This is a genomic window from Streptomyces sp. SL06 (genome assembly GCF_058244745.1).
The window spans coordinates 6,275,158-6,731,067 of sequence record NZ_JBSYOT010000002.1; the positions used below are offsets into that span (position 1 = coordinate 6,275,158).

The 455,910-nt window shown below is 72.9% G+C and carries 393 protein-coding genes and 17 pseudogenes (2 of these 410 cut by a window edge); 194 read left to right on the plus strand and 216 right to left on the minus strand.

What is annotated here, in order from left to right:
- The 3 genes and pseudogenes from AC4IHM_RS28855 to AC4IHM_RS28865 form a co-directional block, all read right to left on the minus strand.
- Positions 1-3,025 (minus strand): annotated as a pseudogene (locus AC4IHM_RS28855) (hypothetical protein) (it extends 2,169 nt beyond the left edge of the window).
- Positions 3,022-3,876 carry a DUF4132 domain-containing protein gene (locus AC4IHM_RS28860; RefSeq protein WP_490869888.1) on the minus strand — a complete coding sequence of 285 codons (855 nt, stop codon included), beginning with the start codon at positions 3,874-3,876 and terminating at the stop codon, positions 3,022-3,024. Before AC4IHM_RS28860 ends, AC4IHM_RS28855 begins: the two are co-directional and overlap by 4 nt.
- Positions 3,877-3,979: 103 nt before the next feature.
- Positions 3,980-5,065: a DNA polymerase III subunit beta family protein gene (locus AC4IHM_RS28865; protein ID WP_490869889.1), complete on the minus strand. Its 1,086-nt coding sequence runs from the start codon at positions 5,063-5,065 to the stop codon at positions 3,980-3,982.
- Positions 5,066-5,335: 270 nt separating this feature from the next.
- Between AC4IHM_RS28865 and AC4IHM_RS28870 the strand changes: the two genes are divergently transcribed.
- From AC4IHM_RS28870 to AC4IHM_RS28945, 16 genes and pseudogenes are all read left to right on the plus strand, one after another.
- Positions 5,336-6,307, plus strand: coding sequence for an urea transporter (locus AC4IHM_RS28870; RefSeq protein WP_490869890.1), 972 nt, complete (start codon positions 5,336-5,338; stop codon positions 6,305-6,307).
- Between the two features lie 60 nt (positions 6,308-6,367).
- Positions 6,368-6,673, plus strand: a complete 306-nt coding sequence (locus AC4IHM_RS28875) for an urease subunit gamma (RefSeq protein ID WP_490869891.1) — start codon at positions 6,368-6,370, stop codon at positions 6,671-6,673.
- 2 nt (positions 6,674-6,675) lie between these two features.
- Positions 6,676-7,866: a sirohydrochlorin chelatase gene (locus AC4IHM_RS28880; RefSeq protein WP_490869892.1), complete on the plus strand. Its 1,191-nt coding sequence runs from the start codon at positions 6,676-6,678 to the stop codon at positions 7,864-7,866.
- Complete coding sequence (locus tag AC4IHM_RS28885) at positions 7,863-8,321, plus strand: urease subunit beta (protein WP_490869893.1); 459 nt, start codon at positions 7,863-7,865, stop codon at positions 8,319-8,321. Before AC4IHM_RS28880 ends, AC4IHM_RS28885 begins: the two co-directional genes overlap by 4 nt.
- 1 nt (position 8,322) lies before the next feature.
- Positions 8,323-10,047 (plus strand): urease subunit alpha, encoded by a 1,725-nt coding sequence (ureC, locus tag AC4IHM_RS28890; protein ID WP_490869894.1) that lies wholly within the window; start codon positions 8,323-8,325, stop codon positions 10,045-10,047.
- A 5-nt stretch (positions 10,048-10,052) separates the two neighbouring features.
- Positions 10,053-10,799 (plus strand): urease accessory protein UreF, encoded by a 747-nt coding sequence (locus AC4IHM_RS28895; protein WP_490869895.1) that lies wholly within the window; start codon positions 10,053-10,055, stop codon positions 10,797-10,799.
- 41 nt (positions 10,800-10,840) lie between these two features.
- Positions 10,841-11,461: an urease accessory protein UreG gene (ureG, locus tag AC4IHM_RS28900; RefSeq protein ID WP_490869896.1), complete on the plus strand. Its 621-nt coding sequence runs from the start codon at positions 10,841-10,843 to the stop codon at positions 11,459-11,461.
- Position 11,462: 1 nt separating this feature from the next.
- Entirely contained in the window at positions 11,463-12,404 is a 942-nt protein-coding gene (locus AC4IHM_RS28905; protein ID WP_490869897.1) for an urease accessory protein UreD, read from the plus strand.
- 33 nt (positions 12,405-12,437) lie between these two features.
- Positions 12,438-13,784, plus strand: coding sequence for an ammonium transporter (locus AC4IHM_RS28910; protein ID WP_490869898.1), 1,347 nt, complete (start codon positions 12,438-12,440; stop codon positions 13,782-13,784).
- Positions 13,785-13,942: 158 nt separating this feature from the next.
- A complete protein-coding gene (locus AC4IHM_RS28915) occupies positions 13,943-14,848 on the plus strand; it encodes a universal stress protein (protein ID WP_490869899.1) in 906 nt (301 codons plus the stop codon).
- A gap of 29 nt (positions 14,849-14,877) precedes the next feature.
- Complete coding sequence (locus tag AC4IHM_RS28920) at positions 14,878-15,741, plus strand: universal stress protein (RefSeq protein ID WP_490869900.1); 864 nt, start codon at positions 14,878-14,880, stop codon at positions 15,739-15,741.
- A 398-nt stretch (positions 15,742-16,139) separates the two neighbouring features.
- Positions 16,140-17,171: a LacI family DNA-binding transcriptional regulator gene (locus AC4IHM_RS28925; RefSeq protein ID WP_490869901.1), complete on the plus strand. Its 1,032-nt coding sequence runs from the start codon at positions 16,140-16,142 to the stop codon at positions 17,169-17,171.
- A 312-nt stretch (positions 17,172-17,483) separates the two neighbouring features.
- Positions 17,484-18,578: an ABC transporter substrate-binding protein gene (locus AC4IHM_RS28930; RefSeq protein WP_490869902.1), complete on the plus strand. Its 1,095-nt coding sequence runs from the start codon at positions 17,484-17,486 to the stop codon at positions 18,576-18,578.
- An 89-nt stretch (positions 18,579-18,667) separates the two neighbouring features.
- Positions 18,668-20,264, plus strand: a pseudogene (locus AC4IHM_RS28935) (sugar ABC transporter ATP-binding protein).
- The gene (locus AC4IHM_RS28940) at positions 20,257-21,219 is read left to right on the plus strand and encodes an ABC transporter permease (protein ID WP_490869903.1); all 963 of its coding nucleotides are present in this window, start codon (positions 20,257-20,259) and stop codon (positions 21,217-21,219) included. Before AC4IHM_RS28935 ends, AC4IHM_RS28940 begins: the two are co-directional and overlap by 8 nt.
- Entirely contained in the window at positions 21,216-22,250 is a 1,035-nt protein-coding gene (locus AC4IHM_RS28945) for an ABC transporter permease (protein ID WP_490869904.1), read from the plus strand. The genes AC4IHM_RS28940 and AC4IHM_RS28945 overlap by 4 nt, the downstream gene beginning before the upstream one ends.
- Before the next feature lie 76 nt (positions 22,251-22,326).
- Here the strand turns inward: AC4IHM_RS28945 and AC4IHM_RS28950 are convergent, their stop codons facing one another.
- Positions 22,327-22,875 (minus strand): MmyB family transcriptional regulator, encoded by a 549-nt coding sequence (locus tag AC4IHM_RS28950; protein WP_490869905.1) that lies wholly within the window; start codon positions 22,873-22,875, stop codon positions 22,327-22,329.
- Positions 22,876-23,355: 480 nt separating this feature from the next.
- On the opposite strand from AC4IHM_RS28950, the gene AC4IHM_RS28955 reads away from it, so the two are divergent.
- Positions 23,356-24,306 carry an NADP-dependent oxidoreductase gene (locus AC4IHM_RS28955; RefSeq protein ID WP_490869906.1) on the plus strand — a complete coding sequence of 317 codons (951 nt, stop codon included), beginning with the start codon at positions 23,356-23,358 and terminating at the stop codon, positions 24,304-24,306.
- A 139-nt stretch (positions 24,307-24,445) separates the two neighbouring features.
- On the opposite strand, the gene AC4IHM_RS28960 is transcribed toward AC4IHM_RS28955, so the two are convergent.
- Both AC4IHM_RS28960 and AC4IHM_RS28965 read right to left on the minus strand, forming a co-directional pair.
- Positions 24,446-25,777: an MFS transporter gene (locus AC4IHM_RS28960; RefSeq protein WP_490869907.1), complete on the minus strand. Its 1,332-nt coding sequence runs from the start codon at positions 25,775-25,777 to the stop codon at positions 24,446-24,448.
- On the minus strand, positions 25,774-26,439 hold the full coding sequence (locus AC4IHM_RS28965) for an ArsR/SmtB family transcription factor (protein ID WP_490869908.1): 666 nt from the start codon (positions 26,437-26,439) through the stop codon (positions 25,774-25,776). The genes AC4IHM_RS28960 and AC4IHM_RS28965 overlap by 4 nt, the downstream gene beginning before the upstream one ends.
- Positions 26,440-26,757: 318 nt before the next feature.
- On the opposite strand from AC4IHM_RS28965, the gene AC4IHM_RS28970 reads away from it, so the two are divergent.
- Positions 26,758-27,951 carry a winged helix DNA-binding domain-containing protein gene (locus tag AC4IHM_RS28970; protein WP_490869909.1) on the plus strand — a complete coding sequence of 398 codons (1,194 nt, stop codon included), beginning with the start codon at positions 26,758-26,760 and terminating at the stop codon, positions 27,949-27,951.
- Positions 27,952-28,023: 72 nt separating this feature from the next.
- On the opposite strand, the gene AC4IHM_RS28975 is transcribed toward AC4IHM_RS28970, so the two are convergent.
- Both AC4IHM_RS28975 and AC4IHM_RS28980 read right to left on the minus strand, forming a co-directional pair.
- On the minus strand, positions 28,024-30,033 hold the full coding sequence (locus tag AC4IHM_RS28975; RefSeq protein WP_490869910.1) for a GxGYxYP domain-containing protein: 2,010 nt from the start codon (positions 30,031-30,033) through the stop codon (positions 28,024-28,026).
- Positions 30,034-30,157: 124 nt separating this feature from the next.
- A complete protein-coding gene (locus tag AC4IHM_RS28980) occupies positions 30,158-30,766 on the minus strand; it encodes a mycothiol-dependent nitroreductase Rv2466c family protein (RefSeq protein ID WP_490869911.1) in 609 nt (202 codons plus the stop codon).
- Positions 30,767-31,183: 417 nt separating this feature from the next.
- Here AC4IHM_RS28980 and AC4IHM_RS28985 point away from each other — a divergent pair, with 417 nt between their 5' ends.
- The 6 genes and pseudogenes from AC4IHM_RS28985 (at position 31,184) to AC4IHM_RS29010 (ending at position 37,189) form a co-directional block, all read left to right on the plus strand.
- Entirely contained in the window at positions 31,184-32,764 is a 1,581-nt protein-coding gene (locus AC4IHM_RS28985; protein ID WP_490870971.1) for a prenyltransferase/squalene oxidase repeat-containing protein, read from the plus strand.
- Positions 32,761-33,447 carry a polyprenyl diphosphate synthase gene (gene uppS, locus AC4IHM_RS28990; RefSeq protein WP_490869912.1) on the plus strand — a complete coding sequence of 229 codons (687 nt, stop codon included), beginning with the start codon at positions 32,761-32,763 and terminating at the stop codon, positions 33,445-33,447. Before AC4IHM_RS28985 ends, uppS begins: the two co-directional genes overlap by 4 nt.
- Positions 33,448-33,657: 210 nt before the next feature.
- Complete coding sequence (locus AC4IHM_RS28995; RefSeq protein WP_490869913.1) at positions 33,658-34,419, plus strand: terpene synthase family protein; 762 nt, start codon at positions 33,658-33,660, stop codon at positions 34,417-34,419.
- Positions 34,420-34,434: 15 nt separating this feature from the next.
- Positions 34,435-35,772, plus strand: a complete 1,338-nt coding sequence (locus AC4IHM_RS29000; RefSeq protein WP_490869914.1) for a protoporphyrinogen/coproporphyrinogen oxidase — start codon at positions 34,435-34,437, stop codon at positions 35,770-35,772.
- Between the two features lie 80 nt (positions 35,773-35,852).
- Positions 35,853-36,657, plus strand: a pseudogene (locus AC4IHM_RS29005) (transposase family protein).
- Positions 36,658-36,769: 112 nt separating this feature from the next.
- Entirely contained in the window at positions 36,770-37,189 is a 420-nt protein-coding gene (locus AC4IHM_RS29010; RefSeq protein ID WP_490869915.1) for a hypothetical protein, read from the plus strand.
- 161 nt (positions 37,190-37,350) lie between these two features.
- Here the strand turns inward: AC4IHM_RS29010 and exaC are convergent, their stop codons facing one another.
- The 5 genes from exaC to xylB all read right to left on the minus strand — a co-directional run bounded on the left by exaC (position 37,351) and on the right by xylB (position 44,278).
- The gene (exaC, locus tag AC4IHM_RS29015) at positions 37,351-38,874 is read right to left on the minus strand and encodes an acetaldehyde dehydrogenase ExaC (protein WP_490869916.1); all 1,524 of its coding nucleotides are present in this window, start codon (positions 38,872-38,874) and stop codon (positions 37,351-37,353) included.
- 177 nt (positions 38,875-39,051) lie between these two features.
- Positions 39,052-40,311 carry a GAF domain-containing protein gene (locus AC4IHM_RS29020; protein WP_490869917.1) on the minus strand — a complete coding sequence of 420 codons (1,260 nt, stop codon included), beginning with the start codon at positions 40,309-40,311 and terminating at the stop codon, positions 39,052-39,054.
- A 108-nt stretch (positions 40,312-40,419) separates the two neighbouring features.
- A complete protein-coding gene (locus AC4IHM_RS29025; RefSeq protein ID WP_490869918.1) occupies positions 40,420-41,025 on the minus strand; it encodes an N-acetylmuramoyl-L-alanine amidase in 606 nt (201 codons plus the stop codon).
- A gap of 475 nt (positions 41,026-41,500) precedes the next feature.
- A complete protein-coding gene (locus AC4IHM_RS29030) occupies positions 41,501-42,709 on the minus strand; it encodes an ROK family protein (RefSeq protein ID WP_490869919.1) in 1,209 nt (402 codons plus the stop codon).
- Between the two features lie 123 nt (positions 42,710-42,832).
- Complete coding sequence (gene xylB / locus AC4IHM_RS29035) at positions 42,833-44,278, minus strand: xylulokinase (protein WP_490869920.1); 1,446 nt, start codon at positions 44,276-44,278, stop codon at positions 42,833-42,835.
- Between the two features lie 241 nt (positions 44,279-44,519).
- Here xylB and xylA point away from each other — a divergent pair, with 241 nt between their 5' ends.
- Positions 44,520-45,683: a xylose isomerase gene (gene xylA, locus AC4IHM_RS29040; RefSeq protein WP_490869921.1), complete on the plus strand. Its 1,164-nt coding sequence runs from the start codon at positions 44,520-44,522 to the stop codon at positions 45,681-45,683.
- Positions 45,684-45,892: 209 nt separating this feature from the next.
- On the opposite strand, the gene AC4IHM_RS29045 is transcribed toward xylA, so the two are convergent.
- The gene (locus AC4IHM_RS29045) at positions 45,893-47,161 is read right to left on the minus strand and encodes an SWF or SNF family helicase (protein ID WP_490869922.1); all 1,269 of its coding nucleotides are present in this window, start codon (positions 47,159-47,161) and stop codon (positions 45,893-45,895) included.
- The gene (locus tag AC4IHM_RS29050) at positions 47,158-50,118 is read right to left on the minus strand and encodes an SCO1167/SCO6262 family helicase (protein WP_490869923.1); all 2,961 of its coding nucleotides are present in this window, start codon (positions 50,116-50,118) and stop codon (positions 47,158-47,160) included. Before AC4IHM_RS29050 ends, AC4IHM_RS29045 begins: the two co-directional genes overlap by 4 nt.
- 178 nt (positions 50,119-50,296) lie before the next feature.
- Here AC4IHM_RS29050 and AC4IHM_RS29055 point away from each other — a divergent pair, with 178 nt between their 5' ends.
- The gene (locus AC4IHM_RS29055; RefSeq protein ID WP_490869924.1) at positions 50,297-50,479 is read left to right on the plus strand and encodes a tail-anchor membrane protein; all 183 of its coding nucleotides are present in this window, start codon (positions 50,297-50,299) and stop codon (positions 50,477-50,479) included.
- A gap of 99 nt (positions 50,480-50,578) precedes the next feature.
- Here the strand turns inward: AC4IHM_RS29055 and AC4IHM_RS29060 are convergent, their stop codons facing one another.
- The gene (locus tag AC4IHM_RS29060; RefSeq protein WP_490869925.1) at positions 50,579-51,511 is read right to left on the minus strand and encodes a hypothetical protein; all 933 of its coding nucleotides are present in this window, start codon (positions 51,509-51,511) and stop codon (positions 50,579-50,581) included.
- Between the two features lie 140 nt (positions 51,512-51,651).
- Positions 51,652-51,951 (minus strand): hypothetical protein, encoded by a 300-nt coding sequence (locus AC4IHM_RS29065; protein WP_490869926.1) that lies wholly within the window; start codon positions 51,949-51,951, stop codon positions 51,652-51,654.
- A gap of 98 nt (positions 51,952-52,049) precedes the next feature.
- Here AC4IHM_RS29065 and AC4IHM_RS29070 point away from each other — a divergent pair, with 98 nt between their 5' ends.
- A complete protein-coding gene (locus AC4IHM_RS29070; protein ID WP_490869927.1) occupies positions 52,050-52,949 on the plus strand; it encodes an oxygenase MpaB family protein in 900 nt (299 codons plus the stop codon).
- Between the two features lie 82 nt (positions 52,950-53,031).
- Here AC4IHM_RS29070 and AC4IHM_RS29075 read toward each other — a convergent pair whose 3' ends face one another.
- Positions 53,032-53,631: a class I SAM-dependent methyltransferase gene (locus AC4IHM_RS29075; protein ID WP_490869928.1), complete on the minus strand. Its 600-nt coding sequence runs from the start codon at positions 53,629-53,631 to the stop codon at positions 53,032-53,034.
- 268 nt (positions 53,632-53,899) lie between these two features.
- Between AC4IHM_RS29075 and AC4IHM_RS29080 the strand changes: the two genes are divergently transcribed.
- Positions 53,900-54,514, plus strand: a complete 615-nt coding sequence (locus AC4IHM_RS29080; protein WP_490869929.1) for a GTP-binding protein — start codon at positions 53,900-53,902, stop codon at positions 54,512-54,514.
- A 27-nt stretch (positions 54,515-54,541) separates the two neighbouring features.
- Here AC4IHM_RS29080 and AC4IHM_RS29085 read toward each other — a convergent pair whose 3' ends face one another.
- Positions 54,542-54,970, minus strand: coding sequence for a PPOX class F420-dependent oxidoreductase (locus tag AC4IHM_RS29085; RefSeq protein WP_490869930.1), 429 nt, complete (start codon positions 54,968-54,970; stop codon positions 54,542-54,544).
- A 107-nt stretch (positions 54,971-55,077) separates the two neighbouring features.
- Here AC4IHM_RS29085 and AC4IHM_RS29090 point away from each other — a divergent pair, with 107 nt between their 5' ends.
- Entirely contained in the window at positions 55,078-55,494 is a 417-nt protein-coding gene (locus AC4IHM_RS29090; protein WP_490869931.1) for a roadblock/LC7 domain-containing protein, read from the plus strand.
- A 138-nt stretch (positions 55,495-55,632) separates the two neighbouring features.
- Positions 55,633-56,643: a DUF6397 family protein gene (locus tag AC4IHM_RS29095; RefSeq protein ID WP_490869932.1), complete on the plus strand. Its 1,011-nt coding sequence runs from the start codon at positions 55,633-55,635 to the stop codon at positions 56,641-56,643.
- Position 56,644: 1 nt separating this feature from the next.
- Here the strand turns inward: AC4IHM_RS29095 and AC4IHM_RS29100 are convergent, their stop codons facing one another.
- Together AC4IHM_RS29100 and AC4IHM_RS29105 are read right to left on the minus strand one after the other, a co-directional pair.
- On the minus strand, positions 56,645-57,511 hold the full coding sequence (locus AC4IHM_RS29100) for an acyl-CoA thioesterase (protein ID WP_490869933.1): 867 nt from the start codon (positions 57,509-57,511) through the stop codon (positions 56,645-56,647).
- A 19-nt stretch (positions 57,512-57,530) separates the two neighbouring features.
- Positions 57,531-60,044 (minus strand): DEAD/DEAH box helicase, encoded by a 2,514-nt coding sequence (locus tag AC4IHM_RS29105; protein WP_490869934.1) that lies wholly within the window; start codon positions 60,042-60,044, stop codon positions 57,531-57,533.
- A gap of 145 nt (positions 60,045-60,189) precedes the next feature.
- Between AC4IHM_RS29105 and AC4IHM_RS29110 the strand changes: the two genes are divergently transcribed.
- Positions 60,190-60,984, plus strand: coding sequence for a metal-dependent hydrolase (locus AC4IHM_RS29110; protein ID WP_490869935.1), 795 nt, complete (start codon positions 60,190-60,192; stop codon positions 60,982-60,984).
- A gap of 104 nt (positions 60,985-61,088) precedes the next feature.
- Here the strand turns inward: AC4IHM_RS29110 and AC4IHM_RS29115 are convergent, their stop codons facing one another.
- The 4 genes from AC4IHM_RS29115 to AC4IHM_RS29130 all read right to left on the minus strand — a co-directional run bounded on the left by AC4IHM_RS29115 (position 61,089) and on the right by AC4IHM_RS29130 (position 66,169).
- The gene (locus AC4IHM_RS29115) at positions 61,089-61,361 is read right to left on the minus strand and encodes a type B 50S ribosomal protein L31 (RefSeq protein ID WP_490869936.1); all 273 of its coding nucleotides are present in this window, start codon (positions 61,359-61,361) and stop codon (positions 61,089-61,091) included.
- Between the two features lie 63 nt (positions 61,362-61,424).
- Positions 61,425-61,895 (minus strand): DUF5709 domain-containing protein, encoded by a 471-nt coding sequence (locus tag AC4IHM_RS29120; protein WP_490869937.1) that lies wholly within the window; start codon positions 61,893-61,895, stop codon positions 61,425-61,427.
- Between the two features lie 642 nt (positions 61,896-62,537).
- On the minus strand, positions 62,538-64,319 hold the full coding sequence (locus tag AC4IHM_RS29125) for an ABC transporter ATP-binding protein (RefSeq protein ID WP_490869938.1): 1,782 nt from the start codon (positions 64,317-64,319) through the stop codon (positions 62,538-62,540).
- Complete coding sequence (locus AC4IHM_RS29130; protein WP_490869939.1) at positions 64,316-66,169, minus strand: ABC transporter transmembrane domain-containing protein; 1,854 nt, start codon at positions 66,167-66,169, stop codon at positions 64,316-64,318. Before AC4IHM_RS29130 ends, AC4IHM_RS29125 begins: the two co-directional genes overlap by 4 nt.
- Before the next feature lie 182 nt (positions 66,170-66,351).
- Here AC4IHM_RS29130 and AC4IHM_RS29135 point away from each other — a divergent pair, with 182 nt between their 5' ends.
- A complete protein-coding gene (locus AC4IHM_RS29135; protein ID WP_490869940.1) occupies positions 66,352-67,101 on the plus strand; it encodes a hypothetical protein in 750 nt (249 codons plus the stop codon).
- A 79-nt stretch (positions 67,102-67,180) separates the two neighbouring features.
- Here AC4IHM_RS29135 and AC4IHM_RS29140 read toward each other — a convergent pair whose 3' ends face one another.
- Positions 67,181-67,684 carry a MarR family winged helix-turn-helix transcriptional regulator gene (locus tag AC4IHM_RS29140; RefSeq protein WP_490869941.1) on the minus strand — a complete coding sequence of 168 codons (504 nt, stop codon included), beginning with the start codon at positions 67,682-67,684 and terminating at the stop codon, positions 67,181-67,183.
- Between the two features lie 110 nt (positions 67,685-67,794).
- Between AC4IHM_RS29140 and AC4IHM_RS29145 the strand changes: the two genes are divergently transcribed.
- Both AC4IHM_RS29145 and mltG read left to right on the plus strand, forming a co-directional pair.
- Positions 67,795-69,597, plus strand: a complete 1,803-nt coding sequence (locus AC4IHM_RS29145; RefSeq protein ID WP_490869942.1) for an ABC transporter ATP-binding protein — start codon at positions 67,795-67,797, stop codon at positions 69,595-69,597.
- 43 nt (positions 69,598-69,640) lie between these two features.
- A complete protein-coding gene (mltG, locus tag AC4IHM_RS29150) occupies positions 69,641-70,510 on the plus strand; it encodes an endolytic transglycosylase MltG (RefSeq protein ID WP_490869943.1) in 870 nt (289 codons plus the stop codon).
- A gap of 12 nt (positions 70,511-70,522) precedes the next feature.
- On the opposite strand, the pseudogene AC4IHM_RS29155 reads toward mltG, so the two are convergent.
- A pseudogene (locus tag AC4IHM_RS29155) lies at positions 70,523-71,603 on the minus strand (NAD(P)-binding domain-containing protein).
- Between the two features lie 103 nt (positions 71,604-71,706).
- Between AC4IHM_RS29155 and AC4IHM_RS29160 the strand changes: the two are divergent.
- Positions 71,707-72,129 (plus strand): secondary thiamine-phosphate synthase enzyme YjbQ, encoded by a 423-nt coding sequence (locus tag AC4IHM_RS29160; RefSeq protein ID WP_490869944.1) that lies wholly within the window; start codon positions 71,707-71,709, stop codon positions 72,127-72,129.
- Positions 72,130-72,162: 33 nt separating this feature from the next.
- On the opposite strand, the gene AC4IHM_RS29165 is transcribed toward AC4IHM_RS29160, so the two are convergent.
- The 10 genes from AC4IHM_RS29165 to AC4IHM_RS29210 form a co-directional block, all read right to left on the minus strand.
- Positions 72,163-72,324, minus strand: a complete 162-nt coding sequence (locus AC4IHM_RS29165; RefSeq protein WP_490869945.1) for a hypothetical protein — start codon at positions 72,322-72,324, stop codon at positions 72,163-72,165.
- A 363-nt stretch (positions 72,325-72,687) separates the two neighbouring features.
- Positions 72,688-73,905: a hypothetical protein gene (locus tag AC4IHM_RS29170; RefSeq protein WP_490869946.1), complete on the minus strand. Its 1,218-nt coding sequence runs from the start codon at positions 73,903-73,905 to the stop codon at positions 72,688-72,690.
- Positions 73,902-76,907 carry a DEAD/DEAH box helicase gene (locus AC4IHM_RS29175; protein ID WP_490869947.1) on the minus strand — a complete coding sequence of 1,002 codons (3,006 nt, stop codon included), beginning with the start codon at positions 76,905-76,907 and terminating at the stop codon, positions 73,902-73,904. Before AC4IHM_RS29175 ends, AC4IHM_RS29170 begins: the two co-directional genes overlap by 4 nt.
- A 12-nt stretch (positions 76,908-76,919) precedes the next feature.
- Positions 76,920-78,635 carry a phosphorylase family protein gene (locus AC4IHM_RS29180; RefSeq protein WP_490869948.1) on the minus strand — a complete coding sequence of 572 codons (1,716 nt, stop codon included), beginning with the start codon at positions 78,633-78,635 and terminating at the stop codon, positions 76,920-76,922.
- 168 nt (positions 78,636-78,803) lie between these two features.
- On the minus strand, positions 78,804-80,030 hold the full coding sequence (locus AC4IHM_RS29185) for a beta-ketoacyl-[acyl-carrier-protein] synthase family protein (RefSeq protein WP_490869949.1): 1,227 nt from the start codon (positions 80,028-80,030) through the stop codon (positions 78,804-78,806).
- Positions 80,027-80,287 (minus strand): acyl carrier protein, encoded by a 261-nt coding sequence (locus AC4IHM_RS29190; protein WP_490869950.1) that lies wholly within the window; start codon positions 80,285-80,287, stop codon positions 80,027-80,029. Before AC4IHM_RS29190 ends, AC4IHM_RS29185 begins: the two co-directional genes overlap by 4 nt.
- Positions 80,251-81,297, minus strand: coding sequence for an NAD-dependent epimerase/dehydratase family protein (locus tag AC4IHM_RS29195; protein ID WP_490869951.1), 1,047 nt, complete (start codon positions 81,295-81,297; stop codon positions 80,251-80,253). The genes AC4IHM_RS29190 and AC4IHM_RS29195 overlap by 37 nt, the downstream gene beginning before the upstream one ends.
- Entirely contained in the window at positions 81,294-82,871 is a 1,578-nt protein-coding gene (locus AC4IHM_RS29200; protein ID WP_490869952.1) for an AMP-binding protein, read from the minus strand. Before AC4IHM_RS29200 ends, AC4IHM_RS29195 begins: the two co-directional genes overlap by 4 nt.
- Positions 82,868-83,824 (minus strand): alpha/beta fold hydrolase, encoded by a 957-nt coding sequence (locus AC4IHM_RS29205; RefSeq protein WP_490869953.1) that lies wholly within the window; start codon positions 83,822-83,824, stop codon positions 82,868-82,870. Before AC4IHM_RS29205 ends, AC4IHM_RS29200 begins: the two co-directional genes overlap by 4 nt.
- Complete coding sequence (locus tag AC4IHM_RS29210) at positions 83,818-84,840, minus strand: 3-oxoacyl-ACP synthase III family protein (RefSeq protein ID WP_490869954.1); 1,023 nt, start codon at positions 84,838-84,840, stop codon at positions 83,818-83,820. The genes AC4IHM_RS29205 and AC4IHM_RS29210 overlap by 7 nt, the downstream gene beginning before the upstream one ends.
- Before the next feature lie 152 nt (positions 84,841-84,992).
- Here AC4IHM_RS29210 and AC4IHM_RS29215 point away from each other — a divergent pair, with 152 nt between their 5' ends.
- Entirely contained in the window at positions 84,993-92,384 is a 7,392-nt protein-coding gene (locus AC4IHM_RS29215; RefSeq protein ID WP_490869955.1) for an SDR family NAD(P)-dependent oxidoreductase, read from the plus strand.
- Between the two features lie 44 nt (positions 92,385-92,428).
- On the opposite strand, the gene AC4IHM_RS29220 is transcribed toward AC4IHM_RS29215, so the two are convergent.
- The 3 genes from AC4IHM_RS29220 to AC4IHM_RS29230 are packed head-to-tail and all read right to left on the minus strand — an operon-like array spanning position 92,429 to position 95,482.
- The gene (locus AC4IHM_RS29220) at positions 92,429-93,928 is read right to left on the minus strand and encodes a tripartite tricarboxylate transporter permease (RefSeq protein WP_490869956.1); all 1,500 of its coding nucleotides are present in this window, start codon (positions 93,926-93,928) and stop codon (positions 92,429-92,431) included.
- A gap of 1 nt (position 93,929) precedes the next feature.
- Positions 93,930-94,499 (minus strand): tripartite tricarboxylate transporter TctB family protein, encoded by a 570-nt coding sequence (locus tag AC4IHM_RS29225; RefSeq protein WP_490869957.1) that lies wholly within the window; start codon positions 94,497-94,499, stop codon positions 93,930-93,932.
- Positions 94,496-95,482 (minus strand): Bug family tripartite tricarboxylate transporter substrate binding protein, encoded by a 987-nt coding sequence (locus AC4IHM_RS29230; RefSeq protein ID WP_490869958.1) that lies wholly within the window; start codon positions 95,480-95,482, stop codon positions 94,496-94,498. The genes AC4IHM_RS29225 and AC4IHM_RS29230 overlap by 4 nt, the downstream gene beginning before the upstream one ends.
- Positions 95,483-96,133: 651 nt before the next feature.
- On the opposite strand from AC4IHM_RS29230, the gene AC4IHM_RS29235 reads away from it, so the two are divergent.
- Positions 96,134-96,832 (plus strand): response regulator, encoded by a 699-nt coding sequence (locus AC4IHM_RS29235; protein WP_490870972.1) that lies wholly within the window; start codon positions 96,134-96,136, stop codon positions 96,830-96,832.
- Here the strand turns inward: AC4IHM_RS29235 and AC4IHM_RS29240 are convergent.
- Positions 96,795-97,385 carry a TetR/AcrR family transcriptional regulator gene (locus AC4IHM_RS29240; RefSeq protein ID WP_490869959.1) on the minus strand — a complete coding sequence of 197 codons (591 nt, stop codon included), beginning with the start codon at positions 97,383-97,385 and terminating at the stop codon, positions 96,795-96,797. The genes AC4IHM_RS29235 and AC4IHM_RS29240 overlap by 38 nt on opposite strands.
- 262 nt (positions 97,386-97,647) lie before the next feature.
- Between AC4IHM_RS29240 and AC4IHM_RS29245 the strand changes: the two genes are divergently transcribed.
- Genes AC4IHM_RS29245 through AC4IHM_RS29260 form a run of 4 tightly spaced genes read left to right on the plus strand, consistent with a single transcriptional unit; the run spans position 97,648 to position 102,521 of the window.
- A complete protein-coding gene (locus tag AC4IHM_RS29245) occupies positions 97,648-98,262 on the plus strand; it encodes a (2Fe-2S)-binding protein (RefSeq protein WP_490869960.1) in 615 nt (204 codons plus the stop codon).
- Positions 98,259-99,251: an FAD binding domain-containing protein gene (locus tag AC4IHM_RS29250; RefSeq protein ID WP_490869961.1), complete on the plus strand. Its 993-nt coding sequence runs from the start codon at positions 98,259-98,261 to the stop codon at positions 99,249-99,251. The genes AC4IHM_RS29245 and AC4IHM_RS29250 overlap by 4 nt, the downstream gene beginning before the upstream one ends.
- On the plus strand, positions 99,248-101,398 hold the full coding sequence (locus AC4IHM_RS29255) for a xanthine dehydrogenase family protein molybdopterin-binding subunit (RefSeq protein ID WP_490869962.1): 2,151 nt from the start codon (positions 99,248-99,250) through the stop codon (positions 101,396-101,398). Before AC4IHM_RS29250 ends, AC4IHM_RS29255 begins: the two co-directional genes overlap by 4 nt.
- Positions 101,391-102,521: an XdhC family protein gene (locus AC4IHM_RS29260; protein ID WP_490869963.1), complete on the plus strand. Its 1,131-nt coding sequence runs from the start codon at positions 101,391-101,393 to the stop codon at positions 102,519-102,521. The genes AC4IHM_RS29255 and AC4IHM_RS29260 overlap by 8 nt, the downstream gene beginning before the upstream one ends.
- A 42-nt stretch (positions 102,522-102,563) precedes the next feature.
- Here AC4IHM_RS29260 and AC4IHM_RS29265 read toward each other — a convergent pair whose 3' ends face one another.
- The 3 genes from AC4IHM_RS29265 to AC4IHM_RS29275 form a co-directional block, all read right to left on the minus strand.
- Positions 102,564-103,394, minus strand: a complete 831-nt coding sequence (locus tag AC4IHM_RS29265; RefSeq protein WP_490869964.1) for a polysaccharide deacetylase family protein — start codon at positions 103,392-103,394, stop codon at positions 102,564-102,566.
- 160 nt (positions 103,395-103,554) lie between these two features.
- A complete protein-coding gene (locus tag AC4IHM_RS29270) occupies positions 103,555-104,481 on the minus strand; it encodes a DMT family transporter (protein WP_490869965.1) in 927 nt (308 codons plus the stop codon).
- Positions 104,482-104,497: 16 nt separating this feature from the next.
- Entirely contained in the window at positions 104,498-105,355 is an 858-nt protein-coding gene (locus AC4IHM_RS29275) for an SDR family NAD(P)-dependent oxidoreductase (protein ID WP_490869966.1), read from the minus strand.
- A gap of 254 nt (positions 105,356-105,609) precedes the next feature.
- Between AC4IHM_RS29275 and AC4IHM_RS29280 the strand changes: the two genes are divergently transcribed.
- Entirely contained in the window at positions 105,610-106,680 is a 1,071-nt protein-coding gene (locus tag AC4IHM_RS29280) for an MGDG synthase family glycosyltransferase (RefSeq protein ID WP_490870973.1), read from the plus strand.
- A gap of 74 nt (positions 106,681-106,754) precedes the next feature.
- Positions 106,755-107,141 (plus strand): DUF2267 domain-containing protein, encoded by a 387-nt coding sequence (locus AC4IHM_RS29285; RefSeq protein ID WP_490869967.1) that lies wholly within the window; start codon positions 106,755-106,757, stop codon positions 107,139-107,141.
- 42 nt (positions 107,142-107,183) lie between these two features.
- Here the strand turns inward: AC4IHM_RS29285 and AC4IHM_RS29290 are convergent, their stop codons facing one another.
- On the minus strand, positions 107,184-107,582 hold the full coding sequence (locus AC4IHM_RS29290) for a DUF5997 family protein (RefSeq protein WP_490869968.1): 399 nt from the start codon (positions 107,580-107,582) through the stop codon (positions 107,184-107,186).
- Between the two features lie 58 nt (positions 107,583-107,640).
- Here AC4IHM_RS29290 and AC4IHM_RS29295 point away from each other — a divergent pair, with 58 nt between their 5' ends.
- Positions 107,641-108,420 carry a LysR substrate-binding domain-containing protein gene (locus AC4IHM_RS29295; RefSeq protein ID WP_490869969.1) on the plus strand — a complete coding sequence of 260 codons (780 nt, stop codon included), beginning with the start codon at positions 107,641-107,643 and terminating at the stop codon, positions 108,418-108,420.
- A gap of 11 nt (positions 108,421-108,431) precedes the next feature.
- On the opposite strand, the gene AC4IHM_RS29300 is transcribed toward AC4IHM_RS29295, so the two are convergent.
- The 4 genes from AC4IHM_RS29300 to AC4IHM_RS29315 all read right to left on the minus strand — a co-directional run bounded on the left by AC4IHM_RS29300 (position 108,432) and on the right by AC4IHM_RS29315 (position 113,456).
- Complete coding sequence (locus AC4IHM_RS29300) at positions 108,432-109,172, minus strand: DUF4142 domain-containing protein (RefSeq protein ID WP_490869970.1); 741 nt, start codon at positions 109,170-109,172, stop codon at positions 108,432-108,434.
- Positions 109,173-109,333: 161 nt separating this feature from the next.
- Positions 109,334-112,162 (minus strand): beta-L-arabinofuranosidase domain-containing protein, encoded by a 2,829-nt coding sequence (locus tag AC4IHM_RS29305; RefSeq protein ID WP_490869971.1) that lies wholly within the window; start codon positions 112,160-112,162, stop codon positions 109,334-109,336.
- A gap of 101 nt (positions 112,163-112,263) precedes the next feature.
- Positions 112,264-112,959 (minus strand): HAD family hydrolase, encoded by a 696-nt coding sequence (locus tag AC4IHM_RS29310; RefSeq protein ID WP_490869972.1) that lies wholly within the window; start codon positions 112,957-112,959, stop codon positions 112,264-112,266.
- 20 nt (positions 112,960-112,979) lie between these two features.
- On the minus strand, positions 112,980-113,456 hold the full coding sequence (locus tag AC4IHM_RS29315) for an Lrp/AsnC family transcriptional regulator (RefSeq protein ID WP_490870974.1): 477 nt from the start codon (positions 113,454-113,456) through the stop codon (positions 112,980-112,982).
- Positions 113,457-113,692: 236 nt separating this feature from the next.
- Between AC4IHM_RS29315 and AC4IHM_RS29320 the strand changes: the two genes are divergently transcribed.
- Both AC4IHM_RS29320 and AC4IHM_RS29325 read left to right on the plus strand, forming a co-directional pair.
- Entirely contained in the window at positions 113,693-115,183 is a 1,491-nt protein-coding gene (locus AC4IHM_RS29320) for an FUSC family protein (RefSeq protein ID WP_490869973.1), read from the plus strand.
- A gap of 114 nt (positions 115,184-115,297) precedes the next feature.
- Positions 115,298-116,332, plus strand: a complete 1,035-nt coding sequence (locus AC4IHM_RS29325; RefSeq protein WP_490869974.1) for a lactonase family protein — start codon at positions 115,298-115,300, stop codon at positions 116,330-116,332.
- Between the two features lie 872 nt (positions 116,333-117,204).
- Here the strand turns inward: AC4IHM_RS29325 and AC4IHM_RS29330 are convergent.
- From AC4IHM_RS29330 to AC4IHM_RS29345, 4 genes and pseudogenes are all read right to left on the minus strand, one after another.
- Positions 117,205-118,128, minus strand: a complete 924-nt coding sequence (locus AC4IHM_RS29330) for a sirohydrochlorin chelatase (RefSeq protein WP_490869975.1) — start codon at positions 118,126-118,128, stop codon at positions 117,205-117,207.
- Positions 118,129-118,265: 137 nt separating this feature from the next.
- Positions 118,266-119,246, minus strand: a complete 981-nt coding sequence (locus tag AC4IHM_RS29335; protein WP_490869976.1) for an N-acetylglucosamine kinase — start codon at positions 119,244-119,246, stop codon at positions 118,266-118,268.
- Complete coding sequence (locus tag AC4IHM_RS29340) at positions 119,243-119,920, minus strand: uracil-DNA glycosylase (RefSeq protein WP_490869977.1); 678 nt, start codon at positions 119,918-119,920, stop codon at positions 119,243-119,245. The genes AC4IHM_RS29335 and AC4IHM_RS29340 overlap by 4 nt, the downstream gene beginning before the upstream one ends.
- Positions 119,921-120,254: 334 nt before the next feature.
- A pseudogene (locus tag AC4IHM_RS29345) lies at positions 120,255-121,939 on the minus strand (DNA alkylation response protein).
- 110 nt (positions 121,940-122,049) lie between these two features.
- Between AC4IHM_RS29345 and AC4IHM_RS29350 the strand changes: the two are divergent.
- Complete coding sequence (locus AC4IHM_RS29350; RefSeq protein ID WP_490869978.1) at positions 122,050-122,802, plus strand: PaaX family transcriptional regulator C-terminal domain-containing protein; 753 nt, start codon at positions 122,050-122,052, stop codon at positions 122,800-122,802.
- Positions 122,803-122,806: 4 nt separating this feature from the next.
- Here the strand turns inward: AC4IHM_RS29350 and AC4IHM_RS29355 are convergent, their stop codons facing one another.
- Complete coding sequence (locus AC4IHM_RS29355) at positions 122,807-123,610, minus strand: pectate lyase (protein ID WP_490869979.1); 804 nt, start codon at positions 123,608-123,610, stop codon at positions 122,807-122,809.
- 342 nt (positions 123,611-123,952) lie between these two features.
- Between AC4IHM_RS29355 and AC4IHM_RS29360 the strand changes: the two genes are divergently transcribed.
- Positions 123,953-124,399, plus strand: a complete 447-nt coding sequence (locus tag AC4IHM_RS29360) for a DUF6214 family protein (RefSeq protein WP_490869980.1) — start codon at positions 123,953-123,955, stop codon at positions 124,397-124,399.
- 18 nt (positions 124,400-124,417) lie between these two features.
- On the opposite strand, the gene AC4IHM_RS29365 is transcribed toward AC4IHM_RS29360, so the two are convergent.
- A complete protein-coding gene (locus tag AC4IHM_RS29365) occupies positions 124,418-125,074 on the minus strand; it encodes a DUF305 domain-containing protein (RefSeq protein ID WP_490869981.1) in 657 nt (218 codons plus the stop codon).
- 208 nt (positions 125,075-125,282) lie between these two features.
- On the opposite strand from AC4IHM_RS29365, the gene AC4IHM_RS29370 reads away from it, so the two are divergent.
- Positions 125,283-126,785, plus strand: a complete 1,503-nt coding sequence (locus tag AC4IHM_RS29370; protein WP_490869982.1) for an LVIVD repeat-containing protein — start codon at positions 125,283-125,285, stop codon at positions 126,783-126,785.
- Here the strand turns inward: AC4IHM_RS29370 and AC4IHM_RS29375 are convergent.
- From AC4IHM_RS29375 to AC4IHM_RS29395, 5 genes are all read right to left on the minus strand, one after another.
- Positions 126,773-127,480: a TetR/AcrR family transcriptional regulator gene (locus AC4IHM_RS29375; RefSeq protein ID WP_490869983.1), complete on the minus strand. Its 708-nt coding sequence runs from the start codon at positions 127,478-127,480 to the stop codon at positions 126,773-126,775. The genes AC4IHM_RS29370 and AC4IHM_RS29375 overlap by 13 nt on opposite strands.
- A gap of 156 nt (positions 127,481-127,636) precedes the next feature.
- Positions 127,637-128,326, minus strand: coding sequence for an HAD family hydrolase (locus AC4IHM_RS29380; protein WP_490869984.1), 690 nt, complete (start codon positions 128,324-128,326; stop codon positions 127,637-127,639).
- Between the two features lie 534 nt (positions 128,327-128,860).
- Positions 128,861-129,544 carry a phosphatase PAP2 family protein gene (locus AC4IHM_RS29385; RefSeq protein WP_490869985.1) on the minus strand — a complete coding sequence of 228 codons (684 nt, stop codon included), beginning with the start codon at positions 129,542-129,544 and terminating at the stop codon, positions 128,861-128,863.
- Positions 129,545-129,613: 69 nt separating this feature from the next.
- Positions 129,614-130,549 carry a M56 family metallopeptidase gene (locus AC4IHM_RS29390; protein ID WP_490869986.1) on the minus strand — a complete coding sequence of 312 codons (936 nt, stop codon included), beginning with the start codon at positions 130,547-130,549 and terminating at the stop codon, positions 129,614-129,616.
- Between the two features lie 109 nt (positions 130,550-130,658).
- Entirely contained in the window at positions 130,659-131,201 is a 543-nt protein-coding gene (locus AC4IHM_RS29395) for a DUF5134 domain-containing protein (RefSeq protein WP_490869987.1), read from the minus strand.
- A gap of 146 nt (positions 131,202-131,347) precedes the next feature.
- On the opposite strand from AC4IHM_RS29395, the gene AC4IHM_RS29400 reads away from it, so the two are divergent.
- Entirely contained in the window at positions 131,348-133,036 is a 1,689-nt protein-coding gene (locus AC4IHM_RS29400) for an FUSC family protein (RefSeq protein WP_490869988.1), read from the plus strand.
- The gene (locus AC4IHM_RS29405) at positions 133,033-133,620 is read left to right on the plus strand and encodes a MarR family winged helix-turn-helix transcriptional regulator (protein ID WP_490869989.1); all 588 of its coding nucleotides are present in this window, start codon (positions 133,033-133,035) and stop codon (positions 133,618-133,620) included. Before AC4IHM_RS29400 ends, AC4IHM_RS29405 begins: the two co-directional genes overlap by 4 nt.
- Before the next feature lie 23 nt (positions 133,621-133,643).
- Here AC4IHM_RS29405 and AC4IHM_RS29410 read toward each other — a convergent pair whose 3' ends face one another.
- Positions 133,644-134,408 (minus strand): VOC family protein, encoded by a 765-nt coding sequence (locus tag AC4IHM_RS29410; protein ID WP_490869990.1) that lies wholly within the window; start codon positions 134,406-134,408, stop codon positions 133,644-133,646.
- A gap of 96 nt (positions 134,409-134,504) precedes the next feature.
- The gene (locus AC4IHM_RS29415) at positions 134,505-134,897 is read right to left on the minus strand and encodes a VOC family protein (protein ID WP_490869991.1); all 393 of its coding nucleotides are present in this window, start codon (positions 134,895-134,897) and stop codon (positions 134,505-134,507) included.
- A gap of 76 nt (positions 134,898-134,973) precedes the next feature.
- Between AC4IHM_RS29415 and AC4IHM_RS29420 the strand changes: the two genes are divergently transcribed.
- Positions 134,974-135,513 (plus strand): GNAT family N-acetyltransferase, encoded by a 540-nt coding sequence (locus AC4IHM_RS29420; protein WP_490870975.1) that lies wholly within the window; start codon positions 134,974-134,976, stop codon positions 135,511-135,513.
- Positions 135,514-135,516: 3 nt separating this feature from the next.
- On the opposite strand, the pseudogene AC4IHM_RS29425 reads toward AC4IHM_RS29420, so the two are convergent.
- Positions 135,517-136,201, minus strand: a pseudogene (locus AC4IHM_RS29425) (glycerophosphodiester phosphodiesterase).
- A gap of 226 nt (positions 136,202-136,427) precedes the next feature.
- Between AC4IHM_RS29425 and AC4IHM_RS29430 the strand changes: the two are divergent.
- The 4 genes from AC4IHM_RS29430 to AC4IHM_RS29445 all read left to right on the plus strand — a co-directional run bounded on the left by AC4IHM_RS29430 (position 136,428) and on the right by AC4IHM_RS29445 (position 140,355).
- Positions 136,428-137,825: a DUF6421 family protein gene (locus AC4IHM_RS29430; protein ID WP_490869992.1), complete on the plus strand. Its 1,398-nt coding sequence runs from the start codon at positions 136,428-136,430 to the stop codon at positions 137,823-137,825.
- Positions 137,826-137,881: 56 nt separating this feature from the next.
- Positions 137,882-138,628, plus strand: coding sequence for an SDR family NAD(P)-dependent oxidoreductase (locus tag AC4IHM_RS29435; protein WP_490869993.1), 747 nt, complete (start codon positions 137,882-137,884; stop codon positions 138,626-138,628).
- Complete coding sequence (locus AC4IHM_RS29440) at positions 138,625-139,695, plus strand: threonine aldolase family protein (protein WP_490869994.1); 1,071 nt, start codon at positions 138,625-138,627, stop codon at positions 139,693-139,695. Before AC4IHM_RS29435 ends, AC4IHM_RS29440 begins: the two co-directional genes overlap by 4 nt.
- An 87-nt stretch (positions 139,696-139,782) precedes the next feature.
- Entirely contained in the window at positions 139,783-140,355 is a 573-nt protein-coding gene (locus AC4IHM_RS29445; protein ID WP_490869995.1) for a transglutaminase domain-containing protein, read from the plus strand.
- A 10-nt stretch (positions 140,356-140,365) separates the two neighbouring features.
- Here AC4IHM_RS29445 and AC4IHM_RS29450 read toward each other — a convergent pair whose 3' ends face one another.
- Positions 140,366-141,094 carry a lysophospholipid acyltransferase family protein gene (locus AC4IHM_RS29450; RefSeq protein ID WP_490869996.1) on the minus strand — a complete coding sequence of 243 codons (729 nt, stop codon included), beginning with the start codon at positions 141,092-141,094 and terminating at the stop codon, positions 140,366-140,368.
- Positions 141,095-141,362: 268 nt separating this feature from the next.
- Here AC4IHM_RS29450 and AC4IHM_RS29455 point away from each other — a divergent pair, with 268 nt between their 5' ends.
- The 5 genes from AC4IHM_RS29455 to AC4IHM_RS29475 all read left to right on the plus strand — a co-directional run bounded on the left by AC4IHM_RS29455 (position 141,363) and on the right by AC4IHM_RS29475 (position 145,893).
- Positions 141,363-141,743 carry a thioredoxin family protein gene (locus tag AC4IHM_RS29455; protein WP_490869997.1) on the plus strand — a complete coding sequence of 127 codons (381 nt, stop codon included), beginning with the start codon at positions 141,363-141,365 and terminating at the stop codon, positions 141,741-141,743.
- 146 nt (positions 141,744-141,889) lie between these two features.
- Complete coding sequence (locus AC4IHM_RS29460; RefSeq protein WP_490869998.1) at positions 141,890-142,399, plus strand: flavin reductase family protein; 510 nt, start codon at positions 141,890-141,892, stop codon at positions 142,397-142,399.
- 219 nt (positions 142,400-142,618) lie between these two features.
- A complete protein-coding gene (locus AC4IHM_RS29465) occupies positions 142,619-143,419 on the plus strand; it encodes an electron transfer flavoprotein subunit beta/FixA family protein (protein ID WP_490869999.1) in 801 nt (266 codons plus the stop codon).
- Positions 143,420-143,474: 55 nt separating this feature from the next.
- Positions 143,475-144,437 carry an electron transfer flavoprotein subunit alpha/FixB family protein gene (locus AC4IHM_RS29470; RefSeq protein ID WP_490870000.1) on the plus strand — a complete coding sequence of 321 codons (963 nt, stop codon included), beginning with the start codon at positions 143,475-143,477 and terminating at the stop codon, positions 144,435-144,437.
- A 157-nt stretch (positions 144,438-144,594) separates the two neighbouring features.
- Entirely contained in the window at positions 144,595-145,893 is a 1,299-nt protein-coding gene (locus tag AC4IHM_RS29475; RefSeq protein WP_490870001.1) for a DUF6986 family protein, read from the plus strand.
- Here the strand turns inward: AC4IHM_RS29475 and AC4IHM_RS29480 are convergent.
- Together AC4IHM_RS29480 and AC4IHM_RS29485 are read right to left on the minus strand one after the other, a co-directional pair.
- On the minus strand, positions 145,874-146,668 hold the full coding sequence (locus AC4IHM_RS29480) for a hypothetical protein (protein ID WP_490870976.1): 795 nt from the start codon (positions 146,666-146,668) through the stop codon (positions 145,874-145,876). The two genes, AC4IHM_RS29475 and AC4IHM_RS29480, sit on opposite strands and share 20 nt — an antisense overlap.
- A gap of 148 nt (positions 146,669-146,816) precedes the next feature.
- Positions 146,817-147,866 (minus strand): LacI family DNA-binding transcriptional regulator, encoded by a 1,050-nt coding sequence (locus tag AC4IHM_RS29485; protein WP_490870002.1) that lies wholly within the window; start codon positions 147,864-147,866, stop codon positions 146,817-146,819.
- A gap of 240 nt (positions 147,867-148,106) precedes the next feature.
- On the opposite strand from AC4IHM_RS29485, the gene AC4IHM_RS29490 reads away from it, so the two are divergent.
- The 3 genes from AC4IHM_RS29490 to AC4IHM_RS29500 all read left to right on the plus strand — a co-directional run bounded on the left by AC4IHM_RS29490 (position 148,107) and on the right by AC4IHM_RS29500 (position 150,806).
- Positions 148,107-149,060, plus strand: a complete 954-nt coding sequence (locus tag AC4IHM_RS29490; protein WP_490870003.1) for an ROK family protein — start codon at positions 148,107-148,109, stop codon at positions 149,058-149,060.
- Between the two features lie 330 nt (positions 149,061-149,390).
- Entirely contained in the window at positions 149,391-149,585 is a 195-nt protein-coding gene (locus tag AC4IHM_RS29495) for a hypothetical protein (RefSeq protein ID WP_490870004.1), read from the plus strand.
- 144 nt (positions 149,586-149,729) lie between these two features.
- On the plus strand, positions 149,730-150,806 hold the full coding sequence (locus tag AC4IHM_RS29500; RefSeq protein ID WP_490870005.1) for an NUDIX hydrolase: 1,077 nt from the start codon (positions 149,730-149,732) through the stop codon (positions 150,804-150,806).
- Positions 150,807-150,858: 52 nt separating this feature from the next.
- On the opposite strand, the gene AC4IHM_RS29505 is transcribed toward AC4IHM_RS29500, so the two are convergent.
- On the minus strand, positions 150,859-152,214 hold the full coding sequence (locus AC4IHM_RS29505) for a dipeptidase (RefSeq protein ID WP_490870006.1): 1,356 nt from the start codon (positions 152,212-152,214) through the stop codon (positions 150,859-150,861).
- A 140-nt stretch (positions 152,215-152,354) separates the two neighbouring features.
- Here AC4IHM_RS29505 and AC4IHM_RS29510 point away from each other — a divergent pair, with 140 nt between their 5' ends.
- Positions 152,355-153,662 (plus strand): geranylgeranyl reductase family protein, encoded by a 1,308-nt coding sequence (locus AC4IHM_RS29510; RefSeq protein WP_490870007.1) that lies wholly within the window; start codon positions 152,355-152,357, stop codon positions 153,660-153,662.
- Here AC4IHM_RS29510 and AC4IHM_RS29515 read toward each other — a convergent pair.
- A complete protein-coding gene (locus AC4IHM_RS29515; RefSeq protein ID WP_490870008.1) occupies positions 153,652-154,104 on the minus strand; it encodes a nitroreductase family deazaflavin-dependent oxidoreductase in 453 nt (150 codons plus the stop codon). The two genes, AC4IHM_RS29510 and AC4IHM_RS29515, sit on opposite strands and share 11 nt — an antisense overlap.
- Positions 154,105-154,309: 205 nt before the next feature.
- Here AC4IHM_RS29515 and AC4IHM_RS29520 point away from each other — a divergent pair, with 205 nt between their 5' ends.
- The gene (locus AC4IHM_RS29520) at positions 154,310-155,053 is read left to right on the plus strand and encodes a TetR/AcrR family transcriptional regulator (protein WP_490870009.1); all 744 of its coding nucleotides are present in this window, start codon (positions 154,310-154,312) and stop codon (positions 155,051-155,053) included.
- A 124-nt stretch (positions 155,054-155,177) separates the two neighbouring features.
- On the opposite strand, the gene AC4IHM_RS29525 is transcribed toward AC4IHM_RS29520, so the two are convergent.
- From AC4IHM_RS29525 to AC4IHM_RS29545, 5 genes are all read right to left on the minus strand, one after another.
- Positions 155,178-156,350, minus strand: a complete 1,173-nt coding sequence (locus tag AC4IHM_RS29525) for an MFS transporter (RefSeq protein WP_490870977.1) — start codon at positions 156,348-156,350, stop codon at positions 155,178-155,180.
- A 173-nt stretch (positions 156,351-156,523) separates the two neighbouring features.
- On the minus strand, positions 156,524-157,903 hold the full coding sequence (locus AC4IHM_RS29530) for a GH1 family beta-glucosidase (RefSeq protein ID WP_490870010.1): 1,380 nt from the start codon (positions 157,901-157,903) through the stop codon (positions 156,524-156,526).
- 30 nt (positions 157,904-157,933) lie between these two features.
- Entirely contained in the window at positions 157,934-158,761 is an 828-nt protein-coding gene (locus AC4IHM_RS29535) for a carbohydrate ABC transporter permease (protein WP_490870011.1), read from the minus strand.
- A gap of 5 nt (positions 158,762-158,766) precedes the next feature.
- Complete coding sequence (locus tag AC4IHM_RS29540) at positions 158,767-159,717, minus strand: carbohydrate ABC transporter permease (RefSeq protein ID WP_490870012.1); 951 nt, start codon at positions 159,715-159,717, stop codon at positions 158,767-158,769.
- 11 nt (positions 159,718-159,728) lie between these two features.
- Positions 159,729-161,015 (minus strand): ABC transporter substrate-binding protein, encoded by a 1,287-nt coding sequence (locus AC4IHM_RS29545; RefSeq protein ID WP_490870013.1) that lies wholly within the window; start codon positions 161,013-161,015, stop codon positions 159,729-159,731.
- 284 nt (positions 161,016-161,299) lie between these two features.
- Here AC4IHM_RS29545 and yicI point away from each other — a divergent pair, with 284 nt between their 5' ends.
- Positions 161,300-163,576, plus strand: coding sequence for an alpha-xylosidase (gene yicI, locus AC4IHM_RS29550; protein WP_490870014.1), 2,277 nt, complete (start codon positions 161,300-161,302; stop codon positions 163,574-163,576).
- A gap of 7 nt (positions 163,577-163,583) precedes the next feature.
- Here the strand turns inward: yicI and AC4IHM_RS29555 are convergent, their stop codons facing one another.
- The 4 genes from AC4IHM_RS29555 to AC4IHM_RS29570 form a co-directional block, all read right to left on the minus strand.
- Positions 163,584-164,786, minus strand: a complete 1,203-nt coding sequence (locus tag AC4IHM_RS29555) for a cysteine desulfurase-like protein (RefSeq protein ID WP_490870015.1) — start codon at positions 164,784-164,786, stop codon at positions 163,584-163,586.
- Between the two features lie 83 nt (positions 164,787-164,869).
- Positions 164,870-165,979 carry an ABC-2 transporter permease gene (locus AC4IHM_RS29560; protein WP_490870978.1) on the minus strand — a complete coding sequence of 370 codons (1,110 nt, stop codon included), beginning with the start codon at positions 165,977-165,979 and terminating at the stop codon, positions 164,870-164,872.
- 123 nt (positions 165,980-166,102) lie between these two features.
- Complete coding sequence (locus AC4IHM_RS29565; RefSeq protein ID WP_490870016.1) at positions 166,103-166,699, minus strand: Dps family protein; 597 nt, start codon at positions 166,697-166,699, stop codon at positions 166,103-166,105.
- Positions 166,700-166,905: 206 nt separating this feature from the next.
- The gene (locus tag AC4IHM_RS29570; RefSeq protein WP_490870017.1) at positions 166,906-167,496 is read right to left on the minus strand and encodes a cysteine hydrolase family protein; all 591 of its coding nucleotides are present in this window, start codon (positions 167,494-167,496) and stop codon (positions 166,906-166,908) included.
- 145 nt (positions 167,497-167,641) lie between these two features.
- Here AC4IHM_RS29570 and AC4IHM_RS29575 point away from each other — a divergent pair, with 145 nt between their 5' ends.
- Together AC4IHM_RS29575 and AC4IHM_RS29580 are read left to right on the plus strand one after the other, a co-directional pair.
- Positions 167,642-168,631: a GlxA family transcriptional regulator gene (locus AC4IHM_RS29575; RefSeq protein WP_490870018.1), complete on the plus strand. Its 990-nt coding sequence runs from the start codon at positions 167,642-167,644 to the stop codon at positions 168,629-168,631.
- 60 nt (positions 168,632-168,691) lie between these two features.
- Positions 168,692-169,255, plus strand: a complete 564-nt coding sequence (locus AC4IHM_RS29580) for a dihydrofolate reductase family protein (protein ID WP_490870019.1) — start codon at positions 168,692-168,694, stop codon at positions 169,253-169,255.
- A 74-nt stretch (positions 169,256-169,329) separates the two neighbouring features.
- On the opposite strand, the gene AC4IHM_RS29585 is transcribed toward AC4IHM_RS29580, so the two are convergent.
- Both AC4IHM_RS29585 and AC4IHM_RS29590 read right to left on the minus strand, forming a co-directional pair.
- Positions 169,330-169,524 (minus strand): hypothetical protein, encoded by a 195-nt coding sequence (locus tag AC4IHM_RS29585; protein WP_490870020.1) that lies wholly within the window; start codon positions 169,522-169,524, stop codon positions 169,330-169,332.
- A 23-nt stretch (positions 169,525-169,547) separates the two neighbouring features.
- Positions 169,548-169,760 (minus strand): ATP-binding protein, encoded by a 213-nt coding sequence (locus AC4IHM_RS29590; RefSeq protein WP_490870021.1) that lies wholly within the window; start codon positions 169,758-169,760, stop codon positions 169,548-169,550.
- A 327-nt stretch (positions 169,761-170,087) separates the two neighbouring features.
- Here AC4IHM_RS29590 and AC4IHM_RS29595 point away from each other — a divergent pair, with 327 nt between their 5' ends.
- Together AC4IHM_RS29595 and AC4IHM_RS29600 are read left to right on the plus strand one after the other, a co-directional pair.
- Positions 170,088-170,873: an NsdA family TPR-like regulatory protein gene (locus AC4IHM_RS29595; RefSeq protein WP_490870979.1), complete on the plus strand. Its 786-nt coding sequence runs from the start codon at positions 170,088-170,090 to the stop codon at positions 170,871-170,873.
- A 159-nt stretch (positions 170,874-171,032) separates the two neighbouring features.
- Positions 171,033-171,485, plus strand: a complete 453-nt coding sequence (locus AC4IHM_RS29600; RefSeq protein ID WP_490870022.1) for a phospholipase — start codon at positions 171,033-171,035, stop codon at positions 171,483-171,485.
- Here the strand turns inward: AC4IHM_RS29600 and AC4IHM_RS29605 are convergent.
- On the minus strand, positions 171,458-172,168 hold the full coding sequence (locus AC4IHM_RS29605) for a phosphatase PAP2 family protein (protein WP_490870023.1): 711 nt from the start codon (positions 172,166-172,168) through the stop codon (positions 171,458-171,460). The two genes, AC4IHM_RS29600 and AC4IHM_RS29605, sit on opposite strands and share 28 nt — an antisense overlap.
- 388 nt (positions 172,169-172,556) lie before the next feature.
- Positions 172,557-173,261, minus strand: a complete 705-nt coding sequence (locus tag AC4IHM_RS29610) for a TetR/AcrR family transcriptional regulator (RefSeq protein ID WP_490870024.1) — start codon at positions 173,259-173,261, stop codon at positions 172,557-172,559.
- Between the two features lie 187 nt (positions 173,262-173,448).
- On the opposite strand from AC4IHM_RS29610, the gene AC4IHM_RS29615 reads away from it, so the two are divergent.
- Positions 173,449-174,567, plus strand: coding sequence for a serine hydrolase domain-containing protein (locus AC4IHM_RS29615; RefSeq protein ID WP_490870025.1), 1,119 nt, complete (start codon positions 173,449-173,451; stop codon positions 174,565-174,567).
- A gap of 195 nt (positions 174,568-174,762) precedes the next feature.
- Complete coding sequence (locus AC4IHM_RS29620; RefSeq protein ID WP_490870026.1) at positions 174,763-175,728, plus strand: DUF8832 domain-containing protein; 966 nt, start codon at positions 174,763-174,765, stop codon at positions 175,726-175,728.
- A gap of 67 nt (positions 175,729-175,795) precedes the next feature.
- Here AC4IHM_RS29620 and AC4IHM_RS29625 read toward each other — a convergent pair whose 3' ends face one another.
- Complete coding sequence (locus tag AC4IHM_RS29625) at positions 175,796-176,575, minus strand: DeoR/GlpR family DNA-binding transcription regulator (RefSeq protein WP_490870027.1); 780 nt, start codon at positions 176,573-176,575, stop codon at positions 175,796-175,798.
- 150 nt (positions 176,576-176,725) lie between these two features.
- Between AC4IHM_RS29625 and AC4IHM_RS29630 the strand changes: the two genes are divergently transcribed.
- Positions 176,726-177,613 carry an SIS domain-containing protein gene (locus tag AC4IHM_RS29630; RefSeq protein WP_490870028.1) on the plus strand — a complete coding sequence of 296 codons (888 nt, stop codon included), beginning with the start codon at positions 176,726-176,728 and terminating at the stop codon, positions 177,611-177,613.
- A gap of 32 nt (positions 177,614-177,645) precedes the next feature.
- The gene (locus AC4IHM_RS29635; protein WP_490870029.1) at positions 177,646-178,506 is read left to right on the plus strand and encodes a class II fructose-bisphosphate aldolase; all 861 of its coding nucleotides are present in this window, start codon (positions 177,646-177,648) and stop codon (positions 178,504-178,506) included.
- Here AC4IHM_RS29635 and AC4IHM_RS29640 read toward each other — a convergent pair.
- Positions 178,496-179,626: a methyltransferase gene (locus AC4IHM_RS29640; protein ID WP_490870980.1), complete on the minus strand. Its 1,131-nt coding sequence runs from the start codon at positions 179,624-179,626 to the stop codon at positions 178,496-178,498. The genes AC4IHM_RS29635 and AC4IHM_RS29640 overlap by 11 nt on opposite strands.
- Positions 179,627-179,753: 127 nt before the next feature.
- Between AC4IHM_RS29640 and AC4IHM_RS29645 the strand changes: the two genes are divergently transcribed.
- Both AC4IHM_RS29645 and AC4IHM_RS29650 read left to right on the plus strand, forming a co-directional pair.
- On the plus strand, positions 179,754-180,443 hold the full coding sequence (locus AC4IHM_RS29645; RefSeq protein ID WP_490870030.1) for an alpha-ketoglutarate-dependent dioxygenase AlkB family protein: 690 nt from the start codon (positions 179,754-179,756) through the stop codon (positions 180,441-180,443).
- Positions 180,440-181,681, plus strand: a complete 1,242-nt coding sequence (locus tag AC4IHM_RS29650; RefSeq protein ID WP_490870031.1) for an ROK family protein — start codon at positions 180,440-180,442, stop codon at positions 181,679-181,681. Before AC4IHM_RS29645 ends, AC4IHM_RS29650 begins: the two co-directional genes overlap by 4 nt.
- 392 nt (positions 181,682-182,073) lie before the next feature.
- Here AC4IHM_RS29650 and AC4IHM_RS29655 read toward each other — a convergent pair whose 3' ends face one another.
- Complete coding sequence (locus AC4IHM_RS29655) at positions 182,074-182,622, minus strand: ATP-binding protein (RefSeq protein WP_490870032.1); 549 nt, start codon at positions 182,620-182,622, stop codon at positions 182,074-182,076.
- 182 nt (positions 182,623-182,804) lie between these two features.
- On the minus strand, positions 182,805-183,128 hold the full coding sequence (locus AC4IHM_RS29660; protein WP_490870033.1) for a hypothetical protein: 324 nt from the start codon (positions 183,126-183,128) through the stop codon (positions 182,805-182,807).
- 345 nt (positions 183,129-183,473) lie between these two features.
- Between AC4IHM_RS29660 and cds1 the strand changes: the two genes are divergently transcribed.
- Positions 183,474-184,598, plus strand: coding sequence for an L-cysteine desulfhydrase Cds1 (cds1, locus tag AC4IHM_RS29665; RefSeq protein WP_490870034.1), 1,125 nt, complete (start codon positions 183,474-183,476; stop codon positions 184,596-184,598).
- A 34-nt stretch (positions 184,599-184,632) separates the two neighbouring features.
- On the opposite strand, the gene AC4IHM_RS29670 is transcribed toward cds1, so the two are convergent.
- On the minus strand, positions 184,633-185,457 hold the full coding sequence (locus AC4IHM_RS29670; RefSeq protein ID WP_490870035.1) for a DeoR/GlpR family DNA-binding transcription regulator: 825 nt from the start codon (positions 185,455-185,457) through the stop codon (positions 184,633-184,635).
- Between the two features lie 287 nt (positions 185,458-185,744).
- Between AC4IHM_RS29670 and AC4IHM_RS29675 the strand changes: the two genes are divergently transcribed.
- Entirely contained in the window at positions 185,745-188,141 is a 2,397-nt protein-coding gene (locus tag AC4IHM_RS29675) for a hypothetical protein (protein WP_490870036.1), read from the plus strand.
- 12 nt (positions 188,142-188,153) lie between these two features.
- Here the strand turns inward: AC4IHM_RS29675 and AC4IHM_RS29680 are convergent, their stop codons facing one another.
- The 3 genes from AC4IHM_RS29680 to AC4IHM_RS29690 form a co-directional block, all read right to left on the minus strand.
- On the minus strand, positions 188,154-190,592 hold the full coding sequence (locus tag AC4IHM_RS29680) for a right-handed parallel beta-helix repeat-containing protein (protein WP_490870037.1): 2,439 nt from the start codon (positions 190,590-190,592) through the stop codon (positions 188,154-188,156).
- 108 nt (positions 190,593-190,700) lie between these two features.
- Entirely contained in the window at positions 190,701-191,306 is a 606-nt protein-coding gene (locus AC4IHM_RS29685; RefSeq protein ID WP_490870038.1) for an Rv1733c family protein, read from the minus strand.
- Between the two features lie 431 nt (positions 191,307-191,737).
- Positions 191,738-192,187, minus strand: coding sequence for a DUF6643 family protein (locus AC4IHM_RS29690; protein ID WP_490870039.1), 450 nt, complete (start codon positions 192,185-192,187; stop codon positions 191,738-191,740).
- 295 nt (positions 192,188-192,482) lie between these two features.
- Between AC4IHM_RS29690 and AC4IHM_RS29695 the strand changes: the two genes are divergently transcribed.
- Complete coding sequence (locus tag AC4IHM_RS29695) at positions 192,483-193,799, plus strand: TerD family protein (protein ID WP_490870981.1); 1,317 nt, start codon at positions 192,483-192,485, stop codon at positions 193,797-193,799.
- Between the two features lie 22 nt (positions 193,800-193,821).
- On the opposite strand, the gene AC4IHM_RS29700 is transcribed toward AC4IHM_RS29695, so the two are convergent.
- Positions 193,822-195,111: a glycosyltransferase gene (locus tag AC4IHM_RS29700; RefSeq protein WP_490870040.1), complete on the minus strand. Its 1,290-nt coding sequence runs from the start codon at positions 195,109-195,111 to the stop codon at positions 193,822-193,824.
- A 39-nt stretch (positions 195,112-195,150) separates the two neighbouring features.
- On the opposite strand from AC4IHM_RS29700, the gene AC4IHM_RS29705 reads away from it, so the two are divergent.
- From AC4IHM_RS29705 to AC4IHM_RS29720, 4 genes are all read left to right on the plus strand, one after another.
- Positions 195,151-195,936, plus strand: coding sequence for a glutamate racemase (locus AC4IHM_RS29705; RefSeq protein WP_490870041.1), 786 nt, complete (start codon positions 195,151-195,153; stop codon positions 195,934-195,936).
- Between the two features lie 79 nt (positions 195,937-196,015).
- Positions 196,016-196,558 carry a hypothetical protein gene (locus AC4IHM_RS29710; protein WP_490870042.1) on the plus strand — a complete coding sequence of 181 codons (543 nt, stop codon included), beginning with the start codon at positions 196,016-196,018 and terminating at the stop codon, positions 196,556-196,558.
- A gap of 72 nt (positions 196,559-196,630) precedes the next feature.
- Positions 196,631-198,244: an apolipoprotein N-acyltransferase gene (lnt, locus tag AC4IHM_RS29715; protein WP_490870043.1), complete on the plus strand. Its 1,614-nt coding sequence runs from the start codon at positions 196,631-196,633 to the stop codon at positions 198,242-198,244.
- A gap of 68 nt (positions 198,245-198,312) precedes the next feature.
- On the plus strand, positions 198,313-198,792 hold the full coding sequence (locus tag AC4IHM_RS29720; RefSeq protein ID WP_490870044.1) for an NUDIX hydrolase: 480 nt from the start codon (positions 198,313-198,315) through the stop codon (positions 198,790-198,792).
- Between the two features lie 14 nt (positions 198,793-198,806).
- On the opposite strand, the gene AC4IHM_RS29725 is transcribed toward AC4IHM_RS29720, so the two are convergent.
- A complete protein-coding gene (locus tag AC4IHM_RS29725; RefSeq protein WP_490870045.1) occupies positions 198,807-199,724 on the minus strand; it encodes an LLM class F420-dependent oxidoreductase in 918 nt (305 codons plus the stop codon).
- 207 nt (positions 199,725-199,931) lie between these two features.
- Here AC4IHM_RS29725 and AC4IHM_RS29730 point away from each other — a divergent pair.
- The 5 genes and pseudogenes from AC4IHM_RS29730 to AC4IHM_RS29750 all read left to right on the plus strand — a co-directional run bounded on the left by AC4IHM_RS29730 (position 199,932) and on the right by AC4IHM_RS29750 (position 206,103).
- Positions 199,932-201,238, plus strand: a pseudogene (locus tag AC4IHM_RS29730) (ABC transporter substrate-binding protein).
- Between the two features lie 10 nt (positions 201,239-201,248).
- On the plus strand, positions 201,249-202,205 hold the full coding sequence (locus AC4IHM_RS29735; RefSeq protein WP_490870046.1) for a carbohydrate ABC transporter permease: 957 nt from the start codon (positions 201,249-201,251) through the stop codon (positions 202,203-202,205).
- On the plus strand, positions 202,202-203,020 hold the full coding sequence (locus AC4IHM_RS29740; protein WP_490870047.1) for a carbohydrate ABC transporter permease: 819 nt from the start codon (positions 202,202-202,204) through the stop codon (positions 203,018-203,020). The genes AC4IHM_RS29735 and AC4IHM_RS29740 overlap by 4 nt, the downstream gene beginning before the upstream one ends.
- Positions 203,017-205,398, plus strand: coding sequence for a beta-xylosidase/alpha-l-arabinosidase (locus AC4IHM_RS29745; protein WP_490870048.1), 2,382 nt, complete (start codon positions 203,017-203,019; stop codon positions 205,396-205,398). The genes AC4IHM_RS29740 and AC4IHM_RS29745 overlap by 4 nt, the downstream gene beginning before the upstream one ends.
- Before the next feature lie 84 nt (positions 205,399-205,482).
- Positions 205,483-206,103 carry a DUF6629 family protein gene (locus AC4IHM_RS29750; RefSeq protein WP_490870049.1) on the plus strand — a complete coding sequence of 207 codons (621 nt, stop codon included), beginning with the start codon at positions 205,483-205,485 and terminating at the stop codon, positions 206,101-206,103.
- Between the two features lie 9 nt (positions 206,104-206,112).
- Here the strand turns inward: AC4IHM_RS29750 and AC4IHM_RS29755 are convergent, their stop codons facing one another.
- Positions 206,113-208,056 (minus strand): PucR family transcriptional regulator, encoded by a 1,944-nt coding sequence (locus AC4IHM_RS29755; protein ID WP_490870050.1) that lies wholly within the window; start codon positions 208,054-208,056, stop codon positions 206,113-206,115.
- A 212-nt stretch (positions 208,057-208,268) separates the two neighbouring features.
- On the opposite strand from AC4IHM_RS29755, the gene AC4IHM_RS29760 reads away from it, so the two are divergent.
- The 4 genes from AC4IHM_RS29760 to AC4IHM_RS29775 all read left to right on the plus strand — a co-directional run bounded on the left by AC4IHM_RS29760 (position 208,269) and on the right by AC4IHM_RS29775 (position 216,353).
- Positions 208,269-209,537: an aspartate aminotransferase family protein gene (locus AC4IHM_RS29760; protein ID WP_490870051.1), complete on the plus strand. Its 1,269-nt coding sequence runs from the start codon at positions 208,269-208,271 to the stop codon at positions 209,535-209,537.
- Positions 209,538-209,664: 127 nt separating this feature from the next.
- On the plus strand, positions 209,665-211,104 hold the full coding sequence (locus tag AC4IHM_RS29765; protein WP_490870052.1) for an NAD-dependent succinate-semialdehyde dehydrogenase: 1,440 nt from the start codon (positions 209,665-209,667) through the stop codon (positions 211,102-211,104).
- Between the two features lie 46 nt (positions 211,105-211,150).
- Positions 211,151-212,596, plus strand: coding sequence for an argininosuccinate synthase (gene argG, locus AC4IHM_RS29770; RefSeq protein WP_490870053.1), 1,446 nt, complete (start codon positions 211,151-211,153; stop codon positions 212,594-212,596).
- A gap of 373 nt (positions 212,597-212,969) precedes the next feature.
- Positions 212,970-216,353, plus strand: coding sequence for a CARDB domain-containing protein (locus AC4IHM_RS29775; RefSeq protein WP_490870054.1), 3,384 nt, complete (start codon positions 212,970-212,972; stop codon positions 216,351-216,353).
- A 70-nt stretch (positions 216,354-216,423) separates the two neighbouring features.
- Here the strand turns inward: AC4IHM_RS29775 and AC4IHM_RS29780 are convergent, their stop codons facing one another.
- Positions 216,424-217,851: a PI-PLC domain-containing protein gene (locus AC4IHM_RS29780; RefSeq protein WP_490870055.1), complete on the minus strand. Its 1,428-nt coding sequence runs from the start codon at positions 217,849-217,851 to the stop codon at positions 216,424-216,426.
- A 325-nt stretch (positions 217,852-218,176) separates the two neighbouring features.
- Here AC4IHM_RS29780 and AC4IHM_RS29785 point away from each other — a divergent pair, with 325 nt between their 5' ends.
- Positions 218,177-218,704: a hypothetical protein gene (locus tag AC4IHM_RS29785; protein WP_490870056.1), complete on the plus strand. Its 528-nt coding sequence runs from the start codon at positions 218,177-218,179 to the stop codon at positions 218,702-218,704.
- 83 nt (positions 218,705-218,787) lie between these two features.
- Here AC4IHM_RS29785 and AC4IHM_RS29790 read toward each other — a convergent pair whose 3' ends face one another.
- The gene (locus tag AC4IHM_RS29790) at positions 218,788-220,242 is read right to left on the minus strand and encodes a glyceraldehyde-3-phosphate dehydrogenase (protein WP_490870057.1); all 1,455 of its coding nucleotides are present in this window, start codon (positions 220,240-220,242) and stop codon (positions 218,788-218,790) included.
- Positions 220,243-220,436: 194 nt separating this feature from the next.
- Between AC4IHM_RS29790 and AC4IHM_RS29795 the strand changes: the two genes are divergently transcribed.
- Complete coding sequence (locus tag AC4IHM_RS29795) at positions 220,437-220,838, plus strand: SseB family protein (RefSeq protein WP_490870058.1); 402 nt, start codon at positions 220,437-220,439, stop codon at positions 220,836-220,838.
- Here the strand turns inward: AC4IHM_RS29795 and AC4IHM_RS29800 are convergent.
- The 5 genes and pseudogenes from AC4IHM_RS29800 to AC4IHM_RS29820 all read right to left on the minus strand — a co-directional run bounded on the left by AC4IHM_RS29800 (position 220,835) and on the right by AC4IHM_RS29820 (position 225,510).
- Positions 220,835-221,233: a MarR family winged helix-turn-helix transcriptional regulator gene (locus AC4IHM_RS29800; protein WP_490870059.1), complete on the minus strand. Its 399-nt coding sequence runs from the start codon at positions 221,231-221,233 to the stop codon at positions 220,835-220,837. The two genes, AC4IHM_RS29795 and AC4IHM_RS29800, sit on opposite strands and share 4 nt — an antisense overlap.
- Positions 221,234-221,333: 100 nt before the next feature.
- Positions 221,334-222,365, minus strand: a complete 1,032-nt coding sequence (locus tag AC4IHM_RS29805) for a LacI family DNA-binding transcriptional regulator (protein ID WP_490870060.1) — start codon at positions 222,363-222,365, stop codon at positions 221,334-221,336.
- A pseudogene (locus tag AC4IHM_RS29810) lies at positions 222,362-223,268 on the minus strand (carbohydrate ABC transporter permease). The gene AC4IHM_RS29805 and the pseudogene AC4IHM_RS29810 overlap by 4 nt, the downstream one beginning before the upstream one ends.
- Positions 223,265-224,194, minus strand: a complete 930-nt coding sequence (locus AC4IHM_RS29815) for a carbohydrate ABC transporter permease (RefSeq protein WP_490870061.1) — start codon at positions 224,192-224,194, stop codon at positions 223,265-223,267. Before AC4IHM_RS29815 ends, AC4IHM_RS29810 begins: the two are co-directional and overlap by 4 nt.
- Entirely contained in the window at positions 224,191-225,510 is a 1,320-nt protein-coding gene (locus AC4IHM_RS29820) for an ABC transporter substrate-binding protein (RefSeq protein WP_490870062.1), read from the minus strand. The genes AC4IHM_RS29815 and AC4IHM_RS29820 overlap by 4 nt, the downstream gene beginning before the upstream one ends.
- A 184-nt stretch (positions 225,511-225,694) precedes the next feature.
- On the opposite strand from AC4IHM_RS29820, the gene AC4IHM_RS29825 reads away from it, so the two are divergent.
- From AC4IHM_RS29825 to crcB, 5 genes are all read left to right on the plus strand, one after another.
- Positions 225,695-227,716, plus strand: coding sequence for a beta-galactosidase (locus tag AC4IHM_RS29825; RefSeq protein WP_490870063.1), 2,022 nt, complete (start codon positions 225,695-225,697; stop codon positions 227,714-227,716).
- 138 nt (positions 227,717-227,854) lie between these two features.
- Entirely contained in the window at positions 227,855-229,414 is a 1,560-nt protein-coding gene (locus tag AC4IHM_RS29830) for a glycoside hydrolase family 53 protein (protein WP_490870064.1), read from the plus strand.
- A gap of 216 nt (positions 229,415-229,630) precedes the next feature.
- Positions 229,631-230,092: a fluoride efflux transporter FluC gene (locus tag AC4IHM_RS29835; protein WP_490870065.1), complete on the plus strand. Its 462-nt coding sequence runs from the start codon at positions 229,631-229,633 to the stop codon at positions 230,090-230,092.
- Positions 230,089-230,478 (plus strand): DUF190 domain-containing protein, encoded by a 390-nt coding sequence (locus AC4IHM_RS29840; protein WP_490870066.1) that lies wholly within the window; start codon positions 230,089-230,091, stop codon positions 230,476-230,478. The genes AC4IHM_RS29835 and AC4IHM_RS29840 overlap by 4 nt, the downstream gene beginning before the upstream one ends.
- The gene (crcB, locus tag AC4IHM_RS29845; RefSeq protein WP_490870067.1) at positions 230,475-230,846 is read left to right on the plus strand and encodes a fluoride efflux transporter CrcB; all 372 of its coding nucleotides are present in this window, start codon (positions 230,475-230,477) and stop codon (positions 230,844-230,846) included. The genes AC4IHM_RS29840 and crcB overlap by 4 nt, the downstream gene beginning before the upstream one ends.
- A 24-nt stretch (positions 230,847-230,870) precedes the next feature.
- Here the strand turns inward: crcB and AC4IHM_RS29850 are convergent, their stop codons facing one another.
- From AC4IHM_RS29850 to AC4IHM_RS29865, 4 genes are all read right to left on the minus strand, one after another.
- Positions 230,871-231,938 carry a fatty acid desaturase family protein gene (locus AC4IHM_RS29850; RefSeq protein ID WP_490870068.1) on the minus strand — a complete coding sequence of 356 codons (1,068 nt, stop codon included), beginning with the start codon at positions 231,936-231,938 and terminating at the stop codon, positions 230,871-230,873.
- 130 nt (positions 231,939-232,068) lie between these two features.
- Positions 232,069-233,109 carry a D-alanyl-D-alanine carboxypeptidase family protein gene (locus AC4IHM_RS29855; protein ID WP_490870069.1) on the minus strand — a complete coding sequence of 347 codons (1,041 nt, stop codon included), beginning with the start codon at positions 233,107-233,109 and terminating at the stop codon, positions 232,069-232,071.
- A 251-nt stretch (positions 233,110-233,360) separates the two neighbouring features.
- Complete coding sequence (gene rho, locus AC4IHM_RS29860) at positions 233,361-234,503, minus strand: transcription termination factor Rho (protein WP_490870070.1); 1,143 nt, start codon at positions 234,501-234,503, stop codon at positions 233,361-233,363.
- Between the two features lie 328 nt (positions 234,504-234,831).
- The gene (locus tag AC4IHM_RS29865; protein WP_490870071.1) at positions 234,832-235,212 is read right to left on the minus strand and encodes a nuclear transport factor 2 family protein; all 381 of its coding nucleotides are present in this window, start codon (positions 235,210-235,212) and stop codon (positions 234,832-234,834) included.
- Positions 235,213-235,280: 68 nt separating this feature from the next.
- Here AC4IHM_RS29865 and AC4IHM_RS29870 point away from each other — a divergent pair, with 68 nt between their 5' ends.
- Both AC4IHM_RS29870 and AC4IHM_RS29875 read left to right on the plus strand, forming a co-directional pair.
- The gene (locus tag AC4IHM_RS29870; RefSeq protein WP_490870072.1) at positions 235,281-235,868 is read left to right on the plus strand and encodes a PadR family transcriptional regulator; all 588 of its coding nucleotides are present in this window, start codon (positions 235,281-235,283) and stop codon (positions 235,866-235,868) included.
- Positions 235,869-235,872: 4 nt separating this feature from the next.
- Complete coding sequence (locus AC4IHM_RS29875) at positions 235,873-236,604, plus strand: class I SAM-dependent methyltransferase (RefSeq protein ID WP_490870073.1); 732 nt, start codon at positions 235,873-235,875, stop codon at positions 236,602-236,604.
- 16 nt (positions 236,605-236,620) lie between these two features.
- On the opposite strand, the gene AC4IHM_RS29880 is transcribed toward AC4IHM_RS29875, so the two are convergent.
- From AC4IHM_RS29880 to AC4IHM_RS29890, 3 genes are all read right to left on the minus strand, one after another.
- Positions 236,621-237,589, minus strand: a complete 969-nt coding sequence (locus AC4IHM_RS29880; RefSeq protein WP_490870074.1) for an acetylxylan esterase — start codon at positions 237,587-237,589, stop codon at positions 236,621-236,623.
- Between the two features lie 245 nt (positions 237,590-237,834).
- Positions 237,835-238,419 carry an Rv1733c family protein gene (locus AC4IHM_RS29885; RefSeq protein ID WP_490870075.1) on the minus strand — a complete coding sequence of 195 codons (585 nt, stop codon included), beginning with the start codon at positions 238,417-238,419 and terminating at the stop codon, positions 237,835-237,837.
- 289 nt (positions 238,420-238,708) lie between these two features.
- Complete coding sequence (locus AC4IHM_RS29890; RefSeq protein WP_490870076.1) at positions 238,709-239,203, minus strand: MarR family winged helix-turn-helix transcriptional regulator; 495 nt, start codon at positions 239,201-239,203, stop codon at positions 238,709-238,711.
- A 266-nt stretch (positions 239,204-239,469) separates the two neighbouring features.
- Between AC4IHM_RS29890 and AC4IHM_RS29895 the strand changes: the two genes are divergently transcribed.
- Together AC4IHM_RS29895 and AC4IHM_RS29900 are read left to right on the plus strand one after the other, a co-directional pair.
- On the plus strand, positions 239,470-240,291 hold the full coding sequence (locus tag AC4IHM_RS29895; protein WP_490870077.1) for a putative protein N(5)-glutamine methyltransferase: 822 nt from the start codon (positions 239,470-239,472) through the stop codon (positions 240,289-240,291).
- Between the two features lie 141 nt (positions 240,292-240,432).
- The gene (locus tag AC4IHM_RS29900; protein ID WP_490870078.1) at positions 240,433-241,314 is read left to right on the plus strand and encodes a hypothetical protein; all 882 of its coding nucleotides are present in this window, start codon (positions 240,433-240,435) and stop codon (positions 241,312-241,314) included.
- 145 nt (positions 241,315-241,459) lie between these two features.
- Here the strand turns inward: AC4IHM_RS29900 and AC4IHM_RS29905 are convergent, their stop codons facing one another.
- Together AC4IHM_RS29905 and AC4IHM_RS29910 are read right to left on the minus strand one after the other, a co-directional pair.
- Positions 241,460-242,041, minus strand: coding sequence for a hypothetical protein (locus AC4IHM_RS29905; protein ID WP_490870079.1), 582 nt, complete (start codon positions 242,039-242,041; stop codon positions 241,460-241,462).
- Between the two features lie 168 nt (positions 242,042-242,209).
- Complete coding sequence (locus AC4IHM_RS29910; protein WP_490870080.1) at positions 242,210-243,211, minus strand: fibronectin type III domain-containing protein; 1,002 nt, start codon at positions 243,209-243,211, stop codon at positions 242,210-242,212.
- 400 nt (positions 243,212-243,611) lie between these two features.
- Between AC4IHM_RS29910 and AC4IHM_RS29915 the strand changes: the two genes are divergently transcribed.
- Positions 243,612-244,460 carry a glycoside hydrolase family 75 protein gene (locus AC4IHM_RS29915; RefSeq protein WP_490870982.1) on the plus strand — a complete coding sequence of 283 codons (849 nt, stop codon included), beginning with the start codon at positions 243,612-243,614 and terminating at the stop codon, positions 244,458-244,460.
- Positions 244,461-244,946: 486 nt separating this feature from the next.
- On the opposite strand, the gene AC4IHM_RS29920 is transcribed toward AC4IHM_RS29915, so the two are convergent.
- The 4 genes from AC4IHM_RS29920 to AC4IHM_RS29935 all read right to left on the minus strand — a co-directional run bounded on the left by AC4IHM_RS29920 (position 244,947) and on the right by AC4IHM_RS29935 (position 247,993).
- The gene (locus AC4IHM_RS29920; RefSeq protein ID WP_490870081.1) at positions 244,947-245,357 is read right to left on the minus strand and encodes a PTS-dependent dihydroxyacetone kinase phosphotransferase subunit DhaM; all 411 of its coding nucleotides are present in this window, start codon (positions 245,355-245,357) and stop codon (positions 244,947-244,949) included.
- Positions 245,350-245,949, minus strand: coding sequence for a dihydroxyacetone kinase subunit DhaL (gene dhaL, locus AC4IHM_RS29925; protein WP_490870082.1), 600 nt, complete (start codon positions 245,947-245,949; stop codon positions 245,350-245,352). Before dhaL ends, AC4IHM_RS29920 begins: the two co-directional genes overlap by 8 nt.
- Before the next feature lie 49 nt (positions 245,950-245,998).
- The gene (gene dhaK / locus AC4IHM_RS29930; protein ID WP_490870083.1) at positions 245,999-246,991 is read right to left on the minus strand and encodes a dihydroxyacetone kinase subunit DhaK; all 993 of its coding nucleotides are present in this window, start codon (positions 246,989-246,991) and stop codon (positions 245,999-246,001) included.
- 324 nt (positions 246,992-247,315) lie between these two features.
- A complete protein-coding gene (locus AC4IHM_RS29935) occupies positions 247,316-247,993 on the minus strand; it encodes a GntR family transcriptional regulator (RefSeq protein WP_490870084.1) in 678 nt (225 codons plus the stop codon).
- A 291-nt stretch (positions 247,994-248,284) separates the two neighbouring features.
- Here AC4IHM_RS29935 and AC4IHM_RS29940 point away from each other — a divergent pair, with 291 nt between their 5' ends.
- From AC4IHM_RS29940 to AC4IHM_RS29960, 5 genes and pseudogenes are all read left to right on the plus strand, one after another.
- Positions 248,285-249,310 carry an amidohydrolase family protein gene (locus AC4IHM_RS29940; RefSeq protein ID WP_490870085.1) on the plus strand — a complete coding sequence of 342 codons (1,026 nt, stop codon included), beginning with the start codon at positions 248,285-248,287 and terminating at the stop codon, positions 249,308-249,310.
- A 38-nt stretch (positions 249,311-249,348) separates the two neighbouring features.
- Positions 249,349-250,033: pseudogene (gene ligK, locus AC4IHM_RS29945) on the plus strand (4-carboxy-4-hydroxy-2-oxoadipate aldolase/oxaloacetate decarboxylase).
- A 129-nt stretch (positions 250,034-250,162) separates the two neighbouring features.
- Positions 250,163-251,026 (plus strand): amidohydrolase family protein, encoded by an 864-nt coding sequence (locus AC4IHM_RS29950; protein WP_490870086.1) that lies wholly within the window; start codon positions 250,163-250,165, stop codon positions 251,024-251,026.
- Positions 251,019-251,918, plus strand: coding sequence for a substrate-binding domain-containing protein (locus AC4IHM_RS29955; protein ID WP_490870087.1), 900 nt, complete (start codon positions 251,019-251,021; stop codon positions 251,916-251,918). Before AC4IHM_RS29950 ends, AC4IHM_RS29955 begins: the two co-directional genes overlap by 8 nt.
- A gap of 72 nt (positions 251,919-251,990) precedes the next feature.
- On the plus strand, positions 251,991-253,295 hold the full coding sequence (locus tag AC4IHM_RS29960) for a cation:dicarboxylate symporter family transporter (RefSeq protein WP_490870088.1): 1,305 nt from the start codon (positions 251,991-251,993) through the stop codon (positions 253,293-253,295).
- Positions 253,296-253,352: 57 nt separating this feature from the next.
- Here the strand turns inward: AC4IHM_RS29960 and AC4IHM_RS29965 are convergent, their stop codons facing one another.
- Entirely contained in the window at positions 253,353-253,733 is a 381-nt protein-coding gene (locus AC4IHM_RS29965; protein WP_490870089.1) for a VOC family protein, read from the minus strand.
- A gap of 423 nt (positions 253,734-254,156) precedes the next feature.
- Here AC4IHM_RS29965 and AC4IHM_RS29970 point away from each other — a divergent pair, with 423 nt between their 5' ends.
- The 4 genes from AC4IHM_RS29970 to AC4IHM_RS29985 all read left to right on the plus strand — a co-directional run bounded on the left by AC4IHM_RS29970 (position 254,157) and on the right by AC4IHM_RS29985 (position 257,318).
- Positions 254,157-255,392 (plus strand): helix-turn-helix transcriptional regulator, encoded by a 1,236-nt coding sequence (locus AC4IHM_RS29970; protein ID WP_490870090.1) that lies wholly within the window; start codon positions 254,157-254,159, stop codon positions 255,390-255,392.
- 273 nt (positions 255,393-255,665) lie between these two features.
- Entirely contained in the window at positions 255,666-255,887 is a 222-nt protein-coding gene (locus tag AC4IHM_RS29975) for a hypothetical protein (protein WP_490870091.1), read from the plus strand.
- On the plus strand, positions 255,884-256,150 hold the full coding sequence (locus tag AC4IHM_RS29980; RefSeq protein ID WP_490870092.1) for a DUF7848 domain-containing protein: 267 nt from the start codon (positions 255,884-255,886) through the stop codon (positions 256,148-256,150). Before AC4IHM_RS29975 ends, AC4IHM_RS29980 begins: the two co-directional genes overlap by 4 nt.
- 595 nt (positions 256,151-256,745) lie before the next feature.
- Positions 256,746-257,318, plus strand: coding sequence for a hypothetical protein (locus tag AC4IHM_RS29985; protein WP_490870093.1), 573 nt, complete (start codon positions 256,746-256,748; stop codon positions 257,316-257,318).
- 3 nt (positions 257,319-257,321) lie between these two features.
- Here the strand turns inward: AC4IHM_RS29985 and AC4IHM_RS29990 are convergent, their stop codons facing one another.
- Complete coding sequence (locus tag AC4IHM_RS29990; RefSeq protein ID WP_490870094.1) at positions 257,322-257,726, minus strand: hypothetical protein; 405 nt, start codon at positions 257,724-257,726, stop codon at positions 257,322-257,324.
- Between the two features lie 250 nt (positions 257,727-257,976).
- Here AC4IHM_RS29990 and AC4IHM_RS29995 point away from each other — a divergent pair, with 250 nt between their 5' ends.
- Both AC4IHM_RS29995 and AC4IHM_RS30000 read left to right on the plus strand, forming a co-directional pair.
- Entirely contained in the window at positions 257,977-258,414 is a 438-nt protein-coding gene (locus AC4IHM_RS29995; RefSeq protein WP_490870095.1) for a hypothetical protein, read from the plus strand.
- Between the two features lie 738 nt (positions 258,415-259,152).
- A complete protein-coding gene (locus AC4IHM_RS30000; protein ID WP_490870096.1) occupies positions 259,153-261,321 on the plus strand; it encodes an ATP-binding SpoIIE family protein phosphatase in 2,169 nt (722 codons plus the stop codon).
- Between the two features lie 12 nt (positions 261,322-261,333).
- Here AC4IHM_RS30000 and AC4IHM_RS30005 read toward each other — a convergent pair whose 3' ends face one another.
- The 5 genes from AC4IHM_RS30005 to AC4IHM_RS30025 all read right to left on the minus strand — a co-directional run bounded on the left by AC4IHM_RS30005 (position 261,334) and on the right by AC4IHM_RS30025 (position 266,160).
- Positions 261,334-262,518, minus strand: a complete 1,185-nt coding sequence (locus tag AC4IHM_RS30005; protein WP_490870097.1) for a beta-ketoacyl-[acyl-carrier-protein] synthase family protein — start codon at positions 262,516-262,518, stop codon at positions 261,334-261,336.
- A gap of 261 nt (positions 262,519-262,779) precedes the next feature.
- Complete coding sequence (locus AC4IHM_RS30010; protein WP_490870098.1) at positions 262,780-263,880, minus strand: ABC transporter ATP-binding protein; 1,101 nt, start codon at positions 263,878-263,880, stop codon at positions 262,780-262,782.
- On the minus strand, positions 263,877-264,743 hold the full coding sequence (gene modB / locus AC4IHM_RS30015) for a molybdate ABC transporter permease subunit (RefSeq protein ID WP_490870099.1): 867 nt from the start codon (positions 264,741-264,743) through the stop codon (positions 263,877-263,879). The genes AC4IHM_RS30010 and modB overlap by 4 nt, the downstream gene beginning before the upstream one ends.
- Positions 264,740-265,573, minus strand: coding sequence for a molybdate ABC transporter substrate-binding protein (modA, locus tag AC4IHM_RS30020; RefSeq protein ID WP_490870100.1), 834 nt, complete (start codon positions 265,571-265,573; stop codon positions 264,740-264,742). The genes modB and modA overlap by 4 nt, the downstream gene beginning before the upstream one ends.
- 191 nt (positions 265,574-265,764) lie before the next feature.
- Entirely contained in the window at positions 265,765-266,160 is a 396-nt protein-coding gene (locus tag AC4IHM_RS30025) for a TOBE domain-containing protein (RefSeq protein WP_490870101.1), read from the minus strand.
- A 134-nt stretch (positions 266,161-266,294) separates the two neighbouring features.
- On the opposite strand from AC4IHM_RS30025, the gene AC4IHM_RS30030 reads away from it, so the two are divergent.
- Entirely contained in the window at positions 266,295-266,726 is a 432-nt protein-coding gene (locus AC4IHM_RS30030; protein ID WP_490870102.1) for an NfeD family protein, read from the plus strand.
- A 2-nt stretch (positions 266,727-266,728) separates the two neighbouring features.
- Positions 266,729-267,778: an SPFH domain-containing protein gene (locus tag AC4IHM_RS30035; RefSeq protein WP_490870103.1), complete on the plus strand. Its 1,050-nt coding sequence runs from the start codon at positions 266,729-266,731 to the stop codon at positions 267,776-267,778.
- A 78-nt stretch (positions 267,779-267,856) separates the two neighbouring features.
- Here AC4IHM_RS30035 and AC4IHM_RS30040 read toward each other — a convergent pair whose 3' ends face one another.
- Together AC4IHM_RS30040 and AC4IHM_RS30045 are read right to left on the minus strand one after the other, a co-directional pair.
- A complete protein-coding gene (locus AC4IHM_RS30040; protein ID WP_490870104.1) occupies positions 267,857-268,213 on the minus strand; it encodes a DUF6479 family protein in 357 nt (118 codons plus the stop codon).
- Positions 268,214-268,256: 43 nt separating this feature from the next.
- Positions 268,257-268,497: pseudogene (locus AC4IHM_RS30045) on the minus strand (Rho termination factor N-terminal domain-containing protein); the annotation flags it as partial.
- A gap of 66 nt (positions 268,498-268,563) precedes the next feature.
- Here AC4IHM_RS30045 and AC4IHM_RS30050 point away from each other — a divergent pair.
- From AC4IHM_RS30050 to AC4IHM_RS30065, 4 genes are all read left to right on the plus strand, one after another.
- Complete coding sequence (locus AC4IHM_RS30050) at positions 268,564-268,941, plus strand: four-helix bundle copper-binding protein (RefSeq protein ID WP_490870105.1); 378 nt, start codon at positions 268,564-268,566, stop codon at positions 268,939-268,941.
- 38 nt (positions 268,942-268,979) lie between these two features.
- On the plus strand, positions 268,980-269,840 hold the full coding sequence (locus AC4IHM_RS30055) for an oxygenase MpaB family protein (RefSeq protein WP_490870106.1): 861 nt from the start codon (positions 268,980-268,982) through the stop codon (positions 269,838-269,840).
- A 62-nt stretch (positions 269,841-269,902) separates the two neighbouring features.
- A complete protein-coding gene (locus tag AC4IHM_RS30060; protein ID WP_490870107.1) occupies positions 269,903-272,233 on the plus strand; it encodes a serine/threonine-protein kinase in 2,331 nt (776 codons plus the stop codon).
- A 57-nt stretch (positions 272,234-272,290) separates the two neighbouring features.
- Complete coding sequence (locus AC4IHM_RS30065) at positions 272,291-273,862, plus strand: phytoene desaturase family protein (protein ID WP_490870108.1); 1,572 nt, start codon at positions 272,291-272,293, stop codon at positions 273,860-273,862.
- A 198-nt stretch (positions 273,863-274,060) separates the two neighbouring features.
- Here the strand turns inward: AC4IHM_RS30065 and AC4IHM_RS30070 are convergent, their stop codons facing one another.
- Complete coding sequence (locus AC4IHM_RS30070; RefSeq protein WP_490870109.1) at positions 274,061-275,836, minus strand: serine hydrolase domain-containing protein; 1,776 nt, start codon at positions 275,834-275,836, stop codon at positions 274,061-274,063.
- Between the two features lie 177 nt (positions 275,837-276,013).
- Between AC4IHM_RS30070 and AC4IHM_RS30075 the strand changes: the two genes are divergently transcribed.
- The 4 genes from AC4IHM_RS30075 to AC4IHM_RS30090 all read left to right on the plus strand — a co-directional run bounded on the left by AC4IHM_RS30075 (position 276,014) and on the right by AC4IHM_RS30090 (position 279,653).
- Complete coding sequence (locus tag AC4IHM_RS30075) at positions 276,014-277,513, plus strand: acyl-CoA synthetase (protein ID WP_490870110.1); 1,500 nt, start codon at positions 276,014-276,016, stop codon at positions 277,511-277,513.
- 109 nt (positions 277,514-277,622) lie between these two features.
- On the plus strand, positions 277,623-277,865 hold the full coding sequence (locus tag AC4IHM_RS30080; RefSeq protein ID WP_490870111.1) for a DUF397 domain-containing protein: 243 nt from the start codon (positions 277,623-277,625) through the stop codon (positions 277,863-277,865).
- A 172-nt stretch (positions 277,866-278,037) separates the two neighbouring features.
- Complete coding sequence (locus AC4IHM_RS30085) at positions 278,038-278,949, plus strand: universal stress protein (protein WP_490870112.1); 912 nt, start codon at positions 278,038-278,040, stop codon at positions 278,947-278,949.
- Positions 278,950-279,155: 206 nt separating this feature from the next.
- Positions 279,156-279,653: a hypothetical protein gene (locus AC4IHM_RS30090; protein ID WP_490870113.1), complete on the plus strand. Its 498-nt coding sequence runs from the start codon at positions 279,156-279,158 to the stop codon at positions 279,651-279,653.
- Between the two features lie 16 nt (positions 279,654-279,669).
- Here the strand turns inward: AC4IHM_RS30090 and AC4IHM_RS30095 are convergent, their stop codons facing one another.
- Both AC4IHM_RS30095 and AC4IHM_RS30100 read right to left on the minus strand, forming a co-directional pair.
- Positions 279,670-281,589 (minus strand): N-acetylmuramoyl-L-alanine amidase, encoded by a 1,920-nt coding sequence (locus AC4IHM_RS30095; RefSeq protein ID WP_490870114.1) that lies wholly within the window; start codon positions 281,587-281,589, stop codon positions 279,670-279,672.
- A gap of 319 nt (positions 281,590-281,908) precedes the next feature.
- Complete coding sequence (locus AC4IHM_RS30100) at positions 281,909-283,051, minus strand: aminoglycoside phosphotransferase family protein (protein ID WP_490870115.1); 1,143 nt, start codon at positions 283,049-283,051, stop codon at positions 281,909-281,911.
- Between the two features lie 290 nt (positions 283,052-283,341).
- Between AC4IHM_RS30100 and AC4IHM_RS30105 the strand changes: the two genes are divergently transcribed.
- Entirely contained in the window at positions 283,342-284,850 is a 1,509-nt protein-coding gene (locus AC4IHM_RS30105) for a DNA-binding protein NsdB (protein WP_490870116.1), read from the plus strand.
- A gap of 14 nt (positions 284,851-284,864) precedes the next feature.
- Here the strand turns inward: AC4IHM_RS30105 and AC4IHM_RS30110 are convergent, their stop codons facing one another.
- The 7 genes and pseudogenes from AC4IHM_RS30110 to AC4IHM_RS30140 all read right to left on the minus strand — a co-directional run bounded on the left by AC4IHM_RS30110 (position 284,865) and on the right by AC4IHM_RS30140 (position 293,612).
- Entirely contained in the window at positions 284,865-286,196 is a 1,332-nt protein-coding gene (locus tag AC4IHM_RS30110) for a SpoIIE family protein phosphatase (RefSeq protein WP_490870117.1), read from the minus strand.
- A 287-nt stretch (positions 286,197-286,483) separates the two neighbouring features.
- On the minus strand, positions 286,484-287,578 hold the full coding sequence (locus AC4IHM_RS30115; RefSeq protein WP_490870118.1) for a baeRF3 domain-containing protein: 1,095 nt from the start codon (positions 287,576-287,578) through the stop codon (positions 286,484-286,486).
- 52 nt (positions 287,579-287,630) lie between these two features.
- Complete coding sequence (locus tag AC4IHM_RS30120; protein WP_490870119.1) at positions 287,631-289,241, minus strand: alpha/beta hydrolase; 1,611 nt, start codon at positions 289,239-289,241, stop codon at positions 287,631-287,633.
- Positions 289,242-289,431: 190 nt separating this feature from the next.
- Positions 289,432-289,879, minus strand: a pseudogene (locus tag AC4IHM_RS30125) (nucleoside deaminase); the annotation flags it as partial.
- Positions 289,880-290,060: 181 nt separating this feature from the next.
- On the minus strand, positions 290,061-290,330 hold the full coding sequence (locus AC4IHM_RS30130; protein ID WP_490870120.1) for a GlsB/YeaQ/YmgE family stress response membrane protein: 270 nt from the start codon (positions 290,328-290,330) through the stop codon (positions 290,061-290,063).
- Positions 290,331-290,444: 114 nt separating this feature from the next.
- Positions 290,445-292,736 (minus strand): zinc-dependent metalloprotease, encoded by a 2,292-nt coding sequence (locus AC4IHM_RS30135; RefSeq protein WP_490870121.1) that lies wholly within the window; start codon positions 292,734-292,736, stop codon positions 290,445-290,447.
- A gap of 177 nt (positions 292,737-292,913) precedes the next feature.
- Positions 292,914-293,612 (minus strand): GntR family transcriptional regulator, encoded by a 699-nt coding sequence (locus AC4IHM_RS30140; protein ID WP_490870122.1) that lies wholly within the window; start codon positions 293,610-293,612, stop codon positions 292,914-292,916.
- A gap of 134 nt (positions 293,613-293,746) precedes the next feature.
- On the opposite strand from AC4IHM_RS30140, the gene AC4IHM_RS30145 reads away from it, so the two are divergent.
- From AC4IHM_RS30145 to AC4IHM_RS30185, 9 genes are all read left to right on the plus strand, one after another.
- Positions 293,747-295,069, plus strand: a complete 1,323-nt coding sequence (locus tag AC4IHM_RS30145) for a M20/M25/M40 family metallo-hydrolase (RefSeq protein WP_490870123.1) — start codon at positions 293,747-293,749, stop codon at positions 295,067-295,069.
- Positions 295,066-295,965 (plus strand): polysaccharide deacetylase family protein, encoded by a 900-nt coding sequence (locus AC4IHM_RS30150; protein WP_490870124.1) that lies wholly within the window; start codon positions 295,066-295,068, stop codon positions 295,963-295,965. The genes AC4IHM_RS30145 and AC4IHM_RS30150 overlap by 4 nt, the downstream gene beginning before the upstream one ends.
- Entirely contained in the window at positions 295,962-296,768 is an 807-nt protein-coding gene (locus AC4IHM_RS30155; RefSeq protein ID WP_490870125.1) for an SDR family NAD(P)-dependent oxidoreductase, read from the plus strand. Before AC4IHM_RS30150 ends, AC4IHM_RS30155 begins: the two co-directional genes overlap by 4 nt.
- A complete protein-coding gene (locus tag AC4IHM_RS30160) occupies positions 296,765-297,793 on the plus strand; it encodes a ketopantoate reductase family protein (RefSeq protein ID WP_490870126.1) in 1,029 nt (342 codons plus the stop codon). The genes AC4IHM_RS30155 and AC4IHM_RS30160 overlap by 4 nt, the downstream gene beginning before the upstream one ends.
- A gap of 357 nt (positions 297,794-298,150) precedes the next feature.
- Positions 298,151-299,785 (plus strand): ABC transporter substrate-binding protein, encoded by a 1,635-nt coding sequence (locus tag AC4IHM_RS30165; RefSeq protein ID WP_490870127.1) that lies wholly within the window; start codon positions 298,151-298,153, stop codon positions 299,783-299,785.
- Complete coding sequence (locus tag AC4IHM_RS30170; protein ID WP_490870128.1) at positions 299,785-300,729, plus strand: ABC transporter permease; 945 nt, start codon at positions 299,785-299,787, stop codon at positions 300,727-300,729. Before AC4IHM_RS30165 ends, AC4IHM_RS30170 begins: the two co-directional genes overlap by 1 nt.
- Positions 300,726-301,595 carry an ABC transporter permease gene (locus tag AC4IHM_RS30175; RefSeq protein ID WP_490870129.1) on the plus strand — a complete coding sequence of 290 codons (870 nt, stop codon included), beginning with the start codon at positions 300,726-300,728 and terminating at the stop codon, positions 301,593-301,595. The genes AC4IHM_RS30170 and AC4IHM_RS30175 overlap by 4 nt, the downstream gene beginning before the upstream one ends.
- A complete protein-coding gene (locus tag AC4IHM_RS30180; RefSeq protein WP_490870130.1) occupies positions 301,592-303,277 on the plus strand; it encodes a dipeptide ABC transporter ATP-binding protein in 1,686 nt (561 codons plus the stop codon). Before AC4IHM_RS30175 ends, AC4IHM_RS30180 begins: the two co-directional genes overlap by 4 nt.
- A gap of 27 nt (positions 303,278-303,304) precedes the next feature.
- On the plus strand, positions 303,305-303,484 hold the full coding sequence (locus AC4IHM_RS30185) for a hypothetical protein (protein WP_490870131.1): 180 nt from the start codon (positions 303,305-303,307) through the stop codon (positions 303,482-303,484).
- On the opposite strand, the gene AC4IHM_RS30190 is transcribed toward AC4IHM_RS30185, so the two are convergent.
- Positions 303,481-304,548 carry an acyl-CoA dehydrogenase family protein gene (locus AC4IHM_RS30190; protein WP_490870132.1) on the minus strand — a complete coding sequence of 356 codons (1,068 nt, stop codon included), beginning with the start codon at positions 304,546-304,548 and terminating at the stop codon, positions 303,481-303,483. The two genes, AC4IHM_RS30185 and AC4IHM_RS30190, sit on opposite strands and share 4 nt — an antisense overlap.
- A 258-nt stretch (positions 304,549-304,806) precedes the next feature.
- Between AC4IHM_RS30190 and AC4IHM_RS30195 the strand changes: the two genes are divergently transcribed.
- The 4 genes from AC4IHM_RS30195 to AC4IHM_RS30210 all read left to right on the plus strand — a co-directional run bounded on the left by AC4IHM_RS30195 (position 304,807) and on the right by AC4IHM_RS30210 (position 308,277).
- A complete protein-coding gene (locus AC4IHM_RS30195) occupies positions 304,807-305,697 on the plus strand; it encodes a glycoside hydrolase family 19 protein (protein ID WP_490870133.1) in 891 nt (296 codons plus the stop codon).
- A 29-nt stretch (positions 305,698-305,726) separates the two neighbouring features.
- Entirely contained in the window at positions 305,727-306,626 is a 900-nt protein-coding gene (locus AC4IHM_RS30200) for an aldo/keto reductase (protein ID WP_490870134.1), read from the plus strand.
- A gap of 86 nt (positions 306,627-306,712) precedes the next feature.
- Positions 306,713-307,108: a VOC family protein gene (locus tag AC4IHM_RS30205; RefSeq protein ID WP_490870135.1), complete on the plus strand. Its 396-nt coding sequence runs from the start codon at positions 306,713-306,715 to the stop codon at positions 307,106-307,108.
- A gap of 71 nt (positions 307,109-307,179) precedes the next feature.
- Entirely contained in the window at positions 307,180-308,277 is a 1,098-nt protein-coding gene (locus AC4IHM_RS30210) for an adenosine deaminase (protein WP_490870136.1), read from the plus strand.
- Here the strand turns inward: AC4IHM_RS30210 and AC4IHM_RS30215 are convergent.
- Together AC4IHM_RS30215 and AC4IHM_RS30220 are read right to left on the minus strand one after the other, a co-directional pair.
- Positions 308,241-308,756, minus strand: coding sequence for a mycothiol transferase (locus AC4IHM_RS30215; RefSeq protein ID WP_490870137.1), 516 nt, complete (start codon positions 308,754-308,756; stop codon positions 308,241-308,243). The genes AC4IHM_RS30210 and AC4IHM_RS30215 overlap by 37 nt on opposite strands.
- 25 nt (positions 308,757-308,781) lie before the next feature.
- Positions 308,782-309,666, minus strand: coding sequence for a LysR family transcriptional regulator (locus AC4IHM_RS30220; RefSeq protein ID WP_490870138.1), 885 nt, complete (start codon positions 309,664-309,666; stop codon positions 308,782-308,784).
- Between the two features lie 137 nt (positions 309,667-309,803).
- Between AC4IHM_RS30220 and mgrA the strand changes: the two genes are divergently transcribed.
- Positions 309,804-310,796: an L-glyceraldehyde 3-phosphate reductase gene (mgrA, locus tag AC4IHM_RS30225; protein ID WP_490870139.1), complete on the plus strand. Its 993-nt coding sequence runs from the start codon at positions 309,804-309,806 to the stop codon at positions 310,794-310,796.
- Positions 310,797-310,856: 60 nt separating this feature from the next.
- Here mgrA and AC4IHM_RS30230 read toward each other — a convergent pair whose 3' ends face one another.
- Positions 310,857-311,237 (minus strand): nuclear transport factor 2 family protein, encoded by a 381-nt coding sequence (locus tag AC4IHM_RS30230; RefSeq protein WP_490870140.1) that lies wholly within the window; start codon positions 311,235-311,237, stop codon positions 310,857-310,859.
- Between the two features lie 382 nt (positions 311,238-311,619).
- Between AC4IHM_RS30230 and AC4IHM_RS30235 the strand changes: the two genes are divergently transcribed.
- Complete coding sequence (locus AC4IHM_RS30235) at positions 311,620-312,030, plus strand: hypothetical protein (RefSeq protein WP_490870141.1); 411 nt, start codon at positions 311,620-311,622, stop codon at positions 312,028-312,030.
- A gap of 18 nt (positions 312,031-312,048) precedes the next feature.
- On the opposite strand, the gene AC4IHM_RS30240 is transcribed toward AC4IHM_RS30235, so the two are convergent.
- From AC4IHM_RS30240 to AC4IHM_RS30250, 3 genes and pseudogenes are all read right to left on the minus strand, one after another.
- Positions 312,049-313,353, minus strand: coding sequence for a streptophobe family protein (locus AC4IHM_RS30240; protein ID WP_490870983.1), 1,305 nt, complete (start codon positions 313,351-313,353; stop codon positions 312,049-312,051).
- Positions 313,354-313,424: 71 nt separating this feature from the next.
- Complete coding sequence (locus AC4IHM_RS30245; protein ID WP_490870142.1) at positions 313,425-313,841, minus strand: PRC-barrel domain-containing protein; 417 nt, start codon at positions 313,839-313,841, stop codon at positions 313,425-313,427.
- Positions 313,838-314,423: pseudogene (locus AC4IHM_RS30250) on the minus strand (PRC-barrel domain-containing protein). The gene AC4IHM_RS30245 and the pseudogene AC4IHM_RS30250 overlap by 4 nt, the downstream one beginning before the upstream one ends.
- Before the next feature lie 145 nt (positions 314,424-314,568).
- On the opposite strand from AC4IHM_RS30250, the pseudogene AC4IHM_RS30255 reads away from it, so the two are divergent.
- Positions 314,569-315,025: pseudogene (locus AC4IHM_RS30255) on the plus strand (ATP-binding protein).
- 231 nt (positions 315,026-315,256) lie between these two features.
- On the plus strand, positions 315,257-315,691 hold the full coding sequence (locus tag AC4IHM_RS30260; protein ID WP_490870143.1) for a helix-turn-helix domain-containing protein: 435 nt from the start codon (positions 315,257-315,259) through the stop codon (positions 315,689-315,691).
- Positions 315,692-315,741: 50 nt separating this feature from the next.
- Here the strand turns inward: AC4IHM_RS30260 and AC4IHM_RS30265 are convergent, their stop codons facing one another.
- Both AC4IHM_RS30265 and AC4IHM_RS30270 read right to left on the minus strand, forming a co-directional pair.
- Entirely contained in the window at positions 315,742-316,344 is a 603-nt protein-coding gene (locus AC4IHM_RS30265; protein ID WP_490870144.1) for a ClpP family protease, read from the minus strand.
- Position 316,345: 1 nt separating this feature from the next.
- On the minus strand, positions 316,346-316,999 hold the full coding sequence (locus tag AC4IHM_RS30270) for an ATP-dependent Clp protease proteolytic subunit (protein WP_490870145.1): 654 nt from the start codon (positions 316,997-316,999) through the stop codon (positions 316,346-316,348).
- Between the two features lie 257 nt (positions 317,000-317,256).
- Between AC4IHM_RS30270 and AC4IHM_RS30275 the strand changes: the two genes are divergently transcribed.
- From AC4IHM_RS30275 to AC4IHM_RS30295, 5 genes are all read left to right on the plus strand, one after another.
- On the plus strand, positions 317,257-317,739 hold the full coding sequence (locus AC4IHM_RS30275) for a VOC family protein (protein WP_490870146.1): 483 nt from the start codon (positions 317,257-317,259) through the stop codon (positions 317,737-317,739).
- A gap of 89 nt (positions 317,740-317,828) precedes the next feature.
- Positions 317,829-318,623: a VOC family protein gene (locus AC4IHM_RS30280; protein WP_490870147.1), complete on the plus strand. Its 795-nt coding sequence runs from the start codon at positions 317,829-317,831 to the stop codon at positions 318,621-318,623.
- Between the two features lie 42 nt (positions 318,624-318,665).
- A complete protein-coding gene (locus AC4IHM_RS30285) occupies positions 318,666-319,355 on the plus strand; it encodes a ribonuclease H family protein (RefSeq protein WP_490870148.1) in 690 nt (229 codons plus the stop codon).
- A gap of 92 nt (positions 319,356-319,447) precedes the next feature.
- Complete coding sequence (locus AC4IHM_RS30290) at positions 319,448-320,713, plus strand: FAD-dependent monooxygenase (RefSeq protein WP_490870149.1); 1,266 nt, start codon at positions 319,448-319,450, stop codon at positions 320,711-320,713.
- 12 nt (positions 320,714-320,725) lie between these two features.
- Positions 320,726-321,709, plus strand: coding sequence for an aldo/keto reductase (locus AC4IHM_RS30295; RefSeq protein WP_490870150.1), 984 nt, complete (start codon positions 320,726-320,728; stop codon positions 321,707-321,709).
- Between the two features lie 15 nt (positions 321,710-321,724).
- On the opposite strand, the gene AC4IHM_RS30300 is transcribed toward AC4IHM_RS30295, so the two are convergent.
- Positions 321,725-322,072, minus strand: coding sequence for a hypothetical protein (locus AC4IHM_RS30300; protein ID WP_490870151.1), 348 nt, complete (start codon positions 322,070-322,072; stop codon positions 321,725-321,727).
- A gap of 154 nt (positions 322,073-322,226) precedes the next feature.
- On the opposite strand from AC4IHM_RS30300, the gene AC4IHM_RS30305 reads away from it, so the two are divergent.
- A complete protein-coding gene (locus AC4IHM_RS30305) occupies positions 322,227-322,730 on the plus strand; it encodes a DUF6328 family protein (protein WP_490870152.1) in 504 nt (167 codons plus the stop codon).
- Between the two features lie 25 nt (positions 322,731-322,755).
- On the opposite strand, the gene AC4IHM_RS30310 is transcribed toward AC4IHM_RS30305, so the two are convergent.
- From AC4IHM_RS30310 to AC4IHM_RS30365, 12 genes are all read right to left on the minus strand, one after another.
- The gene (locus AC4IHM_RS30310; protein WP_490870984.1) at positions 322,756-323,181 is read right to left on the minus strand and encodes an SsgA family sporulation/cell division regulator; all 426 of its coding nucleotides are present in this window, start codon (positions 323,179-323,181) and stop codon (positions 322,756-322,758) included.
- A 92-nt stretch (positions 323,182-323,273) separates the two neighbouring features.
- Positions 323,274-324,251: an LLM class F420-dependent oxidoreductase gene (locus tag AC4IHM_RS30315; protein WP_490870153.1), complete on the minus strand. Its 978-nt coding sequence runs from the start codon at positions 324,249-324,251 to the stop codon at positions 323,274-323,276.
- Positions 324,252-324,308: 57 nt separating this feature from the next.
- Positions 324,309-325,874: a serine/threonine protein kinase gene (locus AC4IHM_RS30320; RefSeq protein WP_490870154.1), complete on the minus strand. Its 1,566-nt coding sequence runs from the start codon at positions 325,872-325,874 to the stop codon at positions 324,309-324,311.
- 295 nt (positions 325,875-326,169) lie between these two features.
- Complete coding sequence (locus AC4IHM_RS30325; protein WP_490870155.1) at positions 326,170-327,129, minus strand: threonine/serine dehydratase family protein; 960 nt, start codon at positions 327,127-327,129, stop codon at positions 326,170-326,172.
- 113 nt (positions 327,130-327,242) lie between these two features.
- Positions 327,243-328,259, minus strand: coding sequence for a polyprenyl synthetase family protein (locus tag AC4IHM_RS30330; RefSeq protein ID WP_490870985.1), 1,017 nt, complete (start codon positions 328,257-328,259; stop codon positions 327,243-327,245).
- A gap of 11 nt (positions 328,260-328,270) precedes the next feature.
- The gene (locus AC4IHM_RS30335) at positions 328,271-329,386 is read right to left on the minus strand and encodes a tetratricopeptide repeat protein (protein ID WP_490870156.1); all 1,116 of its coding nucleotides are present in this window, start codon (positions 329,384-329,386) and stop codon (positions 328,271-328,273) included.
- 177 nt (positions 329,387-329,563) lie between these two features.
- Positions 329,564-330,241 carry an AIM24 family protein gene (locus AC4IHM_RS30340; protein WP_490870157.1) on the minus strand — a complete coding sequence of 226 codons (678 nt, stop codon included), beginning with the start codon at positions 330,239-330,241 and terminating at the stop codon, positions 329,564-329,566.
- 60 nt (positions 330,242-330,301) lie between these two features.
- A complete protein-coding gene (locus tag AC4IHM_RS30345) occupies positions 330,302-331,675 on the minus strand; it encodes a CAP domain-containing protein (protein ID WP_490870158.1) in 1,374 nt (457 codons plus the stop codon).
- Between the two features lie 82 nt (positions 331,676-331,757).
- Positions 331,758-334,730 carry a helix-turn-helix transcriptional regulator gene (locus tag AC4IHM_RS30350; RefSeq protein WP_490870159.1) on the minus strand — a complete coding sequence of 991 codons (2,973 nt, stop codon included), beginning with the start codon at positions 334,728-334,730 and terminating at the stop codon, positions 331,758-331,760.
- A gap of 68 nt (positions 334,731-334,798) precedes the next feature.
- On the minus strand, positions 334,799-335,152 hold the full coding sequence (locus AC4IHM_RS30355; protein ID WP_490870160.1) for a UBP-type zinc finger domain-containing protein: 354 nt from the start codon (positions 335,150-335,152) through the stop codon (positions 334,799-334,801).
- Positions 335,149-336,606, minus strand: coding sequence for an ATP-binding protein (locus AC4IHM_RS30360; protein WP_490870161.1), 1,458 nt, complete (start codon positions 336,604-336,606; stop codon positions 335,149-335,151). Before AC4IHM_RS30360 ends, AC4IHM_RS30355 begins: the two co-directional genes overlap by 4 nt.
- Positions 336,603-338,279 carry an NAD(P)/FAD-dependent oxidoreductase gene (locus AC4IHM_RS30365; protein ID WP_490870162.1) on the minus strand — a complete coding sequence of 559 codons (1,677 nt, stop codon included), beginning with the start codon at positions 338,277-338,279 and terminating at the stop codon, positions 336,603-336,605. The genes AC4IHM_RS30360 and AC4IHM_RS30365 overlap by 4 nt, the downstream gene beginning before the upstream one ends.
- Positions 338,280-338,505: 226 nt before the next feature.
- Here AC4IHM_RS30365 and AC4IHM_RS30370 point away from each other — a divergent pair, with 226 nt between their 5' ends.
- Positions 338,506-339,378, plus strand: coding sequence for a universal stress protein (locus AC4IHM_RS30370; RefSeq protein ID WP_490870163.1), 873 nt, complete (start codon positions 338,506-338,508; stop codon positions 339,376-339,378).
- Between the two features lie 35 nt (positions 339,379-339,413).
- Here the strand turns inward: AC4IHM_RS30370 and AC4IHM_RS30375 are convergent, their stop codons facing one another.
- From AC4IHM_RS30375 to AC4IHM_RS30385, 3 genes are all read right to left on the minus strand, one after another.
- Positions 339,414-340,646, minus strand: a complete 1,233-nt coding sequence (locus AC4IHM_RS30375; protein WP_490870164.1) for a DUF4032 domain-containing protein — start codon at positions 340,644-340,646, stop codon at positions 339,414-339,416.
- A 9-nt stretch (positions 340,647-340,655) separates the two neighbouring features.
- Entirely contained in the window at positions 340,656-341,402 is a 747-nt protein-coding gene (locus AC4IHM_RS30380) for an MBL fold metallo-hydrolase (protein WP_490870165.1), read from the minus strand.
- A 115-nt stretch (positions 341,403-341,517) separates the two neighbouring features.
- Positions 341,518-342,144 (minus strand): alpha-ketoglutarate-dependent dioxygenase AlkB, encoded by a 627-nt coding sequence (locus tag AC4IHM_RS30385; protein ID WP_490870166.1) that lies wholly within the window; start codon positions 342,142-342,144, stop codon positions 341,518-341,520.
- Positions 342,145-342,268: 124 nt separating this feature from the next.
- On the opposite strand from AC4IHM_RS30385, the gene AC4IHM_RS30390 reads away from it, so the two are divergent.
- On the plus strand, positions 342,269-342,886 hold the full coding sequence (locus AC4IHM_RS30390) for a TetR/AcrR family transcriptional regulator (protein WP_490870167.1): 618 nt from the start codon (positions 342,269-342,271) through the stop codon (positions 342,884-342,886).
- Between the two features lie 36 nt (positions 342,887-342,922).
- On the plus strand, positions 342,923-344,596 hold the full coding sequence (locus AC4IHM_RS30395) for an FAD-binding dehydrogenase (RefSeq protein WP_490870168.1): 1,674 nt from the start codon (positions 342,923-342,925) through the stop codon (positions 344,594-344,596).
- A gap of 30 nt (positions 344,597-344,626) precedes the next feature.
- Here AC4IHM_RS30395 and AC4IHM_RS30400 read toward each other — a convergent pair whose 3' ends face one another.
- Together AC4IHM_RS30400 and AC4IHM_RS30405 are read right to left on the minus strand one after the other, a co-directional pair.
- On the minus strand, positions 344,627-344,878 hold the full coding sequence (locus AC4IHM_RS30400) for a WhiB family transcriptional regulator (RefSeq protein ID WP_490870169.1): 252 nt from the start codon (positions 344,876-344,878) through the stop codon (positions 344,627-344,629).
- A 108-nt stretch (positions 344,879-344,986) separates the two neighbouring features.
- A complete protein-coding gene (locus AC4IHM_RS30405) occupies positions 344,987-345,919 on the minus strand; it encodes a LysR family transcriptional regulator ArgP (RefSeq protein ID WP_490870170.1) in 933 nt (310 codons plus the stop codon).
- A 69-nt stretch (positions 345,920-345,988) separates the two neighbouring features.
- Here AC4IHM_RS30405 and AC4IHM_RS30410 point away from each other — a divergent pair, with 69 nt between their 5' ends.
- Together AC4IHM_RS30410 and AC4IHM_RS30415 are read left to right on the plus strand one after the other, a co-directional pair.
- Positions 345,989-346,603 (plus strand): LysE/ArgO family amino acid transporter, encoded by a 615-nt coding sequence (locus AC4IHM_RS30410; RefSeq protein WP_490870171.1) that lies wholly within the window; start codon positions 345,989-345,991, stop codon positions 346,601-346,603.
- A gap of 85 nt (positions 346,604-346,688) precedes the next feature.
- Positions 346,689-347,999, plus strand: a complete 1,311-nt coding sequence (locus tag AC4IHM_RS30415) for an MFS transporter (protein ID WP_490870172.1) — start codon at positions 346,689-346,691, stop codon at positions 347,997-347,999.
- Positions 348,000-348,036: 37 nt separating this feature from the next.
- Here AC4IHM_RS30415 and AC4IHM_RS30420 read toward each other — a convergent pair whose 3' ends face one another.
- A complete protein-coding gene (locus AC4IHM_RS30420; RefSeq protein ID WP_490870173.1) occupies positions 348,037-348,492 on the minus strand; it encodes a Crp/Fnr family transcriptional regulator in 456 nt (151 codons plus the stop codon).
- Between the two features lie 232 nt (positions 348,493-348,724).
- Positions 348,725-348,940: a hypothetical protein gene (locus tag AC4IHM_RS30425; RefSeq protein ID WP_490870174.1), complete on the minus strand. Its 216-nt coding sequence runs from the start codon at positions 348,938-348,940 to the stop codon at positions 348,725-348,727.
- A 159-nt stretch (positions 348,941-349,099) separates the two neighbouring features.
- Here AC4IHM_RS30425 and AC4IHM_RS30430 point away from each other — a divergent pair, with 159 nt between their 5' ends.
- The 5 genes from AC4IHM_RS30430 to AC4IHM_RS30450 all read left to right on the plus strand — a co-directional run bounded on the left by AC4IHM_RS30430 (position 349,100) and on the right by AC4IHM_RS30450 (position 352,738).
- Positions 349,100-349,546, plus strand: coding sequence for an ATP-binding protein (locus AC4IHM_RS30430; RefSeq protein ID WP_490870175.1), 447 nt, complete (start codon positions 349,100-349,102; stop codon positions 349,544-349,546).
- Between the two features lie 187 nt (positions 349,547-349,733).
- Positions 349,734-350,624: a SigB/SigF/SigG family RNA polymerase sigma factor gene (locus tag AC4IHM_RS30435; protein WP_490870176.1), complete on the plus strand. Its 891-nt coding sequence runs from the start codon at positions 349,734-349,736 to the stop codon at positions 350,622-350,624.
- A 50-nt stretch (positions 350,625-350,674) separates the two neighbouring features.
- Positions 350,675-350,899 (plus strand): DUF5133 domain-containing protein, encoded by a 225-nt coding sequence (locus tag AC4IHM_RS30440; protein WP_490870177.1) that lies wholly within the window; start codon positions 350,675-350,677, stop codon positions 350,897-350,899.
- Between the two features lie 536 nt (positions 350,900-351,435).
- A complete protein-coding gene (locus AC4IHM_RS30445) occupies positions 351,436-352,275 on the plus strand; it encodes a DUF1206 domain-containing protein (RefSeq protein ID WP_490870178.1) in 840 nt (279 codons plus the stop codon).
- A 28-nt stretch (positions 352,276-352,303) separates the two neighbouring features.
- Entirely contained in the window at positions 352,304-352,738 is a 435-nt protein-coding gene (locus AC4IHM_RS30450; RefSeq protein ID WP_490870179.1) for a hypothetical protein, read from the plus strand.
- A 3-nt stretch (positions 352,739-352,741) separates the two neighbouring features.
- Here AC4IHM_RS30450 and AC4IHM_RS30455 read toward each other — a convergent pair whose 3' ends face one another.
- The 10 genes and pseudogenes from AC4IHM_RS30455 to AC4IHM_RS30500 form a co-directional block, all read right to left on the minus strand.
- Positions 352,742-354,988 carry an FUSC family protein gene (locus tag AC4IHM_RS30455; RefSeq protein ID WP_490870986.1) on the minus strand — a complete coding sequence of 749 codons (2,247 nt, stop codon included), beginning with the start codon at positions 354,986-354,988 and terminating at the stop codon, positions 352,742-352,744.
- 100 nt (positions 354,989-355,088) lie between these two features.
- Entirely contained in the window at positions 355,089-356,465 is a 1,377-nt protein-coding gene (locus AC4IHM_RS30460) for an NAD(P)/FAD-dependent oxidoreductase (protein ID WP_490870180.1), read from the minus strand.
- Between the two features lie 166 nt (positions 356,466-356,631).
- A pseudogene (locus tag AC4IHM_RS30465) lies at positions 356,632-358,375 on the minus strand (PP2C family protein-serine/threonine phosphatase).
- Positions 358,372-359,436, minus strand: a complete 1,065-nt coding sequence (locus AC4IHM_RS30470; RefSeq protein WP_490870181.1) for an ATP-binding SpoIIE family protein phosphatase — start codon at positions 359,434-359,436, stop codon at positions 358,372-358,374. Before AC4IHM_RS30470 ends, AC4IHM_RS30465 begins: the two are co-directional and overlap by 4 nt.
- Entirely contained in the window at positions 359,436-359,876 is a 441-nt protein-coding gene (locus AC4IHM_RS30475) for an anti-sigma regulatory factor (protein WP_490870182.1), read from the minus strand. Before AC4IHM_RS30475 ends, AC4IHM_RS30470 begins: the two co-directional genes overlap by 1 nt.
- On the minus strand, positions 359,876-360,307 hold the full coding sequence (locus tag AC4IHM_RS30480; protein WP_490870183.1) for an STAS domain-containing protein: 432 nt from the start codon (positions 360,305-360,307) through the stop codon (positions 359,876-359,878). Before AC4IHM_RS30480 ends, AC4IHM_RS30475 begins: the two co-directional genes overlap by 1 nt.
- Positions 360,304-361,200, minus strand: a complete 897-nt coding sequence (locus AC4IHM_RS30485) for an STAS domain-containing protein (RefSeq protein WP_490870184.1) — start codon at positions 361,198-361,200, stop codon at positions 360,304-360,306. The genes AC4IHM_RS30480 and AC4IHM_RS30485 overlap by 4 nt, the downstream gene beginning before the upstream one ends.
- 157 nt (positions 361,201-361,357) lie before the next feature.
- Positions 361,358-361,750 carry an STAS domain-containing protein gene (locus AC4IHM_RS30490; RefSeq protein ID WP_490870185.1) on the minus strand — a complete coding sequence of 131 codons (393 nt, stop codon included), beginning with the start codon at positions 361,748-361,750 and terminating at the stop codon, positions 361,358-361,360.
- Positions 361,751-361,866: 116 nt separating this feature from the next.
- Complete coding sequence (locus AC4IHM_RS30495; protein ID WP_490870186.1) at positions 361,867-364,314, minus strand: SpoIIE family protein phosphatase; 2,448 nt, start codon at positions 364,312-364,314, stop codon at positions 361,867-361,869.
- Positions 364,315-364,348: 34 nt separating this feature from the next.
- Complete coding sequence (locus AC4IHM_RS30500; RefSeq protein ID WP_490870187.1) at positions 364,349-368,338, minus strand: HAMP domain-containing protein; 3,990 nt, start codon at positions 368,336-368,338, stop codon at positions 364,349-364,351.
- 340 nt (positions 368,339-368,678) lie between these two features.
- Here AC4IHM_RS30500 and AC4IHM_RS30505 point away from each other — a divergent pair, with 340 nt between their 5' ends.
- Complete coding sequence (locus AC4IHM_RS30505; protein ID WP_490870188.1) at positions 368,679-369,044, plus strand: PRC-barrel domain containing protein; 366 nt, start codon at positions 368,679-368,681, stop codon at positions 369,042-369,044.
- A gap of 103 nt (positions 369,045-369,147) precedes the next feature.
- On the opposite strand, the gene AC4IHM_RS30510 is transcribed toward AC4IHM_RS30505, so the two are convergent.
- Both AC4IHM_RS30510 and AC4IHM_RS30515 read right to left on the minus strand, forming a co-directional pair.
- On the minus strand, positions 369,148-369,582 hold the full coding sequence (locus tag AC4IHM_RS30510; RefSeq protein ID WP_490870189.1) for an ATP-binding protein: 435 nt from the start codon (positions 369,580-369,582) through the stop codon (positions 369,148-369,150).
- A gap of 147 nt (positions 369,583-369,729) precedes the next feature.
- A complete protein-coding gene (locus AC4IHM_RS30515; protein ID WP_490870190.1) occupies positions 369,730-371,634 on the minus strand; it encodes an AMP-dependent synthetase/ligase in 1,905 nt (634 codons plus the stop codon).
- A 154-nt stretch (positions 371,635-371,788) separates the two neighbouring features.
- Between AC4IHM_RS30515 and AC4IHM_RS30520 the strand changes: the two genes are divergently transcribed.
- Positions 371,789-372,022, plus strand: coding sequence for a DUF6480 family protein (locus AC4IHM_RS30520; protein WP_490870191.1), 234 nt, complete (start codon positions 371,789-371,791; stop codon positions 372,020-372,022).
- Positions 372,023-372,049: 27 nt separating this feature from the next.
- Here AC4IHM_RS30520 and AC4IHM_RS30525 read toward each other — a convergent pair whose 3' ends face one another.
- The 6 genes from AC4IHM_RS30525 to AC4IHM_RS30550 all read right to left on the minus strand — a co-directional run bounded on the left by AC4IHM_RS30525 (position 372,050) and on the right by AC4IHM_RS30550 (position 380,921).
- Positions 372,050-373,141 (minus strand): glutamate--cysteine ligase, encoded by a 1,092-nt coding sequence (locus AC4IHM_RS30525; protein WP_490870192.1) that lies wholly within the window; start codon positions 373,139-373,141, stop codon positions 372,050-372,052.
- A 108-nt stretch (positions 373,142-373,249) separates the two neighbouring features.
- Positions 373,250-375,475, minus strand: a complete 2,226-nt coding sequence (gene glgB, locus AC4IHM_RS30530) for a 1,4-alpha-glucan branching protein GlgB (protein ID WP_490870193.1) — start codon at positions 375,473-375,475, stop codon at positions 373,250-373,252.
- A 3-nt stretch (positions 375,476-375,478) separates the two neighbouring features.
- Entirely contained in the window at positions 375,479-376,840 is a 1,362-nt protein-coding gene (locus tag AC4IHM_RS30535) for a maltokinase N-terminal cap-like domain-containing protein (RefSeq protein WP_490870194.1), read from the minus strand.
- A gap of 28 nt (positions 376,841-376,868) precedes the next feature.
- Entirely contained in the window at positions 376,869-378,599 is a 1,731-nt protein-coding gene (gene treS / locus AC4IHM_RS30540; RefSeq protein WP_490870195.1) for a maltose alpha-D-glucosyltransferase, read from the minus strand.
- The gene (locus AC4IHM_RS30545; protein WP_490870196.1) at positions 378,596-380,596 is read right to left on the minus strand and encodes an alpha-1,4-glucan--maltose-1-phosphate maltosyltransferase; all 2,001 of its coding nucleotides are present in this window, start codon (positions 380,594-380,596) and stop codon (positions 378,596-378,598) included. The genes treS and AC4IHM_RS30545 overlap by 4 nt, the downstream gene beginning before the upstream one ends.
- 52 nt (positions 380,597-380,648) lie before the next feature.
- Complete coding sequence (locus AC4IHM_RS30550) at positions 380,649-380,921, minus strand: DUF5133 domain-containing protein (RefSeq protein ID WP_490870197.1); 273 nt, start codon at positions 380,919-380,921, stop codon at positions 380,649-380,651.
- Between the two features lie 263 nt (positions 380,922-381,184).
- Between AC4IHM_RS30550 and AC4IHM_RS30555 the strand changes: the two genes are divergently transcribed.
- Positions 381,185-381,700, plus strand: a complete 516-nt coding sequence (locus tag AC4IHM_RS30555; protein WP_490870198.1) for a pep a2 — start codon at positions 381,185-381,187, stop codon at positions 381,698-381,700.
- Positions 381,697-383,854, plus strand: a pseudogene (gene glgX, locus AC4IHM_RS30560) (glycogen debranching protein GlgX). Before AC4IHM_RS30555 ends, glgX begins: the two are co-directional and overlap by 4 nt.
- Before the next feature lie 2 nt (positions 383,855-383,856).
- Here glgX and AC4IHM_RS30565 read toward each other — a convergent pair.
- Positions 383,857-384,660, minus strand: a complete 804-nt coding sequence (locus AC4IHM_RS30565) for a VOC family protein (RefSeq protein ID WP_490870199.1) — start codon at positions 384,658-384,660, stop codon at positions 383,857-383,859.
- Here AC4IHM_RS30565 and AC4IHM_RS30570 point away from each other — a divergent pair.
- Together AC4IHM_RS30570 and AC4IHM_RS30575 are read left to right on the plus strand one after the other, a co-directional pair.
- On the plus strand, positions 384,652-384,885 hold the full coding sequence (locus tag AC4IHM_RS30570; protein ID WP_490870200.1) for a hypothetical protein: 234 nt from the start codon (positions 384,652-384,654) through the stop codon (positions 384,883-384,885). The two genes, AC4IHM_RS30565 and AC4IHM_RS30570, sit on opposite strands and share 9 nt — an antisense overlap.
- A gap of 2 nt (positions 384,886-384,887) precedes the next feature.
- Positions 384,888-385,208 carry an ANTAR domain-containing protein gene (locus AC4IHM_RS30575; RefSeq protein ID WP_490870201.1) on the plus strand — a complete coding sequence of 107 codons (321 nt, stop codon included), beginning with the start codon at positions 384,888-384,890 and terminating at the stop codon, positions 385,206-385,208.
- Positions 385,209-385,215: 7 nt separating this feature from the next.
- Here AC4IHM_RS30575 and AC4IHM_RS30580 read toward each other — a convergent pair whose 3' ends face one another.
- Positions 385,216-386,007: a SigB/SigF/SigG family RNA polymerase sigma factor gene (locus tag AC4IHM_RS30580; protein WP_490870987.1), complete on the minus strand. Its 792-nt coding sequence runs from the start codon at positions 386,005-386,007 to the stop codon at positions 385,216-385,218.
- Positions 386,008-386,309: 302 nt separating this feature from the next.
- On the opposite strand from AC4IHM_RS30580, the gene AC4IHM_RS30585 reads away from it, so the two are divergent.
- Positions 386,310-386,834, plus strand: coding sequence for a hypothetical protein (locus AC4IHM_RS30585; protein ID WP_490870202.1), 525 nt, complete (start codon positions 386,310-386,312; stop codon positions 386,832-386,834).
- A 16-nt stretch (positions 386,835-386,850) separates the two neighbouring features.
- Here the strand turns inward: AC4IHM_RS30585 and hemC are convergent, their stop codons facing one another.
- The 4 genes from hemC to AC4IHM_RS30605 all read right to left on the minus strand — a co-directional run bounded on the left by hemC (position 386,851) and on the right by AC4IHM_RS30605 (position 391,306).
- Positions 386,851-387,786, minus strand: a complete 936-nt coding sequence (hemC, locus tag AC4IHM_RS30590) for a hydroxymethylbilane synthase (RefSeq protein ID WP_490870203.1) — start codon at positions 387,784-387,786, stop codon at positions 386,851-386,853.
- A 47-nt stretch (positions 387,787-387,833) separates the two neighbouring features.
- Positions 387,834-388,610: an NPP1 family protein gene (locus AC4IHM_RS30595; protein WP_490870204.1), complete on the minus strand. Its 777-nt coding sequence runs from the start codon at positions 388,608-388,610 to the stop codon at positions 387,834-387,836.
- A 136-nt stretch (positions 388,611-388,746) separates the two neighbouring features.
- On the minus strand, positions 388,747-389,727 hold the full coding sequence (locus AC4IHM_RS30600; RefSeq protein WP_490870205.1) for an ATP-dependent DNA ligase: 981 nt from the start codon (positions 389,725-389,727) through the stop codon (positions 388,747-388,749).
- Between the two features lie 97 nt (positions 389,728-389,824).
- Positions 389,825-391,306 carry an MFS transporter gene (locus AC4IHM_RS30605; RefSeq protein WP_490870206.1) on the minus strand — a complete coding sequence of 494 codons (1,482 nt, stop codon included), beginning with the start codon at positions 391,304-391,306 and terminating at the stop codon, positions 389,825-389,827.
- A 229-nt stretch (positions 391,307-391,535) separates the two neighbouring features.
- Between AC4IHM_RS30605 and AC4IHM_RS30610 the strand changes: the two genes are divergently transcribed.
- Entirely contained in the window at positions 391,536-392,207 is a 672-nt protein-coding gene (locus AC4IHM_RS30610) for a TetR/AcrR family transcriptional regulator (RefSeq protein ID WP_490870207.1), read from the plus strand.
- A gap of 7 nt (positions 392,208-392,214) precedes the next feature.
- Here the strand turns inward: AC4IHM_RS30610 and AC4IHM_RS30615 are convergent, their stop codons facing one another.
- Both AC4IHM_RS30615 and AC4IHM_RS30620 read right to left on the minus strand, forming a co-directional pair.
- On the minus strand, positions 392,215-393,273 hold the full coding sequence (locus AC4IHM_RS30615; RefSeq protein ID WP_490870208.1) for a YncE family protein: 1,059 nt from the start codon (positions 393,271-393,273) through the stop codon (positions 392,215-392,217).
- An 88-nt stretch (positions 393,274-393,361) separates the two neighbouring features.
- Positions 393,362-395,176, minus strand: coding sequence for a hypothetical protein (locus tag AC4IHM_RS30620; protein WP_490870209.1), 1,815 nt, complete (start codon positions 395,174-395,176; stop codon positions 393,362-393,364).
- 134 nt (positions 395,177-395,310) lie between these two features.
- On the opposite strand from AC4IHM_RS30620, the gene fes (AC4IHM_RS30625) reads away from it, so the two are divergent.
- Positions 395,311-396,639, plus strand: a complete 1,329-nt coding sequence (fes, locus tag AC4IHM_RS30625; RefSeq protein ID WP_490870210.1) for an enterochelin esterase — start codon at positions 395,311-395,313, stop codon at positions 396,637-396,639.
- Between the two features lie 12 nt (positions 396,640-396,651).
- On the opposite strand, the gene AC4IHM_RS30630 is transcribed toward fes (AC4IHM_RS30625), so the two are convergent.
- From AC4IHM_RS30630 to fes (AC4IHM_RS30665), 8 genes are all read right to left on the minus strand, one after another.
- On the minus strand, positions 396,652-400,554 hold the full coding sequence (locus AC4IHM_RS30630; protein ID WP_490870211.1) for an amino acid adenylation domain-containing protein: 3,903 nt from the start codon (positions 400,552-400,554) through the stop codon (positions 396,652-396,654).
- Positions 400,551-400,787 (minus strand): phosphopantetheine-binding protein, encoded by a 237-nt coding sequence (locus AC4IHM_RS30635; RefSeq protein WP_490870212.1) that lies wholly within the window; start codon positions 400,785-400,787, stop codon positions 400,551-400,553. The genes AC4IHM_RS30630 and AC4IHM_RS30635 overlap by 4 nt, the downstream gene beginning before the upstream one ends.
- A gap of 3 nt (positions 400,788-400,790) precedes the next feature.
- A complete protein-coding gene (locus AC4IHM_RS30640) occupies positions 400,791-401,423 on the minus strand; it encodes an isochorismatase family protein (protein ID WP_490870213.1) in 633 nt (210 codons plus the stop codon).
- Positions 401,424-401,446: 23 nt separating this feature from the next.
- The gene (locus AC4IHM_RS30645) at positions 401,447-403,075 is read right to left on the minus strand and encodes a (2,3-dihydroxybenzoyl)adenylate synthase (protein ID WP_490870214.1); all 1,629 of its coding nucleotides are present in this window, start codon (positions 403,073-403,075) and stop codon (positions 401,447-401,449) included.
- A complete protein-coding gene (locus tag AC4IHM_RS30650) occupies positions 403,072-404,283 on the minus strand; it encodes an isochorismate synthase (protein ID WP_490870215.1) in 1,212 nt (403 codons plus the stop codon). The genes AC4IHM_RS30645 and AC4IHM_RS30650 overlap by 4 nt, the downstream gene beginning before the upstream one ends.
- A 48-nt stretch (positions 404,284-404,331) precedes the next feature.
- A complete protein-coding gene (locus AC4IHM_RS30655; protein ID WP_490870216.1) occupies positions 404,332-405,117 on the minus strand; it encodes a 2,3-dihydro-2,3-dihydroxybenzoate dehydrogenase in 786 nt (261 codons plus the stop codon).
- The gene (locus AC4IHM_RS30660; protein ID WP_490870217.1) at positions 405,114-406,094 is read right to left on the minus strand and encodes an ABC transporter substrate-binding protein; all 981 of its coding nucleotides are present in this window, start codon (positions 406,092-406,094) and stop codon (positions 405,114-405,116) included. The genes AC4IHM_RS30655 and AC4IHM_RS30660 overlap by 4 nt, the downstream gene beginning before the upstream one ends.
- A 163-nt stretch (positions 406,095-406,257) precedes the next feature.
- On the minus strand, positions 406,258-407,580 hold the full coding sequence (gene fes / locus AC4IHM_RS30665; protein WP_490870218.1) for an enterochelin esterase: 1,323 nt from the start codon (positions 407,578-407,580) through the stop codon (positions 406,258-406,260).
- 180 nt (positions 407,581-407,760) lie between these two features.
- Here fes (AC4IHM_RS30665) and AC4IHM_RS30670 point away from each other — a divergent pair, with 180 nt between their 5' ends.
- The 5 genes and pseudogenes from AC4IHM_RS30670 to AC4IHM_RS30690 all read left to right on the plus strand — a co-directional run bounded on the left by AC4IHM_RS30670 (position 407,761) and on the right by AC4IHM_RS30690 (position 413,260).
- Positions 407,761-408,813, plus strand: a complete 1,053-nt coding sequence (locus tag AC4IHM_RS30670; RefSeq protein WP_490870219.1) for a FecCD family ABC transporter permease — start codon at positions 407,761-407,763, stop codon at positions 408,811-408,813.
- On the plus strand, positions 408,810-409,883 hold the full coding sequence (locus AC4IHM_RS30675) for a FecCD family ABC transporter permease (protein ID WP_490870220.1): 1,074 nt from the start codon (positions 408,810-408,812) through the stop codon (positions 409,881-409,883). Before AC4IHM_RS30670 ends, AC4IHM_RS30675 begins: the two co-directional genes overlap by 4 nt.
- Positions 409,884-409,995: 112 nt before the next feature.
- The gene (locus AC4IHM_RS30680) at positions 409,996-410,376 is read left to right on the plus strand and encodes a DoxX-related protein (RefSeq protein WP_490870221.1); all 381 of its coding nucleotides are present in this window, start codon (positions 409,996-409,998) and stop codon (positions 410,374-410,376) included.
- The gene (locus AC4IHM_RS30685; RefSeq protein ID WP_490870222.1) at positions 410,373-410,840 is read left to right on the plus strand and encodes a peroxiredoxin; all 468 of its coding nucleotides are present in this window, start codon (positions 410,373-410,375) and stop codon (positions 410,838-410,840) included. Before AC4IHM_RS30680 ends, AC4IHM_RS30685 begins: the two co-directional genes overlap by 4 nt.
- Positions 410,841-410,909: 69 nt before the next feature.
- Positions 410,910-413,260, plus strand: a pseudogene (locus AC4IHM_RS30690) (SpoIIE family protein phosphatase).
- A 31-nt stretch (positions 413,261-413,291) separates the two neighbouring features.
- Here AC4IHM_RS30690 and AC4IHM_RS30695 read toward each other — a convergent pair.
- The 3 genes from AC4IHM_RS30695 to AC4IHM_RS30705 form a co-directional block, all read right to left on the minus strand.
- Positions 413,292-414,020 carry a 5-formyltetrahydrofolate cyclo-ligase gene (locus tag AC4IHM_RS30695; protein WP_490870223.1) on the minus strand — a complete coding sequence of 243 codons (729 nt, stop codon included), beginning with the start codon at positions 414,018-414,020 and terminating at the stop codon, positions 413,292-413,294.
- Positions 414,021-414,120: 100 nt separating this feature from the next.
- Positions 414,121-414,753 (minus strand): DNA polymerase ligase N-terminal domain-containing protein, encoded by a 633-nt coding sequence (locus AC4IHM_RS30700; RefSeq protein ID WP_490870224.1) that lies wholly within the window; start codon positions 414,751-414,753, stop codon positions 414,121-414,123.
- Between the two features lie 48 nt (positions 414,754-414,801).
- Entirely contained in the window at positions 414,802-415,632 is an 831-nt protein-coding gene (locus AC4IHM_RS30705; RefSeq protein WP_490870225.1) for an aldo/keto reductase, read from the minus strand.
- A gap of 151 nt (positions 415,633-415,783) precedes the next feature.
- Here AC4IHM_RS30705 and AC4IHM_RS30710 point away from each other — a divergent pair, with 151 nt between their 5' ends.
- Positions 415,784-416,761 carry a TauD/TfdA dioxygenase family protein gene (locus tag AC4IHM_RS30710; RefSeq protein WP_490870226.1) on the plus strand — a complete coding sequence of 326 codons (978 nt, stop codon included), beginning with the start codon at positions 415,784-415,786 and terminating at the stop codon, positions 416,759-416,761.
- Between the two features lie 251 nt (positions 416,762-417,012).
- Here AC4IHM_RS30710 and AC4IHM_RS30715 read toward each other — a convergent pair whose 3' ends face one another.
- Positions 417,013-417,768 carry a dienelactone hydrolase family protein gene (locus AC4IHM_RS30715; RefSeq protein ID WP_490870227.1) on the minus strand — a complete coding sequence of 252 codons (756 nt, stop codon included), beginning with the start codon at positions 417,766-417,768 and terminating at the stop codon, positions 417,013-417,015.
- Positions 417,769-417,864: 96 nt separating this feature from the next.
- Positions 417,865-418,485: an L-threonylcarbamoyladenylate synthase gene (locus AC4IHM_RS30720; protein ID WP_490870228.1), complete on the minus strand. Its 621-nt coding sequence runs from the start codon at positions 418,483-418,485 to the stop codon at positions 417,865-417,867.
- Between the two features lie 171 nt (positions 418,486-418,656).
- On the opposite strand from AC4IHM_RS30720, the gene AC4IHM_RS30725 reads away from it, so the two are divergent.
- A complete protein-coding gene (locus AC4IHM_RS30725; protein WP_490870988.1) occupies positions 418,657-420,189 on the plus strand; it encodes a helix-turn-helix domain-containing protein in 1,533 nt (510 codons plus the stop codon).
- 329 nt (positions 420,190-420,518) lie between these two features.
- On the opposite strand, the gene AC4IHM_RS30730 is transcribed toward AC4IHM_RS30725, so the two are convergent.
- Genes AC4IHM_RS30730 through AC4IHM_RS30740 form a run of 3 tightly spaced genes read right to left on the minus strand, consistent with a single transcriptional unit; the run spans position 420,519 to position 423,067 of the window.
- Complete coding sequence (locus AC4IHM_RS30730) at positions 420,519-421,559, minus strand: NAD(P)-dependent alcohol dehydrogenase (RefSeq protein ID WP_490870229.1); 1,041 nt, start codon at positions 421,557-421,559, stop codon at positions 420,519-420,521.
- A 49-nt stretch (positions 421,560-421,608) separates the two neighbouring features.
- Positions 421,609-422,394, minus strand: a complete 786-nt coding sequence (locus AC4IHM_RS30735) for an SDR family NAD(P)-dependent oxidoreductase (RefSeq protein WP_490870230.1) — start codon at positions 422,392-422,394, stop codon at positions 421,609-421,611.
- Positions 422,372-423,067, minus strand: coding sequence for a TetR/AcrR family transcriptional regulator (locus AC4IHM_RS30740; protein WP_490870231.1), 696 nt, complete (start codon positions 423,065-423,067; stop codon positions 422,372-422,374). The genes AC4IHM_RS30735 and AC4IHM_RS30740 overlap by 23 nt, the downstream gene beginning before the upstream one ends.
- 239 nt (positions 423,068-423,306) lie before the next feature.
- Between AC4IHM_RS30740 and AC4IHM_RS30745 the strand changes: the two genes are divergently transcribed.
- Positions 423,307-424,965 (plus strand): catalase, encoded by a 1,659-nt coding sequence (locus tag AC4IHM_RS30745; protein WP_490870232.1) that lies wholly within the window; start codon positions 423,307-423,309, stop codon positions 424,963-424,965.
- A gap of 3 nt (positions 424,966-424,968) precedes the next feature.
- Here the strand turns inward: AC4IHM_RS30745 and AC4IHM_RS30750 are convergent.
- Positions 424,969-425,839, minus strand: a pseudogene (locus AC4IHM_RS30750) (fructosamine kinase family protein).
- Between the two features lie 151 nt (positions 425,840-425,990).
- Here AC4IHM_RS30750 and AC4IHM_RS30755 point away from each other — a divergent pair.
- The gene (locus tag AC4IHM_RS30755) at positions 425,991-426,314 is read left to right on the plus strand and encodes a hypothetical protein (RefSeq protein WP_490870233.1); all 324 of its coding nucleotides are present in this window, start codon (positions 425,991-425,993) and stop codon (positions 426,312-426,314) included.
- Between the two features lie 156 nt (positions 426,315-426,470).
- On the opposite strand, the gene AC4IHM_RS30760 is transcribed toward AC4IHM_RS30755, so the two are convergent.
- Positions 426,471-427,016, minus strand: a complete 546-nt coding sequence (locus tag AC4IHM_RS30760) for a DoxX family protein (RefSeq protein ID WP_490870234.1) — start codon at positions 427,014-427,016, stop codon at positions 426,471-426,473.
- Between the two features lie 210 nt (positions 427,017-427,226).
- On the opposite strand from AC4IHM_RS30760, the gene AC4IHM_RS30765 reads away from it, so the two are divergent.
- The 4 genes from AC4IHM_RS30765 (at position 427,227) to AC4IHM_RS30780 (ending at position 431,337) form a co-directional block, all read left to right on the plus strand.
- Positions 427,227-427,865: a GNAT family N-acetyltransferase gene (locus AC4IHM_RS30765; RefSeq protein ID WP_490870235.1), complete on the plus strand. Its 639-nt coding sequence runs from the start codon at positions 427,227-427,229 to the stop codon at positions 427,863-427,865.
- A 93-nt stretch (positions 427,866-427,958) separates the two neighbouring features.
- Positions 427,959-428,372, plus strand: a complete 414-nt coding sequence (locus tag AC4IHM_RS30770) for an SRPBCC family protein (RefSeq protein ID WP_490870236.1) — start codon at positions 427,959-427,961, stop codon at positions 428,370-428,372.
- 1,096 nt (positions 428,373-429,468) lie between these two features.
- On the plus strand, positions 429,469-430,773 hold the full coding sequence (locus AC4IHM_RS30775; protein WP_490870237.1) for a cation:proton antiporter: 1,305 nt from the start codon (positions 429,469-429,471) through the stop codon (positions 430,771-430,773).
- Between the two features lie 108 nt (positions 430,774-430,881).
- Entirely contained in the window at positions 430,882-431,337 is a 456-nt protein-coding gene (locus AC4IHM_RS30780; RefSeq protein WP_490870238.1) for a hypothetical protein, read from the plus strand.
- A gap of 67 nt (positions 431,338-431,404) precedes the next feature.
- Here the strand turns inward: AC4IHM_RS30780 and AC4IHM_RS30785 are convergent, their stop codons facing one another.
- Positions 431,405-432,565, minus strand: a complete 1,161-nt coding sequence (locus tag AC4IHM_RS30785; RefSeq protein WP_490870239.1) for a S1 family peptidase — start codon at positions 432,563-432,565, stop codon at positions 431,405-431,407.
- A gap of 220 nt (positions 432,566-432,785) precedes the next feature.
- Between AC4IHM_RS30785 and AC4IHM_RS30790 the strand changes: the two genes are divergently transcribed.
- The 3 genes from AC4IHM_RS30790 to AC4IHM_RS30800 are packed head-to-tail and all read left to right on the plus strand — an operon-like array spanning position 432,786 to position 435,820.
- On the plus strand, positions 432,786-433,292 hold the full coding sequence (locus AC4IHM_RS30790; RefSeq protein ID WP_490870240.1) for an SRPBCC family protein: 507 nt from the start codon (positions 432,786-432,788) through the stop codon (positions 433,290-433,292).
- A complete protein-coding gene (locus AC4IHM_RS30795) occupies positions 433,285-434,904 on the plus strand; it encodes a phytoene desaturase family protein (RefSeq protein WP_490870241.1) in 1,620 nt (539 codons plus the stop codon). The genes AC4IHM_RS30790 and AC4IHM_RS30795 overlap by 8 nt, the downstream gene beginning before the upstream one ends.
- Positions 434,905-434,938: 34 nt before the next feature.
- Positions 434,939-435,820, plus strand: a complete 882-nt coding sequence (locus tag AC4IHM_RS30800; protein WP_490870242.1) for an SDR family oxidoreductase — start codon at positions 434,939-434,941, stop codon at positions 435,818-435,820.
- Between the two features lie 265 nt (positions 435,821-436,085).
- On the opposite strand, the gene AC4IHM_RS30805 is transcribed toward AC4IHM_RS30800, so the two are convergent.
- The 3 genes from AC4IHM_RS30805 to AC4IHM_RS30815 are packed head-to-tail and all read right to left on the minus strand — an operon-like array spanning position 436,086 to position 439,695.
- Complete coding sequence (locus AC4IHM_RS30805; RefSeq protein WP_490870243.1) at positions 436,086-437,639, minus strand: FAD-dependent oxidoreductase; 1,554 nt, start codon at positions 437,637-437,639, stop codon at positions 436,086-436,088.
- Positions 437,636-438,418 carry a methyltransferase domain-containing protein gene (locus AC4IHM_RS30810; protein WP_490870989.1) on the minus strand — a complete coding sequence of 261 codons (783 nt, stop codon included), beginning with the start codon at positions 438,416-438,418 and terminating at the stop codon, positions 437,636-437,638. Before AC4IHM_RS30810 ends, AC4IHM_RS30805 begins: the two co-directional genes overlap by 4 nt.
- A gap of 41 nt (positions 438,419-438,459) precedes the next feature.
- Positions 438,460-439,695 carry a lycopene cyclase family protein gene (locus tag AC4IHM_RS30815; RefSeq protein ID WP_490870244.1) on the minus strand — a complete coding sequence of 412 codons (1,236 nt, stop codon included), beginning with the start codon at positions 439,693-439,695 and terminating at the stop codon, positions 438,460-438,462.
- 376 nt (positions 439,696-440,071) lie between these two features.
- Here AC4IHM_RS30815 and crtI point away from each other — a divergent pair, with 376 nt between their 5' ends.
- The 4 genes from crtI to AC4IHM_RS30835 are packed head-to-tail and all read left to right on the plus strand — an operon-like array spanning position 440,072 to position 444,128.
- Positions 440,072-441,589 carry a phytoene desaturase family protein gene (gene crtI, locus AC4IHM_RS30820; protein ID WP_490870245.1) on the plus strand — a complete coding sequence of 506 codons (1,518 nt, stop codon included), beginning with the start codon at positions 440,072-440,074 and terminating at the stop codon, positions 441,587-441,589.
- Positions 441,586-442,593: a phytoene/squalene synthase family protein gene (locus tag AC4IHM_RS30825; RefSeq protein WP_490870246.1), complete on the plus strand. Its 1,008-nt coding sequence runs from the start codon at positions 441,586-441,588 to the stop codon at positions 442,591-442,593. Before crtI ends, AC4IHM_RS30825 begins: the two co-directional genes overlap by 4 nt.
- On the plus strand, positions 442,590-443,624 hold the full coding sequence (locus tag AC4IHM_RS30830) for a Rieske (2Fe-2S) protein (protein ID WP_490870247.1): 1,035 nt from the start codon (positions 442,590-442,592) through the stop codon (positions 443,622-443,624). Before AC4IHM_RS30825 ends, AC4IHM_RS30830 begins: the two co-directional genes overlap by 4 nt.
- Before the next feature lie 15 nt (positions 443,625-443,639).
- Complete coding sequence (locus AC4IHM_RS30835) at positions 443,640-444,128, plus strand: MSMEG_6728 family protein (protein WP_490870248.1); 489 nt, start codon at positions 443,640-443,642, stop codon at positions 444,126-444,128.
- Between the two features lie 5 nt (positions 444,129-444,133).
- Here AC4IHM_RS30835 and AC4IHM_RS30840 read toward each other — a convergent pair whose 3' ends face one another.
- The 7 genes from AC4IHM_RS30840 to AC4IHM_RS30870 form a co-directional block, all read right to left on the minus strand.
- A complete protein-coding gene (locus AC4IHM_RS30840; RefSeq protein WP_490870249.1) occupies positions 444,134-444,481 on the minus strand; it encodes a hypothetical protein in 348 nt (115 codons plus the stop codon).
- 79 nt (positions 444,482-444,560) lie between these two features.
- A complete protein-coding gene (locus AC4IHM_RS30845; RefSeq protein WP_490870250.1) occupies positions 444,561-444,878 on the minus strand; it encodes a hypothetical protein in 318 nt (105 codons plus the stop codon).
- Between the two features lie 150 nt (positions 444,879-445,028).
- The gene (locus tag AC4IHM_RS30850) at positions 445,029-446,366 is read right to left on the minus strand and encodes a lipase family protein (protein WP_490870251.1); all 1,338 of its coding nucleotides are present in this window, start codon (positions 446,364-446,366) and stop codon (positions 445,029-445,031) included.
- Positions 446,367-446,546: 180 nt separating this feature from the next.
- A complete protein-coding gene (locus AC4IHM_RS30855; protein WP_490870252.1) occupies positions 446,547-448,616 on the minus strand; it encodes an iron ABC transporter permease in 2,070 nt (689 codons plus the stop codon).
- A gap of 7 nt (positions 448,617-448,623) precedes the next feature.
- A complete protein-coding gene (locus tag AC4IHM_RS30860; protein WP_490870253.1) occupies positions 448,624-449,607 on the minus strand; it encodes an iron-siderophore ABC transporter substrate-binding protein in 984 nt (327 codons plus the stop codon).
- Entirely contained in the window at positions 449,604-450,464 is an 861-nt protein-coding gene (locus AC4IHM_RS30865) for an ABC transporter ATP-binding protein (protein WP_490870254.1), read from the minus strand. Before AC4IHM_RS30865 ends, AC4IHM_RS30860 begins: the two co-directional genes overlap by 4 nt.
- A gap of 102 nt (positions 450,465-450,566) precedes the next feature.
- Positions 450,567-451,130 (minus strand): MSMEG_1061 family FMN-dependent PPOX-type flavoprotein, encoded by a 564-nt coding sequence (locus AC4IHM_RS30870; RefSeq protein WP_490870255.1) that lies wholly within the window; start codon positions 451,128-451,130, stop codon positions 450,567-450,569.
- Between the two features lie 93 nt (positions 451,131-451,223).
- Between AC4IHM_RS30870 and AC4IHM_RS30875 the strand changes: the two genes are divergently transcribed.
- The 5 genes from AC4IHM_RS30875 (at position 451,224) to AC4IHM_RS30895 (ending at position 455,767) form a co-directional block, all read left to right on the plus strand.
- On the plus strand, positions 451,224-452,417 hold the full coding sequence (locus AC4IHM_RS30875; protein ID WP_490870256.1) for a FecCD family ABC transporter permease: 1,194 nt from the start codon (positions 451,224-451,226) through the stop codon (positions 452,415-452,417).
- Positions 452,414-453,472 carry a FecCD family ABC transporter permease gene (locus tag AC4IHM_RS30880; RefSeq protein ID WP_490870257.1) on the plus strand — a complete coding sequence of 353 codons (1,059 nt, stop codon included), beginning with the start codon at positions 452,414-452,416 and terminating at the stop codon, positions 453,470-453,472. Before AC4IHM_RS30875 ends, AC4IHM_RS30880 begins: the two co-directional genes overlap by 4 nt.
- Before the next feature lie 158 nt (positions 453,473-453,630).
- A complete protein-coding gene (locus AC4IHM_RS30885) occupies positions 453,631-454,446 on the plus strand; it encodes an ABC transporter ATP-binding protein (protein WP_490870990.1) in 816 nt (271 codons plus the stop codon).
- A 14-nt stretch (positions 454,447-454,460) separates the two neighbouring features.
- A complete protein-coding gene (locus tag AC4IHM_RS30890) occupies positions 454,461-455,498 on the plus strand; it encodes an iron-siderophore ABC transporter substrate-binding protein (RefSeq protein WP_490870258.1) in 1,038 nt (345 codons plus the stop codon).
- An 83-nt stretch (positions 455,499-455,581) separates the two neighbouring features.
- Positions 455,582-455,767, plus strand: a complete 186-nt coding sequence (locus tag AC4IHM_RS30895) for a hypothetical protein (RefSeq protein ID WP_490870259.1) — start codon at positions 455,582-455,584, stop codon at positions 455,765-455,767.
- 10 nt (positions 455,768-455,777) lie between these two features.
- On the opposite strand, the gene AC4IHM_RS30900 is transcribed toward AC4IHM_RS30895, so the two are convergent.
- Positions 455,778-455,910, minus strand: partial view of an SAM-dependent methyltransferase gene (locus tag AC4IHM_RS30900; RefSeq protein ID WP_490870260.1) — the end only. Its footprint extends 659 nt past the window's final position; 133 of the gene's 792 nt are visible here — the last part of the coding sequence; the start codon falls outside the window, past its right edge — the gene reads right to left on this strand; its stop codon occupies positions 455,778-455,780.

Consider the following 455,910-nt stretch of genomic DNA (forward strand, 5'->3'; position numbering starts at 1 on the left):
CGAGGAGCCGCTTGTCGGTGAGCCCCGGGAGAGAGCGGGACACGGCCCTCCGCACGACTTCGTCGGTGGACGGCACCGCGGGCCTGCCGTCGTCGCCCGCTCCGCCGGAGCCGGCGGGCACAGTGCCGGAAGCGCCCCCTGCGGTGCCGTCGGTCGTCCCGTCGGCGCCGGCGGCGGTCACCCGCGCCCGTCGTTCGGCCAGCGCCCGCGCCGCCTCGCGCAGCAACTCGGCCACCTGCTCGTCGGTGACGGCGCGCAGCACGGCCGACCCCCGCTCGTCACGGGGACGCAGCGCATGCCAGAAGGCGACCGGCGGTACGAGCGGGGTGCCCGCGGCGTACTCCCCGCCCTTGTTGTTCGGCGTCACCCGGCCGAGTACACCGGTGTCGGTGTTGTCGTCCTGCGAGAACAGGGCGACCCGGCGCCGGGTCCGGGCGACGACGGGCGCGGCACCACCGGGCAGCCGCAGCGCACCGAGCGGGACGACCCGCTCGTCGTGCCGGGACGTGCGCAGCGTGACGGTGCGGCCGTCGGGCGTACCCGTGGTCGTACGCATCTCGTCGCCCTCGTCCTCGGCGCGCACCCAGCGGCCGAGCACGCCGCCGTCGGTGCCGAACGGGCTCCGCCCGAGACCGGGTTGCACGGGCAGCACCTCGCACTGGTCCTGCAACAGCGTCGCGCCTTCGACGATGCCGGACCGCAGGAAGGCGGGCAGGGACGCGCGCCCGTGCGAGCCGGTCGCCGGGTCGTACTCCAGCCACACCTGCTGCCGTCCCTGCCTGCCCTGGCGCCAGTACAGCGTGCCGTCGCCGAGGACGGGACGGCACGCGGGCAGGACGGTGTCGCCCGCGTGCAGGGTGCGACCGCCGCTCGCCCGGCCGCCGCCGGGCAGGGGGACGGAGGGTGCGACCGAGTCGGCGCCGCGCGCCCAGTGGGAGATCTGCTCGCCGGTGAGCGTGACCACCTCGGAGGGCCGGGTGGACCAGTAGCCGCGCTGCTTGCCGTTCTGCCACCACACGACCAGCAGTTCTCCGTCGGTGTAGCGGAACTGCGGGCGCTGCCAGTGGGACAGATCGGCCGGGAGCCGCAGGTCGTGGTCGAGGAGGATCCCGTCCGGGCCGACGACGACCGCCTTGTGCCCGCGGCTCAGGACCAGGCAGGGCCAGGCCTCGTTCACGATCAGAGGGTGGTTGCCGTCCTTGGGGTTCCGGCTCTGGGCATCGAGCAGTCGCATGGCCTCGTCGAGGGCCGGCCAGCCCAGTTCGTCGAGGATGCCGGCCCGCAGTGTGCGCCCGAGCAGCGGAGCCGTCTCCCATCCGGCCGCGCGGGCGACCGCTTCGGGGTTGACCCGGGGAGCCACGGCCCGGTAGGGGCCCAGCCGGCTCAGTGCCTCGTTGGCTCCGGGCATACCGGCGGCCTCGACGAGTTCCCCGACGGCGCCGTCCAGCCACTCGCGCAGGACGCCGGCGAGCACGGGATGGTCGGCGAGGTGCTCCAGCACCCTGTCGGGCTGCCGGCCCCGGCCCACGGCACCCACGGCCCGCAGCAGCAGGGGGCGCAGTCGCGGATCCGCCGCGACGGCGGCCAGATCACGCCGCCCCGGGTCGGTGTCGCGTGCCCAGCGCTCAAGCCCGAGGTCCACTTCCGTGCCGGGGTCGGGCAGGGTGAGGGGAATGTTCTTTGCCGCGCAGAGGTCCAGCAGGGAGATGTCGGCACCCGTGTGCCGGCGGCCGGTGAACAGCTCGACGGCCCGTCCGTCGGCACGCAGCCGGGGTGCCATACGGGCGACGAGGTCCAGGGTGGCCGGGGACGAGTCGCACACCGCGGCCCCGCGCTTGCGGTGGGCGGCCCAACGGCTGAGCCAGTCCGCCGCGTCGACCTCGTTGGCGGCGTCGGGCCCGTCCGCCCCGTCAGCCGCGTCGGCACCCTCGGCCGTCCCGCCGGCCGGGCCGCTCCCGTCGGCCTCGCCGGTCAGCAGCCGGTCGGCGCCGCACTCGGCCAGCAGCGCCAGCCAGAACTCGTCGCTCTCGACACCGCGGTCCAGCCCGGTCGGCATGATCTCCAGCAGCCGGGTCCGAACGGCCGGCCGCCGGTCGGCGAGGACGGGCAGCACGGTCCGGTAGGCGCTCCAGAAGGAGGCGGGCGCCCGTACGGCTGCGGGCGAGGCGACCAGGTCGGCGACGAGGTCGCACTCCGTCCGCACCTTGGGCAGGCCGGCCGCCCTGATCAGCCCGCGCGCGTCCTGCGGCAGCGACGAGTACGGCGGCATACCGGCCGCGCAGCGCTCCACCGCCAGCCGCCGGAACTGCTCCCACGCCTCGGTGGCGTCCAGCCGGCCCGCGAGATCCTTCACATGCTGCTTGAGCGCCTTGACCGTCAGCGCCCCGGCGAAGGCGAACTCCAGGAAGACGGCACGCTGCCGCTCCTCGTCGACGGCGAGGGCGTGCACCCGCTCGGCATCGCGGGCCTTGCCGAAGAAGGTGGCGGCGTAGGTGATGTTGTCGTACTGGAGGAAGATCCGGGCGGCCTGCTCGTAGAAGGTGGGCAGGAAGTGCGGGACGGCGCGGCCGAGCCGTTCGCCGAGCTTCTCGAAGCCCTCCTTGGCGTTGCCGGGGCGGGACTTGGCCTGTCGCGCGAGCCGCTCGACGTCCTTGACCAGGGCCAGCGCGTGATGCCCGTTGGCCGGGTCGTTGACCAGCGCCCAGGCGGGAAAGCCGAGGGTCTCCCGCCTGATCTGCCCGACCTCGGGAGTCTCCGCGTCCCGCACGAGTCCGAGGAAGTCCAGGGCGAGGTCCTCCGCCTCCCCGAGGGTGCCCGGCACGAGCCGGACGACGCTGCGCTCACCCAGCGCGGCATGGCGGTAGGTGCGGACGGTGAGGAGGTCGGCGTCCTCCCGGCCGGTGCTGCCCGGGGGCAGCAGGGCGCCGGCTTCGAGCAGGGCGGCGGCAGTGGTGTCGTCGTGTGCGGCGACCTCGCGCGTGGCGCCCGCGCCCTCGTCCGCGATGGTGGTGTGCACGGTGTTCACGCGGCCCGCTCCTCGTCCTCGATGTCGCGTCCCGCGTACAGCGCGGCAGCCATGCGCATGCCCTCCGACCAGGCCACCGGCCCGACCCGGCCCAGCTTCAGCACCTGTCCGGCGGCGTCGGTCCACATCAGCGGACCGGTCTCCGTCTCCTCGTAGCCGTCGTAGTCGCCGACCCAGACGCGGGCCTCCACACCGCGCCCGCCCTCCCACACGGAGCAGACGGCGTGCCCGCCGCGCACGCGGTGGCCGAGCTGGGTGACCCGCCCGTGCAGGAAGCGCAGTTCCTTGAACGCGCCGCCCGCGTACTCCTCGACCGAGGTGGCCCCGGCGTCGAGCGCGGCGGGCCGGTGCCACACCTCGCGGAAGAGCTGCTGGGCCCGCTGCTCGACGCCGAGTTCGACGGCGAACTCCCGCAGCTCCTCCAGGTCGCCGAGGAGCACGGGGTGCGGAAGACGGACGAGGTCGGGGGCGATGCGCACCGTGTCCCCGTCGAGGTCGACGAGGCCGAGGCCGCGCTCGGGATCGGCGTCCCGCAGGAAGCCCGCGACCTCGCCGTCGGCGCCGGTGACCACGAGGTCGCGCAGGGCGGACCGCCACGCCGGGTCGGGCCACACCCGGGTGAGAACGGCGAGAGGGACGGGCAGCGACCGCACCATCCACCGCTCCACGTCGGTCAGGCACTGGCGTTCGTGCCGCTCCAGCCACTCGACGAGCTGCCGCAGCGAGACCATCGCGGGATCGTCCGCGAGTTTGGCCGGCACCGACTTCAGCCGCCGCCCTGCCGCGTTGCGGCAGACCACCTTCCCGTCGTCCAGGGCGACCTCGTAGTCCCCTGCCGTCACCCACCCCATGCGTGCCTCCCCGCACCCGCAGCGATCAAGTGCTGGAGACTCTAGGCCAGCCCACTGACAATGCCGCGGGGACCGGGGACGGACGGGGTCCGGGACGGTGCCGTCAGTCGTCCAGGCGGACGGGCATCAGCAGGGAGAACGCCGTCTCGTCGTCCGTCCGCCGGATCGCGAGCGGTGCCGTGGGGGCGTCGAACTCCAGGACCAGCCGGTCCCGGTCAGCGGCGGCGAGCGCGTCCAGCAGGAACCCGCGGTCGACCGCCACGTTGTCCCGGTCGTCGTCACCGTCCTCGCAGACGGCCACCGTGGCGTCGTCCACGACCCGGAGCACACTGAGGTCGCGCGCGCCCCCGTCCCGCTCACGCACCTCGCCCGTGCGGACGGGACCGTTCTCCAACGCCTTCCGGAAGGCGGGCACATCGACGAGGGCCCGCCGCCCGGACGGCAGGCGGACGAGCCGGCGGTAGTCGGGGAAGTCGTACGCGAGGCGCCGCCCGGCGGCCTGGCGGTCGTCGGCCTCCAGTGTCACGCGGTCACCGTCGACGGCGAGTCGTACCGGCTCCGCGCCGCTCAGCAGCGCACGCATCGCGTCGGCGAGCGGAACGGGCACGGTCACCTGGACGCGTGGCCCGCCGTGGCCCGCGGTGTCCACACGGGCGAGGGCCATCCGGTACCGGTCGGTGGCCACGACGTGGAGCGCGTCGTCCTCCAGGTCGAACAGGATCCCGCCGAGCATCGGCAGTTCGGGGTCGGTACCGGCGGCGAAACGCACCCCGTCCAGCGCGGCGGCCAGTTCGGGCGCGGAGACGGACAGCCGGGCGGTTGTGGTGGGCGGTGAGACGGTCATGGGATTCTCCCTGTGATCGAGTAGGGCTCGGAGTGCGGAGAACTCGCCGCGGGCATCGGTCAGCGCCAGTTCGAGGCGGCGCAGGTGCGCCTGGAGAAGCCCTCGCACCAGGTCCGTGTCCGCGCCGGACCAGCCGGCCAGCACCAGCCGGATGTCCGCCAGCGGCATGCCCGCCCGCCGCAGCCGGGCCAGCAGCCTGGCCTCGTCCAGCTGCTCGGGGGCGTACCAGCGGTAGCCGCTGACCGGATCCACCCGGGCGGGGACCAGCACACCGGCACGGTCGTAGAACCGCAGGGCGCTCACCCCCAGTCCGCTGTCGCGGGCCATCTCCCCAATGCTGCGCATCTCGCTCTCCACGTCCGGAACTCTGATCCCTTGACCAGGTCGAGGGTCAATCCCGGCATCACCCGTATCAGAGGGCGCGTGTCCCGGGCTGCTTTGGATCCGATCACCCGGCCGACAGCCGGGTGATCGGGTGAGGGTGGAGGTGCGTATCGCCAATAAGGTGCATATCGTCACCTAGGTGGCGCGCGGTCGCTCTGCTGCGAGCGGTGGCGGCCACCTTCCCCTCCTACTCGATCGGCTCACCGGCGGCCTCTTTCGCAAGGAGTACGTGTGGCTTCACGATTCCTCACGGCAGATCCCTCGCCATCGCCGGGTTCGCTGAAGGGGACCGCGCTCGGCGCGCTGCGCGGGGTGGGGCAGGTGGACCTCCAGGCGAGCGTGTGGACTTCGCTGGTCATCCTCATCGCCCTGTGGGTGGAGGGCTGGCAGATCGGCCTCTTCGCCACCATCGGCGCGGTCGTCTCCACGCTCACTGCCCGGCTCCTCGCCGTCTCGCACGACTCCGTGGTCCAGGGCCTGATGACCTACTGCGGTGTGCTCGCCGCGATCGCGATGGTGGTGTATCTCGGCCATCACCCTTCGACCTACGTGCTGGCCGTCGGCGCCGCCGTGATGTGCACCCTGGTCACGGCCACGCTCAACAACCTGCTCGGCTCCTTCGGACTGCAGGCGTTCACCGGACCGTTCTGCCTCGTCGCCCTCGTGATGGTCCTGGGCGCCCCGTCGTTCGAGCGCGTCTGGCACGGAACACCGCCGTCGGCGGTCACTCCCGCCACCCCGACCAGCCCCGTCGTCAGCTGGACCGACCTGTGGCACGGCTTCTTCTCGAACGTGTCCCAGATCTTCCTGGTCCAGACCTGGTATGTGGGCCTGATCATGCTGGTCGGCCTCTTCCTGGCCGGCTGGAGGGTGGGCCTGTTCGCCGTGGTGGGCAGCGTCGTCGGTCTCCTCACCGCATGGGCGCTCGGCGCCCCGGCGGCCCTGATCGGCGAGGGCATCTACGGCTACAACGCCGTCCTGACGAGCCTCGCTTTCGGCGTTGTCCTGCTGCGCCCCACCGCGTGGAACTACGGCTACACGGTGCTGGCCGCCGCCGCCTGCACCGCCTTGACGGCCTCGCTGTCGGTGCTCTTCAAGGTCTTCGGCAGCCACACCTTCACCTGGCCGTTCAACATCACCACCTGGGCACTGCTGGCGGCCGTGCCACTCCTGCCACGCATCACCCTGCGTGACGACTCCTGAGTCCCCGGCCCGCCCCCGTGTGCCGAGCGCGAACACGTTTACCGAGGAAGGCGTTCCCCCATGAACCTGGCCCCCCGCGAGATCGACAAGCTGCTCGTGTACGTCGTCGCCGACCTGGCCCGAAAACGGCGTGAGCGCGGACTGAAACTCAACTACAGCGAGTCGGTGGCACTCATCACGGAGGCCATCCTCGAGGCGGCCCGGGACGGGAAGAGCGTCGCGGACTGCATGGAGTTGGGCCGGCAGGTGATCCGAGAGGACAACACCATGCCCGGCGTGCGGGAGATGCTGCCGTTGCTCCAGGTCGAGGCGACCTTCGACGACGGCAACAAGCTCGTCTCCTGCCACGACCCGGTCGGCGGCTGACCGTGCCACCGAGCACCGTGGTGGCCGTCGGCGGTCACGAGAGCGACGCCGGACGGGCCGTACGCGACCTGCTGGGACCCCAGGTGTCCTGCGTGGCCGGCGGACGCGAACTGCTGGGCCGCGTCAGCGCGTTACGCGGTCGTGGTGAGCCCGTGTGCGTCGTGCCGATGACTCTGGGCCGGGATCCGGAACTGGTCGCCGACGCCGCCCGCACCCTGCTGGCCCTCTCCGCCGAGGAGCGCGCCGGCACCGTGCTGGCCGCACCCTTCGGCACCGCGGATCACCTGATCGGGTGGCTCCGCGCGGCGGCCACCCGGGTGCCCGACGACAGAGCGCTGCTGATCACCGCCCCGTCCGGCGATCCGTTCGTCGACGCGGACCTCTTCCGGATCGCCCGTCTCGTACGCCAGTACGGCCGGCACCGGACGGTCGAGGTCGCCCTGATCGACGGCGATCCCGACCCGGCCGAAGGCGTACGCCGCTGCCGCGCCCTCGGCGAGGAACGCGTCGTCCTGCTCCCGGCCGCCTGGGTGACGCCGCCGGTCCCGGACTCCGAACACTGCGAGCCGGGCGGGCCGTTGCTGCCGGCGCCTGCCATGAGGGGCGTGCTGGACGCGCGCGTGCGTGAGGCGTGGGAGCGCCACGACCGCCTGGGCGACGACGGCTTCTCCCGAGCCCTCTCGGCGGCCGAAAGCCACGGCCACGCCCACAGCCACGGACCGGGCGGCCACACCCACGACCACGGACCCGGCGGCCACACCCACGGTCATGGGCGGGGCGGCGATGCCCACGGCCACGGGCCGGACGGTGACGCTCACGGCCACGGGCCGGGCGGCCATGCCTCCGACCACGGGCCGGGCGGTGACGCCGCCCCCGGGCGGGCCGGCCGCACTCACGGCCCCCGACCGGGCGTTCACGCCCACAGCGGGGGCCCGGACGGTCACTCACCCGACCGCGGCTCGGACGGTCACGTCCATGACCTCGGATCAGGTGCCCACGCCCACGCCCAGGACGGTCACGACCACGGTCCCGGCGTACCCGCCCACGACCCGAGGGCCCCCGCGCACGAACCGGGCCCCGGCTCGCCCCACGTCCCCCGCGACAACGCCCCGGGCCCGCACCGTCGTGACGGAGCGGGTGCGCACGGGGTCGCGGATCCGTACCTCCCCTCATCCAGCAGGAGCCTTCGATGAAACTTCCCCCGCGCTACCAGTACGGCGACGGCCCCATCGAGATCAACGCCGGCCGGCGCACCGTCGAGGTCACGGTCCGCAACACCGGTGACCGGGCGATCCAGGTCGGTTCGGACTACCACTTCTTCGAGACGAACTCGGCCCTGGAGTTCGACCGCAACGTCACGCTCGGCATGCACCTCAACATCGCCGCCGGCACCTCCGTCCGGTTCGAACCCGGCGGCACCAAGGAGGTCGAGCTGTGCGCGTACGCGGGCACCGGGCGCCTCACCGGCTTCAGCGGCCTGCTCAACGGCAGCGTCAAGTCGCACCCCGCCCGCGTCGAGGCCGTCGCCCGCGCCCTGCAACGCGGATTCCGCGGCGCGGCCCGGGACGGGGAGCGGGCGACCGGCGGCGGGAGCGGCAAGGACGGGGCCAGGAAGACCAAGAAGGCCAAGCAGAAGGGATCCAACTGACATGCCCACCCTCTCCCGCGAGCAGTACGCGAGCCTGTTCGGCCCCACGGTGGGCGACCGGATCCGGCTCGCCGACACCAACCTGGTCATCGAGGTCGAGAAGGACTTCCGCGAGGGTTCGTACGGCGACGAGGTGGTCTACGGCGGCGGCAAGACCATGCGCGACGGCATGGCCTCCGACCCGCAGGCCACCGCCGCCCAGGGCGCTCTGGACCTCGTGATCACCAACGTCGTGGTCCTGGACCCGGTGGTCGGCGTGGTCAAGTGCGACATCGGCGTCAAGGACGGCTTCATCGCCGGTATCGGCAAGGCGGGCAACCCGCAGACCCAGGACGCCGTCGACCCCCGGCTCGTCGTCGGCACCGGCACGGAGGTCATCGCGGGCGAACACCTGATCGCGACCGCAGGCGCCATGGACGCGCACGTGCACCTCATCTCCCCCCAGCAGTGCGAACAGGCCCTCAGCAACGGCATCACCACGCTGTTCGGCGGTGGCACCGGGCCGACGGACGGCACCAACGGCACCACCTGCACCCCCGGCCCCTTCAACCTCGCCCGCATCCTCCAGGCCGCCGAGGACCTGCCGGTCAACCTCGGCGTCATGGGCAAGGGCAACGGCAGCCTGCCCGGCGCGCTGGACGAGCAGATCGAGGCGGGCGCCGCCGCCCTCAAGGTCCACGAGGACTGGGGCTCCACCCCCGCCGTCATCGACAACTCGCTGGCCGTCGCCGACCGCCACGACATCCAGATCGCGATCCACACCGACACCCTCAACGAGGGCGGCTTCTTCGAGGACACCCGTTCCGCGATCGACGGCCGCACCATCCACACCTTCCACAGCGAGGGCGCGGGCGGCGGCCACGCCCCCGACATCCTGCGGGTCACCGGCGAGCCCAACGTGCTGCCCTCCTCCACCAACCCGACGCTGCCGTACACCAAGAACTCCGTGGACGAGTTGCTGGACATGGTGATGGTCTGCCACCACCTCAGCCACGACATCCCCGAGGACGTGGCGTTCGCCGACAGCCGGGTGCGCGCGGAGACCATCGCGGCCGAGACGGTCCTGCACGACCGGGGCATCATCAGCATGATCTCGTCCGACTCCCAGGCCATGGGCCGCATCGGCGAGTCCGTCACCCGCGCCTTCCAGATCGCGCACGTCTGCAAGGAGGCCTTCGGCCCGCTGCCCGAGGACTCCGCGCGCAACGACAACCAGCGCGTCCTGCGCTACCTCGCCAAGGTGACCATCAACCCCGCCATCGCCAGCGGCGTCTCGGACTACGTCGGCTCGATCGAGGCGGGCAAGCTCGCCGACATCGCCCTGTGGCCCATGCACTCCTTCGGGGCCAAGCCGAAGATGGTCATCAAGGGCGGCGTCATCTCCTGGACGCAGATGGGCGACCCCAACGCCTCGCTGCCCACCCCGCAACCCGTCTACTACCGGCCGTCGTTCGGCCAGTACGGCCGCGCCATGCAGTCGACGCACGTCACCTTCATGTCGCAGGCCGGCATCGCCGCCGGGGTACCGGAGAGGCTCGGACTGGAGCGGAAGGTGCTGCCGGTGCGCAAGACCCGCACCATCGGCAAGCAGCACATGGTCCGCAACGACCTGGTGCCCCGGATCGAGGTCGACCCGGAGACGTACAAGGTCACCGTGGACGGTGAGGTCGTGACCATCAAGCCGGCCCGGAAACTGCCCCTCAACCAGCTGTACTTCCTGGCCTGAGCCGCATGTACCGCGACGAGAGCACCGAGCCGGACCTGCCCTCCGGGGGCGCCGCGGCACCGGCCACCGACCTGGGACACCTCCTCGTCAGCCTCCAGCTGACCGACTCGGCGTTCCCCAGCGGCTTCTACACCCTGTCCCACGGCCTGGAGGGCTTCGTACAGGAGGGAGCCGTCGACCGCGACTCCCTCCCCGCGCTGCTCCACGACCTGCTCAGGCACGGCGTCGGCCCGTCCGACGCCACCGCGCTGGCTCTCGCCCACCGGGCCGCGGCGGCGGGGGACTGGGAGAGCGTGGCCGCGACGGACCGGCGGCTGTACGCCACGAAGCTCAACCGCGAGATGCGGCAGGCCGCCGTCCGTACCGGGCGGCAACTGCTGGATCTCGCCGCCGAGGTCTTCGGCGCGGCCGGCATCGACCCGTACCACCGGACGGTGACGGCCCGCCGGGCGCCCGGCACCCAGGCCGTCGCCGCCGGGGTCGTGTACGCGGCGACCGGGGTGCCCGTGCGACAGGCGGTCGCGGCCGACCTGTTCGCGTTCTGCGCGAGCTTCGCCGGCGCGGCGCTGCGGCTCAGGCTGACCGACCACCGCCAGGCACAAGGCCTGTTGCGGCAGGCGGCCCCGGTGATCGAGGAGACCGTGCGAGAGGCACTGGCCCGGGACTTCGGCGACCTCGGCGCCACCACGTTCGCCGCGGATGTCGTGTCGGCCCGGCACGAGCGGGCCGAGGCCCGTCTGTTCGCCACCTGACCACCGCCGGCCCGCGGTGGCCGGCACCCGAGAGGAAGACCATGCGAGACAACGTTCTGCGCGTCGGAATCGGCGGCCCCGTCGGATCGGGGAAGACCGCCCTCATCGAGGCCCTGGTTCCGGTCCTGATCGAGCAGGGCCGCCGCCCCGCGGTGATCACCAACGACATCTACACCCAGGAGGACGCCCAGCACGTCCGCCGCACACTCGACGGGGTGCTGGAGGGCGACCGCGTCGTGGGAGTGGAGACCGGCGCCTGCCCGCACACCGCCGTGCGCGACGACCCCACGATGAACCTGGCCGCGGGCGCCGAGATGCTCGAACGCTTCCCCGACGTGGACGTGCTCCTCTACGAGAGCGGCGGCGACAACCTGACCCTCACCTTCAGCCCGGCCCTGGTCGACCTGTTCGTCTTCGTGCTGGACACCGCCGAGGGCGAGAAGATGCCGCGCAAGCGGGGGCCCGGCATCACCGACTCCGACCTGCTGGTCATCAACAAGATCGACATCGCCCGGTACGTGCGCACCGACATCGACGTGATGGAGTCCGACGCCCACCGCGTGCGCGGCGACGGCCCGGTGGTGCTGACCGACTGCCTGACCGGCAAGGGCGTCGACGAGGTCGTGTCCTTCCTGGAGTCCCGGCGCAAGGTTCTGATCTGAGGTGCCGGCCACCCGCGACCGGCTCGCGCCGGAGTACTTCGAACCCGTCCGCCTCCCACCGGAACTGGCGGCGTTCTCGGCGACGCCCGACACCCTCGGGCCCGGCTCGCCGGCCAAGGTCGGCATCCTCGACCTCGGATTCGCGCGCCGCGGGGACCGGACGGAACTGGTCGAGCGCTACCAGAAGTCGCCCCTGGAGATCATGCGGCCGCTCTACGTCGACCCTTCCCTGCCCGGCATGGCGTGCACGTACGTGATGGCCACGGGCGGCGGCGTCGCACAGGCCGACCGCTACCGCATCGACCTGCGCTGCGGCCCGCGCACCGAGGCCCTGTTCACCACCCAGGCGGCCACCAAGGTCTACCGGATGGAGCAGGACTACGCGACGCAGCGGGTCCACCTTGCCGCGGCCGACGGCGCCTACGTCGAGTACCTGCCCGACCCGCTCATCCCCTTCGAGGGCGCGCGCTTCCACCAGGGCACCGTGCTGACCGTCGACGAGGGAGCCACGGTGGTGTACGGGGAGACGGTCACGGCGGGGCGGATCGCCCGGGGGGAGCGGCACGCCTACACCGTCCTCGGCAGCGACCTGGAGATCCGCAGACCCGACGGGAGCCTGCTGGCCGTGGACACCCTCCGGCTCCGGCCGAAGACGCGGGGCGGGGTGACCGGGCCGGGCGTCTTCGCCGGACACGACCACGTCGCCTCGCTGTTCGTGGTGAGCGCCCGGCGTCCGGCCGCGGAGATCGCCGACGCCCTGCACCACTGCCTGGCGGAACGGGGCGTGCTGCACGGGGCGAGTGTGCTGCCGGACGACTGCGGTGCCTGGGTGCGGATTCTCGGCGCCGAAGAACCCCGTGTCACCGAGGCCCTGCGCGCCGCGTGGGACGCCGTACGACGGCTGCTCACCGGTCACCCAGCCCCCGACCTGCGCAAACCGTAGTAGGCCTGCCGACGCGACCAGGAGACCGTACCCGTGATCACCGCACCCGCCCCCATGCCGCCCGCCTATGACTCCGGCGACACCGCCTGGATGCTGGCCGCGGCGGCCATGGTGCTGCTGATGACCCCGGCCCTCGCCTTCTTCTACGGCGGCATGGTCCGCACGAAGCACATCCTGGTGATGCTCAAGATGAGCTTCGCCTCGCTCTGCTTCGTGTCCATCCTCTGGTACATCGTCGGGTACTCCCTCGCCTTCGGCCCCGACGCCGGCGGCGCGGGCGTCATCGGCAGCCTCGACCACGCCTTCCTGCGCGGCATCGAGCCGAACACCCTCACGGGCTCGATTCCCACCTACGTGTACGCCACCTTCCAGATGGGCTTCGCCATCATCACGGTGGCGCTCATCAGCGGGTCCATCGCGGGCCGGACCACGATGCGGGGCTGGCTGGTCTTCTCGGCGCTGTGGCTGCTCATCGTGTACGTGCCGATCGCACACTGGGTCTTCGACACGGAGAACGGCTGGATCTCGAAGCACCTGGGCGCGCTGGACTTCGCCGGCGGCCTGCCGGTGGAACTCAACTCGGGCATCGCCGGGCTGGCCGCGGCCCTGGTCATCAGGGGCCCGGCGGACTTCCGGCGCAAGGAGGCGAGGCCCAACAACATCCCGCTGGTCATGATCGGTGTGGCGCTGCTCTGGTTCGGCTGGCTCGCCTTCAACGCCGGGTCGGCCGTCCGCGACAGCGGCACCGCCGCCACCGCCTTCATCAACACCCAGCTCGGCGCGGCCGGCGCCATGGTCACCTGGCCGCTGATGGAGTACTGGCGGACGCGGCGGGTCACCATGATGGGCGTCGGTTCCTCGGCCGTGGCCGGCATGGTGGCCATCACCCCCGCGTGCGGCGAGATCGACCCCACCGGCGCCCTGGTGACCGGGCTGGTCGCAGGCGGCGTCTGCGCGTTCGCCGTCACCCTCAAGTACCGCCTGAACGTCGACGACACCCTCGATGTCGTCGGCGTCCACGGCGCGGGCGGCCTCGTCGGACTGATCATGGTCGGTCTGTTCGCCACGTCGAACATCAGCGGCAAGAAGGGCCTCTTCTACGGTGGCGGCGGCTCCCTGCTGTGGAAACAGATCGTCGCCATCCTCGCCGTCTCCGCGTTCTCCTTCGTCCTGACCTGGATCATCGCCAAGGCCGTCAACGTCTTCGTCGGCTTCACGGCGAAGGAGACGTACTCCGGCGTACCGGGCGAGGACGAGGAACGCGCCTACGACTTCCGCATCGCCGAACGCCTGGACGCCATGGCGTCCAGCGGCCGGGGCCCCGACAAGGAGGCCCTGGCCGAGATCCGGCGGATCCTGCGGGACCACCGGGAGGGCTGACGGCGCGGACGGCAACGCCCCGCCCCACCCGTCCGGCGACGGGACCCCCGGCCCCGAACAGGGACCAGTGGTCCCGATCAGGGACCAGTGGCCCCTGTTCCGGGAAACGTGTTGACACAGACGCTGAACGTAGAGGACCGACACAGGAGGTGGGCAGCATGGCCCGCACGATCACGGTCGGCATCGACGGCTCGCCCGAGAGCCGAACCGCCGGCGAATGGGCGGCCCGCGAGGCCGGGTTGCGTGGGCTGCCGGTACGACTGGTCCAGGTGTGGGAGCCGGTGCCGGCCCCCATGGCCCAGGCCCCGCTGCTCGGCGCCGACACCCAGCAGAACTGGACCGAGCGCGTCCCGCGGGAGGTCGCCGAAGGCCTCCGGCTGCGGCACCCCGATGTCGAGGTGACCAACGAGCAGCGATCCGGCACCCCGGCCAAGATCCTGGCCGAGGTCGCCGACGGCGCGGAACTTCTCGTCCTCGGCTCCCGCGGCCTGAGCGGTCTCGGCGGCTTCCTCGTCGGATCCGTCGGACAGTCGGTCATCGCCAGGACGACGACTCCCGTGGTGGTCGTGCGCGCGGGGGAGCAGGCGGCCGACGAACATGCCATGGATCCCGCGGGCGTCCCGTCCGCGGCCACCGCCTTCAAGCCCGTCGTCGTCGGCACGGACACCGACAACCCGATCGACGGCGTGCTCGCCTTCGCCTTCGAGGAGGCGCAGCGCCGCGGGACCGCGCTGCACGTGGTCAGCGGCTGGCAACTGCCGCCCTACTACGCGTACGTGCTGGCCGCGGGTGCCGCTCCCGACGAACGGATGGCCCGCGAGAAGGCGGCCGACCTCACCCGGATCCTGCGGCCCTGGCGGGAGAAGTACCCGGACGTCGAGGTCGAGGAGGTCTCCCGCCCCGGCAGCCCGGCCCACCATCTGGTCGATGTCGCCGGTGACGCCTCCCTGGTCGTCGTCGGCCGGCGCATCCGCCGCAACCCGCTGGGCGCGCACATCGGCGCGATCACGCACGCGGTACTGCACCACGCCACCGCACCCGTCGCCGTCGTCGCACACGCCTGACGCGTCCGGGTCCAGAGGAGAACCACACCATGTATCTGCCCCTGGTGGTCGGGGTCGACGGGTCCGCGTCCGGCATGCGCGCCGTCGACTGGGCCGCGGACGAGGCGGCCCAGCACGCGGTGCCCCTGCGCGTGGTGTTCGGGTCGCTGTGGGAGCGGTACGAAGGCACGTCCCTCGCCCGCGAACTCGGCAGAGACTCCGCCCACGTCGGCGCCGAGGAGATCACCCGGGCCGCCGTCCGGCGCGTCCACCGCCGGCACCCGGACGTGGCGGTGACCACCGAGGTGGTGCCCGAGGAGGCGGAGTACGCCCTGATACGGGCGGGACGCAACGCGTCCATGATCGTCGTGGGCCCCCGGGGCCGCGGCGGACTCGCCGACCCACTGCTCGGCTCCGTCGGCCTGAGCGTGGCGGGCGCCGCCGACTGCCCGGTGACCGTGACCCGCGGCAACCACGACAACTGGGCCGAGGGCGGACGGTACGGCCGTATCGTCGTCGGGATCGGCGAGGCGTCCTCGTGCGCCCTGCGGTTCGCCTTCACCGAGGCCAGGCTGCGCGGCGTCCCGCTGGTGGCCGTACGGGCCTGGCGCCGGCCCGCTCACGAGAGCGCCGACCGGCCGCCGCTGTCCGCGGAGCCCGTCCGCTCGTACGAGGAGAGCGCCGCCAAGGAGCTGGAGGCCGCTCTGGGGGACGTGCCCCTCGGAGTGGACGTGAGCAGGCGCACGGTCGAAGGCCCCGCCCGCAGGGTGCTGTCGGACGCGTCGGCGGACGCCGACCTGCTGGTGATCGGCCGGCGCCGGCACGGCGGACTGGAGCCCGGGTTCGGCCGGATCGCCCACACCGTCCTGCACCGGGCCGCCTGTCCGGTCGTGATCGTGCCCGAACAGGTGTGAGCCGGGGGCGCCATGACGCCGGCCGCCGGGGCGGTGTTCGGCGAAGGCGTCGTACCATGCGCCGGTGATCCCGCACGGAGCGGGCGGTCCGCGGCGGTTGTCCGCCGTCGGCCGCGGCGCCCCGTGCCCGCCGGAAGCAGTGGCTCGACCGAGCCCGCCCGGCACCCCCGGGCCGGTCGGCGGCGGACACCGTACCCGCGGCCGCGCACCCTCGGACCTGGCCTTCCGTTCGGCCGTACGAACGTCGGCCAAGCGGTGCCGGAGGCGTCCGTCCGTCGCCTTGTCAGCATGGCGGCCCGGATGTATAACGTTGTAAAATCGGCAGGCTGGCTCGGCGCATGGTGGCGGCACCGAACCGCACCGATCACCCGAGCCGGGCCGCTCCGGAAAGGAATGACGTGCGGGTCAGCCTCAAGGACGTCGCCGCGCACGCGGGGGTCTCCATCAAGACCGTCTCCAACGTGGTGAACAACTACCAGCACGTCACCCCCGCCATGCGGGAACGGGTCCAGCGCTCCATCGACGAACTCGGCTACCGGCCCAATCTGACCGCCCGTCACCTGCGCGCGGGACGTACGGGCATGATCGCGCTCGCCCTGCCCGAGCTGGGCAACCCCTACTTCGCGGAACTGGCCGCCGCCGTCATCGACGCGGCGGCGCGGCACGACTACATCGTGCTGCTCGACCACACCGGCGGACGACGCGAACAGGAGATCCTGGTCAGTCAGGGCTTCCGGGCGCGGGTCATCGACGGACTGATCCTCAGCCCCATCGAGTTGCAGACCGAGGACCTGCAAGACCGCACGGAGAACGTGCCGTTGGTGCTGCTCGGTGAACGGGACTACGACCTGCCGTACGACCACATCGCCATCGACAATGTCGCCGCCGCCCGCGCCGCCGTCCGGCATCTGGTCGGACTCGGGCGCCGGGAGGTGGCGTTCATCGGAGCCCGGCGCGGCCGCAGCGAGCCCGCCCAACTGCGCGTGCGCGGCTGGCGCGAGGAGCTGACCGCCGCCGGACTGCCCGCCGACGACGGGCTCGTCGCCGCCACCGACGGCTGGGGGCACGCGGACGGCGCGGCGGCCATGACCCGCATCCTCGACGCGGGCAGGCGCCCCGACGCGGTGTTCGCCTACAACGACCCGATGGCCATCGGCGCCATGCGGGTGCTGTCCGAGCGCGGGCTCCGGGTGCCCGAGGACATCGCGGTGGTCGGCTTCGACGATGTCATCGAGGGGCGTTTCGGCGCGGTGACCCTCACCTCCGTCTCCCCGGACAAGGAGGCCATCGGCCGGCTCGCCGTGGAGTCGGTACTCGCCAGGCTCGGCGGCAACGCCCCCGAACCCCGGCGTGTCCGGGCGGACTACCGTCTGGTCGAAAGGGAGAGCACACTGGGGCGCCGCACGGCGAAGCAGGCCACGAACGGCTGACCGGCGAGAGCGTGGCAGCACACCGCGAGGCCACCGGCGGGGCGAAAAGGGCCTGCGCAGCGGGCGGTTCGCGGCGGGCGCCGCACGCGTCGCCGCTGTGGCGAAGCCGGGGCCGTCCGGCCGGTCGCACCGTGCTCCCGGTGCTCGCTGCCCGATCGCATGTCGCGCGCGGGGGGTTTACAGCCTCCTTTCAACGATGTAAAACCTCCTTGCGGCGGACCTGACAACGTTCGCCGCCGGGGGAGAAGCACCACGTCCGCTCGCGTTCCCGCTCCCCAGTTCCCTTCCAGCGTCGCCAGGATCGGGGTCACCATGCAGCGCACCACTCACCGTCACCTCCTCGCCCGTCCCGTGGTCGTGGCTCTGGCCGCCGCCGTGGCGCTGACCGCGACCGCCTGCACCAAGTCGGAGGACGACGCCTCGGACAAGCAGCAGTCCTCCAAGTCCGCCGCCGACACCGAGCAGAAGGTCGTCACCCCGAAGCCCGGCAGCAAGGCCTGCGGCATCGACGCGTACGGCGCGCGGAAGATCGACCTGAAGAACGCCACCGTCGGGTTCTCCCAGTCGGAGAAGGAGGCCAACCCCTTCCGCATCGCGGAGACCCGGTCCATCAAGGACGAGGCCGGGAAGCGGGGCGTGAAGCTGCTGACGGCCAACGCCCAGTCGCAGTTCTCCAAGCAGATCAGCGACGTGCAGAACCTCCTGGCCAAGGGCGCCGACCTGTTGGTGATCGCGCCGCTCAACTCCGACGGCTGGGACCCGGTGTTGCAGGCCGCCGCCGCCAAGAAGGTGCCGATCATCACCATCGACCGCAAGATCAACGCCGAGGCCTGCAAGGACTACGTCTCCTTCATCGCCTCGGACTTCGTCGAGCAGGGCCGGCGCGCCGCCGACCAGATGATCGAGGCGACGGGCGGCAAGGGCGAGGTCGCCATCCTGCTCGGATCCGCCGGCAACAACGTCACCACCGAGCGCACCAAGGGCTTCAAGGAGCGGATCGCCGAGAAGGCCCCGGACCTGAAGGTCGTCTTCGAGCAGACCGGCGACTTCTCCCGCGAGAAGGGACAGCAGGTCACCGAGCAGCTGATCCAGTCCAAGCCCGGTATCAAGGGCGTCTACGCCGAGAACGACGAGATGGGCCTCGGCGCGGTCACCGCTCTCAAGGGCGCGGGCAAAAAGGCGGGCGACGTCAAGATCGTCACGGTGGACGGCACCCGCAATGCCGTCCAGGGCGTCGTGGACGGCTGGATCAGCGGCGTGATCGAGTCCAACCCGCGCTTCGGCCCGCTGGCCTTCCAGACGCTGGACTCCTTCACCAAGGGCGAGGACGTGCCCCAGGACGTCATCATCCAGGACGGCGCCTACAACGCCGACAACGCCAAGCAGGACATCGACAAGGCCTTCTGACCGTCCGGGAGGACCTGACCCTCCAGGAGGGCCCGGCAGTGAGCGGGCCCTCCCCCGCTCCGTCACTCATCCCCTTTCTGGAGGCACAGGTGGCACCCCCCGCCGAGGTCCTCGCCGTCCGCGGGCTCAGCAAGACCTTCCCCGGTGTCCGGGCCCTGGACGGTGTGGACCTCACCCTGCACCCCGGTGAGGTGCACGCCCTCATCGGCGAGAACGGCGCCGGCAAGTCCACGCTCATCAAGGTGCTGACCGGCGTGTACCGGCCGGACGCCGGAGACATCGTCTTCCAGGGACGGAAGGTCTCTTTCGGCACCCCGCTGGAGGCCCAGAAGGCCGGCATCTCCACCATCTACCAAGAGGTCAACCTCATCCCGCTGTTGAGCGTGGCCCGCAACCTCTTCCTCGGCAGGGAACCCCGCAACCGCCTCGGCCTGCTGGACTCCGGCCGCATGAACCGGGAGGCCGAAGAGGCACTGCGGACCTACGGCGTCCGGGTCGACGTTCCGGCAGCCGTTGCGCACCCTCGGCGTCGGCGCCCAGCAGATGGTGGCCCTCGCCCGCGCCGTCGCGACGGACGCCCGCGTCGTGGTCATGGACGAACCCACCTCCTCCCTCGAACCGCGGGAGGTGGAAACCCTGTTCTCGGTGATCCGCAGCCTGCGCGAGGCGGGCATCGCCGTCGTCTACGTCAGCCACCGGCTGGACGAGCTGTACGCCGTGTGCGAGACGGTCACCGTGCTGCGGGACGGACGCCGCGTGCACCACGGCCGGCTGGCCGACCTCGGCCGGCTGGACCTGGTCTCCACGATGCTCGGCCGGGAACTGGGCGAGGTCCGCGCGGAGGGGCTGACGAAGTTCACCGGCGACCACCACGCCGCCGGCGCACGGCCGGTGCTGGAGGCCACGGGCCTCACCGTGCCCCACAAGCTCCACGGGGTGTCCGTCAGCGTCCGGCCGGGCGAGGTCGTCGGGCTCGGCGGGCTGCTCGGCTCGGGACGCACCGAGACGGTGAAGGCCATCTCCGGTGCGCTGCCGCTGCGTTCGGGCCGTGTCGTGGTGGCCGGGGCCCCGCTGCGCGGCGGTTCCACGCCCGGCGCCATCCGGGCCGGCGTCAGCCTGCTGCCCGAGGACCGCAAGAGCGAGGGCATCGTCCCCGGCCTCTCGGTCCGCGAGAACATCGCGCTGGCCGCCCTGCCCCGGCTCTCCCGCTTCGGCCTGGTCTCCGAGGCTCGCGTCGACAGCATCGTGGAGACCTTCATGGAGCGGCTGCGCATCAAGGCGTCCTCGCCGCGGCAGAAGGTCGGCGAACTCTCCGGCGGCAACCAGCAGAAGGTGCTCCTCGCCCGCTGGCTCGCCATGAACCCCAAGGTGCTGCTCCTGGACGAGCCCACCCGCGGCATCGACGTCGGAGCCAAGGCCGAGGTCCAAAGGCTCGTGGACGAACTCGCCGCGGACGGCCTGGGCGTCCTGCTCATCTCCTCCGACCTGGAGGAACTGATCGAAGGGTCCGACCGCGTGGTCGTACTGAAGGACGGTGCGGTCGTCGGGGAGTTGACCGGCGACGATGTCACCGAGGACAGGCTGATGCGCACGATCGCGGGCGGTGACCCGGCGGGCGACTCGGCGGGCGACCCCGCGAACGGTGCGGTGGGCGGCGCGCATGAGGAGGTGGCCACCGATGGCTGAAGCCACCCTGCGAACCGCCCCGCCGGACAGGGCCCGCGTCCTGCAATGGATGCAGACCTACGGCGTCTACGCGGGCGTCGCCCTGCTCCTGGTCGTCAACATCGCCATCACGCCGCACTTCCTGTCCGCCGAGAACTTCCGCACCCAGGCCGTCCAGGTCGCCCCGGTGATGATCGTCGCGCTCGGCATGGCCCTGGTCATCGGCACCGAGGGCGTCGACCTCTCGGTCGGCGCCGTGATGGCGCTCTCGGCCTCGGTGACCGCGCTCTACCTCGGCTACGGCCTGCTGCCGGCCCTGCTGATGGTCGCCCTGTTCGCCGCCGGCGTGGGCTTCGCCAACGGGGCGCTGGTCGCCTTCATCGGGGTCCAGCCCATCGTCGCCACCCTGGCCCTCATGGTCGGCGGCCGCGGCATCGCCCTGGTGCTCCTGCCGCAGTTGGAGGACCTGCACAACCCTGCGCTGGCCGACCTCGGGTCCGGTGCCGTCCTCGGCGTTCCCTACCTCATGCTGATCGCCGCCGCCCTCGCGCTGCTGGTCGCCTTCGTCGTCCGGCGCACCACCTTCGGACGCCGGCTCCTCGCCATCGGCGACAGCCGCCCCGCCGCTCAGCTCGCCGGGCTTCCGGTGCGGCGCGTGCTGATCATCGTGTACATCGCCTGTGCGCTGCTCGCCGCGGTGGCGGGCGTGCTGGCCACCGCCCGGCTCCAGGCCAGCGACCCGACATCGCTGGGCAACCTGATGGAACTGTCCGCCATCACCGCCGTCGTCGTCGGTGGCACGCCGCTGACCGGAGGCCGGGTGAACATCGCCGGCACCGTGGCGGGCGCGGTCCTCATCCAACTGCTCACCGCCACCCTCATCAAGCACGATCTGCCGCCCTCGTGGACCCAGATCGCCCAGGCCATAGTGATCGTGTGCGCGGTCTACGCGGCGCGGGGACGGGGGAAGCGATGACCACCACGAAGACGGACGCACCCGTGACCACCGCGAGCGGCGAACCGACGGGCGACACGAGACCGGTGGGCTCCGCCCGCTCCGAGCGGCTGAGCGCACTGGTCCAGCAGCACGGCGCACTGGCCGTGCTGGTGATCGTCTCGGCCATCGCCTCGTTCAGCTTCGACTCCTTCGCGACCGGCGACAACATCTCGAACATGGCGACCGGTTCGGCGTTCCTCGCGATCGTCGCGCTCGGCATGACCTTCGTCATCATCACCGGCGGCATCGACCTCTCCGTCGGCTCCCTCTTCGCGCTCGGCGGCGTCCTGGCGGCCTGGGGGTCACGCCACGGCACACTCGTGGCACTGCTGCTGCCCCTCGCCGTCTGCGGACTGATCGGCGTCGTCAACGGCCTGCTCGTCGCCCGCTCCCGGCTCGCGCCCTTCATCGTCACCCTGGCCGCCATGCTGGGCGCCCGCGGCCTGATGCTCGCCCTGACCGACGAGGGCGCCGAGACGTACCTGATCGGCAAGGGCTCGTTCCTCGCCGAACTCGGCCAGGGCACCACCCTGGGCATCGGCAACCCGGTGTGGATCACCCTGGCGCTGTTCGTCGCGGGAGCCGTGGTGCTGCGCCGCACGCGGTTCGGGCAGCACGTGTACGCGGTCGGCGGCAACGAGGACGCGGCGGCCCTGATGGGCGCCCCCGTGGCCCGTACCAAGATCCTCGTCTACACCCTGTCCGGCCTGCTCGCCGGTCTCGCCGGCGCGCTCAACGCGGCCTGGCTCGCCTCCGGCGTGACCATCCTCGGCAACGGCATGGAACTGGAGGCGATCTCCGCCGTGGTCATCGGCGGCACCCTGCTCACCGGCGGACTCGGCTACGTCAGCGGCTCGTTGGTCGGCGTCCTCCTGCTGAAGGTGATCCAGAACGTCATCAACCAGATCGGCTCGCTGGACTCCTCCTACCAGCAGGTCGTCAGCGGCGCCTTCCTGGCCCTCGTCGTCGTCACCCAGACCTGGCTGGGCCGCAGACGCCAACTCGCTTGACCGGCCCGTCCCGAGCACCCCGTCAGTACGCTCACCAGCACGAAACCGTCAGCGACCGGGAACCGCGGCAGCCGGGTCAGCGATCCGCGCCTCCCGGGCGTGCCCGCGGGCCGGGGGACAGCAGTCCGGCGAGCAGTTGGAGCCGTTCGGCGTCGGGGCTGTTCTCGGCGGCGGTGCAGACGATGAGCACCGGTCCGGGGCTGCCCGGTATCGGGTAGGCGTCCCAGTCCAGGCTGAGTTCGCCGACCAGGGGATGGTTGACGCGCATCTGGCCGCGGATGGGTTCTTCCACGTCGTGGCGGGCCCACAGGGCCGCGAACTCGTCGCTCTGCACGGCGAGTTCACCCACCAATTCGACGGCGCGCGGGTTCCCGGGATCGGCGGCGACCTGGGTCCGCAGCATCCCGATCAACTCGGCGACGGTGGCAGCCCGTTCCGGGCACACCTGGTCGGCCTCGGGATGCAGGAACAGCGACAGCAGATTGCGCTGCGACCGGGGCCGGTCGGTGAACTCGCCCAGCAGGGCCCCGGCGAGGGGGCTCCAGGCCAGCACGTCCAGGAAACGGCCGACGACCAGAGCGGGCGAGGTCATGGTGCGCAGCAGGCGCAGTGTCGTGTCCGGCACCTCCTCCGGGACGTACGGCCGCGGGCCGCGGGCCGGGGTACGCGCGGCGGCGGCGAGGCTGTGCAGGTGCCGGGCCTCCTCGGCGGAGAAGTTGAGGGCACGCGCGAGCGCGTCCAGGACCTGTTCGGAGGGCCTGACGTTCGCGCCCCTGCTCCATGCGCTGGTAGTAGTCCGAACTCACCCCCGCCAGCAGCGCCAACTCCTCCCGGCGCAGCCCGGCGACGCGTCGCCTCGGGCCCGGTTCCAGGCCGAACGTCCTGTGGACGCAGACGGGTTCGGCGGGTGCGCAGGAACTCGGCCAGTTCGCGCCGGGGGTCGCTGCTCATGGTGAAGGGGGCGTCGGTCACGGGCTCAGTATGCCGTGGGCGCGCGGGGCGAGGGTGGGTCTGCCGGACCCAGGACAAGCGGAACGAGCGTGATGGCCGCCGAAGGGTCCAGCATCGGACCAACCACACAGCGGGGTCACGGAAGGACAGCGACATGAAGGCCGTTCAGATCACGAGCTACGGCGCGGCGGACGTACTGCGGATCAACGAGGTCGAACGTCCGCAACCCGCCGCCGGCGAGGTCCTGGTGTCGGTCGAGGCGTCCAGCGTCAACGGGCACGACGTGATCCTCCGCGCCGGAGGGCTGAAGATGGTGTCGGGACGCAAGTTCCCCATCGGTACGGGGCTGGACTTCGCGGGCACCGTCGCCGCGACGGGCGTGGGCGTCGAGGATTTCCGGGTCGGGGAACGGGTGTGGGGCATGGTGCATCCCCGGCAGCGGCACATCACCGCGGGGGCGGCCGAGTTCGTGGCGGTGCCCGCGGACCGTGTCGCCCATGCGCCTGAAGGCGTGTCGCCGGTCGAAGCGGCGTCCCTGGTCGTCGCGGGAGCCACGGCACTGACCGCGCTGCGCGACAGCGCGGGCCTCGCGCACGGGGAACGGGTCCTGGTCCGGGGCGCGGCCGGCGGGGTCGGCACCGCCGCGGTACAGCTGGCCCGCGCGCTGGGCGGCCGAGTGACCGCACTGGCCCGCGAACGCCACACCGAACTCCTCACCGACCTCGGCGCCGACCGGGTCCTCGACTACGGCTCCACCACCTCGGACCGGATCGGCCCCTTCGACGTCATCGTCGACACCGTCGGTACGGAACTCAACTGCTACCGAAGCCGGTTGGCCAAGGGCGGCCGGATGGTCACCGTCGCCCTGTCCGCGTCGGCCCTGACCGCGATCGCCGCATCGAGCGTGCACGGCCCCCGCCGCATCCGAACCTTCAGCGCCAACCCCGACACGGCCCTGCTGCACGACGTGGCCCACCACGTCACGTCCGGAGCACTGCGCCCGATGGTCGACCACGTATACCCCCTCAAGGACATCGCCACGGCACACGAGGCCTTCCAGCGCGGCGGAGCCGTGGGCAAGCAGGTGGTGACGGTGTCCGCGTAGCCGATCGCGATCGCGGGTTCCGGCATCATGTGGCGGGCCGCGACGCGACCGGACGAACGCGCCGAGCGGGGCCGCCCAGGGGAGACCGCCTCGAACCGGCACGACGAGCAGGAGACGCCCGCTCCGTGTCTGCGCAACGTCATGTCGGCACGTCCGCACTGCCTTGTGAGACGGCTTCCTTGGAATGCGGCTTCAGGACGCCCCGCCCACGCGTACGGTCGATCTCGCGCCATTCCGGCCGCAGTCCGGCCAGACTGGTGGTGAGGAAGTACGCGGCGCCGCAGGCGAGCAGCACCGGCACGAGTCCGACAGCGGTCACCGCCGCCCCGGCGAGCAGTCCGCCGAGAGGGATACCGGCCCAGGCCAGCGAGTCACCGAGCGCGTTGACCCGGCCCAGCATCCGGCGCGGCACCCGCTCGACGAGGACGGCCCCCAGTACTGGGTTGACGAAACCGGCACCGAACCCACTGACCGCGAAGACGGCCGGCACCAGCCCCAACGGGGCATCGAAGGCGAGGATCAGAAACCTCGGTGCCCCGGCCAGCAGGAACCCGGCGAGAACCACCACCCGCCGCTGCAGCCGGTGTGCGACAACCGCGGCGATCAGGCTCCCGCCTGCCGCCGCGGCCCCCATGACGCCGCCCATCAGCCCGATAACGGCCGGCCCGTTGCCCGACTCCCGGGCCCAGACAGGTACGAGCACCGAGACGAACGCCGCGTCCAGCAGGTTCGTGATGCCGACCATGACGATGACCGCGAGCAGCAACGGCTCGCCACGCAGGAAGGTGAAGCCCTCGCCGAACCGCCGCCAGTAGCCCGGCCCCGTCTCCCCGGCCGACGAGGAGTGGTCCTCGGCCGCGTGCACCGTGCCGCGAGGCAGCGCGAGTTTGATGATCACCGACCCGAGCGCGAAGCAGCCCGCGTTGACGGCGAGTCCGGTCAGGGGACCGAGCAGCGCCACCAGGGACCCACCGGCCGCCAGGCCGACGGTGGAGGCGAGCCGCTCGATCACGCCGGACAGACCGGTGGCCCGCTCCAGTGGCACCCGGCCGCGCTCGGCGGCCTCCGGGACCATCACCTCCTTGGCCAGGTCACCGGGTCCCCGGGCCGCGCCGATCAGCGCGACCAGGACCAGGAGAAGGGGAAAGGAGAGCAGATCCAGGGTGTGGAGCAGGGGAACCGCGGCGGCGGCGATCGCGCTGGCCAGATCCGTGGTCCAGGAGACGGCCCGCGGTCCGGTCCGGTCCACCAGCGGTCCGGTGAGCGCCTTCACCACCACGTAGGGAGCCATCTCGCAGAAGGCGACCAGTCCGGTCTGGGCAGCGCTGCCTGTGGTGACGAGGACGAACCAGGGCAGTGCCACGACGGAGATCCGAGTGCCGGTCAGCGACACGGCCATGGCCGCCAGCACGCCGACCAGCGGCCGTAAGTACCTCTTGTCGGGTATGCCGTCGGCCGCGTCGTCGGTCATGGCGTCGGGCCGCCCTCTTCTTTCCGAGGGCGGGAGGGGAGCGAGGACGCGGCAGGCGGATCCGGTTCGGGCAGGATCTTCGCAATCACGGCGACCCGTTCGGCTCCGTCGGGGGCGGCGGCCGCCGTCTCCGGCGCGTCTCGCCGGTAGCGTGCGATGACGTCCGTCAACTCCCGGTGCAGGGCGGCGGCTTCCTCGGGGGTGAGCCGCAGGGCCCAGTCGCTCATGTCGAAGGTGTTCCGCCATACGCGGGGCATCGTCTGGAGATCGTTGAGGGTCTGCCGTGTGCGCAGGGTGTAGATGGCGGCGACAGACTGCTGGTAGGCCAATGCGGCCGCGGGCTCCCGCTCAGCCAGCTCCGGATCGTTGAACCAGGTAGTCCGGTGCACCGAACGCCACCAGCGCTCTCGCGCGTTGCCGCGCTCGGTGTCCTCCTCGACGAAACCGGCCGCGCCGAGCTGCCGGAGGTGGTAGCTGGACGTACCGGAGTTCACACCCAGCCGCTCCGCGAGGCGGGTGGCCGTCGACGGCCCGTACTTCCGCAGCAACCCGACCAACTGCACGCGCACCGGGTGCGCCAGGGCACGCAACCCCTTGGCATCCAGGACAACCGAGTCTTCTTCACCGTCCGGGCCGTCCGGCTCCTCCACTGCATCAGCCACGCGGCATACGATAGTCCGCGGAGAGTTCTTCGCGAAGAACTCTTCGCGATTCAACTCCGTGATGTGGCGCCGTGTCATCCATCGACCGATCGGTGAGCAGGACCAGACCCGTGGCACCGGATCGGTCCGCCCATGCCCCCCTGGACGGGTGTCGCCGCAGAGCCGAAGAGACCGGTCGGCCACCCGTGCCGGCAGTGATCGCGAGCCCCGCCAACACACCGTGTCAGCGCCCGAGTTGATCCTTACGGACCAGTTCGCCCGTACACTCTCCCTCTCGTGGGCAAGCGGGACCGGTCGCGGCACAAGGGAGTGACGGACATGCGGCGTATCGACGCGGCGGAACGACGGGCCCGGCTGGGAGTGCGGCACCGGCTGGCGGTCGCCGCCCGTGCGAAGGACCCGGTCGAGGTGGCGGGCGACCTCGTCGCGCTGCACAGTACCGACCCGTCCTCCGTGTACCTCTCCATCTGGGCGCGGACGAACGGCGGTTCGGTGCCGGACGTGGAACGCGCCCTGTACGAGGACCGCACCCTCATCCGGCTGCTCGGCATGCGCCGTACCGTCTTCGTGACCACCCTCGACGTGGCCCCGGTGATGCAGGCCGCCTGCTCGCAGGCGGTGGCCGCGCGCGAACGCCGCAAGCTCCTCGGTTACCTGGCCGCGTCCAAGGTCGCGGACGACGAGGCGGGCGTACGCGCATGGCTCGCCGAGACGGAGGACATCGCCGTACGCGCGCTCGCCGCGCGCGGCGACGCGACGGCCGCCGAACTCGCCGGCGACGACCCCCGCCTCAGTACGACGGTCGTCCTCGCGGTGGGCAAGAGTTACGAGGGCACGCAGAAGGTCGCGAGCAGACTGCTGCTTCTGCTCGCCGCCGAGGGACGCGTGGTACGCGGCCGGCCGCGCGGCTCCTGGACCTCGCACCAGTACCGCTGGGCACCGCTGACCGACTGGTCACCCGGCGGCCTCGCCGAGTTGGACACCCGCGAGGCGGAGGAGGAACTGGCCCGGCGCTGGCTGCGCGCCTACGGTCCGGCCACGGCTGACGACCTGCGCTGGTGGGCGGGGTGGACCAAGACGCAGGTCAAGCGCGTGTTGACGGCGCTCAAGCCGGTCGAGGTCGATCTCGGCGGTGGCACGACGGGCCTGCTCCTGCCCGACGACCTGGAGGAGACCGAGCCGCCGGAGCCGTGGGCCGCGCTCCTGCCGGCACTCGACTCCACCCCCATGGGCTGGCACGAACGCGACTGGTTCCTCGGCGCCCACGCCCCGCGCCTCTTCGACCGGGCCGGGAACATCGGCCCCTCACTGTGGTGGGACGGCCGCATCGTCGGCGGCTGGGCCCAGGACAGCAGCGGCGAGATCGTGTGCCGTTTCCTGGAGGACGTCGGCACGGACGCCGAGGCGGCGGTACGCGCGGAGGCGGAACGCCTCGCCGTCCCCCTGGGCGACGTCAGACTGAGCGCCCGCACGCGGGGTCGTACGTGGCTGGAGGACGAGTTGGCGGGGTAGCGCCGGGGAGGCGAGAGCGAGGCGGGGCCCGGGGGTTGTGCGGGCGTGGCGGCTCCTGGGCAGTGACCCGCGCTAACCGCGCCTCCGACTCCCGTTCAGCAACTCGAAGAACGCGTCACCCCGCACCACCTCGAACGGGTCGTCCAGGAGCGCCGCGACGGTCGCGATGTCGCTCGGTGTCCAGCTCCAGGCGTTGACGGCCGCGGCGACGAACAGGGGCCCGGACGGGTCCCGGCCCTCGGCGTGCTTCAGCAGCGCGTCCCGGAACTCCGCGCCCTTGCCCTGCGGATAGAAGTTGCCGATCACCGGGATTCCGCCGGCCCGGGTCTGGAGATCGCCGGTCTCCCAGGACTGGATGATGCCGCGCAGGGGCGTGTCGCGGGCGTACGAGGCGACGACGCGTTCGTCAAAGGGGATCCAGCCGTCGTCCGCCGCGTTGCGCGGGTTGTAGGCGTACACGAGGTCCATGCCCGTGCGGCGCAGGTAACGGCCGGTCAGTTCGGTGTAGGCGGCCAGGTGTTCCTCGGGCCACGAGGTGGGATACGTGTAACCGGCGCCGGACGGGCCGCAGATGAGGAGATCGTTGTCGGTGGCGGTGCGCTGGTAGTGGGCGAGCAGCGCGGGGCCGAGGTCGGCGAGCAGAGGGCTGACGGTCCAGTTGACGGGCACGGTGCCACGCGCCGGGTCCTCCCAGATGTCCCGCATACGGCGCTGGCAGTACTGCGCGTTGTCGCCCTCGCCGACGGTGAACGTGACGTAGACGCGGTTGCGGAGCCTCGCCCTCGGCCGCGTGCGGACCCGGCCGGAGACGCGCGCGGGGACGCCCGCGTGGACCGTCGCGTTCATGTAGAAGTCCGTGGCGACGACCTCGACGCCGTGCCGCGAGGCGCGGTCGACGCCGCCCCATTCACCGGCCACGTCGTTGGGGAACCAGCCGGTGTAGGGCGTGGTCGGCGCGAGTCGGCTCAGTACCTCGTCGAGCAGGTCACCGGTCTCGCCCGTGGGCGGCAGCCACAGGACCATGGCCCTGCTCGCGACCGCGTAGTCACGGAAGTTGGGGAACGGTTCGACGCGGGTCGGGACCGTGGTGGTCGCGGTGACGAGGAACTGGTTCCACACGTCGACCTCGGCGACCAGCCGCCTCGTACCCTCGGGGACGCTGAAGCGGTAGATGAAGTAGCCGCCGCTGCCGTCGCTGAACCGGTTGGCGTCGCCGCCGACGGAGGAGTTGAGGCCGTCGAAGAGGTAGGGCCTCTCGGCCTCGGTGCCCGGGGTGAAACGGGCGATCCGCACTCCGTCGGCGTCCAGGGCGACGGAGCCCACGGACGCACCCCAGCCGTCGTCGCCGAAGGAGTCCTGGAACCGCAGATACACGGTGTCGCCGTCGCTCAGCTCCGGGCTCAGGTCCAGAGCGCGTGTCCGGCGGTTGGAACCGTCGCGCACACGCTCCGTCTCCCTCGCGATCTCCCGCCACTTCACCCCCGCGGCGCGCACGGTGCGGGTCGGCGGCAGCCCGGCCACCAGCGTGTGGGCGCAGCGCGGGAAGAGGTGCTGGAGTTGCCGGCGGTAGGTGGCGGGCACGTCGTCGGGGTCGAAGCGGCCGCGCAGGTCGGTGACGGTGCGCAGGCCGTGACGGTCCGCCTGCTCCGCGGTGGCCGCCACCGCGTCGGTCAGCCCGGCCAGGGTGGTCGCGACATTGACCGAGTCGGGCACCTCCCGGTCGATCAGCACGGCGCCGCGCACTTCGTGGCGATACCGGCTCACCAGGTCGAGGGCGTGGTCGTGAGTGGTGACGCTCGCGCCGGTGCCGGACAGCCAGCGCAGGTCGGTGTCCCCGGTGTCGAAGCTGAAGTAGAGGCGTGGGTCACGGCGGTTGACGACGCCCTGGAGGGTCGTGAGGAGCAGTTGGTCGTAGCCGTCGAGGCCGCTGACATCGGCCACGTCGAGTCGGGTGGGGCGACCGAAGGACGGAAGCAGACGGGGCGCCGGGGCGGCCTCGGCCCGGGGCGGCGGTACGAGTCCGAGCCCGCCCGCCGCGAGAACCGCGCCGCCCGTCCGCAGCAGACCTCTCCGTGTCACCATCGACGATCTCCGTTTCCCGCAGCCGCCACGCTCGGGCGTCGACATCGTTGTCAATCGCCTGTGAACGTAGCGAGGCAGACGGCGGCTGTCCATGGTGTGCACGGGCATGACCGGTTTCCGGCGGTCAGTCGAAGCGCAGGCTTCCGGTCCGTTCCCGCTTGAGTTCGAAGAAGTCCGGGTGCTTGGCGAGCGTGCGTACGGCGTCGAAGAGGTGGGCCGCTTCCTCGCCCCGGGGGATGCTGTTGAGCACCGGCCCGAAGAAGGCGGTGCCGTCGATGCGCAGGGTGGGGGTGCCGACGTACGCGTCCGACGCCGGGTCCTTGCCCGCGTCGTGGCTGCGGCGCAGGGCGTCGTCGTGCGCCGTCGTGCCGGCCGCGTCGGCCAGGGCCGCGGGGAGCCCGAGTTCCGCCAGGGCGTCGGCGGCGACGGCGGTGAAGTCCTTCTCGCCGCGGGTGTGGATGCGCGTACCGAGGGCGGTGTAGAGGTCGCGCAACACGTCGGGGGAGCGGTGTTCCGCCGCGGCAACGGCGACGCGGACCAGGCCGAGGGAGCGGTCGACCAGGTCGCGGTACCAGGCGGGCAGGTCGTTTCCCTCGTTGTGCAGGTAAAGGCTCATGACGTGGAAGCGGACGTCGAGATCGCGCAGCGGCTCCACTTCGAGAAGCCACCGCGAGGTGATCCAGGCGAAGGGGCAGGCGGGATCGAAGTGGAAGTCGACTCGGGTGTTGGTCATGCGTGCAGCGTAGGTGGCCATTGGCCCGCGTCCCGGGGCCAATTGGCTCCGGACTTCATGGGCCATTCTGCGCCCGCCTTCGAGGGGGAGTCCGACCGGCAGGGCGCGGGCGACGACACGATCACCGACGTAGACGCTCTCGCCGATGTCGAGCGTGACGAAGACGATCGCTTCGCCCTCGGTGCGCGGGCGCGGGCGCGGGCGCGGGCGCTGGCGACGTGGCGGTGGAGCGGCGACGGCACCACACCGTTCAACCGGTTGAGGAAGCCCGCCAAGGCGCCGAGGTCCGGTGCCTTCCGCCGGGCTCGCGCTTTCACCCGGCCGGGTGGTTTCGCGGGAGAGAATTCCGCTCGTTCCACCTGTGGTCATCCCGTTGGGCAGCGTTCTCCCTGTCACTACGGAGAGGGGGGCTTGTCGGTGCGACCGTGGATGATGCCCGGGGCCGACCGCTGGCCGCAGGAATTGTTTCCGGCGCAGGTCGCGGAGGCACACACATGGCTGATGCTCTCGCTGGCCGCGAAGGTGGGGGCGGACGGTGCGGTCCGCGACGGCTGCCGCAGCCGTGTCCTGGAATCGGTTCTGGCGCTGCGGCTGCTCGAACGCACCGGCCATGACGCCCGAGCGGCGGATGCGCTGCGCCGCTTTCTCCGCAAGGGGGCTCCGGTCACGGGCCTGGAGCGGGTCCTGGCCGCTGCGGCTCTGGAACAGCGGAGGATCGCGGCGGACGATCTGTCGGTCGGCGAGGTGACGGGGACCGCCCCGGACTTCACGGCGGTCCGCAAGCGCGCGTTGGTCCATGCGCTGGCGACCATGGTCGACGAAAGGTTCTCGCCCGAGTGGGAGGAGGCGGCGTTCGAGCTGAAGGGCCTGCACAGTTGGGCCGCCGTCCAGGTCACGGCGACGAAGACGCTCCTGGCCTGCGCGACGGGGCGCCTCGACCGGGTCGGCGACGAGGACGTGCGGCTCCTGCTGGACACCCAGTACCGACCGGATGTCTGGGAGGGCAACGTCCTCATCCATCTGTCGGTGCTGCACGCCCTGTCCCGGCTTCCCGGGACCTCGGTGGTCGTCGCGGACGGAGTACGCCGGGCGCTCGCTCATCAGCGGGCCGACGGCGGGCTGCCCTTCGTGTCGGACACCGACACCTGGTGCACCGCGACCGCCGGGGTGGCGCTGGCGGCCGCGAAAGCTCCGCAGGAGGTACTGGACCGGCTGGCCGGTCACCTGGTGAGGCGTCAGCAGCCCGGGGGCGGCTGGTCCTACACCGATGCATCCCTGCAGACGGATGTGGACGACACCTCGGTCGCCGTGCAGTGCCTGCACCTGGTCGACAGCGCGCGGCACCGGGAGGAGATATCCCGCGGGCTGCGCTCCGTGGCCTCGGTGGCCGGGCCGGACGGAGGCTTTCCCACCTATGCGGCGGGGGCGCCGTCCGAAGCCTGTATGACCGCGGCGGTGGTGGACGCCCTCACCGTGCGCCGGGCGGAGCACGGCGCCCTGATCACCAAGGGCCTGCGCTACCTGACTGGGCAGCAGCGGCCCGACGGATCGTTCCCACCGGACTGGAGCAGCAGCAGGCTGCACACTGTCTTCCGTGTGCTGCTGGCCGCCGCCCGCCCCGGATGCGCGCGGTCTCCGCTGGTACGGCGCATGGTGGAGCGGAGCGGACACCTGGTGGTCTCCCAGCAGAACGGCGACGGGGGCTGGGGACAGCAGGCGGGTGACCCCAGCGACATCATCAGCTCGGCCTACGGGCTGATCGCCGTGTGCGGGCAGGCCGATCCGGCGCCCGCCGTCGCCGCGGCGTCGTTCCTGGCCGCCGCCCAGGGCGACGGCGGCCTGCGCGGGGTGCGTCCGGACTCGATCGGCCCGAGGCCGTTCGTGTTCACCGTCCCCGTTCTGGCGGAGATCTTCGCTCTGCTCGCCCTCGGGCAGCTGGCGGGCCGTACGGCAGCCGCCGGGGCAAGAGCCGGTGAGCGGCTGGCGGGCACCCGGTGAGCGGGCCCGTTCCCCGGCATGTGGGCATCGTCCCGGACGGCAACCGGCGGTGGGCCCGCCTTCACGGGGTTCCCGTGCTGGAGGGCTACCGGCGTGGTGCGGCCAGAACGGTCGAGGTGCTGGAATGGTGCGAGCGGGCGGGGGTGGAGACGGCGACCGTGTGGGCCCTGTCACTGGACAACGCCGCAAAGCGGCCCGAACTGCCGGTCATGCTCGACGCCATCACCGAACTCACGCACGCGCTCACCGCCCGCGCCGGTCGGCGGCTGAACGTACTGGGCTCCCCGGAGCACCTCGACGCCCTTGGGCTGGCCTCGCTGTCGGCCCGGACCCGCCAGTCCCCGGACGGGTCCGACGAGCCGGACGGTCTGCGGGTCAACCTGGCGGTGGCCTACGACGGGCGCGAGGAGATCCTGGCAGCGGTGCACGCCGTGCTGGCCGAGGGCGGCACCGGGGCCCTGAACCGTGAAGCGGTCGACAGGCAGTTGGGGCGGTGGGGACAGCCCGACTGCGACCTGATCCTGCGCGCGTCCGGCGAGCGGCGGCTGTCCGGATTCCTGCTGTGGCAAAGCGCCCCGGCCGAGCTGTACTTCAGCGAGGAGCTGTGGCCGGACTTCACCAGGGAGTCGTTCCACGCCGCGCTCGCCTCCTTCGCCGCCCGCGACCGGAGGTTCGGCGCGTGAGCGGCCCACGGGAGACCACCACGTCCGCTCTCGCCTCCTACGCGCACCGTCATCTGCTCAGGTTGTCCCCGCCCGTCGCCCGGCACCCCGCGGCCCGGGAACTGGAGGCCGACGTTCCGTACCTGGGCGGCCCGCACCGGCCTGTACACGGAGGAAAACGGACGGCGCGCACTGGAACGCCGGTGCATCGGCCACCTTGTCGGCTGCTGCATGCCCCAGGCCCCCACCGCCGTGGCCCGGCTCACCGCGCGCTACCTGTGCTGGGTGTTCCACTTCGACGACACGGTCGCCGAACACTCCGACCGGCTCACAGCACACCTGGCAGCGGACCCGCCGGGCCTCCTCCTGTCCGGGCGTACGCGGCGCGACGCGCCCTCCTGTGTCCACCTGACCTCTCTGGCGGCCGTCCGCTCGGGCATCGTGGAAGCCGGCGGACGGGAACTGCTGCCGCAGCTCGCCGAAGGACTGCGCCGCTACCTGGACGGCTGCACGCGCGAAGCGCCCTGGCGGACCACAGGGTCTCCCCCCGCACTGGACGCCTACCTGCGCGAGCGCACCCACACCGCCGGGGGCCACCCCCTGTACCTCCACCGCCTGGCCCCCGGGATGCCGCCCCCTGGCGAACAACTGCCCGACTCCCTGGCCGGACTCGCAGAGCTGGCCTTCCTCATCGGAGGGCTGGCCAACGACCTCCTCGGCCACGCCGTCGAACACCAACAGGGCGACCCCGTCAACGTCGTCACCGTCCTCGCCCACGAGTACGGTCTGCCCCTGCCCGACGCCTATCGGGCCACCGTGGTCCTCCACGCCGGCCACAAGCACCGCTTCGACACCGACCACGCCCGCCTGCTCGCCGACCCCGCCCTCACCCCACCCCAGCGGCGCCTGGCCCGCGCGATCGCGGGCTGGGTCGACGGCAGCGCCGCGGCGATCGAGCCCTACCTCCACCACCTGCTCTCCAGCCCTCCCTGAAGGAGCCGGCACCCCATGCCATCCCAGCCCACCATCGTCGTCGTCGGCGCCGGCATCGCCGGACTCACCGCGGCCTGGCGCCTCCAGAAGGCCGGCCTCGCGGTACGCGTCCTGGAACGCGAACCGCAGGCCGGCGGGCGCATGCGCACCATCACCCAGGACGGCTTCCGCATCGAGCTGGGCGCAAGCATCCTGGCCACCAACTACACCGGCATGCGCGGCTTGATCTCGGAACTGGGCCTCAGCCACCAGTTCGGCCCCTCCAGCTCCGTGTGCGGCTTCCTGCGCGACGGCCACGTCCACCACATGCGCGCCGACTCGCCTCTCGACCTCCTGCGCACCCCCTTGGTCGGCCTGCGCTCCAAGCTCGCTCTGGCCCGAGTCCTGCCCGACCTCGTACGCCACCGCAGACGCCTGGACTGGGACACCATGGACCAGAACAGCCACCTGGACCGCCTCAGCGCCACCCAGTACGCGCGACGCCACCTCACCCGCGAGATCCACGACCACCTGTGCGAACCGCTCTTCGGCGGAGGCATCGTCCTGGGCGACCCGGCCGAACTCACCGCGGCAGACATGCTCTTCTACGGCGCCAAGTTCCTTGTCCCGCACTTCAACACCCCCCAGGGCGTGGGCATACTCACCCAGACCCTCGCCGACCGGCTGCCCGTGACTCTCAACGCCACCGTCACTGCCGTACGCACCACCGACCAGGGCGTCACCCTCTCCTGGTCCCGGGACGGCACGCCTCAGCCCGACGAGCACGCGCACGCCGCTGTCGTCGCGCTTCCAGCACCGCACGTGCCCGGCGTACTGCCTCAGCTGGGCAAGGAGGACGCCGACTATCTGCGCTCCGTTCCCTACTCCCGCGGCCTCGGAATCTCCTTCGGCCTCTCGCTCCCACCGCGGGAGGCGTCCCCGAACATCTTCATGTCCCGCGTGGCCCACCCGGAGATCGCCGGCATCGAGCTGCACCACAACAAGATCCCCGGCCGCGTCGACGGCGGCCAAGGCTTGATCACCGTCTATCCCCGCAAGGCCTTCACCGAAAAGTGGTGGGACCAGGACGACGACGCCATCGCCACCCGTGTCCTGACCACCACCGCAGCCGTCCTGCCCGGTATCCAGGACACCGTCCTGACCACCTACGTCAACCGCCGCGACCCCGCCCTGGTCGTCCGCCCACCCGGCGGCTACGCCGCCCTGCGCGCCTTCAACGCCCGCCGCCGCTCCGCCAACCCCCGCATCCAGTTCGCAGGCGACTACTTCGGCCCCTCCAGCACCTACGGCGCCCTCCGCTCAGGCGAACACGCCGCCGCACGCCTCCTGGAACACCTCGGCCCCGACCACTGAGTGAATCTCTTTCATCCTGTGCTGTCGGGTGAACCAGGCTGGTCAGGGGCGGTGACGTGGCGAAGCCCCTCGTCGTTGGTGTGGTGATCTCACTCAACACGCCGACGGCCGGGGGGCTTCGTTGGTTCCGTATCCTTCCACGCTCGATGTCCCGCACGAGCTGGTCGAGCATGTCTCATGGCTCATCTACGCCCGAAGGTGTGAACGCCACGCTCGCCGGCGCAGGTTGAGCTGCTTCCGTCAGGCACAGCTCGCCCTTGCCCACCTGCGCAAGAACGAGACGCTCGCCCGGCTCGGCGCAGGGTTCGGCGTCTCCGAAGTGACGGCCTGGCGGTACGTGGACGAGACGGCCGACGTCCTCGCCGCCTGGGCGCCCGGCCTGCGCGAGGCCCTGACCGGCCGCGGCGAGGACGACTCCGTGATCCTGGACGGCACCCTGATCCCCACCGACCGGGTCGCGGCGGACGAGCCGTACTACTCCCAAAAGCACAAGAAGCACGGCATGAACGTGCAGGTCGTCGCCGCACCCGACGGCACACCCCTGTGGTTCTCGCGGGCCCTGCCCGGACGTACCCACGACCTGACCGCCCCCCGCGCTCACGGAGTGATCGAGAACTGCCACACGCGGGAGATCCCCGTCCTGGCCGACCGTGCCTACCAGGGCACCGGCGCTACCGTCCGCACCCCCTACTACCACCACCACGAACTGCCCGATCACTACCAGCAGTACCACCGGGACCACGCCCGACTACGCGCCCCGGGCGAACGCGCCTTCGCACAGCTGAAAACGTGGCGCCTCCTTCGTCGAGCCCGATGCTCGACCAACCGCATCGGACGCATCGTCGCCGCCGTCCACACCCTCTGATCTGCGGATACGGAGGATGAAAGAGGCTCACTCACCGGCGCAAGGACGGCTGCTTCGCCGAGGAACTCTACTTCTCGATCCGACTGGACGACGGATCCTGGACAGCAACGGAACACCTCTCCGGTGACGTTCATGGGAATCGATCCGGCCAACCCCCGGGAAATCGCAGGACTTCTTAACGGCAGGTCGCCGGCGCTGTTCGGCGAATCCGAGACACAACTGCTCACCGGCCGACATCAGGCCGACGACGGATATGAACTGCTGCGCTTCCATGAATTGCTCGTGGACAAGGATGCCAGCCATCTGGACATCGAGAAAACCTCACCAGAAGCTGACCCTGGGTTCGGCCGGATCCATAAGCCAATCACTTCTCAGGTCGCACTCCTCGCGCTCTTTCCTGGAGAGCGCATCACCATTCGCGCGATGGTGCGGAAAGAGACTGGTTCATACCCTCTTGGTGAGCCGTACGAGCTGACCGGCTCTGACCCCGGGCACACAGCCGACTCGCCAACCTGGGATGAAGACTCATCGATGACAAACCCGGAGAGCTGACCGCGATTCGTCAGTGGGGTCCCCCGGAGCAGCTGGCCAGAGGCGGGAGACAGGTGGGACGAATCGGGAGTGAGGTAGAAATTCGCTTCGCGACTCAGGGTGAGTGCGGCAAGGGCGCCTGACCAGGCAACTTGCCTGGTCAGGCGCCCTTTTTGGGGTCTCTAGAAGAAGCCCAGCTTCTTCGGGGAGTACGACACCAGAAGATTCTTGGTCTGCTGATAGTGATCCAGCATCATCTTGTGGTTCTCCCGGCCGATGCCCGACTGCTTGTAGCCGCCGAAGGCGGAATGGGCCGGGTACATGTGGTAGCAGTTTGTCCACACGCGGCCCGCCTGGATCGCGCGGCCCGCGCGGTAGGCCGTGTTCATGTCGCGGGTCCACACCCCCGCGCCGAGGCCGTAGAGGGTGTCGTTCGCGGTCTTGATCGCGTCGTCGAAGTCGTCGAAGGGTGTCACGGCCACGACCGGGCCGAAGATCTCCTCCTGGAAGATCCGCATACGGTTGTGGCCCTCGAAGATCGTCGGCTGGACGTAGTATCCGCCCTTCAACTCACCTTCGTGCTCGATGCGTTCACCGCCGGTGAGTACCTTGGCGCCCTCCTGCCGGCCGATGTCCAGGTAGGAGAGGATCTTCTCCAACTGGTCGTTGGACGACTGCGCGCCGATCATCGTGTCGGTGTCCAGGGGATGGCCCGGCTTGATCAGCTCGGTGCGGGCCACGGCGGCCTCCATGAACTCGGCGTAGCTGCCGCGCTGGACGAGCGCCCGGGACGGGCAGGTGCACACCTCGCCCTGATTGAGCGCGAACATCGTGAAGCCTTCGAGCGCCTTGTCGCGGAAGTCGTCGTCCCGGGCCCAGACGTTGTCGAAGAAGATGTTCGGTGACTTGCCGCCGAGTTCCAGCGTGACGGGCTTGATGTTCTCCGAGGCGTACTGCATGATCAGCCGCCCGGTGGTGGTCTCCCCGGTGAACGCCACCTTCGCCACCCGCGGGCTGGACGCGAGCGGTTTGCCCGCCTCCACGCCGAAGCCGTTGACGATGTTCAGGACACCGGGGGGCAGCAGGTCCGCGACCAGGCTCAGCCAGTAGTGGATCGAGGCCGGGGTCTGCTCGGCGGGCTTCAGGACCACCGCGTTGCCGGCGGCGAGTGCGGGGGCGAGCTTCCAGGTGGCCATCAGGATCGGGAAGTTCCAGGGGATGATCTGCGCGACCACGCCCAGCGGCTCGTGGAAGTGGTACGCCACGGTGTCGTCGTCGACCTCGCCGAGGGAGCCCTCCTGGGCGCGGATCGCCCCCGCGAAGTAGCGGAAGTGGTCGATGGCCAGCGGGATGTCGGCGGCCAGAGTCTCGCGCACCGGCTTGCCGTTCTCCCAGCTCTCGGCGACCGCGAGGCGTTCCAGGTTCGCCTCCATGCGGTCGGCGATCTTCAGCAGGATGTCGGAACGCTCGGTCACCGATGTGCGGCCCCAGCCCGGAGCGGCCTCGTGCGCGGCGTCGAGCGCCCGCTCCACGTCCTCCGCCGTACCGCGCGCCACCTCCGTGAACGGCAGGCCGTTCACCGGGGACGGGTTCTCGAAGTACTGCCCGCGGGACGGCGGCACGTACTCGCCGCCGATGAAGTGGTCGTAGCGCGACTCGTAGGAGACGATCGCGCCCTCGGTGCCGGGCGCCGCGTAACGGGTCATCCTGTCTGCCTTCCTCATCGAACGCCGCCCGCCGTTGGACAGCGCTGCGCGCGAGGCTAGGGAGCGGGACGTTGCAGGGACGTTGCGGTGAGATGTCGGAGGGGTGGTGCGGGGACCTTCGCGCGAGCGGCGACCACGAGCGGGCCGCAGCACTGTCCAAGGCAGCCGGTCAGCCGGTCACCACGCGTTCGGCACCGCCAGTTCCTCCTCCAGCGCCGCGAGCCGGGAACGGGTCGCCGCCGTGGGCCGGACCGCGGCGAGCGCGCGCCAGACATCGAGGTCGTCCCCGCCCCACGGTGCGTGCGCCCAGTCCGCCAGCAGGTCGGGATCCCGACAGGCGATCAGAGCGGCCCGCAGGCCGTCGGCGAGCCGGCGCCTCAGCCGTACCACCGCCGGCGCCTGGGAGCCGGGCAGCAACGGACCGGAGTACGCCGTCGCGGCCGCCGAGACCGCACCGGCCCGCAGACGACGTTCGACGACGGCGGCGTCGGACTCGACGGGCATCGCGAGCCGGTACGGCCGGGACGCCAGCCGTCCGGACCCCAGGATGCCGCGCAGCCGGGCCAGTTCGGCACGCAGTGTCACCGGCGGCACCGTCTCGTCCTCGTACAGCGCGCACAGCAACTCGTCTCCGGTGAGGCCCTCCGGATGGTGCGCCAGCAGCACCACGATCTCGCTGTGCCGCCGGCTCAGCCGGACTCTGCGGCCCTCCGCGCTCAACAGGGCCTCGTCACGGCCCAGCGCGGTCAGCTCGGCCGCCTCCGCCCCGGGCCGTTCCGGGGTGAGCAGCGCCAGCTGCGACTCGGCGGCACGCGCGACCGCCTGGACGAAACCCAGACTGTGCGGATGCGCCAGGCCGTCCCCGCCGGTGATGTCCACTGCGCCCAGTACCCGCCCGGTGCGTGGATCGTGTACCGGAGCCGCCGCGCACGTCCACGGCTGGACCCGTCGTATGAAGTGCTCGGCCGCGAAGACCTGGACGGGCCGGCCGACGGCCACCGCCGTGCCCGGCGCGTTCGTCCCGACCGCGGACTCCGCCCACCGGGCGCCCGGCACGAAGTTCATCCGTCCCGCCCGGCGCCGGGTGGTCGGATGCCCCTCGACCCACAGCAGTCTGCCGTACGCGTCGCACACCGCGAGCAGATGCTCACCGTCGGAGGCGAAGGTCCCCAGCAGCTCCCGGATCAGCGGCATCACCCGCGACAACGGGTGTTCGGCCCGATAGGCGCCGAGGTCACCGTCCATGAGCTCCACGCTCGCGGTGCCGTCCGGGCCCACACCCGCCCGGACCGACCGCCGCCACGACTCCGCCACCACGGCACGCACGGGCTGCGGCACCGTCCCCGCCTCGGTGAACGTCTCGTGTGCGCGCCGCAGCGCCCGAGCGCGTTCGACGGGGTCGGCACCCGCTTCCAGAGCCAGCCATGAATCAGTCATCTCGGCCTCCCCGGACGGTGATGCGATTGGGGACATCGTCACTCCGCGGATACGCGCGGACAACCTCTTCGACCGTGCGGATCACCGAGACATGGCGGACCGCCGGCGTCAGGCGAAGTTGACCAGTCTGATGTAGCGGGTCCAGTCCCAGAAGGGCCCCGGGTCCGTGTGGTCGCTGCCGGGCACCTCGTGGTGCGCGATGATGTGCGTGCGGTCCTTGGGGATGCCGTAGGCGGTGCAGACCGCCGCGGTGAGCCGGGCCGACTGCTCGTACAGGGCGTCGGTGAAGTACTCGGGCCGGTCCACCCAGCCCTCGTGCTCGATGCCGATACTGCGCGTGTTGTAGTCCCAGTTGCCCGCGTGCCAGGCGATGTCCGTCTCGCGGACGCACTGCGCCACGTGCCCGTCGGAGGACCGGACGAGGTAGTGCGCGGACACCTGCTTCTCGGGGTCGCGGAAGATGGAGAGGGTGTCGGCGTACGTCTCCTGCGTGACGTGGATGACCACGTAGTCGAGGGGATAGGCCGAGGGGCGGCTCGACTGGCTGTAGTTGGACGCGTTCGCGGGCTGCCACTCCGCGGAGGGGTAGTCCACGGCCCGCGGTGCGGCCGCGGCCCGCGTGCCGGAGAGCAGGGCGTACGGGACGGTGGCGAGCGCGGCGCCCTGGAGGAGTCGCCGCCTTGTGGGGGCCGGTGCTGTCCTTTCCCTTTCCATGGGTACTGCCCTTTCGTCGACGGGCCCACGGGCCCGGTGGGGGGATCAGCCGTTCGACATGGCTGAGAAGGGGAACGCTGGCGCGGACGTTTGCCGGTCTCTGTGCGAGGTGCGTCCGCGTGAATCACCGTACGGGGAGCGGGGGTTGCGCAGAAGAGCGCCGCGCCGTTCCGTGGACAGCCACCGCCTTGTGGACATTGCGCTCACTCGATCGAGTGAAATGGGGTGCGGGAAAGGGCCTCGGACCGCTGCCCGGTTCGGACCGCTGCCCGGTTCGGACCTCCCGGTTCGGACCTCCCGGTTCGGGTCGACTCCGCCGCCGTCGGCACCGGCTGACGGGGTGAAGGCTCTTCTGCGACGGCGGCCGGGCGACGGGGCGGAGGGCCGTTCTGGGACAGTCACCCGCTCCCCTGCGGCACGGTCACGGACCGGTCCGGGCCCCGCAGCCGTGGCAGTCGTGGACGGCGGATCGGGCTCAGGCCCGCTCGGCCACCACCGCGGGATCGTCCAGGACCGCCCGCACCACCGAGTGCGCGGCGCCGAGCAGTGGACCCTCGGGGCCCAGCTCCGACACGGCGACCGGGCAGGCCGGACCGGCAGTGCGCCGGGACATCTCGTCCCGCAGCGACGGCAGCAGCCAGGGCGCGAGCCCGGCCAGCGCGCCGCCCAGCACCACACTCTCCGGGTCCAGCAGATTGACCGCGCCGGTCAGCGCGATGCCGAGCGCGACGCCCGCCTCGCGCAGGGCACGCCGTACGTCCTCGTCACCCTCCGCGGCACGCCCCGCGAGCAGCCCGACATGATCTTCGCCAGGCTCCATGCCCGCCGCGCGCAGCACCGCCTTCTCACCGGCGTACTGCTCCAGGCACCCGCGCCCGCCGCAGGCGCACTCCGGCCCCTCGGGACGGACCGGCACATGACCCAGCTCGCCCGCGAATCCACGGGTGCCGCGCAGCAGCCGTCCGTCGAAGACCACGGCGGCACCGATGCCGATCTCGGCCGAGACGTGCAGGAAGTCCCGGGGGGTGCCGTCGCCGAGCCACAGTTCGGCCAGAGCGCCGAAGTTGGCCTCGTTGTCCACGGTCAGCGGGAGGTCGGCGGGCAACAGCGTGCCGAGGTCCGCGTCGTGCCAGTCCAGGTTCGGGGCGCGCACGACGGTCCGGCCGTCCCGTGCCACGAGACCCGGCACGGCCACCGCGAGCCCGGCCGGCCACAGCCCCTCGGTCTCCGCCACCGCGACGACCTGCCGCACCAGCCCGGTGAGCTGCCCGATCACCGGCTCCAGCGAGCGGCCCCGGTTGCTGCCGTACCGCACGGCACGCGACCGCACCCGGCCACGCAGGTCGACCGCGCAGACCGCGAGGTGGTCGACGCCGACCTCCGCCCCGATGCCGGCCGGGCCCCGCGCGCTGACGGCGAGGGCCGAGCCGGGGCGTCCCACCCGGCCGGGACGCTCGGGTCCCAGTTCCTCCAGCAGGCCCGAGCGGATGAGTTCGTCCACGAGGGTCGACACCGCCGCGCGCGTCAGCCCGATCCGTGAGGCGACGGCGGCCCGGGACAGGGGGCCCTCGGCGCTGACGGTGTGCATCACCCGGGCGAGATTGCGGCGGCGCATGCCCTGCTGGGTGTCCGGCAGCGCGCGCCCGGGGCGGGCCGGGTGGGCTTCGTGCGGTGGTGCGGTCATGCCTCCGTCAGTCCCTGGTCGGTTTCCTCGGTCAGTTCTTCGGCCGGCCCCGACGGCGACATCCACGGCGGACGGCCCCCGAACGACGCCTCGACCGGGGGCGTCGCCCGCGCGGGTGCGCCCTCAGCGGGAGTCCGTGTTCCCCTCAAGCAGCGGTGCCGCGTCGGAGAGTATCCCGGAGATCCTGGCCAGCGTCGCGTCGTCCCGTTCCACGGCGTCGAGCACCGGGCCGGCGGCCGTGTCCCAACGCCGGGCGACCGCGGCCGCGTCCTCGCCGGTCAGCAGGCCGGCTGCCTGCGCCGCGGCGCCGAGCGCCACCAGTTCCCTCGCCTCGGGGATCTGGACAGCACGTCCCGACAGCCGCCGTACCGTCTCCTGCCAGGCGGTCCCGCGCGCGCCGCCGCCGATCAGCAGCAGCGGCGCGGACGGATCCGCGTCGGCGTCGAGAACCAGGTCGAGCGCGCCGAGCAACGAGTGAACGGCGCCGTCGTACGCGGCCTGGAGCAGTTGGCCGCCGGTCGTGTCGTGACGCAGCCCGTACAGGAGGCCGGAGGAGTGCGGCAGGTTCGGGGTGCGTTCGCCGTCCAGGAAGGGCAGCAGCGTGACGTCCGTGCCGGGTTCGACGGCTTCCCGGTCCAGGCCGAGCAGGGCCGCGACGCGGTCGACGGCGAGGGTGCAGTTCAGGGTGCAGGCCAGCGGCAGCCAGTCGCCCCGTGCGTCGGCGAAGCCGGACACGGTGCCGGTCGGGTCGGCGGTCCGGTGCCGCGACACGGCGTACACGGTGCCGGACGTGCCGAGGCTCATCACCGGCACGCCGGGACGCAGTCCGAGCCCCAACGCGGCGGCGGCGTTGTCGCCGGTGCCGGCGGCGACCAGGGTGCCCGTGGAGAACGGCAGGCCGTGGCCCTCGCGCACAGTGCCGGCCACCTCGCCGGGGCGGACCACCCGGGGCAGCAACGCCGGATCGAGCCCCACGCGCGCGAGGATCTCCTCGCCGTACGCCTCCGTGCCGGATGCCCACCAGCCGGTGCCCGAGGCGTCGCCGCGGTCGGTGGTCCCCTCGCCGGTGAGCCGCTCGGTGAGGTAGTCGTGGGGGAGGCGTACGGCCTTGGCCGCTCGGGCCGCGTCCGGCTCGTGCTCGGTCAGCCAGGCCCACTTGGTGACCGTGAAGGAGGCGCTCGGCACGCTGCCGGTGCGCTCCGCCCAGCTCTTGGGCCCGCCCAGCTCCTCGATCAGGCGGCGGGCCTGCGGGGCCGAGCGCACGTCGTTCCACAACAGGGCCGGGCGCACCGGTTCGCCCTGGGCGTCCAGGGTGACAAGGCCGTGCTGCTGCCCGCCGATCGACACCGCCGCGGCCTCGCGGGCGGCGTCACCGCACTGGCTCAGGGCCTCGCACAACGCGTCCCACCACTGGCGCGGATCGCTCTCGCGGCCGGCCCCGGAGGACACGGTGTGGGAGGCCTGGCCGCTCGCGACGACCCGGCCGGTGGCCGCGTCGACGACCAGTGCCTTGGTGGACTGGGTGGACGTGTCCACGCCGACGACGAGCGGACCCTCGGCTGCTGACATCGGGCTTCTCCCTCTTCCGCGGCTCTGCGGGATCTGACTGGACTGGCTGGTCTTGTGCGGCTGACCCGGGTTGACCCGGACCTGCCCGGGGCGCAGTGGTTCCTCGGGTCCGGCTGACCCGGATGTCACTCCTTCGGGGACATCTTGTCCCTTCCCAAGGCCGTGTGTGCATACTAATTTGTAAAGTGCCATGACGAAATAGTCGGCAGCGAGTGATCGGCAGCGAGTGAGGAGCCGCGGAATGAACTACCAGCCCACTCCCGAGGACAGGTTCACGTTCGGTTTGTGGACGGTCGGCTGGCAGGGCCGTGACCCGTTCGGTGACGCCACCCGGCGGGCGCTGGAACCGGCGGAGTCGGTGCGGCGTCTGGCCGAGCTGGGCGCGTACGGCGTCACGTTCCACGACGACGACCTGATCCCCTTCGGCTCCGGCGACACGGAGCGGGAGGCACACATCAAGCGGTTCCGGCAGGCGTTGGACGCGACCGGCATGAAGGTGCCGATGGCCACGACGAACCTGTTCACGCATCCGGTGTTCAAGGACGGCGCCTTCACCGCGAACGACCGGGACGTGCGCCGGTACGCGCTGCGCAAGACGATCCGCAACATCGACCTCGCGGCCGAGCTGGGCGCGAGCGTGTACGTTGCCTGGGGCGGTCGCGAGGGCGCGGAGTCCGGTGCGGCGAAGGACGTGCGCGACGCCCTGGACCGGATGAAGGAGGCCTTCGACCTGCTCGGTGAGTACGTCACCGAGCAGGGCTACGACCTCAAGTTCGCGATCGAGCCGAAGCCGAACGAGCCGCGCGGTGACATCCTGCTGCCGACGGTGGGGCACGCGCTCGCGTTCATCGAGCGGCTCGAGCGGCCGGAGCTGTACGGCGTGAATCCGGAGGTCGGGCACGAGCAGATGGCGGGGCTGAACTTCCCGCACGGGATCGCGCAGGCACTGTGGGCGGGCAAGCTGTTCCACATCGACCTCAACGGCCAGTCGGGCATCAAGTACGACCAGGACCTGCGGTTCGGCGCGGGCGACCTGCGGGCCGCGTTCTGGCTCGTCGACCTGCTGGAGCGGGCCGGGTACGCGGGTCCGCGGCACTTCGACTTCAAGCCGCCGCGGACCGAGGACCTCGACGGCGTGTGGGCGTCGGCGGCCGGCTGCATGCGCAACTACCTGATCCTCAAGGACCGGGCGGTGTCCTTCCGCGCCGATCCGCAGGTTCAGGAGGCCCTGGCCGCGGCCCGGCTGGACGAGCTGGCCCGTCCGACGGCCGAGGACGGTCTCGCGGCCCTGCTGGCCGACACGACCGCCTACGACACCTTCGACGTGGACGCGGCCGCCGCGCGCGGAATGGCCTTCGAGCACCTCGACCAGCTCGCCATGGACCACCTTCTCGGCGCGCGCTGAGCGGTTCCTCCTCCGCGCGAAGGCTCCGCCCCCTCCGGTTCACGGACGGGGCGGAGTCCGTCCGGCCGCCGGAGTCTCATCGAAGGTGTACTCGCACGTACGCCACCATGCTCCCGGCGTCGCGGCCTCCGACTGCCGAGCCTTGGCTGTGAACCCTGTTTCACCCGCCCGGTCACGGCGCCCCGTGTCGCGGTCGCCGTGACCGGGCGTCAGAGTCCGTCCCCTGCCGCGAGTTCCGCCGAGGCCAGGGCCGTCGCCGGATCCTGGGCCGCGCCGCCGGCGGGGACCCAGCGGCCGCGTTCCTTGCGGTACGGCCACCAACGGCCCTCCCGGTCCAGGCGGAGCTGGTGCGGCGCGCCGACGACGGTCCACCGGTTGGCCCGCGCCCGCAGGGACGGCCGCTCGCCGTCGTCCCAGGCCGACTCCAGGGCCGCACGCGCGCGTGCGAGCGTGTCGCCCGTCACCGTCCACTCCTCCTCGAGCACGGAAAGCGCGACCCCGCCACCGAGCCGCCACGCGCGTACGGCGACGGCCAGCGCCTCCTGGGAGCGCCCCGAACCTTCACCGAGCCGGTGCAGCACGTCCGGTCCGGGATCGCCCGCGGCCAGACGCACCGCGTCCCGCGACGCGGCCGGTTGCGCACTCACCGCCTGCCGACCGTGCCCGCCGCGCAGGGACTCGGCGAGCAGGCGGTGTGCCTGCGCCGCGGTCCGGGAGGCCAGGAAGGCCAGCGCGGACGGGTCGACACCGGACGGAGCGGCCGTCTCGGTGTCCAGCGACGGCGGTACGCCCGGCCCCTCACCGAGGACGGGCAGCGGGGGCAGCGCAGGCAGCACGAGCCCCGCCGCATAGGCCTCGGCCGCGTCCACGCCCTCCGACCGGGCAACGGCCCCCTCGGCGGGCGTGGCGCCGTGCGTCTGGAGGTCGTCGAGTACGGCGTTCTCCGAACGTCCCCGCATCAGCAGCAGGACGAAGGGGTCCTGGTCCAGCAGCCGGGCCACCTGGTAGCAGAGTGCGGCGGTGTGCCCGCAGTGGTCCCAGGCGCCGCAGTCGCACTCCGCCTCCAAATCGCCCAGGCCCGGCAGCAGGTCGATGCCGGCGCTCGCCGCGTCCTCCACGAGGTGTGGCGGCATGTCGCGGTCCAGGAGCGCCGCGACATGCCCCGACCTCTCGATCGTCATGTCGACAAAGCGGTCCCATTGCGTGTCCGACAGCTGCTCCAGCAGGACATCGGCCCGATGCGCCGTGCGGTCCCGGTCCTGGACGACCGCCGTGATGCGCCCCGGCCGTACCGACACCGCGCCGACCGCTCCCGCGCGAGCGAGCCGACGGCCCGCCTTCACCTGCGCCCCGTCCATTGCCGTGTCCTCCAGAGCCTTGAGCCAGGCGCGGCCCCACCAGGTCCGGGCGAAGCCCTGGCCGTGTGCGGGCGGCAGTGCCGCGAACGTCCGTTGCGCGTCGTCCTCGTACCGGGTCATCGCCCGCCCCCTCGCAGCTCGACCAGGTCGGCCAGTTCCGCGTCCGTCAGCTCCGTCAGGGCGGCCTCGCCCGTTCCCAGCACCGCGTCGGCCAGTTCCCGTTTGCGGCTCAGCAGGGCGGCGATGCGGTCCTCGACGGTCCCTTCGGCGATCAGCCGGTGCACCTGAACGGGGCGGGTCTGGCCGATGCGGTGGGCGCGGTCGGTGGCCTGTGCCTCGACGGCGGGATTCCACCAGCGGTCGTAGTGCACGACGTGCTCCGCGCGCGTGAGGTTCAGTCCGGTGCCCGCCGCCTTCAACGACAGCAGGAAGACCGGGACCTCGCCCTCCTGGAACCGTCGCACCAGCGACTCGCGTGCCGTGACGGACGTGCCGCCGTGCAGGAACAATGACGCCACCCCGCGGGCGGCCAGGTGCTGTTCGAGGAGGCGGGCCATCTGCACGTACTGCGTGAAGACCAGCACACTCGTCCCCTCGGCGAGGATCGTGTCGAGCAGTTCGTCCAGCAGCTCCAGCTTTCCCGAGCGGCCGGTGATCCGCGGCCGGTCCTCCTTGAGGAACTGCGCCGGGTGGTTGCAGATCTGCTTGAGGCTCGTCAGCAGTTTCACGATCATGCCGCGTCGGGCCATGCTGTCGGCCCCGGCGATCTCCGCGAGCGCCTCGCGCACCACCGCCTCGTACAGACCCGCCTGTTCCGCGGTCAGCGACACGGGGTGGTCGGTCTCGGTCTTCGGCGGCAGCTCCGGCGCGATCCCGGGATCCGATTTGCGGCGTCGGAGCAGGAAGGGCCGTACGAGCCGCGCCAGCCGCTCCGCCGCCGCGGGGTCCTGGCCGCCCTCGACGGCCTGCGCGTAGTTCCGGCGGAAGGCGCCGAGCCGGCCCAGCAGACCCGGGGTGGCCCAGTCGAGGATGGCCCACAGCTCCGAGAGGTTGTTCTCCACCGGGGTGCCGGTGAGCGCCACGCGCGCGCGTGCGCCGATGGAGCGCAGTTGCCGCGCGGTCTCCGAATACGGGTTCTTCACATGTTGCGCCTCGTCGGCCACGACCATGCCCCACGGCACGGCCGAGAGCCGGTCGGTGTCCAGGCGCATGGTGCCGTAGGTGGTCAGCACGAACCCGCCGTCCGCGAGGCCGTCCAGGTCGCGTCGGGTGCCGTGGAACCGGCGTACGGGCGTGCCCGGCGCGAACCGTTCGATCTCCCGTTGCCAGTTGCCCATGAGGGAGGTCGGGCAGACCACCAGAGTGGGCCCGGCGGCGGACGCGTCGGTCTGCCGGTGCAGATGCAGGGCGATCAGCGTGATGGTCTTGCCCAGGCCCATGTCGTCGGCGAGGCAGCAGCCCAGACCCGACGACGTCATGTGAACGAGCCAGTTGAGACCCCGTCGCTGGTAGTCGCGCAGCGTGGCGTCCAGGGCGGCGGGCTGGGCCACGGCATCCTGCGACTCGGGGTCGGCGAGTCGCTCCCGCAAGGCCGCAAGCCATCCCGTCGGATGCACCTCCACGCGGCGCCCGTCGACCTCCGCCGAGCCCGTCAGAGCCGCCGCGAGCGCGTCGACCGGTGTGACCTTGCGGTCCTTGCGGGCGCGGGCGCGATGGGCCTCGTCCGGGTCGACGAGCACCCACTGGTCGCGCAGGCGTACGACCGGCCGGTCGGCCTCGGCGAGCAGGTCCAGTTCCTCGCGCGTGAGCCCCTGGCCGCCCAGGGTGAACGTCCAGTTGAACGCGAGGAGCGCGTCGGCGGACAGGAAGGACGGACCGGCCTGCGACGACGCCGCGCGGGGTGCCGGCTCGTCGTCGGGAGGCCCGACCTCCGCGCGGGCGGTCAGGTCGCGGGTCAGCTCCCTCGGCCAGTGCACGTCGACTCCCGCGCCGGCGAGTACCCGGGAGCCCGCTCCGAGAAGCTCGGCGACCTCCTCGTCGGCTAGTTCGACGGCGTCCGGCACGGCCGCCGACAACAGCGGCATGAGCGCGGGCCAGGCCCGCGCCGCACGGCGCAGGGCGAGCAGGGCGTCCACCCGCGCGCGTGTGCCGAACGCGTCGCCCACGGTGCCCGCCCACACCTCGGCGGTGTCCGCGACGAGTGCCGGGTCGCTCACGCTGTGCACCTGGAGCACCGCCCGGAACGTCGGCCGGGAGTCCGGGTGAGGCTCGCCGGACAGGCCCCGCACCTCGACGCGCAGTGACAGCCGTACGCCCATGTCGTGGCCCGCGGCGACGTCGGCGGCCCACTCGCGCAACTCGGGCATCCGCCGAGGCTCCCGCGAGGCGTAGGCGGGCCCGGCCGTCACGAACCGGGCGGCGGGGGAGCGGGGCAGCGTGTCGGCGACGGCGTCCAGGAAGGCACGCACCAGCCGTTCCGGGTCGGGCAACCGCAGGGGTTCGGCGTCGTCGACCGGGACAGCGTGGGCCTCGGGCGGCATGGCCGCGGCGAGATGGCGGACCCGCTCGGTCTCCTCCGCGCCCAGCGGCCCGATGCGCCAGGCGTCGTGGTCGGCCGCGGACAGGCCCGGCAGCAGGAGCCCGCGCGCCACGAGGTGCAGGGCCTCGACGGCGACCGCGCCCCAGAACACCGTCGCCCGGTGGCCGTCCGCACCGGCACGCGCGCGCGTGAGAACCGGCAGGGCGGCCCGCACCGGCAGCAGCAACGCGGGCACGCTCACCGCACCGACGCCGTCATCGTCCGGCAGTACGACCGTCAGGTTTTCCACGGTCCCGGTGGCGTGCGCCGGAGCAGTCCCGGCCGGGGCGCCGTCGGATCGCCAGAACGCGACTGTGCCGGTGCGGCCGGGATCACCGGGCAGGAAAACGGCACAGCAGTCGGCGAGTTCGGAGATTGCAGCGGGTGCTTCCGGAGGAGTGGTCTGCGAAGCGATGGCGTATTCCTCAAAATTGACTAGCCAGGGCAGCAGGCGCTGACCGTACACGATTTCCGAGCCGGTGGGGTGTGGGCAGGGCATGACATGGGCCACTATGCAGATGAGGAGGTGACCTCTCCGGACGGAGTCGCCGACAAGCTCTCAGGGGCGTGTAAGGGTCCGGTCTCAGGGATGTCTCAGGGTCGCGGTGCGGAACTGCCGGGAGCAACGGCCCGTTTTCAGGACAGAGAGCGGCAGTGGCCGCGAAGGAGGCGACACCATGTCGAAGAATGCCAAGGTCGCAGCAGGGGGAGTGGCGGTCGGGCTCATCCTGCTGATCTGGCTGCCCTGGTGGGCCGCCCTGCTGATAGTGCTGGGAGTCCCTGCCGCCGCTTACCTCGCCCTGGACCCCGCGCAGCGGCGCAGGCTGCGCCGTGTCACGCGCAAGGAGATAGGCCGCTGAGGGGCTGACGTGTGACGGGGGCCGGGCCTGGAGATCGAAGGCGGCCGGGCGGCGCGAGGACTCCTCGGCTCCCGGCGGTGGGGCCCTGGTGCTCTTGGGTCAGCTCGGTCGCACCGCCATTTTGTCGAGCGCCTCCAGGAGTCCGGGCAGTGCCGGTCCCCGGCCCACCGGCAGGACCTCACCGGGTTCCTCGTCGAGCAGGATGAAGGCGATGTCGTCGGTTCTGGCGACCAGTGACCAACCGGGGCCGTCGGCTCGCAGCGTCCGCGCGTCCCCCGGCGCGAACGACGACCGGACCCGGCCGAGCGGCGGGGGCGTGTCGACGTAGGCACGGGCCTCCGCGAGTACCCGCCGGACACCGCCGTGCCCGGCAGACGTGGCGCTGGTCCCGGAAGACCCGGCGCGGGGTCCGCCCGTGGCCCCGGCATCGTGCGCGGCGCCGGTCCGCTTGGGCCCGTCGATGCCCGTGTTCCCTTCCGCGCTGTGGCCCGGCGTGTCGCCGGCCGAACCGGCGTCGCCGCCCGTCGGGAAGTCCGCGTCGTCGATCTGCTCCCGCCACTGCGCCCACTGAAGGGCGATCTCGTCCGCCCCCAGACGCCGTTGCGCGGGTCCCCACACCGCCGTGTCCGGCGGGCGCAGCGGGGGCAGGTCGGTGGACTCGGGTCCGGGGTCGTGGGGCGCGGGCAGGCCGGGGGCCGCCACCGCGACCGCGAGGGGCCATCCGGGCAGCGCGGCGACGACGGTACGTTCGTCCGGCGACAGTTCGTACTCCATGCCGCAGTCCCAGGACGCCACCGCGACGGCGACCAGCGAGACATCGTCGATGGCGACGGTCCACCGGGCGCCGTCACCGTCCTGGCCGAGCACCAGGCCGTAGCCGTCGGCCAGGGGTGCGAGGCCGAGCGCGGCGCACGCCTCCGGGTAGTCGTCACCCAGCACGCTCGGAAACTTCGCCGGCGTCAGCAGCACCGCCGTCAGCACGTAGAGCGCGTCGTCCTCGGCGGCGACGGCGTCCTCGTCCGTCCCGGCCATCCCAGCCTCCCCATCGGTTGGTCCAATGGCGCGCACCCTAGTGTGCCCGGGAAGCCCTTGTCACGACTCCCAGACGCACCCGAGCTGCGGCTTTCCGGCTGGACGAGGGCGAATCGACCACGCGGGCCAGGACGGACGGGTCAGGCCGCGGGCAGTCCCAGGAGCGCTCGGGCCACGTCCCGCGGCGACTCGTCCCGTTCCCTGGCCAGAGCGATCACGGCCCGGCACGCCAACTCGTTCACCCCGAACGACAGAGCCTCCGGCGACACCCGGTCCGCCGCCTCGTCGATCCGTTCCTGGTCGCCGTCCGCACACGCCGAGACGTAAGCGGCGGCGGCCTCGAACAGATTGCGCGAGCGCGGCCCCCCTCCCGCCGTCTTCGCCTCTGCGCGCCGGGTGGCACGAGATCTGTTCCAAGCCTCGCGAATCCTGCCGAACAAGCGGATCGCCCTCCCCTGCCGATCACGATCGCTGATCGTGCATATCCTGCTACTCAAAGTAGAGTTGAAGCTTCGGCGGCAGAAGGGGGACAGCCACGGTGAAGCGCTTCGAACGGCTGGCACAGATCCGGCGGATGGACCCGTACGAGGACGCCACGGAGATCTATCGGCTTGCCTCGGCCTACGAGTTCCCCTGGGACTTCACCCGCGCACTGGAGCTGGCGCTCTACCGCACCTACGCCGTGCCGAGCATCGGGCGGCTGCTGGCCGAGACGGCGGAATTCACGGGCCGGCCGCAGAAGCGGTACGACGACACGGCGCTGCTGCTCGACGCCGTCGTGGAGCACGGTTTCGGCAGCGAGCAGGGTCGCACGGCCATCCGGCGCATCAACCGGATGCACCGCGGCTACGACATCGGCAACGACGACCTGCGCTACGTCCTGTCCACGTTCGTGGTGGTCCCCAAACGCTGGATCGACGCCTACGCGTGGCGCAGGCTGTCACGCCACGAGACCATCGCCTCCGCCGTCCACTACCAGACGCTGGGACGGCACATGGGCATCCAGGACATCCCCGGTTCCTACGAGGAGTTCGAAGCCTGCCTCGACGCCTACGAGGAGGCCCACTTCGCCTGGGACGAGGGCGCGCGCCGTGTCTCCGACGCCACGCTCGACCTCATGGCCTCCTGGTATCCGCGCCCTCTCGCACCCCTCCTGCGCGCCGGGACGCTCGCCCTGCTGGACGAGCCCCTCCTGCGAGCCTTCCGGTACGCCCCGCCGAAGCCTGCCACGCGTGCGGTCGTGCGCCGTGCGGTGCGGCTGCGCGGGCGCGCGGTCCGTCTGCTGCCGCCCAGGCGCGCCCCGCACCACGCCCGGCAGAACTGGGAGATCAAGGGCTATCCGAACGGCTACCGGCTGGCGGAGCTGGGGACCCATCCGGTTCCCGGCGTGCGGGGCTGTCCGGTACGCCACATCGACACCTCGGCCGTCGAGTGGTGAGCGCCCCGGGGTACCGGACACAACGTCGTGCTCGGACCTCCCGAAGCGTTCGCGGCGGTGGCCGGGGGACGGGGCCGAGAGATCAGCCCTGGCGGACGGCCAGGGCCAGGAAGCGGGCGTCCTCGTCGACGTACAACGTCATGCGCCAACCGGAACCGGTCAGCAGCGGCCGGAGATTGGGTTCGGCACGCAGGTCCTCCGGTGTGATCCGGCGTCCCTGGCGGGCCGCGAGCGCCGCCCTCCCGATCGGATGGAACAGCGCCAGCACACCGCCGGGACGCACGACGCGAGCCAACTCGCGCAGATTTCCCGCGGGATCGGGAAGGTGCGCGATCAGGCCCGCCGCGAACACGGCGTCGAGTGACCGCGACCGCAGCGGCAGCGCGGCAACGTCGGTCAGCAGCAACCGCCCGTCACGGTCCCTCCTCGCCCGTGCGGCGGCCCGGAGCATGGCCGGTGTCAGGTCGGCCCCGACGACCAGCCCCGACGGTCCCACGGCCGCCCGCAACGGGGGCAGGGCGCGGCCGGTGCCGCAGCCCGCGTCGAGCACGCGATCCCCCTCGCGCAGTCCCATCCCGGCGACCGCGGTCGCAAAGGCGGGTCCGTCGTCGGGGAACCGGCTGTCCCAGTCGGCGGCGCGGGCGCCGAAGAACTCCTGGATGTGCGCGTGGTCGTCGCTCATGCCCCGCATGATCCCCCAAGGACACGGAAGGTGCCGCAGCGCACACGTTCGAGCGTGACGCGGTCGTTCCAGCGTCTCTCCCCATCAGATAGCAACACCTTTCGAAGTGCGCCCCCGATGCGCGCCCCTGCCGGGACTAGCGTCCCGGGCATGGGACACCTGGACCGGGCCGGACCGCGCGCGCCCGCCGCACGCGGACCGTGGAGAAGGACGAAAGACCGTGACCGGCACATGACTTCACGACCACCCGGACCGAGAGAAGTGATCGATGCTCTCCGAACACTCCGACGCCGCAGCCGGTGACACGACCGCGCTGACGTTGAAGATCCTGGTCGCCGGAGGGTTCGGCGTGGGCAAGACCACCCTGGTGGGCGCGGTCAGCGAGATCAGGCCGCTGCACACGGAGGAGCCGCTTCGTGGGGCCGGCCGCCCGGCGGTCGACATCGACGGCGCCGACGGTGTCGACCGCAAGGTCACCACGACCGTGGCCATGGACTTCGGCCGCATCACCCTCCGGTCCGGCCTCTCCCTGTACCTCTTCGGCACACCGGGGCAGGACCGTTTCTGGTTCCTGTGGGACGAACTGTCACAGGGCGCACTCGGCGCCGTCGTCCTCGCGGACACCCGGCGTCTGGAGGACTGCTTCGCGGCGGTGGACTACTTCGAACACCGGCACATCCCTTTCGTGGTGGCCGTCAACCGCTTCACGGGAGCATGCCACCACGCCGACCAGGACATCCTGCGTGCCCTCGACCTCGACCCGGGAACGCCCGTGGTGCCGTGCGACGCCCGGGAGCGTGACTCCGGGAAGGAGGTGCTGGTCCGGCTCGTCGAATACGCCGGGCGGATGCACGCCGCCCGGCTGCTGGAATCCGTGCGCTGACCGGACCGACCTCCCTACCCGAGCGGGTCAGCGCGCCAGGGCCTTCACAGCCATGACCTTCTCCACGGTGACGCGGACGAGGAGTTCGCCCGGAACACCGTTGCGGGCCCCGAACTCCTCGGCGCGTTCCTCGCCCATGTACCGCGCCGCGATGCGGGTGGCCCAGTGCCGGATTTCGGCGAGGTCCTCGGAGATCCGGGCCCGCCCCTGCAGTACGACGAAGTCGAACGGCGGGCGGTCGTCGTCCACGCACAGGGCGATCCGGCCGTCACGGGCCAGGTTGCGCCCCTTCACGGTGTCCTTGCCGGTGTTGAACACCACGTCGTCCCCGTCCAGCAGGAACCAGATCGGCGCCACATGTGGACTGCCGTCCGCCCGGACGGTCGAGACTTTTCCGGTGCGGGTGCCGTCCGAGACGAAAGCCCGCCATTCCTCATCGGTCATCTTCTCTGCCATGGCCACCATCCTCCTTGCCCGGAGCACGGGCGTGGTGAAGGCTGGCGGACAGATCCCCCGACCAGGGGGAGGCAATGCGTACGGGGACTACACGGGGAGACCGGATCATGGCGCAGAACCAAGGACTTGGGTGGCTGCTGGACGACCTGACCGAGCGCGTCGAACACGTCCGGCACGCGTTGGTGCTGTCCAACGACGGGCTGGTGACCGGAGCGAGTACGGGCCTGCGACGCGAGGACGCCGAGCACCTCGCCGCCGTCTCGTCCGGACTGCACAGCCTGGCCAAGGGATCGGGCCGCCACTTCGGCGCCGGCCAGGTACGGCAGACGATGATCGAGTTCGACGACGCCGTTCTGTTCGTCACCGCAGCGGGCGCGGGCAGCTGCCTGTGCGTGCTCAGCGGAGCGGAGACCGACATCGGACAGATCGCCTACGAGATGACACTACTGGTGAACCGGGTCGGGGAACACCTTCACATCGACGCACGGCAGCCGGGCCGAATATTACCAAATGAAGAGCCCTGACCTGGGCATTCATCGCTCCCGTGCGGCCGGCCGCGGAGTTGTCCACAGGCCCGCCGCACACATCGCGCCGGTGGCTACGGTTTTGTGTCAGGCGGGCGCGGACGGCGCCGGCCGCACACTCCACGGGGGAGACCGAAGATGTCCGGCAACACCGTCACACACGAGAGCACGGCCACCGCCGACGAGACCGCCGCCACCTGCGGCGCCCCTCTCGCACCCGGCCGTGCGGCACGCGAACTCTGCCTCAAGCGCAGTGAGTTCGACCTGGCTGTCCACCTCGGCCGGGTCCGCACCGTTCCCGACGAAGGAGGAGGCGGCCGACGGGTCGCCCCCGACGAGATCGAGCGGATCCGGACGGGACAGGGGTTCCCCGAGGCGCTGCGCGAGAGCGTCCGGGCCGTCGGGACCACGGAGGGCTCGGCCCTCATGGAAGTCACCAGGGCCCGGTTCACCCGCCTGGCACGGCTGGGGCTGCTGGTTCCCGTGCGCTTCTATCTCAACCGCTACCGTGCCGTCGTCTGGCTGTATCTGGCCGACGAACTGCGCCGGTTCGCCGCCGACGAGCGGAACACCGGGCTCCTGAAGGGCCGCACCCCCGAGAACCTGCGGGACCAGTTGGCGGACGGCCTGGACCTGCGGCCCCGCAACTGGCGCGGCAGGCACCTGGGATTTCTGCTCCGCCAGGCCGAGGACCCGTGGGCCCGCGCCGCGGCCGTGGCGTCGCTGCTGGACCCGGTCAACGTCTCCGAGGTCGTCAGGGACCCGTACGAACGTTCCCGCCTGAACCGGTTCCGCCCGGCGCCGCGGACCCACGGCTCACCCGGCTCGCCGGGCGCACAACTGGTCGAGCAGATCACGACGGCGGCCGACCCGGACGAGATCGACTGGCTCAGGACGGACCTGGCGGACGAGTTGGCAGCCGCTCGGCGGCACCGACCGGCACCACGCCCGGCCCCGAGGGCACACGAGCACCGCACGGCGCCGAAGGCCCCGCCGACACACGAGCACCGGCGTGCCGGGCACCCGGGCCTGCGCCTGGTGCCGACCCCGCCAGGTCCGGCACCGAGGCCCGAGGGGAAGCGGGAGGAGCCGGGGGGACCCGGAAGGCTGCGCGGACTGCTGGGCCGGCTGCGGCGCAGACGATCGTGACCTACAGAGCCCGGAACAGCCCCTCCTGGACGACGGACACCAGCATCCGCCCCTCCGTGTCGTAGATCCGCCCCCGGGCCAGGCCCCGCCCGCCGGTCGCGATCGGCGACTCCTGGTCGTACAGGAACCACTCGTCCGCGCGGAACGGCCGGTGGAACCACATGGCGTGATCCAGCGACGCCATGTCAAATCCCCTCGGGCCCCACAGAGGCTCCACCGGAATGCGCACGGCGTCCAGAAGCGTCATGTCGCTGGCGTAGGTCAGGGCGCAGGTGTGCACGAGCGGGTCGTCACCGAGCGGCCCGACCGCGCGCATCCACACCGCGCTGCGGGGCTCGGCGCCCTCGACCTCCTCGGCGCTCCAGCGCAGCCGGTCCACATAGCGGATGTCGAAGGGCTGGCGGCGCGCCATCCGTTCGAACTGCTCCGGAAGCGCGCCCAGATGCTCCCGCACCTCCTCGGCGACCGTCGGCAGGGACTCGGGGGCCGGGACCTTGCGGGCCGGCGGCAACTGGTGCTCGAAACTCCCCTGCTCAGGCTTGTGAAAGGAGGCGGTGAGAGTGAAGATCGTGCGGCCCTGCTGCACCGCGGTGACCCGGCGAGTCGTGAACGACCGCCCGTCCCGGTCCCGTTCCACCTGGTACACGATCGGCACGCCTGGGCGGCCGGGGCGCAGGAAGTACGCGTGCAGCGAGTGCACCGGGCGGTCGCCGTCCGTGGTGCGGCCCGCGGCGACCAGAGCCTGGCCGGCCACCTGGCCGCCGAAGACCCGTTGCAGCGACTCGTCGGGGCTGCGGCCCCGGAAGATGTTGACCTCGATCTGCTCCAGGTCGAGCAGGGCGACGAGGCTCTCGGCCGGATTCGTCATCGGTGGGTTTCTCCTGTACTCACAGCTGGCCAACATCGGTGACGCGGACGACCGCCCGGCCCTCCGCGTCGGAGGCCGTGAGGTCGACCTCCGCGCTGATGCCCCAGTCGTGGTCGTCGTTCGGGTCGTCGAAGATCTGCCGCACGCGCCACAGGGCGTTCTGCGGCTCCTCCGTGATGACCAGCAGTTTGGGGCCGCGGGCATCCGGACCGGTGCCGAGGTCGTCGTACTCGTCCCAGTACTTGTCCATGGCCTCGCCCCACGCGTCCGCGTCCCAGCCGGCGCCGGCGTCCATCTCGCCCAGCGCCTCGACCTGGTCGAGGGCGGCGAGTTCGACCCGGCGGAACATGGCGTTGCGGACCAGGACACGGAACGCACGCGCGTTGGCGGTGACCGGCCGCACCTGGTCGGCCTTCTCCTGCGCCTCCTCGGCCGTCATGACCTCCGGGTTGGCGAGCTGCTCCCACTCGTCCAGCAGGCTCGAGTCGACCTGGCGCACCGTCTCGCCGAGCCACTCGATCAGGTCCTGGAGGTCCTCGGACTTCAGGTCGTCCGGGACGGTGTGGTCCAGGGCCTTGTAGGCGCTCGCCAGGTAACGCAGCACGATGCCCTCGGTGCGGGCCAGCTCGTAGTGGGAGACCAGCTCCGTGAAGGTCAGCGCCCGCTCGTACATGTCTCGGATGACCGACTTGGGCGACAGCGGATGGTCGCCGACCCAGGGGTGGCTCCTGCGGTACGTGTCGTAGGCGTGGAAGAGCAACTCCTCCAGGGGCTTCGGGTACGTGATGTCCTGGAGGCGCTCCATGCGCTCCTCGTACTCGACGCCGTCCGCCTTCATCGCGGCCACGGCCTCACCGCGTGCCTTGTTCTGCTGGGCGGCGAGGATCTGCCGGGGGTCGTCCAGTGTGGACTCCACGACCGACACCATGTCCAGCGCGTACGACGGCGATTCCGGGTCGAGCAGCTCGAAGGCCGCCAGGGCGAACGTGGACAGCGGCTGATTCAGCGCGAAGTCCTGCTGGAGGTCCACCGTGAGGCGGACGACGCGCCCCTCGGCGTCCGGCTGGTCGAGCTTCTCGACGATGCCGCCGTCCAGCAGCGAGCGGTAGATGGCGATCGCCCGCCGGATGTGCCTGAGCTGCTGCCTGCGCGGCTCATGGTTGTCCTCCAGCAGGTGCCGCATCGCCGCGAAGGCGTCGCCCGGCCGGGCGATCACCGACAGGAGCATGGTGTGGGTGACCCGGAAGCGGGACGTCAGCGGTTCCGGCTCGGAGCCGATGAGTTTCTCGAACGTGCTCTCCGACCAGGCCACGAAGCCCTCGGGGGCCTTCTTGCGGACGACCTTCCGCCGCTTCTTCGGGTCGTCTCCCGCCTTGGCGAGCGCCTTCTCGTTCTCGATGACGTGCTCGGGCGCCTGGGCGACGACGAAGCCCTCCGTGTCGAACCCCGCGCGCCCCGCCCGGCCGGCGATCTGATGGAACTCCCGCGCCCGCAGCGTGCGCACCCGGTTGCCGTCGTACTTGGTCAGGGCCGTGAACAGCACCGTGCGAATGGGGACGTTGACGCCCACGCCGAGTGTGTCCGTGCCGCAGATGACCTTCAGCAGACCGGCCTGAGCGAGTTTCTCCACCAGCCGCCGGTACTTGGGCAGCATGCCCGCGTGGTGGACACCGATGCCGTGCCGGACGTAGCGGGACAGATTGCGGCCGAACTTCGTGGTGAAGCGGAAGTTGCCGATCAGCTCGGCGATCCGGTCCTTCTCCTCACGGGTGCACATGTTGATGCTCATCAGCGCCTGCGCCCGTTCCACGGCCTGCGCCTGGGTGAAGTGCACGATGTAGACGGGGGCCTGCCGGGCCGCCAGCAGATCGGTGAGCGTCTCGGTGAGCGGCGTGTAGCGGTACTCGTAGGAGAGCGGCACGGGGCGGGTGGCCGAGCGGACCACCGCCGTGGGACGGCCGGTGCGGCGCGCGAGATCCTTCTCGAAGAAGGAGACGTCACCCAGCGTCGCCGACATCAGGACGAACTGGGCCTGCGGCAGTTCCAGCAGAGGAATCTGCCAGGCCCAGCCGCGGTCCGGTTCCGCGTAGAAGTGGAACTCGTCCATGACGACCTGGCCGATGTCCGCGTGCTTGCCGTCGCGCAGCGCGATCGACGCCAGAACCTCGGCGGTGCAGCAGATGACGGGGGCGTCGGAGTTCACCGAGGCGTCACCGGTCAGCATGCCGACGTTCTCGGTACCGAAGATCTTGCACAGCTCGAAGAACTTCTCCGACACCAGCGCCTTGATCGGGGCCGTGTAGAAGGTGACCTCGTCCCGGGCCAGCGCGGCGAAGTGCGCGCCCGCCGCGATCATGCTCTTGCCGGAGCCGGTGGGCGTCGACACGATCACGTTCGCGCCGGAGACCACCTCGATCAGCGCCTCCTCCTGATGGGGGTAGAGCGTGAGACCGCGCTCCTGGGCCCACGCCTCGAAGGTTTCGTACAGGGCATCGGGGTCGGCGGTCCGCGGCAGCTGATCGATGAGGGTCACGCCCCCATCTTGCCCGGCCCGGGTCGCGATGGGGGAATCGGCTGTCGGCGTGAAGATCACGAACGCTACGCTGGGTCGCCGACGAGGCAACTGTGGACGCCGACAACTGCACAGCGGCACACGAGGAATGGGGCGGGCAAGGGCGATGATGGGACCAGCGCACTCACTGTCGGGCGCCGCGGCGTGGCTCGGCGTCGGAGCGGCGACCGCCGCCGGGGGACATCCGATGCCCTGGCCGGTGCTGCTCGCCGGGGCTCTGATCTGCGCCGGTGCGGCGCTCGCTCCGGATCTCGACCACAAGGCGGCCACCATCTCCCGGGCCTTCGGACCGGTTTCGCGGTGGCTGTGCGAGATCGTCGACAAGCTGTCGTACGCCGTCTACAAGGCCACGAGGATGAAGGGCGACCCGCGCCGCTCCGGCGGGCACCGCACGCTGACGCACACCTGGCTGTGGGCGGTCCTCATCGGCGGGGGTACGTCGGCCCTGGCGATCACGGGCGGCCGATGGGCGGTCCTGGCGATCCTCTTCGTGCACATGGTGCTGGCCATCGAGGGTCTGCTCTGGCGGGCGACCCGCGGCTCCAGCAGCGATGTGCTGGTCTGGTTGCTGGCCGGGACCAGCGCGTGGATCCTCGCCGGGATCCTGGACAAGCCGGACGGCGGCGCGGACTGGCTGTTCACCGCGCCGGGCCAGGAGTACCTGTGGCTGGGCCTGCCGATTGTGCTCGGCGCGCTGGTGCACGACATCGGGGACGCGCTGACCGTCTCGGGCTGCCCCATACTCTGGCCGATACCGGTGGGCCGCAAGCGCTGGTATCCCATCGGACCGCCGAAGGCCATGCGGTTCCGGGCGGGCAGCTGGGTGGAGCTGAAGGTGCTGATGCCGGCGTTCATGCTGCTCGGGGGAGTGGGCTGCGCGGCGGCTCTCAACTTCATCTGAGGCCCCTCGGGGGCGTCAGGGGCCTCAGCCGCTTCAGAGGCTCGACGGGACGGGATGGCTTCAGGGACGGGGGGAGCCCGGGTGATCCCGTCGGCGCGGTCCGCTCAGCCGGACCGGTCGGTGCCCTGTCCCTCGCCCCCGCCGTAGCGCCGCTCGAAGCGGGCGACCCGCCCCTCCGAGTCCACCGTCCGCGCCTTGCCCGTGTAGAAGGGGTGGCTCTCCGAGGAGATCTCCACGTCCACCACCGGGTAGGTCTCGCCGTCGTCCCACGTGATGGTCCGGTCACTGGTCGCGGTGGACCGGGTGAGGAAGGCGTATCCGGCGCTGCGGTCACGGAAGACGACGGGCCGGTAGTCGGGATGCTTGTCCTGCTGCATGGCTGCTCCTCGTACGGCGCGGATCATCGGGGCGACGACGCGGGAAGGCCGCCGCCGGTGGCGTCAGCGGGGCAGGGAGTCCTCGTCGACGACATGCATCGCGGCCTCCTCCGCGGACGCGGCCGCACCGTCGATGCCCACGTCCATGGCGACCAGGGCCGACTCCTCGTCCTCGTGCGCCCCCTCGTCGGGTGCCACCAGCCGGCCGGAACGATCCGCGCCGACCTCGTTGTCGACCAGCTCCCCGTCGGTGCCCTCGGAGTCGCCCAGTCCGTCGCCGTCGGGTGCGAGCACATCGGGCCGCTCCTCGGCGAGCCGCTGCTCCAGCGTCTCGCCCCGGTGACCTTCGGCGGCCGTCACACCGGTGTGCTCCACCGCCCAGGGACGCTCCGGCGGGGACCAGCCCCGGTCCAGGGGATCGTCGACACCGTCGTACTCGAGGGTGTCCTCACCGTCGAGCAGTCCGGTGTCCTCCCTCTGCTCGGAGCCGTCGGGCTGGTAAACGTCGTCGCCCCATCCGTCGGCGCTGTTCACGGGTACCTCCAGGTGGCGGGGACCTGCCCCTTCTCACCGTGCACTGCGGCGAGCCGCCGCCGCACGGGGCACAGGCCTCACCCGTCGCGGAACCACACGGTTCCCGGGCTCACCTCGAGCCGGTGCCTCCCCCCAGCCTTCCACTCCCGCTCGGCACCCCGCAACGGCACGGACGCCGCACGAGTACCCACCCTCTCCGCCCCACCCGGCGCACCCCGCACCGCCGGCCCGCGGACTCGCGCCCGGCCGTGCCCCGGCGCGGTCGGCCCGAGCCCGGAGCCGCGTCCCACCGCCCCCGAACCCGGCTCGCCACGGACCGGACCCGCGCGCGACGCACAGCGAGCCTGTTCGCCCAGGGGTCCGGCCCCGCCGGCCCTCGCCCCACCGCCCGGCCCCCGTCGCCCGAGGGCCACGCGAGCCCGGTTCACGCTTCCCGAGCGCGCCCCGCGTGGGCAGCAGCGCCGGTCCGACCCCCGGCAGCCGCCGCCCGCGCCGGGCACCTGCCCGCCCGAGCCCGCCGACAGCGGGCACCGGACCCGTCAGGCCGCCCCGGTGCCCGCAGCACCCGCAGCACCCGCAGCGCTCGAAGCGCTCGAAGCGCTCGAAAGGTCCGCAGGGCCCGTGCGTCGGCAGCGCGTGGCTTCACCCGTGCCACGAGCGCCACAGTGCCGCGTAGGCGCCGTCCGCCGTGACCAGTTCGTCGTGGCTGCCCAGCTCGCTGATGCGGCCGTTCTCGACGACGGCGATGACATCCGCGTCGTGGGCGGTGTGCAGACGGTGGGCGATCGCGACCACCGTGCGGCCGTCCAGGACGCGGGCCAGGGACCGTTCGAGATGGCGTGCGGCACGCGGGTCGAGCAGGGACGTCGCCTCGTCCAGCACCAGGATGTGCGGGTCGGCCAGCACCAGGCGGGCCAGCGCGATCTGCTGGGCCTGCGCCGGAGTGAGCGCGTGGCCGCCCGAGCCGACCTCGGTGTCCAGGCCCTCGTCGAGTCCGCGGGACCAGTCGTCCGCGTCGACCGCGCCCAGCGCCGCCCACAGCTCGGCGTCGGTGGCGCCGGCACGGGCGAGCCGGAGGTTGTCGCGCAGGGAGCCCACGAAGACGTGGTGCTCCTGGTTGACGAGGGCGACGTGCGAGCGGACCCGCTCCGCGGACATCCGGGACAGTTCCGCGCCGCCGAGAGTGATCGTGCCCTCGCGGGGACCGTAGATACCGGCCAGCAGCCTGCCCAGCGTGGACTTGCCGGCGCCGGAGGGACCGACCAGGGCGAGCCTCGTGCCGGGGGCGACCTCCAGCGACACCTTGCGCAGGACGTCCACCCCTTCGAGGTAGCCGAAGTGCACCCCGTCCGCGTGCACGTGCCGTCCGGCGGGTGCCATCGCAGGGTCACCCGCCTCCGGCTCGATGTCCCGCACACCCACCAGCCGGGCCAGGGAGACCTGGGCCACCTGCAACTCGTCGTACCAGCGCAGGATGATGCCCACCGGGTCGACCAGCATCTGCGCGATCAAGGCGGCCGTGGTCAGCTGGCCGACCCCGATCCAGCCGTGCAGTACGAACACACCGCCGATCATCAGAACGGAGGCGAGTACGGTCACATGGGTGACGCTGATGACGGGGAAGAGCACCGACCGCAGCCAGAGCGTGTAGCGCTCCCAGGCCGTCCACTCCCTGATCCGGCGTTCCGACAGCTCGATGCGGCGGGCGTCCAGGCGGTGGGACTCGACGGTGCGCCCGGCGTCCACGGTTTCGGCGAGCGCGGCGGCCACCGCGGCGTATCCGGCGGCCTCCGAGCGGTAGGCGGCGGGTGCCCGCCGGAAGTACCAGCGGCAGCCCACCACCAGCAGCGGCACCGCGATCAGCACCGCCGGTGCCAACGGCGGCGCCGTGACCACGAGCCCGCCGAGCAGCAGCACCACCCACACGGCACCGATCGCCAACTGGGGCACGGCCTCGCGCATGGCGTTGGCGAGCCGGTCGATGTCCGTCGTGATCCGGGAGAGCAGATCACCCGTTCCGGCTCGTTCCAGCACGCCGGGCGGCAGTCCGACCGACCGCACGAGGAAGTCCTCGCGCAGGTCGGCCAGCATCCGTTCGCCGAGCACGGCCCCGCGCAGCCGCACCTCCCGCACGAACACCGCCTGCACGGCGAGCGCGACCACGAACAGCGTGGCCGTGAGGCCGAGATGCAGTTCGCGGGCATCGTCGGACACCCGTTCCACGAGCCCGCCCAGCAGGTAGGGGCCCGCCATGGAGGCGATCACGGCGACGGTGTTGACGATGACGAGGAAGAGGAACGCACGGCGGTGCCGGCGCAGCAGTTCGCCCGCGTACGCGCGCACGGTCGCGGGCGCGCCGACGGGCAGGGTGCTCGCCGTCGTGGGAGCGGCCGGGTCGTACGACGGTGGCGCGACGCCGATCATGCCGTCTCCTCGATCTCTTCCAGGCGGTGCAGTACCTCGTCGTCGCCGAGGAGGCCGTGGTCCAGGGTCTTCGCCGGCTCGCTCCCGGCAGGGGCCGGGCCGGGATGCGCGGTGGTCTCCTCGTCCGTCTCGCGGGTCACCACCGCCCGGTACCGGGGCTCGGTGTGCAGCAGCTCCCGGTGGTCGCCGACCGCGGCGACCGTGCCCTCGTGCAGGAACACGATCCGGTCCGCGCGGGCCAGCAGCAGCGGCGAAGAGGTGAACACCACTGTGGTGCGCCCCGCGCGCAGGGTCCGTACGCTCTCCGCGATCCGGGCCTCGGTGTGCGAGTCCACGGCGGAGGTCGGTTCGTCCAGAACGAGCGCCTCCGGGTCCGTGATCAGGGACCGGGCCAGCGCGAGCCGCTGGCGCTGGCCGCCCGACAGCGAGCGGCCCCGCTCGGTGATGCGGGCGTCCATCGGGTCGTCGGCGCCGAGCGAGCCCTGCGCGAGCGCGGCCAGCACATCACCGCACTGGGCGGCGGCCAGGGCTTCGCCGGAGTCGACGGCGCCGGAGGCGGGCACGTCGAGCAGCTCATGGAGGGTGCCCGAGAGCAGGACCGGGTCCTTGTCCTGGACGAGGACGGCGGTGCGCGCGGAGTTCAGGGGCAGTTCGTCGAGCGGTACGCCGCCCAGCAGGGCCGACGCGCCCTCCTTCGAGGGGTGCCCGCCGAGCCGTTCCGCCAGGCGCCCGGCCGCGTCCGGGTCACCGCACACCACGGCGGTGAACCGGCCCCTCGGCGCGAGAAGCCCGGTGGTCGGGTCGTACAGGTCCCCGGACGGGACCTCGGCGGCGCGCGATCCGGCGGTGTCCGTGGCCCGTTCCAGTGCCAGCACCCGCGCGGCCCGCTTGGCCGAGGGCCGGGAGAAGGAGTACGCCATGGCGATCTCCTCGAAGTGCCGCAGCGGGTAGGTGAGGATCATGACGGAGCTGTAGACGGTGACGAGTTCGCCGACGCCGATGCGGCCCTCGCGGGCCAGGTGGACGCCGTGCCAGACCACCGCGATCAGCAGCAGACCCGGCAGCAGCACCTGGATCGCGGAGATCAGGGACCACATGCGGGCGCTGCGCACGGCCGCGTGGCGCACCTCCTGGGAGGCGCGGCGGTAGCGGTCGAGGAAGAGTTCCTCGCCGCCGATGCCGCGCAGCACGCGCAGTCCGGCGACGGTGTCCGAGGCGAGTTCGGTGGCACGGCCGGCCTTCTCGCGCTGGGCGTCGGCCCGCCGGGTGGCCCGGGGCAGGAGGGGCAGTACCGCGAGCGCGAGCACCGGCAGGCCCACGATCACGACGAGGCCGAGCGCCGGCTCGTAGACGACCAGGGCCACGCAGACCAGCACGACGGTCAGCGCCGCCGCGGTGAAGCGGGAGACGGCCTCCACGAACCAGCCGATCTTCTCGACGTCACCGGTGGAGACGGCCACGACCTCGCCGGCCGCGACGCGCCGGGTCAGTGCCGAACCCAGCAGCGCGGTCTTGCGGGCGAGGAGTTGCTGGACGCGGGCCGCGGCGGTGATCCAGTTGGTGATGGCGGCGCGGTGCAGGAAGGTGTCGCCGATCGCGTTGCCCGCGCAGCACAGCACCATGACGGCGCCCGCGAGGGCGAGCCGGGTGCCGGAGCGGTCGACGACGGCCTGGACGGCGAGGCCGACGCAGAACGGCAGGGCGGAGACGGAGGTGAAGTGCAGCAGGCCCCAGGCCAGGGCCCTGAGTTGCCCGCCCGACTGGTTGCGGAACAGCCACCACAGGAATCGGGGACCCGAGCGCGCGTCCGGCACGCCCGGGTCGGGAAACGGAAGGTCTTGGATCTGCATGACATCCCAGTGGCTCGTGTCAGGGGGTGCCGTCGCAACACGGCATCAAGAGGCTGCAAACCGTGAAAGGTTCGCGTCGCCGCATGCTGAAAATCAAGCGGTTTTCCGCGGGGAGGGACGAATCCGGCTGTCCCCGTCGCGGTCCCCGCGGGCATCCCCGCCGCGGGTGCGACCATGGACGGATGGGAACCGGTGGTGCACGGCGTACGGCGGTCGCGATGGCGGCCCTTGGAACTCTGCTGACGCTGTCCGCGTGCGGCGGCCGGTCCGGGGACGGTGCGCACGCCGGGGCGAGCGGACCCGCCGACGGGGCGGGCCGCAGTACTGCCTCGGCCGGTCCGACGCGGATCCCCGGCGTCGGCGACCGCCTGCAGGGGCGCATCCCCGCCGACTCCGGGCAGGTCGTCGCGGTGTACGGAGAGGGCAAGGACTCGGCCGACTCCACGGTCGTGCTCTACACGAAGCGGGGCTCCGCCTGGCACCGCGAGCGCGGTTGGGCGGCGCACAACGGCAAGAAGGGCTGGACGACCGACCACCACGAGGACGACAACCGCAGCCCTGTCGGAGTGTTCACGCTCAGCGACGCGGGCGGTGTGCTGCCGGACCCGGATCCGGCCCCCGGCACGGGGCTTCCGTACACCCGGTCGGCCGCGTTCGCGGCGCCGCGGTGGTGGTCCAAGACGCACTGGCACGACTTCGACTACGTCATCGCCATCGACTACAACCGGGTCAAGGGCACCTCACCGAACGACCCGACCCGCCCGCAGGGCGCGTCCAAGGGCGGCGGGATCTGGCTGCACCTGGACCACGGCAGCGGCACGTCGGCCTGCGTCAGCCTGCCCAAGCCGGCGATGGAGTATCTGCTGCGCACGCTGGACCCCGACCGGCACCCCGTGGTGGTGATGGGCGACAAGGCGGACCTCAAGGCCTGACACCACCGGCGGAACCGACGCAATTGACAGAGCCGGACCGGAGCAAAAGGGCCGACAGGCCGGAGGACTTGAGAGGGCCTCAGCCCCGGGCCTCGCCGTGGCTCCCCCCGCCGCCGTGGCCTCCTGCGTTGCCGTGGCCCCCGCCGCTGCCGGGCCCGTCGATCAGTGTGTCCAGGAGGTCGCCGAGCACCGCGCGCTGTCCGTCCGTCAGCGGGGCCAGGATCTCCTCCGCGGCCGACCGGCGGGCGGCGCGCAGCTCCCGCAGGGCCGCGCGCCCGTCGTCGGTGACCTCGATGCGGATGACCCGGCGGTTGGCCGGATCCGGGACACGGCGTACCTTCCCGGCCGTCTCCAGCCCGTCGACCAGGGTCGTCACGGCCCGGGGCACGACTTCCAGGCGTTCGGCCAGATCGGCCATGCGGGGCGGTGAGCCGTAGTGCGCCAGGCTGCGCAGCAGCCGGGACTGGGCCGGTGTGATGCCGAGGGCGCGGTGCTCGAGGTGGCGCTTCTGGATGCGGTACACCCGGCGGGTGAGCCGCAGCAACTGCTCGGCGAGCAGGCCGTCGGGATCGGGGGCGGTCATACGGGCACAATATCAGGATGGCATTCATTGTGAGTATAGGTAACAATGAGCTACGATCCGCAAGTCCGCAAGGTCTGCGAAGTCCCCCCCGCCCTCCTCCGAAGGAGCCCATGCACCCCGATCGCGAATCCGCCTGGACCGCACCCGCCGACGCCAGGGAACAGCCCCGGCAGGTGCGCCGCATCCTGAAGCTGTTCCACCCCTACCGAGGCCGCCTCGCCGTCGTCGGACTGCTGGTCGGCGCCGCGTCGCTGGTGTCGGTCGCCACGCCCTTCCTGCTGAGGGAGATCCTCGACGTCGCGATCCCCGAGGGGCGCACCGGCCTGCTCAGCCTGCTCGCCCTCGGGATGATCCTCGGGGCCCTTCTCACCAGCGTCTTCGGGGTGCTGCAGACGCTGATCTCCACGACCGTCGGCCAGCGCGTCATGCACGACCTGCGCACCGCCGTCTACGGCCGGTTGCAGCAGATGTCCCTCGCCTTCTTCACCCGCACCCGCACCGGCGAGGTCCAGTCCCGCATCGCCAACGACATCGGCGGCATGCAGGCCACCGTCACCTCCACGGCGACCTCCCTGGTCTCCAACCTCACCAGCGTGGTGGCCACGATCGTCGCCATGGTCGTCCTCGACTGGCGACTGACCGTCGTCTCGCTGCTCCTGCTTCCGGTGTTCGTCTGGATCAGCCGCCGCGTCGGCCGGGAACGCCGGAAGATCACCACCCGGCGCCAGAAGCAGATGGCGGTGATGGCCGCCACGGTCACCGAGTCGCTCTCCGTCAGCGGCATCCTGCTCGGCCGCACCATGGGCCGCTCCGACTCGCTCACCCGCGCCTTCGCGGACGAGTCCGAGAGCCTGGTCGACCTCGAAGTGAGGTCGAACATGGCCGGACGCTGGCGGATGGCCGTCATCACCGTCGTCATGGCCGCCATGCCGGCCTTCATCTACTGGACCGCCGGCATCGCCCTGCAACTCGGCGGCCCCGGCGTCTCCCTCGGCACGATCGTCGCCTTCGTCTCGCTCCAGCAGGGCCTGTTCCGCCCGACCGTGAGCCTGTTGCAGACCGGCGTCCAGATCCAGACCTCACTCGCCCTCTTCCAGCGCATCTTCGAGTACCTCGACCTGCCGATCGACATCACCGAACGGGACGAGCCGGTCCACCTCGACCACATCAAGGGCGAGGTCCGCTTCGAGAACGTCGAGTTCCGCTACGACGGCAAGGGCGGCCCGGTCCTCGAAGGCATCGACATCACGGTCCCGGCGGGCAGCAGCCTCGCGGTGGTCGGCCCGACCGGCGCGGGCAAGTCCACGCTCGGCCACCTCGTGCCGCGCCTGTACGACGTGACGGGCGGCCGGGTCACCCTCGACGGCGTCGACGTGCGCGACCTCGACTTCGACACCCTCGCCCGCGCGGTCGGCGTCGTCTCGCAGGAGACGTACCTCTTCCACGCCTCGGTCGCCGAGAACCTGCGCTTCGCCAAGCCGGACGCCACCGACGCGGAGCTGGAGGCGGCGGCGCGGGCGGCCCAGATCCACGACCACATCGCCGCCCTGCCCGACGGCTACGACACGGTGGTCGGCGAGCGCGGCCACCGGTTCTCCGGCGGCGAGAAGCAGCGCCTGGCCATCGCCCGCACCATCCTGCGCGACCCGCCCGTCCTGGTCCTCGACGAGGCCACCAGCGCCCTCGACACCCGCACCGAGGCCGCCGTGCAGGACGCCATCGACGCGCTGTCCGCCAACCGCACCACGCTCACCATCGCGCACCGCCTGTCCACCGTGCGCGACGCCGACCGGATCGTGGTCCTCGCCTCCGGGTCCCTGGCCGAACAGGGCACGCACGAGGAGCTGCTGGCTCAGGACGGGCGGTACGCCGCGCTGGTCCGCAGGGACGCCCGACTGGAGCCGACAAGATGAAGATATGCCGGGTTTGTATGCGAATGAGGGTTACCGTGCCCGCATGCAGACGAACACTCCGCCGCGGAGCGCGAGAGGCACCAGGAGAACGATCCGACTGACGCGCCGGGGCCGTATCGCCCTGATCGTGACCGGCGCCGTCGTGGCCGGGACCGCCGTGGCGGTGCCGCTGCTGATGACGGACGACGAGGACGAGTCCCGCCCCACGTCCCTGGTGATCCCGGAGGGATGGCGCGCGAGCCAGGTCTACGAGGCCGTCGACAAGACCCTCGCCCTGCCCTCGGGCACCACCAAGAAGTCCCTGGACAAGGCCAACCTCAAGCTGCCGAACGACGCGGAGGGCAACCCGGAGGGCTATCTCTTCCCGGCGACCTATCCGCTCGGCGAGGACCCGACCCCGGAGAAGCTGCTTGCGGCCATGGTCGACACGGCGAACAAGAAGTTCACCGGCGCACCGGTCGCCGCGGGCGCCCAGCGCAACGCGCTGAACGTCTACCAGGCGGTCACCATCGCCAGCATCGTGCAGGCGGAGGCCGCCACCAAGGAGGACATGGGCAAGGTGGCCCGGGTGGTCTTCAACCGGCTGGAACGCGGGATGCCGTTGCAGATGGACTCCACCATCAACTACGCCCTGGGCCGCGCCACCCTGGACACCACCACCAAGGACACCAAGGTCGACAGCCCCTACAACTCGTACCAGCGCATGGGCCTGCCGCCCACCCCCATCGACAACCCGGGCGACGAGGCGATGACCGCCGCGATCAATCCGACCCCCGGTGACTGGCTGTACTTCGTCACGGTCAAACCGGGCGACACCCGCTTCACCGCCGACTACGCCGAACACCAGCGCAACGTCGCCGAGTTCAACCGCACCCGGGAGAGCGCCGCCAAGGAGGCGCAGGCGGCCAAGTGACCGGGCGGGGCGTCACGCGGCGACCGGCACCTGTCCGGCCAGCAGCCGCCTGATGTCCCGTACGGCCGCGCGTCCTGCCCGGTTGGCGCCGATGGTGCTGGCCGACGGCCCGTAGCCGACCAGATGGATCCGCGGGTCGGCGACCGCGCGCGTCCCCTCGACACGGATGCCCCCGCCCGGCTCCCGCAGCCGCAAGGGCCGCAGATGGTCGATGGCCGCCCGGAACCCGGTCGCCCACAGGATGACATCGGCGGCCACCCGACGCCCGTCACTCCACTCGACGCCCTCGGGCGTGATCCGGTCGAACACGGGACGGCGGTCCAGCACACCGGATTCCAGCCCCGCCCTGATCGCGTCGGTCAGGGGCAGCCCGGTCACCGACACCACGCTCTTCGGCGGCAGCCCCTGCCGCACCCGCTCCTCCACGAGCGCCACCGCGGCCCGGCCCGCGTCCTCGTCGAACGGTCCCTCGCGGAAGACGGGAGGCCGCCTGGTCACCCATGTGGTGGACGCGGCGTACGGGGCGATCTCCAGCAGGTGCTGCGTCCCCGAGGCGCCCCCGCCCACCACGACCACGCGCTGTCCGGCGAACTCCTCGGGACCGGCGTACCTCGCGGTGTGCAACTGGCGTCCCCGGAAGGTCTCCTGTCCCGGGTAGCGCGGCCAGAAGGGCCGGTCCCAGGTGCCGGTGGCGTTGATCAGCGCGCGCGTCGACCAGGACCCGTCCGGCATCTCGAGGAGCAGCCGCCCGCCCGTCCCCTCGCGCACCGCACGGACGTCGTACGGGCCGCCGTACCCGCAGGTCGAAGGTCCGCTCGTACGCCGCGAAGTACTCGCCGACCACCTCGGCGGAGGGCCGCGCCGGATCCGCGCCGGTCAGCTCCATCCCCGGCAGCGAGTGCATCCCGTGCACCTTGCCGTACGTCAGCGACGGCCAGCGGAACTGCCAGGCACCGCCGGGCCCGGGGGAGTGGTCGAGCACCACGAAGTCGCGCTCCGGCTCGAACCCGGTGCGCCGCAGGTGGTAGGCAGCGGCGAGTCCCGCCTGACCGGCACCGATGACGACGACCTCGACCTCGCGTGTGCTGTTCACATTGCCACCAACGATGCCGGGGCCCTCGGTCTTCCCTCCCTTTCGGGGCGATCACCGCCCCGACGCTCCCACCTGCGGCCCGTCGGGTACGCCAGGATGGGGCATGCCAGATGCCTTCACCACCCGAGTCCTGAACCTCGCCACCGGCCCGGCGGAGCGGGTCGCCGACATCACCGGTGACTGCGAGTCCTTCCTGCGCGAGGCGGCGGCCGGCCGCGACGGCCTCCTCAACGTCTTCGTCCCGCACGCCACCGCCGGGATCGCGATCATCGAGACCGGCGCAGGCAGCGACGACGACCTGCTGGCCACCCTGCACAGCCTGCTCCCCGCCGACGACCGCTGGCAGCACCGCCACGGCAGCCCCGGCCACGGCCGTGACCACGTCCTGCCCGCCCTCGTACCACCACACGCGACCCTGCCCGTGATCGACGGCCGCCTGGCGCTGGGAACCTGGCAGTCGGTGTGCCTGGTGGACACGAACGTCGACAACCCGGAGCGGCAGGTGCGGTTGAGCTTCCTGGGCTGAACGGGATCGACGCCGGGACGGCCGCTTTCCCGGTCAGCTTCCGAGTTCGGCGTAGCGGACTACCTGGACCGTCAAGCAGACGACCATGGCCGTCTCGGCCAGCGAGATCACCAGCAGTGGCCAGGGCGTCGGGCCGAACAGCCAGTAGACGGCCAGGGCCGCGAGCGGCGCCCCGCAGAACGTCATCAGGTCCACGGCGAGCTGGAACCGCTTCCGGGAGCGGCGGTGCGCGTCGCGGCGATGTGCGGACTCCCAGCCGAAGACATCGGCCTGGACCGAACGTCAACTCCTTGAGCCGAGGGGCCAGGTCGTCGCGTATGTACCGACCGACGGCGGAGATCTTCTCGTCGTTGGCCAGGTATGTCCATCCCAGGACCACGGACAGCGGGGGAAGCAGCAACAGCGTTTCGAGGTGGCCGTCCCGAGCGAGCGTGGAGCCGACGACCGCCGCCATGACACCGATGGTGGCGTAGATGAGATTGTCGCGGAAGCCGATCCTCGCCCGCTGCTCCTGCTTGATCTGGTCGTACTCGGCGAGGAGGAGTTGGCCGATGTCCATCACAGGTGTTCATTCTCCAGACGAGCCAGTTGGGCTTCCAGACCGCTGAGGCCGGTCTTCTCCGCTCCGCTGCGGACACGGGCCAAGCTGGGTACTTCCAAGCGTAGTTGGCGGGCCAGGCGGGTGATGAGTTCTTCCGCTTCCTGCCGGGTGACCTGCCGGCGCGAGCCCATCCTCTGGTCCAGCCGGTCGAGAAGGCTGCGCTTGCGCGGTGTCTCCTGCGGGCACCAGACGCGGAAGAAGCGGCTGCCCGCCATGCGATAGCTTCCGACGCGGGAGAACGGGATGCCCTTGTCGCCGAAGGCGGCGGAAGGCAGCGAGACCGACCAGGTGCCGTCGTCGTCCTGCTCCGGGGCAACCGCGTCGAGGCCCTGCTCACCGAGCCACTTCCGGGCGGACCGCAGGAGGCGCTCGTCCGCCTCCTGGTCCAGCTCCTCGTTGTCGAGCGCGCTGATCAGCTCCGGCGTGTCGGCACAGAGCGCGCTGAGCCGCGGGTCATGTGCTGTCCCCGCCTCGGCCTGGCCGTAGACCAGGAGACCCTCCCGGCCACGTACCAGGTGGACGGGCAGGAAGACGAGCGTCTCGTCCAGGCACTCCACGGAGTCCAGGGCGACGGGCAGGTTGAACAAGGCCCGGTCCTTGCGGCGCTTGAGGCGGTCGAGAGCCGAGCGGTCGAAGCCGGACGCCGCACCGACCGGCGTGAAGCGCGGGTACTGCGTACTGCGCTGCACCCGGCTCATCTCTTCGGCGGACAGAAGCGTCACGACCTCCTCGTCGTAGTGGGACCGGGCCAGCGGGCCGCAGCTCAGCGCCTCGAAGTACAGATGGCGACGGTCCTGGCGGGTGACCACATAGCGGATGTCGTCGTCCACGGAGCGTTGCCCCAGCGGCGTCAGGCTCAGCAGGCCTCCGGTCCCCTCCCGCACATGGCCGATCGCGGTCAGGAAACGCACGGCCTGCGCGACCAGGGCGCGGTCCAGGGCGAAGAACGCCGCGAGTTCGTCCACGGTGTTCAGGGAACCGCGGCGCAGTCCGCGCTCCAGGAAGCGGTCGATCAGGGAAAAGGCCTCGCCCTCGGTGATGTCGGCGCGGATCTCCACCTTCCACACCGGCAGCAGCAGAGCGTAGAGCCGGGTCGGCACGATGCCCTGGCCGAAGGCGGCGTCCTCCAGAACTCGCTCCTCGGGGAAGTTCATCAGCCGACGTGCGGTCGTCATGACCGGCTCCCTCCCCGAGCCGGGCCCGCGGCATCCCGCAGATCCGGGACTGTTTCGTCGAGGGCGGCCATGACCTCCCGGTAGTCCCGCAGATCGCCGCGTTCGCGCAGATGCTGATGCAGATCACCGACGAGAGTTCGAAAGCCCGGATCGTCCGCACGCGTCAACGTGCTCAGATCGCCGGTCAGCACGAGCTGGCTCTTGGCCCGGGTGAAGGCGACGTTGGCGCGGCGCAGCTCCTTGAGGAAGCCGATCCTTCCCTCCGGATTGCTGCGCGTGAAGCCGTACAGGACGACATCGCACTCCCCGCCCTGGTAGGAGTCGACGCTGCCGACCGAGGCGTCCGCGAGCTGGGAATCGCCGATCAGCGGAGTGAGTTGGCGCACGACCTCCAGCCGTTGGGCGAGGTAGGGGACGATCACCGTCCACTCGGCGCCGCGGCGGTGATAGAAGGCGGCGAGCCGCGCCAGGAGACGCGCTTCGCAGACGTTGAAGGGGCCCTTGTGGCCACGGCCTTCGGCGCGGCCCCGCCCCGACTCATGACGTACGCGGTCGGGCAGCGCGCCGGTGTCGACGAAGGCCATCGGGCTGGCGAACAGGGGATCGCGGTGACGGTGGTCCTTCTCCGTGCGCAGTTTCCCCCGGTAGAAGGCGGCCGAGATGAAGTCGGCGATCTCGGCGGGCATACGACGCTGGCGGGTCAGCTGCACGACGTGTGAAGAGGGCAGTCCGGCACGCAAGCGCTCCAGGGCGCTCTGTGACATCAACCGGACCAGCTCGGGATCACCGATGCCCTGGGCCCACTCGGCCACGTCGGCATCGCGGAAAGGCGGCAGTTGCCGGTCGTCCCCGACCAGCACACCACGGCGGACCCGGGTCAGCGGTACCAGAGTGTCCGCGACTCCGATCTGCCCCGCCTCGTCGATGATTCCCAAGTCGAAGTCCACACCGGACAGTTCCGCGCGTGACGCGGCGCCGATGCAGGTGGCGCCGACCACATGGGCGTAGCGCACGAGTTCGGGCACCAGCTGCCCCGAATCCCGGCCGACTTCGGCCCGCCACTGGTCGGTCAGTTCCCGGCGTCGTGCGAGGACCGGGATCCAGTCCTCCAACTGCCGGTGCAGGGCACGCAGCGCGGTCGCCCCCTCGGCAGGATCCGGCGGGCACTCGGGCCGCGCCGCCTCCGGCACGACCGCGCGCAGCGCGTGAACTGCCGTGTCGGCCGCCTCGTAGGCGGACCGCACGCTCTTGGCGAAGTGGTCCTCGGCCGCCTGGAGTGCGGTTCGGGCCGCGATGACGGCGGGGTCCTCACGGACCGCGCGTTCCGCCTCGGCGCTCGCCGTTTCGGTCCGCCGCAGGACGCTGTGGACGGACGCGTCCAGGTCCGCGATCCCAGCCGTCTCGGCGGCGAGCTGCACTTCCCGGCGGCGAGCCCGAAAGCGGTGCAGCCAACCGGTGAACAGGGCGTTGGAACGCCGCCGTTCGAAGTCGACCCTCGCCCGAAGCCACTCGGCACGCTCGGTTCGTTCCTCGCGGTCCGAGCGCAGCTCCTCCTCCTCGGACCGGAGCGCCGCCAACCGCGCCCGCGCCGGTGCGGCCGCCGCCTGGACCGCCTCGCTCACGCGCAGTTCCGCGGCCCGCGCCTCTTCGGCGAGGGTGTCGACCTCCTCAACGCGCGTGGCGAGTTCGGCCGTCCACGGTTCTACGGCTGCTGCCTCCTGGTAGGCCTGCGCACGCTGGGCCATGGCGTGCCGGATCTCCGCGGAGAGGCTTTCCGACTGTTCCTCCAGGAGCAACGGTTTGACGTCCGCGTGGACCTTGCTCTCGTCCCCGACCCGGATCACCACGAGATCCTGCGGGAGCCGGGCCAGTACGTTGTCCACCGCGCGGTTGGTGTGGGAGGTGACCAGTACCCGGCCGCTGTCCGCGGCGGACGTGGTCGCGGCGGTGTGCGCGATCTCCGTGATGGTCCGGGTCTTGCCCGTGCCCGGCGGTCCGAGCACCACCAGCAGGTCTTTGGTGGTCAACGCCTTGCGGAACGCCTGGAGCTGCTCGGGGTCGAGGTCCTGGTCCGGTCGCGCGTCGGTCGCGGGGATCGGGCGCACCCGGTGCTGGACCATGGCGGGGAGGAGCCCGGGGTTCTTCGATTCGCGTGCGCGCAGGCTCGCCACGGCCTGTCGCTGCTTGTTGTAGACCACACTGCTGGGGACGAGTTCCAGAGCGCCGCGCGTCGGCAACTGGTCCCACGACACGGGCTGGTCGAAGCGGACGGTGACGCATCGGCCCGCTGTCCGCCCCACTCTGCCCCGGGTTTCCGTGTTGCCCTGGATGCGGACGAAGTCGCCGGACGGTGGCAGCTCCGGTCCGACGAGCCGGAATTCGTAGACGGACTGCGGGCCCTTGCCGCGCTTGCCGCCCGTGGCCGTGAAGCTCTGGTACGGGAAGGGCGCGGCCTGGCGCGACTCCCGAGTGGTGATCTCCTCGGTGGCGTCGATGAGCCGGTCGACCGAGTGGAGGAACTCCGACTGGGCACTGTCGGCAAAAGGGGCTTCCGGCTGGTCCGACCGTGCCTGGACGAGCCGCTCCCAGGCCTCCTCGAAATCCCGCCACTGGGCGTCCGAGCCCGGGGGTACGGCCCTCAGCTCGAACACCATGTGCCAGGCGGGCGGGCGCACCACGAGGCAGCACTTGGCGAGGCGCGCGTGATCGGCGAGGCGCAGTGGGTCGATGTGCTTGACGAGGTAGCCGGTCCACCGGTTCGTCGCTTCCAGGCGTATCCGGTACGTGCGGGTGTGAACCAGAAGTGATGGTTTGTACTTGCCGCCGCCCGGACTGACGCTCACGGCCGCGCCGGTTCGCAGCCCGTTCAGGTCGTCGATGATCTGCGACACGTCCGACGGCAGACCGGCGCAGGTTTCGGCCTTCGCGCGAAGCTGCTCGTCGAGACGGAAACCGGGGACGAGCACCAGCGGAGCGCGCAGAGCGAGGGTGGTGACGGACATCGGGGGCACTCCTCAGCGCTGGGGCGGCGGGACGGACGCCAGCTCGCGGGCGGCGGAGAGCAGAGCACGGCGGAGCGTACGTGCATCGAGGCGGGCTCCCGGATCCTCCCGCAGCGCCCCGGCGACCGCGTGGACGAGAGCGTCCGGTACGGAGTCCGAGCCGCGGTAGGCGGGCAGCCCGGGGTCGGGGAGGCGACCGGTCAGCGCGCGGTGGAGCAGCGCGCCCAGCTGATACACGTCGGTGGCGGGCCCGGGGCGGACCCGGGAGCCGTGCCGTTGCTCGGGTGCCTGGTAGGGCCCGGCGTTCTCGCCCCGGCGGGGCGGCACCGTGGCCAGACCGAAGTCGCGAAGCACCATCCGGGGCCGGTGCATGACGATCGCGGTCGGTCGGAGCGCGCGGTGCGAGAAGCCCGCGTCGCTCCATCGCGCGAGGGTCTGAGCCACGTCGGCGAGCCCTCTCACAACGGCCCACAGGCGCTGCGGGTCCGTCGGCGTCGGCGACTCGGGCAGCAGTTCATGGACGGTTTCCAAGGGGCTGCCGAGCTTCGGGTCGTCGGGCCAGGCCAGGGCGAGCGTGGCGGTGTTCCCGCCGCGGGTCAGCTGTACGACGGCGGGACCCCGGAACCTGCGGCACAGCTCGGCTTCCTGGTCGAGCGCGGCCAGTGGGTCGAAGGTGTTCGGGCCGGGAGGCGGCCCCGTCCGTTCGACCTGGCGCAGCCAGACATAGGTGCTGCCACGACCGTCCCCGCCGGGCACCATACGTGCCACCGCCTGACGGTGCAGCACGTCGCCGTCCCGCGACTCGTGCAGGAGGTCACCGGGGCCTTCGTACAGCAGGTACCGCTGTCCGGCGACCTCGACGACGGGCCGGGTGTCCCAGGCGGCCGGCCGGGAGGAGCGCTCGGGCGCGGACACCACGATCACGGCGGGTGCGCTGCGCGGCTCCTGGGTCACCCGCCGTTTCGGGCGCAGGTCGCGCAGCACCCGCAGGGCGAAGGCGGCGGCGTGCCGGGCGGCCGTCTCCTGGGAGCCGGCGGCGTCGCGTGCTGATTTGTCCGGGTCGGCGAAGTCGCTGATGCCGCGGACGGAGAGGGCCCGTACCGCGTGGTTCATCCTGGTCGCCTGGGTGACGCCGTGGCTCTCCATGTCGACGGCCACCGCGTCGTTGTAGTGCCGGCGGATCCGTTGGGCCGTCTCGGAGTCGCGGAAGCCGAGCAGTACGTCGCCCGACGCGATCGGCTCGAAGTGAACCCCGGGCGGTGTGGAGGGCCGGGTGTCCGGGCCGAGGAAGGCCCAGGGGGCGTTGCGACGGGCGGAGCGCACCAGCTGATCCACGTCGTGTTCCGGCGACCAGGTGTCGGGACGGGCGGCGAACCCGTCCACGCTCTCGCGTCCACCGTGATAGCCGTGAACCTTGCTGGCGACGACGACATCACCGAGGCGGACATGGTCCTTGAGCGCGCCGGCGACGCCGACGAAGAGCACGGCCTCGGCGCCGAGGTGCTCGATCGCGGACTGTGTGACGAGGGCCGCACGGGTGTTGGTGGGCCCCGTCTCCGCCAAGGCCACCCGCCAGTTGAGGCCGGGTATCCGGCCGACGTTGAGAAGAGTGCCCAGCGGCAGTTCTACCTCGCGGACATCCTCCATGTGCCGGCGCACGGCCTCGTACTCCACCGGCAAAGCGGTGAGTACGACCGCGGTGGGCCGCGGCCCGCTTGCTCCCTCCAACGGAAAACCCTCGCCTTTCGCAGGTCCGAGACTGCACCTCATCACTCCCGGCCGCGATTCCGCTCGGGGAGGGAAGCGGCGGGAACGAGTACTCTAGTCCGGTCTGTCGAAGCGTGTCTGAGCTTCCCGGGATGGGCAAGATCGTCCCGAGAGCGTCGGCCGAGTCGGTCAGGACGCCTTGGCCAGGGCGAGGACGACATTGTGGCCGCCGAAGCCGAAGGAGTGGCTGACGGCCACCCGGATGTCCTGCCCGCGCGGTGCTTTGGTGACGCAGTCGATGTCGAACTCTGGTGCCGGAGCCCGCAGGTTGGCGATCGGTGGCACCGTGCGGTGTTCCAGGGCGAGCACGGTCAGCGCAGCCTCGACGGCCCCCGCCGCGCCCAGGCCGTGGCCGAGTACGCCCTTGGCCGAGGTGACGCTGGGGCGGTGCGGCAGCACGCGGGCGATCAGGGCGGCCTCCCCGGCGTCGTTGAGGGGGGTGGAGGTGCCGTGCGCGTTGACGTGGTCGACCTCGTGTGCGGCCAGGCCCGCCTGTGCCAGCGCGGTGCGCAGAGCCGACTCGGCACCCCGCGCTCCCGGGTCCGGAGCGGTGGGATGGTGGGCGTCCGAGGTGCTGCCACAGCCCATCAGCCGGGCGCGGGAGCGGGCGCCGCGGGCGGCGGCGTCCTCCTCGCGTTCCAGGACGAGGACGCCCGCGCCTTCCCCCATGACGAAACCGTCGCGGTCGGCGGCGAAGGGCCGGGACGCCTCGGTGACCGCGTCGCGGCGCCGGGACAGGGCGCCCAGGCGCCAGAAGCCGGTGGTCACCAGGCGGCTGATCGCCGCTTCCGTGCCGCCCGCCACCGCGACATCGCACTGGCCGGAGACCAGGAGGTCGCGGGCCACGGCGACGGCGGTGGCGCCGGAGGCGCAGGCGGTGGCCGGGGCCAGACCGGGCCCGCGGGCCCCGAGGTCGATGGAGACCTCGCCGACCGCCATGTTCGAGAGGAACTGGGGGACGGTGAGCGCCGAGACCATGTCGGAGCCCCGCTCGTCGAGGCGCCGGGCCTGCTCCTCGTACACCGCCGTCGCCCCGACGCTGCAGCCGATGACGACGGCGACCCGGGCACCGTTCCACGACCTGGGGTCGAGGCCGGCGTCCCGTACGGCCTCCCGGGCGGCGAGCACCGCGAGTTTCGCGTCCCGCGCCATGCGCCACGCGGTACGTCCGACGCGTCGGCCCAGGGCGTCGGGGGAGAGCGGGACACGGCAGGAGAAGTCGACCGGCAGGCCGGCGAGCGCCGGGTCGGGGGCCGCGGTGCTCACGCCGTGGCAGACCGCGCTCCAGGTGGCGTCGGCGTCCTCCCCGGCCGGGGTGATCAGACCGAGGCCGGTGACGGCGACGGGCGCCGTCATGAGGGTGTCACCGCCTCGGGGCCGGCCGCGCGCAGGGCGTCGAGGTGCTCGGCGGCCTCGGCGACGGTACTGCCCGGAGCGATGTGATCGACGCTGATCCTGACCGCGAACCGCTCGTGCAGGATGAGCACCAGCTCGGTCAGGGCCAGCGACTCCAGGCCGAGTTGATCCAGCGTGGCCTCGGGATGAATGACGTCCTCCGGGACCTGGAACGAGTCGGTCAGGACGGCACGGAGGGTGTCGTAGGTGTCGGGCACGGTGTGTCCTTGCTGTCGTCGGAGGCGGACGGGGCGGTCCGGGTGAGTTCGGCGAGGCCGGCCTCGAATCCGATCGGCGGTTCGAAGGACAGCTCGCGACGTGCCGCGCTCAGGTCGAAGTAGTGCGGTTGCAGCAGTTCCGCCACCAGGAGGCGGCTCAGGGCCAGGGTGCGCGGGCTGCGGACCAGGCGCAGGAACGTGTCGCTGACGGCGGCCGCGGCCTTCGCCTGCCACGGCGGTACGGCGCACCAGCGGGCGTCGATACCCGCGGCCCGCAGGAAGTGGTGGATGATCTCGCGCAGCGGACGCGGGTCGCCCTGGCTGATGAAGTAGGCGCGCCCGCCGGCCTCGGGCGAGCGGCGCAGGCGGTCCAGGGCGAGGAGGTGGGCGTGGCCGGCGGTGCGCAGGTGGGTGGTGTCGACGAGGTTGCCGCCGTCGCCGGGCATCCACAGGCGCCCCGCCCGTACGGCGCGCGCGAGGGCCGGGACGAAGTGGGGGTCGCCCGGCCCCCAGATGATGTGCGGACGCAGTGAGACGGTGGCCAGTTCCGGGCCGTGGGCGGTGAGGACCAGGGCCTCGGCGGCGGCCTTGCTGCGGGGGTAGGCGGCCATGTGCCCCGAAGGGCGGGGGAGGTCCTCGCCGACGCCCTCCAGACCACCGGGCCTGAAGGCGACACTGGCGGTCGAGGTGTGGACCAGCGTGCGCACCCGGTGGGCGCGGCACTGCTCGATCACATGGCGGGTGCCGACGACGTTGGTGGTCCAGTAGGGCCGCAGCGGGCCGCTGACCCCGGCCAGCGCGGCGTTGTGGACGACGGCGTCGCATCCGGCGACCGCGCGGGAGACGGCGTGCGCGTCGGCGAGATCACCCAGGTGCTGCCGGACACCCAGCTGTTCCAGGGCCGCGCTGGGCCGGCGGCAGAGGGAGGAGGTGACGATGCCGCGCGCCGTCAGCCGGCGGCAGATCTCCAGCCCGAGGAATCCGCTGCCGCCGGTGACCAGTACCTTCAACGGGGCCTCCGGTGCAGGCGCTTGGCGGCCCAGTCCGCCAGCCGCGGGCGGTCGATCTTGGAATTGTGCCGGGGATCGGTGGGAAAGCCGGGGTGCGGGAGCAGCACGTCGACGCGATCGCCCTCCGGATGGCCGCTCAGGGCGGTGCGTACGGCTTCCAGGGCCGCGGCGGCGGGCGTCGAGGGCATGGGCTCCACACACAGGACGGGCAGCCGGCCCCCCGCCGTGTCGACACCGACCAGAGCGGTGCGGCGAACCCCGGCAGCGGTGTCGGCCACGATCTCGATGTCCTCGGTGGTCATGCTGAAGCCGGTCCCGGTGACCAGATGGGCCCTGCGGCCGAGGAACCACAGCCGGCCCTGGTCGTCGAGCCGGCCCAGGTCTCCGGTGCGGTGCAGTACGCCACGGTCGGTGGCGCTCTTCGTGGCGGCGTTCGCGTCGGGACGCGCGTGGTAGGCCGGGCTGACGGTGGGGCCGGTGACGGCGATCTCGCCGAGTCCGGTGGAGTCGGCGTCCAGGATCCGCGGGTGGATGCCGGGCAGCGGGCGGCCCAGACACGTACCGGCGTGCCCGGCGGGCGGCTCGATGCGTGCGGCCCGCAGGTCGTGGTCGTCGATCGCGCAGACGGGCAGGCACTCGGTGGCGCCGTAGACGCTGAGGATCTCGGCGGCGTCCGGCACGGCCTTGCGCAGCGCTTCGGCGAGGTGGAGGCGGAGCGGGGCGCCGAAGGACAGGATCTGCCGGACCGAGGGCAGGGTGATGCCGTGCCGGGCGCAGTGCCCGGCGATCAGGGTGAGCACGGCGGGCGAGGCGACGATTTTGGTGACCGCGTGGGTCAGGATCGGCTCGACGAGTTCCCTCGGCGACGTGCGGGCCGGGGCCAGGTGGTGCACGGCGGGGACGAGGGTGGTCAGGCCCATGAGCGGGCCGAGCATCGCGACCGGAAGGAATCCCGCGAGCAGTACGTCGTCGGGCCGGGGCGTCAGCAGTGCGGTGAGCGCGTCGAGTTGTCCCGCCAGGGTGGCGTAGCGGTACTCCGCGCCCTTGGGGCGGCCGGTGGAGCCGGACGTGAAGGCGATGACGGCCAGTTCGTCGCCGTCGGGCTCCCGGGGCGGCGGCTCCGGCACGCCGCCGGTCGTCGTCCGGGTCGCCAGGTGCCTGCCCGCGGCGAGCAGCGGCCGGCCGGTGGACAGGGAGATGCGGACGTGGGGGCGTCCCCAGCCGAGGGCCCGGCGTCCGAGCCGGGCCAGCGGTTCGCCGATGAAGACGTCCGGAGCGATGTCCCGCAGGCAGCGGCGCACCTCGGCGCGCGGCTCGATCAGGACGGGTACGGCGCCGAGGGAGCACAGGGCGTACACGACGACGGTGAGGTCGTAGGCGTCGCGGGTCATCACGACGGCCTTGTGGCCGGGCCGGACCCCGGCCCGGTGCAGGGCCTGCGCGGTGCTGTGGCATCCCCGCACCAGTTGGCCGCGGCTGATGGTCCGGGAGGTCCCCCCGCGGCAGGGGACGAGGGCGGTCGCGTCGGGCCGGTCGGCCAGGCGGGCGACGATGCCCGGGGCGGTCGCGGTCATCGGGTTCCTCGCATGAAGTCACGGATGTGGTCACCGAGTTCGGCCGAGGCGTCCTCCATCACGTAATGCCCGGCCGCGGGGAACCGGTGGACGGTCGCGTGGGGACAGCGCCGGGTCCACTCCTCCAGCAGCCTCGGGGTGAACACCGGGTCGCGCATGCCCCAGCAGATGAGCATGGGCAGTGCGGTCGGACCGGCGTCGGAACCGGCGGGTTCCAGCAGCCGCCACACGGGATCGACGGTGTCGCGCGGGATGGCGCGGACGGCGTCGGTGACCGCCCGCCGCTCCGAGCGCCGGGCGTAGGGCCGGAGGTAGGCGCGGCGCTCGGCCGGACGCAGCGGGTGGTGCACTCCGGCGCGCACGGCGGTGCGCGCGAAGCCGTTGGTGAGGTGCACGGCGTCGGCCACCAGGGGGTGGTCGCGGATCCAGCGCAGGTAGAACGGCAGTTGGAAGTCGCCGGGCCAGGGGAAGGCCACGGTGTTGCAGACGACCAGCCGGGCCACGACCCCCGGGTGCCGCAGCGCCCAGGCGATGCCGAGCGGACCGCCCCAGTCGTGCAGGACGAGCGTCCAGCCGCGCTCCGGCAGTCCCTCCTCGCGCACCAGGTGCTGGTGGAGGAGGTCCAGGTGGTCCAGTTGGGCGCGGTAGGGGTCCGGGACCCCCGAGGGCGGCCGCAGATGCCGGGACAGGCCGAAGCCGGGCAGGTCGGGTGCCAGGCAACGGGCGTGCGGGGAGAGCCGGTCGACGACTTCGCGCCACGCGTAGCTCCATGACGGGTTGCCGTGCAGGAACAGCACCGGCTCCCCGGAGCCGAGGTCGAGGTAGTGCTGTCCGGTGGCCGGCACCCGCCGCCAGTGCCGGGGCGCGGGGTAGCCCGGCAGCAGCCGCTCCAGTGCCGTGGCGCGTTCCGTCGCCGTGAGTGCCGGGGCACGGCCGGCCCGTGCGCTCACCATCGGACGAGGGCCAGGCCGACGCTGAGGCCGCTGGCCGCGCCGATCATCGTCACGAGGTCCCCGTCCTCGATACGGTCGGCCTCCCGCGCCTTGACCAACTGCAGGGGCAGCGAGGCCGCCGCGCAGTTGCCGTGTTCGGCCACCGCGGGCATGCACAGGCCCTCGGGCAGGGAGAAGGCCTCAAGCATCTGTCGGTACTGCGGCATGGCGATCTGATGGAAGGCGACGAAGGCGCCGGCACGTGCCGCGGCGAGTTCGTCCCCGGCGGCGGCCAGGGTTTCGGGGAGCACGTCCAGCAGGCTCTGGCGCAGATCCCCGTTCAGGCGCAGCGTGGTGTGGTCGTCGTGCACGGAGCGCTGGTGCATGGTGCCTCCGCCCGACACGGTGCAGGCCTCCCAGGCGGCGGAGTTGCTGACGAACCGCATGGCGAGGACGCCGGGTCCGTCCTCGGCGGCGGGCGAGGCGGTGAGCACCATCGCGGCGCCCGCGTCGGAGGCGGTGTAGCCGGGCAGCGCCCTGAGCAGCGCCTGCCGGTCGGGCACGTTCCAGCGCGTCACCAGGGAGCCGGCCTCTCCGCAGGCGATGAGGACGGTGCGGTAGCGGCCGGTCTCGATGAACGAAGCGGCCGTCTCCATGGCGTTGAGGACGCTGTTGCAGGCGTTCTTCACGTCGAACACCGGGCAGGTGGCGCCCATCTTGGCGGCCACCAGGTGTGACGTGGCGGGTTCGATGAGGTCCGAGGCGGTGGCGGCGAACAGCAGCAGATCGATGTCGCCGATCCGCAGGCCCGCCTCGTCGAGTGCCCTGCGGGCGGCCGCCACGGCGAGGTCGGAGGCGTTCTCCCCGTCTCCTCGCACATGGACCCCGCGCACTCCGGTGAGATCTTCGAGCAGACCGGGCGGCGGTGCGTAGTCTCCGCTCTTGGCGATCTTCTCGCGGATCTCGTCCATGGTCCGGTAACGGGTCGGCAGATGGGCGGCAACGGCCGCGATGCGGGCACGGGCGGGTTCGGGCACCGCGCAACCGTAACGACGCCGGGCGGCCGCCCGGACCGAAAAGCCGCTCATCCGGCGACCTTCACCCCAATGAATGACGGGTGTTGGCTTTTCGCTTCCGTGATGCCCTTAAATCCGCACGAAGGCTGCAATCGACGGGAAAAGGCGGGGACGTGACAGAGCGGCGGAACGAACGGTCCGTAGCGGTGGTGGGTGTCGGTTGCCGGCTTCCCGGAGGAATCACCGACCTGGACGGACTGTGGTCCGTGCTGCGGGACGGGCAGGACATGGTCGGTGAGATGCCCGCCGACCGGCTGCCCAGGGACAGGATGGTCGACCCGTCGACCATTCGCCCCGGCCGCAGTTACACCGCGGCCGGAGGATTCCTCACGGACGCCGCCTCCTTCGACGCCGCCTACTTCGGAATCTCGCCCGCGGAGGCGCGGCACATCGACCCGCAGCAGCGGCTCCTGCTGGAGATGGCCGCGGAGGCGCTCGACGACGCCGCCATCCCCGCCGAGTCCCTTGCCGGCTCGGACACCTGCGTCTACGTGGGGGTCTCCGACCCCGCCTACGGCACGACGCTCACCCTGATGCAGGACCACAAGAGCCCGCACACCATGCCCGGTGCCACGCTGTCCATCACGGCGAACCGGATGTCGTACGCCTTCGACCTGCGCGGGCCCAGCATGGCCATCGACACCGCCTGCTCCTCCGCGCTGGTCGCGGTGGACCGCGCCTGCCGCACCCTGCGCGAGGGCTCCAGCCGGGTCGCGCTGGTCGGCGGCGTCAACCTGCTGAGCAGCCCCTACTCCTTCGCCGGATTCTCCTACGCGGGCATGCTGTCGCGGCGCGGACGCTGCGCGGCCTTCTCCGCGGACGCCGACGGCTTCGTACGCGCGGAAGGCGGCGCGGTGCTCGTCCTCAAGCGCATCGAGGACGCGCTGGCCGACGGGGACCGCGTCCACGCCGTGCTCGCGGCCACCGGCAACAACACCGACGGCCGCAGCACCGGCATGATCGTGCCCAGCGCCGAGGCCCAGGAGGCGCTGCTGCGCGCGGTCTACGCGGAAGCCGGTGTCGGCGTCGACGACCTGGTGTACTTCGAGGCCCACGGCACCGGCACCCAGGTCGGGGACCCGGCGGAGGCCGAGGCCATCGGCCGGGCCCTGGCCACCCACCGGCGCGGCGGCCCCTTGCCGATCGGCTCGGTGAAGAGCAACCTGGGCCACCTGGAGCCCGCTTCAGGGATGGCGGGCCTGCTCAAGGCGATCCTGGTACTGCGCCACCGGATCGCGCCCACCTCGTTGCACGCCCTGCCGCTCAACCCCGCGATCGACTTCGACGGCCTCGGGCTGTCCCCGACGGTAGAGCCGGTCCGGCTGCCGCCGGGACGGGCGGCGGCGGTCGGCGTGAACGCCTTCGGCTTCGGCGGAGCCAACGCCCACGCCGTCCTGACCGCGCCCCCCGCCCCGCCCGAGCCCGACGCGCCGCGGACCCCAAGCCGCCCGCTGCCGCTGGTCGTCTCGGCACGCTCTCCCAAGGCGCTGAGGCAACTGGCCACCGCGACGGCGGAGCGCCTGCGGGCCACCCGCCCCGAGGACTTCTACGACCTGGCCCACACCAGCACGGTGCGGCGCAGCGCCCATCCGCACCGCGCCGCGGTGATGGCCGCCGACCCGCAGGACGCCGCCCGGCAGTTGGACCGGCTGGTGGCCCAAGAACCCGCCCGCGGGGCGATCGTGCGGGCCGGCACGCGCGGCGGCCCCGTGTTCGTGTTCTCCGGCAACGCCTCGCAGTGGCCCGGCATGGCCGCGGATCTGCTGGAGCACGAGCCGGTCTTCCGCGCGGCCGTGGAGGAGGCCGACGCCGCCCTCGCCCCGCACCTGGGCTGGTCGGTGGCCAAGGAACTGGCGTATCCCTCTCCGCCGGCCTGGCAGCGTACCGAGGTCGCCCAGCCCGCCCTGTTCGTCGTGCAGGCAGGCCTTGTCGCGCTGCTGGCCTCGCACGGGCTGCGGCCACGGGCGGTGGCCGGGCACAGCGTCGGCGAAGTGGCCGCCGCCCACGCCGCCGGAGCCCTGACCCTGCAACAGGCGGCGCTGGTCATCGCCGAACGCAGCCGCACCCAGGCCACCACCGTGGGCAGGGGCCGCATGGCCGCCGTCGGACTGCCCGAGCAGCAGGCCCGCGAGGAACTGCTGTGCTACGACGGCGCGTTGGAGATCGCGGGCATCAACAGCGACCGAGCCGTGACCGTCGCCGGCTCGGCGGACGAACTGGCCTCATGGGGCAAGGAGTTGACCGGTCGCGGCGTCTTCTTCCGTGAGCTGGACCTGGACTACGCCTTCCACAGCCGGGCCATGGACCCCATCGAGGAACCGCTGCGCACCGCCCTGGACGGGCTGAGCCCCGGCACCGCCCGGATCCCCTTCGTCTCCACCGTCACCGGCACCCCGCTGAACGGGCCGGAACTGGACGCGCGTTACTGGTGGCGCAACGTCCGCGAACCGGTCCGCTTCGCCGAGGCCGTCGCCCACCTCGTGTCCGAGGGCGCCGGCAGCGTGGTCGAGATCGGCCCGCACCCGGTACTGCGCCCCTACCTGCGCCACGCCGACACCTCCTACGTCCCCACCCTGCACCGGGACGGGGACGGCCTGCGCGAGACCGCGGGCGCGATCGCCGCGCTGCTCGCCGCCGACACGAACACCGACTGGCGGCAGCACTTCCCCCGCCCCGGCCGAGTGAGCGAACTGCCCGCCTACCCGTGGCAGCACGAACGGTACTGGCACGGCACCGCGCAGGACCGGATCGCGGGCACCAGCGGCTCCGGCGCGCTCGACCACCCGCTGGTGGGGGAGCGGATGCCCGCCCCGCACCCCGTGTGGCACGGCACCGTCGAGCCCCAGCTGGTGCCCTGGCTGGGCGACCACGAAATCGGCGGCAACGTACTCATGCCGGCCGCCGCCTACGTGGAGATGGCCCTGAGCGCCGGCCGCCGCGCCATGGAGCGCCCGGTCGAGGTACGACACCTGGAGATCAGCCGTCCACTGGCGGTGCCCTGGCCGGACCCCACACCGATCGCCCTGCAGACCTCCGTCACCCCCGACGACGGCGCCGTGACCATCAGCGTCCGCGAAGAACACGGCGGCGAGTGCCGGCCCGTCGTACGGGCCCAGGTCCGCACCCTGCTGGGCACGGCACCGCCGCCGCTCAACGTCGACGCCCTGCGCGCACGCTGCCACCACGGCCTGGACGGCGCCGACTTCTACCGGACGTGCCACCGCGTCGGACTGAACTGCGGGCCGGCCTTCCAGCTCATCGAGCACCTGGACGTCGGCGAAGGAGAGGTACTGGTCTCCTACCGGCTGCGGCACCCCGCCGACGCCTACACCGCCCACCCGGTACTGCTCGACGCACCGTTGCAGGCCACCGTGGCCCTGTCCGGACTCACGGCGGAGTCCGCGGGCTTCCTGCCGTCGGCGTTCGGGTCCGTACGCGTATGGCGCACCCCCGCGTCCACCGGCATCGTCCATCTGCGCCGCCGCGACCGCAGCGCCAACGAGATCTGCTGGGACATCACCTATGCCGACGCGGACGGCACGGTCACCGTAGAGATCGACGGCTGCCGTACCCGCCGCGGCGGCATGTCGGAACAGACCCCGTTGACGGTCCAGCGCACCGTGCTGCGGGCCGCCCCGCACCCGGGCACACCCGCGCCGCACTCCCCGCTCCCCACCCCCGCCGAGGTGGCGAACGCGGCCGGGCCACGCATCACCGCGGCACGCGCCGCCCTGGACGACAGCGGCCACGACCGGTTCGTCGCCGCGGCCGAGCGGACCGGAGCCCACTGCTGGGCCGGCACACTGCACGGCCTGCTCGCCGACCCGACCGTCCCGTTCTCGACACGTGACCTGGTGAGCGGCGGCCTCCAACCCCAGCACCGCCGGCTGGTACGGCTGATGATGCCCCTGCTGGTCGAGCAGGGCCTCGCCCGGCCGGTTGGAGAGATCTGGCAGCTCACCGACGCCGAGATCCGCCCCGAGGCACTGCTGCGCGCCCTGGTGGAGGACCATCCCGCGTTCGGCGCCGAGACACTGCTCCTCAACCGGCATCTGCGTCACCTGCCCGACGTGGTGCGGGGCCGCGTCGACGCCCGCGAACTGCTGCCGCCGGGCGACAGCGCGTACGAGCAACTGCGCGAGACCGGACCGGCGCACCGCTTCACCCACCGTGCCGTGCAGTCCGTACTCCGCGACATCGTCGCCCGGTGGCCCGCGGACCGCCCGCTGCGCGTCCTGGAAGTCGGCGCGACCACCGGCGCCCTGACGGCCGCCGCACTGCCCGTACTGCCGGCCGACCGGACCCGCTACACCTGCGCCGCCGCCACCGGAGCCGTCCTCACCCGTGCCGAACACCGCTTCGCCGGGCACGACTTCGTCGACTACCGCGTCCTGGACCTGAACGCCGACCCGACCGGCCAGAGCCTTCCCCGGAACGGCTTCGACCTCGTCCTGGCCGACGACTGCCTGCACACCGCCCACGACCTGGCCACGACCCTGCGGCATCTGCACAACGTGCTGGCCCCCGGCGGGCATCTGCTGGCCACCGAAGAACACCACGTTCGGCTGCTCGCCCTGCTGTCCGGCACGGAGGAGGACTTCTGGGGGCGCGGCGATCACTCCCTGCGCCCCGTCTCCCGCATCCTCGCCCGCGAGCAGTGGGCACCGCTGCTGCGCCGGTGCGGCTTCCCCGATCCGGTGCAGATCGGGCCCGAGGAGCGGACCGTACTCCTTGCCGCGGCCACCCCGGGACCCGTGGCCGAGACCGAGACACCGGCTCCGATTCCGGTTCCGGCTCCGGTCCCCGAGGCCTCGTGGGTCGTCGCCGTCGAGGACGGCACCGAGACGCCGACCGCGCACGCCCTGGCGGCCCTGCTCGGCGAGGCCGCCGTCGTCGCCGCGTCCGAGGAGCCCGCGGCCTGGGCAGGGGTGCTGACCACCGCCCCCGAGCCGCGCGTCGTCCTGCTGCTCGCCGACCCCGGACCGCACCGGAGCGTCGTCACCCCGACCACCCGTCGCGCCGCTTTCCTGCGGGCCCTGGCCGCGGCCTGCGACGGCCTGCACGGCCGTACCAGCCCCCAGGTGTGGCTCGTCACCCGGCCGACCGGCCTGTTCCCGGCCCCGGAGCAGCCCACGCACCCGGAGGACGCGGCGATCTGGGCGGCCTGCCGCACCCTCGCCAACGAGCGCCCCGACCTGCGCGTGCGACGGCTCTCCTGGCAACGCACCGGAGCCACGGCCGACGACGCGCACCGTCTCGCCGCGGAACTCCTCGCCGCCGACCGGGACGAGAGCGGCCAGGAGGACGAGATCGTCCTGACCGCGCACGGCCGCTTCGTGCCCCGGCTCGTCCAGCACGCGCAGGACGAGCCCCCCACCGCCCCCGCGGGCCCGCCGTTCGTCCTGGAAGTCCGCAACCCGAGCCTGCACCGACGGCTGGTCTGGCGGCGGACGGACCTACCCGAACCCGGGCCGGGCGAGGTGGCCCTGGAGATGCGGGCCGTGGCGCTGAACTACCGCGACCCCATGCGGGCCAACGGGCTGCTGCCACCCGAAGCGGTGGAGAACAGCCCCCTCGGCCGAGGACTGGGGACCGACGGCGCAGGGCTCGTTCGCGCCGTGGGACCGGGCGTGCACGACCTGAAGCCGGGCGACCGGGTCTGCGGCCTCGTGCCCGCCGCCCTCGCCTCCCACGCGACGACACCCGCCGTCGCCCTCGTCCGCATCCCCGACGGGATGAGCTTCGCGGAGGCGTCGACCTTCCCCGTCGCCTTCCTGACCGTCCACCACACCCTGGTCAACCAGGCCTGCCTCGGCCCCGGGGAGACCGTGCTCGTACACGGCGGAGCCGGAGCCGTCGGCCTCGCCGTCCTGCAGTGCGCCCGCAACCAGGGCGCCCGGGTCATCGCCACCGCAGGCACCGAGACCAAGCGGGACCTGCTCCGCACGCTCGGTGCCGAACACGTCCTCGACTCCCGCACCCTGGACTTCGTCCCCCGGGTACGGGAACTGACCGGCGGCCGGGGCGTCGACGTCGTGGTGAACTCCCTCAGCGGCGAAGCCATCGCCCACAACCTCGACCTGCTGCGCCCCAACGGGCGGTTCATCGAACTCGGCAAGCGGGACATCTACCTCAACAACCCGATGACCCTGCGCCCCTTCCACCGCAGCCTCACCTTCACCGCCTTCAACCTCGACGCCGTCATGGAGTCCTCGGCCCTGCGCTCCCGGCTCGTCGCGGTCTTCGACGAGCGGATCAGCAGCCGCGCCTACCGCCCGCTGCCCCACACGGCCTATCCCGCCGCACGCGTCGAGGAGGCCTTCCAACTCCTCCAGCACTCCCGGCACACCGGCAAGGTCGTCATCACCTTCGACCCCCTGGACGAACCCGTCCTCGTCGAACCCGCCCGCGACACCCCGGCCCTCGACGACGACGGCACCTACATGATCACCGGCGGGCTGAGCGGACTCGGTGCCGCCACCGCCCACTGGCTGGCCGACCGCGGGGCCCGGCACCTGGCCCTGCTCTCCCGCCGCGGACCCGACGCGCCCGAGGCGCCCGCCCTGCTCCGGCAGCTCGCCGACCGCGGCGTGCACGCCACGGCCCACGCCGCCAACGTCACCGACGAGAGCGCGCTGCGCCGGGTCATCGAGACCGTGGACGCCACAGGGCACCGGCTGCGCGGCGTCGTGCACGCGGCCATGCACATGGACGACGCACCGCAGTCCGAGTTCACCGACGAACGGTTCGCCGCCGTGCTGGCGCCCAAGGCGGCGGGCGCGGCCCTGCTCGACCGGCTCACCGCGGACCGTGACCTGGACCTCTTCCTCACCTACTCCTCCGTCTCCGCCACCATCGGCAACCCCGGCCAGGCCGCCTACGCGGCGGCCAACGCCTATCTGGAGGCACTCGCCCGCGCCCGGCGCCGGGCCGGCCGGCCGGGTACGGCGCTGGCCTGGGGGCCGATCGGCGAGACCGGCTATGTCGCCCGCAGCGGCATGGAAACGGCCATGACCGAACGCGGCCTCGAACTCCTCACCCCCGCGGAGGCCTTGACGACCGCCGGACACCTCCTCGCCGCCGGCACCGACGTGGCCGGAGCGGGACGCTACCGGTGGGGAACCGCGCGTCACCTGCTCCCCGCCCTGGCCACCCCGCGGTTCGCCCGCCTGGTCCCGTCCTCCGCCCTCGCCTCCCCGGACGGCCGCGACGAGCTTCTGGGCACGCTGGCGGAGCTGCCGCCGGACGAGGCGGTGCAGAAGATCACCGACGTACTCGGCCAACTCCTCGCCGGAGTCCTGCAGACCGATCAGGCCGACCTGGACCCCGCCCGCCCCGTCACCGACTTCGGACTCGACTCCCTGCTCGGCATGCAGTTCCTCGTCGGCGCCCGCGACCTCTTCGCCGTCCGCCTCGCACCGGCGGACCTGGCCACCGGACGGACGCTGAGCCACTTCGCCCGTCTGGTCCACCAGCGTCTCGAACTGCCGGGCCGAGAGGGGTAGGGGGCGGCCGGGCCGCCGTACCCGGGCGGCTCCCCGGGCCGGGGTCAGGCGTCGGTCCGCCGCCGTCCCCGGCCCGTCAGTCGCCTCAGCAGCGGCCATGTCAGCAGCAGCGCGATCACCGCGTACACCGTCACCGCGAACGGCGTGTCGACCAGGCCCGTCACGCTGCCGTCGCTGATCTGCAGGGCGCGGCGCAGTTGTTGCTCGGCGTTCGGGCCGAGGACGACGCCGATGACCGCGGGCAGGACCGGCAGGCCGTAGCGCCGCATGCCGAAGCCGACCAGGCCGATGACCAGGAGGATCACCACGTCGACGACCTCGCCGCCGACCGCGTAGGCGCCGACGGCCGCGAAGAACATGATCCCCGCGTACAGGTACGGCCGGGGGATGCGCAGCAGCTTGGCCCACAGCGGCGCCAGCGGCAGGTTGAGCGCCAGCAGCAGCACCATGCCGACGAAGAGGGAGGCGATCAGGCCCCACACCAGCTCGGGCTCGCGTTCGAAGAGCAGCGGGCCCGGCTGGATGCCGTACTGCTGGAAGGCGGCCAGCATGACCGCGGCGACCGCCGTCGTCGGCAGGCCCAGGGTCAGCATGGACACCAGCGTGCCCGCCGCCGAGGCCGACGCCGCCGACTCGGGACCGGCCACACCCTCGATGGCGCCCTTGCCCCACTCGTCCTTGTGCCTGGACAGGCGCTTTTCGGTGACGTACGACAGGAACGTGGGGATCTCCGCGCCGCCCGCCGGTATCGCGCCGAACGGGAAGCCGATGAACGGGCCGCGCAGCCAGGACTTCCAGGTCCGCCTCACATCACCGCGGCCGAGCCAGGGACGGCCCACCGGGATCGGTTCGGCCACCCCGCGCCGCAGATGTGCCGCCACCCACAGCGCCTCGCCGATCGCGAACAGACCGACCGCGACGATCACCACGTCGACGCCGTCGGCGAGTTGCAGGGAGCCGAAGGTCAGCCGTTGCTGGCCCGTCATCCGGTCCAGGCCCACCAGGCCGATCGTCAGTCCGATCAGCAGCGAGGCCAGGCCCCTCACCCGTGACGAACCGAGCACCGACGTCACGGCGATGAACGCCAGCACCATGATGGCGAAGTAGTCCGGAGCGCCGATGTCCACCGCCAGTCCCGCGACCGTCGGCGCCAGCGCCACCAGCAGGACGGTGCCGATCATGCCGCCCGCGAAGTGGCCGATGGCGGCGGCCGCGAGAGCCTGTGCGCCGCGCCCCGCCTTCGCCATGGGGTTGCCCTCCATGGCCGCGACCACGGCGGCGCTCTCGCCCGGGGTGTTGAGCAGGATGGAGGTGGTCGAGCCGCCGAACATCGCGCCGTAGTAGATGCCGGCGAACATGATGAACGCGGCGACCGGGTCCAGACCGTACGTCACCGGAAGCAGCAGCGCGACCGTCATCGCCGGGCCGATACCGGGCAGGACGCCGATCGCCGTGCCGAGCAGCACACCGACGGCGGCCCACAGGACGTTCACCGGGGTGAGGGCCGTACCGAAGCCGTCCATCAGGGAGTTGAGGGCGTCCACGTCAGAGCACCCCCATCAGCGGACCGCCGGGCAGCGGCACTCCGAGCAGTTGGTCGAAGACGGCGTAGGTGACGAGGGAGAGCACCGCGGCGATCAGCGGATCGCGGTCCGTCCGGCGGCTGCCGAGGGCGAAGGCGGCACCCCAGAAGAGCAGCGCCCCGGCGGCGGGGAAGCCGGCCGGCTCGATGAGCGCGGCCGATCCGAGGAAGATCCCGGACAGCAGCAACACCGTGCGCCAGTCGGCCGGTTCGGACAGGTCGACGTCCTCGCCGCCCTCGGCCTCGCCCCGGCCGCCGCGCAGCACGTCCGCGGCGAGCAGCGCGGCGATCACCAGCAGGCCGGTGCCGACCACGACCGGGACCGTCTTCGGTCCGACCGGCCCGCGCTGGGTGATGTCCACGTCCATGGTGAGCGCGTCGGTCAGGACGAGCGCACCGAGCGCCAGCAGCAGTACGCACACGCCCAGTTCGGAGTGGTCGCGCAGCCATGAGCGCCGCTCGGCCGGCGCCGACTTCGAAACGGGCTCAGGTGCGGGTTCCGGGGACGGGGAGGCGCCGGTCCGTGTCGTCACAGTCCCAGCTCCTCGAGTACGGAGACCACGCGCCTGTCCTGGGCGTCCAGGAACGCGCCGAACTCCTCGCCGGTGAGCAGGGCGTCGTCCCAGCCGTTCTTCTCCATCGACTCCCGCCACTCGGCCAAGTCGCGCAACTCCTCGACCAGGCGGGTGAGTTTGGTCCGCTCCGCCTCCGAGAGGCCGGGCGGGGCGACGATGCCGCGCCAGTTGGTGAAGTCCACGTCGTAGCCGGACTCCTTCAGCGTGGGCACGTCCTTAAGGTCGTGGACCCGCTCGGGGCCGGTCACCGCGAGCACCTTCAGCTCGCCCGCCCTGATCTGGTCGAGGTACTCGCCGACGCCGGAGACCCCGAAGCCGACCTTGTCGCCGAGGATCGAGGCGAGCAGCTCGCCGCCGCCGTCGAAGGGGATGTAGTTGACCGACCTGGGGGAGATCCCGGCGGCCTGCGCCGTCAGCATCGCCGCGAGGTGGTCGGGCCCGCCCGGTGACGAGCCGCCGCCCACGGGTATCTTGCCCGGGTTCTTCCTCCAGGCGGTGATCAGCTCGTCGATCGTCCGGTACGGCGAGTTCCTGGCGACCACCACGACGTCCTGCTCCTCGGTGAGCCGCGCGATCGGTGTGGTGTCGGCGAGGGTCTTCGGCGCGTGGTTGGAGCGGGCGGCGCCCACGACGCCGAGGCCCATGGACATCGCGAGCCTGCCGTTGCCGTGCTCGCTCACCAGCCGGCTCAGACCGACGGTGCCGCCCGCGCCGGGCAGGTTGAACACCTCGATGCCGTGCGTGAGACCGGCGTCCTCGGCGTTCTTCGCGAAGGTGCGGGCGGTGATGTCGTAGCCGCCGCCGGGCGTGTTGGGAACCATGAGACGCAGGCCGGGGATTCGCGTGCCGGACTCGGAGTCGCTGCCCGAGGAGAGCAACGGCGGTCCCGCGAGCACGAGCACGGCGGCCCCGAGCAGGGCGAGGGGGGTGCGCAGGCGCACGGATGACACCACCTGTCGGTTGGGTAGGGCGGTTGGGGGGTGACGTGGGCCACATGGTGCCCGCGCCCCGACGGCCTGTCCCGCTTGCGGAACCAAGGGAGGTTGTGGTCATTGCGGTCGCCGGTTCGTTGCGAAGACGGCACATCTCTTTCCTTCGCCGCAGGTGGACGCCATGATGGCGAGCCGGCGCACTCACCCGTCCCGTCGGCCGAGGCCCGCGTCCGCGGCTCCGCGGCCGGTCCGCGAACGTCACGCCGGTGGGATCCCCGAGGGGGCCGTGCCCACCGCACGCATGACCGTCAGCCACCTCACCGACGCGGTGGCGGAAGGAGCAGCACCATGACGGGTACGAGCGGCACCGCCGACGGGGCCGACGGGACCGTCCCGCCCGGCCGGCCCGACGCGCCCGGCCCGGTCGTTGGCGCTGCCGCGTCCGGCGCGTCCAGTCCGGCTGACGGGACTCCCGCTCCCGGCCCGGCCGGCGCGTCCCGCCCCGCCGACGCGACGGCCCCGCCCCGCCCCACCCCCGAGACTTCCGAGACCTCCGAGAACCCCCCGACCGACACCGACCCCTCGGCTCCGGAGGCCGCCTCCACCCCCCGATCCGTCCCCGGGACCGGGGCGGATCCGAGGGCTGCCGATTCGGTCGGCGTGCTCGTCGTCGATGACGACTTCATGGTGGCCCGCGTCCACCGGGCCTTCGTCGAGCGGGTCGAGCCCTTCCGGGTCGTCGGGGTCGCCGGCAGCGGGGCGCAGGCGTTGGGCGCCGTCGGAGAGCTGCGCCCGGACCTCGTCCTGCTCGACCTCTATCTGCCGGACATCTTCGGTCTCGACGTCATCTCCCGGCTGCGCGCCGCCGGTCACGACTGCGATGTCATGGTCATCAGCGCGGCCCGGGACGCGGACGCGGTGCGCGGTGCCGTCCGGCACGGTGTGGTCGACTACCTGCTCAAGCCGTTCGAGTTCGAGGACCTGCGGGTCCGGCTGGAGCGTTACGCCGTCCAGCGGGGCCGCCTGCTCGGCACGGTGGTGCGCAGCCAGGCCGACGTGGACCGGGTCCTGTCGGGCGCGGCGGCGCCGACCGCCGCGCTGCCCAAGGGCATGAGCGTGGAGACCGCCGAACTCGTCGAACGCACCCTCCGCGAGACCGACGGCACCCTGTCCGCCAGCGAGTGCGCGGCGCTGACCGGCGTATCCCGGGTCAGCGCCCGCCGCTACCTGGAGTACTTCCACACCGTCGGCAGCGCGGACGTATCCCTGCGCTACGGCGTGGCCGGCCGCCCCGAGCGCCGCTACCGCTTCCGGGGCACGGTCACCGGCCTGGCGCTCCCGCCCGCAACCCGTCCATGACGAAGTCCAGGAGCCGGGTGACGCGCGGCTGCCAGTCCTCCCCGGCATCGACCTGCCACAGGCCCGCGATGACGAGGAAGAAGTCGTCCGACGACACGCCGGGACGCACGGTGCCGGCCTCCTCGTTGGCGCGCAGCAGCAGATCGGCGGCCTCCGCCAGCGGGGTGGGTTCCGGTTTCGCCGGTCCCCCGGGAGCGGTCGTGACCAGCCGGATGGCGTCGGCCAGACCGGCCTTGGTCATGGCGAACCGGGCGAGGTGGTCCATCCACTCGCGCAGCGCCCGCTCGGGCTCCCGGGTGGCCAGCAGCTCGGGCGCGGCGTCCGCCACCTGTCGCATCTCGAAGCGGTAGACCTCGAGGACGAGTGCCTCGCGGTGCGGGAAGTTGCGGTAGAAGGTGCCCTGCCCGACGCCCGCCTTCTTGGCGATGGTGCTCAGCGGGACGTTCGCGCAGCGCGTCAGCTCCTCGGCGGCCACATGCAGGATGCGCTCGCGGTTGCGCTGCGCGTCCGAGCGCAGGGGGGTGTCCGTCCGGTCCCTCTTCGGCTGCGGCACTCGTCCTCCGTCCTGGTTCGTGGCCGAATCCCGTCGTTGCTAACCGGACAGCTGTCCGTTACGTTTTCAAAGGGAACGGACAACTGTCCGGTTGTCCCGTCCACTTTAGCGGGGGACGCGGCCGGCGGAACCCGCCGGTGGCCCGGCCATGTGCGCCCGACCCGACCTCGTGCCCCTGGCACCGCCCTGCTGCCCCCCGGCCCCGTACGAATCCACCGCCTACAGCCCATCCACCTGTCACCGGACACAAAGAAGGCTGACCATGGCCCCAGCGCCCCCGCCAACGTCCAGCGCCGTCGTTTTGCACATCAACGGCGAGAAGCACCGGCTGACCGTCGACCACCGCACCACCCTGCTCGACGCCCTGCGTGAGCGCCTCGACCTCACCGGCACCAAGAAGGGCTGTGACCAGGGGCAGTGCGGAGCCTGCACTGTACTGGTCGACGGGCGCCGTGCCGTCTCCTGTCTGAACCTCGCCGTCGCCGCCGAGGGACGCGAGATCACCACCATCGAGGGCATGGCCGAGGGCGAAGAGCTGCACCCGGTGCAGCAGGCCTTCCTCGACCTCGACGGCTACCAGTGCGGCTACTGCACACCCGGCCAGATCTGCTCGGCCGTCGCCGTCATCGAGGAGCACGCCGCAGGCTGGCCCAGCGCCGCCACCGAGGACGTACGGCCCGAAGCCGGACCGCCGGCCCTGACGCCGGACGAGATCCGCGAACGGATGAGCGGCAACCTGTGCCGCTGCGGTGCCTACGTCTCCATCGTCCAGGCCGTCACCCGCGCGGCCGAGGCCCATCGAGCCACGGCCCGCGACATCGACCCGGCCGACCACGACGGGACCGAGACCGAGACCGCGAAGGAGACTGCCGCATGAGGGAGTTCGGATACCAGCGCGCCGACAACGTCTCCGGCGCGGTGGCGCTGCTCGCCGCCGACCCGGACGCCCGCTTCCTCGGCGGCGGCACCAACCTGGTCGACCTGATGAAGACCGGCGTCGAACGCCCCGGCCGCCTCGTCGACGTACGCGAACTCCCGCTGGACGGCGTCGAACCGACCGCCGGCGGCGGCCTGCGGATCGGCGCGACCGCCACCAACAGCGACCTCGCCGCACACCCCGAAGTCCGCCGCCGCTACCCGGCGTTGGCCCAGGCGGTGCTTGCCGGCGCCTCCGGCCAACTGCGCAACATGGCCACCGTCGGCGGCAACCTCCTCCAGCGCACCCGCTGCGGCTACTTCACCGATCTCGGCAAACCGTGCAACAAGCGCGCCCCCGGCAGCGGTTGCCCCGCCGTCACCGGCGAGCACCACAACCACGCCGTCCTGGGCGCCTCCGACCACTGCGTGGCCGTGCACCCCTCGGACATGGCCGTGGCCCTCACCGCCTTCGACGCCGTCGTCGGCTACGAAACCCTCGACGGTCCCGGCGAGTTGCCGCTCACCGACTTCTACCTCCCCGTCGGCGACACCCCGCACCGGGAGACCGCCCTGCCGTCCGGCGCGCTGATCACCGGCGTCACCCTGCCACCCGCCCCGGTCGCCGCCCGCTCCCGCTACCGCAAGGTGCGCGAGCGCGCCTCGTACGCCTTCGCAATCGGCTCGGTCGCCGCGGCACTCGACATCGAGGACGGCGTCGTACGCGAGGCGAGGCTGGCCCTCGGCGCGGTCGCCTCCCGGCCCTGGCGGGCCCGCACGGCCGAGTCCGTGCTGACCGGCGCACCGGCCGACGGCGAGACCTTCACGGCCGCAGCGGACGCCGAACTCGCCTCCGCGAGGCCACTGCCCGACAACGGTTACAAGGTGACCCTCATGCGCAACCTCGTGGTGGCCGTCCTGACCGAACTCGCCGAGGAGAGCACCCGATGACCACCGCCACCACCGGCCGTACGGCGCTCAAGGGCGTCGTCGGCACCGCGCACACCCGCGTCGAGGGCCGCGACAAGGTCACCGGAGCCGCCCGCTACGCCGGCGAGATCCCCTTCACCGACCTCGCCCACGGCTGGCTCGTGCTGTCCACCGTCACCCGCGGCCGGGTCCGCGCGATCGACACCGGCGCCGTCCTCGCCATGCCCGGCGTGCTCACCGTCCTGCACCACGGCAACGCCCCGCGCGTCGACACCGACTTCATCGGCCTGCTGGGCATCCCGCCGGACCCGACCGCCGCCGTCTTCCAGCACGACCGGGTGCCGCACGCGGGCTGGCCGGTCGCCCTCGTCGTCGCCCTGACGCCCGAGCAGGCCCGGGAGGCCGCCGAGGCCCTCGTCGTCACGTATGACGAGGAACCGCACGACAGCACGCTCACCGCCGACCACCCCGGCGCCCGCCCGGCCGACGGACACATGCCCGCCGAGACCGACAAGGGCGACCTGGCGGCCGGGCTGGCCGCGTCCGCCGTCGTGGTGGACGAGGTGTACAGCACCCCCGAGGAGCACCACAGCATGATGGAGCCGCACGCGGCCACGGCCCTGTGGGACGGCGGCCGGCTGGAGGTCGTCGACTCCAATCAGGGAACCACCTGGGTCCAGTCCGAGCTGGCCAAGATGTTCTCCCTCGACGAGTCGGCGGTGCGGGTGCGCTCCGAGCATGTCGGCGGAGGCTTCGGCAGCAAGGGCCTGCGCGCCCACCAGGTCGCCGCCGTGATGGCCGCGACCGCGCTGCAACGGCCGGTGCGGGTGGTCATGACGAGGCGTCAGATGTTCACGCTGGCCGGTTACCGCAGCCCCACCAGGCAGCACGTACGGCTCGGCGCCGGCCCGGACGGCAGGCTGCGCGCCCTGGAGCACCGCTCGCTGAACCAGACCTCCACCGTGTACGAGTTCGTCGAGCCCGGCGCCGGTGTCGCCAGGGTGATGTACGACGCCGAAGCCCACCGCACGGCCAACCACGTCGTACGGCTCGACGTGCCGTCACCGACCTTCATGCGGGCGCCGGGCGAGGCGCCGGGGTCCTTCGCGCTGGAGTCCGCGCTCGACGAACTCGCCGAGCGCTGCGGCCTCGACCCGATCGAACTGCGGCTGCGCAACGAGCCCGAGGCCGGCCCGGTCTCCGGCCGGCCGTTCAGCAGCCGAAACCTGGCCGCCTGCTTCCGAGAGGGCGCCCGCCGCTTCGGCTGGGCCGAGCGCGACCCGCGCCCCGGCGTGCGCCGCGACGGGCGCCGGCTGCTGGGCACCGGCATGGCCGCGGCCTCCTTCCCGGCCGGCGCCGGCGCCTCCACGGCCCGGCTGACCGCGGAGGCCGACGGCACCTTCACCGTGCGGATCGCCGCCGCCGACCTCGGCACCGGCGCCCGCACCGCCCTCACCCTGATCGCCGCCGACGCGCTGGAGGTGGCCCCCGAGCGCGTCCGGGTCCGGATCGGGGACAGCGACTTCGGACCGGCCATGATCGCGGGCGGCTCGATGGGCACCCGGTCCTGGGCCTGGGCGATCACGGCCGCGGCCGGTGAACTGCGCGAGCGGCTCGCACTCGGCGCGAACATCCCGCCGGAGGGCATCACCGTGCGGTCCGACACCACCGAGGCCCTCGGCGCCCTCGCGCAGCGCGAACGGCACTCCTTCGGGGCGCAGTTCGCCGAGGTCGCCGTGGACCCGGCCACCGGCGAGGTGCGGGTGCGCCGCATGCTCGGCATCTTCGCCGCGGGCCGGATCGTCAACCCGCTCACCGCCCGCAACCAGCTCGTCGGCGGCATGGTCTGGGGCATCTCCATGGCCCTGCACGAGGAGGCGGTCCGGGACCGGGTGAGCGGCGCCCTCTACGCCCCCGACCTCGCCGGCTACCACGTGGCCACCAACGCCGACGTGGGCGACGTCCAGGCGGACTGGGTGGACGACCCCGACCCCGAGGACCCGGTCGGCATCAAGGGGGTCGGCGAGATCGGCATCGTGGGCGCCGCGGCGGCCGTCGTCAACGCCGTGTGGCACGCGACCGGCGTACGCCACCGCGACCTGCCCGTCCGGCCCGACCGGGTGCTGTCGGCGGCGCCGCCCGTGAGCGGGGGAGCGGCCGGTGCTTGACATCGCGGACGAGCTGGACCGCTGGCTCGCCGAGGGCCGGGAGTTCGCGGTCGCCACCGTCGTCTCCGTCGGCGGCAGCGCCCCGCGCGGACCCGGCGCGGCTCTTGCCGTCGACAGCGGGGGCACGGTGATCGGCTCCGTCTCCGGCGGCTGTGTGGAGGGCGCGGTGTACGAGCTGTGCTCCGATGCCCTGCGCAGCGGCGAGACGGCGCGCGAGCGGTTCGGATACAGCGACGAGGACGCCTTCGCCGTCGGCCTGACCTGCGGCGGGACCATCGACGTGCTGGTCACGCCGGTCGGCGCGGACGCGCCCTCGCGGGGGCTGTTCCGGGCGGCGCTTTCGACCGCGGCCCGGGGCGGGACCGCGGCCCTCGCCCGGGTCGTCGGGGGCCCGTCCGCACTCCTGGGCCGGGCCCTGCTCGTCCGCCCGGACGGCTCGTACGAGGGCGGTCTCGGCGGCCACCGGGACCTGGACCGCACGGCGGCGGCCGAGGCCGGAGCCCTGCTGGACGCCGGCCGCACCGGGACGGTCGGCCTCTCGGAGGACGGCTCGCACTGCCCCGGAGGGCTCACGCTGCTCGTCGAGTCCAGCGTGCCGCCGCCCCGCATGATCGTCTTCGGTGCCGTCGACTTCGCCGCGGCGCTGGTTCGGGCCGGCAAGTTCCTCGGCCACCACGTCACGGTGTGCGACGCCCGGCCCGTCTTCGCCACACCGGCCCGCTTCCCCGGGGCCGACGAGGTGGTCGTCGACTGGCCGCACCGCTATCTGCGGAGCACGCCGACCGACGGGCGCACGGTGCTGTGCGTACTCACCCACGACGCGAAGTTCGATGTGCCGCTGCTGACGGAGGCGCTGCGGATGCCGGTCGCGTTCGTCGGCGCGATGGGCTCGCGCCGCACTCACGAGGACCGCGACCGGCGGCTGCGCGAGGCCGGCCTCGGCGAGCACGAGCTGTCCCGGCTGCGCTCACCGATCGGCCTGGACCTCGGCGCCCGCACGCCGGAGGAGACCGCGCTGTCGATCGCGGCGGAGATCGTCGCGGCCCGGCGCGGCGGCACGGGCGTGCCTCTGACGGGTGGAGCGGCGCCGATCCATCGGGACGTGACGGAGGCGGCCGCCTGAGCGAGCCGGCCGGGGCGCTCGGGCAGCCGGTCGCGCGGTGGTTCAGGGCGGCGTCGGCCCGCCGGCCGTAGGGACGGCTCGCTCCCGCGTCGGCGCGTGCCCAGAACCGGTACCGGACCGGCCCGCCCGCTCCCGCGTCCCGCTCACCCCGTGCTCGCCCAGCGGCCCCACCTCCAGCCCCGCGTCGCGGCAGTCCCGCACGATGTCCGGCAGGGCGCCCAGGGCGGCCCGCCAACTGCCCGGCGCGGAGGCGTGGTCGGTGTCGTGGAGGAGGATCGTGCCACCGCCGCGCAGGTCCGCCGCCACGGTCGTCCGGACCGAGGCCGGTGTGGCGTCCTGCCGCCAGTCCTTGCCCCAGGCCGTCCACAGCACCGTCCGCAGCCCGGCCCGGCGGGCGGCGGCCCAGCGTCCGGAGGTGAGGATGCCGTAGGGCGGGCGGTACCAGTGCGGGGCGCGTCCGGCGGCCTCGCCCACCACATGGACGGCACGCCGCAACTCGCGCGCGTCCCGCCCCGGCGAGGGCAGCCAGGGGCGGTCGTGCGCCCAGCCGTGGACGGCGAGTTCGTGCCCGCGCCGGGCCAGCTCACGGGCCTGCGCCGGGTGGCGTACGACGTTCTCGCCGAGGAGGAAGAAGGTGGCCCGTACGCCGAGCCCGTCCAGCGCGTCGAGGAACCGCGGTGTGGACGCCGGATCGGGGCCGTCGTCGAAGGTGAGGGCGACGTGGCCGGGGCGGCCCTGCCCGGCCAGTCCCGGGAACCGGCGCCTGCGCAGGCCGGGCAGCCAGGTCGCGGCGGGACCGATGTGGGCCAGCGAGGCGACGACGACCGGCGCGACGGCGTACACCGCTCGTCCGGTGTGAATCCCCTGACGCATGCGTGGTGCCTCCGGTCGGCTCGGTGCGGCGGTCGTGGTTCGCTCGTATCCGCGCGGCGGTGCGGCCCGTACGCGGTCGTACTCGGGTGGGTGATCGGCCCCGCGAGGGCCCGTGAGGCCCTGCGCGGTCGTACTCGGGCGGTCGTCGGCCGTGGCGCGGTCATGCCCCGCGCCGTTGCCGTCCCCGCAGCTCCTTTCCGGGGCCGTCCCGCGCCGCCGGGGCCGTGTCCCAGGCGCCGTGGACCGAAGGCGCTCGGGCCAGTCCGACGCTGCCGAGGCCGATCAGCGCCACGCCGATCAGCTCGGGCAGCACGCGCACCCCGAGCACGATCTGCTCGCCGAACAGGACCCAGCCCAGGGCGACGCTGGTCAGCGCGTCGCCGAGGGTCAGGGCGGGCTGCGACGCCGCCAGGGTCCCCGCCCGCAACGCGCTCTGCAAGAGCAGGAAGCTGGCCACACCGACCACCGCGGTGGCGTACGGCGGCCACTGGGCCAGCACCGCGCCCACCCCCTGCGGGAGCCGCCCGGTGACCTCCTTCAGCAGCGCCGCCGTACCGCCGAACCCCACCGCGGACGCCGATCCGAACAGCGCGGCACGGGGCGTGCCCTGCATCAGGCTGCCGATCGAGGCGAGGACCGTCACCACGACGAGCAGCACCGTGCCCGCCCAGGCCCACCGGCCAGGACCCGCGGTCTCCTGGCCGGCCGACGGAGTGGCCGAGCCCAGGAACAGCGCGAGTCCCACGGCCAGGGCCGCGAACGCCAGCCAGGTCCGCGAGTCGGGCCGCCGGCGGAAGACCACGCTGCCCACCATCAGGGTGAACAGCAGCTCGCTGGCCATCAACGGCTGGACGACGGCCAGACTGCCCACCGCGAGCGCCGCCCCCTGGAGCACGGTCGTGAGCGCGAGCAGCGCCGCGCCGCCCAGCCAGTACCGGTCGCGCATCAGCCGCAGCAGTGAGCGCAGGGCCGTGTGCACGGCGCCCGCCCGGTCCTCGTCCTGCGCCGCGGCCCGGCGTTGCAGTACCGACGCCGCCGCGTTGGACAGCGCCGCGAACAGGGCGAGGACGACGGTGAGGACACTCACCGCCGCGTACTCCCGCTCATCCGTACCGCGCGGCCAGCCGCCGGTACAGTCCCGGGGCCGCTCCCCGCACCCGGCAGGGCAGTCGCAGCCAGCCCGGCACGTACACCTCGTCGCGGCCCCGCACGACCGCGGCCCGCACCGCGTCGGCCACGCGCTCGGCGGGGATGGGGCGCGGCCTGGACCGCTGGTAGGGAGCGCCGCGGCGCTCGAAGAACGGGGTGTCGACGACACCGGGCAGCACATGGGTGACCCCCACGCCGGTGCCCCGCAGCTCATAGCGCAGGGCGTCCGCGAAGGCGCCGATGGCGGCCTTGGCGGCGGAGTACACGGCCTCGTCGCGCACCGCCACACTGCCCGCCAGCGATCCGATGAGCACCACCCGCCCCGACCCCGCCTCGACCATCCCCGGCAGCAGCAGCCGCACCAGCCGTAACGTGGCCAGTACGTTGATGTCGAGCACCTCGTCGATGGCGCGCGCAGGCATGTCCAGGAACTCCCCGGCCCAGCCGGCCCCCGCGCCCGCCACCAGCAGGTCCACCGGGCCCACCGTGGCCAGGGTGAAGTCGGCGAGCTGCCGGTCGGCGCCGGGCAGCGTGAGGTCCGCGGCGAAGGCGGTGGCCTTCGTGTCCTCGGCGACCTCGCGCAGCCGCACCGGGTCGCGTCCGGTGAGCACCAGCCGCCAGCCGCCCTCGTCACCCAGCCGGCGGGCCACGGCCGCGCCGATGCCGGAGGACGCCCCCGTCACGAGCGCCTTGCGGGTCAGTGTGTCCCCGCCGGCACCGACGGGCTGCCGCCGGATCCGCGCATGGTCCACGTCGGGGGCGACGACCTGCGGTCCGGCGGCGGACCGGGGACGGGAGAACGCGGAGACCATGGGGGACCACCTTGGCTCGGGGCGGACGCCGGGGAGCGACCGACCGGACGGTGGGGCTCGGGTGTCCGGCCGGACGGGCGGTCACGGAGTATCCCAAGCGGAGCGTCCGAAACGCCCGATTGTGTAGTGGTTTGGAAAGCGCTGTGCGGGCAACTTGCACCGCCGTGCATCCTCGCAGCTCATCAACGCCTCGCCGGCCGACGGTCCCGCGGTCCCCACGGGACGGCAGACGGCTGCTGGTGGTCAGCGCGAGCATGGGCGCCGGACACGACACGGTCGCCGCCGAACTGGTCCGCCGGGCCCGGGAGCGCGGCGGCGACGCCGTCGTCGTCGATGTCCTCGCGCTGCTGCCGTACGGCCTCGGCGGTGTGCTGCGGCGCTTCTACCGCGGCTCGGTACGCCACTTCCCGTGGGCGTACGCCGCCCTGTACCGGCTCTTCCTGCGCCCCGGCACCGGACGCCGCCCGAGCGGCACGCCCCTGGCCCGGCTCGCCGGCGGCCGGCTGCGCGAGCTGGCCGAGCGCGCGGACGCGGACGTGGTCGTCCCCGTCTTCCACCTCGGCGCGCAACTGACCGGCCATCTGCGCGCCCGCGGTCTGCTGCCGGTGCCCAGCGTCGTCCTCGTGATCGACTTCGCGGTCCACCGGCAGTGGCTCCATCCCGGCAACGACCACTGCCTGTGCCTGACGCCGCAGGCGGCGCGCGAGGCGCGGGAGAGCACCGGCGCGCCCGCGGGGACCTGCGGTCCCGTCGTGGCTCCGGAGTTCTTCGCCGACGCTCCCGGCGCGGCCGGGTGGCGTGTGCTGTTCGACCGGCTCGGCCCCGGGCGCCCCGCGGTGGTGCTGTCCGCCGGCGCCTGGGGAGTCGGCTCGCACCTGGAGGCCACCGTCCGGCTCCTGACGGGCCACGGCTTCCTGCCCGTCGTGCTCTGCGGCGACAACGAGCGGCTGCGCCGCGCGCTGGCCGGCACCCCGGGCGTGGTCGCGCTGGGCTGGGTGACGGACATGCCCGGCCTGCTGCACGCCGCCCGCGCCCTGATCGACAACGCCGCCGGCCAGACCGCCGTACAGGCCCTCGCCGCCGGGCTGCCCGTCGTGGGGCACCGCCCGATACCCGGCCACGGCGCGGACGGCGTACGGCGGATGGCCGCGCTCGGCGTCTCGGACATCGCCGAGGACGAGACCGCGCTGCTCGGCGCGCTGCGGCGGCTCACCGCCCCGGGCCCGGCCCGGCGGGAGCGGATCGCGGCCGGACGCGCGCTGTTCACGGACGACGCCCTGACCCGGGTGACCGACCTCGCCGACGCCGCACGCGCGCGCCGGTGAGAGCACGCCCGTTTCCCCCGCCGGGCGCGGGGCACCCGGCCCGGAGCGGATAACCGGCGGAAGGAGACGACGCCGTGCGGCTCGACGAATTCCTCACCCTGGTCCGCGACCGAGGCGAGTACCACAGCGACGACGAGGCCGAGCAGGTGAGCGCGGCCGTCCTGTGGGTGGTCGCGTCCCGCGTCGACCCCGAGGAGGCCGCGGCCCTGGCCGCCGACCTGCCGGCGCCCCTGGCCGACGCGCTGCGCCTGGAACGCGGGCGTCCCGAGTCCTTCGGCCGCGAGGAGTTCCTCCGGCGCGTGGCCCAGCAGACCGGCGCCCGGCCCCGGACCGCGGAATGGGACGCGGGCGCCGTGCTCTCCACCGTCGCCGAAGCGGTGTCCGACGAACGTGCCGACGGCCTGCGGGCCCACCTGCCCGAGGACTGCGCCGACCTCTTCGGCGGACCGGCACCGCACTGAGAGCCCGTCCGGCGTGCCCGCGACCGTACGCATACGTGACGGTCAGTCGCGCTTCGCGGCCTGCTCCCGCTCGGCGTGCAGCTTCTTCACGCGGGCCGCCTCCTTGCGGACATCGGCCTGCACGGCCTGCTCCCGCTCCAGCCACTGCGGGCGCTCCTGCTTCAGCGCCTCGATCTGCTCCGTGGTCAGCGGCTGCTCGACCCCGCCCCGGTGCAGACCCGCGATGGAGACGCCGAGCCGCGCGGCCACCACCGGCCGCGGGTGCGGACCGTCGCGCCGCAGGTCGCGCAGCCACGCGGGCGGGTCGTTCTGGAGCGTGTTCAGCTCGGCGCGCGTCACGACGCCCTCCCGGAACTCCGCGGGTGTGGCCTCAAGGTACACACCCAGCTTCTTCGCCGCGGTCGCGGGCTTCATGGTCTGGGTGTTCTGGTGCGACGTCATGGTGCCCAGGGTATCGATCGGGTGAGCGGCCCCCGACCACGCCCGGTAACCTGGCCGGGTGACAGGCTCGGAAGATCCCCCCTCGTTCCGGCTCGTGTACGTCCCGGGGGTGACGCCCGACAAATGGGTGCGCATCTGGAACGAGCGGCTGCCCGACGTCCCGCTGTTCCCGGCCCAGGTCCCCGCCGCCGAGGCCGGCGGCGTGCTGCTGGCCGGGGACGCCGACGCCGGACTGGTGCGGCTGCCCGTCGACCGCACCGTGCTCAGCGCCATCCCCCTCTACACCGAGACCACGGTCGTGGTGGTCCCCAAGGACCACCTGGTCACGGCGGCCGACGAGGTGAGTGTCGAGGACCTGGCCGACGAGATCGTGCTGCACCCCCTCGACGACGTTCTCGGCCGGGAACGCCCGGCCGGCCGGCCCGCCCTCGAACGTCCGGCCACCACGGCGGACGCCGTCGAGCTGGTGGCGGCCGGGATCGGCGTACTGCTCGTGCCCCTGTCGCTGGCCCGGCTGCACCACCGCAGGGACCTCACCTACCGGACGGTCACGGACGCGCCCGGGTCGGGCGTGGCGCTGTCCTGGCCGCAGGACGCGCACACGGACCGGGTGGAGGACTTCATCGGCATCGTCAGGGGCCGTACCGTCAACAGCACCCGGGGCCGGCAGCCCGACCCGGCGCGCTCGAAGGACGGACGCACCGAAGCGGCCCCCGCCCGGCGCAGACCGGCGGCCGGGAAGCAGACCGGAGGCGCCCGGCGCGGTGCCGGTGGCACGGCCGGGAGCGGTGGCGGCAAGGGCTACGGCACCAAGGGCGGCAGACCCCGCCGCCGCTGACCCTGCGCGCGTCAGCCGACCGTCGGATCGGGCGTGGGCGCCGAGGTGTTGACGTCCAGTCCGGGCGGCGCGGTCAGGGAGAGCAGCGGCTCGCCCGGCTGCGGGGCCGGCGGGGTGAGCTGCACCTTGGGCAGGTTCGCCGACGCCGACTGCTGGAAGTTGACCTGGTCGAAGTTGACCAGCCCGGTCTTCTCCAGCACGGTGATGTGGTCGAGCACGGTGTCGTTGGCCTCGTCCGCCAGCTGCCGCACCAGGGAGTTCTTGGTGTTGGCGCGGATGTTGGCGATGACCGGGAAGATCTGGCCGTGCGTGATGCGCATGATGTTGACGGCCGTGATGTCGAACTGCTTGCCCGTCGTCCCGCCCACGGTCGACACGAACTGCTGCTGTTGCGGGGACGCCAGATTGGGCAGGGTGATGCCCAGCTCGGGCGCGATCTTGCGGCAGGTGGCGTCGAGTCTGGAGTGTCCGACCACCAGGTGCTCGCCCACCTCCTTCATCTCCGGTGTCGTCCCCCGCTCCATGGACATCAGCCCCAGCGGGTGTTCCCACAGCCCCGCGGCACGGACCTTCACCACGAAGTCCCGGTCCGCCTCGGTGAGCGGCCCGTACCGCGTCTTGGCGATGACCCGGGCCTGGTCACTGCCTGTTTTCTGCACCCCGAGCATGGTCGGGTAGGCGAGTGCGGTGAGGGTGAGGATCAGGGCAACCGCCACGAAGGCGGTCCCTGCCGTGGTGCGCGTGACGCGCATCGTGCCTCCTGGGGCGAAGACAGGCTCGGACACCAGGAGGTACGGATACCGGCGGCGTCCTGATCACCGCCTCGGGCAAAACCTGCGCACCGCGGATGTGTTCTACGTCTCGCCGGCCGACCGGGGCCGACCGGGCCCGACCGCGCCGCCGTCGGACGGCGTCAGTCCGCGTACGACGCCTCGCGCGCGGTCCTCACCACCCGCTCGCCCTCCTCGCGCCCGAGCAGCCCCTGCGCCACCCACGCGTCCACCGTCAGCCCGGTGTGCGCCACCAGCGCCTCCTTGCCGCGGAAGGGCGCCGCGCCCCAGATCGCGTCGAGCAGCGTGGTGCCGTCGGCCCGCACCGGGTTGGCGACGCCCGAGTCGCTGCCGCCCAGGACCACTTGGGGCTCCGAGCGGCGGAAGTACGCGTGCGTCGGATCCTCGGTCCCCTCCGCGAACGGGGCCCACTCGGTGCCGTCCAGCGTGTAGTGGAGCGGCTCGCCCGGCACCGGGGTGAGCGTGGGCAGCAGGTCGCCGGACAGGCCCGCGTTGCGGTACAGGCCGCACTCCGGGCGACCGGTGCCCGGGTCGCGGGCGACCAGGTTGACCGGGCCGTAGAAGAGGGCCTGCGTCGACGGGTCGTCGGGGGCCTTCTCCACCCGCAGCCGGAGGGGCACCTGGATCCGCACGGTGTCGCCCCGGCGCCAGGTCCGGGACACGGTGAAGTAGCTGCCCGGCGCCGGAGTCCCCGGTACGGCAACGCCGTTGACGGTGACCCGGAACCCGGCGTCGGCCCAGGACGGCACCCGCAGCCGCAGCGCGAAGGAGGCGTCGGCGCCGCCGAGGGTGAGGGTGGTGCCCTGCTCCCGGGGGTAGTCCGTGCTCTGGGTGACGGTGACGCCCCGCTCGGCCCAGGTCAGCGTGGCGGGGCTGTAGAGGTTGACGTACAGGGCGCTGCCGTCGGCGGCGGCGAAGTACACCGAGTCCTGGTACTTGGTGGCGCTCTCGATGCCGGTGCCCTCGCAGCAGGTCGTGCCCTGCTTGGGCGTGTAGTCGCGCACATGGCCCGGCGTCAGCCCGATGAAGTAGGTGACGAGCGGTCTCTCGGCGTCCGGCCGGTCCTGCTTGGAGCCGAGCACCTGGTTGTACAGGGCCCGTTCGTAGTAGTCCATGTACGCCGGATCCTGGTCGTGGAAGAACAGCGCCCGGCTCAGCTTGAGCATGTTGTACGCGCAGCAGCTCTCGGCCGTGGTGTCGGTGATCGTGCCCGCGACCGTGTCCCGCGCCCTCCAGAACTCACCGCTGCTGGTGCCGCCGATGGCGTACATGCGGTGCGGTACGACCATGTCCCAGAAGTTCCGTGCCGCGGTGAGGTAGCGCTCCTCGCCCGTCTCGTCGTACAGCCGCACCAGGCCGGTGAAGATCGGTATGTGCTGGTTGGCGTGCAGGCCGTCGAGGAGGTCGGTGTTCGCGGCGCAGGCGTCGATCAGCCGGTCGAGGTCGAACAGGCGGGCAAGCGCCAGGTGTTCCGCCCTGCCCGTGACGGCGTACAGGTCGCAGACCGCCTCGGCGATTCCCCCGAACTCCCCGCTGGAGAAGATGCCCCACATCCGTTGCAGGGTGGCCGCGGGCAGCTTCGACAGCCGTGAGTACATCCAGTCGCACATGCCGGACGCGAGGTCCAGCGCCCGGTCGTCACCGGTGGCGAGATGGGCGTCCAGCAGTCCCCGCAGGATTTTGTGCGCCGTGTAGTACGGCGCCCAGACCTTGGTGTAGTCGCTCTCGGTCATCGACTCCAGCTCGATGAACTGCGTCTCCGGGTACGCCGCGAGGAATCCGGGGTGGCTGGGGGCGCCCCAGGTGCGGCGCAGGGTGGCGGTCAGGGACCGGCCGGAGGCGTCCGCGAACGTCCCGCCGGTGGTCTCGTCGAAGGCGTACGACGCCAGGTCGCCCCGCCCGGCCGGGGCGTCGGCGGCACGGCTGTCCCGCAGCGCGGCGATCTCGGCGGCGCTCAGGGCGCGCGACCAGATGTCGAACTCGTCGAAGGCGCCCGCGAAGACGGGGTCGGCGGGGTAGTGCGAGCGGCCGAGCCAGTGATGGGCGAGCGGGCCGAGTACCGCGGGGTCGAGGGACATGGCGGGGTTCCGCGCCACGGCGGCGCCGTCGACGTACAGGGTGCCGACGCCGTCCGCGAGGGTCACCGCGAGATGGCTCCACTCGTCCAGCGGCAGTGCGGCCGTGCCGTCGAGGGCCTGCTCGCCGCCGGCCCCGCCGTCGGTGATGGCGAAGCGCGGCACGCCGTCCGCGTTGCGGGTGGCGAGGTAGAGGTAGCGGGTGGTGTCGTCGCCGAAGTCGAACACACGGGCCCAGTCGCTCGCGTGGGCGGGCCGCACCCGGGCGGCCAGGGTGATCGACCGGGTGTCGCCGAGGACGCCCGCGGGGAGGTCGACGTACCGGTGGGAGCCGCGCACCTGCTCCGCGGCGGCGCCGAAACGCCCGTCCGTGCTCAACACGGCCGGGTCGTGCCGCAGGGCCTCGCGTGCCTCGGTGAGGGCACTGACCATGCTGCCGATCCGCTCGGCGAAGACCTGCTCCCCGGTGCCGCGGTACGCCTGGGACAGCATGGTCAGGAAGTGGCCGGTGTAGTGGCCGCGGAGGTTGCCGTTGGCCTCGCCGTCCAGCCCCTCCCAGCCCCCGGGGGCGACGGCGCCCAGGGTGGGAAGACCGGCGTTGGCGCGGAAGACCTGGAGCAGCCGGTCAACGTCGTAGCCGCGGGCGTGGTCGAGCATCAGCCGCCGCTTGTCGGCGAAGATCCCGCGCCCGAGCGTCACGTCCTCAAGACGGAACGGCCGCACGGACCAGGCCGCCGGTACGGCCGGACCCGCGGGCCCGGCCACGGCCTGTGGCGCGGTGCCCGGCCGGCCGCCCGCCGCGTGGGAGACCGCGGGCGGGCCGGCGGCGATCGCCGCGGCCAGCAGAAGGGCCCGCCGGGAGAGGGGCGCTGCCATGTGCTCCTCATTTCCTCGTTCGACATGTCGAATGCCGTTCGGAAGGTCGCCCAGAAGATAGGGAAGGGGCACAAGGGCGTCAACGCTACCAACGAGTAGGGTCAGACGGACCGCGCCGCCCGCGCCAGCCAGTCGTACGCCGCCCGCGCGGTGAACTCCTCCTGGCCGCCGCGCAGCAGCAGCCCGGCGGTGGCGAACTCCGGCGCGTCCGCCTGCGCCGGGACGTACGGGATGGCGATGCAGCGCATCCCGGCCGCGTGTGCGGCGGCGGCTCCCGGTGCGGCGTCCTCCAGGACCACGCAGTCGGCCGGGTCGGCCCCGAGCCGGCGGGCGGCCTCCAGGAAGACGTCGGGGGCGGGCTTGCCCCGGGCGACCTCGTCCGCCGAGACGACCGTGCGCAGCGGTGCGGCCAGACCGGTGCGGGCGAGGATCGCCTCGATCGCCTCGGGCGACGAACCCGACGCCACCGCCAGCGGTACGCCCTCGCCCGCCAGCAGCTCGACGAACTTCCGCATCTCGGGGTAGGCGCGGGCCGAGGTGCGGGCCAGCTCCAGGTAGTGGCGGTTCTTGACGGCGAGCAGTTCCTCGACCGGGGCCCGCAGACCGTAGTGCCGCTTCCAGTCGGCGACCGTCTCCCGGGTGCTGATGCCCACGTACGCCTCGTGGTCGGCCCAGGTGAAGTCCGGGACGCCGTACTCGGCGAGGGTCTGCCGGCCCGCTTCGTAGTAGTTCGGCTCGCTGTCCACGAGTGTTCCGTCGAGATCGAAGATGACCGAGATGCCGCCGAGAGTGCTCATGGCGTCCAGGATGCCAAGGCTCACTTCCGCGCCGAGCGCCCGATCGACTCCACGAGCGGCAGCAACCGGTGCGGGACGCGCTCGCGCAGCGCCACCTCGCTGCGGGTGCGGACCACCCCGGGCAGGCTGATCAGCTTCTGGATCACGTCCTCCAGGTGCGCGTTGTCGCGGGCCACGACCCGGGTCAGCAGATCCCCGCCGCCCGTGATGGAGAAGGCCTCGACGATCTCCGGGACGGCCGCCAGCGCCTCGCCCACCTCGTCCAGGCGACCCTGGGTGACCTCGATGTGCACGAACGCGAGCACCGGGTGGCCCAGCGCGGCGGGGGACAGGGAGGGCGCGGCGCCGGTGATCACGCCGTCGCGCTCCAGGCGGTCCAGCCGTGCCTGGAGTGTGCCGCGGGCGACCCCGAGCAGGCGGGCGTACTCGCGCACGCTGGTGCGCGGCTGCTCAAGGAGCAGCCGCAGGATGCGGGTGTCGAGTTCGTCGACGGCCATGGCGGCCGGTTCCCCCTCGTCGGCCATTGGCTCTTCGGTGGCCGTGGGAATGCCGCGAGAAGTGTACCAATGGCTCACTCTAGCGTCGGCCTGTTGAGCCACTGGTGGAAAGGATGCTCCTATGGACGGGTCGATGGCGCTGCGGAGGACCGCGGCGCCTTTTCCATGCCGGTGGCGTCGGTGCCGGGGCGCGCGGAGCCGTGACTTCCGGCCCGCGGACGAGGGGGCGGTCAGCAGTGCTGAAGAGGGTGTTCATGAGCCCGGACCCGGGGCGCTCGCGCCTGCGGTTCGCCGCGCGGGCGGTCCTCGGCATCGGATCGGCCGTCCTCGCGTGCGGCCTGGCCGGTACCTCCCTCGTGGGCGCCGTCATCGGCGGGCTCGCCGCGCTGCTCGCGCTGTTCACCGTCACCGACCCGACGGTGCGCGGGCAGGCCGTCACCACCGCGCTGCTGCCGCTCGCCGGGCTGCCCGTGCTCGCCGCCGCGGCCGCACTGCACGGCCACCCGGCGGCGCGGGACCTCGCCTTCCTCGCCGTCGTCGGCGCGGGCGTGTACGCGCGGCGCTGGGGCCCGCGCGGGCACAGCCTCGGCGTGTTCGCCTTCATGACCTTCTTCATCGCCCTGTTCCTGCACGCGACCACGGAGCGGCTGCCCGAGATGTACGCCGCCGTCCTGCTGTCCCTGGCCGTCGCCGCGACGGTGCGCTTCGGCCTGTGGTGCTACGAGCGCGGCCGGCCCGCGCCGGTCGTCCCCGCGCCGCCCGCCGGTACCGGACTCGCCCGCATCACCACCCGCCAGGCCGTCCAGGCCACCGCGGGCGCCGGCTTCGCGCTGGTCGTGGGCCATCTGGTGTCCGGCGAGCGCTGGTACTGGGCCGTCGGCGCCACCTGGTGGGTGTTCGTCAACACCACCTCGCGCGGCGAGACCCTGGTCCGCGGTTTCCGCCGGGTCCTCGGCACGGCCCTGGGCATCGGGCTCGGCCTCCTGATCGCCGTCCCGGCCGCCGGGTCCGCGGTGCCCACCGCCGTGCTCGCCGCCGCCTGCGTCTTCGGCATCTTCTACACCGCCGCGGTCTCCTACACCTGGATGATGCTCTGCGTGACCCTGCTCGCCGAGCTGCTCTACGGCCTCCTGGACGTGCTCGGCCCCGGCCTGCTCGCCGTGCGGCTCGCCGAGACCGGCGTCGGGGCGCTCGGCGCCGCGCTCGCCGTGCTCCTCGTCCTGCCCGTCACCACGCACACCGTCACCGACGCCTGGATCCGGCGTGCCCTGCGCTGCGTGCACGCCTGCACCGCCGAGGCCGCCGCCCGCCTCGCCGGAACCGAGGGCGCCGACCCGGGGCCGCGCGTGGCCGAACTGGAGCAGTTGCTCGGCCGGGTGCGGCTGTCGGCCGCCCCGCTGGTGCACCCGCTGAGCCCGATGCAGGTCCGCAGGCGGCGGGCCCGCAGGGTGCTCGGCCTGCTCGACGACTGCGCCCGGGAGATCCGCGGCCTGGTGGCGGTCGCCGCCGACCCGGAGGCCTCGCGCGACGCCCGGCTCGCCGCCGCCTGCCGGCGTGTCGAGACCGCCGTCGAGGCGCTCACCGGCGGAGGCGCCGTCCCCGCCCACACGGACGGGCCGCGCACCGCCGAACCCGCGTTGGCCCACCTCCACGGCCTGGAACGCGCCCTGGCCGACCTCGCCGCGCCCCTGCGCACGCCCTCCGGCTCCCCGCTCGTCGGCGCCTGAGCCCCCGACACCGCGCCACCCATTTGGTCTAGACCGCAGATGATCGACTGCTACGGTCGCCCCGGGCGGACGACCAGTCGGCACTCGGCGAGGCGCGGGACGAGAGGGACAGCGGTGGCGGACGGCGGCAGGCGGCAGCGGCGGGCATACATCGGGTCGTTCACGGCGGCCGGCGGGCCCGGGATCCTGACCGCGGCCGTCGCACCCGACAGCGGCGCGCTCACGGTCATCAGCGGCACGGACCGGCTGCCCGACCCCTCCTACCTGGCCCTGGCCCCCGACGGCGGCACGCTCTACGCGGTCAGCGAGACGGCCGAGGGCGCGGTGGCCGCCTACCACGTGACCGGCGACAAGCCCGAGTCCGCCGGTCGGCCGGTATCCGTCGGGGGCGACGGGCCGACCCACCTCAGCCTGCACGCCGGGCACGTCCTCACCGCCAACTACGGCTCGGGCACCGTCACCGCGGTGCCGGTCCGCGCCGACGGCACCCTCGCCAGGACCGCGTCCGGCGTCCTCCGGCACACCGGCTCGGGCCCGCACGCCCAGCGGCAACAGGGGCCGCACGCGCACCAGGTGCGTCCCGACCCGAGCGGGCGATGGGCCGTCAGCGTGGACCTCGGCACCGACTCGGTGCGGGTCTGCACCCTGACGGGCGGCGCCCTCGCCGTGCACCGGGAGACCGCGCTGCGCCCCGGCTCGGGCCCGCGGCACCTCGCCTTCCACCCGGACGGCGGCCACGCCTACGTGGTCAACGAACTGGCGCCCACCGTCACCGTCTGCCGCTGGGACGCCGCCGACGGCGTGCTCCAGCCCCTCACCGAGGTGCCGGTGCTGCCCGGCGCGCCGTCCGGCGACGCCTACCCGTCCGGCATCGTGGTCTCGCCCGACGGCCGCTTCGTGTGGACCGCGACCCGCGGTGAGGACGTCCTGTCCGTCCTCGTCGTGGAGCCGGACGGGCTGCGGCTGGCCGGGACCGTGTCCTGCGGCGGACACTGGCCGCGGGAGATCACCCTGTCGGAGGGGGTCCTGTACGTGGCCAACGAGCGCTCCGGAGACGTGACCTGGTTCGCTCTCGACCCCGTCGGCGGCGTACCCCGGTACACCGGCTCGCTCGCGGTACCCGCGGCGGCCTGCGTGATCTTCGGCTGACCCGGGCCCCGCGCCCCCCGGCGAACGGCGCGCTCCCGCGCGGGCGAGTGGCGCACGCGTTTCAGGGCACGGCGAGGGGCTGCTCCGGTGCCGGTGGGGCCCTGCCGGATGCGGGGACCGGACGGGTGGCGCGGGCCGCGTGTGGCCGTCCCGGCGCGGCTCACGTGCCCGCTGCCCGGCCACCCGTGCCTGCCGGCGCCCCGCGCGCCGCGCCATCCGGCGAACGTTCCGCTCCCGCAGCAAAGCGGCCTTGCGGTCCCTGCCGTTCCCCCGCGGGCACGTGGCGCAGGCCCCGAGCGGCGCCCCGCAGGCGCTTCACGGCACGGCGAGGGCCCTGCCGGATGCCGGCGCCGGACGGGGGTGTGGGCCGTTTCCGGCTGTTCCGGCGCGGCCGGTGTGTCCGCCGCTTGTGCCTGTCGGTGGCTTGCGCCCGAGGCGAATGGTCCGCTCCCGTACTGGCGCGGGCTCTGCCGTTCCTGCGTGCCCGGTGCGGGCTGCACGGCATGGCATGGGGAGGGGGCTGCTCCGGTTCCGGTGGGGCTCTGCCGGATGCCGGGACTGGACGGGGGTGCGGGGCGTTTTCCGGCTGTTCCGGCGCGGCCGGTGTGTCCGCCGCTTGTGCCTGTCGGTGGCTTGCGCCCGAGGCGAATGGTCCGCTCCCGCACCGGAGCGGACCCTGTCGTTCCCGCGCGGGCCCGTGGCGGGTGCGGCCCGCGTGGCGGCCCGTACGCGCTTCACGGCACGGCGAGGGACTGATGGGGCCCTGCCGGATGCCGCGCCCCGCGCCCACCTACCGCACGCCGAAGGGGCTCGCTCCGGTACTGGAGCGGGCCCCTTTCGCCCTGCGTGTCGCGGCCGTCCGGCGCCGCGCGTCAGCGGACCGGCGTGCCCTGCGGCTGCTGCGGCGAGATGCCGAGCGCGGTCGTGTACTTGGCCAGCGCCAGCTTGCCGATCGCCGGGTAGGGGCCGAGTGCCTCGGAGGTGGAGCAGCCCGCCTCCTTGGCCGCCTCCTCCACCACGGACGCCTCGATCTCCGGGCCGATCAGATACGGCGCGAGGGCCAACTGCTGGGAGCCCGAGGAGCGCAACTGCTCGGCCACGGACGCGATCGAGCCCTCCTCGTCCAGGGCCGCCGCCATCACCGGCACGGCGAGGCGCGCGGCGAGCAGCATGCCGGTGATCCCGGCCGCCTGCACGGCCTCGTCGCCGCCCACGGAGGCCAGGATGATGCCGTCCGCCGCGGTCGCCACGGTGAACAGCCGGGCACGGTCGGCGCGGGCCAGACCGGCCTCGGAGAGCCGCACGTGCAGCGCCTCGGCGAGCAGCGGGTGCGGACCGAGCACGTCGGTCAGCTCGGCCGCGATCCGGCTGTCCATGACGGCCTGGCGGATCCGGCGCAGCAGCGAGTTGTCCGGTCCGGCGAGCAGCGGCACGACGACGGCGACGGGGCCGTCGGGCTCCCTCACCTCCATGCCGGCGGCGCGCGCCTGCTCGAAGCGGGCCGTACGCTCCTCGGCGGCGCGCACGAGCACGGTCGACAGCGAGGGGAACTCGTCCTCGTCCCCGTCGAGATGGCCGACCAGGGCGTCGAGGCCGGGCAGCTCGGAGCGGGCGATGCTGATGACCTCGTCGGCGAGGCCCCGGGTGGCGCTACTGGGCGTGCCCGGCACCGCGAGGACGAGCGCCGGCGCGCCCTCGGGTGCCACCAGGGGTTCGGGACGGCGGTGCCGTCCGGGCTGGCGGGGGCGCGGCATTCGTACTGGCAGGCCGGACGCGGGCCCAGTGGGGGAGCTCATGGCGCCGCATGTTACTGGTTTCCGGGGTTTCCCTGTTCGGGGAGGGTGCAGGTGAGCGGTATCCGTCCGGTTTTGTCTGATGAGTGATGTACGGATCGGCCGACATCGGCATGATTCACCTCGTGGTGGACCGATTCTCAGCCGCCCGGCGCGGTCGTCACCCACAGCATCCTGTCGTCGGCCGGCAGGGTGAGCGAGCCGGTCGCCAGGTCGGTCGCGATACGGACCGAACCATGCAGCGGATCACCCTCCGCGACCGTCCGCCGCGCCCCCGGCAGCCGCTCGGCCAACTCCTCCTCCAGCGGTACGACGAGGGGCTCGCCCAGCTTCAGCAGGCCGCCGGTGACCGCGACGAGGGGCTCGCCGCCGCGCGGGCAGACCGCGGCGGCCGAGTCGGCCATGTGCCGGGCGGCGGCCCGCAGGATCCCGGCGGCGACGGGGTCGTCGGCCGCGTGGGCGGCCACCTCAGGGGCGAAGGAGGAGAGGACGGCGGGGCGGTCGGAACGCGGATACACCTGCGCGGGCAGGCCGGTCACCGGGCCGAACCTCTCCTCGGCACGGGCGAGCAGGGACGCGGAGCCGCCCTCCCGCCCGTCGTGCGCGCGCAGCGCCGCCTCCAGGCCCGCCCGCCCGATCCACGCACCGCCGCCGCAGTCGCCCAGCAGATGACCCCAGCCGTCCGCCCGGCGCCAGTGGGTCAGGTCGGTGCCGACCGCGATCAGACCGGTACCGGCGGCCACCACCGCCCCGGCCCGCGGGCCGAGGGCACCGGCGTACGCGGTCACGGCGTCGGCGGCCAGCGCGACCGTGCGCACGCCCAGCTCCCGGGCCAGCGCGCCCGGCAGTTCGGCGCGCAGGGCGTCGCCCAGGGTGGCGAGTCCGGCGGCACCGACGACGACGGTCCCGATCTGCTCCACGCCGGTCTCGTTGGCCAAGGCCTCGGCCATGGGCAGCAGTTGGGCCATCAGATGACCGGCCTCGATACCCCGTGCCCCGGTCCGGACGGGCTCGGGCGACGCACGCCGCCCGAGCGGGCCGCGCCCGTCCGCACCGGCGGTGCCGACGACGACGCGCAGCCCCGAACCACCGGAGTCCACGGCCAGGAAGCCGTCGCTCACGGCAGCCGCCAGTCGACCGGCTGACCCCCCAGTCGCACCAGCAGGTCGTTGGCCCGGCTGAACGGACGGGATCCGAAGAAACCCCGGTCGGCCGACATCGGGGACGGGTGCGCGGACTCCACGGACGGCAGATCGCCGAGCAGCGGCCGCAGATTGCGGGCGTCGCGGCCCCAGAGGATGGACACCAGCGGCTTGCCGCGCGCCGCCAGCGCGCGTATCGCCTGCTCGGTGACCTCCTCCCAGCCCTTGCCGCGGTGCGCGGCGGGCTTGCGCGGGGCGGTGGTGAGCGCCCTGTTGAGCAGCAGCACGCCCTGCCGGGTCCACGGGGTCAGGTCCCCGCTGGAGGGCTGCGGCAGATTCAGGTCGGTGTTCAGCTCCCGGAAGATGTTGACGAGGCTGCCGGGCAGCGGACGCACCTCGGGCGCGACCGAGAACGACAGTCCCACCGCGTGCCCCGGGGTGGGATAGGGGTCCTGTCCGACGATCAGGACCCGGACGTCGTCGAAGGGTTGCTGGAAGGCCCGCAGGACGTTCGCTCCGGCCGGGAGATAGGTGCGTCCGGCGGCGATCTCCGCGCGCAGGAACTCACCCATCGAGGTGATCTGCCCGGCGACGGGTTCCAGGGCCTTCGCCCAGCCCGCTTCGACGATTTCATTGAGGGGTCGTGGTGCCACGGGCGTCACCCTACTGCCGTACGGGTGGCGCCGATCAACCGATGGCCAAACCGACGACCAAAGCGGAATCTCCCTGTCCGGTCCACCCGGCGACCGCGGCCCGCGCGCACGGCAGGTCCGGCGGCCGGGGGCCCAACTGCCCCCGGCTCGCGCCCTCGTCGCCCGATGGGCGGACCCTCGCGGGTGCCCACGGCCGGCAGCGCCTCGGTCATGCCGATCACCTCCGCGGCGTCCTGGTCCTTCGTCCGCGGACCCCCTCGTCCCGGACACTGGCCAGTCTGCACCCCGGCACCGACAGTCGGCTCCGGAGAGCCGGCGCCGCGGTTCCGGGTGCTCAGTCCTCGCCGGGCAGCGCCCTGGCCAGGATGCCGTCCAGGTCGGCCGAGTCCGGCAGCGTGCCGAAGGCGTGCCCCCAGTCGCCGCCGAGCCGGCTCGCGCAGAAGGCGTCGGCCACGGCGGGCGGGGCGTGCCGGACCAGGAGGGAGGCCTGGAGGGTGAGGGCCATCAGCTCCACCAGACGGCGGGCACCGGCCTCGGACGCCTCGGCGAGCCCCGCCTCCAGCCGGACCACCGCCGCGTCCAGCCGGGCGTCCGCCCCGCGCGCGAGGGCGAGTTCCCCGAAGAGGGCGTGCGCGGTGGCGGGGGAGCGGCCGAGCGCCCGCAGTACGTCGAGGGCGTTGACGTTCCCCGAGCCCTCCCAGATCGACAGCAGCGGCGCCTCGCGGTAGTGGCGGGGCATGCCCGACTCCTCCACGTAGCCGTTGCCGCCCAGGCACTCCAGGGCCTCCGCGGTGAACGCCGGGCCCCGCTTGGTCACCCAGTACTTGCCGACGGCGGTGGCGATCCGCCGGAAGGCCGCCTCCCCGGCGTCCCCGCGCACCGCCCGGTCCGCCGCGCCGGCCAGCCGCAGGGTGAGAGTCGTCGCGGCCTCGGACTCCAGCGCCAGATCGGCCAGGACGTTGCGCATCAGCGGCTGGTCGACCAGCCGGGCGCCGAACGCGCTGCGGTGGCGCACATGGTGCCCGGCCTCGACGAGGGTCTTGCGCATCAGCGTCGCCGAGGACATCACACAGTCCAGCCGGGTGCAGTTGACCATCTCGATGATGGTCTTGACCCCCTGGCCCTCGGGCCCGACCAGCCAGGCGACCGTCCCGTCGAACTCGGGCTCCGACGAGGCGTTGGACCGGTTGCCGAGCTTGTCCTTGAGCCGCTGGACGCGGAAGGTGTTGCGGCTGCCGTCCGGCAGTACGCGCGGCACCAGGAAGCAGGACAGCCCCTCGGGGGCCTGGGCGAGCACCAGGAACACGTCGCACATCGGGGCCGACGTGAACCACTTGTGCCCCCGCAGGGTGTAGACACCGGGCTCGGCCGTCGCGGTGGCCGCCGTGGTGTTGGTGCGGACATGTCCGAGCCGCCCTGCTTCTCGGTCATCCCCATGCCGGCCAGCAGGCCCCGCTTCCGGGCGGGCGCCCGCAGCCCCGGGTCGTACTCCCGGCCGGTCAGCAGCGGCTCGTAGACCTTCGCCAGCTCCGGCTGGCAGCGCAGCGCGGGAACGGCCGCGTACGTCATCGAGGTCGGACAGCCGTGCCCGGCCTCGGTGTGACCCCAGGCCAGCCCGCCCGCGGTCCGCGCGACATGGGCGCCCGGCCGGTCGTCGGCCCAGGGCGCGCCGGCCAGCCCCTCGCCGACCGCCACCCGCATCAGGTGGTGCCAGCTCGGGTGGTACTCGACCTCGTCGACCCGGTTGCCGTACCGGTCGTGGGTGCGCAGCACGGGCTCGTGGCGGTTGGCCAGGTCGCCCCAGTCCTGCGCCTGGACACTGCCGGCCCGCCGGCCGAGCCGCCGCAGGTCGTCCTCGGCCCACCCGGCGCCCTCCCGCCGCAACCCCTCCAGCAGGGCCGTGTCGTCGGAGGAGTCGTAGGGCGCCAGGGGAGGGGGCTGGTTGGTGACGTCGTGCGTGGCGTTCCCCTCCGGGTGGCCCGCGGACTTCTCGTACGGCTCCTGCGCGAGTGTCGTCATGACCCGAGTGTTGCACTATCCCTGCGGTCGCAGCAATAGTGCAACACCGTGGTCGCACGTAGAGTACGTGCTCATGTGGACGCACGACACGCCCCCGCGCGGATGAGCGGATGAACGGCCCCGAGGCCCCCGGCGGCCCCACGCTGCGCCCGCTGTCCGCACGGTCGGTGGTCCTGAGCCTGCTGCTCGGCACGCATCCCCCCGAGCTGCCGGTGCGGGAGCTGGTGCGGCTCGTGGAGGGCTTCAACGTCGGCGGCTCCACCGCGCGGGCGGCGCTGAGCCGGATGGCGGCCGCCGGGGACCTGCGGCGCACGGACACCGGATACCGCCTCAGTGAGCGGCTGCTGGAGCGTCAGCGGCGCCAGGACGAGGCCGTACGCCCGCACACGCGCGCGTGGCGGGGCGACTGGGAGATGCTCGTCGTCACCGCGACGGGACGCGGTCCGGCCGAACGCGCCGACCTGCGCACCCGGTTGACCGCCCTGCGCCTCGCCGAACTCCGCGAGGGCGTCTGGCTGCGCCCCGCCAATCTGCGCCGGCCGCTGCCCCCCGACCTCGACCGGGTGGCCGAGCGCCTCGTCTCCCGTCCGGAGCGCCCGGCGGGTGAACTGGCCGCGAGCCTGTGGCCGCTGGACGCCTGGTCCGGCACGGCCCGGGAGCTGCTCGCCCAGGTGGACCGGGCCCGGCGTCCGGCCGAGCGCCTCACCGCCTTCGCGGCCGTCGTGCGCCACCTGCTCGCCGACCCGGTGCTGCCCGCGGAACTGCTCCCGCCCCGCTGGCCGGGGGCGGCCCTGCGGGACGCCTACACGCGGTACCAGCGGGAGCAGTCCGGACAGGTCCGGGCGGCGGGCGCCCGGACCTGACGCGTCACCTGTAGGTGATGTCGGACGACGCGTACTTGCAGTACGTGCTGTCGGGGCCCGAGCCGTTGGAGCCCGGCTCGGCGCCGGTGTTGTTGCCGATGTACTTCTGGCACGGCACGATGCTCCTGCCGCTGTCCCCGATGATCGTGATGTTGCGCAGGGTCGCGCTGTCGCCGTAGTTGGTGTTGATGCCGGCGATCCGGCCGCCCTTCCAGTTCACCTCGATGGTGTTCAGGTTGATCGTCCGCTTGTACTGCGTCGAACAGTTGCCGCAGGAGCGGACGAAGGTGCCGAAGTTCTGGACGGCGAAGTTGGAGATGTTGAGGGTGCCCGCGCCGTTGAACTGGAAGACCTTGTCGCTGGCTTCCTTCGCGCCGCCGCCGGAGACGGTGTAGACGTTCGACGAGGAGGAGCCGCGGAAGGTCGCCGCGTCCTCGCCGACATCCTCCCACCAGACGTTCTGCAGGGTGCAGCTGCCGTCGCAGTGGATGCCGTCTGCGGCGGGGGCACCGATGATGACGTTCTTGAGGACGGATCCCGCGGCCAGTTTCAGGATCGGCGACTGGTTCTCCTCCTGGCCGCCGGTGCCCAGGGCGCCGGTGCCGTACAGGCGCTTCATCCCGTAGTCCTTGGTGCCGGAGACCGAGATGGTGGCGGAGACGCCTTCGCTGCCGTTGGGGGCCGGCCAGGTGGCGGCCTGCGCCGGGGAGGCCCCGGAGGACATGAGCATGCCAACCGAGAGGCCGAGGGCGGCCAGAGTGCCGGTCGCCGCGCGCCGGTGTGCGCGGGGACGTGTCGCAGCGGTCATGTTCTGGTCCCTTCCATGAGGAGTGGGGGAGCGGGGGATCGAGGGAGTGGGGTGGAACGGAACATGTACATGAATGTTGTTCGCCACTGTGTCCCGAACGGCAGACATGAATGGCGCGTGCGGGGTTTTCAGTGGACCGGGATGTTCGCGACGGTCATGCTGATGAACGGGACCGTAAGGGGTAAGCGCTTTCTGGTCAACGCTTCGCGCGATATGTGTTCGCCGCCGTGCGTGTTCCGTTCGTATGGAATGTGATCATTCGGTTACGTTGCGTGCGTGCTCGAAGCATCGTTCGTTGATCGTTCTCTTCAGCTTTCCGACCGCTGTCCGGACGACGGTGAGATGTCCGTGCGGCACACCTGGGTGGTGCGGGAGGGCGGCACCACGACCGCGTGGTTCAACGTCCGGCTGGCGTTCGCCGACGGCGCCCGGCTGGACGCCCTCGCCGTGCTGTCCGGCCGGGAGGTGCGGGTCGAGGGCGTGCGGGCCGAACCGCCGCTCTCCCTCGACGATCTGGCCGTGCTCGCCGAGTGGCTGGAGAACCCGCTCTTCGAGGCCTGTGTGCCGGCCTCGGGCCGGGCCGCGCCGCGCCGGGCCCGTCCGGCGTGGCCGCGCGGCAGGGAAGGGTGCCGGCTCGCCGCGCGGGAGTACCGGGCGGCCCGGGATCAGGGTGCGGACCCGGTCCTCGCTGTGATGCGGGTGACCGGGCACAGCCGGCGCAAGTCCCTCAGACTGATCGGGCAGGCGCGCGACGAGGGGTTTCTGGCACCGCGTCGAGCGCGCCGCTGAGACGCGGCCGGCGGCCTGTCACAGCATCCCGCGCATCCGCGAGATCTCGCTCGTCTGCTGGGCCACCACGTCGTCGGCCATCTCCTCGATCTGCACGTTGTTGCCCTGCGACTTCACGTCCGTGGCCATGGTGATCGCGCCCTCGTGATGAGTGATCATCAGGGTGAGGAAGAGCTGGTCGAAGGACGTGCCCTGTGCTGTGCGCAGCTTCGCCAACTGCGCCGTCGTCGCCATGCCCGGCATCGTGGCGTGATCGTGTCCGCCGCCCGACTCCGTCTTCCCGTGCGTCGTCAGCCAGCCCTTCATCGCCGCGATCTCGGGCCCCTGCGCGGCGGAGATCCGTTCGGCGAGCTTCTTGACCGGGCCGGACTCCGCGCGCTGCGGCACGAGTGCGGTCATCTCAAGTGCCTGGGCGTGGTGCTGGATCATCATGCGCGCGTAGGAGACGTCCGCCGAGTTGGGGGAGTCGTCGTCGGCGCGCTGCTTCGCGGCGTCCTCGGCGGACAGCGTCCGGTTGTCCTCGCCCGGCTTGCCCGGAGCGATCACCGAGGGTCCGGTGGCCGCCGCCGACCCGGTGTCCGAACCCGAGTCGCAGGCTCCGAGCCCGAGCACGGCCAGCGCGGTGAGCGAGACCGTGACGAGCGAAGCACCGGACAGCGCGGGACGAAAGGGCACAGCGACCTCCTGTGGCTGGGGTGCCCCCTGTGGGGGACGGGTGCGGGAACACCTTGTGGGTGCGATGACCGTCCTAGCACGCTTCCGCGCGTCACTGATCGGAAAACTTCATTGCGAGTTTGTTGCCCCCTGTTGGTATGTGCATGGCGAAGACGATACTGCGGGGTGCGTGAACCGTTCCAACGGGAACGGACGTAGGGAGGAAACAGTGACCCTGTTGAACGACCCGCGAACGCGGCGCAGACGCCTGGGAGTCGCGGCCGCCGCAGCCGGACTCCTGTCCGCCCTGCTGACCGCCGGCCCGGCCGTCGCGATCCCCGACCCCGGGGACAGCCCGGCCACGTCGAAGGAGGTGTCCACGAGCGAGCGCGCCGAGGTGCGCGACGCCATCAAGAGCGGCGAGATACCCGGTCAGGACGAGATAGTCCACTCCGACAACATCGAGCACCTGGTCAACATCCCCAAGGACGCGCTGCCCGGCACCAATTCGGACCTGGCCTTCCAGGGCCGGTACGCCTTCGCCGGCAACTACGACGGCTTCCGCATCTTCGACATCAAGAACCCGAAGAAGCCGAAGACCGTGGCCCAGGTGCTGTGTCCCGGCTCGCAGAACGACATCTCCGTCTCCGGCGACCTGCTGTTCCTGTCGACCGACTCCTCGCGCAGCGACAGCAGTTGCAACAGCACCACGCAGCCGGCGACCGAGAAGTCCTCCTGGGAGGGCATGAAGGTCTTCGACATCAGCGACAAGCGGAACCCGAAGTACGTCGCCGCCGTCGAGACCGCCTGCGGCTCGCACACCCACACGCTGGTGCCCGACCGCAAGAACGTCTACATCTACGTCTCCTCGTACTCGCCGCACGTCTCCTACCCCGACTGCCAGCCGCCGCACGACGGGATCTCCGTCGTCAAGGTGCCGCGCAACGCACCCGAGCGGGCCGCCGTGGTGGGCTTCCCCGTGCTGTTCCCGGGTGAGGGTCCCGACGGCGGCGGCAACCCGGGCAGCCCGACCAACCCGGGCGTCTCCAAGACCACCGGCTGCCACGACATCACCGTCCTGCCCTCCGAGGACCTGGCGGCGGGCGCCTGCATGGGCGACGGCATCCTGATCTCCATCAAGAACCCCGAGCGGCCGAAGGTCATCGACCGCGTCCAGGACAACGTGAACTTCGCGTTCTGGCACTCGGCGACCTTCAACCAGAAGGCCGACAAGGTCGTCTTCACCGACGAGTTGGGCGGTGGCGGCGCCGCCACCTGCAACGCGGAGATCGGCCCGAACCGCGGCGCCGACGGCATCTACGACATCGTCGGCAAGGGAGACAAGCGCAAGCTGGTCTTCCGCAGCTACTTCAAGATCCCGCGCCACCAGGCGGACACCGAGAACTGCGTGGCCCACAACGGCTCGCTGATTCCGGTCAAGGGCAAGGACATCATGGTCCAGGCCTGGTACCAGGGCGGCGTCTCCGTCTGGGAGTTCACGAACTCCTCGCGGCCCAAGGAGATCGCCTACTTCGAGCGGGGTCCGCTGAGCACCGACACGATGGTCACCGGTGGCTCCTGGTCCGCGTACTACTACAACGGCTACATCTACTCGAACGACATCGCCAAGGGCTTCAACGTCCTCAAGCTCAGCGACCGGCGCACCGACCCGGCCGGACGGGTCCAGCTGCGTGAACTCAACACGCAGACTCAGCCGGACTACTTCGACTGAGCCGGCCGGTCGGCCCGGTCCGCCGGGTCGGCCCGGCCGGGCACACCGGTCGCGAAGAACCGCGACAGGTCCGTGTCGCACATCGTCCCGCCGGGCGCCTCGGCGTCCGGCGGGACACCCAGTTCCCACTCCAGCCGGTAGCGCCTGAACAACTCGGCGCGCAGCGTCGGCAGGGGCATCGGCGCCCCCGGTACCAGGGCCGCGAAGACGGCGCCCATCAGCAGCGCGCGCATCATCGGATAGTCGCGGTCGACCTCGCGCGAGCCGTGCCGGGCCACGGTGTCCCGCAGCAGCTCCGCGAGGCGTCGCTGCTCCGGACAGGACACGAAGCCCTCCGCCTGGAGCAGGCCCGCCATGTGCTGGCGCATGAGCACCGGCCGGTCCCGGGCCAGGCCCAGGATCGCGTCGATCGCCCGCGCCATCCGCTCCGCCCCCTCCGCCGTGCGCGGCTCGCGCTCCAGCGCCTCCTCCAGCGTGCGGTGCATCAACCGGTGCACGGCCGACTGCACCAGCTGGCGCTTGCCGGGGAAGTAGTACGAGACCAGGCCCCGTGCCGAGCCCGCCCGGTCGGCGATGTCGCCCAGTGTGGTCGCGTCGTACCCGTGCTCACCCACCAGCTCCACCGCGGCCCGCAGGAGCCGCTCCTTGGAACGCCGGCGCAACTCTTCATTGACCGAGGCGCTGCGCGGGGACATGCTGTACTCCTGCGTTGACTGGCTGGCGGCCAACTATACTCGGCGCAGGCGGACCGCCCTCCAGGGTCCGGTCCGGCCATTGTCCGTCCCGGGCGACACGGGGGATCGTCCGGGACGGATGAAACGATCCTTCGGTTGCCTCGGGCTACGTGCCGGTCAGGGCACCAGGTCCAGCACCGGTCGCAGCCCGGCGGGGCGTTCGCCCACCGGCAGATGGTCCACGAAGTGCACCCCGCAGCCGAGGGCCGCCGCGCCGCCGTCCGCCCGCCGGTCGTCGCCGACCATCAGCGTCCGCCCCGGTTCGACGCCGAGCCCCGCGCAGGCGGCGGAGAACAGCCGCGGGTCGGGCTTGCGGATGCCGTGCTCGAAGGACAGGACGTATGTGTCCACGTACCGGTCGAGGCCGTGCGCGCGGAAGACCGGCCGCAGATCCCAGCCGATGTTGCTGACCACCCCCACGGCGACCCCGCGCCCGCGCAGCGCGCTCAGCACCTCGGCGGCGTCGGGGTAGGGACTCCACGCCTCCGCGAGCATGTGCCGCTCGTACAAGGCGTCGTGCAGTCCCGGATCCGGCAGCGGCACCTGCCGGGAGAGGCCGGTGTACGCGGCCCGGTGCAGCGCGGAGCTGTGGTCCCGCACCTCCCAGACCTCGGCCAGTTCCTCCGGCACCCGCACCGGCGGCGCACCGCCCGGCTGCGCCCCCGCCGTGTGCAGCGCCTGGGCGGTCTCGGCCAACTCCGGGCCTGACAACGCCGATCCGGCGCTGTCGAGCGCTGCGCGCAGCCAGGCGGCGGTGGACTCGACGCGGAACAGGGTCCCGGAGAAGTCGAACAGTACGGCGGCCATGGGCGGATCCTACGAGGGGGTGTCGCGTTCCCGGTGGATGGATACCGGACGATACGGCGGCGGCCGAAGCGGTCGGGGCCTCCGTGACCGGCCCGCGGCCCGGCGGTCGGGGGCCACCGGCCCCTCGCGGTTCGGTGGGTGGGGCCCGGCTGTTGTGGTCGGGTGGTTGGGGTCACGCGGCTCTCACGGTCCGGCGCGTGGGGTCGTCCGGTGTTCGGTGTCGGGTGGTTGGGGTGCTGGCCGGCTGTTGTGGTCGGGTGGTTGGGGGTCACCCGGTTCTCACGGTGCGGCGGCTGTGGGGTCGTCCGGCGTTCGCTGTCGGGTGGTTGGGGTGCCGCTCGGCTGTCATGGTTGGGCGGTTGGAGGCTACCCGGCTCTCACGGTCCGGCGCGTGGAATCAACCGGTGTTCGCTGTGCGGTGATTGGGGAGCCGCCCGGCTCTCGTGGTCGGGCGGACGGGGGTCACCCGGCTGTCGTGGTGTGGTGGGTCGGGGCAACCGGCCCCGTGGTCCGGGCGCTTGGGGCACCCGGCTCTCACGGCCGCGCGGAGCGGTCGCCCGTCCACGGATGCCGGCGCCGGTGTACCCGTACCGCGAGCGCCGCGACCAGGGCGCCCAGGAGCCAGCCGCCGACCACGTCCGTGGCCCAGTGGACGCCGAGCCACACCCGTGTCACGCCCACGCCGGCCACCGAGACGACCGCCGCGGCCAGGGCGGTCCGGCGCGGGTCGCGGGCGGCGCCGTAGTGGTGGAGCAGCCACACCAGCAGGCCGCACACGAAGGTCGCGGTCATGGCGTGCCCGGAGGGGAAGGCCGCGAAGCGGGCGGAGTCCACGGGATCGGACCAGACCGGGCGGGCACGGTCCACGGCCGCCTTGAGGGCCTGTTGCAGGAGGCCGCCGAGCAGACAGGCGGCCGCCAGCCACACGGCCGTCCACCGGTCCCCGCGGCGCAGCCACAGCCACAGCACCACCACCGCGCACAGCAGCCGTATGGTCCAGGTGTCCCACACCCAGCCGCTCAGAATCCGCGCGGCGTGCGTGAGGCCGGGTTCGTCGACGGCCCAGCGGTGGGTCGTGTCGGCGATGTCGTCGTCCAGGCCGGTCAGCGGACGCCAGTCGAGGGCCACCAGGGTGAGCAGGAGCGCGGAGCACACGGCCAGCACCCAGATGAGGCGGAGGCCGGCGCGGGTTTCCGGCGGACCGGGCGGCGTCTGCATCCCGCGATACTCGCCGAACCGGTGGCCGAGGGGCCAATTCCCGGGGCGGAGGGCGTGGCGGGCGCCCCCCTAGCTCAGTGCCCGCAGCCCCGGTGCGAAGGCCACCAGCACCGGGACCGCCGGCACCAGCGCCGCCGCAGCCGTCAGCCGCAGCCGGCGGGCCGCCGTCAGCCGGTTCGGTGGGGTGAGCAACCGGTGCACCCGCTGCGGGACATGGGCCTGCGTGGCCGGGCACGGGCCGAAGACGCCGCGGTGCTCGTTGAGTTCGACCAGGGCCAGGGCGGTCGTCAGCCGGCCGAAGCGGCGGGAGGCCACGTCGTCGGCGGCGAGTTCGATCAGGCGGTGCATCTCGTCACGGAACGCGGCGAACACCGGGACCTGCGGGAATCCGTCCGCCAGCGCGTCCGAGCAGTTCAGCAGCCAGTCGTGCCGGGCCCGCGCGTGCCCCCTCTCGTGGGCGAGGACCGCGTCCAGTTGCCGCCCCTCCAGGCGGCGCAGCGCGGCGGTGGTGACGACCAGTTGCGGGGGAGTGCCGGGCAGCCACCAGGCGTCGGGCCGCTCGCTCTCCAGGACGACGAGCGGATCCGAGCCGGGCACCTCGCCGGGCAGCGCCGGGGCACGCCGCAGCAGTTCGGCCCGGTGACGCCGACGCCGGGTCCTGGCCCGTACGATCTCCCGCGTCAGCATCGCGGCGCTCCACAGGCCGCCGCAGGCCAGTACGACGGCAGTCGTGCCCGCCCACGGGCCGGAGGTGCCGAGCGCGTAGGCCTCCACCACCGGGCCCGGCGCGGTCGCGAAGACCGGCCCGCCCACCGCGTGCCAGGCCGCCGCCGCGCTGAACGTCATCGACAGCGCGCAGCACACGAGCACGGCCGCCACCACGCACTGCCACATCCACAGGGCGACCACCGGTTCGCGGTCCGGCCAGTCGGCCCGGCCGAGCACCCTGGGGCCGAGCACGGCGGTCAGGGCGCCGAGCAGCAGCAGTGCCGCGGGGAGCATCATGGGGGCAGCCTATGAGCGCGGCGCCGCCCGCAGTGCGGGCCGCGGCACAAAGTGACGCAGGCAACGATTGCGTACGGCGAACGCCGGTCGATCCTTCCGCGGCCGGGTGTCACAGGGTCAGCAGCATCGCCAGCATCGCGATCCCCATGGAGAGCCGGCAGGCCCGCGCCAGCTCGGGCCGGTCGCCCCACCCGGCCGCCGGAGCGCCGCCCGCCACGGCCACGACCGGCATCAGACGTACGCCGGTCAGCAGGACGTATCCGGTGAAGTACAGCAGCAGGGCGCCGGTCAGCGCGGGCGCCCCGGACGCGCCGTGCCCGTGGGCGGGGGCGCCCGCCATCACCACCGCCATGTAGACCATGGCCGCGTCCGCGACGAGGTGGTGCAGATGATGCCGCCCGGACCGGGCCGCCCACAGCGCGCGCAGCGCGGCGGCGCCGAACACCACCGCGTAGGCGGTCCAGGCCCAGGGGGGTGGGCTGAACACCGCCGCGGGCACCGCCATGGCGGCCATGCCGAACCCCATGAGCGCCTCGCCGCCCGCGGCACGGCGCTGTTCCTCGACGCTGCTGCGCATCCGCAGCAGGCAGTAGGCGCCGGTCGCCGCGCACAGCGCGACCAGCAGCCATCCGGGCGACGCCGGTCCGTGCACACGCACCTCCCCGATCGGCGGTCCACGGTCTGTCAAGGACTGCCCGGACCACGCGGTGCACACGCGAGCGCAAGGGTGTGCACGGGGGTACTCGGGGGAGCGCACGGCATCGTTTACTAATAAAACACCTGCTAAAGTCATTTCTCATGAGCAGTGCGACCCCCACCTCCGGCACCCCGCCGGCCCAACGTCTGTCCCTGGCGGGCGTGCTGCGCCTGCGCCGGCCCTCCGAGATCTGGTTCAAGCCCGCCCTGAGTTCGGTCGTCGCCGTCGCCCCGCCCAACCTGACCCTGCTCGCGCTCGGCCGGCTCGACCTGGCGATGTACACGATGGCCGGGTCCCTGTGCGCGCTCTACGCCCACAACCGCCCCTACGCCGCCCGCGCCCGCACCCTGGCGTGGGTGGTGCTCGGCATGCTCGGCGGTGTCGCCGTCGCCCTGGTCACCGCCTCGCTCACGCGCGACGCGGTCGTTCTCGTCACCGTCGGCGCCCTGCTGGCCGCCGTGCAGAAGGCGCTGTGCGACGCCACCCGCGTCGGCCCGCCGGGCAACGTGGTCCTCACCTTCATCAGCTCCGCCGCCCTCTTCGTCCCGCAGACCCTCGCCCAGGTACCCGGGCACCTGGCACTGGGCGCCGCCGCGGGCGCCTGGGCCTGGCTCGTCGGCATGGCGCCCGCCCTGGTCCGCCCGCACGGCCCCGAACGCCGGGCCACCGCCCAGGCACTGAACGCCGCCGCCGCGTACGCCGCCACCCACGCCGCCGGCGACGGCCACGCACCCGCCCGCGCCGCCGGGTACGCCGCCGTGCAGGCCGCCTGGCAGACAGTGCTGTCCCTCCCGGCGAAGGGCGGCCGCGCCACCACCCGGCACGCCCTGGAACACCTCCTCGTCCGCGCCGAGGTCGCGCTCGCCGCCCCCGACGACACGGACCCGGGGCGGCTGCGCGAGTGGGCCCGCGCCCTGCGCGGCACCGGCCGGATCCCGCACCCCGGCGACACCCCGGGGGCCACCGACGAACTCCTCGGCGCGGACGCCGAACTCACCGCCCGCCCCGCGCCCCTGTGGCGGCGGCTCGCTCCGCTGACCCCGATCGCCGTGCGCACCGCCCTCGGCTGCGCGCTGGCCGGCTACGCCTCCCTCGCCCTCGGCACCGGCCGCCCCTACTGGGCCCTGGTCACCGCCGCCGCGCTCTACCAGGCCAACCTGACCCTGACCTGGAGCCGGGCCGTGCAGCGCGTGGTCGGCAACCTCGCGGGGGTGCTGCTGTTCGCCGCCATCGTCCCGCTCGCCCACCTCGGGCAGGCCCTCCTCGTCCTGTTCTGCCTCGCCCTCAACTTCGGCGCCGAGGCGCTCATCACCCGCAACTACTGGCTCGGCAGCGTCTGCGTGACCCCGATGGCGCTGCTCATCACCGAGTTCGCCGGCTACCAGGAACCCGGCGAACTGATCACCGAGCGGCTGACGGACACGCTCGTCGGGGCCCTGGTCGGCTTCCTGGCCGCCGTCGCCGTCACCAACCGGCGGGCCGGGAGCCGGGTCGAACAGGCGCTCACCGCCGCCGACCGCGCCCGCGAGCACGCCGCCCGCCTCCTGGCGCAGCCCGACCCCGCCCCCGGCGCCCTGGAGGCCGCCCGCCGGGGACTGGCCGCCGCGCTGGCCGACCTGCGGGCCACCGTCGACGGGGCGGCCGGCGAATGGTGGGGACGCGCGCTGCCCCAGGAGAGGGTCGTGCTCGCCGAGCGGTCCGGACACCGTACGCTCGCCGCAACGGTGCGACGCCAGGCAGCGCGCCCGGACCGGGACACGGGCACGAGAGCGGAGGACGTACGGCCATGACCGCAACCGACGGGGGTTCGGCGACCGGGGGCGACGTGGGGGACGGCGACGTGGCAGTCGGCGCCGGAAGGGGCGGTACGGGCGGGGACACCGTGGCCGCGGTCGTGCGGCAGTGGCGGGCCGTCCACCCGGACCTCGACACCGGGCCGATGGAGATCATCGGCCGCATCAACCGCTGCGCCGCCCTCCTCCAGCAGGCCGAGGACGCCCCGCTGCGCCGGGCCGGCCTCAGCCGGGCCGAGTTCGACCTGCTCGGCGCGCTGCGGCGCACCGGGCACGAGCTGACCCCGGGTGAACTGTCCCGTGAGACCTTCTCCTCGGGCGCCGCCGTCACCAAGCGCCTCAAGCAGCTCACCGAACGCGGTCTGGTGGAACGCCGGGGCGACACCCGCGACCGCCGCGTCGCCCACGTCCGCCTCACGGACACCGGACGCGACCTCGTCGACGGCATCCTGCCGGAACAGCTCGCCTACGAGTCCGCCGTCCTGTCCGGCGTCGACGGGCCCCGGCAGGGCGAGTTGGCCACACTCCTCGGCGGACTGCTGGGCCAGCTGGAGGGACGCCTGGACGCGCTGCGGGTCTGAACCGGAAGGCCCCGCCGGGTGGCTCAGCGCTCGTCCCCCGCCCGGTACACGCCGAACATCGCGCCCTGCGGATCCCGCAGTACCGCGATGCGCGGCCCGTCGGGCGGGGAGGTGGGCAGCATGAGCACGGTGCCGCCGCCGTCGGTCGCCCCGGCCGCGGCGCTGTCCACGTCCACCACCGCGAAGTACGGCAGCCAGTGCGCCGGCACCTCGTGCGGGAACTTGTCGTCCATCGTCACCATGCCGCCGAAGTCCGCCCCGTCGACGCCCCACTGCGGATAGCGCGCCGACGCGGTGACGGTCCAGCCGAACACCGTGGTGTAGAAGTCGGCGGCCCGGTCGGGCTCCCGGGTCAGCAGCTCCACCCAGCCCAGCGAGCCGGGCGCGTTGAACACCCCGGCACCGGGGAACGGGCCCGCCTGCCACAGTCGGAACAGCGCCCCCGTCGGATCGGCGGCCACCACGAACCGGCCCGAGTCGAGGATGTCCGTGGGCCCCTGCGCGACCGTCCCGCCGGCGGCCGTCACCTGCCGTACGGCGGTGTCCGCGTCGTGCACGGCGAACGCCACGTTCCACGCGACCGGCCGTGTCTCCCGGCCCAGGGGCGTCAGGGCGGCCACCGCCGCTTCGCCCAGCCGGGCGATGGCGCGCCCGCCCGCCGGCTGCTCCCCGTCCGGCTCGGAGCGCCAGCCGAACAGCTCGGCGTAGAACCGCCGGGCCGCCGCCGGGTCGGTGGTCTCCAGCTCCGCCCAGCAGGGCCCGCCGGTCACCGGTTCGTGGAGCTTCATCGTGTGGGGCGTCCTTCCGCAGAGCCGCAGACCGTCCGTCCCCCTCCAGCACGCTAAGGCCGGGTGCGGACCGCGGCCATCCGGCGCCCGGCCGGCTCAGATGCCGGGCCGGTAGCGCAGCGGGTGCTCCGCGGGCACCTCCACCAGCACGATCCGCGTGCCGTCCGGGTCCGCGATCCACATCTCCACCAGCCCCCAGGGCTCCTGGACCGGCGGACGCGTGATCTCGACGCCCCCGGCCCGCAGCTCCTCGTGGGCCGCCGCCACGTCCGCGACCTGGAGCCACACCTGGAGCGCGGGGGAGGCGGGGGCCTCGGAGCGGCCGGAGACCTCCAGGAATCCGCCGCCGAGGAAGTAGACGGTGCCCCGCTCGGGACCGGTGCCGAACTCCCGGTGGACGGCGAGGCCGAGCTGCTCGCCGTAGAAGGCGCGGGAGCGGTCGGGGTCGGTGGGGCGGAGCAGGATCCGGCTGCTGAGTACATGCACCATGCGCCCCGAGAGTACCGGCGGGGTTACTCTCGTCGATGCCCGCGCCGCGCCCGAGAACGAACCGGAGACGCTCCACATGGACACCATCGCCAGCCGGCTGACCTACCGCGACGCCACCGAAGCCGACGTGGACGGGATCGTCGCGCTCGTGGAGTCCGCGTACCGCGGAGAGTCCAGCCGGGCCGGATGGACCACCGAGGCGGACATCCTGCGGGGACAGCGCACCGACCCGCAGGGCGTGCTGGAGGTCGTCGAGTCGCCGGACAGCCGCCTGCTGACGGTCGAGCGGGACGGCCGGATCGTCGCCTGCTGCCAACTGGAACACCGCGGGGCGCACGCCTACTTCGGGATGTTCGCCGTCGCTCCGTCGCTCCAGGGCGAGGGCCTCGGCAAGACGGTCATGGCGCAGGCGGAGCGGCAGGCCCGCGAGGCGTGGGGGGTCACGGAGATGCACATGACCGTGATCTCCGTGCGCGAGGACCTCATCGCCTGGTACGAGCGCCGCGGCTACCGCCGTACGGGAGAGATGACCCCCTTCCCCTACGGCGACGAGCGCTTCGGCATCCCGCAGCGCGACGACCTGCGGTTCGAGTTGCTGGTCAAGGCGCTGGTGTGACGCTCACGCCGTGAAGCGGCCGGTGCGTTTGATCTCCGGGTAGTCGGTCGTGGCGCCGTCCAGGCCGAGGGCGCGCACCAGCCGCAGTTGGTCCTGGGTGTTCACCGTCCAGGAGAAGACCCGCAGGTCCGCCTTGCGGGCCCGCTCCACGATCTCCAGCGTGACTCTCCTGAACGTCGAGACACAGGGTCGCGGCCCCGGCCGCCACCGCACGGTCCACGATCTCCGGACCGTAGTACTGCGCGACCAGGGCGGTCCGCACGCCCGGCACCAGCCGGGCGATCTCGACGATGGCCTCGTCGTGGAACGAGATCACCTCCACCCGGTCCACCAGGTCCCGCCGGCGCATCACCTCGGCGAGCACCCGCGCCGCCGCCGCGTCCTTGATCTCGGCCTGCAACGGCACCGACACGGCGTCCAGCACCTCCTCGAAGACCGGGACCCGCTCCCCGCGGCCCGCGTCGAGGGCGCGCAGCTCCTCCAGGGTCTGCTCGGCGATCGCTCCGGCGCCGTCGGTGGTGCGGTCCACGCGGGCGTCGTGCATGACGACGAGTGCGCCGTCCTTGCTCAGGTGCAGGTCCAGTTCCACGAGGTCGAGGCCGGCCTGTTCGGCGGCGACGAAGGAGCGCAGGGTGTTCTCGGGCTCGACGCCCATCACTCCGCGGTGACCGATGGTGAGGAAGTTCAAGGCTCGACTCGCTTCCGTCGACGGCGGCGATGGCAGGGCGCAGCCTATCGGCCCTGCGCAAGCGTTTCCCCTCCGCCGCGCCTGGTATACGACCCCGGCATCCCGCAGGAAAAAATGCGGTTAAGACCCGGGTGGCGCAGGATAATTTGCGGAGGCTCCCCTTGCTGGGAGAAACCTCGTATGCGTACGGTGTCCTGACGTGAGCTTCTCCCGTGGAGGATGGGACATGACGGAAATTCTTGTGCAGGTGGGTGCGGAGGGGAAAGTTCCTCCGGCGAGCAGGGTGGTGGAGCACCCGGCGTGGCCCGTGCTCAAGGATGCCGTGGAGCGGATCCGGCCATGGCAGTCCAAGGACGGGTCGATCGACTTCGACGCCGAGGGCGCCCCGGACCGCGCCACCGCCGAGGACGCGGTACGCCAGGTCGCCGAGGCGGTCCGGGAACTGTCCCCGCTGCTGACCCACGACCGCGCCTACCACGAGGCCCTGGTGCGCGACCTCGGCCGCTGGGCCGACGGCGGCTTCCAGGTGCCCGACTTCCTCGACTCGCTGCTGGCCTTCCAGCCCGCCGCGAACCGCGCGGACGGCCTTCAGCACCTGGTCGTCTTCGCGATGTACACGCAGAACGGCAACCCGGACCGCAACCTGGAGGCGGTCGTGCTGCGCATGGTCTGGCCCGACTGGCTGGCCGAACTGGAGCGCACCCGCTACGACAACCCGCTGTTCTGCGGCATCACCTTCGAGGACTTCACGTCCGGCTACGACACCAACTCGGCCGTCCTCTTCCCGGAGACCATCGCCGTGCGCGAGGCCCCCGAGCGCTTCTCCTGGGGCGGCATCTTCTGCGACCGCGAGGCCGCCCGCTTCCGCAGCGTCACCGAGGCCGCCGTCGGCATCCTCGGCCTGGAACTGCCCGAGGACGTCGCCGCGATGGTGCACGACCAGAAGCGCTGCGAGGAGGCCTTCGTCCTGTGGGACATGGTCCACGACCGCACCCACAGCCACGGCGACCTGCCCTTCGACCCGTTCATGATCAAGCAGCGCCAGCCGTTCTGGATGTACGGCCTGGAAGAGCTGCGCTGCGACCTCACCGCCTTCAAGGAGGCCGTGAAACTGGAGGCCGACGGCGTCCCGCAGGCCCGCGACGTGCAGTACGCGGTGCTCTTCGACCGCATGTTCCGCTTCCCGGTCACCGGTGAGCGCGTACGCAACTACGACGGCCTCGGCGGCCAGCTCCTCTTCGCCTACCTGCACAAGCACGATGTCGTGCGCTGGACCGACAACAAGCTGTTCATCGACTGGCAGCGCGCCCCGCAGGTCACCAACCGGCTGTGCGCCGAGATCGAGACGCTCTACCGCGACGGCATCGACCGCCCCAAGCTCGTCCACTGGTTCGCCGGCTACGAGCTGGTCTCCGCCTACCTCGCCCCGCACCCCGGCTCGAAGTGGGCCAAGGGCCCCGACGCCCTCGACCTGACCCTGCCGCCGCGCAAGCTCGTCGACGACGTGCTTCCGGACGAGTTTCCGCTGAGCATGTTCTACGAGGCGCTGTCCAAGAAACTGAAGAACGTGATCGCCTCGACCCGCGGCATCACGGCGGACGGCGCCGAGCGGGCCGCCGCGTGAGCGACGGCACCGGCACGCGGGAACGGGCCCGGCAGGCACATCAGGAGGCGAGGACCATGAGGAACGGGGCGCTCGACGGCGCGGTGATCGCGGTGGCCGGAGCGGGCGGACCCGCCGGACGGGCCGCGCTGCTGCGGCTCGCCCAGGCGGGTGCGGTCGTCGTCGGTTCGGACAACGACCCCGAGCGCCTCGCGGAGGCCGTGGACGCGGCGCGCTACGCGCACGGCGGCGCCACGGTCACCGGTGAGACGGTCGACCTGTTCGACCTGGACTCCGCACGGGCCTGGGCGGACCGCATCGAGAAGGACTACGGACACGTCGACGGCCTGGTCCACCTCGTCGGCGGCTGGCGCGGCAGCCAGACCTTCACCAAGACCGACCTCGGCGACTGGGACCTCCTGGAGAAGCTGCTCATCCGCACCGTGCAGCACACCTCCCTCGCCTTCCACGAGGCGCTCCAGCGCAGCGACCGCGGCCGCTACGTCCTGATCAGCGCCGCCGGTGCGAGCCACCCCACCGCGGGCAACGCCGCCTACTCGGCCGCCAAGGCCGCCGCCGAGGCCTGGACGCTGGCCATGGCCGACTACTTCCGCAAGGCGGGGGGCGACCGGGGCCCGACCTCCGCGGCTGCGATCCTGGTGGTCAAGGCGTTGGTGCACGACGCGATGCGCGCCGAGCGCCCCAACGCGAAGTTCGCGGGCTTCACGGACGTGCGTGACCTCGCCGAGGCCGTCGCCGGAGTCTGGGACAAGCCCGCCGCGGAAGTGAACGGAAACCGTCTGTGGCTGACCGAGAAGCCGTGAATCCCCCGAAGACCGACGCGCGTCGCCATCACGACCCCGAGGTCCGCGGTTTCGCCAGTGACAACTACGCCGGCGCCCACCCCGAGGTGCTCGCCGCCCTGGCGCTGGCCAACGGCGGGCACCAGGTCGCGTACGGGGAGGACGCGTACACCGACAACCTCCAGCGCGTGATCCGCAGCCACTTCGGCTCCGGCGCCGAGGCGTTCCCGGTCTTCAACGGCACCGGTGCCAACGTCGTCGCGCTCCAGGCGGTCACCGACCGCTGGGGCGCGGTCGTCTGCGCCGAGAGCGCCCACATCAACGTCGACGAGGGCGGCGCCCCCGAGCGCATGGGCGGCCTGAAGCTGCTCACCGTGCCCACCCCCGACGGCAAGCTCACCCCCGAGCTGATCGACCGGCAGGCGTACGGCTGGGACGACGAGCACCGCGCGATGCCGCAGGTCGTCTCGATCACCCAGAGCACCGAGCTGGGCACGCTCTACACGCCGCAGGAGATCCGCGCCATCTGCGAGCACGCCCACGCCCGCGGCATGAGGGTGCACCTGGACGGCTCCCGGATAGCCAACGCCGCCGCCTCCCTTAACGTCCCGATGCGGACCTTCACCAACGCGGTCGGCGTCGACCTGCTCTCCCTCGGCGGCACCAAGAACGGCGCGCTGTTCGGCGAGGCGGTCGTGGTCCTCGACCAGGACGCCGTGCGCCACATGAAGCACCTGCGCAAGCTGTCCATGCAGCTCGCCTCCAAGATGCGCTTCGTGTCCGTGCAGTTGGAGGCCCTGCTGGCCAAGGACCTGTGGCTGCGCAACGCCCGGCACGGCAACGAGATGGCCCAGCGCCTGGCCGAGGGGGTGCGCGCCGTGCACGGCGTCGAGATCCTCCACCCGGTCCAGGCCAACGCGGTCTTCGCCCGTCTGCCGCACGAGGTGAGCGAGCGCCTGCAGAAGCGGTTCCGCTTCTACTTCTGGGACGAGGCCGCCGGCGACGTGCGCTGGATGTGCGCCTTCGACACCACCGAGGACGACGTCGACGCCTTCGTGGCCGCCCTCAAGGAGGAGATGGCCCGCTGAGCCGGGACCTTCCGACCTATGCATAGGTATGCGGTCACCTGAAAAGTCATTGACTTGCGGGTGATCGCTTTCCTATGCTCTGCGGGCATGCAGCTGATCCAGACAACCCCCGACCTGTCCGCCTACCTGGCCGCCGACGAGGCCATCGACCACGACCATCCGCGCGTGCGGGAGGCGGCGGGGCGGCTCGCCAAGGAGGCGGAGGACTCGTATGCCTATGCGCGGCTGGCCTTCGAGTTCGTGCGGGACACCATCCCCCACTCACAGGACTCGGGGGACCCGCGCGTGACCTGGCGGGCCTCCGACGTGCTGGAGCGGCGCACCGGCATCTGCCACGCCAAGGCCCACGCCCTGGCCGCCCTGCTGCGGGCCGAGGACATCCCCACCGCGCTGTGCTACCAGAGGCTCGACGTGGTGCACGGGCTGGTCGCCGTACGCTTCAACGGTGCCTGGCATCGGCAGGACCCGCGGGGCAACAAGCCCGGCGTGAACGCGCGGTTCTCCCTGGGCCGGGAGCAACTGGCCTTCACGCCGGACCACGAGGCGGGCGAGGAGGACTGCCCCGAGCTGTACGCCGCACCGCATCCGGCCGTGCTGGACGCCCTGGAGGCGGCCACCGACCGAGCGCATCTGGGGGCCCTGCTCCCCACCTCGCTCTGAGGCGCCCGGCTCAGAGCGCCTCGGCCGTGCGCACCTGCTCGGGCGTCGGGGCCGTGCCGCCCAGATGGGCCGGCATCCACCAGGTGTCGTCCGCGCTCTTGGGGCGCACCGGGTAGGCGCGCTGCGCGGCCTCCAGCAGCTCCTGCACCCGCCCGCGCAGCCGCCGGGTGATGGCGCCCGCGTACTGCTCGCGGGAGGCCTCCATCGCCTCGCCGACCCGGATCGTGACCGGGATGTGGCTGCGCTTGAAGTTGCGCGGGTGGCCCTTGGTCCACAGCCGCTGCGTGCCCCACACGGCCATCGGGACCAGCGGCACGCCGGCCTCCTGCGCCAGCCGCGCGGCGCCCGACTTGAAGCTCTTCAGCGTGAACGACTCGGAGATCGTCGCCTCCGGGAAGACTCCGACGATCTCGCCGGACTTCAGCGAGTCCAGGGCGTGCGCGTACGCCGCCTCGCCCTGCTTGCGGTCGACCGGGATGTGCTTCATGCCGCGCATCAGCGGGCCGGAGATCCGGTGCCGGAAGACCGACTCCTTCGCCATGAAGCGCACCAGCCGCTTCTGCGGCAGCGCGGCCAGGCCGTCGAAGATGAAGTCCAGGTAGCTGATGTGGTTGCTCACCAGCACGGCGCCGCCCGAGCGCGGGATGCTCTCCGAACCCTGGCAGTCGATCTTGAGGTCCCACACCTTGAACAGGGTGCGGGCGAGACCGATGACCGGGCGGTAGACGAGTTCTGCCATGGGCGGGTCGGACCCTTCCTTGTCAGTCAGCCTGGGAAGGGGACTCCCAGTCGAAAGTTACGCAGCCGTAGGTTTACGGCTTGTCGCAGATCGTGCCCCAAGAACGGCCCGTGTACCAGCCTTGGTGCCCGTCCGCGGAGAGATACTCATCACTCACCCGGTCTTTTCACGGCCGGAGGACGATGCCGGGCCGGGAATCTCAGCCGCCCCGCGAGCGCTGCACCCTGTGGACGGCCGGACCGGCGGCGCGCGCACGACGCGCGCCCAAGTGCCGCGGACGCGGCGGAACGGGGGAGCGCTCGTGCGCGGGCAGGACGACGACAGGCGGCCGGGGGCCGCCGGCCCACGGCTGGACGCGGCGGACCTGGGCGCCGAACTCGGCGTCCGCGCCACCCTCGTGCAGTTCTCCAGCGCCTTCTGCGCCCCCTGCCGGGCCACGCGGAGGGTCCTCGGTGAGGTGGCCGGCCTGGTCCCCGGCGTCGCCCACGTCGAGATCGACGCCGAGGCCCGCCTCGAACTCGTCCGCGCCCTCGACGTACTCAGGACCCCCACCGTGCTGGTCCTCGACGCCGGCGGCCGGGTCGTGCGGCGCGCCGTCGGACAGCCGCGCAAGGCGGATGTGATCGCCGCGCTGGGCGAGGCGGTGTGATCACCGCCACTCCGGTGCTGAGGCGTTCTCCACAGCTTCCACACCCCGGGACGTATTTGACTGTGTGTGCCACTCCTCGTGAGCCCGACCGTATGCCTCGCACCCCGTTGCCGGGAGCGAGGCGCAACGCAGAAGGACACCCCCGTATGACGGCCACACCCGACCTCGGCGCCCCGCGCACCGCCGACGACGACCTGCTGCGGTCCGTCTTCCGGCGGCACGCGGCGGGCGTCGCCGTGATCACCGCGCGCGGTGGGGCCGGTCCGGTCGGCTTCACGGCCACCTCCCTCGCCTCCGTCTCCGCCCGGCCGCCGCTGCTCTCCTTCGGCATCGGCACCGGCGCCTCCAGCTGGCCGACGGTGTCCGCGGCCGAGCACGTCGGCGTGCATCTGCTGGGCGAGCACCAGGAGGACCTGGCGGCCACCTTCGCCCGCAGCGGCGCCGACCGCTTCGCGGAGCCCACCGCGTGGCGCGAGGGGCCCGAGGGGGTGCCCGTACTGGACGACGTCCTCGCCTGGCTCGTGTGCCGCGTCGTCGCCCGCGTGCCCGCCGGGGACCACCGCGTCGTGCTGGCCGAGGTTCTCCTCGGCGATTCCGCGGGCCGGGGCCGCCCTCTCCTCTACCACCAGGGGCGATACAGCGGGTTGCGGGAATGAGCGGCCCTCGGGGGCGCCTCTGCGGAGGTGTCGGGTTCCGGTTACGCTGCGTTGCGAAGGTCACAGTTCAAAGCGCTTGCTCAGCGGGAAAGAAGTGGATGTACTGACGAGTAATATTCCGGGTGGAGCGCGGGTCGCCCCGACCGGATCGGCCGCTTGGGGCGCCTATGCTGCCTGCAAGAGGCAGCACAGAAATGTCGACGCAGTAGGAGAGCCGGCGTGAGCTTGAGGATCGTTGTCACTGTGAAGTACGTGCCCGACGCCACTGGCGACCGGCATTTCGCCGATGACCTGACCGTCGACCGGGACGACGTGGACGGTCTGCTCTCCGAACTGGACGAGTACGCGGTCGAGCAGGCGCTGCAGATCGCGGAGGACCGCCGGGACAAGGGCGACGACGACGTGGAGATCACCGTTCTGACGGTGGGCCCCGAGGACGCCAAGGACGCCCTGCGCAAGGCGCTGTCCATGGGCGCCGACAAGGCGATCCACGTCGATGACGACGACCTGCACGGCACGGACGCCATCGGCACCTCCCTCGTGCTGGCCAAGGCGATCGAGAAGGCCGGTTACGACCTGGTCGTCTCCGGCATGGCCTCCACCGACGGCACCATGGGTGTCGTGCCGGCGCTGGTCGCCGAGCGCCTGGGGGTGCCGCAGGTGACGCTGCTGTCCGAGGTCTCCGTCGAGGGCGACACGGTCAAGGGCCGCCGTGACGGCGACTCGGCGACGGAGCTGCTTGAGGCCGCGCTGCCGGCCGTCGTGTCGGTCACCGACCAGTCGGGCGAGGCGCGTTACCCGTCCTTCAAGGGCATCATGGCGGCCAAGAAGAAGCCGGTTCAGTCCTGGGACCTGTCCGACCTCGACATCGACGAGGACGAGGTCGGTCTGGAGAACGCCTACACCGCGGTCGACTCCGCCGTCGAGCGCCCGGCGCGCACCGCGGGCACGATCGTCAAGGACGAGGGCGAGGGCGGCAAGCAGCTCGCTGCCTTCCTCGCGGGCCAGAAGTTCATCTGAGCCCCGGATTCGCCGACCGCCCCTCACATCTCGCAAGCAGGAGAGAAGAAGTCCCATGGCTGAAGTTCTCGTCTACGTCGACCACGTGGACGGCGCCGTCCGCAAGCCCACCCTGGAGCTGCTGACCCTCGCCCGCCGCGTCGGCGAGCCCGTCGCCGTCGCGCTGGGCGCCGGTGCCGCCGACACCGCCGCCACGCTCGCCGAGCACGGCGCGGTGAAGGTCCTCACCCACGAGGCCGCCGAGTACGCCGACTACCTCGTCGTACCGAAGGTGGACGCCCTCCAGGCCGCCGTCGCCGCCGTCTCCCCGGCCGCGGTGCTGGTCCCGTCCTCGGCGGAGGGCAAGGAGGTCGCCGCGCGCCTGGCGCTGCGTCTGGGTTCCGGCATCATCACCGACGCCGTCGACCTGGAGGCCGGTGACGAGGGTCCGGTGGCCACCCAGTCGGTGTTCGCCGCGGCCTTCACCACCAAGTCGCGGGTCTCCAAGGGCACCCCGGTCATCACGGTCAAGCCCAACAGCGCCGCCGTCGAGCCGGCGCCGGCCGCCGGTGCGGTCGAGGCCCTGTCGGTGTCCTTCTCCGCCCAGGCGACCGGCACCAAGGTCACCGCGCGCACGCCGCGCGAGTCGACCGGCCGCCCGGAGCTGACCGAGGCCGCGATCGTGGTCTCCGGCGGACGCGGTGTCAACGGCGCGGAGAACTTCGCGGTCATCGAGGCGCTGGCCGACTCGCTCGGCGCGGCCGTCGGTGCCTCGCGCGCCGCGGTGGACGCCGGCTGGTACCCGCACACCAACCAGGTCGGCCAGACCGGCAAGTCGGTCTCGCCGCAGCTGTACATCGCCTCCGGCATCTCGGGCGCGATCCAGCACCGCGCCGGTATGCAGACCTCGAAGACGATCGTGGCGGTCAACAAGGACGCCGAGGCCCCGATCTTCGACCTGGTCGACTACGGAGTCGTCGGCGACCTCTTCGACGTTGTCCCGCAGCTCACCGAGGAGATCAAGTCCCGCAAGGGCTGAGCACCGTCCCCCCGAGCTTCGCCGAGGCCCCCGCGACCGCCCGTGGTCGCGGGGGCCTCGGCGTCCGCGCAGGATGGTGTTGACCGGTGCGAAACCGCCGGATAACTTCGCTCTACGGATTATTGATTCCGTTCAGCGGAAAACAGGAGGGTGTGGGATGGGTCAGCAGGAGAAGGTGGCAACGAGCCTCGCGGACGCCGTCGGCGAAGAGATCAGCGCCTCCCTCGCACCGGTCGACGCGGAGCTGGAGCGCCGCTACCCCGGAGACCCCGGCACCCGCCGGCCCGTCCACACCGTCTACGTCCCCGGCGACGTCTTCGCCTCCGACACGATCCGCTCCTGGGGCGACCGGGCGCTCGCGGCCCTCGACGAACACGCCCCGGACGCCGCCTCCTTCGCCGCCGTCCTCGGGCTCGGCGACGACCTCGCCGAGCCCGTGTACGCCCGGGTGCGGGCCAAGCTGGAGCGCGAGCCGGTCGAGGACCTCCGTGTCGACTTCGAGGACGGCTACGGGGGCCGCACGGACACCGAGGAGGACGAGGCCGCTGCCCGCGCCGCCCGGCTGATCGCCCAGGCCTGCCGACAGGGCACGGCGGCCCCGTACATGGGCATCCGCATGAAGTGCATGGAGGCCCCGGTGCGCGCCCGGGGCATCCGCACCCTCGACATCTTCCTCAGCGGACTGATGGAGGCCGGCGGCCTGCCCGACGGGCTGGTCCTCACCCTGCCCAAGGTGACCTACACCGAGCAGGTCACCGCCATGGCACGGCTCCTGGAGGCCTTCGAGAAGGCGCGCGGTCTCGCACCCGGCCGGATCGGCTTCGAGATCCAGATCGAGACCAGCCAGGCCATCCTCGCGGCCGACGGCACCGCCACCGTCGCCCGCATGATCCAGGCCGCCGAGGGCCGCGCCACCGGCCTGCACTACGGCACCTTCGACTACAGCGCCTGCCTCGGTGTCGCCGCCGCCCACCAGGCCAGTGACCACCCCGCCGCCGACCACGCCAAGGCCGTCATGCAGGTCGCCGCCGCCGGCACCGGCGTACGCGTGTCGGACGGCTCCACCAACGTCCTGCCGGTGGGCCCCGCCGAGCAGGTCCACGACGCCTGGCGCCTGCACTACGGCCTCACCCGCCGCGCCCTCGCCCGCGCCTACTACCAGGGCTGGGACATGCACCCCGGCCACCTCCCCACCCGGTACGCGGCCGTCTTCGCCTTCTACCGCGAGGGCTTCGAGCAGGCCGCCGCCCGGCTCGCCCGCTACGCCAACCGCACCGGCGGCGACATCATGGACGAGCCCGCCACCGCCAAGGCCCTCGGCGGCTATCTGCTGCGCGGCCTGGACTGCGGCGCCCTCGACATCGGCGAGGTCGCCCGACTGACCGGACTCACCCGCGCCGACCTGGAGGGCTTCTCCTCCCCACGGCGCGGCGACCTCACGGCATCGGCGCGGTAGCGGGCGGCGGGGCCCCGGGCGGCTCCTCCGGCCGGCCGGAGCGCACGTACCGCTCCAGGCCGCACGCCCCCACCCGCTTCTCCCGCGCGAACAGCCGCGTCCCGCGCTCGCACAGCCGCCGGTCGGCCCGTGCCCGCGCGCAGAACTCCTCGGGCGTCGCCCCGAACAGCTCCCGCAGCCGGGCCGATCCCCGGAGCAACTCCGTGAGCAGGGCGCGCTGGTCGCCCGGGTACCGGCACGGCGCCCCCGTGCCGTCGTGCAGGACGCCGTGGCGGTTGACGTAGGCGTACGCGCCGCGCAGCACCGTGCCGTCGGCCGGCTCGACGCGTATGCCGGGCGCGGGGAGCCAGGCGCGGTCGTAGTTGCCGGCCGCCATCGGCACGCCCTCGCTCGCGTCGATCACGGTGAGCTGCTCCGCGTCGAGCCACAGGACGAACAACTCCCGTACGGTGCCCGGGGCGCCCACCGGCGAGGCGGACACGTAGCCCATGCGGCTCACATGGGCGGAGACGCCGATGTCCACGCCGGTGACCCGCGCCTTCACCATCGGGATCGGTGAGTCGATCCCGAACTCGGCCATCTTGTGGCGCAGTTGTCCCGGGCTCGCGTTGGATCCGATGGCCAGTACCGGAACCCGGTCGGTGCGGTCCTCGTGGACGGGCCGCTCCAGCGGCAGCAGCCGGTCCCCGTCCAGCAGCCCGGACTCCCGGGGCCACGCGCCCGGGTACAGCAACGGCTCCTCGCGCGGCACCCCGTCCAGCCCCAGCGCCCGCAGCGTCCGGTCCTCGCCGGGCGGGCGGTCGCCCCTCGACGGCCGGGGCGACGGGAGAGACGGGAGAGACGGGAGAGACGGGGGCGACTGGGACGGCTGGGACGATCGGGCCGTCGTACGGCCCTTGCCCGGTGGCGTCGGCACGGGACGCTCAGTCCGACGGCGGCAGCTCGCCCGAACCCCGGGTGACCAGCCTGGTCGGCAGCTCGATGCGGTCGGGTGCCAGCAGGGTGCCGTCCAGTTGCCGGAAGAGCCGCTCGGCGGCGGTGCGGCCGAGGGCGGCCGCGTCCTGCGCGACGACGGTGACGCCCGGCCGCAGCAGGTCGGCCAGCTCGATGTCGTCGAAGCCGACCAGGGCGACGCCGCGGGTGTGCTCGGCGAGGACGCGGATCACGGTGACCGTCACCCGGTTGTTGCCGGTGAAGATCGCGGTGACCGGATGCGCGTCGGCGAGCATCTCCTGGGCGGCCCGGCGCACCCGCTCGGGGTCGGTGACGCCCAGGGACATCCAGGAGTCCTGCACCGTTATGCCGGCCTCCTCCATGGCGGCCCGGTAGCCGCGCAGCCGCTCGGCGGCGGTGTGGATGCGGGGCATGTCGCCGATGAAGCCGATCCTGCGGTGCCCGTGCGCGATGAGGTGGGCCACGCCGTCGCGGGCGCCGCCGAAGTTGTCGGACACCACCACGTCGGCGTCGATCCGCCCCGCCGGACGGTCCACGAACACCGTGGCGACGCCCGCCTTCAGCTCGGGCTCCAGATACCGGTGGTCGTCCCCGGCGGGGATCACCACAAGACCGTCCACGCGCCGCGCGCACAGCGCCAGCACCAACTCCTGCTCGCGGTCCGGGTCCTCCGCGCTCGACCCGTTGATCAGCAGGGCCCCGTGGGCGCGGGCCACCTCCTCCACGGCGCGGCTGAGCGGCCCGTAGAACGGGTCGGCCAGATCCTCCAGGACCAGGCCGATGCTGGCGGTACGGCCCTTGCGGAGCACCCGTGCGCTGTCGTTGCGGCGAAAACCCAGGGCGTCGATGGCCTCCTGGACGCGGCGCTCGGTCTCCGGGGTGACGCCGGGCTCCGCGTTGACCACCCGGGAGACGGTCTTGAGGCCGACGCCGGCTCGGGCCGCCACGTCCTTCATGGTCGGGCGATTGCCATAACGGTTCCCGGGGAGGCGGTCTGCGCGGCGGGTCGTGTCGGGCACGATGCGGTGTCCTGTCCTGTTGTCCACGGGAGTGCGTCGGCTCCTGTTGTGCACGGGGGATGTGTCGGTCATGCGTTTGTATGAGGATGTGGCGTCGAGCATAGAACCTGGACAACGTTGTCAGATGCGGGAGACACTGTCCATTGCACTCTCTGGTCCTCGTCCCCACCGCGGGACCGGTCTCTGCGCGTTCGTGTTCGTCATTTTTCGTTTTCGGTCCAACGGGGAGATCCGACTTTGATGCACACCGACCTCGTGGCAGCGCTGGACATCGGCGGCACCAAGATCGCCGGCGCGCTGGTGGACGGTCACGGCCGCATCCAGGCGCGCACCCAGCGTGCGACACCTGCCCAGGAGGACGGCGACTGCGTGATGCGGGCCGTCGAGGACGTGCTCGCGGAGCTGACCGCGTCGCCGCTGTGGGGGCGGGCCACGGCCGTCGGCATCGGCAGCGCGGGCCCGGTGGACGCCTCCGCCGGCACGGTCAGTCCGGTGAACGTGCCCGGCTGGCGCGACTACCCCCTGGTCCGGCGCGTCCGCGCCGCCGCGGGTGACCTGCCCGTGGAGCTGATCGGCGACGGGGTGGCCATCACGGCGGCCGAACACTGGCAGGGAGCCGCCCGCGGGCACGACAACGCGCTGTGCATGGTGGTCTCGACCGGCGTCGGCGGCGGTCTGGTGCTGGACGGCCGGCTGCACCCCGGGCCGACCGGCAACTCCGGTCACATCGGCCACATCAGCGTGGATCTCGACGGCGACCCGTGCCCGTGCGGTGCCCGCGGCTGCGTGGAACGCATAGCGAGCGGCCCCAACATCGCCCGTCGCGCCCTCGACGCGGGCTGGCACCCGGGCCCCGACGGCGACGCCTCGGCCGCCGCGGTCGCCGCCGCGGCCCGCCTGGGCGACCCTCTCGCCGTCGCGTCCTTCGAACGGGCCGCACAGGCCCTGGCCGCCGGCATCGCCGCCACCGCGACCCTCGTCGAGATCGACATCGCCGTGGTGGGCGGGGGCGTGGCCAAGGCGGGCGACGTCCTCTTCGCCCCGCTGCGCAAGGCCCTGACCGACTACGCCACCCTGTCCTTCGTCCAGCGCCTGGCGGTCGTCCCCGCCCAGATGGGGACCGACGCGGGCCTGGTGGGAGCGGCCGCGGCGGCGCTCACCAGAAGCACGGGGGCGGCCCCGGCGCGGGTCTGACCGGGCGCGTCCGCCGAACGCCGGGGCCTGCGGCCGGGCGGGAGCGGGGGCGGTTTCCGTCTGGCGCCGGTGGCCGATACGTGGCTTGGCCCGGCCCGGCCCGGAGGAGCGGGGACGTGGCACCCCGGTATGTCCCAGGGCGGGGCTCCGAGTGTCGGCGCTTGTGCCTGGGGTTCGGTGGCCGGTGGCCCAGCGGTTCTGGAGGTCGTGCCACCCGCTCGGCGGTACCAGGGCCGAGCCGATGCCCCCGGGCACAAGGAGCGGCGCCGGAATTCGTGGGGCGGGTGGTTCCACCCGTGACCCCGGCGCCGTCGGGCAGTTGAAGCGGGTATGAAGAAGCGCAGCATGCTCGCCCTCGCGTCCCTCGCCACCGGTTTCGTCGTCGCGGCCGTCACCCCGTCCCACGCCGCGCCGAGCGAACTCCCGCTCGGCCTCGACACGGAGGACACCGTCAGCACCGTCCAGGACACCGTCACCACCGACAGCCTGACCCTGGACAAGAACGTCCTCGGGCAGTTGGGCTGACGCCCACCGCACCACCCGCACCGCACGGCGCCGGTGCCCCTCCCCGGGGCACCGGCGCCGCCGTCGTGGGTCCTCAACTGGGCCTGGTTTCCGTGGCAGGGTGGAGCGGGCAAGCCACAGGGGGCCAACAGAAGAGGGGGACCTGTGACCGTCGTCTGGATCAACGGCGCGTTCGGTGCGGGGAAGACCACCACCGCACGGGAACTGATCGAACTGATCCCGAACAGCACACTCTTCGACCCCGAGGTCATCGGCGGGGCACTCGCGCATCTGCTGCCACCCAAACGCCTGGCCGAGGTGGGCGACTTCCAGGACCTGCCGATCTGGCGCCGACTGGTGATCGACACGGCCGCCGCGATGCTCGCCGACCTCGGCGGGACCCTGGTGATCCCGATGACCCTGCTGCGCCAGGAGTACCGGGACGAGATCTTCGGCGGCCTCGCCGCTCGCCGCATCGCGGTCCGGCATGTCCTGCTGGCCCCGGCCGAAACGATCCTGCGCGAGCGAATAGCGGCCCGCGAGCTGCCGGAGGACGTTCCGGACGGCGAGATACGGGTCCGGCAGTGGTCGTACGACCACATCGAGCCCTACCGCTGCGCCCTCGCCTCCTGGCTCACCGCCGACGCCCACCCGATAGACACCGGCACCCTCACCCCGTACGAGGCCGCCGCCCGGGTCGCCGAGGCGGTCGGCACCGGGGCCGTGCCGGCCTGCGAGATCGTGCAGACGCCCGAGCCCACCGGCGAGACCGTCGCCGCCGGTGTGCTGCTCTTCGACGAACAGGACCGGATCCTGCTCGTCGACCCCACCTACAAACCCGGCTGGGAGTTCCCCGGCGGCGTCGTCGAACCCGGCGAGGCCCCCGCCCGCGCCGGGATGCGCGAGGTCGCCGAGGAGACCGGCATCCGCCTCGACGACGTACCCGCCCTGCTGGTCGTCGACTGGGAACCGCCCGTGCCCCCCGGCTACGGAGGTCTGCGCATGCTCTTCGACGGCGGCAGACTCGACTCCGCCGACGCCGGCCGCGTACTGCTGCCCGGCCCCGAACTGCGCGACTGGCGCTTCGTCACCGAGGACGAGGCCGCGGACCTGCTGCCCCCGGTCCGCTACGAGCGGCTGCGCTGGGCCCTCAGAGCCCGGGAACGCGGCGCCGCCCACTACCTGGAGGCCGGCACCCCGGTCGGCCGACGTGGGCCGACGGACCCGCGCCGATCCCCGTGACCGTTGAACCCGCCGGGCGTCACCGGGCCGGCCCAGGCGTGGCGGGCGCCGCTCAGCTCGCCGCGTAGTTGCGCAGGAACAGCGCCTCCGTCACCGACAGCCGCTCCAACTCCTCGGGGGACACGCTCTCGTTGACGGCGTGGATCTGGGCCTCCGGCTCGCTCAGGCCGATCAGCAGAATCTCGGCCCGCGGATACAGCGCCGCCAGGGTGTTGCACAGCGGGATGGACCCGCCCTGACCGGCGTACTGCATCTCCTCGCCCGGATACGCCACCGCCATCGCGTCCGCCATCGCCTGGTACGCAGGACTGGTGGTGTCGGCGCGGAACGCCTGGCCCTGGCCGATCTGTTCGAAGTCGACCCGGGCGCCCCACGGCGTGCGCGACTCGACATGGGCCCGCAGCAGCTTGGTGGCCTGGGCGGCGTCCACGCCCGGCGGCACTCTCAGGCTCACCAGCGCGCGGGCGCTCGCCTGCACCGACGGGGTGGCGCCGACGACCGGCGGGCAGTCGATGCCGAGCACTGTGACGGCGGGCCGCGCCCAGATGCGGTCGGCGACCGAACCGGAACCGATCAGTCCCACGCCGTCGAGCACCCGGGCGTCCCGGCGGAACTGCTCCTCGTCGTACTCCAGGCCCTCCCACCCGCGGTCCGCCGTCAGCCCGTCGACGGTCGTCGAACCGTCCTCGGCTCGCAGGGAGTCCAGTACGCGGATCAGCGCGGCCAGCGCGTCCGGGGCCGCGCCGCCGAACTGGCCCGAGTGCAGATTGCCTTCGAGCGTGTCGACCTGCACCCGGACGAGGGTCATGCCGCGCAGGGTCGAGGTGACCGTCGGCAGGCCGACCCGGAAGTTGCCCGCGTCGCCGATGACGACGGTGTCCGCGGCCAGCAGGTCGGGGTGTGCCTCGGCGTACCGCTCCAGGCCGCCCGTGCCCTGCTCCTCGGAACCCTCGGCGATGAACTTGACGTGCACCGGCACACCGCCGTTCGCCTTCAGTGCGCGCAGCGCGAGCAGGTGCATGAGCACGCCGCCCTTGCAGTCGGCGGTCCCGCGCCCGTACCAGCGGCCGTCGCGTTCGGTCAGTTCGAACGGCGGGGAGTCCCAGCGGGCCTCGTCAAGCGGCGGCTGCACGTCGTAGTGGGCGTAGAGCAGCACGGTCTTGGCACCCTCGGGCCCCGGCAGATACCCGTACACGGACTGCGTACCGTCCGGGGTGTCGAGCAGGTCCACGTCCTCGAAGCCCTCGGCGCGCAGCGCCTCGGCTATCCATTCGGCGGCACCCGCGCTCTCGCCCCGCGGGAACTGGTCGAAGTCGGCCACCGATTTGAAGGCCACCAGCGCGGTGAGTTCCTCCTTCGCCCCGGGCATCAGGGAGGACACGGTCTCCGCGACCGGATTCGACGACATGGGCACGCTCCTTGTGGGTGCGACGTTGTCACGTTGTATCGGTGAGTACGGGGATCCTCCCACAGTGGCCTGCGGCGATGCCCGCCGTAGGATGCGGGGGTCAGGTGCGGCATGCGGTTTGATCGGAGCAGTAGACCATCGTGAGCAGCGAGAACTCTTCGGCGGACGACGCGCGTCAGGTCTGGGACGTCGTCGTGGTGGGCGCGGGACCGGCGGGGGCCTCGGCCGCCTACGCGGCGGCGGTCGCGGGGCGGCGCGTGCTGTTGCTGGAGAAGGCGGACCTGCCGCGCTACAAAACGTGTGGTGGCGGCATCATCGGTCCCTCGCGCGACACACTCCCGCCCGGCTTCGAGTTGCCCTTCCGGGACCGCGTGCACGCGGTGACGTTTTCGAACAACGGGCGGTTCACCCGGACCCGGCGCTCCCGGCAGATGCTGTTCGGGCTGATCAACCGGCCCGAGTTCGACCAACAGCTCGTCGAGCAGGCGCAGAAGGCGGGCGCCGAGGTGCGTACCGGGGCGGCGGTGACCCGAGTGGAGCAGCACGGGTCGGCGGTCCCGGACCGGCGCACGGTCGCCGTCGTTCTGCAGGGCGGCGAGACGGTGCTGTCGCGGGCCGTCGTCGGCGCGGACGGCAGCGCCAGCCGGATAGGCGCGCACGTCGGGGTGAAGCTCGATCAGGTCGACCTCGGTCTGGAGGCGGAGATCCCGGTGCCGGAGACCGTCGCCGAGGACTGGAAGGGACGGGTCCTCATCGACTGGGGTCCGATCCCCGGCAGTTACGGCTGGGTCTTCCCCAAGGGCGACACGCTGACGGTCGGTGTGATCTCGGCGCGCGGCGAGGGCGCGGCGACCAAGCGGTACCTGGAGGACTTCGTCGGTCGGCTCGGGCTCGCCGGTTTCGAACCGAGCATCTCCTCCGGCCATCTGACGCGCTGCCGTGCGGACGACTCGCCGCTGTCGCGCGGGCGGGTCCTGGTGTGCGGGGACGCGGCGGGGCTCCTGGAGCCGTGGACCCGCGAGGGGATCTCCTTCGCGCTGCGGTCCGGGCGGCTCGCGGGGGAGTGGGCGGTGCGGATCTCCGAGGCGCACGACGCCGTGGACGCCCGCAAGCAGGCCCTGAACTACGCCTTCGCCATCAAGGCCGGGCTCGGTGTCGAGATGAGCGTCGGAAAGCGGATGCTGGCGGTCTTCGAGCGCCGGCCGGGGCTCTTCCACGCGGCCCTGACCGGGTTCCGTCCGGCCTGGAAGGCGTTCAGGGACATCACGCAGGGCTCCACCTCGCTGAGCGAGGTGGTCCGCAGCCATCCGCTGGCGCAGCGCGCGCTCGCGGCGATGGACCGTCGTCCCGCGGACGCGGCGGAGGCTCCGGCCGGGACCGTCGGTGCCGAGAACACCGCGGGTGCGGCGGACCCCGCGGATCCCGCGGACGACGCGGTCAACTCCTGACCTCGATCCGGAAGACGGGGTGGTCGGGGGCGGCCGCGACGATCTCCTCGTCGGAGGACTTGGCGGTGATCCCCTGGAAGTACTGGTTCACCTCCCAGCCCCACTTCTCCAGGTAGGTCCGCAGGATCGGGAGCTTCTCCTCGTCCGGAAGCTCCACCGCGGTGAAGGCGCGGACCTTGCGCCCGACGCGCAGCTCCCCGCCCCCGGCGGCGCGCATGTTCCGCACCCACTGGGAGTGACCGCGTGCCGAGACGAGGTACCGCTCGCCGTCGAGGGTGTGCGGGTTGACCGGGATGCGCTGCGTTCGGCCGCTCTTGCGACCGCGGACGGACATCTCCGCCGTGCCGCCGAGACTGACACCGCGTCGGGCCAGCCAGCCGATGACGCTGTTGAGCCGGGCGGTCAGCGGGCTGCCCTTGCGGTAGTACGGCGTTGACGTCATCGGGACCCCAGGTGGCTTGGCGAGGTGGCTTGGTGATGGGAGCGCCGCTCTCTTTTGTGAGCACTGCTCTCGCTCCGTGCTTTCAGTCTGCCTGGCGCCGGCGGGCAAAGCAAGAGCACTGCTCTCCTTTGTATGCACCGTCCTCTTTCGTGTGCGCCGATCTCGTTTGAGTGCACCGCTCTGAATTCATGGGACACTGACCCGCATGAGCAGCACCGCACACGGGGTCCGCGCCCGTGCCCGGATCGAGGTCACCGCCGCCATCAAGGAAGAGGCACGCCGCCGGCTCGCCGCGGAGGGCGCCGCCAAGCTCTCGCTGCGGGCCGTGGCCCGCGAGCTGGGCATGGCCTCCTCCGCCCTCTACCGCTACTTCCCCAGCCGCGACGATCTTCTGACCGCCGTCATCATCGACGCCTACGACTCGCTCGGCGAAGCCGCCGAGGCGGCGGGCGGCGCGGCGGCCGATGTCGGACCCGCCCGCCGCTGGACCGTGGTGTGCGAGGCGGTGCGCGCCTGGGCGCTGGCGCACCCCCACGAGTACGCGTTGATCTACGGGTCGCCGGTGCCCGGCTACAACGCTCCCCAGGACACCGTTCCCGCCGCCGCCCGGGTCGGACAGGTGCTCATCGGCATCCTGCGCGAGGCACACCGCGGGCCGGGCCTCGCCAAGTCACCGCTGCCCGCCGGACTGCGGCCCGAGGCGCACCGGATGGCCGCCGAATTCGCCCCCGATCTGCCACCGGAGAGCGTGGCGTCGCTGGTGGCGGCCTGGGCGGAGCTGTTCGGGCTGGTCGGGTTCGAGGTGTTCGGGCAGTTCAACGGGGTCGTGGCGGACCGGGAGACGTTCTTCGGCCACGCGGCCGACCGGCTCGCCCACCAAGTCGGCCTGGTCTTCCCCCAGGCCGCTCGAAAGGCAGCCGACGACCTGCTCCGGCGCGAGCAAGGGTGATCACCCCGCCCGGCTGAGACCTCCCGCACCACCCGGCGTCCGGCCTCCCGGTCAGGACACCGAACCCGAGGAACTCCCGTGCGCCGTACGAGCGGTGGTCGCCGGAGGTGACTCGTCGGGCGGCTCAGCTCGGCACCGTCGCGCGCCGGGTCGTGATCGCGACGACGACCGCCACCGCCGCGAGCACCGCCACGCTGGTGAGGGCGGTCGGCAGGGAGAACCAGTCGGCCATGAAGCCGATCGCGGGCGGTCCCAGCAGCATGCCGCCGTAGCCCAGGGTGGACGCGGTCGCGACGCCGCTCGGGCCGCCCAGCGCACCGGCGCGTTCGACCGCGACCGGGAAGATGTTGGCGAGCCCGAGTCCGGTGATCGCGAAGCCGAACAGGGCCGCCCACACGGACGGGGCGAGCGAGCCCAGCAGCATGCCGGCCACGGCGGTCGTGCCGCCCGCCACCACGGTGGTCGTCCGGCCGAGGCGCTCCAGCAGCGTCGTCCCGGTCAGCCGGCCCACGGTCATGGCGAGCGCGAAGCAGGAGTAGCCCGCCGCCGCCATGCCCGGCGAGGCGTCGAGGTCCTGCGTCAGGTGCAGGGCGCCCCAGTCGGCCATGGCGCCCTCGCCGTACGCCGTGCACAGGGCGATCAGGCCGAAGGTGAGGACGAGGCGGCGGGTACGCCGGTCGGCCCGGCGCGGGGCACCGCCCTCCTCGGCGGCGCGGGCCGGCGGCGCGGCCGGTTCGCAGCTCAGCAGGACGCGGCCCGCGACGAGGGTGACGAGCAGGCCGGTCACGGTGAGCCCCAGCAGGTGCCGCATCGGCGACAGCGACCCGGCGACGAGCCCGCCGAGCCCCGCGCCGACCATGCCGCCGAGACTGAACGCCGCGTGGAAGCTGGGCATGATCGGGCGCCGCAGCACGGCCACCAGATCGACGGCGGCGCTGTTGAAGGCGACGTTGATCCCGCCGTACGCGCTGCCGAAGACCAGCAGGACGGCGCCGAGGGCGAGCGCGGAGTGGGTGAGCGGGGGCAGGGCGATGCTGAGGCAGAGCAGGACCGCGCAGGCGACGGTGACGGGGTGGCTGCCGTAGCGGCGGCACAGCCGTCCGGTGAGCGTCATGGTGATCACGGCACCCGCCGAGACGCCGAGCAGCGCCAGTCCCAGGGCGCTGGCGGAGGCGCCGGTCTGCTCCTTGATGGCGGGGATCCGGACCACCCAGCCGGCGAAGACGAAGCCGTCGAGGGCGAAGAAGGAGGTCAGGGCGATGCGCAGGCGGGTGAGATCGTCGCGGGGGCCCGGCACGGCGTTGTGCGACCGGGCTTTGTTTATTTGCGGCACAAAGTGAGGCTAGGTGTGGGGAAGGCGAGGGAGCAAGGGCACCCTGCCGACGCGGGCCGTCCGACGGGCTGCCCGACGGGGCCGCCCGACGGGGCCGTCCGACCACCGGAGACCGGACGTGACGGCCCCGCGCCCCCTCAGCCCCGGTTCGCGGCGATCATCGCCCGGTACCAGCGGTAGCTGTCCTTCGGTGTGCGCTCCTGGGTGTCGTAGTCGACCCGCACGATGCCGAAGCGCTTGCCGTAGCCGTACGCCCACTCGAAGTTGTCCAGCAGCGACCACACGTAGTACCCGCGCACGTCCACACCCGCGTCCATCGCCGCACGCAGCGCGGTGAGGTGGCCGCGCAGATAGGCGACACGGTCGGTGTCGCGGACCGTGCCGTCGGCGGCGGGCGCGTCGTCCTCCGCCGAGCCGTTCTCCGTGATGTGGACCGGCGGCAGCGCGTCGCCGTACTGCTCCTTCAGCCGGACGAGCAGGTCGGTGAAGCTGTCCGGGACGACCGGCCAGTCCATCGCCGTGTGCCGGACACCGGGGAGCCGTACCTCCGCGTAGCGGTTGTCCGTCGCCACGCGCCGCGCCGGGTCGCTCTCGCGGTGCGGCGCGTCGGCGACCACGATCGGCCGGTAGTAGTTGACGCCGAGGAAGTCGAGGGGCTGTGAGATCAGCCCCAGGTCGCCGTCCCGCCGGAAGTCCTCCCCGGTGATCAGCTCGCCCCAGGTCTCCTCCTCGGTGGCCGGATAGCGGCCCGCGAGGAGGGGCTCGGTCCACACCAGGTTGTGCTGGGTGTCGGCGCGGACCACGGCCGCCAGATCGGCGGGGGAGTCGGTGGCCGGCAGATTGCGGTCCAGGTTGAGCGTGATGCCGACCTCGCGCACCCCGGCCGCCCGCAGCGCCCGCACGGCCAGCCCGTGGCCGACCAGCAGATGATGGGCGGCGGCCAGCGCGCCCCGGCCCTCCCGGGCGCCCGGGGCGTGCCGGCCGATGGAGTAGCCGAGGAAGGAGCTGCACCACGGCTCGTTGAGGGTGATCCAGCGTGGCACCCGGTCGCCCAGGCGCTCCGCGACCACGGCCGTGTACTCGGCGAACCGCTCAGCCGTCTCCCGCATCCGCCAGCCACCCCGGTCCTCAAGGGCCTGCGGCAGGTCCCAGTGGTAGAGGGTGGCGGCCGGTTCGATGCCCGCCGAGAGCAGCTCGTCGACCAGCCGGGAGTAGAAGTCCAGGCCCTTGGGGTTCACCGCGCCCGAGCCCTGCGGCACGACGCGCGGCCAGGCGATCGAGAAGCGGTAGGAGTCCACACCGAGGTCGCGCAGCAGCGCCACGTCCTCGGGGTAGCGGTGGTAGTGGTCGCAGGCCACGTCACCGGTGTCGCCGTTCACCACCAGACCGGGGGTGTGGCTGTAGGTGTCCCAGATCGACGGACCGCGGCCGTCCTCCGTTGCCGCGCCCTCGATCTGGTACGAGGCGGTCGCGGCGCCGAGGACGAATCCGGGCGGGAAGCTGGGGTAGTCACTCATATGGTCGGCCCATCTCCAGGCGTTGGAAGGTCACTTGACGGAACCGCCGGTGATCCCGGCGGCGATGTACTTCTGGGCGAGCACGAGCAGGATCGCCGCGGGCACCGCGGAGAGCACGGACGCGGCCATCACCGAGCCCCAGTCGCCGACGTGCGCGCCGATGTACTGGTAGATGCCCAGGGTGATGGGCTTCACCTCGTCGGTCGTGTTCAGGGTGAGCGCGAACATGAAGTCGCTCCAGGCGAACAGGAACGCGAACAGCCCCGACGTGATCAGCGAGTTGCGGCTCATCGGCAGCACCACCCGCACGAAGGTCCGCACCGGCCCGGCACCGTCGATCTGCGCCGCCTCGATCACCTCGCCCGGGATCGACACCATGAAGGAGCGCATCAGCACGATGGAGAACGGGATGCCCAGCGAGGCGTCCGCCAGCATCAGGCCGAAGTAGGAGTTCACCAGGCCCAGTTCGACGTACGAGTTGTAGAGCGCGTTGGCGATGACGATGCCCGGCACCAGCTGGGTGATCAGCGTGCCGAACACGATGGTGCGCGAGCCGCGCAGCCCGAACCGCGCGAGTCCGTACGCCGCCGGCGCCGAGAGGGCCAGGCAGATGGCGACCGCGCCGAGCGAGACGGCGAGCGAGGTCAGCAGGTGCCCGCCCTGGTCGGTGAACGCCTTGGTGAAGCCGGACAGGTCCAGGCTGCCCGGCACCGGATCGACCTGGAGCAGCCCCGAGTCGGGCTGGAGCGCGGTGTTGAGCATCCAGTACAGCGGGAAGAGCATCCCGCACAGGACGAGAACGCCGGCGACGGTGGAACCCCAGCGGCGCCGGGAGGCGGTGGGCGGGTGGGAGGCCATGGACGTCACTTCCCCTCGGTGCGGTTGGCCCGCAGGTAGAACACCGCGAACACGGCGGAGATCAGGATGAGCACATTGCCGACGACGGCGCCCGCGCCGAAGTCCAGCTGGACGAAGGAGTTCTGGTACGTCAGGGTGCCGAGCGTCTGGGTGGCGTCGGCCGGCCCGCCGTCGGTCAGGGCGAGGATCAGATCGAGGATCTTGACCGTCGACATGAAGCCGAGCACCAGCACCACCGTGACGACGGGCTTGAGCACCGGCAGAGTGACGGAGCGGAACGTCCGCCAGGCGGAGGCACCGTCCAGGGCGGCCGCCTCGTGCAGTTCCCTCGGGATCTCCTGGAGACCGCCGTACAGGATGACCATGTTGAACGGGATGCCGATCCAGATGTTGACCAGGACGACCGACAGCAGGGCCATCTGCGGACTGGTCAGCCAGGGCGTGTGACCGCCGAGGCCGAGCGTGTCCAGGAACGAGTTGAGCACGCCGGTGTCCTGGTCGAGGATGCGCCGCCACACGACGCCGGACACCACCATGGGCACCAGCCAGGGCAGCAGGATCAGTGAGCGCAGCACCCCGTTCAGCGGGAAGCGGCGGCTGAAGAAGACCGCGAGCGCCAGTCCGAGGCAGAACTGCCCGAGCAGCGAGCCGGCCGTGAAGACGAGCGTGTGCCACAGCGCCTTGCCGAACAGGGCGTCCCGGAACACGTGGGACCAGTTGTCGGCGCCGTTGAAGGGCGCCTCACCGGTGAAGAAGGTCCTCGGCGTGTAGTCCTGGAAGCTCATCACGACGTTGCGGACGAGCGGGTAGCCGAAGAACAGCAGCATGAAGACGACGGCGGGGGCGACGAACCCCCACTGGGCGAGCCGGCGCCGGCGCCGGAGCCGGTCGGGGGCCGGCGCGGCCGTCCCGGACGCCTCGGCGGGCGGCTGGGCGGTGACGGTGGACGTGGTCATGGGGGCGTACCTCAGTTCCCGCTCGTGGCCCGCTGCTGGGCGCGCTTCAGGGCGGTCTCGCTCGACTGGCCGGTCAGGGCGGACTGGAAGGCGCTCTGCAGGGCGAGCGACACCCTCGACCAGCCGGCGCCGAGCTTCGCCGTCCGGGAGCGGGCGACCGCCACCTGGTCGGCGAGGGAGTCCAGTTCGGGCACCCGCTCGCGCCAGACGGCGGCGGCCTCGGCGTTGGCCGGGACCATCCAGCTGTTGAGCGCGTAGGTCAGCTGCTCCTGCTCGCCCGCCAGGCACCCGACGATCTTCGCCGCCGTCTTCTCCCGTGCCTCGTCACCGGTGTTGGGCACGGTGAGCACCGCGCCGCCGAGCGGCCCCACCGAGTCGTCGCCGGACTCGGGCACCGGGATCGGCGCGATGCCCCAGTGCAGCGACTTGTCGGTGTTGAGGGTCTCCACCTGCCACGGCCCGTTGATCATCATCGCCGCGTTGCCCGCCATGAACTGGTCGTTGACGTCCGCCTGCGTCCAGTTCACCGTCGACTTCGACAGCGAACGGTCCTTGAGCAGGTCCTTCCAGTAGTCCAGGGCCTCGGCGACCTGCGGGCTGTCCAGCTTGGTCTCGTCGCCGCCGTTGGACCACATGAACGGCGTGAACTGGAAGACGCCGTCCTCCGCGCCGCCCGCGCTGAGCGCCAGGCCGTACCGCCTGCCCCCGGTCAGCCGCTTCGCAGTGTGACGCAACTCGGCCCAGGTGGTGGGCACTTCGACGCCCGCCTCACGGAGAGCGTCCTTGTCGTAGAAGAGCGCGAGTGTGTTCACGGACCGGGCCGCGCCGTAGTAGGTCCCCTCGTACGAGCCGAAGTCGACGATGCCCTCGGGGATGTCCTCGGTGCTCAGTCCCAGCCCTCTGAGGTCGACCAGCCCGCCCGCGTCGGCGAACGTCGGCATCTCGGACGCGTCGAACTGCACGATGTCGGGCAGTGACTTGGACGACGCCATGCGCAGCGCCTTCGTCATCACCTGCGACGCCGGGACGCTCTGCTGCTCGATGGTGATGCCCAACCGCCCGCCGCAGCGGGCCATCGCCTCCGCGTCCCAGCGGTGGTACGACTCGTCGGTCGAGGAGTTCAGCACGGTGTACACGTCGGCGTCACGCTGCTGTCCGCAGCCGGCCAGCGCCGCCCCGGCGACCAGCACGGAGACGGCGGCGAACGGGGCGACGACTCGGCGTGAGCGTCCTCGTCCGCGGTGCGTGGCAGCCGGAGGGTGTGCTGTCGGGGCAAGCGAGGTGAAGCGCTTCGACATGGTGCGGCCCTTGCTGTCGTACCGCCCGGCTCCCTCGCCGGACCGTTTTGTTTGATGTGATGACTAATACGTCACGAACCAGTCGCCGCGCTAGAGGAAGGAAGCCCCTCTCTCGCCGCTCCAGGCCGTGAGTGAGCTGTTCTCTGGAGTAATAACGCCTGTTCAGGACGGATGAGTTGGTGCGAAGCCCTCGGCGTCCCGATGTGCCTTGTGTACGATCGAAACGCTGTGAGACGGCCTCCGCGCTCCCCACCCGACAGCTCCCGCCGCACCCAAGGAAGATCATGAAGTTCACCGACGGCTTCTGGCTCATCCGCGAGGGCGTGCATCTCTCGTACGCCACTGAGGTACGCGATGTGCGCCCAGAATCGAAGCGCTTCACCACCCATGCCGCCGTGAAGAAGGTGACGCGGAGGGGGGACACGCTCAACGCGCCGCTGCTCACGGTCGAATGCTTCTCGCCCGCCGAGGGCGTCATCGGCGTCCGCGTCACCCATCACGCCGGAAAGCGCCGTACCGGCCCCGACTTCGCCCTCGCGGGCGCGGGCGCGGGGGACGGCGCCGGCACGGTGCGGCAGGACGGCACGGTCACCGAGCTGACCAGCGGCCCGCTCAGCCTCCGCCTGGACCGCGCGGGCCCCTGGGGCCTGACCTTCCACGACGCCGACGGGCGCGAACTGACCCACGCGAACGCCAAGAGCACCGCCTTCGCCACCACCGGCGACGGCGCCCACCACATGCTGGGCCGGCTCGCGCTCGGGGTCGGCGAGCAGATCTACGGCCTCGGTGAGCGCTTCACCCCGTTCGTCAAGAACGGCCAGGTCGTCGACATGTGGCAGGCCGACGGCGGCACCAGCAGTGAACAGGCCTACAAGAACGTCCCGTTCTACCTCTCCTCACGCGGATACGGCGTCTTCGTCAACCACCCGGGCGCCGTCTCCTTCGAGGTCGGCTCCGAGTCCGTCGGCCAGGTGCAGTTCAGCGTCGAGGACCAGGCACTGGAGTACTACGTCGTCGCCGGCCCCACCCCGAAGGAGGTCCTCACCCGCTACACCGCCCTCACCGGCCGGCCCGCCCTGCCGCCCGCCTGGTCCTTCGGCCTCTGGCTCACCACGTCCTTCACCACGTCGTACGACGAGGAGACGGTGACGTCCTTCGTGGACGGCATGGCCGAGCGCGGCATCCCGCTCTCGGTCTTCCACTTCGACTGCTTCTGGATGCGCGAGTACCAGTGGTGCGACTTCCGGTGGGACCCGGAGGTCTTCCCCGACCCGGAGGGCATGCTCGCCCGCCTCAAGGCCAAGGGCCTGAAGGTCAGCGTCTGGATCAACCCCTACATCGCCCAGCGGTCCCCCCTCTTCGACGAGGCCGCCGCCCTCGGGCACCTGGTGCGCCGGACGAACGGCGACATCTGGCAGTGGGACCTGTGGCAGGCCGGCATGGGCCTGGTGGACTTCACCAGCCCCGCGGCCCGCGACTGGTTCGCCGGGAAGCTCAAGCCGCTGCTCGACCAGGGCGTCGACTGCTTCAAGACCGACTTCGGCGAGCGGATCCCCACCGATGTCGTCTGGCACGACGGCTCCGACCCGCAGCGGATGCACAACTACTACACCCACCTGTTCAACCGGACCGTCTTCGAACTCCTGGAGAAGGAGCGCGGACAGGGCGAGGCCGTCCTCTTCGCCCGCTCCGCGACCGCGGGCGGCCAGCAGTACCCGGTCCACTGGGGCGGCGACTGCTGGTCGTCCTTCGAAGCCATGTCGGAGTCGCTGCGGGGCGGCCTGTCCCTGTCCCTGAGCGGCTTCGGCTTCTGGAGCCACGACATCGGCGGCTTCGAGGGCACGCCCGACCCCGCGGTCTTCAAACGGTGGCTGGCCTTCGGGCTGCTCTCCTCGCACAGCCGGCTGCACGGCTCCTCGTCGTACCGGGTGCCGTGGGAGTTCGGCGAGGAGGCGGTCGAGGTCGCCCGCCGCTTCACCCTCCTCAAGCACCGCCTGATGCCCTACCTGTACGGCGCCGCCGCCGATGCCCACCGCACCGGCGTGCCGATGATGCGCCCCATGGTCCTTGAGTTCCCGGGCGACCCGGCGTGCCGCCCGCTGGACCGCCAGTACATGCTCGGCCCCGACCTCCTGGTCGCCCCGGTCTTCACCGAGGACGGCGAGGTCGAGGTCTACCTCCCCGAGGGCACCTGGACCCACCTCCTGACCGGCGAGCGCGTCACCGGCCCGGCCTGGCGCACCGAACGGCACGACTACGACAGCCTGCCCCTGTACGTCCGTGAAGGCGCCGTCCTGCCGCTGGCCGGCGACGACCGGCGCCCCGACGGCGACTGGCTGGACGCCCCGACCCTCCTGGTGCACCCGACCGCCGAGCCCGGCCACACGGCCGAGGCCACCGTGCCCGACCTCCTCGGCACACCGGCCGCGACCTTCCGCGTGCGGCGCGACGGCGATGTCCTGCGGGTCACCGCGAGCGGTACCGACCGCCCCTTCACCGTGCGGATCGCGGGCGGGGCGAGCGCGCGGGGCAGCGGCGAGGTGAGCGTGCCCTGCGGGTGAGCGGGGGTCAGCGGCCGATCTCGGCCAGCGCCGTCAGCAGCCGGTCCACGTCGTCCGCGTCGTTGTACGGCGCGAGCCCGACCCGGACGCCGCCCGCGTCGCCGAGCCCCAGGCGGCGGGCGGCCTCCACGGCGTAGAAGGAGCCGGCGGGCGCGTCGACGGCCCGCTCGGCCAGCCGCCGGTACACCTCGGCCGGGCGCAGGCCCGCCACGGTGAACAGCAGGGTCGGCGTGCGCCGCGCGGCCCGTGAGTACACGGTGATCCCGCCGAGGTCGGCGAGGCCCCGCTCGATCCGCCCGCGCAGCACGTCCTCGTGGGCCTCCAGCGCCGCGAAGGAGGCGACGAGCCGGTCCCGGCGGCTGCCCCGGGCCTCCGGCTCCAGAGCGGCGAGGAAGTCCACCGCGGCACGGGCCCCGGCCAGCAGCTCGTAGGGCAGCGTGCCCAGTTCGAACCGCTCGGGAACCGCGTCGATCGAGGGCATCAGCTTGTCCGGGCGCAGCGTCTCGAGGAACTCGGGCCGCGCCGCCAGCACTCCCAGGTGCGGGCCGAGGAACTTGTACGGCGAGCACACCAGCGTGTCCGCGCCCAGCGCGGCCAGGTCGACGGCGGCGTGCGAGGCGTAGTGCACCGCGTCGACGTGGAGCAGCGCGCCGACCCCGTGCGCCGACCGGGCGATGGCCGGCAGGTCGGGCATGGTGCCGATCAGGTTGGACGCGGCCGTCACCGCGACCAGCCGGGTGCGCGGGGAGAGCACCGCCTCGACGTGCTCGGGAAGCAGCTCCCCGGTGACGGGGTCGAAGTCCGCCCGGCGCACGGTCGCGCCGGCCGCCGCTGCCGCCTGGATCCAGGGCCGGATGTTGGAGTCGTGGTCGAGTCGGGTGACGACCACCTCGTCACCCGGCCGCCAGGTCTTGGCGAGCGTCCGCGACAGGTCGTAGGCGAGCTGCGTCGCGCTGCGGCCGAGGACGACCCCCCGCGGCTCGACGCCCAGCAGGTCGGCCAGGGCGCCGCGGGCGTCGGTGACGAGGCCGTCCGCGTTGCGCTCGCCCTCGGTCGTCCGCCCGCGGTTGGCCAGCGGGTTGGACAGTGCCTCGCCGATGGCGTCGATGACGGGCTGCGGCGTCTGGGTGCCGCCCGGCGCGTCGAAGCGGGCCGAACCGGACTTCAGGGCGGGGATCTGCGCGCGGATCGCGTCAACGTCGAGGGCCATGTGCACTCCAACCGAAGGCGGGGAACGGCCGTCTCATGATCGCAGCAGGACGGCGATCGGAACAGACGCGCCCGGCGGGCCGGTCAGGGGTCCTTGGGCTTCGCCGGCTTCTCCTGCGCCGGACTCTCGGCCTCCGTCGGGCCGTCCGCCTTGGCCGTGTTCTTGTCACGGCCGCCGGGATGGCGGTTGCGCCAGATCCAGAAGACCGCGCAGGACAGCAGCGCCCAGCCGCCCAGCACCAGGAAGGGGAACGCGTGCTGGTGGCCCTGGAAGTACACCGCCGTGTGCTGGGCGTTGACCGAGGCCCCGGGCGGCAGCCACTGGCCGATCACGCCGAGCGGTGACGGCAGCAGCGGCCACGACACCGCGCCGCCGGACGAGGGATTGCCGAGGAGCACCATCAGCCCCCAGGTCGGCAGCATCGCCCAGCGCCCGACCAGGGTGTTGAACATGGTGAAGACCATGCCGGAGGTGAACAGGGTGACCGCGAGGATCAGCCACGACTCGACGAACGGCAGGTCGAGCGCGCCCAGCAGCCAGTCCACCGTCGCGGCGATCGCGAACCCGCCGAGCAGCGCGTAGCTCAGCGTGAACAGGATGCGCTCGAACGGGGTCAGCGTCCGCGCGTGCACGCTCAGCTGGATCGCCCCGACGAAGCCGATGATCACGGCGGCCAGGGAGATGTAGAAGATCGCCAGCCCTCGCGGATCGCCCTTCTGCAAGGGCTTGACGTCCCGGACGGTGACCCGGACCCCGGTCTTCTCGCCCACCGCCGGCGCGGTGTCGGCGAGCACTTCGGAGACCGAGGCTCCCGACGCGCTGGACAGGTCGAGCACGGCGGACCGTCCGTCGTCACTCAGGTCGAAGATCGCGAAGACCTTCTGCTCCTCGATCGCCTCGCGGGCCGCGGCCCGTCCCTCGTAGGCGTGCACCTTCACCGAGGCGTTCAGCGCCTTCTCCAGACCTTCCAGGAAGGCCTGGCCGCCGCCGTGCCGGTAGGAGCCGACCACGGCCGTGGGGATCCTGCGCGGCGTCGGGTCCGCCATGGAGTAGGTGTACGAACCGGCGAAGAGACCGGCCGCGGCCGCGAGGATCAGCACCAGCACGGTGGCCGGCCAGAACGGCGACTGCCGGAACGAGGACCACCGCTCCCCGCGCGTCGCAGGAGGCCTGCCGTGGGCGCCGTGGGACATGTGGGCCATGTCCGGGACGTTTCCACAGCCGGGGTGAAAGGGCACCAGGAGCGCCCTCGCCCGGGTGTGCGCGGAGAGTGACGGCGGCCCGCGACGCGATCGCGGAGCCCGCGGTGGACGGGATCAGACGTGCACGAGCGGCGTGTCCACCAGGTGCTCCGCCACGAACCACGCCTCGAGTTCGTTCGTGCGCACGACATCGGAGACCAGCAGGTCGTTGCTGCCGTCGTCCCCGAGTTCCTGGGTGCGGGCCGCGGCGTCGTGGCAGTCGGCGAGGATCAGCTCGTGCGCCTCCAGGAGCCGCGAGAGCATCGCCGGTACCTCCTCCACGCCGTCCGGGGGGCGCGGCACGGTGGTGATCTCGGCGACGTGCCGGGGGTCGCCGACCGCGACGCCGCCCAGCGTCTGGACGCGCTCGGCGATCGAGTCGATCAGCTCCAGCTGCTCACCCGCGTGCTTGTCCAGCAGCAGGTGCAGTTGGTAGAACGTCGCCCCGCGCATGAGCCAGTGGTACTTCTTGTACAGGTCGTGCAGGATCCGGGTGTCCGCCAGGACCTTGTTGAGCCGCTGGCAGGAGTAGAGACGGGTGTCCATGGTCAGCGCCACGGGGAACTGCTTGACGGTGCCGAACTCCTGAATGGTCCGGCCCTTCTGGTGCAGCCAGGGCTGGCTGCCGTCGGACCGGTGCTCCACGGATGACGACGACTTCGGGGAACTCACGCCTGGGCTCCTTCCGGAGAGGACTGCAGAGTGCGCCGGGGCGGTGCCGCCGGCTTCGGTTTCCCCCCGCGACAGTCGACCAGCCTTGTGCCGAGCCCGCAAACGCTGGGGGTTGTCCCGCCCCTCGCTCCCCGCCCGTCGTCAGCCGGGAGCGAAGGCGCTTTCCGCAGCGGTGTGGACGGAACCGGTCACGTTCGACGACGTGATCAGGCCAGGGAGTCCTGCGACGGTACGACGACGCCGTACATGTCGGCGATCGTGGCGAGGGCGCCGAGGTGCACCTGGCGGGCGCTCAGTTCGGTGTCGGCGACCGGCAGGGCGCGGGTGGCGCAGGCGTCGGCGACGACGGTGGGGCGGTTGCCGCGCAGGAAGGCTCCCTGGGCGGTGAAGGCCACGCACATGTGCGTCATGAAGCCGATGACGACGAGGTCGTCGTGGCCGGCCGCGTCGACGTGCTCGCCCAGGTCGGTGCCGAAGAAGGAGTCCGGCGCCTTCTTGGTGACGACGGGTTCGCCGCCGACCGGGGCGACGCCGGGATGGATCTGCCCGATCTCGGCGCGGATGTCGTACGGACTGCCCTCGCCTCCGTCGTGCACGACGTGGATGACCGCGGCGCCCTCCCGGCGTGCGCGGGCCAGCAGCCGGGCACCGGCGCCGAGCGCGGCCTGCCAGCCGTCGAGTTCCATCACGCCGGTGGTGTAGGTGTTCTGGTAGTCGACGAGGACCAGCGTGGAGTCGGCGAGCTTGGCGGGGGTGTCGTCGAGCCCGTTGAGTCGACGCAGCGTGGTCGTGGGCATGAGGGCTCCTCGGTGTTGTCGGGGGTTGTCGGGGGTTGCGGTGACGGGCCGATCCGCGCCTACGACGCTATGGCCGGTCGGGGCACGTCGGCAATGTCGTCTAACCTGCAGATACCGACATGAACGAGGGATCGCAGGAGGGCTCATGAACCCCGTCGGACGGCTGATCGTCGTCGTGCTCTTCGACGGCGTCGACCTGCTCGACGTCACCGGGCCGCCGGAGGTGTTCGCCCTCGCGCGGCGCGAGACGGAGGAGGCGGCGGGGTACGAGGTGGTTCTCGCCGCCGAGTCCAGCGCCCCGGTCACGACCGCGGCCGGGGTCAGAATCCTGCCCGGGGCCACGTTCGACGACCTGTCGGGGCGCCGCATCGACACCCTGCTCGTGCCCGGCGCGGTCGAGGTCGACGACCGGCGCCGGGTCAGGGCGCTCGTCGACCCCGCCGTGGTGAAGCGGGTGGGCGAACTCGCCGAGCGGGCCCGGCGGGTGACATCCGTGTGTGTGGGAGCGCATGTCCTGGCCGCCGCCGGGCTGCTGGACGGCAAGCGCGCCACCACCCACTGGTCGACCGCGCGGCAACTCGCCGACGAGCACCCGGCGGTCGAGGTGGACGCCGACCCGATCTTCATCCGCGAGGGCGATGTGTGGACCGGCGCGGGGATCAGCTCCTGCCTCGACCTCGCGCTCGCGCTCGTCGCCGACGACCTCGGGGAGGCGGTGGCGCTGCGGGTGGCCCGGCAACTGGTGATGTACCTGAAACGGCCGAGCGGACAGAGCCAGTTCAGCGTGCCGCTGGAGCAGGTCGCCACGACCCGGCGCGTCGAGGTCCTCCGCCACCACATCAGGCGCAACCTCGGCGCCCGGCTCACCGTCGCGGACCTCGCGGAGGTCGCCCGCGTCAGCGACCGCCAGCTCACCCGCATCTTCAAGACCGAACTGGGCACGACCCCGTACGCCTACATCGAGGCGGTCCGCGTCGAGGCGGCCCGCCACCAGCTGGAGTCGACCGACGCCACCCTGGAACGCGTCGCCTCCACCTGCGGTTTCGGCACCGTCGACACCCTGGTCAGGGCGTTCCGCCGCCGACTCGACACGACCCCGACGGAGTACCGGCTCCGGTTCCGCGCGTCGCGATGAGTTCCGGGGCGCCCGGTGGCCGTACGGTCGGACCCGGCACGGCACCGAGGAGGACGTTCGATGCGCAGCGTGACCTATTCGATGAGCGTCTCGCTCGACGGGTACATCGTCGGGCCGGACGGCGGGTTCGACTGGACGACACCCGACGAGGAGGTCTTCCGCTTCTGGATCGACGACATCCGGAAGGCCGACGTCCATCTGCTGGGGCGGCGGCTGTACGAGACGATGCTGTACTGGGAGACCGCCGAGGACTCCGCGCTCGACGACGCCGAGCGCGAGTGGACCGCGCTGTGGAACCCGCTGCCGAAGGTGGTGTTCTCCCGCACCCTGTCGCAGGTGCGGGGCCGGGCCGCCCGGCTCGCCTCCGGCGGCCTGGCGGAGGAGATCGCCCGGCTGCGGGCCGAACCGGCGGACGGCGAGATCGCGATCGGCGGCGCGACGCTCGCGGCCGAGGCCGCCGCGCTGGATCTCATCGACGAGTACCGGACGATGGTCTACCCGGTCCTGGTCGGCGGCGGCACCCCGTTCTTCCCCCGCGACGGACGCCGGGTGAACCTCGACCTGATCGAGACCCGCACCTTCGCGTCGAAGGTCGCCTACCTCCGCCACCGCGTGGCCCGTTAGCCTCCCGTCCCGGACACCCTGGTCCGGTCCGTCCGCGAGGTCGCTCAGCCACGGGAGCGCGCCGCCGCCCACGGCTATGCCTCGCGTTCCCTCTTGTCCCGCTCGACCCGCTCTTCGCGCGGCACGGTGACGGTCAGCCTGTCGGGGTTCGTGGCCGTCCAGGTGAGGGCCCATGCGCGGACCTCCCGCAGGATGTACGTACCATCCCGTCTCACGTCGGAGACGATGCCCTCCCTGCCCGCCTCCTCGTCCCACACCTGGTCTCCCACCCACGCTCCGCTCCGCCCCTCGGTCATGGCGCCGGCTCGCAGTCCAGCTCGCCCCAGACCTGCTTGCCCCAGCGGTAGAGGTCCGTGCCCCAGCGCTCGGTCAGGGAGTCGACCAGGACGAGGCCACGGCCCCGGATCCCGTCGCCGGTGGAGTCGGTCCGCATCATCGGGACGGTCCTCGACCGGTCGATCACCCCGAGGCGGATCAGGCCCGCGGCGGGCCGCGAGACGATCACGCGGATCGACGAGAGGCAGTTGCCGTCACAGTCATCAGGACCTCGTAGGTGCGGTTGCGGTCTGGTCTCACCCGAGTGAACGGCTCACGAGCGTGCTGGGGCAGGAAAAATCCGCGCCGTGCTCATCCGCCTCGACCGGAAATCTCTCTGCCGTCCCTGCTACTGACGGGAACTCAGTGACTACCATGGGTATATGCGCGAGAACGGGAGCCTGAACAGCGCCATGCGACAAATTGGCCTCACCTAGGTCGAGTTGGCCGACAAGGTGAACGATCGCCTGATCTCCGCCGGGCATGAGGGGACGGTCGGCGACCGCACCGTCCGCAACTGGCTGACCGGAAAGACAGGAGAGCTGGGCTTCAGCCCACCGGCGCGAAGACGCACACCTCGACCCCTGCGGAGGACCCCGTGAGGCGCCGGAACCTCCTCACAGCCGCCACCGGCACGACGGCCGCCGTGGCAGCCCCCACGATGGGAGCGCCGCCTCGTGTGGGCACCTCCGATGTCCTCCGGCTCCGCAGCGGGCTGGACGCGTTGGTGGAACTGGACCGCAGCAGAGGGGGCCACGAGGGACTGGAGCGAAGGGCGTTGGCCGGAGCCTCCGAGGCCCTGGCGAAGCAGAAGCTCGGGGCCACCCAGCGCATCCGCCTCCGGCTCTTCTCCGTCGCCGCCGACTACACCGCCACGGCTGCCTGGAGCGCGATCGACGCCCGGCAGGTGGAACGGGCCTCCCAACTCCTGCAACGCGCCCTGTACTTGGCCGGAATGGCCAAGGATCCTGTCGCGGAGATGCGGGTCTGGAACTCCTACGCCATGCTCGCCCACCACCGGGACGAGTACGTCGAAGCCGTTGATGCCTCCTATGCGGCCCAGGGGACGACGATCGCCCGGCGGAACCCGCTTTACTCCTCGCTGGCCCACGCGCGTACGGCCGTCGGTCACTCGACCCTCGGTGACCGCCAGGCCGCCCTGCGTTCCCTGGGGTATGCCGTGACACATCCCCGGGTCCAAGCACTGTACGAGTCCCGGGGCTTCCGGAAGGTCGGAGAGCGTCAGCCCTTCCCTGACTCCCCGGTGTACGCCGTCATGCTGGCCGAGCTGCCGCTGAAGTAGGCGCCGGCGCGGCCGGTGTTCACGTGTCGATCGCCTCCGTGGCCGAAGAGTTAACAGCTCGTTAGGGTGACGGAGGTGTGAGGCCATGGTCGAAATGCGCATCATCTTGACATGAACCTGCGGTCCGAGGGGCGGGCCGCAACCTCATGGAGGTGTGGGATGCACCGCAGATTCGCCACCGGCCTCACCGCCGCGGCCCTGGCTGTGACCACCGTCGTCGCCACCGCCACGATCGCCGACGCCGCTCCCGCCGACAAGTCGCAGGTCCTCGCGAGCTGGACCCAGACCAGCGCGGCGAGTTACAACACCTGGGCCGCCGCTCGGGCGAAGCAGTCCGCCTGGACCGCCTACGGGTTCGACTGGACCACCGACTACTGCTCCTCCTCGCCGGACAACCCGTTCGGCTTCCCCTTCAGCACCTCCTGCGCACGGCACGACTTCGGCTACCGCAACTACAAGGCCGCGGGCTCCTTCAGCGCCAACAAGCCCCGTCTCGACAGCGCCTTCTACGAGGATCTCAAGCGAGTCTGCAACGGCTACGGCGGTGCCACCAAGGTCACTTGCGACAGCACGGCGTGGACGTACTACCAGGCCGTGAAGGCCTTCGGCTGACGGGTCGGCGCCGCGCCCCGCCACCCGCGCGCGGAACGGGACGCGGGCCCCGCCGAGTAGACCGACCGCACGCCCGGCACCGGAGCGGCCGCCGCCACCGCCAGCGCGGCAGCGGCACAGCCGATGCCCAGGACCGCTCCCGCGGCGACATCACCGGGGTAGTGCACCCCGGTGTGGACCCGCGCGTACCCGACGGCGCCCGCCAGCACGCCGAGCGGGACGGCGGCGGCGGGCAGGACGCCGCCGACGGCCGTGGCGAACGCGACCGCCGAGGCGGTGTGCCCCGACGGGAACGACGCCGACGCGGGCATGGGCACATACCGGCCCACTGTCACCCGCGCCGCCTCCCGGTCCGGCCGCGCCCTGTGCACCAGCCGCTTGCCCAGCAGATTCGTCGCGACCGACGCCACCACGACCGCCCCCACACCGACGAGGGCCGCCTGCCGCGCCCGCGCACCGCTCAGGGCGAGCACGGCGGCGATCCCCAGCGACACCTTCGAGTGGTCGGCGGCGTGGGACAGCCGGCGCAGCGCCCGGTCGAGCGTGGGCGTGGACGTGGCGGCCACCGCCGCGTACAGCGCGCCGTCCACGGCACGCAGATCACCGAGCACGGAGTCACCGGCCCGCCCGCGCGCCCGCTCCGGGCCGCCGCTGTCCTGGTCGGCGTTGGTCGGTTCGGTCATGGGCTCCTGCTCCGCGGGGAGATGGGGCCCGGCGACACCCGGGAGCGCCGTGGGCCCGCCGACGTACCAGCCTGGTCCGTCCCGGGGGATACGGCGCGTCGCCGGGGGCCGTCCGGGGGACCGGCGACAGGTGACGGATGCGTCGGCGGGGAAGGAGTCCCGGTACGGGCGGCACCCTCCTGTACCGGCGCCCGTCCCCACGCGCCGCGCGACGCGTGGGACGGTCGGTTGACTGCTGGTCGGTCGACACCCGCTTGTAGACCAGGTCGGCCATGCCGCTCACCGTTGTGGTGGTCGCATCCGACCCCAGCTGTCAGCAAACCCTGTCGTCAGCCTCCATTGGATCCGATGGGATCCGCGCCGCCGTCGGGCCGCAGGATGTCCGGGTTCATTGGACGCCCGCCGTACCTGTCGTCATTCGTTCGTTTACCGGCACCCCCGAGCGGATCGCGGCTTCGATTTGGGCGAGTTGGGCGGCGAGGATCTCTTCGAACGCGGCACGGCGGTCCACCCCGAGGGGGCTGATGTCGCGGGCGAAGTGGGCCAGGGCCGGGAAGTGTTCCGGGTCGGCGCCGAGTACCGCGACGCGGAACAGCTCCATGCCCTGTTCGTGCTCTTCGGGGGTGGCGGTGCTGACCCCTGCCTCGGAGGCGATCAACGCGGCGACGAGGACCGCGATCCGGTGGTAGCGCGCCGGGATCTCCTCGTCGGGCAGTCCCGACGCGCGCAGCGCCTGTAGCGCCTCCTCCATGACCAGTCGGGAACCGGTGCCGCTTGACGCGTAGCGTCCCCAGACCGCGGCGAGCTGGGGCTGCTGTCCGAACGCCTCTCTCAGGCGCAGGGCCAGGGCCGTGATGCGCTGCTTCCAGTCGCCCTCGGGGCGGTGGCCGTCCATGGCCGCTAGAAGAATCCGGTCGGCGACCGCGCGCAGCAGTTCGGTCTTGCTGCGGAAGTGTCGGTAGAGGCTGGAGGAATCGGTCCCGAGGGCCGCGGCCAGCCTGCGCACGCTGAACGACTCGGCGTCGCTCGTGCGCAGCAGCTCCGCCGCCACATCCAGGATCTCCTCGGTCGACCAGCGCCTTCGGCTTGCCATCCTGCTCCTCTCGCCGGATCTCAGCCTAACCTATGCACTTGGCGTTGCACGCACCGCGTGCATAATGAGGACATGAGAATGCCGGGCCACCCGGCAGGAGGCGGGCCGGCGTGCCACTCGTGCCCTGTGGTCCGGGCCGGGCGACCGATGCGAAGCCCGCCCCGGGGAATACGAAAGGACGCATGACGTGAAGAACCCACTGGATTCCGCGGCGCTGAACGCCGCCATCGAAAACGTCCACCGCGCCGGGATGCCGGGCCTGTTCGCCGAGGTGCGCAGCGGCGACCAGATCTGGCGCGGCGCCGCCGGGGTCGCCGATGTCGCCACCGGCCGCCCCGTCACCACCGACATGCGGCACCGCGTCGGCAGCATCACCAAGACCTTCACCGCCGCAGCGGTCCTGCAACAGGTCGAGAGCGGTCGGATCGCTCTCGACGCACCGATCGGCCGGTACCTTCCGAAGCTGGTTCCTGGAGAACGCGGTGACGCCATCACGGTCCGGATGCTGATCAACCACACCAGCGGCCTCGCCGAGTATCTCCCGTACGCCTACCCCTCCCTCAAAGCGTTCCCCGCCCTCGCGGACACCGGACCCCAGAGCCTGGACGACCACCGGTTCACGCGGTTCAACCCCACTGAACTGATCGAGATGGGGGTCACCGCACCTGCCGTCGGCGCCCCGGGCGGCACGCCGGGGGTGTACTCCAACACCAACTACCTGCTCCTCGGCGAACTCCTGGAACAGGTGACCGGCACTACGGCCGAGCGGTACATCACCCGGAACGTCATCGAGCGCGCCCGTCTCCGGGACACCGAATTCCCCGCCGGACCGTACGTGGGCGGGCCGCACTCGCAGCTCTACGAGGCGTGGTTCGGCATGATCGACCCGCCGCGCGACTACAGCGTCTACGACATGTCATGGGTGGGGCCGGCGGCCTCGCTGATATCGACCGTCGCGGACCTCAACCGTTTCTACGGCATGCTGCTGGCCGGGGAGATCGTCGGTCCGTCGTCGCTGGCGCAGATGCAAAGCACCGTCCCGGTCGTCTCGCAGGAGGGAAAAACGATCGACTACGGCCTCGGCCTGCACCCGATGGAGGGTCCCTTGCAGGGCACCTTCTGGGGCCATGGCGGCACGGTCTGGGGCGGTGGAGCGCTGGCCATGACCCGTGCCGACGGCAAGCGGCAGATGGCGGTCGCGGTGAACCTGCAGAGGTGGAACAGGCTCGACTCCTCCGGCAGGCCGCAGCCCCATCCCATCGACGACGCGCTTGCGACTCTCTACCGCATGGCGATGTACGGCTGACCGGGCCGGGGCGGCTCCCGGATATCGGACGAGGATACGGGGCCGGGGTATTTGCCCGTCGAATTCATCCATACCCCCATGGGGTACTGAAGCGAGGCTCGCCGTTGCTTGACTGACTACCCCCCAGGGGTATGGTGAGGTGGAGGAAGAGGTCTCCGCGTGGCCGGAGACCCGGATTACGAGGGGACGGGCGTCATGCACACCGGACTGAGGATCACCGCGTTCACCGCCGCGCTCGCCGCGACCTTCGGGGCCGCGTACGGCGTCGGCAGGGCAGTGGACCCGGCCGCCTCCGAGAGCGCCCCCGCACCCCACGACGAGCACGGCGAGCCCTCACCGCAGGCCGAGGAGGACGGCGGGCACGAGGGCCACGAGAGCACCCCGCCCGGCGGACTGCAGATCTCCGAGAACGGCTACACCCTCGACCTCGCCACCCCCCGCGTCACCGCAGGTCAGCGCACCGAACTGCGCTTCACGCTCCGGGACGGCGACGGCGAGGCCGTCACGGCGTACCAGCGCGAGCACGACAGGGAACTCCACCTCATCCTGGCCTCACGCGATCTGGTCACCTTCCGGCACCTGCACCCCACCCGGGCCGCCGACGGCACCTGGAGCACCCCCGTCGACCTGCCCCGCGCGGGCGGCTACCGCGTCTTCGCGGACTTCACCCCGGCGAGGAAGGGCGTGGAGAACCTCACCCTCGGCGCCGACCTCGCCGCCTCCGGCCGCTACGAACCGGCCCGCCTGCCCGCGCCCAACAGCACCGCGCGGACCGGCGGCTACCAGGTCGAACTCGCCGGATCCCTGCGCCCCGGCAGGGCGAGCGAGCTGAAGCTGAAGGTGTCCAGGGACGGCGCACCCGTCAACGACCTCCAGCCCTACCTGGGCGCCTACGGCCATCTGGTCGCCCTGCGCTCCGGCGACCTCGCCTACCTCCATGTGCACCCGAACGGCGAGCCCGGCGACGGCACCACGAAGCCCGGCCCGGAGATCTCCTTCACGGCCACCGCGCCCAGCGAGGGCACCTACCGCCTCTTCCTGGATTTCCGGCACCGGGGCGAGGTGCACACCGCGGCGTTCACCGTACGGTCCGGAAAGGCGCCCGCCGAGCCCGACGCACAGGTGCCCACGACGGAACACACCGACGACCACGGACACTGACGGCCACGGCGCCGACGGCCACACACCGGCCGGCCGCGTCACCGGCCTGTCGGGAGGGACGGCACACCTAGGCCGTGACGACCCTGACCCCGGCCTCCTCGAACTGCCGCACCAGGTCCGGGTCGGCCGCGCCGTCCGTGACCAGTGTGTTCACCGACTCGGCCGCGCAGATCCGGGCGAACGCCCGCCGGCCCAGCTTGCTGGAGTCGGCGGCCACGACCACGCGCTCGGCGCGCTCGCACAGCAGCCGGTTGATCGCGGCCTCCGCCTCGTCGTGCGCGGCGGCGCCGTGCGCCACGTCGAAGGCGACGACGCCCAGCACCGCCACGTCGAGCGTCACCTGCCCCAGCACCCCGTCCGCGAGCGGCCCGATCAACTCGTACGACTGCGCCCTGGCCACCCCGCCGGTCACCACGATCTTGAACTGCGGCCGCACGGCCAGCTCGTTGGCGATGTTGAGCGCGTTGGTGACCACGGTCAGCGCGGGCGTCCCGGAGGCCAGGTCGGCGCGCACGGCCAGGGCGCGCGCCACCTCGGTGGTGGTCGTGCCGCCGGTCAGCCCCACCGCCTCGCCGGGCGCCACCAGGGCGGCGACCGCCTGTGCGACGCGCTGCTTCTCCGAGGCGCGGCGGGCCGTCTTGTAGCGCAGCGGAAGCTCGTACGACACCCCGTGCACGACCGCGCCGCCCCGCGTGCGCACGAGCATCTGCTGCTCGGCGAGCCGGTCGAAGTCACGGCGGATCGTAGCGGCCGAGACCTCAAGCTCGGCCGCCGCCTCGTCAACGTCCAGCCGGCCGCGCTCGACGAGCAGTTCCAGCAGCGCCTTCCAGCGGGCGTCGCGCGACATCCGCGCCTCCGTTCCTCGATCTCCCGGCGACCCTAGCGCACCACTCACTTCCCCGGACTGCTTGATTGTGATCGAAAGCTCGCTATATCTTGCAAGAACAATCAGACCGGCGCCCGGTGATCACGGGCCGGTGATCGGGGAGTGTGCGGCATGACGTATGTCGAGGACGAGCTGAACAGCCAGCCCGAGTGCTGGACACGCGCCGCCGAGGAGGCGGCCCGGCACCCGGCGGCGCTCCCGGCGGCGGGGGAGCGGGTGGCGATCGTGGGCTGCGGCACCTCGTACTTCATGGCCCAGTCGGCGGCGGCGCTGCGCGAGGCGGCGGGGCAGGGCGAGACGGACGCGTTCGCCGCCTCCGAGTTCCCGGGGCATCGCGCCTACGACCGTGTCGTCGCCCTCACCCGCTCCGGGACCACCACCGAAGTACTGGAGCTGCTCGCGGAGTTGAAGGGCCGCACCGGCACCCGCACGGTGGCCGTCACCGCCGACCCGAACACGCCCGTCATGACCGCCGCCGACGACGTGGTCGTACTCGACTTCGCGGACGAACGCTCGGTCGTGCAGACCCGGTTCGCGACCACCGCCCTCACACTGCTCCGCGCCCACCTGGGCCTGCACACCGACGCGGTCGTCGCCGACGCCCGCGCCGCCCTCGCGTCCGAGCTGCCCGAAGGGCTCGTCGGCTGCACCCAGTTCACCTTCCTCGGCCGGGGCTGGACCGTGGGACTGGCCAACGAGGCGGGCCTGAAGATGCGCGAGGCCTCCCTGTCCTGGACCGAGGCCTACCCGGCGATGGAGTACCGGCACGGCCCCATCAGCGTCAGCACGGCCGGCACCGCGACCTGGATGTTCGGCGAAGCGCCCGAAGGACTGGCCCAACAGGTCCGCGACACAGGCGCGTTGTGGGTGCCGGGAGGGCTCGACCCGCTCGCCGAACTGGTCCGCGCGCAGCGGCTCGCGGTCGCGGTCGCCGCCGCCCGCGGCCTCGACCCCGACCGCCCCCGGCACCTCACCCGCTCGGTGATCCTCGCCCCCTGACGCCCGCTCTCGACGCCCGGGAAGGAGAGAGAGTGCCCCTCGCCGCCACCGGTGACCTGGTCGGCCGCGCCGCCGCCGCGCGCTCCGCCGTCGCCGCCTTCAACATCATCACCCTGGAGCACATCGAGGCCGTCGTCGCCGGCGCCGAGTCCGTACGCACGCCCGTCGTCCTCCAGGTCAGCGAGAACGCCGTGAAGTACCGTCACGGCCGCCTGCTGCCCCTGGCCCGCGCGGCCGTCGCCGCCGCCGAGGGCGCCGCCGTGCCCGTCGCCCTGCACCTCGACCACGTGCAGAGCGACAGCCTGCTGCGCCGGGCCCCGGACGCCGGATTCAGCTCCGTGATGTACGACGCCGCCCGGCTGCCGTACGCGGAGAACCTCGCGGCGACCCGGGCCGCCGCCGACTGGGCGCACGCCCAAGGGCTGTGGATCGAGGCCGAGTTGGGCGAGGTCGGCGGCAAGAACGGCGCACCGCCGCTCGACGCGCACGCCCCCGGAGCCCGTACCGACCCCGCCGAGGCACGTGCCTTCGTCGCCGACTCCGGGGTGGACGCCCTGGCCGTCGCCGTCGGCAGCTCCCACGCCATGACCACCCGCACCGCGGCCCTCGACCACGGCCTGCTCAAGGAGTTGTCGGGCGCGCTGGACGTGCCGCTGGTGCTGCACGGCTCCTCCGGGGTCCCGGACGGCGAACTCGCCGCGGCCGTCGCGGGCGGCATCTCCAAGGTCAACGTCGGCACCGCGCTCAACATCGCGATGACCGGCGCGATCAGGGAGCACCTCGCGGCCCACCCCGAGGCGGTCGACTCGCGCGGCTATCTCACCGCGGGAAGGCAGGCCATGGTCCGGACGGTGGGGGCGATCATCCGGGTCGTCGCCGGAACTACGTCCTGACCGCCTTCAGCACCACGAACTTCCGGTCGCCCGCCACCAGTCGGCTGTTGCCGAACAGGCGCCGCAGCTTGACGTGATGGCCCAGGTGCCGGTTGCCGACCACCCACAGCTCGCCGCCGGGGCGCAGCGCGCGCCGCGCCCCGGTGAACATCCGCCACGCCGTGGCGTCGGTCGTCGCCTGATGGGAGTGGAAGGGCGGGTTGTTGAGCACCAGATCGACGCTGCCGTCCGGCACCCCGGCCAGCCCGTCGCCGACCCGGAACTCCGCGTGCCCCGCCGCCACGTTCGCCTTGTACGTCGCCTCCGCGGAGGCCACGGCCTGGAACGACTCGTCGGTGAACAGCACCTCGGCGTCCGGGTGGGCCAGCGCCACCGCCGTACCGACCACACCGTTGCCGCAGCCCAGGTCCACCACTCGCCGTCCCCCGGCGTCCGGCAGGTGCCGCAGGAAGAAGCGGGTGCCGATGTCGAGCCGGTCGGCGCAGAAGACACCGGCGTGGTTGACGACGGTCCGGCCGGACAGCGGCCCGATGTCGCCGGGGAGCGGATAGCCGAGCGGCCAGGGGTTGGCGGGCCGCTTCAGCGCGAGGTCGGGGCCGGCGAAGACGAGCCGGGCCTTCTTCTCGGCCAGTGAGGTACGGGTGGGGCCCACGATCCGCTCGAACAGCCTGAGCGTGGAGGTGTGGATCTCCTTCACCATCCCGGTGCCGACCACCACCGTGCCCTCGTGCAGCGCGGGCGCCAGCCTGAGCAACTGGTCCTCCAGCAGCGCCAGGCTCTTCGGCACCCGCACCAGCAGTACGTCGGCACGGTCCGGCGGCGGGTCCTGCGTGGTGAGCAGCCGAACGGAGCCGGGTTCGACGCCCGCCCGCGCCAGGTTGGCGCGCGTCGCCTCCCGGGCGAGGTGGGAGTCGGTGATCTGCACCGGCCGGTGCGCCGCCAGCGCCGTCACCAGCGCCCCCCAGCGGTCACCGACCACCACGACCGTGCCGGACAGCGGAACCTCCCGCTGCGCGAGATGCCCCAGCAGATACTCGTCGGCGGCGTCCCAGGCACGGAGCCGGTCGCGCGGGTCCTCGGGGAAGCGGGCCAGCACATGCTCGCCCCATGGCGTCGTCATACGGTCGCTGCGGTCGTTCATCGTGAGCCCAGGCTAACCGAGCCGCAGCTCAGCCCCCGTCGCCAGCGGCGAGAGGGGAAGCGCGCGGGACACGGGTGGTGCCGGGACGCGGGGCAGTATGGGGAGCATGGACGCCGAGCTGTTCCCCAGGACCCGTACCGAGACCGCGCCCGGCGCCGTCCACGTGCCGGACTGGCTGGAGCCCGGCCGGCAGCGCGAGCTGCTGCACGCCTGCCGCGAGTGGGCCCGCCCGCCGGCCGGACTGCGCACGGTCCGCGTCCCCGGCGGCGGCACCATGACCGCCCGGCAGGTCTGCCTCGGCCGGCACTGGTATCCGTACGCCTACGCCGACACCGTCGTCGACGGCGACGGTTCCCCGGTGAAACCCTTCCCGGCATGGCTCGGCGACCTGGCCCGCCAGGGGGTGAACGGCACGCTCGGCGCCGGCGCGGTGCCCGGCACCCCGTACGACATCGCGCTGATCAACTTCTACGACGCCGACGCCCGCATGGGCATGCACCGCGACGCCGACGAGCGCTCCGCCGCGCCCGTGGTCTCCCTCAGCCTCGGCGACACCTGCGTCTTCCGCTTCGGCAACACCGGGACCCGGACCCGCCCCTACACCAACGTCGAGCTGCGCAGCGGCGACCTGTTCGTCTTCGGCGGCCCGTCCCGGCTCGCGTACCACGGGGTGCCGCGGGTGCACGCGGGCACCGCGCCACCCGAGTTGGGGCTCACCGGGCGGCTGAACATCACGCTCCGGGTCAGCGGGCTCCGGGGCCGGTCCCCGCGGATCATGGGAGACTCCCCCTCATGAGCGGCAAGGCTGACCCCCGGGCGGCGGGGGAAGGGACCACCACGAGGGCGCGGCTGGACCGGGGGCGCGGCGCGCTCGGACCCGCGCTTGAGCTGGTGCACACCGGACGCGCCCCCACCCGGGCGGTCCTCACCGCCGAACTCGGCGTGACCCGGGCCACGGCCGGCGCGGTCGCCGCCGAACTGGAGGCACTCGGACTGATCCGGGTCGACGCCCGGCCCGGCGCCGCGGCCGGCTCGCAGGGGCGGCCCTCGCACCGCCTCGCGGTCGCCGAGGACGGCCCCGTCGCCCTCGCCGCCCAGATCCACGCCGACGGCTTCCGTGCGGCCCTGGTCGGCCTCGGCGGCCGGATCGTCGCCACCGCGCCCGGTTGCGAGGTCGTCGACGCCGACCCGGCGAAGGTGCTCGGCTCCGTCGTCGAGGCGGGCGAGGAACTCCTCCGGGAGACCGGGCGGCGCTGCGTCGGCGCGGGACTCGCCGTACCGTCCGCGGTCGCGGAGCCGGAGGGCCTGGCCCTGAACCCGCTCCACCTGGCCTGGCCTGCGGGCGCGCCCGTACGCCGGATCTTCGCCGAGCAGGTGCGCGCCGCCGGGATCGGCGGACCCGCGTTCACGGCGAACAACGTCAACCTGGCCGCCCTCGCCGAGCACCGCCACGGCGCCGGGCGCGGCGCGCGCGACCTGCTGTGCGTGGCCACCGGCCACCGCGGGGTCGGCGGCGCGCTGGTCCTCGACGGCCGTCTGCACACGGGCAGTTCGGGACTCGCCCTGGAGGTCGGCCACCTCGCCGTCAACCCGGGGGGCCGCCCCTGCTACTGCGGCAGCCACGGCTGTCTGGACGTGGAGGCCGATCCGCTGGCCTTCCTCACGGCGGCCGGCCGCGAGCCGGGACCCGAGGTCTCCCTGCTCCAGCAGTCCTACGACCTGATCCGCGACCACTACGCCGAACCGGCCGTGCGTGCCGCCGCCGAGACCCTCATCGACCGGCTGGGACTGGGCCTCGCCGGCCTGGTGAACATCCTCAACCCGGACCGCATCATCCTCGGCGGGCTCCACGGCGCACTCCTCGACGCCGACCCCGAGCGACTGCGCGCCGTCGTGGCCGGGCGCAGCCTGTGGGGGCGGAGCGGCGGCGTGCCCATCCTGCCGTGCAGCCTGGACCACAACAGCCTGGTCGGCGCGGCCGAGTTGGCCTGGCAGCCGGTCCTGGACGACCCGCTGGGCGCGCTGGCCCGGTGAGCCCGCTCCGGGCGCCGACCTCGCCGCCCGGCGTCCTCGGACCGGCACCCCGGTGCCGGACAGGCCGCTCCGGGCGCCGGTCATCCGCACCGGCATCACCCTGCCGCGCCGCGCCGAACCGTGCGGCGCGGACGCCGCGGTCCCGCGCGGCCCCTCGTCGCCGAGCACGCGCCCCTCGCCGCACCCGGGCACCACTGCGCCTCCGGCGAGACCGACGAAGGCGAGTACCGGCGCCGACTGCCCGTGCCGGACGAGCGGTTCGGCCGGACGGACGCGGCGGTGCGGCGAGACGACGACCACCGTGCCGCTACACGACCCCGCCCGGCGCCGCCCACCCGGCCGCGGCCGGAAGGACGCCGCAGGGCCCGCGGCAGCGGAGGGTCACCGCCCGGTCAGCCGGCAACGGCCGACCGGGCGGGAGCGGGTTGGGGGCTGCCGAGGTCGACCGCGTGCTCGACCTCCGCGAACGCGGCGACCGGCACCTCCTCGACCAGGCGGCGCGGCGGGCGCGCGGTGACCGGCGGCGCGGTGACCGGCGCGGCGGTGACGGCCGTGGGAAGCGTGAACCAGACGACCTTGCCGGACTCGCCGTCCGGCCGGGCGCCCCAGCTCTCGCTCATCTCCGCCACCATCGCCAGCCCCCGCCCGCAGGTCGCGAGCGGCTCGGCGTCGTCCACGGCGGGCAGCCGCGGATCGTGGTCGCGCACCGAGACCGTGAGCTGGTCCAGGAGCAGCTCCATCTCCACGACACACGTCTTGTCGGGCCGGGCATGCAGGTGGACGTTGGTCAGCAACTCCGTCACGCCGAGCGCGGCCCGGTCGATCAGGGAGTCCATATGCCAGTAGCGCAATTGCGCAGATACGATTCTGCGGACCTGGCCGATCCGCGACGGCAGGGCTTGAAGCTCCACTGCGCAGTGTCTGCTCGGGTGACTGATCACGGCTGCGACTCCCCGACATAGAGGTCCGGAAGAACACGGAGTTCGGATCCAGCGGAGGCACGCGGCACGCGCCGCCCGCTGTCATGGCCGGCGGGCTGGTTCGCAGCGTTGTCGCCGGTAAACCCAGAGTGATGTGAGACCAGCGTGACGCAAGGGGTGGGGCACCGCAACTTGCGGACATCTCAACCGTGATGTCCGGCCGCCTTGCGCACCGCTTCGATGAAACGGCGAGCCGCGGGCGGACCCGGCTCGCCCGGGGCGGGGTCCCGCTCGCCGAGGGTCAGCAGGTAACGCTTGCCGTTGAGATCGGCGAAGGCCCGGTCCTCGGGGGCGAACCAGGGCCGGGAGGCGCGCACCGCCTGTACCGGCGCGCTGTCGATCTCACTGCCGTAGCTGGTGAGCAACTCGACCCTGCCGCCGCGGATCCGGACCGTCCCGGCCCGGGTGAGCGAGCGCAGTCGCTTGCCGATCCGCACCCCCGTGGCCCTGAACTCCGGCTCGGCCATGCCGTCGCCCCCTCGTGCGCGTCGGTTGCCGGACCGTGCGCCGTGGTGCGGCACCCGCTACCGGCTCGTGTCGTGCTCCAGTGTGCGCCAGCGGACGGGAACCCCCGCTCCCGCCCGCTGGCAGTCTGCCCGCACCGCGCGGCGAGCACCAGTGCGCACCGTCCCTTTCCGGAACCGGCCGGAGCACTCGCGTGAATGCGCCCCCTCCCGCCTGCCCGCCCCAGGGTGCCTTTGAGAGTCCCAAAGGAGTGTTTATGCAGGTGAGAAGGGTTGTTGAAGGTGCTTATGATCGAGGCGTCGGCCGCGCGACGCGCCGTCGGCGCGCAGCGTAAGGAGCCCCGTCTCGTGAGCACCCCCCAGCAGTCCCGCACCGACGCCACCCTGGACGTCGATCACAGCGACACCGTCTACCGCGCCTGGCTGAAAGAGGCCGTACGCAAGGTCCAGGCCGACGCCAACCGCTCGGCCGACACCCATCTGCTCCTCTTCCCGCTGCCCGAGCGGTGGGGCATCGACCTGTATCTGAAGGACGAGTCGACCCATCCCACCGGCAGCCTCAAACACCGGCTCGCCCGCTCGCTCTTCCTCTACGGCCTGTGCAACGGCTGGATCCGGCCGGACCGCCCGGTGATCGAGGCGTCCAGCGGCTCGACGGCCGTCTCCGAGGCGTACTTCGCGAAGCTGATCGGGGTGCCCTTCGTCGCCGTCATGCCGCGCACCACCAGCGCCGAGAAGATCCGCCTGATCGAGTTCCACGGCGGACGGTGCCACTTCGTGGACGACTCCCGCCGGATGTACGAGGAGTCCGCCCGCCTCGCGGCCGAGACCGGCGGCCACTACATGGACCAGTTCACCTACGCCGAGCGTGCCACCGACTGGCGCGGCAACAACAACATCGCCGAGTCGATCTTCCGGCAGCTGCGGCTGGAGCGGTTCCCCGAACCGGCGTGGATCGTCGCCACGGCCGGTACCGGCGGCACCTCGGCGACGCTCGCACGCTATGTGCACTACATGCAGTACGACACCCTCGTCTGCGTCGCCGACCCGGAGAACTCCTGCTTCTTCGACGGCTGGACCACCGGCGATCCGGACGTCACCTGCGAGCGCGGCTCCCGGATCGAGGGCATCGGCAGGCCCCGCATGGAACCGAGCTTCGTACCCGGCGCGATCGACCGCATGATGAAGGTGCCGGACGCGGCGAGCGTCGCGGCCGTCAGGGCCCTGGAGCGGGTCATCGGGCGCAGGGCGGGCGGCTCCACCGGCACGGGCCTGTGGAGCGCTCTGAAGATCATCGCCGAGATGGTGGCGGAGGGACGGCGGGGCAGCGTCGTGACGCTGCTGTGCGACCCGGGGGACCGGTACCTCGACAAGTACTACTCGGACGCGTGGCTCGCCGAACAGGGCCTCGACCTCGGACCGTACGCGGAGGCGATCGAGTCCCTGCTGCGCACGGGCACCTGGCCCGACTGAGACCCCGTGGGCCACCCGCCGGTGTCCGCCCGGATCAGGCGCTCGTCGTCTCCGGCTCGCCCGCCACGACGAGACCGAGGTGTTCCGCGACCTCCGCTCGGGCCTCGGCCGGCAGGCCGGAGTCGGTCACCAGGGTGTCGACCTGCTCCAGCGCGGCGAAGGAACTCAGGCCCACGACACCCCACTTGGTGTGGTCCGCGACCACCACGACACGCCGCGCCGACTGCACGAGGCGCCGGTTGGTCTCGGCCTCCGCGAGGTTCGGCGTGGACAGGCCGGCCTCGGCCGATATCCCGTGCACACCGAGGAAGAGCAGATCGAAGTGGAGCGTCGCGATCGCCTGGTCGGCGACCGGGCCCACCAGCGAGTCCGAGGGCGTGCGCACACCGCCGGTGAGCACCACCGTCGCCGCACCCTGCCGCGCCCCCGTAGTGCGCTGCGCCACGTGGAACACGTCGGCCACCCGCACCGAGTTGGTGACCACCGTCAGATCCGGCACGTCGAGCAGCCGGTGCGCCAGCGCGTACGTCGTCGTACCGCCCGAGAGGGCGATCGCCGCGCCCGGCGCGACCAGTTCCGCCGCGGACCGCGCGATGTCCTCCTTGGCGGTCGGTTCCAGGCCGGACTTGGCCTCGAACCCCGGCTCGTGCGTGCTCGCCTCGACCACCGGGACCGCGCCGCCGTGCACCTTCTCCAGCACGCCCTGCCGGGCCAGCGCGTCCAGGTCGCGGCGGACCGTCATGTCCGACACACCGAGCTTGCGCGTCAGCTCGTTGACCCGGACTCCGCCCCGGCGGCGCACTTCGTCGAGGATCAGGGCGCGCCGCTGCTCCGCGAGGAGGTTCGGATTCTCACTCACGTACGCCTCGGTCCTTTCGCCGCGAAACCGTCCGACACGCCGCCGCACCCGCCCTTGACGAGGACTTCTCCCGCTCCGGTGCGCGGAACGTCCCATCCTCGCACGCCACACCGGGGACCGCGCCACCGCCCGACGGCCGCGCGCATATCACCTCTGTCCGGTTCCGGTGCCACCCCTCACACGAATCGGGGGAGATTCCGTGCCGACGGGTGTAGGACACCCCCGCAGTGGAGATCCTTGTGCCCGCACGGACAGAGCCGACGGCGCGTCACGGGGAGTGCGGGACAGTGGAGCAGGCGCGGGAACGGCCCGGGACGGCCGGACAGGACGCCCCGGGACCGCACGACGCAAGGACCGGCACCGCCCTGGAACTCCTGGTGCACGGAGTGGGCGGCACGACACCCGCGGAGATGCTGGACGACCCGCGGACCGCGCGGATCACCGGCGACCACGTCGCCGCCGTCTTCCGGCGCATCGAGGACGCCGACGCCGAGTCGCGGCCCGAGGACTACCGGGGCCGGCCGGTGCCCGAGGCCTACGTCTGGTGCAACCTCACCTCCGGCAACGGCACCCGCGCCCTGTGGCTGCTGCTCCTGCCGTTCATGGTGGTCAACCTCGCCCACTGGATGCGCCCCACCGCACCCCGCCGCAACCGCACCGTCCGCCTCTACGGGCTGCTGGTACGGCTCACCGGACTGACCCTGACGGTGCTGCTGGTCGCCGCGGCCTGCGAGGTGGCGCTCGACCTCGTGGCCTGGCAGTGCGCGGGCACGCGCGCGTGCGCCGAGCGGCACTCCTGGCTCGGCTTCCTGTCACCGGTGATGTCGCACGACGGCTGGTGGAGCACCCCCGGCCGCCGGCTCGCCCTCGCGGCCGCGGTGCCCGCCGCGCTCACCGGCCTGCTCTGGTACCTGTCGCTGCGCACCTGGCGGGCGTACGAGTCCCAGCAGCCGATGGACCGCGCGCCGGGCCGCGAGGGCGAGCGCGCGAGCGAGCGCCAGGAGGGCCCCGGCCGCACCGCCCTGGGCCGGCCCGGATTCTGGTACGGGCGCCGCCTCGTGGCCCGGCTGCGCGCCGCGCACACCGCCGCGGGCCTGCTGACGGTCGCCGCGGCGGTCGGCACACCCGCCGCCCGCTTCGACCACGGACCGGGCGGACCCGCGCTGCTGGACACGCTGGGACGGGTCCTCGAAGGAGCGCTGGCCGCCGGGGCGGTCGCCGTGATCGCGGTCGTCTGCCGCCGGGGCCGCAGCGAGAACCGCCTCGACCGGGAACTCGACGAGCGCCTCGTACGGCGCCTGCCGCTGGCCGCCCTCGTCCTGTTCGTCCTCTCCCTGGTGTACGCCGGCTGGGCCCGCCCCGAGTGGGCGTCGGCGGGCCGGCTGGCCGGGGACACGACCTTCGGCGGCATCGCCCTCCTCCAGGGCCTGCTGGTCGTCGCCCTCGCCGTGGTCGCCCGCCGGCTCCACCGCGCCCTCCCCGACGCCCGTGCCGCCATCCGCGGACTCGGCGGCCCCGCCGTCGCCATGCTGGCCTGCGCGCTGGGCGGCGTGATGTCCGGCGGCGTCGCCCAGCGCGTGTCGGACTGGATGGACGGCACCGGCACCTCCTTCGACGGCCCGCCCGTCCTGCTGACCTGGCAGGCGTCCGTCATCCCGCCGCTGCTCGTCGTCGTCCTGCTGCTCTGGGCCGCGCTCGCCCGGCACACCGTGCGCCTCGCCCGCGTCGAACGGGGCCGCGTGGAGGGCGACCACCCCGGAGAGGCCGGCGACCCCGGACGCACCCGGCGCATCGCGCTCACCCGCGCCATGGCCACCCTCACCGACCGGGCGCCCCTCTTCGTCGCCATCACCTCCGCCACCACCCTGCTGCTGGGCGCCGGGGCCCTGGTGGGCGCCTTCACCACCGACAAGGCGCCCGCCGAGGCCGCCAGCGGGACGTACGCCGTGCTGCACGGAGCCGCGCAGACCGCGCAGGCACTCGGCTCCTGGCTCATCGGCCTCGGCTTCATACTGTTCGTCACCTGGGGCCGGCGCGCCTACAAGGACCCCTCCGCGCGGCGCACCATCGGCATCCTGTGGGACGTCGGCACCTTCTGGCCGCGCGCCGCCCACCCCTTCGCGCCGCCCTGCTACGCCGAGCGCGCGGTGCCCGACCTGACCTGGCGGATGGCGACCTGGACCCGGGCCACCGGCGGGCGGCTGGTCATCTCCGGGCACTCGCAGGGCAGCGTCCTCGCCGCCGCGGCGGCCTGGCAACTGGAGCCGTCCGCCCGCAGACGGGTCGCCCTGCTCACCTACGGCTCCCCGCTGGAGCGGCTGTACGGCCGCTGGTTCCCGGCCTGCTTCGGACCGGCCGCGCTCGCCTCACTGCACGAGGAGGTCGACTGCTGGCGCAACCTGTACCGGCGCACCGACCCCATCGGCGGCCCGATGCGACTGCCCGGCGACTCGGGCCCCGCGGTGGACCACGCACCCCTCAAGGACCCGCTGACATACGGCCGCACCGAGCTGCACCCGCTGCCCGCCCCGGTCCTCGGCCACTCCGACTACCAGGCCGACCCGGTCTTCGCCGAGGAACGGCAGCGCCTGCTGGCCAGGCTGCGCCCGGAGGTACCGGCACCACGCCACACCACCGCGCCCAAGGCGGTCCCGCCGGCGGACGACGGGCCCGAGGACCGCTAGGGGTGCGTCTTCCTACGGCAGTTCGGGCAGGTCCTCGGCGTAGAGCAGGGTCAGGTCGTCCGTGCTGGGGTCGGCCACCTGGGCGACCCGGCTCGCATGGCGTTCCACCATCGCCTCGAAGGTCTGGCGGGCGGTGCGGCCGTTGCCGAAGGCCGGGCCCTTGGGGATCGCCGTGAAGTACTTCGTCAGCGCCTCGGACGCGCCGGGGGCCAGCCGGTACTCGTGCTCGTCGGCCTGCTGTTCCACGATCCGCAGCAACTCCTCGGGGCCGTAGTCGCCGAAGGTGATGGTCCGTGAGAACCGGGACGCCACACCGGGGTTGACGGACAGGAAGCGCTCCATCTCCGCCGTGTAGCCCGCGACGATCACGACGACCGCGTCCCGCTGGTCCTCCATCAGCTTCACCAGCGTGTCGATGGCCTCCTTGCCGAAGTCCCGGCCCGCGTCCTCGGGGGACAGCGCGTACGCCTCGTCGATGAACAGCACGCCGCCGTGCGCCCGCTGGAACGCCTCCTGGGTGCGGATCGCCGTGGAGCCGATGTGCTCGCCGACCAGGTCGACCCGGGAGACCTCGACGAGGTGCCCCTTGTCCAGCACACCGAGGGAGGCGAGGATCTCGCCGTACAGCCGGGCGACCGTCGTCTTGCCGGTGCCCGGGGAGCCGGTGAAGACCAGATGCCGCTTGACCGAGGCGGCCTTCAGACCCGCCTGCTGCCGGCGCCGGCCCACCTCGATCATGTCGGTCAGGGCCCGCACCTCGCGCTTGACGCTGTCCAGGCCGACCAGCGCGTCCAGTTCGCCGAGCACGGCCTTCGAGGTCCGCGCCGGCTCCCGCGGCCCGGTGTCCGCGACGAGCGCCTCCTGTTCGGTGCTGCGCTGGCCGGGGATCGAGCCCAGCAGGCCGGGGGAGTGGCCCACCGTCTGCACGACCGGCTCGGGCGCGGAGGGCGCCGTCGCAGCGCCGCTCTCGTCGCCGGTGCAGTCCTCGACGATCGGGCCGGAGTCGTGGGCCGTGTCCGCGCCGCCCTCCGCGAACTCGTACCCGCCGCGCGCGCACCGCTCCGTGCGGCACTTCCTGAGCGTCGTGCGGCAGCCGTCGATCACGTGGAAGCCGTAGCCCGCGCTGCCGGTCACCCGGCAGCTCAGGAAGCTGCCCCGGCCGCCCGCCGACACATAGACGCCCGCCTCGGAGGGGGAGTCGACCGTGCAGCGCTCGATGGTGGGGTCGGCGCCCTTGGTGACGATCACGCCGGTGCGGTTGCCGTCCAGGGTGCAGTTGTTCAGGGTGCCGCCGCTGCCGTGGTCGCGGAACCACGCGCCCGTGGCGGCGTCCCGGATACGGCAGTCGTCGAGCTGCGCGGTGGCGCCGTCGCTCACCGAGACGGCCGTGTTGCGCACCTGGGACAGATCGCTGTCGACAACGTCCACCCGCGAACCGCGGTCCAGGACGAACAGCGCGTCCGGCACGTCGTGCACCCGGCAGGAGTCCAGCACCGCGGTGGCGCCGTCACTGATCCAGACCGCCGGATAGTCGCCGGTGCTGTCGAAGATCTCGCACTGGTTGGCGTCGACCCGCGTGCCCGGGTCCCACACCGACAGGCCGTTGCGCCCGAACTGCCGCACGGTGGTGCGGGTCAGGGTGAGGACGGAGCGGGAGCGCAGGTCGACCGCGTTCTCCGGGATGTCGTGGATACGGCAGTCGGCGAGCGTGAGCACCGCGTCCGTGTCCAGCGTGACACCGTCGCCGGTGGTGCGGTGCACGTCGCAGTCGGTCAGATGGGCCGTGGCCCGCCCGGTGATCTGCACACCGCTGCTGCGCACCTCGTAGACCTCGCAGCCCACGGCCTCCAGCGCGGATCCCTCGCCCGTCGCGGTCAGTCCGGAACCCGCCGCGTGGTGCACCCGGCAGCGTTCGAGCCGGGGGTGCCCGCCGGAGCGCACCGCGACGCCCGCCTGGCCGGCCGAGACGACCTCGCAGTCCTCGAACACACCGCCCCCGCCGTCGACGACGGCGATGCCGACCCCCGCCGGATTGTCCACGGTGCAGCGCCGCACCGTCGGACGCGCGCTGCCCCGCACCTCTATCCCGGAGGCGGAACGCGCGACCACCTTCAGACCCAGCAGCTCGGGCGCACCGTCCTCGACGAGCACCGCGGGCGCCGCCGCGTCCTGGCCCTCCACGTGCAGGTCCTGGACCACCGCCGAGGCGCGCACGGTCAGCGGGACGCCGTCGACCGGCGCGATCCGGACCGAACCCTGGGTGCCCTCGGGCCCGCGCAGGGTCACCGCCCGCTGGACGACGAGGTTCTCCCGGTAGGTGCCGGGGGCGACGGTGAGGACGTCACCGTCGGCCGCGGCCTCCAGGGCGGCGGCGAGCGATGCGTACTCACCCGTGCGGCGCCGCCACCGCGAGGTGCCGGTGTGCGTCACCTGGACCGTGCCCTGTGCCATGGCGTTGCTGTGCCCCCACCTCGTCGTACGCGGGTCGTCGCCGATTCGGTTCGGCCGGTCCACCGTAGCGTGCGCACCGGTGGTGAGTTGACCGGAGGCCGAAGCCCGTCAACTGCCCGCGCCCGTCCTGCCCCAGTCCGGGCCAGCCCGGTCCCACTCCTGCTCCCAACGGGCGTACCTGCGACGGACCATGCGCCACACGGCGATCCGCCGGCCGGTCTCGACCAGGGCCGCGGCCGCCGCCGCGGCGCCGAACCCGGCGAGGACGGCGTGCGTGCCCGCGGTCGCGGGGTCCAGGGGGCGGGGCGCCGCCCGCCCCCGCGCGTCCGTCCATATCGCGAACCGGTCGCCGGCGCGCGGGTCGTGCAGGCCCACCGTGACGGGGCCCTGGTGCCGCGAGCCGTCCGGCGCGGTCCAGCCGGCGAGTACCCGGCCGCGCAGGTCCCTCGGGGACGCGCCCTCCGGGTCGGCGGTCAGCGGCGCACGCTCCAGGGGACGGATCACGGTGGCCGTCACCCGGTGCCGGGACGCCAGCTGTTCACGCACCGAGCGCTGCAGGGCCTCGTGCGCCGCGCCGCCCGCGAGCACACCGACCAGGGGTGCGGCGGACACGATCAGCACCAGTGCGGTCAGCGCCACCCAGGCCTCGGCCAGGTCGGTCGGGCGGCACAGCGGATTGTGCCGCCAGCGCCAGAGCCCCCTGATCGCCCGCACGGTCCGCACCCCTTCCCGCTCCGTGCCACCCCCCCCGGACCGTCAGCACGAGTGCGCCGCCCCTCGCTCGGTGGCGGCTCCCGGCCGGGTCCTCACGAACGTCTCACTACAGCCCAACGCCCGGTCGGCTGACCCGGTTCCCGTCCCCCGGCCGGTGACCGAAACCCGGCCCCGCACCCGGCCCGGCGCCGTGCCACCCGACGACGCGCACCGGGCCACGGGCCGGCGGACGGATCGGGATCGTGCGGGCGCGGGCAGCCGAACGCCACCGCCGGGCGAAGGCTCGGCGGCGGTCGGCGCAGGGCGCGGCTGCCGGTGTCGCGTGACGACCTTCCCCCGTCGTCGGTCAGCCTCCAGCGGCGGTCCGCCGCAGTCGCGCCTTCCCCCATGAGGTCATCGTGCCGGCGGGCACCGACACCCCGGAGGGCGGCTCAGTAGCCGCGGTACTGCTGCTGGTTGTACGGGTCCTGGTACGGCGCCGGGGCCGGCCGGGGAGCCGCGGGACGCATCGCCTCGTACCCCGCGGGGCCGGGCGCGGCCGGGCGGGGCTGCTGCTGCGGCTGCTGTTGCTGGGGGCCGGGGTAGCCGCGCGGCGCGGTCGCCTGGTGCGGGATGTAGGCGGCGGGCGCCTGCTGCAACGGCGCGGGCTGCGGCGCCTGCTGCGGGTAGCCGTAGGAGGACTGCGAGGGGCCCGCCGGGAGCGCGGGCAGGGCGGACGGGAGCGCGGGCAGATGACTGCTCGGCACGTCGTACGCGGCGGGGACCCGGATGGGGGCGATCTGCGGGGTGCCCCGTTCGGCCACGAGGGAGTCGTAGATCGGGGTGTCCGGGAAGGAGGCGGAGTAGTAGCCGCCGCCATAAGTGGAGCGGGGGGAGGTCATGGCCATAAGTTAAGCCCACGATGTGCTGGTTGGGGAGACCGATAAGAAGGTTGTTTTCCGCGTCGACGGTAACCTGGGATCCCCAATGCGAGCGAACTTGCCAAAATAGGACGTCATTCCGCGCACTTTTGAGGTAAAGGCCTGGTTCCGGCGGGGTTACCGGCGGCTGACGGGGTGTCTCCCGGGCTTCTCATGAGGGTCCGGGAGCCGCCGGGGGATTAGGTTGGGCGGGCAGACTCGACGATTCGCCGGGGGGCGACCCGGCTCGGTGACCCGTATGGGGGCGGACATGTCAATGCCGAAGGGCTCGAACACCCCGGTGCCGACGACGGCGCTGCGGGTCGAACTGGGCTGGCGGTCCGGCCCCGGCGTACCCGACGCCGACGCCTCCGCCCTGCTCCTGGTGGGCGGAAAGGTCCGTTCCGACGCGGACTTCGTCTTCTACAACCAGCCGGCGCACTCCTCGGGCGCGGTCCGTCACGAGGGCAAGCGCACCGCCGCCGGGCAGGTGACCGACAGCCTGCACGTCGACCTCGGGCGCGTGGAGCCCGCGATCGAGACCGTGATCCTCGCCGCCTCCGCGGACGGCGGATCCTTCGGGCAGGTCCCCGGCCTGTACATCGAGGTCCGCGACGCGGAGCGGAACACCGTGGTGGCCCGCTTCGACAACCCGGGCGCCACCGTGGAAAGGGCCTTCGTGCTCGGCGAGTTCTACCGCCGCCAGGGCGCCTGGAAGTTCCGCGCCGTCGGCCAGGGTTACGACAGCGGACTTGAGGGACTGGCCACCGACTACGGCATCTCCGTGGACGAGCCGCAACAGTCACCCCAGACCACCCCTGCTGCCTCGGCCGCCCCACAGACCCCCACTGTCACGATGCCCCCACCGGCACCTCCGGCCCCTCCCGCACCGTCCGCACCTCCCGCACCCCCGGCCCCGCCCGTGACACCGCCGCCGGCGCCCTCCGCCGAGCCGGTCCGGCTGACCAAGGTCACGCTCACCAAGGCGGCGCCCTCCGTCTCGCTGGCCAAGCAGGGCGGCACCTCGGGCGCCATGCGCGTCAACCTCAACTGGCAGACGCGCAAGCAGTTCTCCGGCTGGGCCCGCAAGCTGGGCCGCCCGGTCGCCACGCACGACGACCTCGACCTCGACCTGTGCTGCCTGTACGAACTCACCGACGGAAGCAAGGGCGTCGTCCAGGCCCTCGGCAACGCCTTCGGATCCCTGCACCGGCCGCCGTACATCCACCTCGACGGCGACGACCGCACCGGCGCCGTGGAGAGCGGCGAGAACCTCACGATCAACCTCGACCACAAGCAGCACTTCCGGCGCGTCCTCGTCTTCGTGACCATCTACGAGGGAGCCCGCTCCTTCGCCGACCTGCACGCGACGGTCACCCTCCAGCCGCAGTACGGCGCCCCGATCGACTTCTCGCTCGACGAGTGCACCGTGCCCTCGACGGTGTGCGCCCTCGCCCTGATCACCAACACCGGAAGCGACCTCGTCGTCCAGCGCGAGGCCCGCTACCTGGTGCCCGACCGCGGCGTGAGCCCCCAGCGAACGGTCGACCACGCCTACGGGTGGGGCATGAACTGGACCCCCGGACGGAAGTGACCACCCGCCCGGGAACGGCCGCTCAGACCTCGTCGACCACGGCCTCCGGACGGGCGTACGTGCGCCCCTTCCAGGCCGCGCCCCGCCCCCGGTAGTGCTGCACCGCCGAGTCCACCGTCATCAGGAGATAGAGGAACGCGGTGAACGGCAGCAGCGGAGCGAGCCACGGCGGCTGCCGGTAGTAGCGGAGCATCGGCAGGTACGTCCCCGCCATCACCAGCCACGCGGCACCGCCGAGGAGGGCCGGCGCCACCTCTCCCGTCGCCGCGCCCACGACCACCGCCACCGGCGGCACCAGGTACACCAGGACCAGACCGACGACCGTTCCGGCGAGCAGCAGCGGATTGTGCCGCAGTTGCGCGTACGCGCTCCGCGAGATCATCCGCCACAGCTCGCGCAGCCGCGGATACGGACGCACGCTGTCCACCCGGTCCGCCAGGCCCAGCCACACGCTGCCGCCGACGCCCTTGACCGTCCGGGCGAGGGCCACGTCGTCGATGACCGCGTGCCGGATGGCCTCCGGAATCCGCGCCCGCTCGGCCGCCTCGGCACGCAGCAGCACACAGCCGCCCGCCGCTGCCGCCGTCCGCGTCCCCTTCTTTGTGTTCCTCGCGTTCCTCGCGTTCCTCGCGTCCTTCGCGTCTTTCGCAGTACCGCCGTCCTTGCCCGCGCGGCCCCCGCCGATCCAGCGGAACGGATACAGCTGCGCGAAGAAGTAGACGAACGCGGGCACCACGAGCCGCTCCCACCCGCTCTCCACCCGCAGCCGGGCCATCTGGGAGACAACGTCGAACCCACCGGTGTCCGCCGCCGACACCAACTCGCGCAGACTGCCCGGCGCGTGCGCGATGTCGGCGTCCGTCAGCAGCAGGTACTCGGGCTCACGCGCGCGTGCCAGGCCGATCCCGTGCCGCACCGCCCACAGCTTCCCCGTCCAGCCGGCGGCCGGCTCCCCGGGCGAGGCGACGGTGAGCGGCAGCCCCTCGTGCCGCCTGGCCAGCTCGCACGCCAGCTCACCGGTGCCGTCCGTGCTGCCGTCGTCGATCAGGAAGACCTCGGCCCGCCCCGGATAGTCCTGACCGAGCAGGGACGGCAGGCTCTCCGGCAGGACGGCCGCCTCGTCGCGCGCCGGGACCACCACGCACACCGACGGCCAGACAGCGGGCTCCTCCCGGGCCGGCAGTCTCACGTCCGTACGCCAGAAGAAGCCCCGCGCGAGCAGCAGCCACAGCCAGGCCGCGAGTGACAGGGCGGGTACGACGGTCACGACGGAAGTCCACACATCGGCGCTCACGTGCGCAGTCTGCCCCACACCGGCGGCCCGAAGCGGCCCATCGTCTATGGTGGCCGGGTGAAGATCGCGCTCATGGACTCCGGAATCGGTCTGCTCGCGGCCACCGCGGCGGTACGGCGCCTGCGACCGGACGCCGATCTCATCCTCTCCCTCGACCCCGACGGGATGCCCTGGGGTCCGCGCACCCCGGAGGACCTCACCGAGCGGGCCCTCGCCGTGGCCGAGGCCGCCGCCGCGCACCGTCCGGACGCCCTGATCGTCGGCTGCAACACCGCCACCGTGCACGCGCTGCCCACCCTGCGCGCCCGGCTGGAGCCCGCGCTGCCCGTCGTCGGCACCGTACCGGCGATCAAGCCCGCCGCGGCCGGCGGCGGTCCGGTGGCGATCTGGGCGACGCCCGCCACCACCGGCAGCCCCTACCAGCGCGGTCTCATCGCGAAGTTCGCCGGCGCGACGCCGGTCACCGAGGTGCCCTGCCCCGGGCTCGCCGACGCCGTCGAGCACGCGGACGAGCCGGCGATCACCGCGGCCGTCGCCGCCGCGGCCGCCCTGACACCGGACGACGTGACGACCGTCGTCCTGGGCTGCACCCATTACGAACTGGTCGCCGAACGCATCCGCGCCGCCGTGCAGCGCCCCGACACCCCCCGCCTGGTCCTGCACGGCTCCGCCGGCGCGGTCGCCGCCCAGGCACTGCGCCGCGTCGGCGCCCGTCCCGCCCCCGGCGCCCCGGCCGAGGGCACCCTCACCGTGCTGCTCAGCGGACGCGAGGGCACGCTGCCCCCGCCCGCGCTGGCCTACGACGAGGGCCTCCTCCTGCGCGCGGTCACGCCGGCCCGCTGACCGGCGGGTCTGCGCGGTCGGCCCAGTCACTCCGCGCGACGGGGCACCCGCGCAGCGAAACATGAGTAACCTCATAGCCATGAGGCATCGCCACGGCGAGACCGTCCCCCAAACGAACGTCTGGACCGGACGTGCCACCAACCGGGTCCAGTGGTTCCTGGCACTCATCGGCGCCGCCTGCATGGCGCTCGGCATCGCGCTGGCCGTCGACTCCGCCTGGGAGTCCGGCGTCGCCCCGCTGGCCATGGCGGTCGTCGGGTGCATCGCGGCGGGACTGCTGGTTCTCTTCGGCACGCTCGCCTTCGTGCACGTCGCGCTCAGAGTCGACGAGGAGTGCCTCGAAGTGCGCTGCGGCCACATCGGCGTGCCCCGGCGCCGCATCCCCCTCTCGCACGTCGCCGGCGCCGAGTTCGCCCCGCACGTCACCCCGCGCCACTGGGGCGGCTGGGGCTACCGCTGGCGACCGGAGAAGGGCACCGCGGTCGTCGTGCGGCGCGGCGAGGGCGTGGTCCTGCGGCTGTGGGACGGCCACACCTTCACGATCACCGTGGACGACGCGGAAGCCGCGGTTCAGGTCATCAAGGGCCGACTGCGCCCGAAGGCACCCGGCCCCGCGCACTGAGTGCTCCGGGTCCCCCCGGCCTGCTCGGACCGTGCTGTCGGGGGCGTGGTGACCCGCCGTACACTCCGAGGGGTGACAGCCACCGCAACCTCTGTCGGCGAGCCGGATCGGACGAAGCCGCAGACCACGGCACCCTCACGCGCCGCCGCCCGGCTCCTGCGCCTGCTCCCGGCCGCCGTCGCCGCGCTCTCCGGAGTGCTGCTCTACGTCAGCTTCCCGCCCCGCACCCTGTGGTGGCTGGCCCTGCCCGCCTTCGCCGGCTTCGGCTGGGCACTGCGCGGGCGCGACTGGAAGGCGGGGCTCGGTCTCGGCTACCTCTTCGGCCTCGGCTTCCTGCTCCCGCTGCTGGTGTGGACCGGCGTGGAGGTCGGCTCGGGCCCCTGGCTGGCCCTGGCCGCGGTCGAGGCGGTCTTCGTCGCGCTGGTCGGCGCGGGCGTCGCCGCGGTGTCGCGGCTGCCGGGCGGGCCGGTGTGGGCGGCGGCGCTGTGGACCGCGGGCGAGGCCGCACGCGCGCGCGTGCCCTTCGAGGGCTTCCCGTGGGGCAAGGTCGCGTTCGGACAGGCGGACGGGGTGTTCCTGCCGCTCGCCGCGGCCGGCGGCACACCGGTGCTCGGCTTCGCGGTCGTGCTGTGCGGCTTCGCTCTCGGCGAGGCCGTACGCCTGGCCGTCCGGGCGCGCCGCACCGGCGGGCTGCGGCGGAGCGCGGCGGCGGTGGCCCTGCTCGGCGTGGCCGTACCGGTCGTCGGCGCCGTGGCGGCCCGGCCGCTGGTCAGCGACAAGGCACAGGACGGCACCGCGACCGTCGCCGTGATCCAGGGCAACGTCCCGCGCGCGGGCCTCGGCTTCAACGCCCAGCGGCGGGCCGTACTCGACTACCACGCGCGCGAGACGGAACGCCTGGCCGCCGAGGTGAGGGCGGGCCGGGCCGAACGGCCCGACTTCGTGCTCTGGCCGGAGAACTCCTCGGACATCGACCCCTTCGCCAACGCCGACGCGCGCCAGGTCATCGACCGGGCCGCCAAGGCGATCGGCGCGCCCATCTCGGTGGGCGGTGTCGTGCAACGCGACGGCAAGCTGTTCAACGAGCAGATCCTGTGGGATCCGGACAAGGGCCCCCTCGACACCTACGACAAGCGGCAGATCCAGCCCTTCGGCGAGTACCTCCCGCTGCGCCCGCTCATCGGGGCGATCAACGACAACTGGACCTCGATGGTCGGCCAGGACTTCAGCCGGGGCACCGAACCGGGCGTGTTCACCATGGCCGGGACCAGGGTGGGGCTCGTCACCTGCTACGAGGCCGCCTTCGACTGGGCCGTGCGCTCCGAGGTCACCGACGGCGCCCAGATGATCTCCGTACCCAGCAACAACGCCACCTTCGACCGCAGCGAGATGACCTACCAGCAACTCGCCATGTCCCGCGTCCGCGCGGTCGAGCACAGCCGGACCGTCACCGTGCCGGTGACCAGCGGCGTCAGCGCGATCATCATGCCGGACGGGCGGATCACCGGGAAGACCGGCATGTTCGTGGCGGACTCCCTGGTGCAGGAGGTGCCCCTGCGCTCCTCCGAGACGCCCGCCACCCGGCTGGGTGTGGCGCCCGAGATCGCCCTGGTGCTGGTCGCGGCCGGCGGGCTCGGCTGGGCCGTCGGCGCGGGCGCGCGCGGGAGGCGCGCCCGTGGCGTGTAGCCGTACGCCTCCCGCACGCCCCGTGCCGTCGGCCGGAGTGGTCCGGGCGGCCCGTTAGGGTCGGTCGCATGGCTACTCCCGATTTCATCCGCGACCTGCGCGCCTCTGCCGGACACCAGTTGCTGTGGCTCCCGGGAGTCACCGCCGTCGTCTTCGACGACGAGGGCAGAGTGCTGCTCGGCCGGCGGTCCGACAACGGGCGCTGGTCGCTGATCGGCGGCATCCCGGAGCCGGGGGAGCAGCCCGCCGCCTGCGCGATCCGGGAGGTGGAGGAGGAGACCGCCGTGCAGTGCGTCGTCGAGCGGGTGGTCCTCGTCCAGGCGTTGAAGCCGGTCACCTACGACAACGGCAACGTCTGCCAGTTCATGGACGTCACGTTCCGCTGCCGGGCCGTCGGCGGCCGGGCCCGGGTCAATGACGACGAGTCGCTCGAGGTGGGCTGGTTCGCGGTGGACGCGCTGCCGGACATCAAGGAGTTCGGGCAGACCAGGGTCAAGCAGGCGCTGTCCGACGCGCCCACCTGGTTCGACCCCACCGGTCCCGTCTGAGGTACCGGGGGCCCTCACTCCTCGGCCAGTTCCCCCAGCAGCTTCCAGGTGCGGCGCCGGTCCGCGTCGCTGCCCAGGTCCGTGGAGACGAACACCACCTCCGTCGCGCCCGACTCGCGGTAGCGGCGCACCTCGGCGGCGACGGTCTCCTCGTCGCCGACGGCGGCCAGGTCGGCGGCCCGGGTGGCACCGGAGAGGGCGATGACCCGCTGGTAGGAGGGGAACTGCTCGTAGAAGGAGAGCGCCTGGGCAGCGGCCCCCCGTACCGCTTCCACGTCCGCGGTCACCACGCCGGGCACGAAGGCCACGACCCGGGGCGCCGGCCGGCCCGCCGCCTCGGCCGCGGCGGTGACGGCCGGGACCAGGTGTGCGGACAGGGCCCGGGGCCCGGCCAGCAGCGGCAGGATGCCGTCCGCGAGTTCACCCGCGACACGCAGCGCCTGCGGGCCCATGGCGGCCACCAGCAGCGGCACCGGAGGTTCGGCGCCCGGTACCGGTGCCGGCAGCGGTGTGACGGCGGTCAGCAGGTCGCCGTGGAAGTCGGCGTTTCCCGTCTCGAGCACCGGGCGCAGGGCGGTGAGGAACTGCCGTAGTCGGCCGATCGGACGTTCGTAGGGGATGCCGAAGGCCGTTTCGGTGAGCTTCCTGGTGCCGAGCGCGAGCCCGAGGTGGTAGCGGCCCCCGGTGGCGGCCTGGGCCGTCCGGGCCTGGCCGGCGACCAGCAGCGGATGGCGGCCGAAGACGGGGACGGCCGCGGTCCCGACGTGCAGTCCGGGCACCTCCCGGCCGACGATCGCGGCGAGCGAGGGCGAGTCGTGGCCGAAGGTCTGCCCGAACCAGACGGAGCGCACTCCGGCCTCGTGCGCCTCCCGGGCGAGCCGCACCGTCGTGTCGATCCGATGGTGCGTGGGGAGCGAGATTCCTGTCGTCATACCCGGGACAACGGGCGCCCGCCCGGCCCCCATTCCGTCAGCCGAACGACCGTTGAAGACCTTCGAAACTGTCGGAGCGCAGGCCCCTGCGATCGATAACGTTTTGAGTCGGCACGTGCACGACCATTGACCGAAAATCCCGTCTGACTTTACTGTCCGACTGCATGGACTTTCGGTGATGGCGCCGAAACATTCGAAAGGCGAACGATGAAGACACGTGCGCGCTTGCCCAGACTGGTCGCCACCGGTGCGACGCTCGCCCTGGCGTTGAGCCTCTCGGCCTGCGGCGACGGAAACGGCGGGGCGTCGTCCGGCGACGGCAGGATCCATGTCCTGGTCTACGGGGACGCCACCAACAAGGTCGAGAAGAAGATCGTCGACACGTTCAACAAGAACGTTCCAACGTCAAGGTCGTCCTCGACACCATCCCCGGTGCCGACTACCAGCAGAAGCTGCAGACGATCATCAGCACCCCGCAGGCCCCCAACGTCTTCTTCAACTGGGGCGGCGGCAGCATCAAGCCGTTCGTCAAGGCCGGTCTGCTGCTGCCGCTCGACGACTTCATCGAGAAGAACCCGGACCTGGAGAAGAAGTTCCTGCCGTCCGTCTTCGACAACGCGGTCGTCGACGGCAAGCCGTACGGCATACCCATGCGCGGCACCCAGCCGGTCCTGCTCTTCAACAACAAGGCGGTCCTGGACAAGGCGGGCGTCACGCCGCCGAAGACCTGGGACGAACTGCTCGACGCGGTGGAGAAGCTCAAGGACCGGGGCGTCACGCCGATAGCGCTCGGCGGCGGCAACGTCTGGCCGACGCAGATGTGGTTCCAGTACCTCTACGACCGCATCGCGGGTCCGGAGCTGTTCGCGAAGGCCGTCGGGGGCGACAAGAGCGCCTGGGAGAGTGCGGACAGCAAGAAGGCCCTGGGCATGATCAGGGAACTCGTCGACACCGGCGCCTTCGGCAAGAACTACGACTCCGTCAAGTACACCAACGGCGGCTCGGTCCAGCTGGTGGCCTCCGGCAAGGCCGGCTTCGAGCTGATGGGTTCCTGGTACTACTCCCAACAGCTCACGGACCACGCGAAGTTCGCCGAGAAGGACCTGGGCTACACCGCCTTCCCGGCCGTCGCGGGCGGCAAGGGAGACCCGGCCGACATCGCCGGCAACACCAACAACTACTACTCGGTGATGAAGAAGACCAAGCACCCCGAGGCCGTCGCCGAGTTCCTGAAGCTCATGTACTCCGACGAGTTCGTCAAGGCGCAGCTCGACATCGGCAACCTGCCGACCACGACCAACACCGACAAGTTCATCGACGGCTCGGGCACCCCCGAGTACTCGCGCTTCCAGTACGACCTCGTCGCCGACGCCCCCTCGTTCCAGCTGTCCTGGGACCAGGCGTACCCGCAGAAGGCGAGTTCGGACATGCACAAGGCCATCCAGCAGTTCTTCAACGGACAGCTCGACACGGACGGCTTCGTCAAGGCCATGCAGGCCCTCCCGACCGAGTGACGAACGGCTCATGACCACAGACCTCACGAGTGCCCGGCCCGCCGCCGGACTCCGCAAGGAGCCCCGGCGGCGGGCGCCCGCCCCGTCCGCGACGAAGGTGGGCCGCCCCGGCTTCGCCTGGGCACTGCCCGCCGCGGCGTTCTTCGCCCTCTTCGCGATCGTCCCGCTGATCATGGTGGCGGTGCTGTCCTTCATGAGCTGGGACGGGATCAGCTCGCCCGAGTTCGTCGGCATGGACAACTGGTCGCGCCTGATGGACGACCCGGTCATGCTCAAGAGCATCTGGCTGACCCTGCTGCTGACCGCGCTCGGCGTGGTCCTCCAGACGCCGCTGAGCATCCTGCTCGGCGTCTGGGCCGCCGGCCACCAGCGCAACCGCGCCGTCCTGTCCGTCATCTACTTCATCCCGCTGCTGCTCTCCGCGACGGCCGTCTCCGTGCTGTGGCGGGCGCTGCTCGACCCGAACTTCGGCATCCCGGCCGAGGCCGGCTGGCTGTTCGGCGACGGCAACCTGTTCGGTGAACAGGCCACCGCCATCGGGGTACTGGCGTTCGTCAGCACCTGGCAGTTCACCCCGTTCCACACGCTGATCTACCAGGGCGCCGCCCGCGCGATCCCGCAGGTGCTCTACCAGGCGGCGGAGATCGACGGGGCGGGCCGCTACCGGCAGTTCTTCCACATCACACTGCCGCAACTGCGCACCTCCATGATCACCTCGATGATCCTGATGATCGTCGGCGGCCTGACCACGTTCGAGACCGTCCTCATCCTGACCCAGGGCGGCCCCGGCACCGACACCACCATCAGCGCCTACTACATGTACGACAAGGCGTTCAGAAGCTTCGACTACGGCACCGGCTCCGCGATCGCCCTGACCCTGGTCGTCTCGGCCACGATCATCTCGCTGATCGTCGTCCGGGTCTCCGGCTACGACAAGATGCGCAGCTCCATGGAGGGTGTGTCATGAGGCGCCGACCCAACTACGTGGCCGGCGTCGGCTCGCTCTTCTGGCTCCTCCTGGTCGGCCTGCCGCTGTACGTGATGCTCGCCGCGACCCTGCGCACCCGCCAGGACTACGCCGACAACGGCCCGGTCTCGATCCCGGACAGCTTCACGCTGGACAACTTCACCGGCGCCTTCGACTCGGGCTTCGGCCGGTACTTCCTCAACACGGTCGTCGTCACCGCCTGCGTGATCGGCATCGTGCTGCTGCTGGTACCGCCGCTCGCCTACGCGATCGTCCGCAGCCGCGGCAGGGCCACGTCGGCGATCTTCCGGCTGTTCCTGCTCGGCCTCGCCATCCCGGCGCAGGCCGTGATCGTGCCGATGTTCTACCTGATCAGCGAGGCCGGGCTGTACGACAACCTGCTGGGCGTCATCCTGCCCACGGCCGCGTTCTGCCTGCCGATGTCGGCGCTGATCCTCAGCGGCGCGATGCGGGACATCTCCCCGGAGCTGTTCGAGGCCATGGCCATGGACGGCGCCAACCCGCGCCGCATGTTCTTCCAGCTGGTCCTGCCGCTGTCCCGCGGCGGACTGTCCACGATCGTGGTGTTCTCCGCGCTCCAGGCCTGGAACGGCTTCCTGTTCCCGCTCGTACTGACCCAGTCCGAGTCCACCAAGGTGGTCACCCTGGGTCTGTACAACTTCCAGACCGCACACGGCATCGACATCCCCGGACTGCTGGGAGCCGTGCTGCTGTCCATGGTGCCCATCCTGCTCGTCTACCTGTTCGCCCGTCGTGCCCTGGTCCAGGGCCTGATGGGCGTCGGAGGAAAGTGACCCACGACGTGGCCGTTGAGACGACCCCCGAAGCCCCCCTCTGGAACGACCCCGCCCAACCCGTCACCGCCAGGGTGTCCGCGCTGATCGAGGCGATGACCCCGCGGGAGAAGATCGCCCAGCTCTACGGTGTCTGGGTCGGCGCGTCCGACGAGGGCGGATCCGTCGCCCCCCACCAGCACGACATGGAGGAGGCCGTCGACCTCGACGCACTCCTGCCCACCGGACTGGGCCAACTGACCCGCCCCTTCGGCACCGCCCCCGTCGACCCGGCACTCGGCGCGCTCTCCCTGCTGCGCACCCAGAACCGCATCACCTCGCAGAACCGCTTCGCCATCCCCGCCCTCGCACACGAGGAGTGCCTGGCCGGCTTCGCCACCTGGGGCGCCACCGCCTACCCCGTCCCGCTGTCCTGGGGCGCCACCTTCGACCCGGACCTGGTCCACCGCATGGCCGCCGCCATCGGCCGCGACCTGCGCTCCGTCGGCGTCCACCAGGGTCTCGCGCCCGTCCTCGACGTGGTGCGCGACGCCCGCTGGGGCAGGGTCGAGGAGAGCATCGGCGAGGACCCGTACCTCGTCGCCACCATCGGCACCGCCTACGTGCGCGGCCTGGAGGACGCCGGCGTCGTCGCCACCCTCAAGCACTTCGCCGGCTACTCGGCCTCCCGCGCCGGCCGCAACCTCGCCCCCTCGGCCATGGGTCCGCGTGAACGCGCCGACATCCTGCTGCCCCCCTTCGAGATGGCGATCCGCGAGGGCGGCGCCCGGTCCGTGATGCACGCCTACACCGACACCGACGGGGTGCCCGCCGCCGCCGACGAGGACCTGCTGACCGGACTGCTGCGCGACACCTGGGGCTTCGAGGGCACCGTCGTCGCCGACTACTTCGGCATCGCCTTTCTCAGGACGCTGCACGGCATCGCCGCCGACTGGGCGGACGCCGCCGGAACCGCGCTGCGGGCGGGCGTCGACATCGAACTGCCCACCGTGAAGACGTTCGGCGACCCCCTGCTGGAGGCCGTCGCCGACGGCCGGGTACCGGAGACGGTGATCGACCGCGCCCTGCGCCGGGTGCTCACCCAGAAGGCGCTGCTCGGGCTGCTCGACCCGGACTGGAACCCGGTGCCGCCCGCGCTGGAGGGCGCCGACCTGGACGACCCCGACGCCCTGCGCGGCCGGATCGACCTGGACGGCCCCGGCAACCGCGAACTGGCCCGCACCGTCGCCGAGGAAGCGGTCGTACTGCTGAGCAACGACGGCACCCTGCCACTGGACCGGCCGCGCCGCGTCGCCCTGGTCGGACCCAACGCCGACGAGCCCACCGCCGTACTGGGCTGCTACTCCTTCCCCCAGCACATCGGCGTCCACCACCCCGAGACCCCCCTCGGCATCGAACTGCCCACCCTGCGCGACACCCTGGCCGCCGAATTCCCCGACGCCGAGTTCACCGTCGTACGCGGCACGGGTGTCGACGACGCCGATGTCTTCGGCATCCCCGAGGCGGTCCGGGCGGCCCGGGACGCCGATGTCGTCGTCGCCGTCCTGGGCGACCGCGCCGGACTGTTCGGCCGCGGCACCAGCGGGGAGGGCTGCGATGCCGAGTCGCTCAACCTGCCGGGCGCCCAGCAGCAGTTGCTCGACGCGCTGCTCGACACCCGCAAGCCGGTCGTGACGGTCCTCCTCGCGGGCCGCCCCTACGCGCTGGGCCGGGCCGTACGGGAGTCCGCCGCGATCGTGCAGTCCTTCTTCCCCGGTGTGGAGGGCACCGCCGCCATCGCCGCGGTGCTCAGCGGGCGCACCAGCCCCAGCGGCAGGCTGCCGGTCAGCGTGCCGCGCGGAGCGGGCACCCAGCCGGCCACCTACCTCGGGGCACGGCTCGCCCACGCCAGCGAGGTGTCCAACGTCGACCCGACGCCCGCCTTCGGCTTCGGACACGGCCTCACCTACACCACGTTCGCCTGGAGCGACCTCGCGGTGGACGCCGAGGAGGCGCCCACCGACGGCGAGTTCACACTGGAACTCACCGTCCGCAACACCGGCGAACGGCAGGGCACCGAAGTCGTCCAGCTCTACCTGCACGACCCGGTCGCCTCCGTCGTCCAGCCGGTGCAGCGCCTCGTCGGCTACACCCGGGTGCCGCTGGCCCCCGGCGAGGCCCGCAGGGTGCGCGTCGCGGTCCCCGCCGACCTGGCCTCCTTCACCGGCCGCGACGGCCGCCGCGTCGTCGAGCCGGGCGGGCTGGAGCTGCGGTTCGCCGCGTCCAGCACCGCCCCGCTCCTGACGGCGACGGTCACCCTCACCGGTCCGCAACGCCATGTCGACCACACGCGGCGCCTGCACGCCGTCTTCGGCCAGGAGGACGCCGCGGGCGCCTGAGCCGCCGGCGCGGCCGTGTCGGCGCGGCCGTGCCCGCCGCATCGGTGAGGATGGGGGCCCGTCGGCCGACCCGAGGACGCAGTGATGTGCTGGAGTGCGCAGGCCGACCTCGTAGCGGGTGCCGCGATCGGTGCCGTCGGCGTGGCGTGTGTCGTACGGACCCGCCGCCGCCGTGACCTTTCGCTGGCCGCGCTGCCCGTGCTGCTCGGCGTCCACCAGATGATCGAGGCCGCGGTCTGGGCCTCGGGCGGGGGCACCGGCCCGGCCACCCTGGCCTGGACCGTCGTGGCCCTTCCCCTGCTCGCGCTCTGGGTGCCGGCGGGCGTGCTGTGCGCCGCGCCGCGCTCGGCGCGCCGCAGGCTGACCGTGCCGCTCGCGGTGGGAGCCGCGACCGCGGCGGCGCTGGCCCACGCACTCGCCACGCGGCCGGTGCGCGCGGAGATCCGCGGCCACACCGTCGGATACGAGGTGAACCTGCCGCACGCCGAACTCCTCGTCGCGGGCTACCTGGTGGCCACGGTCGGCGCGCTGCTCCTGTCCGGCGACCGCGGCCTGCGGGTGCTCGGGATTCTGACCGCCGCGGGCGCGGTGATCTGCTGGGCCCTGTGGCGGCTGGAGTTCGTCTCGACCTGGTGCGCGTTCGCGGCGGTGTGCTCGGTGGTCCTGCTCGGCTGGGTGAACGGACGACGGCGCGCGACGCCGTGAGCCGAGCGGTCAGTGGCCCCGCAGCACGTCAAGTGCCTGCAACGCCACGTGGAGTTCGGTGCGCTGCTCGCCGGACTCCAGGTCGCGGCCGAGCAACCGCTCGATGGTGCGCAGCCGTTGGTAGACGGTCTCCCGGGACAGACCGGCCGAGCGGGCGGCGACGGTCTTGTTGCCGGCGCAGTCTAGATAGCCGCGCAGGGTCGACACGAGGTCGGTGCCGTGCCGGGCGTCGTGGTCGAGGAGTCGGCCCAACTGCCGTTCCGCGTAGTCCTGGACGCGGGTGTCGTCGCGCAGCGCGAACAGCAGGCGGCGCAGGCCGATGTCGGACCGTTCGTGGAAGGAGCGGTCCGGTGGCAGCGGCCGGCCCGGCTCGGTGGCCTCGGCGACCCGGGCGGCCTCCCGGAACGAGCGGGCCATGTCGGCGAGGTCCGCGACCGGCGAACCGACACTCACCGTCGCGCCCGGGGCCGCCTCCAGCGCCTCGCGGCTCAGCCGCTCCACGGCGTCCCGCCAGGGCCGGGACGGACGTAGCGCCAGCAGCACACCGAGACGGGCGGGGGAGAGGAGGCCGACGAGCGCCTGGACCCCCGTCGTGCTCAGCTCCTCGGCGAGGCGGATCTCGGCCCTCGCGGCGTCCTCCGCGGCCGGGAGGTCCGCGAGTACGGCGACGAAGCGGGAGTGCTCCGCGGACAGCCCCAGGGCGGCCACCCGGGCGCGCGCGTCCGCCGGGGAGCGGTACCGCCGCTCGACCAGGTCGCGCAGGGCGTTGCGGTGCGCGGTGCGCTCCCAGGGGGTGGGATGCGCGAGCCGGGCGATGGTGAGGGCCATCGCGGTCCGCTCCAGCACGGTGACGTCCTCGGGCCCGAAGACCGGGGCAGCGGGCGGGTCGTGGCTCGGAGGGAGGGCCGGGTCGTGGGCCGACGGGGTGGTCGGGTCGTGGTTCGGGGGAGCGGCCTGTCCGTGGTTCGGGGGGATGGTCGGGTTGGGGGTCGGGGGAGCGGCCGGGTCGTGGGCCGGGGGAGCGGCCGGGTTGTGGTTCGGGAGGACGGTCGGGATGTAGGTCGGAGGGAGGGCCTGGTCGTGGGCCGGGGCAGCGGCCTGTCCGTGGCTCGACGGGGTGGTCGGGTCGTGGGCCGGGGCAGCGGCCGATCCGAGGTTCGGGGGGTTGGCCGGGCCGTGGGCCAGAGGGCGGGGCGGGGCGGTCGGGGCGGGGAGCATGGCCAGTCGGCCCCAGCTTTCGCCGCGGTACTCCACCGGGGCCACGAGCCAGCCCTCCGGGCCGGAGAGGCTCGCGCGGTCGGTGGCCGGAGTGGTCCGGGAGCGCCGCTCCCAGTCGCCGAGCGCGGCCTCCGCCGTACTGCCGGAGGGCTCGCAGAGCAGCGCCCGGTGCACCAGGTTCTCCAGCACGACCGTGCGTCCGCTCATCTCGGCCGCCGCCCGCAGCACGTCCTCGGGACCCGCGCCGCGCAGGGTGAGGGCGGTGAACGCCTCGTGGACGCGCTGGGTGCGGCGCATCGCGTCCGCCTGGTTGCCGAGGATCAGGGTGTGGACGACCTGCGTGACCTCCAGGAAGTTCACGTCCTTGGCGAGCGTGACCAGGGGCAGGCCGCGCGTCCGGCAGGCGTGGACGAGGGCGTCGGGCGGCCGGTGGTAGCGGCGTACCAGCTCGATGACCAGGGCCGCGGCGCCGACGGCGGCGAGTTCGTCGACGTAGCGGCGCACCCCGGCGGGGTCCTCGGGCAGGGGCATGCCGGTGGTGAGCACGAGTTCGCCGCCCTTGAGGAAGGAGGCCGGGTCCGTCAGCTCGGTGATGTGGACCCACCTGACCGGCCGGCCGACCCGGTCCGCGCCGGTGACCACCCGGGGATCCCCCGCGGCCAGGACCGGCAGGGCCAGCACGTCGGCCACGGTGGGCGGACCGCCCGCCGGACCCGGGTGCCGGTTCTCGCTCACGGTGCCTCCCTGCGCCCCTGTCACTCTGACAAGCCGCGTTGACCTGTGCAAGGGCGCTCGGGCGCGCGCCGGGGCGGCGTACGGGGAGCCGGACGGTTGACACAACGTCCGGATACGGCGGCCCGACCGGACACATCACGCGTTGCCGCGCCCCGGACGGCGGGCAGGCTCGGGGGACCGCAGCCAACCGACGAACAGGCCGGGAGACCAGCATGACCGCACTGTCGCCGCACCTTCGCCAGGCCACGCCCGTGGTGGCGGTCCGGGGCGAGGGCGTCCACATCCATGGCGAGGACGGCCGCCGCTATCTGGACTTCACCGCCGGCATCGGCGTCACCAGCACCGGGCACTGCCACCCCCGGGTGGTGGCCGCCGCCCAGGAACAGGTGGCCACCCTGATCCACGGTCAGTACACGACGGTCATGCACCCGCCGCTGCGGCACCTCGTCGACAAGCTGGGCGAGGTGCTGCCGGCCGGACTGGACAGCCTGTTCTTCACCAACTCCGGCAGCGAGGCGGTGGAGGCGGCGCTGCGGCTGGCCCGCCAGGCCACCGGACGGCCCAATGTCCTGGTCTGCCACGGCGGCTTCCACGGCCGGACCGTGGCCGCCGCCTCCATGACCACCTCCGGCACCCGTTTCCGGGCCGGCTTCGCACCGCTGATGAGCGGCGTGGTCGTCACCCCCTTCCCGACCGCCTTCCGGTACGGCTGGGACGAGGAGACCGCGACCCGCTTCGCCCTGCGGGAACTCGACTACACCCTCCAGACGATCTCCTCGCCCGCCGACACCGCGGCCGTCGTCGTCGAGCCGGTGCTCGGCGAGGGCGGCTACGTCCCCGCGACCCGCGCCTTCGTGGAGGGGCTGCGGGAGCGGGCGGACCGGCACGGTTTCCTGCTGATCCTGGACGAGGTGCAGACCGGTGTGGGCCGCACCGGACGGTTCTGGGGGCACGAGCACTTCGGGGTCGCCCCGGACATCCTGGTCACCGCCAAGGGGCTGGCCAGCGGCTTCCCGCTGTCCGGCATCGCCGCCCCCGAGGAGCTGATGCGCAAGGCGTGGCCGGGTTCGCAGGGCGGCACGTACGGCGCCAACGCGGTGGCGTGCGCGGCGGCCTGCGCCACGCTCGACGTCGTACGCGACGAGAAGCTCGTGGAGAACGCCGAGGCGATGGGCGCGCGGCTGCGCCGGGGACTTGAGGCGGTGGCGGCCCGGACGCCCGCCGTCGGGGACGTACGCGGGCTGGGGCTGATGCTGGGCAGCGAGTTCGTCACCGCGGACGGCGACCCGGACCCGGAGACCGCCGCCCGGGTCCAGCGGGCCGCCGTCGACGAGGGCCTGCTCCTGCTGCTCTGCGGCGCCTGGAACCAGGTGGTCCGGATGATCCCGGCCCTGGTGGTCGACGAGTCGGCCGTCGACGAGGGCCTCCGCGCCTGGGAGGCCGCCGTCCGGACCGGCACCGCGCAACCGGTGGCCCGGTGACCGCCCCCGCCCGGCGCCGGCCGAGGAGGCCCGCGCCCCGCTGCGGTGCGCGGCGGCGGGACCGGAAGACGGGGCACGCGGGCACCGGCCCGCGGTACGAAGACCGGCTCGGACCAGGAGGGACCTCATGACCGACACCCCCACGCAGTTGTTCGTCGGCGGCAGCTGGGCGGACGCCGAGGACGGCGCCACCATGCCCGTGGAGGATCCCGCTACCGGCGAGATCCTGTGCCGGGTCGCCGACGCGGGACCCAAGGACGCCCGGCTCGCCGAGGAGGCGGCCGTCCGGGCGCAGGAGGAGTGGGCCCGTACGGCACCGCGGGCGCGCAGCGAGATCCTGCGCCGCGCCTACGAGATCGTCCTCGACCGCACGGACGGACTCGCCCGCCTGATGACGTCCGAGATGGGCAAGCCCCTGGCCGAGGCCAGGGGGGAGGTCGCGTACGCGGCCGAGTTCCTGCGCTGGTTCTCCGAGGAGGCCGTGCGTATCGAGGGCGGCCACGGCGTCCTGCCCGACGGGCGCAACCGCATGCTGCTCTCCCGCCGCCCGGTCGGCCCCTGTCTGCTGATCACGCCGTGGAACTTCCCGCTCGCCATGGGCGCCCGCAAGATCGGCCCGGCGATCGCGGCCGGCTGCACGATGGTGCTCAAGCCGGCCCCGCAGACCCCGCTCTCCAGCCTGGCCCTCGCCGCTATCCTTCAGGAGGCGGGCCTGCCCGACGGTGTGCTGAACGTCGTCACCACCTCCCGGGCGGGCGAGGTGTGCGAACCGCTCCTGCGCGGCGGAAGGATCCGCAAGCTGTCCTTCACCGGCTCCACCGCCGTCGGCAGGCTGCTGCTGGCGCAGTGCGCGGACACCGTCGTGCGGACCTCGATGGAGCTGGGCGGCAACGCGCCGTTCATCGTCTTCGACGACGCCGACCTGGACGTGGCCGTGGACGGCGCGATGGTCGCCAAGATGCGCAACATGGGCGAGGCCTGCACCGCCGCGAACCGCTTCTTCGTGCACCGCTCGGTGGCCGAGGAGTTCGCGCGGCGCCTCACCGGACGGATGTCGGCGCTCGTTGTGGGCCCCGGCACCGAGGACGGCGTCGACGTGGGCCCGCTCATCGACGCCGCCGGGCGGGCCAAGGTCGAGGACCTGGTGGCCGACGCGGTGCAGCGCGGCGCCCGGGTGCTCGTCGGCGGCCGTACGCCCGAGGGCCCCGGCTGCTTCTACCCGCCCACGGTGCTCACCAACGTCTCCCCGGACAGCCGGCTGACCGGCACGGAGATCTTCGGACCCGTGGCGGCGATCCTCACCTTCGACGACGAGGACGAGGTCGTGCGCCGCGCCAACGACACCCCCTGGGGACTCGTCGGCTACGTCTTCACCGAGGGCCTCGACCGCGCCCTGCGCGTCAGCGAACGCCTTGAGGTCGGCATGGTCGGCCTCAACACCGGCCTCGTCTCCAACCCGGCCGCGCCCTTCGGCGGCGTCAAGCAGTCCGGCCTCGGGCGGGAGGGCGGCCGGGTCGGGATCGAGGAGTTCCTGGAGTACCAGTACGTGGCCGTGCCGACCCGGTGACGGAACAGGCTTTGCATGGTCATGCGTAATCATGCATACTCTTCCTATGTCCAAGGTCCTCACCTCCCTTCCCACCGGCGAGCGCGTCGGTATCGCCTTCTCGGGCGGCCTCGACACCTCGGTCGCGGTCGCGTGGATGCGTGACAAGGGCGCCGTCCCCTGCACGTACACCGCCGACATCGGCCAGTACGACGAGCCCGACATCGCCTCGGTGCCCGACCGCGCGAAGACCTACGGCGCCGAGATCGCGCGTCTGGTGGACTGCCGTGCGGCGCTGGTCGAGGAGGGGCTGGCCGCGCTCACCTGCGGGGCGTTCCACATCCGGTCGGGCGGGCGTGCCTACTTCAACACCACGCCGCTCGGCCGCGCCGTCACCGGCACCCTCCTGGTCCGGGCGATGCTCGAGGACAACGTCCAGATCTGGGGCGACGGCTCCACCTTCAAGGGCAACGACATCGAGCGGTTCTACCGGTACGGCCTGCTCGCCAACCCGCAGCTGCGGATCTACAAGCCGTGGCTGGACGCGGACTTCGTCACCGAGCTGGGCGGCCGCAAGGAGATGTCGGAGTGGCTCCTCGCCCACGACCTCCCCTACCGGGACTCGACCGAGAAGGCGTACTCCACCGACGCCAACATCTGGGGCGCCACCCACGAGGCCAAGACGCTCGAGCACCTCGACACCGGCGTGGAGACCGTGGAGCCCATCATGGGCGTGCGGTTCTGGGACCCGTCGGTCGACATCGCCGCCGAGGACGTGACGATCGGCTTCGACCAGGGCCGCCCGGTCACGGTCAACGGCAAGGAGTTCGCCTCCGCGGTCGACCTGGTGATGGAGGCCAACGCCATCGGCGGCCGCCACGGCATGGGCATGTCGGACCAGATCGAGAACCGGATCATCGAGGCCAAGAGCCGCGGCATCTACGAGGCGCCCGGCATGGCCCTGCTGCACGCGGCCTACGAGCGCCTCGTCAACGCGATCCACAACGAGGACACCCTCGCCCAGTACCACGCCGAGGGGCGGCGGCTCGGCCGGCTGATGTACGAGGGCCGCTGGCTCGACCCGCAGTCGCTGATGATCCGGGAGTCGCTCCAGCGCTGGGTCGGCTCGGCGGTCACCGGCGAGGTCACGCTGCGGCTGCGGCGCGGTGAGGACTACTCGATCCTCGACACCACGGGCCCGGCGTTCAGCTACCACCCGGACAAGCTGTCCATGGAGCGCACCGAGGACTCGGCGTTCGGCCCGGTGGACCGGATCGGCCAGCTGACCATGCGCAACCTCGACATCGCCGACTCGCGCGCCAAGCTGGAGCAGTACGCCGGACTCGGTCTGATCGGCACCGCCAATCCCGCCATCGGTGCCGCCCAGGCCGCCGCGACCGGGCTGATCGGCGCCATGCCGGAGGGCGGCGCCGAGGCCATCGCCTCCCGCGGCCAGGTCTCCGCCGACGACGAACTGCTGGACCGCGCCGCGATGGAGTCCGGCACGGACTGACCGGTCTCCGGGGGGACTTCACACCGGCAAGGGCCGGCCCGACGCCTGTGGGCGTCGGGCCGGCCCTTCTGTTTCCCCTTCTCCGTGCACGACTTGCGCACATCTTGACCTTCCAACGGCGGCGCGACGCCGTCGGCGCATGCTCCGCCCAGGTCAGCGCCAACGCAAGCCGTACGCAAGCGACGTAAGCGGATTTCGGGTCAACTCCCGCCTTGACGAGGACCGTTGACAAACCGGTGACGCGCTAGAAACCTGATGTCGCACTTTCCGCAAAGAATCGACTGTCCTGCTCAATTGGCGCGCATGGTCGGTGCTTTCCCCCTCGCCGCCGGTCCGTCGCGCTCCCCGACTCCCCACGGAACTGAGGACCCCCATGAGATGGAGATCTCTCGGCCGACGGTCGCTGACGGGCGCCGTCGTGGCCGGGCTGATGACGGTCGGGCTGCTCCCGCTGCCGTTCGCCGCCCCCGCACAGGCCGCGACGGCCGCCGCCGACGTCAACCTCGCCCTCGGCCGCCCGGCCACGGCGGGCGGCTCGAACGGCGCCTACCCGGCCGGGAACGCCACCGACGGCACCCAGGCCACCTACTGGGAGGGCCCGGCCGGCTCTTTCCCCGAGTGGGTGCAGGTCGACCTCGGCACGGCCCGCAGCGTCGACCGGGTGGTCCTCAAACTGCCCACCGGCTGGGAGAGCCGGAGCCAGACCCTCGCCCTGCGGGGCAGCACCGACGGCTCCACCTTCCACCCGCTCGCCGGCCCGGCCGCCCGGTCCTTCGGCCCGGCGCAGGCCAACTCCGTCACCGTCGACCTCACCTCCCCCGCCCAGGCGCGCTACGTCCGCGTCGACATCAGCGGCAACACCGGCTGGAACGCCGCACAACTGGCCGAACTCGAGGTGTACGGCGCCCAGGCGCCCACCGGCCCGTCGCCCACCGGCACCAACCTCGCCCGCAACAAGCCGGTCGAGGCCACCTCTACGACCCAGAACTACGTCGCGGCCAACGCCACCGACGACGACACCTCGACGTACTGGGAGGCCGCGGGCCACCCCGCCGACCTCACCGTCAAGCTCGGTTCGGACGCGGACATCAGCGCCGTGGTGGTCAAGCTCGACCCCGACCCCGCGTGGGCCGCCCGCACCCAGAGCATCCAGGTCCTCGGCCGCGAGCAGGGCGCGGACGACTTCACCTCGCTGCGCGCTCGGACCGACTACGCCTTCAGCCCCGGCCAGGACAACACCGTCACCGTCCCGGTCACCGCCCGCGCGGCCGACGTACGGCTCAGGTTCTTCGCCAACACCGGCGCGCCCGGCGGCCAGGTCGCCGAGTTCCAGGTCGTCGGCACCGCCGCGCCCGCGCCCGACCTCACCGTCACCGGCCTCGACTGGACACCCGCCGCGCCCTCCGAGCGCGACGAGGTCACCGTCGGCGCCACCGTCCGCAACGCCGGAACCGCCCTCTCGGCCGCTACGACCGTGGAGGTCACCGTGGAGGGCACCGCGGCCGGCAGCGCCGCCGTGCCCGCGCTCGACCCGGGCGAGTCCACCGAGGTCGCCGTCGCCACCGGCACCCACGCGGCCGGCAGCTACGCGGTCGCCGCGGTCGTCGACCCGCTCGACACCGTCGCCGAACTGGACGACACCAACAACAGCCGCACCGCCGCGGACCGGCTCGTCGTCGGCCAGGCGCCCGGCCCCGACCTGGAGGTGCGCTCCCTCACCACCGACCCGGCCAACCCGGCCGTGGGGGCCTCCGTCTCCTTCACCGTCGCCGTGCACAACCGCGGCACCAGCGCCGCCGCGGCGGGCTCGGTCACCCGGGTCCAGGCCGGCTCCACCACGCTGAACGGCACCACCGGCGCGGTCGCCGCGGGCGCCACGGTGAACGTGCCGATCGACGGCACCTGGACGGCCACCGGCGGCGGCGTCACGCTCACCGCGACCGCCGACGCCACCAACGTCGTCGAGGAGACCAACGAGAACAACAACGTGCTCGCCAAGTCCCTCGTCGTCGGACGCGGCGCCGCCGTGCCGTACACCGAGTACGAGGCGGAGGACGGCCGTTACCAGGGCACCCTGGTCACCACCGACGCCAAGCGCACCTTCGGACACACCAACTTCGGCACCGAGTCCTCCGGCCGCGAGTCCGTCCGGCTCGACTCCACCGGCCAGTACGTCGAGTTCACCTCCACCACACCCACCAACTCGCTCGTGGTGCGCAACTCCATCCCCGACGCACCGGGCGGCGGGGGCACGGAGGCCACGATCAGCCTCTACGCCGACGGCGACTTCGTGCAGAAGCTGACCCTGTCCTCCAAGCACAGCTGGCTGTACGGCACCACCGACGACCCCGAAGGCCTCACCAACCGGCCCGGCGGCGACGCGCGGCGGCTCTTCGACGAGTCCCACGCCCTGCTGTCGAAGACCTTCCCGCAGGGCACCGAGTTCCGCCTCCAGCGCGACGCCGACGACTCGGCCGCCTTCTACGTCATCGACCTGATCGACCTGGAACAGGTCGCGCCCCCGGCGGCCAAGCCGGCGAACTGCACCTCCATCACCGAGTACGGGGCCGTCCCCGGCGACGGACTCGACGACACCGACGCCATCCAGCGCGCCGTCACCGACAACCAGAACGGCCGGATCGACTGTGTGTGGATCCCGGCCGGGCAATGGCGCCAGGAACAGAAGATCCTCACCGACGACCCGGAGAACCGCGGCCAGTTCAACCAGGTCGGCATCCGCAACGTCACCATCCGCGGCGCGGGCATGTGGCACTCCCAGCTCTACACCCTGACCCCGCCGCACGAGGCCGGCGGCATCAACCACCCGCACGAGGGCAACTTCGGCTTCGACATCGACGACAACACCCGGATCTCCGACCTCGCCATCTTCGGCTCGGGCACCCTGCGCGGCGGCGACGGCAACCAGGAGGGCGGCGTCGGACTCAACGGCCGCTTCGGCAAGGACACCAAGATCAGCAACGTGTGGATCGAGCACGCCAACGTCGGTGTCTGGGTCGGCCGCGACTACTCCAACATCCCCGAACTGTGGGGCCCCGGCGACGGCCTGGAGTTCACCGGCATGCGGGTGCGCAACACCTACGCCGACGGCATCAACTTCGCCAACGGCACCCACGACTCCACCGTCTACAACTCCTCCTTCCGCAACACCGGCGACGACTCGCTCGCGGTGTGGGCCAGCAAGTACGTGAAGGACACCGCCGTGGACGTAGGCCACGACAACCACTTCCGCAACAACACGATCCAACTGCCATGGCGGGCCAACGGCATCGCGGTGTACGGCGGTTACGGCAACACCATCGAGAACAACGTCGTCTCCGACACCATGAACTACCCCGGCATCATGCTCGCCACCGACCACGACCCGCTGCCCTTCTCCGGCCAGACCCTCATCGCGGGCAACGCCCTGCACCGCACGGGCGGCGCGTTCTGGAACGAGGACCAGGAGTTCGGTGCCATCACCCTCTTCGCCCAGGGGCAGGACATCCCGGGTGTGACCATCCGGGACACCGAGATCCACGACTCCACCTACGACGGGATCCAGTTCAAGACGGGCGGCGGTGCGATGCCGGACGTGAAGATCACCGACGTGCGCATCGACAAGTCCAACAACGGCTCCGGCATCCTCGCGATGAGCGGCGCCCGCGGCAGCGCCACCCTGACGAACGTCACGATCACCGACTCGGCCCAGGGCGACGTACTGATCGAACCGGGCTCGCAGTTCACGATCAACCGGTGAGACCGGCCGGCGACGCGGCACACCACCGCGTCGCCGGCCGGCACTCCGTCGCCGTGGCCCGCCGACGGGTTCACGGCCCGCGGAGCCTGTCCGGTGACCGTTCCACGGGGAAGCGCGAATCGACCTTGAGGCGTTCGGCGTTGAGTTCCTCGACCGCGCCGAGCGCGTCGCCGATCGTCGCGTAGTCCACCGCGATGAAGTTGACCGGTCTGCCGCGTTGCCGCTCGCAGGCGCGGGCCCGTTCCAGCACCCGCTGCCGGGAGTTGACGGTCCCGGCGTCCAGCCGTACTCCGCCGCCGGCCGTGACGAAGTGGTTGAGCAGGAACAGCCGCTTGTCGGTGCCGCCCCGGTTCGGCAGACAGGACATCTCGTCCGGGCTGCGGAAGGCGAACGGCGTCTCCATCCCGTACCGGTACAGGTTCCGGTACCACGGCGCGGGGCCGTCCGCCTTCTCCGCGAAGACGACCAGCCGCCGGCCGCTGTCGATCATGTCCTTGAGCTTCGGCCACGGCCGGTCCGGGTCCGCCTTCGGCTCGTACAGCAGGTCGGACAGTCCGGCCCGCAGGAAGGCGTTCTGACTCGGCACGGGGTCGACGCCGTCCTGGAGGATCAGCGTGACGACCTCCGTGGGGTTCGCGCGCAGCCACTCGCCGATCTGCCGCAAAGTGGGCACCAGACCCAGGGCCCCGGCGCCGCACACCGAGTGGCACAGCCACAGGCCGGGGTGGGGCGGGTTCACCTGCTGGAGGAGCCCGGTGAGCCGTCGGCGCAGCTCCGGGGAGAAGTCCGAGGCGTTCAGCCGCTCCGCGACCTCCTCGGGCCGCTCCCAGCGGTGGGTGTCGAGGAGCAGGACGCGCACCCCGGCGTTGAGCTGGCCCACGATGTCGGGGTCCTGCAAGGGGCCGATGAACCGGTCCGCCGTCGTGGCCATCGCGTTGTGCGACGCGAGCTGGGCGATCTCGTCGTAGCGGGCGTCGCACAGCTCGGCGCTGCCCTGGCAGATGCGCGGGGAGGAGCCGGTGATCGCCACCGGCGCCAGCATCGTGCCGACGAGGGCGCACGCCGTGACGGCGAAGGTCAGGGCCGGGAGGTGCCGCGGGTCGGTGAGGACCGGCACGCCGGGCCTGGTCTGCCAGACCCACCCCACCGTGATCAGCAGGGCGCCGGCGGCGAGCAGGATCACCGCGACCACGGTGGCGGTGGTCAGCAGCCGGTCCACCGCGGTGGCCTCGATGTCGGCGAGGAGGGCCGACGCCGACCGGGGCCACGACGACGGGGAGCCGAACAGCGCGTCGCTCAGCGTGAGCCGCAGCACGAGCACGGTGAGCGCCATCAGCGCGGCGGCGGACGCCGGGACCCAGCCGAGCGGCATCAGCCGGCGCTTGACCGGTCCGGGCGTGGCGAACCACAGCAGGGTGAGGGCCGAGGCGCACAGCACCGCGGCCGCCGGTTCCACCACCTCCTGGAAGAGCCGGGTGATGGAACGGGCCCGGTCCACCGGGGCGAGCGCCTCGTGCGAGGGATCGAACGTCGACGGTGATGACCCAGGTGCCCTCGTTCGCCTCCCGCAGCAGTTCCGAGGCGGTTTCCCGGACCTGGTCCGTCAGGGCGACGGGCGCGACCGCGGCCAGCGCCGCCCCCACGTCCCCCCGGTCCAGCGCCGCCCGCACGGTGGGTCCGAGGCCGGCGCGCGCGGGCGCGGGAACCAGGCGCATCAGCGCGTCCGTGGCCGCCACCGCCTGGCCGGGGGAGAGCGGCAGCGCCGACAGGCCCTCCAGCGGGGCCTCACCGGCCACCACCTGCGCCGCCAGTTCGGACAGGCGTTGCACGAAGGCCTGGAAGTCGGGCTCGGAGCGCTGCTGGAGGGCGGCGACGGCATCGCCGAAGTAGGCCTGGCTGAGGCGCTCGACGTTCGCCACGACCGGCTCGAGGTCGACCGTGATCCGCAGCCGGTCGCGGTCGCCCTCCAGATAGTGGATCACCTCGGCGATCTGCCGGTCGCCCATGGCCCGCAGGGTCTCCGGCGGGATCACGACCTTGAGGTTCGAGGTGATGGTGGACTGCGGGACGGGCAGCCGGTCCAGCAGCTCGCGGGCCAGCGGCGTACTGTCCGGGTCGACCAGCACCTCGTCGTAGAACCGCTGGTAGGCCCGCTCGTCCTCCAGCACCTTGCCGTAGAACCCGGGGTCGAGCACGGTGCTGCGCACGACCGCGGCCGAGGCCAGGACGGTCATGCTCAGCACCGCCACGCACCAGACCAGCGCCTCGACCCAGGGCGAGCGCCGAACCAGTGCCTCCATGGCCCCATTCTCGTTTCACCGACCGCCGTGCCGCACGGGACCCCCGTGTGAACGCCACCACACGCCTGCCCCGGCAGGCCCGGCCGATGCCGGCCGGCCTCGGCGCGGCGCCGCCGTGTTCGCGGTGTCGGGGATCAGAGTGCCGGGGCCGGGTACGTCGGGTACTCCACGCCGGAGACGTGCTGGACGACGCGGACGACCTGGCAGGAGTAGCCGAACTCGTTGTCGTACCAGAGGTAGAGGATGGCGTTGTCGCCCTCGACCTTCAGCGCGCCGGCGTCGACGATCGAGGCGTGGCGCGAGCCGATGAAGTCGCTGGAGACCGCGTCGGGGGCGCTGATGAAGTCGATCTGGCGCTTGAGCGGCGAGGTGAGCGACACCTCGCGCAGATGGTCGAGGACCTCCTCGCGGCTCGCCTCGCGGGCGAGTTGGAGGTTGAGGATCGCGATGGACACGTCCGGCACCGGCACGCGGACCGAGCTGCCGGTGATCCTCGCCTTCAGGTCCGGGAGGGCCTTGGCGACGGCGGAGGCGGCACCCGTCTCCGTGATGACCATGTTCAGCGGCGCGCTGCGGCCACGGCGGTCCGACTTGTGGTAGTTGTCCAGCAGGTTCTGGTCGTTGGTGAACGAGTGGACCGTCTCCACGTGGCCGCGCAGCACACCGTACTCGTCGGCCATCGCCTTCAGCGGCGGGACGATCGCGTTGGTGGTGCAGGACGCGCAGGACAGGATCCGCTCGTCCGGCTTTACGGTGTCGTGGTTGACGCCGTGGACGATGTTGGGGACGTCGCCCTTGCCCGGAGCGGTCAGGACGACCTTGTCGATGCCCGGACGCAGATGCTTGGAGAGGCCCTCGCGGTCGCGCCACTTGCCGGTGTTGTCGATGAGGATGGCGTCCTTGATGCCGTACGCCGTGTAGTCGACCCGCGTCGGGTCGTCGGCGTGGATCACCTTGATCGCGTTGCCGTTGGCGAGGATCGTGCGGGCCTCCTCGTCGACGGTGATCGTGCCCTGGAACTGGCCGTGCACCGAGTCGCGGCGCAGCAGCGAGGCGCGCTTGACGATGTCCTCGGCGGCCCGCTCGCCGCCGCCCCGGACCACGACGGCGCGCAGACGAAGGCCGTTGCCCGAGCCGGCCTTCTCGATGAGCAGGCGGGCGACGAGCCGGCCGATGCGGCCGAAGCCGTACAGGACGACGTCGCGCGGCTCACGGCGGTCGATCTTGTTGGCGCCCGTGGCCCCGGCGACGGCCTCGGCGGTGAACTCCTGCACCGTCAGCCCGCGGTCGTCGCCCCGGTAGGTGGCGGCGAGCATGCCGATGTCGATCTGGGAGGGGCCGAGGTCGAGCGTGGTGAGGGCCCGCAGGAAGGGCATCGTCTCGGTGACCGACAGCTCGGCGCCGGCGATCTGGCGGGCGAAGCGGTGGGTCTTGAGAATGCTGACCACCGACTTGTTCACCAGGGAACGGCTGTGCAGCAGGACCGTGACGTCCCGCTCCCGGTGCAGCTTCCCGATCATCGGGATCATCGATTCCGCGGTCTCTTCGCGGTTCTTCCAGTTGGTGAACGAGTCGTCGTTGGCAGTCACGTCTCTGTCTTTCGAGCTAGGCGGCGCTCATATGCTAACCCGACCGCTCGACTGATCGATCAAGTGGGCTCCTCGCCGATCGGGGTGCGGTGTCGAGCAGGGTTGCCCACCGGACGATCGGGTACGCGAGCCTGGACCGTCTCCGTTCCGGTCATCGGAGCGGGCCGACCCACCGCCGCTACCAGGGATCTGCCATGGACACACCCGCGAACGAAAACAACGTCTCGCCCGCCCAGCGCGCGCTGGACACACTTGCCGAGAACACCGAGGACACGGCGGCGCTCGACACGCTCGCGAGCAGCGACGTCCTCGTCCCGGTGCCCGACGACGCCAACGACCAGGACGCCGCCGACCCCGGGATGCTGGCCCTGCCGGTGCTGGAACAGCAGGGCGGCCGTCAGGTGGTGCCCGTGTTCACCTCGGAACTGGAGATGGCGGGACTGCTGCCGTACGTCTCCCGCTACCGCATGGTGCCGCTGGGCGCCCTCGCCGCGCAGTGGCCGACCGACGACCTGTCGCTGTCGATCGACGCCGGCTCGGACCACCGCCTCACCCTCACGTCGGACGGCGTGCGCACCCTGCTGGCCCGTCCCTAGGGGGTGTCGTCGCCGAGCATGCGGGCCAGCACGGCCCGCTGCAGCGGCAGTACCTCGGTGTGCAGGTCGCGGCCCCTGTGGGTCAGCGTGACGTACACCCCGCGCCGGTCCTCCGCGCACATGGACCGCTCCACCAGGCCGTCCTTCTCCAGCCGGGCGATGAGCCGGGACAGCGCGCTCTGGCTCAGATGGACCCGGCCGACCAGGTTCTGCACCCGGCACTGGGCGCCCTCCTCGGGCCCCTCGGCCGCGAGGATGTCGAGCACCTCGAAGTCGCTCGCGCCCAGGCCGTGCGGATGCAGCGCACGGTCGATCTCGCACATCGTGCGCGCGTGCAGCGAGAGGATGTCCCGCCACCGTTCCTCGAGCCGCACACCGGCCGTCCTGACTGCCATACCCGAACGGTAGCACCGGGACCATTATTCGTTGATTGTGCAACTACTGCGTGTGCAAGGGACGGCGCCCGCGCGGGTGGGAGAGGGGCCACGAGCGCGCTCAGGCCGAGTCCCGTCTGACCAGCTCCGTCGGCAGGATCACCGCCGCCGGGTCCTCCCCGCCGATCTGGGCCAGCAGCACCCGCACCATCTCGGCGCTGATCCGGTCCCAGGGCTGCCGGATGGTGGTCAGCGCGGGGTCGGCGGCCAGGGCGGCGGGGGAGTCGTCGAAACCGCCCACCGCCACGTCCTGCGGCACCCGCCGCCCGGCCCGCTGCAACGCGGTCAGCACACCCTGTGCCATCAGGTCGGACGCGACGAACACCGCGTCCAGGTCCGGTGCCTGCGCCAGCAGCAGTTCGGCGCCCGCCTCACCGCTGGACCTGCTGTAGTCGCCGGAGACTACGAGCCGTTCGTCGAACTCGACGCCGGCCCCGGCGATCTCCTCCCGGTAGCCGGCCAGGCGCTCCACACCGCCCGGGGTGTCCGGCGGACCGGTGACCACACCCACCCGCCGCCGCCCGAGCGACAGCAGGTGCCGCACCATGTCCCGGGCCCCGTCCCGGTCGTCGGCGGCCACGTAACTCACCTTCGAGCCCAGCCCGATGGGCTTGCCGCACGCCACCAGCGGGACGCCCGCCGCGCGCAGCTCCTCGGCGACCGGGTCCCCGGAGTGGCTGGAGACCAGCAGCACCCCGTCGACGTGCCCCGCCGTGATGTACCGCGTGATGCGCCGCCGTTCGTCCTTCGTGCCGGCCAGCATCAGCAGCAGCGGGATGTCGTGCGCGGCCAGCGCCTGGGTGCAACCGCGCAGCAGGACATTGAAGTTGGGATCCTCGAAGAACCGCTCCTGGGGCTCGGTGAGCAGGAAGCCCACCGAGTCCGAACGCCCGGTGATCAGCGACCGGGCGTGCCGGTTGACGACGTAACCGGTCCTGCGGATGGCCGCGTTGACCGCCTCCTGCGCGGCCGGGCTGACGTAGTGCCCGCCGTTGAGTACCCGTGACACCGTGCCACGCGACACTCCGGCCTCGCGCGCCACGTCGTGGATCGTGGGCGGTCGGCGCCGGCCCCCCGTGTTGCTCATGGTCATGACTTTACGGCCCCGGAGAGCAGGTCGAGGCTCCAGAAGCGCTGGACGACCAGGAACAGGGCGACCAGCGGTATCACCGCGAGGAAGGCACCGGTGATCACCAGGGTGTAGAGCGCGGGGGTGTTGGCGCCCTGCTCCAGCAGCGTGTGCAGCCCCAGCGTGATCGGGAACTTCTCGTCGTCGCTGAGCATGATGTACGGCAGCAGGAAGTTGTTCCACACGGCGACGAACTGGAACAGGAACACCGTCACCAGCCCCGGCACCATCATCGGCAGCGCGACCCGGGAGAAGATCCGCCACTCGCTCGCCCCGTCCATCCGCCCGGCCTCCACCACGTCGGCGGGCACGGCCGCCGTGGCGTAGATCCGCGCCAGGTAGACGCCGTACGGGGAGAGGATCTGCGGGAGGAGCACGGCCAGGTACGAGTCCGTCAGGTCCGCCTTGGCCAGCAGCAGATACTGCGGGACGGCGAGGATCACCGGCGGCATCAGCACGCCGGCCAGCAGCACGTTGAACAGCGTCTTCCCGGCCGCGGAAGCGGTAGACCGCCAGCGCGTGGCCGCTGAGCGCGGACACCACCGTGGACAGCAGGGCGCCGAGACCGGCGTAGAGGGCCGAGTTGGCCATCCACCGCCAGTAGACGCCGTCCCGGTAGGCGCTCAGATCGCTCACGTTGTCGGCGAACCCCGAGCCGGGCAGGAAGGTGAAGGTGGAGAACAGCTCGCTGTCCGACTTGGTGGCCGCGACGACCACCCAGGCCACCGGCAGCAGGCAGTAGACCGCGCCGAGCAGCAGTGTGACGGTGGGGATCAGCGCGGCGCGGCGGCGCGGCGGCGGCCCCTGTGCGGCGCCGGGCGTGGTGCCCGCCGCCGGCCGCGTCCTGCGTACGGTGAGAGAACTCATCGGGCCGCCTCCTGCCTGTTGCGCCGGTTCGCCGCCCGCAGGAACCCGAAGGACAGCGCCAGGGTGACGAGCGCGATGATCGCCGCCTGGGCCGCCGCCGCGTGGATGTCGCCCTTGCGGAAGGCGTCCTGGTACACCTTCATCAGCGGACTCCAGGTGGTGGAGACGGAGTTGGTCAGTGGTTTGAGGGTGGTCGGTTCGCTGAACACCTGGAGGGTGGCGATGATCGAGAAGAAGAACGTCAGCACCAGCGAAGGCGCCACCATCGGAATCTTGATCCGCAACGCGGTCTGCAGCGGGGAGGCGCCGTCCAGCTTCGCCGCCTCGTGCACCTCGGCCGGGATGGACCGCAGCGAGGTGTAGATGACGATCATGTTGAAGCCGGTGCCGCCCCAGACCGCGATGTTCGACAGGGCGAGGTACAGCGGACCGCCGTCCAGCAGATCCGGCTGCGGCAGCCCGAGCCGGTCGAGCACGAAGTAGAACGGACTGACGTCCGGCAGATACAGGAAGCCCCACAGCAGCGCCGCCACCACGCCGGGAATGGCGTACGGCAGGAAGATCGCGAGCCGGGTGACCGGGGTGAACCGCACCCGCTCGGAGTCGAGCATCAGCGCGAACAGCAGGGCGAGCCCCAGCATCACGGGTACGACGATGCAGCCGTACCCGAGGACCCGCAGTGCGCCGTCCAGCAGCTCGCTGTCGGAGAGGGCGTCGGCGTAGTTCCGGAAGCCGGCCCAGACCTCCTTGCGCGCACCGGAGCCGAGGCCGAGCCCGGAGACCTCCACCTTGCGGAAGCTGAGGTACACGGCGTAGCCGATGGGCAGCGCGAAGAACAGGAGGAACAGGACGACCGCGGGAACCAGGAAGGCATACGGGGCGCCCTTGACCCCGTACCGCCTCCGGCGTGCCGTCGTGCTGCTCACTGAGCGACCTCGAAGCCCTGCTTCTTGAGGTCGGCGACCGTCTCCTCCTGCATGGTGCGCAGGGCGGCGGTGAAGTCCGACTTGTTCTTGGCGGCGGCGCCGAACGCGTCGTTGAAGGTGGTGTAGGCGACGTTGACGTTCGGGCCCCAGGCGGAGGGCGCCGTCGTCCTGGCGATCTCGGCGGCCCGGGTGTAGAAGTCCGGCTGGTTGGAGAAGTACTCCGGCGGGTTGGCGAACGCGCCGCTGACCTGGGCGGAGGTGGAGGCCGGATAGATGCCGCCCTCCTTGGCGAGGGCGTTCAGCGCGTCGCCGTCGGTGTTCAGCCACTCGGCGAACTTCGCGGCGGCCTCCTTGTGCGCGGAGTCGGTGGTCACGCCGGTGGAGGAGCCGCCCCAACTGCCGGTGCGGTTCTCGCCCGCGGACCACTGGGGGAGCGGGGCCACGGCCCACTTGCCCTTGGTGCCGGGCGCGGCGGTGGTCAGCGTGCCGGGCGCCCACACGGCGCTGACCCAGGCGATCTGCTTGCCGGTGTTGAGCGCCTTGTTCCAGGCCGGCGTGTACATCGGCTGGTTGTCGACGGCGCCCTCCTTGACGAGGCCGCCCCAGAACTCGGCGACCTTCTCGGTGGCCTCGTCGTCGATGCCGACCTTCCACCGGTCGCCCTCGGTCGTCCACCACTGGGCGCCGGCCTGCTGGGCGAGGCCCGCGAAGAGCCCGGAGTCGTTGGCGGAGAAGGTGGTGAGGTCCTTGTCCGGCGCCGCCTTCTTCAGCTTGCGCGCGGTCTCGGCGAACTCGTCCCAGGTGGCCGGGACTTCCAGGCCGTACTTCTCGAACAGGTCCTCGCGGTAGTAGAACATCATCGGCCCGATGTCCTGGGGGACGGCGTAGACGGCGTCCGTGCCCAGCGTGGTCTGCTGCCACACGCCCTCGGCGAACTTGCCCTCCGCGTCGGCGACCTCGCCCGATATGTCGGCGAGTGCGTCGTTGCTGACCAGGGTCGGCAGCGCCTGGTACTCGGCCTGCACCAGGTCGGGGCCCTTGCCCGCCTTGTGAGCGGTGAGGATCTTGGTGACCAGGGTGTCGCCGGACGCCTGCTTCTTCACCGTGACGGTGATCTGCTCCTTCTTGCCCGCTCCCTTGTTCCACAGGTCGACGACCTTGTCCATGCCGGGTGTCCAGGTCCAGTACGTCAGCGAGACCGGACCCGACTGAGCGCCGCCGTCGTCGTCGGACGAGCCGCAGGCGGCGAGGGTGGTGGCACCGAGCGCGACGGCGACGGCGGAGGTCACCAGGCGGCGGCGCTTCGTGTACGGCATGGAACTCTCCCCTGACCGGGGTCTCCGCCTGCTGCGAAGACCTGCCATGCTTCTGTGAGCGTTCACAGTAGAGAAACATCCCGGACACTTGTCAATGGTTGATGCTGTGCGGTTATGTTGGCCTCGCGCCGCCCAGAATGTGTGTGCACGTTCCCAACTGATCGATCACATCAGGAGACCATCCATGCCGGAGACCACCCCCAGGGGCCTCACCGGGCTCGCCTTCGGCGGGGACTACAACCCCGAGCAGTGGCCGGAGAGCGTCTGGCAGGAGGACCTCCGGCTGATGCGCGAGGCCGGCGTCACGATGGTGAGCGTCGGGATCTTCTCCTGGGCCCTGCTGGAACCCGCCCCCGGCACCTACGACTTCGGCTGGCTTGACCGCCTCCTGGACCTGCTGCACGACCACGGCGTCCGCGTCGACCTCGGCACGCCCACCGTCGCCCCGCCCGCCTGGTTCTACCGGGCCCACCCCGAGGCCCTCCCGGTCACCGCCGACGGAGTGCGCCACGAGTTCGGCTCCCGCGGCGCCATCTGCCACAGCAACGCCGACTACCGCGCCGCGGCGGCGAACATCACCACCAGGCTCGCCGAGCGCTACGGCGACCACCCCGCACTGGCGCTCTGGCACGTCCACAACGAGTACGGCGTCCCCGTCTCCGCCTGCTACTGCGACTCCTGCGCCGCGCACTTCCGCCGCTGGCTGGCGACGACGTACGGCACGGTCGACGCCGTCAACGAGGCCTGGGGCACCGCCTTCTGGGGCCAGCGGTACGCCGGCCTCGACCAGATCAACCCGCCGCGCAGGACACCGACGGTCGGCAACCCGGCCCAGGCGCTGGACTACCGGCGCTTCGCCGACGCCACCATGCGCGAGAACTTCGTGGCGGAGCGGGACATCCTGCACCGCCTGTCACCCGGCGTCCCCGTCACCACCAACTTCATGACCGCCCTCAGCCAGTGCGACTCCGTCGACTACTGGGCCTGGGGCCGCGAGGTCGACCTCGTCAGCAACGACCACTACCTGATCACCGACGGCCGCCGCACCCACGTCAACCTCGCCATGGCCGCCGACCTCACCCGCTCCGTCGCGGGCGGCGCCCCCTGGCTGCTGCTCGAACACTCCACCTCGGGCGTCAACTGGCAGCCCCGCAACCCCGCCAAGGCCCCCGGCCAGATGGCCCGCAACTCCCTCGCCCACGTGGCCCGCGGCTCCGAGGGCGCCATGTTCTTCCAGTGGCGCCAGTCGAGGCGCGGCGCCGAGAAGTTCCACTCGGCGATGCTGCCGCACGGCGGCACCGACACCCGCGTATGGCGCGAGGTGGTCGAACTCGGCGCCTCCATCGACTCGTTGAACCCCGTCCGCGGCACCCGCACCGAGGCCGACGCCGCCATGCTCTGGGACTGGCACTCCTGGTGGGCGCAGACCCTCCAGTGGCGCCCCAGCGAGGACCACGACCCGCGCGAGCGCGCCGACACCTGCTACGAGACCCTCTACGACCGCCACCTCACCGTCGACTTCGCCCACCCGGAAGCCGACCTGTCGCCCTATCCCCTTGTCGTCGTCCCCGCCCTGTACCTGATGACGGAGGCGGCCGGGAACAACCTCCGGGAGTACGTCGAGCGGGGCGGCACCCTGGTCGTCTCGTACTTCTCCGGCATCGTCGACGAGCACGACGCCGTCCACGAGGGCGCCTACCCCGGCGCGCTCAGGGACGTACTCGGCCTCACCGTCGAGGAGTTCTCCCCGCTGCCGGCGGGCGAGCGGGTGCGGCTCACCGGCCCGGACGGCGCCGAGGCGAGCGGCGACGTGTGGACGGAGTTCGTGGTGCCCCGGGGCGCCGAACCGGTGTGGACGTACGCCGACGGCCCGGCCGCCGGCCGGCCCGCCGTCACCCGGCACCGCCTCGGCGAGGGCACCGCCTGGTACGTCTCCACCCGCCTCGGGACCGAGGGCCTGGACACGGTCCTCGGCCGCGCGGCCGAGGACGCGCGCATCGCCCCGCGCACCGACCTGCCCCGCGATGTCGAAGTGGTGCGCCGCGCGGGCGAGTCGGGCACCTATCTGTTCGCGGTCAACCACACCGCCTCGGACGCGAAGGTGCCGCTGGACGCGCCCGGCACCGAACTGCTGACCGGGGCACGCGCCGCGGGACGCCTCGCGGTCCCGGCCGGCACCGTCCGGGTCGTGCGGCTCGACGGCTAACCCGGACCCCGTGACTCCCCTCCGCCCGTGCGCGCAAGCGAGCCGCGGGCGCGGGGGGCCGCCCGGCACCGCCGCACCGCACGGTCGGCGCGCCGGGCGGCGCCTTCATCCACCATGTCGAAGGGACGACGGACGACGATGTTCCATCCCAGACGCACACTCAGGACCCTGCTGCCGCCCCTCGTGGCCGGCCTCGCCCTCACCGCGCCGCCCGCGCAGACCGCCCAGGCCGCGAGCACCCTCACCAACGGCGGCTTCGAGGCGGACGGCACCGGCACCGGCACCCCGGACGGCTGGTCGGAGTACGGCTCGACGGGCGCCTCGTACACCGAGGAGGGCGGCCGCGGCGGCGGTCACCGGCTGAGCCACTGGTCCTCCACCGCGTACCGGGTCGAGACGTACCAGCACCTCTCCGGGCTCGCCGACGGCGGCTACCTGCTGACCGCCTGGGTGCGCTCGGGCGGTGGCCAGAACGCGGCCTGGATAGCACTGAAGAACTGCGGCGGGACCGAGCAGCGCACCGACCTGCCGGTGTCCGCCGACGGGTGGATCAGGATCGTCGTGCCGGTCGAGGTGACCGGCAACCAGTGCACCGTCAGCATCAACAGCGACGCGAACCCCGGCAACTGGATCAATGTGGACGACCTGACCTTCGAGCCGGGCGCGTCGGGACTGCCGATCAAGGGCGCCGATGTCTCCTCCCTCGCCAAGAGCGAGGCCAAGGGCGGTGTCTACCGCACGAGTTCGGGCTCGCCGGACGACGCGCTCGGCATCCTGGGGTCCGCCGGCATGAACTACGCGCGCCTGAAGGTCTGGGTGAACCCGGCCGACGGCTACAACGACAGGGCACGCGTGCTCGCGACCGCCGAGCGCGTCAAGGCGCGGGGGATGAAGCTGCTGGTCGACTTCCACTACTCGGACACCTGGGCCGACCCCGGCACCCAGACCAAGCCCGCCGCCTGGGCCGGACACTCGTACGCTCGGCTGAGGACGGACGTGTACGAGCACACGTACGACGTGCTGAGCGCGCTCAAGGCACAGGGCACCGCCGCCGACATGGTCCAGGTCGGCAACGAGATCAACGGCGGCCTGCTGTGGAACGAGGGATCCACGGCCAACTGGACACAGCTCGCCGGGCTGATCAACAGCGGATACGACGCGGTCAAGGACGTCGACGCGGCCACACCGGTCGCGCTGCACCTCGCCGAGGGCGGCGACCTGGCGGGCACCCGCTGGTGGTTCGACAACGCGCTCGCCCAGGGCGTGCGGTTCGACGCGATCGGCCTGTCGTACTACGGCTACTGGCACGGCTCGCCGGCCGACTTCCAGACCACCCTGGACGACGCCGCCGCCCGCTACGGCAGGCCGGTCTTCGTCGCCGAGACGGCCTACCCCTTCCGCCTGGACAGCAAGGACGCGCACGAGAACATCATCGACACCCAGGGTGAGCTGGTCCCCGGCTACCCGGCGACCCCGGCCGGGCAGACCGCGTGGATGAACACGGTGGCCGACATCGTGGAGGCCGTTCCCAACGGCCGCGGCCTCGGCGTCTTCTACTGGGAGGCGACCTGGACCGCCGTCGACGGCAACGGCTGGGACCCCGCCGACCCGTCCTCCGGCAACGGCTGGGAGAACCAGGCCCTGTTCGGCTACGACGACAGGGCGCTGCCGGCGACCGCCTGGTTCCGCCACCGCTGACACCCGTCGGGTACCGGACGCGACGGGCCGGTACCCGGCACCCTCCCGAGGTGCCCCGCGCGGCACCTCGGCGTTACGCTGGTCATCGGCCGCGCTCCTCGCGCGCGGCGCGGCGGTGGGGCCCGCCGTACCCGAACCGCGGCACGGACGCCGCCAACGGTCCCTACTTGCGACGCGGGGGGCATCCCCTGCCCGGCGAGTAGGAGACGCACGATCATGACAGTCCCGCGGACCGAAGGCCTCGGCGGCGTCCGGCGCGCAGGCGCGTGGCGCCCCTGGCGCGCACAGGCCCCGGTCGTCGCGGTCGTGGCCCTCGGCGGTGGTGCGGGCGCCGCCGCCCGCTACGCCGCCGCGCTGGGGTGGCCGACACGGACCGGCGGTTTTCCGTGGACGACCCTCTTCGTCAACGTCGTCGGCTGTGCCGTGATCGGCGTGTTCATGGTGGTCATCACCGAGGTGTGGGCCGCCCACCGCCTGGTCCGGCCCTTCTTCGGCACCGGCGTGCTCGGCGGCTTCACCACCTTCTCGACGTACGCCGTGGACAGCCATGACCTGTTCGCCGCCGACCGGGTCCGCACGGGCCTGGTCTGTCTCGCCGCGACCCCGCTCGCGGCACTCACGGCGGTGTGGCTCGCCGCATGGGCGACCCGCCGCGTCCTGAAGTGGAGGCAGCCATGACGAGGCTGACCGGCAGCGCCCTGCGCGTGACCGTCTTCGTCGGTGAGAACGACACCTGGCACCACCGCCCCCTGTACTCGGAGATCGTCCACCGGGCCCACGCGGCGGGTCTCGCGGGCGCCAGTGTCTTCCGCGGTGTGGAGGGATTCGGCGCCTCCTCCATGGTGCACACCACCCGGCTGCTGTCCCTGAGCGAGGACCTGCCGGTCGCCGTCGTCATCGTCGACACGCAGGAGCGGGTCCGGGACTTCCTGCCGCAGCTCGACGAACTCGTCACCGAGGGCCTGGTCGTCCTCGACGCCTGCGAGGTCGTCCGGCACGCCGGCCGGGGGCACCCGTCCTCCGCGACCGGCGGGACGGACGAGCGGGACGAGCGGCCGTCGTGAACTGGCTGCTGGTCGTCGCGGGCGGCATGGTCGGTGCCCCGCTGCGCTATCTCACCGACCGGGCGGTGCAGTCGCGGCACGACTCGGTCTTCCCCTGGGGCACCTTCACGGTGAACGTCACCGGCTGTCTGGTCCTCGGCGTGCTGACCGGTGCGACGCTGGCCGGAGCGGCGGGCTCCCACCTGCGGCTGCTGCTCGGAACCGGTCTGTGCGGCGCCTTCACGACGTACTCGACCTTCTCCTACGAGACGCTCCGGCTGACCGAGACGGGGGCCCGCCTCCAGGCCGCCGTCAATGTGGCGGCGAGTGTGGCGGCGGGCCTGGGGGCGGCGTTCGCGGGGGTCGCGCTGGCCGGCGTGTTCCGGTGAACCGCGGGCGCTCGCGCACCCGGCTCAGTGGGCGTCGCGCAGCGGCTCGCCGACGCTTCGCAGATGCCGCAGCGCCTCTCGGTGCGAGGCGAGCAGCCCCGTCTGGTAGTAGGGGACGCCCAGTTCGGCGCAGTAGCGCTCGGTGATGGCCTGGGCCCGGCCGAGGGCGGGGGTCGGCATGCTGGGGAAGAGGTGGTGCTCGATCTGGTAGTTGAGGCCGCCCATGAAGGCGTCGACGAGCGCGCCGCCCCGCACATTGCGGGAGGTGAGGACCTGGCGGCGCAGGAAGTCGAGCCGCGTGCCCTCCTCGATCATCGGCATGCCCTTGTGGTTGGGCGCGAAGACCGAGCCCAGGTAGATCCCGAACAGGCCCTGGTGCACGGCGATGAAGGCGAGCGCCCTGCCGGGGGAGAGGACCGTGAACAGGCCGCCGAAGTACAGGACGAAATGGGCGACGAGCAGCGTGCCCTCCAGGACCGGCCGCTTCATGGACCGGCTGCGCAGCGCCTTGAAGCTGTTGAAACTCAGGTTGAACCCTTCCAGCGTCAACAGCGGGAAGAACAGGGCGGCCTGGTGTTTTCCGACGAAACGGGGGAGCCCTTTCGCCTTGCTCGCCTGGCGCCGCGACCACACCAGGAGGTCCGGGGCGACGTCCGGGTCCTTTCCCTCGTGGTTGGGATTGGCGTGGTGGCGGGTGTGCTTGTTCATCCACCAGCCGTAGCTCATGCCCAGCAGCAGGTTCGCCACCACGAGGCCGCCGGTCTCGCTGGGGCGGCGGCGTGCGAAGACCTGCCGATGGGCGAGGTCGTGGGCCGCGAGCCCGAGCTGGCCGAAGACCACGGCGAGCGCCACCGCGACGAACAACTGGCTCCAGCTGTCGCCCAGCGTGAGAAACGCGGCGACACCGCCCGCGAGCGCGAGAGCGACGATGCCGAAACGCACCGTGTAATACAGGGGGCGCCGCCGGAGCAGCCCCGCGTCGGATATGCGCCGGGAGAGTTCGGAAAAGTCGCTTCCCTTTTCCCGCTCCTTTCCCTGTGTTTCCTGTGCGCGGGTGGGCAAGCTCTCGATGAGCACCGTGGGATTGGCCATGTGCCCAGTATGTGAAGGATTTCCCGGCAGCAGAATGACGGTTGCCCCCGGAGCGGGGGTGTGGCCAGCCCCACCCCCGTCCCTGCGGTCCTCCCCTGCCGGTGGTCCGGGCGCGGGCGGCCCGGCGTCCTCAACTCCCGTCGTCCCGTACGAGCTTGAGCCGCAGAGCCAGCGCCATGACGCCCGCGCCGAGCCCGGCGACGCCCAGGATTGCACCGGTCTCGGGCCAGCCCGGCTCGCCCTCGGCGGGTTTCGCCGCCGTGACCGCCGCGGGAACGGCCTCGGCACCCTGGCGCGGCCGGACGCCGCCGGGCACCAGCGAACCCACGGGGTCGGCCTTCCCATGTGCCTCGAAGCCCCAGTCGAGCAGCGAGCGGGCCTCCTCGTACACGGCGTGTCCGTCGCCCCTCTGCGGGTTCATCACGGTCACCACCAGGGTCCGCCCGTCGCGTCGTGCGGCGGCGATCAGCGTGTTGCCGGCGTTGCTGGTGTACCCGTTCTTGATGCCGATCAGCCCCGGATACGGCTCCACCCCGTCCGCGCCGGTGAGCAGCCGGTTGGTGTTCATGATCCCGTACGAGTTCCCGTCGAGGCCGGGGAACATCGCGTCGACCTGGGCGCAGTACCGCGCGAAGTCCGGATTGCGCAGCCCCGCCCGCCCGAACACCGCCAGGTCGTACGCCGACGACACCTGGCCCGGCGCGTCGTACCCGTCGGGCGAGCGTACGTGGGTGTCGCGGGCGCCGAGGGCACGGGCCTCGGCCTGCATCCGGGCGGCCGTCGTGCTCCAGCCGCCGGTGAGCGAGGACAGGACGTGGACGGCGTCGTTGCCGGAGTTGAGGAAGACGCCGTTCCACAGGTCGGAGACCCGGTAGGTGTGGCCCTCGACGACACCGACCATGCTGCTGCCCGCACCGATGCCGGACAGCTCGGCCGCCTTCACCTCGTGGCGGATGCCGCCCGGCAGGACCGGCAGCACGGTGAGGGCGAACAGCGTCTTGAGGGTGCTGGCCGGTGGCAGCGGGCGATGCGCGTCGTGGGCCGCCAGTACGTCGCCGCTGTCGGCGTCGGCCACCACCCAGGACAGTGCGGAGACATCGGGGACCCGGGGCGCCTGGGGGCGGAGCCGGACCTGGGTGCCGGGGCGGGACAGCAGCGACGGCTGTGCCACCGTCCGGGGCTCGCCGGGCGGGCCGGGGTCCGGAACGTCCCGCACGGGCGGCCGCGGCGGCGGGCATGAGCGTCAGCAGCCCTGCCACGCAGAGCACGCAGGTGGATCGAGCCGCCCGGGAAGAGAATCCGATAGTCATACCGCAAACGTAGGAACGGGTCCCCGAACCGCCACGCTGCCCGGGGCGAGTCGCGCTCGCGAGCACCCGGATGCCGTAGGGGGAAGCGGCACTCCGGCCGGCGCCGGGCGCGTCAGGCGGCGGGCAGTGTCGGCTGGACGTGCCGCAGGAACGTGGCGTTGTCCGGGGTCTGGCGCATCCGCTCCAGCAGTGTCTCCACACCGGACTGCCCGTCCCGGGTCGCCAGGGCCCGGCGCAGCCCGTGCACGGCGGTCGTCTCGGCGGGGGACAGCAGCAGCTCCTCGCGGCGGGTGCCCGAGCCGGTCATGTCCACGGCGGGGAAGATCCGGCGGGTGGCGAGGTCGCGGCTGAGCCGCAGCTCCATGTTGCCGGTGCCCTTGAGTTCCTCGAAGTAGAAGTCGTCGGCACGCGAGCCGGTCTCCACCAGGGCGGTGGCGAGGATGGTGAGGGAGCCGCCCTCCTCGGCCTTGCGGGCGGCGCCGAAGAACCGCTTCGGCCCGATCAGCGCGCCGGCGTCCACGCCGCCGCTGAGGGTACGGCCGCCGGACGAGGCGGCGTTGTTGTGCGCCCTGCACAGCCGGGTGAGGGAGTCGAGGAGGATGACGACGTCCTCGCCGGCCTCGACGAGCCGCTTGGCCCGCTCGATCACGAGTTCGGCGAGCGCGATGTGCTGCTTGGCGCTCTGGTCGAAGGTCGAGGCGTACACCTCGCCCCGCACCGAGCGCCGCATGTCGGTGACCTCCTCGGGCCGCTCGTCGAGCAGCACCACCATCAGGCGGGACTCGGGGTGGTTGCCGGCCACCGCGGCGGCGAGCTGCTGGATGAGGACGGTCTTCCCGGTCTTCGGCGGGGCCACGATCAGGCCGCGCTGGCCCTTGCCGACCGGGGCGATCAGATCGGTGATCCGCCCGGTGAGGCCGGCCGCCGGGTGTTCGAGACGCAGCCGCTCGTGCGGATGCAGGGGGGTCAGGTCACGGAAGTGACGCCGGCCGCCGCCCCGCTGGTCGGATGCGCGTCCGTTGACCCGGACGATGTCGGTGAGGGTGCGGCGGTCACCGCGCACGCCCTCCACCAGGTCGCCCTTGCGCAGGCCGTGGCGGCGGATGAGTGCGGGGGAGACGGCGAGGTCGGACGGTTCGGGCTGGAGGCTCTTGCCCCGCAGGTGCCCCTTTCCGCCCGTGTCGATGTCGAGGACACCGTGCGCGATCTCGGCCGGGGACTGCTGGACAGGGGGGTGTTCGAGTGTGGTGGTCATGATGATCGGTCCTTTCGAGGACACGGGCATGGGACATGCGGAAGGAAGGGGGAAGCCGCGCGAGGGGTCGAACGACACGCCTCCGGACGGCGGGAAACAGCACCTCGGATGCGGCGGGGAAAAGACCCTGCTCACGAGGTTGCGCTGAGAAGCGGACACGCCGGTCGTGCCAGGACGGGCGGGTCGGCGAACCGAAGGGAAACCAGCACCGGCGCCCTAGGGGGCGTACACAAGTGCTGACCGCACTGTACCACCGGATCGCGGTGGAGGGGCGGTGGGACGGGACGGTCGATCCGTCCCACCTTGCTCAACAGAGCCGATGCCGTGTCTATTCCTCGGTGATCCGCTCGAACTGCGCGGCCATGGCCGCCTGGAGGGCCTGAAGGCCCGACAGCGGACGCACCAGCACCGTGAGCTGGTCGATACGGCCCCACTCGTCCAGGTGCAGCAGGTCGCAGCCGCTGATCTCGCGGTCGCCCACCCGTGCCACGAAGACCAGCGCGTGGTCGCGGCCGTCCGCCTCGCCGATGACCCGCTCGTAGCGCAGGTCCTCGAAGACGCGGTCGACGGCGCGCAGGATCGCCGCCGTGATCGCCCTGCCGTGGTAGGGCTTGAAGACGACGGGACTGGTGAAGACCACGTCCTCGGCCAGGAGCGCCTCGACGGCGTCCAGGTCGTGTGCCTCGACGGCCGTGCGGAATGCCTGCATCACTACTCCTTATTAAACTTTTTTAATAGGTGTGAAATAGAGTAGACCCTCCTTGCTAGCGTGTCGACATGTCTCTCAAGTACGCCGTCCTGGCCGCCCTGCTGGAGGGCGAGGCCTCGGGCTACGAGCTGTCCAAGGTGTTCGACGTGTCGCTCGCCAACTTCTGGCCCGCCACGCCGCAGCAGCTCTACCGGGAGCTGGAACGCCTCGCGGGCGACGGACTCATCGAGGCCCGGACGGTGCCGCAGGAACGGCGGCCCACCAAGCGGCTGTTCTCGCTCACGGAGGCGGGCCGGGAGCAGTTGGGCGTCTTCGCCGCCGCGCCGACCCGTCGGCCGACCGCCATCCGCGACGAGTTCCTGATCAAGATGCAGGCCATGGACGGCGTCGACCCGCGGGCCGTGCGCGCGCTGGTCGAGGAGCGCAGGGCATGGGCCCTGGGCAAGCTCGCCCGCTACGAGCGCGTACGCGAGCGCCTTCTGGACGGCCGTACCGAGGAGGAGCACCTCCGGGACGCCGACCGTGTCGGGCCCTACCTCACGCTGCTCGCCGGGATCACCTTCGAGCAGGAGAACGCCCGTTGGTGCGAGCGCGTGCTCACCGTGCTCGGGGAGCGGCGCGCTCCCGCCGGGCCCGCCGGACAGCCCCTAGGCTGACCGGATGTTCAGCCCCGAAGGCCCCACCCTGCGCGAACTCGCCGTCCAGGCAATGTCGTCGGTCGAGCACGGATACGACCTGCTCGCCCCGAAGTTCGACCACACCCCGTACCGCACGCCGGACCGCGTGCTCGGCGCCGTGGCCTCGGCGCTGTCCCCGATGGGGCCGTTCGACGCCGGACTCGACCTGTGCTGCGGCACCGGCGCGGGCGCGGGCGTACTGGCCCGGGTGTGCCGGAAGAGCGTGACGGGGGTCGACTTCAGCTCGGGCATGCTGGAGGTCGCACGCGGGCGCGTCGTGCCGCGGGGCCCCGCGGTCTCCTGGGTGCGCGCCGACGCCCGCGCACTGCCGTTCGGGCCCGAGTTCGACCTCGTGGTGAGCTTCGGGGCGTTCGGGCACTTCCTGCCCCGTGAACTGCCGGGCCTGTTCGGCCAGGTGCACTCCGTGCTGCGGCCCGGCGGCCGCTTCGCCTTCCCCGTCGTCGCGCCGCCCCGCCCCGGCTCCCGGCCGTACTGGACACTGCTCGGCTTCGACACCGCGATGCGGGTCCGCAACGCGCTGTGGCGGCCGCCGTTCGTCATGTACTACCGGACGTTCCGACTCGGGGATGTGGGACGGGAGTTGACGCGCGCCGGCTTCCGGGCGGACCTGCACGCCCTGCCCGAGTTCGGGCGCCGCTGCGACGGCAGCCCGCGTGTCCGGCTGGTCGTGGCCCGGCGGCTGCCGGCACCGTGAACTCCGGCGGCCGCGGTCAGGCGTACGAGCGCAGCCAGCGCAGCTTGGCGGCCTCCTGGAACGGTCCGCCGCCCTCGTGGTCGTTGAAGTCGTACACCTCGATCGCCTTGTCCTCGTGCGCCCAGGCGTTGAACGCCGCGTAGACGGTCGACGGCGGGCACGTCTGGTCCTCCAGGGCCGTCGAGAACAGGGCAGGCGCCCGGCCCCGCGCCGCGAAGTGCACGCCGTCGAAGTAGGACAGCGTGCGCAGCGCGTCCTCGGTCCGGCCGCGGTGCGTCTTGAGGTACAGGCCGACCTCGCGGTACGGCTGCCGGTCGGTGAGCGTGGTCGCGCGCGGGAAGTCGCAGAGGAACGGCACGTCCGGCGCCACGGCCGTCAGGTCCGGCACCAGACCGCCCACCGCGATCGCGATGCCGCCACCCTGACTGGCGCCGAGGGCGACCGTGCGGCCCGCGTCGGCCAGCGGGTGGGAACGGGCCGCCTCCACCGCGCGCACGGCGTCGGTGAAGACGCGGCGGTAGTAGTAGTTCTCCGGGGCGTCCAGGCCGCGCGTCATGAAGCCCGGGTACGCGGGCGTGCCGCCGACCGGATCCGCGGTCCCGCCACCGCCGCCCCAGGCGCTGCCCTGGCCGCGGGTGTCCATGACGAAGTGCGCCCGGCCCGTGGACGCCCACAGCAGATGCTCGTGCGGCAGCCCGCGCCCGCCGCCGTACCCGACGAACTCCACGACCAGCGGCAGCGGTTGCGCCGCCGCGGCCGGCAGGGTCAGCCAGCCCTTCACCGGGTGACCGCCGAACCCGGCGAACGTCACGTCGTACACCCGCACCGTGGACAGCCCCGTGTCGACCGGTTCGAACCGGGCGTCCAGGTCGTGCTCCCGTGTCTCCTGGAGCGTCTTGCTCCAGAACGCGTCGAAGTCCTCGGGCTCGGTCGACGCGCTGCGGTACGCGTGGAGTTCGGGGAGCGGAAGGTCGAACAGGGCCATCGAGAACCGCCTTTGCGGGGAGACAGTGCCGGACCGTGCCGGTGATCACACCGTACGTGAGTGGTCGGAGGTCTCGCCAGAGCCCGCCGCGCCTGGCCGGCCGTCGTTCTGGCGAGACGCAGGTCGGAGCGGGTGGGATGGCACCCGTGAGCCGCCGAAGGGGGGTGCGCCGCCCACGGCCCGGCGAGATGGTCGGGTCACCGGCTCCGGTGCGGCGCTGAGCCGGCCGCCCGGGAACGGCGTCGTCAGGCCCGGCGGCGCGTCCACCGCGGCTCGGTGAGCGCCCAGTCGCGGTCCCACTCGGCCATCCGACGCCGCAGGGCCACCGCGCGTACGGCGCAGCGTGCGAGGAGCACCGTGAGCGCCGCCCCGACGGTGCTGAACGCGCCGATGGTGACGCTGTGCTGCCAGATCGCGGAATCGTCCGCAGGCGGCGGCACGCTCCGGCCCCGCGAGTCCAGCCACACGTCGACCGTGTCACCGTGCCGGGTGTCGGCCGGGACCCGCGCCGGGGCGCTCTGCCGCGTGCCGTCCGGCGTGCTCCAGTGGACGGTCGTGCGGTACGAGTGCTGCCCGCCGAGCTGCACCGACGGCACGGCGTCGGGGGTCCGGCCGATCACCGAGGCCCGGACGCGGTGCCGCTCCGCCCGCTGTTCCGCGACGATCTCCCGTGCCTCGCGGTAGCCCCACCAGGCGGTGGCCGCCCCCAGCAGCGGTGTGCCCACGAACAGCAGGACGGCGACGACCAGCACGGTCCACGCCTCGACCACGTCCGAGCGGCGCCGCAGCGGATTGCGCCGCCAGCGCCAGCCGTGTACCCGGGTTCGCATGTCGACCTCCTCGCGCTCACCGCTCCCGGAGGGCGGGACGGACGGCCGTACGAGGGTGGGGCCGCCGTGCCTCCGTTACGCGCCACGTGTGCGAGTAACCCGTACAGGCCCCGTACACCGTCCGGAAAATCCCGCTCACGGCGTCGCCCACCCGGACCCACCGGACGGCCGCTCGACGCCGCGGACAGGTGCCCGGCGGGGCCGGGTGGAAACACGCGGCGGCCGGCGCGGACGCCCGGTGAAGCCCCGTGTTCGCACGCTGGGGCCTTCGGGCCTGCGGGGCCGCCGCTCAGGCCCGGTCCTCGCCCGGTGCGGCGCCCTGCGACGCGTTGTACCGCTCCAGATACGCGGCGAAGCGCACGAGGTCCTGCTCGGGCCAGTTCGCGAGCCGCTCCCGGAACGCCGCCCGGCGGCTCTCCGTGACCCGGGCCAGGATGCGCCGCCCGGACTCCGTCAGGTGCACCACCTGGACCCGTTGGTCGTCCGGGTCTACGCGCCGCTCCACCAGGTCGGCGCGCTCCAGCGCGGTCACCTGGCGGCTGACGGTGGACTTGTCCAGGGCGTAGTGGACGGCCAGGTCGGTGGCCCGGCAGCCGCCCCGCTCCTCCAGATGGGCGAGCAGGGTGTACGACACCAGCGACAGCTCCGGATGCATGCGCCCCGCCGAGGCGCGGGCACGGCGGGCGAAGGCCGTCATCTCGCGCTGGATGGTCTCCACGGCCGCGTCCGCCGGACTCTCGCCGGGAGCGGCGGTCGCCTTGTCGGGCGTCTCGGCAGCGGTCACGGATCCTCCTCCACTTGCTAGTTGCATAGTACAACTTGACGGGAGGTTGTATGAGCCAACCAGCTGTGCGGGGTGCTCCGTCGGCGTCCGGACCTTGGGGTAGTGTGGCCGTCGGCCGCGGGCAGTCCCGGCCGTCGGACGCCTGGGAGGTGAGACCCATTACCGCTGTGTCGGCCCGGGTGCTCTCACCTCACGGCAGTGCGGTCATCACCGGCAACGGGTGACCGTGAGAGCGCCCTTCGGTTCTCGAAAGGCTCTCGGCTTCCATGCCACCCATCTTCCCCGCGTCCCCCTCGCCCTCTCACCGCTCCGTCTCCTCTCCCGCGCGTGACGCCGTCGTGGCCGCGCTCCGCGCCGCGGGCTGCGTCTTCGCCGAGGACGAGGCGGAACTGATCCTGGCCGCCGCCCGCACCGACGCGGAACTCACCGCCCTCGTGGACCGCCGCGCCACCGGCCTCCCCCTCGAACTCGTCCTGGGCTGGGCGGAGTTCCGCGGCCTGCGCATCGCCGTCGCGCCCGGCGTCTTCGTGCCCCGCCGCCGTACCGAGTTCCTGGTCGTCGAGGCCCTCGCCCACGCGCCGGACGCGGCCGTCGTCGTGGACCTGTGCTGCGGGTCCGGTGCCGTCGGCGCCGCCCTGGCAGCCGAGCTCGACCGGCCCGAGGTGCACGCCGCCGACGTCGACCCGGCCGCCGTGCGCTGTGCCCGCGGCAACCTCGCGGACGCCGGCGGGCGGGTGTACGCCGGGGACCTGTTCGACGCGCTGCCCGACGCGTTGCGGGGCCGGGTGGACATCCTCGCGGCCAATGTGCCCTACGTGCCCACCGGCGAGGTCGCCCTGCTGCCCGCCGAGGCCCGCGACCACGAGCCGCCCGCCGCCCTCGACGGCGGCGGCGACGGCCTCGACGTGCTGCGCAGGGTCGCGGCCGAGGCGCCCTCGTGGCTCGCGCCGGGCGGCTGCCTGCTGGTCGAGACGAGCGAACGCCAGGCACCGGCCGCCGTCGACGCCTTCGCCCGCGCGGGCCTCGCGACCCGTCTCGCGGTCTGCGAGGAGCTGTACGCCCATGTGGTGACCGGCGTCAGGGAGTAGCGCCCGGTCCCGCCCCGGGGCGGCGGGCGTACCCCGGCGGCCGATGTTGGTCTGTACATGACTTCGTTGGCAGTCCAGACTGTGCGCCGAGTGCGTACGCCCAGCCCGTACGCCAGGCCACCCCCCCACTGAGGAGCCCGAATGCCTCTGCGCGCCCGGCAACGTTGTCACGCAGTCCTGACCGGACTCACCGCCCTCGCCCTGACTCTCGGCCTCGCCGGTCCGTCGGCCGGGGCGGCCCAGGCCGCCGACACCTGGACCGAGGTCGGCTCCGACCGTGCCGACCCGCTGACCGAGAGCCAGGGCCTGGCCTCCGTCGAGGTCCCGGCCGGCAGCCCCAACCGCTACACCGGGATCGGCACCATCCCGCTCGGCCTCAGCACCCGGGGCTGGAACCACGTCGGCGACCCCGACGCCTCCTACGACGGCCACTACGTCGAGCCGTACCAGCGGGACAACGGGAACACGAAGATGTTCCGCGTGCAGGCACCCGACGGAACCTGGTCGGAGTACGTCCACACACTCGGCGCCGACGAGGCGCTGAACAACTCGTGGAGCGCGATCTCGCCGGACGGCCAGTGGATGCTCGCGGGCGAGTGGGGCACCATGGACCGGCTCCTGGTCTTCCCGACGCCCGGCGTCAACCCGAGCACGTCGCCCTCGGCGGACCTCCCCCGGGTGGCCACCGTCCGCCTCGACCGCGCGGTGCGGGACGTCCAGGGCTGCGACTTCTTCGATGCGACCACGCTGCTGTGCTCCTCCGACGACCCGGAGGGCAGCCTCTTCGGCATCACCAAGCCGCTGCTGAGGATCGACCTGTCCACCGCGCCGAACGGCAGCGCGGATGTCACCGGCCAGGTCACCGCCCTGCAACAACTGCCCCTGCGCAGCGGCTGCTCCGGAAACTTCGAGGCGGAGGGCATCGACTACGACCGCCGTACCGGCACCCTGCGCGTGATCGTCGTCTCGCCGGGCTTCTGCGTGCTGACGGACAGCAAGACCTACCGCTTCACCCAGGGCTGACACGTCCCCGCCCCCGGCCGGACCGCTCCGGCAGCGCTCGGCCGGCGGCGTACGTGCCCCGGAGGACCGGCCGCGGCGCCCGGTGCCGCGCGCCGGCGTCGGTCTCGACCCGCCCGAGAGCCGCCGGGTCCACACGCGGCCCCGCTCAGAACCGGTACGGCTTCGTGCGGCGGCGCAGGAACCAGGCCGCGGCGATGACGCCGGAGCCCACCAGGGCGCCGCCCGCCACCAGGGTGGCCGTGCCGTAGTCCTTGACGGCCCCGCCGAGACCGCCCATGACGCCGCGCGGCGACGCGGACGGATCGGGCGCCGCCGACTGGCTGGGGGACGGGGCGGGCACCGCGGACTGGCTCGGGGACGGGGAGGGCGCCGCGGAGACGATGACCGTCTGGGTGCCGGCGGTGCTGTTGTTCGAGCACATGACGACGACCGTGTACGTGCCCGGCGTGATGCCCGACCAGGCCGCGGACTGGCCCGAGGCGTTGCCGGACAGCGCCACCTGGCGCCCCTGCGCGAAGTCCTGCTGGTTGCTGTTGAGCAGCGAGGCGGTGCCCCAACTGCCGTTGAGTTCGGCGCAGGCGGAGGTGGTGACGGACACCGTGGTCCCGGTGGTGCTCACCGAGATCCCGGGACCCGCGGCGGCCGGTGCGGGGGCCAGGGCGGCGGGCAGCGCGGCGGCGGCTGCCACGGTCAGGCCGGAGCGGAGAAGTGGCGATGAGATGCGCATGTGGACTGCCCTCCGGCGGCACGGCCGGCGGTACATCCCTTGCGCCGCCGAGGTCGGAAACACCCGTGCTGCCTTCAGGGGCAGCCAACAGGGCGGCGGCCGTGCCCGCATGCGGAGCGCGACCGCCCAGGTGACGCCTCCCCGGCCCGGAGCGGGGCCGGCCTGCCGTCAACCGCCGATGCCCGTGGTCACCTTCCGTTCCGTGGAGAAGCCGCCCCAGGTGCCGTCGGCCAGCCTGGCCCGGATCCGCACCCGGTGCGTGACGCCCGCCTCCGGCCCCGCGTAGAAGCTGTACTCGGCCCGGTCGCGGGGCGCGTCGGCGCCGTAGACGAGCGAGGTCGCCGGACGGCCGTCCAGGTGGATCTGGTACTCGGTGACCGGGCCGTCCGTGCGCGGCGGGACCCAGGCGAGGTCGATGTAGTACGCCCCGTCGGCGCGGTGGGAGGCGGCGCGCAGGTCGGTGGGCGCGGTGGCGCGGCCGTCGTCGGAGCCCGGGGTGGTGAGCCGGACGGCGGCACCGGCGGGGGAGACGTTGTCGGCGGCGTCCCGCGCCCGGACCGTGAAGGTGTAACGGGTGCCCGGACGCAGCCCCGTGACGACGGCCGCCGTCTGACCCCCGCCCACGCTGTGGACCTTCGTGCCGCCCTGGTGGATGTCGTACGACGCCACCGCGCGGTCGTCCGTCGCGGCGGACCAGGTGAGCTGGACCGCCCTGCTGCCCGCCGCGCGGCCCCGGACGTTCCCGGGCCGGGTCGGGGCGGAGTCGTCGGTGACCTCGGCGGGGGTGGTCGCCCGCACCTTACGGCTGCGCGGTCCGAGCCGTCCGTCGGCGTCGCGCGCCCGCACGCTGAAGGCGTACCCCGTCGAGGGGCGCAGCCGGGTGACGTCCACCATGCGACCGGAGGCCGGCACCGCCTTCACCAGCGCGCCGCCGCGGTACACCTCGTACGCCTCGGCCCCGTCGACGGCGTTCCACATCACGTGCACGGTCGTCGCGCTGCCCGCCTCGGCGGTGACCCCCGTGGGCACCCCCGGCAGAGCGCCGCCCTCGTCGTCGCCCGTGCCCAGGCCGCAGGACGCGAGCAGGAGGAGCGCCCCGCAGAGCAGGGCGCACCGGCGAAGGGCGGCGGAGGCGGGGCCGGGAACGGCGGGCACGGGCACGTCTCGCACGGTTCTGCCTCCAGTACGGCGTCGGTCCGGCGGCCACAGGAATGGTCCGGACCAATATGGCGGCCGTGGCGGGATCACATCAAGAGGGCGGCTGTTGCGGGTCACCCGGAAGAGTTACGTATGCTGAATCACCTCACGGTCGAAGTCCCCGGACCTTTCGGGGAGTTCGGGCCGTCGGCGCGGACCGCTGTCGTCGCTGATCCCGCGCCGACGAGGGCGGCCGGGCGGGCCGGGGCCAGTACGGCTCCGGCCCGCCCGCCACCGGCCTCGGCCGCCCCCCTGCGCACGGTGCGGGCCCCTCGGTCGTGCACCGTCTGGCCCTGTGCGAGGTGGCCGCGTGGGCGATTCGGGGACAGATGGAGCCGAGTGTCCGTCCATGTCCCCCAGGAGAGGCCACATCGTGCGTGTCCAGTCGCTGACACTGGTCGCGGCCAGCGCCGCCCTGATCGCCCCGACGACGTTCCCCGACGCTCAACCCCCGCTCCGCCCCGGCACCCGGGCCGAGGCACGGCCCGGTCTCCAGCCGCGGAGCGGCGCACCGCGCGCGGACCGGTCCGGCGTCCGGGTCGGGCCGGTTCCGCACACCCCGGCCGGGCCGGTGCCGCCCTCGCGCCCCGGGGCGGGGGACGGGGAGGGCGCCCGGTCCGAGGAAGGCGTACGAGAGGGCCCCGTCCGCGCCGCCGACCTGCTGGCCCGGGTGAAGGACTGCGACCCCGTCTCGTCCGGGCGCTACCGCACCGACGCCGGGGCACCGGCGGACATCCCGGTCTGCGGTACGCGGGACGCCGTGTACTGGACGGCCGACCTGGACGTGGACTGCGACGGCCGGCCCGGCGACCGGTGCAACAGCCGTACGGACCCGTACTACAACCCCGCCACCGCCTACACCCAGTCGGACGGCCGGCCGCTGGACGCCGAGAGCCTGCCCTATGTCGTGGTGCCCGAGCCGAGCGACAGGTGGGACCACCGCGCGGACGGCATCCGCGGCGGATCGCTCGCCGCCGTCGTCCACGGGGACCGGGTGCGGTACGCCGTCGTCGGCGACATCGGCCCGCGCGACCTCATCGGCGAGGCCTCCTACGCCGCCGCGCGTTCCCTCGGCATCCCGGCCGACCCGCACGGCGGCGGCGCCCCCTCCGACGTGACGTACATCCTCTTCAAGGGCAGCGAACTCAAGCCCCTGGAGGACACGGCCGCCGCCGAGAAGGCGGGGGAGCGGCTGGCACGGAAGTTCGTGAACGGCACCTGAGCCGACCCCACTCCCCGGCCGCCCCGAGGCGCTCCCCACGCCGCCCCGCCCGGCCGGCCGGGTGTCCGGGCCAGACCCCTGGACCGGAGGCCCCGGACAAGACCGCCCCCTGAATCCGCGGGCCGGCTCCTCACCCGAGGCTCCCACCGGGCGCCTGCCCGGGGCCTCCGGCCAGGTCTTCGGCCGGGGGACCTGCCCGTGGCTTCCACCTGGGTCTTTCAACCGGCACCTGCCCGTTGCCTCGGCTCGGGGCTTGCTGGGGCGTCTGCCCGGGGGACCGCCCCGGCCTTCCGCCCGGGACCTGACCGGGCCGGCGCCCAGTGCCTCGGTCCGAGGTCTGCTCCGGGCCTCCGTCCGCCATCCGCCCAGTGCTCCCGTCCGAGGCCGGTTCAGGGCCGCTGCCCGGCAGCCGCCCGTTGCCCTTGCCCGGGACCTGCTCGGGGCCTCCGGCCGAGGACCCGGCCGGGGCCCGCCCGAGGTTTCCGGTCAAGCCTTCCGGTAGGTGTACGCCTCCGCGGCCGCCGCCTCGACGGCCGCGAGGTCGGCTCCCGTCGAGGCAGTGACCACCGCGGCGACCGCGCCCTCGACGAAGGGCGCGTCCACCAGACGGGTGTTCTCCGGAAGCTCGTCGTCCTCGGCGAGCAGCGCCTTGACGGTGAGCACCGCACTGCCGAGGTCGGTGAGGACGGCGACCCCCGCGCCCCGGTCCACCGACGCGGCGGCGGCCGAGACCAGCTCGGAGCTGGTACCGAGTTCGCCGGACGCGGTCCCGCCCGCCGGGGCGACGGGCACCGCGGCGCCGCCGCCCGACAGGGCCTTCGCCAGCTCGGCGACGGAGGCCGCGACCTCGGCGCTGTGGGACACCAGCACGATCCCGACCAGCTTCGCGTCACTCACCGGCCGCCTCCTCCAGCGCCGCGACGAGCAGTGCCGCCGAGGTCGCGCCGGGGTCCTGGTGCCCGATGCTGCGCTCGCCGAGATAGCTCGCCCTGCCCTTGCGGGCCTGCATCGGCACGGTCGCCGCGGCCCCCTCCTCGGCCGCGGCCCGCGCCGCGGCGAACGATTCGCCGAGGGCGTCCACGGCCGGCACCAGGGCGTCGATCATGGTCTTGTCGCCCGGCGCGGCGCCCCCGAGCGTGCGGACGGCGTCCACGCCCGTCCGCAGGGCCTCGGCCAACTGCTCCTCGCTCACCTCGGCGGCGTCACCGAGCGCCTTGCCGGTGCGGCGCAGCAGCGTCCCGTACAGCGGCCCGGAGGCGCCACCGACCTTGGAGATGAGCTGGCGCCCGGCGAGGACCAGGACGGCGCCGGGGGTGTCGGGCGCCTCCTTCTCCAGCGCGGCCGTCACGGCAGTGAACCCGCGCTGGAGATTGCTGCCGTGGTCGGCGTCGCCGATGGACGAGTCGAGGGCGGTGAGCCGTTCGGCCTCGCGGTCGACCGAGGCGGCGGTCGCCGTCATCCAACGGCGGAAGAAGTCGGCGTCGAGCACAGCATCTCCTTGCCTGGTAGGTGCGTGGTGATCCCTTCCCCGTCCGCCGTCACATGCCCCACCTGAGACCGGGCGTCTTCACCGGCGCGTCCCACAGGGCGAGCAGCTCCTCGTCGATCTCGCACAGGGTGACCGAGGCCCCCGCCATGTCCAGGGAGGTGACGTAGTTGCCGACGAGGGTGCGGGCGACGGCGACACCGCGCTCGCCGAGTACGCGCTGCACCTCGGCGTTGAAGCCGTACAGTTCGAGCAGCGGCGTCGCGCCCATGCCGTTGACCAGGACGAGGACCGGGTTGCGCGGGCCGCGGTCCGTCAGGATCGCGTCCACGGCGGCCTCGGCGATCTCCCCCGAGGTCATCATCGGACGCCGTTCCCGGCCGGGCTCCCCGTGGATGCCGATGCCCAGCTCCAGTTCTCCGGCCGGCAGGTCGAAGGTGGGGCTGCCCTTGGCCGGCGTGGTGACGGCGCTGAGCGCGACACCGAAACTGCGGGAGTCGTCGTTGACCCGGCGGGCGAGCGCCGCCACCTGCTCCAGTGGGCGGCCCTCCTGTGCCGCGGCCCCGGCGATCTTCTCCACGAACAGGGTCGCCCCCGTGCCCCGCCGCCCGGCCGTGTAGAGGCTGTCCGTCACCGCCACGTCGTCGTTGACCAGCACCTTCGCGACCTGGATGCCCTCGTCCTCGGCCAGCTCGGCGGCCATGTCGAAGTTGAGCACGTCACCGGTGTAGTTCTTGACGACGAAGAGCACCCCGGCCCCGCTGTCCACGGCCGCCGCCGCCCGCAGCATCTGGTCGGGCACCGGCGAGGTGAACACCTCACCCGGACAGGCCGCCGACAGCATCCCGGGCCCCACGAACCCGCCGTGCAGCGGCTCGTGCCCGGACCCGCCCCCGGACACCACGGCGACCTGCCCCGCCACCGGAGCGTCCCGCCGGACGATCACCCTGTTCTCAACGTCCACGGCCAACTCGGGATGAGCCGCGGCCATACCGCGCAACGCGTCCGCGACCACGGTCTCCGGGACGTTGATGAGCATCCTCATGGGTCCTCCTGCGAAGGGTAGTAGGCGGCCTGTCGGCAGTATCCGTCCTGCGGCAGCGAAGGTCACCCCGAGAACCTCATGGTGTGCCCCGGCCGGCGTCCGGACGCGTACGGCCGCGACCGGACGCCGGTGCTCCTTCGAGCGCCGTACCGCCTGCGAAGCGGCGTTCGCCGCCCGAGCCGACCGTAGTGCCATACCAGCATGTTCCCGGTCCGCCGGTGGTACAGCGAGGGCAAGGCGCTGACCAGGGGAAACCGACCGCCGCCCGGAGGAGGAGCCCGCATCGGACCGGGAGAGCGGCGAAGACCGCCGTGCGGCCCGGCCTCAGACTCCGCGCTCCGACGCGGCCGGTTCCGGACTCTTGCGGAGTTCCTCGCCGACGCTTTCGAGGTGAGCGCGCGCCGCGGCCTCGGCCGCCGCGCCGTCGCCGGCCACGATCGCCTCGATGATGGCCAGATGCTGGGGAAGCGACTCGGCCGGGCGGCCGGGGCGCAGCGCCAGTCGGAACTGGTAGCGGACCATCTGACCCTTGAGACGACTGAGCAGCGCCTCCGCGACGGCCTGGCGACTCATATGAGCGACCGAGCCGTGCAGCTCGGTGTTGAGCGCCGAGTACGTACTGAGATCGCCCGACGCCACGGCCTCGCGCATGCGGTCGCCGATCCCGCCCAGTCTGTCCCGGTCCTCCGCCGAGGCCAGCTCGGCCGCCCGGCGGGCGCACAGTCCCTCCAGCGCCGCACGGCACTCGGTGATCTGCACGGCCTCTTCGACGGTGACGACCCGCACCCGGGCTCCCCGGCGGGGGATGAGTTCGACGAGCCCCTCGGCCGCGAGATCCTGCAACGCCTCCCGGACGGCCGCGCGGGCGGCGTTGAGCGACGCGGAGAGTTCCTGCTCGACGAGCCGCTGCCCCGGAACCATGTCGCCCGAGAAGAGCGCTTGGCGAATGGCCGCGGAGACGGCCTGGCGCGCCGCCTGACCGGCGATCGGTTTGTCGGGCATGGCCTCTCCCACCTTGCTCTGCGAGTAACGCGGTGTAACGGCGTGAAGTCTAGCCGCGCAGACGATCACACCGGCAACAGGGTAGGCGTTCTGTCGAAACTCTTGTGGACCAAATCGTCAACAGTTATGTTGACGACGGATCGAGGGAGTCCGCCGTGGCCGGTCAGCCACCCGCTCCCTTCGACGCGCCCGAGCCGACGGCGACCGGCACTCTCCGGCGTCCCACCCCGAGGTCTCCCACGAAGGGGAGCGCCAACCGGGGTCATCGCGACACTTGACAAGGAAGCCCCAATGATCATCGACTGCCACGGCCACTTCACCACGGCGCCCCCGGCGCTGGAGGAGTGGCGCAACCGGCAGATCGCGGGACTCGCGGATCCGTCCCAGGCACCCGCCCGCAGCGACCTGCGGATCAGCGACGACGACCTGCGCCGGAGCATCGAGTCCAACCAGCTGCGCCTGATGGACGAGCGCCGCGTCGATGTCACCGTTTTCTCCCCCCGGGCCTCTTTCATGGCCCATCACATCGGCGACTTCGCGACCTCCTCGCAGTGGGCGGAGATCTGCAACGACCTCTGCCACCGGGTCGCCGGCCTCTACCCGCAGCGCTTCGCCCCGGCGGCGATGCTCCCCCAGTCGCCCGGCGTCGACCCTGCGAGCTGCGTTCCCGAGCTGACCAGGTGCGTCGAGCAGCTCGGCGCGGTCGCCGTGAACCTGAACCCGGACCCGTCCGGGGGACACTGGACGGCCCCTCCGCTGACGGACCGCTCGTGGTATCCGATCTACGAAAAGATGGTCGAATACGACATTCCGGCCATGATTCATGTGAGTACGAGCGTGAATCCGGCCTTCCACACGACGGGCGCGCACTACCTCAACGCCGACACCACGGCCTTCATGCAGCTCGTCCAGGGCGACCTGTTCAAGGACTTCCCGACGCTGCGATTCGTCATCCCGCACGGCGGCGGAGCGGTGCCCTATCACTGGGGGCGCTTCCGCGGTCTGGCGATGGCGCTGGGGAAGCCCCCGCTCGAAGAGCATGTGCTGGGAAATGTCTATTTCGATACGTGTGTATACCACCAGCCCGGTATCGACCTCCTCCTTGACGTCATACCGACCCGGAATGTTCTATTTGCCTCGGAAATGATTGGGGCGGTTCGGGACATCGACCCGTGTACGGGCCACCATTTCGACGACACCCGCCGGTATGTCGAGGCCGCCAAGCTGCCGGACGCCGATCTGGCCGACATCCAAGAGCGCAACATCCGCTCCGTCTACCCGCGTCTGAACGCTCTGCTGACCCGCCAGGGTCGCTGACCACAAGAGGCCGACCACAAAAGAAGGAGCCGCAGATCATGCACGACATCGGAGTGGTCCACCGCAGCATCACCCGGCCTCCGCGCGAGAGCGTCGAGGCCCTGGCCCCGTTCGGCGTCAGCACCATCCACGAGGCGATGGGGCGCACCGGGCTGATGCGGCCCTACATACGCCCCGTCTACCGCGGCGCGCGGACGGCCGGAACCGCCGTGACCGTGCTGCTTCAGCCGGGTGACAACTGGATGCTGCACGTGGCCGTGGAGCAGGTGCGGCCCGGAGAACGTCCTGGTGGCGGCGTGCACCACGGAGAGCGAGGACGGCTTCTTCGGCGAACTCCTCGCCACCTCCGCCCGTGCCCGCGGCGCGGTCGGCCTGGTCATCGACGGCGGCTGCCGCGACATCGACGCCCTGGAGGCCATGGACTTCCCGGTGTTCAGCAGGGCGATCAACTCCAAGGGCACGGTCAAGGCCACCCTGGGCTCCGTCAACGTCCCCGTCGTCTGCGCCAACGCGCCGGTGACGCCCGGTGACGTGGTCGTCGCCGACACCGACGGCGTGGTCGTCGTACCCGCCGCACGGGCGGCCGAGGTCGCCGAGGCCTCCCGCCGCCGAGAGGACGCCGAGGCCGGCAAGCGGGAGCGGTTCGCGGCGGGACAGCTCGGTCTCGACATGTACGGAATGCGAGAGCCGCTCAAGGCCGCCGGGCTCACTTACGTCGACTGACCGGCCCCGGCCCACGGGTCCCGGCAGGCGGGAGCCACCCGGCACGGGGACCGCGTTCCGGCGACGGCTTCCGGCTCGGCCCGCGGGGGCGCCGACCGGGAACCGCACCAACCATCCAGAGGAAACGCAATGCGCATCACCGACTCGCACACCCATGTCATCGCGCCCGACACCACCCTGTACCCGATCGACCCCATCGGCGGCCGGCAGTCGGAGTGGTCCAAGGAGAACCCCGTCGACATCGACGGTCTGGTCCACGCGATGGACGAAGCCGGCATCGACCGGGCCGTGGTGGTCCAGGCGTCCACCGTGTACGGACACGACAACCGCTACGTGGTGGAGGCGCTGCGCCGGCACCCCGACCGCTTCGCCGGCGTCTACTCCCTCGACGCGAACGCCGCGGACGCCGTGGAGAAGATCAAGTACTGGCAGGACCAGGGCCTCTCCGGCTTCCGGCTGTTCACCACCGGTACGACGATGCCCGGCCAGGGCGACTGGCTCGGCCGCGAGGACTCCTTCCCGGCCTGGGCCTACGCCGAGGCGCACAACATCCCGGTGTGCCTCCAGATGACGATGCGGGGCCTGCCCGCGCTGCGCGACCTGCTCAGGCGTTTCCCCGGGGTGCGGGTGCTGCTGGACCACTGCGCCCGCCCCGAACTCGCCGACGGCGCCCCGTACCACCAGGCCCGGGAACTCTTCGAACTCGCGAGCTTCCCCGGCGTCCACCTGAAGCTGACCAACCGCACCCTCGCGGCGGCCGCCACCGGCAGCTCCACTCCCTCGGCGTTCCTGGACAGGCTGGTGTCGGCCTACGGCGCCCGGCGCATCGCCTGGGGCTCCAACTACCCCTCGGCCAAGGGCCCGCTGACCGAACTGCTGGCCACGGCGACGGACACGCTGTCGTCGCTGGGCGAGGAGGAGCGGGCGCTGATCCTGGGCGGCACCTGCGAGAAGTTCTACCCGACGACGACCGGGGGAGCCCACCGTGTCTGAACAGAGCGTGCTCCGCACGGTCCTCGCCGACTATCCGCACACGATGCCCCTGAAGCGCGGGGAGTCGGCCGGTGCCCGCCTGCGCCTGGACTTCCAGGAAGTCTCCCCGGTGCACAAGGCGTTCGCCCCCATGGTGCGCGACGAGGCCTACGACCTGTGCGAGTTGGCGATCGTCACCGCGTTGCAGGCGGTGGCCTACGGCCGTCCCGTGGCCGTCCTGCCTGCGGTGGTGGCCTCCCGCTTCCAGCGCGGCTGCCTGATCGCCCACGCCTCACGCCCGCTGGCGGACCCCGGGGAACTGGCGGGCAGGCGCGTGGGCGTGCGCTCCTTCACCCAGACCACCGGAATGTGGGTACGGGCCCACATGGCCGAGGACTACGGCCTGACGGCGGACCGGGCACAGTGGATCACCCGCGACGCCGCCCATGTCGAGCAGTACACGGACCCCGGCTACGTCGAGCACGGCGTCGGTGACCGCGGCCTGCCCGAGCTGCTGCGCGACGGCGGGATCGACGCCGCGATCCTCGGCAACGACCTTCCCGGCGGCGACGAGTTCGTGCCGGTCTTCCCCGACGCCGCGGCCCGCGACCTGGATTGGTGGCGGCGCAACGGGTTCATGCCGATCAACCACATGGTGGTCGCGGGACGGTCGGCGTGCCGCCGTGACCCCGCCGCGCTGCGTACCGCCTACGCGCTGATGCGGGAGGCCGCCGAAGCCGTGGCGCCCGCGGAGGGTGAGCCGAACCCCGTGCTGTTCGGCTTCGAACGACTGACCCGTCCTCTCGAGATGGTCATCGACACGTGCCTCGAACAAGGCCTGCTGCCCCACAAGCTGAGTGTGGATGAGGTATTCGGTCCGGCCCGGGAAATTCTGGGCGAGCTGGGTGACTGAGTCACCGAACAGTGGCAGAGCCCGGCAATCGTCGCTCGGCATGCCGGCACTTCAATGGAGAATCCGGAAGCTATGACAAACTCCCTGACTGAGAATGAGTCCACGTCGGAGAAAAAGACGAAGTCCAAGCCCTTCTACAAGGACCTGACGGTCCAGGTCTTCGTCGCCATGGTGGTGGGGGTGCTCATCGGCGCCTTCGCACCCGACATCGGAATGCATCTCAATTTCCTCAGCGACATCTTCATCCATCTGATCCAGATGGTGGTCGGTCTGATCATTTTCTGCGCCGTCACACACGGAATCGCCAGTGTGCGCGACTTCGGCAAGGTCGGCCGCATCGCGATCAAGTCGCTGGTGTACTTCGAGGTGATCACCACCTTCGCGCTCATCATCGGCCTGGTCGTGGTCAACGTCCTTCAGCCGGGCGCGGGGATGCACATCGATCCCGCCAGCCTGCACGCCGACTCGTCGAGTGCTCCCGCCGAGTCGATGGGCTTCGACGACTTCCTGGTCAGTCTGGTGCCGACCTCGGCCGTGGACGCCTTCGCCCAGGGTGACATTCTCCAGGTCCTCGTGTTCTCCGTGCTGTTCGCCTGCGGTCTGGCCTCGCTCGGCGACAGGGCGGAGCCGGTGGTCAGCCTCATCGGCAACATGCAGCAGGCGCTCTTCTGGATCATCGGCCTCGTGATGAAGGTCGCGCCGATAGCCGCGATGGGCGCCATATCCTTCTCGGTGGCGAAGTTCGGCCTGGGAACCCTGCTGTCCCTGGGCAAGTTCATCGCCGTCTTCTATCTGATCTGCCTGCTGTTCTTCGTCCTGGTGCTGTGGCCGGCGGCGAGGTACGCGGGGGTCGGTCTGCTGAAGATGATGCGCTACTTCCGGGCCGAACTGGTTCTCGTCCTCGGTACCAGTTCGTCCGAGAGCGTCTTTCCCCAGCTGACGGCGAAGCTCCAGAAGCTCGGTGTCGACGAATCGGTGGTCGGCCTGGTGCTGCCGACCGCGTACAGCTTCAACCACGACGGAACCTGTCTGTACTTCGCCGGCGTCAGCGTCTTCCTGGCCCAGGCCACCGGTACCGACATGGACTGGAAGGCACAGGTGGGACTGCTGCTGGTCCTGCTCCTGACCTCCAAGGGCGGCGCGGGAGTCGCCGGCTCCGCCATCGCCGTCCTGGCGCTGACGCTTCAGTCCACCCACTCGATCCCGGTCAGCAGCATCGCGCTGGTGCTCGGCATCCACCGCGTGCTGTCCGCCGCGTTCGTCTTCACCAACATCGCGGGCAACTGCATCGCGACGCTGGTGGTGGCCAAGTGGGAGAAGGCCGTCGACCGGGTCCGCCTGACGAAGGAACTGGACACCGGATACCAGGCCGTCTGAGCGCCGCCGGGCACGTCGGCAGCCGACGTGCCCGGCGGGCCATCGCCGTCCTGAACCTCAGAGCGGGTTGAGGCGGGCCCTGAGCAGGCAGAACTCATTGCCCTCGGGATCGGTCAGGACATGCCAGCTCTCCTCGCCCGTCTGGCCGATGTCGGCCGGACGGGCACCGAGCTTCAGAAGGCGGTCGAGTTCGGCGTCCTGATCGCGGTCGGTGGCGTTGACGTCGATGTGCAGCCGGGACTTCCCCCGCTGCGGCTCGGCACTGCGACTGAGGATGATCGTCGGCTGCGGACCGCCGAACCCCTCGCGCGGCCCGATCTCCAGCGTGCCGTCGTCCTCGCGATCCAGTACGACGAAGTCCAGGACCTCGCACCAGAACCGCGCCAGCACCTCGGGCTCGCGGCAGTCGAGCACGAGTTCACCGATCCGACATGCCATGAAGCAACCTGCTCTCAACAGTGAAAACAATCCCGCGACGGTACCGGACGGGGCGAGCGGGGGCGAAACGATTCGAGGGGGCGCTGCGGTCGGGGGGCCGGGGTGGCCGTGCCGGGGTTGGCGAGCGAGCTGAGAGAGGCGAAAGGGTGGGGCGTCCACCTCGCCGATCGCACGCCCGACCAAGACCCGCCCGCCGGTCTGATGTTCGTTACTCCAGTACGCAGCGCGCCGCGCCTCCGGGCAGCGTGACGAGTGCCCCGCCATGGCTCCCAACTCGGGGGTCTGGCGGGGCTTTCGTCGTGTCCGGGGGGTTGCCGTCCCCGGCACTCCTGCCCCGCACCGCGCGTTCTGTCAAGACGTGTGCGGGTATCAATACTAGTGCCCCCGGCGGGCGTACCGTTGCGTAGGAGGAAGGGGCCGGCGATGGCGACAGAGCTAGCGAAGAACGTCAAGAAGCATCGACACCGCAAGGGGTGGAGCCAGGAACGTCTAGCAGAGGAAGCCGGGGTTGCGATCCAAACGGTTCGCAAGATCGAACAAGGCGGGGACGTACGTACGGACACGCTGCACATGGTGGCTCGCGGCCTACAGGTCACCACGGCCGAACTGTTCGTCGCGGACTCACCGGCCCCTGTGGTGGGGGACGAAGCGTCCCGCCGAAACCTGGTCGAGCTGCGTAAGGCGCTGATGCCGCCCGTGGGGCTGGACGCCCCCGTGATACTGGCAGCCGAAACCGGGGACGTTGCCGACCTTCACCAGCGCATCGAAGACGTACACGCGCTGTACTGGGCCGACCGGTACGACTCCGTAGCGCGGCAGCTCCCCGGGCTGCTGCGGGCTACCGAAGCCGCTGTTGGGAACGCCGAGGGCGAACCGGACACGGAGCAAGCCACCGAGGCCCGGACTTTCTCGTTGCTGCTCGCGGGGAAGTACCTCACACAGGTTCGGCAATACGACTTGGCGTATCACGCGCTCGCGGAGTCCATCCGTCTTGCGCGGGATGCTGGGCAGACGTTGACCGCCGGTACTGGGATCGTCGGCATGTGCTGGCTACTCCTGCGGCAAGACCGGTTCGACGAGAGCGAAGCACTCGCCCTACAGACCGCCGAAGCGATGGAACCGCGCATGTCGTCGGCGAAACCGGCAGAGCTGGCCGTGTGGGGGGAACTCTGGCTACGCGTCGCGTCGGCCACGGTGCGCAACAACAGGCCCGACGATGCCGCGGTTGCCCGTCGCATGGCGGGAACGGCTGCTGGCGGACTTGCTCAGGAGCGGAACAGCTTCCCGAACCACTGGGGCGGCTTCGGCCCCATCACAGCCGAGATGAAAGCCGTGGAAGATCTTGCGCTAGACGGAGACGCGCGCGGAGTGCTACGACGGGCGGACGAAGGGGTTCTAGGGGGTAAGGCGGTAAAGGCCCTGGGGAAGCCGACCGCGCCGAACTGGGGGCGACACCGCTTGGACGTGGCACAGGCTCATGTGTCGTTGGGGTCCCACCAGGACGCCATGTCCGAACTGGTCGGGCTCCGCGAGAGCAACGGCGCGTGGCTCAAGCACCAGCCCTTGGCCCGGTACGTCATGTCCGACGTGCTCAGCTCCCGGAAACGGACCCTCACGGCGGAGATGCGGGACATGGCTTCCTACCTTGGGGTTTTCTGAGACTTACCACGCTGCATAGTAGTTAGCCGGTTACGCTCGGCGAACTACCGTGCTTGTTCCGTGGATTGACTACCCATCACGCCTTTACGTTCGTGGCTCACCCCCTACCCGCGGAAACACGGGAGACCAGGCCATGAACCGCACCCCCGCCGACCGTCAGCGACGACGGAACCTGTACGACGCGTCCTCGGGACGCTGGCCCACCGTGCGCGCTCCTCACCAGGGAACGACCACGGCGACGCCGAACGATCCGCGGGAGCCCGGAGCGCCGAAGTGAACACGGCCCCCGCCGTCGGCGCGCTGGTCCTGGACACTGCGAAGGACCAGATCGGCGAGTACCGCGGTGAGTGGGCCGGGGAATGGTCTCTGCGCCCCGTGGGCGGCGGGAAGGAATGGACCGCCAAGCCCGAGGACGTGAAGGCCGTCACGCCCGGACAGCGCTTGCGTGCCCGGACCGCCCTCGCCAACGCGCGGAGCCGGGGTGAGCTGCTGTGACCACCCGGAGATTCCGGCTCGTGAACTGGTCGTTGGTGCCGACCGACGACGAGCCCGACACCCCCGCCCCGACGTACGCCTTTCGCTGCTGCACCTTGGACGACGAGGACAAGGAGTGCGGGGCCGAGTCCGGGCCGCAGACGGATTCCGACGCTGCGCGCAAGTGGGCTTGGGATCACTGGGAGTCCACCGGACAGGAACACTCGGCGTTCAGTGAGTGGACCGTGCGGCCGTGGGCGATGCACCAGGGCGGTCCGGCATGACCGGCACTGGCGAGCCGGTGGGCCATTGGGCCGAGGTACGCGCGGGAGGACCGGTGTACGGGACCGGCGAGACCGCGCAGCACGTCTTAGGCACCTTCCAGACGATTTCCCCCGGTGCTCGCGCTGCGGTGGCTCCGGGGCGAGGCTCTGCGCATCGTGGACCGGCTCGACCCCGACCCTGAGCGCTCCGCATGGGTGCGGCCGTTCATGCGCGCGGACACCGTGCCCGTGCCCGACTGCCCCACGGAATTTCGGTTCTGGGGTCTGGACCCCGAGGAGCACCTGGCCGCACGAGACCAGCTCAAGGAGGGGGCACCCCTGTCTGTGGTCATCCCTGACAAGGGCTGCCGCTTCACCTTGACGGTCTGGCCCGTGGCTGTTCCCCGGCCCGATTCCAGCCCCACGCTGCCCGCCGATGAAGGACAGCCCACAAGCCCCCTCTCTGGTCACACGAGCCACAGGAAGCCCCGGCGCAAGGCGGGTGGGCTCATCCCCTTTCTGTGACCAGGGCGGGCCGCTCGGCACCGTATGACGGACACGGCGGAGCCGAGCACCCCGAACCTCAACCGTGCACCATGACCGAAGGAGAACAGTCGTGAACACCCTTCCCCATGCCGAGCGCACCGCAGAGCGCGCACGGGAGATCCTGACGGCCATCGAGGCCGATCCGGAGTTCGCCGCGTTCAGGGCCGCGAGCCTGCGCTACGACGAGGACTGGACGTGCTTTACCGGCGGTCCCGTCATCAGCGAGTACGACCAGGCCGAAGACGCGGCCCCGCTGTTCATCGAGGGACTGCGCGCGCTCTGCCTCAAGGCCGCCGTGTTCGAGGCGACCGGCGACGAGCGCACGGCAGAAATCCCCGTCGCCGTGCCCGTGGACGAGATGACACACGCGATGATCGCTCAGCCGCAGATCCTCGCCCGGATCACGGCTCGGGTCGGCGCGCAGATCATCCACCAGACCGACCAGGAGCACACCGACTGGACACGGGACGACTACACCCACCAGGCGTACCGCGCCGCGTGGGGCGAGCCGCCCGCCCGGTACTGGCTCACGCACGCGGAGGTGTCCCGCCGGCTCGGCATCCTGCGCAGGAGGTACGAGGCAGCGGGCTTCCGCCGGATGGGCCTCGCGCACAGCATCATGTTCGAGCCCGTCCCCGCGTAGCGGTTAGCCGAGTGCCTGCCGCATCACGGTGAGCGGGTCCAGTTCCGGGAAGCGTTGCCGGATCTGCTGCTGTGCCTGAGAGATCAGGTCATCCAGGAGGACCGGTGCCGCGCCGTACAGCACATCATGCAAGTACGGCACCACCGCGGAAGGGTCGGGCGGCAGCTGCAACTCGACCATCGGCGGCTCGCCTTCGCTCTTGTAGCGCTTCGCGGGCAGCCCGACCTTTTCGGGGTGGACACACACCGGTGTCCCGTCGCTCAAGTACCGGTGCCCGTCTGCCTTGTTGAACGGGCATTCCGGGGTCGGTCGCTCGAACACGTCGAACTCGCCGACCGCGTGAAACCGCGACGGACAGATGCCGCACGCGCGGTGGTGTACGTCGCCGTTCACGAAGGGCTCGGGCATGACCGGAGCCTAGCTTTCACCAGCACCACAGACGCCCGTTTCGGACCGCACCACCCCCTCATGGGGGGATGGGCGGCCCGAGCGGGTTGCCAGACCCGTTGCGGGGCCGCTGCGCGCGTTCAGCAACGGATGAGGGACCGAACCACGGTGCGCACCGTGCAAGGTTCCGCCGCCCCGTCCGTGTCCCGCCCCCGTGGCGCATGGGCGGGGCTCTGCTTTCCCTACTCCCACGCTTTGAGGACCAAGCGACGTGTTGCAGTGCACCGCGTACACCGACGTTCCCGAGATTGACGCGCTCGTTGCGCTCACCACCATGGAAGGCGGCCCCGACAACCCGCCAAACGTTCTCGCCCCGGGTGACTTCCTACTCTGCGAACTCGGCGAGCACGCCGACCAGCACGAGCACGCCGCACAACTCTGGGCCGCCGAGACACCCGCCATACGGGACCTGTGGCTGTTCTGGACCGGCACCGGCACGCACCGCACGTACAGATTCGCCGAGCTGCCACCGTGCCCCGCGAGCGTTCACAGCGAGTCCGTCACACGGGGGCGTGCGTGCGAGTTCTACGCCGGACACCCCACCGAGCACTCGTGGCGGGTGACGCACCCACTCGGCGGGCTGCTGGCCGACCGTGCCCAATCCGAGGTGCAAGGCATTTGGAACGCAGACGACCAGGACGAGGCGTGAGCCGGCCGACCGTGATCCGATGCGCCGCCGTGCCCTCCCTCGCGGTAGGTGACAGCCTTGCCGGACTCGTCATTCTCGACGCCCCCGACGAGTCCCGATGCGAACTCGGGGAGGCGCACGAGAACGACCACGCTCGTTTGATTCGGTACGTCGAGCCTGACGGCGCGGTGTGGCTCCGGTGGAACGAGAACGACACACGATTGTCCGGGCTGCTGCCCTGGTGCCAGGAACAACAGTCCGGGACCGAGGACGCGTGCGGCCTGTTCGCCGAGCATCCCGCCCCGCACAGGTGGGACCCGCTCATGCACGCCCGAGCGGCCAAGCCGGCGGCACAGCTCGGGTTGCAGAACCCGCACCGCTCGGCGGGCAGTCTCCCACGCCACCTTGTACCGCTCGGGAGGGTCGGGATCGGTCAGGACATGCCAGCTCTCCTCGCCCGTCCGGCCGATGTCGGCCGGACGCAACCTGCTCTCAACAGTGAAAACAATCCCGCGACGGTACCGGACGGGGCGAGCGGGGGCGAAACGATTCGAGGGGGCGCTGCGGTCGGGGAGGCCGGGTGGCCGGGTGTGCGGACGCCCTCACCCTCCGCGGTCGCCGCGATCCGCTGGTGTGGGCGAAGCGGCGCCGGGTGTTATTGAATGAGGTGTGCGGTCTGGGGTCTCGGGATCCCGCCGTGCGAGTTCGGGTACGGTCCCGGCGCTGTGCCGGGGTTGGCGAGCGAGCTGAGAGAGGCGAATGGACTCCACACCGCCCCCTTCGTCCTCGTCGTCCTCGTCGCCGTTCGACCTGGTCAGCAGCGCCCTGGGGGAATACATCCCGCACCGCGGAGCGGCAGCGGCGGCCGGTCGTGCCGAGCCACGGGGCGACCGCTCCGCCGGCCGGCCCGTGGACGGCGACACGGCGGCCGGTCAGGAGCAGATCCTCGGCGCGGTCAACCTCGACCGGGACCTGAGAATCACCCACCGCAATCTGGACGCCCCCGTCTTCGCGGGGCTCGACGCCGAGGTGGGGAGCCCGTTCGTCGACCTTCTGCCGCCCTGGGACGTACCGACGGTCACCCGGCGCCTGCGGCAGGTCCTCGAGACCGGTGAGGCACACGTCGCCCGGGTCCAGCGCCTGCGCCGGCGCGACGGCTCGGAGCTGGTGGTCTCGATGAGCATCCTGCCCGCCGCGCCACCCCGGGAGGGCCTGACCGTCTCCGTGATCGCCATGGCCAGAAGGCTGCACCTGTACGCCTCCGAGACCGCGATCGGCACGTCGCTGGACATCGGCGAGACCGCCCAGTCGCTCGCGGAGTCCCTGCTGGCCTGGGGAGACGTGGCCGCCATCGACCTCGACTTCTCCGTGTGGACGGGCGAGGGGGTCACCGAGCGGGAGCAGGACCGGGTCCGGCTGCGCAGGGCCGCCCTGGTGCCGGACCGGGCCTGGCCCGAGAGCTATGTGACTCCGGGCGAGGACCTCCCCGCCGAAGCGAGCCGTCTGCTGGCGCAGGCCATACGGCGGGGCGACGTCCCGCAGGCCATCGTCCTGCCCGACCGGCAGACGGTCGAGGAGGTGCTGGGAAGTCAGCGGCTGGTACGTGCCCTGGTGCCCGGCGACCGGGCGGCGGGCGTGGCGTGCATACCGCTCGTCCTGGACGGCTCGCCGCCCGTCGTACTGGGCGTGGCCGAGGTCTGGCGGCGGGCCGACCGCCCCTTCGACGACGGCGAGCTGCTCGACCTGCAAGAACTGGTGGCGAGAACCTCCCACCACGTCGACCTGGCCCGCCAGCACCAGCGTGAGCACACTCAGGTGCTGGCCTTGCAGCGCCGGCTGCTGCCGCGCTCGGGCGGCGACACCATCGACACCGCCAGCGTCTACCAGCCCGCCACCCCCGACAGCGCGGGCGTCGGCGGTGACTGGGTGAACAGCTTCCCGCTGCCGGACGGCCGTACCGCGCTGGTGGTCGGTGACGTGGTCGGGCACGGCCTGGGCGCCGCGGCGACCATGGGGCAGCTGAGCATGGAGGCCCGCGCCCTGCTGTCCGCGGGGCTCGCGCCCGACGAGGTGCTGGAGCACCTGGACAAGACCGTGACGCTGCTGGACGACGCCGACTCCGGGCTGGCCGCCGGCTACAGCGCCCTCGGATCCACCTGCTGCATCGCCGTCTACGACCCGGTCAGCCATCACGTGGCGCTGTCCAGCGCGGGCCATCTCCCCCCGATCCTGGTGTCCCCGGACGGGCACGCCGGCCCGCTCCCGGTGCGGCCCCACCCCGGTCTGGGCGCCGAGTTTGCGCTGCGGGAGCCCTTCGAGGTGCACACCTTCACCGCACCGCCCGGCTCCCTGCTCGCCCTCTACACCGACGGCCTGGTGGAGGATCCCGCGGTGTCGATCGACGAGGGCATCGACAGGCTGGCGCACGCCGTCTCCACGGTGCACCCCTGGGACGCCCTCCCGCGGGCGGCACGGCGCGTGGTCTCCGCGCTCGCGCCGGCACCCCAGCGCGACGACGTGACCCTGATGCTCGCGCGCATGATCGGCCACCGGAAGGGGGACACCGCGACCTGGCGGCTGCCCGCCCGCAGCGACGCCGCCGCTCGGGCCCGCGCGGCGGTCTCCGCGCTGCTGCGGCAGTGGGGCACCAGGGAGGACACCAGGTACAGCGCCGTGCTCCTGGTCAGTGAGCTGGTCACCAACGCGGTCCGCTTCGCCGGCGGCCCCATCACCGTACGGCTGATAAGGATCGGCCACGGCCTGCGGTGCGAGGTGGGCGACACCGGGAACGGCAGACCGCGGCTGAGGCGCCACGGGCTCCAGGACGACGGTGGTCGCGGCCTGCACATCGTGCACCGGCTCACCACCCGGTGGGGGGTGCGGTGGACGGACGCCGGAAAGGTGGTCTGGGCCGAGGTCGCGAGGTGACGCGGGCCCGCCCTACAGCCAGACCCCGTCCATGGCGGTGGCCGTGAGGCCCGGGGCCGCCGCGTACAGCACGGCACGGTTGCCCGCCTTCTGCCCGGTGTCGTGCGCCCTGCGCAGGATGTCGAACACGGCGGCGCCCCCGCGGTTGCCGCTGGTGTAGCTGTCCCGGCTGTGGTCGAGCAGCCCCGACGGCCACTCTTCGGGCATCGTCTGCTCCATGTACTCCAGCACCCGGGTCCCGCCGGGGTGCGCGAGCAGTACGTCGGGGTGCCAGGGGTCGGGGGCGTCCTGGTAGCGGACGCGCAGCCACTCCCACATCGCGGTGACGGTGTTCTGCACGGCGCGGGGTCCGCGCCGGTCCATCACGAAGTGGGTGCCGTCCGCCCGCGTCTCCAGGCGGTGCAGGTCCCGGGTCCCGCGCAGGGTGTGGTGCCAGGCGGAGTCGAGCCGCAGCACCGACTCGCGCCTCGCGCGGCCCGTGACCACCGCGGCGACCGCGGTGTCCGCGAACAGCAGCCGGACGATCAGGGACTCCAGGGTGTCGTCCGCGGGCTGGTAGGTCGTGCTGAGCGCCTCGGAGATCACGATCAGGACCACCCGGTCGGGGTCCGCCGCCACGAGATCCGCCGCCAGCGCCAGCGAGCGGGTCCCGGCGATGCAGGCCCACTGCGTGGCCGGCAGCAGCATCACGTCGTCGCGGAGCGGAAGCCGGTTGGCCAGGGCGATGTCCAGACCCGGCAGGGCCGGGGTGGTGGAGTTGCTGGTGATGAGGCAGTCGACGTCCGCGATGTCCAGGCCCGCGATCTGCAGGGCCCCGCGCGCCGCGCGTTCCCCGTAGGACTGCACGGCCTCCCAGGCGGGCGCGGTGCGCTCCTGGACGGTCTGCGGTGCGGGTATCGCCCCGAGGGAGGCGATCACGCGGTCCACGTCCTGCTCGGAGAACCCGTCCCGGGCCAGTGCCTCCCGGGCCGGGCCGGCGCCGGCCGTGCCCAGCCCGCCTCCTGCGCCGGGCGCGACGGCGGTCTCCAGCGGGAGCATCCACCCGCGGGTCCGGATGCCGGTACTGGCCGCGATGCCGTCGACCCGTGGAGCCCACGGCGCGTGCGGGTGCCGGCCGCGCACCTCCGTCACGATCTGGCTGGTCTCCACGGCGTGCTCGCCGTGTATCACGGCGGGCGGGCACAGGTAAGCGGCCACGATTCACACCTCTCTACGGCCCCCTGCGGGGACCTCTGCGGGGAACAAGGAGAGACATCGCGAGTGCTGTGGCATGGCTCACTCCAGCGCTCCGCGTCCAAGTTCAGGCCGATGCGCGCTACTTCGGGCACCGGTATCTATTTCGAGCATGCACGCCAAAAGGGCATTTGTGCAGTGACCCGTGCAACTTGGACGCCCTTGGAGTACGTGAGACGCCCCACACCGCCGCGCGGTGGAGGGGCACCGGCTCCGGCCGCCCCGTCAGGCGAGGTAGGCGTGTGTCTGGGTGGCCTTGACCGTGGCCCAGACGGTGGCGCCTGGGCGCAGGCCGAGTTCGGCGGCGGCGACCGTGGTCAGGGCGGCGGCCAGGGGGAGTTCGCCGGTGAGGTCGGTGCGGATCTGGTCGCCGTGGGTTTCCAGACCGGCCACCTCGCAGCGCCAGAGGTTGCGGGCGCTGGAGCCGGAGGGCCGCTCCCGGTGCAGGGTGACCGCGCTGGGCGGGAAGGCGACGAAGACCCGTCCGGTGAGGTCCTCGGTGGTGGTGACGGCGGGCCCGTCGTCGAGGTGGACGACGTGTCCTTCGGCCCGGCCCTGGTAGAGGTTGAGGCCGACCAGGTGGGCGATGTAGTCCGTGCGCGGGTGGCGGGCGATGTGGGCGGGCGTGCCCCGCTGGACGACCCTGCCGTACTCCACGACGACGAGGTGGTCGGCGAGGACCATGGCGTCCAGCGGGTCATGGGTGACGAGGACCGCGACGGCCTCGAAGTCGGCCAGATGGTGGCGGAGTTGGGATCGGACGTCGAGGCGGGTGCGGGCGTCGAGGGCGGCGAGGGGTTCGTCGAGCAGCAGCAGCCGCGGCCGGGTGGCCAGCGCGCGGGCGAGGGCGACGCGCTGCGCCTGACCGCCGGAGAGCCGGCGGGGCTTGGCGCCCGCGTGCTCGGCCAGACCCATCCGGTCCAGCCACCCGGCGGCCTGCGTCCGGGCGTCCGCCCTGCTCGCACCGTGGCAGCGCGGCCCGAAGGCCACGTTGTCCAGCGCGGACAGGTGCGGGAAGAGCAGGTAGTCCTGGAAGACGACACCGACCGGGCGCGACTCCGGCGGCGTACGGTCCAACTCCGCCCCGTCGAGCCGGAGATGACCGCCGCTCAGCGGGACGAGACCCGCGAGGGCACGCAGCGCGGTGGTCTTGCCGGCGCCGTTGGGGCCGAGCAGGGCGACCACGTCGCCGGGTGCCGCGGTCAGTGTCACGTCGAGGCGGAAGGCGCCACGCTCGACGACGAGCCGCGCGTCGAGCCCGCCGGCGGCGGCCTGCTCGGTGGCGGCGGTGGTGTCGCGCCCGGTGGTCTTCTCGGCGTCGGTCATGAGGCGGTCATCCAGCGGTCGCGCAGCCCGGCCAGGACCGCGATGGACACGGCGAGCAGCACCAGGCTGAGCGCGATGGCCGCCTGCGGGTCGCTCTGCAGGGCGAGGTAGACGGCCAGCGGCATGGTCTGGGTACGGCCGGGGAAGTTGCCGGCGAAGGTGATCGTGGCGCCGAACTCCCCGAGCGCCCGCGCCCAGGCCAGCACCGCACCGGCCGCGATGCCGGGCGCGATCAGCGGCAGGGTGACCCGGCGGAAGGCGGTGAACCGGGAGGCGCCGAGGGTCGTGGCGGCCTCCTCGAAGCGGGGGTCGGCGGCCCGCAGGGTCCCCTCGACGCTGATGACGAGGAACGGCATGGCCACGAACGCCTCGGCGAGGACGACACCGGCCGTGCTGAACGGCAGGGTGATCCCGAACCAGGAGTCGAGCCACTTCCCCACGACCCCGTTGCGGCCCAGCGCCATCAGCAGGGCGACACCGCCCACCACCGGCGGCAGCACCAGCGGCAGGGTCACCAGGGCCCGTACGAGGCCGCGCCCGGGGAACTCCACCCGGGCCAGCAGCCAGGCGAGCGGTACGCCGATCACCATGCTCACCACGGTCGCCGCCGTGGCACAGATCAGGGACAGTCTGAGGGCCTGCCACACCTCCGCGCTGGTGAGCAGGTCGGGCATGCTCGTCCAGGGTGCCCTGATCAGCAGCGCGACGAGCGGCACCAGCAGGAACGCCAGGCCGATCAGCGCGGGCACGAGCAGCGGCAGGGGAGCCCCGCCCCGGATCCGCGCGGGTGTCCCGACCCGGCGGCGCCGCGGCCCACCCGTGCGGGGGTCGGCCGCGGCGCCGGTCTTGTCGGGCAGGGTCACGGCTTGGTGAATCCGGCCTCGGTGAGGACCTTCTGGCCCTCGGCGGACCGCACCAGGGCGATGAACGCCTTGCCGGCCTCGTCGTTCCGCGCGTCCTTGAGGAGGGTGATCGGGTAGTCGTTGACGGCATCGGCCGACTCGGGGAAGTCCACGCCCTCCACCTTGTCGCCGGCCGCCTGCACATCCGTCTTGTAGACGACCGCGGCGTCGGCCTCCTTGAGCGCCACCTTGTTCAGCGCGGACTTCACGTCCTCCTCGTAGGAGACGGGCGTGAGCTTCAGCTTGCCGGCCTCCAGCGCCGTCTGCGCGGCGGCGCCGCACGGCACCGTCCTGTCGCACAGCACGACCTTCAGGCCGGAGTCGGTGAGGTCCTTCAGGGAGGCGATCTTGTCCGGGTTGCCGGGCAGGGTGGCGATCTCCAGCTGGTTGCGGACGAAGGTGGCCGGTGTGCCGGCCGCGGCCCCGGCGTCCGTGACGACCTTCATCGTCTTGGGACTCGCGGAGGCGAACACGTCCGCGGGCGCCCCGCTGGTGATGCCCGCGGCCAGCGAGTCGCTGCCGCCGAAGTTGAAGACCACCTTGGTGCCCGGGTGCTGCTTCTCGAACTCCTTGCCCAGCTCGGTGAAGCTCTCCGTCAGCGAGGCGGCGGCGAAGACGTTCACGGTCCCGGACAGCTTGTCCGAGGAGCCGGCCGACGCGGAGGAGCCGGACGCGTCGGCGGAGTCCGAGTCCGAGTCGGACGACGAACAGGCGCTCAGGGCCAGCAGAGCGGCGGCACCTGCTCCGGTCACCTGAAGCATCCGGCGGGTCCGGCGCGCGGAACGGGTCATCACGGGTCCAACTCCCTCAAGGTCCTCAACGGGCGCCGCCACGGCCGCCTCTCGGGGCCGATGGCTGCGCGTGCGCCGATGATACTGCCGCAGATGCCAGGTGAAAGTCTCCTGTTGCTTCGCATGAGCCGGATCCATCCATGCATGTCCTGGCATGTGCGTTCGTACGGCGAGGGCCCCGGGGGGCCCGCTCAGACCCGGTCGATGTGCACGTTCGTCGACTTCACCCGGGCGGTCGCCTCCATCCCCACCTCCAGTGCCAACTCCTCCACGGCCTCCCGCGTCAGCAGGGACACCAGCCGGTGCGGACCGGCCTGGATCTCCACCTGGGCCGCCACGTCCCCGAGCTTGACGGCGGTGACGATGCCGGGGAAGGCGTTGCGGACCGACGTGGTGGACGCGTCCTCCTCGCCGCTCCCGTTCTGGGCGAGTTCCACGGAGAAGGCGGCCAGGTCCTTGCCGTCGATGAGCCGCTTTCCGCCCTCGTCGCGGTGGGTCGCCACCCGGCCCGCGTCGGCCCACCGCCGCGCCGTGTCCGGACTCACGCCGAGTAGCCGTGCCGCCTGGCCGATTGTGTATGACTGCATGCGCGCCAAGATAGGTCAGAACCGGGCGGCGGGGCCGCGCGGGCGGAGCCGCCGGTCCGGTGTCCGCCCGTGACGAAGGGGGTCCGTTTGGCCGGAAGCGGGTAAAGTAATGGAAAAGCCGAGAGGGGGTCGTCATGGATCCGTGGCTGATCTGGTTGATCGTCTCGGCGGTCCTGATCGTGGCGGAGATCTTCACCCTGACCGCCGCACTGGGAATGCTGGGTGCGGCCGCGCTGATCACGGCCGGATCCGCCGCGCTGGGGCTTCCGCCGCCTTTCCAGTTCGTGGTGTTCACCGCTGTTTCCACGGTCACTCTTCTCTTCGTACGCCCCATCGCCCTGCGCCATGTCCGCCAGCCCCAGCCGACGCGGTTCGGCGTGGAGGCACTGGTCGGCCAGGCCGCCTACGTCGTCTCCGAGGTGACGGGCGCGGACGGCAGGGTCCGTATCGGCGGTGAGGAGTGGACGGCCCGTTCCTACGACGAGACGCTGGTGATTCCGCAAGGAGCGACCGTCGACGTCATGGAGATCAGCGGCACCACCGCATTCGTCTATCCCCGGGAGTGACCATGGAAGCCTCGGCGTTCCTCATCGCAGGTGTGATCGTCGCGATTCTCGCGGTATTCACCGTGGTGCGGGCGGTACGCATCGTGCCCCAGGCCCGCGCCCGCAATGTCGAACGACTCGGCCGGTACCACCGCACGCTGAAACCCGGTCTCAACCTCGTCATCCCCTACATCGACCGCGTCTATCCGGTGATCGACCTGCGGGAACAGGTCGTCTCCTTCAAACCGCAGCCGGTCATCACCGAGGACAACCTGGTCGTCGAGATCGACACCGTGCTCTATTTCCAGGTCACCGATCCGCGAGCGGCCTTCTACGAGATCGAGAACTTCCTCCAGGCGGTCGAGCAGCTCACCGTCACCACCTTGCGCAATGTCGTCGGGTCCATGGACCTGGAGAAGACCCTCACCTCGCGCGACACCATCAACAGCCAACTGCGCGGCGTGCTCGACGAGGCCACCGGCAAGTGGGGCCTGCGGGTGAACCGGGTGGAGATCAAGGCCATCGACCCCCCGCAGTCCATCAAGGACGCCATGCAGAAGCAGATGCGGGCCGAGCGGGACAAGCGGGCCGCGATCCTCGGCGCGGAGGGCCAGCGCCAGTCGCAGATCCTCACCGCCGAGGGCGACAAGCAGGCCGCCGTGCTGCGCGCGGAGGGCAACCGCACCGCCGAGATCCTCAAGGCCGAGGGACAGTCCCGGGCCATCGACGAGGTCTTCCAGGCCGTGCACCGCAACGACCCCGACCCGAAGCTCCTCGCCTACCAGTACCTCCAGGTGCTCCCTCAGCTCGCGCAGGGCGAGGGCAGTACCTTCTGGGTCATCCCCAGCGAGGTCACCTCCGCACTGCAGGGCGTCTCCCGGGCCTTCACCGAGGCGCTGCCCCAGTCGCCCGCCACCCGCGAGAGCCGCCCGTCGGACGAGGGCTCCGCCCAGGCCGCCAGCGACACGGCCGAGGCCGCGGAAGCCGCCGCCCAGGCACTCGCCGATGCGGCGCGGGCCAACACCGTGGCGCCCGAGGCGCTGCGTTCCCGCCCCCGGCCGGAGGAGCGGTGAGGGCACCGATCGCAAGGTGAGCCGGGGTTGCCGATCACTAGGTGATCGGCAACCCCGGCTCGGCGCGGTCCTCGGGGCTCAGCGTCCGCCCGGTCCGCCGCTGCCGAACGAACCGCTGCTGCCCTCGTCCCAGCGGGGCCGCTCCTGCCCGGAGGCGGTACGGCTGCCCTGGTGGCCGAGGTCGTGCGGCAGCGTCCGTTCGTCGGTCCTCGGCATCTCGTCGGGCTCCCGGCGCTCGCGCACCTCGTGGACGGGCCCCTCGTCGGGCATGTGCGGCTGCTCGTCGGGACGCGGCGGAGGGGACTCCCGGCGCTTTTGGCGGCTGCCGAACGCGAACGCGCCGATCAGCACGGCCACCACCACGACGGCCGCCACGACCAGCCCGATGCCGATCGCGCCGGAGCCCGCGGCCAGGTCCATCCATGCGTTGGTCATGCGGCGCGGGTACCCGCGGTCCATGCCGCCAACCGGCTCGGCCGGACCGGGCCGCGCGCGTCGGCGAACGGTTCGCCCCGCGGATCGCCGCGAGCAGATCCGCCTTCGACATCCGCGACCGGCCCTCGACGCCCAGGCGCCGCGCGACGCCGTACAGATGCTCCCTTCGAGGCCGCCTCGTCGACGCCTCCGCCGCTGCGCCCGCCCGGCTGCCGGGGCCGCGCCGACCGCGGGTCGGAAGGGCCCCTGCGGCCGCCCTCCTTGCGCTCCCAGTGGTCGCCGACGGGCCGGAGCCCTTGAAACACCGGGCCCGGCGGTTTGGCGGCGCCGGCAGCGGCAACCCGCGCGGTGTGACATCGACGACGACTTCCCAGCAGGAACTGTTCCGCTTCCTGGAGGACCGCTTCGCCTGTGCACAGGCGTGCACCGAGTGTGCCCGCGCCTGCGCGCTGCGAGCGAGCCTCATGGACCCGGACGGAACCGAGAACCAGGAACTCGTACGGCGCAGGGGCATCATGTGCGCGGAGGTCTGCGACGCGACCTGCCGGATGCTGTCCGAGCAGAACCAGGTGGACGAGACCGCGATCCGCGTCCAGTTGGAGTGGTGCCGGCAGGTGTGCCTGGAGAGCGCGCACGTCTTCGACGGGCACCCGGGTGCCGAGGACAGCGCGCGGGCGTGCCGCGACTGCGCCCGTGCCTGCGGAGAGTTCCTCGCCACCCTGCGCTGAGCGCTGGGATCCGGATGCGGGGGAGTTAGCGTGTCGGCATGGCGGCTACGCGGATGAGTGGCGATCCGGGGCTGTTCGGTCCCGACTCCGTGACCTGGCAGGCCCATGGCGATCCGATGATGTGGGTGGCCGGTGTCCGCGCTCTTTACCTCCAGGCCCTCCACCCGCGCGCCGTGCGCGGCGTGATGCAGAACAGCGACTTCCGGCGCGACGCCTGGGGCCGGCTGATGCGCACCGCGGGCTTCGTCGGCACCACCACCTACGGCACCACCGAGGCCGCCGAACGGGCCGGCGCCCGGGTCCGCAGGATCCACCGCATGCTCGGGGCGACCGACCCCGACACCGGGGAGCGGTACGGCATCGACGAACCGGCGCTGCTCCTGTGGGTGCACTGCGCCGAGATCGACTCCTACCTGCACGTCCTGCGCCGCTCCAGATTCCCGCTCACGGACGCCCACGCCGACCGCTATCTCGCCGAGCACCGGCACAGCGCCCGCCTGGTCGGCCTCGATCCCGACGCCGTACCCGCCGACCGGGCCGAGCTGGCCGCCTACTTCGCCCGGGTACGGCCCGAGCTGGCGGCCGGGGACGAGGCGCGCGAGGTGGACGACTTCCTGCTCCGCCCGCCCACGCACCCCCTGCTGGTCCCGGCCCGCGCGCTGCTGTGGCGGCGGGTCGCGCGGCTCGCGTACGACTCGCTGCCGCCCTACGCGCACCAGCTCTACGGCCGGCCCGCGCCCGCACCCGCCGCCGTCACCCGCCGGCTGCGGGCCACCGGCACCCTGCTGCGCGGGGTTCCCGCGCGTCTGCGCTGGCAGTTGCCGCCCAAGCACATCCTGCGCGCCATGGCACGGCTCGGGCCGGCCGCGCGCCCGGCGCCATACAAACTCGGAGCATAAGCCGCCATACTGGACCGGCCAGGGGAGGGCGGGCGGACAGAACCACGGGGGCGGGCACAGCCATGGGGGACAGCACGCTGATCCAGGGCCGGTACCGGCTGCTCGACCGGATCGGGCGCGGCGGCATGGGCGAGGTGTGGCGGGCCAAGGACGAGTCACTGGGCCGTCGCGTCGCCGTCAAGTGCCTCAAGCCGCTGGGCACTCAGCACGACCACTCCTTCACCCGCGTCCTGCGGGAGAGGTTCCGGCGCGAGGCCCGGGTGGCCGCCGCGCTCCAGCACCGCGGGGTGACCGTCGTACACGACTTCGGTGAGCACGACGGTGTGCTCTTCCTGGTCATGGAGCTGCTGGAGGGCCGCGACCTGAGCCGGCTCCTGGAGGACAACAGACACCATCCACTGCCGGTGCCCGATGTCCTCGACATCGCCGAACAGGTCGCCTCGGCCCTCGCCTACACCCATGAACAGGGCATCGTCCACCGCGATCTGAAGCCCGCGAACATCATGCGGCTCACCGACGGCACCGTGAAGATCTGCGACTTCGGCATCGCCCGGCTCGGCCACGACGTGGGGTTCACCGCCCGCCTGACCGGCACCGGCATCGCGATGGGCACCCCGCACTACATGTCCCCCGAGCAGATCGGCGGCGACGACGTGGACCGGCGCAGCGACCTGTACTCGCTGGGCTGCGTGCTCTACGAGATCGCCACCGGCGTCCCGCCGTTCGACCTCGACGACACCTGGGCGATCCTCGTCGGCCACCGCGACACCGAGCCCGAACCGCCCCGCGGACACCGAGCCGAACTGCCCGGATACCTGGACCGGATCATCCTCGACCTGCTGGCCAAACGGCCCGAGCAGCGCCCGGACGACGCCCGTGAACTGGGCCGCAGGATCACCGCCGGCCGCACGGCACCGGCGTACGGGCCGACCGTGCCGCACGTTCCCGAGCCGGCCGGGGTCCGGGCCGTGCTGCCGTCCTGGACCCGGGGCATGACCACCGGCCACAAGGCGACGGGCACCGGGCCGCGCTCCACGCCCCCGGATCCCGCGGCGGGGCTGTCCGGCGAGTGGACACCGCGGCCCGCCGAAGCCGAAGCCGACGCCGGGATCGCGGCACCGGCCGGCGCCGGGGCGGTCGCACCCGCCGGCACGGAGGTCGCCGAACCCGTCGGCACAGGGGTCGCCGAACCCGTGGGTACCGCAGGCACCGCGCCCGCCCCCGACGAGCCGCCCGACCCGGCGTCCGAGGCGGTCGCGGCGCTGGCCGGACGGCACCGGGCGGGCCTGAGCCTGGGGCGGCTCGGCCGCTGGGAGGAGGCGGGGGAGACGCACCGCGCGGTGGCCGACGCGCGCGAGCGCCTGCTCGGCCCCGACCACCCCGACACACTGGCCAGCCGCTACGAGGCCGCCTTCAGCCTCGGCCGCACCGGACACGCCGCGGACGCGCTGCGCGGCTACAAGCGCGTCGCCGAGGCCAGGATCCGGGCGCTGGGCGCCGACCACGCCGACACGCTCGCCGTCCGCCAGGAGATGGCCTACGCCCTGGGCCGGCTGGGCCGGCACGCCGACGCGCACCAGGTCTACACGGCGGTGCTGACCGCCCGCGAGCGCACCATGGGCGCCGACCACCCCGACACCCTGCGCTGCCGGCACAATCTGGCGTTCAACCTCGGCCGGCTCGGCCGCACCGAGGACGCCCACCGGATGGCCGCCGACGTGGCCGCCGCCCGCGCCCGCGTCCTCGGCCCCGACCATCCCGACACCCTCGTCACCCGCTACGAGGTGGCCTACGAACTGGGCCGGCTGGGCCGCTGGCAGGAAGCGCTGGTCACCTACCGGGAGGTCGCCGAGGCGCGCGGCAGGGCGATCGGCCCCGACCATCCCGACACCCTCGCGGCCCGCCACGAGATCGGCATCAGCCTGGGCCGCCTCGGCCGCAGCGCCGAGGCGCTGACGCTGTACGAGGAGCTGATCGACGACCGCGCCCGCGCCCAGGGCCCGGAACACCCCGAGACCCTCCGCGCCCGGCACGGCCTGGGCGTCAACCTCGGGCGGCTCGGCCGCTGGGAGGAGGCCCTGGCCGAGTCCCGCGAGGTGTGCGCGCTGCGCGCCCGCGTCCTCGGCCCCGAGCACCCGGACACCCTGCTCAGCCGGCGCGAGGTCGCCGTCGGCCTGGGCTGGCTGGGCCGCTGGTCCGCCGCCCTCACCGAGTACCACCTGGTCGCGGTCACCCGCGAACGCGTCCTGGGCCCCGACCATCCCGACACCCTCACCGCCCGCGACGACGAGGCCCACTGCCTGGAGCAACTCGGCCGCGCCACCGAGGCCGTGGAGCTGTACCGCAGGGTCGCGTCACGACGAAGAGCGGGCACCGGCCGATCCCCGGCGTGACCGGCGGGCGTCGTCGGTGGGCTGGCCGCCCGTGAGCGGGACGTGTTAGCAAGAGGGATGACGACCCCGCCCCGCACCTCCCGCACATACGACGCCGTCATCGTCGGCGGTGGCCACAACGGACTGGTCGCCGCCGCCTACCTGGCCCGCGCCGGCCGCTCCGTGCTGGTGCTGGAACGGCTGGACCACACGGGCGGAGCGGCCGTGTCCACGCGGCCGTTCGCCGGGGTCGACGCACGGTTGTCGCGGTACTCGTACCTGGTCAGCCTGCTGCCCAAGAAGATCGTGCGGGACCTCGGCCTGGACTTCCGGGTGCGCGGGCGCACCGTCTCCTCGTACACGCCCGTGGAGCGGGACGGGCGGCCCACGGGGCTTCTCGTCGGCGGGGGCGAGCGGCGCACCCGGGAGTCGTTCGCCCGGCTCACCGGCTCGGAGCGGGAGTACGCCGCCTGGCAGCGGTTCTACGCCATGACCGGCCACGTGGCCCAGCGTGTCTTCCCGACCCTCACCGAGCCGCTGCCCACCCGCGAGGAGCTGCGCCGCAGGGTCGACGACGAGGCGGCCTGGCGGGCCCTGTTCGAGGAACCGATCGGCGTCACCATCGAGGAGCACTTCGCCGACGACCTGGTGCGCGGCGTGGCGCTCACCGACGCGCTGATCGGCACCTTCGCCGACGCCCACGACCCCTCCCTCGGCCAGAACCGCTGCTTCCTCTACCACGTGATCGGCGGCGGCACCGGAGCCTGGGACGTACCGGTCGGCGGCATGGGCGCCCTCACCGACGCCCTGGCCGACGCGGCGCGCGCGGCGGGTGCCGTACTCGCGACCGGGCACGAGGCGGTGCGGATCGACACGGACGGGCGGACGGCCGAGGTCACCCACCGTTCCCCCGACGGCGAGGGCGTCGCCGCCGCACGGCACGTCCTGGTGAATGCCTCCCCGCGGGAGCTGGCCGCCCTGACCGGTACCCCGGCGCCACCGCCCGCCGAGGGCGCCCAGCTCAAGGTGAACATGCTGCTGAAGCGGCTGCCGGCGCTGCGCGACCCCGAGGCCGACCCGCGCGAGGCCTTCGCCGGCACCTTCCACATCGGGGAGGGATACGGGCAACTGGCCGCCGCGCACGCCCAGGCGGCCGCCGGTGAACTGCCCGTCGCGCCGCCCTCCGAGATCTACTGCCACTCGCTGACCGACCCCACGATCCTCGGCCCCGACCTCGCCGAGCGCGGCCTGCACACGCTCACGCTCTTCGGCCTGCACACCCCCGCCCGCCTCTTCGCCGGGGACAACGACGCCGTACGCGAGGAACTGCTGAAGTCGACCCTCGCCCAGCTCGACACCCACCTGGCCGAGCCCCTCGCGGACTGCCTGGCGACCGACGCCGAGGGGCGCCCCTGCATCGAGGCCCGGTCACCGCTCGACCTGGAACGCGACCTGCGCCTGCCCGGCGGCAACATCTTCCACCGCGAACTGTCCTGGCCCCACGCCCAGGAGGGCACCGGACACTGGGGCGTGGAGACCGGACAGGCGAACGTACTGCTGTGCGGGGCGGGCGCGGTACGCGGGGGCGGAGTCAGCGGCGTGCCGGGCCACAACGCGGCGATGGCGGTGCTGGCGGAAACGGAAGGCTGACCGCCGGGCACACCAGGGCTCGAGGTTCTCCGAATCCGCAGGCGACGTTCCACACGGGTCGAGCGGACGGTTGTGCTCGGCCGGGGAGCAGTCCCGAGGCGGACATATGGAGTCTGCAGATCCTTGAGAGGTCCTGACAGAGGCGCTGGACGGGCCGGTGGGTGACGGGGAAGGCCCGCCATGCCGTCGGACGTTCGCCTAGTCGGCCGACGCCGTCCACCCCGCCGTCTCGACGCGTGCCGCGTCCGCCGGGCGGGTGTCCTGGAACAGGACGGTGCCGGCCGCCTCGGCGCGCAGTCCGTCGACGTACGCCCCGCGGCCCACGTACAGCCGGTCGGTCGTGTACCGCCAGCGCAGGGTGAGCCCGCGGGCGGCCGGGAGGTCCGCCGTGAGCCGGTGCCAGACGCGTCCCGACCAGCCGGTGGCCGAGCCCGCCGGATGCTCCCGGGCCGCTTCGCCGGGGCGCCTGGTGGTGAACGGGACGGGTTCCCAGGCGGCGCCGCCGTCGGTCGCGGCCTCCAGGACGAGCAGGTCCGAGCCGGGTTCGGTGTCCCACCACAACGAGCAGCGCAGCCGCGCCCCGCCGCCGGACGTGTCCAGCGCGGGCAGGGTGAGCGTGGCCGTCGCGGAACTCGCCGTCCCGGAGAACCACGCGGTGCGCCCGTGCGCGGGACGGACCGGCACGGCCCGCGCCATGTGGGTGCCGGCCGCCACCCGGGGAGCCGATCCCGAGCGCCAGTCGCGCACCGGGTGGACGGAGTTGCCGAGGACGACGAGGAACGAGTCGGTCGTCGGGTCGAGCACCAGCGAGGTACCCGTGAAGCCGGTGTGCCCGGCCGTGCGCGGCGTGGCCATCGCGCCCATGTACCAGTGCTGGTACAGCTCGAAGCCGAGGCCGTGCTCGTGGCCCGGGAAGTCGGTGTTGAAGTCGGTGAACATCAGCTCCACCGACTCCGGCCGCAGGACGCGCGCCCGGCCGTAGGAACCGCCGTTGAGCAGCGTACGACCGAGCACCGCCAGGTCCCACGCGCAGGAGAAGACCCCCGCGTGACCGGCGACGCCGCCCAGACCGAAGGCGTTCTCGTCGTGCACCTCGCCCCACACCAGCCCCCGATCGAGCCCGGACCAGGGCGGGCGCGCGTCCTCGGTGGCCGCGATCCGCGGTCTCCAGGAGGCGGGCGGGTTGTAACGGGTGCGGTCGAGGCCGAGCGGTCCGGTGATCTCGTCGCGCAGCAGGACGTCCAGGGTGCGGCCCGTGACCTTCTCCAGCACCAGTTGGAGCGAGATCATGTTCAGGTCCGAGTACAGATACGCCGTGCCGGGCGCGGTGACCGGCGCCTCGTCGTAGACCAGTTGGATCCTCTCCGCGTAGGTCGGCGCGTCGTACAGCGGGATCCACGCCCGCAACCCCGAGGTGTGCGTGAGCAGGTGACGGACGGTCATGTCCTGCTTGCCCGCACGCCCGAAGCCCGGCAGGTACGAGGCGACCGGCGCCTCCAGCTCCAGCGCGCCGCGTTCCATCTGCTGCACGGCGAGGATCGAGGTGAACAGCTTGGAGACCGACGCGAGGTCGAACACCGTGTCCTCGGCCATCGGGATGCGCTGCCCGGCCGGGAACTCGACACCGGTGTCGGTGGCCTCGTCGTAGGCCCGGTAGCGCACCGCCATGCCGATCGGCTCGTGCAGCGCCACCGTGCCGCCCCGGCCGGCGAGCAGCACGGCGCCCGCGTACCACGGATGCTCGGGGGAGGGGCCGAGGAACGCCTCCGCGTCGGTGACGAGCCGCCGCAGATGGCCCGGGAGCAGTCCGGCGCGCTCGGCGGAGCCGTGCCGGAGGGTCGGGCGGTGGCCCCGGTCCGCGACGGCTGCGGCCGGCCCGGCCGCGAAGGGGGCGACGGCCAGCGCCCCGCCCAGGGCCAGGGCGCCCGCGCCGAGCCGGCGCCGTGTGAAGCCGTTCGTCGCCTGTCCGCCCATCGAAGAGCCTCCCGCCACCGAAGCTGAAAGTATCTTTCCCGGATCGCCGTGCGGAGTGAAACTTTCCTGTCAGCGGCCGGTCGTGTCAATGGGGCGTGCGGAGCCGGCGGACCGGTGCCCGCCTCGGCCCCGCGCACATGGCTTGACCCGCCCCGCCGACCGGCCGAGGATCAGGGCATGACGCCCGGACACGGCAGCACGGTCGACGGGGTGCTGCGGCGCAGCGCCCGGCGCACCCCGGCACGCGTCGCGGTGGAGTACCGCGACCGTTCCTGGACGTACGAGGAACTCGACTCGGCGGTCTCCCGCGCCGCGAGCGTCCTGCTGGAGCGGGGACTCTCCCCCGGGGACCGGGTCGCCGCCTACGGGCACAACTCCGACGCCTACCTGATCGCCTTCCTGGCCTGCGCCCGCGCGGGCCTGGTGCACGTCCCGGTCAACCAGAACCTGACCGGCGACGACCTCGCCCATATCGTCGGCCAGTCCGGCAGCGCACTGGTCCTCACCGACCCCAACCTCGCCGCCCGGCTCCCCGGCGCAGTCCGCACCCTGCCGCTGCGCGACGCCGACGACTCACTGCTCGCCCGGCTCGCCACGGCACCCGCCTACGACGGACCCGAGCCGAGTGCCGAGGACCTCGTGCAACTGCTGTACACCTCGGGCACCACCGCCCAGCCCAAGGGCGCGATGATGACCCACCGGGCGCTGGTGCACGAGTACCTCAGCGCCATCACCGCCCTTGACCTCGGCGCGGGCGACCGCCCCGTGCACGCGCTCCCCCTCTACCACTCGGCGCAGACGCACGTCTTCCTGCTGCCCTACCTCGCGGTCGGCGCGACCAACATCGTCCTGGACGCGCCGGACGGCGACCGGCTCTTCGACCTGATCGAGGCCGGCCGCGTGGACAGCCTGTTCGCGCCGCCCACGGTGTGGATCGGCCTCGCGAACCGTACCGACTTCGCCACCCGTGACCTCGGCGGTCTGCGCAAGGCCTACTACGGGGCGTCGATCATGCCGGTGCCCGTCCTGGAGCGGCTGCGCGCACGCCTGCCGGGCCTGGCCTTCTACAACTGCTTCGGACAGAGCGAGATCGGCCCCCTCGCCACCGTCCTCGGCCCCGACGAGCACGAGGGCCGCATGGACTCCTGCGGCCGGCCCGTCCTGTTCGTCGACGCGCGGGTCGTCGACGAGGACGGCAAGGACGTGCCCGACGGCACGCCCGGCGAAGTCGTCTACCGGTCCCCGCAGTTGTGCGAGGGCTACTGGGGCAGGCCCGAGGAGACCGGGGCCGCCTTCCGGGACGGCTGGTTCCACTCCGGCGACCTCGCCGTGCGGGATCCGGACGGCTACTTCACGATCGTGGACCGCGTGAAGGACGTCATCAACTCCGGAGGCGTCCTGGTCGCCTCCCGGCAGGTCGAGGACGCCCTCTACACCCACGAGGCCGTCGCCGAGGCCGCCGTCATCGGGCTGCCCGACGAGCGGTGGATCGAGGCCGTCACCGCGGTCGTCGTCCCGCGCGGCGAGGTCACGGAGGACGAACTGATCGCCCACGCCCGTGCGCATCTCACCGCGTTCAAGGCACCCAAGCGGGTGCGCTTCGTCGACGCGCTGCCGCGCAACGCCAGCGGCAAGATCCTCAAACGGAAGCTGCGGGACCGGTTCGCCGATTCCTAGCCGGACGGTCCGCGCCGGTCTGCCGAAAGGTACCCCTCGTGCGGCCTGTCGGCGGTCGGACCCGGTCGCTAGGCTGACCGCGGACGACGAAATCGGGAGGAGCACGGACGTGGCCGAGAGCACCACCCAACAGCGCCCGCTCACGGGCTGGCACAAGCCGGAGCTGGATCTCAGCAACGCGCAGTGGCAGTCCAGCAGCCGAGGCCTGGGGGATGTCCAGATCGCCTTTGTCGAGGGGTTCATCGCCATGCGCAACGGCGGCAGCCCGGAAAACCCTTCCCTGATCTTCACCCCCGCGGAATGGGGCGCGTTCGTGTCGGGAGCGCGGGAGGGGGAGTTCGACCTCACCTGAGACACCGCGGGGGCGGGTGCGCGGGACCGGCCGGGGTCACGTCCGGCCGATCCGGGGGTGTTCCACCGGTTTTTCCGGACACGCGACCGTGAGTGCCCCTCGGGGACCGAGGCCTGAGCCAGGCTGAGGCCAGGAGGGGGAAACAGTCGTAACTCCGGAGGTGAGGAACCCCATGAGCACCACCCTGCCGGTCGTCGCGGCGGTCGACGGTTCTGACGACAGCCTGCGCGCCCTGGACTGGGCCCTCGACGCCGCCCACAGGCGGGAGGCACCCCTGCGGGTGGTGCACGTGCGCCAGTACGCGGCCTGGGCGCCGCAGACCGAGGTCCTGGTCGCGGGCCCGCCGGACACCGGGGAGGACCCGGTGCTCGACCAGGCCCGCGCACATGTCGAGGAAGCGGCCCAGGCGGTGCCGACGGAGTTCGTCGGCATGGAGGGCGTGCCGGGCGCCGTGCTGCCGCAGTTGGGCGCCGACGCCCAACTGCTGGTGCTCGGCTCCCGGGGCCGCGGCGGCTTCGCCAGCCTGCTGCTCGGCTCCAACGGCCTCGCCGTCGCCCGCGACGCCGAGTGCCCCGTGGTCGTGGTGCCCCGCCCCGGACGCGAGGTGCACGACGAGACGGCGGCCGAACCCGCCGGCCCCCGGGTGGTGGTCGGCCTGCACGTGGACAGCCCCGACGACGCCACGCTCGCCTTCGCCTTCACCGAGGCCGACCTGCGCGGCGCCCGCCTCCAGGTGGTCGCCGCCTACCCGTGGCCGGTGCAGACCTGGGCCGCGGCGGGCCAGATCATGCCCCCGGTGATCGACGAGGTCTCCATCGAGGGCGAGATCCGCGTCCTGACCGACGGCTTCCTCGCCCCCCACCGCGAACGCCACCCCGGGGTCCGGGCCGAGCCCTACGTCGTGCCGGGCGACGCCGCCGGACACCTGGTCGGCGCCTCCCGGGACGCGGAACTCGTCGTCGTCGGCCGCCACCGCCGGCGCCTGCTGGCCCCCGCCCGCATGATCGGCTCCGTCACCCACGCCGTCCTGCTGCACGCGGCCGCGCCCATCGCGGTGGTACCGCCGGCTCCGCCGGAGGAGTGAGCCGCGCGGGACCGCACCGGCCCGTGGCGTCGCACGGGCCGGCACCCGCACGGCACCGGCGGCCGAAACCGGCGTGCCTGTCATCGGTGCCGTGCGCCGGACACGCCATGGGGCCCGCCACCACGAACGGCACAAGCGCACCGAACAGCCCGGACGGGTACCCGCCCGCACGCCGTTCACCGGGCCCGGCCACGTACCATGGCGGCATGTCGTTCCTCCGCCGCCGCAGCGCCACGCCCGCCGGGCCCGACTTCGACGTACTGGCCATGGACCCGGGCGACTGGCCCGGGAACCTGGGCGCCGGCCTGCTGCCCGCGCCCGACGGCAGCTGCCAGGGCGTCTTCCTGCGCTACGACCTGTTCGGCGGTCGCGGCCCGGCGATGATCATCGGCAATCTGCCGGACGGCTCCCCGGCCCGCGAGGTCTCCGAGGGCGAGATCCCGTTCGAGGTCGCCCAACTCCTGCTCGCCCTGGAGAACGACGAGGAGATCACGGTCGTCGGCGCCGAGGACGTACCGGTGATGCAGGGCGACAACCTGCTCGTCGTGCGCCGCCTCAAACTCTCCGAGAGCCGGATCTCCTGCGTCCAGTTCGACCGCAGCGACGGCGTCCTGGTGACCATCGCCGCCTGGGACCGCCCCATCACCGACGACCTGTACGCCCTGCTGAAGCCGCTCCCGGCGGAGCTTTTCCAGCAGGACTGACCAGGGACCCCGGCCGCTACCGCGAGGCCGTGAGCGTGACGTCGGCGGCGCGCACGTACCCGACCCGGTGGCCGTACTGGATCTCGTAGTACAGGTCCTTCCCGGTCACCACCCGCCGGGAGGAGCCGTCGAAGGTGACCGCGTAGAAGTACTCGCCGGGCACCTTCTCGCCCACCACGTACTTCTCTCCCTCGGACACCCGGTACGGAAGCGGCGACACGGCCTGCGCGGGCACGCCGGCCGGGTAGGCGCTCGCCTCCGGGTACGCGCGGCCGTACACGGGGACGCTCTCCAGGCCCTTGCGCGCGGTGATCACCCGGCCCGAGGCGGGCACCGCCACCGGGGCCCTGCGCGGGTTGTGGAACCAGGCCTTCTGCCCCAGGTACCAGATGGCCGTCCAGTCGCCCCACCGGCCGGCCACCGCGTACTGCTGACCGGTGGAGACCCGGGACGACAGGTCGTTGACCCCCGTCGTCGGGGTGGTGCCGAGGCCGATGTCCTTGATCAGCGGCGCGTTCACGTCGTGGTCGGAGTACAGCCGCACCTCACTGGAGCCGTGCGCCGCACAGGGTTCGCCCGCCGTCTCGCAGCCGGTGTACTCCGGGCGGTTGGCCGTGTAGTCGGGGCGGATCGTCACCAGACCGGCCTTCTTGCCGGCCGTCGCCTCGAAGGGGCGGCCGAGCAACTGGAAGTAGTGCCGCCAGTCCCAGTACGGCCCCGGGTCGGTGTGCATGCCCGGGACGGTCGCGGCGGTCGTGCCCGGGACGTTGTCGTGGCCGAGGATGTGCTGCCGGTCCAGCGGGATGCCGTACTTCTTGGCCAGATACGCCACCAGCCGCGCCGACGAGCGGTACATCGCCTCCGTGTACCAGGCGTCCGGCTCCGCCAGGAAGCCCTCGTGCTCCAGGCCGATCGAGTTGGCGTTGACGTACCAGTTGCCCGCGTGCCAGGCCACGTCCTTCGCCTTCACATGCTGGGCGATGTGGCCGTCGGTGGAACGCAGCGTGTAGTTCCAGGAGACGTAGGCCGGGTCCTGGACCATGTCGAGGACCCCGTCCCAGGCGCCCTCCGTGTCGTGCACGACGATGTACCGGATGCGCTGCGAGGCCGGCCGGTCGCCCAGGTCGTGGTTGCCGTAGTCACCGTCCCCGAACTCCTCGTACGGCGCCGGGATCCACTCGCAGGACACCGTCCTCGGGCACTCGGTGCCGGCGGCCGAGGCGGTACGCAGCCCCGCGCGCGCGAGCTGCGAGACGTTCGGGGCCACGCCGGGACGGGCGGCCAGGACGACCCGCTGTCCGTCGTCCGTGGTGCGCCGCTCGCCCGCGCGGATCACCTCGTACACGTCGTTCGCGTACGAGGCGGCCGTCGCGGAGTCCTCCGCGCCCGAGAAGCGGGCCACCGCCCCGTACCAGTCCGCCGGGTCCGCGCTGAGCGGCTCGCCCGCCTCCCGCTGGGCGGCGGCGAGCAGCGCCGCACCGCCGGACACGTTCGCCGCCGGGTCGCTGCGCAGCGCCTCGGGGCTGAGCCCGGTCAGTTCGGCGGCCTTCGGCAGGGTGGTCAGCCGGGCCGGCAGGTCGGTGGTCCGGGCCGGCGGCGCCGCTGCCGGACGCAGCGGGGCGCGGGCGTCGTCGCCGCGCGGATCCTCGGACCCCTCGCCGTGGTGCGAGGCGTCGGCCGGCGCCGTACGCGCGTCGGTGAGATGCAGCGGGCCGTAGCCGCCGGTGACGCTCGGCGCGCCGCCGTGCCCGTCCCAGCGGGACTGGAGATAGGAGACGCCGAGCAGGACGCTCTGCGGCACGTGGTACTCGGCCGCCGCGGCGGCGAACGCCCGCTGGAGCCGGTCCGGGGCGGGCGGTGCGTCGGAGGGCCGGGCGGCGGACGGCGCCGCGCCGAGCAGCGGGAGCAGCAGTGCCGCGGTGGCCAGGGCGGGCACGACGGGGGATCCTCGCAAAGCGGACTCCTGTGACGGTCGGGCGTGGTGGGACGGAACGGAACGTGCGGGCCGGGCGTGGGTCAGTGGTACCCGGCGGTCCGACGATCCGTCAATCATGCCGTCCTGGTGGCGATTTCCCACGTCAACAGGGGGTCGGGGGAGTTTCGTGGCGGCGGCCCACGGGCCTGCGCGGCGTCAGTGGCATACACCAATGGCCACCGCACGTATCCGGACACACAAAAACCGCGGTGCGCCCCGGGACAGGGGCACACCGCGGACCGTCGTCCTTCTTCCGTCAGCGCTTCCGTCAGCGCTTCCGTCAGCGCGTGCCGACCGCCGCCCGCACGGCTCGCCGGGCCATCTGGCAGTCGTCGTGCAGCCGGCGCAGCAGCAGCCGCTGCTCCTCACCGGTCGGCGTGGCACCCGGGTGGGCCGACGCCGACGGTGCCGCGGCCGTGTCGTGCAGCGAACGCTGCACGGCCGTCTCGTACGTACGGATCTCCTTGGTCAAAACGAGCATCAGGTTCACCAGGAACGAGTCGCGCGCCGCCGTCCCCGCCACCTGGGCGATCTGGCTGATCTGACGGCGCGCCACCGGGGCGTCGCCGAGCACCGCCCACAGGGTCGCCAGGTCGTAGCCCGGGAGATACCAGCCCGCGTGCTCCCAGTCCACCAGCACTGGACCGGCCGGCGACATGAGGACGTTGGACAGCAGTGCGTCACCGTGGCAGAACTGGCCCATGCCCTGGCGTCCGCCCGCGTGGGCGATGCCGTGCAGCAGCTTCTGGAGGTCGCCCAGGTCCCGGTCGGTGAGCAGCCCCAGCTCGTGGTACTGGGAGATCCGGGCGGCGTAGTCCAGCGGGGCGTCGAAGGCGCCGGCCGGGGGCCGCCAGGCGTTCAGCCGGCAGACCGCGCCGAGCGCCGCCCTGATGTCCGCCCGCGGTGGCGCCTCCAGGGGGTGCCGCTGGAGCGCCGCCACCCGTCCCGGCATCCGCTCGATCACCAGCGTGCAGTTGTCCGGATCCGCCGCGATCAGCCTCGGCACGCGCACCGGAGGGCGCTGCCGGACGAACGAGCGGTATGCCCCTATTTCGTGCCTGATCCGCTCCGCCCACACCGGGGAGTGGTCCAGTAAGCACTTGGCGACCGCCGTGCTGCGCCCGGTCGTGCCGACCAGGAGCACGGACCGCCCGCTGCGGCGCAGCACCTGCACCGGCGAGAACTCCGGACAGATCCGGTGCACGGCGGCGATCGCCGTGCGCAGTTGGGCGCCCTGGGGGCCGGACAGGTCGATTCTTCCGCTGAGCGGCTGCGTGCCGGGGCCCGCGCCGCGCCGCGCCCTGCCCGCCCCGAGCACCGGGGCCGCCGGACGCGCGGGGGCGAGATAGGGGCCGCCGCCCGCCGCCGGGCGGGGGTGCAGTGAGCGCTGCGGGGCGGACACGGAGGACGATGCTGCGTACATGGGCGAGACAGATCCCTTCGTGTGCCTGCTGTGCCTGCCTTGAGGACCGGCGCCCGTCCGCCGCTGCGGAAGGCGTGTCCTCGTGTGAACCGTCGCGCCGCCCGAACCGGCCGCCCGGGGCCACCCTGGGGAGTAACTCCGCGGCGACCGGGTCGGGGTGGCGCATTCCTACCTGACACCCGGCCGCCCGTGGCACACCATCTGGCGCACCCTGGCGAACGGTGGCGAATAGTCGCCCGGCAACCCGTCCGGGGCTACTGTCAACTCAGCCGAGAACCTGGGGGCTTGACGTGAGCGGTGAACCCAACACCCGTCTGTCGGACCTGTTCGGCCTGGCCGGCTGGTCCAAGGGCGAACTCGCGAGGCTGGTCAACCGGCAGGCGGCGGCCATGGGCCACCCCCAGCTGGCGACCGACACCTCGCGGGTGCGGCGGTGGATCGACATGGGAGAGATCCCGCGCGATCCGGTGCCGCGGGTGCTGGCGGTTCTGTTCACCGAGCGTCTCGGCCGTGTCGTGACCATCGAGGACCTCGGTCTGGTCCGGCACGGGCGTGCGGGGAAACGGCACAGCGGCGGGAACGAGAAACATCCCGACGGAGTGCCGTGGGCGCCCGAGCGGACGGCGGCGGTCCTCACCGAATTCACGGGAATGGACCTCATGCTCAACCGACGCGGCTTGGTGGGCGCGGGCGCCGCGCTCGCCGCGGGCTCCGCACTCAGCAGCGCCATGCACGACTGGTTGCACACCGATCCGGCCCTGGCTGCCGACGCTCCCGACCTCCTCCAACCCCTGCACGCCGACCCCGCCGGGTTCGACCGCTACGAGGCCGCCCCCATCGGGTCGCAGGAGGTGGACGAACTGGAAAGCTCGGTCGAGGTCTTCCGCGCCTGGGACGCCGCCCGCGGCGGCGGGCTCCAGCGCAAGGCCGTGGTGGGCCAGCTCAACGAGGTGGGCGGCATGCTCGCCTACCACCACCCGCCCCATCTCCAGCGGCGACTGTGGGGCGTCGCCGCCAACCTCGCCGTCCTCGCGGGCTGGATGTCGCACGACGTCGGCCTGGAACCCACCGCCCAGAAGTACTTCGTCATCGCCACCCACGCCGCACGCGAGGGCGGCGACCGGCCCCGGGCGGGGGAGGCGCTCTCCCGGGCGGCCCGCCAGATGGTGCACCTGGGCCGGCCCGACGAGGCGCTGGACCTGATGAAACTCGCCCAGTCCGGCTCCGGCGAGGAGGTGCTGCCGCGCACCAGGGCCATGCTCCACACCGTCGAGGCCTGGGCACAGGCCTCCATGGGCAAGGGCCAGGCGATGCGCCGCACCCTGGGACGGGCCGAGGACCTCTTCGTCTCCGACAAGGCGAACGGGCCGCAACCGGACTGGATGCAGTTGTTCAAGGAGGAGGACCTGTATGGCATGCAGGCCCTCGCCTACCGGACGCTCGCCGAGTTCGATCCGAAGGCCGCCGCACACGCGCAGCACTACGCGGACAAGGCCCTGGCACTCAGGATCGACGGCCGGCAGCGGTCGAAGATCTTCGACTATCTGTCCATGGCCTCCGCCTGCTTCATCGCCGACGACCCCGAGCAGGCGGACCGGTACGCGCGGCTGGCGCTGGTGTCGATGGGCTCCAACTCCTCCCAGCGGACCTGGGACCGGCTGCGCCAGATGTACCGGCTCACCGCCGAGTACGCCGGCTACCCGAGGATCCGGGAGCTGCGGGAGGAGATCAGGGCGGCGCTGCCCAAGAGCAGGTCCCCCAGGGCAAGGGGGAGGAGCGGTGACATCGCGCCGGCGTAGGGCGCGGCGCGTTCCTAGGGCGTCACCCGGGCCACCAGTACGCAGGCGTTCTCCCGCACCGGGTGGCCGGCGAGTTCCCGCGCCGCGATGTGTACGGCGTCCTGTGCCGAGCCCGCCCCGGTCAGGCGGGGGGCCAGGGAGAGGAGGTGCTCCACGGCCGTCGGCGCGAGTGCGCCGCCGTGCAGGAACAGCAGGTCGCCGGCTTCGAGGGTCGCCTCGGCCTGCCCGGAGAGCCCATGGCCCACCGCGCCGCGGAACAGCAGCGGGCCGGGGTGTCCGGCCCGCGCCCAGGTCAGGGCGCGGGTGCGGGGGCGGTAACCGCAGTACACGGCGCCCCGCACCGGGGGGAGGGCGGTCTCCTTGAGCAACTTGCCCAGCCGGTCCTGGAGTTGGCCGGGCCGGGTGCCCGCCAGCGCAAGACCGCGCAGGGCGCCGATCAGCGTCGCGGGGCCCTGCCCCGCGTCGTCGTCGGGTCCCGCGAGGTCGCCGACGCTGAGCAGGGTCTCCTCGTCGGCGAGCGGACACGCGTCGTACCAGCCGCCGTACGGGGGCGTGCGGGCCGTCGCGGCGGTCGGCGGCAGGTGCCCGGCGGCCAGATCCAGGCCCGGCCGCCCCCGGTGCGGGAACCGCAGGAGGCCGTGCCAGGGAGGTCGCACGGCTTCCCGCGGTTCGACCGCGGCCCGTTGCCCGGTGTCCGCCTCCGGCGGGGAGAACGGGAGCGAGTCACGGGTCTCGCTCACCACCCGCTGGCTGCGGCGCAGTTCGCTGACGTCCCGCAGTACCGCCCACATCGAGGCGGTGCTACCGTCGGCGTCGAGCACGGGCTCGCCCATCATGTGCACGGTGCGCACGGTGCCGTCCGGGCGTACGACGCGGAACTCCCCGTCGATCGGCCGGGCGTCGACGAGGCAGTCCGTGACCATCGCGGTGAGCTTCGGCCGGTCCTCGGTGAGGACCAGGGACGGCAGTTCGTCGAGGCTGAGCGGGACGGACAGGGGGTCGCGCCCGAGGATCCGGAACAGCTCCCCGGACCACTCGGCCTCGTCCGTCAGCAGATTCCACTCGGCGCTGCCGACCCGGCTGAGCAGCGAACCGGGCCGGTGCGCGGGCGCGGGACCGTCCCGGAGCTGCGCCAAGTGCTCGTCGATGTCGCTGAGTTGATGCAGGGCCAGGTCATACAGCGCGCGCTGCCAGCGTCCGTGGGGATCCTCCTCGTCACGCTGGCTCTCCCGCCGTACCGCGTCCACGTCGCCCCGCAGCTGCCGCGCCTGCGATATGAGGGACTCGACCGAGCCGCGTCCCGGCGGCTGGGCGGCCGGGTGGCCCGCGGGGAGGTGGGACGACATGACGCACTCCGATGTGCAGACGGTACGACCGAGAGGGAACCGAGGCCGGTCGGAAGGACCGTTACGACTGTTGCACAGCCCGCGACGCCCTGTGAGGGATTCGGCAACACACGATACGGTGGTGCTTCAGGCATATGCCACCGTCTTCCCGGAGTGACTTCGGCACCTGAACGGCGTACGCGGGCCCATGGCCAAGTCGTAGTATGCCTACGGGACTTGACGGTCATCGAGGCCGGGGGCGCGTCGTCGTCCTGGTGTTCGGGGAACCCCTGTTCCGTGACGGCGGGTCAGTACCGCAGCACCCCCGCGATGCCCTCCGCCTGCCCGAGTGCGCCGTCGGGTACGAAACGGACCTCGGCGCCGGTCTCCAGGCACTGTTCGACGATCTCGTCCACGATGTCCTCGCGGGCGTCCGGGTCGCCGCTGTCCGCCGGGACCAGATGGTCGCCGGTGTCGCTCACCGTCACCCGGTAGTCCTCCTCGACGACGAGCAGCCGGACCCGGCCGGTGCGGGCGCTCTCCCACAGCTCGTCGACCCCGGCCGCGTAGTCCTTGCGGCCCCGGGCGGTTTCCAGCTCCCGGGTCGCGGCCTCGGCGCGTTCGCGGTCCTCGGCGGCGATCACCGGACGCACCGCCTGCCACACTGCCTCGGGGGTGCCGTGGGCGAGGCCCCCGTGCGGGACGAGCACCGCCTCCCGCACCGTGCTCCCGGTCTCCTCCAGCACGGACAGCGCGGGCTGCGGACCGGTGACGTACAGCGGCCGGGGGTGCGAGCGCAGGACCCTGCCCATCGCGGCGTCGGCCTCGCGCAGGAACCGGCGGGTGTCCTCGTCGCGGAAGGTGCTCGGCGTGTCCCCGATCCGTTCCCGGCGCTCGGGGTCGAAGTTCTCCTCGGGCCGGTTGAGGGGGAAGCCGCCGGCACGGTCCTCGACGACCCGGTCCGTGCCGCCGCTCCACAGGGTGACGCGGTCGGCGGCGACCGAGAGCACCCAGAACGGCCGCTCGGAGGCGTGCGCGGCGACGAGATTGCGGGTCAGGAAGGTGTCCGAGAGGACCACGCGCTCGGGTACGGAACGGGCGAGGGTCCAGACCTGGTGCTCGCCCGGAGCGGCGAAGATCACCAGCCCGTCCTCGGCGTCGGCCGGGTCGACCTCGGCGAGGGCCAGGTCGAGTTCCCCGGACACCTCCGCGAGCCGCTCCCGGGTGACCGCCGGATCGTCCTCCAACCGCTTCTTGGCCTCGGCGACCGCGTTGCGCAGCCGGACGCGGTCCTGGGAGTTGTCCGGTTCGCGGCGGTGCGTCGGTGTCAGCACGGACACGGCCGGGTAGGGGCGGGGGCGCCGCAGTTCGGCGAGAGTGGCGGGACTCAGATCGTGCTCCATGTCAGCACGATAGGGCCGATGGGCATGCCGGGCATTCGGAGCGGACCGCCGCTCAGCCGGCCCGGTCCTCGGCGGACTCGGGGCCGCAGGAGCTGCCGTCCGGCGGCAGGGAGCCGTACAGCAGGAAGTCGTCGACCTTGCGGTGCACGCACCTGGAGGACGCGTAGCCGGTGTGCCCCTCGCCCTTGTTGTCGAGGACCACGGCCGGGGAGCCGAGCCGCTCGGCCGTCTCCACGGTCCAGCGGTACGGAGTCGCCGGGTCGCCCCGGGTGCCGACGAGCAGCATCCTCGCGGTGTCGAGGTTCTTCACGTCGTCGCGGATGTAGTCGGTGCCCTTGGGCCGGCCGTAGCACATCAGCACCTGGGTGAGCCGGTAGCGGCCGAAGACCGGCGACGCCTCCTCGTACCGTGTGCGCAGCCGGTCCAGCGAAGCGGCGACCTGGTCGGCGGTGGGGCGGTCGGGGTCGTCCGCGCAGTTGACCGCCATCAGGGCGGCCGGCAGGTTGTCCATGGGGACGTCCGCCTCGTCGGTGAGGCCCGCGCGGTCGCCCCCGGGGTCGGGCGCGCGGCCCCGCTCACGGACCGGGAAGGTGACACCGCCGGACGAGAAGCCCTCCAGGTCGCGGGTGTCGCCGTCCTCCAGCAGCCGCGCGAGCGACCGTTCCAGCAGGGGCCACAACTCCTGGCTGTACAGCGCCTGTCCGACGGCGCCGACCAAGTCCTGTCCGGAGAAGGGCTCCCCGAAGGCGGACGGCACCGGGTCGGAGTCGAGCGAGCCGACCAGCCGCACCATCTGGCGGCGGGCCTCCCGGGCGTCCTGGCCGAACGGGCAGGCGAGGTCCTTCACACACCAGTCGAGGAAGTTCTCCAGCGCGGTCTGCTGTCCGCGCGCGCCGGCCAGCCCCTGCTCGGCCAGCGGTTCCGTCAGTGTGTCCACGCCGTCCAGCGCCACCCGGCCCACCCGGTCGGGGAACCGGGCCGCGTAGACCGCGCCCAGCCGGGTTCCGTAGGAGAAGCCGAGGTAGTTGAGCCGGTCGTCGCCGAGCGCCCCGCGCATCACGTCCATGTCGCGCGCGGCGTCGACCGTGCCCATGTGGGACAGGACGGGGCCCGAGTGCTTCGCGCACTCGGCCGCCGCGTCCCGCAGCCGTCCGAGCACGTCCTTCGGGTCGGTGGTCCGCTCGTCCCCGCCCGTCGCCTCCATGATCTCCAGGCTGGCCGGGCCGCAGGTCACCGGGGAGGACCGGCCGACGCCGCGGGGGTCGAAGCCCACCACGTCGTAGCCGTTGGTGAGATGCATGAAGTTCTTGCCGCCGGCGGCGAGTTCGCTGACGCCGGAGCCGCCGGGCCCGCCGAAGTTCAGCAGCACCGAGCCGCGCGCGTTCCCGGTCGCGCGGTACCGGGCGAGGGCCAGGTCGAGGGTCTGCCCCTCGGGCCGGTCGTAGTCGAGGGGGACCGTGACCTTTCCGCACTGCAAGTCCTTCGGCATGTCCATGCCCTCACAGGCCGACCAGGTGACCCTCTGGCCGTAGAACCGGGACAGATCGGGCCCCGCGTCCCGTGCGGTCGCGGCGGGCAGCCCCGCGCCCAGCAGGGTCAGCCCGAGCGCTCCGGTGACCGCGCAGCGCCGGACCGAGGGCCGGGTCGACAGCTTGGCCTGCATCGATGCCTCCCGGGCGCCCCGTCGCGGACCGGTGGTCGGCGCCCTCGATCACCATAAGCGGGCCCCGCACCCGGCGCCTCCGGGCGGCGGTACCGGTCGCACAGACGTTTGGGCAGTCATGCCCTCCCCCGCGACCGGGACCGTCCGGTCGAAGCACGACGGGGCGTCCCGGGCGCTGCCGCGCTCGGCCGCGTCCCCCGTGGAAGCGGCGGTGCAACGCGTGGATCTCCCCGGTGAGTTCGGGTACCGGCCCTCCACGGTCACGCCGGGCGCCACCTCGTGCACCGCCGGCGTCCGCACCGGCGGCGCGGGGACGCCCGAGTCCGAGAGCCAGGCGCTCAGTCACTTCGACGACGCGACGTGCGCGATGCGCCCGAGGCCCACCCAGGCGTGCGCGGCGGCGCACATCGGGCAGTGCTCCCCGGACGTGTGCACCGTGGCCGCGGCCCGCTCCCGCGGGCTGAGCCGGGCGGCGGACCAGCGCGCGAGCCGGAACTCCGGATGACGGGTGCGGTCGCCGGAGGCCACCCGGTTGTGGTCCCCGGCCGGCACCGTGCCGTCCGCGCCGACCCGAACGGCTCGTCGCCGGCCTCCGGCGCCTCGGCGGCCGGCTCCACGCACCGGCGCAGGTGCGGCAGCTCGGTGTCGTGTCCTTCACGACCACGGCGTACGGTCCTCCTCGCGACGTGATCCTCCCCGGCCGGCCCATGTCCCCACTGACTTCGTCCGACTTCGTCCGGCTTCGTCGGCCGGAAGGCCGTGGACGCGACCGTCACCCGGTACGAGGCGTGGCCCGGGAGCCGGTGACGGTCGTGCCCCTCAGCGGCGCGGGCGCGAACGGGACCGGTCCAGCGCGGCCACGCCGACCGCGGCCAGGCCGATCTGGATGATCCACTCGATCCAGTCGATGCCCTTGGTGTCGGCCACGCCGAACGCCGAGGCGATCCACGACCCGACCAGCGCGGCCACGATGCCGACGAGGATCGTCCACAGGATGCCGATGCGCTGACGGCCCGGGACCACGAGCCGGCCCAGTACACCGATCACGACGCCGATGACGATGGCACTGATGATGCCGTCGATCTCCATCTCCACCCCTTCTCGTCAAAACCCCCCGCAGCGGTGAGTCTGCCCGCTGCGGGGCGGGCACAGTCCGGCCGGCTTCAGCGGCCCGGGTGGGGGTCTGAATCCCTCCCCGACTCGTCAGTTGGGTGCCCCAGGCGGCGGGGGAGTGGGGGTGGCCGGCGCGGCCGTGACGGTCCCGGCGAGGCGGGCCGTGATGGTCTCGGCGGCCTCCTGCCGCTGGGCGTCGCCGTCGCGCAGGCTCCCGGCCAGCAACCGCAGCGTGTGCCGGATCTCGGCCGCCACCGTGGGGTGCGGCAGACCGCCGGAGAGGACATCGAACAGGTGATTGAGGATCGTCCAGCCCGCGGTACGGGCCACGGCGTCGCCACCGACGACACCGCCGCCCACCGGATCCTCCCGCAGCCAGGTCGCGGCGAACACCGCGTCCAGGACATCGGTGACCGCGGGCACGCCCGGGTCGGCGGCGTGCTGCCAGGCCAGACGGTTGAGCCGGGTGGGTTCGAACAGCGGCTCGGCCACCACCGACACCGCGGCGGACACCGCCTCGATCGGGTCGAAGACGCGGCCGGCCCGGGTGCTGAGGTACTGGTCGGTGCGGTCGTGGCGGATCGCGGGCGGTGTGACGACGTCCAGCACGGCGCGCGGCAGGGCGAGTTCCTCGGCGCGCAGCAGGGAGGCGAGCCGGACGAGGGCCTCGCGCTGGAGGTCCGCCGCGACGGGCCGGGTGCCCACGTCGGGGTCGCCGCCCCAGGCGTAGCGGTAGCGCACCCCGCCCAGGAGCCGGGCCACGGCCTGCGTCTCGTGGCGGTGGAGCAGGTGCAACAGCGCGGCGCGCTCCTCCAGTTCACCGCTCTGCCGGTCCGGTGGCACGGCACCGGCCGTGAATCCTTCGAGGGCGGTGCGGCGCACCGCCCGCACCCGGTCCAGCGCATCGAGCGCGTCGCCACCGGTGACCCACGGGACGGCGTCGGCGTGCGCGGCGTGCGGGCCGTGCCCGTCCTCGTCCGTGGCGTACACCAGGCCCGACGCGGCGGCGTCACGGCGCAGTTCGGCCAGCGCGGTGTCCTCGTCGCGGCCGGGGAAGCGGCCGTAGGCGTGCGCGACCAGGAAGTGGTCCCAGGGGCCGAGCCCTTCGGCGTAGGCGCCGGACACGTCGACGCGGCCGTCCGCGGTGACGCCGACACGGGCGTGCGGATAGTCCATGACGGACGGCTTGGAGTGGTGGGTGCTGGCGTAGTTGTGCATGAACCCCAGCGCGTGGCCGATCTCGTGCGCCGCCAGTTGCCGCAGCCGGGAGAGCACCAACTCCTCGACAGCAGCGAGGCGTTCGGCCTCGTCGACGCGTCCGTACGGGGTCAGGAGGGCCTCGCCCAGAGCCCGTACCTGCTCCACCCGCTGCGAGCCGAGCCGGACCCGGCCGGCGACGATCTCGCCGGTGCGCGGGTCGGTCAGGCCGGCGCCCATGGACCAGCCCCGGCCCGCGCGGTGCACCCACCACACGGAGTTGACGCCCGGGTCGTGCAGATCGGCGTCGTCGTCGGCGACCTCCACGCGGAAGGCGTCGGTGAGGCCCGCGCTCTCGAAGCCCTCCCGCCACCAGTTGCCGCCCTCGACGACGGCCGAACGCAGCGGCTCGGGAATGGCGGGGTCCACCGCGAAGACGATCGGGCGGCGTACGGCGGAGACGGGTGCCGACGGGTCCAGCGGCTCCAGACGGAACCGGGGCTGGAACCGCACCGTGGGGGAGGAGCCGCCGGTGAGACGGGCGTGGTCGGCGTGGCCGATGCCGTAACCGCCGGAGCCCGGGTGGTACCGGCGCGTGGGCAGGGCCGGTTCGGGCAGCGGCAGGAAGTGGAGGTGCTGCGTGACACTCGCGGACCGCGGTTCGGGCACCACCGCGCGCACGGCGGCGCCGGTGCCGGGGCCGCTCAGTGTGAGCAGGGCGGACAGCCGGGTGCGGCCCTCGCGTGAGTGGCTCGCCTCGACGAGCGGCAGGCTGCGGTCTGCGTCCACCGTGTACGTGCCCTGCCCGCGCTCAAAGAGATGGCCGGTCAGGTCGTGGTGGTCCGCGACGGCCAGGGTGCCGGCGTCCACGACGACCGCTCCGTCCTCCTCGCGCAGGACGGGCGCGCTCCACAGCACGGACACCGCGAAGGACTCCTCGCCCGCACGGCGTTGCGGCCGGGTGCCATGGGCGAGACGGTGCTTGTTGTGCTGGACGAGGAGGACCCGGGGGCCGACCCGGCGGAAGGAGGCCACGCGGATCTTGCCGGGCCGGGCGCGGTCGGCCGGCAGGCCGCTGCTGCCGAGTCCGGTACCGAGGGCGGCGAGCAGCAGGAAGGGGGCGTCGAAGCGGCGTATGCCGACCAGCAGCCGGTCTCCGGCCGGGTCGTGCGGAAGGTCGAGCATGGCGGGCCTTTCGGCTTGTCGGGCAACGGCGGGCGAGCGCCGACGCGGAAGCGGGAGGAACGGGAACGGAGCGGGGAGCGGGCAGGGGGGGGGAGGAAACGGGCCCCGTGAACCGGGCGTTCTCGCGCGTATACGCGTGGATACGCTCCCCCCCGTGCACCCGGACATGAACGCCCGTCAGGGGAGCGTGCGGGCGAGCCCCGCCAGCCGCACGTCGCGGTTGCGGCCGAGGTGTGCCGTGACCTCCCGGCGGGCCGCATCGGCGTCGTGCGCGCGGATGGCGGCGATGATCCGGGCGTGCTCCTCGTGGGTCAGCTCGCGGTTGGCGGGGGCGGCCGTCGGAGCGCGGTCGAACAGGCGCATCTGGGTGATCAGCCGGTCCAGCAGCCCGGCGACGATCGCATTGTGCCCGGCGTGCCAAAGAGCCTGGTGGAAACCGGCGTTGGTGTGCGACACCGCGTCCGGTTCGGAGACGTTCAGCAGTTGGTCGTGGTGATGGGTCATCCGCGCCAGGTCGAGGTCGGTGCGGCGCAGCGCGGCCGCGGCCGCCGCGGCCGACTCCAGTGCGATACGGGCCTCGTACAGCTCCAGGATGTCCTCGGCGGTGATGACCGGGACGCGGTATCCACGCGGGACGCGTTCGAGCAGACCGTCCTGTTCGAGCCGGTTCAGTGCCTCCCGTACGGGAGTGCGCGAGACGCCGTAGCGGGCCCCGAGGGCGGTCTCCAGCAGCAGTGACCCCGGGTCGAGGGTGCCGTCGATGAGATCCTGGCGCACCTGCCGGTACATGCCGAGGCCGGAGTCGGGGGAGGCATCGCGCTCCCGTGGCGCGTCGGTTGCCGGTTCCTCGACTGGTTGCTGCGGGGCAGGGCTCACGGGGGCGTCCGTCCTCACTGGTCGTCCTCGGCGGTCGGTGCCCCATTGAAGCACGTGCGCCGGGAAAACGAGTTCACACGGTTGACATATGGATCCACTTGAATACGCACGGATCCACTGCCGATCATCTGTGCATGAGTCCCGTAGACGACACGGTCGGCCTGCTGTCGGCGTTGATCCGCAACGCCTGTGTGAACGACGGCAACCCCGATTCCGGCGGCGAGGCCCGCAACACCGGCGTCCTCCTCGACTACCTCTCCGGCACGGCCGCCGAGGTCGAGGTGGTCGAGCCGCACCCCGGCCGGGTCAGTGCCGTCTTCCGGGTACCGGGCCGCCGCCGCGACGCCCCCGCCCTGACCCTGCTCGGCCACACCGACGTCGTGCCCGCCGACCCGCGCGACTGGTCGCACGACCCGTTCTCCGGCGCGGTCCGCGACGGGATCGTGTGGGGCCGCGGCGCCATCGACATGCTCAACCTGACCTCCGCCATGGCGGTCGTGACGCGCGCGGTGGCCCAGCGGTCCGAACCCCTCGCCGGGGACCTCGTGTTCGCCGCCGTCGCGGACGAGGAGTCCGGCAGCCGGTTCGGCACCGGCTGGATCGCGCGCCACCGCCCGGAACTGCTCGCCTGGGACCACGCGCTCACCGAGAGCGCCGGCGCGCACGTCGGCCGGGGCGCGGTCACCGTCACCGTCGGCGAGAAGAGTTCCTTCGCCCGCCGGCTCGTCGTCCGGGGCCGCTCCGGACACGGCTCGATGCCCTGGGGCGCCCGGAACGCGGCGGTGCTCGCCGCGGAGGCCGCGGTGCGCGTCGCCCGGCACCGCCCGGCGGCCCGCACCGACGAACGCTGGGAGGCGTTCGTCCGCGCCCACGAGTTGCCCGCCGCCGTCACGGCCGGGCTCCTCGACCCGGCCACGCTCGACGACCATCTGCACCACCTGGGTGAGGCGGCCCGCTTCGCCCACGCGCTCACCCATCTCACCCTCACCCCCACCGTCGTACGGGCCGGGACCAAGCTCAACGTGATCCCCGGCACCGCCGTCGTGGACATCGACATCCGCGGCCTGCCCGGCCAGGACGAGTCCGAGGCCGACGCCGAACTGCGCGCCGCCCTGGGCGAACTGACCGAGTACGTCACCGTCGAACCGCTCGCCTCGCGCACCGCCTCGCAGTCCGCTGCGGGCCGGCTGTACACGTCGGTGGAGGCCGCCGTCGGCCGCCGCTTCCCCGGCCGGGCCCTGCTGCCGTCGCTCACGGCCGGCGGCACCGACGCCCGCTTCGTACGCGAACGCGGCGGCGCGGCCTACGGGTTCGGCCTCTACACACCCGACTGGGACGTTGGCCGATACCGCCGTCTCTTCCACGGCGACGACGAACACGTCGACGTTGAAAGCCTCCGCCTGACCACCGACGCGTTGCACGACGTTGTCCATTCCTTCCTGGAAGAAGAACGATGACCACCGAGCAGGAACCCTGGCAGTGGCCCGAGCCGGTCTGGCGCGGCCTCGTCGAACACGTCCGCGCCGGACGGGACCTGACCCCCGCCTCCTGGCCGGGCGGCGCCACCGTCGCCGTCGCCCTCTCCTTCGACAGCGACCACGAGACACCCGCCCTGCGCGACGGGCTCACCACCCCGGGCGTGCTGGCCGCCGGCGAGTACGGCGCCCGGGTCGCCGTGCCCCGCATCCTCGCTGTACTGGAGAAGCACGGCGTGCCGGCGTCGTTCTTCGTGCCCGCCGTCTCCGCGCTGCTGCACCCCGGCGAGATCGCCGACTACGCCGCCGCCGGCCACGAGGTCGGCGTCCACGGCTGGATCCACGAGCGCAACACGCTGCTGTCCCGCGCCGACGAGCGCGACCTGACCCTGCGCGGCCTGGACACCCTGGAAAGGCTCGCCGGAACCCGGCCCACCGGCATCCGCACCCCGTCCTGGGACTTCTCCCCGGACACCCTCGGCATCATCCGCGAACTGGGCTTCCTCTACGACTCCTCGCTGATGGCCGCCGACGACCCCTACGAACTCCTGGAGGACGGCCGGCCCACCGGCGTCGTCGAACTGCCCGTGGAGTGGATCCGCGACGACGCGCCCTACTTCGGCATGGCCCGCTTCGCCGGACTGCGCCCCTACACCCCACCGCACGAGGTGCTGCGGGTGTGGCGGGACGAGTTCGACGGGGCCCGCCGCGAGGGCGGTCTCTTCCAGCTCACCCTGCACCCCTCCATCTCCGGGCATCGCTCCCGGATCTGGCTGCTGGACGAACTCATCGGCCACATCTCGTCCTCGGGACCGGTCTGGTTCGCCACCCACGAGCAGATCGCCCGCCACATCCGCACCGAAGGAGGGCTCGCATGAGTCCGCACGCCGTCGTCACGGGCGCCGCCTCCGGCATCGGAGCCGGCATCGCCGACGACCTCGCCGCACACGGCTGGCGCGTCACCGGCGCCGACCTCAGAGCCGACGCCCTCACCGCCGTCCTCGACGCGATCCACGAACGGCACGGCGTTCCCGTACAGGCCGTCGTCGGCGACCTCGCCGACGCGGACCACGCCGCCGCGCTGATCGACCGGGCATGGTCCCTGGCCCCGGTCGACGCCCTGGTGAACGCCGCCGGCATCTACCCGGCGATCCCCTTCGAACAGCTCACCCCCGAACAGTGGGACCGGGTCCAGCACGTCAACGTCCGCGCGGCCGTCCTCACCGCGCAGCGCCTCGCCCACCACGCCCGCCCGGCGGGCCGCACCCCAGCCGTCGTCAACATCGCCTCCGGCGCCGCGCTGCGCGCCCGCCCCGGCGCCGCCCACTACGCCACCTCCAAGGCGGCCCTCGTCATGGCGACCAAGGCCACCGCCGTGGAACTGGGCCCCCACGGCATCCGCGTCAACGCCGTCTCACCCGGTTTCGTCGACGTCGACAGCCCCGTCAACCCGGTCACCCCCGACTACGCCGAGGCGGTCGGGCGGTCCCTGCTGCCGGGCCGGGCCCGAGCCGCCTCGATCGCGCCCGCGGTCCGCTTCCTGCTCGGCGAGGAGGCCGGCTGGATCACCGGCGCCAACCTGCCGGTCGACGGCGGCGCCTCCGCGGGCACCACAGCACTTCCCCACCACTGGTCCGTACCCACCCCCTGGCAGCTCGGCACCCCGGAGGCCACCGCATGAGCACCTACACCGTCGTCGGCGCCGGAGCGATCGGCGCCACCCTCGGCCACGCCCTCGCCCGTGACGGCCACCACGTCACCCTGGTCGACACCGACGCCGACCACATCGCCGCCGTCCGCCGCGACGGACTCGCCGTCCGCCGCCCCGACGGGCACGACGACACCGTCCGCGTCGCGGCCGCCCACACCACCGACGACCCGGACCTGCCGCCGCTGACCGGCCCCGTCCTGCTCGCCGTCAAGTCCCAGCACACCGCGCGGGCCGCCGAGTGGATCGCCGGCCGGCTCAGCGGCGACGGCTACGTGGTGTCCGTCCAGAACGGCCACAACGAACCCGTCATCGCCGACCACGTCGGCGCCGACCGCACCCTCGGCATCTTCGTCAACATCTTCGCGGACTACCTGGAACCCGGTGTCATCCGCGACGGCGGGCCGGGCGCCCTCGCCGTCGGCCTGCCGCAGGGCGGGGCCCCCGACCGGCGGGTCCTGGACCTCGCCGCCGACCTGCGCGCCTACGGCCCCGTCACCGCCACCGCCAACCTCCCCGGCCACCGCTGGGCCAAGCGCGGGTTCGGCGCGATCCTCGGCGTCACCACCCTCGTCGACGCCCCGATCGCCGAGATCGTCGACGCCCACCGGGACCTGGCCTCGGCAGCCGCCGCCGAGAGCACCGCGGTCGCCCTCGCCGAGGGCATCGTGCTGGAGGCGTTCGACGCCTACGAGCCGTACGCCTTCTCGGCCGCCGCCTCGCAGCGCGCCCGCACCGCCGCCCTCGACCGGCTGGTCGCCTGGCTGGCCACCCAGCCCAAGGACCGCAGCGGCGTCTTCCGCGACCTCGCGGTCCGCCGGCGGCCGATCGAGCGCCCGAGCCGCGACGACGGCTACGCCTCCCTCGCCGAACGCCACGGCGTCCCCACCCCGGTGGGCGGCGCGCTCGGCCGGTTCCTCGCGGAGATCGAGGCCGGTACGCGTTCCTTCTCCCACGACAACCTCGAAGACCTCCGCAAGGAGATCACCGCCGGGTAGCGCCCGGCGGGGGAGCGCGCCCTCGGGCCACGCCCTGCCGCCCCGACTCGACCGGCCTCGCTCCCGCCCCACCCACCGGCCTTGCTCCCATCCCGCCCACCGGCCTCGCTCCCGCCCCGCCCACCGGCCTTGCTCCCATCCCGCCCACCGGCCTCGCTCCCGCCCCGCCCACCGGCCTCGCTCCCATCCCACCCACCGGCCTCGCTCCCGCCCCACCCACCCGCGTTTCCCGAGCCCCGCCTCGAAAAGCCCGCCCCGAAAAAGCCCCGCCCCGAAGTCGCCGCCCGCCCCGGTCCGCCGCCCCACCGCCGCACCGCACGGCCCCGCCGCGTCGCCCCGCCGAAAGGACCCGTCACCATGGGGACACCCATACCGCGCCGCCTGCGCACGGTCGCCATACCCGGTCTCGCCCTCTCCCTCGCCGCCGTCCTCGCCGGATGCGGCGGCGGCACGGGCAACTCCGACGCCGGGGCGTCCGCCTCGCCCAAGGCGGGCGGAAGCCTGAAGATCGCCATCGACTCCGACCCCGTCTGCCTTGACCCCCAGCAGTCCACCCTCATCGCCAGCGCCGTCATCAACCGGCAGCTGGTCGACTCACTGATCGCCCAGGACCCCGACGACGGCACGTTCGTCGCCTGGCTCGCCGACAAGTGGCAGGCGTCCGCCGACGCCAAGTCCTTCACCTTCCACCTGCGTTCGGGCGTCACCTTCTCCGACGGCAGTCCCGTCGACTCGGCGGCCGTCAAGGCCAACTTCGACGCGATCGTCGCCGCCGGCGCCAAGTCGCCGTACGGCAGCCAGTACCTGCTCGGCTACACCGGCACCCGGATCAAGGACGCCGCCAACTTCACCGTCACCTTCGACCGGCCCAACGCGCAGTTCCTGATGGCCGCCTCCACCCCCACCCTCGGCCTGCTCTCCACCAGCAGCCTCAAGTCCTCCCTCGCCGACCGCTGCACCGGCAAGGGCCTGATCGGCTCCGGCCCGTTCACGTTCTCCTCCTACACCCAGAACTCCAGTACCGCCATCGCCAGGCGCAGTGGCTACAAGTGGCCCTCGGCGCTGGACAAGCACAGCGGCGACGCCTACCTCGACAAGGTGACGTACAGCGTGGTCGCCGAGCCGAGCGTGCGCTCCGGCAGCCTCAAGTCGGGCCAGGTCGACGTCGCCACCACCTTGCTGCCGCAGGACGAGAGCACACTCAAGAACGCCGGCTACACCCTGCTCGCCCGCGTCAACCCCGGCATCGTCATCGGCGCCGCGCCCAACCTGAAGAGTTCGAAGATCCTCCAGGACGCCGAGGTCCGCAAGGCGGTCCAACTGGCCATCGACCGGCAGCAGATCACCGACACCGTGCTCTCCCCGTCCTACGGCGTGGCCAAGAGCGTCCTGGGCTCCACCACCCCCGGCTACACCGACCTGTCCGCCGGTCTGAAGGCCGACCCGGACAAGGCCGCCGCGCTGCTCGACGCCGACGGCTGGAAGAAGGGCTCCGACGGCATCCGCGAGAAGAACGGCAAGAAGCTGTCGATCAGCCTGCTCTACTTCTACCAGCCCAACGTCATCGAGGCCGTCCAGCAGCAGTTGCGGGCCGTGGGCATCGACCTGAAGCTGAAGGAGGTCACCGCCGCCGAGTACGCCACCGCCTCCGCCAAGGGCGACTACGACCTGCGCTCCACCTCCGTCAGCCGCTCCGACCAGGACATCCTGCGCGCCATGTTCTCCAAGTCGGCAGGCAACCTCGCCTGGTTCACCGGTGACGAGGCCCAGGAGCCCGAGCTGGAGAAGCTGCTCGCCGCCCAACTCGCCACCACCGACACCGCCGAACGCGACAAGTTCGCCGCCCAGGCCCAGCAGATCCTCATCGACCAAGGCTACGTCTTCCCGTTCAGCCAGCTCACCCAGGTCGTCGGCATCTCCTCCAAGATCGCTGGAATCCGCTACGACGCGGCCTCCCGCATCCTCCTCTACGACGCGGGCCGGACCTCCTGATGACCCGCTACCTCGTACGCCGTGCCGCCACCGCGCTGCTCGTGCTGTGGGTGGCGTTCACCGGCACCTTCCTGCTCATGTACCTGCTGCCGGGCGACCCGGTCGAGATGATGCTGGGTCCGGAGGCCCTGCAGAACACCCCGCCCGACCAGGTCCGCGCACTGCGGGCCGAGTTCGGCACCGACCGGCCGCTGGTCGTGCAGTACGGCGACCAACTCCTGCGCCTGCTCCACCTGGACCTCGGCACGTCCTTCCAGCAGCGGACACCCGTCGGCGACCTGCTGGGCGCGGCCGTCGCGCCCACCCTGACACTGGCGGCGTCCGGGCTGGTCCTCGGCGTGCTGCTGGGAACCGCCCTGGCGGTGTGGACGCAGACCACGCGCAGCATCCGGCTGCGCGGTCTGCTCCGCTCCCTGCCCGCCCTCGGGGTCGCCATGCCGACGTTCTGGGTCGGCCTGATGCTGCTCCAGCTGTTCTCGTTCCGCTGGGGTCTGTTCCCCGCCTTCGGAGACCAGGGCGTCAGCACCCTCGTCCTGCCCGCCGTCACCCTGGCCCTGCCACTGGCCGCGGTGACCGCGCAGGTCCTCTCCGCCGGTATCGCCCACACTCTGGAGGAGCCCTACGTGGACGTGCTGCGCGCCAAAGGGGTCGGCACCGCGCGGCTGTTCACCCGGCATGTGCTGCGCAACGCCTCGCTGCCGACCCTGACGACCGTCGGCGTGTGGACCGCGCAGCTGCTCGGCGGAGCGGTGCTCACCGAGACCGTGTTCTCCCGGCCCGGCCTGGGCCAGACGGCGCAGACCGCGGTCTCCGCCCGGGACGTGCCCGTCGTGCAGGGCATCGTGCTGCTCGCGGCGGCCGTGTTCGTCGTGATCAGCCTGGGCGTCGACCTGCTGTACGGGATCATCGACCCGCGGATCCGGCTGACGGCGGTGACCGCGTGAGCGCCCCCGCCGCCCCCGTGGAGACCGCGCCCGCCGACCCCCGCCCGGGGCCCGCGCCGGCGCGCCGCGTCCGCCTGGCCGTACCGGCCCCCGGACTTCTGCTGTCCTGGCTGGTCATCGCCGTCGTCCTGCTGTGGGCCCTGGTACCGGACCTGTTCACCTCACAGGATCCGCTGCTCGGCGACCCGCGGGAGAAACTACTCGGCCCCTCGGCGCACCATCCCTTCGGCACCGACCAGTTGGGCCGCGACCTGTACGCGCGGGTCGTGCACGGGGCCTCACTCTCGCTGAGCGGGGTCCTCCTGGCCGTCGCGCTCGCGGTGGTCGTCGGGTCGCTGCTCGGCCTGCTCGCCGGCTACTTCGGCCGGCTGGTCGACGAGTGCGTGATGCGGGTGTGCGACGTGCTGCTGGCCATCCCCAGTCTGCTGCTGTCCATGGCGATCATCACCGTGCTCGGCCACGGGACGGTGAAGGTGGCGGTGGCGGTCGGGATCGCGGGCGTGGCCGGCTTCGCGCGGACGGTACGCAGCGAGGTCCTCAAGGTGCGCGAGGCCGGCTTCGTCGAGGCGGCTCGGGCCGCGGGGGTCGGCCGCTGGACCACCGTCGCCCGCCATGTCGTCCCCAACTCCTACCGGCCCGCGCTGGTGCTGGCCACCGTCGAGTTCGGCACCTCGCTGCTGGCCATCGCCGGACTGAGCTTCCTCGGCTACGGAGAACCGGCGCCCCAGCCCGAGTGGGGATCGCTGATCTCCGGGGGCCGCGACTTCCTGGACAGCGCCTGGTGGCTCACCACGATCCCCGGTCTCGTCGTCGTGGCCGTCGTCCTCTCCGTCAACCGCCTCTCCCACCACCGGAGGACCCGATGACCGCCCCCTCCGATCCCCGCCGGCCGAAGACGGCTCCGGCACCGGACCCGGCCGCACGGCCCACGCTGTCGGTGCGCGGGCTGTCCGTCGCCTACGCGGGACGGCCGCCGGTCGTGCGGGACGTGACCTTCGACGTGCCGGCCGGGCAGGTCGTCGCCCTGGTGGGCGAATCCGGTTCCGGCAAGAGCACCACCGCGCTCGCCGCGCTCGGACTGCTGCCCGCCTCGGCTCGTGTGGTGGGCGGTTCCGTCGGGTTCGCGGACACCGGCGATCTGCTGACCCTGCCCGGGGCGAAGCTGAGGGCGCTGCGCGGACGGGACATCGGCTTCGTACCGCAGGACCCGGGTGTCTCCCTGGACCCCACCCAGCGGATCGGCCACCAGGTGGCCGAGGCACTCCTCGTGCACGGATACGGCGACCGGGCGGGGGCGGCCCGCAGAGCCGTCGAGATCCTGGAGCACGTCGGGCTCGACGCCCCCGCCCGCCGCGCCCGCCAGTACCCGCACGAACTGTCCGGAGGCATGCGCCAGCGCGTGCTGATCGGCATCGCCTGGGCCTGCGAGCCCCGGCTGATCATCGCCGACGAGCCGACGAGCGCCCTCGACGTCACCGTGCAGCGGCAGATCCTCGACCACCTGGACCGGCTGCGCACCGAGACGGGCACCGCCCTGCTCCTGGTGACGCACGACCTCGCGGTGGCCGCCGACCGCGCCCAGCACATCGTCGTCCTCGCCGCGGGGCGCGTCGTCGAGCAGGGGCCGCCGGACAAGGTGCTGCACGACCCGGAGGACGCCTACACCCGGCTGCTCGTGCGCAGCATTCCCGGACGCGGCAGGACACAGGCCCGACGCGGCAAGAGCCCGGCCTCCCCACGGGCGACGCCCGTCGAAGGCGAGCGGGACGCTCCCGCCCCGCTGGTGCGCGTCGAGGAGCTGGTCAAGGAGTTCGACGCCCGTCGCCCCGACGGCAGCCGGTTCCGCTTCCGGGCGGTGGACGGCGTCAGCTTCACCGTCGCACGTGGCGAAACCCTCGCCCTGGTCGGCGAGTCGGGCTCGGGGAAGTCCACCACCGCCCGCGCGGTGATGGCCCTGGAGCGGCCCACCCGGGGCGACGTCCACTTCGACGGGATCCCGCTCCACTCGGTGGGCGCCCGTGAACTGCGCCGGCTGCGACGGCGCTTCCAGCTCGTCCAGCAGAACCCGTACAACTCCCTGAGCCCCCGACTGAGCGTCGAGAGCATCGTCGGCGAGCCCCTGCGTGCCTTCGGCGCCCCCAGGGACTCCGGCCGGATCCACGCCCTGCTGGAACGCGTGGGGCTCTCCCGCACCCTGGCGGCACGCCGCCCCTCCGAACTCTCCGGCGGCCAGCGCCAGCGCGTCGCCATCGCCCGTGCCCTGGCGCTCGAACCGGACCTGGTGGTCTGCGACGAGCCCGTCTCGGCGCTCGACGTCACGACGCAGGCCCAGGTGCTCCAACTGCTCGCCGAACTCCAGGAGGAACTCGGGCTGAGCTATCTGTTCATCTCGCACGACCTCGCGGTGGTACGGGACATCGCCGACCGGGTGGCCGTGATGCGCACGGGCCGCGTCGTCGAGACGGGGCCGACGGCCACCGTCTTCGACGACCCGCGCGAGGAGTACACGGCACAGCTGATCGCCGCGGTACCCGGCCGCGACTACTGACCCGGACCCTTGAGGCACCCGCCGGGCATGGCGCCGCGGCTCAACTCCCGCACGGGCGACGAGAAGGACGCCTGGGCGGGCGCCCGGCAACCGGGACCGCACGACGTTCCCAACCCCTGCGGCCCGCACCCCGGCCGCGCCGGACGGACGCCCGGCCGGGTCGCCCTGCCGGTCCAGGTCCAGGACTTGGTCCAGGACTTGGTCTAGGTCGCGGCCCCGCGCCGCCCCAGCGCCGTCAGATGGGCCTGCCTGACCGGTGCCGTCTGGCCCTGCACCAGGAGGAACACGGCCTCGCGCGCGAGCCGTTGGGCCGGGTGGTCGAGGCCTGTCGCGCGTCCGCCGCCGGCCACGACCGCCGCGGTCGTCGCCGCCCGCAGAAGGTCGTACGCCCGGGTCCGCAGCGCCAGCCTCTCCTCGACCCGCTCGTGCGGGACGGGGTGGTCGGCGAGCGCGTACGCCCGCGCCCTGACCTCGTCGAGCCGGGCGCGCAGCGCGTCGGCCGTGCCGCGCTCGTCCGGCGCGGCGCCCAGCAGGTCCAGCGCGGCGTACGCGACGCCGAAGACGGCCGGGGAGGCGTTGGTGCTGCGGGGCAGGTCGACCCGGGCGAAGTCCTCCCGCGGGGTGCGCAGCACCACGGACTCCTCCGGCAGCCACAGACCGTCCAGCGCGAGGGCGACCGTCCGGGCGGCCGTCAGCGCCGCCAGCCGCATGGGCGCCGAGGGCCGCAGCCCCGGCTGCTCGCGCGCGTCCGCGAACGCGAACACCACCTCGTCCGCCTCGGTCACGCCCGCGAGCAGCATCAGGTCGTTCAAACCCCAGCCGGTGTACCAGGGCACGGTGCCGTCGAAGCGCACCCCGCCCCGCTCGGCGGTGGCGCGCACCGGGATTCGGGGGAAGGCGCGGATGTGCGCGTAGGCGATGCCCGCCAGCAGCTCGCCGGTGGCCAGTGGGCGCAACAGACGTTGGCGCGCGGGAAGTTCGGGTGCCGCCTTGGTCAGCAGCCGTACCGGCGTGTGGTGCTGGGTCTGCACGAACCAGGTGGAGCAGCAGGCACCGGCCAGGATCTCCGCGACCTCCCGGGCGACCTGGTCCGGGGCACCCGCCCCGCCGCACTCCTCGGGCGCGCTCACCCCGAGCAGCCCGGACCGCCGGATCTCCTCGATGTGACTCACGGGCACACCGTCCTGGTCGACGCGCTGCGCGGACGGGGTGAGCAGGTCGTCCGCGAGCCGGCGGGCCTCGGTGACGAGCGGGTGGGGTGTGGTGGTCATGGAGCGATTCTCCGGACGGGCCCCGACGGTGACGAGGAGGCACGGCGCGACGAAGCCCGCCGACCCCGCGGCGACCCGGTCGGGTTGACTGGTCTACACCCTTGACTGGTACAGACCAACGCGGTTGAGTGTGCCTCCACACCCCCCTCCACGGCCGCCCCCACGCCGTGGCCGGTCCGACCGGCACGTGCGCACGGGGCCCGGCTCCGCCCTGCCCCTGTACGGGGGCGGCCGTGCTCCGCCGAAGGAGACAGACCTGTGTCTAGGCGCCGTATATCCGCTCTCGTGGCCGCAGTCGTCCTCGCGGGCGCCGTGCCCCTGCTCGCGCCCGCCACCGTGGCCTCCGCCGCCGCGTGTTCGAGTTACCCGGCCTGGTCGGCGGGCACGTGGTACAACGCGGGCGACATCGTCCGCTACACCGACGGCAAGGCCTACATCGCCGAGTACGCCAACCCGGGCTACGATCCGGTCATCAGCACCTGGTACTGGGAGCCGTACGCCTGCGACGGCGGCTCGGACACCCCGATCGGCAACTTCGTGGTGAGCGAGGCCCAGTTCAACCAGATGTTCCCGGGCAGAAACTCCTTCTACACCTACGGCGGCCTCACCGCCGCGCTCAGCGCCTACCCGGGCTTCGCCAACACCGGCAGCGACACCACCAAGAAGCAGGAGGCCGCGGCCTTCCTCGCCAACGTCAGTCACGAGACCGGCGGCCTGGTGCACATCGTCGAGCAGAACACCGACAACTACCCGCACTACTGCGACTGGAACCAGCCCTACGGCTGCCCGGCCGGCCAGGCGGCCTACTACGGGCGCGGACCGATCCAGCTCAGCTGGAACTTCAACTACAAGGCGGCGGGTGACGCGTTGGGCATCGACCTGCTGGGCAACCCCTGGCTGGTGCAGAACGACGCGGCCGTCGCCTGGAAGACCGGCCTGTGGTACTGGAACACCCAGTCCGGGCCGGGCAGCACGACCGCGCACAACGCCATGGTCAACGGCGCCGGCTTCGGCCAGACGATCCGCTCCATCAACGGCTCCCTGGAGTGCGACGGCAGGAACCCGGCGCAGGTCCAGAGCCGCGTCACCACCTACCAGCAGTTCAGCCAGATCCTCGGTGTCTCCCCGGGCGACAACCTGTACTGCTGAGCGCGGGGGCCCTGTGCGAGACTCCGCCGATGACCTCGGAAGCGATCACCGCGCACTCCTCGGGCACCTGGCACCTCGGCGACCTGCCCGTCCGCCGCATCGGCCTCGGCACGATGCGGCTGACGGGCAGCGCCGCCTTCCATCTCGGCACGGCGAGCGACCGCGAGCGGTCCCTCGCCGTACTGCGCCGGGCGGTCGAACTCGGCGTCAACCACATCGACACGGCCGCCTTCTACTTCTCGTCCCTGCGGTCCGCCAACGAACTGATCAACAGTGCCCTGGCGCCCTACGCCGACGACCTGGTGATCGTCACCAAGGTCGGCCCGTACCGCGACTGGTCGGGGCAGTGGGGCACCTCCGCCCGCCCCGAGGACCTGCGCGCCCATGTCGAGGAGAACCTGCGCCAGCTCGGCCGCGACCACCTCAACGTCGTCAACCTCCGCCGCATGAGGCAGGAATCGATCGCCGAGCACTTCGGCGCCCTCGCCGAGCTGCGCGAGGCGGGCCTGATCCGCCACCTCGGCGTCTCCGACGTGGAGCCCCGGCACCTCGCCGAGGCCCAGGCCATCGCGCCCGTGGTCTGCGTCCAGAACCGTTACGGCCTCGGCTTCCACGACCCCGCCACCGACGAACTCCTCGGCATGTGCCGCGCGGGGGGCATCGCCTTCGTGCCGTTCTACGCCATCGCGGGCGAGGCCGGACCCCGGGGCGCCGGCACCGCCCACGAGGAGCAGGTCCGGGCGGTCGCCCGTGCGCACGGGGCGAGCCCCGCGCAGGTCAGGATCGCCTGGACGCTGCACCAGGGCCCGCACGTCCTCGCCATCCCCGGCACCGGGGACCCCGGCCACCTCGCCGAGAACGTCGCCGCCGGCGCCCTGCGCCTCACCGACGAGGACCTGGCACGGCTCGACGGCGCCCGGACGGGCTGACCGGCGCCGCGGGACGCCGGGGACTTGGCGTCCGGAGGGTTTTACGTATAACCTCTCCCGTCAATCGCCCGTCCGGAAAGGTCCCGATGACACGCGTCGCCCTGGTCACCCTCGTCGTCGACGACTACGACGAGGCGATCCGCTTCTACACCGAGGCCGTCGGATTCCGCCTCGTCGAGGACACGCCTCGCCCCGACGGTTCCCGCTGGGTCGTCGTCGGGCCCGGTTCCCCGGCGCAGGGCACCGCACTGCTGCTGGCCCGCGCCCGGGGCGAGGTTCAGCGCTCCCGGGTCGGCGACCAGACGGGCGGACGCGTCGGCTTCTTCCTGTACACCGACGACTTCGCCCGCGACCACGCCCGGATGACCGCCGCGGGCGTGACCTTCCTGGAGGAGCCCCGCCGCGAGCCCTACGGCTCGGTCGCCGTCTTCCGGGACCTGTACGGCAACCGCTGGGACCTGCTCCAGCCCGCCGCCTCCTGACCCGCCCCGCCCCGCGCTCTCCGCCCCGCCTGCCCCCGCTCCCGCACCGACCCGCCGAGGAACGACCGCACATGTCATCTACGCGCATAGACGCCGAGACGCTCCGCCGCCTCCCCAAGGCCGTGCTCCACGACCACCTGGACGGCGGCCTGCGCCCCGCGACCGTCGTGGAACTGGCTGCCACGGCCGGCCACACCCTGCCCGCCACCGACCCCGACGAGCTGGCCGCCTGGTACTACGAGGCCGCCAACTCCGGTGACCTGGTGCGCTACATCGCCACCTTCGAGCACACCCTCGCCGTGCTGCAGAGCCGCGAGGGCCTGCTGCGCACCGCCGAGGAGTATGTCCTCGACCTCGCCGCCGACGGTGTCGTCTACGGCGAGGTCCGCTACGCCCCCGAGCTGATGACCAGCGGCGGTCTGACCCTCGCCGAGGTCGTCGAGACCGTCCAGGAGGGGCTGGCCGCCGGCATGGCCGGGGCGGCGGCAGCGGGCACCCCGGTCCGCGTCGGCACCCTGCTGTGCGGGATGCGGATGTTCGACCGCACCCGCGAGACCGCCGACCTCGCGGTGGCCTTCCGGGACGCCGGTGTCGTCGGCTTCGACATCGCGGGCGCCGAGGACGGCTTCCCGCCCGCCGACCACCTCGACGCCTTCGCGCACCTGCGCCGCGAGAACGTGCCCTTCACCATCCACGCGGGCGAGGCGCACGGGCTGCCCAGCATCCACCAGGCCCTCCAGGTGTGCGGCGCCCAGCGCATCGGCCACGGCGTGCGGATCACCGAGGACATCCCCGACCTCGCGGCCGGCAAGCTCGGCCGCCTCGCCGGCTGGGTCCGCGACCGCCGCATCGCCCTGGAGATGTGCCCGACCTCCAACCTCCAGACGGGCGCCGCCACCTCGATCGCCGAACACCCGATCACCGCGCTCAAGGACCTCGGCTTCCGCGTCACCCTCAACACCGACAACCGCCTCGTCTCGGGCACGACGATGACCCGCGAGATGTCCCTGCTGGTCGAGCAGGCGGGCTGGAGCGTCGAGGACCTGCGCACGGTCACGGTGAACGCCGTCAAGAGCGCCTTCATCCCGTTCGACGAGCGCAACGCCCTCATCGAGGAGGTCGTACTGCCGGGCTACGCGTCCGCGCTGCGGACGAGCCCGCGCACATAGGCGGCCTGTCCGACGTGCTGGAGATCGTCCGACAGGACGCTGACCAGCCTCGCGCCGAGCGTGACCGGCGGAACCCAGCTGTCGTCCACGATCCGCTCCAGGTCCTTGGCGGTCAGGGAGTGCAGGGCGCCGAGCGTCTGCTCGTGCACGGCGTCGTAGTAACCGGTCAGCAGGCCGGCCGAGTCGACCCGCACCTTCGCGACATCGGCGGAGCCGTGCCCGTAACCGGTGTCGTGGCGGGGCAGACCGAGGCCGAGGCGCTTCTCCCAGCCCTGGGCCACCCACACCTGGTCGAGCCCGAAGGCGTCGGCGACATGGTCGTCCTGGACCCGGGTGAGGTGCCAGACCAGCCACGAGACGGAGTTGGCGTCCGGGGCGGGGCGGGCGTTCAGGCCGTCGGGGTCCAGGCCCCCGACGGCGGCGTGGACTTCTTCCCTGATGCGGCCGTAGGCCTCGATGAGGATGTCCTTCGCGTGCATACGTCCACCATCGCTCAGTCCGCCCTCACGCGCTTCCCGTTTCCAGCAGCCCCATCAGCGCCCGTGCCGCCGGGCTGGTGGCCTGGGCGGGCGGCAGCAGCGCGACGGTCTCGTACTCCGTCCCGGTGCGGTCCTTGAGCGGCAGCGAGGCGAGGGCGGCCCGCTTGTGCCCGAAGTGCCGGGGCACGACCGCGATGCCGAGGTTCTCGTCGATCAGGTCGAGCAGGCCGTGCACGTCGTTCACCTCCAGCGGCACGCTCCGCCGTACGCCCGCCGCGGTGAAGACGGTGTCGGTGACGCGGCGCGGACCCCAGTCCGGGTGGAAGTCGACGAAGACCTCGTCGGCGAGGTCTCGCGGGGTGAGCACCGCGCCGGCCGCCGCGAGCCGGTGGCCGGGATGGCACAGCACCGTCATCGGCTCGCCGGCCAGCGCGACCGAACGCAGCTGGTCCGTGTCCTCCTGCGTCCGGTAGGCGAAGGCCAGATCGAGCCGCCCGGCCGCGACCTCCTCCGCCAGCCGGCCCGAGCCCGCCTGCCGCAGCCGGATCTCCACGTCCGGGTGCCGCCTGCGGAACGCGGCCAGCAGCCCCGCCACCGGCACTCCGGCGACGCACTGCTCGGCCCCCAGCGACAGCGTGCCGCGCAGCACCCCCTGCACCGCGGCGACCGCCTCGTGCGCCGACCGCACCTGGGCGAGGATCCGCCGCGCCTCGACCAGCAGCGCCCGCCCGGCCTCCGTCAGCGTCACCCGGCGGGTCGTGCGCACGAACAGCGGCGCCCGCAGCTCCCGCTCCAGCGCCCGGACGGACGCCGAGAGACCGGACTGGGACACCAGCAGCCGTTGCGCCGCGCGGGTGAAGTGCTGGTCCTCGGCGACCGCCACGAAGTGCTGGAGTTGACGCAGTTCCATGATTGAGAAGCGTAACCGCGCAATCCCATCGGATTCTTCTGTTGGACCACTGCCCGCAGGTCGCGACAGAGTGGGAGACCGTTGCCCGCCGGACCCGCCGAGGCCCGTACCCGGATGCCCAACCCTCTGGAGTCGCGTTGTACACCGCACACCCCGACCGCTACGCGGACATGCCCTACCGGCGCACCGGACGCAGCGGTCTGAAGCTTCCCGCGCTCTCGCTCGGCCTGTGGCACAACTTCGGCCCGGACCGCCCCGTGGAGACCCAGCGCGCCATCCTGCGCCGCGCCTTCGACCTCGGCGTCACCCACTTCGACCTCGCCAACAACTACGGCCCGCCGCCCGGCGCCGCCGAGTCCGCGCTCGGCGAGGCGCTGACGGCAGACTTCGCGCCGTACCGCGACGAGCTGGTCATCTCCACCAAGGCCGGCTATCTGATGTGGCCCGGCCCGTACGGCGAGTGGGGCTCGCGCAAGTACCTGCTCTCCTCCCTCGACCGGAGCCTGACCCGGATGGGCCTGGACCACGTCGACATCTTCTACTCGCACCGCCCCGACCCGCAGACTCCGCTGGAGGAGACGGTGGGCGCCCTGCACACGGCCGTGCGGCAGGGCAAGGCGCTGTACGTCGGCGTCTCCAACTACTCGCCGGAGCAGACCCGCGAGGCCGCCCGCATCCTGGCCGAGCTGGGCACGCCGCTGCTCATCCACCAGCCGCGCTACTCCATGCTCGACCGCCGGCCCGAGACCAGTGGCCTCCTGGACACCCTCGACGAGCTGGAGGTCGGCTCCATCGCCTACTCCCCGCTGGAGCAGGGCCTGTTGACCGGCCGCTACCTGAACGGCATCCCGGAGGACTCGCGCGCCGCGAGCGACAGCCCCTTCCTGAACTCCGACGCGGTCACCGAGGAACTGGTCGGCAAGCTGCGCGCCCTGGACGAGATCGCGAAGTCCCGCGGTCAGTCGCCGGCCCAGATGGCCCTGGCGTGGGTGCTGCGCGAGGGGCGCGTGACCTCCGCCCTGGTCGGCGCGAGCAGCCCGGGGCAGTTGGAGGACAGCGTCTCGGCCGTCGGCAACCTCGACTTCGGCGCCGACGAGCTGGCCCGCATCGACGAGATCGTCAACCAGTAGGCTCCGGATCCCGGAGGCGGACCGTCGCCTCCGGGATCGAGGTACCGGTTCCGGCGGGTGTCACGCCCCCTCGGGCACCCGGTCCAGGAAGCCGAACACGGCCCGGATCCGGTCCTCGCCGTCCAGTGTGATCACGTCGGACCCGGCCACCGGTGCCGACCCGTCGGCCTCGCTCACCAGTTCCCAGGAGAAGCGTGCCGTGTCATGGTGTCCGTCCACGGTGCCGGACAGCCGGAAGACGAAGCCGGGGAACTGCTCGTGCGTCGCCGTGATCACGGCGGCGATGCCCTCGTGGCCGCGGACGTCGGCCAGCGGATCGGTGTAGCGGCCGTCATTGGTCCAGACCGCAGCGACCGCCTTGGCCCGTGCCTCGGGCCCGGAGTTCCAGGCCTCGAAGTAGCGGGCGACGGCGTCCTCGTAACGGCGGGTGGGTGCGGACATGGCGATCAGCCTCCATTGAGCTGGTCTGTGCTGGTCAGGGACCGGGTTCCGGTCTCGGCGACCCGGTGGCGCAACCATGCCCGCACCCGTCGGCCCCGTCGATTACCCCCGAGGTCATGCCGGTGCCCCGGGCGGGCGCGAGGCCGACCGCCCGCGGGAGGACCGGAGCCGGTGCTTCGCGGCGCAGCGTTTCGGCCAACAATCGCCCAGAATATGCCGGGAGAGTGGCCGGAAATTCATGGTGACAGTGGTTCAGTTGTGAACATACTCACCACTAGGGCACTTCACACCATGCGACAGTGTCCTCACGCACAGCACACGAGCCGCACGGACGTCCATGCCCGACCGGCAGGCGGGCGCTGGGTGACGGGGGAGGGCAGCAGTGCATGACGAGTTCCTGTGCCATGTCACCGCCTACGGCGTCTGTGACGGCCGGCGCATCGGCGTCCCCCTGGGCACCTATCGGGCCCCCACCCTCGCGCTGGCCCTGTGGTGGCTGCGCGACCGGGCGTCCTGGATCGCCGAGCGGCTCGATCCGCAGCCCGACGCCCCTCACTTACCGCGCGGCGCCCTGACTCCCGTCGCCGACGACGCGCCCGACGTGCCGCACGTCCTGCGCACCTGGTGCGCCGACGACATCCAACAGGAGCTGGTCGCCGACGAGTTGGCCGCAGGCCGCCTGGTACGCCTGGCGACCGGCGACGAGACCACCGAGTACGAACTGATGGCCGAGTCCGTGGACGCACTGCGCATGCAGCGGGCCTCGCCGCCCCTCGTCGTTCCCGTCGCCTGAGCACCCCGGGCGGCACATCTAGGCCCGCCGGCCCGCCCACCGCGCGAGCAGCGCGCCGAGGAATCCGGTCACCAGGCCCCACAGCAGCGCGAGACCGGCCGCGCTCCACGGACGGGGACGCAGGAACAACTGCCCCGACAGCCCGCCGCCCAGGTCGCCGATGCCGAGCACCGACAGCCCGTAGTGGGCGGAGATCCGGCCGACCAGGCCGATCACGAGGACCGTGAGCGCCAGCGCCACGGCCATCCGCACCGCGTGCAGCCAGACAGGCGTCTGGGCCGGAGAGCGGTACGCCTGGAGGAATCCGGCCGCCGTCAGCAGGACCGCCGCGACGACCAGGAGCCACCACCACCGCCCGTCGTGCTCGGTGAGCGTGCCCAGGTTCAGGGCCGAGACGTCCGGCGTGCGCAGCACCTCGTCGAGGACCCGCGGCATCGGCAGCCCGAACGGCCCCTCCACGCGCCCGTCCCACGTCGCACCGAGGCCGATCGTGAACGCGAGCCACGCCAGGTTCGGCAGACCGAGCAGCAGCAGGGCGAAGCTGTCCGCCGGGTGTCCGCGCGTCCCGGCGCCGACCAGCGCGACGACGGCGCCCACGACGACGTACGCGAGCAGCAGCGCGACCATCGCGTACGCGGCCGGCCGCACCGGCGTCCGCAGGCGCGAGAGCCGTCCGGGCAGCGGCGCCCGGCGCGAGACCAGCAGCGCCAGCGCGAACACGCCCGCCAGCCACAGCAGCCCGAAGAGGACGGTCAGCGGCACGTCGGTGGTGAAACCGACCCGGGGGGTGATGCCGAACAGGTCGCCGAGGTCGTTCAGCACGCCCTCCCCGAGGGAGACCTCGAAGGTCTGCCGCGCGGCGAAGGCGGCCCCGAGGACGGCGAGCAGCCACAGGACGGCGATCCGCCCGGCCCAGCCGGCCGGCTCCCGGGCACCGGCCGCGTCCTGGTGGCGCAGCGGCCGCAGAAAGCCCCGGGCGATCACCAGCACGCCGGTCAGGGTGACGGACAGCGGCATCACGGTCAGCCCCGCGTCGGTGCCGGCCAGCCCGCCGGCGTCGCCGGACACCTCCACCGCGCCGCCGACGGCGGTGACGAAGGTCGCCGCGACGACCCGGGGAAAGGCGTGGTCCGGCAGGTCCGCGGCCCCGGCCGCCCACAGTCCGAGCGCGGCCACGACCCCCATCGCGACGACCCCGGCCACCACTGTGCCCAGGGCCTGCGCCCAGCCGTGACCGGGCGCTGCCCGGCCCGCGGGGGCGGAGGGGGTCGCGAACTCACGCTGCCACGCTAGACAGCACCCACCGGACCCGCCCGCCGGCAGGGCCGTCCGCGCCGCCGGGCCGGTGTCCGGTGGGGCCGGTCGGCATCCCGCTCGCCCCGGACGGGCGGGACTCAGGCCCCCGTGACGACGAGGGCGTAGTCGCCGAGGCCCAGCAGGCGGTCGGCCGGCAGCTCGCCCCGGGTGGTGAAGAGCGCGAGGAGCCGGCCGGTCCGGGTGTCGAACGCCACGTCCAGCACCGTGCCCCGCTCGGTCCCCGCCTCCGTCAGGATCCGCCGGCCCAGCAGGTCGCGCCGGGGCGGCGCCGACTCGGGCACGGCGGTGGGACGGACCCGCACGGTGCCGGGGCCGAACGCCTGGACCGAGTCCCACGCCAGCACCGACTCCCGGCGCAGAAGGCCGCCGCGCAACCGGACGTGGCTCACCCCGCCGGACGCGATGTCCACGGTCAGGGACGTCACGCCGCCGAGCGGCCCGGCCTCGGAGGGCGACACCACCGGCAGCCCCCGTACCTCGGTGAACAGCATCACGGCAGCGAACCTCTCCACTGGCCCGGCACGCCGCCGATCAGGGCGCCGAGGCCCGGCAGGTCGTCCGCGACATGCCGTACGGCGTCCTCGGGAAGGACGAGGGAGCGGCCGGCGACCGTGAGCTTCTCGCCGCGCGGCACGTACACCCGCCGCCGGTGCCGGCCGGCGCCCGGCACGAACCGTCGGCCGGCCGCCACCCGGAAACCGACGACCCGCCCGCCGGTCCCGCCCTCCACCACGACGTTCGAGCACCGTGCCGACCTCCGTCCCCGCCTCGGTCAGCACCCTCGCCCCCAGTACCCGGCCCCGCACGGTCTGCTGGTGCGTCGCCATGGCCGCCGTGCTCAGCAGCCGCCGCCGGTCGCGGATCATCACCGCGTCATGGCCCAGCGCGTACACCCCCGACCAGGGCAGACCCTCCTTGAGCGGCCCGGACAGCAGGCCCCGCCCGGTCAAGGTGAAACCGGTGATCCGGCTCGCGGCGGCGTCGCATACGGTGTCCTTGACGTCGGCGACGGCGTCGCCGCCGAGGGTGACCACCGGCCGGGTGGTGAGGCTTCGTGCGGCCATCAGTTCGTTCATCGCACACCCTTCCCGCACCCCCGGGTTCCCCGCACCACTGTGACGATGCCCGCAGTCCTCGTACCCCGGGACTGCGCGGCCCGCCTCGGGGTACGAGGACAGGTGCAGCAGCGTCCGGCCAGTCCGGCTTCCGAGAGAGAAACGCATGACCGAGTATCTGGACGGGGCAGTGATACCGACTGGTTTCGACGTCCCCGTTGATCCGCTGAGGCGGGCGGCCCACTACTCCGGTGAGCCGGGATGTATAGCGCAGGCACGCTCCTTCGCCTCGCTCTTCCTCGACCAGCTCAGGACCGAGTGGTGCGCCGCGATCGGCCCGCGGGCCGACGGTGCCGTGCTGCTCGTGGTGAGCGAGCTGGTCACCAACGCCGACCGCCACAGCAAGGGCCCGTACATCCTGGAGCTGGAGGGCACGGACGTTCTCGGTGGCGGTGACCGTCTGGGACAGCAGCGGCGCGGCGCCCGAGCGCTACCCCCGGGACCCCGAACGCATCGGCAGGCACGGTCTCGAGATCGTCCACGCCCTGGCGGAGACGGTCGTCGTCGAACGCGTGCCGGTCGGCAAGCGGGTACGCGCCGTGGTCCCCCTCACCGAGGGGTGAAGGACGCCGGGTTCGTCAGGCGCAGCCGAGTTCGCCCAGAAGGTGAAAGCCACGGTTCGACGCCTCCCTGTGCGTTACCCGCCTGCGGGTACCCGGGCCGCGACGGCGCATGCCCCCCTTCTCATGGGAGGTCAGAAACCTGTGACGCGGCGCCTTCGCGCATCCGAGGATTTCCCTCTGGGCGCAACGCCGACCCCTTCCGTGCCGGGGGAGGACTCCTAGGCTGGGAAGGTGACCAGCCACACGCCGAACGAAGTCCGCGTCATCGCGCTGCGCCCGCGGGCCGCGCGCCCGGGAACCCGCCCCGCCGCCCCGCCCGTTCCCCCGGAGCGAAGGCCGCCCACCGCCCGTGAGCCGCTGTGGCGCGATCTGGTCGGCGACGTGCTGCGCCGCGAACGCCGCGACCAGGAACGCACCCTGAAGGAGGTCGCGGAGGCCGCCCGGATCTCCATGCCCTACCTGTCGGAGGTGGAGCGCGGCCGCAAGGAGGCGTCGTCGGAGGTGCTGGCCGCCGCCGCGGGCGCCCTCGGACTGGGCCTGGGCGACCTGCTGGCCCGCGCCCAGGAGGAGCTGATCCGCCTCACGTCGACGCACACCGGCGCGAGCCCCGGCCCCGGCCGAGGTGCGTCCGGCGTGCGGTACGACGGGATGTGCCTGGCCGCCTGAGCGCCCGCACGGGCCGGCGCCCCGCACGCGGCGGGACGCCGGCCCGGCTCTCACGCCCGCGTCAGGCGCCGGCTGAGCACCTCGTCGGCCAGCCCGTACCCGACGGCCTCCTCGGCGGTGAACACCTTGTCGCGGTCCATGTCCGCGCGCAGCGTCGCGGCGTCGTGCCCGGTGTGCCGGCCCAGCACCTCCTCCACCTGGGCGCGGATGCGCGTCATCTCCTTGGCCTGGAGCGCCAGGTCGGAGACCGTGCCCTGCCGCCCGCCACTGGCCGGCTGACCCAGCAGGACCCGGGCGTGTTCCAGCACGAAGCGCCGCCCGGGGTCCCCGCCCGCCAGCAGCACCGCCGCCGTGGACGCGGCCTGCCCGACGCAGAAGGTCGAGATCGGCGCCTGGACGAACGTCATCGTGTCGTAGATCGCCATCAGCGACGTGAACGAGCCGCCGGGGGAGTTGAGGTAGATCGCGATCTCGCGCTCCGGGGACGCCGACTCCAGATGCAGGAGCTGCGCGATCACCACATTGGCGACGCCGTCGTCGATCTCGGTGCCCAGGAAGATGATCCGCTCCGACAGCAGCCGGCTGAACACGTCGTAGGACCGCTCGCCCTGCGGGGTCCGCTCGACGACGTTCGGAATCGTGTAGCTGCCCATGTCACAGCCCCGTCCGTCGCCGGGTGGCGGTCGGCCGCACGTCCGCGAGGGACTCGACGACCTGGTCCACCATGCCGTACTCCCTGGCCTCCTCGGCCGTGAACCAGCGGTCGCGGTCGCCGTCCCGGGAGATGGTCTCGGGGCTCTGACCGGTGTGCTCGGCGGTGATCCGCTCGATGGTCCGCTTGGTGAACTCCAGGTTGTCGGCCTGGATCTCGATGTCGGCGGTGGTGCCGCCGATACCGGCCGACGGCTGGTGCATCATGATCCGCGCGTTCGGCAGGGCGTGGCGCCTGCCCGCCGCGCCGACGCTCAGCAGGAACTGCCCCATGCTGGCGGCGAACCCCATGGCGAGCGTCGAGACCTCGTTGGGGATCAGCCGCATCGTGTCGTAGATGGCGAGCCCCGCGTGCACGGAGCCGCCGGGGCTGTTGATGTACAGGCCGATCCCGGTGTGCGGGTCCTCCGCGGACAGGATGAGCAACTGGGCGCAGACCCGGTTCGCGGAGACCTCGTCGACCTGCGTGCCCAGCAGCACGATGCGCTGCGCGAGCAACTGCGCGGCGAGTTGGTCGTCGAAGCGGGTCGCGGGAGTGTCGCCCTCCTCCGCCCGGGGCAGTGCGGCCGGGAACGGTCCGGCGATGAGTGAAGACATCGGCGCTCCTTTGTCGAGTCGTCGAGGGGGTACGCGGCCGGTGGCGCCGCGGTTGCCCCCACTGTCGACCCGCCGCGGCACCCGGCGGGGCCTTCTCTGCCCCCGGCAGATTCGCCGTGGGCAGAGCGCTCGCCGGCGCCGGGCGGATCCCCGGCCGCGCGCCCCAGAGTGCCGAGGACCGCGAGAGGGGCACCGATGAGTTTCGCGGCCCGCGCCGGTCTGCACCGGTGACCGTGTCCCACACCCAGGAGGTAGTCATGAGCACCGACGGATTCACCACGTGTCTGTGGTTCGACGGCCGGGCGGAGGAGGCCGCGCGCTTCTACGTCTCCGTCTTCGAGAACTCCGCCCTCGGTCCCGTCACCCACTACCCCGAGGGATCGGCCCGGCCCGCCGGCACCGTGCTCACCGTCGACTTCACGGCCAACGGCCAGAAGTTCGTCGCCCTCAACGGCGGCCCGGAGTTCACGTTCAGCGAGGCGGTCTCCTTCCAGATCACCTGCGCGGACCAGGACGAGGTCGACCACTACTGGAGCAGGCTCACCGAGGGCGGCGGCGAGGAGGGCCCCTGCGGCTGGCTCAAGGACCGGTTCGGCGTGTCCTGGCAGGTCGTCCCGGGCAGGCTGGAGGAGATGTTCCGCGACCCCGATCCCGCCAGGGCGGCGCGCGCCAACAAGGCCATGATGTCGATGCGCAAGCTCGACATCGCGGCGCTTGAGGAGGCGTACGCCGGGCAGTGACCGGCCGCCGACGCGCGGGGCGGGGACGGGGTGACTAGCGTGAGAGGACGGACCGTCCCCACCATCCACCCGCAGCTAAGGCGGCAGTCATGGCCGTACAACCTGAAGGGGCCCCTTGCTGGGCCGACGCGATGTTCAGCGACATCGAGGGAGCCAAGAGCTTCTACGGCGGCGTCCTCGGCTGGACCTTCGGGGAGTCGTCGTCCGAGTACGGCAACTACACCGAGTGCTACGCGAACGGCAGGGCGGTCGCCGCGGTCGTCCCGCCCATGCCGGGCCACGAAGGGCCCCCGCAGTGGTGCCTGTACCTCGCGTCCGCGGACGTGGCCGCGAGCGCGGAGAGGATCCGCGAGGCCGGCGGCGAACTGGTGGTGGAACCGACGCGGATCGGCGACTTCGGCACCATGTGCCTGGCCCGGGACCCGGGCGGCGTGGAGTTCGGCGTCTGGCAGAGCGGCACCCACGAGGGGTTCGAGGCGACGGGCGAGCCCGGCGCGTACTGCTGGGCCGAGGTCTTCACCCGCGAGCCCGGCAAGTCGGACGCCTTCTTCCCCGCCGTCTTCCCCTACACGGCCAGGCAGATGCAGGACGGCCAGGTGGACTTCCGCGTCTTCGACCTCGGCGACCGCGCCGTCCTGGGCCGCATGACCATGACGGAGGACTTCCCGCCCGAGGTGCCGCCCTACGTCAACGTCTACTTCACCGTCCCCGACTGCGACGACGCCGTGGCCCGCGCCACCGCGCTCGGCGGCGTCGTGCGGTTCGGGCCGGTGGACACCCCCTTCGGCCGGTTCGCGGCGCTCAGCGACCCGCAGGGCGCGCACTTCTCCGTGATGGACGTCACGAGGACCCAGGGAGAGATGCCGAAGCTCACGGAGGTCTGAGCCCCGTCCGGGTGCCCCGCCGCGCCATGGCATGATCGGCGCATGCGTGAACGTGTGGTGGCCGCGTGCGACGGGGCTTCGAAGGGAAACCCGGGTCCGGCCGGCTGGGCCTGGGTGGTGGCCGACGCCGCGGAGCGCCCGGTCCGCTGGGAGGCGGGCCCGCTCGGCAGGGCCACCAACAACATCGCCGAACTCACGGCGCTGGAACGGCTGCTGGCGTCGACCGACCCGGACGTGCCGCTCGAGGTCCGGATGGACTCGCAGTACGCCATGAAGGCCGTCACCACCTGGCTGCCCGGCTGGAAGCGCAACGGCTGGAAGACGGCGGCCGGCAAGCCGGTCGCCAACCGGGAACTGGTCGTGCGCATCGACGAGCTGCTCGACGGCCGCCCGGTCGAGTTCCGCTACGTGCCCGCCCACCAGGTCGACGGCGACCGGCTCAACGACTTCGCCGACCGCGCCGCCAGTCAGGCCGCCGTGGTCCAGGAGCCCGCGGGCAGCGGCCTCGGCTCCCCGGAGCCGCCGCCCGCCCCGGACGTCCCGGCGGCCCGGAAGGCACCGCGCCGCGGACCGGGCGCGGCCCGCAAGGGCGGCGCCTCCTCCGCGCGCACCGTCAAGGCGAAGTTCCCCGGGCGCTGTCTGTGCGGCCGTCCGTACGCGGCGGGCGAGCCCATCGCCAAGAACGACCAGGGCTGGGGCCATCCGGAGTGCCGCACGGCGGCCGTCGGGTAACCCGCGCCGTCCCCCGGCCGCGTGGCGCCCCCGCGCGGCCCCGCCCTTGCTACTCTGCGCTCCCAAATGACCGCTTTGAGTGCATATCAGGGGTGTGTGTGAAGGTCGCCTGTGTCGGTGGCGGGCCCGCCGGACTGTATCTGTCGATCCTGCTCAAGCGGCAGGACCCGTCCCACGACATCACCGTGTACGAACGCGACCCGGAGGGCTCCACCTACGGCTGGGGCGTCACCTACTGGCGCGGACTGCTCGACCGGCTCCAGGAGCACGACCCCGAGTCCGCGCGCGCCGTCGAGGAACACTCCGTGCGCTGGTGCGACGGCGTCGCCCACGTGGGCGAGGTGAGCACCCGGCACCGCGGCGACGAGGGCTTCGGCATCGGCCGCCACAAGCTCCTTGAGATCCTCGCCGCCCGCGCCCGCTCCCTCGGCGTCCGCCTGGAGTACGGGCACGAGATCACCGGCGACAACCCGCCCGCCGCCGACCTCGTGGTCGCCGCCGACGGCGTGGGCAGCGCGCTGCGCACCCGCCACGCCGACCACTTCGGCACCGAGATCCGCACCGGCCGCAACCACTACGTGTGGCTCGGCACCACCCGGGTCTTCGACGCCTTCACCTTCGCCTTCGTCGAGACCGACCACGGCTGGATCTGGGCCTACGGCTACGGCTACGGCCCCGAGGGCAGCACGTGCGTCGTCGAGTGCGCGCCCGAGACCTGGACCGGGCTCGGACTTGACCGGGCCGACGAGGCCGAAGGACTGATCCTGCTGGAGAAGCTCTTCGCCGACGTGCTGGACGGCCACCCGCTCACCGCCCGGTCCGCGGGCCGGGCCGGTGCCGCCTGGCCCGCCTTCCGCACCCTCACCAACCGCACCTGGTCCCGGGACAACCTCGTACTGCTCGGCGACGCCGCCCACACCACGCACTACTCCGTCGGAGCCGGCACCACGCTCGCCCTGGAGGACGCCATGGCGCTGTCCACGGCGCTGCGCGAGCGGGCCGCTCTCCCGGACGCCCTCGCCCACTACGAGCGCGAACGCAGGGCGGCCCTCCTGCCGGTGCAGAGCGCCGCCCGCCACAGCGCCCAGTGGTACGAGAACCTGCCCCGCTACATCCACCTGCCCCCGGAGCGGATGTTCGCCCTGCTCGGCCAGCGCCACTCGCCGCTGCTGCCGTACGTCCCGCCCCGGCTGTACTACCGGCTCGACCGGGCGGCCGGTCGGCTGGAGGCACTGCGCCGGCTCAAGCGCTGGCTGGGACCGAGGCTCGCGCGCACCGTCCAGGCACGCAGCCTCGCCGGCCACGACCGGGTCCGGCGCACCGGGCGTCCCGACGCGGTGCCCGGCCACCGCGGGTGACAGACTGGCGGCATGGACGAGCGCACATTCGACAGGTCGGATCAGCACGCATCGGTGGTCGGCCTCGGCACCTGGCAACTGGGCGCCGACTGGGGAGACGTCGACGACAAGGAAGCCCTCGCGGTGCTGGAGGCGGCGGCCGAGTCGGGGGTGACCTTCTTCGACACGGCGGACGTTTACGGCGACGGACGCAGCGAGGAGACCATCGCCGCCTTCCTGCGCGGCAGGCCCGACCTGCACGTGCTGGTCGCCACCAAGATGGGCCGCCGGGCCGAGCAGGTACCGCAGAACTACGTACTGGACAACTTCCGGGCCTGGAACGACCGTTCCCGCCGCAACCTCGGCGTCGACGTGATCGACCTGGTGCAGCTGCACTGCCCGCCGACCCCCGTCTACTCCACGGACGAGGTGTTCGACGCCCTGGACACCCTGGTCGAGGAGGAGCGCGTCGCCGCCTACGGCGTCAGTGTGGAGACCTGCGCGCAGGCGCTGACCGCGATCGCCCGGCCGAACGTGGCGAGCGTCCAGATCATTCTCAACCCGTTCCGGATGAAGCCCCTGCGCGAGGTGCTGCCGGCGGCCCGGGAGGCCGGCGTCGGCATCATCGCCCGGGTGCCGCTCGCCTCCGGCCTGCTGTCCGGGAAGTACACCGGGGACACGGTCTTCGCCGCGAACGACCACCGGAACTTCAACCGGCACGGCGAGGCCTTCGACCAGGGCGAGACCTTCTCCGGCGTCGACTTCGCCACCGGTGTGGAGGCCGCCGCGGAGTTCGCCGCGCTCGCTCCCGAGGGATACACCCCGGCCCAGTTGGCGCTGCGCTGGATCATCCAGCAGCCCGGTGTGACCACCGTGATCCCGGGCGCCCGCTCGCCCGAGCAGGCCCGCGCCAACACGGAGGCCGCCCGGCTTCCCGGGCTGTCCGACGACACGCTCGCGGCGATCGGCGACCTCTACGACCGCCGGATCAAGGACCGGGTCGAGGGCCGCTGGTAGCGGGTCCGCCCGGCCTCACGGCACCAGGAGCAGTTGCCGTTCCCGCTCCTGGTCGCCGGAGGCCGCTCCCTCGTCGCGCGTGGTGAAGGCGTGGGACAGCGTCTCGCTCGCCGCCTCGACGGCCTGCGGCGTGCCCTGCACGGTGACCGTCACCGGCGCGGACAGCGCGGCGCCCGCCCCGCGCGGTGGCGAGGGCGCCTGCCCGGCGGCCGGGGAGTCGAAGGTCGCGGTGCGCACCGTCGCCCGCTCGTCGGCGGGGAGCCCGTCGGGTGCCCCGAAGACACCCTCAAGGGCGCGGACGATCGTCCGCGCGTCGTCGATGCCGCCACCGCTGAGCGTCACGGTGAGCTGAGTGTCGGACATCCTTCGCCTTCTTCCCTGCGTCTGGATCGCCCCCGGCCCGTGTAACCGTCCCCCGATCACTCAAACCGGGCCCGGCGGCCCCGGCCCGGCGCCTGAGCACGGGGATCGCGGGAAGACGGAAGAAGGACGCAGGCGGCGGCAAGCGGGAGGAACAGTGACGGACCCGGACGCGGCCGAGACCCCGGACCGGCGCAGAGGGCGCGACGAGAGCGAGGAGGAGCGCGCGGACCGGATGTGGACGGAGCTGATCCAGGAGGTCCGCGTCGCGCAGATGGGCGTGCAGATCCTGTTCGGCTTCCTGCTCACCGTCGTCTTCCAGCCCAAGTACGAGCGCCTCTCGGACACCGACCAGACGATCTACCTGGTGACGGTGGTCCTCGGGGCCGTGACGACGGGCGCCCTCATCGGTCCGGTGTCCCTGCACCGCCTCGTGTCCGGGCGGCGCGTCAAACCCCGGGCGGTGCGGTGGGCCTCCCGGCTGACCCTGCTCGGCCTCGTGCTGCTGCTCGCCACGACGGCCTCCTCGCTCCTGCTGATCCTGCGCGTCGCGACCCACGACGGCTTCGTGCCCTACCTCGTCACCGGCGTGGTGCTCTGGTACCTGCTGTGCTGGTTCGCGATCCCGCTGTGGACCCGGCTGCGCCACACGTCCCGCTGAGCACCGCGCGTCCCGCCGGGCGCGGTCAGCCCTCCGCCATCAGCTCCGCGAGGAAGTCGTCGACGCGCACCTCCTCCGCACCGGGCCGGACCACGGTGTGCGTCTCACGCAGGAAGGCCTCGACGGCCGCCGCCCACACGAACACCACGGCGTGATGACGTTCGCCGTCGGGGCGGGCGTCGCCCAGCAGTTCGACGCGCAGTTCGTCCCACATGCCCCGCGACTCGGGCCGCAGCCGCACGTCGCCCACACCGACCGGCCGGGTGAGCCCGTCGCCCACCATCTCCCGGTCCAGCGTCCAGCGGGCGAGCACCCGGCCGTCGTGGCTGAACACCACGGTGAGCGCGAACGGGTCCGCCGCGTCGTACCCCAGATGGGCCAGCACGGGGAAACGGTCGGTGTCGCCCGCCTGGAGCTGCACGACGAGAGTCTTGTGCACGACGGTGTTCACGAGGGCCTCCGGGGGCTGGACGTAGAGCCCTCTAGTACCCCGCCCACCCGCAAGATGCTCAGGCATACGGGTGATTGGCCGGCCCCCGGGTTTCAGTCGCCGCCCAGCGCCTCGCGCAGCGCCGGCAGCAGGGACTTGTGCGACCAGTCCAGGAAGGCGTGTTGCGCCTCCCCGCCGATCTGCACCAGGGCGATCTCGGTGAACCCGGCCTCCACATACGGGCGTACGGCCGCCACGACGGCCTCCGGGTCGTCGCCGCAGGGGATGGACTCGGCGACGTCGTCCGGGGTGACGAACCGGGTGGCCGCGTCGAAGGCGTCCGGGTGCGGCAGTTCGGAGTTGACCTTCCAGCCGCTGCCGAACCAGCGGAACTGGGAGTGGGCGCGCCTGATCGCCGTGTCCCGGTCGGGATCGTAGGACACGGGCAGTTGGCCCACGCGCGGCTTGCCGGCACCACCGTGCCGGTCGAAGGCATCCAGCAGCCCCGCCTTGGGCTCGGTGGCGATCACCAGGTCGGCCAGCTCGCCCGCGAGCGCGCAGGAGCGTTCGCCGGAGACCGCGATCCCGATGGGCGGCGCGCTGTCCGGCAGGTCCCACAGCCGGGCCGACTCCACGTCGAAGTGCGTGCCGCGGTGGTTGACGTGGCCGCCCCGGAACAGCGCCCGGATGATCTCCACGGCCTCCCGGAGCATCTCGTGCCGCACGTCGACGGACGGCCAGCCGCCGCCCACCACATGCTCGTTGAGGTTCTCGCCCGCGCCGAGGCCCAGCCGGAAGCGGCCCTCGGACAACAACTGGAGCGTCGCCGCCTTCTGCGCCACCACCGCCGGGTGGTAGCGGAACGTCGGGCACGTCACATAGGTCATCAGCGGGATGCGGGAGGTCGCCTGCGCCGCCGCGCCCAGCACGCTCCACGCGTACGGCGCGTGGCCCTGCGAGCGCAGCCAGGGGAAGTAGTGGTCCGAGGTCACCGCGAAGTCGAACCCGGCCTCCTCGGCCCGCACCACATGGCCGACGAGTTCACGGGGGCCGGCCTGCTCGGTCATCATCGTGTATCCGAAGTGCGCCATGGCGACCGAGTCCCCGCCCGCACGTGGCGAAAACAGGACGAAACCGGGTGGAGGCGGTCAGTCCGTGTCCTCCCGGAACGTTCCGAGGAAGGCGGTGAGCGCCCGCTCGTTCGCGGTGGCCGCCCAGTCGTCGGCCGGAGTGGTCCAGCGCAGCGAGAAGCTGCGCCCGCCGCCGAGGAGGAAGCCGCGGCCGAAGGTGCGTACCCGGGCGCCGTCGTCCCGGGCGACCCACTCCATGTCGGCCGCCTCGCGCCCCCGGTACGTCGTCGCGCGGATCGCGCCGATCCGCCGGTAGCCGCCGGACCGCTTCAGACCGGGCTCCACGTCGTCGCGCCACACCGCCACCGGGTCCGCGCCCGCCCGCTCGCTGTAGGTGACCGCGAGCGTGCGCGGATCGCCGGACGCGCCGAAGACGACGCGGTACGCCGTACCGGACGCGCGCGAGGCGTCCAGCCGCCGCCAGCCCTCGGGGAGCGCGACCGAGAAACCCTCCGGCGCGTCGTAGCGGCGGAACCCGGCCGGCACGGCGTCGCCCGACGCCGACGGCGAGGGCGAGGGCGTCACGCTCGGCCGGGGAGCGGAGGTGGGCGTGGTCACGGGGGCCGAGGGGCGCTGCGGGGAGCCCGTGGCGGAGCCGCCCCTCGTGCCGGGCAGTGCCTCGGTGGCGGCGAGGACGGCGGCCGTGACCGTGAGGACGGCCAGGACGGTCCCCGCGACCATGGTCCGCCCGCGGCTCGCGCGCAGGCCGGCCGCGTAGGCGCCCCGCAGCCGGGGAGGGCGGACCTCGCGCGCCGACGCGTGGGGATCCTCCGTCAGCACCCGGACGAGGGCCTCGCGGACCACCTGGCGGGTCAGCCGCTCGCGGGAGTCCTCGCGGAGCAGCCCGTGCACGGCCTGGGTGAGCGGACCGGCGCGCACCGCGGTGCGCAGCGGCAGCCGGTCCACGCTCCTGAGCGTCGCCTCGAACCCGCCCCGGTCGCGGAAGGGCGGCCGACCCTCGACCATCGTGTAGAGGATCGCGCCCAGCGTCCACAGATCGGCCGCGGGCCCGATCCGCTCGTCGCGGGCCTGCTCGGGCGAGGCGTACGAGGGCGCGGTCAGGCGCGGGGCGAGGGTGGCGCCGGCCAGTCCGAAGCCGGTGACGACGACGGAGCCCGACTCGCGCACGAACACCTCGCCCGGACTCAGCTCACCGTGCGTGACCCCTTGGCCGTGCGCCGCCTCCAGCACGTCCAGCAGCTCCAGGGCGACGCGCGCCGCCCGTACATGGCCGAAGGCGCCCTGCCGGTCCAGGAGTTCGCCGAGCGGCACGCCGTCGATCCACTCCGTCACCGTCCACAGGGCCCCGTCCGCCACGAGCGCGCCGGCCACCGGGGCGACGCGCCCGGGGCACAGCGCCTCCACGATCTCGCAGGTGCGGACCACCCGGCCGGCCGCCCGGCGGGCCGACTCGTCCCCCCGCTCCGCCGGGAGCCCGACCCGCGTGACGAGGCAGGGCCGGCCCGTCTCGGCGTCCTCCCCGGACCAGCGGACACGATTGGTCTCACGGTGGACGACCTGGAGAAGGCGGTACCGACCGGCGACCAACCCATGTGTGGAGACGCGCGCCCTGCCCATGGCCATCCCTCGTTCGCACCGCCGGCCCTCGGCTTGCCCAGAGATACGGCGAACCGGCCGGGGCGCGTTCAACGAATGCGTGAACCGGGGCCATTTCTGACCCTTTTTCAAAAGCGGCGAACACCCGAGCGACCGCGGCCGCGGAAAAGGCGACCGCGCGGGCGCACACCCGGTCCGAACTGGGCGATCCCGGGTAATCCCCAGGTCCGCGAATTCCGGCCGCGCCGTGTTCCGCAGCGGAAATCCACGGCCGGTCCCGCGGCAACCCGAGGCACCCGCGGACCGGCCCGGGAAACCGGCGTCAGCGCAGGCCGAAGCGGTCCGCCCAGACGGCCATGTCGGCGGTCGTGGAATTGCCCCCGCACACCACCAGCCCGATCCGCGCGTCGTCACCCACCCGCTCCACCACCCGCCGGGCGGCCGGCAGCAGACAGCCGGCCGCGGGCTCGGTCCACACCTTCGCGTGCTCGGCGAGCGCGAGCGAACCCCGCACCGCCTCCCGGTCCGGCACCACAAGCACCTCGGACACCAGCGTCGACACATGGTCGTACGTCACCTGCGAGACGGACGGGGCGCTGAGCGTGGTGACGATCGAGGACAGGGCCACCGGAAGCGGCCCGCCCGCCGCCAGCGCCCGGGACATGGCCTCGGCGCCCTCCGTCTCCACGCCCCAGATCCGCACGTCCGGCCGCAGCGCCCGCAGCGCCACCGCCACGCCCGCGATCAGCCCGCCGCCCCCGATGCTCACCAGCACGTCGGTGAGCGGCCCGGCGTCCTCGGCGAACTCCAGCCCCACCGTGCCCTGCCCCGCGATCACCACGGGGTCGTCGAAGGGATGGACCAGGGTCAGCCCCTCCTCCTGAAGCCGGGTCACGAGCGCGAACGCGCTGTCCATGCCGTCGGTGAGCCGCACCAGCGCGCCCGCCTCCTCGGCGATCTCCACGGAACGGGCGGGTGCCGTGCGCGGCATGACCACCGTGGCCTTCACATCGAGGGCGGCGGCCATGACCGCCACCGCGATGCCGTGGTTGCCGCCGCTGACCGCGACGACACCCGCGGCCCGCTCGGCCTCGGTCAGCGACAGCAGCTTCGCCGTCGCGCCGCGCGCCTTGAACGAGCCGGTGCGCTGGAGCAGCTCCAGCTTCGCGGTGACCGGGACGCCCAGCAGCGCGGACAGCCCGGGGCTCGGCACGGTCGGGGTGCGTACGACATGTCCGGCGATCCGCTCGGCCGCGGCTTCGATCTCCGTGATCCCGATCAAGGCAGTCTTCCTTCCGGCGTGGGCGCCGATCGGCGCCCCTTCGCACCCTTTCGCGCGAGGTGCCCAAGGTCAACACGTTCCCGGGGCAGGCGCGGGACCGCGCGGGAGCGCCTTCACAGGTCGCGCCGGACCAGGAAGCCGAGCAGCGGGCGCAGCTCCGCAGAGGCCACTCCCGCCGCACCGAGCGCCGCCTCGGCCGCGCCGAGACACCGCTGCGCCTCCGCAAGGGCCGCCCGACGCCCGCCCGCCTCCTCGATCAGGACGGCGGCCTCCGCGGGATCGGCGGCACCGGACGCGAGCAGCGTGGCCAGGTGCCGCGCCGCGGGGACGGGCGCGTCGAGCGCGGCCAGCACCGGGAAGGTCTTCTTGCGCTCGCGCAGATCGCCGTGCACGGGTTTGCCGGTGACGGCCGGGTCGCCCCACACGCCCAGCACGTCGTCGACGATCTGGAAGGCGATCCCGAGGTGCCGCCCGGCCCGGTCCAGGGCCGCTGCCGTCGCCCGCGGCGCCCCGCCGAGCACGGCGCCCGTCGCCGCCGCGCAGCCCAGCAGCGCCCCCGTCTTGTGCTCGGCCAGCGTCCGGTACTCGCCCGGCAGCACCCGGCCCGGACCCGTCCACGGGCGCTCGGCGAACAGCAGGTCGTCGGCCTGCCCGCGCACCAGGTCGTTCAGCGCGGCGGACAGCAGGGGGACCGTCCGGGCACCGGCCGGGGCGAGCGCGAGCGTCTCCACGGCCAGCGCGAACAGCGCGTCGCCCGCGAGGACGGCGGGCCCGGTGCCGTACGCCTTCCACACGGCCGGGCGGCGGCGCCGGTCCGGATCGCCGTCCATGATGTCGTCGTGCAGCAGGGAGAAGGCGTGCACCAGTTCCGCCGCGACCGCCGCGGGCACGCCGGCCCGGCCGGAGGCACCGGCCGCCTCGGCGCCGAGGACCGCGAGGGCCTGCCGTACGCCCTTGCCGCCCGACGCGAGCGGGCCCGCCGGCGCCCCGCCGACCTCGCACCAGCCGAAGGAGTAGGCGGCCATCTCGGCCACCCACGGATGCAGCCGCCCCACGGCCTCCTCCAGCGCGGGCCGCACCAGCGCGCGACAGCGGCCGAGGACGTACGGCGCGTCCACCACCCCCACCATGGCCGCCCCGCTCACCACGCGTCCCCCGCCACCGGCGCACCGGCGAGAGGGGCCTCGCCCCGCGCCCCCGCCGTCGTGTCGGCCGCCGTGTGCGCCGGTGGGTCCGGGAGGCCGAACTCCTCCTGGGCCCGTGCCACCATCCGTCGGGCGTGGGCGAGCCCGATGCGTTGCAGGGCTTCGGCCAGTTCGGTCAGTTCGGCGGCCGTCTCGGCGCGGTCGCGGCCCAGGCGGGCCCGTGACTTGGCCAGACCCAGCCGGGAGAGCGCCTCCCCGCGCGGCTCGCCCATGGCGCGGAACTCGCCGAGCGCCCGCTCGTAGAGGCCGCGGGCCTCGGCATAACGCCCGGCGCGGTACAGGACGTTGCCGCGCATCTTGTGGTTGTAGGCCAGCGCGCCGGACAGATTCATCGCCCGGCACCCCGCCTCCGCCTCGGTGAGCAGGTCCAGCGCCCGCTCGGTGTCGCCGTCGCGCACGGACACCACGTCGGCGAGCCCGCGCAGCGCCCACGCGTGGCCGCGCCGGTCGTCGGCACGCGCGGCGATCTCGGCCGCCTCCTCGAACAGGGCGTACGCGCTGTCGTACGCCCCGGTGTTGCGGCGCATCTGCGCGATGCCCTCCAGCGCCCACACCGTGTGCCGCGCCTCGCCGCGCCGGCGGGCCTCGGCGAGCAACTGCTCGTGCAGCCGCCCGACCGCCTCGTAGTCGCCCTGGATCCGGCCGGTCTCGGCCAGGCCCGCCAGCGAATAGCCGCGTACGACGATGTCGCCGCCGCGTTCGCCGAGGCCGGCGGCGAGCGAGAGCAGCCGCCCGGCCAGCCGGAGGGCACCGCGCTGGCGGGCCAGCGTGCCGCCGCTCCACAGCGCCCACGCCATCGCCCCGGTGTCACCGGCCGTGCGGGCCGCCCGGTAACTCGCCTTCCACGCCCGGTCCGCGTCCCCGATCCGGCCCAGCCTGCGCTGCGCCTCGGCCACCGCGAGCCCGGAACGCGCCGCCTCCGCGTGCCGCCCCGCGCGTTCGGCCGTCCTCAGCTGCTCCGTGCCGGCCGCCAGGACGTCGGTCAGCGAGGAGTTGACGGAGAGGGCGGTGAGGGCGCCCTGATACTCCGGAGCGGATGCCTTGCCGTACATGGATGCCTTTCGGTCCGTATACCCCGGCACGCACGCCGTGCGCGGGACGCACGCACGTATGCGCTCGATGTATACGTACTGTGTATAGTGCGTCGAAAACCGGCCCTGGCCACGTGGGGCGACCAGGGCGGTGTACCTGTCGCCGACCAAGACGCCGACGAGGCGGACCGGGTTGCCTCAGTGCTGCTGCGCCTTCTGCGGCGTCAGCTCACTGGGCCGTACGACGACGAAGCCCTCGCCCTGGAGCAGCAGTTGGACGGCCTCTCCCGAACCGCCGCGCAGCATCGAGCCGATGGACTGCGAACGGTGCAGGGAGGTCGAAAGACCCGCGGACCAGCCGACGACCGCGTCCGTGTCGACGTAGACCGGGTACTGGCCCGAGACCGGGATGACCAGCGGGCTGCCCTCGCACACCAGCCCCAGCCTGCCGTACCCCGTGAAGACACTGTTGAACAGCCCGCCGCCCGCGATGCCCGAGCCCTTCACGGTGGAGATGCGGTACGCCAGCGACGCGTCGAAGCACAGGACGTTGCGGCCGTTGACCGTGAACTCGTCACCGGGCTCGATCTCCACGATGAAGCAGTTCTGCGCCTGGTGCGCGAACCAGGCCTCACCCTGCCCGCGCACCGCCATCAGGGGCAGCCCCTCCCCGGTCACGGCGCGCTTGAGCATGCCGCCCACGCCCTGACCCTTGCGTTCGAACTGCAGATCGCCGCGGAAGGCGACCATCGCGCCCTGCCGGGCCAGCATCTCGCCGCTCACCGCGTAACGGATGCACTTGGGATTCTCGACGGTCATGCCCGGCGCCGCGGCGGGCTGCACCATGTGCTCGTTGGAAAACAGATCACCCTTCATGGCGGCATCCTGTCCCGGAGTGGCCCCTTCGCGCCAGGATCGGGCGCCGGGCGGCCGTGCTCAGCCGCCGAAGAGCTGGGTCCAGTACGTGCCCGCCCGGCCGCCGCCGGCCAGGCCGATCCCGATGTGCGTGAAGTCGGCCTTGAGGATGTTGGCGCGGTGCCCCGGGCTGTTCATCCAGCCCTCCACCACGTCGGCGGGGGAGCGCTGGCCGCAGGCTATGTTCTCGCCGACGGTGCGGCGGGTGGCGCCCGCGGCGGCGGCCCGGTCCCAGGGCTTGCCGCCGTCCGGGTCGGTGTGGGAGTAGAAGTCGCGGGCCACCATGTCCGCGCTGTGCGCCTGCGCGGCCCGGGTCAGCCGGACGTCGACGGCCAGCGCGGGCAGCCCCGCCCCGGTCCGCCGCCGGTTGGTGAGGTCGACGACCTCGCCCGTCGTGCGGGCCAGCCCCTCCGGGGTGAGCGGCAGCGCCCACAGCACGGTCCAGTACGTGTCGCCCGAGGGCCCGCCGGTGACATGCGCCCAACCGGCGTGGGTGAGGGCGGGGTCGTGCAGCGTGCGCCGGGTGCGTTCGGAGCGCAGGCAGTACTCGACGAACTCGGCGGGGGTGCGCGGGCCGGAGACCAGGTGTTCGCCGACGGTGAGATAGGAGAAACCGGCGGAGACGACGGGCTGATGGACGGAGACGCCGTCCCGGGTCTGGACGCTCAGCGCGCCCGCGGCGGCCATGGCGGCGGCGTGGGACCGGGCCGCGGACGCCAGGCGGGAGTCGGCGCGGACGGGGCGGGAACCGGCCGCAGCGCGGGCGGAGTTGACCAGCCCCAGGAAACCGTCGGAGCCGTCGGAGCCGTCGGAGCCGTCGGCGGGTGCCGCGGGTGCTGCGCTTGCCACGAGTGTCGGTGTCGGCGCCGGTGCGGGAGCGACCGCAGGGGCCGGCGCCCGGTCGGGCTCGGGGGCGTCGTCGACCACCTCCACCCCGAAGTCCCGGGCGACACCGGCGAGTCCGTCGGCATACCCCTGGCCGAGGGCGCGCAGCTTCCAGCCCTCGCCGCGCCGGTAGAACTCCGCCAGCAGCAGCACGGTCTCCTGCCGGGGGCCCGGGGGAGTGAACCGGGTCAGCGCCCGGCCGCGGGCGTCGGCGACATGGAGCGTGGGGGAGGGCAGCGCGCTCAGGGCCACGCCGGGATCCGAGGGGCTGACCGCCACCGTCACCCGGGTCGCGCCGGGGCGCAGCCGCGCGGGATCGACGGTGAGCGTGTCGCCCCGCAGCCGGACGCCGGGTGCCTCCGGCTGGTTGTAGAAGACGAAGTCCGCGTCACCGCCGACCTTCCCGCCGTCGTCCGTGACGAGTGCCGACACGTCGAACCCGCCGGGCACCCGTACGCCGACGGGGCCGCCCGGCAGAGGGACATTGCCCCCGGGGACCAACTCGCTCATCCTGCCGCCCTGTGTCCTGATCTCGCTGTGGGGTCAACGTCCACCGGACGACGGGGGTTCCCGCCGCCGGGCCGGCCCGATGTCAGCCCGAGGCCGACGGTTCCGGAGTGATCAAACCCTGCCGGTGGGCGACCGCGACCGCCTCCGTGCGGCTCGCCGCGCCCAGCTTGGCCAGGATGTTGGAGACGTGGACGCTCGCCGTCTTGGCGCTGATGAACAGCTCCTCGCCGATCCGGCGGTTGCTGTGGCCCAGCGCGAGCAGCCGCAGTACGTCCTGTTCACGGGCGGTCAGCACCGCCGCGCCCGGACCACCGGGCGACGGTGCCCCGGTGAGCCGCCCACGGCGGGCCAGGTCGTCGATCCGCTCGCGCAGCGGCGTGGCACCGAGCCGGTCGGCCTCCCGGCGCACCGTGGCGGCCTCGGCGGCGGCCTCCTCCCGGCGGTCGGCCGCCAGCAGCGCCTGCGCCAGCCGCAGCCCGCACCGCGCGCGTTCGTAGACATCGCCGCGCGCGAACCCGGCCACCGCCCTCTCCCAGGACGCCGGGTCCGGCGCGGACTCCGAGATCCCGGACCACTCCGCCTCCGCCCGCGCCAGCCACGCCTGACCTTCCGGCCCCTGGGGTGTGCCGTCCTCCCCGCGCCCGGCGGAGGACCTGGCCTGCTCCACGAGTTCGGCCGCCGTGTCCGTCCAGCGCCGGACACCCGCCTCGTCCCCGGTCCGGCGCAGCTCGGCCACGGTGTCGGCGAGCGCGGACAGCGCGAGGGCGGCGAGCCTGACCGTCACGGCCGGCCGCGTGCCCGCGTCGTCGGTCAGGGCGTCGACGGTGGAGCGCATCCACCGCACGGCCTCCTCCGCGTTCCCGCGCAGCGCCGCCGCGTCGGTCAGCACGATGCCCCCGACCAGCCTGCCCATCCAGTCGAACGGCCCCTCCAGCAGCGCCCGTGCGCCCTCCGCCGCCCCGAAGTCGCCGCGCGCCAGCGCCACGTACAGCCCGGGACCCGCGGCGTGGCCGCCCGCGGCCGGCACCACCCCGGCGCTGTCCGCGGCACCGCGCGGGATCTCGTCCCAGTGGCCCAGCGTGTACTGCACGAGCAGCCGCAGGTACCGCATCTCCCGCGGATAGGGCGAGGACAGCAGCCCGGAGCGGCGGGCCCGGTCCAGTCCCTCCAACGTCCAGGGCAGGCACTCCTCCAGGTCACCGGACTCGAAGGCGCCGATGGCGAGGTTGAACAGCGCGCGCATCTCCACCGGCGCGTTGCCCGCCCGCCGCGCCAGCTCCCGTGCCTCAAGCAGCCGCTCCCGGCCCGCCCGGGTGGTCCGGTTGCCGCCCTCGAGACTGGTCAGGGAGATCAGGAGGTCGGCGCGGGCGTCCGTGACGCCCAGTTCCGCCGCGACCCGCAGGGCCCGGTGGGCGACCGGCAGCGCGGCCCGGTGCTCCCCGACCTGGCGGGCCGCCATCACATGCGTGGCCGCGGCCCACACCCATGTCGCCGACGGGGGTTCGGCGGGGATCAGGGCGAGGGCCTCGCTGCTGTGGGCGTAGGCGGCCGACAGATTGTCGACACTCAGCAGGTTCCCGGCGAGGGTGTAGCGGACGCGGGCGGCCAGCTCCAGGTCGGCGTCCTGGCCGAGGCCGGCCAGCGCGGAGCGGGTGAGGGAGACCGCGCGGTGCAGCTCCCCGGCGTGCGCGGCGGCCGCCGAGGCACGCAGCGTGAGCGTCACCGCGTCGGGGCCCGCGGGCCGCGCGGCGGCGTCCACCGCCGACCACAGGTCGAGGGCCGTCTCCAGGTGCCGCAGCTCCTCGGCGGGCGCGCCGACGTGCTGGGCGTGGTCGGCGGCCTCCAGGGAGGCGGCGAGCGCCTCGGGCAGGTCGTGGCTCTCCCGGTAGTGGTGGGCGCGCTCGGCCGCGCTGCCGGACCGGCGCTCCCGCCCCGCGAGCAGCCGGGCGAATCCGCCGTGCAGGCGGGCCCGTTCACCGGGGAGCAGGTCGGCGTAGACCGCCTCACGCGCGAGGGCGTGCCGGAAGGAGTAGGTGTCCTGGGCGCCGGAGACGAGCAACTGCCGCTCCACCGCCTCCCGCAGCGCCGACTCCAGCTCGTCCTCGGGCAGCCCCACGGCGTCCCGCAGCAGGTCGTGCCCCACACGGCGTCCGGCCACCGCGGCGGTGCGCAGCACCTGCTGGGCGGTCTCGGACAGTTGCTCGAAGCGGATGAGCAGCACGTCGGCGAGTCCGCTGGGCACTCCGCCGGCCGGTGTGTCGGTGGCCGCGACCAGCTCCTCGGCGTAGAAGGCATTGCCCTCGGCGCGCTCGACGATCCGGTGCACGGTGGTGTCCGGGAGCGCCCGGTCGCGCAGCGAGCGCACCAGCCGGGCCACGTCGGCATCGGGCAGGGGCCGCAGCTCCAGCCGCTCCACCGAGGGCAGGCGCACCAGCTCGGCCAGCAGGGGCCGCAGCGGGTGGCGCCGGTGCACGTCGTCCGCCCGGTACGAGGCGAACACCGCGAGCCGGTGGCCGGGCCCGGCGCCCGCCGAGTGGTGCAGGACGCCCCGACTGAGCAGGAACCTCAGCAGGTCCCGGGAGGACTGGTCGGCCCAGTGCAGGTCCTCCAGGACCAGCAGCAGTGGCGCGATGTCCGCCAGCTCGGTCAGCAGGGCGGCCACGCCCTCGAAGAGCCGCAGCCGTGAACGCGTGGTGGCGTCGCCGTCGTCCGGGCCGCCGCCGAGCAGCCGGCCGACCACCGGATGCGCGGCGGCCACGGCGGCGAACCGCTCGTCGCCGGCCAGCGCGCCGAGGATCTCGGTGAACGGCAGATACGGCAGGCCAACGTCGCCCAGGTCGACGCAGTGCCCGGTGAGCACGGCCGTCCCGGCGGCGGCGGCCCGTGCGGCGGCCTCGTCCAGGGTCCGGGTCTTGCCGACCCCGGCGTCCCCCGCGATCAGCACCGCGCGGGCCTCACCCGCGCGGGCGCGCTCCAGCACGCCGGCGAGACGCGCGAGTTCTTCCGCGCGGCCGACGAGAGGGCTGGTGAGTGAGGTCTGCGGCACGGCACCCATCCTGGCACGTGGGTCCGACAGCCGGTGCGCGTCCGCGAAGCGGTCCCGGCGCGGCGGCCCGCGCGCGCTCAGCGCCGCAGGGCCGACGCCCAGTCCGCCGGGACCCGTCCCGCCGGTCCCGGTGTCGGCTGGTCCCCGGGGTGGCTGCCCGGCGGGGCCAGTTCGGGTCCGGGCTCCCGCACCTCGTCGCTCGCGTAGTCCCAGTACCAGTCCTCGCCCGGCTCGAAGCTCTGCACCACCGGATGCCCGGTGGCGCGGAAGTGGCCGCTCGCGTGCTGTCCGGGCGAGCTGTCGCAGCAGCCGACGTGGCCGCAGCTCGCGCAGCGCCGCAGATGGAACCACCAGCCGCCGGCCGCGTCGCACTCGGCGCAGCCGGTGCCGCTCGGCGGAACGGCGGGGTCGATTCCGGTGTCACTGGTCATGCCGGCTCCTCGGTCGGTTCGGGCACGGCGGCGGTGAGCGGAAGGAGCACCTGGAAACGGGTGTCGCCCGGCACGGACTCCACCTGGAGCGTGCCGTGGTGCTTGCCGACCACGATCCGCCAGGAGATGTCCAGACCGAGCCCGGTGCCCTCGCCCACCGGCTTGGTGGTGAAGAAGGGGTCGAAGACGCGCTCCCGGATCTCCGGGTCGACCCCGGTGCCGGTGTCGCGGAACTCCACCAGCAGCCGGTCGTGGTGGAGCGCGGTCCGCACGGTCAGCGTCCCCTCGCCGCCCGCGGCGTTCATCGCGGCGACCGCGTTGTCGATCAGGTTGGTCCACACCTGGTTCAGCTCCGCCGGGTACGCCGGGATCTCCGGCAGCGTACGGTCGTACTCCTTGACGACCTCGATCCGCGGGCCGATCTTCCCGGAGAGCATCAGCAGGGTGCTGTCGAGGAGTTCGTGGACGTCGACGGTCCGGTGGGAGGCGCGGTCGAGCTGCGTGTACTGCCTGGCCGCGTCCACCAGGTGCGAGATCCGGGCGGTGGAGTCCGCGATCTCGTTCATCAGCAGCTCGGTCTCGACCGTGTAGTTGAGCCAGCCGACGGCGCCCGGCAGGATCTCCTCGGCCACGGCCGCCGCGACCCGGTCGAGCCACTCGGTGTCGAGACCGGCCTGCACGAAGGTCGGGGCGAGCTGTCTGCCCTGCGCGATGCCGTGGTCCTCCAGCCAGTCGGTGAGGGCGTCCTCCCGGTCGGTGGCCTCCAGCGGGCTGAGCGAGGGCGCCTTGGCGACCCGTTCCGCCGTGCGCTCCTGCATCTCGACGAGCCCCGCGAGGGCCTCGCGGGAGAACGGCCCCTCGGTGATCACGGCCAGCTTGTGCCGCATCTTCGCCACCCGCTCCCGCAGCGCCGAGGTGGCGCGGACGGCGGCCGCGGCCGGGTTGTTCAGCTCGTGGGTGAGACCGGCCGACAGCGAGCCGAGCGCCAGCAGCCGCTCCCGCTGCCCGACGGCCCGCTGCATGTTCTTGGACCCGAAGAAGAGCCCCTCCAGCAGATGCACCGCCATCGGGAACCACTCCCGCACGACGGCCGAGAAGGTCTGCGCGGGCAGGACGAAGAACCGGGTCGGCTCGGTGACCCGCATCGAGTTGTTGTAGACCTGCGGCACCCGGTCACCGACGTACGCCTGCATCGCGCCCGCGTACACCCCGGGCTGCGAGGTGCGGCCGACCTCAACGTCGTCCCCGCCGACCCGGCGGGACAGCACGACGGTCCCCTCGATCATCACGTAGAAGCACGTCGCGTCCTCGCCCTCGGTGTACACCGGTCCGGGCTCGAACAGCTCCGCCCTGCCCTCGGCGCACAACCGCCCCAGCTGTTCGGGGGCCAGCTTCTCGAAGAGGAACAGCCGCCCGATCTCCTCGGGGGCGCACGGCATCGGCCGCCCGTTCACGACTGCTCCAGATAACGGTGGACGAGCAGCACGGCCATGGCTCCCTCTCCGACGGCGGACGCGACCCGTTTCGCGGACTCCGCGCGGGCGTCGCCCGCCACGAACACGCCCGGGACGCTGGTCTCCAGGTGGTACGGCGGCCGGTCCAGCTCCCAGTCGGCCGGCGGCCGTCCGTCGGGAGTGAGGTCGGGTCCGGCGAGGATGAAACCGCTCCCGTCCCGCAGCACCGTGCCGTCCAGCCAGTCGGTGTGCGGGGCCGCGCCGACGAACACGAACAGCCACTGCGCGTCGACCTCCTCGGTGCCACCGCTCGACGCGTCGCGCAGCGTCAGCCGCTCCAGGTGCCCGTCGCCGTGCGCGGCCTCGACGACCGTGCCGCAGCGCACCCGGATGTTGGAGGTCTGCTCGATCTGCTGGACCAGGTAGGACGACATCGACGCCGCCGGCGAGCCGCCGCGCACCAGCAGCGTCACCGACTTGGCGCCCCGGGCCAGGTACATCGCCGCCTGGCCGGCCGAGTTGGCGCCGCCGACGACGTACACGTCGTGGCCCTGGCAGGAGGCCGCCTCGGTCAGCGCGGAGCCGTAGAACACGCCGCGGCCGGTCAGGTCGTCCGTGCCGGGGGCCGGAAGCTGCCGGTAGGAGACGCCGGTGGCCAGGATCACGCTGTGCGCGCCGACCGCCGAGCCGTCGGAGAACCGCACGATCCGCGCCGCCCCGCCGGCATCGAGGCCGGTCACCTCGCGGGCCGTGATGATCTCGGCGCCGAACTTCGCCGCCTGCCGCCTGGCCCGCTCGGTGAGCTGGCCGCCGGACACGCCGTCGGGGAAGCCGAGGTAGTTCTCGATGCGGGAACTCTGCCCGGCCTGCCCGCCGGTCGCCGACCGCTCCACCAGCACCGTCCGCAGCCCCTCCGAGGCCCCGTACACGGCCGCGCCGAGCCCGGCCGGGCCGCCGCCGATCACCACCAGGTCGTAGAAGTCGGCCGTCGGCGTGGTCGCCAGGCCCACCCGTGCGGCCAGGTCGGGCGCCTCCGGCTCCACCAGCACGGTCCCGTCCGCGGTGATCACCACCGGCAGCCGCAGGCCGTCCTGCCCGGCCGCCGACAGCAGCCGCCGGCCCTCGGGCTCCTCGCTGGAGTACCAGCGGTAGGGCACCTGGTTGCGGGCCAGGAACTCGCGGACCTCCGAGGAGCGCGCCGACCAGCGGTGCCCGACGACCTTCGTGCTGGGCACCGGCCGGTGGTCGCCGGCGCGCCAGGCCTGGAGCAGGTCGTCCAGGACCGGGTAGAGCTTCTCCTCGGGCGGGTCCCACGGCTTGAGCAGATAGTGGTCCAGGTCGACGACGTTGATCGCGTCGATCGCCGCGTCGGTGTCCGCGTACGCCGTCAGCAGCACCCGCCGGGCGGCCGGGTACACGTCCAGGGCCAGCTCCAGGAACTCGATGCCGTTCATCCGCGGCATCCGGTAGTCGGCGAGGAGCACGGCCACCGGGTCGCCGCGCAGCTTCAGCTCGCGCAACGCCTGAAGGGCCGACTCACCGGACTCCGCGCGCACCACGCGGTACGTCGCGCCGTAACGCCGCCGCAGGTCGCGGGCGACGGCACGGGAGACCCCCGGGTCGTCGTCCACGGTCATGATGACGGTCCGTGTCGCCCCTTCGGCCTGTGCCATACGGCCCCCACGTCGAGCGGCCGGATTCACGGCCCGGCCTCCCCGTCACCGCACCGGCCTCACCACCATCGTATTCTCGCCCGTCCGGTCCCGCTCGGGCGCGCGGGCCGGACGGGCGGGATCCGGGGTGCGGCGGCGTTCACCCGCTCCCCGCCGCGAGGTCGTGCGGACGGCGTAGTGAAGACTGGCCCCCATGGACGTGACGGTGACACAGGGAGGGACCCGCATGACGCGCCCGATCGCGGCAGGGGTGGACGGTTCGCAGGAGAGCGTGGCCGCACTGGGCTGGGCGGCCAGGGAGGCGGTCCGCCGGGGAGTCCCGCTGCGTGTCGTGCAGGCCTGGCGGTTCCAGGCGCAGGACGTGGCGGGCGTGGCGGACCGGGACACGCAGGAGCGGTGGGTGCGGGAGTCGGTCGCCGAGGCGGTCCGGGCCGTCACCGAGCGGCACCCGGACCTCGCGCTGTCCACCGAGGTCCGCGAGGGCGACGCCGTCGCCGCGCTGCTCGCCGCCGCGGCCGACGCCGGGACGCTGGTGCTGGGTTCGCGCGGCCACGGCGCGGTCGTCGGCTTCCTGCTCGGGTCCGTCGGCCAGCAGGTGATCGCCGAGGCCGGCCGGCCGGTCGTCCTGGTGCGGGCCGGGGACGAGGCCGCCGCCGAGGCCGCCGGCCGCGAGGTCGTGGTCGGCCAGCAGGGCGAGCCCGAGGACAGCGCCGACGTGATCGGCTACGCCTTCGAGGCGGCCGCCGCGCGCGGCGCCACCGTGCGGGCCGTGCGGGCGTGGACCCTGCCGACGGTGTTCGCCTACAGCCCGGGGTCGATGCGGCTCGCCGACGAGGCCGGGGGTCTTGAGCAGTACGAGAGCAAGGCGCTCCGCGAGGCGCTCGGGCCGTGGCGCGAGCGTTTCCCCGACGTGCCGGTGATCGAGCACGTGGAGATGGGCAGCGCGGGGCAGGTGCTGCTGTCGGTGGCCGCGAACGCCCAGCTGATGGTCGTCGGCCGCCGTGTCCGCCGTACGGCCGTCGGCGCCCGGATCGGCTCCGTGGCGCACGGCGTACTGCACCACGCCGACTGCCCGGTGGCGGTGGTCCCGCACACCTGACGGCCGGTAACCCGCGCGCGGCTCGGGCCTCCGGTTCAGCCCGCCGTGGGCCGAAGGGTCTCCCGGGCCGCGGGCAGGATGTTCGTGAGGTAGTCCTCGACGGCCGTGTCCAGGCCGATGTCGTGCTGGGCCCGCTCGGACAGGTACCAGCGGTGCTCCAGCAGCTCGTGGTAGATCTCCGCCGGGTCCATCGAACCGCGCAGCTCCACCGGCACGGTGCGCACGGTGGGCCGGAAGACCTCGCGCACCCAGCGGTGGGCGAGGACCTCCGGGCGGGTGCCGAGCGGATCGCCCGGGGCGTGGTCGTCCTGGCCGGCCATCCAGCTCTCCAGGTCGTTGAGCAGCCGCCTGGCCTGGTTCTCCTCGGCGTCCAGGCCCGTCAGCCGCAGCAGTTGGCGCTGGTGGTGGCCGGCGTCGACGACCTTGGGCACGAAGGTGACCGTGTCCCCGTTGGAGGCGTGTCCGATCTGCATCTCGGCCACGTCGAAGCCGAGGTCGTTGAGGCGCCGTATCCGGCGTTCGATGTAGTGGTACTTGCCCGCCGGATAGACGGAGGTGCGGGTCAGCTCCTCCCACAGGCGCCGGTAGCGGGCGCAGATCTCGGTGCCGAAGTCCACCGGGTCGACGGACGGGTGCAGCGCCCCCGACGCCTCCAGGTCGAGCAGCTCGCCGCTGATGTTCACCCGGGCGAGGTCGAGGTCGTAGTCGCGCTGCCCGGGGCTGAGCCGGGGGTGCAGGTCGCCGGTCTCGGCGTCGACCAGATAGGCGGCGTAGGCGCCCGCGTCGCGCCTGAAGAGCGTGTTGGACAGCGAGCAGTCGCCCCAGGCGAACCCGGCCAGATGCAGCCGCACCAGCAGCACCGCCAGGGCGTCCATCAGCCGGTGCATGGTCGCCGGGCGCAGCGTCGTCTCGAACATCGACCGGTACGGCAGCGAGCCGCCCAGATGCCGGGTGACGAGCACCGGCTCCAGTGCCTCCCCCGCGGTGCCGGCGCGGCCGGTGACCACGGCCAGCGCGTCCACCGCCGGGATGGCGAGCCGGTCCAGGTCGCGCAGCAGTTGGTACTCGCGCAGCGCGGGCCGTTCGGCCAGCTCCTTGACGGCGATCACCTCGTCCCCGGCCCGCGCGTAGCGGACGACGTGCCGGGAGATGCCGCGCGGCAGGGGCACGAGGTACTCCTCGGGCCATTGCTCCAGGGGCAGTTGCCAGGGCAGTTCGAGCAGGAGCGCGGGGTGCTCCGGGTTGGTGGCGCTGATCTGCAAGGCCATGTCCCGACTTTAGAACGCCCGTTCCCCGGCCTGTGCCGCGGCGGCCTTCACCGGGCCGCGGTGGACGGGGCCGTGCCCGGGGAGCAGGATGTCGGCGTCCAGCTCGGCGAGGACGCCGAGGGAGGCGACGGTGCGCTTGCGGTCGTGGTGGAACATGCCGGGCAGCAGTTGCGGACCCTCGGTGCGGGAGACGGCGTGCCCGGTCACCAGCGCGTCGCCGGAGATCACCGCCCCGGTGGCGGGGAGGTGGTAGGCACAGTGTCCGTCGGTGTGCCCGGGGGTGTGCACCGGTACGGGCCGGCCGGGCAGGTCGAGCGCGCCCTCCGCCGGGAAGGGCGCGGGCGCGGCCACCGGGTGCCGCTGTGTGCCGCCGGAGCGGAGCACGTACGCCGTCCACGGCAGCACGCCCGGCCGCCAGGCGTTGCGCAGCACCGTGCCGACCGACACCTGTTGGAGGAAGTCCCGCCGGGCATGGGGTACTTCGGCCTCGTGGAGGAGGACCGGGGTGCCGTGGGCGGCGCGCAGGTACTCGGCCGATCCCAGGTGGTCGTTGTGGGCGTGGGTGATCAGCACGGCCACCACCGCCTCCGGTGAGGCGCCCACCTCCGTGAGCGAGGCGAGGAGCTGTTCGCGGTCGCCCGGGTACCCGGTGTCGACCAGCGTGACGGCGTCCCCCTCCGTGAGGATCACCCAGTTGGTGTGGGAGCCCCGCACCAGATGGGTGCCGTCCCCGACGTGCCGCACCTGTGCCCGCATCCTCGCCTCGCGCTCTGCTCGTCCCGGTCCGCCGTCACCAGGAAAGCAGGTCGGGAGGGCGGTTGAAAGCAGCGCTCCCGCTCCCGACGGGTCCCGGGCGGGCCGGAGGGAGGGCTCAGCGCACGCCGTGCGGGCGGAACTGGACGCTGACGCGGGGGCCCGCGGCGCGGGCGGACTTGGGGACGCAGTGCTCCCAGGTGCGCTGGCAGGAGCCGCCCATCACGATCAGGTCGCCGTGGCCCAGCGGGCGGCGCACGGTGTCGCCGCCGCCCACCGGGCGCAGCAGCAGGTCCCGGGGCGCGCCGACCGAGAGGATGGCGACCATCGTGTCCTGGCGTGCGCCCCGGCCGGTCCGGTCGCCGTGCCAGGCGACGCTGTCCCGGCCGTCCCGGTAGTGGCAGAGCCCGGCCGTGGTGAACGGCTCGCCCAGCTCCTCGGCGTAGTGCGCGGACAGGGCGTCGCGGGCCTCGGCCAGCAGCGGGTGCGGCAGCGGGTCGCCCGCGCCGTAGAACGCGAGCAGCCGGGGTACGTCGACGACCTGGTCGTACATGGCACGCCGCTCCGCGCGCCACGGGACCTCGGCGGCCAGTCGTTCGAACAGCGCGTCGGCGCCGCTCAGCCACCCGGGGAGCAGGTCGATCCAGGCGCCGGGGCCCAGGTGGGTGCGGCGCAGTCCGCCGAGGGGGCCGAGCCGGGCCTCGTCGCTCTGGTCGAAGAGTGAGCCCTGGAGGTGCGTGGTCATGTGACCAGCGTACCCCTTATTCGAGAATCTGTTCTAAGGGGAGGGATCCGGCCGCGGTCCGGGGTCTTCGGATACGTCGGTGTATCCGATACATTCATGTATCGAACCGAGGGAGGGCCGGCGCATGGCGGTGAGGGCGACGACCGGGCGCGTGACCAGGCGGCGCGTGCGCACCCGCGCGAACCTCCTGGACGCCGCGTTCACGGTGTTCGCCGCCAAGGGCTTCGGCCGGGTGTCGATCGAGGAGGTCTGCGAGGCGGCCGGCTACAGCCGGGGCGCCTTCTACTCGAACTTCGACAGCCTCGACGAGCTGTTCTTCGCCCTCTACCGGGAACGCGCCGACCTGATCGCGGAGCAGGTGTCCGGTGCCCTCGCGCCGGACGGGCCGGACCTGGACGTACCCGCCGCCGTGGACCGCGTCACCGAGGTGCTGCTGCTGGACCGGGACTGGCTCCTGGTGAAGACGGACTTCCTGGTGCACGCCGCCCGCGACCCGGACGTGGCACGGACACTGCTGGAGCACCGGGCGCGGCTCAGACGCGCGATCGCCGACCGGCTCGCCCGGGTGCGCGGACATGTGCCCGCCGTGCCGGGCGGCACCGACGGCGCCGCGCACGCCGTGGTCGCCGCGTACGACGGAGTCACCACCCAGTTGCTCCTCGACCGGGACGTGGAGCACGCCCGCGCCTGGCTGGGCCGACTGCTGACCGCGCTGCTCACCGAGGGCCGCACGGCCTCGTGAACACCCCATGACACGGAACAGGAAAGGACGGTCGCCATGGATGCCAACGTCATCGTGGTCGGAGCGGGCCTGGCGGGCCTGGTCGCCGCGCACGAACTGACCAGCCGGGGAAGGAGGGTGGCCCTCGTCGACCAGGAGAACGCGGCCAACCTCGGCGGGCAGGCCTTCTGGTCCTTCGGCGGCCTCTTCCTCGTCGGCTCCCCGGAGCAGCGCAGGCTCGGCGTCAAGGACTCCTTCGACCTGGCCTGGAACGACTGGCAGGGCAGTGCGGGCTTCGACCGCACGGACGACGAGGACTCCTGGGCGGTGCGCTGGGCCCGCGCGTACGTCGAGTGGGCGGCGGGGGAGAAGCGGTCCTGGCTCGCCGGACACGGCATCACCTTCCTGCCCACCGTCGGCTGGGCCGAGCGCGGCGACCTGCGGGCGGACGGGCACGGCAACTCCGTGCCCCGCTTCCACATCGCCTGGGGCACCGGCACGGGCGTCGTCGAACCCTTCGTGCGCCACGCGAAGCAGGCCGTGCGCGACGGGCTGCTCACCTTCCACCACCGCCACCGCGTCGACCACCTCGTCGTCGAGGGCGGCGGCGCGCGCGGCGTACGCGGCACGGTCCTCGCCGAGGACACCTCACCCCGGGGCGTCGCCTCCAACCGCGACGCGATCGGCGAGTTCGAACTCACCGCGCAGGCCGTGATAGTCACCTCCGGCGGCATCGGCGCCGACCACGACATCGTCCGCCGCCACTGGCCCGAGCGCCTCGGCACCCCGCCCGCCGAGATGGTCACCGGCGTACCCGCCTACGTCGACGGCCGGATGCTCGACATCAGCGCGCGGGCGGGCGCGCGCCTGGTCAACCGCGACCGGATGTGGCACTACACCGAGGGCGTGCGCAACTGGGACCCGATCTGGCCCGGCCACGGCATCCGCATCCTGCCCGGCCCGTCCTCGCTGTGGTTCGACGCCCTCGGCCGCCGGCTGCCCGAACCCTGCCTGCCGGGCTACGACACCCTCGGCACCCTGCGGCATCTGCGCACCGCGGAAGACCTCGCGGAGCACGACCACTCCTGGTTCATCCTCACCCAGAAGATCATCGAGAAGGAGTTCGCGCTCTCCGGCTCCGAGCAGAACCCCGACATCACCGCCAAGGACCGCGCCGGATTCCGGCGCGAACGCCTCCTCGGCAAGGGCGCCCCGGGCCCGGTGGACGCCTTCCTGCGCCAGGGCGCCGACTTCGTGACCGCGCCGAATCTGGAGCAACTGGTCGACAAAATGAACCAGTTGACCGACAAGCCGCTGCTGGACGCCGCGGTGATCCGACGCCAGGTGGAGGCCCGCGACCTCCAGATGGCCAACCCGTACGCCAAGGACGCCCAGGTCCAGGGCATCCGCAACGCCCGCCGCTACATCGGCGACCGCCTCGGCCGGGTCGCGACCCCGCACCGCCTCCTCGACCCGGCGGCCGGCCCGCTCATCGGCGTCAAGCTGCACATCCTCACCCGCAAGACCCTCGGCGGCATCCAGACCGACCTGGACTCCCGCGCCCTGGGCGCCGACGGCACACCCGTCGAGGGCCTGTACGCGGCCGGCGAGGTGGCCGGCTTCGGCGGCGGCGGGGTGCACGGCTACAACGCGCTTGAGGGCACCTTCCTCGGCGGCTGCCTGTTCTCCGGGCGGGCGGCGGGCCGGGCCGCGGCGCGACAGAGTGCCTGACCTCCGCCGGTCCGGGCGGGCGTACGAGGGTCAGCCCGACCTCCTGCGCACGGCCTCGCGCCGCTTGAGCGCCCGGCGTTCCAACTCGTCGGTCCCGCCCCAGATCCCGATGGACTGCCCGGTGCCGAGCGCCCATCGCAGACATTGCTCCTGGACCGGACAGCGCCGGCAGACCGCTTTCGCCTGCTCGGTCTGCACAGCGGCCGGGCCGGTGCTGCCGATCGGGAAGAACAGGTCGGGGTCCTCCGAGCGGCACGCGGCATGCTCTCGCCAGTTGTCCATCAAAGTCACCTGCGATCGGTATGGTTCGCGCCTTCGCGCATGGCCTGTTCCGTTGCGGGTGACCTGTCGGCGTCGGGGCGAAACCGGAGTTGGGCGCACAACGCCGCGTCAGCGTCCAAGTGCCCGCGCGGCGCAGGCCATTACCGCGTCGGCCACCGTCGCGAGGGCAGGGGAGTCGAGCTTCCACTGCTGCCAGTACAGCGGGACGTCCACCGCGAGGTCCGGGGCGAAGCCGACGAGCCGGCCGGTGCGCAGCAGGGGATCCGCCTGCGGCTGAGGCACCATGCCCCAGCCCAGGCCGGCGGCGACGGCCTCGACGAAGCCCTCCGAGGTCGGCACGTAGTGGCGCGCGGCACTCGCGCCGGCGTGCCCGAGCCGGCGGGCGAAGCCGTCCTGGAAGTCGTCCCGCCGGTCGAAGACCACCACGGGCGCGTCGGCGATCACCTCGGGCGGCGGCCCGTCCAGATGCCGTGCCGCGAACCCCGGGGCGGCGCACGGCAGATAGCGCATCCGGCCCAGGGCCCGGACCGTGCACCCCGGCACCGGCTCGGGCGACAACGTCACCGCCGCCATCACCGCGCCCTCCCGCAGCAGCGCGGCCGTGTGGCTCTCGTCCTCGCGGCGCAGTTCGAAGCAGAGCCCGGGGTCCCCGGACAGGCCCGTGAGGGCGGGCAGGAACCAGGTCGCCAGCGAGTCCGCGTTCACCGCCACCGACACCCGGGTCGGCTCGCCCGCTCCGCGCAGCCCCAACTCCGCCGAGGCGTCCCGCTCCAGCCGCGCCACCTGGCGGGCCAGCCGCACCAGGACCGCGCCGGAATCGGTCGCCCGCACCGGTTTGGTGCGCAGCAGCAGCACCCGGCCGGTGCGCTGCTCCAGCGCCTTCACCCGCTGGCTGACCGCGGACGGCGTCACATGCAGCGCGGCGGCGGCCGCGTCGAACGTGCCCTCGTCCACCACGGCCAGCAGGGTGCGCACCTGGTCCAGGGGAAGGTCCGCGAACGCCGCCGGAGTTCCCCCGCCCCCGTCTCTCTCCGGTCCCATCACAATCGCTAATGATACGTAAGAATCTTTAGCTGTACGTGCTGTGATCGTCCGCCTAGCGTCAAGGGCGTGAACAACGCCCTCACCGCCGCGGCCGCGGGCTTCGGCACCGGCCTCTCGCTCATCGTGGCCATCGGCGCCCAGAACGCCTTCGTGCTGCGCCAGGGGATCCGCCGCGACGCGGTCCTCGCCGTGGTGGGCATCTGCGCCCTGTCCGACGCCGTACTCATCGCGCTGGGCGTCGGCGGGGTCGGCGCGGTGGTGGTGGCCTGGCCGGGCGCGCTGACCGCGGTCGGCTGGATCGGCGGTGCCTTCCTGCTGTGCTACGGCGCCCTCGCCGCCCGGCGTGTGCTCCGGCCGTCCGGGGTGCTGCGGGCCGACGGCGACACCGCGGGCTCGCGCCGGCGGGCGGTCCTCACCTGCCTCGCCCTGACCTGGCTCAACCCGCACGTCTACCTCGACACCGTGCTCCTGCTCGGCTCGGTCGCCGCCGACCGCGGCCCGCTGCGCTGGACCTTCGGCCTGGGGGCCGCGGTCGCGAGCCTGTGCTGGTTCGCCGCGCTCGGCTTCGGCGCCCGCCACCTCGGCCGCCTCCTGGCCCGGCCCGCGGCCTGGCGATTTCTGGACGGCCTGGTCGCCGCCACCATGATCGTCCTCGGCGTCCTGCTCGTCGCCCGAGCCTGACCGGGACACGCGATGGCCCGACGCCCGAACGCGGCTGCGATAGTGATCCCGCAATCGAAAGATGTATCGAGCATGTAGGAAGCGCGTGGACACGAGCGAGAGCAGCGGCGAGAGCGGCACCGAATCCGAGGCGAAGGGCCCCGCCCCGGGCACGCCCGAGCGCCGCGGGTGGCGCCGCTGGGCCATGGACACCCGCCCCCTGCGCCGCCCGGCGTACCGCAGACTGTGGTCCTCGACCATCGTCACGGCCGTCGGCAGCCAGCTCACCGCGGTCGCCGTGCCCAAGCAGATCTACGACATCACCGGCTCCTCGGCCTGGGTCGGCGCCGCGAGCCTGGCGGGCCTGCTGCCGCTGATCGTGTTCGCGCTGTGGGGCGGCGCGGTGGCCGACACCATGGACCGCCGCAAGCTGCTGCTGATCACCAACACCGGCATCGCCGTGACCTCGCTGCTCTTCTGGATACAGGCGGTCACCGGTCTGGAGTCGGTGGCCGTCCTGATGCTGCTGCTCGCTCTGCAACAGGCCTTCTGGGGACTGAACGCCCCGGCCCGCAACGCCTCCATCGCCCGCCTGGTGCCCGGGGACGAACTGCCCGCCGCGAACGCCCTCGGCTCGACCGTGATGCAGACCGGACAGGTGGTCGGACCGCTGCTCGCCGGTGCGCTCATCCCGGTGATCGGGCTGCCCGAGCTGTACCTGATCGACGCCCTCGCCCTGTGCGTCACCGTGTGGGCGGTCTACAAGCTGCCCGCGCTTCCGCCGCTGGCGGGCACGGCGGTCCGGCGCGCGGGCCTGCGCGAGGTCGTGGCCGGCTTCCGCTACATCGCCGGCCACAAGGTGCTGCTGCTGTCCTTCCTGGCCGACATCGTGGCCATGGTCTTCGGCATGCCCCGCGCCCTGTTCCCGCAACTCGCCGCCGAGACCTACGCCCCCTACGGCGAGGGACTCGCCCTCGGCCTGCTCTTCGCGGCGATCCCCATCGGCGCGGTGATCGGCGGGCTGTTCTCCGGGACCTTCTCCCGGGCGCGCCGGCACGGGTGGATGGTGATCGGCTCCGTCGTCGTCTGGGGCGCCGCCATCGCCGGCTTCGGGCTGAGCGGCAGCCTGTGGTTCGCGGTGGCGTTCCTGGCCCTGGCCGGCATCGCCGACATGGTCTCCATGGTGTTCCGCGGGGCGATCCTGCTGTCCGCCGCGACCGACGAGATGCGCGGGCGCATGCAGGGCGTGTTCACCGTCGTCGTGGCGGGCGGCCCGCGGCTGGCCGACGTCCTGCACGGCGGCGCGGGCTCCGTCTTCGGCGCGCGGGAGGCGGTGACCGGCGGCGGAGTGCTCGTCGTGGTGGTGATGCTGGCCCTGGCGGCCGCGATACCGGCCCTGCGCCGCTACCGCGTCTGACCGGGGCCCGTCGGCACCCGGTCACCTGATCACCCGGTCACAGGGAGCCGCCCCCGTGCAGCGCGTAGTGCTCCATGAGCTTGCCCCTGGTGGTCTCCAGCCGGTGCGCGAGGATCTCGGCGACCGACCGCACCAGGACGATGCCCAGCCGGGGATCCTCCTCGCACAGGACGAGCACCGAGGCCGCGTCGAACTCGTAGGCGCGCACGGGACTGAACGCCTCGGCGCCGAAGTCCCACTCGTAGGGCGGGAAGAGCCAGGACCAGCCGAGCAGGTCGCCCACGCCGAGGCCGGCGACCGTGACCCGGCGCAGGGGCGTCACCTGCTGGGTCAGGGAGACCGCGCCGGAGTGGATGACCCAGAAGCGGTCGGCCCTGTCCCCCGCCTCGAAGATCCGGGTGTCCTCCGGGAAGGAGACCTCCCGGGCGAGGGCGATCAGCCGCTCGCGCTGGGGGTGGGGGAGGGCGGTGAGCAGTTTGATCGCTTTGGTCATGACACGGGACTCCTCGCCGGCGATTGGGTTCCGGGGCTTTCCCTATGCCCATTTCAGTCGTTGTCGGCGCCCTGGGCACCTCGGCGGCCGGGGGATCCGGCACGGAATCCGTGCCGGATCCGGACCATCTCCGGGCGTCCCGGTCCCCGGGTGAGCCGGTCGTCCGGTGCGGGCGGTGGTCGGGCCGGGCCGGGTTGCCGGTCGGGCGGCCGGCGGTGCGCCGCGCCGCCCGTCACTGCGCGGTCCGGCCCGGGTACAGCACCTCGTCCAGCACCCGCAGGACGGTCTCGTACGCGATGGTCCGCACGGCGGCCTCCCGGGAGGCCTCCGGGTCGGTCGGCCGCAGCTCCTCGCTCCGGGACTGCCAGGCCCGCTTCTCCTCCAGCGCGCAGGCCCTCGCGCGGTGCATGCGGCGCAGCAGTTCGTCCGAGTCCACAACATCCGTCATGTACTCCACGTACCCCTTCTCGGCGCCCGGAATGAGCGTTGGGCCACACGGAGTGCCGGAGGTTTGGGTCCACGGGCAGAGGTCAGCCGACAGTAACGGGGTCGCACGGCGCGTACACGTCGTGGGGCCGGCCGGATCTCACCGACCAGGGAGTGACGGATGCGTGACAGGCACACCACCGAACCCGTCGTCGAGCAGTACGGTACGGACCGGCACCGGCGGTACCGGCCGCGCAGGCCCGCCGAGGCGCGCCGGGTCGTCGAACGCGTCGTCAGCGAGTGCCGGAACGCCTACGGCCACGCCACGTGCGACGCGGGCGCCCTGTCGGACGTGGTACTCGTCGCCTCGGAGCTGACCACCAACGCGATCCTGCACGGGGGCGGCATCACCGACTTCCAGGTCAACGTCGTGGGGCTCGGGGTGCGCCTGTCGGTGTCCGACCGCAGCCACGACCTGCCGGTGGCCGTGCCGGCCACCGACCACCACAACCGTCGCCGCCTGGGCGGCCGGGGCTGGCCGATCGTCTGCCGGCTGGCCCGGGACGTACGCGTGGCAGACCTTCCCTCGGGTGGCAAGTGCATCACCGTCGTCGTTCCGCTGTTCTGAGTACTTTTCGAAAAGCGGAGTTTGTTCCACCGGGGCGGGGGCAGTCGCAGGTTCGTGCTTCGGACCGGAGGCGCAGCAGCGGGAGCGGTACGACTGCTCCGGCCCTCCGGGCTGGTCCCGGGGTGGTCCGGAGAGCGCCGTTCCCGCGGAGAGTCCCCCTGAGACCACCGTTCAGGAGCGAGTCCGCATGCTCATTGAAACGCCCACCATCCGTCCCGGTACACCCGAGTCCGCCCGTCCCCCCGAGTCCGCCCACACCTCCGCCGCTCCCGCCCGCCACCGCCACGACGACGCCCCCGACACCATGGCGCTCTTCGGCCGGCTCGTGGGGCTGGCGGACGGACCGGAACGAGAGGCCCTCCGCGACGAACTCGTCACGGTCTGGCTGCCCATGGCCCACCGGATCGCCGGACGGTTCCGGGACCGCGGCGAGTCCATCGAGGACCTGCGCCAGGTCGCCGCGCTCGGCCTGGTGAAGGCCATCGACCGCTTCGACCCGGAGCGGGGAGCCTTCGAGAGCTACGCCGTGCCCACGATCACCGGTGAGGTCAAGCGGCACTTCCGCGACCGGATGTGGGCGCTCAGGGTGCCCCGCCGGGTCCAGGAGCTGCGCAACAAGGTGCGCGTGGCGCGGCGCGAACTCACCCAGAGCCCGGGTAGCTCCGAGCCCTCGGTGGCCGCCCTGGCCGCCCACACCGGACTGACCGAGGACGAGGTCGGCGCGGGCATGGAGGCGCTGGAGAGCTTCAGCACCCTCTCGCTCGACGCCGAGCTGTCGACCGGCGACGACGGCTACAGTCTCGCCGACACCCTCGGCGCGGCGGACACCTCGTACGACACCGTGATCGACCGCGAGTCCGCCAAGGAGGGCCTGCGCAGGCTGCCCGAGCGCGAGCGGGCCATCCTGTACATGCGCTTCTTCGAGGACATGACCCAGAGCCGGATAGCCGATCGCCTCGGCATCTCGCAGATGCACGTCTCGCGGCTGATCAGCCGCAGCTGCGCCCGCGTGCGCGACGAGGCGATGGGACAGCGGGCCGGCCGCACCGGACGCGCCGGCCGACCGGCGCGGACCTGATGGACGTCACCGGGGCGCCGTCGGAGCGGCCCGAAGGGGAGACGCCACGGATGCTGATGCCCGACCCCGCGGTGCTGCGCGGACTCGTCGACGAGTACCGGGCGGCCACGGTGAACGAACCCCCCGACGCCGTGGGCGGACCGGGACCGAGGGTGCGGGACCTGGCGTACACGCTGTGCGTGTCGACCGGCACGCGTGACGTGCGCCAGGCCCTGGAGGCCGCCCGCCACTGGCTCGCGGCCGACCCGGCCCCCGTGCCCGAGAGAGCGGACTGACCCGTAACGAACGTAAAGCGCCCCGGCTGCCCGTATGCCGCGAGACGGCATACGGGCAGCCGCGCGTCCGGACCCGCCGCCGGGCGGGAAGCCCGGGGCCGTGGGCCGGCGCGGTGGGTGGGGGCTGCGGGCGCGAGCCGGGCGCGGTGGCCAAGGGCCGGGGCTGTGGGGTCAGCCGTGGGCTGGGCTTGTGCGCTGTTGCCGCGGGCTGGGGCTGTGGGTCAGCCCGTGGGCTGGGGGGGGCGTGGTCTGGAGTCGCGGGAGGGGGTTGTGGGCCGCGAGTCGGGGTCGGGGCTGTGGGTCGGCCGTGGTCCGGGGCCGTGGTCGCGGGAGGGGGAGTGCGGGGCTGAGCCGTGAGCTGGAGTCGCCGGTCGGGTTGGGGAGCGGGGTCGCGGGGTGGAGCCGGGGCCGTGGGGGGAGCCGGGGTGGGACCGGAGGCCTCGGGGCCGGGACGGGGTGGGCCGCCCGTCGGGTTGGGCCGGGCGGTGTGTGTGCGGGACGGCGGGGCATGCGGGAGTCCGGGAGGGGAGGTTCACATGAACGTACGTGTCATGGCACGTACCGGCCGCGGCCGGGCCCGGCGGGCGGCGAGCGGGTCGGCCGCCGAGGGGGTCGCGCGGGCGGGGCTCACCGCCCTCGGCGTCATCCATCTGCTCGTCGGCGTGCTGGCCCTGCAGATCGCCCTCGGCAGCGGAAACCGGCAGGCCGACCGCGGCGGCGCGCTGGACGAACTGGCGGACCGGCCGTTCGGCGCAGTACTGCTGTGGGCGCTCGGCGTCGGACTCGTCGGCCTGACCCTCTGGCGGCTGTCCGAGGTGCTCTTCGGCGCCGCGGACAAGGACGGCCACACGGCGAGGAAGCGCGTGCCCGCCGCCGTCCTGTGCGTGTTCTACGCCTTCGTCGCCTACTCCGTCCTGGCCTTCGCGGCCGGCTCCGGCGGCAGCGGCAGCGGATCCAGCGACCGGCAGTCCCGGGACGTCACCGCGCGGGTGATGGGGATGCCCGCGGGGCGCTGGTGCGTGGGCGTCGCCGGAGCCGCCGTCGTCGTCGCCGGCGTGGTGCTCGGCGTACAGGCGGCGCGCCGCACCTACCGCCGGCAGATGAGGCTCGGCGCGCTGGGCCCCGCCGCCCGGCGGCTCGTCAACGTCACCGGCGTCGGCGGCGGAGTGGCGCGCGGCCTCGTGTTCGCCGCGGCGGGCGCCTTCGCCGTACGGGCCGCGATCGACTACGAACCCGACCGCGCCAAGGGACTCGACGACACCCTGCGCTCCTTCGCCGACACCCCGCTCGGCCCCTGGCTGCTGGCCTGCGTCGCCGCCGGCCTGGTGCTGTTCGGCGTGTTCTCCTTCGCGCTCGCACGCTGGCGCCGCGTCTGAGCCGCGCGCCAGGGGGAACACGGGGCGAATGAACGAACACGAGATTCCTCCGTCGGACGGACATCCCGTGGACGTCTACCTCGATCTCCTGCGCGTGCGCATGGAGAGCCACGACTACCAGCTGCTGCTCAGCGTGGTGGAACCCGTCCTCCAGGCCATCGACGAGCAACAGATGCCGACCATCGACTTCTCCCTGGACGGCGACAGTGCCGAGGCACTGCCCCAGGAGATCAGGGACGAGGCCGCCCTGGTCATCGCCACCGCCGTGACGGGCCGGCTCGACAACGAGGTCGTCGAGATCAGCACCGACGAGACCGGCCCGGTCCGGGTCGTCACCGACGCCGCCACCGCCTCCGACCCCGAACGCCTCGGCGAGATCGCCGACTACCTCAAGGAACGGCACGTGCAGAACGAGGAACTGCGCGGCATCGCTGAGGCCAGCGGTCTGCCCAGCGACTTCTGACCGTCAGCGCCCCGGCGCCCTGACCGGCACCCCCAGCGGCCGGGCCAGGCCGGTCACCGCCTCGTCCAGACGCTCCAGGTGCCGCAGTACCCGGCCGGTGATGCGGCCGTACCGCGGCACCCCGGCGGCGTCAGGTTCCAGCAGCGAGGCGATGCTCGGCCCGGTCTCCACCTCGGTCCGCGCGTCCTCGTCGGCGACCCGGGCGGCAAGCGCGCCGATGTTGCGCACCGTGCGCCGCACCGCCCCGCGCAGCCGCGGGTCGGCCGCGATCGAGGGGTGGGTCGGCAGCAGCTCGGCCGTCGCCGCCAGGGCCCGCGCGTGATAGGCGCAGGTCTCCAGCAGCGCGACCACGTACTGGGCGTTGTCGCGCCGGGCCCGCAGCGGCGTGATCGGATGGGTGAGCGGCTGGGTGGCGCCCCGCAGATCGCCCAGCGCCTGGTCCAGTTCCCGCGCGGTGTCCAGCAGATCGGCCGCGGGACCGCCACTGAGCTGGTCCACCGCGCCCTCGGTGACGTCGGTGAGCCGCTCCAGCACCGTTTCGAGCAGCTCGTTCGTGCGGCGGTCGGTGCGTATCGGCAGGACGAACGCCGCCGCGACGATCCCGCAGGCCGCGCCGAGCGCCGTCTCCTCCACGCGCAGCACCAGCACCGACAGGCTGTAGGTGTGCAGCAGGGTGTACAGCAGCCCGAGCATCGCGGTGACGAAGAACGACATCAGCGTGTAGGACAGCGGTGCCGTGTAGAACATCGCGAAGATGAGCAGCAGCACGAGAGCGAACGCGGTCCAGGTGTGCTCGCCGACCAGACCGGCCAGCACGATGCCCGCCACGACCCCCAGCACGGTGCCCAGCAGCCGGCGGTAGCCCTTGACCAGGATCTCACCGGTGGAGGCGGTGTTGATGAAGACGATCCAGCAGGTGAGCACCGCCCAGTACCAGCGCTGCGAGGACAGGAACTCCCCGCCGACGATGGCGAGCGAGGACCCCACCGCGACCTGCACCGCGGCCCGCGTCGTGGGCCGCCCGAGCCCGGTCGCCTCCTCCTTCTCCGCGGCCTCGTCACCGGCGTCGATGGCGGCGTCCTCGGCGTCCAGCTCCTCCCGGGAACGGGCCGTCGAGGGCGAGTCGTCCGACTCGTCCTGCGGCCCGTCCAGGGCGATCCTGAGCCCCATCACCGCCCGCGCCGTCTCACCGATGCCGCGGAACACGTCCTGGACGGCCGCCGTCGCCTCGGGCAGGTTCTCCTCGTCGCGGTAGCCGAGGAGCCGGTTGCGCAGATGGGACATCGCGGTGCCGCGCGCCTCGGCGGCCGGCCGCAGCACCAGGGCGCGCAGCGCCCCCAGATCGCGGCGCAGGATCTCCGTGGCCTCGCCGGGCGCCGGTGAGCGGCCCACCGCGGGCGCCGGCGCGCCCGGCAGATGCAGGGTCAGCGTGTTCGCCCGCTCGGCGCTGCGCGCGGTCAGCAGCAGCAGGCCCAGCCGCTCGGCGGAGATCTCGGCGTCCGCGATGCGCCGCTGCACGAGCCGCGCCGTCGACTGGTCCGGAGTGCCCTCCTCCAGCCGGGACTGGATCATCAGGGCCGTCTCGTGCAGGCGCGCGGTGCCGTCGCGCAGCCGCTCCAGCGTCTTGTCGATCTCGCCGGGACCGGCGTCGAGCAGTTCCGTCTGGGTGGCGATCAACTGGGCCAGCCGGGCCCGGAAGGCCTGCCGCAGCCGGAGCAGAATGCCCGTCGGGGTGGCCGGCACGACCGCGAAACGCACCACCGCGCTGCACGCGAACGCCACCGCGACCGAGCCCCACAGACCCGGCAGCCCCGACACCTTCGTGCCGACGAACAGGCAGATGAAGTAGACCTGGAAGCCGATCAGACCCAGCGCCGTACCGCGGTCGCCGAACCGGCGGACGAAGACCGCGCAGAAGATCAGGACGACGAAGAAGGCGTCACCGACGACGACCCGCGAGGTGAGCAGCGCGCTGAGCGACACCGAGGCGAGGGCGACGGGCAGCCCGAGGGCCAGCGTGACGGCCTGCGGGCCGCGCTCCTTCTCCCGGATGGCGAAGGTGGCGACCATCGCCGTCATGGCACCCGCCACCAGGTGCGTGATGTCCGCCCCGGACACGGCGAGCACCGCCAGCGCCAGGGCGATGGCGCCGACCGTCCGCAGGCCCGCCGTCAGCCGCAACAGCCCGGGATCGGACGCGGCGACACGGTCCCGCAGCCGTGCCCGCACCGAGCGCCCCGCCGCCTTCACGCCGCCGTACACTCTCCCGATTCACAGCCGCCGCCCGGCCGGTTCACGCCGAGATCCACTTCTCAGCATGCCATGCCGCGGGCCGGCCCCGGCCCCGGGGTCACAGCTCCGCCCGGCCCGCACCCCCGACCCGCTCCCGCACCTGCTCCGGCGTCAGATAGGCGTCGGTGTACTCGAAGTCCTTCAGCTTGGCCGGCTTGCGGGCCTGGAACCCGGTGCGTACGAAGTCGTCGCCGGCGACGGCGTTGAGCGTCCAGTTGGCCGCCACCCGGGCCTTGGCGACACCCGAGCGCAGCGCCGACCAGTGGTAGCCGCGGGCCACGACCTGGGCGGGCAGGCCCTTGAGTTCGACGCCGAACGGCTTGGAGACCGCGTCGGCGCCGCCGAGGTCGACGACGAAACCCAGGTCCTTGTGGACGTACGGCCGCAGCGGCTGGTTGCGCAGGGTGGCGATGAGGTTCTCGGCGACGTGCCGGCCCTGCCGCGTGGCGTGCTGGGCGGTGGGCGGGCAGACGGCGCCCTCCTCGCCCTTGGCGAGGTCGGGCACGGCGGCGGAGTCGCCGAGCGCGAACACCCCGTCCTGGCCCGGCAGGCACATGTCGGCGGTGACCGCGAGCCGCCCCCTGACCGTCTCCGCGCCCAGCGTGCCGATCAGCGGGCTCGCCACCACACCCGCGGTCCAGATCAGCGTGCGGGTGGGCACCACCCGGCCGTCCGTGAAGGTGACCTCCTCGGGTCCCGCCTTGGCGATGGACACGCCCAGGGAGATCTCGATGCCGCGCCGGGTGAGGACCTGCTGCGCGTCGCGGCCGAGCTTGTCGCCCAGCTCGGGCATCAACTTCGGCGCGATGTCGATGAGATGCCACTTGATCAGGTTCGGGTCGAGCCGGGTGTAGCGCTTGACCGCCGCGTGCGTCAGCCGTTGCAGACAGGCCGCGGTCTCGGTGCCCGCGTAACCGCCGCCGACCACCACGAACTGCAGCCGGGAGGCGCGCTCGGCCGGGTCCTGGCTGGAGTCGGCGAGATCGAGCTGCGAGATGACGTGGTCGCGGATGTACGCGGCCTCCGCCAGTGTCTTCATGCCGAACGCGTGGTCGGTCAGACCCGGGATGTCGAAGGTGCGGGTGATGCTTCCGGGGGCCAGCACGATGTAGTCGTACGGCTCGTCGGCGATCTCGTCGGTGATGGTGCGCACCACGCAGACCTTGGCCTTGAGGTCCACCCCGATCGCACCGCCCGGGATGATCCGGGTGCGGTAGCGGCTGCTGCGGCGCAGGGAGAGCGCGATCGACTGGGGCGTGAGCACCCCGGAGGCGACGTGCGGCAGCAGCGGCAGATAGAGCTGGTAGGAGAACGGCGTCACCAGGGTGACGTCGGCCTCGCCGGGCGAGAGCCTGCGCTCCAGACGACGGACGCACTCCACGCCGGCGAAACCTGCGCCGACCACCAGGATCCTGGGTCGTGTCACGGTGTTCATCCCTTTCTGCGGCTTCGGGCGCTCCGCCGCGAACGCCTTCCGCCTGCCCGTGGATCGCCGCTTCGCACCTTGTCGATCCCACCGCCCGCCCGGCGGTTCGGCCAGCCGGACGCGGCAGGCGGGCGACACCCGCCGGTCCCCGCCGTGCCCAGGCCCGCCCCGGGAGTCAGCCCGAACCGCGCAGATGGCACAGCAGCAGGCACACGTCGTCGTCGCGCTCGGAGTCGCTGAGCAGCGGGCGCAGGATCCCGTCCGCCGAACCCTCCAGGTCCGCCTCCAGCTCCGCCGGGCCGAACGCCCCGAGGGCCGCGGCCAGCCGCGCGATGCCCGGGTCTATGCCCCGGGCCCGCCGCTCCACCAGACCGTCCGTGTACAGCGCGAGCGTGGAACCCGGCGCCAGCCGCACCGTGTGGTCGGCGATCACCTGCCGGAGCGGGATGCCGAGCATCGCACCGGGCTTGGCGTCCAGGATCCGGACCCGTCCGTCCGGGGTACGCAGCACCGGCGGCGGATGGCCCGCGGCGGCCCACGTCATGACCGGGTCGTCGGGGTGGAAGCGCGCGATGACGGCGGTGGCGAACAGGTCGGGCTGGAGGTGGTGCAGGAAGATGTGCAGCCGGGTCAGGATGCGGCCGGGACTGCCGCCGTCCACGGCGTAGGCCCGCAGCGCGGTGCGCAGCTGGCTCATCATCACGGCCGCCCGCAGCCCGTGCCCGGTGACGTCGCCGACCACGGCGATGACGCCGCCGTCGGGCTGGCGGAACGCGTCGTACCAGTCGCCGCCGATGTTCAGCCCGTGGGTGGCCGGCAGATAGCGCGCGGCCAGGGCGAGCCCCGGCGGGGCGGGCAGCTCCGTCAGCAGGGCCCGCTGGAGGGTCTCGGCGATGTCCCGGTTGTGCTGGTAGCGCTGGGCGTGGTCGATCGCGATGCTGGCCCGCCGGGTCAGCTCGATCAGCATCACCGCGTCGTCCGGGTCCCAGCGCTCCCCGGGCGACGACAGGGTCACCACGCCCAACGGCGCCTGCCGCGTGGGCAGCGGGATGCACAGCAGGGGGTGGTCCGGGTCCAGCGCCGAGGGCGGCTGGTCGTCGACGCCGGGCAGACCGCCCGGGTGCGCGGCGGCGTACTGCGGCCGTCCGGTGCGGGCCGCGACCACGGCGGCGGCCGGATGCGCGGGGCTGCGCCGTTCGCCCTCCTGGTCGAACAGCCAGAACGTCGATGCTCGACGCGTACTCGGGCACCAGCAGCTCCGGCAGCCGGCGCACGATCTCGTGGTGGTCGAGCGAGGCCGTCAGCACCGCGCTCGCGTCCGCCAGGAAGGTCAGCCTGCGCCGGGCGTTCTCCGCCTCCGTACGGGCCTTGCGCTCGGCGGCGAACGTCTCCCGCTGGGCCCGCCCGGCGGCGTCCAGCTCGGCGTGCAGCGCCACGACGCCCTGGTTCGTCTGCTGCAGTTCCTCCCGGTGGAACTCGACCAGGTCCTCCTGCTCGGCGAGCCGGTCGAGCACCAGGGCCGTGTCCTCGTCGGCCCCCAGCAGGGCCTGCGCCAGCCCGGCCGGGTCGCCGGGATCCTCCGCCACCGCGTCCGCGTCGGCGGCCGGAGCCGTCTCCGGGCAGGGCACCGTGACCCGCCACGGCTGGCCGGCGGCAGCGGCGTCGTGCGACGGCGTCAGCACCGCGTGCAGCACACTCTCCCCGGCCTCGGACGCGGCGCGGGAGACGGCCGCCCCCGTCTCCACGGTGAGCAGCCAGGTGCCGCCCTTGGCCAGGCACAGCCGCAACTGCGTGCCGAGCAGGGCCGCCAGCCGCGTGCGCTCCAGGGGCGGCACCCCGTGGGCCGCGGCCAGCCGGGCGGTGGCCACGCGCGCCCGCGCCGCGTCGGTGACGTCGGTGATCTGCCAGGTTCGGGTCATGGGCGGTCCGCCGGGGTCGGGATCAGGACGGCGACGGCGGTGTCGTCGCGTACCGGGCGGGCCGGGCTGCTGGCGTCACGGAGCGTGACGGCTGCGGTGACCGCCGGGTCGGCCCCGGTACGGCAGGTGTCGGCCGTCGGCGTCCAGCGGCTCGGCAGACCGTCGCTGTGCAGGACCAGCACCCGGCCGTCGGCCCAGACCGCCTCCTCCTCGCGCAGGGTCGTGGGCCGGTGGGTGCCGACGATGCCGGGGCGCGACACCAGGTGCCGCCAGGTGCCGCCCTCGCACAGCCGCGCCCCGATGTTGCCGACCCCGGCGAACCGGAGGGCCGCCGTGCGCGTGTCGACCTGGGCCACCGCGACGGCCGCGCCGCGGGTCCTGGACAGCGCCGCGTCCAGCCGCCGCAGCGCCTCGGCGGGCGGGAGGTGGGCCGAGGCGCGCACCGCCTCCACGGCGGCGGTCGAGGCGCGGGCCGCCTCCGGGCCGTGCCCCAGCCCGTCGGCCAGCATCAGCGTGACCAGGTCCCCGGCCCGCACCCAGGCCCAGGCGTCGCCCGAGTACTCCGCCCCGCCGAACGGGACGTTCACCGCGCCGGCCCGCACCCGCCCCGCCGGACCCCGCTCGCCGGCGGAGCCGCCGGGCACCGCGCCGACCCGGGCGACCACCACCGTGCCCCGCCCGGGGACGCTGTGCAGGTCGAAGTCGTCGGCGAGACGCGCACAGGTGCCGAGACCGGCACCGAGGGAGCGCGTGGTGGTGAAGCCGTCACGCAGGGCCTCGGACACGTCGGCGATGCCGGGCCCGTGGTCGACCGTGGCGACCTGCACGAGCAGGACCCCCTCCCAGCCGGGCCCGAGAACGGTCGGGGCGACGACGTCGACCAGGACCCGGCCGCCCCCGGCGTGCTTGAGCAGATTGGTGGCCAGCTCGGTCGCCACCAGCGCCGCGGCGGCGGTCCGCCGCTCGTCCAGCCCCGCCAGGGCCGCCGCGTGCTCCGCGGCCACCCTGGCGTCCCGCACCCGGGTCGAGTCGTGCACCGGGACGTCCCACACGCGTGGCATCAGGACTCCTCACGAGGGCGCGGCGGCCGGCTCACCCAGGAGGTCACCCGTACGGTCGTGCCGTCGCCCGGGGCGCTCTCGATCGCGAACTCGTGCACCAGGCGCCGCGCGCCGCCCAGCCCGAGGCCCAGGCCGTCACCGGAGGTGAAACCGTCGCTGAGCGCCTGCTCCAGGTCCGCGATGCCCGGTCCCTCGTCGCTGAAGGTGAGCCGCAGCCCCGGCGATCCCCCCTCGACCAGGGGTTCGGCCTCCATCGTTCCGCCCCCGCCGTACACGAGCGTGTTGCGGGCCAGTTCGCTGGCCGCCGTGACCAGCTTGGTCTGGTCCACCAGTCCGAAGCCGACCTGGGCGGCCGCCTGCCGCACATGCTGTCGCACCCACACCAGATCCATGTCCGAACGGATCGGCAGGCGGGCCTTGGAACCCGCGGCAGTGTGCATCACGGACTCTCCTGGCGCAGGCCGCCGAAGCGGGACGACGGTGCCTGCTGCCCGAGCAGCTCCATGGCCACCTCGGTACTGAGCGCGGTGTGCACGCCCGGCAGCGTCAGGCCCAGCTCCACCAGGGTGATGGCGACCGCCGGCCGCATGCCGACCAGCACGGTGCGCGCGGCCAGCAGCCCGGTCTGCCCGGCGATCTCCGCCAGGACGCGGCCGAGGAAGGAGTCGACGATCTCCACGCCCGAGACGTCGATGATCACCCCGGTGGCCCCGCTGCCCACGATGGTCTCGGCGAGATCCTGCTGCAACTGCTGCGCCGAGCTGTCGTGCAGGTCGCCCTGGAGGGTGACCAGGAGGACATCCCCGAGCCGCAGCACCGGAACCCGGCCCCACACGGGACCCCCGGGGGGTCCCGCGAACACCTCGCTCACCGCGCGACCGGGCCGTTCACGACGGGGTTCACGATGCCGACGCCGAGCTGGTGCAGCACGTATCCCAGCGCGTCGGCCAGGCTCGCGCGCGTCACCACGGTGCCGAGGTCGAGGCCGAGGTGGACCATGGTCTGCGCGATCGCGGGCCGGATACCGGAGACGATGCACTCGGCGCCCATCAGCCGGGCCGCCGCGACCGTCTTCATCAGGTGCTGGGCGACCAGCGAGTCGACCGTCGGGACACCGGTGATGTCCAGGATCGCGTACCGCGCCTGCTGCTCCACGACGGACTCGAGCAGGGTCTCCATCACCACCTGGCTACGGGCGCTGTCCAGGGTGCCGATCAGCGGAACGGCCACGATGCCGTCCCACAGCTTGATGACCGGGGTGGCCACCTCCAGCAGTTGCAGCCGCTGACGGTCTATGAGCGCCTGGCCCTCGCTGAGCGCCGTCTGCATCACCACCACCCGCAGGGTGCCCATCAGCACACTCAGCGTGGTGACACAGTCCCGGGTGTGCTCCGCCGAGGCGTCCGCCAGGTCGGACAGGAACAGGTTCTCGACGGGCGGACGCAGCGCGGCCAGTTCGCTCGACACCTGCGCGGTGCTCAGGCCGGCGCGGGAGCGGGCCGCGCCCATCCGCGCCAACTGCTCGCGCACCGTGGTGAATCCGGCGGCGTCCGGGTCCTCGACCCGGGCCGCGTCCGCGACGTGGGCCAGCGCGTCCACCACCGACTTGCCCGCCTCGACCGCCTCGTCGCGCGAGACGGTGAACACGGCCCGGAACAACGGCTCGTCCGCCCAGCGCTGGGCGATCTGCTCACGGCGCAGCCGCAGAAAGTCCCTGACCTCGCGCGTCGGCGACCCCGCCGTGTCCTGCGCCTGTTCCGGCACCTGTTCCACTCCTCATCCGCGTTGTGCCGCACACCCCCCAGGAGGCGACGTGACGGCGACGTGACTTTGCCGGGCGACAACTGTAGCCACCCGCCGACCTGCCGCGGCACCTGCTTCCGCACGACCGGTCCGGATGAGCGGCGGGGCGCAGGCATGCTCAGGCGTCCGGCACCTGCGGTCCCCCCGGCTGCGCGTCCACGCGGGCGAGCGCCTCCTCGACACTCGCCGAGACCGGCACCGTGATGCTCACCCCCGTCAGGTCCAGGACGCGCAGCACCGCGGGGGCGGGCGAGATGATGTGCACACTCCCCGGCAGCTCACGTGCCTCCTGGTAGACCCGCAGGATGATGTTCATGCCGGACGAGTCCATGAACGGGACGTCCGACAGATCCAGCAGGAAGTGCCGTCGTCCGTGATGGAGCTGGTTGGCCAGATGATGCTGGAACTCGGTCGCGGTGTCGACGTCCAGGTAACCCTCCACCTTGAGCAGCGCGACATCCTCCCGGGGCAGCGTCACCTCGACGGACAACGGGTTCTGGGCTATGGGCACGTGTACCTCCAACAACGCGGCGGCGCGGCGGACCGACACGGCCCACCGCGCCGGGCGGTTACCCCCGATTCCCGTCCCCATGCCTGCCCGCCGCGGCCCGGTCCGCACGCCCTGCGTCACCCGACCCGGATGCCCACCAGACACGTGTCGTCGTCCGTGTCCGACCTGCTGTAGGTGAGCAGCCGGTCCAGATGCTGGTCCAGGGTGACCGGCGTCGGCCGCACCGTGCTCAGCAACTGCGCCAGCGCCTCCTCCACCGAGCGGTCACGGCGCTCGATCAGACCGTCGGTGTACATCAGCAGCGTGTCCTCGCCGGCCAGCTGCACCTCGGACTCCTCGTACGCGGCCTCCGCCACCGCCCCCAGCAGCATGCCCCTGACCAGCGGCAGCGGCTCCGCGTCCGCGCCCCGGACCAGCACAGGCGGCAGATGGCCCGCCCTCGCCCAGCGCAGCGTACGCCGGGCCGGGTCGTACAGACCGCACACCGCGGTCGCGGTGACCCCGCCCGTCAGATGGTGCGCCACGATGTTGAGCCACGACAGCAACTGGCCCGGCCCGGCCCCGGTCACCGCGAGGCCGCGCAGCGCGTTGCGCAGCACCACCATGCTGGTCGCCGCCTCCATGCCGTGCCCGGCCACGTCCCCGACGCACAGCAGCACCAGCCCGTTCGGCAGCATCACGGCGTCGTACCAGTCGCCGCCCACCAACTGCTCCGTCTCCGCCGGCCGGTACCGCACGGCCACCTGGAGGTCCGGCACCTTGAGCGGGGTCTGGGCGGGCGGCATGATGGCGTGCTGCAACTGCAGGGTCAGCCGGTTGCGTTCGATGGCCTGCTGCTCGGTGTGCGCCAGTTGGTCGCGCGTCGCGGCGAGCGCCACCTCCGTCCAGTGCTGGGCCGAGATGTCCTGGTAGGCGCCCCGTACGACGAGAAGGCGGTCGTCGGTGTCCAGGACCGGTTCGGCCACCACGCGGACGTGCCGGGTCACCCCGTCGGGCCGCTGGAGCCGGAAGGCCGCCGACGCCGGCCGCCGGTGGTGCAGCAGCGTGCGCAAGAACCGTCCGATGGGGACGGCGTCGTCCGGGTGGGCGTGGGCGGTCAGCTCCTCCAGCGGCACCGCGGCGCTGGTCCGCGGCCGCCCGTACAGGTCGAACAGCTGCTCGTTCCAGGTGATCTCGCCGGTCAGCAAATTCTCCTCGAAACCGCCGATGCGGCCGAGCCGCTGGGCGTGCTGGAGCAGGCTGGCCAGCCTCGCCGTCTCGTCCTCGATGCGCCAGATGAGCAGGACGGCGTTGCCGTGCCGGCTGACGCTGATGTCCGCGACCGCCGACAGCGACACCTGGTCCACCAGCGAGGTCAGATTCATCCGCCGGGCCCGGAACGGCTCGCCCGTGGCGTACACCCGCTCCACGTTCTGGAACAGCTCGCTGTCCCCGGCGGCCATCGGGTACGCCTCCAGCAGCAGCGCGCCGCCCACGACGGCGCGCGGCCGTCCGGCCGGATCCAGGAAGCGCTTGTTCACGTGCTGGATGCGGAAGTCCGCCAGGTGACCGTCGGCGTCCAGGTGCGGCACCAGGACCAGCGCGGGGTCGTACAGTCCGTCCGCCAGGTCCATCAGCTCCACCGCGTCCGGCAGCACCCGGGGCTCCTGCCCGGCGCCGTGCGGCGGCGTGTACGACTCCAGCGTGTGCGCGCACAGCTCCGCGAGGGCCTCCACCTGCCGGACCACCTGGGGCGGCTGCGGGGCCAGCGGCACCGGCCAGGCGATCTCCAGTACGCCGTGGAGGCGGCCCCCGGTACCGGCGGGCACGGCGACCCTGCCGCCGTCCGGGTACTGGTGCCGGCCCACGCTGGGCAGCCCCGTGTCCGCCAGGGACGTGATCCACTGGCCCGCCCGCTCGGTCAGCCCGCGCCGGGCCACCGTCGCCACGTCCGGCGGTACATAGCGCCAGCGGGTGGCCTCGGCCGGGGAGAACCCCGCGCTGCCGGCCAGGGTGAGCGATCCGTCGTATCCGGCCGCCCAGACGGCCACGGCGACCGCGCCGAGCGGGCGCAACGCCTGCTCCAGCAGCGCGTCGGCGACGGCCTGGGTGTCGTTCGCGGCCAGCGCGCCGCTCTCGGCGGCCCGCAGACGCACGGCGGCCGACCCGGACACCGGCTCCGCGGCCGGCGCGCCGTCCGTGTCGTCCTCCGGGGAGGTGGCCCGCGCGGCGGCGGTCGCCGCGAGGAACGCGTCCGTCACCTCCGACATCCGGTCCCGGGCGGCCTGGTTGATGACGTCGACCGCGAACTCCAGCAGCGTCGCCCGGGACTGCTCGGCCAGCTCGGCGAGCTGCCGGGCGGCCTGCGCCGGACCGCACCCGAGCCGCGCCACCAGGACGCCCTTGGCCAGCTCGATCAGGGCCCGGCCCTCGGCCTCCGCCTGGGCGGCCCGCACCTCGCGGCCGAGCCGGTCCACCGTGGCCGCCAGCCTGCCCACGGGCGACAGCGGGGTCATCGCGCGCAGGCCGGCGCCCGGAGCGTCGACCGCGCCGTGCGGTTCGCGTGACTGCTCGGACGTGTTCACGATCGGGACGCTCCTGGGCCGGGGGCCGGCGCGCTCACGCGGGCAGCCACCGTCGGACGCGGGCGATGAGGTCCTGGGTGTCGACGGGCTTGGTGACGTAATCGCTGGCGCCCGAGGCGAGGCTCTTCTCCCGGTCGCCGGGCATCGCCTTCGCCGTGACGGCGATGATCGGCAGCTCGGTGTACCGGGGCATCCGGCGGATCTGCGCCGTCGCCGTGTAGCCGTCCATCTCCGGCATCATCACGTCCATCAGGACCAGCGCCACGTCCGGGTGGTCCACCAGCGTCTCGATGCCCCGCCGTCCGTTCTCCGCGTGCAGGACCCGGAAACCGTGCAGCTCCAGGATCCCGCTGAGCGCGAAGAGGTTGCGCGCGTCGTCGTCGACGACGAGGACGGTGCGCCCGGCAGGCGGGTCGCCCCCGGTGGGGGGCCCGAGACGGCGCGGCTCCTCGGGCCGGACCAGACCGAGCACGTCCCCCGGCTCCTCGGCGGCCAGGTGCAGGGCGATGCGCTCCCGCAGCTCGTCGAGGCTCGACAGGAACTCCAGCGCCCCGCCCCGCGCACCCGCGCGCAGGCTCTCCTCCAGGGCCGCGTCCGCGCGGTGCCCGCTGTGCACGAGCACCGGCACGCTCGCCAGCGCCGAGTCCCCCCGCAGGGCGGTCAGGAAGCGGGAGGCCTCCTCGTTTGGCATGCCCAGCTCAAGGGCGACGCAGTGGCACGGCTCGGCCGCCAGCGCACCGGCGGCCTCCTGCGCCCCCACGGCCGTGATGACGTCCAGCGGGGGCCGCTCGCCCGTGTCGTCCCGCCCGTGCGCCAGGTCGGCGACCACGCTCTCCGCGACGAGAGTCAGCAGACCGCGCGGACGCTCCTCCACGACGAGCAGGCGCCGCGGCCGGCGGCCGTCCGCCGGCCCGGGGACCGGCGCCGGACGGCTGAGCAGGTCGGCGGACGACGCGGCCGGGACGCGCTCGGGACCCGGGGGCAGCAGCCCTTCGAAGTCGGGCCGGGCCACGGGCAGGAACAGCGTGAACGTGCTGCCCCGGTCCGGGGTGCTGTCCACCGTGACGGCGCCGCCGAGCAGTTGGGCGATCTCCCGGGTGATGGACAGACCGAGCCCGGTGCCGCCGTACTTGCGGCTCGTCGTGCCGTCCGCCTGCTGGAAGGCGCCGAAGATCGACTCCAGGTTCTGCTCGGGGATGCCGATGCCCGTGTCCTTCACCCGGAAGGCCACCACGGCACCGCCCCGGACCACGCCCCGGGGCACCTCGTCGTCCGGCGCCGGTCCGACGGCCAGCTCCACGCCGCCCCGCTCGGTGAACTTCACCGCGTTGGACAGCAGGTTGCGCAGCACCTGACGCAGCCGGGAGTCGTCGGTCAGCAGGTCCGCCGGGGCGCCGGCGGCCGTCGTCACCGTGAACTCCAGGCCCTTCTGGGTCGTCATGGGCCGGAAGGTGGCCTCGACGTACTCGATGAGCTGACGCAGCGTCACCCGCTCGGGGGAAACGTCCATCTTCCCGGCCTCGACCTTCGACAGGTCCAGGATGTCGTTGATCAGCTGGAGCAGGTCCGAGCCCGCGGAGTGGATGATGCCCGCGTACTCCACCTGCTTCGGGGTGAGGTTGCGCGAGGGGTTCTGGGCGAGCAACTGGGCCAGGATCAGCAGGCTGTTGAGCGGGGTGCGCAGCTCGTGGCTCATGTTGGCCAGGAACTCCGACTTGTACTTCGAGGCCAGTGACAGCTGCTGCGCGCGTGCCTCGAGTTCCTGCCGGGCCTGCTCGATCTGGAGGTTCTTCGCCTCGATGTCCCGGTTCTGGGTCACCAGCAGGGACGCCTTGTCCTCCAACTCGGCGTTGGAGCGCTGCAATTCCTCCTGTTGAGCCTGGAGTTCGGCCGAGCTGGCCCGCAGTTCGGCGGTCAGGCGCTGCGACTCGGCGAGGAGTTCGTCGGTACGGGCGTTGGCCACGATGGTGTTGACGTTCACGCCGATGGTCTCCATCAGCATTTCCAGGAAGTCCCGGTTGATCTGCGTGAACGGAGCGACCGACGCGAGTTCGATGACGCCGAGCACCTGGCCCTCGACCACGATGGGCAGCAGCACCAGCGCGGTGGGCGCGATCTCGCCGAGCCCGGAGGAGATGGTCAGATAGCCCGCGGGCAGCTCGTCCACCACGATGCTGCGCCGGCTGCGCGCGGCCTGGCCGACCAGGGTGCGGCCGAAGGCGATGCGGGTGGGTCCGGCGGCGCTCCGAGGGTAGCCGTAGGAGCCCACGAGCCGCAGTTCGGGCCCGTTGTCGCCGTCCTCGGCCAGATAGAACGCGCCGTACTGGGCGGACACCAGCGGCACCAGCTCGTCCATGATCAGCTCGGCGACCACGGGCAGGTCCCGGTGCCCCTGCATCAGGCCGGAGATACGGGCGAGGTTGGTCTTGAGCCAGTCCTGCTCCTGGTTGGCCCGCGTGGTCTCGCGCAGGGACTCCACCATGGAGTTGATGTTGTCCTTCAGCTCCGCGACCTCGCCGGACGCCTCCACGTTGATGGAGCGGGTCAGATCGCCCTCGGCCACGGCGGAGGTGACCCCGGCGATCGCGCGTACCTGGCGGGTGAGGTTGCCGGCCAGCTCGTTGACGTTCTCCGTGAGCCGCTTCCAGGTGCCGGAGACGCCCTCCACCTCGGCCTGCCCGCCGAGCCGGCCCTCGGTGCCGACCTCGCGGGCCACCCGGGTCACCTCGTCGGCGAAGGCGGAGAGCTGGTCGACCATGGTGTTGATCGTCGTCTTGAGTTCGAGGATCTCGCCGCGCGCGTCGACGTCGATCTTCTTCGACAGGTCGCCCCGGGCCACGGCGGTCGTCACCAGCGCGATGTTGCGCACCTGGCCGGTGAGGTTGTTGGCCATCGAGTTGACGTTGTCGGTGAGGTCCTTCCAGGTCCCGGCGACGTTCGGCACGTTGGCCTGCCCGCCGAGGCGTCCGTCGGTGCCGACCTCGCGGGCGACCCGGGTGACCTCGTCGGCGAACGCCGACAGCGTGTCGACCATCGTGTTGATGACGTCGGCCAGCGCCGCGACCTCGCCCTCGGCGTCGACCGTGATCCGCTGCGAGAGGTCGCCGCGGGCCACGGCGGTGGCGACCTGGGCGATGGAACGGACCTGACCGGTCAGGTTCGACGCCATCACGTTGACGTTGTCGGTGAGGTCCTTCCAGGTGCCCGACACCCCGCGCACCCGGGCCTGCCCGCCCAGGTTCCCGGCCGTGCCGACCTCGCGGGCCACCCGGGTGACCTCGTCGGCGAAGGCGGAGAGCTGGTCGACCATGGTGTTGATGGTGTTCTTGAGTTCGAGGATCTCGCCGCGGGCGTCCACGTCGATCTTCTGGGAGAGGTCGCCCTTGGCCACGGCGGTGGCCACCTGGGCGACGTTGCGGACCTGGTTGGTCAGGTTGCCCGCCATGAAGTTCACCGAGTCGGTGAGGTCGCGCCAGGTGCCCCGGACGCCCTGGACGTCGGCCTGCCCGCCGAGGCGCCCGTCGGTGCCGACCTCGCGGGCGACGCGGGTGACCTCGTCGGCGAAGGCGGAGAGCTGGTCGACCATGGTGTTGATGGTGTTCTTGAGTTCGAGGATCTCGCCGCGGGCGTCCACGTCGATCTTCTGCGAGAGGTCGCCCTTGGCCACCGCGGTGGCCACCTGCGCGATGTCACGGACCTGCGTGGTCAGATTGCCCGCCATGGCGTTGACCGAGTCCGTCAGGTCGGCCCAGGTGCCCGAGACCCCCGGCACCCTCGCCTGCCCGCCGAGGGTCCCCTCCGTGCCGACCTCCCGGGACACCCGGGTGACCTCGGAGGTGAACACGGACAACTGGTCCACCATGCCGTTGAAGACCTTGGCGATGTCGCCCATCAGACCGTCCGCGTCGTCCGGCAGACGGGTGCCGAAGTCGCCGTCCCGCACCGCGGTCAGGCCCGCCAGAAGCCGGCGCAACTCCTGATCGGCCGGAACCGCGTCGACGGTCCCGGTGCTGTCGCTGGTCATGCGCACCCTCGTTCCGCTCCCCAGGAGCCCTCGGAGCGAGGACTCGCAACCCCCTCCGGACCGGTCGGGCGGTCCGGCCCTGCCGTGCCCGCGTTCGCGCAGTTCACGGTTTTGCCCCCACGAGAAAAATACGTCAGAGGCTAACCCGGCCGCCCGTTGCGGACAAAGCGGGGGTCACCCGGTGGGGCACGGCCCGCCGGACCCCTGCGCCGATCGGCCCGCGGGGCCCGAATGCGGCGGCCCCGGCCGGGTATCCGCTGCTGTGGAGCCGGTCCGGTCCGTGGCGTCCGGCCCGGCCCCGCAACCGTCACCGACGCGGGAGGGAAGGAACAGCGTGCCGATGGAGAGCATCTGGTCGTATCCGGCGGACAGCGCTCACGTGGAGGGACAGGACCTGACGGGCTGCACCGTCGTCGCCGGCGACGGCACCATCGGGCACGTGGACCGGCAGGCCGAACACTTCGGCATGCGGCACCTGGTCGTCGACACCGGCGTGTGGGTGTTCGGCCGGAGCGCGCTCGTCCCGGTCGGCGTGGTCGGCGGCATCGACCCCGAGGCCCGCACGGTGACGCTGACCTGCACCAGGGCGGAGGTCAAGGCCGCGCCCCGGTTCCGGACCGACAGCGAGACGATGGACCGGGACTACCTGGCGTCCGTCGGCGACTACTACCACCGGCTGCCGCCCCGGGAGGCCTCCGCGAGCTGACCCGCGGCCCAAGAGCGCACAGCGACGGCGTCCTCCTCGCGCACCGCGCGCGAGGAGGACGCCGTCGGCCTGCCGCCCGTGGTCATGGACGCTCACCAGGGGCTCACCAGGGAAGGAAGACATGGACGTCCTTGCCCTGTTCGCCGGTGACGACGCTCACCTGGTCGGACAGGGTGTGGATCAGATGCCAGCCGATGCCGCCGCCGCCGTTGCTCGGATGGAAGGGGCGCGGCGCGGGTTCGCTCCTGCTGGTGTCGTGCATCACCACGTGCACGCCGTCGAAGGTCCGGCGCAGCCGCAGTTGGAACGGCCCCGGGGCGTACTGCACCGCGTTCGCCGCCAACTCCGTGACGACGAGGAGGATGTCGTCCCAGTGTTCGGGTGCCGAGGGCGGTGACGCGCGGGCCAGATCGTAGAGGAACTCCTCCGCGACCAGGCGCGCACCGGTCACATTGTGCAGCTCCCCGGTGAAGCTGGCGGTGCGGCTCGTGATCTCCTCGGAAGCCAGTGTCCTGTCCCAACGTGACTCGGCTGCCATGTCGCCTTCCCGGCCCGGCATCGGCCGGGCGTCGACCTTCCTCGCGTTCCCTTCGTTTGTTAGTTCCCGTGCCGGGCGACCCTACGCGCGCCGGTGTGCCGGGCCACGGGGCGGGGACCGGGGGTGACCGCCCCGTCGCCCGGCGGCTCAGCCGAGGAAGACGCTGTCCGGCTCCTCCCAGCCGGCCGTCTCCTGCGCCGGCACCGGCCGGTGGTGCGAGCGCGCCGCGTACATCGCGTCGATCTCGAGGGCGTAGGTCCGTACGATCTCGTCCCGCCGCAGTTTCATCGACGGGGTGAGGAGCCCGTTGGCCACGTCGAAGGGCTCAGGCAGGACGCGGAAGACCCGGATGGACTCCGAACGGGACACGGCGCTGTTGGCCGCGGCCACGGCCCGCGCGATCTCCTCGCGCAGCGCGTTCTCCTCGCGTGCCTCCCGCGCCGGGGCGTCGCCCTGGAGGGCCAGCGCCGCCCGCCAGTGCGTCAGGAACTCCGGGTCGAGGGTGATCAGGGCGCCGACACAGGGCCGGTTGTCGCCGACCACCACCGCCTGGTGGACCAGCGGATGCATCCGCAGCCGCTGCTCCAGCGAGGTCGGGGCCACGCTCTTGCCGCCGCTGGTGACGATGATGTCCTTCTTGCGGCCGGTGATCGCCAGATAGTTCTCGTCGTCCAGGTGTCCGAGGTCGCCCGTCGCCAGCCAGCCCCCGCGCATCACCTCACGGGTGGCGGCCTCGTCACCGACGTACCCCTGGAACAGCGACGGCCCGCGCACCAGGATCTCCCCGTCGTCGGCCAGCCGGATCTCCACGCCGGGCAGCGGCTGTCCGACGGTGCCCGACTTCTCCCGGCCCAGCGGCTGCATCGTCAGCCCGCCGCCGGTCTCCGTCAGACCGTAGCCGTCGTGGACGTAGACGCCGATGCCCTCGTAGAAGAGGGACAGCTCGCGGCTGAGCGGCGAACCGCCGGACGTCGCCCGGTGCACCCGCCCGCCCAGCGCGCCGCGCAGCCGCCGGTACACCGTGCGCTCGTACAGGGCGTGCTGGAGGCGCAGGTCGAAGCCGGGTCCGTGCCCCCGGCCCAGCCGCTGGCGCTCCAGCGCGGTGGCGAAGTCCCGCGCCGTGTCCGCGGCCCGCTCGAACAGGGCCCCGCGCCCCGCCTGCTGGGCCGTGCGCAGGAAGTTCTTGTACATCTTCTCCAGGACCGACGGGACGGCGTACAGATACGTCGGACGGAAGGAACGCAGAGCCGAGGAGAGCGCCTCCTCGGTCATCGCCGGTTCGTGCGCCATCAGGAACCCGCCCCGGACGCACAGGCTCTGGATCATCAGCCCGTACACGTGCGAGAAGGGCAGGAAGGCGAGGACCGCGCCCTGCTGCCCTGCGGGCGCCACCGTGTGGCCCCAGCCCGCAAGCAGCGTGTCGCACGCACTGGTCAGGCTGCGATGGCTCAGCGCGCAGCCCATGGCGCGGCCCGAGGTGCCCGAGGTGTAGGCGACGACCGCCGTGGAGTCCGGCAGCACGATGCGGCGCATGGAGTCCACCGTGGCGAACGGCAGGAACTCGCCGCGCGCCACCAGCGTGTCCAGCGCGCCCGCGTCCAACTGCCAGACATGGCGCAGCTCCGGCAGCGACGCGCACACCGAGCCGACGGTCATCACACTCTGCTCGTCCTCGACCACCACGGCCACACAGCCCGCGTCCCGCAGGATCCACTCGACCTGCTCGCGCGAGGAGGTCGGATAGATCGGCACCACCTCGGCGCCCACCGTCCACAGCGCGTAGCTGAAGACCGTCCACTCGTAGCGGGTGCGGGCCAGGATCGCCACCCGGTCGCCCGGCGAGAGCCCGCACGCGATCAGGCCCTTGGCCACATCGACGACCTGGTCGCGGAACTCCACCGCCGTCACCTCCTGCCAGAGCGTGGCGCCGGGCCCGGGACGGCGGGCGAGCATCGGCAGCTCCGGCCTGCGGGCGGCCGTCTCGAAGAGGCTGTCGGCCAGTCCGCCGGTGAGCGGCGGGACGGCCGGGGGAGCGAGAGCGAGGTCGCGCATGCGCTGGCTCCTGACGTGTACGGAAAGTGACACCGCCGACGAGTACCGTGGCCGGCGGTGCTCGGAATCTAGCGGAGCCGCAGGCGGCGGGGGGCCGGGACGGCAGAAGTGTTCCCACCCGGTGATCTCGGCCGGATCGGGGGACCCGGAGGGCATGAACTATACGAACCCCGATCCCGATCCCCGAAGCAGTACCGGTCTCGAACCCGGCGGCGGTGTGCCGCCCGGGGAGACCCCGCCCGCGGAGAGCAGCATGCCCGAGGCAGGCCCGCAGCAGACCTACAATCCGACCAAGGGCTGGGCCAAGGGACCGCTGACCCTGATCCTCGCCCTGGTGGTGATCATCGCGGCGGGCTTCTTGGGCTACGCCCTGGTCCTGATGTTCTGACTGCACCACCCCGGGCGGGACGCCCCGTCAGGCCGACTGGGTACGGCGCACACACTCCGTGACGACTTCCCGCAGGCTCCCGGTGCGTTCGAACAGCTCCCGCTGCACCCGGGCGCCGTTGCCGTCCCGCAGCAGTCCGGCGACGCCGTCGCGCACCCTGTCGAGGTCACCGCAGTCGGCGAGCGCCTCCCCGACGTGCTCCAGCAGTGCCCGTAGGACCGTCTCGGCGGGCATCCGCCGCATCGTCACCGGATGCAGCAGCTCCTCCGTCAGCCCGGACCTGGCGGCCCGCCAGGCCGCGAGGCGCAGCAGGCTCACACTGTGCTCGGCCGGTTCCCCGCCCTGCCGCCACTGCCGGGCGGCCGTGTCGACCAGCGCGCGGGCGAGGGCGGCGACGACGACCGCCGTCGAGGCGTCCAGACACACGTCCGTGACCCGGAACTCGACCGTCGGATACCGCTGGGACAGCCGGACGTCGAAGTAGATCATCCCGTCGTCGAGGATCGTGCCGGTGGCGAGCATGGCCGCGACCCGGCGGTGATAGCGCTCCGCCGAGCCGAACAGCTCGGTGGGTCCGGCGGACGGCCAGCGCTGCCAGACCCGGCTGCGATAGCTGCTGTACGAGGAGTCCTTGCCCTGCCAGAAGGGGGAGTTCGCGCTGAGCGCGGCCAGCACCGGCAGCCAGGGCCGCACCCGGTCGATCACCGCGACGCCCTCCTCGTCGGACTCGACCGAGACGTGCACGTGGCAGCCGAGGACGAGCTGCTCCTGGACGACCACGCCGTACTGCTCGGCCATCCACTCGTAGCGCCGGTTCACCCCGACGGAGGGGGTGACCGGCAGCGGCGAGGTGGCCAGCGCGGCGACGGCGCAGCCTATTTCCCCGGCGTGCCGCCCGACCTCCTCACGGCAGCGGACGATCTCCGCGTGCAGCCGCCCCATGTCCGCCTGCGGATGCGTGGCGAACTCCACCATCTGCTCGTGCAGTTCCTTCTCGAACACGTCCTGCTCGGCGTCGTCCAGCGCGGCACGGGCGAGCACGGCGGCGGACAGCGCCCGCGGCTCGCCGGTCTCCGGGTCGACCAGGAGGAGTTCCTCCTCCACTCCGACGGTGCGCACGTGGTGCCGCCTTTCTGTGGGCCGGGCCGCGACGACGAGTTCCTCTCGGCCCCAGGACCACCGACTGCCCCGGGAGGGCGGCCGGACACCTCGTCGCGCCGCCGCGGCTCACAGGGCGTACGGCATCAGCCACACCGTGGCCAGCGGCGGCAGCGTGATCCGCACGCTCCCGTCCTCCGGCTTGACCGGATCGGGGTTGGTCACCCCGCTGCCGCCGTACGCCCCGGCGTCGGTGTTGAGAACCTCCTGCCACGCGGTGACCTCCACGTCACCGACGGCCAGCGCGTACTCCCGCCGGACGACCGGGGAGAAGTTCGACACCGCAAGCAGCGGACGGCCCTCCGCGTCGAACCGCAGGAAGGCGAAGACGTTGTCCTCGGCCGCGTCCACGACGACCCACCGGAAACCGGCCGGATCGGTGTCGCGCTGCCACAGGGCCGCGGTACGCGCGTACCGGGAGTTCAGCTCGCGGACCAGGTCCTGGACCCCCCGGTGGTCGGCCGCCGAGTGGTACCCCTCGTCCAGCAGCCACCACTCCGGCCCCGACTCCTGCGACCACTCCGCGCCCTGCGCGAACTCCTGCCCCATGAACAGCAGTTGCTTGCCCGGGTGGGCCCACATGAAGCCGAGGTAGGCGCGGACGTTCGCGCGCCGCTGCCACCAGTCGCCCGGCATCTTCGACACCAGCGCCCGCTTGCCGTGCACGACCTCGTCGTGGGAGATGGGCAGCACGTAGTTCTCGCTGTACGCGTACACCATCGAGAAGGTCATCTCGTGGTGGTGGTACTTGCGGTGCACCGGCTCGTGGGCCACGTACTCCAGCGAGTCGTGCATCCAGCCCATGTTCCACTTCAGACCGAAGCCGAGCCCGCCCGTGTCGGTCGGCCGGGTCACCCCGCCCCACGCGGTCGACTCCTCCGCGATCGTCACCACGCCGGGGCAGCGCCGGTAGACGGTCGCGTTCATCTCCTGGAGGAACGCCACGGCCGCCAGGTCCTCCCGGCCGCCGTACCGGTTGGGCTCCCACTGCCCGGAGTCGCGCGAGTAGTCCAGGTAGAGCATCGAGGCGACCGCGTCGACCCGCAGCCCGTCGATGTGGAACTCCTCGCACCAGTACACCGCGTTCGCCACCAGGAAGTTGCGCACCTCGGTCCGCGCGAAGTCGAAGGTGTAGGTCCCCCAGTCCGGGTGCTCCGCGCGCCGGGAGTCCCCGGGCTCGTACAGCGGCTCCCCGTCGAAGCGGCCCAGCGCCCAGTCGTCCTTCGGGAAGTGCGCGGGCACCCAGTCCATGATCACGCCGAGGCCCGCCCGGTGCAGGGCGTCGACCAGGAACCGGAAGTCGTCGGGCGAGCCGAGCCGCGCGGTCGGCGCGTAGAAGCCGGTCACCTGGTAGCCCCAGGACGGGCCGTAGGGATGCTCGGCGACCGGCATCAGCTCGACGTGGGTGAAGCCCAGGTCCTTGACGTACGCGGGCAGCTCCGTGGCCAGCTCGCGGTAGGTCAGCCCCGGCCGCCAGGACGGCAGATGCACCTCGTACACGGACATCGGCGCCTCGTGCACGGGCGTCTCGGCCCGGCTCCGCATCCACGCGGCGTCGTTCCACTCGTAGCGCGAGGAGGTCACCACGGACGCCGTGTCCGGCGGCTCCTCGGCCGCGCGGGCCATCGGGTCGGCCTTGAGGAACCGGTGGCCGTGCCGGGAGTGGATCTCGAACTTGTAGCGGGTGCCCTCGCCGACACCCGGCAGGAACAGCTCCCACACCCCGGACGAACCCAGCGAGCGCATCGGGAGGGCCGTGCCGTCCCAGTGGGTGAAGTCGCAGGCGACGCGCACCCCCTGGGCGTTGGGCGCCCACACCGTGAACCGGGTGCCGGTGACCCCCTCGTGGACCATCGGCTCCGCGCCGAGCGCCCGCCACAGCTGCTCGTGCCGGCCCTCGCCGATCAGATGCAGGTCGAGTTCGCCCAGGGCGGGCGGGAAGCGGTACGGGTCGTCGACCTCGTGCTCACCCTGCTCGTACGTCACGACAAGGGTGTACGCGGGGATCCGCGCCAGCGGCAGCACACCGCAGAAGAGGCCGTCCTCCTGCGACTTGAGCGCGTGGCGTACGCCGTCCACAACCACGGCCACCTCGCGGGCGAAGGGCCGCAGCGCCCGGAAGGCGATGCCGCCGGGCACCGGGTGGGCGCCGAGCAGGGCGTGCGGGTCGTGGTGGGCGCCCGCCAGCAGGCGCCCCCGGTCGGCCGGATCCAGGGGCGGGGCCGTGCCGCACGCGCCGGGGGCGGGCGGGACGGGACCGGACGGCTCGGGCAGCGAGGTGTCGCGGAGGGCCACGGGTCAGTCTCCTCTCACGGCGAGTCGTTCGACCGCCGCCATGGGTACGGGAAGCCAGTCGGGGCGGTGCCGCGCCTCGTACAGCACCTCATACACGGCGCGGTCCGTCTCGTAGGCGCGCAGCAGGCCGTGCTTCTTACGGGGGTCCCATCCGGCGCGGTCGGCGTAGCCCGCGCAGAACGCCTCCCGGCAGCGGCGCGCCCACTCGGGGCGCCACGGGCGGCGCTGCCGGGCGGCGTAGTCGAAGGAGCGCAGCATGCCCGCGATGTCCCGCACGGGCGAGTGGGTGCTGCACCGTTCGGACAGCGGGCGGGACGGCTCGCCCTCGAAATCGATGACGAACCAGTCCCGGCCGGCCCGCAGCACCTGCCCCAGATGCAGGTCGCCGTGGATGCGCTGGGCGGGCGGCCCTGAGTCGCAGGTGCTCAGCGCGGCGAAGGCCGTCCGCAGCCCGGGGACGAAGGGCCGCAGCGCCGGTACGCAGTGCGCCGCGGCGGTCAGCCGCTCGGTCATCGCCGCCGCGGTACGGCCGTTCTCCCCGGGGGGACCGGCCGGGAAGGCCGAGGCCAGCGCGAGGTGCACGTCGGCCGTCGCCCGCCCTAGCTCCCGGGCCTGCACGGTGAAGTCGTCCCCGGCGGACAGCGCGTCCAGGGCGAGGGCCCAGCCGTCGGTGGCGTCGTGCAGGAACGGCTGGAGCACGCCGAGCGTCGCCTCGTACGGATGGGTCGTGCGCAGCCACGCCACCGGCGCCGGCACCCGCCCGCAGCCCTGCCGGGCCAGCGCGCCCGGCACCTCCAGGTCGGGGTTGACGCCGGGCTGGATGCGCCGGAACATCTTCAGGATGAACTCGTCGCCGTACACCAGCGAGGAGTTGGACTGCTCGGCGTCCAGCAGCCGCGGCGCGAGTCCGCCGGGCACCGGCCGGGAGGGGTCGGCCTCGAAGCGCAGCGGTCCCGCCTTGCCGGGGTGTCTGAGCCGCTCCATGAGCAGTTGGGCCGTCCGGGGGTCGTGCAGCGCGTCGTAGACCGTCCGGCCGGCCAGCGGGCCGTCCTGCACCTGCCCGATGAGCGCCCGGCCCAGGCGCGGCGACGGCCGCTCCCGTACGCCGAGCAGCAACTGGTAGCAGTCGCCGGCCGGGGGAGCGCCGCCCGGGGCGGGCACCGGGCCGTGCCCGGTGTGCACCAGGAGGTGCAGACAGCCGGGGAACAGCTCGGTCATCGACAGCAGACCCAGTTCGGCGACGGGCCGGTTCTTGCCCGCGAACCAGCGCTGGCGCGGCAGCCACTCCCGCAGCAGCCCGCCGAGCGATGCCATGGGCTCGGCGAGACGCGTACGTCTCGGGCGCAGGGATGCGGTCTTCGACATGGTGACGCGTCCTTTCCTCGGCCCACGCTCACACGCGGCGGCCGATGCGGGATGCGACTCGGGTGAGCCGGAACCAGTAGAAGCCGTGGCCCCCGAGGGTCAGCAGATACGGCAGTTCGCCGATGGCGGGGAAGCGGACCCCGCCGAACAGCTCGACCGGGTGGCGTCCGGCGAACTCGCGCAGGTCGAGTTCGGTGGGCTGCGCGAACCGCGCGAAGTTGTTCACGCACAGCACCGGGTCGTCCCCCTCTTCCCCGGGCGCCTCCCGCAGGAAGGCGAGGACGGCCGGGTTGGAGGACGGCAGTTCGGTGTAGGTGCCGAGGCCGAAGGCGGGGTTCTGCTTGCGGATCTCGATCATGCGGCGGGTCCAGTGCAGCAGGGAGGAGGGCGAGGCCATGGAGGCCTCGACGTTGGTCACCTGGTAGCCGTGGACCGGGTCCATGATGGTCGGCAGGTAGAGCCGCCCGGGGTCGCAGGACGAGAAGCCGGCGTTGCGGTCGGGTGTCCACTGCATCGGTGTGCGCACCGCGTCGCGGTCGCCGAGCCAGATGTTGTCGCCCATGCCGATCTCGTCGCCGTAGTAGAGGATCGGTGAGCCGGGCAGGGACAGCAGCAGGGCGGTGAACAGTTCGATCTGGTCGCGGTCGTTGTCCAGGAGGGGGGCCAGGCGGCGGCGGATGCCGATGTTGGCGCGCATACGCGGGTCCTTGGCGTACTCCGCGTACATGTAGTCGCGTTCCTCGTCGGTGACCATTTCGAGGGTCAGCTCGTCGTGGTTGCGCAGGAAGATGCCCCACTGGCAGCCGGAGGGGATGGCGGGGGTCTTGGCCAGGATCTCCGAGACCGGGTAGCGGGACTCGCGGCGCACCGCCATGAAGATGCGGGGCATGACCGGGAAGTGGAACGCCATGTGGCACTCGTCGCCGCCGGAGGCGTAGTCGCCGAAGTAGTCGACGACGTCCTCCGGCCACTGGTTCGCCTCCGCCAGCAGCACGGTGTCCGGGTACTGGGCGTCGATCTCGCGCCGGACCCGCTTGAGGAACGCGTGACTGGCGGGCAGGTTCTCGCAGTTGGTGCCCTCCTCGGCGTACAGATAGGGCACGGCGTCCAGCCGGAATCCGTCGATGCCGAGGTCCAGCCAGAACTTGAGCGCCGCCAGCATCTCCTTCTGGACGGTCGGGTTCTCGTAGTTGAGGTCGGGCTGGTGGGAGAAGAAGCGGTGCCAGTAGTACTGCCCCCGGACCGGGTCGTAGGTCCAGTTGGAGGCCTCGGTGTCGACGAAGATGATGCGGGCGTCGGCGTACTGGGTGTCGTCGTCGGCCCAGACGTAGTAGTCGCCGTAGGGGCCTTCGGGGTTTCTGCGGGACTCCTGGAACCACGGGTGCTGGTCGCTGGTGTGGTTCATGACGAAGTCGATGATCACGCGCATGCCGCGCTGGTGGGCGGCGTCGACGAACTCGACGAAGTCGGCCAGGTCGCCGAACTCGGGGAGTACGGCGGTGTAGTCGGAGACGTCGTAGCCGCCGTCCTTGAGGGGCGACTTGAAGAAGGGCGGGAGCCAGAGGCAGTCCACGCCCAGCCATTGCAGGTAGTCCAGCTTGGCGGTGAGTCCCTTGAGGTCGCCGACGCCGTCGCCGTTGGAGTCGTGGAAGGTGCGGACGAGGACCTCGTAGAAGACGGCTCGCTTGAACCAGTCCGGGTGCCGGTCCTTGGCCGGTGTGTCCTCGAAGGTGTCCGGCACGGGCTCGTTCACGGTCATGAGGCTTCTGACCCTCCGTTCTGGGGCGCGGTGGCGGACGGCCGCCGGACGTGGAAGACGTGCGCGGGGGCCCGGCCCGGCTCCAGACGCACATAGTTCGTCCGGCCCCAGTGGTAGGTCTCGCCGCTGAGTTCGTCGTACACCGGAACCGACTCGTGCCAGTCGAGACCGAGTTGCGGCATGTCGAGGGAGATCGTGGCCTCCTGGGTGCGATGGGGGTCGAGGTTGGCGACCACCAGGACGACGTCGGAGCCCACGCGCTTGCTGTAGGCGATGAGCGCGTCGTTGTCGGTCCGGTGGAAGCGCAGGTTTCTGAGCCGGTGCAGCGCGGGATGCTCGCGCCGGATGGTGTTGAGGCGGGTGATGAGGGGGGCGATGGTGCGGTGCTCGCGGGCTGCGGCGGCCCAGTCGCGGGGTTTGAGCTGGTATTTCTCCGAGTCGAGGTATTCCTCGCTGCCTTCGCGCAGGGGGGTGTTCTCGCAGAGTTCGTAGCCGCTGTAGATGCCCCAGGTGGGGGAGAGGGTGGCGGCGAGGACGGCGCGGACCTCGAAGGCGGGGCGGCCGCCGTGCTGGAGGTAGGCGTGCAGGATGTCGGGGGTGTTGGTGAAGAGGTTGGGGCGCATGTAGGCGGCGGCGTCCCCGGTGAGTTCGGTGAGGTATTCGGTGAGTTCCTCTTTGGTGGTGCGCCAGGTGAAGTAGGTGTAGGACTGCTGGAAGCCGATCTGGGCGAGGGTGTGCATCATCGCGGGGCGGGTGAAGGCCTCGGCGAGGAAGATGATGTCGGGGTCGGTGGTGTTGATCTCGCCGATGACGCGTTCCCAGAAGGCGACGGGTTTGGTGTGGGGGTTGTCGACGCGGAAGATGCGTACGCCGTGGTCCATCCAGAAGCGCAGGATGCGCAGGGTTTCGGTGAGGAGGCCTTCGGGGTCGGTGTCGAAGGCGATGGGGTAGATGTCCTGGTATTTCTTGGGCGGGTTCTCGGCGTGGGCGATGGTGCCGTCGGGGCGGTGGTGGAACCAGTCGGGGTGTTTGTGGACCCAGGGGTGGTCGGGGGAGCACTGGAGGGCGAGGTCGAGGGCGATTTCCAGGCCGAGGCGGCGGGCCCGGCCGACGAAGTGGTCGAAGTCGTCGAGGGTGCCGAGGGCGGGGTGGAGGGTGTCGTGGCCGCCTTCGGGGGAGCCGATGGCCCAGGGGACGCCGACGTCGTCGGGGGTGGCGGTGAGGGTGTTGTTGCGGCCTTTGCGGTGGGTGGTGCCGATGGGGTGGACGGGGGGCAGGTAGACCACGTCGAAGCCCATGGCGGCGATGGCGGGCAGGCGGCGGGCGGCGGTGCGGAAGGTGCCGTGGGGCTGCTGGGGGGTGCCCTCGGAGCGGGGGAAGAACTCGTACCAGGCGCCGTAGAGGGCGCGTTCCCGCTCGACGAGCAGGGGCAGCGGGTCGGAGGTGGTGACCAGCTCCCGCAGCGGATGGCGGGCCAGCACCCCGGCCACCTCCGGCGTCAGCCCCGCCGCCAGCCGCGACGCCACCGGCAGCGCCTCGTCGTCCAGGGCCGCCGCCGCGGCCAGCACCACGGCCCGCCCGCGGTCCTTCGGAACGCCGGCGGCGGCCCGCCGGTACAGCTCCGCGCCCTCCTCCAGGACGAGATCGGCGTCGATCCCCGCCGGGACCTTGATCCGGGCGTGGTGCTGCCAGGTGGCGACCGGATCGCTCCAGGCCTCCACCCGGTAGGTCCAGTTGCCCGGGGCGCCCGGAGTGACCTCGGCCGCCCAGCGGTCGCTGCCCGGGGCCAGCTCCCGCATCGGCGTCCAGGGGCCGGGCCGGCCCTCGGGATCCTTCAGCACCACATTGGCGGCCACCGCGTCGTGCCCCTCGCGGAACACCGTGGCGGAGACCTCGAACGTCTCTCCCGCCACCGCCTTCGCCGGGCGCCTGCCGTTCTCCACCACCGGGTGGACGTCCCGGACCGGGATACGCCCGATTCCCACGGCCGTACTCATCCGTTCTCACCTCCGCCGTGCTCGGGGCAGGGCTCGCGCCCGGCCGGTTGGGTCAAGCCGCGCCGGACGGGGTCTTCCGCCCCGACGGAGAGCGCAGGTCCGCGTGTTCCTGCGGGTGGGTGACCGGGTGCGCGCGCAGATACCGTTCGGCGGCGTCCGCGGCCTCCCGCGCGCACCGCTTTCCCATCAGCACGCAGAGGGTGTAACCGCAGTCCTCGAAGGTCGCCCGGACACCCACGTCCGCGGGAGACGCGAGCATCGAGCGCTCCCAGGCGCGGTAGAGCCGCAACTGCCGGGCGACTTCGGTCTTGGCAGGAAGCAGCATGGCCGGTCACCTTCCGGACGGTCCGGTACGGACGCTGGAATTCTTCACACATGGTGCACGGATGGTGACGTTCCGTCCTGTTGGATCTTCAACTGCTTATTCGTCCGACTTCCGGGCCGTCCGGTGCTCGTGTTGCACGAATGGACTACCGCTCTCACTCTGGAGTGACTCAGAAGCGATCAGCGCTCACGCTTCGTGTTCGGGGAACCCGTCCCCCAAGGGGCGAGGAGGAGCGAGAGCCCTCGCGGTGAGGAGCCACGACGATGAAGACCGCAGTGCCCTGCTACTACCACCTCGACGTGGAAGTGGGCCCGGAACGAGTCGGACAGGTCAGGCGCATCCTGGCCGCCCACCTCCGGTTCTGGAACCTGGCGAACCTCGTCGAACCCGTCTGCTCGGGCGCCGAGATGCTGCTCCGGGCGATCGACGAGCAAGCGAGCGAGAAGAACACGTCGATCGAGATGTGGTGGAACCACCAGCACCTCATCACGGCCGTAGGGGGCAAGGACCACGCGCTGCGCCCCGACGAGGACCTGCGCAGCTGTCTGCGGCACCTCGCCGCGAACAGCGACGGCTGGGGCTGCTGCGCCACCGAGGCCGGCGCGAAGGTCATCTGGTTCTCCCGGCGCGCCCGCGCCGGCGAACGCGTCCCGCTGGTCGCGACGGCGCCGGAGCCGATCACTCAGGAGGGGTTGGAAGTGCCACGCGAGATCATGCCGATGGCCCGGCTGGCCGACCGGGCCCGCGTCGGCCACGGCGTTCTGGAGGGGGCCCGGTGACCCGTGCCAGGCCGAACTGGAAGGGGTCGCCCGTGTGGAGCGGGCACCCCTACCCCCTGGGGGCCGTGTACGACGGACAGGGCACCAACTTCGCCCTGTTCAGCGAGGTCGCCGAACGCGTCGACCTCGTCCTCGTCGACGACGACGGCACCCACAGCACCGTCCCGCTGCCCGAGGTCGACGGCTCCGTCTGGCACTGCTACCTGCCCGGCGTCGGACCGGGACAGCGCTACGGCTACCGGGTCCACGGCCCGTGGGACCCCGCCGTGGGCCATCGCTGCAACCCGGCGAAGCTGCTCCTCGACCCGTACACCCGGGCCGTGGACGGGACGGTGGACAACCATCCGTCCCTCTTCGAACGGGCCCAGGGCCGGGCGGACCCGGGCGACAGCGCCGGGCACACCATGCTCGGCGTGGTCACCGACCCGTTCTTCGACTGGGGCGAGGACCGTCCGCCGCGGCGCCCGTACTCGGAGTCCGTGATCTACGAGGCCCACGTCCGCGGACTCAGCCGCACCCACCCCGACGTACCCCCGGAACTGCGCGGCACCTACGCCGGACTGGCGCATCCGGCGGTCGTGGAACACCTGACCTCGCTCGGGGTGAGCGCCGTGGAACTCATGCCGGTGCACCAGTTCGTGCACGACGGGGTGCTCCAGGACCGGGGCCTGTCCAACTACTGGGGCTACAACACCATCGGCTTCTTCGCGCCGCACAACGGCTACGCCGCCCTCGGCACCCGCGGGCAGCAGGTCACCGAGTTCAAGTCGATGGTCAAGGCCCTGCACGCGGCCGGCCTCGAGGTCATCCTCGACGTGGTCTACAACCACACCGCCGAGGGCAACGAGAAGGGCCCCACCCTCTCCTTCCGCGGCATCGACAACGCCTCGTACTACCGCCTGGTGGACGGCGACTGGCAGCACTACTACGACACCACCGGCACCGGCAACAGCCTGCTGATGCGGCACCCCTACGTACTCCAGCTGATCATGGACTCGCTGCGGTACTGGGTCACCGAGATGCATGTCGACGGCTTTCGCTTCGACCTCGCGGCCACCCTGGCCCGGCAGTTCCACGAGGTGGACCGGCTCTCCGCGTTCTTCGACCTCATCCAGCAGGACCCGGTGATCAGCCGCGTCAAGCTGATCGCCGAGCCCTGGGACGTCGGCGAGGGCGGCTACCAGGTGGGCAACTTCCCCCAGCTGTGGTCGGAGTGGAACGGCAAGTACCGTGACGCCGTACGGGACTTCTGGCGCGGCGAGGAGCACACCCTCGGCGAGTTCGCCTCCCGGCTGACCGGCTCCTCCGACCTGTACCAGCACGACAGGCGCCGCCCCCGCGCCAGTGTCAACTTCGTCACCGCGCACGACGGATTCACCCTGCGCGACCTCGTCTCCTACAACGACAAGCACAACGCGGCCAACGGCGAGGACGACCGGGACGGCGAGAGCCACAACCGGTCCTGGAACTGCGGCGCCGAGGGCGAGACGAAGGACCCGGCCGTCCGGGAGCTGCGCGGCCGCCAGCAGCGCAACCTCCTCGCCACCCTGCTGCTCTCGCAGGGCATCCCGATGCTCTGCCACGGCGACGAACTCGGCCGCACCCAGCGCGGCAACAACAACGCCTACTGCCAGGACAACGACATCTCCTGGATCGACTGGCGGCTGGACGACGAACAGCGCCTCCTGCTGGACTTCACCCGGCGCCTGATCGCACTGCGGGCCGACCACCCCGTGCTGCGCCGGCGCCGCTACTTCCACGGCGGAGACGTCCACCCACGCCGACCAGCCGCTGCCCGACCTGGTCTGGCTGCGGCCGGACGCGCGGGAGATGGCCGACGACGACTGGCAGCGCTCCGACGCGCGCGCCGTCGGCGTCTTCCTCAACGGCGACGCCATCGCCGAACCCGACCCCTGCGGCCGGCCCGTGAGCGACGACTCCTTCCTGCTGCTGCTCAACAGCCACTGGGAGCCCGCCGACTTCCGGCTGCCCGACCTCGCCTACGGCGAACGCTGGGCGACCCTGATCGACACCGCCGACCCGGAGGGCGTCCCCGACGAGGCGGAGCACAAGGCGGGCACCGTGGTGACCGTCGAGCAGCGCAGCCTGGTGCTGCTCTCCCGGCCGTCCCGCACCGGCCGGGAGAGCCGGTGAGATCAGCCGCCGAGCCGGCGCGCGGTCACCGTGAACTGCGCGCCGTCGGCATCCCGGAGCACCGCCTCGTCGCGGTCCAGGGACAGCACACTGCCACCGTGCTGCTCCGTGGCGCGGGCGCAGTGCGCAACGTCCCCGACCGCGAAGTGGATCTGCCAGTGCGGCCGGACGGCCGGGTCGGGGGCCGCTCCCAGGGCGCCCGACTCGATACGGGCCACGACATCGCCCTGACTGCGCAGGACCACCTCGCCGCCCTCGTACCGGACCTCGCAGTAGCCCTGCCCGGAGGCCCAGTCGAAGATCTCGCCATAGAAGATGGCGGCGTCGAAGGCGTCACGCGTGTGCAATTGGATGAAGGCGGGGCGCGAGGTGCGCCAGGTGTCCCAGTCCGTGAACAGCTCGCCCTCCCAGATCCCGAAGGTGGCGCCGTCCCGGTCGGCGAGCAGCGCGGCGCGTCCCGGCGGCAGGGAGATCGGCCCGACCGCGGTGGTGCCGCCGCGCTCCTGCGCCCGAGAGACGGCCTCGTCCGCGCTGTGCACGGCGAAGTACGGCGTCCACGCCACCGCCATCTGCCACATCGCGGCGACCGCGGCGATCCCGGCGACCGGCGCGCCGTCGGCCAGGGCGATCCGGAAGGGGTCGCCCAGTCTGGCGGGCCGCCACTGCCAGCCCAGCACGGCGGAGTAGAACTCCTCGGTGGCCTCCAGGTCGCGGCTGGTCAGGCTCACCCAGCAGGGCGCCCCGTACACGGAGTGCGTGGAGAGCCGGTTCCTCCCGCGGGTGGGGGAGGTCGTGTCGTGGTTCATGGCAGTCGCGTCCTGGTCTCGTCCACCGGCAGCCACCGGCTCCACACCAGTGTCCGGCCGGCAGTGCGGCGGGCGCCTGCCGAGTACCCCGGCGGCGGCGCCGAAACGGTGGCACAGGCGCCCCGGTCGGCCCAGTGGCGGGCTGCGGCGCGGATGGCGACGATGGAGTCGGTGGAGCGGGACCGCGCGGCACAGACGGCGGTGGCCCGCCGGATCCGGAGGTGATCATGCCCACGGACTCGGGCTCGGACCAGATCTTCGAGTTGCAGGAGCAGGTCCGACAACTGAAGGAGGCGGTCGTCTCGCACGCCGTCGTGGACCAGGCGATCGGGATGGTCGTCGTCCTTGGCAGGGTGACACCGGACCAGGGATGGATCGTACTGAAGGAGGTTTCCCAGCATACGAACATCAAACTGCGCAATGTGGCGGAAGCGATACTCATCTGGGGGCGCGCCGGGGTGATGCCGCCGGAGATCCGGGCCGCTCTCGAGGAGAGCCTGGACCGGCACGCCCCGACGCGGATACCCGGCCTCCCGCCGGAGCGGTGAGAGCGGCTCAGCGGGCCTCCGCGAGGATCTCCTCGCGGATCCGGTCGAAGCAGCCGGTCAGCAGCCGCGAGACGTGCATCTGGGAGATGCCGAGCTGCTGCGCGATGCGGCTCTGGGTCATCCCGCCGAAGAAGCGCAGGTAGAGGATGGTGCGCTCGCGCTCGGGCAGCGCCTCGAGACAGGGCCGGACGGTCTCCCGGTCCACGACCGCGTCGAAGGCCGGGTCGGGGCCGCCGAGCGCGTCCCCGAGGGCGTAGCCGTCGGTGCCGGGCATCTCCGCCTCCAGGGACAGCGCGGAGAAGCACTCCAGGGCCTCCATGCCGGTACTGACCTCGACCGTGGTGAGCTGCGCGTGCTCGGCGATCTCCTCGACCGTGGGCGCGCGTCCCGGCGTGGTCTGCGCCAGCTCCTTCGCGGACCTGCGGACCCGGTTGCGCAGGTCCTGGACCCGGCGCGGCACGTGCAGGGTCCACATGTGGTCCCGGAAGTGCCGTTTGATCTCGCCGGTCACGGTGGGAACGGCGTACGCCTCGAAGGCGTGGCCGCGTTCGGGGTCGTAGTGGTCGACGGCCTTGACCAGGCCGAGGGCCGCCACCTGGTAGAGGTCCTCCAGATTCTCGCCGCGGCCCCGGAAGCGGACGGCGATCCGCTCGGCCATGGGCAGCCAGACGCGGATCAGTTCGTCCCGCAGCGCCTTGCGTTCCGATCCCTCGGGCAGCCCGGCGAGCCGGTCGAACGCCGCGGCCGTGTCGGGAGCGTCGTCGTGCGGATGGGGCTTGGTTCTGCCGGCGACACGCATCACGCGCACCTCCCTCAGCAGGGGTGCCTGCAAGTCCTCGTACATATGGATACTGAGCGCCAATGCCCCGGACGGCCACTCGAACGGCTGCGGACCGGTGACCGGCGGCGGGGGTGTCGCGGAACGTGATGTGCGGCACGCCGCGGGTGGCCGTCCGGCGCGGGTTCCGGCCGATCGTCGCTGCGCAACGCTTGATCACCGATCAAAAGGGGCGAAGCCCCTGGCCACAGTGCATTCCGCTCATTTGACAGTGCGCTGAGCGCACAGATAGGAAGCAGCGTCGAGAGGTCGAGAGGGGCACCGTGTACGAGCCGAACGTGGTCGGGGACTGGCAGGAGTACGACGAGCACGCCGGCCTGCGGGTCCGCGTCCACGGGATCGAGCCGGCCGAGCCGCCGCGCGGACGCGACGACGCCGCCGAGGGGCTGACGTACTTCCGTGTCCGGGTGACCGTCGAGAACCGGGGCGCCCGGCACCTCGGCATCCATCTGGAGGACGGCCAGATCGACGTGCGGACCGGCCCCGACGGGGAGAGCGCCTTCCTCGACTGGCGCAACTCCCAGTTCATCGAGGGCTTCAACGTCTACCCGCTGCGCCGGGCCACCGCCGTGCTCTACGCGGCAGGTCCGGAGGCGAGCCTCGGCCAGGTGGACGTCCAGGTGCAGGTGCGGGTGGACGAGGAGTGGGCCGACCGGCGGCTGTGGAGCGGCGGCGTCGGACTGCCCGACGGGGCCGTCGGAGCCCCTTGCGGCGCCGTGCGGGACGAGGGCCTCGCGCACCAGGTGAGCGCCTTCCTGCGGGGCCGGTCCGAGGAGGACTCCGCCTGATCCGCCGGGCGGCTGGTCAGTGCGCGATGCCGTCGATGATCTCGCGGGCGCCCTGACGCAGCAGGGCCACGGCCACCGAGGTGCCCAGTGTGGCCGGATCGAGCGGGCCGGCCCACTCGTGGGCGTTCAGCCGCGTCTTGCCGTCGGGTGTGAAGACGCAGGCCCGCAGGGAGAGTTCCCCGCCGCGGTCCACATGGGCGTATCCGGCGATCGGGCTGTTGCAGTGCCCCTGGAGGACGTGCAGGAAAGTGCGCTCCGCCGTGGCCTCCCGGTGGGTGCGCGGATGGCCGAGGGCGCCGACCGCGTCGATGAGCGCGCGGTCGCCCTCACGGCACTGCAGGGCGAGGATGCCCGCGCCGATCGGCGGCATCATCGTCTCCGGGGAGAGCACCTCGCTGATCACGTCACGGCGGCCGATGCGATCGAGTCCTGAGACGGCGAGCAGCAGGGCGTCCGCCTCGCCGGCGGCGAGCTTCGCCAGCCGGCGGTTGGCGTTGCCGCGGAACGGCACGCACGTCAGGTGCGGGTGGGTGGCGGCCAGTTGGGCGACGCGGCGCACCGAGGAGGTGCCCACGCGGGTCCCGGCGGGCAGCTCGTCCAGGGTGAGCCCCCGCGGGTGGACGAGGGCGTCCCGGATGTCGTCGCGCTCCAGGAACGCGGCGAACACCGTGCCCGCGGGCAGCGGCCGGTCGGCGGGCACGTCCTTGACGCAGTGCACCGCCAGATCGGCCTCCCCCGACAGCAGCGCGGCGTCGACCTCCTTGGTGAACGCGCCCTTGCCCTCCACCCGCGCCAGGTCGCCGAGCCACTTGTCGCCGGTGGTCCGCACCGGTACGACCTCGGTGCGCACGCCGGGGTGGCGGGTCGCCAACGCGGCCCTGACCCGTTCGACCTGGGCCAGGGCCATGGGGGAGTCGCGGGAGACTACGCGGATCGGTGCGGGGAGGGACATGCGGACACGATAGTGGCCCGCGGGCCGCCTCTCAGGCGTTCGGACTCTCAGGCGTTCGGGTCGAAGGTGATGCCGGAGGGTTTGGCGGACGCCAGGTGGGAGGCGAAGCTGCCGTCCTTGAGGCCGAAGTTGGCGCTGCCGAAGTCGTGGGAACTCAACTTCTCGCGCAGGCCGGCCGGATAGCCGTTCCACCCCACCAGGGTCGGGTACTGCCAGGTGCCCTTGTGGTTCTCCGGCGGCTCGTCGCCCGCGGTCGCCAGGCGGAAGCAGTGGGTGCTGATGCCGTCCTTGTGGTAGACGATCTTGGGATGCGTGCCCTCGAAGCGGACCGCGGACCTCGCGTGCACGGTGAACGAGCCGTGGTTGGAGGTCGAGACGTACTCGACGGCGCCGTCCCGCACCCACACCACCACGTGCTCCCAGTCGTGCCGGTGACCGCCCAGACTCGTGCCGGGCAGCGCCTGGTCCTTCTCGAAGTAGAGGCCGTACATGTAGGCGCACCAGCCGTTGTCGCACTTGGCGCGCGAGTAGCCGTTGGTGTTGTCCAGGTCGGAGGCGTCCCGGCAGTCGCCGTTGAGGGCGCCGGTCGGGTTGAGCCCGCCGTTGAGCGTTCCGTCGACGCCGATGGCCGGTGTGGGGTAGCAGCCGTCGGTGTCGTAGTCGTAGGCGGGCTGGTAGGTCTGCTCCAGGCTGTCGGCGTTGCCGGGCAGTCCCGGGGGCGGGGCGGCGAAGGCCGTGGCGGGGAAGGCGACGACGAGGGCGAGCGCACCGAGCGGTGCGGTGAGCCATCTCTTGCGGCGGGTTCCGGCGGCAGGCGACACCATCGTGCTCTCCTCTGAATCCGGTCGCAGCCCAACGGCTGTGGGGGGAAGGGGAGTTCAGGGTGCCGTCTTTTCACTTCCGCGCCAAGGGCGCACGGTGGTCCCGGTGGTTGAGGACAGGCCAATACTCGGCCGCGCCTCACACCGGGCCGTCCGGAATGTCGGCCGCGGACTCCTCGGGCGTCAGGTCCGGGCGGAGCCTGAGCCAGGACGGCTGGCGCAGCATGCCCTCCCGGGTGCGGGTGCTGTAGCGGACCTCGCCGACCAGCCGGGGGACGACCCAGCGCGCTCCCGGCACCGCCGGTACCGGGTCGAAGGGGCAGACCCGGGTCGCCGAGTCCCGCAGCAGCGCGGCCAGTTCGGTGCGCTCGGCCGCGCTCCAGCCGGTGCCGACCCCGCCGACGTAGCGCAGCCGGCCCGCGGCGCGCTGGCCGACCAGGACGGCACCGGGAAGGCCGCCGAGCCGCCCCTTGCCGGGCAGCCAGCCGCCCACCACGACATCCTCGCTGCGCATGTTGCGGATCTTGATCCAGGCCCGGGAGCGGACCCCCGGCTCGTACGGCGAGTCCAGCCGCTTGCACATCAGGCCCTCCAGGCCGTGTTCGCGGGTGGCCCGCAGCGCCCGCTCGCCGTGGCCGACCAGCGCGGCCGGCGTCGACCAGGACGGCCCGTCGAGACCGAGGTCGGCCAGCCGCTCGCGGCGGCGGGTGTAGGGCAGGCGCAGCAGGGAGCGGCCGTCCAGGTGCGGGGCGTCGAACAGCACCAGGTGGACGGGGACCTTCGCCGCCCGGCGGGCCGCCCGGCCCGGGGCGTGCGCGAGGCCCATCCGGGACTGGAGCGACTGGAAGTCGGCGCGGCCCTGTTCGTCCAGGGCCAGGACCTCCCCGTCCAGTACGGCGGGGGTCGTGCCGAGCGCGGTGGCGAGCGGCGCCAGTTCGGGATAGGCCGCCGAGATGTCCTGGCCGGAGCGGGCCCGCAGCAGCACGCTGCCGTCGCCGGGCAGGTAGACCATCACGCGCTGGCCGTCCTGCTTCGTCTCGTAGGCCCAGCGCGCGTCCTGCGCGGCGGGCGGCAGGGTGCCCGGGGTGGCGAGCATGGGAGGGATCAGCGGCAGCTCCACGGGTCAGTTCTCGACCCGCCCGCGCGCTCTCACGCGCGTTGTCCGCCAGGTTCGCCTGAACGGCGCCGGTCCCGGGGCGGGACCGGCGCCGTCGTGGTCAGCGCGCGGCGGCGGTCTGCGGCTCGGTGCCGGGGGCCGGCGCCGACTGCGCCACCCCGGCGGCGGGGCGGTGCCGCGGGATGAAGGACGCGATCACGACGGCGAGCAGGGCCGCGCCGCCGCCGATCGCCATGACCACCTTGAAGGCGCTCTCGGACGGCAGGGCGAAGCCGCCGAGGTCGATGGTCATCTGGGCCAGGATCACACCGGCGATGGCACTGGCCACCGACGTGCCGATGGACCGCATGAGGGTGTTCAGGCTGTTCGCCGCGGCCGTCGCGCCGGCCGGCACCGCGCCCATGATCAGGGCCGGCATGGCTCCGTAGGTGAAGCCGATGCCCGCGCCGATGACGCAGGAGACCAGCACCAGGTGCCAGACCTCGGACATCAGCACGATGTTCAGCCCGTAGCCGGCCGCGACGATCAGCCCGCCGATCATCAGGGTGATCTTCGGGCCCCTGGCCTTGGAGACCATGGCGGAGACCGGGGCGAACACCATCATCACCAGCCCGGACGGCGCCATCACCAGACCGGCGGTCAGCAGGGAGCGGCCGAGGCCGTAACCGGAGGCCTCGGGCAACTGGAGGAGCTGCGGCAGCACCAGGGACATCGCGAACATCGAGAAGCCGACGGCGATGGACGCCAGGTTGGTGAACAGCACCTGGCGGCGGGCGGTGGTGCGCAGGTCCACCAGCGGCTGCGGGGTGCGCAGCTCCCACCAGCCCCACACCAGCAGGATCAGCACGGCCGCCACGAACAGGCCGAGCGTGGTGCCGCTGGTCCAGCCCCAGTCGCCGCCCTTGGAGATCGCCAGCAGCAGGGACACCAGACCGGCCGCCATGCCGACGCCGCCGACCGCGTCGAAGCGGCCGCCGGTGCGCACCGCCGACTCGGGCACGAGCAGCACCACCAGCACCAGGGCGACGGCGCCGAGCGCGCCGGAGAGCCAGAACAGCATGTGCCAGTCGAAGTTGTCCGCGATCAGCGCGGCGGTGGGCAGGCCGAGCGCGCCGCCGACGCCGAGCGAGGCGCTCATCAGGGCGGTGGCGCCGGCCAGCCGCTCGGCGGGCAGCTCGTCGCGCATGATGCTGATGCCCAGCGGGATGACGGCCGCGGACAGGCCCTGCATGGTGCGGCCGACGACCATCGGGACCAGACTGTCGCTCAGCCCGCAGATCGCCGAGCCGGCGATCAGCAGCACCAGGCTGAACAGCAGCATCCGCCGCTTGCCGGCCATGTCGCCGAGCCGGCCGACGACCGGGGTGGACACCGCGGCGGCGAGCAGCGTGGCGGTCACCGCCCAGGCCGCGTCCGACGCCGGGGCGTCCAGGAGCTTGGGCAGCTCCGGGACGATCGGGATGACCAGGGTCTGCATCAGCGAGACGACGATCCCGGCCAGGGCCAGTACCGCGACCACGGCGTTCGGCCGCGAGGCGGCGGCCGTCTCGGCGCCGGTGGATCTGGCGGGGAAAGCGGGCATGGAGATGCCTTTCGGATGGTGAGCGTGAAGTCTGTCCGCGAGCTTATTTAAATCAGTCGCTTGACGTACTCTACGGGAGGAAGACGGCGACGTGCATCCGGGACCGCACACGGTCCGGGACCACGCGTTGCGTAGTCTTCCGTGAAGACGCCGCCCTGCGGCGGACCTGCGGCGACTCGAGGGACCGGCCGGCGCGGGACGGAGGAAGTGTCCCGGCACGGCGGTGATCATGGCGGGCAGGACGGTACGTGCGGAACAGGTCAGCGCGACCCGGCTGCTGATCCTTACCACCGCCGAGCGGCTGTTCGCCGAGCACGGGGTGTACGCGGTCTCCAACCGCCAGGTCAGCGAGGCGGCCGGGCAGGGCAACAACGCCGCGGTGGGCTATCACTTCGGCACCAAGGCCGATCTCGTCCGGGCCATCGCCCAGCGGCACGCGGACCGGGTCGAGGAGCTGCGGGCCCGGCAGCTGGCGGCCCTCGGGGACTCGTCGGACCTGCGGGACTGGGTGGACTGCCTGGTGAGACCGCAGTTCGACCACTTGGCGGCGCTGGGCAGCCCCACCTGGTACGCGCGCTTTTGCGCCCAGGTCATGACCGACCCGGGGCTGCGGCAGATCATGGTCGACGAGTCCCACGCCTCCGCGTCCCTGCGGGAGATCATCCAGGGGCGGATCCGCTGCATGCCCGCGCTGCCGGACGAGGTCAGGGCCGAGCGGGGCGACATGGCGCGGCATCTCATCGTGCACACGGCCGCCGAGCGGGAGCGGGCCCTCGCCGAGAACCGGCCCACCCCGCGCGCCACCTGGCAGGACGCGGCCGACGGCCTCGTCGACGCGATCGTGGGCATGTGGCTGGCGCCCGTCACCCCCCTGGAGCGGGGCGTGACGGGCGCGCGGTGAGCAGGGATCAGCGGGCGAGGCGGATCCGGGTCAGGATGTCCTCGGCCGCACCGGCCCCGGACTTGTCGACCACGTAGGCGGTGCCGTCGGTGATCTCCACGTGGTTGGGGTTGGCGCCGGTGGCGAAGGTCTCCTTCACCACGCCCTTGCGCGGGTCGACGCGGGTGACGTTGGAGTCGGTGCGGTTGACCACCAGGACGTCGCCGGAACGCTCGTCGGTCGCCACGGACAGGGCGCCGGCGCCGGTCGCCACGGACTTGGTGACGACCCCCTTCTTGAGGTCGACCACGGACAGGGTGCCCGAGGTCTGGTCGGCGGTGTAGGCGGTCGCGCCGTTCTTGGACAGCGAGACCGAGATCGGCCCGTCGCCCGCCGGGAGGTAGCGCGGCGTCCGGGAGCCGCGCTTCAGCTCGATGAGCCGGTCGTTGTTGAGGTCGGCCGCGTAGAGCGCGCCCGTCTTCTCGTTGACGGCCAGACCGGTCGGGGAGGCACCCTCCAGGGTGATCCGCTTCTTCTCCTTGAGGGACTTGGAGTCGAAGGCGACCAGGGTGCCGTCGCCGAAGCCGCTCGCCCAGACCGTGTCGGTGCGCTCGTCCACCACGACCTCACGGGCGTGGGCGACGTTCGGCAGGCTGGCCAGGTGCTTGCCGGTGCGCTGGCTGTAGACGGAGACCGAGTTGTCGCGGCTGTTGGTCGTCCAGACGGTGTTGTGCTCGTCGTCCACGGCCACGCCGTAGACGGCCTCGACGGCTCCGGTCTCGGTGTCGGTGACCGGCGGGGTGACATCGGCCTTGACGGCCAGGGACTTCGGGTCGACCTTCAGCAGGTGCGACTCGGTGACCGGCGGGCGGCCCACGGCGGCGGTGATCCACAGCACGTTGTTCCGCTCGGAGTACGCCGACTGGTACAGGCCCGTGGCGAGCTTGGCGGTGGTGACCTTCGAGCCGTTGGAGTGGGCGGACGCGGTGCCCGCGAGGGTGAGCGTGCTGCCCGCGGCGACCGCCACGGCGACGGCCGCGGTGATCGCGGTGCGGCGGCGGTGGGTGCGGATGGCAGGGGTGGACATGGTGATGGAACTCCCTTTCCCGGGAATCGATGTGACTACTGCTGGGGAGAAGTGGCTTGTGGGGCCCGCCCGGCGGGCGGCGCCGGGGTCAGCCGGACTCGGCGGGCCGGGTGGCGCGCCGGCGTACGACGTAGAGCGTGGTGGCCGCGGCCCCGGCGGCGCCGCCGACCGCGGCGGCAGCGGCGGACCAGGCGATCGTGGCGTAGGACACGGGCGCTTCGAGCGACGCGGCGGCGAGGGTCTTCGTGGCCGGGTCCGGGGCGGCCGTGGAGGACGCGTCCGAGGACGGACCAGCACCGTCGGCCGCGGCGGCGGTGACCGTGAACTCCACCTTCAGGGACGTGGGCGGGTTCGGGGCGAGGAAGCGCAGCCAGTGGTCGCCGGCCGCGGTGTCCGCGGGGACGGTCACGTCGCCCTCGTAGGAACCGCTGTCGTCGGCCTCCCACTGGCCGAGGATGCCCTCGTCGTCGAGCTTGATGGTGACCTGCTCACCGGCGGGGAACCTGGTCACCCTGAAGTGGAGCGTGCCGCCGGGCTGCACCTCGCTCGCCGTGATCTCGGCCTTCGCCCCGGCGTCGTTGGTGGCGCTGGCGGGCGCCCCGGAGGCGGCCGGGACCGGCGTCGCCGAGGCACCGCCGCCCGCGGAGGCGACCGCCGCCCCGTCCGCCGACGTGCCCGAGCCGCCGGAGGCCCCGGACGTCACGGTGAAGTCGGCCCGGAGGCTGGTCGGCGGGTTGGGGGCGAGGAAGCGCAGCCAGTGGGCGCCCTGCGCGGCGTCGGCGGGGACCGTGACGCCGCCGGAGTACGACCCGTCGGAGCCGACCGTCCACTGCCCGAGGATTTTTCCGTCGTCCAGCTTGACCGTCAGTTGCTGCCCCGCCGGGAAGCCCGTCACCCGGAACGAGACCCGGCCGCCGGCGGCCACCCGGGACCCGGCCGTGATCGTCGCGGATGTCGAGGCGCTGCTGCCGGAACCGCCGGCCGACGACGATCCGCCGGCCGAGCCCGAGCCCGAGCCGCCGGCCGTACCGGAACCGCCGGAGCCGCTGCCGTCCGCCGAACCGCCGCCCGACCCGCTTCCGGCCCCGCCGCCGCTCCCGGACCCGCCGCCCGCCGGCGCCGTGACCGTGAGGTCGGCCTTCAGGCTGGTGGCGGGGTCCGGGGCGAGGATCCGCAGCCAGTGCGCCCCGGCCTGGACGGACTTCGGGATCGTGACCGTGCCCGTGAAGGTGCCGTCCGCCTTCACCGACCCGGGCCACTGGGCGAGGATGTCCGCGTCGTCCAGTTTCACGGTGATGCCCTGGCCCTTGACGAACCCGGAGAGCGCGAAGGTCACCTTTCCGCCCGCGGCCACCTTGGCGCCGCCGGTCAGCCGCACTTTCGGCACGGCCGCGGGGGAGGACGCGGTCGGCGTGGGGGAGGGCGCCGGCTCGGAGGTCGGGGTCGGGGTGGGGGTGGGGGAGGGGGTGGTGGCCGTGACGGTGAGGTCCTCGCTCCTGACGCTCGTCTGCGGGGCCAGGAACCGCAGCCAGTGACCGCCGCCCGCGCTCGCGTCCGCGGGGACCTTCACCGTCCCGGCGACACTGCCGTCGTCGCCGATCGGGAACTGCCCGAGCAGCGCCGCGTCGTCGAACTTGACGCTCAGCGTGCCCCCGGCCGGGAACCCGGCGGCCGTGAACGGCACTGTGCCGCCCGGCTTCACCGAGGTCGCGCCGAGGGTGACCGAGGGCGCGGCCACGTCCGCCGCCAGGGCCACCGTGTCGGTGGCACCCGCGCCGCCGGAACCGGCCGCGGCCAGCGGGGCGGCACACAGGGCGCCCAGGCCCAGTGTCGCGCCTGCGGTCAGCGCGACCACGCGGCCCAGCCGGGCACCGGAGGGCGAAGCGGATCTGTCAGAGGTCATGATGGCTGCTCCCGGCAGACGAACGTCATGGAGTAGACGAGTGAGGGCAGGGCACGGCGGAGGCGGCGAGAGCCGGCGCGGAACGCTGCGTGCGCTGCGATCAACTAAGGTAAGGCTAACCTAACCTAGAGATCATGGACAGTCAATTGGATCCCGCACAGGTGTTCGCCGCCGGTCCTCCCGAGGGCACCCCGAACCACCCGCCCCGCCTGCCCCGCCCCCACCCGGTGCCCAGACTCGCCGACCCCGTGTGCGCACTGCCGGCCCCGGGCGCCACCGAGGACTTCTGGGCCGGCGTGCGCGAAAGCGGCACGCCCCTGGTGGGCCCCGACCCGCTGGGCAGCGCCGAGCACCGGGCGGTGACGTTCCTGTGGCGCGGCACCCCCGCCACCCGTGCCGTCCAGGTCCTCCCGAACAAGCTCGGCGACCCGCGCGACCCCGCCGGAAACCTCATGGAGCGGGCCCCCGGCACGGACGTGTGGCACTGGACCCTGCGCCTGCGCCACGACTGGCGCGGCACGTACGACCTCTACGCCGATGACGCGGCCGACGCCGACGCACCAGACGGTGCCGATGACGCCGGCGAGGGCCGCGGACCCGCCCCGGCGAGTGCCGGGTACTGGCGCCGGCTGCGCGCCCGCAGGCGACCCGACCCGTACAACTCCCGTGCGCTGCCCCACCGCTGGGACGGCGAGCCGGTGCCGTACGCCGAACTCCCCGCCGCGCCGAGCGCGGTGGACTGGGCGCCCCGGCCCGGCGTCCCGCGCGGCACGCTCACCGAGCACACCCTCGCCAGCGCCCGCCTCGGCGGCAGCCGCCGGGTCTGGCTCTACGAACCGCCCGGCGGCGCCCGGCACTCGGCGAAGCTGCCCGTCCTCGTCCTGTTCGACGGCGAGCACTGGGGACCCCGGCTCGGCCTGCCCCGTCTGCTCGACAACCTGATCGCCGACGGCCGTCTCCCGCCCGTCGCCGCCGTACTGCCGGAAGCCGTGGACGAGGCGACCCGCTGGGCCGAACTGTCCTGCCGGCCCGCCTACGTCGGCTTCCTCGCCGGTGAGCTGCTGCCGTGGGCGGCCGGACGGCTGCCGCTGACCGACGACCCGGCGCTCACGGTCGTCGCCGGACAGAGCCTCGGCGGGCTGACCGCCGCGTACGCGGCCCTGGCGGCTCCGCACCGCTTCGGCAACGCCCTCGTCCAGTCCGGGTCGTTCTGGTGGCCGGCCGGACCGGAGGCGGAGTGGCTCACCCGGGCCGTCGCCGAAGGCCCGCGGGTGCCGGTGCGCTTCCGGCTCTCCTTCGGCGCGCAGGAATGGGTGGCCCTGCCGGCCGCCCGCAGGCTGCGCGAGACCCTCGCGCAGGCCGGCTACCACGACGCCACCTACCGCGAGTTCAACGGCGGCCACGACTATCTCTGCTGGCGTACGGAACTGGCCGACGGGCTGGTGGAGCTGCTGGGCCGCTGACGGCCTCGCCCCTCACGCGTCGCGCTCCTTCAGGCGCGCGGCCAGCACCGTCGCGATGTCGTCCAGCCGGCGGTCCCGCATGAGCTGCGGATGGGTGCACTCCAGATCGTGGTTGTCGATCGTGCCGCTCACGTACGGGCGCCACGCCTCGCGCGTCAGCCAGTCCTCGGCGCGCGGGGCGGCCGCGGTGAAGAACAGCACGTCGCCGTCGTAGGCGGTGTGCCGGTGCTCGCGCATCATCCGGGCGTGGTTCGGCACGATGTCGACGATCCGGGACAGGGCGCGCTCGGGGAGCCCGGCCAGCGGGCTGCCGGCCCGGCGCAGCGTGGCCAGCACGTCCTCGCGGGTGCGTTCGCCGCCACGCTCGAAGCCCGCCATGCGCAGCACCGCGGTCAGCGCGTCGCCCTCCTCGGGCGCGGGCCGCTCCCGCCACTGCTCGGCGGGGAACGCGTCCAGGAGCGCGAGGAGTTCGACCTCCTCGCCCGCCTGCTGGAGCAGTACCGCCACGGTGTGCGCGAGGACCCCGCCGACCGACCAGCCCATCAGCCGGTAGGGGCCGTGCGGCTGGACGCCGCGGATCTGCCGGGCGTAGTCCTCCGCCTCCTCCTGGAGCGTGCGCGGCAGCCGCTCGTCGCCGCCCAGACCGCGCGCCTGGATGCCGTACACGGGCTGCTGCGGTCCCAGCCGTGCCGCCAGCCCGGCATAGCACCAGGCGAGCCCGCCCGCCGGGTGGATGCCGAACAGCGGTGTCCGGTCGCCCTGCGCGCGCAGGGGCAGTACGACGCCCAGCGCGTCCTCGGCGGCCGGCCCGGCCGCCTCCAGCCGGGTGGCGAGCGCGGCGGGCGTCGGCGCCTCGAACAGGGAGCCGATGGTCAGCTCCGTGCCCAACTCCTCCCGCACCCGCGTCACCAGCCGCACCGCGAGCAGTGACGTGCCGCCCAGGTCGAAGAACGCGTCGTCGGGACCGATCCCGTCCGCGCCCAGCACCTCGGCGAACAGCCGGGTCAGCGCCGCCTCCCGGGCGGAGGCCGGGGGCCGTGCGCCGGCGTCGCCGGCGAAGACCGGGGCGGGCAGCTCACGGCGGTCCAGCTTGCCGTTGGGGGAGAGCGGGAACACCTTCAGGGACACGACGGCCGCCGGCACCATGTGCTCGGGCAACTCGCGTGCCAGCGCCGCCCGTACGTCCGCCGGATCCGCCCCGCCGGTCACATAGCCCACGAGCCGGTCCTCGCGCACCACGGCGCAGGCCCCGTCGACCCCGGGACGGGCGGCGAGCGCCGCCTCGATCTCACCGAGTTCGATGCGCTGCCCGCGCAGCTTGACCTGGTCGTCGGTGCGGCCGAGATACTCGACCTCGCCGTCGCCGGTCCAGCGCGCCAGGTCGCCCGTCCGGTACATCCGGCCGCCCGCCGGTGCGAACGGGTCGCGCACGAACCGGGTCGCGGTCAGCTCCTCCCGGCCCAGATAGCCGTCGGCCAGTTGCACACCCGCCAGATACAGCTCGCCCGGCACCCCGGGCGGACACGGCCGCAGCGCCGCGTCCAGCACGTACAGGCGGGTGTTCCACACCGGTCGGCCGATCGGCACCGGGCCCGAGCCGGCCGGGTCCAGGGCGTGGTGGGTCACGTCGACGGCGGCCTCCGTGGGCCCGTACAGATTGTGCAGCCCGACGCCCGGCAGGGTGCGTGCGAAGGTCTGCGCGGTCTCGCGCGGCAGGGCCTCGCCGCTGCAGAACACCCTGCGCAGCACGTCCCCGCACCCGGCGGCCTCCGGGGCGGCCAGGAACACCTGGAGCATCGACGGCACGAAGTGGCAGGTGGTGACGGACTGTTCGCGGATCAGCCGGGCCAGGTAGACCGGGTCCTTGTGGCCGCCGGGTTCGGCGACGACCAGCGCCGCGCCCTCCCGCAGCGGCCAGAAGAACTCCCACACCGACACGTCGAAGGACGACGGCGTCTTCTGCAGCACCCGGTCCCCGGCGCTCAGGCCGTACGCGTGCTGCATCCACCGCAGCCGGTTGTCGATCGCCCGGTGCGGGACGACGACGCCCTTGGGACGGCCCGTGGAACCCGACGTGTAGATGACGTACGCCGGATGCGTGGGAGTGAGGGCGCGGGGCGGGTTCGTCCACGAGTACGCCGACACGTCGAGCCCGTCCAGGACCAGTACCTCGGTGCCCGCGTCGTCCGGCAGGCGCCCGGCGCGGTCGGCGACGGCACACACCGGGGCCGCGTCCCGGAGCATGTACGCCAGGCGCGCCGCCGGGTAGTCCGGGTCGAGCGGCAGATAGGCCGCACCCGCCTTCAGCACGGCCAGCAGCGTCACGACCAGCTCCACCGAGCGCGGCACCGCCACGCCGACCACCGCGCCCGGTCCGGCGCCGAGCGACTGAAGGTGCCGGGCCAGCCGGTTGGCGCGGGTGTTGAGTTCCTCGTAGGTCAGGGTGGTTCCGCCGTACACCAGGGCAGCGGCCCGCGGGCTCCGCGCGGCCCGCGACTCGATCGGTCCGATGAGCGTGGTGGGCGGCACCGCGTGGTCGGTGCGGTTGAACTCCTCCAGGACCAGCGCCTGTTCGGCCGGGGTGGCCACGCAGTGCTCGGCGAGCGGGAGGTGCGGGTCGGTGCGGGCGAGCCGGTCCACCAGGTGCAGGAACCGGTCCTGGTGCGCGGCCAGGGCGGCGTCGTCGTACAGGGCCGGGTTGGCGTCGTGGTCGACGTGCAGGCCCCGGCCGTCGGCGCGGTCGTAGACGTTGACCGTCAGGTCGTCCACCGGGCCCGCGGACAGGTTCCGGGCACGGGCGGGGGAACCCGCGAAGTCCACGCCGTAGTCGAAGGGCATGACGTTGACGAGCGGGCCGACCAGGGCGCGGCCCTCGCCCAGCAGGCCGAGGTCGCGGCGGATGTCCTCGTAGCGGTAGCGCTGGTGACGGCGCAGCTCGCGGATGCCGAGCGCCACCTGCCGCACCAGTTCGGCGAAGGTCGCCCCGGGGGAGACGGCCAGCCTGAGCGGCAGCACGTTCATCACCATCCCGGGCACCCGCAGCGACCCCGAGCCCATGCGGCCCATCATCGGCACGCCCAGCACCACGTCGGAGCGCGCGGCGGCGCGGGAGGTGTACAGGGCCTGGGCGGCGATCAGCACGTCCGGCCAGGTCGCGCGCAGGCGGGTGGCGAGGTCCCGCAGCCGCCGGGTGGTCTCGGGGGACAGGTCGGCACCGCGGCGCAGGAAGGCGCGGGAGGGCAGCGCGCCGCGCCCGGCGATCCGGGGTGCCTCCGGACGGTCGGCGAACGCCTCGGCCCAGTGGGCGCGGTCGGCCGCGAAGGCCGGGGAGGCGCGGTAGGCGGCGTCGTCCTCGACCAGGTCGGCGAGGGTGCCGAAGGCACGCGGGACGGGCTCCTCGCCGCGGGCGAGCGCCGAGTACACCTCGGCGGTGCGGCGGACCAGCAGCGAGTAGCCGTAGCCGTCCATGACCAGATGGTGGATGCGCTGGTACCACAGCCAGCGCCGCGGTCCGACGCGGAACAGGGCGTGCCGGAACAGCGGTCCGCTCCCCAGGTCGAACGGTTCGGCCAGGTCGGCGCGCATCCACGCCTCCGCCTCGCCCGCGTCGCCCCTCTCACGCACGGTCAGCGGCAGTGCGACCTCGCCCGCGACGTACTGACGGGGCCCTCGCGGGGTGTCCTCGACGCGTACGACGCGCAGCGCGTCGGTCTCGGCGGCCACCCGGCGCAGCGCGTCGGCGAACAGCTCCGGATCGAGCGGTCCGTCGATCTCCAGGCACTCGGCGGTGTTCTGCGCGGGGCTGAGCGGGTCGAGGGCCTGCGCGAACCACATGCCCGACTGGGCCGCCGTCAGAGGCAGTTCGGCCGGGGGCGGCGCGGTCGGGCGCGGGGCTGTCGGGTGGGGGACGGTCATACCGCCCCCAGCAGTGGTGCCCAGGCCTCGATGGCCGGCCGTTCCGCCAGGTCCGCGAAGTCGGCGGTGACGTCGTGCTCGCGGCGCCAGCGTTCCAGCAGCGTCATGACGCGGACCGAGTCGAGGCCGTAGTCGACGAGGTTCTCGTCCACCGGGATGTCCGCCGGGTCCTCGCCGAGGCAGTCGGCGACATCGGCACGGATCTGCTCCACGGTGATCGGGGGGTGCGCCATGGTTCAGGCCTCCTGGAGAAGTGCGTCGGTGGTGGTGACGACCGCGCAGCGGCCGGCGGCCCAGCGCAGCGCCATGTCGTGGTCCTCGCGGGAGAAGTCGGCGACGGCGTCGGCGACCACGAACGCCCGTACGTCCCGCATCCAGGCGTCGGCGGCGGTCATCAGCACACCGATGTGCGCGTACACCCCGGTGATCACCAACTGGTCGCGGCCGGTCTCGCGCAACAGGTCCGCCAGGCCGGTGCGCACGAAGGCGCTGTACTTCCACTTGGTGAGCACCGTGTCCCCGTCCTCGGGCGCCACCGCCTCGGGCACGGCGAGTTGCCCGGGGTCGTCGGCGACACCGGGGCCCCAGAAGTCGAGTTGGAGGCCGCGTTCCTCGGGCGTCTGACCGCCGCGCTGGGCGGAGTAGACGACCGGGACGCCGAGGCGGCGGTACTCCTTCAGCAGGCGGGCGGTGTTGCCGAGCATGCCGGTCAGGGGCTGTTCGCCGGCCGGGAAGGCGGAGAGGAAGTGCTGCTGGAGGTCGTGCACCAGCAGCACGGCGCGCGCGGGGTCCACGGTCCAGGACACGCGGTTGGCGGGGAGTTCGGCGGGCGCCGGGAGCGGATAGGGGGAGATGGCGGGCAGAGCCATGGGGAGGGGCCTCTCGAAGACGGTCAGGACGCGTCGGCGGCGGAGCGCAGGTGTTTCTTGCTGATCTTGCCGACGCCGGTCTGCGGGAAGGCGTCGACGAACTCGACGAGGTCGGGCACCTTGTAGGCGGCGACGCCGCGCTCGCGCACGAACCGTTTGACCGCGACCGGCCTCAGCGGCTCGGCGCCCTCGCGCAGGATCACATAGGCCAGGGAGCGCTCGCCCAGGTACTCGTCGGGCACCGCGACCACCGACACGTCGTGCACCGACGGGTGGCCCAGGATGATGTTCTCGATCTCCTCCGGCGCGATCTTCTCGCCGCCCCGGTTGATCTGGTCCTTGGCCCGCCCCTCCACGACCAGGTGACCGGTCGGGGTGCGGCGCACGATGTCACCGGTGCGGTAGAAGCCGTCCTCGGTGAACGCGCGCCGGTTGTGCTCCGGGGCCCGCCAGTAGCCGCGGATCGTGTACGGGCCGCGGGTCAGCAGATGCCCGAACTCCCCGTCCGGGACGTCCTCGTCGGCGTCGTCGACGACGCGGATCTCGTCGTCGGGGGAGATCGGCCGCCCCTGCGTGGTGACGACCGTCTCGGTGTCGTCGTCCAGCCGGGTGTAGTTGACCAGGCCCTCGGCCATCCCGAAGACCTGCATCAGCCGGCAGCCCAGCGCCGGTTCCAGCCGACGGGCCGCCTGCTCGCTGTACTTGGCGCCGCCGACGAGCGTCAGCTCCAGGCTGGAGAGGTCGTGCGCGGTCTCGGCCGCGGCCCGCGTCCACACCAGCGCCAGCGGCGGCACCAGGCCCGTCATGGTGATCCGCTCCCGGTCGATCAGGGGGAACGCGGTGTCCGGGTCGGGTTTCGGGCACATCACCACCGTGCCGCCCGCGTACAGCACGCCCAGCCAACCCGGGGAACTCATCGGGAAGTTGTGGGCGGCGGGCAGGGCGACGAGGAATCGGGTGGCGTGGTCCACGCCGCAGATCTCGTTGGATCCCCACAGCGAGTACATGTAGTCGTCGTGGGTGCGCGGGATCAGCTTGGACACGCCCGTCGTCCCGCCCGAGAGCTGGAGGAACGCCAACTCGTGCGGCTCGGGCCCGTCGAAGGGACCGGACGGCTCGCACGGCACCTCGGCCAGCGCGGTGTGCTCGCCGGGATCGCCCGCCACGAACACCTGCCCGAGACCCGGCGCCACCTTCCGCATCCGGGCGGCGAGGCCGCGGTGGTCGTACCCCGCGTGCACGTCCGGGACGACGTAGGCGACGGCCTCGGTGAAGGTGCAGAAGTGGGCGATCTCCGTCTCCCGGTGCGCGGGCAGCGCGTACACCGGCAGCGCGCCGATGCGGAAGAGGGCGAAGACCACCTCGGCGAACTCGCCGATGTTGGGCAGCTGTACGACGACCCGGTCGCCCTTGGCGATGCCGCGTGCGAGGAATCCGGCGGCCAGCCGGTCGGCGCGCTCGTCCAGCTCCCCGTAGGTCCAGGTGCGGCGTTCGGGGGCCGGGTCGACCAGCGCGACCCGCTCGGGGTGCGCCGCGGCCCGCTCGCGCAGCATGCCGCCGAAGGTCTCCCCGCGCCAGTAGCCGGCGGCACGGTAGCGCTCGGCGAACCCGGCCGGCCAGGTGGGCGCGTCCACGCCGGGGGTGAGGGTCACAGCGTCGCTCCCACCGCGTGCAGGAAGGTACGGAACTTGGCGGCGGTCTCCGCCGTCTCGGCCTCCGGAGTGGAGGCCGCCACGACGCCGGCGCCGGCGAACAGCCGGAGCGAGCGCCCCTCCGCCTCGGCGCAGCGGATCGTCACGACCCACTCGCCGTCGCCGTCGCAGTCCTGCCAGCCGACCATGCCGGTGTACGCGCCCCGGTCGAAGGGCTCGGACTCGGCGATCACGGCCCGCGCCACCTCGGTGGGGGTGCCGCACACGGCCGGGGTGGGGTGCAGCGCGGACGCCAGGTCCAGCGCGGTCGTCCCGGTGCCGGCCAGTTCGCCGGTGACCGTGGTCGACAGGTGCCACATGGCCGCCGTACGCACCAGGGTGGGCCGTGCGGGCACATCGAGCGTGGCGCAGAACGGCGCGAGCGCCTCCCGTACGGCGGCCACCACGACGGCGTGCTCGTGCAGGTCCTTCTCGGACTCCAGGAGCGCGACCGCGCGCCGCACGTCCTCCGCCAGGTCGGCGCTGCGGGGCGCGGAACCCGCGAGCGGGTTGGCGGTCAGCCGGCCGCCCCGGCGGGCGACGAGCAGCTCGGGGCTGGCGCCGATCAGGGTGCGGCCGGGACCGCTCGGCACGGCGAAGGTGTAGCCGTCGGGGTCGCGGCGGGCCAGGCGGCGCAGCATGGCCGGCAGATCCGGCTCCCGCGTCGAGGTCAGCTCCAGGGTGCGGGCGAGGACGACCTTGTCGAACTCCCCGGCCCGCATCCGCGCGACCGCGGCCGCGACCGTCTCGCCGTACCGCTCGGGCGCCGGTACCTCCCGCACCGCCCACGGGGGCCGGCCCTCGTCCTCGGGGACGGGCAGGGCGATCAGCGGGTCCTGGCTCAGGGGCGGCGCCCAGCGCACCGTCTCCGGCACCGCCAGGGCGGGCGGGGCGTCCGGTGCGAAGGGCAGCGCGCCGACGACCACCGGCGCCGGGGCGCCCGAGCGGCGCAGCGCGTCCAGTACCTCACGCACCCGCACGGCCGGCGGGCGCCCGTCGTGGGGTATCGCGGCGGCCGTGCCGCGGCCCAGCAGTGTCCGGTGGGGTGTGGCGAGGAACCGGTCGGTCGCGGGCCGGTAGGACTTCAGGAGAGCCGTCGCGGCGCCGGGGTCGACCGTCGCGGCGGTGGGCGGGCAGTCGTGCAGAGGTTCGTGCAGGGAAAGGGACATGGCTGTCTCCAGTGGGGTGGCGTGAGCGGGTCCCGAGGGGTGGCCGGGTCAGGCTCGCAGGGTGGCGCCCCCGTCGACGTACAGGTCGTGCATCGTGATGTGCCGAGCGCGGTCCGAGGCCAGGAAGACGACCGCGTCGGCGATGTCGGCCGGGTCGGCGATGCGGCCCAGCGGGATGCCCGTGCGGTACGTGGCGAGGTCTCCGTCGACGACCCGGCGGGCCGAGTCCTCCTCCTCGTCGGCCGTCCACAGGGCGCGCTGCATGTCGGTGAGGGTGGAGCCGGGGGAGACCGTGTTGCAGCGCACGCCCCGCCCGGCCACCTCCAGGCCCAGACACTTGGTGAACATGACGGCGGCGGCCTTGGAGGCGGCGTAGGCGGCGAGACCGGCCCGGGGGATGCCGGCCGCGTTGGAGGCGACGGTGACGATGCTGCCGCGTCCGCGTCCGGTCATGTGCCGGGCGACGGCGCGCGAGACGTGGAAGACGCCGGTGGAGTTGACGGCGAAGGTGGCCGCCCAGTCCTCGTCGGTCAGGTCCACGACGTCCGAGGCCCGCAGGATCCCGGCCACGTTGACGGCGATGTCCAGCGGGCCGAGGGCGCGCTCGGTGTCGTCGACCAGGGTCTGGACGGCGTGGGCGTCGGTGACGTCGAGCGGGCGGGCGGTGACCCGGTTCTCGCCGTGCTCGGCGGCGAGCGCTTCGACGCCCTCGGGCGTGCGGTCGGTGGCGACGACGCGGGCGCCCTGTTCGACGAGGGCGGTGACGACGGCCGCGCCGATGCCCCGGCCCGCCCCCGTCACGAGGGCGAGCCGGCCGTCGAGTCCGGCGCTCACGAGGTGAGCGCCCTGGTCAGGTCGTCCAGGACGATCCGGGCCGCGAGCGGGCCGCCGGCGCTGTTCCACGCGGAGCCCTGGATGACGACGACGTGGCCCTCCCGCTCGGCCTTCAGTTTGCCGAAGTTGGGCACCTGCTCGGCCTCGGCGTACGCCTTCTGCCCGTCGGCCTTCTCACCGAGGGTGCCGAAGAACAGCCAGTCGCCGTCGATCGTGGAGAGCTTCTCCAGGCTGACCGGCTCGCTGTGTCCCGTGCCGACGCCCTGCTGGTCCTTCGGCCGGTCCAGTCCGAGCGCGGTGATCGTGGCGCCGACGTGGCCCACCCCGCGGCCGACCACGGACGGTGCCTTGTTCTGCCAGCGGACCACGCTGACGACGGCACCGGCGTTCTTGCCCAGTTCGTCCTTCGTGGCGGCCACGTCGGCGTCGAAGCCGCTGAGCAGCTTGTCGGCCTCGGTCTTGCGGTTCAGCGCGTCGGCCGTGGCGGTGAACGCCTTCTTCCAGTCCTCGTTGAGCTTCGCGGTGACCACCGTCGGGGCTATCTCCTCCAGTTTGGAGACCTCCTTCCGCACCGCCGTGGTCTCGTCGAGCAGGATCAGGTCGGGCTGGAGCGCGGCCAGCTTCTCCATGTCCGCCTCGGCGACGGTGGCGACGACCTCCGTCCTGCCCGCCTTGTCGGCCAGGTAGCCGGAGACGCCGTTCTGCCCGCGTCCCGCGGTCGCGCCGACCGGCTCGACGCCGAGCGCCAGGGCCGCGTCGAGGGTGGGTTCGCTCAGGGTGACGACCTTCTTGGGGTCGGCCGGCACGTCGACCTCGCGGCCCGTGGCGTCGGTGACCTGACGGGTGCTCGACTCCTGGCCGCCCGCGCTGTCGCCGCCGCCGTCGTCACCGCAGCCGGTCAGGAGCAGTGCTCCTGCGACGACGACGGCTGCGGCGGACGTCGCGGCGCTTCTGCGGGTGGCACGTGCGAACGACATGAGAAAGAGACTCCTTGTGACGGCTCGTTGACGGGAATCGGGGAGGGATGGGAGCGGGGGCAGGGGGATGAAGGGGAGGGAGGGGAGAAGGGAGAGGGGAGAGGGGAGGGAGGACAGGGAGAGAGGCCGGGGGAGGGGCGGGGCGGATACGGGAGCGGAGGGCTCAGGGGGTCGCGCCCGCGCCCAGCAGACGCACCAGGCCGTCGGCCAGGGCCCCGTGCCAGCACGCGTAGTCGTGGCCGCCGTTGTACGCGTCGTAGGTGACGCGGACGCCCCTCGCGCGCAGGGCGTCGTACAGCGCGCGGCTGTGGTCGACCATGGAGCCCTCGTGCAGTCCGACGTCCAGATGGATCGTCACCGGACGGTCCGTGCCGCAGGCGTAGCGGCCGACGAGCCACGGGGTGCCGTACACCGGCGGTTTGGCGCCCGACGGCAGTCCGGGGCGCCACCACAGGGAGGCCGACTGGGCGAGCACGTTGCCGAACCGGTCGGGGCGCAGGAGGCCGGCGTACAGCGAGGTCATGGCGCCGAGGCTCTGACCGGCGACGACCGTTTGGCGCGGGTCGGTGGTCAGCGGCCAGCGGCCGGCCGCCCACGGCAGCAACTCGTCGGCCAGGAAGGCGACGAACGGCTCCCGGCAGCCCAGTTCGCGCCACCGGGTGTGCCGGTCCACGGCGTCCGGCGCGACCACCACGAGGGGCGGCAGCGCGCCGTCGGCGATCAGCGCGTCCAGGGTGTCGCCGAAGCCGAGCCGCCCGAACCACATGTCGCCGTCGCAGACCACCGCGACCGGCAGCGCGCCGGCGGTGTGGTCGTGCCCCGGCGGCAGATAGACCCAGGCGTCCCGGTCGCCGACCGGGTCCGTGCCCGGCACCCGGTGCCGCTCCACCCGTCCGGCCGGCACCGTGCCCCGGCGCCCGGCCCACGGCTCGGCCGGGGCTTCGGGCAGGGAGAAGACCGACCCGTCGGCCGGCTGCCAACGGGTGGCGACGGTCCGGCGGTTGAGCGGGTCGGCCGCGGCGTGCGCGGACAGCGACCGCAACCGCTGCTGAAGGGCGACCGGGTCCGTGGGCGCCTGCTTGAGCGAGATGTCGGCGGCCATCCGGTACGAGCCGCGGTGGTCGGCGCGCAGCCGCAGGCCCAGCTGCCACACGTCGGTGCCGGGCACCCGCTCCAGCAGTGAACCGGCCAGGTTCTCGCGGTCGGTGATGCGGTTGCCGCACAGGAGCACCTGCCGCGTGGTGCGGTGGCCGCGCCACAGGAAGGTGACCGCCCGGTGGCCGGGTTCGCCGTCGAGTTCCTCGACCAGCGGGGTGCCGGCGGGCCGGATCTCGCTCCAGAACGCGGCCGTGAGCGCGGTGCGCCGTGCCTCGTCGGCACCCGCCGCCTCCTCCAGGAGACGCGCGACGCGCGGTCCCGTGACCCGGACCGGGCTGACGTCCGGCGCTGCGGCACCGTGGGAGGTGGGGCGGGGGAGCGTGGTCATCGGCGTTCTCCGTGAACCGCTGGTCGAAGGGCGGGCAGGGGGCCAGGGGCTGGCGACGAAACCGTCAACAGCGGAAGTAAGGCTAGCCTAAGCTAAGCACATGTCCATCCGAATGTGTGCACCGCACCTGGCCAATTCGGGGCCCGTAATCCGCCACCTCGTCCCCCGGGCGGAAGCCTCGTGAGCACGACGACCGCCCCCGCTCCGTCGGACCGGGCAACGGGCCCCAAGAAGCCCCGCACCAGGGCCACTTCGCGCTCGGTCGGCCTGCTCCTCGGCATCGTCCTGCTGGTGCTGGCCGCCGCCCTCTCGCTGGCCGTGGGGGCCAAACAGATCCCCCTCGACCAGGTGTGGTCGGCGCTGTTCACCCCGTCCGGCACGGAGAACGACGCGATCGTGCGGGATCTGCGAGTGCCGCGCACCCTCATCGGCGCCGCCGTCGGAGTGGCCCTCGGGCTCGGCGGCGCGGTCATGCAGACCCTGACCCGCAACCCGCTCGCCGACCCCGGGCTCCTCGGCGTGAACGCGGGCGCGTCCGCCGCCGTCGTCACCGCGATCGGCGTCCTCGGCATCACGTCGTTCACCGGCTATCTGTGGTTCGCACTGGCCGGAGCGGCCCTCGCCGCCACCGCCGTCAACGCCCTCGGCGGCGGCCGGTGGGCCACACCCGTGCGGCTCGCGCTGGCCGGAACCGCCGTCAACGCGGCCCTGTTCGGCTACGTCAACGGCCTCTCGCTGTGGCATCTGAGCACCCTGGACGAGATGCGGTACTGGTCGGTCGGCACCCTCGCCAAGCGCGACGCCTCCCTGCTGGTCACCGTCGCCCCGCTGCTCGTGGCCGGCACCCTGCTGGCCTTCGCGCTGGCCCGGCCGCTCGGCGCCGTCGCCCTCGGCGAGGACCACGCGCGGGCGCTGGGCACCCGGGTGCGGCGCGTGCGGGTGCTGTCCGTCGTCGCCATCACCCTGCTGTGCGGCGGCGCCACCGCCGTGTGCGGGCCGATCGGCTTCGTCGGCCTGATGATCCCGCACGCCGCGCGCGCCTTCTGCGGACCCGACCCGCGCTGGATGTTCCCCTTCTGCGCGCTGTACGCGCCGGTGCTGCTGCTCGTCTCCGACGTGATCGGACGGATCGTGGTGCCGCCGTCCGAGATCGAGGTCGGCACGGTCACCGCCTTCCTCGGCGGACTCCTCTTCATCCATCTCGTCCGGCAGCGGAAGGTGGCCCAGCTGTGAGCCTCGTGAAGGACGGCACCGCGCGGGGCCGCGCCGCCGTACGGCCGGGACTGCTGCGCACGGCCCGCTGGTCACTGCGGTACGACACCCGGGCCCTGCTGGTCTGCGGGGCGCTCGCCGTGCTCACGGCCTGCGCCATGGTGCTGGCCATCGGCACCGGGACCTACGAGCTGTCCCCGCCCGAGGTGCTGCGCACGCTGGCCGGCGACGGTCCGCCGGGCGCCGGGTTCGTGGTGCTCGACCTGCGGCTGCCGCGCGCCCTGGTGGCCGCGCTGGTGGGCTTCGGGATGGGCATGGCGGGAGCGGTGTTCCAGTCGCTGACCCGCAACCCGCTCGGCAGCCCCGACATCATCGGCTTCGGCAACGGCGCCTCGGCCGGCGCCCTCGTCGCGATCATCGTCCTCGACGCGGGCGCGGCGCAGACGGCGTTCGGCGCGGTGTGCGGGGGACTGGCGACCGCGACCGCCGTGTACCTGCTCGCGTGGAAGCGCGGCGTGCACGGCTACCGGCTCGTCCTCGTCGGCATCGGCGCCTCCGCCGTGCTCGGCTCGGCGACCAGCTTCCTGTACGTGCGCGCCGACATCGGCAAGGCGGCACAGGCCGCGACCTGGATGATCGGCTCGCTCAACGCCCGCGACTGGTCCGACGTGCGCGTCGCGGCGCTCGGCCTGGTGGCCCTGGTCCCCCTCGTGCTGGCGTACGGGCGGCGGCTGACCATGCTGGAGATGGGCGACGACACCGCCGCGGCCCTGGGCGTGCCGCCCGAGCGCAGCCGTCTCGTCCTGCTGAGCGCGGGCACCGGACTGACCGCGATGGCCGTCGCGGCGGCCGGTCCGATCCCGTTCGTGGCGATGGCCGCCCCCCAACTGGCCCGCCGGGTCACCCGTGCCGCGGGCCCGGGAGTCCTGCCGGCCGGCTGGATGGGCGCGTTCCTGGTCACCACCGCGGACCTGACCACCCAGCGCGTGACCGGCTCCGCCCTCCTTCCGGTGGGCGTGGTGACCGGCGTGGCCGGCGGCGCCTACCTCGCCTGGCTGCTACGCCGCGAACGGCGGGGCTCCAGGCTGTGACGGCGGGGCGGGGCGAGGGGGCGTGCGCAGGGAGGTCCGGACCACGGGTTCCGCGGGCGGGTGGGTCTTACCGTCGAGTAATATCGCGCGGCAGGCCCCCAGAGGAGGAACCGTGTCCCGGTCCGATCGCTCACCCCTGCTGCTCGCCGGCCTGCTGGCCACCGCGGGCGTCGCCCATTTCGCCCAGCCCCGCAACTTCGACGCGATCGTGCCGCGCGCGCTTCCGGGTACGCCCAGGGCGTGGACGTACGCCAGCGGTGCCGCCGAACTCGCGCTGGCCGCGGGCCTGGCCCTGCCCCGTACCCGGAAGGCCGCCGCGGTGACCGCGGCCGCCTTCTTCGTCGGGGTGTTCCCCGCCAACGTCAAGATGGCCTGGGACTGGCGGCACCGTCCCACCCCGCAGAAGGCCGCCGCCTACGGCCGCCTGCCGGTGCAGGTGCCGCTCGTGCTGTGGGCCCGCGGCGTCGCCAAGAGCAGCGAGGGCCGGTCGTGAGCCGCCCCCCTGCCGTGGGCGACACCGTCGAAAACTTCACGCTGCCGGACGAGACCGGCACCCCGCGCAGCCTGTCCGGGCTGCTCGCCGACGGCCCGGTCGTCCTGTTCTTCTACCCCGCCGCCCTGACCGCCGGCTGCACCGCCGAGGCCTGCCACTTCCGCGACCTCGCCGCCGAGTTCGCCGCGGTCGGCGCCCGCCCCGTCGGCGTCAGCGGCGATCCGGTCGAGCGGCAGCAGGAGTTCGCCGGGCGGCACACCCTCGGCATGCCGCTGCTCTCCGACACCGACGGCACGGTCCGCGAGCGGTTCGGGGTGAGGCGGGGATTCGCCCTGGCCCCCACCAAGCGGGTCACCTTCGTCCTCGGACAGGACCGGACCGTACTCGAGGTCGTCCGCAGCGAGCTGAGAATGAGCACCCACGCCGACCGCGCCCTGAGCGCGTTGCGTACCGCGCGCGGGTAGGACTCCACCTGGCTCCACCCCTCTGCGTCGCGGTTGAAACCGTGACACATAGGGTCAATCCTGGACGCTATGGAGTATGTCTCCGCCGCGGCGACCTTGGACGCCCACGGCACTGTGACGGGGTGGAGCGAGGGTGCCCGGCGGCTCACCGGCTATCGGGCCGAGGAGGCCGTGGGGCGTGACGTTCCGGCGGATGCTGGCCGAGGACGTGCCCGCCGAGGCCGTGTCCGCGCTGGCCGGCACGGTCCTGCTGCGGCGGCGCGACGGCAGCCCCGTCGCGCTCCGTCTGCAGGGCTGCGCCATGACGGGCCCGAGCGGGGAGGCCACCGGATACGTGGTCGGCACCGTCCCGCCCGGCGAGCAGGACGGCGCACCGGCCGACCGCTACTTCGGGCAGGCGTCGGTGCCGATGGCCGTCTTCGACGCCGGCCAGCGCTACCTGTGGCTCAACGACGCGGCCTGCCGGGACATGGGCGTGCCGGCCCGCGCGCTGCTCGGCCGCCACTTCCCGGACACCGTGGAGGACAGCGAGCAGAACCGGAACTTTCTGGGCCATCTGCGCCGGGTCGCCGAGACGGGCCGGTCCGTGCGTTTCGAGAGCTTCCTGGACGTACCGGCCCTGAACCGGGATCTGGCACGGGTCACGGAGATGTGGCCGGTGCGGGACGCCGCGGGCGAACCGGCCGGCACCGCGCTGGCCGTCTTCGACAGCACCGACCAGCACTGGGCCCGCGAGCGCCTCGCCCTGCTGAACAAGGCCGCGGGCGTCATCGGCACCACGCTGGACCTCGGACGCACCGCCGAGGAACTCATCGATGTCCTCGTACCGCGCTTCGCCGACTTCGCCAGCATCGACCTGCTCGAATGGGTCCTGGGCGCGAAGGAGACCCCGCTGGTGTTCAGCGACGAGGTGGTGCTGCGCAGAGTCGCCCACGGCTCCATCAGCGAGGGCACCCCCGAGGCGGTGGTGCGGCTGGGGCAGGTGGACACCCACCCGGCGCTCTCCCCGCCCGCCCGTGCGATGCAGGAGGGCCGGGTGTTCGTCAGCCAGGCGGGCGAGCCGGCGTTCTTGCGGTGGGTCACCGAGCGCAGGAACCGCGCCTCGGGCGGACGGCTCATCGGGCCGCCCGCCCACTCGATGATGGCGGTGCCCCTGCGGGCCCGCGGCATCACCCTGGGCGTCGCGGTGGTCATGCGTACCCGCCAGCCGGACGCCTACGGACCCGAGGACGCCACCTTCGCCGAGGAACTCGCCAGCCGGGCGGCGGTCTGCATCGACAACGCCCGCCGCTTCGCCCGCGAGCGCTCCACCGCCCTGGCCATCCAGCGCAGCCTGCTGCCCAAGGGGCTGCCGGGCCAGGCGGCGGTCGAGGTGGCGCACCGCTATCTGCCCTCCGCGTCGGCGGCGGGCATCGGCGGCGACTGGTTCGAACGTCATCCCGCTGTCCGGCAGCCGCGTCGCCCTCGTCGTCGGCAACGTCGTGGGCCACGGCATCCCGTCCACGGCCACCATGGGCCGCCTGTGCACGGCGGTGCGCACCCTCGCCAACGTCGATCTGCCGCCCGACGAACTCCTCACCCACCTCGACGACCTCGTCACCCACCTCGCCACCGGCGGCGTGGGCGTCGAGGGCGACGAGGTCGCGGAACTGGGCGCCACCTGCCTCTACGCGGTGTACGACCCCGTCTCCCGCCGGCTGGCCCTGGCCGCCGCCGGGCACCCCGCCCCCGCCCTGCTGCTGCCCGACGGCACCACACGGCTCGTCCCCATGACCGCCGGGCCCCCGCTCGGCGTCGGTGGACTGCCCTTCGAGGCGACCGAGCTGGAGCTGCCCGAGGGGACCGTCGTCGCCCTGTACACCGACGGCCTCGTCGAGGACCGCGACCGCGACGTGGACCACGCCACGGCGGAGCTGTGCCGCGCGCTGGCCGCGCCCGCGAGTTCCCTCGACGCCCTGTGCGACGGCGTGCTGAAGGCCGTACTGCCGGAGGAGCCCGGTGACGACGTGGCGCTGCTGCTGGCCCGCACCCGCGCGCTGGGCTCCGACCGGATACGCACCTGGGACATCGACCCCGACCCGGCGCACGTGGCGGAGACCAGGCAGTCCGTCAGCGAACAACTGGCCGAGTGGGGGCTGGACACGACCGCGTTCGTCACCGAACTCGTCGTCAGCGAACTGGTCACCAACGCGATCCGCTACGGCGAACCGCCCATCCAACTGCGCCTCATCCGCGACACCGCGCTCATCTGCGAGGTCTCCGACGCCAACTCCACCTCACCACACCTGCGCCGGGCCCACGCCTTCGACGAGGGCGGGCGGGGCCTGCTGCTGGTCGCACAACTCACCCAGCGCTGGGGCTGCCGACAGACGGACAACGGCAAAACCATCTGGGCCGAACAGCCCCTGCCCCGACAGTGACCGCCGGGGGCACCTCCCGCCAACCGGTGACCTACTCGACCCTCCGCGTCTTCACCCGCGCGGCCAGCACCGGAATCGCCTCGACCTTGTCCGCCGTGAGGTCGTTCCAGACAAGCCCCGGGGGCCGGCGACGCCCAGGGCACCGAATCACCTCATCCGGCGTGATGATCAGGTCCACGCTGAAGTCGTGCTCGGTCTCGGGGATCTCCTCGGCGACCACCTGGAGCTGGTGGACGGGTGCGACGATGACCGTCTCCTCCGTCACGAGGCCCGCCTCGATCAGGAGCGCCACCTCAAGGTCGGAGTACCCCGCGCCCTTGCCGATGCGCGCGCCGGAACGGTTGACCGCGACGCTGCCGCAGATCACGACATCGATCGGCCGCATGTCTTCCACGCCGACACGGCGAGCCACCTGTGAGGCACCCTTCTTCTCCGCGGCCTGCTCAAGGGGCAGCTCAAGCGTCTCGGGGTCCAACAGGTAGAGTGGTTGGAGGCTCGCCATCCTCGGCACGGCCATGTAAAGAAGCTTGCCGTCCCGGAGCGCACGGACCCGGATCGGCAACTGAGCCCAGTCCGGGTTCGCCTTTGTCGTCCGAGCGCGCTTCCACACGTCCAGCCCGGCCAGGCGGTCGGCCGTCGCCTCAGCCCCGTAGAACCCGGGGATCTTGCCGTACGAGCCTTCCGGCACCGCACCCTCGCGTTCGAGCAGGCGCCACACCTGGTCGCGAACGGCTTCCTTGGCCTGATCGATGTCGCTCACGCGCTCCTACCGGTCCTGTCGGATCGCTGCCATGAGAGCCGGCAGGCGGTCGTTGACATCCTGCACCCACGGCTCGTGTCGCCACTCGCGGTTCGACACGTCACCCACCCCCGCCGTCCTCCGCGGCGACCCGGGCGAGGGTGCGGCCCGTGCGTGCGGAGCGGGCCCGGCGGGGGTCCGGGGTGCCGCCGTGTGTGTGGGCGCCGCCGGCCGTCTTCACCAGTAGCCAGGCCGCGTCGTGGCCGGTGTCGTCCCGGCCGCCGCGGAAGCGGGTCAGCGCGTACTCGCCGTGCAGCTTCGTGCCGTGCAGCCGGAACCTGGCGTGCCCGTGCGCGAGCGACTCCTCGAAGTCGACCGGGCGCCCACGGCGGTCGTGGCTCAGCGGCTCGTAGGTGCCCCGGTCCCAGACGATGACCGTGCCGCCCCCGTACTCGTGCGCGGGGATCACCCCCTCGAACTCCTCGTACTCCAGCGGATGGTCCTCCGTCGGCACCGCGAGCCGCTTGACGCTGGGGTCCGCCGACGGCCCCTTCGGCACCGCCCAGGACTTCAGCACGCCGGCCACCTGCAACCGGAAGTCGAAGTGCAGGGTGCTCGCGTCGTGGATCTGCACCACGAAGCGGGGCCTGCGGGGCTCCTTCCCGTCGGAGGACGCCCCGCGCCCCGCGGGCTCACCGGTCCGGCCGAAGTCACGTCTGCCGCGGTAGTCCCGCAGCCCGCTGTGCTCACTCACGTGCGGCTCCTTCCCTGGGGACCCACGCCGACCGGTGCCGGGTACCCGTCAGAACTCCTCGTGCACCTCGGGATCCCCGCCGAGCCGCTGGTGCGGCCGGTCCGCCACCGCGCGCATCTGGTCGGCGTCCAGCTCGAAGCCGAAGATGTCCAGGTTGGCCCGCTGGCGCGCGGGGTCGGCGGACTTCGGGATCGGCACCGCGCCGAGCTGGGTGTGCCAGCGCAGGATCGCCTGGGCGGGCGTCACGCCGTGCGCGTCGGCGACCGCCCGGACGGCGGGATCCCCCAGCAGGTCGCTGCCGCGGCCCAGCGGGCTCCAGCTCTCGGTGCGGATGCCCTTGCGCTCGTGGAAGGCGCGCAGCTCGTCCTGCGGCAGGAGCGGGTGCAGCTCGATCTGGTTGACGGACGGCAGCACACCCGTCTCCTTCTCCAGCCGCTCGATGTGCTCCGCCGTGAAGTTGGAGACGCCCACCGAGCGCACCAGGCCGTCGTCGCGCAGCTTGACCATGGCCTTCCAGGAGTCGACGTACTTGTCCACCCGGGGCAGCGGCCAGTGGATCAGATACAGGTCGACGTACTCCAGGCCGAGCCGGGCGCGGGACTCCTCGAACGAGGCGAGGGTCTCCTCGTAGCCGTGGTGCCGGCCGGGCAGCTTGGTCGTGACCACGATCTCCTCGCGAGGGACGCCACCGGCGGCCACGCCGCGGCCCACGCCGGTCTCGTTGCGGTAGTTCGTCGCCGTGTCGATGAGGCGGTACCCCGTCTCCAGGGCGGTGCGGACCGCCCGCTCGGCCTCGTCGTCGTTCATCGGCCAGGTGCCCAGACCCAGGGCGGGGAGTGCGGTGCCGTCGTTGAGCGTGTGCGTCGGGATGCTGATCACCGTGGGACCTTCCCTCGACTGTGCGCGGCGGTGTGCCGCCCCTCAAGCGTCGCCCACCGGTGGCCTGGTGATCAACCGGACGCCGCGGGAGGGGTTCTGTCACGATCGGTGCCGGAGCCAAACGGATGACCGACCGACCAACGGAGCGCGCATGACGACGGACAGGGCAACGGCACGGCGTACGGCGACGCAGGCCGCCGGCATCGAGGTGAAACCGGTCGCCGGGCACATCGGCGCCGAGATCGGCGGCGTCGATCTGGCGGCCGGCCTCGACGCGGCGCAGATCGCGGCGATCCGGGCGGCGGTACTGCGCTGGAAGGTGGTGTTCTTCCGCGACCAGCGCCTCGACCACGCCGGACACGTCGCGTTCGCCCGCCTCTTCGGCGAGCCGGTCGTGCTGCCCCGGCGCGGCAAGGCGTCGCCGGCCGGCTTCCCGGAGATCGAGACCACCGCCGACCGGCTGGAGCTGGGCGGACGGTTCGGCATGGAGCACGACGAGTGGCTGCGGCGCCGGCGCCACACGCTGCTGCGCGGCTGGCACTGCGACCACGGCGCCCGCGTCGACCCGCCGGCCGCCACGATCCTGCGCGCCGAGACGGTCCCGCCGTACGGCGGCGACACCACCTGGGCGAACCTCGCAGCCGCCTACGCCGGGCTCTCGGCCCCGGTGCGCGCCTTCGTCGACGGGCTGCGCGCCGAACACCGCCTGGGCGTCGGCTACCAGCCCCGGCCCGGCGACGACGCCTACGTCCGCCATCTGCTGGACCACCAGACCGCGACCGTGCACCCGCTGGTCCGCGTCCACCCGGAGACGGGGGAGCGGGTGCTGTTCGTCAACGGCTACTACGTCGAGCAGATCGCCGGGCTCTCCCGCCCCGAGAGCGCGGCGATCCTGGAACTGCTGCTGGAGCAGGCGACCCGGCCCGAGTACACCGTCCGCTTCCGCTGGGAGCCGGGCAGCGTCGCCTTCTGGGACAACCGGGCCACCATCCACCTCGCCCCGAGCGACAACGCCCACCTCGGCCATCCGCGGACCATGCACCGCGTGATGCTCGCGGGCGACGTACCGGCCGGGGTCGACGGCACCCCGTCCGAGCCGCTCGTCGGCAGCGAACCCGGCCACTGGTGACCGACCGGGCCGCACCAGCGGGAGCGTCGTCCTCGACCGGCGGGAAGCACGCGAGGAGGGGCGGTCCAGCCGGGCGCGCCGGGTGACCCGCGCGGATGGCGAGGCGTCCGGCGGTCACGGCCGTCGCCCCGGCCTCCGTGAGGGGGAGCGGCGGCGCGCCCGCGGCCGGCGCCCGTACGGCCCGCCGCGTTCGGCCGAGCCCCAGCCGTTCCCGGCGAGGGGATGCCCGCCAACTCCCCGGCGCACCGGGCTCAGAACGTCCGCTTCAGGAGATCGAGCAGCGCCTCCCAGTGCCGCTCGGTCGCCTCCGCGTCGTACGACGCGGTGTCGGCCTGCGTGTAGCCGTGCCGGGCGCCTTCGTACACCTCGCAGCGGTGCCGGACACCGGCCTCGGCCAGCGCCGCGGCCAGGCGTTCCTGCTGCTCGGCGGGCATGCTCCGGTCCTGGTCCGCGTGGGCGAAGTACACCTCGGCGGTGACGCGCCCGGCGACCAGATGCGGGCTGTCGGGCTCCTCGGTCGCCAGGTTGGCACCGTGGAACCCGGCCGCCGCGGCGACCCGGTCCGGGTAGGTGCCGGCGGTGCGCAGGGCGAGGGCGGCGCCCATGCAGTAGCCGGTCAGCGCGACGGGGCCGTCGGCCGCCGCCGGGCAGTCGGCGAGCCACCGCAGACAGGCGCCGGCGTCCCGCATCGCCAGGTCGGGCGTGAGCGACTGGACGGCGGGTCCGATGCGCTTGAAGATCTCCGGTCGCGCCGCCGGGTCGATGAACTCGGGCAGCTCCACGATCGGGGCCCGCCCCTGCCGGTAGAAGACGTTCGGCACCAGGACGGTGTAGCCGGCACCGGCCAGCCGGTCGGCCATGTTCCTCAACTGCGGGCGCAGCCCGAAGGCGTCCATGTAGAACAGGACCGCGGGATGCGGGTCCCCGTCGGCGGGGTGCGTCAGATAGGCGTCGGCCGTGCCGTCGTCGGTGGGTATGTCGACGGCGGTTCCCTGTACGGCGGTCATGGCGGTGGTGCCTCTCTGTCTGTGTGTGTGGGGCTGTCGGTCTGTCGGCCGGGCCCGAGGTGTGCGGTGGCATGCTCGCGAAGAGGACGCCGGCGGCTACTCGAACCGGGACGTGTCCCCCGCGCCCCGCCGCACGATCTCCGCCTCGCCGCCGGAGAAGTCGACGACCGTGGTCGGCTCGGTGCCGCAGTCACCGGAGTCGATCACCGCGTCCACCACGTGGTCGAGCCGGTCCTTGATCTCCCAGCCCTGGGTCATCGGCTCCTCCTCGCCGGGCAGCAGCAGCGTGCTGGACAGCAGCGGCTCACCGAGTTCGGCGAGCAGGGCCTGGGTGACGACATGGTCGGGGATGCGCACGCCGACGGTCTTCTTCTTCGGATGCTGGAGCATGCGCGGCACCTCCCTCGTCGCCGGGAGGATGAAGGTGTAGCTGCCGGGGGTCGACGCCTTGATCGCCCGGAACACGTCGTTGTCGATCTGTACGAACCGGCCGAGCTGCGCGAAGTCCTGGCACACCAGGGTGAAGTGGTGCCGGTTGTCCAGGTGCCTGATCGAGCGGATGCGCTCGATGCCGTCGCGGCTGCCCAGCCGGCAGCCCAGCGCGTAGCAGGAGTCCGTCGGATACGCGATCAGCGCGCCGGAGCGGACGCTGTCGGCGACCTGGGCGATGCTGCGCGGCTGGGGGTTGTCGGGGTGCACGTCGAAGTACTTCGCCATTCACCGAGCTTATGCCCGCCCCGGGCACACCGGCGGACAGGGCCCGGTCGGCGCCCCGGCGCGGCCCCCGCCCGGCCGGTCCCGGCCGCCGGAACCGCCGTGCGCGCACCGCCGTACGGTAACGTCCCGGCCTGGGCCGAGGTCGGGGACGAGGACGAGGAGAAGGCCGACGTGGCGGGCCGAGAGGACGGGACACGGCAGGAGACGGCCGCAGCGGGTGAGCGCCCGGGATGGGCGCAGGAACTGCTCGACCACCTGCGGCCGGCCGGCCGCGACCTGAACAGGCTCGTGACCTGGCTCGCCGGGGCCGCGGACGCGGCCGTCTCGCTCCAGGACGCCGCCGGCCGCCTGCTGGCCGGCACCCGCGCCCCGCTGGACGAGGGACTCGTCGCCGACATCTCCTCCGGCCGGATCGCCTCCGCCGCCCTGGAAGAACGCGGCCGCCATCTGCGGCTCGTCCGCGTGGAGCGGCCGCACCCGGCCCCCGCCGTCGTCCTCGCGGTGGCCCGCGAGACGCCGTTCGACCGGCGGGCCGCCGACATCGTCACGCACACCGCGCAGGTGGTGGAGCTGCTGCTGGCGGGCCACGAGTCGACCGCGGCCGGGTACCGGCTGCGGCGCGCCACCTCCGACCTGCGCCTGGCCATCCTGCAACTGCTGATGGTGGAGGACACCGTCTCCGCCCGCCGGGTGGCCGCCGGACTCTGGCCGGGCCTGCTCGACACCGACACGGCGTGCGTGTACGTCATGGAGGGCAGCCCGCAGGCGCGCGACCGCCTTGCCGAGGAGTGCCTGTCGGCGACGGGCGAACGGGCGCTGGTCGTGCGGTGCCCGGCCATGGACGGCCACGTGATCGTCCTCACGCCCCGCGAGGCGGCGGGCCGGGAGCTGCGCTCGCTGGTCGGCCGCCTTCCCGGTGTGTTCCTCGGCGGCAGCGCCCGCCAGAGCCTCGCCCGCACCGCCGCCGCGTACGGGCAGGCCGTGAGCGCCCTGGCCGTGGCCCGCTTCCGCCCGGAGAAGGCGGCCGTGTACGCCGAGCGGACCCGCCCCGAGCGGCTGATGGACCCGGCGGCGCTGCGGGACTGGACGGCCCGCGTGCTGAGCCCGCTCGACACGCTGCCGCACCACACCCACGCCGAACTGCTCGCCACCACCCGGCTGGGCCTGGAGTTCACCGCCGTCAACACGGCGAAGATCCTCGGCGTCAGCCGCAACACGGTCCGTGCCCGCATGGACCGCGTCGAGGCACTGCTGTGCACGGACTTCGCCGACCTCACCGTCCGCGCCGCCGTCCACCTCGCCCTGAACGCCCAGGCCGGCCTGGCCGAACGCCCGCGCGCGACCGGCGCCGCACGGCCCGGGGCCGCCGGTCTCACCGACCTGCTGTCCGGGCCCGCGCTGCGCGCCTGGGCCGGCGACCTGCTCGGCCGTCTGGAGCCGGACGGCCGGGATCTGCGGCGCACGCTGCGCACATGGATCGCCGTGGGCGGCAACGCCGAGCGCGCCGCCCAGCACCTCGGCATGCACGCCCAGACCGTGCGCGAGCACGTCCGCAGCGCGGAGCCCGTCCTCGAACGCCAGTTGCTCGCCGCGGGCAGCGACCTGTACGAGGTCGTGCTGGCCCACCTGGCGCGGGGAGACCTCGACCAGCCGCCGCTGCACGGGACGAAACCGGGCCATCCGGACTCATCTGTGCACGGGTGAGTCGTTACGGTCCGGTAGCGGGCATCGACACGATTCCCAACGGCGCGTCCGTACGCGTACGTTCGACGGGCCATGGGGGCACGACCGGAACGGGGGACCGGTCGCGTCCCCGCGGCCGCTTCGCCTCTCCGGGCGGGGGACCCGGCCGGCGGGCCGGTGTGCTCCGGTGCCGTCGAGGGCGACGCGGTCGGGCGGGGTCACGGCGGATCTCCGGCGGACGGGGGGGACCGGTCCGGGAGGGGGGAGTCCGTCGCGACCGCGCGGACGGGCGGGGCCGGTGAGGACACTGTCCTCGCCGGCCCCGCCCGGGACGCGGTGCGCTCGGCCGGTCAGCCGTTGGGCAGGATCACCGCGCGGCCGTTGACCTTCCCCTCGTGGAGCCGCTCGTAGGCACGCGGGGCGTCGTCCAGGGAGTAGGTCTCGGTGTGCACCGAGACGGCGCCCGAGCGGGCCAGGTTCAGCACCTCGATCAGTTCGCTCCGGCTGCCCCAGTAGGGGGAGTTGACCGACACCTCGAAGGGCAGCGTGCCGAACCCGACGGGGAGCGAACCGCCGCCGATGCCGACCAGCGCGACATCGCCCTCGACGGCCGCGACATCGCCCGCGATCCGCACCGTCGGTGCCACACCGACGAAGTCGAACACGGCCTCGGCGCCGATACCGCCGGTGATCTCGCGCACCGCGTCCGCGGCCTTCGCGTCCGACGCCAGCGCCTCGTGCGCGCCCACCTCACGGGCCAGGCGCAGCTTGTCCTCGCCCACGTCCAGGGCGACGACCCGGGCGGACGTCAGGGCGCGCAGCAGTTGGATGGCGACATGCCCGAGGCCCCCGGCGCCGATGACCACGGCGGTCGACCCGGGCACCAGCTTGGGCAGCGAGCGCTTGATCGCGTGGTACGGCGTCAGCCCGGCGTCGGTCAGCGGCACCGCCGCGACCGGGTCGAGCCCGTCCAGCGGGACCAGGTGCCGGGGATCGTCGATGAGCAGATACTCCGCCATCGACCCGGGACGCCCGAGTCCCGGCGGGTAGATGCCCAGCTCGTCGGCGCGTAGGCAGTAGTTCTCCTTGCCCTGCGCGCACTTGGCGCAGGTGCCGCAGCCCCAGGGCCCGTACACGGCGACCGCCGTGCCCTCGTCAAGCCCGGTCACCCCGGCGCCCAGCGCCGCCACCGTGCCGACGCCCTCGTGACCGAGGGTGAGCGGCAGCTCGTACGGGAATCCCTCGGCGGGCCAGCCCATCACCGCGATGTCGGAGTGGCAGACGCCGGCCGCGGCGACCTTCAGCAGGACCTGGCCGGGGCCGGGCTCCGGGTCGGGGACGGTGACCACCTCGGGCGGTGCCCCGATGGTCCGGTACTGCAGTGCCTTCATGTCGAACTCCCTTGTTCTCCCCCGGTCGGCCCCCCTGCGCGAGGCGGTGTCAGACGGCGGTGTAGGCGCCGTCGACGAGGTGGTAGCTGCCGGCGACGAAGGACGCCCGGTCCGACAGCAGGAAGGCGATCAGCTCGGCGACCTCCTCGGGGCGCCCGAGGCGGCCGGCCGGGTGGAGGGCGACCAGGCCGTTGTAGGCGGCCTCGTCCATGTTTTTCAGCAGCGGGGTGTCGATGAAACCGGGGCCGACCGCGTTGACCCGGATGCCCTGGGCGGCGTACTCCAGGGCCGCCGACTTGGTCAGCCCGACCACGCCGTGCTTGGCGGCGACATAGGCGGGGGAGCCGGCGAAGGCGACCGAGCCGAGGATGGAGGCGACGTTGACGATGGCGCCGCCCTTGCCGGAGGCCTGCATGGCGGGCAGCTCGTAGCGCATCGAGTAGAAGACGCCGTCCAGGTTGGTGCGTACGACCTGCTGGTAGGCGGCCACGTCGTACTCGCCGGTCGGCGCGCTCGGGCCGCCGATGCCGGCGTTGTTCACGGCCAGGTCCAGGCCGCCGAAGGTGTCGACGGTGAACCGGACGGCGGCCTCGACGGACTCCGGACGGGTCACGTCCAGTTCGACGGCCGCCGCCCGGACGCCCTCCGCCACCAGTTCGGCGGCGGCCCGCTCGGCGCCCTCGGCGTTGTAGTCGGCGATCACGACCTGCGCGCCGCCGGCGCCGAGGCGGCGGGCGGTGGCCAGGCCGATGCCGGAGGCGGCGCCGGTGACGAGGGCGGTGCGGCCGGCGAACTCGGCGGCGGAAGTGGTGTCAGTGGTCCCGGTGGTGCTCATGGTGCTCTCGCTTTTCGATGGTGCTGTCGGGGACCGCGGCTGCGGCCTCCGAGGTCAGTGCGTCGTAGGCCCGCTCCACGACGGCGGCGAGGTCCGCGGCTCCCGAGTCGCCCTCGCCGCCGCGCGCCCACAGACGCAGGGCGGCGATCAGGACTCCGGCGGCGGCGTCCACGACGGCGGCCGGGCGCACGTCCCGGGAGTCGTCGGTGCCGAGCCGTTCGGCGATGACGCGGATCGACTCTTCCTGGGCGTCGACCCGGATGCGCTGATAGGCGGCGAACAGATCCGGCTCGGTGTCGGCCAGGGCCAGCAGCCGGCGCATCCGGGGACGCACGTGCCAGGCCGGGACCTCCGGGTCGGCCAGCCAGTCGCGCACGGCCCTGCGGTAGGCGAGCAGGGGCGGTTCGTCGGCGGGGCGGGCCCGCAGCAGCGCGTTGATGCGGTCGCCGTCGCGGCGGACGAAGTCGAGGGCCGCGTCCTCCTTGCCGGCGAAGTGCCGGCTGAAGGTGCGGCGCGTGACGTCCGCGCGCCCGGCGATGGCCTCCACCGTGGTCGCCGCAGGGCCGCGCTCCAGGATCAGGTCGCAGGCGGCGTCGGCCAGCGCGTCGCGGGTCTGCCGCGCCTTGCGTCGCCGCCGGTCCTCGGCGGTGGGGGAGGGCTTCGCTGCCGTCATGTGTCCGAGCCTACACCTGGAAATGTCCCAGTGGGACACATGACCCAGTGGGACACGAGTTCCGGGTGCCGCCCCGCACTCGGGGTGATAGATCAAGGTGAGTATGGAAAAAGCCGCAAACCGGCATGTGGCAGACGCGCCGCCGCGGGGTACCCGGGCCGCCCGTGTGCGGCCCGACGGCCGCCTCGCAGCTCAGGGCCGCGTCCGACGGCGGCCACCAGGAGAAGGAGCCCACGAACATGACGGACGTAGCGAGCCAGGGACCGGCCCCCGGCGACGACCGCAAGGTGCTCACCAACCGCCAGGGGCACCCCGTCTACGACAACCAGAACCAGCGCACGGTCGGCGCCCGCGGCCCGGCCACGCTGGAGAACTACCAGTTCCTGGAGAAGATCAGCCACTTCGACCGCGAGCGCATCCCCGAGCGCGTCGTGCACGCCCGCGGGGTGACCGCGTACGGCTACTTCGAGGCGTACGGTGCCTGGGGCGACGAGCCGATCGAGCGCTACACCCGCGCCAAGCTGTTCCAGGAGCGGGGCAAACGCACCGACCTCGCCGTCCGGTTCTCCACCGTCATCGGCGGACGCGACTCCGCCGAGACGGCCCGCGACCCCCGCGGCTTCGCGGTGAAGTTCTACACCGAGGACGGCAACTGGGACCTCGTCGGCAACAACCTGGCCGTCTTCTTCATCCGCGACGCGATCAAGTTCCCGGACGTCATCCACGCCCTCAAGCCCGACCCGGTGACCTTCGAGCAGCAGCCCCGGCGCATCTTCGACTTCATGTCGCAGACGCCGGAGTGCATGCACATGCTGGTCAACCTGTTCAGCCCGCGCGGCATCCCGGCGGACCACCGCCACATGCAGGGCTTCGGCGTCAACACCTACAAGTGGATCAACGCGGCCGGCGAGACCAAGCTCGTCAAGTACCACTGGATGCCCAAGCAGGGCGTGCGCAGCATGACAGAGGAGGACGCCGCCAACGTCCAGGCCGAGAACCTCGGGCACGCCACCAAGGACCTCTACGAGGCGGTCGAGCGCGGCGAGTATCCCGAGTGGGAACTCCTCGTCCAGATGATGGACGACAACGACCACCCGGAGCTGGACTTCGACCCGCTCGACGACACCAAGACCTGGCCCGAGCAGGACTTCCCGCCGAAGCCGGTCGGCCGGATGGTGCTCAACCGGATGCCGGAGAACTACTTCGCGGAGAACGAGCAGATCTCCTTCGGCACCGGAGTCCTCGTCGACGGGCTGGACTTCTCCGACGACAAGATGCTGGTCGGCCGCACCTTCTCCTACAGCGACACCCAGCGCCACCGGGTCGGCCCGAACTATCTCCAACTGCCCGTCAACCAGGCCAAGAACGCCCAGGTCCGCACCAACCAGCGCGACGGCCAGATGACGTACCGCGTGGACGGCAGCGGCGAGAACCCGATCGTCAACTACGAGCCGTCGATCACCGGCGGTCTGCGCGAGGCCGAGTATCCGACCCACGACGAGCAGGGGCCGGAGATCCGGGGCCGGCTCACCCGCAAGCGCATCCCGCGCGCCAACGACTACACGCAGGCCGGACAGCGCTATCTGCTGATGGAGCAGTGGGAGCGCGACGACCTCGTGGCGAACTTCGTCGACCTGCTCTCCCAGTGCGACCGGCCGGTGCAGGAGCGCATGGTGTGGCACTTCCTGCTGGTCGAGAACGAACTCGGCCTGCGGGTCGGCGAGGGCATCGGCATCAGCCCGCAGGATGTCGCGCACCTGAAGCCGCTGGCCAGTCAGGACCTCACCGACGAGGACCGCGAGCGGCTGGCCAACCTCGGCAAGAACCCGCCGCGCGACGTGAAGGGCCTGACGATGACCCACTGCGTGCCCGACGAACGGCACGTCGTCACGCGCTGACGCTCACCCCGCCCGGCGCAGCGCCGTCCGGGCCGCCGTGAGGGCCTGCTCGGCGTAGCCGCGTCCGAACAGTACGGTGTGCACCAGCAGCGGGAAGAGCTGGTGCACGCCGACGCGTTCGGCCCAGCCGTCGGTGAGCGGCGCGCTGTCCTGGTAGGCCTCCGTGATCCGGTCCAGGTGGGGGCAGCCGAAGAGGCGCAGCATCGCCAGGTCGGTCTCCCGGTGCCCGCCGTGCGCGGCCGGGTCGATCAGGTGGACGCGCCCGTCGGCGCCCCAGAGCACGTTGCCGTTCCACAGGTCGCCGTGCAGCCGCGCGGGCGGCTCGGCGGGCCCGGCCAGCTCTCGCAGCCGCTCGCAGACCAGCTCGAACGTCGGCCGCCTCGGCGGGCCGCACGGTGCCGGCGTCGACCGCGCTCCGCAGATACGGCAGCACCCGGTGCTCGGCGTACCAGCGGGGCCAGTCGTCGCCGGTGACATTGCGCATCGGGGCGAGCCCGATGTACGCCTCCACGGGGCCGCCGGGCGGCGCGGCACCGAACGCGGGCGCCCCGGCGGCGTGCAGCGCGGCCAGCTCCCGGCCGAACCCGAGCGCCGCCTCCGTGCTCGCCGGCCCCTGTGCCACCCGGTCGGTGACCAGCAGACGTTCGTCCACGCCGTGCACCGTCGGGATCGGCACCGCACCGGCGTCCGCCAGCCAGCGCAGCCCGGCCGCCTCGGCCCGCGCCGCGCCGGGGCCGTCACCGATCTTGACCATTACCGTGCGGCCGTCGTCGAGCCCGACTTCGCTGAGCGCCCCCGACAGCCGGCGCTCACCGGTCACCGCCCGCCCGGTGAACCGGGCCGCGGCGGCCGAGGAGGAGATGGCAGAACCCATGGCACTCAGATTAGGGCCGGCCCATGACCGAGTCCGAGGATGCCGCGGCCGGAGCCGGACGGGTCGAACCGGGAGCAGGGGGTCCGCCGACCCGGTGAAAAACGCCCCGCGTGTCGATCGAACACCCCGGGCGCGGGGGAGCAGTGGGACTATGACCAGTTCAGCGTTTCATCGCACCATCACTCTGCCGGCCCCCGTGTGCGAGCAGGCCGCGGCGCATCTCGAACACGCGGTGCAGAAGGCGATCGACGGTGCCGCGACGCCGTGGCGCGCGTTCCGCGGGGCCGACGGCGGCGACTTCGCGTTCTCGGTCCCGGTCGTCGAGCAGGCCGCGGGCTGCCTGCTGGTGCTGGCCGCCGAAAGCGCCCAGAGCCTGCGGCCCTCCGCGCTGCGCGCCCTGATCACCGTCGCCCTGCACCTGCGGGACGCCGCCGAAGCCGTGCGCCGCCCCGCGATCCCCACCGGGGCCTGGTGAGCCCCGGTCGCTTCACCAGGGTGCGGAAGACCGGGCCCCGCCCCTGAGCGCGGGGCCCCACGCACACACGCCCGGTACCAGGGCGAAGTCCGTTCCGAGTACCGCACGCGTCACCGCGAGCGCACCTGATCACGGCCCCCGGCCCCGGAACACCCGCTAGCGTCCGGTCAGGGCGCCCAGCTTCGCCCGGACGCCGCCCGCCGCAGCCGCGGGGCCGGCCGTGGCCCGGACCGAACGGCGCACCACGTGGGCGTCGTGCCGCAGGCCGTGCGCGGCGTGACGGCCGCGCCACAGCAGCGAGGGCGCGCTGCCGGTGTCGTCCGCCGCGATCAGCAGACCGCCCAGCATGGAGAGATTCTTGAGGAAGTGGATGCGCTGCTGGGCGCGGTCGGACGGGTCCTCCGCCTCCCAGTAACTGTGTGCCGCCAGCGTGGTGGGGACCAGCGTCGCCGCCAGGGCCAGCGCGGCGACGCGCGGACAGCGGCCGAGCCCGAGCATGACCCCGCCCACCACCTGGACGGCGCCGTTGAGCCGTACGAGCTGCTCGGTGCCGTCCGGAAGCGCGGCCACGTGGTCGGTCACCGGCCGGGTGACCGGCTCGGCCACCTGGGCGACGTCCCCGGGCCTGCGCAGCGACTGCAGGCCGCCCGTGACGAACATCGAGGCGAGCATCGGGCGGCCGACCATACGCAGAAGACTCATGACGCTGTCTCGCTCTCTGTCCAGGAGATGCCGGGGGGCCACCGCCGGTGCGGTGCCCACTGGGATCATCAGGTGCCCGCACCGGTCGGCGCCATTCGGTGTCCGGCGCGCCACCGGGCCCCGTCCCACTGCCGGCCGCCGGGTACCCGGGCGCCGCGCATCGAAGCGGGACCACTTGTGGGAGCGCTCCCAAAGGGGCAGGATGCTGCGGTGACTCCGACCGCCGCCGTACGCCCGTACCGTGCCGCCGACGCCCCGGCCCTCGACGACATCTGCATCCGCACCGCGCACAACGGCCGGGACAGCCGGCCCGTGTACGCCGACCCCGCCGTCCTGCCGGTCGTCTTCGCCGCCCCCTACGTCCATCTCGACCCGGACCTCGCCTTCGTGCTGGACGACGGGCAGGGCCGGGCGGTCGGCTACATCCTCGGCACGGCGGACACCCCGCGCTTCGCGGAGGAGTTCCGCGCCAGATGGCTGCCCCGGGTCGCGGACCGCTACCCGGCGCCCCAGGGCCCGCCCGGCACCCCGGACGAGACGATGGCCGCGCTGCTGCACGACCCGGAGCGGATGGTCGTACCCGAACTGGCCGCGTACCCCGCCCATCTGCACATCGACCTGCTGCCCGAGTGGCAGGGCCGCGGACACGGCCGGACGCTGATGCGGACGTTCTGGCGGGCGCTGCGCCGGCGCGGCGTACCGGCCGTCCACCTGGTCATGGCGACGGCCAACGTCCCGGCCAGGGCCTTCTACGACCGTCTGGGCTTCCACGAGATCGCGACGGCGGGCCTGGACCCCGCGGACGTCACCTGCCTCGGACGTACGACGGACGACCCGGACCTGCCCTGACCCGCCGGGCGGGTCGCCCGCGGGGCGCTTCGGCACCGGCAGAAGGGGCACGCGTCACGTCGTACGACCCCGAGCGCCGAGGAGTGGTGCCACATGACCGAGTACGAGCGTTCCCGCACCATGCCCGCCCAGCCCGAGCAGGTCTTCGACCAGGCCGCGAACGTGGGACAGCTGGACACCTGGCTGCCCAGGGAGCTGCACGTGGAGCCCGAGGAACCGCCCGCCGTCACCGTGCACGAGGACCGCACCGACCAGGACACCTCGGCACTGCTGAGTGCCAGGCCCGAGCAGATGCGGCTCGAATGGGGCACCCGGGAACAGGGCAGCTACGCCGGCTGGCTGCAGGTCGCCGGGCTCGACAGCGGGGCCAGCGAGGTGACGGTGCACCTGTCGTTCTTCGACGGCAGCCACGACCCGGGGCGGCGCGCGGTGGCCGACGCCCTCGACGGCAGCCTGCGGCGGCTGGAGGAGCAGGTGAGGATGCGCACCGACAACGCGGCGGGCTGACGGCCGGGTCGTTGACGTACTGCCCCTGCTTCTGGCAGACGGCGTCCGGCCAGTCGGCGGAGCGGACCGCGAGGACGGCGGAGGCGGTGGCGAGCCCGCCGACGGCGAGCGCCGCCGCGGCCGGTGCGGACGGCTGGCCGGTCGCGCGGGGCGAGCGGGAGTCCGTCACCCGAATGGCCCTCGCGCGTTACTGGTCCCGGCCGATCCGGTGTCTCCTGGAGTGTGTCAGCGGCGTCCAGGCTGGGAGGCCGATCATGTACGAAATGTGCGTGGGCCCGGAGAAGAAGGGCGGAGCGTTGGTGTGGCACGTGATGGCCAAACAGGCCGCTGCCACCCTCTGCGGACAGCGACTCCGTGAACGTGTCGAGGCTTCCGACGGCGAACGGGCACGTCACTGTCCGGACTGCATGGCCTCGTTCGAGAAGTTGATGGTGACCACCCCATGCTGACGGACCGTCCGCGACGCAGTCCGCCCCGCCGCATCCCGCGGCGGGGCGGACCGCGTACGGTCCCGCGAGCGGGACGGGAACGCCGTGAACGTCACCCGCACGGGGCGGTGTCACGGCACGGCCCCGGGGAAGCCGCAGGTCGTGTCCGGGCGCGCGTCCTCCCGCGCCGGACGCGAGCCGTGCCGCGGCCGGGATCCCCGAGTCGGCCGCGGCACGGCCCGACGGCATCGAGGCGGACATATGGGTGTCGTCCCCGATGGCGGTGGCCCGGCCGTGTGTGTGATCGTTGAACCGACGCCGCGCCCCGGGACCTGCCCGTGGGCCGGAGGACGTCATGGGGAACCCCCCGTCCCGCCCGTTCGCGGGCGTTGCCGCGCGGTCCGTTCCGGGTGTGCCGTCCGCACCCCGGGTGCCGCAGCGGCCGATGGCCGGTCCTGGCCTGGACGCGGCCCGGGAGCGGGATGCCTGCCGTCGCATGCACGGCACGGCTCCTGCTCGGCACTCCTCCACGGCCCCGCAGCGGCGTCGCGGCGGTCAACGGCGTCCGTTCGCACCACAGACGACCCGTCACCGATGAAGGAGAACCCGCATTCACTCGCGCCAAGTGAAGCCCGCCCGACCCTCCACGCGATCGAAGGCGGTGACCCGTGGGACACGCTGACACCCTGCTCGCCATGGGCGGTGCGTTCCTGGCCGCCGCGTTCCTCGCCCGCCTCGGCGGCAAAATCGGACTGCCGACGATCCCCCTGTTCATGCTCGCCGGCATCCTGCTCGGCCCGCACACCCCCGGCTTCGTCCTGGTCGAGGACGCGCACGACTTCGAGATGCTCTCCGCGCTCGGACTGGTGCTGCTGCTCTTCTACCTGGGCCTGGAATTCCACCTCGACGACCTCCGAAGAGGCGGCAAACGGCTGCTCACGGCCGGTGGCATCTACCTGCTCCTGAACGTCGGCGCCGGACTCGGCTTCGGCTTCGTCCTCGGCTGGGGCGTGCGCGAGGCGCTGGTGCTCGCCGGCGTGCTCGGCATCTCCTCCTCCGCGATCGTCACCAAGATCCTGATCGACCTGGGCCGGATCGGCCGCCCCGAGACCCGTCTCATCCTGGGCGTCATCGTGGTGGAGGACATCTTCCTCGCGCTGTACCTGGCCGCCCTCCAGCCGGTCATCGCGGGCGCGCAGGGCGTGGGGGACACCCTGTTGCAGGCCGGGAAGGCCTTCGGCTTCCTGCTGGTGCTGGCCGCCGCGGCCCGCTACGGCACCCGGGTCGTGGGCCGCCTGATCGCCACCCGCGACAACGAACTGCTCGTCATCAGCTTCCTCGGGGCCGCGGTGCTCGTCGCCGGTGTCTCCGAGGTCCTCGGGGTCGCCGACGCCATCGGCGCCTTCATGGTCGGCCTGATCCTCGCCGGCACCCCGTCGGGGCCACGGATCCGCGAACTGGTGCACCCGCTCCGCGACGCCTTCGCGGCCATCTTCTTCTTCGCCTTCGGGCTCGCCATCGACCCCGGCGACATCGCCTCCGTCGCCGGCCCGGTCGCCGCGGCGGCGGCCCTGACCATCGTCATGAACGTCGCCGCCGGGCTGTGCGTCGCCCGCGTGTACGGCTACGGCTCCGAACCCGCCGCCGAGATCGCCACCACCCTGGTCGCCCGGGGCGAGTTCGCGCTGATCCTGGCCGCCATGGCGGCGGGCGCGGGACTCGACGCGCGACTCGCTCCCTTCATCGCCGGGTACGTCCTGGTCCTCGCCGTCCTCGGTCCCATCGTCGCCGCGCGGTCGTCCGTGTTCGCCGCCTTCCTGCGGTCCGCCGACCGGCTGCTGCGCGGGAAGCCCTCGCCGGCCGCGGCAGGGGACGGCGGGCCCGGCGAGGACGCCGACGCGGACCACTCGTCGGCGTCGATGTCGTCCCGGGCGCCGGCCTCGTCCTCGGAGCCCGCGCAGGCCGAGAGGTAGGCCGGGAAGGCCGTTACGGAGCCGCGCGTTCCGGTGGGAGGATCTGCCCTCGGGGCCGGTGTCCGACGGCGTGGTCGGAGCCGTCCGGGACCGGAAGGAGCCGTCAGTATGATCGAGTGGGTGCCTCTGGGCAGCGGCGCCAGACCCGTCCCCCGACCGGTCGCGGCACCCCTGGTGTGGGCGGGAGCCCTCGGCGGCGCCCTCGCCCTGACGGCACTGCTCAACGGCACCGTGGGCGCGGGCCGTCCGGGGCTCGCCCTCGTGGCGCTCTCCCTGCTGGCGGCCCTGCTCGGGCTCCGCGCCCCGTTCGCCGCCGCCCCGGGAACGGCCGTCCTGTGCTGGCTGTCCCTCAACGGCTTCGCGATACCGCCGGCCGGCACACTGACCTGGGCCGGCCGGCGGGACACGGTGTGGCTGGTCTGCCTGCTCGGCGCGACCCTCGTCGGCACCGTGCTGGCCCGCCTGGTCCACGCGCGGGCCGCCTACCGCCGGCTGACCACGGTGACGGGACCGGGGACGCCGGGACCGGGGACGCCGGGACCGGGTGCCGGACCCGGCGACTGATCCGTGCCCGACCGGCGGTCGGGGAGGGGCGCCGGCACCCGGCGCTGCCCTCCCCGCCGCCTTCGCGTCAGGCCGTGTGCAGAGTCAGCCCGTAGCGGCCGAGGATCTCGTTGATGGGCTGGAACCAGGTCTCCCCGCCGCTGGAGCAGTTGCCCCAGCCGCCCGAGGTGACGCCCTGGGCCTGGTCACCGCTGATGAAGGAGCCGCCCGAGTCGCCGCCCTCGGCGCACACATTGGTCTTGGTCATCTGGTGCACCGCGCCCTGGCTGTAGTTGACCGTCTCGTTCTTGGCGAGCACGGTGCCGCAGTGCCAGTGGGTGGTGGAGCCGGAGCGGCAGATCGAGGCGCCGACGGGTGCCTCGTTCGAGCCGCGCACCAGCTGGTCGGAGACCGTGCCCCAGCCGAGCACCACCGGCACCGTCCACCAGCCGCTGCCCACGCTGACCCAGGCGTAGTCGTTGTCGGGGAACGACGAGCCCTGGAACGTGCCGATGTAGGAGCCGTCCCAGCCGCTGACCCCCGCGCCGGCCCCGCCGCAGTGCCCGGCGGTCACGAACCCGCCCTGCACCGAGAAGCCGATGGAACAGCGGACGTTGCCGGTGTAGTAGGGGTCGCCGCCCACCGTGCCGGCCGCGAGGGTCTGCGGGGCCGAAGGCACCGTCCGCACCGTGACAGGACCGGCCTCGCGGGCCTGGTCCACGAAGCGCTGGACATCGTTGTCAGCGCGCTCGCTTCCGACCACGTCGACGACCACCGCGTTGGCCGCCGGGTCGACGTGCCAGCTGCTCACACCGGCCGGCGCCGTCAGGCCGTCCACGTGTGCCTTGGCCGCGTCGAGCTGCCGTGCGCTGTGCTCCACGGTGCGGACCTGCGCGCCGGTCGCGCGCACGGACCGTACCGTCGAGGGCGCCGCGTCCGAGGTGACGGCCACCGTCAGCCGTCCGGTGCCGGCGTCGAACCAGGAGCCGCCGAAGGCGTTGCCGGCGGCCCGCTGTGCCGCGGGTGCGAGGTCGGTGGCGTCGCGTTCGGCCGCGAGCCGGTCCTCGGCCTCGGCCCGGGTGAGGCCGAAGTCCCGCTGCATGGCGTCCAGGAGTCCGGCGGAGGCCGGCTGCTCGGCGGAGGGGGAGGGGGCGTCGGACGCCGAGGCCGGGAGTGTGCCGATCGCGCTGATGCTGCCGAGCACGAGGAGTCCGGCCAGGCCGAGGTGCCTGAGTCTGCTGCGTCTCACGGGAGTTGCCCTTCGTCGTTCCAGCAAGGTGGGGGTGGAACCGCGTTCTGAGAGCGCTCTCATCGGGTCGCTTCGAGCTTAGCCATCCTGTGTCATCAGGTCCATGCCAATGCAGGATCTTTCCGCGGCGCACCCGCGCCCGTGCCGGGTTGGCCGGCCGCGGACGGGGCACTCAGTGCTGCGTCCCAGTAGCGACGGGTTCCGGACGTGGGAGGCACACGTGGCGGTTCGGCATCGGTTGATCCAGGCGACCCCGCAGGCGGTGTGGAACGTCCTCGCGGACGGCGACCGGTACGGGGAGTGGGTGGTGGGCCCTTCGGAGGCCACCCCCAAGGACGGACAGTGGCCGCAGGTCGGCGCGACGATCGCCTACGAGGTGCGGCTCGGGCCCGTGCGGCTGTACAACGAGTCGGTGGTCAGACGCTGCGTGCCCGGCTCCGAGCTGGAGCTGGAGGCCAAGGCGGGCAGGCTCGGCACCGCCCGGATCGCCATCGAGCTGCGCCCCTGGGGCGAGCAGTGCCTGGTCCTCGTGGACGAACACCCCCTGCGCGGCCCCGGGAGTGTGCTGCACAACATGGGTGTCGAGGCGCTCATCCAGGTGCGGCACCGCACCATGCTGGCCAGGCTCGCCGAACTGTGCGAGTCCGAGGCCGGCGGCCAGTGCCGGCCCGACCCGGCGGACGAGACCGGATCCGTGGCCTACCGACCGGGAACCGGCCGTGCCTGACGCCGTCGTGATCGGGGCCGGCCCCAACGGACTGGTGGCGGCGAACCTGCTGGCCGACGCCGGCTGGAGCGTGGCGGTCGTCGAGGAGCAGCCCGAACCCGGCGGGGCCGTGCGCCACGACAGCGCGGTCGCCCCCGGCTTCGTCAACGACCTGTTCAGCTCCTTCTACCCGCTCGCCGCCGCCTCCCCGGTGCTCGGCGGACTGCGACTGGAGGACCACGGCCTGCGCTGGGCCCACGCGCCCCACGTACTGGCCCACCCCCTGACCGACGGCACCTGCGCCGTCCTCGACCGCAACGTCGCCGTCACCGCCGCCTCCCTCGATGTCTTCGCACCCGGTGACGGCGCCTCCTGGGAGCGCCTGCACGAGGTGTGGGACCGCTACCGGGCCGACATCCTGGACGCCCTGTTCACCCCCTTCCCGCCGGTCCGCGCCTCCGCCCGGCTGGCCCTGCGGCTGCGCGGCGCGGGCGGGCTCAGACTGGCGCGCACCCTGGTGCTGCCGGTGCGCCGGATGGGCGAGGAGGAGTTCAGCGGCGAGGGCGGCAAACTGCTCCTGGCCGGCAACGCGCTGCACGCCGACCTCGCGCCCGAGGCCGCCGGCAGCGGCGGGTTCGGCTGGCTGATGTCGATGCTCGGACAGACCTACGGATTCCCCGTGCCGGTCGGCGGCTCCGGCGCCCTCACCGAGGCGCTGGTCCACCGGCTGCGCGCCCGCGGCGGCACCCTGCGCTGCGGGCGGCGCGTCGAGCGCGTCCTGGTCCGCGACCGGCGCGCGGTCGGCGTACGCACCGCCGACGGGGAGACGGTGGCCGCACGGCGCGCCGTCCTCGCCGACGTGTCCGTGCCCGCCCTCTACGGCGCACTCGTCGCCCCGGAGCATCTGCCGAACCAGCTCCTCGCCGACCTGCGGCGCTTCCAGTGGGACTTCGCCACCTTCAAGGTGGACTGGGCGCTGGAGGGCCCCGTGCCCTGGCGGTGCGAGGACGCGGCGCGGGCCGGCACCGTGCACCTGGCCGACGGCCTCGACGAACTGACCCGGTTCGCCTCCCAGATCGCCATGCGGCAGGTCCCCGACCGCCCCTTCGCACTGTTCGGCCAGATGACGACCACGGATCCGACCCGCTCACCGCGCGGCACGGAGTCCGCCTGGGCCTACACCCACGTCCCCCACGACATCAGGGCCGACGCGGGCGGCGAGGGCATCACCGGGAGCTGGGACGGCACGGAGCGGGAGCTGATGGCCGACCGTGTCGAACGCCAGGTGGAGCGCTTCGCGCCCGGCTTCCGCGCGCTGATCCGGGCCCGCCGTGTGCTGGCCCCGCCGACGCTCCAGGCCATGGACGCCAACCTGGAGGGCGGCGCCATCAACGGCGGCACCACCGCGATGCACCAGCAGCTCGTCTTCCGGCCCGTGCCCGGCAGCGGGCGGCCGGAGACCCCGGTGGCCGGTCTCTACCTCGCCTCCGCCGGCGCCCACCCGGGAGGCGGGGTGCACGGGGCGCCGGGCGCCAACGCCGCGCGCGCCGCCCTGCGCCAGCACCGGTTCGCCGCGCTCTCGCGGGTGCAGCGGGCCCTGACCCGCCGGGACCGCACCGGCGACAAACGGTGACCACCCGCCAAGTCCCCGAGGAGAGGGCCGACCGGTGACAGAAAGTCCCCTGCACAACCGCACCGTCGTGGTGACCGGCGCCGCGCGCGGACTGGGCGCCGCGCTGGCCCGCGCCTGCGCCGGTCGCGGCGCCCGGCTCGCCCTGCTCGGCCGCGAGAAACCGCTGCTGGACGCCGTGGCGGCGGACCTGCCGACCCCGGCGCTTGCCGTCGAGGTCAACGTCACCGACGCCGCCGCGCTGGACGACGCGGCCGACCGGGTACGCGGTCGCCTGGGGCCGCCGTCGGTCGTGGTCGCCAACGCAGGCATCGCGGAGGGCGGCCCGTTCGCGCTGTCCGACCCGGCCGAGTGGAGCCGCGTCATCGACGTGAACCTGACCGGCAGCGCCCACACCGCCCGCGCCTTCCTGCCGGACCTGCTGCGCACCGCGGGCCACCACCTCCAGATCGCCTCGCTTGCCTCGCTCGGCGCCGCCCCGATGATGAGCGCCTACTGCGCCGCCAAGTCGGGCGTGGAGGCCTTCGGCCACTCGCTGCGCGCCGAGGTGGCCCATCACGGGGTCGCCGTGGGCATCGCCTACCTCAACTGGATCGACACCGACATGATCCGCGACGCGGACCGGTACGCGGTCCTGCGCGAGCTGCGGGCTCACCTGCCGGCCCCGGCCCGCCGCACCTTCCCGGCGGACGAGGTCGCCGCCCGGCTGGTGCGCGCCGTGGAGCGCCGCCGTACCGCCGTGTACGTGCCCGGCTGGCTGCGGCTGGCCCAACTGGGGCGCGCGAGCCTGCCGCCCGTGGTCATGCGGCTCTCCCGCCGGGAGCTGCCCCGGCTGGAGGCCGACGGCGCCATGAGCCCCACCGGCCCCCTCGGCACGGGCGGACTGGCCGACCGCGCGGCGCGGAACACGGGGGCATAGCGCCCCCCGGCGCCGCTCGCCGCGCTTGGACCGTCGCGTCGGGGGCTGGGTCGTACGGTGCCGTCCGCCGCCCGGTCGTACGGTGCCGGACCGATCGGGGTGTCGTGGCGCCGGCTTGCGCGGGGTTCGGGCGATGGCACCGCGTGCGCGGCCCAGCGTGCCCTGGACCGTCGCGTCGGGGGTGCCGCTCCGTCGTACGGCGCCGGTCCGGCCGGGGTGTCGTCGCGGCGGCCTGGGCGGGCTCGGGCGTGGTGCCGTGCGCGGGTCAGTGGGGCTCGGAGCGTCGTGCCAGGGTGCGCAGGAGGGCGGAGCGGCCCCGGTCGGGGACCGTCCACAGGGTCTCGCCCCGTACGCCCCACCGTTCCAGCAGGGCGTTGGCCGCCAGGAAGCCGGAGGTGGCGGCGCGTTCCATCAGGGCCACCGGCAGATCCGTACGGACCAGGTCACCGGCGACCACGACGGACGGGTCGGGGGTGCGGACCGTCGGGCGGTCGGCGTAGCCCCCGACGGTGAACAGCGGACAGTCCGACCGCCACTCGTGCCGCGCCGCGACCACGCGGGCCTCCCGGGTCTCCGGATACACCTGGTGCAACCGGTCGACGAGGCGCTTCTCCTCGGCCTCCCGGACGGCCGTCGACGGCAGGGCGTAGGCGTGGAGTTCGACGACCGACCCCCCGGTGCGCGCCGCCCAGCGCGCGGCCTCGCCCTCCCAGTGGGACAGCACGCTGACGTTGTCCAGCGAGCCGTAGCCGCTGGTGCCGAGGAACCCGGGCCGGCCGGAGGCGACCGGACGGTCCAGCCACAGCCGGGACACCAGGAACGGCGGGGCGTTGCGCAGCCGCGCCACCCGCGCCCGCCAGGCGGCGTCACCCAGGTCCGGCGAGCGGTCCACAAGACCCCGCAGACCGCCCGTGTCCAGGGCCAGCACGACGGCGTCGTACGGCCGGACACCGCAGGCGTCGACCACCAGGTGACCGCCGCACGGGCCGGGCCGGACCGCCTCCACGGGCGTGTCCGTCCGCACCTCGGCCCCGTGCCGCGTCAGATGCTCGGCGAGCGGGTCCCACAACGCCCGCGGAAACGGCTCGCGGGGCACGTCGAAGAGCAGACCCTCGCTGGAGCCGAGGAAGTAGATGTGGAACATCAGCGCCATCTCCGCGGCCGACAACTCCCGCGGGTCCGCGAAGAAGCTGCGGGAGAACACCTCGAACGCCAGATGCCGGGCGGCGGCCGGGAAGCGCAGGGCGTCGAGGAAGTCGTGGGCGCTCACGTCGTCCAGCAGCTCGTGGACGCGGCGCGTACGGACGTCGAGGAGGGGCAGGGCCGCCGCGGGCCGCAGGGCGAGCAGGTCGCGCAGTCCGAAGCTGGGACTCAGGGCGACGAAGCCGAGGGCACTGAACGGGGGAGTGCGCGGCACCCGGCGGAAACCGTCGCGCAGCCCGCTGCTGTGGCGCAGCGGATAGTCCGGCAGGCCGGTCAGCATGTCCAGCCCGGGGTCGCAACGGCGCAGCAGGCTCCGCAGGTTGTAGTACTGGCGGAAGAAGGCGTGGAAGCCGCGGCTCATCGTGGCGGACGTACCGTCGGGCAGGCCGACCGGCCACCCCGCGACCCGGCCGCCGAGCACGGGCTCACGCTCGTGCAGCACCACGCGCACCCCCCGCTCGGCGAGCACCGTCGCCGCCGCCAGCCCCGCGATGCCACCGCCGAGCACCGCGACCGACGGCGGATCCCCGGCCACCCGCTCGCTCCCCGGCCGCGCCCGAACCAGCTCCGCCCGCCGGTCCCGCCCCGGGCCCCGCGCTCCACCCCACCGCCTCACCGCACACCCCCACCCGCCGCGCCGCCACTCCGCCCGCGGCCGTCCCGCGCGCGGGCACCCCCGGCCTCCGTGTCCCCGGAGTGGCAGACGAAGGTGTGGGTGATGCCCGTCTGCCGGCCCGGCAGCGGGAGGATCCGGACGTTTTCGAAACCGACCCGGCCCAGGCGCGCGCCGAAGGCCGGCGCCGTGTCGAACTCCCCGACGCTGCGCCACAGATGCCGGTACAGGTCCCGGTCCCCGGTGGCCGCGCCCAGCGGCAGGACGACGCCCCGGCACACCGCGCCCCACACCAGACGGTCCGCGCGCCGCCCGCCGAGCGCGTACTCGTGCACCGCCGGCCTGCCGCCGGGCACCAGCAGCCGGCGTACCGTGCGCAGCACCGCGTCCGGATCGGTCAGGTTGCGGAAGAGGTAGGCGGCGAGCACCGCGTCGAACGGTCCGCGCAGCACGCCCCGGCCCAGTTCCTCCGCCGGGGCGTGGACGAAGCGCACCCGCGACGGCCAGTGCCTGGTCCCGGCCCGGTCCAGCATGCCCGCCGAGGCGTCCACCCCGACGATCTCCGCGGCGGGAAAGGCCGCCGCCAGCGCCGCCGTCGACGCGCCCGTACCGCAGCCCAGGTCCAGCACCCGGCACCCCGCGCCGCCGGCCGCGAGGCCGAGCCGGCGGGCGGAGCGGCGCAACTGGGCGTGGTAGCCGGGATTGAGCGCGACCAGACGGTCGTAGCGGTCGGCGCCGCGGTCGAAGGCGGCGGTCAGCGCGGCGTCGCGCAGCAAGGCCATCGAGGGCATGGAGGGCATCGAGGGCTCCCGGGGGCGTGTCGTCAGCGGACGGGCAGGTGGCGGCGCGGCAGCCACGGCAGTTCGGCCGCCGTGCGCAGCATCGGCAGGACAGGGGTGCGCACCCCGACCGCGAGGTCCTCGTACAGCCGCGAGTGCCCGTCGAGAAAGCGCAGCAGCCGCCCGGCGGGCACCCGGTCGAACAGCCGGAAGAAGAGGTCGGGCCCGTCGACCCGGCCGGTGTCCAGCGCGCGCAGCAGTACCGCGTCCATCAGCCGGGCCCGAGCCGGATGCGGGGGCGGCGGCACCGGGCGGCGGCCCGCGCGCACCGCCGCGGCGACGGCCGCCGACTGCCGCTGCACGGCGGCGAACGTGTAGCCGGTGGAGGGCCGCGTCGCCCCGCCCGCGACCCCGATCCGGAAGACGGCACCGGGCGCCCCGGCCCGCCGCTCGAAGACGGCGTCGGTCATCGGGATCACCCCCTGCTCCGTCGACAGCACCTCCATGGGGCCGGTGCGCAGGACGCGGCGCGTGTAGTCCTCCAGGGCACGGTCGTACTCGCCGGACGTCAGCGGCGTCGGCCCGAACTCGGTGTACTCGACCAGCGCGGTGTGCCGGCCGGTCGGGAGCACATAGCCGAAGGACAGGCCGTACGCCGGCTGCCCGGTGCGGAAGTCCATCAGGTCGACCACCGCCGGATCGAAGACCGGCCGCTCGGTGCGCACGAACCAGCCGCGGAAGTGCTGGAGCAGCCGGGTACGGGCGGGCGGCAGACACTCCGGCGGGCGGGAGTCGAAGACCCAGCGGGCGCGCAGACCGACCCGGCCCCCCGCCGCGTCCCGGCCCGCCACCCACGCCGTCCCGTCCGGCAGGGCGGTCACCGTGCTCACGGTGGCCTCCAGCCGCCGCAGCCCCGGCCGGTCCACGAGGTCGCGGTCCACCAGCGCCTCGAAGTCGTCCGAGCGGATCATCTTGTAGCGCGCCGGAGCGATGTGCCGCCGGACGACCGCCCCGTCCCGGCCGCGCACCCGCAGCCACTCCCAGGACGCCGTCGCCGCGGCGTCGAAGCGGCCGGCGCCCGACTCCCAGAAGCACCAGGTGCGGCGCGGCGCCCGCAGCGGACCGGCGGGCGGCTCGACGAGGACGACGGAGCGGGCCGGGCCGTCCGTCCCGCCCGCCGGGAGCCGGTGCGCCAGGGACAGCCCCGCGGCCCCGGCACCGACGACGACGATGTCCGCGTCGACCACCGCCGCCTCCTTCGCGTCACTGAGCCCTGTCACTGAGCCCTGTCACCGCGCCCCGGCACTCCGTCCCGGAACTCCACCCCGGCCTCCGTACCGGACGACGGAGTATTCCCTCCCCGTGCCGTCCCCGGATGCGCGGCGCGCTGGAGTCCGCGGGCCGGTGCCCGCCGGACGGGTGACCGGCGCGCGTGAACGGGGCCCGGCGGCGTCGTGCCGGACGCGAAGCGGGAAAGCATGACGCCGAATCACCCCACCGGCCCGCGGCGGACACCGGACGGACGGCGCCCCCACCGCCCGCCGCCAGGACCGAGCGGCCGCGGCCGACGACGAGAGGACCCGGGATGCGCCCCAGTACGGCCGGCGACGGCGGCCTTCGGCCACGGGACACGCCGCGCGCGGGCGAGGGAGCGCGATGACGCGGACGGTGACCGGCCGCACCGACCACGTCGTGGTCGTGGGCGCGGGGCTCGCCGGTCTGTCGGCCGCCCTGCATCTGCTGGGCTCCGGACGGCGGGTGACGATCGTGGAGCGCGACCCACTGCCCGGCGGCCGGGCGGGAAGGCGCGAACTCGGCGGCTACCACCTCGACACGGGCCCGACGGTGCTGACGATGCCGGAGCTGGCCGACGAGGCGTTCGCGGCCGTCGGCGACCGGCTGCGCGACCGCGTCGAACTCCTGCCCCTGCACCCGGCCTACCGCGCGTGCTTCGCCGACGGCGGCACGCTGGACGTGCACACCGACGCCGCCGCCATGGAGGCGGAGGTCGAACGGTTCGCGGGCGCCCGGGAGGCGGCCGGGTACCGGCGGCTGCGCACCTGGCTGGGGCGGCTGTACGCCGTGCAGATGCGCCGGTTCATCGACGCCAACTTCGACTCGCCGCTCGGCCTGCTCACCCCCGACCTCGCCCGGCTCGCCGCCCTCGGCGGCTTCGGCCGGCTGGACGCGCGCATCTCCCGGTTCCTGACGGACGAGCGGCTCAAGCGGGTCTTCTCCTTCCAGGCCCTGTACGCCGGTGTCGCACCGGTCAGGGCGCTGGCCGCCTACGCCGTCATCGCCTACATGGACACCGTGGCCGGCGTGTACTTCCCGCGCGGCGGCATGCACGCCCTGCCCCGCGCCATGGCCGCCGCCGCCACCGACGCCGGGGCCGACCTGCGCCTGGGCACGGAGGTCACCCGTCTGGAACGGTCCGGCGCCCGCGTCACCGCGGTCGTCACCGCCGACGGGCGTATCCCGTGCGACGCCGTGGTCCTCACCCCCGACCTGCCCGTCGTCCACCGGCTGCTGGGCCGCCGCCCGCGCCGCCCGGTCGGACTGCGGCACGCGCCCTCCGCGGTCGTCCTGCACGCCGGCACCACCCGCACCTGGCCGCACCTGGCCCACCACACGCTCTCCTTCGGGGCCGCCTGGCACCGGACGTTCGACGAACTGACCAGAACCGGCACCCTGATGACCGATCCGTCCCTGCTGATCACCCGGCCCACCGCGGGCGACCCCGCCCTCGCCCCCGAGGGCCGCCACCTCCACTACGTCCTGGCGCCCTGCCCCAACACCGACCTCGGCCCGGACGCCCGAGCCTGGAGCGACCTCGCGCCCCGCTACCGCGACCGTCTGCTCGCCACCCTGGAACGCCGGGGACTGACCGGCATCGCCGCCGCCGTCGAGGAGGAGTGCCTGGTGACGCCCGCCGACTGGACCGCACAGGGGCATGCCGCCGGCACGCCCTTCTCGGTCGCCCACACCTTCGCCCAGACGGGGCCCTTCCGCCCCCGCAACCTGGTGCGCGGCACGGACAACGCGGTCCTCGCGGGCTGCGGGACCACCCCGGGGGTGGGCGTGCCGACGGTGCTGATCTCCGGCAAGCTCGCCGCCGCCCGTATCACCGGCGCGCCCGCCCGCCGCACGGCGACGAGGGGCGGGCGCCGATGACCCGCCGCGAACTGGACGCCGCGGGCATCACCGACCCCGCCCTGCGCGCCGCCTACACCCGGTGCCGTCTCCTCAACGCCCGCCACGGACGCACCTACTTCCTGGCCACCCGGCTCCTGCCCGCCGACCGCAGGCCGGCCGTGCACGCCCTGTACGGGTTCGCGCGGTGGGCGGACGACATCGTCGACGACATGGGCGCCGGGGCGACGGCCGCCGAGCGCGCCGCCGCCCTCACCCGGCTCGAGCAACAACTGCGCCGGGCGCTGACCGGCACCCGGCCCACCGGCGCGCCCGTGGTGCTCGCGCTGGCCGACACGGCGGCCCGGTACGCCGTCGAACCGGCGCACTTCACCGACTTCATGGCCTCGATGCGCAGCGACCTCACGGTCACCGACTACGCCACCTACGACGACCTGCGCGCCTACATGCACGGCTCGGCCGCCGTCATCGGCCTTCAGATGCTCCCCGTGCTCGGCACCGTGACCGCCCGCGCCCAGGCCGCCCCGCACGCCGCCGCGCTGGGCGTCGCCTTCCAGCTGACCAACTTCCTGCGGGACGTCGGCGAGGACCTGGACCGGGGCCGGATCTATCTCCCGGCCGATCTGCTGGCCGCGCACGGCGTCGACCGGGACCTGCTGCTGTGGAGCCGGCGCACCGGCCGTCCCGACCCGCGCGTCACCGCCGCCCTGCGCGCCGCCGAGGACATCACGCGGGCCGTCTACCGCGAGGCCGCCCCCGGTCTGGCGATGCTGGACCCCGTCGCGCGGCCCTGCATCCGCACCGCGTACGTCCTCTACCGGAACATCCTCGACGCCATCGCGGACGACGGGTACGCGGTGCTGCGCCGGCGGGCGGTGGTGCCCCGCCGCCGGCGCGCGGTCGTCGCCGCCGACGGGCTCGCCCGGGTGCTGGCGGCCCGGCTGAGGGCACGGGGCGCCACCGCGCACCGGACGCCACCGGTGCCCCGCCCGAGCGACATCCGCTCCGCGGGGGAGGCCGGATGAGCCAGGACCCCCGGCCCCGCCGTGGCCGCTTCCCCCTGCGGCTGCGCCGCCACCCCGTGCCCTGGCAGTACCAGCGGCCCACCTGGCGCGAGGCCCGCCCCGCCGTCATCGCCGGGGCCCTCGCCCGCGCCCTGGCACGGCCCTCGGGCAACTGGTACGTCCTCGGCGCGAGCACGGACGTACCGGCCGACCGCCCGCTGTCGGGCTCGGTCGCCGGCGTCGAGGTCGTCGTCTGGCGGGACGCGGCCGGACGCCTGGTGGGCGGGCCCGGCGCCTGCCCCCACCTCGGCGCACCGCTGGCCGGCAGTCCGGTGCGGTGCGGCACGCTCGTGTGCCACTGGCACGGACTCGCCCTGAACGGCGCCGCGTTCGCCGGCTGGGAGCCGCTGCCGGTCCACGACGACGGCGTACTGGTGTGGGTACGGCTGGACACCGTGGGGGCGCAGTCCCCGACGCCGGTGCCCCTCGTGCCCGCCAGACCGGACCGGGAGGCGGCCCTGACATCCGTGTGGCGCGGGGTCGGGGTCTGCGAGCCCGAGGACATCGTCGCCAACCGGCTCGACCCGTGGCACGGCGCCTGGTTCCACCCGTACTCCTTCGTGGACCTCGCCGTCGTCGAGACGCCCGGACAGAGCCCGGACACCGCCGAGGACGGCGACCGCTTCGTCGTGGACGTGTCCTTCCGGCTCACCGGCCGCCTCGTCGTCCCCGTACGCGCCGAGTTCACCGCACCGGGGCCCCGCACCGTCGTGATGCGCATCGCGGAGGGCGAGGGCGCCGGGTCCGTGGTGGAGAGCCACGCCACACCGCTCGGGCCGGACGAGCGGGGCCGGCCGCGCACGGCGGTCGTCGAAGCGGTGCTGGCCGTCTCGGACCGGCCGGGCTTCCCCGTGGCCCGCCGCCTGGCACCGGTCCTGCGCCCCCTGATGCGCGCCGCCGCGGCCCGCCTGTGGCGCGACGACCTCGCCTACGCCGAACGCCGCAGACTCCTGCGCGACCACGACCGCGACCGTGACCGGTTTCCCCGTTGATCAGAGAGGTGCGGTGTGCAGACCTTTCTGCCTTGCCCCGGTTTCCGGGAGTCCGCGCTGGTTCTGGACCAACGCCGGCTGGGGAAGCAGCGGGTCGAGGCGCTCCAGGTGCTGCGGGGGCTGACCGTGCCCGGCTACGGCTGGCGTCGGCATCCGGCGGTGCGGATGTGGGCGGGCTACGAGGAGGCACTCGTCCGGTACGGCCTCGCGGTCTGCCGGGTCTGGCGCGAGCGGGGCCACCAGGACACCTGCGCGGCCTCGCTCGTCGCCGGGCTCGCCGCGGACCGGCCCGGCGAGCCGGTGCGGGACCAGCCGGAGCTGGCGCGCGCCGGGGAACTGCCGCCCTGGCTGGGGGACGAGGCCTTCCACCGCAGCCACCGCTCGGCGCTGGTGCGCAAGGACCCCGGCGTGTACGCCGAACTGTTCCCCGGCGTCCCGGACGACCTGCCCTACGTGTGGCCGGCCTCGGACCGGGAGCGCGGAGAGCCGCAGAGCCCCTCGTAGGACGGTCAGTTCCGCCGGCCGGAGAGGTCCTTCAGGTCGATCGTCCGGTCGGCCGGCGGCAGTTCGGGACGGACCGGCTCGTCGTAGTCGCCGAACGTGACGCCGCCCGGGGTCTTGCCCCCCTCGGTCGTCGTCCGCAGGATGTACGGCTCGCCCTCCGTCGCCACGTACAGGGCGAATGTCTCGCCGGTGGACTTCTCCTTCGTCAGCTTCAGCGCCCGCGCGCCGTCGATTCGCGTCGTGGAGCCGCGCTTCATGCCCTGACGCCCGGACTTGTCCCCGTCCATCGCGGCGATGAAGGCGTCCTTGTCGCAGACACCTGCGGTCGTGGCGTCGTTCGCCGGCATCTTCACCCACCTGTCCTTCAGTTTCGCCACCATCTTCCGGCCCGCGTCGGGCTGTTGACTCAGGGCGGTCTGCCAGTACCGCTCGTCACCGCGCAGGTAGAGGACCTCGTCGGTGTGCCGGACCTCCGCCAGGGTGTCGCCGGTGCCGATGCTGCCCCGGCAGTTCCGCTCCTGGTCGACCGAGAACGTCGATGGTGATGGTGTTGCCGTCCTCCATGCGTGTGCCGCCCTTCACATGCATGGACTTCGCCTGCCGGGTGGCCTCGACCGCCTTGGCGGCGATGTCGTCGGCGCTCTGCCCCGCGAAGGGCCTTCCCTCGTCGGAGCCTCCGCCGCAGCCGGCCAGCAGGGCGAGCGAGACGCTCGTGGTTGCCACGGTGATCGCCATGTTGCGGGTACGCACTGACAGTCCTCTCACGTGTCTGCTCATGAACCGTGAAGTCCCTCGCCGACCCGATCCGTTGGTGCCGGGACGTACCGAATACCCCGATTGCCGCGACCTGCACACACAGAGAGAACCGATGAACCCGGCGTGAGCGGCGCGGCGTGGCGCTCAGGGCAGCAGGGGCAGGGCCGCGCAGTTGGAGCCGGCCGGCTTGCCGGAGAGCCGGTCGGTGAGCCAGGAGATGGCGGTGCCCTGGTCGGTGAGCAGGGGAGCGGCGTGGTTGAGCAGGCCGCTGCCCACGCCCGGGAGCAGGACGGGAGCGTAGCTGACCTTCGCGCCCTCGCGGCACCAGTCGACGGCCAGCCTGCGGGCCTGTCCGTGCGGGACGAGGTTGTCGCCGACCCCCGTCGCCACGCGCACCGGACCACTCGGCTTCAGCGTGCCGAGCCGCTGCTTGTCGAGGAAGGCCTGTAGCGCGGGCTCGGCCCGGACGACCTCGTTGAGCGACTGCCCGGTCTTCGTCCAGGCGGTGCTGCGGGCGAAGCCGTAGGAGAGGAGCGCGTCGCCGATGCACATGGTCGACAGGTCCTTCAGCGCCGCCTCGCCCGCGGAGTTGACGTACCGGTCGGCGATGGGCCGCAGGGACGGCTCGCTCTGGAGGAAGCCGTTGAGCGACCAGCCCAGCGCGCCCGCCAGTTCGCTTCCGTCGATGGCCTCCGTGACCTTCGCCAGGTCGGCGGGCGGCGCGCCCGCGTAGGTGCCCGCCAGTTCAACGTCCGGGGCGTAGGACGCCTGGAGTTCGGCCGCGGCGGCGGTGGCCCCGCCGCCCTGGCTGTAGCCGAACAGCCCCACCCGGGAGGCGGTGGTGACCGACGAGGAGTCCAGGGCGCGCGCGGCGCGTACGGCGTCCAGCACGGCGTGGGCCTCGTCCACGCGGTTGACGTAGGTGTGCAGCCGGTCTGTGGCGCCCAGGCCGACGTAGTCGGTGACGACGACGGCGATGCCCCGGGCCAGCAGCCGGTAGACGGACAGGTTCTCGTAACCCACCGAGACCGTCTGGCTGTTGATCCGCAGCGGGTGCTCCAGGGCCATCGACGCGGCGCACTGGTCGCCCTGGCCCATGGTGCCCGGGGCGACGGCGACCAGGGGGCGGGGCCCGCCGCCCGACCACTTCGCGGCCGGCTCGATGTAGGCGCCGGTCACGGCGACCGGTTCGCCGCCCGCGTCGGTGGACTTGTACATCAGCCGGGTCGCCCGGCCCGGGAGGGGGCCGTCGAGACCGGGCAGGCTCAGCGCGAGGGGGAGGGGTGCACTGCGGACCAGCGTGCCGTCGGCGCCGGGGAGTTCGGACGGCGGGGAGTAGAAGGCCGGGATCTCGACGCCCCGGGAGACCTCCGTGGCCGATTCGGTCGCCGGTGAGCCGGCCGCGGCGGCCGGGACGGCCTGGGCGCCGAGCGCGAGCGCGGCCGTGATCGCCGCGGCGAGCAGACGGGAACGTGCGGGCATGGCGAACCTCCTGGGGAAGGGCCGGAACCGGTCGTCCGCGCTCCGGTGGGGGTGAGGGCCGTGGGCGCGCCTGTTTCTGTGGGGTTACCGGACCGTAACCGCGAGGGAGTTACCCCGGGTAGCACTCGGTCGGTTACGGTTCAGTAACTTGGCGCGCCGCCCTCTCCCGCCCCTCGGCCGCTAACGGCGGCTGCGTACCAGGAGGTACAGGAAGTACGGGGTACCGATCACCGCCGTCATGAGTCCCGCGCCGAGCTGGGCCGGGGCGATCACCGTGCGGCCGAGCAGGTCGGCCGCGCAGACGAGGGCCGCGCCCAGGAGGATCGCGACCGGCACGACCCGCACGTGCCGCCGGCCGACCAGGGCGCGGGCCGCGTGCGGGGCCACGAGCCCGACGAACCCGATGGTGCCCGCGCAGGCCACCGCGGTCGAGCTGAGGACGACACTCAGCACCAGGAACCCGAGCCGGCCCGGGGCCAGCCGCAGCCCGAGCAGCCGGGGCGTGTCCTCGTCCAGCGAGATCAGGTCCAGCTCGGTGCGCCGGGCGACCGCCACCGCGATGCCGACCGCCAGGGCCAGCGCGACCGGTGCGATGTCCGGCATGGTCCGCCCGTAGGTGGAACCCGACAACCAGGTCAGCGCCTTGGTCGCGTTGAACGGATCGGTGAGCACGATCAGCAGGCTGATCAGCGCCGTCGTCGCGGCGGCCACGCCGATGCCGACGAGGATCAGCCGGTTCTGCCGGAAGCCGCCCCGCGCGGCCAGCCCGAAGACGACGAGCGCGGTGATGCCGGACCCCGCGAACGCGGCCCCGGCGACGCCCCAGGTCCCGGCCGCCGGCGCGGTGGTCACCAGGATCACGGCACCCAGCGCGCCGCCGCCGGTGACGCCGAGGACGTTCGGCTCCGCGAGCGGGTTGCGGGTGACGGCCTGCACCAGCGTGCCGGCCAGGGCGAGCGCCGCACCGGCGCAGAGCGCGGCGAGCACCCGGGGCACCCGCGTGTCCAGCACGAAGGAGACCGTCCGCCCGGCCCGCCCCTGCGCCCAGTTGGCGATGTCGCCGAGCAGCAGCTTGCTGTCTCCCACCAGCACGGCGGCGACCACGAGGCCCACCAGGACGGCCACCAGGGCGGCGACCGTGGCCAGGAACGCCGCCCGGCCCGGGATCCGCAGCCGGTCCGGGGCGCCGGCCCCGCCGCTGTCCCGCACCCGCAGCGCCATGGCGACCAGGAACACGGCTCCGACCAGGCTGGTGACCACACCCGTCGGCACGGCCACCGCCCGGTCGTCCGCCACCAGGGCCCGCAGCAGCACGTCCGAACCGAGCACCAGGGCCGCGCCGGTGAGCGCCGCCGCGGGCATGGCCGTACGGGAGCGCGCGAAGCCGTGGAAGCGGCGCACGAGCGGGCGGACGAGGGCGGGGGCGCACAGTCCGACGAAGCCGATGGGCCCGGCGAGCGTGACCGCGGCGGCGGACAGCAGCGCCGCCAGCACGACGACCGTGACCCGGGTGGCCCGGACCGGGACGCCCAGGCCCCGCGCCGCGTCGTCGCCCAGGGCCAGCGCGTCCACCCGGCGGGCCGTCAGCATCAGCCCGGCCAACCCGAGCAGGGCGATCGGCAGCATCTGCAGGACGCCGTCGAAGCCGTTCTGCGCGATGCTGCCCTGGTTCCACTGGTAGAGGCCCTCCGTCTGCTCCGGGAAGAGCAGCAGCAGTCCCTCCGTCATGGAGTTCAGGCCCAGCATCAGCGCGGTGCCGGCCAGCACGAGCCGGACCGTCCCCGTGCCGAGGCCGGACAGACCGAGCACGACGGCCGCCGCCGCCAGACCGCCCACGAAGGCGACGCCGGAGGAGGCGATCATCGGGAGGGAGACGCCGGTGGTGCCGACCAGTGCGAGCGCCAGATAGGAACCCGCGTTCACCGCCAGGGTGTCGGGGGAGGCGAGCACGTTGCGGCTGACCGCCTGGAGCACGGCGCCGGCCATGCCGAGGACGGCGCCGACCAGGAGCCCCGCGGTCATCCGGGGCAGCCGGGACGCGATCACCACGGACGCGTCGCCCGGATCGGCCCGCCCGGTCAGGGCCTTGAGGACCTCGGACGGGCCGACGGCGGCGGTGCCCTGGGTGATGTCGACGACGGCGAAAACGGCGACGAGCAGGACGATCGCGGCCGTCACCGCGGCGGCGCCCGACCGGGTCGCGGGGACCGCAGGGGCAGGGGCCGCGGGTTCGGTTGCGGTGACGGCCATGGCCTCGCTACTTCGTCAGCGCGCCGACGAGGGCGTCGATGTACGCCTCCATCGACCCGGGACCACCGAACATCCAGATGCCGTCGTCCAGCCGGTGCACGTCGCCGGCCTTCACGAACGGCAGGGACTTCCAGACGGAGTTCTTGGTGAGCGCGCCGGTGAACGGGGTGGCGCTCGGGTCGTCCTCGTTGCCGATGTAGGCGAACTGGACGTCCTTCGGCAGGGCGGTCAGGCCCTCCACATCGGTGGAGCCGAGCCCGTAGGCCGCGTCGCCCTTGACCTTCCAGGCGTTGGTCAGGCCGATCGCCTGGTTGACCTCACCGATGAGCGAGGTCGCGGTGTAGGGGCGGATCGAGACCTGGTTGGAGGCGACGTAGCCGTCCGCGAAGGCGATCTCCTCGCCGGCCAGCCCGGCGTCGGCCAGGGTCTTCCTGCCCTCGGCGACCTTCGCCTCGAAGCCCTCGCGCAGCGCCTTCGCCCGGTCCGAGGTTCCGGTGGCCTTGGCGATGAGGTCGATGTTCGCCAGCATCTGGTCGATCTGGCCGGTGCCGTCGGCGGAGGTCACCTCCACCACCGGGGCGACCTCGCGCAGTTGCTTCACGGCGGCGGGGGTCAGGTCCGTGGTGGCGACGATGAGATCGGGGGAGAGGGAGGCGATGGTGTCCATGCTCGGCTCGCCCCGGGTGCCGATGTCCTTGGGCTTGTTCTTGAGCGGGACGGCGCTGTCCCAGGTGTTGTAGCCCTTGACGTCCGCGACGCCGACCGGGTCGACGCCCAGGGAGACGAGGCTCTCGACGACGTTCCACTCGGTGGCGACGACCTTGGTGGCCGGGCCGTCGAGCTTCACCTCGGTGCCCTTGCCGTCCTTGAGCGTGATGGCCTCGGAGGCCTTCTTCTGCGACGTGTCGGCGGCGGGTTCGGTGGTGCCGCAGGCGGCGAGGGTGAGCGCCGCGGCGGTGGTGGCGGCCGCGGTCAGCAGGAGGCGTCTCATGAGGAGGTGCCGAGCCTTTCGGTTCGTATGTGGTGGCGGCCGATCGGGCGGGTGCGCAGTCGGCCGGTCAGGGGATCGGTGGCGACCTCGATCCGGATGCCGTACACGGCGGTGAGGCGTTGTGGCGTCAGTACGTCCTCGGGCGGGCCGTCGGCGACGATCCGGCCCTCGTCGAGCAGCGTGATCCGGTCGGCGACGGCCGCGGCCTGGTCGAGGTCGTGCAGGACGACACCGACCGCGATGCCGTGGTCGTCCGCCAGATCCCGGACGAGGTCGAGGAGTTCGACCTGGTAGCGCAGGTCGAGGTAGGTGGTGGGTTCGTCCAGGAGCAGTACGCCGGTCTCCTGGGCGAGGCAGCTCGCGAGCCACACCCGCTGCAACTGCCCGCCGGAGAGGTGGTCGGCGCCGCGGTCGGCGAGGCCGTCGACGCCGGTGAGCGCGAGTGCCCGGTCGACGGCGGCCCTGCCGTCCGGGTCGGGCCGCCCCCAGCGGCCCCGGTACGGATAGCGGCCGAACTCGACGACGTCCCGCACGGTCAGCCCGCCGGGCGTCGGGCGCCCCTGCGTCAGCAGGGCGACGTGGCGCGAGAACTCACGGGAGGTCAGCGCCAGGGCGTCGGTGTCGCCGTCGATGCCGATGGTGGCGCTGCGGGCCCGCTGGAGCCGGGCGATCGTCCGCAGCAGCGTGGACTTCCCGCTGCCGTTCGGACCCACCAGGACGGTCACTTCGCCGGGCCTGAGCCCGACCGTCGCGTCGTGCACGACATCGACACCGTCGTACGACACGGTCACGCCGGTCGCCGACAGTTCGTGACCGCGCAGGCGCGGGCCGCCGGCTGTGTCTTCACCAGATCTCACATGATGAAGGTTAGCCTACCCTAATAATCCCTGGCAGGGGCGGTGCGCACCCGGGACCGGCGGCGGCCGGCGCCGGCCCTGTCCGCAGCCGCGGACGGTGGCTCAACTCGCCTGCCACGAACGGGGGTTCCACAGCTCCGACCGGTTCAGGGACTGCGGGCAGTGGAGGTAGATCTCGTCGATGTCCAGGAGCAGCGCGAGGGCCGGACGCCTGCCGTTGCGTGCCATCGCGTCGAAGAAGGGCGCGTCGGTCAGGATCCGGGCCCGGCCGTTGACCCGCAGCACCTCCTTGCTCCCGGGGATCAGATAGAGCAGCCCGGCGTGCGGATTGTCGAGGATGTTGTGGAAGCTGTCCCCCCGCCGGTTTCCCGGCCGGTCCGGCAGGGCGAGGGTGCCGGCTCCGAGGACGTGGGTGAACCCCGGCGTCTCGCCGCGCGGCGAGACATCGCAGTTGCCCCGCGCGTCGGAAGTGGCCAGCAGGCAGAAGGGGGAGCGGGCCAGCATCTCCCGGTCCGCGTCCGTGAGCCGTTCGTGGACCTTGTCGATGACGGCGGGATGGGGCTCGCCCAGCAGCTCGCGCAGCTCGGCGCGGGAACCGAGTTCGACCCACCCGTCCTCGGTGACGGTGCCGGGGCGGTCTCCGGTCGCGTCGATCGTGTGTGGCAAGGCCCGGCTCCCCAAGTGTGTGCTTGCCGGGAGCGAGTGCTTCCGGCGGATGGTTGCACCGAGAACATTATCTGGTTAGGTTCGCCTTACCTGATGTCCGGAAGTGACTGCTCCGGTGAGTTCGGGTTGCCTCCGTTTCTTCCCAAGGAACCCGTAGATGCGCCCAGTTCCGCTCCGCCGCCGACACCGCCCGCGGCGCGCGCCCCGACCCGCGGCCCACCGGTGAACGCCGCCGCCCCCGCCCGCCCGGTCGACGACCGCGCGCGGGCCGCCGCCGCACGGCGCCACGGCGGCCCGGCCCTCGCCGCCGGACTCGTCCTGCTGGGCGTGCTGTTGCTCGCGGCCGTCGCCCTCAGCCTGGCCGTCGGCTCCGGCGACGTACCCCTGCGCGACGTGGTGCACGGCGTGTTCGACCCCGATCGCTCGGTGCGCGGCCAACTCGTGGTCCAGGAGGTGCGGATACCGCGCACCCTGGCCGGCCTGCTGGCCGGGGCCGCCCTCGGTCTCGCCGGCACCGTGATGCAGGGTGTCACCCGCAACCCGCTCGCCGACCCCGGCCTGCTCGGCATCAACTCGGGCGCGGCCGTCGCCGTCGTCTTCGCCATGAGCGTGCTGTCCCTCACCGAACCTGAGCAGTACATCTGGTTCGGCTTCCTGGGCGCCTGCCTGGCCGCGGTCCTCGTCTACGGAGTGGCGAGCTTCGGACGCGAGGGCGCCACACCCGTCAAACTCGCCCTCGCCGGAGCCGCCGCCACCGCCCTGCTGGTCTCCGTCACCGACACCATGCTGCTCACCGACAGCCGGACCTACGACCAGTTCAGGTTCTGGCAGGTCGGCGCCCTCGACGGCCGGGACCTCGATGTCCTCCTCCAGGCGCTGCCCTTCGTCCTCGTCGGCGGCGTCCTCGCCCTCGCCCTGGGACCCCGGCTCAACGGACTGGCCCTCGGCGACGACATCGCCCGCGCCCTCGGCCAGCGCGTCGCCGTCGCCCGGCTGGCCGGGGCCGCGAGCACCGTCCTGCTGTGCGGAGCGGCCACCGCCGTGGCCGGCCCCATCGGCTTCGTCGGCCTCGCGGTCCCGCACGCGGTCCGCATGATCACCGGCCCCGACCACCGCTGGATCCTGCCCTACAGCGCCCTGCTCGCGCCCGCCCTGCTCCTGGTCGCCGATGTCCTCGGCCGGGTCGTCGCCCCTCCCGGCGAGGTCCAGGCGGGCGTCGTCACCGCAGCCGTGGGCTGCGTGCCGTTCATCCTGCTGGTCCGCAGGCGTGGGAAGGCCCAACTGTGACCGTCCGCACCGCGCCCGCCGTCACCGCCGCCGCCGGCCGCGTCGACCGGCTCAGACGCGCCCACCGCACCCGCTACGGCCTCGTCTGCGCGTCCCTGGCACTCGCCGCGCTGGCCGCGCTGCTGCTCTGCCTCACCGTCGGCGACATCGACGTACCGCTCGCCGACGTGTGGGCCGTCCTCACCGGGGGCGGCGACCCCGGCAGCCGGTTCGTCGTGCACGAACTGCGCCTGCCCCGTGCCCTGCTGGCCCTCGTCGTCGGTTCCTGCTTCGGGCTCTCCGGCGCCGTCTTCCAGGCCCTGCTGCGCAACCCGCTGGCCAGCCCCGACATCATCGGCGTCAGCGCGGGTGCGAGTGCCGCCGCCGTCCTCGCCTCGATGGCGTTCGGACTCAGCGGCCTCGCCCTGTCCGGCGGAGCCCTCACCGGCGCCCTCGTGGCCGGTGCCGCCATCTATCTGCTGGCCTGGCGGGGCGGAGTGAGCGGCGGCCGGTTCGTACTCATCGGCATCGGCGTCGCCGCCGGACTGGTCAGCCTGCGCTCCTATCTGATGACCCGGGCCGAGGTCACCGAGGCGCAGAACGCGTTCGTATGGCTGACCGGCAGCCTCAACGGCCGCTCCTGGACCCACCTGTGGCCCCTGCTCGGGTGCGCGGTCCTCCTCGTCCCGCTCACCCTGGCCGCCTGCCGGAGCCTGCCGGCCCTCCAACTCGGCGACGAGACGGCCGGCGGCCTCGGCGCCCGCGTCGAGCGCGGCCGGCTCGCGATGCTGGCGAGCGCCACCGCCCTGGTGGGAGTGGCGACGGCGGCGGCCGGCCCCATCGGCTTCGTCGCCTTCGTCAGCCCCCCGATCGCACGCCGGCTGCTGCCCGGTCAGGGCGCGGCCCTGGTGCCGTCCGCGCTGACCGGCGCGGCCCTGGTCTGCGCGGCCGACTTCGCCGCCCAGCACCTGCTGCCGCACACGCAGTTGCCGGTGGGCGTGGTGACCAGCGTGATCGGGGCCCCGTACCTGCTGTGGCTGCTCGCTCGGGCGGGCCGCGTGGGCCGGGGCGGCTGACCGTGCCCCCGTACCCGGACCCTTCCCCCGGCGCCCGTACGCACGGCGACGACACCGGACGCACCACGCACGGCGACGACACCGGACGCGCGACGTACGGCGACGACAGCCGGCACAGCACGGACAGCGACGACAGCGGACACAGCAAGGAGAGCAAGGTGACCTCCCAGCACGCCCTTCAGGCCCGCGGCCTCGGTCTCGGCTACGGAGAGCGCGAGATCATCTCCGGCCTCGACATCGATCTGCCGCCGGGCTGCCTCACCTTCGTCGTCGGCCCCAACGCCTGCGGCAAGTCCACGCTGCTGCGCGCCATGGCACGGCTGCTGACCCCCACCGCAGGCACCGTCCTGCTGGACGGCCACGACATCCACGCCACCTCCACCAAGCAGGTGGCCGCCGCCCTCGGCATGCTGCCGCAGACCCCGGTCGCACCCGACGCGATCACCGTCGCGGACCTCGTCGGCCGGGGCCGCTACCCGCACCAGGGCTGGTTCCGCCGCTGGACAACGGCCGACAGCGAGGGCGTCGCCGCCGCGATGCTCGCCACCGATGTCCTCGACCTCGCGGACCGCTCCGTGGACGAACTGTCCGGCGGACAGCGCCAGCGCGTCTGGATCGCCATGGCCCTCGCCCAGGAGACCGAGATCCTCCTGCTCGACGAACCCACCACCTACCTCGACATCAGCCACCAGCTGGACGTCCTCGACCTGCTGACCGACCTCAACCGCGACCGCGGCGTCACCCTCGCCGTCGTCCTGCACGACCTGAACCTGGCCTGCCGCTACGCCGATCACCTGATCGCCATGAAGGCCGGCCGCGTGGTGGCCGAGGGCGCGCCCGCCGACATCGTGACCGAGTCCCTCGTCCACGAGGTGTTCGGACTGCGCTCGACGGTGATCCCGGACCCGGCGTCCGGGACCCCGATGATCGTCCCCCTCGGCCGGCACCACATCACCTCCCCGGATCCCCGATGACGGAAAGAGCCCTCATGTCCCCGCTCCGCCCCGCCCGCACCGGCCGCCGCCTGTGGCGCCTGTGGCTGTCCGCCCTGGTCGTCGCCCTGCTCGGCACGCTCGCCGCCTGCGGCTCCGGCTCCTCCACGGACGACTCCGACGCGGCGGCGCCGGACGCCGCCTCCGCGTCGGCGTCGTCCGGCACCTTCCCGGCGAAGGTGGCCACCAAGTTCGGCACCGTCACCGTCCAGTCGCGGCCCGAGCGGGTCGTCGCGCTCGGCTGGGGCGACGCCGAGACCGCACTCGCCCTCGGCGTGCAGCCGGTCGGCCAGAGCGACTGGCTCGCCTTCGGCGGTGACGGCGTCGGCCCCTGGGCGAAGGACCTGTACGACAAGAGCCCCCAGAAGATCGGCACGCTGGAGCCCGAGTACGAGAAGATAGCCGCGCTCAAGCCCGACCTGATCCTCGACGTGAAGTCCAGCGGCGACCAGACCCGTTACGACACCCTCAGCAAGATCGCCCCGACCGTCGGCGTGCCCGAGGGCGGCGACCAGTACAAGGTCGCCTGGCAGCGGCAGACCACCATGATCTCCACCGCGCTCGGCCTCGCCGACCAGGGCAAGCGGCTCATCGCCGACACCCAGAAGAAGTTCACCGCCGCCGCCGAGGCGCACCCCGAGTTCAAGGGCAGGACGATCACCGTCGGCTCCCGCACCTCCGTCGGCTGGGGCGCGTACGTGAAGGGCACCGACCGGGTCAACTTCGTCGAGCAGCTCGGCTTCCGCAACAACCCGAAGGTCGAGGCCGAGGCCGGCTCCGGGTTCTCCGTCTCGGTCTCCGAGGAGAACCTCCAGATGCTGGACGCGGACCTGGTCGTCATGGCCCCCATCGGCGTCGAGGCGTCCAAGATCTCGTCCGACCCGCTCTACAAGTCGCTCCCCGCGGTGAAGAAGGGCCACTCCGTCGTCTTCGACGACGAGGACATCAGCCAGGCCTTCGCCACCAACTCGGTCCTGTCCATCGGCTACGCCCTTGAGAAGGTGGTGCCGGTCTTCGCCGACGCGGTGAAGTGACGCGGTGAACTCCGCCGTGTCACGCACCCCTTCGGGGGCATACGCGTGACACGGCGCCGATCCGGTGCGCCCGCTCCGAAGGGATGTACACCGTGCTCGCCATCATCGCGGCGGTCCTGTTCCTCATCGCCTGGCTGATCAACGCGGCGGAGGTCTCGACCAACCACGTCTTCACCTCGACCAACGTCATGCTCATCGGCCTCGCCCTGCTGGCCCTGCACGTCGCCGGGATCGGCACCGGCTGGGCGGCGCGGGGGCGCCGCCGCTGAGCCGGGCCCGTCAGGGGATGCGGGCCACGCCCGCGTAGATGCCGCTCTCCTCGGGCGCCGGCGGCTGCCCTCCGTCGCCGTACCACTCGGTGGCCGTGACCAGGCCGGGCGGCAGCAGCTCAAGCCCGTCGAAGAAGCGCGCC

Bases quoted from the DNA above. Each gene is read 5' to 3' on its own strand.
- AC4IHM_RS28860 (WP_490869888.1), bottom strand. From the start codon at position 3,876: ATGGGGTGGGTGACGGCAGGGGACTACGAGGTCGCCCTGGACGACGGG.
- AC4IHM_RS28865 (WP_490869889.1), bottom strand. From the start codon at position 5,065: ATGCGCAGCATTGGGGAGATGGCCCGCGACAGCGGACTGGGGGTGAGC.
- AC4IHM_RS28875 (WP_490869891.1), top strand. From the start codon at position 6,368: ATGAACCTGGCCCCCCGCGAGATCGACAAGCTGCTCGTGTACGTCGTC.
- AC4IHM_RS28885 (WP_490869893.1), top strand. From the start codon at position 7,863: ATGAAACTTCCCCCGCGCTACCAGTACGGCGACGGCCCCATCGAGATC.
- ureC (WP_490869894.1), top strand. From the start codon at position 8,323: ATGCCCACCCTCTCCCGCGAGCAGTACGCGAGCCTGTTCGGCCCCACG.
- AC4IHM_RS28895 (WP_490869895.1), top strand. From the start codon at position 10,053: ATGTACCGCGACGAGAGCACCGAGCCGGACCTGCCCTCCGGGGGCGCC.
- ureG (WP_490869896.1), top strand. From the start codon at position 10,841: ATGCGAGACAACGTTCTGCGCGTCGGAATCGGCGGCCCCGTCGGATCG.
- AC4IHM_RS28915 (WP_490869899.1), top strand. From the start codon at position 13,943: ATGGCCCGCACGATCACGGTCGGCATCGACGGCTCGCCCGAGAGCCGA.
- AC4IHM_RS28920 (WP_490869900.1), top strand. From the start codon at position 14,878: ATGTATCTGCCCCTGGTGGTCGGGGTCGACGGGTCCGCGTCCGGCATG.
- AC4IHM_RS28930 (WP_490869902.1), top strand. From the start codon at position 17,484: ATGCAGCGCACCACTCACCGTCACCTCCTCGCCCGTCCCGTGGTCGTG.
- AC4IHM_RS28940 (WP_490869903.1), top strand. From the start codon at position 20,257: ATGGCTGAAGCCACCCTGCGAACCGCCCCGCCGGACAGGGCCCGCGTC.
- AC4IHM_RS28945 (WP_490869904.1), top strand. From the start codon at position 21,216: ATGACCACCACGAAGACGGACGCACCCGTGACCACCGCGAGCGGCGAA.
- AC4IHM_RS28955 (WP_490869906.1), top strand. From the start codon at position 23,356: ATGAAGGCCGTTCAGATCACGAGCTACGGCGCGGCGGACGTACTGCGG.
- AC4IHM_RS28960 (WP_490869907.1), bottom strand. From the start codon at position 25,777: ATGACCGACGACGCGGCCGACGGCATACCCGACAAGAGGTACTTACGG.
- AC4IHM_RS28970 (WP_490869909.1), top strand. From the start codon at position 26,758: ATGCGGCGTATCGACGCGGCGGAACGACGGGCCCGGCTGGGAGTGCGG.
- AC4IHM_RS28975 (WP_490869910.1), bottom strand. From the start codon at position 30,033: ATGGTGACACGGAGAGGTCTGCTGCGGACGGGCGGCGCGGTTCTCGCG.
- AC4IHM_RS28980 (WP_490869911.1), bottom strand. From the start codon at position 30,766: ATGACCAACACCCGAGTCGACTTCCACTTCGATCCCGCCTGCCCCTTC.
- AC4IHM_RS28995 (WP_490869913.1), top strand. From the start codon at position 33,658: ATGCCCCAGGCCCCCACCGCCGTGGCCCGGCTCACCGCGCGCTACCTG.
- AC4IHM_RS29000 (WP_490869914.1), top strand. From the start codon at position 34,435: ATGCCATCCCAGCCCACCATCGTCGTCGTCGGCGCCGGCATCGCCGGA.
- AC4IHM_RS29010 (WP_490869915.1), top strand. From the start codon at position 36,770: ATGGGAATCGATCCGGCCAACCCCCGGGAAATCGCAGGACTTCTTAAC.
- exaC (WP_490869916.1), bottom strand. From the start codon at position 38,874: ATGACCCGTTACGCGGCGCCCGGCACCGAGGGCGCGATCGTCTCCTAC.
- AC4IHM_RS29020 (WP_490869917.1), bottom strand. From the start codon at position 40,311: ATGACTGATTCATGGCTGGCTCTGGAAGCGGGTGCCGACCCCGTCGAA.
- AC4IHM_RS29025 (WP_490869918.1), bottom strand. From the start codon at position 41,025: ATGGAAAGGGAAAGGACAGCACCGGCCCCCACAAGGCGGCGACTCCTC.
- AC4IHM_RS29030 (WP_490869919.1), bottom strand. From the start codon at position 42,709: ATGACCGCACCACCGCACGAAGCCCACCCGGCCCGCCCCGGGCGCGCG.
- xylB (WP_490869920.1), bottom strand. From the start codon at position 44,278: ATGTCAGCAGCCGAGGGTCCGCTCGTCGTCGGCGTGGACACGTCCACC.
- xylA (WP_490869921.1), top strand. From the start codon at position 44,520: ATGAACTACCAGCCCACTCCCGAGGACAGGTTCACGTTCGGTTTGTGG.
- AC4IHM_RS29045 (WP_490869922.1), bottom strand. From the start codon at position 47,161: ATGACCCGGTACGAGGACGACGCGCAACGGACGTTCGCGGCACTGCCG.
- AC4IHM_RS29050 (WP_490869923.1), bottom strand. From the start codon at position 50,118: ATGCCCTGCCCACACCCCACCGGCTCGGAAATCGTGTACGGTCAGCGC.
- AC4IHM_RS29055 (WP_490869924.1), top strand. From the start codon at position 50,297: ATGTCGAAGAATGCCAAGGTCGCAGCAGGGGGAGTGGCGGTCGGGCTC.
- AC4IHM_RS29060 (WP_490869925.1), bottom strand. From the start codon at position 51,511: ATGGCCGGGACGGACGAGGACGCCGTCGCCGCCGAGGACGACGCGCTC.
- AC4IHM_RS29075 (WP_490869928.1), bottom strand. From the start codon at position 53,631: ATGAGCGACGACCACGCGCACATCCAGGAGTTCTTCGGCGCCCGCGCC.
- AC4IHM_RS29080 (WP_490869929.1), top strand. From the start codon at position 53,900: ATGCTCTCCGAACACTCCGACGCCGCAGCCGGTGACACGACCGCGCTG.
- AC4IHM_RS29085 (WP_490869930.1), bottom strand. From the start codon at position 54,970: ATGGCAGAGAAGATGACCGATGAGGAATGGCGGGCTTTCGTCTCGGAC.
- AC4IHM_RS29090 (WP_490869931.1), top strand. From the start codon at position 55,078: ATGGCGCAGAACCAAGGACTTGGGTGGCTGCTGGACGACCTGACCGAG.
- AC4IHM_RS29095 (WP_490869932.1), top strand. From the start codon at position 55,633: ATGTCCGGCAACACCGTCACACACGAGAGCACGGCCACCGCCGACGAG.
- AC4IHM_RS29100 (WP_490869933.1), bottom strand. From the start codon at position 57,511: ATGACGAATCCGGCCGAGAGCCTCGTCGCCCTGCTCGACCTGGAGCAG.
- AC4IHM_RS29110 (WP_490869935.1), top strand. From the start codon at position 60,190: ATGATGGGACCAGCGCACTCACTGTCGGGCGCCGCGGCGTGGCTCGGC.
- AC4IHM_RS29115 (WP_490869936.1), bottom strand. From the start codon at position 61,361: ATGCAGCAGGACAAGCATCCCGACTACCGGCCCGTCGTCTTCCGTGAC.
- AC4IHM_RS29125 (WP_490869938.1), bottom strand. From the start codon at position 64,319: ATGATCGGCGTCGCGCCACCGTCGTACGACCCGGCCGCTCCCACGACG.
- AC4IHM_RS29130 (WP_490869939.1), bottom strand. From the start codon at position 66,169: ATGCAGATCCAAGACCTTCCGTTTCCCGACCCGGGCGTGCCGGACGCG.
- AC4IHM_RS29135 (WP_490869940.1), top strand. From the start codon at position 66,352: ATGGGAACCGGTGGTGCACGGCGTACGGCGGTCGCGATGGCGGCCCTT.
- AC4IHM_RS29140 (WP_490869941.1), bottom strand. From the start codon at position 67,684: ATGACCGCCCCCGATCCCGACGGCCTGCTCGCCGAGCAGTTGCTGCGG.
- AC4IHM_RS29145 (WP_490869942.1), top strand. From the start codon at position 67,795: ATGCACCCCGATCGCGAATCCGCCTGGACCGCACCCGCCGACGCCAGG.
- mltG (WP_490869943.1), top strand. From the start codon at position 69,641: ATGCAGACGAACACTCCGCCGCGGAGCGCGAGAGGCACCAGGAGAACG.
- AC4IHM_RS29160 (WP_490869944.1), top strand. From the start codon at position 71,707: ATGCCAGATGCCTTCACCACCCGAGTCCTGAACCTCGCCACCGGCCCG.
- AC4IHM_RS29170 (WP_490869946.1), bottom strand. From the start codon at position 73,905: ATGACGACCGCACGTCGGCTGATGAACTTCCCCGAGGAGCGAGTTCTG.
- AC4IHM_RS29175 (WP_490869947.1), bottom strand. From the start codon at position 76,907: ATGTCCGTCACCACCCTCGCTCTGCGCGCTCCGCTGGTGCTCGTCCCC.
- AC4IHM_RS29185 (WP_490869949.1), bottom strand. From the start codon at position 80,030: ATGACGGCGCCCGTCGCCGTCACCGGCCTCGGTCTGATCACCCCGGCC.
- AC4IHM_RS29200 (WP_490869952.1), bottom strand. From the start codon at position 82,871: ATGACCGCGACCGCCCCGGGCATCGTCGCCCGCCTGGCCGACCGGCCC.
- AC4IHM_RS29205 (WP_490869953.1), bottom strand. From the start codon at position 83,824: ATGGTGAGCGCACGGGCCGGCCGTGCCCCGGCACTCACGGCGACGGAA.
- AC4IHM_RS29245 (WP_490869960.1), top strand. From the start codon at position 97,648: ATGGCCCCAGCGCCCCCGCCAACGTCCAGCGCCGTCGTTTTGCACATC.
- AC4IHM_RS29250 (WP_490869961.1), top strand. From the start codon at position 98,259: ATGAGGGAGTTCGGATACCAGCGCGCCGACAACGTCTCCGGCGCGGTG.
- AC4IHM_RS29255 (WP_490869962.1), top strand. From the start codon at position 99,248: ATGACCACCGCCACCACCGGCCGTACGGCGCTCAAGGGCGTCGTCGGC.
- AC4IHM_RS29265 (WP_490869964.1), bottom strand. From the start codon at position 103,394: ATGCGTCAGGGGATTCACACCGGACGAGCGGTGTACGCCGTCGCGCCG.
- AC4IHM_RS29275 (WP_490869966.1), bottom strand. From the start codon at position 105,355: ATGGTCTCCGCGTTCTCCCGTCCCCGGTCCGCCGCCGGACCGCAGGTC.
- AC4IHM_RS29280 (WP_490870973.1), top strand. From the start codon at position 105,610: ATGGGCGCCGGACACGACACGGTCGCCGCCGAACTGGTCCGCCGGGCC.
- AC4IHM_RS29290 (WP_490869968.1), bottom strand. From the start codon at position 107,582: ATGACGTCGCACCAGAACACCCAGACCATGAAGCCCGCGACCGCGGCG.
- AC4IHM_RS29300 (WP_490869970.1), bottom strand. From the start codon at position 109,172: ATGCGCGTCACGCGCACCACGGCAGGGACCGCCTTCGTGGCGGTTGCC.
- AC4IHM_RS29305 (WP_490869971.1), bottom strand. From the start codon at position 112,162: ATGGCAGCGCCCCTCTCCCGGCGGGCCCTTCTGCTGGCCGCGGCGATC.
- AC4IHM_RS29310 (WP_490869972.1), bottom strand. From the start codon at position 112,959: ATGAGCACTCTCGGCGGCATCTCGGTCATCTTCGATCTCGACGGAACA.
- AC4IHM_RS29315 (WP_490870974.1), bottom strand. From the start codon at position 113,456: ATGGCCGTCGACGAACTCGACACCCGCATCCTGCGGCTGCTCCTTGAG.
- AC4IHM_RS29330 (WP_490869975.1), bottom strand. From the start codon at position 118,128: ATGAGCTCCCCCACTGGGCCCGCGTCCGGCCTGCCAGTACGAATGCCG.
- AC4IHM_RS29350 (WP_490869978.1), top strand. From the start codon at position 122,050: ATGAACGGCCCCGAGGCCCCCGGCGGCCCCACGCTGCGCCCGCTGTCC.
- AC4IHM_RS29355 (WP_490869979.1), bottom strand. From the start codon at position 123,610: ATGACCGCTGCGACACGTCCCCGCGCACACCGGCGCGCGGCGACCGGC.
- AC4IHM_RS29360 (WP_490869980.1), top strand. From the start codon at position 123,953: ATGTCCGTGCGGCACACCTGGGTGGTGCGGGAGGGCGGCACCACGACC.
- AC4IHM_RS29375 (WP_490869983.1), bottom strand. From the start codon at position 127,480: ATGTCCCCGCGCAGCGCCTCGGTCAATGAAGAGTTGCGCCGGCGTTCC.
- AC4IHM_RS29380 (WP_490869984.1), bottom strand. From the start codon at position 128,326: ATGGCCGCCGTACTGTTCGACTTCTCCGGGACCCTGTTCCGCGTCGAG.
- AC4IHM_RS29385 (WP_490869985.1), bottom strand. From the start codon at position 129,544: ATGCAGACGCCGCCCGGTCCGCCGGAAACCCGCGCCGGCCTCCGCCTC.
- AC4IHM_RS29390 (WP_490869986.1), bottom strand. From the start codon at position 130,549: ATGATGCTCCCCGCGGCACTGCTGCTGCTCGGCGCCCTGACCGCCGTG.
- AC4IHM_RS29400 (WP_490869988.1), top strand. From the start codon at position 131,348: ATGAGCAGTGCGACCCCCACCTCCGGCACCCCGCCGGCCCAACGTCTG.
- AC4IHM_RS29405 (WP_490869989.1), top strand. From the start codon at position 133,033: ATGACCGCAACCGACGGGGGTTCGGCGACCGGGGGCGACGTGGGGGAC.
- AC4IHM_RS29410 (WP_490869990.1), bottom strand. From the start codon at position 134,408: ATGAAGCTCCACGAACCGGTGACCGGCGGGCCCTGCTGGGCGGAGCTG.
- AC4IHM_RS29415 (WP_490869991.1), bottom strand. From the start codon at position 134,897: ATGGTGCATGTACTCAGCAGCCGGATCCTGCTCCGCCCCACCGACCCC.
- AC4IHM_RS29420 (WP_490870975.1), top strand. From the start codon at position 134,974: ATGGACACCATCGCCAGCCGGCTGACCTACCGCGACGCCACCGAAGCC.
- AC4IHM_RS29430 (WP_490869992.1), top strand. From the start codon at position 136,428: ATGACGGAAATTCTTGTGCAGGTGGGTGCGGAGGGGAAAGTTCCTCCG.
- AC4IHM_RS29435 (WP_490869993.1), top strand. From the start codon at position 137,882: ATGAGGAACGGGGCGCTCGACGGCGCGGTGATCGCGGTGGCCGGAGCG.
- AC4IHM_RS29445 (WP_490869995.1), top strand. From the start codon at position 139,783: ATGCAGCTGATCCAGACAACCCCCGACCTGTCCGCCTACCTGGCCGCC.
- AC4IHM_RS29450 (WP_490869996.1), bottom strand. From the start codon at position 141,094: ATGGCAGAACTCGTCTACCGCCCGGTCATCGGTCTCGCCCGCACCCTG.
- AC4IHM_RS29460 (WP_490869998.1), top strand. From the start codon at position 141,890: ATGACGGCCACACCCGACCTCGGCGCCCCGCGCACCGCCGACGACGAC.
- AC4IHM_RS29470 (WP_490870000.1), top strand. From the start codon at position 143,475: ATGGCTGAAGTTCTCGTCTACGTCGACCACGTGGACGGCGCCGTCCGC.
- AC4IHM_RS29475 (WP_490870001.1), top strand. From the start codon at position 144,595: ATGGGTCAGCAGGAGAAGGTGGCAACGAGCCTCGCGGACGCCGTCGGC.
- AC4IHM_RS29490 (WP_490870003.1), top strand. From the start codon at position 148,107: ATGCACACCGACCTCGTGGCAGCGCTGGACATCGGCGGCACCAAGATC.
- AC4IHM_RS29495 (WP_490870004.1), top strand. From the start codon at position 149,391: ATGAAGAAGCGCAGCATGCTCGCCCTCGCGTCCCTCGCCACCGGTTTC.
- AC4IHM_RS29505 (WP_490870006.1), bottom strand. From the start codon at position 152,214: ATGTCGTCGAATCCGGTCGCGGAGACCGTGTCCTCCCTGATGCCCGGG.
- AC4IHM_RS29515 (WP_490870008.1), bottom strand. From the start codon at position 154,104: ATGACGTCAACGCCGTACTACCGCAAGGGCAGCCCGCTGACCGCCCGG.
- AC4IHM_RS29520 (WP_490870009.1), top strand. From the start codon at position 154,310: ATGAGCAGCACCGCACACGGGGTCCGCGCCCGTGCCCGGATCGAGGTC.
- AC4IHM_RS29530 (WP_490870010.1), bottom strand. From the start codon at position 157,903: ATGAGTGACTACCCCAGCTTCCCGCCCGGATTCGTCCTCGGCGCCGCG.
- AC4IHM_RS29535 (WP_490870011.1), bottom strand. From the start codon at position 158,761: ATGGCCTCCCACCCGCCCACCGCCTCCCGGCGCCGCTGGGGTTCCACC.
- AC4IHM_RS29540 (WP_490870012.1), bottom strand. From the start codon at position 159,717: ATGACCACGTCCACCGTCACCGCCCAGCCGCCCGCCGAGGCGTCCGGG.
- AC4IHM_RS29545 (WP_490870013.1), bottom strand. From the start codon at position 161,015: ATGTCGAAGCGCTTCACCTCGCTTGCCCCGACAGCACACCCTCCGGCT.
- yicI (WP_490870014.1), top strand. From the start codon at position 161,300: ATGAAGTTCACCGACGGCTTCTGGCTCATCCGCGAGGGCGTGCATCTC.
- AC4IHM_RS29555 (WP_490870015.1), bottom strand. From the start codon at position 164,786: ATGGCCCTCGACGTTGACGCGATCCGCGCGCAGATCCCCGCCCTGAAG.
- AC4IHM_RS29560 (WP_490870978.1), bottom strand. From the start codon at position 165,979: ATGTCCCACGGCGCCCACGGCAGGCCTCCTGCGACGCGCGGGGAGCGG.
- AC4IHM_RS29570 (WP_490870017.1), bottom strand. From the start codon at position 167,496: ATGCCCACGACCACGCTGCGTCGACTCAACGGGCTCGACGACACCCCC.
- AC4IHM_RS29575 (WP_490870018.1), top strand. From the start codon at position 167,642: ATGAACCCCGTCGGACGGCTGATCGTCGTCGTGCTCTTCGACGGCGTC.
- AC4IHM_RS29580 (WP_490870019.1), top strand. From the start codon at position 168,692: ATGCGCAGCGTGACCTATTCGATGAGCGTCTCGCTCGACGGGTACATC.
- AC4IHM_RS29600 (WP_490870022.1), top strand. From the start codon at position 171,033: ATGCACCGCAGATTCGCCACCGGCCTCACCGCCGCGGCCCTGGCTGTG.
- AC4IHM_RS29605 (WP_490870023.1), bottom strand. From the start codon at position 172,168: ATGACCGAACCGACCAACGCCGACCAGGACAGCGGCGGCCCGGAGCGG.
- AC4IHM_RS29610 (WP_490870024.1), bottom strand. From the start codon at position 173,261: ATGGCAAGCCGAAGGCGCTGGTCGACCGAGGAGATCCTGGATGTGGCG.
- AC4IHM_RS29620 (WP_490870026.1), top strand. From the start codon at position 174,763: ATGCACACCGGACTGAGGATCACCGCGTTCACCGCCGCGCTCGCCGCG.
- AC4IHM_RS29625 (WP_490870027.1), bottom strand. From the start codon at position 176,575: ATGTCGCGCGACGCCCGCTGGAAGGCGCTGCTGGAACTGCTCGTCGAG.
- AC4IHM_RS29630 (WP_490870028.1), top strand. From the start codon at position 176,726: ATGACGTATGTCGAGGACGAGCTGAACAGCCAGCCCGAGTGCTGGACA.
- AC4IHM_RS29640 (WP_490870980.1), bottom strand. From the start codon at position 179,626: ATGACGACGCCATGGGGCGAGCATGTGCTGGCCCGCTTCCCCGAGGAC.
- AC4IHM_RS29645 (WP_490870030.1), top strand. From the start codon at position 179,754: ATGGACGCCGAGCTGTTCCCCAGGACCCGTACCGAGACCGCGCCCGGC.
- AC4IHM_RS29650 (WP_490870031.1), top strand. From the start codon at position 180,440: ATGAGCGGCAAGGCTGACCCCCGGGCGGCGGGGGAAGGGACCACCACG.
- AC4IHM_RS29660 (WP_490870033.1), bottom strand. From the start codon at position 183,128: ATGGCCGAGCCGGAGTTCAGGGCCACGGGGGTGCGGATCGGCAAGCGA.
- AC4IHM_RS29680 (WP_490870037.1), bottom strand. From the start codon at position 190,592: ATGGCACAGGGCACGGTCCAGGTGACGCACACCGGCACCTCGCGGTGG.
- AC4IHM_RS29690 (WP_490870039.1), bottom strand. From the start codon at position 192,187: ATGACCTCCCCCCGCTCCACTTATGGCGGCGGCTACTACTCCGCCTCC.
- AC4IHM_RS29695 (WP_490870981.1), top strand. From the start codon at position 192,483: ATGCCGAAGGGCTCGAACACCCCGGTGCCGACGACGGCGCTGCGGGTC.
- AC4IHM_RS29710 (WP_490870042.1), top strand. From the start codon at position 196,016: ATGAGGCATCGCCACGGCGAGACCGTCCCCCAAACGAACGTCTGGACC.
- AC4IHM_RS29720 (WP_490870044.1), top strand. From the start codon at position 198,313: ATGGCTACTCCCGATTTCATCCGCGACCTGCGCGCCTCTGCCGGACAC.
- AC4IHM_RS29725 (WP_490870045.1), bottom strand. From the start codon at position 199,724: ATGACGACAGGAATCTCGCTCCCCACGCACCATCGGATCGACACGACG.
- AC4IHM_RS29735 (WP_490870046.1), top strand. From the start codon at position 201,249: ATGACCACAGACCTCACGAGTGCCCGGCCCGCCGCCGGACTCCGCAAG.
- AC4IHM_RS29740 (WP_490870047.1), top strand. From the start codon at position 202,202: ATGAGGCGCCGACCCAACTACGTGGCCGGCGTCGGCTCGCTCTTCTGG.
- AC4IHM_RS29750 (WP_490870049.1), top strand. From the start codon at position 205,483: ATGTGCTGGAGTGCGCAGGCCGACCTCGTAGCGGGTGCCGCGATCGGT.
- AC4IHM_RS29760 (WP_490870051.1), top strand. From the start codon at position 208,269: ATGACCGCACTGTCGCCGCACCTTCGCCAGGCCACGCCCGTGGTGGCG.
- AC4IHM_RS29765 (WP_490870052.1), top strand. From the start codon at position 209,665: ATGACCGACACCCCCACGCAGTTGTTCGTCGGCGGCAGCTGGGCGGAC.
- argG (WP_490870053.1), top strand. From the start codon at position 211,151: ATGTCCAAGGTCCTCACCTCCCTTCCCACCGGCGAGCGCGTCGGTATC.
- AC4IHM_RS29775 (WP_490870054.1), top strand. From the start codon at position 212,970: ATGAGATGGAGATCTCTCGGCCGACGGTCGCTGACGGGCGCCGTCGTG.
- AC4IHM_RS29795 (WP_490870058.1), top strand. From the start codon at position 220,437: ATGGACACACCCGCGAACGAAAACAACGTCTCGCCCGCCCAGCGCGCG.
- AC4IHM_RS29800 (WP_490870059.1), bottom strand. From the start codon at position 221,233: ATGGCAGTCAGGACGGCCGGTGTGCGGCTCGAGGAACGGTGGCGGGAC.
- AC4IHM_RS29805 (WP_490870060.1), bottom strand. From the start codon at position 222,365: ATGACCATGAGCAACACGGGGGGCCGGCGCCGACCGCCCACGATCCAC.
- AC4IHM_RS29820 (WP_490870062.1), bottom strand. From the start codon at position 225,510: ATGCCGTACACGAAGCGCCGCCGCCTGGTGACCTCCGCCGTCGCCGTC.
- AC4IHM_RS29825 (WP_490870063.1), top strand. From the start codon at position 225,695: ATGCCGGAGACCACCCCCAGGGGCCTCACCGGGCTCGCCTTCGGCGGG.
- AC4IHM_RS29830 (WP_490870064.1), top strand. From the start codon at position 227,855: ATGTTCCATCCCAGACGCACACTCAGGACCCTGCTGCCGCCCCTCGTG.
- AC4IHM_RS29835 (WP_490870065.1), top strand. From the start codon at position 229,631: ATGACAGTCCCGCGGACCGAAGGCCTCGGCGGCGTCCGGCGCGCAGGC.
- AC4IHM_RS29840 (WP_490870066.1), top strand. From the start codon at position 230,089: ATGACGAGGCTGACCGGCAGCGCCCTGCGCGTGACCGTCTTCGTCGGT.
- AC4IHM_RS29850 (WP_490870068.1), bottom strand. From the start codon at position 231,938: ATGGCCAATCCCACGGTGCTCATCGAGAGCTTGCCCACCCGCGCACAG.
- rho (WP_490870070.1), bottom strand. From the start codon at position 234,503: ATGACCACCACACTCGAACACCCCCCTGTCCAGCAGTCCCCGGCCGAG.
- AC4IHM_RS29865 (WP_490870071.1), bottom strand. From the start codon at position 235,212: ATGCAGGCATTCCGCACGGCCGTCGAGGCACACGACCTGGACGCCGTC.
- AC4IHM_RS29870 (WP_490870072.1), top strand. From the start codon at position 235,281: ATGTCTCTCAAGTACGCCGTCCTGGCCGCCCTGCTGGAGGGCGAGGCC.
- AC4IHM_RS29875 (WP_490870073.1), top strand. From the start codon at position 235,873: ATGTTCAGCCCCGAAGGCCCCACCCTGCGCGAACTCGCCGTCCAGGCA.
- AC4IHM_RS29880 (WP_490870074.1), bottom strand. From the start codon at position 237,589: ATGGCCCTGTTCGACCTTCCGCTCCCCGAACTCCACGCGTACCGCAGC.
- AC4IHM_RS29885 (WP_490870075.1), bottom strand. From the start codon at position 238,419: ATGCGAACCCGGGTACACGGCTGGCGCTGGCGGCGCAATCCGCTGCGG.
- AC4IHM_RS29895 (WP_490870077.1), top strand. From the start codon at position 239,470: ATGCCACCCATCTTCCCCGCGTCCCCCTCGCCCTCTCACCGCTCCGTC.
- AC4IHM_RS29900 (WP_490870078.1), top strand. From the start codon at position 240,433: ATGCCTCTGCGCGCCCGGCAACGTTGTCACGCAGTCCTGACCGGACTC.
- AC4IHM_RS29905 (WP_490870079.1), bottom strand. From the start codon at position 242,041: ATGCGCATCTCATCGCCACTTCTCCGCTCCGGCCTGACCGTGGCAGCC.
- dhaK (WP_490870083.1), bottom strand. From the start codon at position 246,991: ATGAGGATGCTCATCAACGTCCCGGAGACCGTGGTCGCGGACGCGTTG.
- AC4IHM_RS29935 (WP_490870084.1), bottom strand. From the start codon at position 247,993: ATGCCCGACAAACCGATCGCCGGTCAGGCGGCGCGCCAGGCCGTCTCC.
- AC4IHM_RS29940 (WP_490870085.1), top strand. From the start codon at position 248,285: ATGATCATCGACTGCCACGGCCACTTCACCACGGCGCCCCCGGCGCTG.
- AC4IHM_RS29950 (WP_490870086.1), top strand. From the start codon at position 250,163: ATGCGCATCACCGACTCGCACACCCATGTCATCGCGCCCGACACCACC.
- AC4IHM_RS29960 (WP_490870088.1), top strand. From the start codon at position 251,991: ATGACAAACTCCCTGACTGAGAATGAGTCCACGTCGGAGAAAAAGACG.
- AC4IHM_RS29965 (WP_490870089.1), bottom strand. From the start codon at position 253,733: ATGGCATGTCGGATCGGTGAACTCGTGCTCGACTGCCGCGAGCCCGAG.
- AC4IHM_RS29970 (WP_490870090.1), top strand. From the start codon at position 254,157: ATGGCGACAGAGCTAGCGAAGAACGTCAAGAAGCATCGACACCGCAAG.
- AC4IHM_RS29990 (WP_490870094.1), bottom strand. From the start codon at position 257,726: ATGCCCGAGCCCTTCGTGAACGGCGACGTACACCACCGCGCGTGCGGC.
- AC4IHM_RS30000 (WP_490870096.1), top strand. From the start codon at position 259,153: ATGGACTCCACACCGCCCCCTTCGTCCTCGTCGTCCTCGTCGCCGTTC.
- AC4IHM_RS30010 (WP_490870098.1), bottom strand. From the start codon at position 263,880: ATGACCGACGCCGAGAAGACCACCGGGCGCGACACCACCGCCGCCACC.
- modA (WP_490870100.1), bottom strand. From the start codon at position 265,573: ATGACCCGTTCCGCGCGCCGGACCCGCCGGATGCTTCAGGTGACCGGA.
- AC4IHM_RS30025 (WP_490870101.1), bottom strand. From the start codon at position 266,160: ATGCAGTCATACACAATCGGCCAGGCGGCACGGCTACTCGGCGTGAGT.
- AC4IHM_RS30030 (WP_490870102.1), top strand. From the start codon at position 266,295: ATGGATCCGTGGCTGATCTGGTTGATCGTCTCGGCGGTCCTGATCGTG.
- AC4IHM_RS30035 (WP_490870103.1), top strand. From the start codon at position 266,729: ATGGAAGCCTCGGCGTTCCTCATCGCAGGTGTGATCGTCGCGATTCTC.
- AC4IHM_RS30040 (WP_490870104.1), bottom strand. From the start codon at position 268,213: ATGACCAACGCATGGATGGACCTGGCCGCGGGCTCCGGCGCGATCGGC.
- AC4IHM_RS30055 (WP_490870106.1), top strand. From the start codon at position 268,980: ATGGCGGCTACGCGGATGAGTGGCGATCCGGGGCTGTTCGGTCCCGAC.
- AC4IHM_RS30060 (WP_490870107.1), top strand. From the start codon at position 269,903: ATGGGGGACAGCACGCTGATCCAGGGCCGGTACCGGCTGCTCGACCGG.
- AC4IHM_RS30065 (WP_490870108.1), top strand. From the start codon at position 272,291: ATGACGACCCCGCCCCGCACCTCCCGCACATACGACGCCGTCATCGTC.
- AC4IHM_RS30070 (WP_490870109.1), bottom strand. From the start codon at position 275,836: ATGGGCGGACAGGCGACGAACGGCTTCACACGGCGCCGGCTCGGCGCG.
- AC4IHM_RS30075 (WP_490870110.1), top strand. From the start codon at position 276,014: ATGACGCCCGGACACGGCAGCACGGTCGACGGGGTGCTGCGGCGCAGC.
- AC4IHM_RS30085 (WP_490870112.1), top strand. From the start codon at position 278,038: ATGAGCACCACCCTGCCGGTCGTCGCGGCGGTCGACGGTTCTGACGAC.
- AC4IHM_RS30090 (WP_490870113.1), top strand. From the start codon at position 279,156: ATGTCGTTCCTCCGCCGCCGCAGCGCCACGCCCGCCGGGCCCGACTTC.
- AC4IHM_RS30100 (WP_490870115.1), bottom strand. From the start codon at position 283,051: ATGTACGCAGCATCGTCCTCCGTGTCCGCCCCGCAGCGCTCACTGCAC.
- AC4IHM_RS30110 (WP_490870117.1), bottom strand. From the start codon at position 286,196: ATGTCGTCCCACCTCCCCGCGGGCCACCCGGCCGCCCAGCCGCCGGGA.
- AC4IHM_RS30115 (WP_490870118.1), bottom strand. From the start codon at position 287,578: ATGGAGCACGATCTGAGTCCCGCCACTCTCGCCGAACTGCGGCGCCCC.
- AC4IHM_RS30120 (WP_490870119.1), bottom strand. From the start codon at position 289,241: ATGCAGGCCAAGCTGTCGACCCGGCCCTCGGTCCGGCGCTGCGCGGTC.
- AC4IHM_RS30130 (WP_490870120.1), bottom strand. From the start codon at position 290,330: ATGGAGATCGACGGCATCATCAGTGCCATCGTCATCGGCGTCGTGATC.
- AC4IHM_RS30135 (WP_490870121.1), bottom strand. From the start codon at position 292,736: ATGCTCGACCTTCCGCACGACCCGGCCGGAGACCGGCTGCTGGTCGGC.
- AC4IHM_RS30145 (WP_490870123.1), top strand. From the start codon at position 293,747: ATGAGTCCCGTAGACGACACGGTCGGCCTGCTGTCGGCGTTGATCCGC.
- AC4IHM_RS30150 (WP_490870124.1), top strand. From the start codon at position 295,066: ATGACCACCGAGCAGGAACCCTGGCAGTGGCCCGAGCCGGTCTGGCGC.
- AC4IHM_RS30155 (WP_490870125.1), top strand. From the start codon at position 295,962: ATGAGTCCGCACGCCGTCGTCACGGGCGCCGCCTCCGGCATCGGAGCC.
- AC4IHM_RS30160 (WP_490870126.1), top strand. From the start codon at position 296,765: ATGAGCACCTACACCGTCGTCGGCGCCGGAGCGATCGGCGCCACCCTC.
- AC4IHM_RS30165 (WP_490870127.1), top strand. From the start codon at position 298,151: ATGGGGACACCCATACCGCGCCGCCTGCGCACGGTCGCCATACCCGGT.
- AC4IHM_RS30170 (WP_490870128.1), top strand. From the start codon at position 299,785: ATGACCCGCTACCTCGTACGCCGTGCCGCCACCGCGCTGCTCGTGCTG.
- AC4IHM_RS30180 (WP_490870130.1), top strand. From the start codon at position 301,592: ATGACCGCCCCCTCCGATCCCCGCCGGCCGAAGACGGCTCCGGCACCG.
- AC4IHM_RS30185 (WP_490870131.1), top strand. From the start codon at position 303,305: ATGGCGCCGCGGCTCAACTCCCGCACGGGCGACGAGAAGGACGCCTGG.
- AC4IHM_RS30190 (WP_490870132.1), bottom strand. From the start codon at position 304,548: ATGACCACCACACCCCACCCGCTCGTCACCGAGGCCCGCCGGCTCGCG.
- AC4IHM_RS30200 (WP_490870134.1), top strand. From the start codon at position 305,727: ATGACCTCGGAAGCGATCACCGCGCACTCCTCGGGCACCTGGCACCTC.
- AC4IHM_RS30205 (WP_490870135.1), top strand. From the start codon at position 306,713: ATGACACGCGTCGCCCTGGTCACCCTCGTCGTCGACGACTACGACGAG.
- AC4IHM_RS30210 (WP_490870136.1), top strand. From the start codon at position 307,180: ATGTCATCTACGCGCATAGACGCCGAGACGCTCCGCCGCCTCCCCAAG.
- AC4IHM_RS30215 (WP_490870137.1), bottom strand. From the start codon at position 308,756: ATGCACGCGAAGGACATCCTCATCGAGGCCTACGGCCGCATCAGGGAA.
- AC4IHM_RS30220 (WP_490870138.1), bottom strand. From the start codon at position 309,666: ATGGAACTGCGTCAACTCCAGCACTTCGTGGCGGTCGCCGAGGACCAG.
- AC4IHM_RS30230 (WP_490870140.1), bottom strand. From the start codon at position 311,237: ATGTCCGCACCCACCCGCCGTTACGAGGACGCCGTCGCCCGCTACTTC.
- AC4IHM_RS30265 (WP_490870144.1), bottom strand. From the start codon at position 316,344: ATGGGCAGCTACACGATTCCGAACGTCGTCGAGCGGACCCCGCAGGGC.
- AC4IHM_RS30270 (WP_490870145.1), bottom strand. From the start codon at position 316,999: ATGTCTTCACTCATCGCCGGACCGTTCCCGGCCGCACTGCCCCGGGCG.
- AC4IHM_RS30275 (WP_490870146.1), top strand. From the start codon at position 317,257: ATGAGCACCGACGGATTCACCACGTGTCTGTGGTTCGACGGCCGGGCG.
- AC4IHM_RS30280 (WP_490870147.1), top strand. From the start codon at position 317,829: ATGGCCGTACAACCTGAAGGGGCCCCTTGCTGGGCCGACGCGATGTTC.
- AC4IHM_RS30285 (WP_490870148.1), top strand. From the start codon at position 318,666: ATGCGTGAACGTGTGGTGGCCGCGTGCGACGGGGCTTCGAAGGGAAAC.
- AC4IHM_RS30295 (WP_490870150.1), top strand. From the start codon at position 320,726: ATGGACGAGCGCACATTCGACAGGTCGGATCAGCACGCATCGGTGGTC.
- AC4IHM_RS30300 (WP_490870151.1), bottom strand. From the start codon at position 322,072: ATGTCCGACACTCAGCTCACCGTGACGCTCAGCGGTGGCGGCATCGAC.
- AC4IHM_RS30315 (WP_490870153.1), bottom strand. From the start codon at position 324,251: ATGGCGCACTTCGGATACACGATGATGACCGAGCAGGCCGGCCCCCGT.
- AC4IHM_RS30320 (WP_490870154.1), bottom strand. From the start codon at position 325,874: ATGGCCATGGGCAGGGCGCGCGTCTCCACACATGGGTTGGTCGCCGGT.
- AC4IHM_RS30330 (WP_490870985.1), bottom strand. From the start codon at position 328,259: ATGGTGGGGGTGGTGGACGCGCCGTACGTCCTCGGCCGCTGTCGCGCG.
- AC4IHM_RS30335 (WP_490870156.1), bottom strand. From the start codon at position 329,386: ATGTACGGCAAGGCATCCGCTCCGGAGTATCAGGGCGCCCTCACCGCC.
- AC4IHM_RS30340 (WP_490870157.1), bottom strand. From the start codon at position 330,241: ATGAAGGGTGATCTGTTTTCCAACGAGCACATGGTGCAGCCCGCCGCG.
- AC4IHM_RS30345 (WP_490870158.1), bottom strand. From the start codon at position 331,675: ATGAGCGAGTTGGTCCCCGGGGGCAATGTCCCTCTGCCGGGCGGCCCC.
- AC4IHM_RS30350 (WP_490870159.1), bottom strand. From the start codon at position 334,730: ATGGGTGCCGTGCCGCAGACCTCACTCACCAGCCCTCTCGTCGGCCGC.
- AC4IHM_RS30355 (WP_490870160.1), bottom strand. From the start codon at position 335,152: ATGACCAGTGACACCGGAATCGACCCCGCCGTTCCGCCGAGCGGCACC.
- AC4IHM_RS30365 (WP_490870162.1), bottom strand. From the start codon at position 338,279: ATGGCACAGGCCGAAGGGGCGACACGGACCGTCATCATGACCGTGGAC.
- AC4IHM_RS30370 (WP_490870163.1), top strand. From the start codon at position 338,506: ATGACGCGCCCGATCGCGGCAGGGGTGGACGGTTCGCAGGAGAGCGTG.
- AC4IHM_RS30375 (WP_490870164.1), bottom strand. From the start codon at position 340,646: ATGGCCTTGCAGATCAGCGCCACCAACCCGGAGCACCCCGCGCTCCTG.
- AC4IHM_RS30380 (WP_490870165.1), bottom strand. From the start codon at position 341,402: ATGCGGGCACAGGTGCGGCACGTCGGGGACGGCACCCATCTGGTGCGG.
- AC4IHM_RS30385 (WP_490870166.1), bottom strand. From the start codon at position 342,144: ATGACCACGCACCTCCAGGGCTCACTCTTCGACCAGAGCGACGAGGCC.
- AC4IHM_RS30390 (WP_490870167.1), top strand. From the start codon at position 342,269: ATGGCGGTGAGGGCGACGACCGGGCGCGTGACCAGGCGGCGCGTGCGC.
- AC4IHM_RS30395 (WP_490870168.1), top strand. From the start codon at position 342,923: ATGGATGCCAACGTCATCGTGGTCGGAGCGGGCCTGGCGGGCCTGGTC.
- AC4IHM_RS30400 (WP_490870169.1), bottom strand. From the start codon at position 344,878: ATGGACAACTGGCGAGAGCATGCCGCGTGCCGCTCGGAGGACCCCGAC.
- AC4IHM_RS30405 (WP_490870170.1), bottom strand. From the start codon at position 345,919: ATGGGACCGGAGAGAGACGGGGGCGGGGGAACTCCGGCGGCGTTCGCG.
- AC4IHM_RS30420 (WP_490870173.1), bottom strand. From the start codon at position 348,492: ATGACCAAAGCGATCAAACTGCTCACCGCCCTCCCCCACCCCCAGCGC.
- AC4IHM_RS30425 (WP_490870174.1), bottom strand. From the start codon at position 348,940: ATGACGGATGTTGTGGACTCGGACGAACTGCTGCGCCGCATGCACCGC.
- AC4IHM_RS30430 (WP_490870175.1), top strand. From the start codon at position 349,100: ATGCGTGACAGGCACACCACCGAACCCGTCGTCGAGCAGTACGGTACG.
- AC4IHM_RS30435 (WP_490870176.1), top strand. From the start codon at position 349,734: ATGCTCATTGAAACGCCCACCATCCGTCCCGGTACACCCGAGTCCGCC.
- AC4IHM_RS30440 (WP_490870177.1), top strand. From the start codon at position 350,675: ATGCTGATGCCCGACCCCGCGGTGCTGCGCGGACTCGTCGACGAGTAC.
- AC4IHM_RS30445 (WP_490870178.1), top strand. From the start codon at position 351,436: ATGAACGTACGTGTCATGGCACGTACCGGCCGCGGCCGGGCCCGGCGG.
- AC4IHM_RS30450 (WP_490870179.1), top strand. From the start codon at position 352,304: ATGAACGAACACGAGATTCCTCCGTCGGACGGACATCCCGTGGACGTC.
- AC4IHM_RS30460 (WP_490870180.1), bottom strand. From the start codon at position 356,465: ATGAACACCGTGACACGACCCAGGATCCTGGTGGTCGGCGCAGGTTTC.
- AC4IHM_RS30470 (WP_490870181.1), bottom strand. From the start codon at position 359,436: ATGCCACGCGTGTGGGACGTCCCGGTGCACGACTCGACCCGGGTGCGG.
- AC4IHM_RS30475 (WP_490870182.1), bottom strand. From the start codon at position 359,876: ATGCACACTGCCGCGGGTTCCAAGGCCCGCCTGCCGATCCGTTCGGAC.
- AC4IHM_RS30500 (WP_490870187.1), bottom strand. From the start codon at position 368,338: ATGACCAGCGACAGCACCGGGACCGTCGACGCGGTTCCGGCCGATCAG.
- AC4IHM_RS30505 (WP_490870188.1), top strand. From the start codon at position 368,679: ATGGAGAGCATCTGGTCGTATCCGGCGGACAGCGCTCACGTGGAGGGA.
- AC4IHM_RS30510 (WP_490870189.1), bottom strand. From the start codon at position 369,582: ATGGCAGCCGAGTCACGTTGGGACAGGACACTGGCTTCCGAGGAGATC.
- AC4IHM_RS30515 (WP_490870190.1), bottom strand. From the start codon at position 371,634: ATGCGCGACCTCGCTCTCGCTCCCCCGGCCGTCCCGCCGCTCACCGGC.
- AC4IHM_RS30520 (WP_490870191.1), top strand. From the start codon at position 371,789: ATGAACTATACGAACCCCGATCCCGATCCCCGAAGCAGTACCGGTCTC.
- AC4IHM_RS30535 (WP_490870194.1), bottom strand. From the start codon at position 376,840: ATGTCGAAGACCGCATCCCTGCGCCCGAGACGTACGCGTCTCGCCGAG.
- treS (WP_490870195.1), bottom strand. From the start codon at position 378,599: ATGACCGTGAACGAGCCCGTGCCGGACACCTTCGAGGACACACCGGCC.
- AC4IHM_RS30545 (WP_490870196.1), bottom strand. From the start codon at position 380,596: ATGAGTACGGCCGTGGGAATCGGGCGTATCCCGGTCCGGGACGTCCAC.
- AC4IHM_RS30550 (WP_490870197.1), bottom strand. From the start codon at position 380,921: ATGCTGCTTCCTGCCAAGACCGAAGTCGCCCGGCAGTTGCGGCTCTAC.
- AC4IHM_RS30555 (WP_490870198.1), top strand. From the start codon at position 381,185: ATGAAGACCGCAGTGCCCTGCTACTACCACCTCGACGTGGAAGTGGGC.
- AC4IHM_RS30565 (WP_490870199.1), bottom strand. From the start codon at position 384,660: ATGAACCACGACACGACCTCCCCCACCCGCGGGAGGAACCGGCTCTCC.
- AC4IHM_RS30575 (WP_490870201.1), top strand. From the start codon at position 384,888: ATGCCCACGGACTCGGGCTCGGACCAGATCTTCGAGTTGCAGGAGCAG.
- AC4IHM_RS30580 (WP_490870987.1), bottom strand. From the start codon at position 386,007: ATGCGTGTCGCCGGCAGAACCAAGCCCCATCCGCACGACGACGCTCCC.
- hemC (WP_490870203.1), bottom strand. From the start codon at position 387,786: ATGTCCCTCCCCGCACCGATCCGCGTAGTCTCCCGCGACTCCCCCATG.
- AC4IHM_RS30595 (WP_490870204.1), bottom strand. From the start codon at position 388,610: ATGGTGTCGCCTGCCGCCGGAACCCGCCGCAAGAGATGGCTCACCGCA.
- AC4IHM_RS30605 (WP_490870206.1), bottom strand. From the start codon at position 391,306: ATGCCCGCTTTCCCCGCCAGATCCACCGGCGCCGAGACGGCCGCCGCC.
- AC4IHM_RS30610 (WP_490870207.1), top strand. From the start codon at position 391,536: ATGGCGGGCAGGACGGTACGTGCGGAACAGGTCAGCGCGACCCGGCTG.
- AC4IHM_RS30615 (WP_490870208.1), bottom strand. From the start codon at position 393,273: ATGTCCACCCCTGCCATCCGCACCCACCGCCGCCGCACCGCGATCACC.
- AC4IHM_RS30620 (WP_490870209.1), bottom strand. From the start codon at position 395,176: ATGACCTCTGACAGATCCGCTTCGCCCTCCGGTGCCCGGCTGGGCCGC.
- fes (WP_490870210.1), top strand. From the start codon at position 395,311: ATGGACAGTCAATTGGATCCCGCACAGGTGTTCGCCGCCGGTCCTCCC.
- AC4IHM_RS30630 (WP_490870211.1), bottom strand. From the start codon at position 400,554: ATGACCGTCCCCCACCCGACAGCCCCGCGCCCGACCGCGCCGCCCCCG.
- AC4IHM_RS30635 (WP_490870212.1), bottom strand. From the start codon at position 400,787: ATGGCGCACCCCCCGATCACCGTGGAGCAGATCCGTGCCGATGTCGCC.
- AC4IHM_RS30640 (WP_490870213.1), bottom strand. From the start codon at position 401,423: ATGGCTCTGCCCGCCATCTCCCCCTATCCGCTCCCGGCGCCCGCCGAA.
- AC4IHM_RS30650 (WP_490870215.1), bottom strand. From the start codon at position 404,283: ATGTCCCTTTCCCTGCACGAACCTCTGCACGACTGCCCGCCCACCGCC.
- AC4IHM_RS30660 (WP_490870217.1), bottom strand. From the start codon at position 406,094: ATGTCGTTCGCACGTGCCACCCGCAGAAGCGCCGCGACGTCCGCCGCA.
- fes (WP_490870218.1), bottom strand. From the start codon at position 407,580: ATGACCACGCTCCCCCGCCCCACCTCCCACGGTGCCGCAGCGCCGGAC.
- AC4IHM_RS30710 (WP_490870226.1), top strand. From the start codon at position 415,784: ATGACGACGGACAGGGCAACGGCACGGCGTACGGCGACGCAGGCCGCC.
- AC4IHM_RS30715 (WP_490870227.1), bottom strand. From the start codon at position 417,768: ATGACCGCCGTACAGGGAACCGCCGTCGACATACCCACCGACGACGGC.
- AC4IHM_RS30720 (WP_490870228.1), bottom strand. From the start codon at position 418,485: ATGGCGAAGTACTTCGACGTGCACCCCGACAACCCCCAGCCGCGCAGC.
- AC4IHM_RS30730 (WP_490870229.1), bottom strand. From the start codon at position 421,559: ATGAAGGCACTGCAGTACCGGACCATCGGGGCACCGCCCGAGGTGGTC.
- AC4IHM_RS30735 (WP_490870230.1), bottom strand. From the start codon at position 422,394: ATGAGCACCACCGGGACCACTGACACCACTTCCGCCGCCGAGTTCGCC.
- AC4IHM_RS30740 (WP_490870231.1), bottom strand. From the start codon at position 423,067: ATGACGGCAGCGAAGCCCTCCCCCACCGCCGAGGACCGGCGGCGACGC.
- AC4IHM_RS30745 (WP_490870232.1), top strand. From the start codon at position 423,307: ATGACGGACGTAGCGAGCCAGGGACCGGCCCCCGGCGACGACCGCAAG.
- AC4IHM_RS30755 (WP_490870233.1), top strand. From the start codon at position 425,991: ATGACCAGTTCAGCGTTTCATCGCACCATCACTCTGCCGGCCCCCGTG.
- AC4IHM_RS30760 (WP_490870234.1), bottom strand. From the start codon at position 427,016: ATGAGTCTTCTGCGTATGGTCGGCCGCCCGATGCTCGCCTCGATGTTC.
- AC4IHM_RS30770 (WP_490870236.1), top strand. From the start codon at position 427,959: ATGACCGAGTACGAGCGTTCCCGCACCATGCCCGCCCAGCCCGAGCAG.
- AC4IHM_RS30780 (WP_490870238.1), top strand. From the start codon at position 430,882: ATGATCGAGTGGGTGCCTCTGGGCAGCGGCGCCAGACCCGTCCCCCGA.
- AC4IHM_RS30810 (WP_490870989.1), bottom strand. From the start codon at position 438,418: ATGGCCTTGCTGCGCGACGCCGCGCTGACCGCCGCCTTCGACCGCGGC.
- crtI (WP_490870245.1), top strand. From the start codon at position 440,072: ATGACGCGGACGGTGACCGGCCGCACCGACCACGTCGTGGTCGTGGGC.
- AC4IHM_RS30825 (WP_490870246.1), top strand. From the start codon at position 441,586: ATGACCCGCCGCGAACTGGACGCCGCGGGCATCACCGACCCCGCCCTG.
- AC4IHM_RS30830 (WP_490870247.1), top strand. From the start codon at position 442,590: ATGAGCCAGGACCCCCGGCCCCGCCGTGGCCGCTTCCCCCTGCGGCTG.
- AC4IHM_RS30850 (WP_490870251.1), bottom strand. From the start codon at position 446,366: ATGCCCGCACGTTCCCGTCTGCTCGCCGCGGCGATCACGGCCGCGCTC.
- AC4IHM_RS30855 (WP_490870252.1), bottom strand. From the start codon at position 448,616: ATGGCCGTCACCGCAACCGAACCCGCGGCCCCTGCCCCTGCGGTCCCC.
- AC4IHM_RS30860 (WP_490870253.1), bottom strand. From the start codon at position 449,607: ATGAGACGCCTCCTGCTGACCGCGGCCGCCACCACCGCCGCGGCGCTC.
- AC4IHM_RS30875 (WP_490870256.1), top strand. From the start codon at position 451,224: ATGTCCGGAAGTGACTGCTCCGGTGAGTTCGGGTTGCCTCCGTTTCTT.
- AC4IHM_RS30890 (WP_490870258.1), top strand. From the start codon at position 454,461: ATGTCCCCGCTCCGCCCCGCCCGCACCGGCCGCCGCCTGTGGCGCCTG.
- AC4IHM_RS30895 (WP_490870259.1), top strand. From the start codon at position 455,582: ATGTACACCGTGCTCGCCATCATCGCGGCGGTCCTGTTCCTCATCGCC.